Below are 461,373 nucleotides of genomic sequence, written 5' to 3'. Positions count from 1 at the left end.
GTTCCTGTCCGCGTTGGGCGAGGGGTGCCACGGTGTCGATGAACGACTGATGGCTTGAGGCGTCGACCTCATTGGCGTCGGCACGGGGGATGGTCAGCGGAACGCCGATGACCACAGCGGCCATGGCCGCAACAGCGATCAGGACCGAGGCCGGCGTGCGAGGCGTCGAGGAACGGCGAGTCGCCGAGCGGGTTCGGGGCATGGCTGCACTCCTTGGGGGAAGACGAGTGGTGTAACCGCGCTTCAAGCTAGGGCCCCGAGCGGCCGATGTGTGTGAACGAATCGCCGGGGAGGGCCGAATCGGACGATTTCTGGTCACCGCTTGCCATGGGGTTAGGGATGCCTAAGATGGCGGCATGGAGTCAGTGGACAAGAACAAGGCGGTTCCCAAGACCGTGACGGTGCACAGCATCGAACGCCTCGCGCCGGAGATGGTGCGCCTTGTGTTGACCGGTGACGATCTGGATCTCATGCCGGAACTGCCGTGGACCGACCACTACGTGAAGCTCTTCTTCCCGCCCGAGGGTGCTGACTACGGCCATCCGGTCGACCCCGAGCACATTCGCCAGACCCGGCCGCGTGAGCAGTGGCCGGTGTCCCGGACGTACACGATCCGGAAGTTCGATCCCGAGGAGCGTCTGCTCACACTCGACTGCGTCGTCCATGACAACGGTCTCGCCGGACGATGGATGACACAGGCCCAGCCGGGGGACCAGGTCTCCTTCCGTGGTCCCGGTGGTAAGTGGCGGCCGGACCCTTCGGCGTCGACGCTGCTGCTCGCCGGCGACGAGGCGGCCCTTCCCGCGATCGCCCGGGCCATGGAGGAGATGCCCGAATCGACGACCCCGATCGTGTTCTGCGAGGTGGAGGACGCCGAGGGGGAGATCGAGATGCCCGGGCCGGTCACGTGGGTGCATCGACGTGGAGCAGAGCCGGGGCAGGCTCTTGCGCATGCGGTCCGTTGCGCTGACCTGCCGGAGACGTTCGACGCCTTCGTGCACGGTGTGGCCGAGATGGTCCGGGATCTGCGTCGTTTCCTCTTCGTCGAGAGGGGTCTGCCCAAGGATCGGGTCTCGATCTCGGGTTACTGGCGCATCGGTATGACCGAGGACGTCTGGCAGTCCACCAAGAAGGACTTCGTGGCGGCGATGGAGGCCGAGGAACGGGTTCACCGAGCAGCCGACGCCTGAGCCGAGGTGGAGGGCAGCGGGTTCGAAACGGAGATTGACGCGCCGATCACTGAACTCCCGCCGGTGTTTCGGGCTAGGGTGGCGGCGTGAAGCTGCTGCAGTCCATGGGTCTTACGCATCCGGGGACCGTGAAGGACGTCAATGAGGATGCCATCCTGGCCGAGGAACCGGTGTTCGTGGTGGCCGATGGCATCGGTGGTTCGGAGCATGGTGAGTTCGCGAGCCAGACCGTCGTGGAACTGTTCGGGGAACTCGCCCGGCGCGGAGCCCCCAGCACCGATGACGTGGTTGAATGCCTGCAGCAGGCGCACGAAAGTGTCCGCCGGATGCAGCAGGAACGCAGCTGCAATGCCGCAACCACCGCCTGTGGGGCCGTCGCCGTGCGCATGGGTCAGGCGGCCTATTGGGTGATCTTCAACATCGGTGATTCACGGGTCTACCGCATGCAGGGACGCAGCGGGCGTCTGGAGCAGGTCAGCGTCGACCATTCGCATGTGCAGGAACTCGTGGAAGCCGGCCTTCTGGATGAGGCCGACGCCGAGACCCATCCCAACCGCAATGTGGTGACACGCGCGGTGGGGGCCGATGACCAATTCCTCCCCGACTACTGGCTCGCGCCGGTGGTGGCCGGGGACCGGCTGATGATCTGTTCGGACGGTCTCCTGCGCGATTCGGACGAGACGCAGGTGCATGACATCGTGTGTCGTCGGGGAGAAGGGCCGGATGTCATCGCGCATGAGTTGATGACCTTGGCTCTGGAATCGGGTGCCCGAGACAATGTCTCGGTCATCATCGTGGACGTGGCCGATGACGATGACGCCGAGGTGGGGAACACTGAGGCGAGCAATGACCTGACGACTATGCCGGGGAGTAGACGATGAGCGCGGAGATCAGCAAATGGCGAGCCACCTACACGCCTGGGAACTGGGTGGTTCTGGGCGGGCCATCATCACTGGTGGTGATGCAGCCGGCGCCGGCGCGGGCATCGCGCACCATCAACGGTTTCTGGGATGTGATCCGCACCGCCGATTCACTCGATGAGCTGATGCGGTTGTTTGCGCAGTCACGTCTGGATCAGATGCCGAGTTTCGCGACGTTCTTCTGGCACAAGGGCGAGATGCGGTCGATCGTCCGCGGCAAGGTGCAGGTCGTCGACGCCGAGACCGGTCGTGCGCTTGCCGACGGTGAGGGCGTCCAGACATGGTCCGAGACGGGGCTGAAGGACGTGAAGAAGGTCCGTGTGGACATGGAGCCGGTGGATCAGGACGCCGTCCTGCAGCTTCCTCTGGCCACGGGTGTGGTGCTTGCGTCGGCCATCTATCTCGACGGAACACAGCAGATCACGAGTCCGCAGGATCCGGGTGTCGCCGTGGCGTCGGACGCCCCGGCTGAAGAGCCGGCTGCCGCGTCCAAGGGCCAGGAGGCGCAGGAGCAGGAGGACCACCTGACCGACGCCGACCGGCACAAGCTGGATCAGCAGATGGCCGACCTGTTCGGTGGGGCCCCCAAGAAGGATGAGTCCGCTGCACCCACCGGTGCGGGAGCCGGTTCGCCCACGAAGTCGGAGGGCGCAGGTGCGGCAGGTGTCGCGGCGGCTGGAGCTGCTGGAGCTGCGGCTGGCGCCATGGGCGCCGGTGCCGCCGGAGAAGCCGGGTCGTCGGATCCGTTCGACTTCGCCGGACAGCAGTCGGCCCCTCAGCAGCCCGTTTCGCAGCCGTCGGCTCCTCAGCAGCCCGTTTCGCAGCCGTCGGCTCCTCAGCAACCCGCGCCCCAGCAGCAGGGTTTCGGCGGGTCGCCCTTCCAGCGTCCCAACGAACCCGGTGGATTCGGCCAGCAGCCCGGGGGCCCGGCGCAGCCCGGTCAGGGCATGGCGCAGCCCGCTCATCCGCAGAGCCAACCGAGTCCCTTCGCTCCACCACACAGTCAGGCTTCAGCCGGCGGTCAAGGATCGGCCAGCCCGGCCCCTGCCGGTCAGGGGCAGGGTTTTGGCGACCAGCAGACCGAACCGCATGTGGTTCAGGCGCCTTTTGGTCAGCATGGTGCTCCGCGTATCATCCTGCGCCCCACCACCGGTGATCCTGTCGAGGTCGACCGAACGGTTCTGATCGGTCGTTCACCGACCGCGAGCCGCGTCGCCGCCACCGACATCCCCAAGCTGCTCACGGTTCCCAGCCCGAGCCACGACATCAGCCGTACGCACCTCCAGGTGACCGTCGAAGGTGGGGTGGTGCGGGCCACCGACCTCAACTCGACCAACGGCACTGCACTCATCCGCCCCGAGACGAGCACGCAGGAACTCCTGCCGGCCGGTGAGCCGGTCGAGATCCGCCCCGGCTGCGTCCTGTCGCTGGGTGACGGCGTCGAGCTGCACGTCGAGCAGGCCTGACACCGGCAGTGACCCCCTCGTTCACTCCTGCGCCGCTGGGGCCTCGTGCCGTGGCATGGGTTCTTGACCATGCTCTGCCGATGACGCTCGCCCTCGTGGCGGGAATCACCCTCGGCGGCATGTCCGGTGGACTGTCCGCCGCGTCGTTCGTGGTGCTCGTCGTGTGTCTGGTGTTCACCGCCGGATGGGGCATCTACCTGTGGTGGAGCGGTGGGGAACGTGGCGCCACCCCGGGCTTGCGTCTGATGGGGCTGCAGGTCGTCTCGGTCAAGACGGGACGGCCCGTGGGATGGGGCCGGTATCTGGCTCGGATGGTGACGGTTTCGGCGCTCGCAGCGACCGGCGTCGGGTGGCCGCTGATGCTGATCTGGCTCACGGCACACCGGCAGCGTCGAGGCTGGCATGACCTCGTGGCCGAAGCGATCGTGGCACAGCGTCCGCGTATCCGTACGACCTTCGAAAGTCCACGAGCGCCCGGTGGGGGACGCCGCACCGTGCCGTTGCCCGCACATCTGCGGGCGTGGGCACCTCCGGAGGAACCGCGCGAGCAGACAACGGGTGCCCCGATCGAGAACATATCGGGGCCGACTGCGCCGGAATCGTCGATCCCCAGCGCCGCGGGTGGTTATGCCCCCGCCGAGGCGACCGGACCGGTGCCGCCCGATGCCGTCCCCGAACAGGCCTGGGCTCCGCCGACGGCTGATGCCACGGTCCCGCCGCCCTTTGAGGATCAGCAGTGGTCATCCATGTACGCGCAGTCGCCCACCGGCGATCACGGTGCGTCGACCCGGCCGCCCCGGCAACAGCCGGAGCAGCAGCGTTCCATTCCGCCGCAACCACCGGTGCAGCTCGGTCCTCCTGCGGAGGACCCGGACCGCACATCCCTGCGTCCGACACAGGATGATCCCGATGTGACGGCTCTGCGCCCCCAGGCCGGCGAGGATCTGGATCGGACCTCGCTGCGATCGGAGATGGGTGCTCCTGCCGTGCCCGCCCAGCCGCCCCCGCCGAAGTGGCAGATCGTTCTCGAGGACGGACGCATCATTCCGCTCGACAAGGCCGCGATCCTCGGGCGACGTCCGTCCCAGCCGCCGGGCAAGCTGGTGCATCTGGTGACGGTGGAGGACACCACCAAGACGCTGTCGAAGTCACACATCCGCGTCGATGCCGACGACGACTCCCCGTTCGTCACCGATCTTGGGTCCACGAACGGATCAGCTCTTGTCACCTCGACCGGGCAGGTGGACCTGCGTCCCCAGCAGCCGCGTCGCATTCCGGGGGGCCAGGTCGTGAAGTTCGGGGAACAGCGGTTCACCGTGGAGCGCACCCAGCGACGCTGACCGGTCTCGGCGGCGTCGATCCCGGCCGGGGTGCGGTAGCCTGCGCACATGCTTCTGTCGGATCGCGACATCAACGCCGGCCTTGATTCCGGCCGGATCGGCCTCGACCCCCTGGACCGCGAGATGGTCCAGCCCGCCAGCGTCGACGTACGTATCGACCGTTTCTTCCGGGTGTTCGAGAACCACCGGTACCCCAATATCGACCCCTCCGCCGAGCAGGCTGAGCTGACACGCATGATCGAGGTCCAGGCGGACGAGGCGTTCGTGCTGCATCCCGGCGAGTTCGTGCTCGCCTCCACCTTCGAGGTGGTGACGCTGGGGCAGGACGTCGCGGCGCGGCTGGAGGGCAAGTCCTCGCTGGGGCGTCTTGGCCTGTTGACGCATTCGACCGCCGGATTCATCGACCCCGGTTTCTCCGGTCACGTGACGCTCGAACTGTCGAACGTGGCGACGCTGCCCATCAAGCTCTGGCCGGGCATGAAGGTGGGGCAGTTGTGCTTCTTCCAGCTGAGTTCACCGGTCGAGAACGCCTATGGTTCGGCCAAGTACGGATCGCGCTACCAGAATCAGCGTGGGCCGACACCGAGCCGCTCGCACCTGAACTTCCACCGGACCGAGGTCTGAGTTCGCGGACGCTCGCCCGAACCCGCCGTCGAGACGCCCCGAACAGCGTTTAGGGTGGCGTGGCATCTGTGAGGAGGTTCGATGAGTCACCCGTATGGTTCGTGGCAGCAACCGCAACAGCCGCAGCAACCGCAACAGCCGCAGCAACCGCAACAGCCGCAGCAACCACAACAGCCACAGCAACCACAATGGGGCTCGGCGCAAGGTGCTCGTCCTCCTCAGCCCGGTGGGCCGTTCCCTCCACACGCCGGCTCGGCGCTGCCCCAGGGACTGCCGTCGGCCGCGTTGATGCAGCCCGGGGTGGTGCCTTTGCGTCCGTTGAACCTCGGGGACGTGCTCGGCGGAGCGATGCAGATGTACCGCTTCAATCCCCGCGCGATGTTGCTGGTCCCCATGCTGTTGATCGGGGGACTGGCCCTGGCGCTTGCTCCGGCGGTCTACTTCCTCGATCCTGAAGGCTTTGCCTTCGACTCCGGGGCCATCACCAACCGGGCCGAGATGGGGCAGGCTTTCGCGACGCTGGCGGGCGTCATGCTTCCGGGGCTGCTGACAGCATTCGTCTCACCGATGGTGAGCACGGCGACGCACGGTGGTGCGATCGGCCTGCGGACCGGCCCCTTCGCGTATCTGCGCACCATCATCGGCCGCGGTCTGGTGGGGATCGTGGTGGGTTTGCTGGTGTACGTGATCATGGTGGTCGTCCTCGGTATCGCTGTCGGTGTGGTTGTCCTGACTCACATCGCAGGGGACAGCACCGCACTGACCGTGGCGGTCGGAATCGTCATGGGGATCCTGGCGATGGCCGCGATCATCACGGTCTCCACGTGGATGTTGTTCGCGCCCTACGTGGTCTACCGCGAGGGCGTGGGGCCGATCACGGCGATGCGCCGGTCGTATCGACTCGTCCGGCACGCCTTCTGGAGGACGCTGGGGATCTACTTCCTGCTCAACATCATCGGGAACATCATCAGCTCGGTGTTGTCCTATGTCATCCACATCCCCGCCACGGTGGTGGCTGCGGTCGGTGAGATGGCAGGGCTCCAGGTGGCAAGCACCGTGTTGGTCACGGGCATCGGCTATGCATTGCTGACCCCGCTGCTCGCTGCAGGTGTGACGATGTTGTATCTCGATCGCCGTATCCGCACCGAGGGCTTTGACGTCGAGTTGGGGCGGCAGGCCCAGCAGGTGGCGGCCGATCCCGCGTCGGAGCAATGGCTCACCAGCCCAGCACCTTCAAGTCCAGCACCTCCAAATCCAGCGCCTCCAAGTCCAGCACCTCCAAATATGGGGCAGGCGCCTTGGGGGCAGGGACGATGACCGTGCCCGTTGAACCGGACGCCGACACCGCGCGGCGTTGGCTGGAGGACGAGCTTGCCAAAGCCGATTACTCCGATCTCACGTTGTTGCAGCGCCTGAACGAGTGGTTCCAGCGTCTGTGGAGTGGCGTCGATCCGGAGGCTGCGGCCCGGGGTCTGGGGAGTGTCATCGTCACCGTGTTGATCGCCGGCGCGTTGGCGCTGTTGTTGTGGATCCTGGTCCGGTGGCGACGCCGACACCGCCTCGAGCGCGGGATCACGGAGGCCGAAGCGCCCCAGGTTGCCACGGTGGGTGATCTGGTGGATCCCGCTGAGCACCGAAGGCGTGCGCAGGAGGCACTCGCGGACGGTCGTTTCGACGAAGCCGTCGTGGAGCGGTTTCGCGCCGTGGTGGCTGTTCTGGTCGAACGTGATTGGGTCATCGCCACTGCCGGACTGACTTCGCAGGAGGCGGCCGACGCCGCGTCGGTGACACTGCCCGAACTCGCCGCGGACCTGCGTCGGGCCGCGAACCTGTTCGATCATGCCCGTTACGGCCATGGGCTTGCCGGTGTGCGGGAGTTGGGGACCGAAGACGTCGATGTCATCGCCGCGCTCGATGAACGCGTGTCGGTCTCCCGTGAGCATGAGGCCGACTCGGTCTCCCGTGAGCATGGGGCTGAGCCCATGGGTGCGAGCCGGTGAGCGTCACCACCGAGGCGACCGATGGGCACCGCGAGGAGGCGTCCGCCGGGTCGAGGGGACGCCGCCGGTTTCCCAAGTGGCTTTGGTGGCTGCTCGGGATCATCGTGCTCACCGTCGGGCTGTCACTGCTGGCTGCGCAGGCAGGCCGGAACGCCTCGAGAGAACCCTGGCATCCGAACAACGCGATGCCGGAGGGAAGCCGGGCCGTCGACGAGGTGCTGACGGCACAGGGTGTGCGGAGCCGCACGGTCACCACTCGGGCCGAGATGCGTAGACTCGACCCCGGGCCGGATACGACCGTCGTGGTGGACGCCCGTGGTTTCGATGTGGATGCTTTGCAGGACATCAGCCCCGATCTCCAGCGGGCCGGCCGTGTGATCCTTGCAGAACCGGGGCATCCGCAGTTGATCGCATTGGACCTGCCGGTGCAGACCAACGGCAACACGTCCGGGGTGCCCCGGGCCGAATGTGTAACCGACCTGTTGCCGGATCCCGCACCGGTGTGGGCCGTGACCGGTGCCACGACGTACAGGCCCGAGGGGAACTGGGTGGGCTGCTACGGACCCACCGGTCAGGCCGGACTGGTCACCGGAACGTGGGGTGGAACAGAAATGGTGGTGCTCGGGGACTTCGATTTCGCCACCAACGGTGAAGTTCTGCATGGCGACAACGCGCAGATGGCGTTGCGGCTGCTGGGTGCCCACGAGAACCTCGTCTGGTATTTCCCCGACGCCACGGATGTCCCGGCGAGCGATGAGCCCGGCGACACCGATCAGCCCAGCGTGATGCCGCCTTGGTTCGGCCCGGTTCTGGGCCTGTCCTTCGGCGTCGTCGCGGTGTTCATGGTGGCCGGTGGACGCCGATTCGGGCCCCTGAGCCGAGAGCCCCTGCCGGTGGTGGTGTCGGCGGCGGAGAGCACGATCGCGCGAGCGCGGCTCCTGCGCAGGCATGGCACCATCGGGCATTCGGCCGAACGGTTGCGTCAGGCCACGTGCCGACGCCTGTGTCGACGCATCGGTCTGCCCTCGGGGGCCTCACCCGAGCGTCTCGCCGAGCGACTGCGCATCACCCATCCCCAGGCCGTCGACCTCCTGACCGGCCCCTTGCCCACGACCGAACGAACGGCCCTGGAATGGGTCGAACAACTCCAGCAGCTCGAACGAGAGGTGTCCCTGCGATGACTAAACCGACGAACTCCCCGGCGATGAATTCCCAGGCGATGAATCCCCCGTCGCGCGCGGCCCGGGGTGATGAGGGCCCCGGTGGCTCCGACACCACCCGCGATGCGTCCCGAGCCGCCGCGTGGGATGCGCTGCAGGCCGTTCGCGGTGAGGTCGCCAAGGCCGTGGTGGGTCAGGAGAGAGCCGTCGATGCCCTGCTCATCGGCCTGCTGGCCCGCGGTCACGTGCTGTTGGAAGGCGTTCCCGGAACGGCCAAGACGCTGCTGGTGCGGTCCTTGGCCAAGGCGTTGTCGGTGGAGACCCGACGCATCCAGTTCACCGCCGACATGATGCCCGGCGATGTCACCGGTTCGCTGGTCTATGACTCCCAGACCAGCGAGTTCGAGTTCCGCCCCGGCCCGGTGTTCTCCAATCTCGTGTTGGCCGACGAGATCAACCGGACGCCCCCCAAGACGCAGGCCGCCCTGTTGGAGGCCATGGAGGAGCGTCAGGTGACCACCGACGGCGTCACCCGAGCACTTCCCGATCCCTTCCTGGTGGCGGCCACGCAGAACCCCATCGAGTTCGAGGGCACCTATCCGCTGCCCGAGGCACAGTTGGACCGTTTCCTGCTCAAGGCGGATGTGGATCTGCCGCCGCGTGATGCCGAGATCGCCATCGTCGAGCGTCATGCGCACGGGTTCAACCCCCACGATCTCGATGCCGCCGGGCTGCAGGGTGTGGCGTCGGCGGAGGATCTGCGCGTCGCGGCGGATTCGGTGGCGCGGGTCCAACTCGGGCGCGAGGTCGCGGCCTACCTGGTGGATCTGGCGCGGGCGACGCGGCACGCCCCATCGGTGCTGGCCGGCGTCAGCCCCCGTGCGACCACGGCCCTGCTGCGCGCGGCCAAGGCCCGCGCGTGGCTCACCGGACGTGAATTCATCACCCCCGACGATGTGAAGGAACTCGCGCCGATGGCCTGGGCACACCGGATCGCTCTGCGTCCCGAGGCGGAGCTGGAAGGGGTCGGGGTCCAGCAGGTTCTGGGTGCGGCACTCGAATCCGTGCTCGTTCCGCGCTGAGTCGGCATGTTCTGGACGATGCGTGCCGTGGTTCTCACGGCGCTCGGCCTGCCCCTGGTGATGCTGTGGCCGAACGGCTGGGTGGTGGTGCTGTGGCTGCTGCTCGTGGTGCTGCTGGCGATGCTCGATGTGATGGTGGCTCCGAGCACGAAGGGTGTGGAGGCATCGCGGGGCCCGATCTCGCCGATCCGATTCGGTGAGACCGCCAAGAGTGTCGTCACGCTGACCAACACCGGGCGTCGCAGGCGTCTTCGGGTGCGTGACGTGTGGCAGCCTCTGGCCGGGGCCAACAGCTCACCGGTGAAGGTGCGCCTGGACGCCTTCGGGTCGGCGACGCTCACGACCACGCTGACGCCGCGCCGTCGGGGAACGGTCAGGACACATCGGCTGGTGATCCGGTCTGTCGGTCCTCTCGGGCTCGGTGGGCGCCAAGGCGCACGGGAGCTCCCCGGTGAGGTCACGGTGCTGCCGGCCTTTCCGTCGCGTCGGGTGCTGCCGAGCCGATTGACCAGACTGCGGGAACTCGATGGCCGCTCCGCGGTGCGGACGCGAGGGCAGGGCACCGAGTTCGATTCGCTGCGTGACTACGTGCGCGGTGACGATGTGCGCAGTATCGACTGGCGTGCGTCGGCGCGTCATCAGGATCTCGTGGTGCGCACCTGGCAGCCCGAGCGGGACAGGCACGTGGTCATTGCTCTTGATTCGGGCCGTCTGGCGGCCGGACGCGTCGGTGATCGTCCTCGTCTGGATTCCTCGATGGACGCGGCGCTCCTGCTCGCTGCGCTGGCTTCCCGTGCGGGGGACCGCATCACGTTCGTCTCACTCGATCGCAGCGTGCACACCACCGTTCGCCCCGAGGCGCGGCGCGTCGTGGCGGACCTCAGCAGCGCCATGGCGTCGATCCAACCCGGTCTGGAGGTGACCGACTGGTCCCTGCTGCTTCCCCACCTGCAGCGTGATGCGCTGGTGGTGCTGCTCACATCGTTGGAGGCTGATCCGACCATGGAGGATCTGGTGCCCTTCGTGGCGGTGGTCGGGCGTCGGCACCGGGTTGTGGTGGCGTCGGTGGCCGATCCGGCGGTGGAGGACATCGCACGGCGGGGACTGCTCGACGACGAACCCGATGACGGTATGGACATGGATCGTTTCCATGCGATGGCTGCGGCCGAGGGCGGCCGACTCCGCACCGAACTCGCTCGTGACGGTCTGGTCCGGGCAGGGGCGACGGTGCTGGATCAACCACCGGATCGGATTCCCACCGCGCTCGTCGATCACTACCTGTGGCTCAAGAGCGAAGGGCTTCTGTGACGGGGTCTGTTGGCGTGTTCAGGCCTTCGTGATCTCGAGGGATCCGCGGCGGACCGCGTCCTCCACATCGCCGACGTTGCCGGAGCCACGGGCTGCGCGTCCGAGCGTCCACACGTAGACGAAGAAGGCGATCTCGGCGGCGACGCCGATGCCGACGCGGACGGCGGTGGGCAGGGGAGACGGCGTCACGAACGCCTCGATGACGCCGGTGACCGCGAGGACGACTGCAATACCGAGGACGACCGAGATCGAGGCGCGCCCGGCCTTGGCGAAGGCGCTGGCGCGTGGCAGATCGCCGGGCTGCACCCACGACCAGAAGATACGCAGGCCGACCCCGGCCGCCACGAACACCGCCGTCAGTTCAAGCAGGCCGTGGGGCGTGATGAGGCCGAAGAACACGTCGGCGCGACCGTGATGGATCATGATCGACCCGGTCAGGGCGGTGTTGATCGCGTTGTTCAGAAGGATGTAGATCACCGGGAAGCCGAGGAAGCCCAGCGCTATGGCCTGGGCGGACAACCACGCATTGTTCGTCCAGACCCGGAGCGCGAAATCGGTGGCGGCGTACTCGGAGTAGTAGTTCTCGAAGTCGCTGTGCACCAGCGAATCGATCTCGGCCGGTGAGAGCAGCGAGCTTTCGATCTGTGGGTTCTGCAGGTAGTAGAACGTCATCACGGCCATGAGGGCGAAACTCGCGATCGTGGTCACCAGCCACCACCTGCGCATGTCGTACAGGGCGCCGGGGAAGTCGTGGGTGAAGAACCGGGCCAGGGCCACGAGGGTGGGGCGGCGAGGCGTCAACGCTCGGCGGCGGGCTTTCCCCAGCGTGCCGGAGAGCCATTCGACCATGGATGGCGACATCATCTGGCCGCGCAGGGCCGCCAGGTGCATGCCGGTGCGTTGGTAGAGGGTCATGAGCCGTTCGGCGTCCTCGGGCCCGAGATGACGCTCGGTGGCCAGCTGTTCGAGCTCGACCCACTCCTGATGGTGTTGCCGTGCGAATGCCTGCGTGTCCACGGGCGCCAGAGTAGCGGCCATGGGGCGGAACGGGAGCGGTTAGGGTGGCGTCCATGACGACCGCCTCTGCCCCGCGCATGTCGCCCCCCAGCATGATGGGCGCGTCCTGGGCCAAAGAGCGAGGGCCGGTCACCGGTGACGCCGTGGAGCTCGTCCTGCCTCCTGCACCGATCGGATCGAGAATCCTCTCCGGCCTCCTCGACGTGGTCTGCATCTACGTGTGGGTGGTCGCGTTGTTGGTGCTTCTTCTCCGTATCGGAGAGGGGTGGAGCTCGGCTCTCGCGGCTGCGGTCGGGGTGGGCCTTGTCGTCTTCGCCTTCGTGGTGTGGCCGACGGGCTTCGAGACGATCAGTGGCGGACGTTCACCCGGCAAGATCGCCCTGGGCCTGCGGTCGGTGCGTCTGGATGGTGGCCCCATCCAGTTCCAGCATGCTCTGGCCCGGGCCCTGTTCGCCTTCCCGGAGATCCACCTGTTCAGCGGTGTTCCGGCGCTGACATCGGCGGCGATGTCATCCAAGCATCAGCGGATGGGGGACCGATTGGCCGGCACCGTGGTGATCCAGGAGCGGATCAAGTGGGAGATCCCCCAGCCACCCGACATGCCGCCACATCTGGCGGATTGGGCCGCGGCTGCTGACCTGGGACGGATCCCGGAGATCTGGTTGCACTGGAGTTCGGAGATCCTCACGCGGCAGGACATGTATCCGGCTGCGCGCGAGTCGGCGCTGCACGACATGGTCGTCGGGATAGCGCCCTGGGTGATGCCACCCCCGCCGCCGGCGTCGGATGAGGAGATCATCTCCGCAGTGCTGGCCGAGCGGAATCGACGTGCGGTACGTATCGAGCAGAAGCGGGCCGATCTCCGGCGTCGACTCGTGGGAGAGGCCTGAGGCTCGTCAGCCCAGTTCGGCGTCGAGGAAGTCCAAGACCTTCGGCCAGGCATCGGTGCGCGCGGCGGCGATCCCCTGGGGTGTGCCGCCCATCTGGGTGAGTTTCCTGTCCTCGGCTTCCTGCGCGGTGATCGGTGGTCCGCTGATGAGGTGTCCGGCGTCCGGATAGGCGAGGACCTCGATGACCGGACCGTCGTGGGTCTCACTGCGTTCCTGTGCGGCCCGGGCCATCGGGCATCCGGGCCACAGGGTGTCGTCTTCACCGCAGACCAACAGCATGCCCGCCTCGGACTCCTCGACGGGGATCTCCGCCTCGGGGTGCTGGGGAAGGGTGTCGAGAGACATCTGGTAGAACTCGGCCGTGGTGCCGCCACGGAACTCGTCGGTGTACGGCAGGAAGGGAACCGGCTGGCCGCCTTCGCTCCAGGTGGAGCCCATGCCCATCATCTTCCAGGGGTGACGCATGTCGATTCCCGGCCACACGACATGGGAGGGGACGTAGCCGACTGCCGCCCTGATCCGTGGGTCCCGCGACGCCATCAGCAGCGTCGCTTCACCGCCCTTGGAGACGCCGAGCATGCCGATACGTTCAGGATCGACCTCGGGGTGGGCACTGAGCCAATCGAGGGCCGTGGTGAAGGACTCGAGGGGAAGTTCCTCCATCCGCTCGGGCTGATCCTCGGCGCCCCAGTAGGACAGGACCAGGGTGGTGTGGCCGGCATCGCGGATCTCGCGGGCCATCTCGTCCATGAACGGGTTCAGCCCGCCCTCCGATCCGCCGATCAGCAGAACCGCGGAATGGGGGCCTGCTCCTTCTGCGGGGTAGTGGTTGGCCAGCATGCCGTCGTCGGTGACGCGCTCGCCGCCCGGACCGGGCTCGACGACCTCGATCTTCGGCGCCCACGGCGTCGTCACGTAGAGCACTCCGCCGACCACCACGAGAGCCAGCATGATGGCGCCCAGAACCTTGAGGACGGTACGTACTCGACGACGAGGTCTGGAATCGCTGGTCACATGTTCACCATCTCATGTCGTGCTCGGAGACATGTCGAGCGTTCCGGAGAGACCGACGCGTGAACGGTGGACCTCGACGGCGACCGAACGCACAATGGAGACATGCTCGTAGCGTTCTCCGTGGCCCCCAGTGGCCCCGAATCCATGCATGAGGCCGTCGCGGCAGCGGTGAAGGTCGTCCGTGAATCCGGCCTGCCCAACCACACCGACGCGATGTTCACCACCATCGAAGGCGAGTGGGATGAAGTGATGGACGTCGTCAAACGCGCCACCGAAGCCGTCGGAGAGTACGGCAACCGCGTCTCGCTGGTCCTGAAGGCCGACATCCGCCCCGGACACACCGGGGAACTCACCGGCAAGGTGGAACGCGTGGAGGCCGTGCTCGACGGATCGTCCTGAGCCGGGGATGCCTGCTGCCTGACAGGTGCCCGCCTGACAGGTGCCCGGATGCAGGCATGGCCGATAGGCTCGGGCCCATGCGAGCGGTTGTGTACCACGACGCGGATGCCGTTGAAGAGCCCGGCGGCCTGATCGGACGCTACCTGCGAGCCACCGGATGGGATGTGGTTCCGGTGGTCCGTGCCGCTGAACTCCCCGAATCGGAACGCCCCATGGAGTTGTCGGTCCACATGGGCTCGGACGCCCTGCCCTGCGACCCGGCCTGCGCAGAACTCGTCGACCCCGAGCGACGTGCCATGCGTGCCGCCCTGGACGCCGGTGTGCCCGTGCTCGGCGTCTGCTTCGGTGCCCAACTCTTGGCTGAGGTGCTCGGTGGCGAGACGGGGGAGGCGCCGATCGCCGAATACGGCCTCCACACCCATGTTTCGGCCGACGACCTCTGCCCTCCGGGCCCCTGGGTGCAGTCGCATCGACACACCTTCACCGTGCCTGCGGGCGCACGCGAGTTGGGGCATTCGGCGGCAGGCCCTCAGGGGCTGGCGTGGGAGGGCACCGCGCGGGCCCTGGGCTGGCAGTTCCATCCCGAGGTGCTGCCGGAGACCATCCGACGCTGGGGGCGTGAGGGTGAGCAGTGGCGATCCCACGCGGACGATGTCGTCGCGGCGCTGCTGGACGAGAAGGCCGAGCTCGCCGAGCGCTCCGGGAGACTCATCGCCGACGCGGTCACCTGGCTCACCGGAGCCGACGCATGATCTGCCCGTGCGGTGAGGGGGACTACGCCACCTGCTGCCAGCCGTACCATCTCGGAACACGCTGGCCCGAGACGCCGGTGAAGCTCATGCGCGCCCGCTACTCGGCCTTCGCCAAGGACCAGAACGACTTCGTGTTCAAGACGTGGCATCCGCGCACACGCCCACAGGACCCCGGGGTGCTGGGCGTCGAATGGACCGGTCTGGAGATCCTCGCCACCCGAGGCGCTGCGCTCGATGGTGACGGGGACGAGGGTGGCGTCGAGTTCCGGGCGCATTTCCGGGTGAATGGGGAGAACCTCGTGCTCCATGAGCGTTCGCGGTTCACCAAACGGGCCCGACGCTGGTTCTACCTCGATGGGCAGGTCATCGGCGACTGAACGTCAGTCCCGGCGCACCCATCGGTGACCGATGTGTTGTGGCTCCACGTCATGCTGCAGGAGCTCAGAGACCATTGCCCCCAGATGATGCCCGTCATGGCTGAGCAGGTGCAGCGTCACCGCAGCGTCGTAGATGTGGTCGACGACCTCCACGCCGTCGGTTCGCAGGGCCGACTCGACCCGGCCCGCGTCGGCATGGGGCACGGTGATCGCCCACTCGTCGGTCAGCGTCATCGTCCTCGGCGTGGCGACGTCGATGGCGGCGCGCACCGCCTCCGAATAGGCCCGAACCAGACCACCGGCACCCAGCAGCGTCCCGCCGAACCAGCGGGTGACCACCGCGACCACGTCGGTCAGTCCTGATCCTCGGAGAACATCGAGCATGGGAGCGCCTGCGGTTCCGGAGGGCTCACCGTCATCGCTGGAACGCTCCACGCGGCCCTCGGGCCCGAGGATGAATGCGGAGCAGTGGTGGCGGGCGTCCCAGAACTCCTTGCGCGCCTGCTCCACCGCTCGACGGGCGTCATCCTCGGTCTCGACCGGCGTCAGGTCACACCTGAAGCGTGACCGCTTCTCCTCGATCTGCGCGGTCACCGCAGTGGTGATCGTTCGATACTCCATGGGCGCTCCTGAAGGTTCTCCACGCCGGACCGTGCGGGAGCACGGTCGGTTCCATGTGGGGTGAGCGTACGACGCTCGCCGAGTGCTGGTGAGTCCGACCGTCAGCGTCCGGCCGTCACTCGAATCAGCAATGCACTGCCTCCATCGATGACATCGGGCATCTCGGTGGCGGGGGAGAGTGGCGTCATATCCACCGATCGTGAGCCGAGGTCCTCGCCGGTCAGGAGTGACCCCTGGATGGTCCCGTCGCCGAGGCCGTTCAGATCGAGGGGCCGGGGGCGCCCGGGCTTGTCCATGTTCACCACGACGAGGTCGGTGCCGTCCTCGTGATCCACGGCGTAGGCGAAGACCTTGCTGCTGCCGGTGACCTTCACCTGCTTCATCGTGCCTTCCGGAACCTGCCCGGCGAACAGCAGCGCGAGGTAGTTGCTGCGGCCCTTGAGGTCTTCGCTGGGTTCCTTCCGCTCTCGATCGCAGACCACACTCATGGGAGGGCCGCCCTTGCACGGTTGCAGTGCTGAGTGCATGTTCATGCGCTGGACACCGTGACGGGCGCCGTTGAAGGTGTAATCCACGGCCCACAGGCCCTGGGCGAGGGTGCGCGAGGTCTCGTTCGTGCCGGGGCAGGAGGTGGGGCCGGTCTCGTCGACGAACAGCGGGAGGTCGTACGAACTCGCGACCTTCTTGGCCTTGGTGAAGGTCGCGGAGGCCTTCTGATGGACGGCCGTCGAGGTCATGTTCTCGACAGTCGGGGCGAACCGGCGGTCACCACCACTCTTCCGGTCCGGGCAGGACCACAGCGGATACCAGTGCTGCGTCATCGCCACGGTGCCCGGCAGGTCCGCGTCCCCGAATGCACGCCACCATTGCGCGTCGTATGCCCCGGGCCCCATCACCCCCAACCCGGGCGTCTCCTTCTCGACGGCCTTCTGGACGCGCCGTGCCTCACCGACCCAATCTGATGGGCCATAACCGGCATCGCGCAGTTGGAGTTCGGGCTGGTTCGGATGGTGGTAGCCGTTGGGCTCATTGCCGAAAGCCACTGCGATCAGCCGCTCGCCCCAGGCCTTGCGGGCGTGGGCGGCCATGTCGGCGGCACGATCGGGATCCACGTGGCCGAGCGGCAGCACGAGCGTCACCGTGGCATCGACCTCATCGAGGAACCGTCCGACGCGCTCCAGGTCTTTCGGTGTCACCGTGGCCTTCGCCCAACTCGGTGCCTTCTCGCCGCTGGAGGTCCACCAGACCCGGCGATCCACCGAGTTGCCGCCGAAGCGCAGCGAGGGTTCGTCCAGCGAGCCGATGAGCAGATCCAGACTCGACTCACCCGGCTCCCAACGGGGGTCTGCCAGGTCGGACGCCTCGAACGAGAGCCCGACGTTCGTGCTGCGCCACGTGGCCTTGGTGTTCTTCCCGACGCTCACCGTCACCGGTTTGCCCTTGCCGGTCGCGTCGACCTCGAAATCCTCGGCTTCGGGCCCCAAGCCGGGGGCATGATCCTCCAGCTCCGGTGGCTCCGGCGTCGGCGAAGGAGTGGGCGACGCCGACGTGGGTGTGGGAGAGGGGGTCGACGGTGGGTCGGGGGTGATGACACCGCAGGCGGTTGCGGTGCTGGTGACGACCAGAGCAGCGACCACCGTCAGGAACCGTCTGGCACGGGAGCATGCAGGGAAAGACACGCCCCCATTCCAGCAGGCTGGGTGAACCCGATCACAACCGAGCCGCACAGAAGGTTCCTGTGGGGATGTCGACGGCGGGTCAGCGATCAGTTCGGGCAGGCGACAGCTGTTCTTCAGCAGACAAGGCCTCGGAGACGAACGCGCGGTGGCGTTTGGGCCTCTATGAGGCCTCGCCGGAGTCGCTGGGTGAGCTGTGGCAGATTCCACCGTCTTCGGTGCGGATCGCCACACCGTGGAGCCTCGATGGGTGACGGCCGCTCGCTAACCGTGGAAACGCGCTGACCGACTATTTGAACAGGTCCCAGATACTGAAGGTCGTGCGCTTGTAGACGGCGTTCTTCACCGACTTCTTCGGACTCTTCACAAACCCCATACCCGGCTTGCCGTAGCCGGGGACCACCTTGCGCTTGATGGCCCGCTTTGCTCGACCGGTGGTTCGCACTTTGAGCGAGCGCTTGAGGCTTGGCTTCCGCATACCGAACTTCATCGTCACGTCCTCGCCTGGGGGTCCTCTCCTCCTGCGTCCGCAGGTCCGTCTTCGGAGGCCATGTCGGTTTCCTGATCCAACTCTGAGGTCTCGTCGTCGGAGGCCGTGTCGGCTTCCGGCCCCGGCTCGGGAGTCTCATCACTGGCCTCGGTGGTCTGCTCGTCCACCACGGCGTCCGCAGCATCGTCCTCGGCTTCGGTCTGCCCACGGCGCACGGCCTCAAGCAGGAGCTGAGCGACATCGAGGACCTCGACGTTCTCGGCCTGGCCATCCTGCTGCTTCGCGGTGACACCATCGGCCAGCATCACACGGCAGAACGGACAGCCCACGGCGATCGCCGAGTTCTCCTGGTTGTTCAGGACGGTGAGGGCCTCTTCGGTGCGGTTCATGTTGATCCGCGTGCCGATGGTCTCCTCCATCCACATGCGTGCGCCACCGGCGCCGCAGCAGAACGAGGTGGAGCGGTTGCGCGGCATCTCGGCCACCGTCGCGCCGGGGATCGACCCGAGCAGTTCACGCGGCGGCTCGTAGATGCGGTTGTGACGACCGATATAGCAGGGGTCGTGGTACGTGATCGTGCGATTCGCGCCGGCGGCGTCGGGTGCCGGCTTGAGTTTGCCCTCACGCACAAGACGATTGAGCAACTGCGTGTGGTGCACGACCTCCATCGTCAGACCAAGCTGCGGATATTCGTTCTTCAGGGTGTTGAGGCAGTGCGCGCAGGTGGTGACCACCTTTTTCGCCTCCGCCTCGGTCAGCGTCGCCACGTTCTCCCCGGCGAGCTGCTGGTAGATGAACTCGTTGCCCGAGCGGCGGGCCGAGTCGCCGGTGCAGGTCTCGTTCTTGCCGAGGATCGCGTAGGTGACACCGGCGGTGTGCAGGAGCTCCGCGACCGCCTGCGTCGTCTTCTTCGCACGATCCTCGAAGGCACCGGCACAACCGACCCAGAACAGGTACTCGACCTCGTTGAGATCATCGACATCCTTGCCCACCACGGGCACGTCGAAGTCGAGTCCCTTGGTCCAGTCCAAGCGACCCTTCTTGTTGAGGTTCCACGGGTTGCCCTTGGACTCGAGCCCCTTGTAGAGGCCATTGAGCTCCTCGGGGAACTCGTTCTCGATCATGACCTGGAAGCGGCGCATGTCCATGATGTGGTCGACATGCTCGATGTCGACCGGGCACTGCTCCACGCATGCGCCACATGAGGTGCACGACCACAGAACATCCGGGTCGACGACGGCCGCGATGCCGTCATCGCCGATCTGGATCGGGTTGTTGTGTGCAGCCTGGGCCAGCGCCTGCTGCCGCACGGCGGCCTCATCGGCACCCTCGGTGACCGTCGCGCCCACCAGCGGACGTTCGCCCTCCGCCTGCGCTTCCTTCGGCAGACCACCGCGAGCCTCCTCGGCGGCCTGCAGCCAGGGCGCCTTCGCGAAGGTGTGCTCGCGCAGGCCCATCATCAGGAGTTTCGGCGAGAGCGGCTTCTCGGTGTTCCATGCCGGGCACTGCGACTGGCAGCGTCCGCACTCGGTGCAGGAGGTGAAGTCGAGCAGGCCCTTCCAGGAGAAATCCTCGATCTTGCCGGCGCCCAGGGCGGCGTCCTCATCGAGATCCTCAAGTTCCTCGAAGTCCAAGGGCTTGCCGCCGACATTGACCGGATCGAGTTCACCGAGGGCCACGGTGCCGTCAGCGTGCCGCTTGAACCAGATGTTCGGCCACGCGGTGAAGCGGTGCCACGCCACACCCATTGTGAGGTTGAGGGAGATCACGCAGAACCAAGCCATCGAGACGAGGATCTTGATTGCCGCCACCCAGATGATCGCGGTCTCCAAGGCCTCGACCGAAGCGTTCGGCGCGAGGAAGGAGGTGAGCGGAAAGTGGAAGGGCGTGGCGCTCTCGGCACCCTGGGCCCGGAAGAGACCGAATTCAAGCCCTCGCAGTGCAAGCACACAGATGCCGATGGCGAGGATCGTGAACTCCACATACAGGGCCATCCAGGAACGTGAGCCTGTGAAGCGGCCCTTGCCATTGCCCACCAGGACGAGGCGGTTGAGGATCAGGAAGCAGATCGCCACCGTCATGATCCAGGCGATACCTTCCAGAACCCACTCGTAGAGGAAGAAATGCCCGATGAGAGGCAGTGCGAAGGAGGGGTTGAAGATCTGCCCGTACGCATTCACCAAGGTGGTGAACAGGTACATGAAGCCGATCAGCACGATCCAGTGCGCGGCACCGACACCGCTGAGCTTGAGCATGCGGGTGTGTCCCAGAGACTCGATGAGCAGGACCTTCCAACGGTTTCCTGCGGCATCAGTGCGGCCGAGAGTGGGCTGGCCCAGCTTCATCACGCCGACGATGCGCATGACTGCTCGTACGAACAGTGCGACACCGAGCACGGTGCTCGCGAGCGCCAGAACAAGGGGCACAACAGTCACGGTCAACTCCGTCCGTAGGGTCCGCACCAGATTACGGGTGACAGCAGGTTACGCGAAGGTAACTTATTCGGCCAGTAGTGTCCGGTGAATTGCTACATGGCCAGCGCGGCGTGAACTTCTGCGACCACCTGGGCGGGGCGGGAGGTCAGGTCATCCCAAGTGAAGCGCAGCACACGCCATCCTGCGAGGGTCAGCAGATTTTGCCGCCTGCGGTCTCGGACGAAGGTGGAGCGGTCGGAGTGGAAGGCGAAGCCGTCCGCCTCCACCACAAGGCGTTCCTTGTCGAATCGTGCGTCGGGGTGGATGGTCTGTGTTCCCACCTGGAGAGGCGCATTGGCCGTCCAGCCGGTGATGCCCGCGTGGTCGAAGAGATCGTGCAGGAGCCTTTCCATCTCCGACCAGGGCCACGTGGTGGTGCGCTGGACGAGGCGGCGACGGACCGGGTTGCCGATCCGGCCCGGCGTTGAGCGCAGGGCTGAGCTGATCTGGTCGAGGGTCTCCACGGGGTGGCGAGTCGCACGCATCAATGCGTCGATGAGCTCGGCCCCGCGTGTGGCCGCCACATCAACTGCAGCCATGGCTGCAGTGGTGCGGCGGATTCCGTGGACCTCCCTCCAATGATCGTCGGGGACCTGCCTGTGGATGAGCCGGAACCTTGTGAAGCGATGGGACCTGCCTCGATGCGCGGCGGTGATGCGCGTGGGGGGTGTCGTGATCTGACCATTGAGCCACGCAGCGGTTTCGCCCACGAAGATCGCATCGGGATAGGCGCGAGCCACGGCCCGAACGACCGTGGCCGTATCGGCTCGTGGAGTGATGTACAGGCCACGCATCAGACGTGTGAGATGGCCGAGCCCATGCCACCGCAGGACCCGGCGCTTGTCCGAAGTCGACAGTTCCGGAGCATGGATGACCCCACCACCGGCTTCGAGAAGCGCGGTGAGTCGTTCATCCGGCAGGCCGGTCGCTCTCTTGGAATGGGCTCTTCTCGGTTCATCACTGGACACCCGGTGATGTGGTGCTTGGCGGTGCGGTGCTGCCTCATGCGCTGGTGGATGGCTCATGCCCTGCACTGTGGAAGGGGCAGCAGCAGATCGAACCCCTTGAATCTGGTGCTCTGGATAATGCTCGGTGCGGTTTCCTACTTGTGGATAACTGTGCGGAGCGAAGGTATGGGCTCTGGTGCTCGCTGGCGGAATCCAGTGGGAGGAAACCGCATGGCGAAGATGGACACTGAGCGCCCCATGGGGTGAGCCTCAACGTGTGGGGCGTCTATTGCCGCGTGGGTTGTCCGTCACTGAGCGCCGGCGAGCACAGACCGGGTGCCCGACATGCCCAAGCGTGTGGCGCCGGCATCGAGCATCTCGTTGGCGGTCTTCCAGTCTCGGATTCCTCCGGAGGCCTTCACTCCCAGACGCCCGCCCACGGTGCGGTGCATGAGGTGCACGGCCTGCAGGCTGGCGCCGCCCGCAGGGTGGAAGCCCGTCGAGGTCTTGACGAAGTCGGCGCCCGCTTCCTCAGCAAGGCGACAGCCGGTGACGATTTCCTCGTCGGTGAGAGCCGCGGTTTCGAGGATCACCTTCAGCAGCGCTCCGTGAACGGCGTTGCGGACGCACGCGATGTCGGCGCCGGCGCGGTCGGGGTCAGAGCGCAGAAGCCCAAGGTCCACGACCATGTCGATCTCGTCAGCGCCATGGCCCACAGCCAGAGCGGCCTCGATCGCCTTCACCGAAGAGTGGTGATTTCCGGAGGGGAAACCGCACACGGCGGCGGTGCGCACCTCTCCGAGATCAGCGTTCAACGGCAATCGTGAAGGGGACACGCACACCGACCAGACTCCGAGCGCCGGTGCCTCCTGCACGAACGCGGTCACCTCTTCATCGGTGGCGTGCGGAGTCAGGATCGTGTGGTCGACGAGTTGCGCGACCTCTCGTGCGGTGCGGGTCATGGCCGCACCGTAAACCTCCCGCCGATCTTGCAGCAATGAACTCGACCTCAGGGTGAGGGTTTCCCGCGGGGTGAGCAGCCGTTTCGGGTGTGGTTCCGAAAGAGGTGCCCATCTCCAAGGGGGACGCAGGGACCTGTGCGCGAGTCTTCCCCGAGAGGACCCGTGGCGCACCGAGCGCGACTAGAGTGCCGCTTGTGAGCTTCAATTTCGGGAACCCTCAGCAACCGTCCGGCTCGGGGGGATCGCAGCCACCGCAGCCGGGTCGACCGACCCCGCCTCAACCGGGCGGTTGGGGAGCGTCGCCGGGTATGCCCCCGGCCCCTCACGGTGCTCCGCCCGCCCCGCAGGGGCCGGCCATGCCGCCGGCCCCACAGGGCCCGATGGGGCAGCCATCGGCGCCGATGAATCAGCCCTCGGCGCCCACGGGGCAGCCATCCGCTCCTCATGCGATGCAGCCGAACCAAGGGCGACCGGCTCCGGTTCGCGCCGGTGGCATCCATCTGGTCGGGATCCTCACGCTTGTGTTGATGGTGATCGTCGGTTCGTGGATCGGGTTCCGGGCCAACCGCGTGAGCCCGGCCTCGGCATCGGTGGATTCTGCGTGGCAGAAGTACGGCGGCGGGGACTCGGCGAGTTCCGAGCTCACCAGCAAGCTCCGTTCCGAGGGTTTCCGGTGCACCGACGATGCGCGTGAGGACGGCACCTTCCGACGGTTCTGCGGAGACTATTCCGCGGAGAATTCGCGGTCGGTCGAATGGGCCGGTGACTCGGAGTCGGGGGCGGTGTCGCGGGTCTACATCGACATGAGCCCCACTGGCGAGGGCAACCGTGCGGTGGCACAGGCGGCTATTTCGGCCGTGGTGCCCGACGGGCCCGAGCGTGAACCTGCGATCGCGCTGTTCCAGCAACCAGGGGCCTCGCAGACGGTTGAAGGCCCGTGGGGCGTCGCAGGGTACCTCCCCGATGGTTCCTTTGCGGCGACCTCGTCGGTTCCGCCCACACTCTCGGAGGCTCGTCTCCTCACCGGGCTGTCGGGTGTTCAGCCCAAAGCCGAGGCTGCGGGCTACACGTGCAAGACGAGTGAATCGACCAACGCTCTCACCTGTGACCGCCAGGCCCAGGACGGACAGTGGACGATCACCGTGACCGATGTGGACGGGCAGTACGTGGATGTCTCCGCTGAAGTGGCGGCGGCCGACGTCAACAGCGTGGACCCGGCAGAGGAATTGCTGAAGGTCATTCCCGACGATCCGGAGAACCGCGACGCTCGACGCTGGCTGGAGCAGGCTCCGCGCAAGCAGGGGTCGGCGGGTCTTTGGCGTGGGTTCGTCATGGAATACCGCGTGAACGAGGCCGGCGGCACGGTTCGCGCTTCGGCCGGCACGACCTGTCATCCGGTCGCCCCGGGCGAGACCGAATACGTCTGCTGATGCGTCCAGTGGTGGTCGACGATGGCCGGGACACCCGCGTGGCCCTGTCGGGCGGTTGGCTCTGGCGTGGTCCACGACATCGTCGTGCGGAGGAAAGGCTCCGTGCAGAAGCTGGGCTGCTGGCATGGGTGGCGCCACAGGTGCCGCTGGCGGTGCCCCTGCCGGAGCTGTTCTCCGCCGAGCCGTTGCGTTTCCGGCACCGTCCGATCATGGGTGGGCCCTGGACGCCGGGGGCCGATGACGCGGCCGAGGGCGAGTCGTTCGGGGCCTTCCTGAAGGCGCTGCACGCCTTGCCCGTCGACGAGGCGGTGGCCGCAGGTGCTCGGGACGCCGAGGAGATCAGCGGTGAGCAGCAACGATTGCGGGAGCGGTGTTCCACCGAGGTGGTGCCGCGTCTGCCGCGCTCGGCTCAGGCTCCGGCGTTGGCCGTGCTCATGCGGCAGATCGGAGTCGGCGATATCGATGCCACATTTGTGCACGCTGATGTACGCGCCGAGCACCTTTTGCGTGGTGAAGAGGGATTGACCGGAGTCATCGACTGGCTCGACGCCGGGATCGGCGACCCGGCTATGGACCTCGCCTGGCCGCTGTACGGTGCCACGCCGCAGTTCGCTGAAGGGTTCCGCGCGGCTTACGGGGTGCCGTCAGGCTTGGAGGCCAGAGCCAAGGACCATCACCTGTTGCGCGGGATGCTCGGTGTCTTGCGAGCGCTGGATCGTACAGATGTTGCGGCGGCGGAAGAGATGTCGGCGAGGCTGGAGCGCATTCTGTCTGATGTCGAATCGATTCATGGCGGTCGGCGTCTGTAGTGTTCGGCGCATGAAGACGCTGCGTCTGTTGCTCGGTGACGTTGTACTGCTCGTTGCGCGCTTGGCGCTGGGGGCTGTTCTGATCCTGCGGGGTTGGAGCCGTTTGATGGCTGAGGGCGGCATGGGCGCGCAAGTGCAGTATCTGACCGATCGGCAGGTTCCTGCGCCCGAGATCATGGCCTGGGGCGCGACGATCTTCGAGCTCGGGGGCGGGGCGTTCTTGGTCTTCGGGTTGTTGACGCCTCTGATCGGGGCAGTCCTTGCGGTCGAGCAGATTTTGGTGATCGTGTGGACCAACTGGTTCAACGGGCTTCAAGGCGGCCCTTCCGGCCCGGGGTTCGAAACCAATCTTGCTCAGGCCAGCATGGGCTTGGCGTTCCTTGCTTTCGGAGGGGGCCGGGCAGCGCTGGACAATCTCTTCAAGAGGCCCAAGGACGATGTGGGCGAGCAGCAGGTGATGAATGACGAGCTCGCTGATGAGCCTGGTCAGGACGGGCAGGAGAGTCTGTTGCCGATCAGCTGAGTCCGGATCTCTGGCCGCACATTGAGTTCCGCACAACGGAACGACTCCGGCGGGTCGGCGGGAGTGCAGACCTAGGATGACGCCATGACTGCTGCCAAGGATGAAGCAATCCGGGCCGCCGCCGATCGTCTCATCGAGGCCTTTGCGACGGGTGAGCCCACCGATCCGATTCGGGATTCCGTTCCGGACATGACTCTGGACGATGCCTATGAGGTCCAGGTGCTGGTCGAGCAGGCCCTCGTCAAGACCCGTGGCGCGGTCGTGGGGCGCAAGATCGGCCTGACGTCGAAGGCCATGCAGGAACAGCTCGGAGTCGATTCGCCCGATTTCGGCTTCCTGACCGAAGACATGATGCACTACGGCGACTCCACCGTTCTGGCCGAGAACTTCATCTCGCCGAAGGTCGAGCCGGAGTTCGCCTTCAAGCTCAACAAGCGTCTCGCCGGGCCAGGTGTCACGCGTGAGGATGCCGTCGCCGCCATCGAGAGTGTGCACCCGGCCATCGAGATCATCGATTCACGCGTGCGTGATTGGAACATCCGTCTGGTCGACACCGTTTCCGACAATGCGAGTTGCGGCGCCGTGGTGATCGGCAGCGAACCGCTCGACGTCGATCCGAACAATCTCATGCCGGTTGCCTGCTCGATCGTGATCGACGGCAAGCAGATCGCCAGCGGTACCGGCGCCGATGTGCTCGACGATCCGATCGCCCCCATGGTCTGGCTGGCCAACATCCTCGGTGAACGTGGCGTCGCCATGAACGCCGGCGACATCGTGATCCCCGGAAGTTTCACCGCTGCTCAGGTGGTCGAGTCCGGGTCCACCGCCACTGCCGACTTCGGCGAACTCGGCAGCATCTCGGTCACTTTCTGAGGCCGACGCCTCCCGGTGGCGCGCTTTGACGCGTCCTGAGACCTCACACGATCCCCAGCAAGGAGCTCCTCGACATGACGGAAATTCTCACCGACGAGTCCCGGCCGTTCACAGCGGCCATCGTGGGCTCGGGCAACATCGGCACCGACCTGATGTTCAAGCTCGCCCGCCGCAGCAAGGTCATCTCGCCGAAGTACATGATCGGCATCGACCCCAACTCCGACGGCCTCAAGCGTGCCGCTCAGCACGGCCTCACCGCCAGCCACGAGGGTGTCGACTGGTTGCTCGATCTCCCCAAGGACGAGCTGCCCGACTTCGTCTTCGAGTGCACCTCGGCCAAGGCCCACGCCGCCAACGCGCCGCGGTACAAGGAAGCCGGCATCCACGCCATCGACCTGACGCCCGCCGCCGTCGGCCCGTACCTCTGCCCGCCGGTGAACCTCGACAGCCTCGAGGAGGTCATGAACGTCAACATGATCACCTGCGGTGGCCAGGCGACCACTCCGATGGTGGCCGCGGTGTCGCGCATCGTGGATGTGGACTATGCCGAGATCGTCGCGTCGATCAGCTCCAAGTCAGCCGGCCCGGGAACTCGCGCCAATATCGACGAATTCACCGAGACCACCTCCGAGGCCCTCAAGGTCGTCGGTGGTGCGAAGGACTCCAAGGCGATCATCATCCTGAACCCGGCCGAGCCGCCGGTCATGATGCGCAACACCGTCTATTGTTCGCTGCCCGCCGAGGCGGCGGCTCCCGGCGAGTTGCGCGACAAGATCACCGAATCGGTCAACGAGATGGTCAAGATCGTGCAGGACTACGTGCCCGGCTACGAACTGACCGCCGAGCCCCAGTTCGACGAGGCGCAGGAGCGTTGGGGCGGCAAGGGTCGCGTCACGCTGCTGGTGCAGGTCCGTGGTGCTGCGGACTATCTGCCCGAGTACGCGGGCAACCTGGACATCATCACCTCGGCGGCGACGCGTACCGCCGACCTGCTCGCCGAGATGATCAGCAACGAGAAGGGACAGTGAGCATGTCGCAGACCAACAACGGGCCCTACGAGGTTCGCCTCACCGATACGACGCTGCGTGACGGCTCGCATGCCGTGCAGCACCAGTTCACCGAGAAGCAGGTCCGTGACGTCGTTCGCGCGCTGGACGATGCCCGCGTCGAGGTCATCGAGGTGACCCACGGTGATGGCCTGGCCGGTTCCTCGTTCAACTACGGCTTCTCGGGAACCCCCGAGATGGAGCTCATCTCCGCCGCCGTGGACGAGGCCAAGAACGCGCGCATCGCCTGCCTGATGTTGCCGGGTGTCGCCCGCATCCCCGACATGCAGGAGGCCCGTGACCGTGGCGCGGAGATCATCCGCATCGCCACGCACTGCACCGAGGCTGACATCTCGATTCAGCATTTCCAGGAAGCCCGCAACATGGGCTTCGAGACCGTCGGCTTCCTGATGCTGTCGCACATGACCACGCCGGACAACCTCGCCAAGCAGGCCCGGATCATGGTCGACGCAGGCTGCCAGTGCGTGTACGTCGTGGATTCGGCCGGGCACCTCATCCTCGAGGATGTCTCCGATCGCGTCGACGCCCTCATGCAGGAGATCGGTGGCGAGGCCCAGGTCGGCTACCACGGTCACCAGAACCTCTCGATGGGTGTCGCCAACTCCGTGCTCGCGATTCGCGCCGGCGCCAAGCAGATCGACGGCACCCTGTGCGCTCTCGGTGCCGGCGCCGGCAACTCGCCCACCGAGGTGCTCGCCGCGGTGTTCGAGCGTCTGGACATCAAGGCAGACATCGACCTCTCCGGGCTGCTCGACGCCGCCGAGGATGTCGTCAAGCCGATCATCACGCGCATGCCGCTGATGGATCGTTCCTCGATCGTCCAGGGCAAGGCGGGTGTCTACAACTCGTTCCTCATCCACGCGGAGCGGGCACAGGAGCGCTACGGCGTTCCGGCTCACAAGATTCTCGAGGAGGTCGGACGCCGTCAGCTCGTCGGTGGTCAGGAGGACATGATCATCGATGTGGCCGTCGCGCTGAAGAACGAGGGCGTCACGCTCTGACGGTCTTTCCACCGCATTGATTCACAGCGCATTGAACGCTGAGGTCTGAATGCCCCGTGCCGACAGGTGCGGGGCATTCGGCGTTCTTGGGTCGACGCGCGGGTCTGGAATTTTCAGTGGAGGCTCAGGCACCGATGTCGGTGCGTGGGCTTCCACTGAACCAAGCGGGGTGCTGAACCAGGCGAGGCGCAGAACGGTTTAGGACACCTGACGTCGCGGTACGTACTGCCGGGCGAACAACGCGAGCCCGGCGGCGATCACGATGAGGACGCCGACCAGCAGCACCACGCCGGGCCAGCGTCCGGCCTGCCATGCGGTGCCCGCGAGGGAACCGAAGCCGGCCGAACCGAGGTAGTAGACGCACAGGTACATGGATGCCGCCTGCCCGGCTCCGCCGCTGCGGGCCACCGCCCGTGCCGGGACCCAGGCACTCGTGACGCCATGTGCGGCGAAGAACCCGCCGGTGAGGATGGCGACGCCGAGCACCACCAGCCACAGGGGTTGGGCGAGGGTCAGTGCGGTCCCGGCGAGGGTGATGAGGATGCTGGCGAGTACGACGGTTCCGGCACCGTGTTTGTCGGCCAAGCGTCCGCCCAGTCCGCTGGTCCATGAGCCGATGGCGTAGCTGAGAAAGACGAAGGACACCGCGCCGACGCTGAGGTGGTACGGGTCGGTGACGAGCCGGAATGCCAGTCCGTTGTAGGCGGCGACGAAGGCGCCGAAGAGGGTTCCGCCGATGGCGTACATGGCCAGCAGGGCGGGGTCGGTGAGGACGCGTCCCATGCGGCGAAGGATCTCGCGGGGCTGGGCGGGCTGGGGCTGGAAGTTCTGGGAGCGGGGGAGGAGCCAGAACACGGCGACGGCACAGGCGAGCCCCACCAGCCCCAGTCCGCCGACGGCCGCGCGCCAGCCGAAGAAGTCGGTCAGTGTGCCGCTGATGAGTCGACCGCTCATGCCACCGATCGCGGTGCCGCCGATGTAACTGCCCGTCGCCCGCAGCCGTGCTTGAGGATGGACTTCCTCGCGCAGGTAGGCGGTCGCGGTGGAGGGGAGGCCGGCGAGTACCACGCCCTGGAAGGCGCGCAACAGCACGAGCAGGTGCCAGTTCGGGCTGAATGAGATGCCGACGCCCACCGCCGACGCCGCGAACAGCGAGCCGAAGATCAACGGGGTTCGGCCCACCGTGTCGGTCAGTGGCCCGGCAAGCACGAGTGCGATACCGATGCCGAGCGTCGCCGCTGACAGGCTCCACGTGCTCTGGGTCGCGGTGATGTCGAAGGCGTCGGCGAGTTCGGGCAGCAGGGGCTGCGTCGCGTGCAGCAGCGCGAATGTCGCCAGACCTGCGAGGAACAGGCTGCCTGTCAGGCGGCGGTAGCCGCCCGATCCCGGCGCATGTCCTTCGAAAGACGTCACCTTTGCATCTTAGGCACGTTGCACGGGGGCCTCGAGGATGCTGCTCCAACGCACTCTCATCTGGCGTGTGCCGTGTGAGGATGGGCCTGATGACCTCGCCTGACAACATCTTGTTACGCCTCGATCCCGCCGACGAGGGGCGGGTGCGTGCGGTGTTCGATGCTCTCGAAGCCCGTGGATTCCCGCGTCAGCAGCAGACGCCCCACATCACGATCACTTTCGCGCCGACGATGCCCGCCGACGTCGTCGATCTGGCGGGCGAACTTTTGCCCGCTGTGGTCCCCGCATCGTTTCGACGGGCTGGCGTTGTGGTGTTCGGGACCCGTCGCAGGCAGACCGTCGCATGGCTGTTGGAGACATCCGAGGAGCTGGAGCACATCGCCTGTGAGGTCAGCGCGGCGAACCCCGAAGGACGGGGCCGACGCTGGACCCCTCATCTGACCGTGGGGTTGCGGCTTCCGCGCCGGATGGTGGGTGAATACATCACCGCTCTCGATGCGCTGACGCCGCCGGATCTTGCAGAATTCACGGCCGTGCGAGCGGGGTTGTGGCGTCCGCGGGCCCAGGAGTTCACGTTGCTGGCTGGGGAGGCCCCGTGAGGAGGCCCGTGCTGTGATCCATTCAGGTCAGCGTCAGCTCTTGGGCATGGGGCGCACGGTGAGGATCTGCTCCAGCTTTCCGAGTGGTCCTTCGACGTCATGGAGGACGCTGGAGGTGAGCCCGGCACCGTCGTTGCTGAATGACTGTCGGATCTCCAACCCGAGCCATTCGGTGTCCACCGGCTGACGGAAGATGTGGGCGGTCCAGTCGACGTTCGGGAACATCCAGACCTTGGGGCTCGTGCGGGGAACCGAGCCGTTGGCGCAGTCGGCGAGGCGAAGGAATTCGGCGAGGGCCGGTGCCGAACCGTCGGTGAACAGTGGGTTGTCACTGCGTACCCAGACGATGCCGTGGCCGGGTTTGTTGTCCCGGTGCGCGCGCACATCGATCTGTTCGATGAATCCACCGGGCCAGGACTTCAGGAAAGGCTCCACTGTGGCGCATTCCTCGTGGCCGGGGATCGCGTCGTAGGGGTGGCCCGCCACTTCGCCGGTGTCGTTGTGGGCAAGACGCCATGAGCGTCCTCGGATCGCCACGCGGTCGCCGATGGTGGCCTCACCCTCGACGAGTTCGATGGTCCGGCCCGGGCGCAGGGTGCGTGTCTCCACGTGGGTGTCGGTCAGGTCGATGACGCCGCAGATCTCCAGGCTGATCCGTGCGGTCTGCATGTCTTCACGGTGGTCGTGCATCTGCAGGGCGGCGGTGAGCAGTCCGGCGACCGGTGCCATGTGTTGCTCGGTGTCGCGCCAGGCGCCTTGGACGTGTTTGGTCGGCCGGTACATGCCGTCGCCGAGGGGTTCGTAGAAGCCGCGGGGTTGTTCGCTCAACGTCGTCGTCATGCGTCCTCCTCAAAGTGTGACGCCAGAAGGTTAGCCGTCGTTCACTGAGGCTGGGAAGAGGGTCGCGATACCGTTTCACCCATGGAGGGCCTGGCGCGAGCTGCGATGCCCCGCCCGGGCGGTGGGCGGGCCCCGTCGGCTCTCTCGCCGGTGGTCCTTGGGCTCGTCGCCCTCGGCGGCGGAATCGGTGCGGTCCTGCGTCATGCCCTGACGCTCGCAGTCGCGGGTCACTCGGTGGCGGTGATCCTGGTGATCAACATCGTCGGCTCGGGTGTTCTCGGTGGGTTGAGTGCCCGTCTTGCCCGCCCCGACGCGCCGTTCTGGCTCAGGCCGGTGTTCGGTGTCGGGCTCCTGGGTGGGTTCACCACGTTCTCCTCGGTGATGGCCGACGCGGCGGCCGCTGGCCCCGCGGGTGGGGCTGTGCAGATTCTGGTGCAGGTCGTGACGTGTGTGCCGGCCGCTGCTCTGGGGCACGGTCTGGTGGCCCGGGGGAAGCCGGTCGGGGAGGGGCGATGACGATGCTCGGGGTCTTCCTCGGTGGAGCGCTCGGCGCGACCCTGCGGTACCTGCTGGAGACGCTCTTCTCGGCGGGCCGAACCTTTGCCTGGGGCATGTTGGCGGCCAATGCGCTCGGCTCCATGGCCCTTGGGCTGGTGCTGGCGAACGTTCCGCCGGGGCCTTTGCAGGTGTTCCTCGGTGCGGGTTTCTGCGGTGCGTTGACGACGTTCTCGTCGTATTCCGTCGCAACCGTCGAGTTCTGGCGAGAGGGCCGATGCGGCATGGCGGGCGTGCACATCGTGGTTCATCTGGCTCTCGGATTGGCTGCCTTCTCGCTTGGCGTCAGCGTCTGACGCGGCTGCCGGCCTCCATGGGCGGGCGTGTCCTCGGGCACTGAAACCCTGATTGGACCCGGAGTTGAGTCGGCTCGACTCAATGTGATTTGCGTGACGGGCAAAGCGGGTACATAGTTGAGTGCGTAAGGCTCAAGGTCAATATTGAGTGATATTGACTCAAGTCGCTCACCACGCAGGAAGTACTCAACCGCCCGCTCTGCGGGCGCATCCCAGGAGGAACACACATGGCTCGTGCAGTAGGTATCGACCTCGGCACCACCAACTCGGTCGTCGCGGTTCTCGAGGGCGGCGAACCCACCGTCATCCCCAACGCGGAGGGCGCGCGCACCACTCCATCGGTGGTCGCCTTCGCCAAGGGCGGCGAGGTTCTGGTCGGCGAGGTCGCCAAGCGTCAGGCCGTCACCAATGTCGACCGCACCATCCGTTCGGTCAAGCGCCACATGGGCACCGACTGGAACGTCGACATCGACGACAAGAAGTACACGGCGCAGGAGATCAGCGCTCGTACTTTGATGAAGCTCAAGCGTGACGCCGAGTCGTACCTCGGCGAGCCGGTCACCAACGCGGTCATCACCGTGCCGGCCTACTTCTCCGACGCCGAGCGGCAGGCGACGAAGGAGGCCGGCGAGATCGCCGGACTCACCGTGGACCGCATCGTCAATGAGCCCACCGCTGCCGCGCTCGCCTACGGTCTGGACAAGGACGAGGCCGATCAGACGGTCCTGGTCTTCGACCTCGGTGGCGGCACGTTTGACGTCTCGCTCCTGGACATCGGCCACGAGGGCGGCAAGTCGTTCTTCGAGGTCCGATCCACCAACGGCGACAACCGCCTGGGTGGCGACGACTGGGACAACCGCATCGTCGATTGGCTCGTCGAGCAGTTCAAGAACAAGAACGGTGTCGATCTCGGTGCCGACAAGATCGCCAAGCAGCGTCTGCTCGAGGCCGCCGAGAAGGCCAAGATCGAGCTGTCGAGCGCGAGCGAGACCTCGATCAACCTCCCGTACGTGACGCTGGGTGAATCCGGCCCGCTGCACCTCGAGGAGAAACTGACCCGCGCCGAGTTCCAGAAGATGACTTCGGATCTCATCGACCGCTGCCGCGCACCGTTCAACGCCGTGGTCAAGGACGCCGGCATTTCGCTGGGCGAGATCGACCATGTCGTTCTGGTCGGTGGTTCGACGCGTATGCCCGCCGTGGTCGATCTGGTCAAGGAGATGACCGGCGGCAAGGACCCGCACAAGGGCGTCAACCCCGATGAGGTCGTGGCTCTGGGCGCTTCGCTGCAGGCCGGTGTGCTCAAGGGTGAGGTCAAGGACGTGCTGCTGCTCGACGTCACCCCGCTGTCGCTGGGCATTGAGACCAAGGGTGGCGTCATGACCAAGATCATCGAGCGCAACACCACAATTCCGACCAAGTCCAGCGAGGTCTTCACCACCGCCGAGGACAACCAGTCGCAGGTGATGATTCAGGTCTACCAGGGTGAGCGCGAGTTCGCCCGCGACAACAAGTCGCTCGGCAACTTCGAGCTCACCGGTCTGATGCCGGCGCCGCGCGGTGTCCCGCAGATCGAGGTGACCTTCGACATCGACGCCAACGGCATCGTCCACGTCAACGCCAAGGACACCGCGACCGGCAAGGAACAGTCCATGACCGTCACCGGCGGTTCGGCCCTGTCGAAGGACGAGATCGACCGGATGGTCGCCGAGGCCGAGAAGCACGCTGACGAGGACAAGAAGCGTCGTGAGGATGTCGAGGCCCGCAATGAGGCCGAGCAGCTGGTGTTCCGCACCGAGAAGTTGCTCGACGAGAACGACGAAACCCTCGAGGACAGCGTCAAGGATCCGGTGAAGGACGCCGTGGCCGAGCTCAAGACCGCGCTGGAGGGCGAGGACATCGAGGAGATCAAGGCCAAGATGGAGAACCTCAACGGCAAGGCTGCTGAGATGGGCCAGGCCGTGTACGCCAAGGCCCAGGCCGATGCCGCCGCCCAGCCGGGCACCGAAGGTGAATCCACCTCCACCGGTGAGCAGGCCGACGACGATGTCGTCGATGCCGAGATCATCGATGAAGAGAACGGTGACGAGCAGAAGTGACGTCGTACCGTCATCCGGGCTCGGGGGCGCATGTTTCCGGGCCCGGATGGTCGGGCTTCGGGCCCGACCACGAGTCGGCCGAGCCGCGTGTGGTCATCCGTGACCGACGCCGCATCGACCCGAACACCTACACCGTTCGCGATCAGACCAACGTTGATGACCAGACAGGAGATGCCGTGGGCACCGATCCGACCGAACCCATGAACGAGGGCGAGGTCCTCGATCCCCAATCGAGCGACGCTGTCGGCAGCGTCGACGGATCCGAGGCCGCCGCAGCCGCGGATCAGGAAGACGCCGCCACCGAGGCGATCCCAGAGAATCACGAGGCCGACGCCGGAATCGACCCCGAGATCGCCGCTGCCAAGGCGGAGGCCGCTGAGCGGACCGAGGACCTCAAACGTCTGCAGGCGGAGTATGTCAATTACAAGCGGCGGGTGGACCGCGACCGCGAACTCCAGAAGCAGGCTGGCATCGAGAAGGTCCTCCACGACCTCATGGGAGTGCTCGATGATCTGCGTGCGGCCAAGCAGCACGAGGAACTCTCGGGCGGCTTCAAGCTCGTCGCCGAGGAGATCGAGAAGGTCGCGCACAAGCATGGTCTCGAGGCCTACGGAGAGAAGGACGACCCCTTCGACCCGCAGATCCACGAGGCGCTGATGCAGGTGCCGACGCCGGGCGTCACCGAGCCGACCTGCTTGGACGTCATGCAAGTGGGCTATCGCCGTGGCGAGCGTGTGCTGCGTGCGGCACGCGTGGCCGTGGCGATGCCTTCCGAGGAACAGGCCGAAGGCTGAGTGCTCCCGCGCGGGGGCGGAGAGAAGTGCACTGGTGAGTGGCAAGGACTGGGCGGAGAAGGACTACTACAAGATCCTCGGCGTCAACAAGAACGCCACCGACAAGGAGATTCGCGAGGCCTTCCGCAAGATCGCTCGGCAGAACCACCCGGATCAACATCCAGGTGATGCTGCTGCGGAGAAGCGTTTCAAAGAGGCTTCAGAGGCGAACTCGGTGCTCGGTGACGCCAAGAAGCGTAAGGAATACGACGACATGCGTCGCTTTGCGCACATGGGTGGAGGCGGGTTCCGCTTCCAGCGTGGTGGCGCGGAGGACATCTTCGCCGGTGCCCAGGGCCAGGATCTCGGTGACCTCTTCGGTGGACTGTTCAACCGTGGCGGTGCCACCCGTGCATCCGGTGGCGGGGCGCGGCCACGCCCCGCCCGCCGGGGTGCGGATGTGGAGTCCGAGATCACCTTGGACTTTGCCGACGCGGTGAACGGCACCACGGTGCCGATCAGATCGATCTCCAACAACGCCTGCTCCGTGTGCCACGGCACTGGCGCGAAATCCGGGACCATGCCGACGGTGTGCACGAGTTGCCAGGGCTCTGGCATGCGCGTGACCACTTCGGCGTCCGGATTCCCCGAGACCGCCACCTGCACCGACTGCCTCGGTCGTGGCCTCATCGTCAATGACCCCTGCGACGAGTGCAAGGGCTCGGGGCGTGCTCGCTCCAGCCGGACCATCCAGGTGCGCATTCCGGCGGGCGTCGATGATGGCCAGCGCATCCGGATCCGTGGCAAGGGCGGGCCGGGAGAGAACGGTGGCCCCAACGGTGACCTCTTCGTGGTGGCGCACGTCCGTCCCCACGAGATCTTCGGCCGTGACGGCGCCAACCTCACCATCACCGCTCCGATCACCTTCCCCGAAGCGGTCTTGGGGGCCGAGATCGAGGTTCCGACGCTCGACGGCACTGGCGTCCGGCTCCGGATCCCGGCGGGAACGCCCAGTGGTCGACGCTTCCGCGCCCGCGGCAAGGGGGCCACCCGTGCGGACGGGACCCGCGCCGATCTCATGGTGACGGTGGAGGTGACCGTGCCGCCGACGCTGAGTGCCGACGCCCGCGCCGCCCTCGAGCAGTACGCGGAACTGGCGAACGAGCCCGATCCTCGGGCTGACTTGAACCAGCACTGACGCGGGCGGCACGCTCCAGGGCACCGTGACCGGAGCGTTGCATGATTGATTGACAGCAAGTAGCGCCGCTTCGGCGGTTCAGGAGGAGAGATGGCCGGCCAGAAGCCCGGTGATGGGTTGCAACGCATCGACCGGGACGCGCCCATCTTCGTGATCTCGGTGGCTGCCCATCTGGCGGGCATGCACCCCCAGACCCTGCGCACCTACGACCGCATGGGGCTGGTCAGCCCTCGGCGCGCCCGTGGCCGGGGGCGTCGCTACTCGCCCCGGGACGTCGCCAAACTGCGTCTTGTGCAGCGCCTCAGCAAGGACGAGGGCGTCAATCTGGAAGGTATCCGGCGGATTCTCCAGATGCAGGAACAGATCGACGAACTGCGCGAAGAGGTCGAGACCCTGCAGGAGGAGCTCGACCACGCCCGGGACCAAGCAGTCCCGTCCGACCCGGGCGTCCGGTTCTTCACCGTCGGTGAAGACGGGGTGCGCATCGCCCGCTGGCGTCAGGAACGACGCCTCCGCAAGCGTCCGCCAGAACTTCCCGGCTGACCCGGTGTTTTCCGGCTGGCCCGGTGTTTCCTGACTACGAAGGAACCGGGCTGCGGGGATGCTCGTCAGTGCCCACATGATGAGTTTGCAGCGTGTGTGGTCCTTCCGTTCCGGCCGTGCTTTCTCACACGTTCTCGTGGGGGCTGGTCTTGTCGTGACGCTCGCCGCGACCTGCTGGGTTGCTCGTGCCGGCGTCGTTGCCGCAGTGGCCGTTCTCCTGACCGGTTTGATGATGCTTCCGTTCCTCGGTTACCAGCATCGGCTGCGTCACCTGATCGGTTCGGCTGGGCGTGGTGACGATCTGCTGCTCTGGCTCGAATCCCATGGCGGTGAGTACGACTTCACCAGGCGCTCGGTCGCCGAATCGGCTTTCGACATCGGGCGAGTGCTGTGGCGTGCGGGCGTCGATGCGGATGCCACCGTCACCGACGCGGTCCGACGCGGCCCCGACGGCTGCTTCGCCTTCGTCGCTCATCACGACGCCGTGGAACAGTTCGTCGTCGTCCCGACTGCTTACCTGCCGACCGTCACGATCGATGAGTCGCGTGATCCGGAACTGATCCGCACACGTATCGCCGGCCACATCATCCAGACCGACGATGCACAGTTCGCCAGCCTCTTCGCTGACGCCGCGGCCCTCGCCCACGTCGAGACCGCCGGGCTCGGTCGCGTCACCCTGGCCGATGGATTCCTCATCTCCCGCAGCCCACGATTCGTCGATGCCTCGGAGCTCGACCAGCGCATCCGCGATCTGCGTCAGCTGATGCGTGCTCTCCCCAAGGGCGCCGTGCGTCGCTTCAGCCGCGAACAGGATCTCGTGACGCGCCTGCGTGCTTCGGTCTGATGCCTCGGCCGTGCCCGCACGCTGGGGCCTGATTTCCCCGCGCCGCGTCAGTTCGCTCTGAGGCGTGCGATCTCGGAGATCGCCTCGCTGTATCCCGCTGTGCCGCGTCCCACGATGGACGCGGCACAGACAGCTTCCAGATAGGAATGGTGGCGGAACTCCTCGCGCGCGTGGATGTCGGAGATGTGCACCTCGATCACCGGGGCCTCCACGGTCTCCACGGCATCGCGCAGTGCGACCGAGGTGTGCGTCCAGCCCCCCGCGTTGATGACCATGCCCACCACGCTGGTGCGCAGTTCGTGGATCCAATCGATGCAGACGCCCTCGTGGTTGGTCTGACGGAAGTCGAGGTTCCAGCCGTGGGACCGAGCGGCGATTCGGCACTGTTCTTCCACGTCGGCGAGGGTTTCGCGGCCGTACACATCGGGGTTTCGGACGCCGAGCAGGTTGAGGTTCGGACCATTGATGACTGCGACTGGGTTCACCTTCGGCACCCTACGCGTAGGCTCGTGGCCGTGAGCTCGATGTTCCCCAAACCGCGTCCGCGCAAGCAGCGTCCCAAGGCCTTCGACGGTGATGGCCCCAATGGGAGCACTGCGTGGTTTCTTGGCCTCATCGCTGTGCTGCTTCCCGGGCTCGGCGCGATTCTGGCCGGCCCGGTGATGACGCTCTACGCTCGACGCGAGGCCCCCGCCAATGACTTTGCGCGTGAGAACTGTCGCCGCGCCGCCAACTGGGGGATCACCTACAGCGTCCTGACCGTGTTGTTCTTCATCGTCCACTTCGGTGCCTGGTGGGCGCTCGCCGCCCGCGGCGTCGAGTTGCGGGGCATGGGAGTGCTGGGGTTCGTGGCTCTGCTGTGGCTGCTGCTGTCGGCGGTCCACGTGGGAATCTGCATGGTGGGAGGGCTCCGCGCGAAACGGGGCGAGGACTTCGAATGGAAGGCATCGCTCAAGATCTTCGAGTGATGCGATGACACGCTCCACCTTGACGTTGTGCTGCTTTCGGGAGGCTGCGTCGCGTCCCACCGTGACGTTGTGTTGCCTTCGGGCGACCGCATCGCTTCCATCTCTACGTTGAGCCGTGTCTGCGTGGCCGCGTCGCTTCGATCTCTACGTTGAGCCGTGTCTGCGCGGCACAACGTCAAGGTGGAAGCGGGGGAAGGGTGGAGTGCGGCCTGAGGCAGCACGGCTTGCCCCGATCTCGGCACGCTTCACCCTGACTTGACCCGGAGTTGAGCGTGGTGCACTCAACTTTTCTTGCTTACGGCGATCGGGCGGAGCATAGTTGAGTGCGTAGGGCTCAACCCTGTTGGTGCAGTGGTGGCGTAGCCCAGAAAGCATCGAATCTCGGAGGATGGATGGACACCAACAAGCTGACTGCCAAGAGCCGGGACGCCGTCTCGGCAGCCGTGCGTACCGCTCTCACCGAGGGCAACCCCCAGGCCGAGCCGCAGCACCTGCTCGCGGCCCTGCTCATGACCCCGAACAACTCATGTGGCCCGCTGCTGGAAAGCGTCGGGGCGGATCCGCAGGTCGTGGAGGCCGCAGCCCAGGGCGCGATCAAGAAGCTGCCTTCGACGAGCGGGAACTCCGTGGCGAACCCGACGATGTCGGGGCCACTGGCGCGCGTCCATGCCGAGGCCGAGACGCTCGCCCAGAAGCAGGGGGACAAGTTCGTGGCCACCGAGCACCTGCTGATCGCGCTGGCCAAGGTCAAAAGTGACACCAGCCGTCTGTTGGGACAGCTCGGCGTCACCGCCGACAAGCTGCTCAAGGCCTTCAACGAGGCCCGCGGTGACCGACGCATCGTCAACGACACCGATGAGGCCACGTCGTCGTCCCTCGATCAGTACTCCACCGACCTCACCGAGATGGCACGTTCGGGCAAGCTGGACCCGGTCATCGGACGTGATTCGGAGATCCGCCGCGTTGTGCAGGTGCTGGCGCGTCGAACCAAGAACAATCCCGTTCTGATCGGTGAGCCCGGCGTCGGCAAGACCGCCGTCGTGGAGGGCTTGGCACAGCGCGTCGTCAGTGGTGACGTCCCCGAATCGCTCAAGGGCCGCAAGGTGTTGAGCCTCGACCTCGCCGCGATGATCGCCGGGGCCAAGTACCGCGGTGAGTTCGAGGAGCGTCTCAAGGCGGTCCTCACCGAGATCAAGGACGCCGAGGGCCAGGTCATCACCTTCATCGACGAGCTGCATACCGTCGTCGGTGCGGGCAAGGCCGATGGCGCCATGGACGCCGGCAACATGCTCAAGCCCATGCTCGCGCGTGGCGAACTGCGCATGATCGGGGCCACGACGCTCGACGAGTACCGGGAGAACATCGAGAAGGATCCGGCTCTGGAGCGTCGTTTCCAGCAGGTGCTCGTCGATGAGCCGTCGGTGGAGGACACCGTGGCGATTCTGCGTGGCCTGCGTGAGCGCTACGAGGCGCACCACAAGGTCGCCATCACTGACGGTGCCCTGGTGGCCGCAGCGTCACTCTCGCACCGTTACATCACCGCGCGTCAGCTTCCTGACAAGGCCATCGACCTCGTCGACGAGGCAGCATCGCGTCTGCGGATGGAGATCGATTCCTCGCCGGAGGAGATCGACCAGCTTCGTCGCGTCGTCGACCGCCTGACCATGGAGAAGATGGCTGTCGAAAAGGAGGACGACGACGCCTCGCGGGAGCGTCTGGCGCGCATCGAGGAGGAGATCGCCGACAAGACCGAACAGCTCCGCGGGCTGGAGGCACGGTGGGAGGCCGAGAAGAGCGACCTCAACCGTGTCGGTGAACTCAAGAAGGAGATCGACGCTCTCCGCGTGGAGGCCGAGAAGGCCCAGCGTGAGGGCGACCTGACGCGCGCCTCGGAGCTCTTGTACGGCGAGATCCCGGCGAAACAGAAGCAGCTCGAGAAGGCCGATCAGGAAGAGGCTGCGCGTAAGCCGATGGTCTCGGAGGAGGTTTCGACTGAGGACATCGCCGAGGTTGTTGCAGCATGGACGGGTGTGCCCGTGGGGCGGATGCTCGAGGGTGAATCGCAGAAGCTCCTGCACATGGAGGAGCGCGTCGCCGAGCGCCTCATCGGTCAGAGGAAAGCCGTCAAGGCGGTCTCCGACGCCGTGCGGCGCTCGCGTGCCGGCATCTCCGATCCCAACCGGCCCACCGGTTCGTTCCTGTTCCTCGGCCCCACGGGCGTCGGCAAGACCGAGCTGGCCAAGACCCTCGCGGAGTTCCTCTTCGACGACGAGCAGGCCATGGTGCGCATCGACATGTCCGAGTACGGCGAGAAGCACTCGGTGGCGCGACTCGTTGGTGCCCCTCCGGGCTATGTCGGATACGAGCAGGGCGGCCAGCTGACCGAATCGGTGCGGCGTCGCCCCTACTCGGTGGTGCTTCTCGATGAGGTGGAGAAAGCCCATCCGGACGTGTTCAACGTGCTGCTTCAGGTGCTCGACGATGGGCGACTCACCGATGGGCAGGGACGGACGGTCGACTTCCGCAATGTGCTGATCATCCTGACTTCGAACCTGGGTTCGCAGTTCCTGGCTGACCCGAAGTTGGATGACAAGACCAAGCACGATGCCGTGATGGAAGTGGTGCGCAAATCGTTCAAGCCCGAGTTCCTGAACCGGCTGGACGAGACGGTCATGTTCGACCCGCTGGGCTCGGAGGAGCTGGCGCGTATCGTCGACATCAACGTCGATCGTCTGAATGCCCGTCTCGCCGAGCGTCGCATCCGGATCGACGTCACCGATGCCGCCAAGGAATGGCTCGCGCTCACCGGCTTCGACCCGGTGTACGGCGCGCGTCCGCTGCGCAGGCTCGTGCAGTCCACGGTGGAGGACGCTCTCGCCCGGCGCGTTCTCGCCGGGGAGGTCCATGAGGGCGACACCGTCCGCTTCGACGTGGACGAGGCAGGTGACGGACTGCGGGTCGTGGAGTGACCATGCAAGTGGGGCATAGGTTGACAGCCCGTCCATGTGCCTGAGCGCTCACCGCCCATGCGCCGAGCATGGGGCCGCCCAGCGCTGAGTGGGAGACACACCAGCGTTGAGTGGGTACAACCCAGACGTCGAACGCGTGACAGATGGACCCGAGCCGCAGAGCTCGGGTCCATCTTCGTCTACTTGGACGCGTATGTCTGGCTGCCTTTGCCTAGCCCCCTCCAACTGAGTCATGACCCGAGGAGAGCCCACGAGGGAGAACCAAAGAGGAGGTCACCCATCAACACGCCCCCCAGTACTGCGGCAGTAATCCCCACCGCGCCCACACACAGGCGAACTCCAGTCGCAGACCCACGTGCCAACACAGCAGCGGCAAGGAAGGCCACACCGACGGCCCATAACCACTGCGGGACAAACAACGCAGTAATGACCGCGAGTGCGACAGACAGCACTAAGGCTGCTACTGCCGAGTGGCGCGGATTACAGAGCGCAATGAGTGAAGCCGGCATACCGATACCCGTCGTGGTTCAACCGCAGCTGATTGCACAGTTAGCCCAAACGTTGCTACCGCGGCGTTCCATCTGTTTCGGTTGAACATGATCATTCACTTTCACAGTAGCAGCAGTAGTACTGGTGGCCACCTGCCAGGGATGTTAACTGAGACGACTCACGCGCGCTGGACGTTAGGATAAATCGACGCATTTTCACTTGGTGTTCGCCGAAACGTTCCCTAGCTTTCACCGATGTCCAGTCGGCCCAACGGCAGCGGGCACCCCGCCCAAGACCGATACCACCAGGGAACTCGGGAATGGGTTCCTGTGGCGGGATGGGGCGGGGCATTTTAGAGGCGTCAACCACAGTGGGGGCGCCCCGCACCGTCGAAGAGACAAGGTGCCGCGCGTCATTGCAGGAGGCGTCGGCGCGTCAGGGCGTGGTCGAGTTCGCGGGGCGTGACGTGGGCGGTCGAGGTTGAACGTTGCGTGGCGGCGCGAGTGAGCATGGGGCGGAGGTCGAGTACCGAGAGGCGGTCGTCGGTAGCTGATTTCGATCTGGTGGGCATGGTTTGGGTCGCGGGGGGCACGGTGCGGAGCGGTTCAGGGGCCATGAGCCGATCCTGCAACCACCGGGCGTTGTGGGCGTCGGGACGCACCTGATGATCGGCGGCCACGGCCGTCCAGAAGGCGCAGCGTCGGATCCCGCTTCGATCGCCCGGGACCTTCCCCAGCGCCGCGTGAACCTGCGCATAGCGCCGTGGATCATCGAGTGCCTGCATGGCCCGGTAGAGGTCGAGAACGTCGTGGTCGGCCAACACCTTCACCCATCCCAGCGCGGTCGTGGCCTTCGTGGGTGCATCGCGTCGCGTCCATACGCGCTGGGCGTTGGCAATCTCGATCAGGGTGGCCTCGTCGGGGAAGAACTCGGTGAACATGGTGAGGTCGATGTCATCGACGGCCAGCAGTGTCGGTGATGCCGTCACCGGCTCGGTGACCATGCAGTGGTCGGCGACGCGTCTGGTCAGCCGCTCGGCCTGTTCGGCGCGCGTCCCCACGCTCCAGATGGCCCACACGACGCACCAGGGCAGGGAGGTCCATCGTTCGGGCAGGGGCGTCACCTCGATCGTGTGCAGGATCTCGGAGGAATCGGTGTGCGGCGTGCGGTGTGGATCGGGTGAATCCAACGGCAGGGGAGTGGTGGTCGACATGGGCTTCCTCTCGTGGGTCCTTCGCCCTGCACAGGTCGCAGCGGAGGCCCGGCTGTGACGCCGGCCCCGCAGGAAGGTTCCGGATCTCTCACCGCGGCCCTAGCATCGGGGCATGGCCCGCACCCCCGGCACCCGAGATCTGAGCGGCGACGCCCCGGCGTCCGACCCTCGCCTCGTCCCCGACCCCGACCATCCCGGGGCATGGTTCGTGCGCGTAGACGGCACAGACCAGTCGTGGGTGGACCCCGACGACCCCACGCGTCTGGAATTCGACTATCTCCAACGCATCGCCGATGTCATCGACGCCGTGGCGTTCCCGCAGGAACGTCTCCGTGTCATCCATCTCGGGGGTGCGGGAATGAGCCTGGCTCGATACGTGGCACACACGCGCCCCACGTCACCGCAGATCGTCTGTGAACCCGACGCCTCCCTCACCGAGGCGGTCCGGTCGGTGGTGCCGCTGCCGAAACGTTCGGGTATCAAGGTGCGTCCGGTCGACGCTCGATCCGGTGTCGCGGCCATGCCCGACGACTACGCCGATGTGGTGATCCTCGACGCCTTCGCCGGGGCACGCGTCCCTGCAGAGCTGACCACCATCGAGTTCTTCGACGACGTGGCGCGCATCCTGCGTCCGGCCGGAACCTTCGTTGTCAACATCACCGATCACACGCCCTTCGCATACTCCCGACGCGTCGCCGCCACCGCCGCCAGCCTCGGGGATGTGCTCGTCAGCGCCGAGCCCGCCACTCTTCGAGGGCGGCGTTTCGGCAACATCATCGTCACCGTGCGCCGGGGAGCGGCGCTTCCGGCCGTTGAGCTGGCCCGCGCCGCCGCGGGTTCGGTGTTTCCCTATCGCCTGCTGTACGGGGACCACGTGGAGCGGTGGATCGGTGGGGCCCGCCCGTTCACCGATCTCGACGCCGAGCCCTCACCCACACCGCCGGATGGGCCATTGACTTTTCGGTGAGGGATTTCACCGAGTCTGGTCTAATGGTGCTATGACACGCAGGCACAGGCGTCAAGAAGACAAGCGCGGGAACCCGGTGTTCACCGTCCTCGGGGTGATCTTTCTCGTGGTCGGTATCGGTGCGCTGGGTTACGTCGCCTGGGAGTATTTCGGCACCAACATCACTGCGAACCAGGCGATGGGCGACAAGTCGAAGAACCTGCGTGACGAGTGGGATTCCGCTCCGGAACCGGAAGGCCAGACCGAGGAGGCGGCCCCGGAAGGACAGACGACCACGGCTTCCTATGTGCCCGGTGACGCCGTCGCTCTGCTGCGTATCCCGCGTTTCGGCGATGACTACGAGGTTCCCATCGTCGCGGGAACCGACGTGGAGTCCCTCAAAGAGGGAGTCGGTTGGTACGACGCCTCAGTCGGGCCCGGTGAGATCGGAAACTTCGCACTCGCGGGGCACCGCATCACAAATGGCGAACCGTTCGCGAAGGCGTTGGAGCTCCAGCCCGGTGACGAGGTCATCGTCGAAACCCGTGACGCCATCTACACCTACACGATGGATACATCCCCGGCCGACCTGACGGTGGAGGACACCGAGACCTGGGTGCTCGACCCCGTTCCCGGAAAGCCGGATGAAACGCCCACGAAGGCGATCATCACGATCACCACGTGCCAGGACCTGTTCCACTCGGTGGACCGCTCGATCGGTTTCGGCACCCTCACCGAAACCGAGAAGAAGTGAGCAGGCAAGGCAGCGTCAGAACCACTCCTCAAGACGTTCCAAGGCCGTCCAGAAGCCTTCGCCATTGTTGACGTGCCCCATCCAGATCTCGGGAATGAAGGGCACACCCGGCGCGAGTTCATCGAGTTGCTTGGCAAGCATCGGCCAATCCACTTCGCCCTCACCGATCTGCGGGCCCTCACCGTCGACGCCCTCGGCGTCCACGATGTGCAGATGTTCGGTGTGTGGGGCCAGCCCGTCCACGTACTCGCTGAATGGACGTTTGTGGAAGTTGGCCGCCAGCTTCGAATGTGAGATGTCCAGCGTCAGACGCTGACCGTACTGCTCACAGAACTCGACGGTGTCCTCGAGCTGCATGAACAGGTTGTGGTGCTGCTGGCCGCCCATGAGCCACGGGAAGGGCGGCAGCGTCTGGCAGGTGAGGCGCACGTCGGTGGTGTCGACGCGTTCGATGCCCTGGGCGATCCGCGCATACATGGCCGGTCGTTCGCCGGGGTCGACGAAACGGTCGGCCGTGAACCCGCCCATGGTCGCGATGACGACCGGCGGTTCGTCACAGGTGAAGTACTGCGTCATGTCACGGGTGATGTCGATGACCCGCTGCAACTCGGCGATCGACCGTTCCCACACCGCGTCCTCGGGGGAGGCGAGGTTCACGATGAAATCACCGTCGTAGAGATCGGGCAGGTGGACGGTGAAGAACATGTCCAGACGCTTGTCGAACACGTCGTGGATGTCCATGTCCACGTCCTTGTAGGACATGTGGAACTCGAGGAAGTCCGGGGTGCAGTCCTCGATCAGCCTGGCGTGATCGTGGTACCGCACCGGCAGGCCCCAGGGGCGTCGGAACGTGTACTGACGGCCGCCGACGGGGGCGTCATGGAGGTCGCCGGGGTAGAAGAAGTCCCCGGCCTCGACCGTCCGTTTGGCCAGGCGTCCCACCAGCTCCTCGAGCCGGTTCGGCTGCAGGCCGCGTCCGGGGGACTTGATGTCCACGTCGGCGTGCCCGATCGTCTCGCCGACCTCGATGTGGCGTGCTGCCACGAGCGACTTCGCGAGGTTCACCCGGTTCATCGATTCGCCGGTGGAGACGACGCGGGCCTCCCCGTCGCCCAGGGCCTCCTCGAGTTCGCGGATGCGTTCCACCATCTGCCCGAACTCCTCGGGGAGGAGGGAGACCTTGTGGTCGTTGCCCTCGAGGGTGCGGTCGGTGGTGAAATGCTTCTCGATGATCCGCGCGCCCATGGCGACCGCGGCCACCGGAATATGGAAACCGCGTTCATGGCCGGAGTAACCCACCGGGCCACCGGTGATCTCGGCCAGACGCTTCAGGTAGCGCAGGTTGATGTCCTTGAACGGTGCCGGGTAGGTCGACTGGCAGTGCAGCATCGCCCACGGTGACCCCGAGGAGCGCAGTAGCTCGGCGGACTGGCGGATCTCGGCCTCGGTGGACATTCCCGTCGAGACGATCAAGGGAAGTCCGGTGGCGAACATCTCACGCAACAGCGCGTGGTTGGTCATATCGGCCGATGCGACCTTCAAAGCGGGGATCCCGTACTCCTGCAACGCCCTGACCGAGGGGGTGTCCCACGGGGTGCACAGCACGTCGACATCGCGTTTCCGGCAGTGATCGAAGACCTCGAACATCTGCTCGGCGTCGAGAGAGAACTTCGCCAAGAGGTTCAAGGTGTACTGCGCGCCGAGATCTTCCCCGGCCGATTCCCCGCCCGACTGGCGGTACAGGGCGTCCATGTCGCGAAGCTGGAACTTCACCACGTCGGCGCCGGCGTCCGCCGCGAGATCGACGAGCTCCTTGGCGAACGAGACGCTGCCCTGATGGTTGTTGCCGATCTCGGCGATGATCAGCGTCGGGTCCTCGGCCGAGACGCGGTGGCGTCCGATGTGCAGGGCGTCGGCGGTGGGGGTGGCCACCGCCACGACGCGGTTTTGTGCATCGAGCAGCGGCACGTGGGTGATCGGCCCGGCGAGCAGGGCATTGATCTGGTCGGGGGAGGCGTCGATGGGGGCCGAACGCACATTGCGGTTGGCGACGTGGTCGACGCTCGTGGCCAGATCGGCCTCCGGGTTCGCGATGAGCCACCGGCGCACGTCACCGTCGGACAGCGCACCGATGAGGTGGCCGTGCGAGTCGGCGACGAACAGGATCCGTGCCTTGTTGGCGGTGATCTTGGTCAGCGCCGCCACGAGCGACTCCTGACCCAGGATCACAAACGGGCCGATGGCGCGATCGATGATCATGACTCTCCCACTCCTCGCCGGATTCGCCCACTATAGGAGCGGGCTTCGGCTCTGCTGGTCCCGACCCGCGCGAAGTGGGCGAGACCGGGCCCATCGGGTGCAGTTCTGCCACGTGCCGGGTGCGGGCACGTGCTGGCTCGATGTGCGGTTTCCTACCACGCGATTCGGCCCGACGGCGTGGCCACGGCGTCTGCCGCCGATCCATGGAATCCGGTGGTAGGAAACCGCAACGTGGAGATGGTGATGCCTGAGCTCGGTGACCTGCCCGAGGCCCACCTCACTTGCGTCGTGCGAACCACCTGCGGCGACGACCGGTGCTCGTGGTCCCTTCCGGTTCGGCCTCATCGGCCAGACCGACATCGGCCAGGCTGCCGGGATCGTCGTCCTCGCGCAGTGCCTCGTCGCGTTTGGCCTGCTTGCGCTCGGCCCGCTTGAGGATGCGCGATTCGAGCAGGTGATACAGCACCGGCACGAGGATGAGCGTCAACAGGGTGGAGGAGATCAGCCCGCCGATCACCACGAGCGCCAGTGACTGCGAGATGAAGATGCTCTGCCCGGTCAATCCCGAGGCCATGGGCGCCAGACCCATGATGGTGGCCAGGGCGGTCATGATGATCGGACGCAGACGCAGGCGGGCGCCGTGGATCACCGCGTCATCGAGGCTGCTGCCTCGACTCCGGTAGGTGTTGATCAGGTCGATCAGCACGATGGCGTTGGTGACCACGATGCCGATCAACATGAGCAGGCCGATCATCGCCGGAAGGCCGAGAGCGGTGTCGGTCACCAGCAGGATGCCGATGACGCCCGTGCCCGCGAACGGCACCGAGATCAGCAGCAGCAGGGGCTGCAGCACCGAGCGGAACGTTGCGACCATGATGATGTAGACCATCGCGATCGCCACACCCATGGCGAGCCACAGTTCTTCGAACGCCTCGTCCTGTTCGGCGGTGACGCCGCCGGTTCCGGTCTTGACGCCGGGCGGCAGGTCGGTGCTGGCGAGCGCCTGCTGGACTTCGGCGTTGAGGGCGCCGAGGTCGTCGCCGGTCGGGGTGGCGGTGATGGTGATGGTGCGTGAACCGTTCATGCGGGTGATGGACGCGGGCGTCTTGGCTTCGACCACCTTGCCCACATCGGAGACCTTCGCCGGATCGCCCTTGACCTCCTCGGCCTGTTCGGAGAGCTCCTCGATCTCCTCGCTTCGCGCCCTCTGCTCGGCGGCCTCGGAACGTTGTTCGTCCAGGGCGGCCATCTGGTCGTCGAGCTCCTCAAGCTGTTCTTCGAGCTGGGTGACCGATTCCTCCATCTGCCCGACGGGGGAGCCGCCCATGCCCTCCATGCCGGGCCCCATGCCGCCGGCGGGGAGCTGGGGGCCCTGTTGTTCGGCCCGACGCGCCTCGGAGAGCTGGGAGCGGGCCTCGTTGAGTTGTTGCTGGAGTTCGGCGCGGGAGTCCTGCAGTTCCTGCTCCTGCTCGCGCATCTCCTCTTCGGCCTTGGCCTCCTCCTCGTTGGACATCTCGTCCTGACGCCGTTCCACCTCGTCGGTGATCTCCTGGCGTGCGTCGGCGGTCTGCTTCTCGGTCACGGGCAGCTCGAGGTTCTCGAGTTCCTCGGCCTTGGTGATCGGTTCGCGGGAACGCAGCAGCACCTCGGTGCTGCCGTGGTCGGTGGTGATGTCGCCCAAGGTGGTGCCCTGGATGGCTTCGTTGACGGCGGTGCCGATGCTGGCCTGGGACATGCCCCGTTTCGCGGCGGCGTCCTCATCGACCTCCACCTGCAGCAGGGTCTCGGCCTCGGAGAAGTCGGAACGGATGTCGTCGAGTCCCTCGATCTTCTCCAGTTTGGCGGTGATGCGGTTGGTGGCGGTCTCGAGGTCCTCGATCTCGGTGCCGTTGATCCCGACGCTGATGTCCTGCGAGCCGGTGGCGGAGCCGCCGGCGCTGATCATGAACTCGCCGGAATCGGGGGCATCCTCGAACTTCTGACGCAACCGTTGGCTGATTTCCTCGGCGTCGGCGTCGTCCTGCAGTGTCAGCGAGTAGGTGACGTTGTTCTCGCCGCCTCCGCCGTATTGGTCCATCTGGCCGCCGATGCTCGACTGGTAGGTCTTGATCTCCGGCTCCTCGGCGAGTATCGCCTCCATGTCGCGGGCGTGGGAGTCGGTCTCCTCCAGAGTGGTCCCCTCGGGGAGGGTCTGGTTGACCATGATGGTGTTCTCGCCGGTGTCGCCCATGAACTCGGTGCGCAGCAGTCCCGCGGACATCATGGTGCCGAGGAAGATGAACGTCGCCAGGGCGAGTGTGACCCAGCGGTGCCGCAGCGACCACTTCAGCGCGGGCAGGTAGGCACGCTGCATGCGGCTCGGCTTCTCGGCCTGCTGGCTGGCGAGGTCATCGGTGTCGGCGGAGCGTCGTGCCTCGGCCGCACGGGCGGTCTCGGCGGCGAGTTCCTTGTTGGTGGGGCGCAGGAACCAGTAGGAGAGCACCGGCACCACCACCAGAGCCACCAGGAGTGAGCCGAGCAGGGCCACCATGCTGGTCAGGGCGAAGGGGCGGAAGAGTTCTCCGGTTTCGCCGCCCACGAAGCCGATGGGAAGGAACACCGCGACGGTGATGAGGGTGGAAGACGCCACCGCGGTGCCGACCTCGCCGACGGCGCGGGTGATGACGTCGGGGCCGAAGTCCTTCAGCGGTGTGAGCCCACGGTGTCGGTTGATGTTCTCGATCACCACGATCGAGTCGTCGACGACGCGTCCCACCGAGATGGTCAGGGCGCTGAGCGTCAACAGGTTGAGGGTGTGGTCACCCACGAACAGCGCGACCACCGCGATGAGCAGCGACAGCGGGATGGAGACGCCGGTGATGATCGTCGAGCGTCCCGACCACAGGAACACCAGAATGATGGTGATGGCCATGATGAGGCCGAGGATGCCGTCGGTGGCGAGGTTGTCGATGGAGTCCTCGATGTAGGGGGCCTGGTTGAACACGTCGGTGAAGACGGTGTTTCCGCCGATGTCGTTGGCCAGGGCCGGGAGGGCGTCGGTGACGGAGTTGGCCACCTGCACGGTGTTGGCGTCGGGGGTCTTGATGACCATGAGCGAGAGGGCTTCACGGCCGTTGACGCGGGAGTAGGAGGTCGCGGGGGCGTCGACGAGTTCGACGTCGGCGATGTCGCCGAGCCGCACGGGGCCGTCGGGGGACTGGAGCTGGAGGGCAGCGATGTCCTCGGGGGTCTTGAGGGTGTCGCCGACCTGCACGTTGAGGCGTCCCTGCTTGGTGGAGAGGTTTCCTGCGGGGACGGGGTTGAGTTTGCCCTCGAACAGTTCTGGGACCTGCGCCAGATCCACCTCGTGTCGGTCGACGTCGTCGGGGCGGGCGGTGATCTCGATCTGTTTGGCGCGTTGCCCGCTGACCTGCACGGTGCGGACGCCGGGGAGGTCCTGCAGGTCGGGAACGACCTGTTCGTCGAGGCGTTGGGCCAGGACGCTGGGGTCGTGGTCGGAGGCGACGGACATGACGACGACGGGGAAGTCGTCCATGCCGCCCATGATGACGTCGCTCTCGGCGTTGTCGGGGAGTTGGGCTTCGGTGCGCGCGACGGCTTGGCGGATCTGGGATTCCATGTCGGTGGCGTTGCGGCCGTACTCCCATTCCACCTCGATCTGGGCGCTGTTGGTCTGGCTGGTGGAGCTGACATTGGTGACGCCGGGGATGCCGCGCAGGGCGGTCTCGATGGGTTCGGCGACCTCCCGTTCGACCGCTTCGCCCGTCGCGCCGGGGTAGCTGACGCTGATCGACCCGGCGGGCATCGTGAGGTCGGGGAACAGCTCCTGCTTGAGCTTGGAGGCGGCGAAGACACCCGCGCCCAGGACGACGATGCACAGCAGCGTGATGACGGCACGGTTGGCGATGCTCAGTTGAGCGAGTTTCTTCACCGGAGACCCTTCAATATTGCTCGTTGGATGCGACACGGGTGGCCGTGCCGCGGCCACTGTATGGGCGGGGACGGGGGCGATGCCATTGGGTAGGTCCCCCAGTCGACCCTCAGTGTGGGCTCGGGGCGCGCCGGTGCGTGGGGTGGTTCTCCGGCGCCGCCGTGGGCGCCTGTGAAAGGCCGGTTAGGATGCGGGTCATGGCCGATCGCGATGCCCTCATCGAACACATCAAGCAGTTGGCGGTGGTGCATGGACGCGTCACGCTGAGCTCTGGCCGTGAGGCCGATTACTACATCGACATGCGTCGGGTGACGCTCGATGGTGCCGCCTCGCCGTTGGTGGGCAGCGTCATGCGTGACCTCACCGCCGATCTGGACTTCGACGCCGTGGGGGGCCTGACGCTCGGGGCCGACCCGGTGGCCACGGCCATGTTGCACAGTGCTGCATCCGAGGGGAAGCGGTTGGACGCGTTCGTGGTGCGCAAGGTCGAGAAGGCGCACGGTATGCAGCGGCGGATCGAGGGCACTGACATCGCGGGGCGTCGGGTGCTGGTGGTGGAGGACACATCCACCACCGGTGGCTCGGCGTTGACCGCGGTGGAGGCGGTGCGTGCCGCTGGCGCTGTGGTGGTGGCGGTCGCCGTGGTGGTGGATCGCCGCACCGAAGCTGCTGCGGCCATCGAGGCGCAGGGGCTGGAATATCGTTATGCGGTCTCGGCCGATGAACTCGGGCTTGACGAGTACTGACCGCTAGGGTGAGCCGCGAGGCACCCTCGTCTGTCACAACCCCCTAATGTGAAGGAGCTCGCTCATGGTCTGGGCGATCATCATCGTTTTGCTGCTCGTGGTGCTCGGCGTGGTCGGGTACGGCTTGGCGACCTACAACGGATTCGTCAAGATGCGCAACAAGATCCAGGAGTCGTGGCGTCAGATAGACGTCGAATTGAACCGACGTTACGAGCTCATTCCCAACCTCGTGGAGACCGTGCGTGGTTTCGCTGCGCATGAGCGCAACACGTTGGAGGACGTGACGCGGTTGCGGAACCAGGCCGCGCAGGTGGCCCAGGGTGAGGGTGCGATGCCGTCGGCGGCCCGCGCCGAGACCGAGGAAGCGCTCTCGGGTGCTGTGCGGAACCTGCTGGTGACCGTGGAGGCCTACCCGGACCTGAAGTCGAACACCAATTTCCTGCATCTGCAGAAGGAGCTGTCCGAGACCGAGGACCGCATTGCTGCTGGACGCCGCTACTACAACGCCAATGTGCGTGAGTACAACACCAAGGTGGAGTCGCTGCCCAGCAATGTCATCGCCGGGATGGGCAAGTTCGAGAAGGCCACCTACTTCGAGATCCAGGATCCGGCAGCACGCCAGTCGCCGGATGTGAACTTCGGCTCCATCGCGTATCGCGGTGACGAGCGTCAGGCCCCTTCGCAGGCGCCCCAGCCGCAGCTCGACGCCCAACCGTCGCAGCCCCAGTATGGACAGCAGCAACCGCAGCAGTACGGACAGCCGACGCAGAACCAGCAGCCGCAGCAGCAGTATGCACAGCCCCAGCAGGCTCAGCAGCCGCAGCAGGGCCAGTACGGGGTTCCGCAGGGTCAGCCTTCCGCGTCCCAGCCTCCGGCTGCGCCGCAGCAGGCGCCTGAATCTCAGCAGTATGGGCAGCAGCCTTACGGTGATCAGGGTCAGTATGGCCAGCAGCCCTATGGTGATCAGGGTCAGTACGGCCAGCAGCCCTATGGTGATCAGGGTCAGTATGGCCAGCAGCCCTATGGTGATCAGGGTCAGTACGGCCAGAACTGATCCACGCACGGCCTCCTTCGCAGGGCGGCTCGTCCGGTCTTGATGATCGGCGAGTCGCCCTTTGCGTGTCTTGATTGTTTCCCTTTCCTTGGCCGCCCCACCCTTGAGCGCGCTCCACTCCTTGGCCATTCCGCTCCTTGGCCGCTCCACCTTGACGTTGTGCTGTGTCTGTGCGGCTGGGTGTAGAGGTGGGGCGTCCAGTCCGTGGGTGTGCCGCTCCATCTTGACGTTGTGCTGTGTCTGTGCGGCTGGGTGTAGAGGTGGGGCGTTTGACTTGTGGTGGGTGGTGCTTTCTCTTGTGCCCCTGCGCTCCTTGATGCTCCACCTTGACGTTGTGCTGTGTCTGTGCGGCTGGGCGTAGAGGTGGGGCGTTTGGTCTGTGGGTGTGCCGCTCTACCTTGACGTTGTGCTGTGTCTGTGCGGCTGGATGTAGAGGTGGGGCGTTCAACCTGTGGGTCGCGGAGCAGGGGAGCGGGGGTGCCGGGCTAATCTGCAGGGGTGTCTGAGACCTCAGTATCCGGAACCCCAGTGCCCGGAGCGCAAGAATCCGAAGCCCCAGAGTCCGAAGTCCCAGAGTCCGAAGTCCCAGAACCACAGGTCGGTGTTGGTCCGCATCCCGAGCCGTGGCCACAGGATCCGTGTCTGGACCCGGAGCTTTTGGCGCAGGGGGATCGGCGCAACGTGGTTGATGAGTTCCGCTACTGGAGTGTCGAGGCGATCGTCGCCGAGCTCGACACGCGGCGTCGGCCCCTCCGTATCGCGATCGAGAACTGGGAACACGATTTCAACATCGGGTCCATGGTGCGCACGGCTAATGCGTTCAACGTCTCCGGTGTCCACATCATCGGGCGGCGGCGTTGGAATCGGCGCGGCGCCATGGTCACCGACAGGTACCTCAGCGTCCATCACCATCCAGATGCCAGCGATTTTCTGGCCTTCCTCGCAGGGGTCGGGTCGACGCCGATCGCCGTGGACAACGTGCCCGGTTCGGTCCCCCTGGAATCGGCGACGCTGCCGCGTGCGTCCTGTCTTGTGTTCGGTTCGGAGGGGCCGGGGTTGAGCCCGGAGATCCTCGACGCCGCCGAGCGCATCGTGGCGATCACCCAGCATGGGTCGACGAGGTCGATCAACGCCGGTGCTGCGGCGGCGATCGCGATGTACCACTGGGGGCTGCAGCACCCGGCGTGATGCCCCTGCCGCCGGTGGGGGTCACCGGCCGTGCCGCCCGGCGGCGGCCCCTGATCAGCGCGAATGCCTCTGGTGGATACTGGTCCGGGGTCAATACCAGTCAGGAGTCGTCATGGAGACCTATCGCGGAAGGATCGCCGCCACGACCAAGCGCGCCCAGGTTCGCGAGTTGCTGGAACAGATGATCCACAGCCAACTGCACCCCGGTGATGCCATCCCTTCCGAGCGGCGTCTGGTGGAGCAGTTCGGGGTCTCCCGGGTGACAGTGCGGTTGGCGATCGCCGATCTGGTCGAGGCCGGACAGCTGGAGCGCGTGCACGGCAAGGGCACGTACGTGACCGGCCCCAAGATCAACACCCAGCTCCATCTCATGTCCTTCTCCCGTGAGATGCGTGCCCGTGGCCTCGAACCGCAGACGAAGGTCCTGGACGCCGAGGAGGTTCGCGTGGATGCCGAGACCGCCGCCAGGCTGCATCTGCGGACGGGCGCGCCGGTGGTCCGCGTCGAGCGACTGAGACTGGCCGATGGAGCCCCGATGGCCCTGGAGGTGGGGCACTACCCGTCGGAGATGTTCCCCGGGCTGCTCGAGCAGGACCTCAACTCCCTCTACGACGTGTTCGCGAATCGCTACAACGTGTGGGTCACCTCGGCCCAGCAGACCGTGCGGGCCGAATCGGCCGATGTGCGTCAGGCGAGTGTTCTGGGCGTCGCCCGTCGCGCACCGCTGCTGGTGCAGGAGCGCGTCACCTGGGCGGGGGAGCAGGTCATGGAGTTGGCCGCCTCCCACTACCGTGCTGATCGTTACCGGTTGAAGATGGATCTGACGCTTACCGGTGCCGGTTGATGATTGATCTGGTTCACGACCACCGGTGTTCTAGGGTGGGCGCGTGAATACCTACCCGGTCCATTTCGAGTACGAGAAGGCTCAGGCGCATGTGACCGATCGTCGCCGTGCGCTCGTGTTCGGTCCGGGGTACCCGTGGACGTTCGATCTGGTCTCAGTGGGCTTCACCGTGTTGCTGGCTGGGACGGCGCTGTTGTTGGGGCGCACGGTCTTTCGTGGCTGGGTGGGCGCGGCGGGTTACAGCGTCACGGTCATCCTGTGGGCGGTGGTGCTGCTGAACGTGGTCGTCGGCGCGGTGTGCGCAGTCGTGCGTGGGATCAGGTATCGGCGGGCCAAGGCGGAGGCCGGCATGGTCAAGCCGGGGTTGGCGATGATCTTCGGCCCCGACGGAATCCAGACCGAGCAGCAGTTCGTTGCCTGGGAGCAGGTCCGTGAGGTTCGCGTCGACAAGCGAGGTTTCGGTTGGGGGTGGCACCTGGTGGTCGACGCCGACGCCGGCGAGGTCATCCGTTTCCCGCTCGATGCACTCGACGCCAGCCCCGCCACATTGGATCTGGTGGTGCGCGCCGAGACGGTCAATCGGCTGGGCATCGACCTGCGGCCCATCGACCGTGACGTCACGAGGGGCTCTGGGGCGGTGGCCCCCTCACCGGACCCGCAGCAACCGGCGGGGCCCTCGTCGGCGTCGGCGCATGCAATGACAGACTGAGACCGACACACTCCACCAAGAGAGAGGTGCAGCAATGCCCATCGCCACTCCTGATGTCTATGCCGAGATGCTGGACCGGGCCAAGAACAAGTCCTTCGCCTACCCCGCGATCAACGTGAGCTCCTCGCAGACGCTTCACGCTGCGCTCCAGGGCTTCGCCGAAGCCGAGTCGGACGGCATCATCCAGGTGTCGACCGGTGGCTCGCAGTACCTTTCCGGGCCCACGGTCAAGGACATGGTCACCGGTGCCACGGCCTTCGCCGAGTATGCCCGGGTGGTCGCCGAGAAGTACCCGGTGAACATCGCCCTGCACACCGACCACTGCCCCAAGGACAAGCTGGACGGCTTTGTGCGTCCGCTGCTCGCGATCTCCGAGGAGCGCGTCAAGAACGGGCAGGATCCGCTGTTCCAGTCGCACATGTGGGACGGATCGGCCACCGAGCTGACCGAGAACCTGCAGATCGCCCAGGAGCTCCTCGAGCGCTGCGTGAAGGCCAAGATCGTCCTCGAGGTCGAGATCGGTGTCGTCGGTGGTGAGGAGGACGGCGTCGTCGGTGAGATGAACGAGAAGCTGTACTCCACCCCGGAGGACGCCATCGCCACCGCAAAGGCCCTCGGCACCGGTGAGAAGGGCTATTACATGACGGCTCTGACCTTCGGCAACGTGCACGGTGTCTACAAGCCCGGCCATGTGAAGCTGCGCCCCGAGGTGCTCAAGGAGGCCCAGGCCGCGGTGTCGAAGGAGCTCGGCACCAAGACCGACAAGCCGTTCCACCTCGTGTTCCACGGTGGCTCGGGCTCGTCGGCCCAGGAGATCTCCGACGCCGTTGATTACGGCGTGGTGAAGATGAACGTCGACACCGACACGCAGTACGCGTTCACCCGCCCGGTGGCGGAGCACATGCTCCGCAACTACGACGGTGTGCTGAAGATCGATGGTGAGGTCGGCAACAAGAAGATGTACGACCCGCGCGCGTGGGGCAAGGCCGCTGAGGCCGGCATGGCTGCCCGTGTCGTCCAGGCCTGCCAGGAGCTGCGTTCGGCCGGCACCAAGATGTGATCATCGGTTGATCTGATCGACTCGCACGAGCGGCGCATCCTTCGGGGTGCGCCGCTTTGTCGTGGGCTGCGACGAACGCCTTGGCTCTACTCTAAAAATTTTAGAGTAGAGCTGGAGTGGTGCGAAGAAGCCTGTGGTGGTGGGGTTTGCAGGCTTTCTACTCTCAAGTGAGGTGTTGAGAGTAGCTTTCGAGTACTCATCGCATTGGTGTGAACGCTTGCGTATCGGAGTGGAGGAGGCCGATGAGCCAGCATGAACCACGACCGGTCGGATCATTCCAAGGTGTCGACGCCACTTGGGCCTGGGCTTTCGTGCGCCGTCTGGAGGAACGTGGGGCATCCAGTTCGGAGGTGAACCGAGCCGTGGGCGACCTGCATGATGCCCATGCGAGGTCTGCCATGGCCCGCGAGCGGGGTTTGCATGCGGCCTTCGGGGATCCGGTCGTGCTCGCCGATCAGTGGACGCTCGGGCAGCGAGGTGACTCCGATGAGGAGTTCTTGAACATGTCCGGGTTCGCTCTGGGCAGGGAGATCGGCATGCCGGTCTATGTGGCGGCGATCGTGTGGATCGCCGTCATGGTGGTGGCCTGTTTTGCGTCGATCATGGCCGGGATCATGTACGCCGATGGTGGATCCGGTGTGCACATGACCTCGGGCTTCCTTCTGGGGGTGCTGGCCCCGCTCGCCGTGGTTCTGGGGTGCACGCTGCTTCCCATGAGGCTCCTGCTCAATCACCTGATTGCGCTCATGTTCGTCCTCACCGTGGTGCTGGTCGTTCTGATCGTGGTCGCAGTGATGTGGCAGGTGCCCTTGGTGTGGATTCCCCGCGTGTTCCTGGTAGGGGCAGCCGTGGTGTTGACGGTGGCGTCGGTCGTGGGGCTGCGGGTCGAAGCCGGGCGAGCCGAACGCAAGGGGGATGAGCCGATCGCGAAACATATGCGCGAGATCTCCTGGCTTGCTGTGCTCCTGGGCCCGGTGGCGGGGGCGTTGTCCTACTTCGGATGAGGCCGGTGTTCTGGGAGACTGTGGCATCAGTGGGCACTGAGCCCGGGAGACGGGAGGTTTCATCATGAAGGCATGGGCCGCATCGGGTTTCGATGCTGACGATCCGGTTTCACAGCTCGACCTCATCCACGTGGATGACCGCGCTCCTGTCGAGGGCTGGGTGCGGGTGAGGACGCGCATGGCGTCCCTGAATCATCATGACCTGTGGTCGCTGCGAGGCGTGGGTCTGCGTGAGGAGCAGCTCCCCATGGTGCTCGGCACGGACGTGGCGGGCGTCACCGATGATGGTGACGAGGTGATCGTGCACGCGGTGATCCCTTCCCCCGACTGGTCGGGTGAGGAGACGCTCGACCCGAAGCGGACGCTGTTGTCCGAGAAGTACCCCGGCACATTGGCCGAATACGTGTACGTTCCCAAGCGGAATCTGGTGCCCAAGCCGGAGGGCATGTCGTGGGCGACGGCGGCGAGCCTGCCGACCGCATGGTTGACGGCCTACAAGATGCTGTTCTCCAGCGCAGGCGTCCAGCCCGGTGACACGGTTCTGGTGCAGGGCGCGGGTGGCGGCGTCGCCACAGCAGCGGTGCAACTGGCTGCCGCGACGGGGATCCGGGCTTTCGTGACGAGTCGGTCGGAGGAACGAGGCCAACGTGCCGTCGATCTGGGCGCAGCCGATGCCTTCGAGACCGGTGAACGTCTGCCGGTGAAGGTCGACGCGGTGCTCGACACCGTGGGCGAGGCCACGTGGTCGCATTCGCTCAAGTCCCTGCGCCCCGGTGGCACGCTCGTGCTGACCGGGACCACCTCTGGAGCGAATCCGCCCAAGGGTGAGCTGCAGCGTCTCTTCTTCCAGCAGCTCCGTGTGATCGGTAGCACGATGGGGTCGGTCGCCCAGCTCCATCAAGTGACCGACCTCGTGATGCACCAACACATTGAACCGACGATCGACCAGACCTTCGCGTTCGCCGACGCCAAGGACGCCTTCGCACGACTTGAATCGGGACACGCCTTCGGCAAGGTGTTGGTGGAGGCAGAGGGGTAGGTCAGCGAACGGGCCTGTTCATCACGGTCGTTCGAACGTTGACGCGTGGTACGGCTGTAGCGGCACAGCTCCGTTGAGCGGTGCCCCTGTGAGGCTAAAGGCCCGTGTGTGAGGTTTGAAGGGGCGTTTCTTCCTCGAGGTGCCATAGCCTCGTTCTGGTTCGAGTCTTTCGTGCGGACACTAACGGTGAAGTTTTCGATATGCGGAGAACTCTTTGCCGGCCACAAGGTCGCGCTCTACACGCACTTGAGCATTGATGTAGTAACTACCCAACTTTTGGTCCCACCTCCGTGTAAACTCCCAGAGGCCTCCGGGGCGGGGCGTGAACTCGTTCAGGTATGGTTCGCTCCCGCGCAGGAAGTCGATTCGGATAAATGGGGCAGGAATCTCCCGGCTGATCCTTTGGGCTAAATCCATCATCCCGTCAGGGACCCCTGAGCCCTCGAAGAAACTGCTGTCGAAAACTCCAGTCGTGTGTTCGAGGTTTCCGTCGCCGTCATACCAGCATCGCCGTACTTCGGGCTCTCGGATCGTCTCCAAGACCAACGGAATGGCCCCATAGAATCCGTAGAACTTGAAGTCGTGCGGGATCCCGCCTGTTTCTGGGTCGGTCACCAACCCTTCGACTATCCAAGCGTCTTTGACTTTGTTGGACGTGATGCGTTCACGTAGTACTTGGAGCATCTCTTCGATGGGCATGGCGCGGTTCGTTGTGAGCTCGGTGGCCTCGTCATCGATGATCTTAAACACATTCTTGGACAAGACGCCGACCTTGGGCTTGAGGACACAGGCTGAATTGAGCGGAACTTGCTCAAGGGGAACATTTTCTGCCAAAACCTCGGGGCGCTTGACGCCGAGGGAGTCAGCGAAGCGATAAGTGGTAATCTTGTCGTCGAGCGTATAAACAACTGATGGTCCAACTGCATAAGAAGCTCTGGAATGCATGGCCAGAAGATGGTCGAATGACGGGACGTGTTTGGTGGCCACGGGAACTCGCTCTCTACGAGAAAATTAGATCCAGTCTTGTCCGGCGGGTGTTGCCAGAGCAGGGATATTGTGTGGCAGGCTGCAGATGTGCGGATTGGTGGAGTTTGGGGCCTCTTGTTTATGGGGCTGCATATTCAGAAATCTTTATCGGCGCAATCTTTCAGTTCTGATCTTGGGTTCCCTTCGCGGAGGCAGGCCCCAGCGGCTGTGGAGAGGTAACGTTTAGGCTTGGCTTTGGCGGTCAACAGGATGCCGCTTTTTCTCGGACCTGTTCACTTATCCAGTCATATGCGGGGGCCGTGTAGTGCCAAGGGGCGGCTCCCCACTGATGATCCTCGTCTGCCACAGCAAGCTCTGGCGGCATCCTCCGAACCTCGATCCCCAGTTCCTGGAGTGTATGCGCATATCCCGCAAGGAGGCTGCTTATGGCTTCAACATCGTAGCGTTGGAATTTATGCATCGGTCGCCCGGTCGATGTGACATTTGCCAATGGCGTGCTGATGACTATGGTTCGGGATAGTAGGTCGTGCCCGTTCAGGGAATCTGCAAGATGAAATGCGGCACGGTGGAACAAATTCTGATGCTGCGGTGTTCCTTCGCGGATGTGAGGTGGTGCAGGCTTGAGGGGAGAGAGGGCTGATGATTTGATCAACTCGTTGGAGCGGGTGATGTACGTCCTGTCGGGCATCTTCAGAACGCCGAGTCTCTCGACGAGAAGGTCCATGGCGAATACGTCCGCATCAGCGCTGAATCGACTGATCTTGGTATAAAGATCGCCCTTGATATCGCCGTCAACGCACCTTTTCTGAAAGGCTGATCCAAGCTTGGGATCCGGCAGTCCAGAAGTAGGGCCACTCATTGCGCTAATAAGTGACTGGCGAGCAACGTAGCACAGCAGTGAGAAATCGCCCTTCAGACGCTGGTGGTAGGTGTCGCCCATCAAGCATCCACCGAAGAGCATTAGGCCAGCCACGATATGTACCCCCATGTGCACCAAGAGCAGGATTGTGGCAGGTTAGCACTCGAAGGTGGCCATGGCGACTCGCCGGGAAGGGCCTGCGTGGCTTGGGTTAAGAAGCGCAGGCGTCGTCTGCCCCTGGCTGCTGTGATATTTTTGCCGATTCTAATTTTCGTGCGCTCATGCCTCTGATGCGGCCTGGGTGTGGCGACGGCTGTGTCGACCATCTTGTAGGTTCAGCCTCAAGCTGAGGTGGCTGTCATGACGGAGGTGTGTACGTGTCAGCTTCAAGGGAAGGCGGAGACGCGCCCGGTACTCGGCGTGTGTTTGTGTACGGCAGCGGCTTGGCGCGTCGCGTCGTCGATGGGCACATGGCAGGCAGGGCGGAGATGTTGGACTTCGTAGTCAGACAGTCGCTTATCAGTTCCTATGCTCCAGCCAACGGAATTTTGGAGAAGCTTCCTCGATTTCGGGTATCCGCAAGCGCGAGGAACGTGCGGGGGGCTTCATGGAATGGAACTCCACGGACAGGGTCGCGATGCTTTTGTCGGGCCATGCCCACAGGTGGAACCGTTCATCGATCGGGTCATAGATCAATGCATCGGGGTCGCTCTGGATCAGACGCGTCACGCCTTGCTTGGTGAGGTCGAACTCGACCATGCGCCGTTGGAACGATGAGGTGATCGTGTGGGTCGGAAAGATCTGTGGCGGTGCTGCAGAGCACAGGCTCGCCAGCGAGGAGCGCGCGATGTACTGGCCAAGTTCGAAGGTGGGGTCGCTCTTGCCGGGAAATGCATCTCGAGTGACGCAGCTGCCGAGGATGGATATTTTCACGATGATCCTTGCGATGCGGGGCTCTGTGCACGATCTGCGTCATTCTACTTGTGCAGCAGTCCCGGGAATATCAGGGTATGGGATGTCATGAGACGGCTTGGTGGTCAGACTGGTACGGCGCAGAGTCGCAGCCTGCCGCTACAGTTGTGGGCGTGAATCAGGAACCTCGCGAGAATCTGCTGTCGACACACGGTACGACGCCCGAAACGCTGCTGCCTCAAGATCCTGCCGCCCTTGACATTGCAGAGCATGGACGCGACCGGTTCGTCGCGATCGTGAAGGCGCACCCGTCGTCGAGTCTGTGTTGGGCGCTGCTGGCGGAGGGCGCTTTGACGATGAAGAAGGTGGACGCGGACCTCAATGCATATGCGTATGCCCGAACAGGCTACCACCGCGGGCTGGATTCTCTTCGACGAGCAGGTTGGAAGGGGGCGGGCCCGATCCCTTGGTCGCATGTTCCCAACCGTGGATTTCTACGGTGCGTGTGGGCACTGGCTGTTGCAGCCAATCGGATCGGAGAGGCTGCCGAGGCGCAGCGTTGCGCGCAACTGCTGCGGGACTCCTCGGAAGAAGCGTACGAGCGGTTGTCTGCGGATAACCCCTTGGGGGAGAGCAGCTGATGCATTAGGGCTGGGAAGCTTGACGGATGGGATGGACATACCGGTCGGTGACTTGTCCGATTGAGGCTATGAGCAGCTCTTTATCGGTGGCGTGGCCGGGCGTAGTCGCCTCAATGAGGAGCTCAGCCGTGCTGGCTGTCTCCCAAGACCGAGCCCTGAACGCATCATCAACCACACGGAGCCCGAACCTCAAGTCCGTGGATTCACCACGATGGAGGTACTTGAGCTCAATCTCTTCTGCAGTCTCGACGAGGTCGATGCGGTAGGCGAATGATCCGATTTCCAGTTCGAGGAAGATCTTTCCTCGTGCCATCTCGTTTGCGTAGGGGTTCTTGATCCGAAGCGCCAACTGGAGTGGTTTCGGGGTCTTGAAGCGCACCTTAGCGGTATGGCCGACATACATCCCGGCTTCCGGCTGGGTCACCCCAACCAACCCGACCGAGAGATGCTGGGTTCCGAAGCGGAATGGCCCCTTCGGCTTGGGCTTGACGCCCCCGAGCCCGACAGAGGAGGGCTGGACTTCAGTGAAGAAGGCTGAGGGGGCGACGGCAGGCTTGGCTGCGGTCTTGGCAGGGGTGGCATTGGCCACAGCTTCGTCGTCGGCTGGTACCTCATAGACCGCTTCGACCGGTTCCATGTCAGCGATCGCGCTGACAGCGATGTCCAGTGAGGCAAGCGCAGCGTTTTCCAAGTCGCGAACTGCCGCTGTGTTGGCTTCGGAGAGTCCGCTGTTCATGCTGGCAGTGAGTGCTCTTGCGATGTCTTCGGAGGAGGCGGTCAACGGGAGGCCAGCATCACTACGCCCGACCTCCGCAAAGTGTCGGGTCACTTTGGGGTCATAGCACAAGCCAACCGCGGGTCGGCCGGACCGGTGTGCCAAGAGCGCTGCGTGAAGTCGCATACACAGGATGGTCGAGCAGTGTTCGAGTGCCCCCAGGTAGTTCTCCAAGGACAAGTTGCCGCTGGGCGCAAAGTGCACGTGCTTGACTGAGAGGGGGAGGTGCTTGAACACGGACTGGATCGCTGCCTCATCCATACGCTTGCCACCCTGCATGGGCAGACCGATGACGGCAAGCTTCTGCCCTCGTTGTTCCAAGTCAGCTGCAACCTGGGAGAGAGCTGTGGCTGCCGCCTCGGCGACGTCGTCCATGTTGGCAGCTGCCCACGGGCGCAGGTTGAGGCCGATGATTGTGTAACCCTCATCCTTCAACTCTTCGACCTCGCGAGGAATCACGTGGGAAATCCTGTTCAGATCCACGGCGTACACAGTGTCCGGTCCGACGTGGATGTTGGCATCAGAGCCCAGGATCTCGGTGAGCATGTCCCCGGATTCGGGGTCTCGCACGAAGATTGAATCCGCTTGTGACGCGAGGTATCGAACCGCTTTGCGTGCGAGCGGGTCATCAAGGGGCCCCACTCCCATGCCCACCACGTGGAACGGAACATCGATGACACGGCCCATCAGGGGAAGAATGCCGAACCCGGCGATGGAGATCGTGCCTCCGTTGAACATCGCTGACAGGCCGCCGCCCCGTTCGAAGGTGTAGTCGTGCCAAAGACCGCCGCCTCCGAGAACCACGGCGGAGGCCTGCCGAACCTGGTATCCGGTGACCCTGTGGGCTTTACGTTCGAAAGCTTGGAGGCCATGTGTCGCTTCCACCAAAGTGGGATTCTCCGAGGCGACATGGACTTGGATGGCTTCGTCGGCACTCTGAAGTCGAGAGCTGATCGACCGAAGGATGGCTTCGTCCCCCAAGTTCCGTGCTCCGTAGAACCCGGAGACGATGACCTTCTTGGCTCGTGGGTAAGACTTGCCCAAGATCTCGCGTACGTCGGCGACTCGCTTTTGGTCGAGTTGGCTGGCATTGGGGATGTCCATCGTGCGGATCTGCCTGAAAAGATCCATCCAGCGGTGCTCATACAGGTGGTCATTGACTATCCGTTTGAACCCGTTGACGGAAATCCGTTCCAGCTCGTCGGGGTTTGCTAGGAGATGGGTAATCTGGTGAGCCAAATCTTCGGAGTCGTCGTACCCGATGATCTCCTCGCCGTACTCGAAGAACCGAGCCATCTCGTCAAACCGTCCAGTGGCCACCAGCCGACCTTGGCCAGCCGACTCGAATACGCCGCACTTGATGTTCACGAAACCAGCGCGAGTCAGCGGGAAGTTCACGTGGATACGTCCCCCGCGGAGCGCTTGGACCATCTCCGTTCCGGATACTGTCTCGGAGTTGGGGATCTCCCAGCCACGACCGTAGGTCTTGACGTCGAAGTCCTTCGCAAGAGCCGTCATCATCGAGTTCCGGTCGGGCCGGTTGGTGGCGTGGCCGAGGCAGATCACGTCCGCGTCGAATTTCCCGGTCTCTGGAACGCTTTGCGTGACGAAACCCCGGTCGATTCCGAACGGGAAATACACAGTGTTGTTCAGTCCGGCTTCCTGATACATGTCCAACGCAATCTCTGCATTGGTGGTGTGTATGTCGAAGACGTGCTGGTGCTCCTTGATTGACGGGAAGACATCAGGGTCGCTGAGGGTGATACCGACTAGCACGATGCCGCGTTCCTTGAGGCGCTGCGCGTCCTCTTCCGTGAAGGTCATGCCGCCGGCGCAGCACACGATCATCTGGGGCTCGAACCGGTCGAGCACCGGACGGAGGCTTTCGAACTGCACGTATACTGGGCCCATGCCGCCTTGCCGCTTGAGCGGATTGCTACGGTACTTGTGCTTTCGGGCGTCCAGTTCCAGTACGTGATGTCCTAGGTTCCGCAGCGATCGCGACAACGAAGCGACGATGTCCGTCGGGCCGTTGACAGAGGTGCCCAAGAAAAGAATGCGCCAATGAAAACCTTGGTCGAAGATCTTGCCCTCGAGATCGTGGCGAAGCTCGGCGATCTCCTCGTTCATGCTACTCCTCGTGCTGACGTCTGACGTGCGCCTGAATCCTATGGTTGAAGTGAGGCAAGCAGTTCGCCCATGTGTTTCTCTGCAGAGTATCGGTCCAGCGCTGCGGCGCGGGCGGCGTCGCGGAACGGCTCTAGGTCGGGATTGTCTCGTGCCAAACGACGGAGTTTCAACTGCGCCTCGCGGGGGTCATTGAACACGAGACAGTTTACCCCGGACTGGAGATCTGCCGGTATCACGCATGTGCGAGGGATCAGGACGATATTTCGGGCGGCAAGGCTGACCCCTAGCAGCCGGTGGGGCAAGTTTCCTGCTCGTGACGGATCCGGGAGCGTGCACGTAATCATGCCTCCCAGGGCTGCGGCAAGCCGTTCCATGGCGGCAGGAAATTCAGAGATGCGGTCAGTGGTGTAGTGAAGGATGTCGGTTTCGGGGGCCCAGTCCCACAGCTTCGGGAACGAACGCACGTGGCGCTCTGTTTCAGACAGGACGCAGATGGCGTGCTCGCCCTCAGCGCGGCCATCTGTTGCGGCAAGCATCTCGGCGTCGAACAGGTCAGGCAGATACGACAGGTTAGTGAATCCTCGTGTGATCCAGTGGGCGACCTGATCGAGCTGTGGGCTGGTGATGCGATGGCATCGGGCGGCGATCCGGGTGGCAGGGGTGACGACATTGTTGAGCATGGCGCCATGCCAGACGCACGGGCGCGCGCTTGGGGGCGGGGGCAGGTACTCGTTGGAACATAGGAACAACACGTCCGCGCGGTCTCCTGCCGCTTCATCCACGAGGCTCCACGTCAACTCGCCGCGTAGCTCCCCCAGGTGGTCGGTCTTCAGCCTGGTTTCATTCGAAGCCAGGTCGAGGCGCGTGACCGTATGGCCGAGCGCACGGAGGCTTCTCTCCGTGATCCTCGCCAAGGAAAAGGGTTCACGCCACCGTTCTCCCGCGATGACGATGCGAAGGCGGCGTTGCGTGTCCGGAGAGATTCGCATGGTGGAGCGATCAGCTGCCTTGACGGTTTCAGCGGAGGTGTTTATTGCGGAATCTCCGTCGAACTGTTCGTAGAACGTTGTTCGCTCTTCTGCGGAGAGTTGGCGCCATGTTTCGGGGTCTTGGGCCAGGTGCTCGAGCATCAGCGCACGCGCGGACGCAGAGAACGTTGAGCGAAAACGGCTGTGGACCGCTTCGGAGAGGGCACGTAGATCGGTGTCGTTTAGGATTGCTTTGATCGTGCGTTGCAGTGCGTCGGGATCAGGTACGCGGGTGACCTCCGGAAATGGATGCCGGTGGCTTGGTGGGATCGTCTCCAAGCTCACGACAGGAAGGCCCATCGCTGCGCACTGTATGACGCGGCTGGGCAGCTCGAATGTTCCGAGTGCGTCAAGTCCCTCGAACCATGTGGGGCGGTTGGCGTGGTCGGAGAATCGTTGGGGGATGTTGATGGCAATCCGTGAGGTTGCAGCCATCTCCTCCAGCTCGCGGTGCGAGTCGAGGAGGCCTCCCGAGAGATGGAAGTGGTCGTCGGGGACATCGCCGTGGACTCGGAGGTTCACTCCGAGGCTGCTCAAGAGGAAGTACCGCTCTCGACGAACGCTGTTCCCGACATTGCCCAAGAAGACCGCGTCCGTTTCGGGTTCTTTCGAGCCGTACACACGGGCGAACTGATCCTGCCCCGTCCAGAATGGAAAGTTCAGGCCCGTGGGGCGGCCGTGGTTGGATTCGTAGAATTTCAGGATCCGTTCAGAGCCACAGTGCAGAACGAAATCGTAGAAGTCCAGCGTGGGCGCATAGCTGAGCTTCCACAAGACTGGATCGTCGGAGAACCAAGCAAGGACAAGACAATCGTTGGGAATTCTCCCCCGTAGCAATTGAATGAGTTGGGGAGGGAGGGCGGCAGGGCGGAAAACCAAGATGAGGTCGGGCTCGAACTCGGCAACGGACGTGATGGCGAGACTGACTGTCAGCTGGTCTTCGGTGCTTTCGATGTAGGTAAAGCCCCCAGTCAGCTTGCCTGTCACTTGCACGTCATGGCCACGAGCACGCAACGCTGACGCCAGAGAGTGCACGACGTGCATCTCTTGAATTCCGTCAAATAATGTCACCTTCATGAGCAGTGCCGATCCCGTCCGAGCAGAACCTCTCCGAGGTGGTATGGCTCGCTTCCCACGTGGAAAACCTTGACTTCGGGAGGAAGCGTCTGGGGTGTGTCCAGCGGTTCCGGGATAACGACTTGGCCCAACGCGGCGATCAACGATTCGAAAGCCTTGGCATTGTTGTTAGGGTTCGTCCACAAGCCCATTGTTTCAACGTTGGAAGCCTGCAACGTGCCAATCAGCGAACTTAAATCCCTGTCGAGGGTCTTGCCGGTTGCCAAGCGTTTGAACCAGCTGGGCCGCGTGGGAAGCGTGATCAACTCGATGGCCAAGCACCTCGGGCGAAGAAACCTGGGCGCAATTTTGATGTCGCGAGGGGTTATGTGGATGAGGTGGGCGCGGTTCTGGATGGAGTCGGCGAGCCGCTGAGATCCGATGTAGAAGATGTCCCCGGGGAAGCCAGTGCCGTACGGAGTTACTGGCAAGGACGAGGCGAGAGCGGCAAGCTTGGTTGTGAAAGTGCCCACACCCAACCCCTTTCGTCGACATGGCCCCAACGGTGCCTGACCATATTCGCGCCGTGCCGATAGCGTCCCAAGTCTGAGCCAAGAGCAGCTGCGCGACCTATCACGAAGTACGGTATCGCAAGTTCTCCGAGGCTCGCCGTGTCGTTGTCGCTGTCGCGGGGTGGCCTCTCAATCGCTGAAGGCTGGGTCGAAGTCGTCCCGAGTGGGTATGCTCCTGCCGTTGCCGTTCGAAGGGGTAGTCGCCGTGGCGCAGGACAACCGGAACCAGCTGTCGACCTATCAGAGTGGTTGGCCGTGGGCACGTGAACGTTTCGGGCGGTTTGAGATCGGGCACGAAGCGGAGGGGGGCCCGATCACTGATGAGCTCCGGGCGATCTGGAACAAGATGCCCGATGAGGCCGAGCGTGCTGCAGACATTGTAGTGGTGGGAGGTGGCCTGTCTGGCGTCGCCGCCGCTGTTGCCTCTGCGCGTCGTGGTTTGCAGGTTGTTCTGGTTGAAGAAACCCACATGGTGGGAGGGCAGGCAACTGCTGCCGGGGTGTCGTCTTTTGATGTCACCACATTCTATGATCGCATGATCAACGATCATGGAATTTGGGGAGAGTACGTCAGCAGGTTGCTGGACCTGTATGAAGGGGAATTGTCACGTCCTCTCAATGTCACGCACTACCGGGATGATTCCATCGGCCCCAATGTTTCAGGAGCTGAGCGCGTGTTGACTGAGATGCTCAGGGAGTCCGGGGTCGTGACGCTGCGCAACACTCAGGTGACCGGTGTTATCAGGAACGGGGCAACAGTGGGCGGCGTCAAGACGCAAGCTGGCCCCATCACGGCGAAAGTTACGATCGATGCGACCGAGACAGGGGAACTGCTCTCTCTCGGGGGAGTTCCGCATCGAATCGGCCGGTTGGAGTCAGATGGTTTGATGACTTGGCCGCGAGCAGTAGCATTTGCGCCAATCCAGGACATCACGCGGACTTTGGTAGTGCGTGAGTATCCCGACGGTGTGCCGGATGAGCTGGTGCTGAAGGAGCCTCCGCGCGGCTACGGGCGAACGTCGTTGTCATTCGCGCGCGCAATGCCGAAGTTGGGTGTCCCGTTGGTCGATCCCATGCTGAGGCTGGGGCCATTGGGGTTTGCCGCCTATCGAGCGGCTCCGGACCTTAGTCGTCGTCAAGTGCACACTGGGGCCGAGTGGCAGCGCGTGACTCGCACGTGCCTCAACTACATGAACGACTTCCCCGTCACTACTGCGTACCTCACTAGCCCTGAAGAGCGCCAAGAGGCGGACGCGATGGCGTTCGAGAAAACCCTTTGTGTCCTCTTTTACATGCAGCAAGAGTTGGGCTTGAATTGGTCGGTTGCAACGGACGAGGGGTTTGCGGATGGTCCGCGGTCGTTCAATCCTCATATCGATGAGAAGTATCGTGAGTTTGAGCGGCACAGCCCGTTGATTCCGTATATTCGTGAGTCTAGGCGCGTTATAGGGGCCGGCACGTTGGTTGGGAAGGAAATCTGGCGCGACCGTAACCATGGAGAGGCGCCTTGGCACAAGGACACCATTGCGGTAGGGACCTATCCGCCGGACCTTCACGGGGGGAGGCAGGCCGGCGACTTGGAAAAAGAGACGCTTGGCGAGACGTTGGAGGATAAGCCGAAGTCGTGGAGAGAGGGGCCGTTCTCCATTCCGATGCATTCGCTCATACCGAAGTGGGTGGATGGTTTTCTTGTGGCAGAGAAAAACATCTCTGTGAGTCGCATTGCATCTGGGGCTATTCGCCTCCATCCCACAGTGACTGCGATTGGCGAAGCGGCAGGGGTTTTAGCGGCAATTGCTGTCAAGACCAACCGTAGCTCGCGCGAGGTGCTGCCAGTTGAAGTTCAGCTAGAATTGGCTAATGGTGGTGCATTGATTACGCAGCTCGCTGTTGCTTCAATTGGTCGTGACAGTGAGGACTTTGCTCCCGTTACGCTGGCACTGGCGCGAGAGCGAGTGGATTCGCAAATAAGGCGACCGGCGAATGCTGAGCCGGAAATCGAGGTGGACATTGAGTGTGCCCGTGATGTTGGGGGAAAGATGTCAGCGTATCTGCACTCACGCTGGGAGAATTTCGGGTGGAAGCGGAAAGGCTGAGTGGCGGTCACTCAAGCGGTTTGTGAAGGTTTCGGAAGGGGAGCAATGCCCAGCATCATCGTGATGGGAGCCCAGTGGGGCGACGAGGGAAAGGGCAAGGCGACCGACCAGCTCGGTGACCGCGTCGACTACGTCGTGCGGTACTCGGGCGGCAACAACGCCGGTCACACCCTTGTGGTCGGCGGCGAGAAGTACGCCATGCACCTGCTGCCCTCCGGCGTCCTCAACCCCGGCGCCACGCCAGTCATCGGCAACGGCGTCGTCGTCGACCCCGAGGTGCTGTTCGAGGAGATCGATACGCTCGCCAGCCGTGGCGTGCCCATCGAGAAACTCAAGATCTCGGCCAACGCCCACATCATCGCTCCGTACCACCGGACGATCGACAAGGTCACCGAGCGCTTCCTCGGCAAGCGCCGCATTGGAACCACCGGTCGCGGCGTCGGTCCTGCCTATGCCGACAAGGTGAACCGCATCGGTCTGCGGATGCAGGATCTGTTCGACGAATCGATCCTGCGCCAGAAGGTCGAGAGCGCGCTCGATCAGAAGAATCACCTGTTGGTGAAGGTCTACAACCGTCGCGCCATGGACATCGAGCGCACCGCCGATGAGCTTTTGGGCTACACCGAACGGTTGCGTCCCATGGTCACCGACACCACGCGTCTGCTCAACGACGCGCTCGACCGCGACGAGGTCGTGCTGTTCGAGGGTGCCCAGGCGCATCACCTCGATGTCGACCACGGCACCTACCCGTACGTGACGTCCTCCAACCCCACTGCCGGCGGAGCCTGCACCGGCACCGGGGTCGGACCCACGCGGATCGACCGCGTCGTCGGCATCGCCAAGGCCTACACCACGCGCGTGGGGGAGGGGCCCTTCCCCACCGAGCTCCACGATGAGGCCGGCGAGAAGCTGCGTTCTGACGGCGGCGAGTTCGGAGCCACGACCGGGCGTCCGCGTCGCTGTGGTTGGTTCGACGCCCCCCTCGTCGAGGCTGCTGCCACGGCCAACGGTTTCACCGACATCTTCTTGACCAAGCTCGACATCCTCTCGGGGTGGGAGACCATCCCGGTGTGCGTCGCCTACGACGTCCGCGGCAAACGCGTGGACGAGATGCCGGTCAACCAGTCCGATTTCCACGCCGCGACGCCGATCTACGAAGAGCTTCCCGGGTGGAAGGAAGACATCTCCGGCTGCCGCGAATTCGGTGACCTGCCACAGGCTGCGCAAGACTATGTGAAGCGTCTCGAGGAGCTCTGCGGCTCGCGTATCTCCGGCATCGGAGTCGGGCCGAGCCGCGAACAATCCATCATGATCCACGACCTGCTCTGAAGCTCGGAAAGGGAAGACCCAATGAAGGTACTCGTCATCGGCTCCGGAGGCCGCGAACACGCACTGACGCACTTCATCTCGCGTGACCCCGTCGTCACCGAGGTGCACGCGGCACCCGGCAACCCCGGGATGGAGCTGAATGCCGACATCCACCCGCTCGATGACATCACCGACGCCGACGCGATCATCGCGCTCGCCAAGGAATTCGCCATCGACCTGGTCGTGATCGGCCCCGAGGCCCCGCTCGTCGCCGGCGTCGCAGACCGCGTCCGTGAGGCCGGCTTCGCCTGCTTCGGCCCGTCGGAGGCGGCTTCCCAGCTCGAGGGTTCCAAGGCCTTCGCCAAGGACGTCATGGCTGCTGCCGGTGTCCCCACCGCCGAATCGCGTACCTGCCGCACCCTCGACGAGGTCGAGGCCGCCATGGAGGAGTTCGGCGCCCCCTACGTCATCAAGGAGGACGGGCTCGCCAACGGCAAGGGCGTCCTGGTCACCAAGGACAAGTCCGCCGCACTGGAGCACGCCAAGGGACGCGAGACGGTCGTGGTCGAGGAGTTCCTCGACGGCCCCGAGGTGTCGCTGTTCGTCGTCACCGACGGCACCCGCGCCGTGGCCTTCCCCCCGGCGCAGGACTACAAGCGTGTCGGCGACGGCGACACCGGCCCCAACACCGGCGGGATGGGCGCGTACACCCCGTTGCCGTGGGCTCCCGACGACCTCGTCGAGACCGTGACCGACACGATCGTGACGCCCACGCTCGAGGAGATGAAGAAGCGCGACGCCGAGTTCCAGGGCCTGCTCTACGTAGGCCTTGCGCTCACCGCCAAGGGGCCCAAGGTCATCGAGTTCAACGCACGCTTCGGCGACCCCGAGACGCAGGCCGTTTTGACGCTGAACGCCACTCCGTTGGCACAGTTGCTCCACGCCGCCGCGAACGGTGACCTCTCCGAGTACCGGGAACTCGAGCAGTACCCGGGAGCCGCCGTGGCAGTGGTCATGGCCGCCAACGGGTATCCCGAGGAGCCGACGACCGGTTCGCGGATCGCGGAGAACCAGTTCTCCTCCGGATCGGTGAAGATCTTCCACTGCGGCACCGCCCGTGATGAGGAAGAGCGCTTGATCTCCGCATCGGGTCGCGTCATGTGCGCCGTCGGGCGCGGTGGCAGCCTGAAGTTCTCGCGCAACATGGTCTACGCGACGCTGCGCTCGTTCTGGCTCACCGACCTGTTCTGGCGTCACGACATCGCCGAGAACGCCGTCCTCGGCCAGGTCGAGGTGCCGCGCTCGTGACCACCCCCGACGTTCTCGCCACCCGTTACGCCTCGGCCGAGATGGCCGAGATCTGGTCTCCCGAATACAAGATCATCGCCGAACGCCAGCTCTGGTTGGCCGTCCTGCGCGCCCAGCGTGACTTGGGCGTCGACTTCGCCGGTGCCGACGTGGACGCGATGCTCGCCGATTACGAGCGCGTGATCGACCAGGTGGATCTCGATTCGATCGCCGAACGTGAACGCATCACCAAGCACGACGTGAAGGCGCGTATCGAGGAGTTCAATGCCCTCGCGGGCCACGAACAGGTCCACAAGGGCATGACCAGTCGGGATCTGACCGAGAACGTCGAGCTGCTGCAGCAGCGTCGTGGCCTGGAACTCGTCCGGGACCGTGTGGTGGCCGCCCTGGCAGCGCTCACGCGGATCGCCGCCACCTATGCCGAGACTCCGATGGCGGGCCGTTCACACAACGTGGCGGCGCAGATCACGACGCTCGGCAAGCGCTTCGCCACCGCCACCGATGAACTGCTGGTCGCCTACGAGCGTGTCAACGAACTGCTCGAGCGTCTCCCGTTGCGGGGCATCAAGGGGCCGGTGGGAACCGGGCAGGACATGCTCGACCTTTTCGACGGCGACGCGGGCAAGCTCGCCGAGATGGAGCGCCGCGTCGCCGATCATCTCGGCTTCGAGCGGGTCCTGACCTCCACCGGACAGGTGTATCCACGGTCGGTCGATTTCGACGTCGTCACCGCCCTCGCGCAGGTGGCGGCGGCCCCCAGCAATGTCGCGACCTCGATCCGACTCATGGCCGGCCACGAACTCGTCACCGAAGGGTTCAAGCCCGGCCAGGTGGGGTCGAGTGCCATGCCGCACAAGATGAACACGCGCTCGTGTGAACGGGTCAACGGCATGTCGGTGATCCTGCGCGGCTTCGTGTCGATGGTCGGCGAACTGGCCGGAGACCAGTGGAATGAAGGTGACGTCTCGTGTTCGGTGGTGCGCCGCGTCGCCCTTCCGGGTGCGTTCCATGCCATCGATGGGCTGTTCGAGACGTTCCTCACGGTGCTCGCCGACTTCGGCGCGTTCGAGGCCGTCATCGACGCCGAACTCCAGCGCTATCTGCCGTTCCTCAGCACCACCAAGGTGTTGATGGCTGCGGTGCGCGCCGGAGTGGGGCGTGAGACCGCCCATGAGGCCATCAAGGAGCACGCGGTGGCCGTCGCCCTCGAGATGCGGGAGACCGGAAAGGCTGAGAATGACCTGTTCGATCGCCTCGGCCAGGACGAACGCCTGGGGCTTTCCCGGGACGCCCTGGCGGCCCTGGTGACCGAGCCGCTGGACATGGCCGGCGCGGCCCCGGCACAGATTTCGAGTGTTGCCCAGCGAGTCGAGGACATTGCGGCGCAGCATCCACGAGCCGCCGCGTACACACCCGGTTCGGTGCTCTGACCGACTCCCGGAAGCTGATTCAGCAGATACCCGGTGCGGAACGAATCCGGATGCGATAATCGCCCGGTGAGCAGTATCGAACCGGTCTACGCTGAAACCTTGGGTCTGCCATTGGTCCATGCAGGGAGGACCCACGAACTGTATGAGGCTCCCGGACGGGACGCCCATCTCATGGTGGCCATTGACCGGTTGCCCCTCGGCGGTCACATCCTGACCCCTGAGATTCCTGACAAAGGAATCATCCTGAGCCAGATGTCTCTGTGGTGGTTCGATCGGCTCGGCGTCGACAACCACGTGATCTCCACCGACGTTCCAGACGCCGTGGCGGGGCGAGCGGTGATTGTCGAGAAGCTCACGATGTTCCCAGTGGTGTGCGTGGCGTGCGGTTACCTGACCGGCCAGGGATGGATGGAGTATCAGCAGACCGGTCACGTCTGCGGTGTTCCACTTCCCGAAGGACTGCGTGAGGGCAGCCGTCTGGACACGCCCATCTTCACACCGGTCATCAAGGCCGGACGGGGCGAAGACGACGAGTACGTGGATTTTTCCGCGATATCCGAACTGGTGGGGCCCGACATCGCCCACCGGCTCCGCGACCTGACGTTGGACCTCTACCGTCGCGCTGAAGGGATCGCTCGGGAGCGTGGTGTCATCATCGCCGATGCCGAGTTCGAGTTCGGTCAGCGTTCAGATGGGACCATCGTTCTCGCAGGTGAGGCCCTGACCCCCGATTCTTCACGGTTCTGGGATGCCGAGACGTGGCCGCAGAACCTTGTGCCGTGGGGCGTGGAGTACGTGCGTGATTGGCTGGTCAATGATTCAGGATGGGACCAGGCTGGCGATATGGCGGTTCCCGAGTTGCCGGTCGAGGTCGTCACCGTGACTCGCCAGCGCTACTGCGCTGCTTACACCAGGCTGACCGGTCGGCTTTGCGATGGTGATCCCGCGCAGCCTGAGAAACCGAAGGATCCGGACATCGCCCAGGTCGAGGCCCCTCGGCCCGACGACCTCCGGGGAGGAATCGTCCGGGCTCTTCGGCAGCAGGCTGCGGTTGAGACCGAGCTGCGCGAGGCGTACGACCGGGAGGAACGACTCCTTCGGGAGATCGAGCAACACGACGACGAGCTTTCCCAGTACGTCTGGCAGCTCCAGACCTCGCTCGCCGAGCGGGACCGCCAGCTGACTGATCTGAGACGGCGCTACGACAATCTGGCCTCATCGAAGATGGGGCGGATCCAGCGTGCGTGGTGGAACCTGCGGTCGCGTACCCGTGGGGCGAAGCCAGGGAAGGAATGACAATGGGATTCCAACGCATGCCCCTTGCTGCGCGACGACAGCAGCTCGCGCAGGCACGAGCCCGAGCCGAGGAGCGTCGCCTTCTGCTTGCGGACACAGACTCCTACACGGACTCCGATCTGTTCGAACAACTGGTGAGGGAGGGCCGCAATCCCTTTCCTGCGGCCTCAGGCGCGGAATATGAGCAGATGCTGGCGACTGATGCCCTTCCCGATCAGGCCGACGCCATCGACGAACTCATCGCGGATCTTCCCGACCACCTGGGCAGCAGGCTGCTGCGTCCCCACCCGGTACGCATCGGCATCATCGCCGATCAGTTCCTCTACTCGTCGCTCGAAGGCCTCGCCGACCTCGTTCCGTTGACTCCCGGAAACTGGCGCGACCACGTGGATGACGTGGACCTGTTCATGATCACCTCGGCGTGGCGTGGCCTCAACCAGGAGTGGTTCGGGCTCTCGCGTGGATCATGGGTCCGGCGATTGGTGATGGATGAGATGGTGCCCGTGTTCCGTGACGCCGGGGTGCCGATCGTCTACTACTCCAAGGAGGACCCGCCGAACTTCGACGTGTTCCTGCCTCTGGCAACCGTGGCCGATCACGTCTACACAACGGCAGACACCAAACTCAAGGACTACCGCAGCAAGTGCGCGGGGGCCGAGTCGTTCGGCGTCATGAGTTTCGGCGTCAACCCTTTCCACCACAACCCCGTGGGCTCGCGGCGTCGTCGGCTCGACCGGATCATGTTCGCCGGCTCGTGGCACCGTCACAAGTACCAGCTGCGACGCAAGGCCGGTACCGCGATCTTCCAAGGGATCCTCGACGCCGACCGTGAGCTGATCATCTTCGATCGGAACTTCGATCTCGGCATGGCGAAATACGCATTCCCGCACATGCTGATGCCGCACATCGCACCCTCGATCAGCCATGAGCGGCTCCTGAAGCTGCAGCGGATCACCGACATCAGCGTGAACCTCAACTCGGTGGTCGGTTCGATGACCATGTACGCCAACCGTGTGGTGGAACTGCAGGCCATGGGGGCCTACGTCATCTCGAACTACAACGCTGGCGTCAACGATCGGTTCCCGACGGTGTTCATGGCCGAATCGGCCATCGACGTGGCCCACCAGTTGCAGACGCTCGACCCCGAACGCATGTATCGGGCGCAGATGGCGGGGCTCCGCACGGTGTTCTCGGCCCACACCGCACATCGACATCTGGGCGCGATGCTCGACGCGATCGGGTTGCCCACCGCTTCGTTGGCCCCACGCGTCGCCGTCACCGGTCCCGAGGCTGCTGCCCGAGAATTCTGTGAACGCCAGTCGCTGCCCGGACTGGAGGTGCTGGCGCAGGACCAGTTGAGTGCTGCGGCCGAGACCGCCGACGTGGTGATTCCGGTCTCCGAGGGCGTGGAGTACGGGCTTCACCACGCCGAGGACCTGCTCAACGGCTTCGTCTACACCGACAGTGATTTCATCACCAAGAGCACCTCGCTGATCGACGGCGAGATCGGCTCGGCCACCGAGCATGACCGGGTGAGTGAGGCTCGCCCCGAGCTGAGTGCGATCTGGGTAGACAGCCCCTCCTTCGGGGCGTACATCCGAGACGGGGTCGTGAACGGTCTCGGTTACGCCATCGACCCCTTCGAGTTCGCTCTCGCCGGTTCTGGGGATCTCACCCTCCCGAGCCGTGAACCGGATTTCGAGGACGCCGAGACCGCGCAGCCGCGTGCCACGGACGCTCGGCTTTCGGTGATCGTGCCGGTCTACAACAACGGGCGATACCTGAGGGACAAGTGCTTCAGCTCCCTGCGACGCAGCTCGATCTTCTCGGATATGGAGATCCTGCTCGTGGACGATGGCTCGACCGACCCGGAAACGGTGGATCTTCTCGCGCGGTTGAGCAGGGGAACCGACCGCGTCCGATGGCTGCGGAACGCACCGGGGGGATCCGGCAGTGCGTCGCGGCCGCGGAACCAGGGGCTGGCGGCGGCCAGCGCCGAATATGTCACGTACCTCGACCCCGACAACGAAGCCGTCAACGACGGGTTCGCGCGCCTGTTCGAGATGATCACCGAATCAGGCGTGGATTTCGCGATCGGTGACATGAGCAAGCGCAAGGGCATGCCCAAACACGTCGCCAATGCCAAGATGCTCAAGAAGTACCTCGTGGACAACGAGGACGGAACCCACTCGCCGACGCCCACGAGCCTGGCCGACATCCGGTTCACACCGATGAGCATCCAGGCCCTCGTCGCGAACACCGAGTGGCTGCGGAGCCTCGGCCTGACCCAACCCGTCGGCGCCGTGGGGCAGGACTCCTATTTCTTCCAGCAGATGCTCTATTACGCACGCCGTATCCAGATCCTCCCGATCGTGATCCATGTGTACTACGCGGCGGTCTCCACCTCGACGGTCAACACCATCAGCCCCAACTTCTTCCGCAAATACCTGCCGCTGGAGAAGAGCCGCTCGGCATGGTTGCGTGAGGTGGGCCTGATGGACGAATACGTGGAAACTCGTTACGAGGCGTTCCTGAAGGGGTGGCACCTGCCGAGACTCAAGCAGGTGCTGCCCGAGGACTATGACGAAGCGGTGTCGTTGTTGCAACAGATCAACGACATGTACGACTTCACGGAGTGGACCGATGAGGAGCTCAGAACGATCTTCGGAGGCAGGGAAGACGATGCCGTGACACCGGGAGAGACCGTTTCCGCAGGCTGACCCGGGCGCGGTGGAAACAGAACAGGCGTCGGGCTTGGGGCTAGAGTCAGCCGGACAGACCTTTCCGTGGTTCAGAGGACGCAGAGATGAAGATCAGCACGATCGGTTGTGGCTACTTGGGGGCCGTTCACGCGGCCTGTATGGCCGAGTTGGGGCATGAGGTCGTCGGCCTCGACGTGGACGAGCGAAAAGTCGAGCTGCTGGCGCGTGGTGAGGCCCCTTTCCACGAGGCCGGGCTTCCCGAGCTGCTGCGCCGTAACGTCGATGCGGGTCGACTCACCTTCACCACCGATCCCTCCGCCATCGCTGACTGTGACATCCACTTCATCGGTGTCGGAACCCCGCAGATGCAGGGCCGCTATGCCGCAGACATGTCCCAGGTCGATGCCGCCGTTCAGACGATCCTGGACAACACGGACCCGAACCGTGAAGAGCCGGCGCTGATCGCTGGTAAATCGACCGTCCCGGTCGGGACCGCCGAGGCCATCGCGGGGAAGGTCGCCGAATCCGGCAAGAACCTCCTTGTCCTGTGGAACCCGGAGTTTCTGCGCGAAGGGTTCGCGGTCAAGGACACTTTGGAACCCGACCGCATCGTCTACGGGCTCAGCGAAGACGTCGCTGAGGGCGAGAAGGCACGAGAGATGCTCGATGAGTGCTACCGCGAGATCCTCGATCGGGGAACGCCCCGCCTGCTGGCCAACTATCCGACGGCCGAACTGGTGAAGGTCGCCGCCAACTCGTTCCTCGCCACCAAGATCAGCTTCATCAATGCCATGGCTGAGCTCTGCGATGCCACCGGTGCTGACGTCACCAAACTGGCTGAGGCGATCGGCCACGATGACCGCATCGGCAAGAAGTTCCTGCGTGCCGGCATCGGCTTCGGCGGCGGCTGTCTGCCCAAGGACATCCGCGCCTTCATGGCCCGCGCCGGTGAGCTCGGCGTCGATCAGGCGCTGACCTTCCTTCGTGAAGTCGACGCCATCAACACGCGTCGTCGCGTGGGCGCTGTCGACCTGGTCACCGACCTTGTCGGCCCCCGTCTCGTCGGACATCGGGTGGCGGTGCTGGGTGCCGCCTTCAAACCGGACTCCGACGACCTGCGTGATTCGCCGGCGCTGGACATCGCCCTGACGCTGTGGTCACGCGGTGCCGATGTGGTGATCCACGATCCGCAGGCCGGTGGGAAACTCAAGGAACAGCGCCCCGACCTGGAAGTCGTCGACACCATCGAGGAAGCCCTCAGTGGGGCGGAGGTCACGATGCTGCTCACCGAATGGAAACAGTTCCGGGAGCTGGATCCGGCTGCGGTGAAGAGCATCGTCAAGACCCCCGTCATCGTTGACGGTCGCAATGTGCTCGACCCCAGAGCTTGGAGCGAGGCGGGATGGGACTATCACGGCATCGGTCGCGGGGTCTCGATCTGGTGACAGCGTCCGCCTCTGCGTATGTGGGCACCGGCAGGGAACAGCTCCGGCGCCGCAACACGCAGAAAGGCCCTTGGCGTCCGCTGCGCGGTGCAGCAGTTCGTGACATGATCGAGCGGTGAATACTGAGTCTGTCTACGGTGACGTTCTGGGCCTCCCGCTGGTGCATGCGGGAAAGGTGCGCGAACTCTACGCTCTACCCGACCGTGACGACGCGCTGTTGATGGTGGCGACCGATGCGATCTCGGCCTACGACCATGTGCTGTCCACACCCATCCCCGACAAGGGCGCCATTCTCAACCAGATGGCTCTGTGGTGGTTCGAGCAGCTCGTCGACGTGGTGCCCAACCACGTACTCAGTACCGATGTGCCCGACGCCGTGGCCGGCCGTGCCGTCATCGTGGAGAAGCTCGATATGTTTCCCGTCGAATGCGTGGCACGTGGCTACCTGACCGGATCGGGATGGGCCGAATACCAGGTGGATCGCAGCATCTGTGGGGTCCCGTTGCCCGCTGGGCTGCACGACGGGGCGCGTCTGGAAGATCCGATCTTCACCCCGGCCACCAAGGCGGCGATGGGCGATCACGACGAGAACGTCGACTTCGCGACCGTTGCAGCGACCGTCGGTGGACAAGCCGCCGACGAGCTCCGCGATCTCACTCTCTCGGTCTACACGCGCGCCGAGCGCATCGCCCGTGAGCGCGGAGTCCTCATCGCCGACACCAAGGTGGAGTTCGGGCGTCGTGCTGACGGGACGATCGTGCTCGCCGATGAAGTGCTCACCCCCGACTCCTCGCGTTTCTGGGATGCCCAGGCATGGCCGGAGAGCCTCGACTCGTTCGACAAACAGTTCGTGCGTGACTGGCTCGTGCACGAATCGGGATGGGATCGGTCTGGTGACCAAGCGCCACCCCCACTGCCGGACCACATCGTCGACGCCACGCGGCAGCGCTATCTCGATGCCTATGAACGGCTCACGGGCAACGCGTTCACGCGCTGAGGACAGGCAGGATCCTTGGGGAGGCCTGTCTCCTCGCGGCAGGTGAGATGATGGGGCTGAGCTGGCCGGGCCCGGCCACGCTGGAGATCCCCATGGAGGTACGGCGAGATGAGTTCCACCGCTTCTTTGACGAACAAGGAGCTGTTGCTCGCCGCGAGCGCTGCCCTGGCAGCGTGGTTCGTGGCGAGGATCGTGTCCCACACCACTGAAGGATGGATCGCTCCAGTTGCGGCCGACACTGCTTTCGTGGTGGCTGCGGGAGCCATCCTCGTGGTGCTGCAGCGGTTGGCCACCAGCCAGCAGGTCGAGGGTGTCGAGCGTCACCTGACCGAAGAACTGCAGGCCGCCGAAAGCCGACGGCCCGACACCGACGACGCCCCGACCAAGGAATGATCGGGGCGGCCGCGGGCCGGGCCGACGTGACGTTCGGTCAGTGATCGGAGGCTGCGCTCAGCGCCACACCCCTCGGGTGTCGATCAAGGCCTTCTCGGAGAGCTTCTCGCGGTCGAACTCCTTGAAATCGGTGTGGTCAACCAGGAGCAGCACGATGTCTGCTTCGGCGACGGCGGTGTCCAGCTCTGCGAGCTCGACATTGCCGAAATCCGCCAGTGACTTCGGCAGCTCATCGACATTGGGTTCGACGGCCAGAATCTTGCCGACGTCCAGCCGCTTCGCGAGGTCTTCGGTGATGTGCAGCGCAGGGGATTCACGCAGGTCGTCGATGTCGGGTTTGAAGGCCAAGCCCAGTGCCGCGATGACGGGACTCTCAAACTTGTCAGCCAACGGCAGCACCTTGTCGAGAACCCATTCGGGCTTTGCGTCATTGATCTCGCGGGCTGCTCGGATGATCCGTGCCTCCTCGGGGGCAGCCGCCACGATGAACCACGGGTCCACGGCGATGCAGTGTCCACCGACGCCGGGGCCGGGCTGGAGGATGTTCACGCGTGGGTGATGGTTGGCGAGTTCGATGAGCTCCCACACGTCGATGCCAAGCTTGTCGGAGAGAATCGACAGCTCGTTGGCGAAGGCGATGTTGACGTCGCGGAAAGAGTTCTCCACGAGCTTCGACATCTCGGCGGTCTTGGCGTCGGTGAGCAGGAAATCGCCGTCGCAGAACAGCTGATAGAGGTCGCGAGCACGCTCTGCGGCGTCGCCGTTGAGGCCACCACAGATGCGGTCATTGGTGCGCAGCTCCACCATGATGCGGCCGGGCAGTACACGCTCGGGGCAGTGGCAGACATAGATGGTGTTCGGCTGGTTGGGCTCCAGCGTCAGATCCGTGCGCGATTCCAAGAAGATCTGAGCCATGCGCTCGGTAGCCCCGGGAGGCGAGGTCGATTCGAGGATCACGAGCTCACCGCCGGTCAACTGTGGCGCGATGTTCTTGGCCGCGGTCTCGATGTAGGAGAGATCGGGCTCGTTGTCGCCCTTGAACGGGGTGGGCACTGCCACGATGTAGTTGTCGGCGTGCGGCACCTCGAACTGAGCACTCAGACGCCCCTGCTTGACCGCGCCGGCCAGGACGGTGCCCAGGTCGGGTTCGACGAACGGCACCTCGCCGCGGTTGACGGCATCGATCGTTGTCTCCTTGACGTCGATACCGGTCACCTGCGCACCTGCGCTGGCGAGAACCGCGGCCGTCGGCAGCCCGATGTAGCCGAGCCCGATCACCGCGACGGTGGGGGTCTGCTGGGTCATCCCGCACTCCTAGAATTCGTGTTCGTGAATCGATCATTCACAGTATGGACCCATCGGCTGGGCAATCGCACGTCGTCAGTGGTATCTCTGGTCGGCAGATGGCCGGGGGACGCCCCGATGTGAAGGCCATGTCCTAGTGTGGTGACACAACAAATAAGGCGTGTGGCGACACAGAAAATGAGGTCGCGCTCATTCACGCGGGTTGTATTCGTGGGGGATTTGGAGGAAGTCATGGCTGAACGCCCGGCAGTGATGGTGGTTTACGGCACACGTCCCGAGGCGATCAAGGTCGCACCGGTCATCAAGGCGCTCGAGGAGTCCGAGAAGCTCGATGTGATCTCGGTCATCACCGCGCAGCATCGTGAGATGTTGGATCAGGTGAACGAGGTCTTCGAGGTCACTCCCGATGTGGACCTCAATCTGATGAAGCCCGGGCAGACGCTCAACGAGATCGCGGCCCGCGTGCTCACCTCCATCGACGAGACCATCGCCGAGCACCAGCCCGCCGCCGTGCTCGTGCAGGGCGACACCACCACCGTGATGGCAGCCGGTATCGCTGCGTTCAACCGCTCGATCCCGGTGGTCCACCTCGAGGCCGGTCTCCGCAGCGGCGACCTGTTCTCCCCGTTCCCGGAGGAGGGCAACCGAAAGCTCGTCTCGCAGATCGCGTCACTGCACTTGGCTCCCACCGAGGTCTCCAAGGCCAACCTGCTGCACGACGGCGTCGATGAATCCGACATCGTCGTCACCGGCAACACCGTCATCGACGCCCTGCACTGGGCCGTCGAGCGTCCCCGTGAGTTCACCGATCCGGTGCTCAACGAAGTGGCCGACAGCGGCAGGCAGATCATCCTCGTCACCACACACCGTCGTGAGAACCTCGGCTCCAACATGGAGAACATCGGCCGCGCCATGCGCGTGCTCGCCGAGCGGTATCCCGATGCGGTGCTCGTGTGGCCTGCCCACAAGAACCCTAAGGTGCGCGAGACCATCAAGCCGCACATCGCAGATCTCGCCAACGTGATCAGCATCGAACCGGTCGCCTACGGCGAATTCGCCCACCTCATCGGCGCCTCCCACATCGTGCTCACCGATTCCGGCGGAATTCAGGAGGAGGCGCCAAGCCTCGGCAAGCCGGTCCTGGTGCTCCGCGAGAACACCGAGCGTCCCGAGGCCGTCGACGCCGGCACCGTCAAGCTCATCGGCGCACAGGAAGCCGACATCGTGCGCGAGGTCAGCGCATTGATGGACTCCGAGGATGCCTACCAAGCCATGGCCCAAGCGGTGAACCCGTACGGAGACGGGAAATCCGCACAGCGATGCCTGGACGCCATGGGCGCGTTGTTGGATCTCTGAACTGGCTTGGTGAAGTGAATCAGGGTCGGTGTTACCGTGCCCCTGCCCAGCTTGAGGATTGTTCGGAAGGTTGACCGTGCACGCTGACGAGAAACGTTCACCCGAGAGACTTCGCCGGCAGCGTGTTTCCCAACTTCTGGCGGATCCTGACGCTTTGGTTACGCGGTTCGAGGGTATGGCCGAGCGAAACCGTGCCGACCGAACGGTGATCAAGAAGCTGGAATCCGAGTTGGCAGAGGCGCGCAAGGAAGCCGAACGGGCGATGTCGACGGCGGAGAAGAGCGAGAAGGAACGCGACAAGATCTGGAGCGACCTTGGGACGGCGCGCTCTGCACTGGACGCGTATCGCCGGGAGACGAAGGATCTCAAGCGGCAACTGGCGAACCTGCGGAACTCCAAGGCGATTCGCCTGACCCGCATGGTTCGATCGACTCTGGGCCGTGGCGGGGCCAACGCAGACGGGCGAGGGCCTTCAGCGCCCGACGCAAAACCTGAAACAGTGCAGGACAGTACCGTGCCTGTCCCCGCCCCGACAGCCCTCGAGACACACGAGATTCACAAGGCCGCAGATTCGACGGGCTTCGTTCCGGCGACCGAGGAGCCTCCAGCGCCTACACTCGAGGACCTTCTGGAGGATCTGCAGGCCGATCCCACCCCCGCCAAGCTTGTCGCTGTGGTGACACGCCAGTGGTTCGGTGAGGGCATGATCGATGCACCCTGCGAGCTGCTCGATCGCTATTCGGCTCAGTCAGCCAAGATGACCAAGACGAAACGGACACTGGCGCAGGTCATCCGGGGGACTTGGAAGGTCACCCGCAATGGCGTCGCCATCCCGATGCGCGCCAAGGGCTCGGCCTTCGTCCCCGAGCCGGATCGCGTCATGTATTGCGTGCACTCCACACCGCACTACAACTCCAACGGGTACTCCACCCGCACCCGTGGCGTCGCTGCCGGGATGAAGGAGGTGGGTACCGATGTCGTCGTCGTGGCTCGCGAAGGATATCCGTGGGACAGCAACAAGACCGACATCCCGGCCCCCAAGGAGGCGAAGCGGACGGTGGTGCAGATCGACGAGGTCGACTATGTGCACCTCCCGGGCAGCAGATTGGCTGACGCCCCGCTCGACGAGTACTTCGCCACGGCCGCTGATGCATTCGTGCGGGAGGCGCGGCTGCAGCGTCCCAGCGTGATCCAATCCGCGTCCAATCATCTGACCGCGATCCCTGCGCTGATCGCTGCCCGTCGGCTTGGTGTGCCGTTCGTGTATGAGGTGCGGGGCTTCTGGGAACTCACCCAAGCGTCACGCGACCCCAGTTGGGCCGCGAGCGACCGTTTCAAGGCCGCCGTCCAGCTGGAGACCTTGGTTGCTCAGAACGCCGACCGTGTGCTGGCGATCACCCAGGAGGTTGCTGACGAGCTCGTCGAGCGTGGCGTCGAACGGTCCAAAATCGCGCTCGCGCCCAACTCGGTCGACCCCGAGACCTTCCTGCCGATACCGGCCGATGCCCAGTACGCCAAGAAACATGGCATCCGAACCGATGTCCCCGTGGTCGGTTTCGCAGGCAGCATGGTCGATTACGAGGGCCTCGACACTCTGATCGAGGCATCGGCACGCCTCGTCGAGCGTGGTGTGGAACACCAGGTGGTCATCGCAGGATCCGGTGGCGCTGAAGCCGACCTGAAGGCGCGAGTGGCCGAGCTGGAACTGGAACACGTGCGGTTCCTCGGGCGACTTCCCATGATCGAGATCCCGCAGCTGCTCAGCACCTTCTCGATCATGCCGTGCCCCCGGCACTCCAGCGTTGTGACCGAGATGGTGTCACCGCTGAAACCTCTCGAAGCCTTCAGCGCCGGTAAAGCCGTCCTCATGTCGGACGTCTCGCCCCACCGCACTCTGGCAGGGAAGAACCAGGAGAGGGCGCTGCTCTTCCCCGCCGGTGATGTGGAGGCGTGTGCCGAACAGCTTGGGAAGCTCGTCGGTGACGAGGACCTACGCGCGCGCCTCGGTCGCGTGGCACGCCACTGGACTTTCCACGAACGCAACTGGAGGACGCTCGGACGGGCCATGTCCAGCGCCCACCACAGTGCCCGGTGGCACCACGACGCCCACCTTCCTGCCGATTCTCGACATCTTGGTGATCTTCGTTTCGGGCTTGTGGCCGATGAGTTCACCACGAGCACGCTCAGCGGCAGCGTCACCGTCGTGCCCCTGTCCCGGAGCCGATGGCGGGAGCAACTGGACGCCGAACATCTCGACATCGTGTTCATCGAGTCGGCGTGGAACGGCAATGATGGTGACTGGTTCCGCGGGGTCGGGTACTACGGCGAGGAGGAGAACGCCGACCTGTACTCGCTACTGGCACAGTGCCGCACGCGGGGTATCCCGACGGTGTTCTGGAACAAGGAGGATCCGGTCCACTTCCAGCGGTTCCGGGAAACCGCAGCCCGCTGTGACCACGTCTTCACCACCGATGCCAACATGATTCCGCAGTATCTGCGGACCGAGGGGTCGGCGTCGCTGACCGCCTCCAGCCTCCCGTTCTACGCGCAGCCGAAGATCCACAACCCGCTACCGGGACACCGGCGCTACGAACAGTCGGCCGCCTATGCAGGCACGTACTACGGTGATCGATACAAAACCCGATCGCATCAACTTGCGCGTTTGCTGAAGACCAGCCAAGAGGTCGCCGGGTTGACCATCTACGACCGTCAGCTGGCCAACCCCGAATCGCCGTACCAGTTCCCCGAGGAGTTTGAACGGCACATCCGCGGCGTCCTGCCGTACGACGAGGTCATCGACTCCTACAAATCCCACATCGCCCAACTGAACGTGAATTCGGTGACATCGTCGCCGACGATGTTCTCCCGTCGCGTCGTGGAGGTCGCAGCCTGCGGCGGTCTTGTGCTCTCCGGGCCGGGGCGCGGTGTTGCCGAGACGTTCGGTGGCGTCATCCCCAGCTCCAACGACGCGGCGGTGTGGGCCGCGCTGTTGTGGGACTGGTCTTGCAATCCGGTTGAACGCGCCCGCGAAGCCTGGTTGCAGATGCGCGCGGTGTATCGCTCACACACCGTGGATGACGCGCTGGCGATCCTGGCGCGTACTGCCGGCATTCCTGTCGATGGCCCGTGCCGGGAGACCGCAGCTCTCGCGGTTGATTCGCAGAGTCATGATGTGTGGTCCTCGATCGTGGCGCAGTCGGTGCGTCCGGTCGCCGTCTACGCCGATGACGTGCCCGAGGCCGTCGCCGATGAACTCTCCGGTCTGGAGATTCCCCTCTGGCCGCGCGACGCGGTCACCGAAGCGACGTCCGATTGGGTCGGCATCGTGACCGGACCGCTGAGCCGGACCTGGTTGGAGGACCGGCTTCAAGCCACCCGCTTCGGCCAGTGGACGCGGATCGGGTCGCGTCCGGTCACGGGTGAGGACGTGGGTGCTCCGTTGGCCCGGCCGGTGGCGTCCACCTCGATGCAGGTCGACCTGATCCGGACCGATGAGGTGCGTACCGCCGGTGGTACTTCGCAGGCGCTCTTGGTGGATGCTGCCAGCGGCGTCGAGCTGCTGACGGTCGAGGACGCACATGCCGGTGATATGGGCGAGTCCCTGAGCCAGGCTGCGAGTTCACCCCTGCAGGTTCGAACCCCCGAACGTGTCGTCGTGGCCGGGCATGATCTGAAGTTCGCCACCGAGATCATGCAGTCTCTGCAGGATCGTGGCGTCGAGGTGATCGTGGACGAATGGCAGAGCCATGGGAGCCATGACGAGTTGGCGTCGAAGGACGCCCTCGCGCAGGCCGACGCGATCTTCTGTGAATGGGGTCTCGGGAACGCCGAGTGGTACTCCAAACATGTGCGTGCCGACCAGCGCCTCGTCGTGCGTAGCCACTCCCAGGAGCTGCGTTTGCCGTATCTGCGGCGGATCGCTCACCCGCATGTTGACCGGCACATCTTCGTCAGCGAACTGATCCGCCAGGCAGCGGTGCGGAGTCATGGTGTCCCTCTCGCCGACACGATGGTGATCCCCAATCCGGTCGCGGTCGACGACCTTCGCCGAGAGAAGGTCGCCGATGCTCGTTTCAATCTGGGATTCGTGGGGATGGTGCCCAGGACCAAGCGCATCGACCGTGCCATTGATCTGTTGGAACGCCTCCGTTCGGAGGATGACCGGTACCGCCTGTTCGTGAAGGGCAAGACGCCCGACGCTTACCCGTGGCTTGCGCGGCGCACCGATGAAATGGCGTACTACCAGCGCGTCTTCGACCGCATCGACGAGCTCAACGCTGGAGCGGCGGATGCCGTCGTGTTCGACGGATTCGGCCCCGATATGGCCGATTGGTACCGCAAGATCGGCGTCGCGATCTCTGTCAGTGAGTTCGAGTCGTTCCATCTCACCATCGCCGATGGCGCGGCGTCCGGCGCGCTTCCTGTGACGCTCAACTGGCCCGGGGCCGAGTTCATCTACCCGGATGCGTGGCTGTGCACGAACGTGGACGAGATGGTCGAGCGGGTGCTCACCCACGAGCCCTCTGCGGAATACAGTCAGGCCGCGCAGGAGCTGTTCGATGAGCAGCACGTGCTGCCCATGCTGACCGATGAGATCCTCGGGACGGCATGAGCATGCGAGATGCAATGCTGACCGGTGTGCCGCCCATGCCTGCTCCCGGTAGGGCGCGGCGGCTCCAGGAGACCATCATCGATGCGGCCGAGGACGATGTGAACCGTCTGGCCGATGCGGTGACCCGCATACTCGAAGGGGAGACCGGCGCGGGCACCGAGCAGATGATCGTGGTGATGATCCCGCTGGCTAAGCATGAGTTGCGGGATGCTGTGGGGGATGTGCTGGACGATGTGCGATGTATGGCAGGGCAGGCTGTGCGTCTGCATCAGTACGATCTGCATGAGGACGAGGATTTCGCCGCGTGGAACGCCCGCTGTGATGAAGCTCTCGCCGATGTAGACCGGACCAGATACGAGGAGTGTGTCCGCGAACATCTGTCTGTGGACTTGGAAGGCGCATTCGCATGAGGAGGATCTACGACCCCGGCGAACCCGAGCGACTCACACCGGATTATCGCGACGACGTCGTCTTCACATGGGACTCGATCACGAGCTTCCATGATGCCGAGCCCGCTGACGGGGTCCATGTCATCACCACGGAGCATGGACAATTGGAGATCCTCACCGGCGGATCTCCTTGGAACGTGGCGCAGGGCCCTGTGCTGATGATCTTCTCGGGCGCGGTCCAACGTGATGAGGGACGACCTCCGCCGTTCTTCTCTGGCCGTGGCATCGCGACGGCCACGGGGCTGCCATTCATTGCGATCACCGACCCGACTCTCGCTCTGCGTGATGACATCTCCCTCGGTTGGTACGCGGGGAATGCGTGGCAGGACGTGCAGCAGGATGTCTTCAACCTCGTGCTTCCCCTCGCCGAGACGCTTGGTCGGGATCTGTGGTTGGTGGGCGGCTCCGCAGGTGGCTTCGCGGCCTTGGATCTCGGGCACCAACTGGGCAAGCGGTGTTCGGTGCTGGTCTGGAACCCGCAGACCGACATCATGGAGTACTCCCGAAGTTATGTTGTTGCCTACCTGCAGGCGGCCTTCCGCGTCAGCAGCGTCAAGTTCGCTGCAGAAGGATGGAAACGTCGTGGACGACAGGTCATGCGACGCTTCGGCCGCCGACACTCGGTTGTGCAGGGAATCCTCCCGTCCCAGGCGCCCGCTCGTTTGTTGTACTTGCAGAACTCCGGAGACTGGCATGTGCAGAAACACTGCTCCCCTTATCTGGAAGCCCACGGATACACCCCCAATGGTGGGAACATATGGCGTCGCGATGCCGACCACGTCATCTGGATGACGCGCTTCGGGGAGGGACATGCACCTCCGCCACGTGAGTGCATCATCGATCTCATCAAGGCCTGTATCGATCCCGGCACCAGCATCCTTACGACCGTCCGGCGATTGAGTGCTTCTGAGTTCTTCGGGGAGCAGGACGAACGTATCCAACCGCGAGATCTGCGTCCGCACGCCGATGACGTGGACAAAGCCGTGCACGCCTACGTGAATGACCGGAACGTGACCGTGTGCATGGACGGCGTCGCCTCCGGAACGGCCGGCCTGCACTGGGTGGTCCAGGTGTGGAACCAGCAAGGGGTCCGGATCGCAACCAGCCCTCTGCAGCGTGGCTGGATGAGCTGGCCCGCCCCTCACTCATCAGAGCCGTTGTGGTGTGACATCGATGTGTTCGACGGACTCGGGCATGATCTAGCCACCCGGCGTCTAAAGATTCCTGCTGCGCGCTGACGCGGCCCCGCTGATTGGAGAACGCATGACAACCAGCTCGACGCCGAGCCGCCTCACCCCGACGATCGTGGCGACACCGGGGCAGCGCACGATGACGACAGTGATCAGTGGCGAAGCTCCCGTTCAGATCGGGCGACGTTATTTCTGGCTGGATGGAAGCGTCGTGCTTTATGGACGGGCCGTCCTGGACACGCAGGGGCTCGCCACGGTGCTGCCGTCGGGTGTCGGTTCTTGGGATATTGCCCGACTCGCCAAGTGGTGGGCCGACGGTGCCCGTGACGTCGGCGCTCTTTATGTCTGGGACGAGAGTCAGGATTGGGCAGCCTGCCTGCCCGATCCCTTGGGCGGGGCGCTGGCCTTTCATATGAATCATACGGGGCTCCAGGCCGTCTCCACTGATGTCCAGGGCTTGGTTGACTACGCGCGGGACGCGGGGGCTCCCCTGCAGAAGTCTCCGTTGTTCCAAGCCGAGCGGATTCTCTTTGGTAACGGCAGCCTCGTGCACAGCAGTTACGAAGACGTCGAAGTGGCCGATCCGTTCGAGTTCATTTACGTACGCCATGGTGCCGTTATGGTGCGTCCGTATGAGCATGCCTTCGACCTTGCTGATTGGCCTCTTACTGACCTGTTCGAGGCCACGCGTCAGGACCTGCTGACCAACGTGGCCGCCCTGCACCAGTCACCCAGCGACTTCCGGATCACTCACCTGACAGGTGGATTCGACTCGCGATTGGTGTTCGGGGCCATCCACGAACTTGGGCTCGATGACTCATTCCTCTACTTCTGTTCCGGACCTCCTGCCACGCGGGACCGCATCGTGTCCGACGGACTGTTCCGGCAGTTCGGTCTGCGGCGTGCGGAAAGTGCGGGCCTGTCGAGTGCTGGCTCTCGCAACATCGCTGAGATGCTTCTCGGCCCCATGTTCAACAGTGCCGGGATGATGGAGACCGGGCCGAACGGCCGGGAGGGCAGCGTCTCGGTGACGGCTCTGGGAGGCGGCTACGGCGAGGTTCTGCGGACGTTCTACGGTGACCGTCAATGGTCGAAGGATGGACGGACCATCGATGCGCAGCTCGTCGATGAGAACTTCATGCCCAAGGGCACCGGTGTCACCCGCGAATCGGCGCGGAAACATCTGCACGACAGGCTGGTGGCCCGGCTCACCGGGCTGCTGCCGAAGTTCGATGTCGACTTCCTCGGGGACGCCTATTACACGTACAGCCGCAACCGCTACCACATCGGTCAGGGATCGCTGATCTGGAGCAGGATCGGTGCTCGTTTCGATCCGCTCTACTCCGTGGCAGGCTTCTTCCTCGCGAGTCGGCTCACGCAGAAGGGCCGCCGTTCCAATGTCGTGGGCCATGACCTGATGGAATCCTTCGAGCCGCGGCTGTTGCAGTACCCGTTCGACAAAGAACGCTTCAACGACGACCTGCTCGCACTACGCAAGCGCCGTCCGGTCCGGGATCTGCCGACCGAGGGGGAGATAACCTCAGTGCCCACGGCGGTCCCCGGGATCGTCGCCGAAGGGCCCGCCGCCGAGCTCATGCAGGAGCTGGACATTCTTCCCACCGACAGTTCTCCGGAGGCACGCAAGGCAGCCACAGACAAGGCGAACGCCATGAGGATGAACTTCTGGCAGATCTACAACCTTGAGCCTGCTCGTGCGCTGCTGCGCGTCGCCATTGAACGGGTTCAGGACAACGCCGACGTGCAACAGGTCTTCGATCTCGATCAGTTGCGTCAGATCGCCAACACCAAGGAACCGCGCAAGCCGCAGATCCGGAACATCTACAGCGGTCTCTCCTCGATCCTGTGGCTGGCCGTCGACTGACGCTGGGCGGAAGCTGTGGGATCAGGGTCCACGCCGTCAGCAAATGGGCGAAGTCGATGAATGGACCGCTAGGATGCCGCCATGCCGCGGATTATTGTCGACGTGATGCCCAAGCCCGAGATCCTGGATCCGCAGGGCAAGGCGATCACCGGAGTCCTGGAAAAGCTCGGTCACACCGGCCTCTCGGTGCGTCAGGGCAAGCGATTCGAGATCGAGGTCGATCAAATCACCGACGCTCGCCTTGACGAGGTGCGCAAAGCCGCCTCCGAGGTGCTCGCCAACGAAGTCATCGAGAACTTCACCGTCCGCGTCGAGGAGGCGCAGTGAGCGGCCGCGTCGGCGTCGTCACGTTCCCCGGGTCGTTGGATGACCGGGATGCCCTGCGCGCCGTCGAACAATGTGGGTTCGCGCCCGTGCCGCTGTGGCACGGTTCGGACACGATCGACGATGTGGACGCGGTGATCCTGCCCGGCGGCTTCTCCTACGGCGACTACCTGCGCGCCGGAGCCCTGGCCCGCTTCTCACCGCTGATGGCCGACATCATCAAGCGCGCCGAGGCCGGCATGCCAGTGCTGGGCATCTGCAACGGTTTCCAGGTGCTCTGCGAATCCCACCTGCTCCCCGGGGCGCTCACCCGCAACGCACACCGACGCTTCCGCTGCCGCGACGAGCGTCTGCTGGTGGAATCGGTCGACACGGTGTGGTCCAACGCCTTCACCGATGGCCAGGAGATCAACATCGTCCTCAAGAACGGTGAGGGCAACTATGTGGCCGACGCCGAAACCCTCATGGTGCTCGAGGCCGAGCGTCGCGTCGTGTTCCGCTACCTCGAGAACCCGAACGGCTCGATGAACGATATCGCCGGCATCACCAACGAACGCGGAAACGTCGTGGGCCTCATGCCGCACCCCGAGCACAACGTCGACCCGCTGGTGGCCCCCTCCACCGACGGCCGGGGATTCTTCGCGAGCCTCACCAACTTCCTCAGCCGCGTCGCGGCCTGACGCCCGTCGGCGTCGAGTACCGAGAAAGGACGCAACATGGCCGACACCACCGCCAACGCCGCCAACACTCCCGATGTGGAACAGCCCTGGGCCGATCTCGGCCTCAAGGAGGACGAGTACCAGCGCATCCGCGAGATCCTCGGTCGACGCCCCACTGCGGCCGAACTGGCGATGTACTCGGTGATGTGGTCCGAGCATTGCTCCTACAAGTCCTCCAAAGTGCACCTGCGGAAGTTCGGGGACCTGCCCAAGACGACCCCCCGTGGCGAACTGCTCGCCGGTATCGGTGAGAACGCCGGCGTCCTCGACATCGGCAACGGCTGGGCGGTCACCTTCAAGATCGAATCGCACAACCACCCGAGCTACGTCGAGCCGCATCAGGGTGCTGCAACCGGCGTCGGTGGCATCGTCCGTGACATCCTCGCCATGGGTGCCCGTCCCGTGGGTGTCATGGACTCGCTTCGCTTCGGTCCCCTCGACCTGCCCGACACCCAGCGCGTGCTGCCCGGCGTCGTCGCCGGCGTCGGCACTTACGGCAACTGCCTGGGCCTGCCCAATATCGGCGGCGAAGCGTTCTTCGACCCCACCTACTCAGGCAACCCACTGGTCAACGCCTTGGGCGTCGGTGTCCTCAAGCATGAAGATCTCCACCTGGCCCACGCGTCGGGCACCGGCAACAAGGTGGTGCTCTACGGCGCGACCACCGGTGGCGACGGCATCGGCGGTGTTTCGGTGCTGGCGTCGGAGACCTTCGACGCCGACGGTCCCGCGAAGCGGCCTTCGGTGCAGGTCGGCGACCCGTTCATGGAGAAGCTCCTGATCGAATGCACCCTCGAGCTGTTCGCCGCAGGAGTCGTGACCGGCATTCAGGATCTCGGCGGTGCCGGGCTCTCCTGCGCCACCTCCGAGCTCGCCTCCGCCGGAGACGGCGGTATGCACATCGAACTCGACCGCACCCCGCTGCGTGATTCCTCCCTGAGCCCGGAGGAGATCCTCATGAGCGAATCACAGGAACGCATGATGGCTGTGGTCGAGCCCGGCCGCGTCGATGAATTCATGGAGATCTGCGCCAAGTGGGATGTGGAGGCCACCGTCATCGGTGAAGTCACCGACGGCGACCGACTCGTCATCGACTGGCACGGCGAAACCGTCGTCGATGTTCCCCCACGCACCGTCGCCCATGATGGGCCGGTGTACGAGCGGCCCTACGCGCGTCCCGAATGGATCGACAAGGTCAATGCCGACGCCGCCGAGGACCTCGCCCGGGACGCTCTGCCGTTGCGCGAGCAGGTGCTCCGGGTCATGGGGGCCCCGAATGTGGCCGATCGCACGTGGATCACCGAGCAGTACGACCGATACGTGCTCGGCGACACCGTGCTTGCACGCCCCGAATCAGCCGGGATGATCCGCGTTGACGAGGACGGTCTCGGCGTCGCGCTCTCGGTGGACTGCAATGGTCGTATCGCCTACCTCAACCCGTACCTCGGTGCCCAGCACGCCCTTGCGCAGGCTTACCGTTGTGTGGCCGCGACCGGCGCCGAGCCCGTCGCTGTCAGTGACTGCCTCAACTTCGGGTCTCCCGAGGACCCCTCGGCCATGTGGCAGTTCGTCGAGGCGATCCTCGGGTTGGTCGACGGCTGCCGCGAACTCGGCACTCCGGTGACCGGCGGCAACGTCAGCTTCTACAACCAGACCGGTGAGACCGCCATCGTGCCGACGCCCACCGTTGGCGTTCTTGGCGTCATCGACGATGTTGCGACGCGCGTGAGCTCGAAACTTCCCGACGTCGGACACGAGCTGTGGCTGCTGGGTGAATCCCGCGATGAGCTCTCCGGATCGGTCTGGGCCGATGTCGTCCACGATGGTCATCTGGGTGGCATGCCCCCGAAGGTGGATCTTGAGGCGGAGAAGCGTCTGGTGGCTCTGATGTCGGAGGCCCACGGGCTGGTCGCCAGCGCGCGACCGCTCGTCGAAGGTGGCCTGGTACGTGCCGCGGTCGAATCGGCGATCATCGCCGGACGTGGCGTCGAGATCGAACAGCAGGGTGAACCTGTGGCCTGGTGGTTCGGCGAGAGTTCGGCCCGTCTCCTCGTGGGGGTCGACCCTGCTGTGGCAGCCGAGTGGAACGCCGCGTGTGAGAAGCATGAGGTTCCGGCGGTGCGCGTCGGCACTGTGCTGGATGGGACGCAGGTACGGCTTGGGGACATGGAGTTCTCTCTGGAGGAGCTCAGTGGCACCTGGCGTGCTCCGATCCCCGCAGCCATGGAGTCCTGAGGCTTCGCCTCTGAACCGGGAGTTCTTCCCGAACTGACTGTCGCCCACGCTCCTGTCTGGGGCACGCCACCGCGCTTCACCTTGACGTAAAGCCGTGTCTGCGCGGCATAACGCGGAGGTGGAGGGAACGCATCTCCTCATGGCAGCGTCGGCCCCAGCCTTGGGCGCTCCACCTTGACGTAAAGCGGTGTCTGCGCGGCGCAACGCGGAGGTGGAGGGGACGCGTCTCCTCATGGCAGCGTCGGTCCCGGCCTTGGGCGCTTCACCTTGACGTTGGGCCGCGTCTGCGCGGCACAACGTAGAGGTGGGCTGGTGGCGGTAGCCGTCTGGGCCGACCACTGTGCTCTACCTTGACGTAAAGCGGTGTCTGCGCGGCACAACGCGGAGGTGGAGGGGACGCGTCTCCTCATGGCAGCGTCGGTCCCGGCCTTGGGCGCTTCACCTTGACGTTGGGCCGCGTCTGCGCGGCACAACGCGGAGGTGGAGTCGGGTGTGTCTCACGGGCAGGAAGAGCAGCGACGCAGGTGGCCGTCCCAGCCGTTGCGCTGCAGCACACTGGCGACCCGGTGTGCTGTCCTGCAGGGGTTGACCACGATGTCATCCCAGCCGAACCGGAGGGTCGTGATGCCCAGAGCTGCGCGATCAGCGTCGGCGCGCGCGTCTGACTGCACACGGTCTTTGTGGAAGCGCCAGCCGTCCATCTCGATGGCGCAGTTCCACTCGCGGTACCAGCCGTCCACGATGTTGGGGCCGACGCGGACCTGACGCGAGGCGCGGGGCAACCCATGAGGCCGTTCCACCCCGCGCACGTATCGATGTTCGAGAGGGGATTCCGCGCCTTCCTGTGCATCCTCCATCAACTCGCTGATCAGTGTTCGATGGCGATGCCGCAACCGTGCGTCGAGAAGGTCGTTGAGTCGTTGCGGGCTCGTCCACCGGTCCCGTATCGCATCCGTGCAGAGGCCGATCGTGTTGCTCACGTCGAGCTCACTGCAGAGATCCAACACGATGTCGCCCGGCTCCAGTGTGCGTTGGATCAGCATGCGCCGCAGGCGTCCGTACCCATCTTCCCGGAACCGCCACCCGGCCCTTGGACGCTTCTTCGTGCCGTTGGGAACCCACACGGTCACCGGCTGCTGCAGGTTCTGCTGGGGAACCTTCATGCCGAGCATGTGCAGCCCATGCCAACCTCCGACGGCTGCGCCGGCCCCAGCAACCCGGAGCCCGACGTGGGCCAGCGTCTTCGGTGTGGGAATGCCCAGGCTGTACTGGCCCGGCGTCAGCAGGTGCAGTCGGCTCTCCGCGACCAACCGGCGTCGCGCATGCCGTCCCACGCCTTCGGCCTCAAGGTCCTGGACACTCAACAGGCCGTACCGCGCCTGTTTCCTCAGTTTCTCGGACAGATGCTGTTTCGCTCGCATGCTGCTCACCATGGATGGGGCGCGTCGAAAACGAACCGTCTTCGATGATTCTGTGGACAACTCCCAGCAGCTCCGACGCCATCCACAACCACTCGCTGAGTACATCGCTCACTTCGTCGCCCACCTTGACGTTGTGCTGGGCAGACGCGGCTTCAGGTAGAGGTGGAGCGCGGGGTGGGGTGGGTGCGCCAAGAGGGAGAGCGGCAGAGAGGGGCGTCCTCTTCCACCTTGACGTTGTGCCGGGTAGACGCGGCACAACGTCAAGGTGGGGCGCGGTGGTTGGCCCGGGTGGCTGCCACAAACAGCCCACCTTGACCTATTGCCGGGTAGACGCGGCACAACGTAGAGGTGGGGCGTGGTGGCTGGTTCGGGCGGCTGCCACAAACAGCCCACCTTGACCTATTGCCGCGCAGACGCGGCACAGCGTCGAGGTGGGGCGTGGTGGCTGGTTCGGGTGGCTGCCACAAACAGCCCACCTTGACCTATTGCCGGGCAGACGCGGCACAACGTCGAGGTGGGGCGCGCCAGAGCAGGCAAGGGGAGCGGACGCTGCTCAACGTGTCGCAGCGCAGAAGAAGCGGGACGCTGCTCAGTCGACGTGCCGGAAACGTGGGGGAGGGTTGACCCCGAGGTCCTTCCAGACGAAGTCGGGGATGCGGCCGAAGAATCCGTGGGTCCAATCGAGGCGCCAGGCGAGGTTGGCGGTGTTGAGCGAATGGGTCTCCCAGCGCACGCGTCCATCCTCGATCGACAGATCGACGCGGCCGCGCTGTTCCATCCACTGCATCGTGCGGGGATGGACCACGTCATGGGCGAACTTCGGATGGGCGCTACGTACCGCGAACATCTTGTCGAACGTGATGCTCTCGAACTGACGCTTCTCCCCGCCCGAGAGCCACCCCGCATTGAACGAGATGGGGCTGAACGGGAAGGGGACGTTGACCTCCATGAGGTACTCGTCATGGTTCTTGATCCGCGTCTTGGTGCGTCCCTCGCTGTCGGTGTACTGCTCGCGGGTCTTCCACTTGTGATGCAGGGCGATGAAAGCGAGTCCGTCGTTGGGGCCGGAGATGACGTCCACCGCCTTGTGGTCGAAGCCTCCGCGGGTGTGCTGCACATAATCCAGAGCCGAGTCGTTCTGAACCTCGTACAGCCAGTCAGTGCCGTGGAATCCGAGCTGCTGTTTCGGCATCGGCCGCGCGTACTGCTCCAAGGACGGGGCGCTCAGCGCGCGGGCGAGGGCCACGGCTCGTCGGATGTGGGCCTCCATCTCGTCGGGCTTGGGCGGGGTGTTGAGAAGCACCACATGGTTGCCGTCGATGGCGAACTGCGTATCGCCCGAACCCGCCACCTGGGGAAGGACGGGGCCGATGACCGACTGGACGGTCTGCATCCACTCTTCGCTGGTCGCGTGGGCTTTGCCGGGCCCCATCTCGACCGGTCCGAAGCCGCGGACACCTTCGAGTTTGCCCTGCTCGCTGTACTGGAACTCATCCAGCGCCCACGGGATCTCCACGACCGTGACGCGGTTCTCCTTGAATCCCCGGTACTTGTACTCGAACACGGTGAAGTCGACGCCGTCGACCTGACCGCGCACCGCATCATCAACGGCCCGCCCCAAGCCGACGCCGAACGGTGGGCAGTTGAGCCCGTGGGCGATGGTGATCGACGGGCTGGTGATGAACTCCCAGCCCTTCTCCCGCAATGACTTCACGTAGCGCCACCGAAGGATTCCCCACACGATGAGAGCGATGGCCGCCACCACGGCCACGATGATGACGATGAGCACCACAGGGTTGTCGGTCATGCCCCGATCCTTCCATGCGGGGGTTCGGCATTGCCTGCGGTCACGCAAGTGCCGCCAGTGAAAGTCGAGGGCGGGCTCCGATGCCTCGACGGCGCTGGGTGGTGGCAGGTCTACGATGCCGATATGACCGACATCATTGCTGCCGTTGACCGTGTCCTCCCCGGAGTCCGGGAGGATCTTGCCGCACTGGTGAAGATCCCCTCGGTGAGTTCGCAGGCAGAACATGTCGATGATGTTCGACGCAGCGCACAGTTCGTCGCCGACAAGCTCGCCGAGATCGGTTGCCCCCAGGTGGAGGTCGTCTCCGAAGGTGGGCATCCGGCCGTCATCGGACGCTTCCCCGCGCCCGAAGGTGCGCCCACGGTGACGCTGTATGCACACCACGATGTGCAGCCCACCGGTGATCCCGACGCCTGGACCTCGGCGCCCTTCACCCCTACCGAGCGTGAGGGGCGCCTGTTCGCTCGCGGGTCGGCGGATGACAAGGGTGGCGTCGGTGTCCATCTCGCGGCGTTGCGCGCCTTCGATGGCAAGCCCCCGGTGGGGGTGAACCTGTTCATCGAGGGTGAGGAGGAGATCGGTTCCCCCTCGCTCCCGGCGCTTTTCGCGAAGCATGGTGACAAACTCGCGTGCGATGTGTTCCTCATCGCCGATTCGGGCAACTGGGCGGTGGGGGAGCCGGCCTTCACCACGGCGTTGCGCGGTATGGCCACCCTCGACGTGGAGGTGGCGACGCTCGACCACGGGTTGCATTCGGGGCAGTACGGCGGTGTGGTGCCCGACGCCCTGATGGCTCTGACGCGACTGCTCGCCACCCTGCACGATGACGCCGGGTCGGTGGCCGTGGCCGGTCTCAAACATGCCGGGCCGCAGGACCTCGACTACCCCGAGGAGCGGCTGCGCGCCGAAGCCGCACCGTTGGACGGCGTCGATCTCATCGGCACCGGTACGCTCACCCACCGCATGTGGCACCAGCCCGCGATCACGGTGATCGGGATCGACACCACGCCGGTGGGTCAGTCGTCCAACACCCTCATCCCCTCGGCCCGGGCCCGGATCTCGGTGCGATTGGCTCCCGGGGACGACCCCGAGAACGCCCACCGAGTCGTCGCCGAGCACCTCACCGGCCACGCCCCGTGGGGTGCGCACGTCACGGTCACTCCAATCGAGGGCGGACGCCCGGTCTCGCTGGAGCTCGAGGGTCCGGTGGCCGATGCCGCCGATGCCGCATGGACCGAGGGTTTCGGTGTCGCGCCGGTGCGCATGGGTATGGGCGGGTCCATCCCGTTGACCCAGGAGTTCCGCGATCTGCACCCGAACGCACAGGTGCTGATAACCGCTGTGGTCGACCCGGACTCGCGGATGCATGGTATCGACGAGTCGCTGGACCTCGGTGACTTCGCGAAGGCCTGCCGCTCCGAGGCGCTGTTCTTGGCGAGGCTTGCTGAGGTCTCCTTGCGCTGACGCCACCGCGCGTCAGCGCAAGGGCGCGACGTGGGCCAGAGAGCGACGTGGGTCAGGGGCCACCGCAGGGGCCGATCCGGCCCATGGGGTGGAACTCCTCGCTGATCTGTGTCGAGATCTGCCGCACCTGTTCCGCGTCGACCTCGAAGAACATGCTGTAGTACCCGTCGTTGAGTTCATACACCGTGGTGGACCCATGGACGTGGTGCTCGTAGGAGGTGCGTTTCTTCGCCTCGGGGTACAGCTCGTCGACCTTCGACGGAGGATCGCCGATGCGCAGCCCGGACTTCGTGGAGCTGGCCTCGGACCACAACGCGATCATCTCGATGCGGCCCGATCGTTCGGTGTTGGTGGTGAACACCATCACGATCTCCTCGCCGTCCTGCTCGAAGATCGGTCCCAGACACTCCCATTCGGGTGTGAAAGCTGTGCGCACCTTGCGGGGAATGGGCTCGTCCATGCGCACCGGACCCCATCCGGCGGTGGTCAGCGTCCATTCCTCCCACTGACCGGGGCCATCGGCGCCCATGGTCTGTTTCGGCGAGGTGGTCTGTTTCGGTGTGGCGTTGCCGGACGCCTCCGCCGTCGGTTCCTGTGACGGTGATGAGGCCTCCTCGGTCGGGGCGGAGGACTCTGTTTTCTCGGAGGGGCTCGGACGGGGAGTCTCATCGGGGCGTTGCTGCCAAGGGGCCTTCCACGGGGCTTCGGGGACCACCTCGATCACGGCGCAGCCGGTGGTGCTCAGCACACCGGTCAACATCAGGGCGGCGATGATTCGCCAGGTCGACTTCCGTCCGCTGCTGTCGTGCATGGTCCCCCCTGAGTCCCTTGTTCTCCCGAGCCCTTTGGGGGAGAACGCATCCCCGCGGGCAGATCGAATCGCTTCGGACCTCTTGGGCAGGAGCCTACTCACAAGACCGGGCGCGTGGGGGCCGGAATGACCGAATCGTGCGGCGGGACGATTCCGGTGCAGAACGGGTACCCTGTACCAGTGCGCCGTCCCGATGGAATGTTGACCCACGAGCTTGATCCACAGGACCACGGCCCTCAGGACGCCTGCGGTGTCTTCGGGGTCTGGGCTCCGGGAGAAGAGGTGGCCAAGCTCACCTATTTCGGCCTGTTCGCGTTGCAGCACCGGGGCCAGGAATCGGCCGGTATGGCGGTCTCGAACGGACGCCAGCTCATGGTCTTCAAAGACATGGGGTTGGTCTCGCAGGTCTTCGACGAGTCCACATTGGGGTCCCTCAAGGGGCATCTGGCAGTGGGGCACACGCGTTACTCGACGACCGGGGCGAGTGTCTGGTCCAATGCGCAGCCGACCTTCCGTTCCACCCGACGCGGATCGATGGCCCTGTGCCACAACGGCAACCTGACCAATTCCACCCGGTTGGAGCAGCTGCTCTCCGAGCGCACCGACGCTCCGGTGCCGCACAAGGAGAACATGGATTCGACGAACGACACCTCGCTCGTCACCGCACTGCTCGCCACGTACGACGAACCGCTCGAAGAGGCTGCGCTGGAGGTTCTTCCCAAGCTCGAGGGTGCGTTCAGTCTGACGTTCTGTGATGAGGAGACGCTCTACGCCGCACGGGACCCCCAGGGCATCCGTCCGTTGGTGTTGGGGCGTCTGTCTCACGGGTGGGTCGTCGCCTCCGAGACCTGTGCGCTCGACATCGTGGGCGCCTCGTTCGTGCGTGAGGTGGAGCCCGGAGAGCTCGTCATGATCGACGAGAATGGCCTGCGTTCACGCACTTTCGCCGAGCCCGAGCCCAAGGGCTGCATCTTCGAGTACGTCTATCTGGCCCGCCCCGACACCCAGATCTCGGGCCGCCGGGTCCATGAGGTCCGCGTCGAGATCGGGCGTCGCCTCGCGCGGGAACATCCGGCCGATGCCGACATGGTCATGCCCGTACCCGAGTCGGGAACGCCGGCCGCGCTCGGGTACGCCGAGGAATCGGGCATCCCCTTCGGGCAGGGCCTGGTCAAGAACGCCTATGTGGGTCGGACCTTCATCCAGCCCAGTCAGACGATCCGTCAGTTGGGCATCCGGCTCAAGCTCAATCCTCTGCGGCATGTGATCGAGGGACGCCGTCTGGTGGTGGTCGACGACTCGATCGTGCGAGGCAATACCCAGCGTCAGCTCATTCGGATGCTTCGGGAGGCGGGCGCGGCCGAGGTGCATGTGCGGATCTCGTCGCCGCCGGTGCAGTGGCCGTGCTTCTATGGCATCGACTTCGCCTCGCGCGCTGAATTGATCGCGCCGGGGCTGTCCGTCGACGAGATCCGACGCTCGATAGGTGCCGACACGCTCGGATACGTTGGCATCGACGGCCTCACCGAGGCCAGCGGCATCCCTGAAACCAACCTGTGCCGAGCCTGTTTCGACGGCAGGTATCCGGTTGCCACACCAGAGCACTTCGTCCAGGAGGAATCGTGACCGACGCCAACCATCCCACCTCCGCCTACGCTGCGGCGGGCGTCGACATCGAGGCGGGGGAGCGCGCTGTCGCGCTCATGAAGGAGTCGGTAGCCCGGACGCGCCGCCCCGAGGTGCTTGGTGGTCTTGGTGGGTTCGCCGGCTTCTTCGATGCGTCAGCCCTGGCGAAATACCGGCACCCGGTTTTGACGACCTCCACCGACGGTGTCGGGACGAAGGTCGCCATCGCCCAGGCCATGGACAAGCACGACACCATCGGTCGCGACCTCATCGGCATGCTTGTGGATGATCTGGTGGTCTGTGGGGCCGAGCCGCTCTTCGTCACCGATTACATCGCCTGCGGACGCCTCGTTCCCGAACGCATCGCCGACATCGTGCGGGGCATCGCCGAGGGCTGTGAACTCGCTGGCTGCTCGCTGCTCGGTGGGGAGACCGCCGAGCATCCCGGCCTGCTCGGCGCAGATGAATACGACGTCGCCGGAGCCACCACCGGTGTGGTCGAAAAGGACGCCATCATCGGATCGGAGCGGATCCGCCCCGGTGATGTGGTGTTGGGTATGGCCAGTTCGGGTCTGCATTCCAATGGGTACTCGTTGGTGCGCAAGGTGTTGTTGTCCGACGCGGGCTGGTCCCTCGACCGCGATGTTCCCGAACTGGGGCGGACGCTTGGTGAGGAACTCCTGGAGCCGACACGTATCTACGCCAAGGCCTGCCTGGACCTCATCGACGCGGTCGAGGTGCATGCCATGAGCCACATCACCGGCGGTGGGCTGGCGAACAATCTCGCTCGCGTGCTGCCCGAGAACGTGCATGTCACCATCGACCGCTCCACGTGGCGGCCGGCCCCGATCTTCTCGCTGGTGCAGCAGGTGGGCGGTATCAGCGTCCCCGATATCGAGGCCACGTTGAACATGGGCGTCGGCATGGTGGCACTCCTGCCCGCCGGTGACGCCGATGTGGCGCGAGCACGGCTGGCGGATGTGGGTATCGACGCGTGGATCATGGGGGAGGTCTCAAGCGGTCCGGCGGATAACGCTGGTGTCACATTGGTGGGCGAACACCGGGGATGAACGCTCCGTTCGCCTAGAGTTCGGGCCATGAACTCACCCATCCTGATTCCCGGGCAGAAACTGGAACTCGGACAGGCGATGATTGGCCCGTTCAAGGTCTACAAGCGTGGTTTCGGGACGTTCATCTCGGCCATGCTCCTTCCTCTCGGTGTGGCGGTGGCGCTGTTGCTCGCCGGCTCGCTGATCACGATGGCGGTGTTCGCTGCGAATCCCGGGAACTCTCCGGCTGCGGCGGCGTTCATCTTCATCGGGTTCTACGTGGCGACGGCGGTGGCTGCGGGATTGTTCTCCCTCAAGGCCTACGGGATGATCATCCAGGGGACCTTCGACATCGTTCAGGGGCACAAGCCCTCGTTCGGTGATCTGTGGCGTCGGACACGCGGCGTCGTGGGACGTATGGTCGTGATTTTTCTGCTGGGGCTTGTGCTGGTGCTGGCCCTCAGTGCGCTGGTGAGTGTTGTGATGATCGTGCCCGCGCTCGGTCTCGGGGTGGCCATGGACAGCGAATACGCCGGAGCAGGTTCGGCGGTGGGCATGCTCCTTGGGTACCTGCTGATGTTCGCGCTGGAGATCGGGATCTTCATCCTCTCGATCAAGCTCATGTTCCTCATGCCGGAGGTCACCGTCCAGGGCAATGGCGGGATCACGGCGGCCAAACGATCGTGGACGCTGACCCGAGGTCGTTTCTGGCGCCTGCTCGGTTACACGCTGTTGTTCAGCGTGATCTATTCGGTGATCTATTACGCGATCATGATGTTGGGTGCGTTCATCATGATGGCATCGGTCCTGACTTCGATCCCGGCGCTCGAGAACGGCCAGTTCCCGGTCGGCATGGCCATCGGGATGGCGTTGTTCTATCTGGTGGTCTTCGCCGGGATCTTCCTCACCCTGCCGCTGGTCATCATCTTCAACACTCTCATGTATGCCGAGCGCATCAATGAGACCGGAGACACCGGCAACGCGTGGACCTACCCCGGAAGCGGCCCTCGTGCGCCCGGCGGCATGGGTTCTGGGAACGACGGCAGTGGGTACTTCGGGGGTCAGGATCTCGGGGGTCAGGGCTTTGGGGGTCAGGGCTTTGGGGCTCAGGGCTTCACGCCGCCGGCCGGTGGGCAGCCGGGAGGTCCGTGGCAGCAGCCGAATGCGCAGTGGGGGCATGGCCCGGGTCACGCCGGTGGTGGGCCGTGGGAGGGGCCCCGTGGCTCCGGCGGCCAGAATGCCGGCGGGTTCTGACCTATGATGTGAGGCGTCCAGCGCGGAAATCGAACGAATCCGCGCGGGGTTTGTTCCCGCTTGATGGGCACTGTACCCTTTGGGACACGAGATGACACACATGCCCGGCAAGACCGGGATCGGACAATGCGAGGGGGTCGACCCAATGGGGCGCGGCCGTGCAAAGGCAAAGCAGACCAAGGTTGCTCGTGAGTTGAAGTACCGTTCGGTGAACACCGACTTCGCTTCTCTCGAGCGTGAGCTGCGTGGTGAGCAGTATTCTGATCGTCACGAGGCAGATGAGTCGATTGAGGCCATCCCGGATGCGTATGCCGACCTGGCAGCCAAGTACGCAGACGGCGATGATCACGGTGAAGGGCTCCGCAAGACCAGCTGAGCCCTCTTGACCGTCGCCTTGTGTGCATGTGTAACGCTGGAGATGTGAGCAAACCACATGTCGTCATCGTTGGCGGTGGGTTCGCTGGGCTGAATGCAGCCGACGAACTCGCTTCGATGGGGTGCCGAGTCACGATCGTCGATCGTCGCCCCTACACGACCTTCCAGCCGCTGCTGTATCAAGTGGCGACGGGCGGATTGAACCCAGGAGACGTCACCTATTCGTTGCGGTCCTACGCGGGGCGGCGACGGGCGAAGGTGCGTTTCCGGCGAGCCGGGGTCACAGGAATCGACAGCGAGGCACGAGTCGTCCACTGCGATCGTGGTGAACCGATCGAGTATGACTTCCTCGTCCTCGCTCAGGGCGCTGGTATCAGCCACTTCGGGATTCCGGGGGCCGAGGAGAACACCTACTCCATCTACACCCGCGGGCAGGCGCTCGAGGTGCGTGACGAGGTCATGACACTCCTCGATCGCCTCGCCGTCGACCCGTACCGCGAGGCGGTCATTGTTGTGGTCGGTGGCGGTGCCACTGGTGTGGAGATGGCTGGGACGCTGGCCGAGATGCGGATGCAGGGTATTCCGATCGCCTACCCCGACGTGCATCCGAGTCGGATCCGCGTCATGTTGGTGGAGATGGGCGACGCTGTGCTCGCGCCCTTCGAGCCGGATCTGCGTGACTACACCTTCGAGCAGCTCGTGCAGCGTGGGGTGGACGTGCGTCTGCAGACTGCGATCGCCGAAGTCGGGCCGGACACCGTGAGGTTCAAGGACGGCGAAACCATGCAGGCCGACCTCGTGGTGTGGGCCGCCGGAATCGGTGCCCACCCCATTGTCGAGGAGTGGGGGATGCCGCAGGGCAGGGGCGGCCGTATCGAGGTCAGCGAACACCTGTTGGTACATGGCCACGACCGCATCTTCGCCGTCGGCGATGGTGCAATCATCGATGACAATGCTCTGCCGCAGCAGGCCCAGCCGGCGATCCAGCAAGGACGCCATGTGGCTCAGCAGATCAAGGCTCTGTGCACCGGTGAACCGCTGCGGCCGTTCGCCTACGTCGACAAGGGCACCATGGCAACGATCGGGCGAAGCGCCGCGGTGGTGCAGCTCAAGAACGGGCCGAAATTCACCGGCTTTCCCGCGTGGAGCTTCTGGGTGGTGCTGCACCTGTCGTTCCTGCTGGGTGGGCGCAACCGCATCCAGGCGATGATCAACCTGGGATTCCGTTACCTGCTCTATCCACGCACGGCCAATTCGATCGTGGGTGACGTGCGCGAAGAGCCGACGAAGGCGGATGAGTGAGCAGGATTTGGCGGTTCGCTCAGGGTGCGATATGTTTCTCTGGTCGGTCTGACCGGCGGCTGTAGCGCACAAGCGCTCTGGCCCCGTAGCGCAGTTGGTTAGCGCGCCGCCCTGTCACGGCGGAGGTCGCGGGTTCGAGTCCCGTCGGGGTCGCTGAAGCGGTGATGGTGAACATCACCGCTTTTTGGCTCACCAGTGGGTGGGTCAGGCGGCCAGGTAGCTCAGTTGGTAGCAGCGTTCGCCTGAAAAGTGAAAGGTCGCCGGTTCGAACCCGGCCCTGGCCACAGCACGATGAAGAACCCCGAGCCGAGCGCTCGGGGTTCTCGCGTTTCCACGGCGGCCATCAGCGTCAGTGACGCTGCGGTGGCGTCCACCCGCACAGCTGCATGCGTGCCTCGGTGGGGTTCTCCGGATACTGCAGGAAAGTCAGCCGTCCGCTCTGCTCCACGTTCTGCCAGAACCGTTCCTGTGTCATGGGTTCGGTGATCGCCGCCTGCAGTGCCGCAAGGTCACCACATTGCAAGGCAGCGCGGGCGTCGGTGACCTCGAGGTCCTCCTCGGGATCAGGTGCGGCGTAGCGGGCGAGACGCCAGGCAGGGTTGCGGGGAGCGTGGCCGGTGCGTTGCGCCGAGTCGGTCACCTCGTCTGGTCGAGTGCGTGCGGTCACCGCGTCGGCCAGGGCCAGCTGGTCGAGCACCTTCACGCGGGGCCCTGCGAACATGCTGGTGATCCCCATGTTGTTGTGGCTGACGATGACGCCGACGCCGGTGGCCGTCTCGTAGCGTTCACCGGAATCATGCTCCTGGTAGTAGGTGCGGTGACGCTCGGCGTCCATTCGGGCGAGCAGCCCGGTCTGGGCGGGGTAGGAGCCACGCCAATCCTGCAGTGTGATGGCACGGTGGTGTCGCGTCGAGTTCACCCAGAATGTGCGTTCGTTGGCGATACCCTCCAAGGTGGGGCGGCCGGTGTTGCGGCCGACGAGGTCGATCGATGTGTCATAGCGGGTCGTCACGCCGGCGGCGACCATGGCCCAGCCCAGCAGTAGTGCGGTTGCTGCGGCCAGGACGCCACGGCGTTCGTTGCTCAGTCCGATGCAGGCCACCGGCAGCAGGACGGCGAAGGTCGCCGGCAGCAGGAAGCGTCCGTGCATGAAATCGCCGCCGACGCGGATGATGTAGGCACCATGCAGCAGCCCTGCCACGACGGGCGCCAGCAGCACGGCCATGCGACCCACATCGCGGAGGCGCGCGGTGTGACGCAGCCGGTCGATCACGACGAACAGCCCGATGGTGACGGGGAACCACACCGCGTACAGCCCGATGAAGTCCTGGAAGTAGTAGAGACCAGCATCGATGTTGGCCGCACCCGCAGATTTCGCCAGCGCCGTGTTGGGCACCAGTGCGGCGTAGTAACCCATGCGCCAGATCTGATAGCCCACCGGAATGGGTAACGCGAGACCGAGAGCTCCCAGCCACGAAAGGACCGACACCTTGCTCTGCAGCAGCAGTGCCAGCGCGAAGAAGGCCGAGAAAAGGGCGGAATCGGGGCGCACCAGCCAGCCGAGCCCGATGATCAGAGCCGGCCAGATGGGCCAGAAGGCGCCCTCCTGCCGGTGTCGGGGACGGTTCAGTCGTGCGACCAGCAGGTGGAAGCACAGGGCCATCCAGAACAGATTCAAGCTGGTCTCCAGGCCGCTGGTGGTGAAGTCCCACATGGGGGGAAGAGCCACCCAGACCACGGTCCCGAGAGGGAGGAGCGCCGTGATGCGGTACTCACCGGTGCGGGCCAGATGCGACGCGGCCACCGTCGCCAAGGTGAAGGCGCCGACCATGAACGCGATGCCCAGGATGATCGAGATCTGACTGTGGGTGGCGTCGGGAAAGATGAGGCCGACGCCACGCAGGGTCCAGAGCCACAGGGTGCTGGTGCCGACCTCGACGCGTTCGCCGGCGTTGAAGACCGGCCCGTTTCCGGCGTCCCACTGCTGGAGGACGCGCATGTTGATCCAGCCGTCGTCGCTGATCCAGCGTCGCCGCCACGCGAGGGCTGCGATCACGATGATTGGGAGTGACAGCAACAACAGTGAGCCGAAACGCCCGGGGTAGGCGCGGAGACGGCCGAGGGGCCCACGGGGGGGTTCCGGGGGCGGTTCTGGCTTGATGCGTCGAGGAGGCGCGTCGGGGGCCTCGCTCACCAGTCCAATCTCCACCCGCTCAGGCTACCGAGTCGGGCCGGATTCCTCTCATCTGTGGAATGTTCGGAGGCACGATCTGCCAAGGTCTGATCGGTGATGAGATCGATGGACACCGATGAGATCACCTGGTCCCGCAGCCCAGGGGCGGGAATATCTTTGGTGCATGGTCATACAGCAGGCCGGTGGCGAGGTCCCGGAGGCCGATCTCGCAGGTCACAGTGCGCCGCGGCATTGGTTCTGGGGGCCCGGGCTGCGTCCGGGCATAGGTCTGCCGATGGATGTTCCCGGCGTCAACCGACCCGGGCAGCGTCGCTCGTGGTGGCGTCAGCCGTGGTTTCGGCTCCTCGTCTACATGGTCGTGCTGGTGGTGCTGGTCGGGTCATCCGCCGTGGTGGCCTCCGTCGTGGGCGGCCCCGACCTGCTGGAACGATCCTCGGTGGCGGCGGCGATGACCGTGGGGCCGGCCATCGCCGTGCTGCTTCTCGGCTCGATGGTGCTCGAGCGGCGGCCCCGGCCCGTCGAGTTCGATCCTGCACGAATCGGAGGGCTCGGGGCCGGTTTGATGTTGGGAACGGCCATGATGCTCGTGATCTTCGGCATCATCATGGCGCTCGGCGGATACCGCGTGGAGGGCACCACCACGGGGTATGACTATGTGGGCGCGATCCTGCTGCTCGGTGTGCAGGCCGGCATCTTCGAGGAGATCGTGTTCCGCTGGATCCTGTTCCGGTTGTCGGAGGAGTACCTCGGCACCTGGCTGGCCATGCTGCTCTCTGCGGCGTTCTTCGGTTTCGTGCACATCGGAAACCCGGACGGGACGGTGCTCGGGGGTGTTGCGATCATGCTCGAGGCCGGGCTGTTGTTCGCGCTGCTGTATGCCCTGACGCGGTCGCTGTGGGTCGTCATCGGGGTGCACGCCGCATGGAACGTGGTCCAGGGACCGGTCCTTGGGGTCACGGTGAGTGGAGCGATGGAGGGAGGCTGGCTGGACACCTCGGTGCATGGGCCGGAGATCCTCTCCGGTGGCGCATTCGGGGCGGAGTCGACGCTCGTTGCGGTCATGGTCTGTCTGTTGTTGGCGCTGTGGGCGGCAAGACAGTTGGTGCGTCGGGGTTTGGTCGTCGCACCGGTGTGGGTGCGCCGGCGTCGGATCAGGGAGATGACAGCGGGGTGACCATGCAGGTTCTCCGATTGGTCGTGTGACCCACCTGCATTCGAGGAGCACATACACCTGAGCCGCATCACCGTGTGACGATGATGCGGCTCAGAACAGTGGCATCCCCAACGGGATTCGAACCCGCGCTGCCGCCTTGAAAGGGCGGTGTCCTAGGCCGCTAGACGATGGGGACCAGACCCAGCAACTATAGACGGACCAAGTGGCCTGCGGCCAAATCGCCCGTCGGCCCCGACTCCGTGGGCGCGGACGCCTTCCGAGGTCGGGGCCGAGTTGCCGGGCAGCGGTCAGTTGACCGAGATGTGGACGTGATCGAGGTGGTTGGCGGTGTGTGAGCCACGATCACCCATCTGACGCCAGCCTTCACCGTCGCGGGCGACCGACCAGATCTGCTGATCGAAGATGATGTACTTCACGTCGAACTGCGCCGCATTCGCGCGGTAGTAGTTCGCGATCTCCCAGCCCAGGGCGTTGTTGTTGCTCCAGTCGGGGATCATCAGGTCCAGAGCGCGGCCGCTCGGGTGATCGGGGATCGGGTCGGGGCGAACACCGTGGTACGTCTGGATCTGTGGGTAGCGCTGCTGAGCATCGGTGAGGATGCTCGCGGTCGTGGGCTGCAGACCCGGCAGGGTGACTCCACCTGACGAACCGGCGTTCGACGCCGGCACGGTCTCGGCCTCATCCGACGGTGCGGCATCGCTGAGGTACTGAGCGGTGACCCAGCGCACGGCGCCGTCATGGATCACCTGAGCGCGGCCGTTCTCCTCGACGCCGGTGACCTCGAGCTCGGTGCCCTTGGCGACTTCGGTGACAGTGGTCGAATCCGCGCCCGATGAGGTGCGGATGTCGAGGGCGGCGGTGGCGAACTTCGTCCCGCTGGCCTTCGGCAGCGCCTCGGCCTCCGGGCCCTGTGGCGATGCGGACTCAGGTGCCTCGGATGCCTGCTCCTCGGGGGCCTGTGGCGAGGGCTGTTCGGTCGGCTCGTCACCCAGGTAACGCGACGATACCCACGCCGATCCGCCTGCATGCTCGATCTCGGTGTAGCCATCCCGGACCTGCCCGGTGGTGGTCACCTGCGTACCCCGGGACAGCGTGGTGACCACGCCGCTCTGGAGACCGGGCCCGGACCGCACATTGAGCTCGGTGGTGGTGTACGCGGTGCCGGTGTTGCCGGACTGCTCGCCGGCGCCGGACTGCTCTTCGGCATCGGTTACTCCGCCCTGACCCGGACGGGGTGTGGTCTTCACGTAATCGGTGGAGATGTACGCGGTGTCGCCCATGAAACGGACCGGCAACCAGCCGTTCTGTTCTTCGCCCGCGGACTCGACGCGCTGGCCACCACCGAAGGTGCCGACCACCTCGCCCTCAAGCCCGGGTGCGCTACGCACGTTGACGCTGTCGGTGGCGGTGATCTGGTATGGATCGGCATGGGCGGAGCCACTGGCGGCGACGCCGGCGAGCGTGCTGCCCGCGACGAGCACGCCGATCCCAAGGCTCATCCGGCCGGTTGACTTCACGTGATGCGAAAAGCTCACGGAACCTCCTGCACGACCCCTGCTGGAGGGGTCGGTTGATCCTTCGGTGGCCTTCCCCTTGCCACCGACTGACATTCCGGGCCTCGTCATGTGCACGTAGACCCGGTCGAGCCCGAGGGCCCGTCATGGTGAGGTCTTCCCAAACCTCACCGGTGGGCCGAGCTTCCCGGCTACGACCCGCAAAGGACTGAACCAGAGCCCCGAAGCCGGGGGCAACCCTTCCTCGGGTCACCACATCGAGCACACGGCCCGAATCACATCGGTGTGCTTTTGGGCTCGGGGTAGGTTCACCACATGCCTGTGCAGATGAGCGAAGAGGACTTCGAGGAGGCGGTGAACGATGCCCTCGATGAGCTCCCTGAACGGCTCCTCGAGCACGTCGAGAACTGCCTGCTGTTCATCGAACCGGAAGCGCCCGAGGGGATGCCTCCACTGTTGGGTCTCTATGAGGGAATCCCCCTCACAGAGCGGGATACGCACTATGTGGGAGTGCTTCCCGACCGCATCTATATCTTTCGGAATCCGATCCTTCGGATGTGTTCGACGCGAGCCGAGGCCGTCGAGCAGATCCGCATCACCGTCATCCACGAGATCGCGCATCACTTCGGCATCGATGACGCCAGGCTGCACGAACTCGGATGGGGCTGACACACCTCTGCTCGGGTGGACGACACTGCTCATCCGAAGGTCACGAAACGGTCAAGGAAGACCTTGAGTCTCACGTGAGCCTTGAGGGTTTTCCGGGGGATATCTGGGTGGAGGGCTGCACGAGGAGTGCAGACAGGGCGTAACGTGAGTGCCCATGTTGGAGAAGCTGCATGACGCCTTCCGCCTACGCACCTCACCGACGGTCTTTTTCGGGTCCATCGGGCTCACCGTCCTGTTCGTCGCCGTGACGTTGATGTTCGGCGATGGAGTGGGGCTGGCCTTCGGCCACGCCTCCACCTGGATCAAGACGAACCTCGGATGGTTCTACATCCTCGGTGTATCGGTGTTCCTGATCTTTCTCATCTTCGTGGCGATGACGCGCTTCGGACGCGTCCGCCTCTCACCCAAGGACGAAGCCCCCGAGCATTCGTTCCTCGCCTGGTTCGCGATGCTCTTCGCAGCCGGCATCGGCACGATCCTGATGTTCTGGGGTGTGGCCGAACCGATCAGCCACATGGCCAACCCGCCCATGCAGGATGTGCAGCCCGGTTCACCCGAGGCCGCACGTGAAGCCATGGGCTTCACCCTGTACCACTTCGGCCTGCACACGTGGACGATCTTCGCGTTGCCGTCGCTGGCGTTCGCCTACTTCATCCACAAGCGAAACCTCCCGCCGCGCGTGAGCTCGCTGTTCTACCCACTGTTGAAGGACCGCATCCACGGCCCCATCGGCAAGGCCATCGACATCGGTTCCATCGTCGGCACCATCTTCGGTGTCGCGGTCTCCATCGGCCTCGGCACGCTGCAGATCAACTCGGGCATGAACCAGCTGTTCGGGATCAGCGAGAGCGCGCTGTCGCAGGTGTTGATCATCGCGGTGGTGACGCTCGTGGCGTTCATCTCGGTGTCGCGTGGCCTCGACAAGGGCGTGAAGTTGCTGTCCAACGCCAACATCGTCGCCGCGGTCTCACTGTTGGTGTTCGTGGTGGTGTTCGGCCCCACGCTGACCCTGCTCAAGGGCACCGTCGAGTCGGTCGGTATCTACATGGATACGTTGCCGGGGTTGATGTTCTGGAATGACACCTTCGGCAACACCGGGTGGCAGGACGGCTGGACCGTCTTCTACTGGGCTTGGACGATCACCTGGTCGCCCTTCGTCGGCATCTTCATCGCCAAGATCTCCCGTGGACGCAGCATCCGTGAGTTCGTGTTCGGCGTCCTCGCCGCACCGGTGACCTTCTCGGTCATCTGGTTCGGCATCTTCGGGATGGCGTCCTTCCAGATCGAATGGACCAACGGGGGCCTGGTGAAGGCCGTCGTGGAAGATGAAAACATCCCCGGTTCGCTGTTCGCGTTCCTGTCCCACTACCCGGCGGCGACGTTCATGTCGGGGTTCGCGATCCTGCTGGTGGCCACGTTCTTCGTCACCTCCATGGACTCGGCCGCGCTCGTGCTGGACGCCATGGGTCGCGGCTATGACGATGACGCCTATCTGACGCCCCTGCACCAGCGCGCCATCTGGGTGCTGTCGGTGGGTGCCATCGCGGCCGTCGTCCTCACTGCCACCGGTGAACAGGGACTGAGCGCGTTGCAGAACGTCATCACCGTGGTCGGTCTGCCGTTCTTCGTGCTCGGCTACGTGATGATCTGGGCGATCATGCGCGCCTTGCGTGAGGACGCCGGTGAGCTCCTGCCGCTGGAGACCAAGCGGTGGCGTCAGGTGCTGGCCCCCGAGGAGGCGTCCAGGCGACGCGAGGCCGGCGACGATGACGCCTACGACACCCCGGAGGTGGAGCACGACCCCACCTACACCACAGGGGAGGGCAGGATCGTCTCCGCCCCCGAGTTGCACAGCTATCACCGCACCGAGCTGGAGCGTGCCGAGAAGGTCGAGGATGAGGTGGGTGTCGACCTCACCGAGATGCCGGAGACCTCGGGCTCTGACAGCGACTCGGACGATGGCGTCGGAGCCGTCGGGAAAGGGAACTGACCCGGTCCGGTGACGGGTTCTGCGGCGTGCTCGGAACCCGTCACGGCTCGGGCATGGCACGATGCTAGGCATGCTCACGCCGCCCACCGCCCTGCGTCGTGCGGCCCGTTGGCTGCTCGACGTCGATCCCCGTACCAGGGGCTGGACCCCACCTTGGGTGCTGTGGGTGGCAGGTGTGGCTCTGGCGATGTTCGTCGCGGTCAGCCGCGCGAACCCGGTGGACACGTGGAACCCGCAGCCGTATGTGCTGGGCCATGTCCTGCACGCAGCACGACGCATGCTTGCAGGAGAGGCGTTCCCGCTGCCGGCCATCGACCTCTCGACACCGGTCATCGCAGCGAGCACACCGCTGACCCTCCTCGCCCCACAGGCCGCCGCGTTCGTGATACTCGCACTCAGCGGAGCCTGCGCGGTGCTTCTGGTGCGTCTGCTGGGCGTCCGCGGTTGGGCGATGGGTCTGGTTGCTGTGGCGTTCCTGGCCTCGGCCTCGGCACTGGAGGTCCTGGAACGCGGTGACTGGCTGCTGGTCCTCACGACCATGGCCGTGGCCGATGCGACCCTCGCGCGCCATGCCACCACCCGACGCTGGTCTGGCTTCCTCGGGGGCGCCGCAGTGGCGGCGTCACCCATCTTCGCGCTGTTCGCTCTTCCCGGGCTGATCCAGAACCGCTGGTCGACGCTGTGGCGCGCTGCCGCAGGATTCGGCGTCGCGAACCTGCCCGCAGTTCTGCTGTCCCCACGGGAGACCTGGGCGTTCTGGAGATACCACCAGCTCAACCGCCTCGCATTCGATGAGGAGATGGTTGATCACCAGCCGTTCGCATCGGTGCTCGTCCACAACCTCGGCATCGAGACGCGGTGGGCCACCGTGGCGCTGTTGGCGCTCGTGTGGGGACTCGCCGCCGCGCTCGTCGTTCTGGCGGTTCGCCGTGAACGCTTCGAGTCTGCGCTGGCCGCTGCGGGCGTCGCCGCTTTCTTCTGGGCCGCCTGGCCCGCCGGATCGCTGTTGTTGCTGCCGCTGGCAGCGCTGCTGTTCAGCCGGGAGCCCGGAAGGGGGAGCCGGGTGCCCGCGGCGGCACTGCTGCTCATCGGTGTGCTCGAGGTGTGGCGTCGGCTTCCCGAGGAGGTCTACGCGACCAGTCTGACCACCACGACCCCGTTGACGGTTCTGATCCTGTGGTGGCTCGTGCTGCACGTGATCGAGATGCTGGAGGTGCCGTCGCTCCGGCCGGTGGGACGGTTCTGCACTTGGCCGATCGTGCTGATGCCGTTCCTGGCCGCCTACTTCCTGGCCGGAACGTTCTTCTACCCGCGGTCCAACCCCTGGAATCCCTGGGTCGCCCTGATGCCGGACTTCAACGTCTACATCGTGGCTGCCAACAACGTCGCCGCCGGGCTGAGTCCGTACGCCCCCCAGGAGTGGCCGTACCTGTATCCGCCGATCGCGGCGTTCCTGGCCCTGCCGACCGTGCCGTGGCCCGTGGCGTCCCAGGTGGTGTGGATGGCCATCAAAGTGACGCTGTGGCTGTTGGTCATGTACCGCATCGGACTGCGCGGCTGGCGCGGGCCCTTCGTCCTCACCGCGCTGATGCTGCTCATGGGCTCGTTCAGCGCCGACTTCATGATGGGCAACATCCAGGGCCTCATGGTGGCGCTGGTCTTCCTCGACCTCGCTCCGGGCCGCACCGTCTTCCAAGACCTGGCCGAGAAACGCGGGTGGTCGTGGGCCGCTGGACGGACACACCTGCTGCCCCACGGCGTCCTCACCGGATTCGTGACCGCGATCAAGATCATCCCGGGGCTGTTCCTGGTTCTGCTCCTGCTGCAGCGGCAATGGCGTCCGGTACGCAACGCGGTGATCACAGGTGTGGCCATGACCCTGCTTGGTGCAGTCCTCGCGCCGAAGGCAACGCTCGAATATGCGGGGATGCTGCTGCACGGACAACTCAACCAGGACATCGAGGGTGTGGGTGTGCACTACGTGTCGCTGGTGATCGGGCTGCAGCGTTTCGTCGGGGAGGGTGCCGAGAGCGTCTTGACGCTCGTCTCCCTGGGCGTCGGCGCCATCGGGTTCTTCGCGGCGTGGCGTTGGTACCGGGCCGGGCGTCACTGGATCGGTCTCAGCCTGTGCGGTATCGCCACGGTGTTCTTCTCGCCGGTGGCATGGAACTACTACTACGTGTGGCTCATCCCGGCCTTGCTGATCGTGATGCGGCAGATCGCCTTGGACACACCGATGCCGCGCTGGGTGCAATTCATCCTCGTGGGCGCGGTGATCTGGGCCAGCTACGAATTCCACCTGAAGTTGCCCAACGGGGACAATCCCGAGGGCGGTGAGTTCGAGGACCTCTACACGCTGTCGAACAACGTCGTCGCCGGCATGTTGGCGTTCAGCAGTGCCGCAGTGCTTCTCGCTGCCGCCGTGCTCGGGCGACGCCGCCGAAACCCCGAATCGGTGCCCGAACCCGATGAGGAATCGGTGGAATCCGAAGAGCTGGACGCGAACAGGGCCTGACGCCTCGCGTCAGACCCTGTCCATCAGAGCTGTCCTGCTCGTTTGCTCAGGTCGTCAGATGCAGGTCACTGTTGCCCGAAACCCTCGCCACGTGGCCGTCCGAAACCCTCATCCGGGCGACGCCCGAAGCCCTGATCGGACGAACCGAACTGACCTGCGGATGAACCGCCGAAGCCACTTTGACGTTGACCGAAAGCGGGCTCCTTGCGTGGGCTCTCCTGCTGGGGCTGTTCGGGTTGGGGCTGTTCGGGTTGGGGCTGGGAGTGAGGTGCCGCCGGCGCGGCAGGGGCAGGCGGAGTCGCGGGCTCCGGGGGCGTTTCAGCCGCCGGGGTGGATTCGGCGGCACGAGCCGGGGCGGGATCGTCGTACGGATCATCGTCGTACGCATCACTGGCGTCGTGCGTCCCGAAATGCCCCATACTCCGTGTCGGTCCCTGCGTCGCTGCCGTCTCCGGTGCGGGGGCCTGAGGTGCGGGGGTCTGAGGTGCGGGGGTCTGGGGTGCGGGCTGCTGAGGTGCCTGTCGTTCAGGTGCGGCTTGTTCAGGTGCGGCCTGACGGGCGAAGGGGCTCGGCGCCGAATCGTTCACCTGCGTCGGGGCGTCGTCCTCGACCGGACCGTCCTCCGGCACGGGGCCTGCAGAGCGGGCAGCACGCGACGGCGCGGGGGCTTCCTCCGAGCCCTCGGCGGGCATCTCGCCGGCGGAGCGGCCGGGCGCAGGCATCGTGACGTCCTGGCCCTGCTGACCCGGTGCCTGCTGGTTCTGGCCCAGCTGATCGAAGCCCTGGTGTCCCGGTGTCTGGTGTCCCGGTGTCTGATGTTCGGTGCCCGGCCCGGTCTGGCCGTGGTTTCCATCGGAGCTCTGGTTGCCGTGCCCATGTGCTGCTGCGGCCGCGACACCGGCGGCACCCATACCCGCTGCACCGGCGGCACCGGCTCCTGCGGCATTTCCGAAGCCCGGTCCGTCATCGTGTCCCTGCTCGGGGGCGGGAGGACGCCCGAATCCGGGCCCCTGCTGATGCTGCAGGCCCTGGCCCTGTTGGCTCGGGGTCTGCTCATCGCTCGAGCGCGGTGCGTTCTGTGCGAACGGCTGCCCCTGCGGAGCCGCCGACCCGTCCATCGCCTGGTGTCCGGGCTGCTGCTGTCCCATCTGCTGGTCAGGGGACTGGGGCTGCCCGGCGCCCTGGGGCTGCCCGGTGTTCTGGGGCTGCCCGGTGTTCTGGGGGAGTTGGTAGTAGTCCTTGAGCTGGACCTCGTCCTCGGGATCGAGATGCTGATCCGGTCCGAGGGACGGGGCGTTCTTCACAAATGACTTTGTCCAGGGAACCTGGAGCTGATTGTTCTCGGCGTCGTGCTTCGCGCCGTCGAACGGGATGAAGGCCACGGCGGAGCCGAAGATGCCGACACGTGCTGTGACCCAGCTCGGCTGCTGCGTCTCGTCGTCGAGATAGAGCTGGTCGACCGGGCCGATCTTGCGCCCTTCGGAGTCCATCACGGTCGCCTTGCTCAACGCGTTGAAGAGCTCTTCGTCCTGCATCACTTCTCCCTGCTGTCGCAAGTGTCGATGCCATCACATTGGGCGTATGACATCGGCGTCGCTCGACGCTTTGAACAGCACGCTACCGCTGTTGGGAGCAAGGCGGTGTGAGGGTGGGGTATCGCAGGAGCCATCCCGGGCTTGGCCCCGCCTCCTATACTTCGGGCATGATCCGCGCACTTCCGGTCATCATCACCGTGATGCTGATGATCTATTGCATCGTCGAGGTGGCGCAGGCGGACGCGGACGAGGTGCGTCACGCCCCCAAATGGTTGTGGGCTGTTGCTGTGATCGCTCTGCCGCTCGTCGGCTCGTTGCTCTGGTTGTTCCTCGGCCGCCCGACCGACGATTCCCGCCGTGAAGCTCAAGACGTACGCTTCCCGGCTGCGCCCGATGATGATGAGGATTTTCTCCGGGGCCTGCGCTGATCGGGTTCAGCCGAGGATGAGGCCGACCGCGAGGCCCACCGCACAGGCGAGTTCGCCGATCCCGATGGCCTTCAGAACCCCGATCAGTCTGAGCCCTTGCACACCGCGCATCACCCGCACCATCGAGGGAGTGACGATCGGGAGGAACACCAGCCCCAGCAGCGCCCATATGGTCGAGGTCATCGCGACCCCCACCACGGTCAACGAGGCGACGAGCATAAGGAGCGTCAGGAACATGCGGGTGCCGTTGTCCCCGAGCCTGGTGGCAAGGGTGCGCTTGCCGACCAGAACATCACCGTCGATGTCACGAAGGTTGTTGGCCACCAGGATCGCGGCGGCGAGGAACCCGATCGCGCAGGCGGCCCACCATCCGGGCATGGGGACGGCATCGAGCTGGACATAGACCGTGCCGCCCACGGCGACGAGTCCGAAGAACACGAACACGAACACCTCACCCAGCCCGAGGTAGCCGTAGGGGTTCGTTCCACCGGTGTAGTACCAAGCCGCCACCACGGACAGCACACCGACCACGATCAGCCACCAGTGGCCACTGAGTGCGATCAACACAAGCCCGGCCACTGCGGCGAGGCCGAAACAACCGAATGCAGCCCGTTTGACCGTCGTGGGGGGTGCAGCGCCGGAACCGACCAGCCGCATCGGGCCGACGCGGCCGGCGTCATCGGTGCCCCGGATGCCGTCGGAATAGTCGTTGGCGAAGTTGACGCCGACCTGCAGCGCCAGCGAGACCACCAGGGCCAGCAGGGACATCACCAGCTGGAAGCCACCGAAGAAGGAAGCGATGCCTGCACCGGCGATCACGGGGGAGAAGGCGGCGGGGAGGGTGCGCAGACGTGCTCCCTCGACCCAATCGGCGGCGGTGGCCATCAGCGCTCCTCCCTCTCGATATGTGTGCGCCACAGCAGGGGCAGGGCGCGACGGTCGATCTTGCCGCGATCGGTGAGGGGAAGCGAATCGAGACGAACGAGCCCGCGGGGCAGCGCCGCCGGCGGGAGGTCGGCGGCCAGCTGTTTCCGGGCCTGCTCCAGGGTGATGGTGCCGGTGGTGGCGAGCACGACGCGTGTACCCCACTCGGGATCGTCGATGCCGAAGGCACTGTGATCGCCGGGCAGGGACGCCGCAGCGCGGGTGACGGCGGCCAGATCCACATTCACCCCGCCACTGATGACCACGTCGTCGATCCGGCCGAGCACGCGGAGGCGTCCGTCGGCCCAGATGCCACGGTCCTGCGTTCGCACCGTTCTGATTCCAGAGCCCGTCCCTGCCGATGTGGGTCTGTGCAGGACCTCGGAGGTGCGTCGGGGGTCACCCAGATAGCCGGAGAACATCATGGGGCCGGTGAGCTCGATGCGGTCATCGGTGTCGAGTGTCACGTCCACGCCGGGCAGGGGCACACCGTTGTAGACACATCCACCGCTGGTTTCGGACATCCCATAGGTGGTGACCACCTCGATGCCGGCGTCGTGGGCTCGGGCCAGCGTCTCGCGTGAGGCCGGTGCCCCACCCAGCAGCACGGTGGCGCATGCGGCGAGACGCCGAGTGGTCTCGGGAGATTCCAGGGCTCGGTTCAGTTGCGTGGGCACCAGGGACAGATGGGTGGGTTCCTCCGGATCCAGATCGGCCAGGTCGGAACCGACCCACGTCACCCGCGATTCGGTGACCACCGCGCGGGCCACCACCATGAGGCCAGCGACGAAATCGATGGGGAGTGCGAGCGCCCAGTCGCCGTCGCCGATGCGTTCACAGGTGGCGACCGCCCCGGCCCGGACGGCATCGGCGGTGAGCATGACCCCTTTGGGGCGGCCCGTGGACCCGGATGTGGCCACGACGAAAGCCGCATCGTCAGGGGCGGAGGCGAGGTCTTCGGGATGGAAGTCGCTGCCCGGGGACACCCATCGCGGCCCGCCGCCCAAAGCCTCGGACACCCGTGCACATTCGCGTTCCAGCCGCCTCCGATCCACTCGCCCACCTTAATGCGCGGCTAGTGTGGGCGCATGCAGCCCGTGGTCGTCGACATCCCCATGCGTGTTCGTTTCCGTGGCATCACCCGGCGCCAGGCCATGGTGTGGCAGGGGCCGGCGGGGTGGGCGGAGTGGTCGCCCTTCCTGGATTACTCGGGGGACGAGATCGTGCCCTGGCTCGCGGCGGCCCGCGAAGCGGCTCAGGACGGGTGGCCCGCACCGGTTCGGGACCGCGTTCCGGTCAACTGCACCATTCCGGTCATCGACCCGGAGGCCGCCGCCGAACGTGCAGCGACGTCGGGGTGTGGCACGGCGAAGATCAAGGTCGCCGACCATCGGGCGTCAAAGGCCGAGGACGAGGCCCGCATCGCCGCCGTCCGTGACGCTCTGGGGGCTCGCGGACGCATCCGCATCGACGCCAATGGCGCCTGGGATGTGGACACCGCGGTCGAGCGGCTCACTCGCCTGGCTCGGTTCGACCTCGAATACGCCGAGCAGCCGGTCGCGACCACCGAGGAGCTGGCTGAGCTACGACGTCGCCTGGCGCAGCAACACGTGGATGTCCCCATCGCCGCGGATGAATCGATCCGACGCTCCGGCGACCCGGAAAAGGTCAAGGCCTTGGAGGCCGCCGACGTGGCCGTGTTGAAGGTGCAGCCTCTGGGGGGTGTGCGACGCTGCCTCGACCTGGCTGAGCTGCTGGACATGCCGGTGGTGGTCTCGAGCGCCTTGGAGACCTCGATCGGGCTCGCCGCCGGCATCGCCCTGGCCGCCGCGCTGCCGGAGCTGCCCTTCGCCTGCGGCCTGAACACCATCGACCTGCTGGACGCCGACCTGGTGTCCTCATCGCTGCGAGCCGAGAACGGGGCGATCCCGGTGACGGCGCGACCGGTGCCCGAATCGGCTCTGCTCGAAGCCGCACGGGCGGACGACACCGTGATCAGGATGTGGCAGGCCCGCCTCGCCGAGACCGAACGCCGCTACGACGGGGGAATGGATACATGAACGCCAGTGCCGATGCGCCCTTCGCGTCCGGAGACACCGCCGAAGGCCCCAGCAGCCCCAGGCTGGGCCGGCAGCTCATCGACGCATTGGTCGATCATGGAGTGACACGGTTCGTGGCAGCCCCGGGGTCGCGCAACGCGCCGCTGCTGTTGGCTCTGGCCGATGCGGCTGCCGCGGGGCGTGTGCGATTGACGATGCGGATCGATGAACGGGGGGCAGGTTTCTGGGCGTTGGGGCAGGCGAAAGCGTCAGGAGAGCCGGTGGGGGTGGTGACCACCTCGGGAACAGCCGTCGGCAACCTCCTCCCGTCGATCATGGAAGCGCATCATGCGCAGGTTCCGATCATGGTGCTGTCGGCGGATCGGCCCGAGACCGATCTCGACACCGGCGCCAACCAGACCACTCGACAGCCCGGTATCTTCACCGGCTTCGTTCGGGCCGACGCCGGCCTCAGCGACCAGGTGGCCTCGTCGGCATCGGTGCGGCATCAGGCCGCGAGGCTGACCCTGGCGGCACGAGGAACGATGGGGCCTGCAGGGCCGGTTCATCTGAATGTGCGGTTCTCGGCCCCGTTGGTCACTGCTGACGGCGAAGGTGACGACGCCCCGGCCCGCACGAAGACCGATGCCGCTGCTCGATGCCGACCCTCTGGAAGCGACGAAAACGTTCCCGCGGGAACGCTCCACGACGCCCGGGACGTTCCCGCGGGAACGTCCCGGCGTCAATTCCAGCGTCAGGTGGTGGCGCCCCTGGCACGTCCTGTCGAACTGCCTGCCGGGCCGAGGACGGTCGTGATCGCCGGTGACGCGACGCCCACGGTGGGGGAGCGAGCGCGTCGTGCTGCGGAGGGATACCCGTTGCTGGCAGAACCCTCCAGCAATGCCCGCGCCGGTGATGCCCTGCGGTTCCCCCGGCTGCTACTGCGTACCGGGTTGGCCGAGGAGATCGAGAGGGTCGTGGTGTTCGGGCATCCGACGTTGTCGCGGCCGCAGCAGGCTCTGCTGGCCCGTGACGATGTGGAGGTCATCCAGGTCGGTGACAGTGACACCGTTCCGGCACGGGCGGCGTTGGTCTGTGGTGACATCGTGCTGCCCGCGCCCGCTCAGCTGTCTGCCGCCGAGCAGTCGTGGAACGCGCAGTGGAAGGCTGTGGACGCGGAGTTGGCGACGGGCGTCGACGCACTGCTGGCCGAACGCTGGGGTGGCCCGAAGCTTGCGGCGACGGTGGTGGAAGCGGTGGGACACGGCGATCTGATCATGGGCTCGTCGAGCCCGGCCCGTGACCTCGACATCGCGCCGGTCCCGGCTGTGTCGCCACGGATGTGGGCGAACCGCGGGCTCGCAGGGATCGACGGTCTGATCGCCACGGCCGGTGGTGTGGCGTCCGAGACCGGCTCGGCGACCCTGCTGATCGGTGACATCTCCTTCGCCCACGACCTCACGGGCCTGCTCACCGGCCCCTTGGAGGACCGCCCGGGCGTGCGCATCGTGGTGGCCAATGACAGTGGTGGTTCGATCTTCCACACTCTCGAACAGGGTTCAAATGCCCATGCGACCTATTTCGAGCGGGTCTTCGCCACCCCGTTGACGCTCGGTATCGAGTCCCTCGCCCGAGCAGTGGGCGCCACCTTCCACCGGGCCGAGGATCCGGCCTCCCTGCGGAGTGCGCTGGCCGCGCCGATCGAGGGAATGCAGATCGTCGAAGTCACCATTCCCCGACACGACCGACGTGAACTGGACGCCGAGATCAACGCTCTCGCCCAAGAGGTGGGCCGGGCAGGACTTCCGTGACAGATGTGAGCGATGGGCACCTGCCCCGGCCGATGAGACTCTGAGAAAAAAGCCGATGAGACCCTGAGAGAATGAGGGCCGACGCCACGACGACGTGAGGAGATCCGATGGAGAAGCACAACCACGGCCAGGACGTTCTCGACGACATCAAGCCCCACACGCGGTCCCTGCGCGAACGCATCCCCGATGTCTATGCGGGATTCGCGCAGATGTCGAAGGCCGCCGTCGCGCCAGGAGAGCTCGACACCAAGACCAAGGAGCTCATCGCCCTGGCCATCGGCGTCAGCAAGCAGTGTGACGGCTGCATCGCCTCGCACGCGCGTGGTGTCATCCGGGCGGGCGCCACGCCGCAGGAGGCTGCGGAGGCCATCGGTGTGGCGATCCTCATGAACGGTGGCCCGGCCACCGTCTACGGGCCGCGCGCGATGGCAGCGGTGGAGGAGTTCGCCGAGAAGGCCTGACCGGCCGATTCAGGCCGAAGCGTCCAGCCACGCACGCAGATGGTGGGTGGCGCGCACGTCGTCCTCGTTGTATTCGAGGAGGCGACGCTGTGCGGCTGCGCGCTCGGCTGCGGTCTCGGCGCCGACGGCCTCCTCGTACCACTGAAGAGACTTCAGCCCGTCGGGTTCGGCGTCACGCCAGTGGAAATCTGCGCCGAGCTGTGCCACGACCTTCAACCCGAGACCATGACAGCCGAAGAAGTTGTTCTTGACGCTCGTGTAGAGGTCCACGAAATGCTCATGCACCCACGGCAGAACCCAGTCCAGATGTGGTGTTCCCCCGGAGCCTACCAGTTGGCCCACATGGCGCGTCTCATAGGACGAGTAATGGTAGACGCGGGTGCGTGCTGTCGTGCTGATGTCGCGTAGCCACTCCAGCGCTTCGGACGCGAGTGCGAGCTCCGCCGCATCATCCATGGGCGTCCAAGAGGTGAACGCTTTGTAGTAGGGGCGTTCGCCGGAGCGTCGATCATGGACGAGGAAGCCCCACAGATAGGCGCGGTCGTCATAGGTTTCGAGATCGAAGTCGATCTCGAGGTCGGCGCGGTCGATGGGAATCGGGCCCTCGGTGGTCCGTTCCAGTTCGATGCCGTCGCGGAGCATGCGTGCACGTCTCGCCGCATTGCGCAGACGTGAATCGGCTTGGCTGCGGTGCGTGACCTCGGGAAGGTATTTGGGGAGCAGGGACTCCAGATCGGTCCCGGCGAGATCATCGATGGTGCGGATCCCCATCGCCCGCAGCGTTCGGATCTCGCGCACGTCCAAGGGGGCGGTGTCGATCCGGGCCGAAAGGTCGTTGGGGCCCAGGATCGGTTCGCACGTGCGCCACCACGGACACCAGTCACATTCGCGGATGCGCACCGGCTCGACCAGTGGCTCGCCGCCGCCCAGAGCATTCTTGGCAACCTGTACACGGAACGCGTGCTCATGGTCATGACGCTCCAGCGGGCTGCGGCTCTTGCGGCCGGTGGGTTCGCTGCGGGAGAAGGTCTTCAGGAACGGTTCGTCGAGATCCACCCACGTCACCACCGGGCCTTCGACGCCGGGCACCTCGTCGGTTCCGATGATCCCCGCCACGCGAGCGCCCGGCGCCACCCGACCATGGGTCTCGAGCAGTCGGTACAGGTGTGCGACCTGGATGAAGTCGTTCTCGTGTCGGCGCAGCGCTCGGTTCTCGGCGACGCGTCCGGGCTCGTGCGCCAGGTCATGCAGGGGGCTGTAGGGAACCTCCCACACGTTCTCCCGGCCCGAGACCCGACGCTCCATGATCCGCCGTGGCTTCACCAGAACCGGGCGATAGGCGGCCGGCCCCGAGGTGTTGGCGTTCTCGGCCCGAACCAGCACGTTCACGCGCCCGCGGCGATGCCCGGCCGGATCGGGCTGGAGCTCCCCGCCCATGATCACCGCGACACCCGCGTCCATCGCATCGGCGCATGCTGACTCCGCCTCGCCACGGGGCGTCTCACGCAGATCGACGATGTCGTGGTGGCCGGCCAGGAGAAGTTCGGCCACATGGGCCACATGATCGATACCGCCGTGGAAGGAGTCCTGCAGTGATTCGTCGACGGGCCCCGGCGTCAACCCCGGCGTGAACAGGTGCTGCGTCTTCACCGCACAGGTGCGCGCGGCGTAGGCGTCGAGTGTGAAATCCATCAACGCACGCCCCGGTGCAGGGCCACGATCCCGCTGGAGAGATTGCGCCACGCCACGTCACGCCACCCGGCTCCGCGCATCAGCTCTGCCAGTTCGGGCTGGGTCGGCCACGCGCGGATCGAATCGGCCAGATAGGTGTAGGCAGTGGCATTCGACGAGAAGACCTTGCCCAGGGTGGGCAGGGCAGTCAGCAGATAGCCCTTGTACACGGTGGCGAAGGGCGCCCAGGTGGGCGTGGAGAACTCACAGATGATCACACGTCCACCGGGCTTGGTGACGCGCCGGAGTTCCTCCAGGGCGGCCGCGGTGTGCTCGACGTTGCGCAGCCCGTAGGAGATGGTGGTGCAGTCGAAGGATGCGTCGGCGAATGGCAGTTGCAGGCCATCGGCGTTGACGAAGGAGAGATCGGGCTGACGGCTCTTGCCGACGCGCAACATGCCGAGGGAGAGGTCAGCCGGCACAACGGTGGCGCCGGCGTCGGCGAAGGGTCGTGAGGAGGTTCCGGTGCCGGCGGCCAGATCGAGGATGCGCTCGCCGGGCCGCGGGGCCACGGCGTCGACCACTTCCTGACGCCACTGCTGGTCCTGGCCCATCGTCATGAGGCTGTTCATGAGGTCGTAGCGCTGGGCCACTCCGTCGAACATCTGGGCCACATCGGCGCGGCGTTTGGCCAGCGTTGCGCGGAATTCTTCTCGATCAGTCACAGGACCATCCTGCCACCGAGCCCCGACAGCTTCCGAGCCGCGGCGGTTCAGCGCTCCGGCGATATGACGGCCATTGGTGCCGTGGGTGACAATCGACCCCATGGCGAAACGTGAAGTGGTGTTGAAGGTGTCGGGGCTGTCCCGCAGGTTCGGGGACAAGGCCATCATCGATGACTTCGACCTCACCGTTCGTTCCGGTGAAGCCGTGGCTCTGGTCGGTCGCAACGGCGCGGGAAAGTCCACGGTTCTGCGGTGTCTGGTGGGTGCGGACAAACCCACCGACGGAACCGTCGAGATCGGCGGTGAAAGGTACTCCGAATCCTCCATGGCCATCCGACGCGACCTCGCCACCGTCATCGACGACCTCGACTTCTTCCCAGATCTCAGTGTCGTCGAGCACCTCGACCTCCTGGCCCGCGCCCATGGCGTCGAGGAGCCGGACGAACTGGTCGACGAGGTGTTGGAGGAGGTCGGTCTGGTTCCGCAGTCGGGCCAGCTTCCCGGCACCCTTTCCTCCGGACAGCGGCGTCGCCTCGCCCTCGCGACCGCCTTCGTCCGCCCTCGCAAGCTTCTGGTGCTGGATGAGCCCGAGCAGCGTCTCGACGTCGACGGTGTCGCGTGGCTGGGAGAGCGACTGGCGCGTGAGGTCACCGAGGGCCTCGCCGTCGTGTTCGCCAGCCACGAACCCCGCCTCATCGAGGCCGTGGCCACCCGAACCGTGCGCATCGGCGACGAAGAGCCCGATCCCGGTGAGGCCGAGACCGACCCGCCGCCGGTCCTGCAGGCACATTCACGCCCGGATTCCTCGCCCAAGAAGCAAGCGCCCAAGAAGCAAGCGCCCAAGAAGAAGAGCGCAGGCAAGAAGCGTGGGGGGCGTCGTCGATGACGCTCGAGAGGGAACTGCGTCTTCTCATCTCCGACTGGCGTAAGGGCCGCGCCACGCGGACGCTGGGCGAGGTGCTGTCGGACGGCTATGTGGCGGTTCTGGCGGCACTGATGTTCGGCGCGATGCTCGTGACCGTCCTGGTCGATGCGCAGAGCCAGTCGGCCGCCTGCACCTCCGAATCCTGCACCACGGCCCGGCTCCTGCTGCCCTGGGCGATGCTCGCCACCGTCGGTGCCATGGCCGCATCGGTGAGCCGACTGTTCGGGCCCGTGGTGGCGTCGGCCGCCGAGGGGTTCTGGCTGTTCGAGGCGCCGTTGGATCGGCGACGCCTGCTGCTGCGACGCACCCTGATCGCGATCGGCGGAGCCGTCGTGGTGGGCGCGGTGCTGGGTGCTCTGGTGGCGACGCTCACCGGCACCGGGGCAGCGCAGATCGGTGGTTGGGCCGCTGCCTGTGGGCTGGCGTCGGGTGCCGTGGTGGCGGGATCGGCCATCGAGCAGGGGCTGCAGCGTGAATGGGTGACACGTCTGGCGGTGTGGCTGTTGGGGGCTCTGGCGCTCGCGGGTTTCCTCATGGTCGTGGCGGTGGCCTCCGGATGGGCCACGATGCCGCTCTCGTCGCAGGAAGAGCTGCAGTTGGCGTGGATCGTGGCGGCTGCCTCGGGTGCGGTGCTCGCGCTCAGCTCCCTGGTGGCTGTGGGGCGCCTCAACAACATTCGGCGGAGTCACCTGGTGGCCGGCGGTGAGCTCGTCAGCGGCATGGCCGGTGCAGCGTTCGCCATGGACTTCGGCCTGATTCGGGACATGATCATCGAGCGTCGTGAACTGGAGCGCGGCCAGGTGCGTCCCACGCGCGGTCAACGCACCGGACTCGACGCATTGGAGGGACGTGACTGGCAGCGTCTCCAGCGTCGCCCACAACTGCTGGTCGGCCCGATCGCGGTCCTCGTGGTGCCCTACGCGATGAATGCGCTCGGGTTCGGCGCCTTCGCGCCGACGGTCTCCGCGCTGGCACTCTTCGTCACCCTCGTGCCGCTGATGAACGGCATGCGGGTGCTCAGCCGCACCAAGGGTCTGGCCCGCTGCTTCCCGTTCGACACCCCGGCTCTGCGCAAGGCCTCCATGCGGGTACCGGCCGTCGTCGCTGGCATGTGGTCGGTGGCGGCCATCCCCGCGATGGTGGTGAATCGGCCGTTGTTCGAGGCGGTCGTGGTGGCCCTCCTGATCGGTGCGGCGGGCGTCATCGCGGCGACGCGCTGGGTCACCTGTCGTCCGGTCGACTACGGGACCCCGCAGATGTACACCCCCATGGGCGCGCTGCCGCCAGGACTCGCGATGAACCTCGTGGCCGGTATCGAGGTCGTCGTCCTCATCACCGCGCCGCTGGTGTTCAACCTGCCGTGGATGGTGTCGGCGGCGATCGCTGGCATCGCCTTCCTGCTGGTGCAGGGGCACATCACCATGGATCGTCTGCAGGAGCAGCAGGAGGAACAGCAGCGACTGTTGGCGGAGGCCAAACAGAAGCGCGGACGCTGATCGCGGCCCGCGTCGGCTGCCATTCCCGGCTCCTGCACTTACACTCGCAGCATGGACACCAAGCTTCTCGAGGTCTTCCTCACCGTGGTCAACGCTGGGAGCATCTCGGCAGCTGCGCGCCGACTCGAATTCAGCCAGCCGACCGTGAGCCAACAGATGAAGTCGTTGGAACGCATCATGGGAGTGGAGCTCTTCACCCGTGAGGGCGGTCGCGTCGAGCTCACCGCCGCCGGCAAGACACTTCAGGCCCACGCCGAATCGACGCTCTCCGCCTGGCACGACGTCCGCGACCGCGTCCGGGAGTCCGCGCGTCGTGATGAGGCGATCAGCCTGAGCCTGGGGGCCTTCCCCAGCGCCAACGCCGTCCTGCTGCCCACGGCCCTGGGGCGGATGGTCACCGCCGAGCCGCGCCTCGAGGTCCGCGTCCTGGACACCGAACCGCCTGCCGACTTCGGCCTGCTGCGCTCGGGTCAGTGCGATGCGCTCATCACTTTCGAGGAGCGCACCATCACGCGCAAGGGCGTGGAGGACCTGGCCATCCTGCGTGAGCAGAACGTCCTCCTCGTCGCGGAGGACCACCCCCTGGCCGGACGTGAATCGATCGCTCTGGAGGAAGCCGCGGAGTCTTCGTTCGTCGGCGGGTGTCCCCACTGCCGCCAAGAATTGGTGGAGAACTGTCTGCGACGCGGGTTCCATCCGCAGATCAGCGTCTCCTCCGACGACCCGGGATTGACGGTCGCCCTCGTGCGTCAGGGCATCGGGGTCGCCATGCGGCCCGCACTCACCGTGCTGGGGCAGGTCCATCCGGGGGTCGTCGCGCTGACGATCGAGGACGCCCCGAGCCGGGAGGTCTCGGTGCAGTACCTGGTGCAGGACGAGGGGCCTGCCGGATCAGTGAAGGAGACCATCGCCGACCTCCACCAGCACCTGCGCGCGGTGGCTGGGGAACTCGCCGACGAATGGGGCTGGCTCACGCCGCTGTGATGGCGGTGGGCCGGCGTGGGGGCCTCACCCCTCCAGGGCCTCACGCATCGGGATGAGCTTGGCGTTGGATTCGGCCAGCTCGTCTGCAGGTACCGAATCGGCCACGATGCCGCAGCCCGCGTAGAGGTGCGCCCGGTCACCGTCGATCCGGCCTCCACGCAGCGCAATGGCCCATTCGCCGTCGCCGCTGGAGTCGATCCATCCGATGGGGGCGGCATAACGCCCACGGTCGAGTCCCTCGACCTCCGCGATGAGGTCGCGTGCGAGACCGGTGGGGGTTCCGCACACCGCGGCCGAGGGGTGCAATGCCGCGGCAAGGCCCAGTGAGGTCGCGCCTTGCTTGGCGACGCCGGTGACGTCGGAGGCCAGGTGGAACACATTGGGCAGCTCGAGGACGTAGGGGGCATCGGGCACGTTCATGCCCGAGCACCATGGCTCGAGTGCTTCAGCCACCGACGCCACGGCGTACTCGTGTTCCCCGAGATCCTTTGACGAGCGCGCCAGGTGGGTGGCCAGCGCCCGGTCGGCGTCGGCCTCACTGGTGCGTTGGATGGTTCCGGCCAGGACCCGCGAGGTCACCAGGCCGTCGCGTCGACGCACCAGCATCTCCGGTGAGGCGCCGACCCATCGGTCGACCATCGCCGTCCAGCAACGGTGGTAGGACGTGGCGAGGTTCGCCGCGAGATGTCGTGCGTCGATGCCCTCCGAGCCGGTGGCGACCATCTCGCGGGCCAACACGGCCTTCTCCAGCTCTCCTGCCCGAATGCGCTCGATCGCCATGTGCACGCGACGCTCCCACTCGATGGCCGAAAGGGACCCATCGGCGTAGGTGACCGTGCCGGGGTGGCGGCGGACCGGCACGGGCGTCGGCGCCTTCGGAGGGGCGGTGATGGGCTCGGTGGAGATCTGCGTGACCCAGGTGACGCCGTCACGGCGTCCCACCACCCATTCGGGCACCTGGAGCACCGCGTCGCTGTGGCTTCGTTCGGGATCGAACACGAAATGTCCGAACGCCATGACGCCTGGGGGTGTGATGACCCTCGGGGAGCCTTCGGGGCCCAGTCGACCATCGAAGTCCTCGTCGATGGTGTGCTCGAAGGTCAGGCGGGACCACCAGGCGTCGGCCTCCTGCGGGGTTCGGCAGGCGAGGCCCGTCACGCGACCGCTGCCCACGAACCCATCGCCGAGCCGGAGGAAGGCGGTGTCGAACTGGTCTCCCGGAAGCAGATCGATCAGGGATCCGGGGTCGTCGATGCGCGCGGAACGGGCGTGGAGATGTACGGGTTGGTCGGTGAGCACCGATCGAGCGTACCCGGAAACGGCGATGCCGACGGGGGTTGCATCAGACCACGGTATGAACTTAGGTTTACCTAAGTGAACTCGTGTCCGATGTCGATTGGTCCGGAATAAGAGATGGGGCCTAGACTGTCGCTGTCCGTGTCCAGTTGCCGTCCTGAAAGGTGGAGCATGCCTGCAGTTCCATCCCGACGGCATTGGGGTCACGTCCCGGCAGCAGTCTGCGCGGAGTTCTGGAAGAGGTAGTTCGATGGATCTCGGTCTTTACTTCCCTCTGATCGTCATGCTCTTGATCGCGACGGCCTTCGCGGCCGCTGGTCTGGCTGTGACGATGCAGATGGGGCCGCGTCGCTTCAACCGAGTCAAGTACGACTCGTACGAATGCGGTATTCAGCCCACCCCTCAGCCGGTGGGTGGTGGCCGGTTCCAGGTGAAGTACTACATCACCGCGATGTTGTTCATCGTCTTCGACATCGAGATCGTCTTCCTCTATCCGTGGGCGGTCGCGTTCGATGAGCTGGGCCCATGGGCCCTCATCGCGATGGTGCTGTTCATCGACGCGGTGCTCGTCGCATACCTCTACGTGATCCAGCGCGGCGGTCTGCAGTGGGAGGAATGAACATGAACGGGCCCGTTCCGAGGAAGGCGAACTGACATGGCTGGTGGTATCGAGGACAACATCCCGGCCGGGATCGCGCTGACGACCGTCGAGGCCCTCGCCGGGTGGATGCGTCAGGCATCCTCGTGGCCGGTGACCTTCGGCTTGGCCTGCTGCGCCATCGAGATGATGACCTACGGCGCACCGCGCTACGACGCGTCACGCTGGGGCCAGGAGGTGTTCCGTGCATCACCGCGCCAGGCGGACATCATGATCGTGGCCGGGCGGGTGAGTCAGAAGATGGCGCCGGTGGTGCGTCAGGTCTACGACCAGATGCCCAACCCCAAGTGGGTCATCTCGATGGGTGTGTGCGCCAGCTCCGGCGGCATGTTCAACAACTATGCGATCGTGCAGGGCGTCGACCACGTCGTGCCCGTCGACATCTACGTGCCCGGCTGTCCGCCGCGCCCCGAGATGCTCATCGACGCGATGTTCAAGCTCAAGAAGGACATCATCGAGAAGACCCCCATGGGCGCGCACGAGATCGCCCGCAACGTCGAGGCCGAGCGTGACGCGCTCAACGCCCCGGCCACCAGTGAGATGAAGGGGCTGCTGCGATGAGCGAGAAGAATCCGAAGGACGTGGAGAAGAAGGCCGCCGAGGTCGAGCAGGATTCCGCCGACGTCAGCGACCCGGTGAACCCCTTCGTGCCTCAGCCGCCGAAGAGCACCGAGGCCGGGCGCGCGATGAGTACCCAGAAGATGGGCAATGTCCGGGCGCTGGCCGATGAGAACCCCAACGCCACGGTGCTCGAGCACGATGGCCCGACGCCCGAGCTCGTCGAGGTGCGCCGGGGCCAGTTCGGCACCGCCGACAACGACACCTCCGGCTTCGGGGGGCTCCGTCGCCCCATCACCCGTCCGGCCGGCTCGGTGCCGCCCTATGGTGAGTGGTACGACGAGGCCGTCGAGATCATCAACGAGACCGTTCCCGGTGCGATCGAACGCGTCGTCGTCGACCACGGCGGTCTGACGCTGTTGGTGCACGCCGAGAAGATGCTCGAACTGGCGTGGGTGCTCCGCGATGATGCCCGACTGCGCTTCGAGGTGCTCCCCAGCGTGTCCGGCGTGCACTTCCCGGCCGATGTCGATCACGAGCTGGTGGTGGTGTACCACTTCCTGTCGATGACGCACCGGCGTCGTGTCCGCGTCCAGACCGCGGTTCCCGAGACCAATCCCCACGTGCCCTCCATCGTCCGGGTCTACCCGGCCGCCGACTGGCACGAGCGCGAGACCTGGGACATGTTCGGCGTCATCTTCGATGGACATCCCGCGTTGACACGCATCCTCATGCCGGATGATTGGCCCGGCCATCCGCAGCGGAAGGACTACCCGCTCGGTGGCGTGCCGGTGGAATACAAGGGCGCCACGATCGCGCCGCCCGACGAGCGCAGGAGCTACTCGAAGTGACTGACGACTACTACGGCACCATGGCCAACGACGACGTCGAGGCCGATCAGGTCTACACCGCCACCGGTCAGGACTGGGACGAGATCGTCACCTCCCAGGCCGAACGCGGTGACGAACTGCTCGTGGTCAACATGGGCCCGCAGCACCCCTCGACGCACGGCGTGCTCCGCCTCATCCTCGAGATGGACGGTGAAACGGTGCAGAAGGCCCGGGCGGGCATCGGATACCTGCACACCGGTATCGAGAAGAACATGGAGTTTCGTACGTTCACGCAGGGCGCCACGTTCTGCACGCGTATGGACTATCTGACGCCGTTCTCCCAGGAGACGGCCTACGCGATGGCCGTCGAGGAGCTCCTCGGGATCACCGACGAGATCCCCGAGAAGGCCAACGTCATCCGCGTCATGCTGTTGGAGTTCAACCGCATCGCGTCGCACCTCATCGCGATCGGGACCGGTGCCAACGAGCTCGGCGCCACCACCGTGATGACCCAGGCATTCCGTAACCGCGAGATGATCCTCGATGTGTTCGAGGCCATCACCGGCCTGCGGATGAACCACGGCTTCATCCGTCCCGGCGGCGTCCCCAATGACGTCACCGACGAAGAACTCGACGTGGTCGACGAGACCATCCGTTTCCTGCACTGGCGTCTGCCCGAGATCGCGGAGCTCTGCAACGAGAACCCGATCTTCAAGGGGCGCCACGTCGGTGTCGGCTACCTCGATGAGGCGACGTGTCTGGCGCTCGGGATCACCGGTCCGATGCTGCGTTCAACGGGTAACACGTGGGACCTGCGCAAGGACATGCCCTACCTGGGCTACGAGACCTACGACTTCGACGTCATCACCCGCGATGAGGGCGATGCCTACGCGAAGTTCCGCGTGCGTCAGGACGAGCTGTACCAGTCACTGCGCATCGTCGAGCAGTGCCGGGACCGCCTGCGCAAGATGCAGGGCGCCCGTCACATCGTGGACGACCCGAAGATCGCCTGGCCGGCACAGATGGCCGTGGGTGGCGACGGCATCGGCAACTCCAACGAGCACATCAAGCACATCATGGGTGAATCCATGGAGGGGCTGATCCACCACTTCAAGATCGTCACCGAGGGCTTCCACGTGCCGGCCGGTCAGGCCTACGCGGCGGTGGAGTCCCCGAAGGGCGAGCTCGGCGCCCACGTGGTTTCCGACGGCGGCACGCGTCCGTGGCGTGCCCACTTCCGGGACCCGTCATTCAACAACCTGCAGGCGGTCTCGGCTCTCGCCGAGGGCGCCATGATGTCGGACGTGATCGTGGCCGTGGCCTCGGTCGACCCCGTGATGGGAGGCGTGGACCGGTGAGCGGTTTCAAGTCGTACTTCGAGAAATCCGGCGGAATCGATGTCGCCGACGACGCGACGAACCTGACCGACGAACACCGCGAGGAGATCCGCCAGATCGCCGCCCGGTACCCCCAGAAGCGTTCGGCCCTGCTGCCCGCGCTGCACCTGGTGCAGTCGGTCGACGGCCGCGTCAGCCCCAAGGGCTTGGAGATGTGCGCCGAGGAACTCGGCATCACCACCGCCGAGGCCAACGGCGTCGCCACGTTCTACACCATGTACAAGCGCAAGAAGGCCGGCAAGCACCACGTCGGCGTTTGCAGCACCGCGCTCTGCGCGATCATGGGCGGGGACCACATCTTCGAGACGCTCTCGGAGCACCTCGGCGTCGGCAACGACGAGACCACCGAGGACGGCTCGGTGACGCTCGAGCGCGTCGAATGCAATGCCGGCTGTGACTACGCCCCCGTGGTGATGGTCAACTGGGAGTTCTTCGACAACATGACGCCGGATTCGGCGATCAGGCTTGTCGACGACCTGGCCGCCGGCAACCCGGTCACCTCGACCCGTGGCGCCGAGATCACCTCATGGCGCGAGGCCGAGCGTGTCCTCGCCGGTTTCGACGACGGCCGCACCGACGAGGGACCGGCCGGTGGCCCCGCGAGCCTGCTCGGCGTCGAGATCGCAGCGGAGAAGGGCTGGAAGGCGCCGGATCCGGCCGCCCTGCCCGCCAACGACACGGAGGGGGAGTCGAAGTGACCGACCTGTTGACGCCCGTTCTCTCCGCCAACTGGGCCGACGATCGGCCGTGGCGGATCAACAACTACGAGCGGCGCGGCGGCTATGACGCGCTGCGCAAGGCGCTCGACATGCAGCCCGATGACGTCATCGCGCTGGTGAAGGACGCCAACCTCCGTGGGCGTGGTGGCGCGGGCTTCCCGACGGGCATGAAGTGGAGCTTCGTTCCCAAGGACAACCCGAACCCGAAGTACCTCGTGGTGAACGCCGACGAGTCCGAGCCGGGCACCTGCAAGGACATCCCGCTGATGATGGCCAGCCCCCACACCCTGGTGGAGGGCATCATCATCGCCTCGCACGCGATCGGCGTCTCGCACGCGTTCATCTACGTGCGCGGTGAGGTGCTCCACGTGGCACGACGTCTGCAGCAGGCGGTGCGTGAGGCCTACTCGGCCGGCTATCTGGGCAGGAACATCCTCGGCAAGGGCCTCGATTTGGAGCTGACCGTGCACAGCGGTGCCGGCGCCTACATCTGTGGCGAGGAGACCGCGCTGCTCGATTCGCTCGAGGGCCGCCGCGGCCAGCCCCGCCTGCGTCCGCCGTTCCCAGCCGTCGCCGGTCTGTACGCGAGCCCGACGGTGGTCAACAACGTCGAGTCGATCGCGTCGGTGCCGAGCATCGTCGCGAACGGCAAGGAATGGTTCCAGTCCATGGGCACCGAGAAGAGCAAGGGCTTCACGCTCTACTCGCTCTCGGGGCACGTCAAGAAGCCCGGCCAGTTCGAGGCCCCGATGGGGATCACTCTCCGTGAACTCATCGACCTCGGTGGGGGCATGCGTGACGGCCACAAGCTGAAGTTCTGGACGCCCGGCGGTTCATCGACGCCGCTGCTGACGGCCGAACACATGGACATGCCGCTCGACTACGAGGCCACTGCGGCCGCCGGGTCGATGCTGGGCACCAAGGCGCTGCAGTGTTTCGACGAGACCACCTCGGTGGTGCGATCGACGCTGCGGTTCGTCGAGTTCTACAAGCATGAATCGTGCGGCAAGTGCACGCCGTGCCGTGAGGGCACCTGGTGGTTGGTACAGATCCTCATGCGCATCGAGCGCGGTGAGGGCGTCGAGGGTGATATCGAGAAGCTCCTCGACCTCAGCGAGAACATCGGTGGACGCTCGTTCTGCGCTCTGGCCGATGGCGCCGTGGCGACGGTCACCTCGGCGATCAAGCATTTCCGCTCCGAGTTCGAGGCCGGCTACACGACGCCGGCGTGGGAACTCTTCCCGTACGAGAAGAGCGCCCTGTTCGAGGCCAAGCCGTTGGCCGCGGCGTCCGAGCACGCCGGTGCGCAGCAGAAGGTGGGGACCCACTGATGACGGTTGAGAAGGACGAGAAGAAGGGCCAGACCCAGCCGCCGGCGGATCAGGCCAGGCCGCCGGAGGAACTGGTCACCTTCAGCATCGACGACATCGAGACATCGGTGCCGAAGGGGACGCTGGTGATCCGCGCGGCCGAGGAACTGGGCATCGACATTCCCCGGTTCTGCGACCATCCGCTCCTCGACCCGGCCGGTGCCTGCCGCCAGTGCATGGTCGATGTGGTGGACGACGGACGTGGGCGTCAGATGCCCAAGCCGCAGACCTCGTGCACACTGACCGCGATGCCGGGTATGAAGGTGCGCACCCAGTACACCTCGCCGGTGGCTGAGAAGGCCCAGCGCGGCATGATCGAGTTCCTGCTCATCAACCATCCGCTGGACTGCCCGATCTGCGACAAGGGTGGCGAGTGCCCGCTGCAGAACCAGGCCATGTCCACCGGTGACGGGGAATCGCGCTACGAGGGTGAGAAGCGCACCTACCCCAAGCCGATCAACATCTCCAGCCAGGTTCTGCTCGACCGCGAGCGCTGCATCCTCTGTGCGCGCTGCACGCGGTTCTCCGAGCAGATCGCCGGTGACCCGTTCATCGCACTGGCCGAGCGTGGCGCCCTGCAGCAGGTCGCGATCTACGAGAAGGAACCCTTCGAGTCGTACTTCTCGGGCAACACGATCCAGATCTGCCCGGTGGGTGCGCTGACCTCGTCGGCCTACCGTTTCCGTTCGCGTCCGTTCGACTTGGTCTCGACGCACACCACGTGCGAGAACTGCGCGTCCGGTTGTGATCTGCGCGTCGACCACCGCCGTGGCACCGTCATGCGACGCATGGCCGGCAACGACCCGGAGGTCAACGAGGAGTGGAACTGCGACCGCGGCCGTTTCGGCTTCGTCTCCGGACGCGGCGATGACCGCATCACCACGCCGCTCGTGCGACGCGGTGACGAGCTGCTTCCCGCGTCCTGGCCCGAGGCGATCGACGCCGCCGTGGCTGGGCTGCAGAAGGCCGGCAAGGACGTCGGTGTGCTCACCGGCGGACGCCTGACGGTCGAGGACGCCTACGCCTACTCGCGTTTCGCGCGTGTGGGGCTCGGTACCAACAACATCGACTTCCGTGCCCGTGCCCACAGCGCCGAGGAGACCGACTTCCTCGCCAACGCCGTGGCCGGCACCGGGCTCGGCGTCACCTACGCCGAACTGGAACGCGCCAAGCACGTGGTGCTCGTGGGCTTCGAGCCCGAGGACGAGTCTCCGATCGTGTTCCTGCGGCTCCGCAAGGCCATGCGCAAGAAGGGGCTCAAGGTCACCACGATCGCGCCGTTCCTCTCGCGCGGTTCGCAGAAGCTCAACGCGACGCTGGTGTCCGCCGTCCCAGGCGGCGAACCACAGGCCCTGGCTTCGGTGGATCTCGACGGAGACACCGTCGTGCTCGTGGGTGAGCGTGCGGCCGAGATTCCCGGTCTGCTGACCATGGTGCTCGACACCACAGGACGTTCCGGAGCCCGCATGGCGTGGATCCCGCGTCGTGCCGGTGAACGTGGCGCGGTCGAGGCCGGCTGCCTGCCGCATCTCCTCCCGGGTGGACGCCCGCTGTCGGATCCGGCCGCTCGCGTCGATGCCCAAGCGGTGTGGGGTGCCGATGTTCCGGCTCGCGTCGGACTCGATGCCACCGGCATGTTCAACGCCGTCCTGGCCGGAGAGCTCGGGGCCCTCGTGGTCGCCGGCGTCGAACCCGAGGACTTCCCCAAGCCCCGGATCGCGCTCGAGGCGCTCGAGGAGGCCGGTTTCGTGCTCAGCCTCGAGGCCCGCGAGTCCTCGGTGACCGCCCGCGCCGACGTGGTGCTGCCCATCTCGCTCCTGGAGGAGCGGTCGGGCACGTTCATCGACTGGGAGGGGCGTGAACGCCCCGTGCACAACGTGATTCCGAAGAAGCACGTCATGACCGACGGTCGTGCTCTCGCCGCTCTCACCGACGCGCTCGGTGCGCCCGCCGCACCGCGGACCGTCTCCGCGGCCAAGGCCGAGTTCGACGAGTTCGGGCCGTGGTCGGGCAACCGGGCAGCAGAACCACGCGTCGCCGGCAGCACGGCCATCGAGGTCGGCCCCGGTGAAGCGGTGCTGAGCACTTGGCGTGACCTGCTCGACGACTCTCGCTGTCTGGATGGGGAGGACGCACTCCTTGGCACTGCGCAGCGCCCGGTCGTCGCGATGGGGCCGACCATGGCAGCAGACGCCCCCGAGGGCGCGCTCGTCGAGGTCTCGCGTGGGCAGCGTTCGGTGACGCTGCCGCTGAAGATCGTCGAGAACATGGCATCTGGCTGCGTGTGGCTCCCTGCCCACGCGCGGGGCCACAACCTGTCCACCGAACTCGAAGCCACCGCTGGCGACCTCGTGCGGTTGGACATGATCGAGCCGGAGGCATCCGAGGGTGACGGACCCGAGGGCGCCGCATCGGTGAGCACGGAAGGAACCAAGTGATGATCCCCTTCGCTACTGATGTCAGCGTCCTCGCGGACGACCCGTGGTGGATGGCGCCGCTCAAGGGCGTGTTCGTCCTGGTGTTCCTGCTGCTCATCACGATCTTCAACATCGTGTACGAGCGCAAGGCCCTGGCGAAGATGCAGAACCGCATCGGCCCGCGCATGAACGGTCCGCGCGGTTGGCTGCAGACGCTCGCCGATGGTCTGAAGCTGATGTTCAAGGAGGACTTCCGCCCGGCCCAGGCCGAGAAGTGGGTGTTCAACCTCGCCCCGTACCTGGTGGCGATCCCGGCATTCAGCATTCTGTCGATGATCCCGTTCGGCGGACAGGTCACCATCTTCGGTGAGGAGACCCTCCTGCAGATGACCGACCTGCCGGTCGCCATCCTGGCGATCCTCGGCTTGGCCTCGGTGGGCATCTACGGCATCGTGCTCGCGGGTTGGTCCTCCAACTCCACCTACTCGCTGCTCGGCGGCCTGCGGTCGAGCGCCCAGATGATCTCGTACGAGATCGCGATGGGTCTGTCGTTCGTGCCGGTGTTCATGTTCGCCGGTTCGATGTCGACCTCCGAGATCGTGGCCGCTCAGCAGGAGCCGATGAGCTTCTTCGGAGCGGGCACCGGCCTGCAGGTGCCGCAGTGGTACTGGCTGATCCTCATCCCGAGCTTCGTGGTCTACGTGATCGCGATGTTCGGTGAGACCAACCGTCTGCCCTTCGACCTCCCCGAGTCCGAGGGCGAGCTCGTGGCGGGCTTCCACACCGAGTACTCGGGCTTCCGCTTCGCGATGTTCTACCTCGGCGAGTACCTCAACATGGTCAACGTCTCGGCGATCGCCACCACGCTCTTCCTGGGCGGCTGGCATGCGCCGTGGCCGGTCAACCTCCTCGAGGGCAATGTGGTCGGCGATGTTCTACTCAACCCGTGGTTCGGCATCGTGTGGTTCACGATCAAGCTGCTGCTGCTGGTGTTCCTGTTCATCTGGGTCCGCGCATCGCTTCCGCGATTCCGCTACGACCAGTTCATGCGTCTGGGCTGGAAGTACCTGATCCCGATCTCACTGCTGTGGATCTCGCTGGTTGCGATCATGCGCTCGGTCTCCGCCAACAGCATGGGCATCTACGCGATCATCGCGATCGTGTTCACCGCACTGGCCGTCCTTCTCTTCGCCTTCTTCGGGTTCGAGGCGACCCCCGATGATGATGAAGAGGTCGAGTACGGCGACGGCGATGACTTCGATCCCTACGCCGGTGGATATCCGGTTCCGCCCAAGGAGGGCCAGACGCTTCCGGAGCTGGCCACGATCGTCAGCTCCGACGCGGAATCCGATGCCGAGTCGAACGACAAGGAGAAATGATGGGATTCCTTCAGAACTGGGCCGGCTTCGGCGTCACGTTCCGGACGATGTTCCAGAAGACGTTCACCGAGGACTACCCGCATGTGAAGGGCGCCCGCCCCGACTTCATGCCCCGATTCCACGGTCGGCACCAGCTGAACCGTTGGCCCGACGGGCTGGAGAAGTGTGTCGGCTGTGAGCTCTGCGCGTGGGCCTGTCCTGCAGACGCCATCTACGTGGAGGGTGCCTCCAACGTCGACGGTGAGAACATCTCTCCCGGTGAACGCTATGGCCGCGTCTACCAGATCAACTATCTGCGCTGCATTCTCTGCGGCATGTGCATCGAGGCCTGCCCGACGCGTGCCCTCACCATGACGCACGAGTTCGAGCTGGCCGACACCACGCGCGCCAAGATGATCTACGAGAAGCAGGACCTCCTGGCCCCGCTGCTGCCCGGTATGGAGCAGCCGCCGCATCCGCGTCGTCTGGGCGATGACGAGAAGGACTACTTCCTCGGTCTCCCGGCCACCGGAACGCCCGACACGCTCGAGAACCGCAAGAAATCCCAATCCGGAGATGTGCAGTCAGGAGCGCAGAAGTGATCGTTCCTCTTGTCACGGGTACCGCCGTCGCCTTCTGGCTGTTGGCGCCCATCATCGTCCTCGCGGCCATCGGCATGGTCATGGCCAGGAAGCCGGTCCATTCGGCGCTGGGCCTGGCCACGGTCATGGTCGGCCTCGCTGTGCAGTACGCGGCCCAGCAGGCGCCGTTCCTGTTCGCGGTGCAGATCATCGTCTACACCGGTGCTGCGCTCATGCTCTTCCTGTTCGTGCTGATGCTCGTCGGCGTCGACTCCACCGATTCGCTGGTGGAGACGCTCCGCGGCCAGCGCCTGGCCGCCGGCCTCGCCGCCTTCGGGCTGGGTGCGCTGCTGGTCGGCGTCATGGGCAATGCGATCGTCGAGGGCCAGGTCGTTGGCTACACCCCCGAGGTGGAGGGCAACAACGTCCAGCAGATCGCCTACGCGGTCTTCGGACGATGGATCTTCATCTTCGAGACCACCGCCGCCCTGCTCATCACCGCAGCCCTGGCCGCGATGGTCTTGGCACACCGTGAACGTATCGGTGGCCGACTGACGCAGCGTCGTCGCGCGCTGCTGCGGATGCGCAAGTATGCCGAGGACGGCACGCACCCGGGCTCGGGCGCGACGCCGGGCGTCTACGCGCGCCACAACGCCGTCGACACCCCCGCGCTGCTGCCCGATGGCAGTGCCGCCGAGTCCTCGGTCTCCACGAGCTTGGCCGCCCGCGGCGATGTGGTCGACGCCCATCGTCTGGCCGCAGCCACCAAGTGGGCCCTCGACGAGATCGACGGCGAGGAACCGGTCGGCGACGAGCGTCAGGTGCTTGGAACCGGCCCGACTGCACGAGGTGAGGTCGACACCGCGCCGCGCGCCGAGGTCGGTGCCGGAGATGAGCGGTCCGAGGCCACGGCAGAGGAGGACGCCAAGTGAATCCCGAGAACTACCTGGTGCTGGCGGCGATCCTGTTCGCCATCGGCACCGTGGGCTTCATGGTGCGCCGCAACGCACTCATCGCGTTCATGTCGGTGGAGCTCATGCTCAACGCCACGAACCTGGCCCTGGTCACGTTCAGCCGTATCAACGGCAACATCGATGGGCAGATCGCAAGCTTCTTCGTCATGATCGTCGCCGCGGCGGAGATCGTGGTGGGTCTGGCGATCATCGTCTCCATCTTCCGTACCCGCCGTTCGGCCTCGGTCGACGACGCCAACCTGCTGAAGTTCTGAGGTGTTCGTGGTGAATCCTTTGCAGACCGCAATCCTCGAGCCGGTGGCCGCGTCGGGACTGTTCCAGATGGCCTGGCTGATGATCGCCATCCCGCTGGTCTCGGCCGCGTTCCTGCTGCTGGTGGGCAAAGCCAGCAATGCGTGGGGCCATCTGCTCGCCACCTTGGCCCCGATCGCCTCGTTCGGCATCGGCCTGGCCCTGTTCTTCCAGCTCCTCGGCGCCTCGGTGGCCGAACGCACAGTGGAGGTGCCGGTCTACGAGTGGATCGGCGTCGGGCCGTGGGACGTGCAGATCGCGCTGCTGGTCGATCAACTCTCGATCCTGTTCGTGCTGCTGATCACCGGTGTGGGCTCGCTGATCCACATCTACTCGATCGGCTACATGGAGCACGATGAGCGTCGCCGACGCTTCTTCGCCTATCTGAACCTCTTCATCGCAGCCATGCTGGTGCTGGTGCTGGCCAACAGCTACCTGGTGTTGTTCATCGGCTGGGAGGGCGTCGGTCTGGCGTCGTACCTGCTGATCGGTTTCTGGCAGCACCGTCCGGCAGCGGCCGCGGCCGCCAAGAAGGCCTTCGTCATGAACCGTGTCGGCGACATCGGTATGGCGCTGGCCATGATCACGATGTTCGCCCACTTCGGCTCCGTCGAGTTCGCCGAGGTCGGCAAGAACGCTGCACAGTTCTCGCCGCTCACCGCGACGCTGGTCGGTTTGTTCCTGCTGCTCGCGGCCTGCGGCAAGTCCGCACAGGTGCCGCTGCAGGCCTGGCTGCTCGACGCCATGGAGGGCCCCACCCCGGTGTCGGCTCTCATCCACGCCGCGACGATGGTCACCGCGGGCGTCTACCTGATCGTCCGCTCCGGTCCGATCTTCGATCAGACGCCGGTGGCCTCCACCGCCGTGGTGGTCGTCGGTACCGTCACGCTGCTGGTGGGCGCCTGGATCGGCACGTCGAAGGACGACATCAAGAAGGTGCTCGCCGGTTCGACCATGTCGCAGATCGGCTACATGATCCTGGCCGCGGGCATCGGCCCGGCAGGCTACGTCTTTGCGATCTTCCACCTGCTGACGCACGGCTTCTTCAAGGCCAACATGTTCCTGGGCGCCGGCTCGATCATGCATGGCATGGACGATGACGTGAACATGCGCAACTTCGGCGCGCTCGGCCGGGCCATGCGCTGGACGTTCCTGACCTTCGCGATGGGCTACCTCGCGATCATCGGGTTCCCGTTCTTCGCGGGCTTCTACTCGAAGGACCACATCATCGTGGCGGCCTTCGAGCACAACATGATCGTCGGCATCTGCGCCCTCATCGGAGCCGGCATCACCGCGTACTACATGACGCGCCTGATGGTGATGACGTTCTTCGGACGCAAGCGCTGGGAACATGGAGTGCACCCGCACGAGTCGCCCGGAGTCATGGTGTTCCCGTTGGTGGTGCTCGCCATCTTGTCGGTCGTGGCCGGTGTGGCCATGAACAGCTGGATCAACGGTTGGCTCGTGCCGGCCGTTGGCGGTGAGGAGCACACCTACGGCCTGCTCGATGGGTTCACCGAACCCATCGGCTGGCTGACGATGGGTGTGGTGGCCATCGGAGTGGTCATCGCGGTGTCGGTGTTCAAGAGCGTGCCGAAGGAAGCCCCGCGCGGGAACTTCCTGGAGCGTGCTGCTCGACGTGACGTGTACGGCGATGACATCAACAATGCTGTCGTGGTGAACCCGCTCATGGCGTTCATCGGGCTCCTGACCGGCTTCGACCGCGGCAAGGTCGACGGTGCGGTCGAAGGCATCGGGGCTTCCACCTCGGGCCTCGGCCAGGTGCTGCGTCGACTGCAATCGGGTTACGTGCGTTCGTACGGCCTGACCATGGTGGCGGGAGCCGTCCTGGTCGGCGCCGTCCTGATCCTGGGCCAACTGGCCTGAGTGGAGGAGTCTTCATGAGTTTTCCCCTGTTGACCCTGCTCGGGGCCGTCCCCCTGGTCGGCGCACTCGTGGTGATGTTCACCCCGCGTGCCACCGGACGCGTCACCGGCCTGTTCATCTCCCTGCTGACCACGGCGCTCGCGCTCGTGGTGGTGGGCCTCGCTGCCGGAGGCCGCGACCTCTCGGAGCAGTTCACCTGGATCCCCGCCTTCGGCGCCCACTGGGCCATGAACGCCGACGGCATCTCGCTGACCATGGTGCTGCTCACGGTGTTGCTGACTCCGTTCGTGCTCATCGCCTCGTGGAACGTGGGGCATGCCGACGCCGAGGACGGCTGGGGCCCGCGGGCCTTCTCCGCCCTGGTGCTGGTGATGGAGAGCTTCGCGCTGTTCTGCTTCATGGCCACCGATGTGCTGGTGTTCTACATCTTCTTCGAGGCCACCCTGATCCCGATGTACTTCCTCATCGGTGGTTTCGGGGAAGCCGGACGCCGCCGCGCGGCCATCAAGTTCCTGCTGTTCGGCCTCGGTGGCGGTCTGATCCTGCTGGCCGGTGTGGTCGGCGTCTATGCGATCTCGGCTGGAAACGGCCAACCGACGATGCTGCTGGCCGACCTCGCCGGCATGCCGATGGGCACCGGGACCGAGCGGGTGCTGTTCGTGCTGTTCTTCATCGCCTTCGCGCTGAAGGCCCCGATGGTTCCGTTCCACACCTGGCTGCCCGACGCCGCCGAGTCCGGCACCCCCGGCACCTCGGCGCTGCTGGTCGGTGTGCTCGACAAGATCGGCACGTTCGGCATGATCCGGTTCTGCCTCGAGCTGTTCCCCGGCGCGAGCCAGTGGGCGGCCCCGGTGGTGCTGATCCTGGCATTGATCTCGATGATCTACGGTGCCCTGGCCGCGATCGGTGAGACCGACATCCTGCGTCTGATCGCGTTCACCTCGGTGAGCCACTTCGGCTTCATCGTGATCGGCATCTTCTCGTTCACCACCATCTCGATGACCGGTGCCACGTTCTACATGTTCAACCACGCGTTCTCGACCGGTGTGCTGTTCTTGGCCGCGCACTTCCTGATCCAGCGTCGTGGCTCGCAGAAGATCGCCGACTACGGCGGCGTGCAGAAGCTGGCGCCGGTCCTGGCCGGGGTCTTCCTGCTCGGCGGCCTCTCGTCGTTGGCGCTGCCCGGTATGTCGAGCTTCGTCTCGGAGTTCATGGTGATCGCCGGATCGTTCTCGCAGAACATCTGGATCGGCGGCATCTCGACGCTCGGCATGGTTCTGGCGGCCACCTACATCCTGCTGATGTATCAGCGCACGATGACCGGCCCGGTCACCGAGGATGTCGAGGAGGCCTTCGGCGAGGAACGCAGCAATGACCTCACCGGCCGCGAACGCTGGGCGGTCGCCCCGCTGCTGCTCATCATCTTCGTGTTCGGCTTCTTCCCGAAGCCGATGCTGGATCTGATCGAGCCAGCGGTGACCACCACGATGTCCCAGGTGGGCGTCTCCGACCCCAGCCTCACGATGGAGGGAAGCAACTGATGTCCGGGTTCACTGCTCCGGCGCTCGAATACGGGCACCTCGCTCCGCTGATCTTCGTCTTCCTCGCCGGCACGTTCGGTGTCGGTGTCGAGGCCACGGTCCCGCGTCGCTTCCGGCCGACGGCCCAGCTCGTGCTGGTCGCCATCGGTCTGATCGGTGCGCTCATCACCACCATCGGCAACTGGGTCGGCGCGCTGGCCCAGCCCGACACGGGCTTCTTCATCGGTGTCGAGGGCTCGCTCGCCTTCGACGGCCCGACGTACTTCATCTGGGCCACCCTCATCGTGCTGGGCGCCCTGAGCATCCTCATGTTCGGCGAGCGTCAGCTCGGTGGTGGCGCGACGCCGTTCACCCCGCAGGCCGCGTCGCTCCCGGGCACCCCCGCCGAGCGTGAGGCCACGGCGCTCAAGCTTGAGCACACCGAGGTCTACCCGCTGGCGATGTTCTCGCTCACCGGCATGATGATCTTCCCGGCTGCGGCCGACATGCTGACCTTGTTCGTCTCGCTCGAGATCATGTCGCTGCCGCTGTATCTGCTGGCCGGGCTTGCACGTCGCCGCCGTCTGCTCTCGCAGGAGGCCGCGCTGAAGTACTTCATGCTCGGCTCGTTCTCCTCGGCGTTCTTCGTGATGGGCATGGCCCTCATCTACGGTTACGCCGGATCGTTCGACCTCGGCATCGTTGCGGAGGCCATCACCCAGGGTGCTGGCTCGTACTCCCTCGTGGTGGGCGGTATCGGCCTGATGGCTGTCGGCACCCTGTTCAAGGTGGGTGCGGTTCCGTTCCACAACTGGACGCCTGACGTCTACCAGGGTTCACCCACGGTCGTCACAGGTTTCATGGCCTCGTGTGTCAAGATCGCCGCCTTCGGCGCTCTGCTGCGTCTGTTCTTCGTCGCCTTCGGCGGAGCCCGTTGGGACTGGCAGCCGTTCATGGCCGTCATCGCGGTCCTGACCATGTTCGTGGGGGCCATCATCGGCATCGTCCAGGACGATGTGAAGCGCATGCTGGCCTACTCGTCGATCGCCCACGCAGGCTTCATCCTCACCGCCCTGGTGGGCGCGGCCCAGGGCGAGGCCATCATGGGTATGACGTCGGTCTCCTCGGCGTTGTTCTACCTGGCGGTCTACGGACTCACCACGGTCGGTGCGTTCGCCATCATCACGATGGTGCGCAACGAGGGCGGCGAGGTGACGCGACTCTCGGCATGGGCTGGCATCGGCCGCCGGAATCCCGGCATTGCCGGAATCTTCGCCCTGTTCCTTCTGAGCTTCGCAGGCATCCCGCTGACCAGCGGTTTCATCGGCAAGCTTGCTGTGTTCGGTGCGGCCTGGCAGGGCGGATTCGGTTGGCTCGTTGTCGTCGCGGTTCTCGCGTCGCTGGTCGCTGCCTTCTTCTACCTGCGCGTCATCGTCGTCATGTTCTTCTCCGACGCCGGTGACGAGGAGGATGGCGTCGAGGTCGTGATGCCGAGCTGGCGCACCACGCTCACGATCGCCGTCGCCCTGGTCACGACCGTAGGGTTGGGCGTGCTGCCGAACCTGTTGCTGCCTGCAGCATCGATGGCGGCCGAGTTCCTGCGCTGACCGCGCCTCGACATCCCACTCTTCAAGGAGCCCACGTGAAGCCATCTGGACTCGGTTCGGTCGACCCCGGCTTCGCTGCCACGGTGGAGGGCCGACTGGACTCCATCGAACAGCGTCTGCTGACGGCGTCCGAAGCCGACACCCGGTTGGTCACAGAGGCCGCTCAGCACATCATCTCCGCCGGGGGCAAGCGCTTCCGGCCGATGCTGGTGGTGTTGTGCGCGCATCTCGCCGACGCCGAGGGCGCCGCTGTGGATGCCGATCGGTTGGAGAAGGCCGCCCTGGTGGTGGAGCTCACCCATGTGGCGAGCCTCTACCACGACGACGTGATGGATGACGCCGATCTGCGGCGTGGAGCGGTGGCGGCGAACCGCCGGTGGCAGAACTCGGTGGCCATTCTGGTGGGGGACTACCTGTTCGCGCGGGCATCGGACACCGTGGCCGAACTCGGCACCGACTACGTGCAGATCCAGGCGCGCACGTTCGCGCGTCTGGTGCAGGGGCAGATCGCCGAGACCGTCGGTCCGGTCCCCGACGCCGACCCGATCGCCCACCATCTCCAGGTGATTGCAGACAAGACCGGATCGCTCATCGCGACCTCGGCGGTGTTCGGCGGCATGGTCGCTGGTTTCGACGAGGAGACCCTCGAGGTCCTCAGGGACTTCGGTGAGGAGATCGGGCTGGTGTTCCAGCTCCACGACGACATCATCGACATCACCTCCGATGTCACCGGCAAGACACCCGGGACCGACCTGCGTGAGGGCATTCCGACGTTGCCGACGCTCCTGGCCCGCGCGATGGACCGGCCCGAGGATGAGCGTCTGTTCGCGCTGGTGGACTCGGACCTTGAATCCGAAGAGGATCTGGCCGAGGCCGTGCGTCTGTTGCGGGAACATCCCGCGATCGAGGAAGCCCGTACCGAGGTGCGACGCCGCGCCGACGCCGCACGTGCCCGTCTTCAGGTGTTGCCTGCAGGACCAGCGCGTGAAGCGCTCGAAGCGCTCTGCGACCACGTCATCAACCGGGACGACTGAGATACGGCGGGGAGTATCACGTGAAGCCTGACTTTCGCAGCGCGATCGATCTGGCCGGGAGCATCCTGGCGCAGGACATCAGCGTCACCAATGTGACGCGAGCCGCGCTGGAGCGGGCTCAGGCCGACCCGTATGGTGCGTTCGCCCATGTGGCCGCCGAATCGGCGCTGGAACGTGCGATGGTTCTCGACGAACGGCTGGAGGAGCCGGGATTCTCCGGCGGCCCGCTGTTCGGTGTTCCGGTGCCCATCAAGGACCTGACGCTCCTGTATGGGGAGCCGTGCTCGTTCGGGTCTCCGGTGATGAGCGACTTCCGTGCCCAAACCGATGACGGCGTGGTCACCAGGCTCAAGCAGGCCGGGACCGTGGCGATCGGGAAGACATCGACACCGGAGTTCGGACTCCCGTGTTACACCGAGCCCCAGGACGCCCCACCGGCGGTGACTCCGTGGGACACCACACGCATGGCCGGTGGCTCCAGCGGTGGCGCGGCGGCCGCAGTGGCGTCGGGCATCGTTCCGGTGGCCCATGGCAACGACGGGGGCGGCTCCATCCGTATCCCCGCTGCCTGCTGTGGTGTCGTGGGTATGAAGCCGAGCCGCGGCACCATCAGTTGGGGGCCGAACCAGGGCGCGGGGCCGGGTCTTGCCGCCCACGGCGTCCTCGCGCGGACGGTGAATGACATCGCGGCCGGACTGGAGGCGATGCGCGGCGGCTTCCCGGGGGACACCTTCCCCGACATCGGCGGGTCCTTCTCCGAGGCTCTGGTGGAGCGCACCCGCACCCTGCGGGTCGGTGTGGTGGTCGATCCGATCATCGCCGAGGACGCTGACGTGCATCCCGAGGCATTGGCCGCGGTGGAGCAGACCATGGAACGCCTCGCCCGATTGGGGCATCGCGTGGGCCCGGCGGCGGTTCCGTTCCCGGCCAAGGAATGGGCGGCGTTCCGGCCGATCTGGGCAGTGGGCGCTGCGCAGGTTCCCGTGCCGGAGGAGCAGGAAGGGTTGCTGCGTCCGCTGACTCGGTGGCTCCGTGAGATCGGGCGGGCCACCAGTGGCGTCGAATATGCCGATGCGGTGGCGGCCATCCAGCGGATCCGACGCCGCGTCGCAACGACCTGGGACGACTTCGACATCATCGTGACTCCGACCATCGCCCAGCCGCCACTGCCAGTGGGGGAGCTACGCCATGACGACGATCCGGCCGAGGATTTCGCTGCCCAGACGCGGTTCACACCGTGGACGAGCGTGCAGAACATCACCGGAACGCCAGCAATCTCCGTGCCGCTGCACCATGCGGATGTGGATGGGGTGCGTCTGCCGTTCGGCGTCCAGCTGATCGGATCATTCGGTCAGGACGCTTTGGTGTTGCAGGTGGCGCGTGACCTCATGGGTGGGGGAGCGGTCCAGGCGGTCCCGCCGCTGATGTGACGCGCGGTCAGCGCGCGGTGGTCATCAGGGGCCCTGGACGGGCTCGGAGGCCTCGGGCAGGCAGATCGATGGGGTGCTGACCTGGAGGGAACGGGGGGCATCGGCCACGAGACCGTCGTAGTCGGAGCCGACGATGATCTCGACCATGTGATCGGCGCGGTTGTTGCCGACGCGTTCAGCGCCCACCACGTGCTTGGCGACGAGGTTGACCTCCGGGGCATCGGGGGAGTGGCCAACCACCTGCGTCTTCTCTGCTGGCTCGGGAGTGTTGCCGGTGGACACCACACGGAATCCCTGGGCGCGCAACGCCTGCTGGACCTCGCCGGCCTTGCCGCGGAGATCACTGCCGTTCAGGACACGGATGCTGACTTGCTGGGCCTTGAGCTCGCCGTTCTCGATCGGGGTGTCGACACAGGGTGTGACCGACGGGCCGGGGAGAGGCTTCTTGAGCTGGTTCAGGCCCCACCAGGTTCCGACCAGCAACAGGGCCAGCATGGTCACAAGGATCAGTGGCGCCTTCACGGTTTGCCACACGCGGCTCGCGTCCATTTGTCCACCCTCCTCGATCACGGCTGTACGGCTGCGAACATTATCAGCGCAACTCGAGTACGCGGGCGTGCATGGTCTGACGCTGCTGCAGTGCGGCGCGGAGGGCACGATGCAGCCCGTCCTCGAGATAAAGCTCGCCACGCCACAACACCACGTGGGCGAAGAGGTCGCCGTAGAACGTCGAATCCTCTTCGAGGAGGGCCTCGAGATCGAGCGTCCGCTTGGTGGTCACGAGCTGATCGAGCCGCACCTGGTGCGGCGCGATTGCAGCCCACTGCTTCTGGACATACCCGTGGTCCGGATATGGCCGAGTGTCACCGACGCGCTTGAAGATCACCCCGCCACTGTAGACGAGGGCGCGCAAAGGTTGGTGGCGAACAGATCACGATTTGCTTCCCTTTGGGTTGCAGAAGGCTAACTCCCGGCGGGAAACTGCTGCCATGGGTGCGGATGAGGGCCAGGACGTCACGGCAACACAGGTCGACACGGTCAAGCAGGGATACACGTTCGATGAGGGTGCCATCGATCTTGGCGTGTTGATGGCCGCCGATGAGCCGGTTCCCGATGCCCGGGTCCGGGTGCCGTTGAGCATGCTGAACCGGCATGGGCTGATCGCCGGCGCCACGGGAACCGGTAAGACCAAGACACTGCAGGTGTTGGCCGAGCAGATCTCGGCTGCGGGCGTCCCGGTGTTCGCCGCCGATGTGAAGGGCGACCTCTCCGGCTTGGCGGCGCCCGGGGAGGCGAACGAGAAGCTCGACCGACGCACCGCCGGAATCGGCCAGAACTGGCAGCCCACCGCGTCGCCGGTGGAGTTCCACCGGTTGGGCTCCGAGGGCGTCGGGGTGCCGGTGCGGGCCACCATCTCGTCGTTCGGGCCGACGCTCCTGTCGAAGGTCCTGGGCCTCAATCAGACCCAGGAATCGACGCTCGGGCTGGTCTTCCACTACGCCGACACCGTCGGCCTTCCGCTGCTCGACGTCTCCGACCTCTCCGCGGTGCTGGCCCACCTGGTCAGCGATGAGGGCAAGGACGACCTCAAGGGCCTGGGTGGCGTCTCCAAGGCGACCGTCGGCGTCATCCAACGCAATCTGACGACGCTGGCGGCCCAGGGCGCTGATGAGTTCTTCGGCGAACCGGAGTTCGACACCGCCGACCTGCTGCGCACCACCCAGGACGGTCGGGGGCTGATCTCGCTGATGGAGCTGCCGTCGGTGCAGGACCGTCCGCAGGTGTTCTCGACCTTCCTGATGTGGCTTCTCGCCGATCTGTTCCAGGACCTCCCCGAAGTGGGGGATACCGACAAGCCGAAGCTCGTGTTCTTCTTCGACGAGGCACACCTGCTGTTCAAGGACGCGTCGAAGGCGTTCCTGGACGCCATCACCCAGACGGTGCGGTTGATCCGGTCCAAGGGTGTGGGTGTGTTCTTCGTGACGCAGACGCCGAAGGACGTGCCCGAGGACGTGCTGGCGCAACTCGGCTCGCGCGTGCAGCACCAGCTGCGCGCCCACACCCCCAATGATGCGAAGGCATTGAAGGCCACCGTCGCCACGTTCCCCACGTCCTCGTACGACCTCGGCGAGGTGCTGACGACACTCGGGATCGGTGAGGCGGTCGTCACCGTCATGGATCCCGACGGTGCCCCGACCCCCGTTGCCTGGACGCGGATCCTCGCCCCGCAGTCGTTGATGTCGCCGTGTCCCGCTGCACAGATGGAGTCAGCCGTGGCGGCGTCGCCGCTGATGGCGAAGTACGGGCAGGCCATCGACCGCGAATCGGCCCGCGAGATGCTTGCGGCTCGCCTTGAGGCCGGTGCCGAAGAGGCTGCCCGGGAACAAGTCGTCCAGGAACAAGCGGCCCGTGGGCCCGCAGCTTCCGGCGGCCAGGCCCGCATGCCCCGGGCTCCCCGGGAGCCCGCGCCGCGTCCGGTCAAGGATGAGCCGAGCATGTTCGAGAAGCTCAGCAAGAACACGCTGGTGCGGCAGATGGGCCGGACGGCTGTGCGTGAGGTCATGCGAGGGGTGTTCGGCACCGGGCGTCGTCGGCGTTGATGCGTTCGGCACCGCTGAGCGCCACGTAGCCGTGGTGCCACAGCCACTCGACGGGGCCGCGGGAGAAGCGTCGCAGCCACACATGGGCACCGGCGATGATGGCGCCGCTCACCACCACGAAGGCGATGGGGGTCGTGATCAGACGCCAGGTCGGGGGCGCGCCGCCGAGGTCGAGTCCCCAGCCGTAGAAGATTGCTGACGCCAGGATGTTCTGGAGCATGTAGGCGCTCAGGGCGACGCGGCCCAATTCGGCCATCCGGTCGCCGAACCAGCCCGTGGATGACGGGAGGTGGGCGATGAGGGCCAGAAGGCCCAGAGCCACCAGCGGCGCCGTGCCGTACCGGGTTGCCAGGAACCAGTTGGGATGCGCCATGCCGAGCCCGATGTCCAGCGGCAGCGCGATGGCACCGACGAGCATCAGGCGTCGACGCAGTGTGGCCCCGTGGGGCAGGAACAGCCCTGCGTGATGCAGGCGGTGGCCGATCAGGAACATGCAGATCGACATCGCCCCGATCAGCACCGGTTCGACGCGAAACATGGCCGCGTTGTCGAGGCGGAAGAGAACCAGATCCCACCACGAGCCGTCTCGGTAGGGATTGGGAGTGAGCGTCGTGGGGAGCTGATCGGCCGGGGTGGACCACAGGAGCGTGGTGAGTCCTCCGATCAGGGCCAGATGGAGGGCGCCGGTGGTGATGGCCCAGATGCGTTGGGTGCGTGGGCTCGTGCAGATGATGTGGGCGACGACCGCGCCGGTGACGGCGTACCCCATCAACACATCGAACTCGATCACCAGGAAGTAGTGGACGATGCCATCCAGGAGCAGGAGCCCCGCTCGCCACAGATAGGGGCCGGGCCATGGGCGACCTCGACGCCGGGCCGCATCGGCCTGGATCGCCAGGCCGATCCCGAACATGAGCGTGAGCAGCCCGAGGAATTTGCCGTTGGTGACCTGCTGGAGGAACGTCTCGATCTGCTGTTGCCAGGGCGGGGCGCCGGGGGAGGTTGGGGATGCGAGGTGGCCGACAAGGCCCTCTGGGTGGCTGAAGACCCAGATGTTGGTTCCGAGCGTTCCGAGGATTGCGATGCCTCGGGCGACATCGAGTTGCGTGATGCGTGTGGTCATGGGGCCTCGCTGGTCGTGCTTGTGTGTCACGGCTGTGATACGTGAGTTTTATATCACGGCTGTGACACATGGGGCGATACGATGTCCGCATGCCCAAACCTGTTGATGTCGAGGAGCGCCGCCGCGCGATCGCCGATGCGGTGTTCGAGCTCGTCGACGAGCGCGGGGTCGAGGGCGCATCGCTGCGCAATGTCGCCGAACGCTCCGGGCTCAACATCGGCTCGGTGCGTCATTACGTGGACGGGGCGTCCGGAATGCTGGCGTTGGCGGCCCGGGTGATGGCCGAACGCGTCGAGGCCCGGCTGCGCGCGATCGCGTCGCGCGCCTCGGAGCGGGGTATGGATGGGGAGCAGGTGGCGCTGGATCTCTTCGAGGAGTTCCTGCCCCTGGATGAGCGCCGTCGGCACGAGGTCACGGTGTGGTTGGCCTTCACCGAACTCGCTCGCGTCGAGCCCGACTTCGCTGCCGAGGCGAAGAACCTCCTCGAAGCGCCCCGTGAGGTGAGTGCCCTGGTGCTGCAACGTGCGGGCGTCGCCGATGTGCGGCTCGGGGCGGAGCTGATGGCGGCGTCGATCGACGGGTTGACGCTGGCGCTGCTCCACGATCCCGGCCGGATTTCGCAGGGTGAGGTCAGGGAGCTGCTGCGTGCCCAGCTCGGCCTCTGCATGGCGCTTCGATCTGAGGGTGGCGATGCGGAATGACAACGGCCCCGGATCCACAGGGGGTCCGGGGCCGGGTGGCGGAGCATAGGGGATTCGAACCCCTGAGGGCGTAAACCCAACCCGCTTTCCAAGCGAGCGCACTAGGCCACTATGCGAATGCTCCGTCGAAGATCGTACCGCGGAGCCCGAATGTGTGCGAATCGGCGTCGGAGTGGCCCGTGCGCTACACTGCAGGGCAGGTCCCCCGTGTGGCGTTACCTCACCCAACCCCCCCAGGGCCGGAAGGCAGCAAGGGTAAGTGGGCTCTGTCGGGTACGCGGGGGGCCCTCATCATTTCCGGGTCATTTCCGACGCGCACGGATCCGCTCGTACATGGACTCCACCTTGTCGCGGAACTTCTGCTCCACGGCCCGGCGGCGCACCTTCAGCGTCGGGGTGAGCATGCCGTTCTCCATGGTCATGCCGTCCTCGATCACCTCGAACTCACGGATCTTCTCGTGATTCGCCAGGCCCTCGGACACCTTCGCGATGCGGGCCCGGATCTCTTCGGTGATGCGTTCGTGGGAGAGCAGCTCGTGGGCGTCGTCGAAGGCGATGGCGGCCTGCTTGGCGAACCCCTCGAGGCCGGGGAGGTTCGGGCGGACGAGGACGGTGAGGCAGGGCCGGTTGTCGCCCAGCACCACGGCATATTCGATGAGGGGGTCACTGGCGAGCTCGCCCTCGATCGGTCCGGGGGCGACGTTCTTCCCGCCGGCGGTGACGATGATGTCCTTCATGCGGTCGGTGATCGTCAAGAACCCGTCGGCGTCGATCTCGCCGATGTCTCCGGTGCGCAGCCAGCCGTCCTCGGTCATCGACTCCGCAGTGGCGTCGGGAAGGTTGTGGTAGCCGAGCATCACGTTGGGGCCGCGATAGAGGATCTCCCCCTCGTCCCCGATGCGGAACTCACTGCCGGGCATCACCCGGCCCACGGTGCCGAAGCGGAAGGCGTCGGGGGAGTTGAACGAGATCAGGGGAGCGGCCTCGGTGAGCCCGTAACCCTGGCAGACGAGGATCCCTGCGGCGTGGAAGAACTCCTCCACCTCCTGGCGCAGCGGTGCGCCGCCGGAGGCGAGCACGGTCTTGGGGCCGCCGATCGCTTCGCGGATGTTGCGGAGCACCAGCCGGTCGGCGAGGCGCAACTGCGCATTCAGCCACGGGCCGCGGTGGCGTCCGGCTGCCTGGGCGCGACGCCCGGTGGCGACCGCCCAGGTGAAGATGCGGTTCTTCAGTGGCGATGCGGCGGCCTGTTCGTGGGCCACCGAATAGACCTTCTCGTACAGACGCGGCACCGACACCATCAACGTCGGCCTGGCCAGGGGCATCGCATCGGCGACGGTGCGCGCATCGGACCAATAGGTGTTCATGGCACCGACGGTGAGGACCACGAACGTCCATGCACGTTCAAGGGCGTGGGCCAGGGGCAGGAAACAGAGGCTGTGGTCGTGCTCGGTGATGTCGAAGAAGGAGAGGACCGCGGCGATCTCACTGGTGAAGGCACCGTGGCTCAGCACCACGCCCTTGGGATCGCCGGTGGTTCCGGAGGTGTAGATGATCGACGCCACGTCGTCACCGGAGACCTGGGCGCGACGGGTGGTGAGGGTGTCGGCGTCGGGGGTGGTGGCGGTGAGGTCGGTGTAGCCGGTGTATCCGTCCACGGGGTCGAAGGTGATGACATCCACCAGATCGGGCAGCTCGTGGCGGACCTGGGCGATCCGGTCGGCCTCGTCGGCACCCTCGGCGAAGACCACCGAGGTGGCGGAGTCAGCGAGGATGTGGCGGGCCTGCTTGGGCGTCGAGGTCTGGTAGATGGGGACCACGACCGCACCGATGCCGATCGCGGCGAGATCGACCACCGTCCAGGCCGGGCGGTTGCGGGAGAAGATGGCGACCCGGTCGCCGTGGCGGACGCCGCGCTCGATCAGCGCGGTCGCGACCGCGTCGACACGCTCCTGCAGCTCACGGTAGGTGATGACCTTCCACGCATCGTCGACCCGCTCGCGCAGTGCGGGGCGCGAGGGGTGTGCCGCGACCGTTTCGGTGATCATCTCGCCGAGGTGTGCGTGGGCGACGGGACGGGGCATGGGGCCTCCCTAGAAAGCTACGGTTCCGTAGGTAACGTTACGGCACCGGCGCCGGTGCGCGATAGGGGACCTGCGGCACTCCGCGCGTCCGGTTAGGGTTGCGATGTGCAGCACGATGAGCCCCGTGACGAACCGGGGAATGGAACCTGGGACGAAACCGCCGATGACGCGGTCGACCACGGCATCGAGCGCTTCGAGCAGGACGGCGCCTCGCTGCTGGGCGATGACGCGCCGGCGTCGGCGCCTGTGACATCGGCGGCCGAGATCGAGGCCGAAGCGCCTCTCGCGTTGTACCGGCGCTATCGGCCCGAGACGTTCGCCGACGTCATCGGACAGGAACATGTCACAGAGCCTCTGGGCCGTGCGCTGGCGAACAACCGCGTCAACCACGCATACCTGTTCTCGGGGCCGCGCGGCTGTGGCAAGACCACCTCGGCGCGCATCCTGGCCCGCTGCCTGAACTGTGAACAGGGGCCGACGCCGACGCCCTGCGGGGAATGCCAGTCGTGTCGTGACCTCGCCCGTGGTGGGGCGGGCAGCATCGATGTGATCGAGATCGACGCCGCATCGCACGGTGGTGTCGAAGATGCCCGTGACCTGCGGGAACGCGCGATCTTCGCGCCGGTGCACAGCCGCTACAAGGTGTACATCGTCGACGAGGCGCACATGGTGACGCCGGCCGGGTTCAACGCCCTGCTGAAGCTGGTGGAGGAACCGCCGCCGCATGTGAAATTCGTGTTCGCGACCACCGAACCCGACAAGGTGATCGGGACCATCCGCTCGCGCACACACCACTATCCGTTCCGCTTGGTTCCCCCGCGCACGTTGACGTCCTATCTCGCGCGGCTGTGTGAGGCCGAGGGTGTGACGGTGGACCCTGCGGTGCTGCCGTTGGTGGTGCGGGCCGGTGCCGGTTCGGTGCGGGACTCCCTCTCGGTGCTCGACCAGCTACTCGGTGGTGCTGAGGACACGGGCGTCTCCTACGACCATGCCGCGGCTCTGCTGGGATTCACGCCGGAGGCACTGCTCGATGAGATCGTCGACGCCTTCGCCGCAGGGGACGGGCAAGGCGTGTTCGCAGCGGTGGACCGTGTCATCGAGGTGGGGCAGGATCCCCGCCGGTTCGGTGAGGACCTGCTGCGGCGCTTCCGCGATCTGGTCGTGATCGATGCGGTGCCCGATGCCGTCGGCTCCGGGCTCGTGGACGTGCCCGAGGATCAGGCCGACCGGATGCGCAGTCAGGCGTCGACCATGGGGCTGGGGGAGCTGACGCGGGCCGCCGAGGTGATGTCGACCGGCCTGACCGCCATGCGCGGCACCACCGCGCCGCGTCTGCATCTGGAGCTGATGTGCGCACGAGTGCTGTTGCCCGGCTCGGACGTGGATGAACGCGGTGTGCATGCCCGGCTGGACCGCCTCGAACGACGCATGGGCATGATCGACGCCGGTGAGGGTCCGCAGACGGACACGGCCCCTCAACCGGAGAATGTGCCACAGTCGGGTGGTGCGCCGCAGACCGATCCACGACAGGTCGCGCGGGAACGGGCCGGCGGCCCACGGCAGCAACCTCCGCGGGAGCAGGAGTCGCCTCCGCCTGCCGAACCGCCGACCCGGCAGCAGCGTCCGTCCGGCGACGGCCCCGGGCTGGGGACCGCGGAGTTCCGGCAGGTGTGGCCGCAGGTGCTGGACCGGATCAAGTCGATGCGTCGACTCACCTGGATCCTGTTGAGCCAGAACGCCCATGTCGCCGAGGTGCATGACGGGGTCCTGACGCTGGCTCTCCACAACCAGGGCGTGCGCGACAGCTTCCTGCGGGGAGACAACGAGAACATCTTGCGTGAGGCGATCGCCGCGGTCGTCGGTGCTGATCTCCGTATCGACTACATCGTCGACGGTGGTCCTCCCGGTGGTGGTTCTTCCGGCGGTGGAGGTCCTTCCCGAGGTGGTCCTCCTGCGCGAGACGGTTCGGGTGGGCCGCCGCCCCCGCCCCCGCCCCCGCCGTCACGGGGAAAAGCACCGGAGCCTCAGGCGACGCGGCATCTGCACGCAGTCAGGGATACCCCCGCGGCGTCTGCAGAACCGGGCCAGCCAAGTCCCCGGGGCCACCGGGAGCCTCCGAGCCCTCAGGACCCTCCGGCCGCACCTGAGCCACCGGAGGATCCCTGGCCGCCAGAGCCTGCAGATCCACCGGAGCCCGCGGACCCGCCGCAGATCCGCGCCGTGGCACCGCCGCCCCCTCCGGTCGCGCGAGAGCAGGCGTCGGCCCCGGCGTCGGCGTCTGTGCCATCGCAGGCAGCGGCGCCGGCCATGTCGGAAGCCGATGCGGCGCGGTCGGTGGCGCGGGCCGGCGTGGTCTCGGCGGCGCAACGGGCCCGTGAACAGTTGGCGGCCAGCCATCACGCGCGGTCGGCGGCGTCCCCCAACCATGAACCGGCGCCCGAGGACGACTACGACGACTTCGATCCCGCTGAACTCCGCGGAGCGCAGGACGCCGGGGCCGACTATCGCGAGCTGCTCTCCAAACATCTTGGCGCGGAGCTGGTCGAAGAGATCAGCGACTAGGCTGTCGACCCGGACGATTACTCGACCGAGAATCCACCACGACCGACCGCAACCCGACGACCGACCGCAACCCGACGAAAGGCCACCATGCTTCCCGACGGTATGGACATGAACCAGCTGCTCGCCCAAGCGCAGCAGATGCAGGAACAGATGCAGCAGGCACAGGCCGAGCTGGCTGAGACCACCTTCGACGGCTCGGCCGGCGGCGGTCTGGTGACGGTGAAGATGAACGGCACCGGTGACCTCACCAGCGTCGACATCAAGCCCGAGGCCTGCGACCCCGAGGACACCGACTCGCTGGGCGACCTCGTCGTTGCCGCCGTGCGCGATGCCATGGGCAAGGTGCAGGCGATGACCGAGGCCAAGCTCGGCGGTTTCGCCGGGGGTGGTCCGTTCTCGCAGGGCATGTGAGAACGACTTGTACGAAGGACCGATCCAGGACCTCATCGACGAACTCGGGCAGCTTCCCGGGGTCGGGCCGAAGAGCGCTCAGCGCATCGCTTTCCACATCCTCGGTGCTGAGGCCGAGGATGTGGAACGTCTCGCCGACACCCTCAAGCTGGTCAAGGAGACGGTGAAGTTCTGCGAGATCTGCTTCAACGTCGCCGAGGAGGAGCGCTGCCGCATCTGTCGCGATCCTCGGCGCGACCAGACCTCGATCTGCGTGGTCGAGGAGGTCAAGGACGTCGTCGCGATCGAACGGACGCGGGAGTTCCGGGGCACCTATCACGTGCTCGGTGGGGCGATCAGCCCGATCGACGGGATCGGACCCGCTGACCTCAACATCCGCGAACTCGTCCAGCGATTGGGCGACGGGACGGTGACCGAGGTCATCCTCGCCACCGACCCCAACCTCGAGGGTGAGGCCACCGCCACCTATCTGAGTCGTCTGCTGGTGCCGATGGGAGTCCGTGTCGCGCGTCTCGCCAGCGGTCTGCCCGTGGGCGGGGACCTCGAATACGCCGATGAGGTGACGCTCGGGCGTGCCTTCGAAGGACGCCGCTACCTGGAGAGCTGACCGAGGCCCTTCCGACGCCGCATCATGACGCGAGCGACGGAGTTTCCGTCAGGGACCACAATGCGCCCACGCACTCGTGCAGCAGGAATCCTTCACCGCCTCGGGGTGGGAAGATCCTGCCACCATCGGGACGCGCGGCCTGCTCCGAGGCCCATTGGGCCAGTTCGTCGGCGAGTGCGGCATCGCTCAGTGGGTACTGGTCGGTGAGCCGGTTCCCGTTCGGCAGCGTGAAGGTGCGGTCGGTGTGGTCGCCGCTGATGTTGATCTGCCCTTCGTGCACGCACGTGTGGTGGAAGTTGCACAGGAGCATGAGGTTGTCGAGGTCGGTCGGGCCACCGTTCGCCCAATGTTGCACGTGGTGGGCGTGCAATCTGCGTCGCCGTACACAGCCAGGGAAACGGCAGGTGTGGTGGTCGCGGATTCCCAGAGCTCGGCGCTGCGTCCGCGTCACCAGACGTTGAGTGCGACCGAGGGCGAGCACATCGCCACTCGCGTCGATCAGGGCAGGCACCAGTGGGGCGTCGCAGGCGAGACGCCGAGCGGTCTCCGGATCGACCGCGCCGACCCCGGGAACATGCGCCGTACTGGTGGGAATATCGGTGTCGGACGTTCCCGCGGGAACGTCCGTGGCCGTTCCGGAGGGGGCGGTCGTGGCGATGAGATCGGTCGCTGAGACGTGCACCGTCACCAGATGATGGTCGTCGACCGGCGCTGAGGTGTCCTCATCGAGATGGGTGCGCGTGACCTCGAGCAGCGCGTCGACCATGTTCACCCGGGGTTTCTCGGCATCGGGGGACATCTCGGCAGCAGGTGTTTGTGCATCCCGGCGTAGACGCCCTTCTGCCACATCCAACGCCGCACGAACCTCCGCAGCCTGTTCCGGTGGAAGGATGACGCGCAGCTCCATCATCCCGTCGTCCCTGTTCCGCCATGCCAAGGTCCGTTGCACCTCCTGCTGGATCCGCAGCCCCGCATGGGTGCGATACGCCCGCACCGTCCGCGACAGTTGCGAAGCCGTCATCTCGGCAGCCAGATCACACAGTTCCTCTTCGTTCTCGAGGCGCGGTGGTTCGGGAGCCGCCTGATCAGGGGATGCATCGGAAGCGGGATCCTCGGGCTCGGGCGGGGCCAGCCGCGTCAGTTCCCGGACCTTGGAGTAGGAGAGTTCCCCGGCTGCCATGCGCGACGCGACCACGGGCATCCGGTGTAGGGCACGCGCGACCCGGACATGTTCACGGGCGGTGCCGTCAGCCATGGAGCAGGCCCACGCGAGCCAGTGGGCCGTGCTCACGATCCCATCGAAGAAACGGTGGTACTCGTTGCGATCGAACTCGTGGAGTTCACGTAGGAAATCGGCTTCGAGCTGTGCCCGGGCAGCTGCGATGCCCTGGAGCCTGACGCCGAGTGCGGTGGCGCGTTCACGCTCGGCTCGGCCCACCTCGATGGAGGTGACGGTTGCGGGGTGGGGTGAATCTGCTTGAGGGGACGAAGGGGACATCGGCGGGGTCATCGGAACTCCTCACGGTCATCTGGGTGAAGGAACGCGGGTGAAGGAATGCGGGGGAGGAATGCGGGGGAGGAATGCGGGAGTGGGTGCGATGTGGCCATCCGAGCAGAAGGGTCTGACATTTCCGTCGCCTCCGGCGTGTTCATCGGGCAGACGCCCTGACACACTGGGGCCCATGCAGTCCAACGACAGCAGCGCATCCCAGGCCACCGCCACGTCATCGAGTGAGACCGAGCACGAAACCACCACCCTGGTGATCCTCGGCGCTTCTGGTGACCTCACCAGTCGACTCCTGCTGCCGGGGCTGGGCACTCTGCTGAAGGCCGAGCCCGAGCGGCGGATCCGGTTGGTGGGTGCCGGACGCGAGGAGCTCAGCCATGACGATTGGCAGCAGCTCGTGCGGCGGACGCTGAGCGTCGGGGGGTGCACCGACGAGCGCATCGAGCAGATCGTCGAAGCGGCCCGCTACACGCAGGGCGACATCCTCGGGGAGGAGGGGTCGAGTTGGCTGCGCGATCAGATCGAGGGGCGCACCGTCATCTACTTCGCGCTTCCCCCGGCGATCACCCTGAAGGCCTGTGAAGCACTTGCGGATCGGCCGCTTCCCGCGAACGTCACTCTCGCCCTGGAGAAGCCCTTCGGCGCCGACCTCGAATCGGCGCGTCACCTCAACCGGGTCCTGGCCTCCATGGCGCGGGAGGAGCAGATCTTCCGCGTCGACCATTTCCTCGGACGCGGCACCGTGCTCAACCTGCTGGGCCTGCGCTTTGCCAACCGCATCTTCGAACCGGTGTGGAACACCGACAACATCGAATCCATCGAGGTCGTGTTCGACGAGGACCTCGCGCTGGAGGGGCGTGCCGCCTACTACGACAATGCCGGCGCGATGGTCGACATGCTGCAGAGCCACCTGCTGCTGGTGTTGGCGATGGTGGCGATGGAACAGCCCGCCAAACTCGATGCCGTCGACTTCCGTGACCTCCAGGCACACCTGCTGCGGTCGACACACCTGTGGAGCGCCGACGCCACGGAGTCCTCCCGCCGTGCTCGTTACACCGCCGGTGAGATCGACGGACGCGCCGTGCCGAGCTACGTGGACGAGGAGGGCGTCGATCCCGAACGCGGCACCGAGACGCTGGCTGAGGTGAAGGTCCGCATCGACAACTCCCGCTGGGCCAACGTTCCCATCACCCTGCGCAGCGGCAAGGCCATCGGTGAGCCGAAATATCGCGTGGTGGTTCACTTCAAGCGGGTCGCTCACCTTCCCGAGCTGTTCGGTGACGACGTCGTTCCCCACAATGCGTTGACGCTGGACATCAAGCCCGGACGCATCGAGATGCTCGTCACCACCAACGGTGCGGGGCACCGCTTCCAGCTCGAGCACACGGTGCTGGAGGCCGATCTCCCCGACAGCCCCGTGCGGCCCTACGGGGAGATCCTCGCGGGCATCCTGGATGAGAACCCGCTGTTGGGCGTCCGGTCGGATGTCGCCGAGGAGTGCTGGCGCATCGTGACGCCGGTGGTCGAGGCCTGGCGCGCCGGTGAGGTTCCCATGGATGAGTACCCGGCCGGTTCGACGGGGCCCGAGCACTGGGAACAGCTTCTCTGACCCCTCGGTGTGCGGTTAGACTGTCGGCGTCACACGGCGATGATGGGGCCATCACCCCGGAGCTGCCGGAAGAACGGCGTTTCGAGCTGCGAAGGCGGCTGATACAAACGCTCATTAGACCCGGCGGTGGCGCAACGAAGTGGATGTCTGGCACCGATGAGTGGGCCGGGCGTCAAGGAGGGTGGTACCGCGGGCAGGGCCCGTCCCTCGCAGCGACCACCCGACCGCGAGGACTTCGATGAGCCACGATGCGCCGATGAACACCGATGTGAATGACGCCCGCCGCTACGCCGCCGTGCCGGCCCAGATCGACCTTCCGGCGATGGAACGCGAGATTCTGGCGTACTGGGCGGAGAACCAGACCTTCGCCGCATCACTCGAGCAGACCGCCGACGGTGAACCGTGGACGTTCTACGAGGGGCCGCCGACCGCGAACGGCCGTCCCGGCACCCACCACATCGAGGCGCGCGTGTTCAAGGACGTGTTCCCGCGGTTCCGCACCATGCAGGGACGCCGCGTCGACCGCAAGGCCGGCTGGGACTGCCATGGTCTGCCGGTGGAGCTGGCTGTCGAGAAGGAACTCGGCATCAACGGCAAGCCACAGATCGAGGAGTACGGCGTCGAGGCGTTCAACGCGAAGTGTCGCGAATCGGTGCAGCGGCACGTGGACGCGTTCGCCGAGCTCACCGACCGCATGGGCTACTGGGTGAACCTCGATGAGGCGTACTGGACGATGCATCCGAGTTACGTCGAATCGGTGTGGTGGGCGCTCAAGCAGATCTTCGACAAGGGCATGCTCACCGAGGACCACCGCGTCGCGCCGTACTGCCCGCGCTGTGGCACGGGTCTGTCGGACCACGAGCTCGCGCAGGGTTACGAGGACATCGTCGACCCCTCCATCTACGTGCGGTTCAAACTCACTTCCGGGCCATGGGCCGGGCGTTCGATGCTGGTGTGGACCACGACGCCATGGACGGTCGTGTCCAACACGGCGGTGGCCGTGCATCCCGAGGTCACCTACGTGACCGCGCAGGGGCCCACCGCCGACGGCGGCACCGAGCAGCTCGTCGTCGCCGAGGATCTTGTGGAGAAAGCGCTCGGTGAGGGTTGGGAGGTCATCGACCGCATCCAGGGCTCCGAGATGGAGCGCTGGACTTATGAGCGTCCCCTCGATCTCGTCCCCTTCGACGAACCCGCGCACTACGTGGTGCTCGCTGATTACGTCACCATCACCGACGGCACCGGCCTGGTGCACCAGTCGCCGGCGTTCGGCGCCGACGACATGGTGGTGTGCCGTGGCTACGGGCTGCCCATGGTCAACCCCGTGCGCAGCGACGGCACGTTCGAGGAGAATGTGCCGTTGGTCGGTGGGGTGTTCTTCAAGGACGCCGACCCGAAGCTCATCGAGGAGATGGAACGCCGCGGCGTCCTGTTCCGCAGCCTCGACTACCCTCACGCCTACCCGCACTGCTGGCGGTGCCACACCGCGCTGCTCTACTACGCGCAGCCGTCCTGGTACGTGCGCACCACACAGGTGAAGGAGGCGTTGCTGCGTGAGAACGACGCCACCACGTGGCACCCGGAGAACGTGAAGTACGGACGCTTCGGTGACTGGCTCGACAACAACGTCGACTGGGCGCTCTCCCGCAAGCGCTACTGGGGCACCCCGCTGCCGGTGTGGCGCAATGACGAGGATCCCAGCGATGTCGTCTGCGTCGGCTCGCTGGCAGAACTCTCCGAGCTCACCGGACGCGACTTGGCCGACCTCGACCCGCATCGCCCGTTCATCGACGACATCACCTTCACCCGCGAAGGCGTCGCCGGTACCTACCGGCGTGTCCCCGAGGTGATCGACGCCTGGTTCGACTCCGGCTCGATGCCATTCGCGCAGTGGGGCTACCCGCACGCACCCGGTTCGGAGGAGAAACTCGCCGACGCCTACCCGGCCGACTTCATCTGCGAGGCCATCGACCAGACGCGTGGCTGGTTCTACTCGCTGATGGCGGTGGGCACCACGGTGTTCGACCAGTCCTCGTACAAGAACGTCGTGTGCCTGGGGCACATCCTCGCCGAGGACGGCCGCAAGATGTCCAAGCATCTGGGCAACATCCTTGAGCCCATCCCGTTGATGGACCGCCACGGCGCCGATGCTGTCCGTTGGTTCATGGCCTGCTCGGGTTCGCCGTGGTCGGCCCGACGCGTCGGCGATGGAACCCTCAACGAGACCGTCCGCAAGGTGCTGCTGACCTTCTGGAACACCGTCGCCTTCCATGCGCTCTACGCCAATGCCAACGACTGGTCGCCGGTGGGCGAGGCGCCTGCCGAGCGTCACGTGCTGGACCGTTGGTTGCGTTCGTGCACCCAGGGGCTGGTGGAGCAGGTGACCGATGCCCTCGAGAACTTCGAGACCCAGCGCGCCGGCCACGTCATCAGCGAGTTCATCGATGATCTTTCCAACTGGTACGTGCGCCGTTCGCGTCGCCGTTTCTGGGAGGGGGAGGCGTCGGCGCTGTGGACGTTGCACGAGACCTTGCACACGGTGGTCAGGCTGATGGCGCCACTGACGCCGTTCGTCACTGAGCGGGTGTGGCAGGACCTCTTCGCGTCCACCGACCCCGAGGGGCCCGCATCGGTGCACCTGGCGTCGTGGCCGAAGGCCGACACCTCCCTGCGAGATCTGGAGCTCGAACAGGCGATGACGCTCACCGAACGGCTGGTGCTGCTGGGGCGGGCCGCGCGTTCGGAAGCCAAGATGAAGGTGCGTCAGCCGCTGGCGCAGGCCCTGGTGCCCTCGGCGGCGTTCGATCAGCTGACCGATGAGTTGAAGGCCGAGATCTGTGCGGAACTGAACGTCGGTGAGGTCGGTTCGTTCGCCGGTGCCGGTGATCTGGTCGATTTCTCGGCCAAGGGCAATTTCCGCAACCTCGGTAAGCGGTTCGCCAAGCAGACGCCGATCGTGGCCAAGGCCATCGCGGCAGCCGACGCCGCGGCGCTCGCGGCCGCACTGGCCGAGTCCGGCACCGCGACGATCGACTGCCCCGAGGTGGATGCCAACGGGGTGGAGGTCACCGCCGATGATGTGATCATCTCCGAGCGCCCACGTGAAGGTTGGTCGGTGGTCAATGACCAGGGCGAGACCATTGCCCTCGACCTCGAACTGACCCCAGAGCTGGAGCGGGCGGGACTGGCCCGCGAGGTGATCCGCTTCGTGCAGGACAGCCGCAAGAACGCCGGCTTCGAGGTGTCGGACCGCATCGCCCTGCAATGGGCGGCGAGTGGTGCGGTGGCCGAGGCCGTTGTCGAGCACGCCGATCAGATTGCCGGCGAGGTGTTGGCCACGAGCATGGAGCGCGCCGATGCTGCCGGTGACGGGTGGGTGACCGAGGAGGATCTGGGGCTCGCGATCTCGATCGTCCGCGCCTGACGCCGTGTCGGCCGGGATCAGTCGTCTTCGGGATCGGGCCACCAGGCGGGCCCGATGGTCTCGAACTCGAACGACGGCTGCTCAGGCCGTGCGGTGGGGCGTCGGGAGTGACGCTCCAGAAGCGCGGTGGCGTCTGGGGTGATCTCGGTGGCGTCGGTGAGGATCGCGTGCAGGTCGGCTTCAACCGCTTCGGTGTCGATGCCCACGCCGATGGCCACCAGTCGGGTGGTGCGTGGGTCGGATGACGGCCAGCGGTCACGGGTGAATCGGAACCATCCCCCGACGCCCTGCACGACCCAGCGCGCTCGGGCATCGCCCACGCGCACGGCTCCCTTGAGTCGATAGACCCCAGACGGTGGTGCCTCGAGCAGGGAGATGAGGCGTTCGGGGTCGACGCCGCGCCCGGATTCGACCGTCACCTGCGACCATCGTTCGTGTTCGTGTTCGTGTTCGTGTTCGTGTTCGTGGTCATGCCCATGCCCGAGGGATTCGGCGTAGGCGGCGGCGAGCGTGGGCTGGGCGCGTTGGTCTGCGGCGGCGTCGAAGAGCAGTGAGGCATCGAGGCGGCCCTCGGTGATCTCGACGACCGGTGTGTTCGGGGCGGATGCGGTGATGAGCCCGCAGAGTTCGGCGGCGGACGCGGCATCGGGGAGCCGATCGGTCTTGGTGATGCCCAGCAGTGACGCGACGCGCAGGTTCTCGCGCCCGGGCAGGGTGCTGTCGGCATGCCAGGCGGCGGCGTCGATGAGTTGGACGATCCCGCCGAATGTCACGCCCCGCACCGGCGAGCCGGCGATGAGACCGGCGAGAGGCCCGGGCTCGGCGAGTCCGCTGGCCTCCACCACGATCGCGTCCAGGTCGGCGGCGGCGAGCATCGTCAAGGCGTCGTCGAGTTCGCTGGTGTCCTCGATGCAGCACAGGCAGCTGCCGGAGATCGCTGCGGTGGCGTCCACGTGGGAGTTGACCAGGAAGGCATCCACGTTGATGGCGCCGAAATCGTTGATGATGACGCCGAGCCGCTCGACGCGCTCCAGCAGCAGATGGTTCAACAACGTCGTCTTCCCACTGCCGAGGCCACCGGACAGGATCAGGACCGGGATGTCTGGCGCGTTGGTCATGCGCGACATTGTCCCTCACCGGCACAATGGGCGGGTGCTTCCCGACTGGTTCCGCTCCCTGTTCGTCAAAGGGCTCAAATTCACCGCCATCGGCATCTTTGGGGCCCTGATCGACTATGGGACGCGTCAGTTGATGCTGCACCTGGGCGTGTGGCCGTTCGCCGCCCGAGGGATCAGTTACATCGTGGGCAGTACGTTCGCCTATTACGCGAACAGCTTCCTCACCTTCAGCGGTGACCGTTCGGCAGCGGAGAAGATGCGGGCCACCGTCACCTACATCGTGTGTTTCTGCGCCGCGGTGCTGGTCGATTTCGGGTGGCGGCACACGTTCCCGGAGATGCAGAACACGCTGTTCTGGTCGTGGTTCGCGTCGCAGGCCACCGCCACGATCCTCAACTTCTCGATGCAGAATCTGTGGGTGTTCAAGGCTGCGAAACCCGTGTCGACGGGGGAATGAATCGGCGCCGCAGATGTCTCACACATGAACCCGTGGTGGCAGAGGGCGTGCCCGTCCCCTTAAACTTTCACACGACATTTCCGAATCTGAGGAGTAATCAGTGGCCCGAGTCGTGATGAAGTTCGGCGGTTCGTCAGTGGAGAACGCAGAATCGATCAAGCGGGTTGCCAAGCGGGTGCTCCAGTCGCAACAGTCCGGAAACGAGGTCGTCGTCGTGATCTCGGCGATGGGCGATACGACCGATGAACTCATGGACCTCGCCCTCCAGGTCTCGCCGATCCCGGCGCCACGTGAGCTCGACATGCTGCTCACCACCGGTGAGCGCCAGAGCGCGGCACTGTTGGCGATGGCGTTGAGCGATCTGGGCGGGACCGCGAAGTCCTACACCGGTTCGCAGGCCGGCGTCATCACCACCGGCAAACACGGAGATGCGCGCATCCTCGACATCACCCCCGGCCGCATCGAGGATGCCCTCGGAGACGGCGCCATCGTGATCGTCGCCGGGTTCCAGGGCGTTTCGCGGTCCACGAAGGACGTCACGACGCTGGGACGCGGCGCCTCCGACACCACGGCCGTCGCGCTCGCGGCATCCCTGAACGCCGACTACTGCGAGATCTACACCGATGTGGACGGCATCTTCACCGCCGACCCGCGGATCTGCTCCAGCGCCCGGCACGTCCCCGAGATCTCCTACGACGAGATGCTGGAGATGGCCGCCTGCGGCGCGAAGATCCTGCACCTGCGCTGCGTGGAGTATGCGCGGCGCGAGGGCGTGCCGGTGCACGTCCGCTCCTCGTTCACCGACCGTCCCGGCACATGGGTGCGGGACCCCGAGACCACCACGGAAGGAACCCCCATGGCTCTGGAACAGGCACTCATCTCCGGTGTTGCACACGACCGCGGCGAGGCCAAGATCACCATCGTCGGCGTTCCCGACAAGATCGGTGAGGCCGCCCGCGTGTTCGACGCCATCGCCGAGCGGGACATCAACATCGACATGATCGTGCAGAACGTGTCGCGCGTCTCCACCTCGCGTACCGACATCAGCTTCACACTGCCCAAGTCGGACAGCCGCCTGGCCATGGAAGTCCTCAACGGTCTCAAGGAGAGCGTCGGCTTCGAGGAGCTCCTCTACGACGACCAGATCGGCAAGGTCTCGGTGGTCGGTGTCGGGATGAAAACCCACCCCGGTGTGACCGCGCGCTTCTTCCGTGCCCTGGCCGAGGCCGATGTGAACCTCGGAATGATCTCCACCTCGGAGATTCGCATTTCGGTCGTCGTCGACGCCGATTCGGTCGACCGTGCGGTGCAGGCCGCACACGCCGAGTTCGGGCTGGACGGCGAAAGCGAGGCCACCGTCTACGCCGGTACCGGACGCTGACGCGCCGATGGCCCTGTACGGATTCGTCAGCGCGGCGATGTCGCTGATCTACATCGTCGGCATCCTGGCCATCTTCGGCTACGGGTTGGTCAAGGCGCAGGGCCATCAGCGGACAGCTCTTCTGCTGTCCGGCGGCCTGCTCGTCGGTTCGGTGTTGCTCGGCCTGGTCGCATCCTTCGTTGGCTCATTCATCGGCCTCGGTGGCATCCAGACATTCGGATTCGTCGGTCGCCTGGCGGAGCTTGTCGGCCTGGGCGTGCTCGTGTTCGCCTTCGTGAAGCAGCCCGCTGTGACCGAGGCCGGCGCCCTTCCGGCGGCCGGTTCGGGATATCTGACGCCTGGCCCATATGCCCCCAATCAGAATCAGCAGGGCCAGAATCAACAGGGGCAGAATCAGCAGGGCCCGTGGCAACAGGGGCAGGGTCCGCACCTGTACTGAGGTTCTGTTGTAATGCCACTGTGAGAATCAGTGGGGGAGCGGCGGGGGTCGAGAAGGTCGGTCGGAGCGTTCGACGACCGGTCGGGCCATGGACGCCGGCGGTGCATGCACTGTTGGAGTATGTGCAGGTACGCATCCCGGGTGTTCCACGGGTCTTGGGCGTGGATGAGGAGGCCGAGGAGCTCAGCTTCGTCCCCGGAGTCGTTCATGAGCAGCTCAATGACGCTCAGGTCGCGTCGGCGGCGTCATGGATCCGAATGTTCCATGACGCAGTGTTCGAGTTCGAGCATGAAGGGCCGTGGCGCTTCTTCGGCGTCGAGCGTCCCTCCATCATCGGACACAACGATCTTCGTCCGGCGAACATGTGCTTCGATGGCGACGCCGTGGCGGGGGTGTTCGACTGGGACCTGGCCGGCCCCTCGACGCCGGCGTTGGATCTGGCCTACTTCGCCTGGAGCACCGTGCTGACCGATCCTGACGTGGATGTGGCCGCGCTGCGTCTGGAGATCATCGCTGAAGCGTATGGATGTCTGCCCGAATGGATCTGCGAAGCCGTCGTACCTCGCCTGGACATCCTCATCGCCGGGATCCCCGAAGCCGTGCGTCGCGGGGACGTCAACATGCAGCGTCTGGTGGATGCCGGGGAACCTGAACGCGTGGCGGCGTTGCGTGATCGATTCGTGGAGGACTTTCTGAGTCGGGGTGACAGGATTTGAACCTGCGGCCTCGTCGTCCCGAACGACGCGCGCTACCAAGCTGCGCCACACCCCGTTGCTCTCACGTGTGAACGTGTTGAGCACCAGAGAACTCTATACCTCTCCGTGTGGTTCGGTCCAACCGACGCAGGCTCCAAATGCGGCAACTCTTGACGAGGTCGCGTACCCTGAACGCCATGTCCAAGTCTTCCCTGCAAGCTGGCAGCGTCGTTTATCGGATCGCGTCCTTCGGTCTGGTGAGTCTGTTCGCCGGCATCCTCGTGGCCGGGCTCTTCATCCCGGGCGCGCTGGCGGCCAGCGCTTTCTCGCGGAACGTGGCTGATGCGATGGAGACATTGCCGGCAGATCTGGAGATCAGCGCGCAGTCGGAACGCTCGCGCGTCATCATGGCGAACGGCGAGGAGCTCGCGAGCTTCTTCGAGGAGAACCGTGTCTACCGGCCATTGAGTGAGATCTCCCCGGTCATGCAGCAGGCGCAGGTGGCCATCGAGGACCACCGCTTCTTCGACCACGGAGCCATCGATGTCAAGGGCACGCTTCGAGCACTCGTGCGCAACAGCACCGGTGACGGCGGTACCCAGGGTGGTTCGTCGATCACCCAGCAGTTCGTGAAGATGGCGCAGGTCGAGGCGGCGAAACAGCGTGGTGACGAGGAGGCCATCCACGAGGCGCAGGAGAAGACCGTCGCCCGAAAGGTGCAGGAGCTCCGTTACGCGATCGCGCTGGAGAAGAAGTACGACAAGAAGTGGATCCTGGAGCAGTACCTGAACATCGCCTATTACGGTGATGGTGCTTATGGCGTGCAGCAGGCTGCATGGCACTACTTCGGAACACATGCCGACCAGCTCAATGTGGAGCAGTCGGCGATGCTGGCCGGGCTGGTGCAGAACCCGGCCGCCACAGACCCGGTGCACTATCCACTGATCGCCGTCGAGCGTCGCAACGTGGTGCTCGACCGCATGGCTTCGCCCGATGTGGGGGTCATCTCCCCAGCGGAGGCCGAGGAAGCTGCGAAGAAGCCCTTCGACCCAGCTCGTGTGCAGCCGATGCCCAATGGCTGTGTGGGTACGCGGTACCCGTTCCTGTGTGATTACGTCCGTCGTGAGCTGCTGACGATGCCGGAGCTCGGGCCCACCCCCGAAGACCGTATGAACACGGTGAATCGCGGTGGTCTGCGTATCGAGACCGAGATCGACCCGAAGACGCAGGATGCAGCGGAACGGGCGATCGCCGACCGGATCAGCCCTCGTGACCCGGTCATCGCCACCATGTCGATGATCCAGCCGGGAACCGGCCTGATCGTGGCTCTGGCGCAGAACCGTCCCGAGATGGGTGGAGATGTAGGGGCCGGCGAGACCTACTACAACTACAGCGTGGGTGGGCGCCTGTCCGGTGAGGACATGGGCGGCGCCGAGGGCTACCAGGCAGGTTCGACGTTCAAGACCTTCACCGTGGCCGCTGCTCTCGAACAGGGCATCTCGCCGAGCAAGTCCTACAACGCCGCCGATGACATGAACTTCGGTGGGCAGACCTTCGAGAACTGCGAAGGAGCCTTCACCGCGCCGGATTACAAGGTGAGCAACTCCACCGGACGCAACGGCAACATGAACATGAAGATGGCGCTCGCCTATTCGGTGAACACCTACTTCATCCATCTCGAACGCGACGCCGGTATCTGCAACACCGCGCAGATGACGCAGAAGCTCGGCGTCCGGCTGGCCAACGAACCGCAGGAGAATTTCACCAAGGTGCACGCCAACAACCCCTCGTTCACGCTGGGCACCCCGGAGGTCACGCCGCTGTCGATGGCCGAGGCCTATGCCACCTTCGCGGCCCGAGGCAAGCACTGCAACCCCGTCATCCTCAAGCGCGTCACGAACCGTGCCGGTGATGAGGTCAAGGTGCCCGGCGGTAAGTGCGAGCAGGTGATCTCCGAGGAGGTCGCCGACCAGACGAACCAGTTGCTGCAGGCGGTGATGAACGGTACGGGTTCGCGCGCCCGCATCCCCGGCGGTATGCCTCAGGGCGGCAAGACCGGAACGATCGATGACAACCAGGCCGTGTGGTTCACAGGAATCACGCCTGAGATGGCCGGGGTGTCGATGATCGCGATCGACAAGACGCATCCCTACTGGGGCAGCGAGAACTGGTACCGGGGCAAGCCCTCGCTCAAGGGCATCCAGCTTCCCGACTCGGGCACCTACCTCGAGGGCTCCGGTAGTGGTGACGCCGGTGCGTGGATCTACGCCCCTGCGATGGCTGCTGCACTCGAGGGCCGTCCGAGCACGCCGTTCGGCAAACCGGCCAGCATGCCGGGGGATGGCGCCATGAACAGCCTCGAGCCCCAGCCGACGCAGCGGAACGGCGGGTGACCCGGTTCTGGAAGGCCGCAGCATCCGGGGCCATTGCTGCGGGGGTGTCGGGAGCGGCGACGTTGGCGCTGGCGCACGCCGCACGGCATGACTATCAGCTGCGTGAGTACACCGTGCCGGTGCTGCCGCGTGGTGCGTTGCCGATCCGCGTCCTGCACATCTCCGACCTGCATCTGCTGCACGACGACCATGTTCGCCAGGCCTGGGTCCGCTCGCTGGCGGCACTCCAGCCGGATCTGGTGGTGAACACCGGAGACAACCACGCAGATGCGCAGGCTTGGCGGTCGGTCATCGACTGTCTCGGTGTGCTGCTGGAGCGTCCCGGCGCCTTCGTGTGGGGATCCAACGACTATTTCGCACCATCGTTCAAGAACCCTGCGCGGTACCTGTTGGGGCCGAGCAGCCGCACCGCCGATGCCGACCCCGAACCGGACCTTCCCTACGAGGAACTGGGCTCGGCCTTCGTCGAACGTGGCTGGCACGATCTCAACCATCATCGTGTACGGCTGCGCATCAACGGAACCGAGGTCGAGTTGCGTGGCACCGATGACGCCCACCACGCCCGCGACGATTACTCCCTCGTGGCGGGGCCGCCCGGCGATGATGTCGCCCTCGCGATCGGCGTCACCCATGCGCCCTACCGCCGCGTCCTCGATGGTTTCGCGCGCGATGGGATGGACCTGATCATGGCTGGGCACACCCACGGTGGACAGGTCTGCCTGCCGGGTGAACGCGCGGTCATCACCAACTGCGATATCGAGCGGCGTCGCGTCAAAGGGCTCAGTCGCCACACATGGACATCCACCGAGCAGCGTCGTTCGCGCACGTCGGCGCTGCACGTCTCGGGAGGACTGGGCACCTCGCCCTTCGCTCCTTACCGACTGTTCTGCCCGCCAGAGGCCTCCCTGCTGACGCTCGTGTCGCGCTGATCTGCGCTTGTTTTGCTGTTCTGCCCCTTCAGGCCGTACTGTGAGCGAGCAAGTGAACACCGATAACATCTTCTGGGGGGAGGCTGCAATCGTGTCGAGTCAGGTTGAGCCGAGCGATTGGGTTCTGCATGCACGGTGCCGTGATTCGGCGGACATCCTGTTCGCCGACAACGCGAAGCAGCGTGAAGCCCGTCAGGTGTGTCGGGAGTGCCCGGTGTGGGCGGAGTGCCTGGCCGAGGCTCTCGACAACCGCATCGAGTGGGGCGTCTGGGGTGGTATGACCGAGCGTGAGCGGCGGCGTCTGCTCCGCAAGCACAGCGATGTGCGGTCATGGCGTGAACTGATTCGCCGCCACCAGCAGGCAACGGCCGGAGCACACGCGACTTCTGGCTCAGGAGCCCGCTGAGAGAATCTCCCCGATACGGCGCAATGCCTCCAGGTCGTTGACATCCTGTGGTTGTGCAGCGGCGGTCACCAGCGGGACGCCCGGGTGGGTGATTCCGAAACGCTCGGTGGCGCGGGTCTCCACCTCGACGGTCTTCAAGCGGCGTAGCTGTTGCTCCAGCGCCAGTTCGGTCAGCCGGTCATCGGTTGCGGCGAGATGTGCGTGCACCTGGCTCTCACCGAGATCGGGGACGGCGGCATGCACTCGGTTCACGATCACCGCGGCCAGGGGCATCGCCTCCTCGTGCAGGCGTTCCACGAAATAGCCGGCCTCCCGCAACGTGTCACGTTCGGGCGTCGCGACCACCAGGAACCGGGTGTGTGGTGAGGCCAGGTTCGCGAGTGTCGCTTCGGCGCGCTGACGGAAACCTCCGAACAGGGTCTCGAAGGCGGCCACGAAGGTCTGCACGTCGGTGAGCACCTGGGCGCCGAGGACCTTCTGCATCGTCCTCATCACCAGCGTGATCCCGGCGCCCATCAGTTTCATGGGACCCTTGGCCGGGGCGAGCAGCATGCGCAGCATGCGCCCGTCCAACAGATTCGAGAGATGCTCGGGGGCATCCAAGAAGTCGAGCGCTGAACGGGATGGCGGTGTGTCCACCACGATGAGGTCCCAGCGTCCATCTTCGGAGGCCTCGGTGTGGAGTTGGCTGAGCTTCTCCATCGCCATGTATTCCTGCGTGCCGGCGAAGGACGTCGAGAGCGCTTGATAGAAGGGATTCTGGAGGATCTGCTCGGCCCGTTCCGGGGTGGAATGGGCGATCACGACCTCGTCGAAGGTCCGCTTCATGTCGAGCATCATCGCGTCGAGACTGCCATCGCCCGAGATGCCGGGGACGGCACGGGGCGTGTTGTCGAGGTGACCCACGCCCAAGGACTGGGCGAGTCGCTTGGCCGGGTCGATGGTCAACACCACGACGCGGCGACCGGCTTCGGCGGCGCGCAGGGCCACGGCGGCCGATGTGGTGGTCTTCCCGACGCCGCCGGCGCCGGTGCACAGCACGATGCGGACCGAGGCGTCATCAAGCATCTGATCGAGATCGAAACTCATCGTCCCTCCAGATCCAAGGCATCGGCGAGTCGAACGCCCTGGGCCAGGAGCAGCGCACGGTCGACGCCGCTGGGGTCGAGGGGGAGATCAACCATGGGCAGCCCGAGCTCCCTGAGACGTTCACGATGCCCGTCCTCCGCGGCCGCGCGGGCGGAGGCGGAGCGGAGTTGGCGTTGGAGCGCGGCGATCGTGGTCTCGTCCAGGCCGGGGCAGGTCAGTTCGGTGCTGTCGATGAGATCTCGCTCCTCGGCGGTGAAGTCATCGGAGACCTTGTTGCAGATCACCGAGATCGGGGCGATTCCGGTCGGTTCCAGATCCTGCACCGCTGTCAGGGTCTCGGTGACGGGCATGTCCTCGAGCAGCGTCACCAAGTGCAGCACCGTGGTGCTGGACCTGAACATCCGCATGATCGCGCCGGCCTGTTTGTGGATGGGGCCGACCTTCGCCAGCCCACTGACCGCTTCGTGCACGTTGAGGAAGTTCGCGATGCGTCCGGTGGGCGGGGCATCCAACACCACGGCGCTGTAGGCGTCGGAAGCGCCCCGCGCGCGGCGTCGTACCGCTTCGTAGACCTTGCCGGTGAGCAACACATCACCGAGCCCGGGGGCGATGGAGGTGGCGAAGTCGAAGACGCCGAACCTGTCGAGCATCCGGCCGGCCATGCCGAGGCGGTAGAACGTCGCCAGATACTCCCGGAGAGCCTCCTCCGCCGTCACCGACAGGCCGTACACCTCGCCCCCTTCGGGAGTTCGCGTCAGCCGGGTCTCGGTGGTGCAGGGGCCGGGGCGGTCGAAGAGCTCTCCGATGGCGGCGCGATCCTCGACCTCGCACAGCAGAACGCGGCGTCCCGAGGTGGCCAACGCGCAGGCCAGGGATGCGGCGACGGTGGTCTTGCCGACACCACCCTTGCCGGTCACGATATGGAGCTGACGGGCGGGCCCCTCGATTCGCGTCATGATGGGCCAGCCTACTGGCGTGCACATCTGTGAGTAAGCTCGCCGTATGCAGAAATGGGAATACGCGACCGCGCCGGTGCTGATCCATTCCACCAAACAGATCCTCGACAACTGGGGAGCTGATGGTTGGGAGCTCGTCCAGGTTGTTCCAGGGCCGAACCCGGAGAACCTGGTCGCCTACTTCAAGCGACCGCTGTCATGACGCTGCGCGAACGACTCGCTGACGCCGGGGTGACGCTTCCTCCGGTGGCCAAGCCGGTGGCGGCCTACACCCCTGCCCGTCTGGTGGGGCGTCAGGTGTGGACCTCCGGGCAGCTGCCGATGGTCGACGGCGCCCTCCCGCGCGTCGGCCACGTCGGCAGTGATGTGTCGACCGAGGACGCCCGCGCCGATGCGCGTCAGTGCACCCTCAACGCTCTGGCCGCAGTGGGGTCGGTGGTCGATCTCGACCAGGTTCTGCGCATCACCAAGGTGACGGTGTTCGTGAACTCCGCGCCCGACTTCACCGATCAGGCACTGGTGGCCAACGGTGCCAGTGAACTGCTCGGTGAGCTCTTCGACGAGGCGCACGTGCGCAGTGCGGTGGGCGTCGCCACCTTGCCGTTGGGCGCGCCGGTCGAGGTGGAGTTGATCGCCGAGGTCGGCTGATCCGCATGGTTCACCAGTGGGAGGTGCTCAAGCGGCTGCCTCGTCCTGAGTGCTCACCGGAACGGGCCAGGGCGGCCGCCGAGTGCGTCACGCCGATACAGTCGGCTGCGACGGTCGTACTGGTGGATGACACCGCTCGGGTGTGGATGATGCGTCGCGTCTCCAGCATGGTGTTCGCGGCCGGTGCATGGGTGTTCCCCGGTGGCCGCGTCGAGGACGATGACGTGGACCCCGACCCGATCCGTGCGGCCGCCGTGCGGGAATGCGCCGAGGAGACCGGCGTCGAACTCGACCCACACGAACTGCTGCCCTGGATGCGCTGGACCACACCGCCGGGGCACCCGCGTCGCTACGACACCCACTTCTTCGTGGCCTCCGGCATCGGCCGTGAGCCGCAGAACCCCAGCACCGAAGCCGATGCAGCCCGCTGGTGGCGTCCGTCCGAGATGCTCGCCTCCTCTGAGACCTTCCTGCCGCCGACGCGCGCGGTCCTGATCGAACTCACCGATCACGCGGACTGGGACTCGGTACGACGTGCCACCGAGGGCCGCATCGTCGAAGGATTCACCCCACGCATCATCGAACGCGATGGTCGTTTCCACTTCACCTACCCAGATGAGACGGGAGTGTGGACATGATCCGCAGCGTCCTCGCGCCGAATCCCGGCCCCATGACGCTCGAGGGGACCAACACCTGGATCGTCGACGCCCCGGGCGGTGCGCTCGTCATCGATCCCGGTCCCGACGCCGACTCCCACGTGGACGCCATCCTCGACGCCTGCCCCCGCGGGATCGCCGAGGTGTGGTTGACCCATCACCACCTCGACCATGTCGAGGTGGCGCCACGGCTCGCCGATCTGGTGGAAGCGCCGATCCGCGCCGCCGACCCCGATCTCTGCCGGGATGCTGCACCGTTGACCCCCGATGAGGACGCCACATTCGGTGGTCATGAGGTCCAGGTGGTGGCGCTGCCGGGACACACCCGCGATTCCCTGGGTTTTGTGGTGGATGACGCTCTCATCGCCGGAGACATGATCCTTGGTCGCGGAACGACCGTCATCATGCACCCCGACGGTGATCTCGCCGCCTACCTTGGATCCCTGGACCGGATCGACGCCCTCGCCGCTGAGGGGGTCAGCCGCATCCTGCCCGCCCATGGGCCCGACCTGGACGACGTTCCCGGCGTGGTCGGCCATTACCGGAAACACCGCCACGAGCGTCTTGCACAGGTACGGGCCGCGGTCGACGCAGGCGCCCGCACCGCCGAGGATGTGGTGGCGACGGTGTATCGCGATGTGCCCGCCGAGGTCCGCTTCGCCGCGCAGATGTCGGTGCAGTCCCAACTGGATTACCTGAACGGTGAGGAAGCACGGTGACGGTCCACAAGGTTCTGCTCTACTACCGCTTCACACCGATCCCGGACCCGGAGGCGATCCGGCTGTGGCAATGGGAGCTGTGTCAGCGCTTGGGCCTCACCGGACGGATTCTGATCTCCAAGCACGGGATCAACGGCACCGTCGGCGGTTCTGTCGAAGCCTGCAAGCAGTATGTGAAGACGACCCGGCAGTACGAGGCGTTCGCCGACATCGACTGGAAATGGTCCGAGGGCACCGGGAACGAGTTCCCCAAGCTCTCGGTGAAGGCACGGCCCGAGGTCGTCACCTTCGGCGTCCCCGACGAGATCGAGGTGGCCGATGACGGTGTCGTGGGTGGGGGAGCGCACCTCTCACCGGAGCAGGTCCATGAACTGGTGGAATCACGCGACGACGTGGTGTTCTTCGATGGACGCAACGCGTGGGAGGCCGAGATCGGCCGATTCCGCGGAGCAGTGGTGCCCAACACCGACACGACGGCGGACTTCATCGCCGAACTCGAGTCGGGCCGCTACGACGAGCTCAAGGACAAACCCGTCGTCACGTACTGCACCGGCGGCATCCGCTGCGAGGTGCTGTCGGCCCTCATGGTCAATCGTGGCTTCGAGCAGGTCTTCCAGATCGACGGCGGCATCGTCCGCTACGGCGAGGCCTATGGCGATGATGGCCTGTGGGAGGGGTCGTTGGCGGTGTTCGACGGCCGCGAACGCATCGAATTCTCCGACCACGCCGAGGTGATCGGCAGCTGTGAGCACTGCGGCGCGCCCACCAGTGATGTGCTCCGGTGCCAGGCTCCGCAGGATCAGCAGGCCCCGCAGGATCAGCAGGCCCCGCAACACCCGGGCATCTGCAATGCCCGGGTGTTGATCTGCGAGGCGTGTTCCGGGCCGCGCGCTGAAGGGCTCAGCGGGCCCGGCGTGCGATGCGTTCGGTGTCGATGAGCGTCACCGAACGGGGCTCGAGACGCAGCCAGCCACGCGTGGCGAAATCGGCGAGGGCCTTGTTCACGGTCTCGCGGGAAGCCCCGACGAGATGTGCAAGTTCCTCCTGCGTCAGTTCGTGACGCACCACCAGACCTTGGGGGGATTCCTCCCCGAAACGCTCGGCGAGATCGAGCAGCGCCTTGGCGACGCGGCCCGGGACGTCGGAGAACACCAGGTCGGAGACCACGTCATTGGCCCGACGCAGACGCTGAGCCAGCTGGGCGAGCAGACCACGCGCAGCTTCGGGGCGGCCGTCGAGCCACGCGATCAGGTTGTCGTGTTCGAGCACCCACAGTTCCGACGCCGACACCGCGGTGGCGGTGGTGGAACGAGGACCCGGGTCGAACACCGAGAGCTCGCCGAACATCTGACCGGGGCCGAGCACGGCGTGGAGGCTCTCGCGTCCGGAGGAGCCGTGGCGTCCGAGCTTGATCTTCCCGGAGGCCACGATGTACATCTCATCGCCCGAATCCCCTTCACGGAAGACCACTGCGCTGCGTCGCAACTGCACCGGTCGCATCGTGCTCGCCAGGGATTCCTGGGCCTCGGAATCAAGTCCGGTGAACAACGGTGCCCGGTACAACACGTCGGGCGTCACGGACTGCTCGTTCTGGGCTGACACTCGTGGGACCTTTCTCCGGCTCTGGGGTCGATCCCCCAGCGTACCGCCCCGTCCTTCGGCGTCGGTGCGGGTCTGGCGGCTCGTCGTATGGTGGCGTTCATGGAATCCCGCCTCGCCCTGGTGCGTCGTGCCCGCCGCATGAATCGGATGCTGCACGAGACGTATCCCGACGCCCACTGTGAGCTGGATTTCCGCACCCCGTTCGAACTGTTGGTGGCCACCGTGCTCTCGGCGCAGACCACCGATGTGCGCGTCAACCAGGTGACGCCAGCCCTGTTCGAGGAGTTCGGGGACGCCGCGGCCATGGCCGACGCCGATCGCGACCGGCTCGAGGAACTCATCCGGCCCACCGGCTTCTTCCGTGCCAAGGCCGAATCGCTGCAGAAACTCGCACGGGTGCTCGTCGACGACTTCGGCGGGGAGGTGCCGCGTCGGCTCGTGGACCTGGTGAAACTCCCGGGCGTCGGACGCAAGACCGCGAACGTGGTGCTCGCCGAGGCCCACGGCGTTCCCGGCATCACCGTCGACACCCACTTCGGCAGACTCGTGCGACGCTTCGGCTGGACGGCCGAAACCGATCCGGTGAAGGTCGAGCACGCCGTGGGCGACCTGTTCGAGAAGAAGGACTGGAACCAGCTCTGCCACACCCTCATCTGGCATGGACGCCGCCGTTGCCACAGCCGTCGACCCGCATGTGGCGCATGCCCCATCGCCGCGCAGTGCCCGGCCTTCGGCGAGGGGGAGACCGACCCGGTCAAGGCCGCGAAGCTCATCAGGGATCCACGCCGATGAGGGGGCTGAAACGTTCCCGCGGGAACGTCGTGCGGTGGTTCGCCGGCGTCGCCATGCTCGTGCTGGTGACCGGATGCGCCCCCGACACACCCGTGACGCCCACCGGTGAGGGGCCCGCTCCGACCTCCGGAGACGGACCGGTCACCCCCGACGTGCCGGATCAGGAAGTGCTCGACGCGCGTCGCGCCGCCGGGATCGAGGACTGCCCGACGCCAGAAGCGTCCGGCCCCGTCGTGGAGGAGGGTCCTGTGGTCGAGGGCGGGTTGCCGGACCTGACCCTGGACTGCCTGGGTGGGGACTCCACCGTGCGGTTGTCGTCGTTGCGCGGACCGTTGATCATCAACGTCTGGGCCCAGTGGTGCGGCCCGTGTCGCGCCGAGGCCCCCTACCTCGCGGAGTTCGCCGACGCCCACCCCGAGGTGCACATGCTCGGCATCGACTACGCGGACCCCCGCCCGGGTGCGGCGGTGGCCTTCGCCGACGAGGCCGGCTGGGATTGGCCGCAACTCTCGGACCCCGACCGCAGCATCGCCGGCCCCCTCAAGGTGGTGGGCCCACCACACACCGTGTTCGTGGACGCCGACGGGCGCATCACCCACATGCACGCAGGACCGTTCACCTCCACCGAACAACTCGAAGACCTGGCTGCCGAACACCTCTGAGGTGTCGGCCGACCTGTCGGCGACAATGACCCCATGGATGTCGACGACATGTTCGGCCGCCTTGCATCGGCCATCGGGCAGGGACACGCCGCGGCGCCACCGAGCCGGACCCCGCGGGGAGCCCGTGAGGCGGCGGTGCTCGTGTTGTTCGACTCCGGGCGCGGCCCGGCGGTGGGCGACCTGGCTCTGACCTTCGTGGAGAAGTCTGCTCTGCTGCGACGACATGCCGGACAGATCGCGTTCCCCGGGGGTCGCGTCGAACCCGAGGACGCCGACATGACCGCCACCGCGCTGCGTGAGGCCCACGAGGAGACCGGTCTGACGCCCGACGCGGTGTCGGTCCGCGCGATCATGCCGGAGGTCTCAGTGCCCAGTGGTTATGACGTGACCGCGGTGATCGCCCACAGCCCGAGGGCACCGGAGCTGTGCGTCAACGATCCGGGGGAGATCGCTGCGGTGCATCGCATCCCGGTCGCGACACTGGTGGACCCCGCCCACCGGTTGACCGCCACACTCGACGAACCCCGGCCCTACGCCGGGCCGGCGTTCGGGGTGCCCGCCGAGGGCGCGCGTCCCGGCGTGTTCATCTGGGGCATGACGGCCCATCTGCTCGACACGATCCTCACCCTCGCCGGGCTGGCGTCGGAATGGGACCGAGAACGCCGCGTACCGGTACCCAGGCAGTACCGCTGAACGCACTCGGGGATCATTCCGGGTAGGACCATGGTCCGATTTGGGGGCGTCTGGCTTGTGGAGCGGCCCCGTCGGGAGTGAGATGGAACCATGCAAGCCGTGATGGGCAGGCCGGACGAACCGGCACCGGTCTCAAAGGGTCCGAACGAGAAGTTGCGCATCCTGCTGTGCACCGATTGGTGGGACCAATCGGTCAACGGAGTGGTCGCCAGTGTCTGGACGCTCCGTAGGGAACTTGAGCGCCAGGGCCATGAGGTCCGCGTTCTCACGATCGCCAAGGGGCTGCGCTCGCGGCGGCACGGCGGCGTCTACCGATTGGGCTCGATCTCGGCGTCGATCTTCTACGAGAACGCCCGTATCTGCTATCCGGTGCAGGACACCATTCACCGGGACATCCTCGCGTGGTCGCCGGATGTGGTGCACGCGAACAGTGAGTTCTCGACCTTCACGTGGGCCAAGCGGATCTCCCGCGAACTGGGTGTGCCGCTCGTGCACACCTATCACACGATCTACGAGGACTACACGCATTACTACTCGCCCAGTCACACCATGGGACGCCATGTGGCTGCGACGTTCTCGCGTCATGTGTTGGGATCGACCGACCACGTGGTGGCGCCGACGCAGAAGGTCGCCACGCTCCTGCGGGGCTACGGTGTGACACGTCCCATCAGCGTGGTGCCGACCGGATTGCGTCTGGGACATTTCCGCCCGGCCCGCACCGAGGCCGAACACGTCGACTGCCAGCGACTCCGACGTCGTCTCGGCATCGACCCCGATCGTCGCGTCCTGGTGTCGGTGGGGCGACTCGCCAAGGAGAAGAACCTTGATGAGGTTCTCGACCACCTCGCGGCACTGCCGCGTCGGGACTGGACGCTGCTGCTCGTGGGGGAAGGCCCATACAGGGAGAATCTGGAGCGGCACGCGCATGCTCTCGGACTCGATGACCACGTGGTGTTCACCGGATGCGTCGACCCTCGTCAGGTGGCCCGTTACTACCGTGTGGGGGATGCGTTCGTCAGCGCCTCCACCAGCGAGACGCAGGGACTGACGTTCGCCGAGGCCCTTGCCTGCGGGCTGCCGCTGCTGTGTCGGCGCGATCCTGCGCTGTGCGGGATCCTCGTCGATGGTTCCAACGGGTACGGCTTCGACGATGGTGCCGAGTTCGCGGCACGACTCGATGACCTGTTCGACGATGCCGTCCTGCGGACCCGCCTCGCGCACAACGCGGCCCGCCACGCCCATCGCGTCTGCGGATCGGAGACGTTCGGCGCTGCCGTATGCGACGTCTACCGGGAGGCCATCGCCCGGCATCGTTCATATCTGCTCGTCGCGTGATCGCCGTGGCCGGCCACGACCCGCTGCGGATCGCAGCCCGAATCGCTCCCTTCGTCGGGCTTCTCGCCTGTGTGGCGGTGGTCGCCTGGGGGTTGCGCACCGGCGTTCTGCAATCCCAGGAGAACCTGCGCGCGTTCATCGAGTCCCTCGGCTGGCCCGGACCGATCGTCTACACGATCCTCAGTGCTGCGGTCGTGGTGTTCCCCATTGTTCCCGGCGGGCTGCTGGTGATCTCAGCGCCGGTCCTGTTCGGCGGACTCTGGGGGACGGTTCTCAACTACGTGGCGGTGTGCGCCGGGTCGTTCGTGAACTTCTGGATCGCTCGACGGTACGGCATGCCGCTCATACGCAGACTGTTTCCCGAGCACATCGTCGACAAATGGCTGAGCTGGACCGAGCACCGCAACTTCGCCCGAGGCTTCGCGCTCGCCATCGCCATGCCCATCGCCCCGGACGACCTGCTGTGCTACATCGCCGGCACCACGTCGATGACCTGGCGTCGGTATGCCCTCATCATCCTGACCTGCAAACCGTGGGCACTCATCGCCTACGGTCTCGGTGTCAGCGCACTTCTCGCGAAGGTTCTGCCATGGTGACTCCACTGCGTGTCCTCATCCCCCGGGGGCTCTCCCGTCTTGCCACGCAGTCCGGCATCGGGGAAGCGATCCGACACCAGGAGCACGCGGTGCGGGCCCTCGGCCATGAGGTGGTCACCGATCCGCGTCGATCCTTCGATGTCGTCCACCTCAACACACCGTTCCCGGACACGCCCCTGATGGGGCTGTGGGCCAAGATGCGACGCCGACCCGTGTTGGTGTGGGCGCATTCCACCGAGGAGGACTTTCGCGATTCGTTCACCGGCGCCAACCGCGTCGCTCCGTGGTTCCGGCGATGGATCGCATCGCTCTACCGCATGGGGGACGCGGTGGTGACGCCCACGCCCTACGCCAAGTCACTCATCGAGCAGTCGCAGTACGGCATCCGACGACCCATCCACGTGCTCTCCAACGGCGTCGACACCGACTTCTTCAGCGCCGAAGCAGCTGCCGAGGCGTTCCCGCGGGAACGCCTCCGCGAATGTCTGGGGCTCGATGCGGACGCCAGGGTGGTGGTCAGCGTCGGGATCCAGATGGTCCGCAAGGGCATCCTGGACTGGGTGGAGGTTGCGCGGGCCATGCCGGATGTGGAGTTCGTGTGGTTCGGCCACACCGACCCCCGCCTCATCACCGCCGATGTGTCTGCAGCCATCGCGTCGGCCCCCATCAACTGTCACTTCCCGGGCTATGTGAAGCAGCAGGTGCTGCGTGACGCCTACTGCGGCGCCGACGCTTTCTGCTTCCTGACCAAGGAGGAGACCGAGGGCATCGTGCTGCTGGAGGCGCTGGCGTGCCAGGTTCCGGTGGTGGTGCGAGACATCCCGATCTACCGCGAATGGCTTCCCGACGGCGAGGTGACGCACATGGTGCGCGGAACCGGGGCGGCGGTGGTGCCCGACACCGTGCAGCGCCTCACCGACCTGTTCGCCGGACGCCTCCCCGACCTCTCGGAAGCCAGTCGCGCCGCTGCGCTGGAGTGCGATCTGGGAGCGGTGGCGGATCGACTCCAGGAGATCTACCGGAGTCTGGGCCTGTTCGATCCGGAGTCTGGGCCTGTTCGATCCGGTTGTGGGATGCTGGGCGCATGGCACCACCGCGTTATCGCAGCGCCCGCAGGGATGAGTCGCTGCTCGTGGCTGCCCTGACCATGCAGGCCGCCAGGGCCGAGGGCCGGACGATCCCGGAGAAGTTCATGGACCGCTTCGCCGAGACCTGGCTCGCGCTCGATGGGCAGCACCCGGTGTGGATCTGTGAATTCGACGGCGAGCACGTCGGCTTCCTGCAGGCCGCACGGATTCGTCCGCTGCCGTGGCCGGGCGTCAGCGGTGGTGGGGAACTCCGTGAAGAACGCCTTTTCGTCCGCGCCGAACACGCCGCACAGGGATTCGACGTGGGTCTGCGCGCCGCAGCGGCGGCTTGGTCCGCCTCGCGTGGCGTCCGGTGGGTTCCTGCCGACGGCTGATGTCTCGATGCCGGACGCCGGCGTCTTCCAACAGTCTTCAGTACTTCTGCCCACGACGGGTCAGACAGCTGGCCCATCCGGGCCGATCAACGAAAGGAATACGCATGACACCTCGAGCCCTGACCATCGCCGGTTCCGATGTCTCCGGTGGTGCCGGCATCGAGGCCGACCTCAAGATGTTCCAGGAATCCGGTGTGTTCGGCACCGCCGTGCTCACCTGCATCGTGACGTTCGACCCCGAGAATGACTTCGGCCATGCCCTCGACTTCATGGAGCCCGACACGGTGCAACGTCAGCTCGATTCGACATTGGCGGTGCACCGTTTCGACGTGTTGAAGTCGGGCATGTTGGGCTCGGTGGAGTCAGCGTTGGTGCTGGCCGAACGTCTCCGCACCAATGAGTTGCCGTATGTGTTCGACCCGGTGCTGGTCTGCAAGGGGGCCGGCACGATGGTGGATCTCAAGGACCTTTTCGTGGAGAACCTCGTGCCGCTCGCCCACGTCATCACCCCGAACCTGGAGGAGGCCGCCACCCTCACCGGCGCCGATGCCCTCACCAGTGTTGACGAGATGGCTGAGGCCGCTCGGGCCATCCACGCCCAGGGTGCCACGAACGTGGTCATCAAGGGTGGGGCCCGTCTGGCGGGCGATGAAGCGATCGACGTGCTGTTCGATGGCGAGACCCTCACCACATTCAGCTCCCCGAAGATCGAGGAACACCTCGTCAACGGCGCGGGGTGTTCATTCGCCTCGACCGTCGCCGCCGAGATCGCGCACGGCCGCCCGGTGGCCGACGCCGTGGCCAACGCCAAGCAGCGCGTCACCCGTGGCATCGCCACCTCGCTGGACAACGCGATCGGCGTCGACTCGCTGTTCTTCGGCGGACCCCGCGACGGCGATGCCGGGCTGCCCGAGGTGACGCGCCAGACCCGCTGACCACGGGCCGAAACCTAATGCAGCGTTTCATCCATGATCGTTCACCTGGAGGTGTTGATCATGGATGAAACGCTGCATACGGCTTGGCCGCTCCAGATCAGATCGGCAACTTCTTGAAGATCGGGCGTGGGATGTGCTTCAGCACGAGCATCACGTACTGGAATGCAGCCGGCGCCCAGACCAGAGACTTCTTCTTCTGTACCGAACGGACGGCGATCTTCGCGACGTCCTCCTTGTCGACGGTCAGGGGGGCTTCGTCGACGTCGGCCGACATGCGGGTGCGCACCTGCCCGGGGCGGATCACCAGCACGCGCGGCCCGTACTCCTCCAGGGCCTCGCCGAGGTTCAGGTAGAACCCGTCGAGCCCGGCCTTGGTTGAGCCGTAGACGAAGTTGGAGCGGCGCACCCGCTCGCCGGCGGCCGAGCTCATCGCGATGATCTGCCCGTGCCCCTGATGCTTCATCTTCTGACCCATGAGCACGCCCACGCTGACTGCGCCGGTGTAGTTGAGCTCCGCAGCAAACACCGCCTTGGGCTGGTTCTGCCACAGTTCCTCGTTGTCGCCGAGCATGCCGAATGCGACGATCGCGAGATCGACATCCCCGCCCTGCCAGGCGGCGTCGATCACCGAGGGGTGGGAATCGAAGTCGACGGCGTCGAAATCGAGGACGGTCACCTCACGGGCGCCGGCGTCCTTCATCTGCTGCACCGAGGCCTCGGCGCGTTCGTCGCCGGGCTGCATCGCGAGCACGACATCGGCAGGCTGACCGGTGAGGAACTCGCTCACCATGGCGAGCCCGATCTCCGATGAACCGCCGAGCAGCAGGATTTTCTGGGGGGCTCCAACGGCATTGATCATGGTTTCTCCTTGAGTCGGGGTCACACGAGTTCGAGTCGGCGGGCCATGTCGGAGACGAAGACACCGGAGGGGTCGATGGCGCGGCGCGTCTTCAAAAAGCGCGGCACCTCCGGATACATCTGATGGAAGTGTTCGGCCGAGACTCGGGAATCCTTTGCGGTGTAGACGCGGCCACCGAACTCCATGATGCGCTGGTCCAGTTCATTGCAGAACTCGCCCAGACCGGGCTTGATGGGGAAATCGACGCATACGTTCCAGCCCTCCATGGGGAAGGACAGGGGAGCATTGTTGCCCTTGCCGAAGAGCTTGAACACGTTGAGGAACGAGTAGTGCCCCGACTTCTGGATGTCGGTGATGACCTGCTTGAACGGCTCCACGGCATCGCGCGGGACGAGTGTCTGGTACTGCAGGAAACCTGCCGGGCCCATGGCCCGGTTCCACTCACCGAACAGATCGAGCATGTGGTAGAACTGCGTCAGATTCTTGATCTGGTTCTGCCGGTTCCCGCCCAAGCGGTAGTAGGCCTCGCCCACGAGCTTGAAGCTCCATTTGTTGGCCAGGCCGTTGGGGAAGATGTCGGGGAACGTCATCAACGTGGGTGCGTTGAATGCCAGCGGATCCTTCGCCAACTTGGGAGCGTACTCCTGAAGCTGGTCGAGCGTTGCCAGGTTTCCGCGCGATATCGCGGCGCGGCCCAGTTTCGGCGGGGCCGAGATCGCATCGAACCAAGCCGAGGAGTACGTGTAGTTCTCCTCCGACCCGTCCGAGTGGATCGCGATGGTCTCATCCAGCGTCGAGGTCTGCGCGTCGTCAGCCAGGAAGTAAGCGGTCTCGGTGCGCGTCATCGCGATCTTCGCGGTGAGGATGATGCCGGTCAGGCCCATACCGCCGATCGTGCACCAGAAGATCTCCGCATCGGGGTCGTCGGGCGAACCCCCCGGGCGCAGCGTCAGGACCCGCCCGTCGGCCACGAGCAGTTCCATCTCGGTGATGTGGTCGCCGAACGACCCGGCCGAGTGGTGGTTCTTGCCATGGATGTCGTTGCCGATCGCACCTCCGACGGTGACCTGACGCGTGCCCGGGAGCACCGGGACCCACAGGCCGTGCGGGAGCGCGGCGCGCATCAGCGTCTCCAGATCGACGCCGGCGTCCACATGGACCTCGCCGGTGCTCTCGTCGATGTCGTGGATGCGGGACAGTGGTGTCATGTCCACCACGAGGCCACCGGCGTTCTGGGCGACATCCCCGTACGACCGTCCCAGACCGCGCGCGATGATGCCGCGACGCAGGTGCGGAGGTTTGGAATCGTTGTCCTCGGCGACGCGGGCCACCGCGTCACAGATCACTGAGACATCGGGGGTGGACAGCACGTGGGCTGTCGTGGCGGCGGTGCGACCCCAGCCACAGAGCTTCTGGGTCTGGGTCGGCAAGGCATTCGGCATGTTCTCAGGCATCCCCACGAGGGTACTCGTGTGCCAAATACGTCTAGCGCTCAGGCCCCCCGAACACCGCTCCGCCCACGAGGGCGACCGATTCGGTGTCGGCGACCGCGCGCACCGCCACACCGGGGCCGAGGTTCACCCTGACCCGCTCCAGGATGCTGGCGCCGAACACATCCCATGCGTGACACACCGACCCGCCGAGCACCATCATCTCGGGACGGAAATGTTCGAGCCAGGGGGTGATCACATCCACCAGGCCGACCATGTGGGAGACAACGAGTTCACGGGCGGCGGCGTCGTTCCGCGCGAGGGCCGCGAGCTCCTTGTAGGAACCGACCGACTGCTCCGGCCCGCCGAGATTGTGGCGATCCACCGCAGCCTGCGGCCCGTAGGCGCCCTCGAGTGATCGGCCATCACCGGTGGGTTCGCGATAGATCTCCGAGGGCAGACGCGGGTCGTCGCTGGGGACTCCGTCGGCGATGAACGCTGACCCGATGCCCGATCCCAGCGTCATGGCGAACAGACGCGCCGGACGCTCGTAGAGAGACCAAGCGCCAACCCCGAAGGCATGGGCGTCATTGCAGAATCGGATCGACGACGCCTTCCAGCGGTCGGTCAGGAGCCGGCGCAGGTCCACTCCGCCGAAGGCATTGAACTTGCCGTCGGTATGGCGCCCGCCTATGCCGTTGGCGTAGTCGAACGGACCGGGGACCGCGACCACCCAAGGCCGTCCAGGCACGATGAGCGCCTCACACGCCTGGTCGAGATCGGCGAGGAGTTCCGGGAGGGGCTGGCGCGTGTCAAGCATGGTGTGCCGATGATCATGCAATGCGGGTGTGGCACCCGAAAGCCCCACCAGACCGGCACTCGCGTGGCTGCCGCCGAGCTCCAGGACGGCGGTCAGCATCGCTTACCCGAGGTTGCCCGGATTGTGAAGGTCGGGGTGATCCATCGACTTCACCTCGAGGGCCATGGTCTGTTGCCGGGTGTTGGCCCGGGTGATGGCGAGCTTGGCCTCCTCGATCACGGCCTTACCGTTCGAGATGGCCTTCTCCGGTCCCTTGACCTTGTCCATCTGAGATTTGCCGATCAACGCCAACACACCCGCCACCAGCAGGACCAGCAGGCCCATCACCACGAAGCCGAGCGATGCCCAGCCGGTGGGAGCGCCGAAGAGGCGTCCGATACCGAGGGCGCCGGCGATGAACCACAGGGAGAGTCCGTTGAGTGCGAAGTATCCCGCACCCGCGAACATCCCTGATCCGATGCCGGCGTGTTTGCCCGAGGGGATGAGCTCCGCCTTGGCGAGGGCAACCTCGTCGGCGACGAGCTGCTTCACATCAGTTGTGATGAGCCCGATGAGCTCATTGACGCGGCTGACCTCGCCGGCCTGCTCGGCGTCCTTCGCTGCGTCTGATCGCTCGTATTCTGTCTGCGCCATGACTAAGACCCTAGTGCGTGCAGCGGCGGCGCGCCACGGTGCCCTTCGGGAGTGGACCGGCGAGATCAGCCACGTTTGAGCCCCTTTGCGATCTGATCCATGACCGTGGAGTCTGTCAACGTCGACACATCGCCCACCTCACGGTTCTCGGCGATATCACGCAACAGACGACGCATGATCTTGCCCGAACGGGTCTTGGGCAGTTCATCGACCACCATGATCTGACGCGGCTTGGCGATCGGACTGATCTCGGTGGCCACGTGCCTACGCAGTTCCTCGACCACATCCTCCTCGCGGCCGGTGGCGGATTCACGGAGGATGACGAACGCCACGATCGCCTGACCGGTGGTGGGGTCCGACGCCCCGACCACCGCGGCCTCGGCGACCGTGTCGTGCGAGACGAGCGCCGATTCGATCTCGGTGGTGGACATCCGGTGGCCCGAGACGTTCATGACATCGTCGACGCGACCCAGCAGCCAGATGTCGCCGTCCTCGTCGAGTTTGGCGCCGTCACCGGCGAAGTAGAGACCGTCGAAGCGCGACCAATAGGTGTCCACGTACCGCTGGTCGTCGCCCCACAGGGTGCGCAGCATCGCCGGCCACGGCTTCTTGACCACCAAGTAGCCGCCCTCACCGTTCGCGACCTCGCGGCCCTCCTCGTCGACGACGGCCACCGCGACACCGGGCACGGCGTGTTGGGCCGAACCGGGCTTGGCCTCGGCCACGCCCGGCATCGGGGCGATCAGATGCATGCCGGTCTCGGTCTGCCACCACGTGTCCACGATCGGGCAGTTCTCGCGCCCGATGTGCGTGCGGAACCAGATGTACGCCTCGGGGTTGATCGGTTCACCGACGCTGCCCAGCAGCCGCAGTGACGACAGGTCGTACTTCGCCGGGATCTCGTGCCCCCACTTCATGAAGGTGCGAATGGCCGTGGGTGCGCAGTACAGGATCGACACCTTGTACTTGTCGACGATCTCCCACCAACGGCCCTGATGGGGCGAGTTGGGGGTGCCCTCGTAGAGCACCGATGTGGCACCGTTCACCAGCGGCGCGTACACCAGATAGGAATGCCCGGTGACCCAGCCGACGTCGGCGGCGCACCAGAACACGTCGGTCTCGGGCTTGAGATCGAATGAGGCCCAGTGCGTGAAGGCCGTGCCGACCAGATAACCGCCGGTGGTGTGCAGGATGCCCTTGGGCTTACCCGTCGAACCGGAGGTGTACATGATGTACAGCGGGTGTTCGGCGTCGAACATCTCGGGGGTGTGTTCGCTGCTCTGGCGATCCACCACGTCGTGCCACCACACATCACGCCCTTCGACCATCTCTGTCTTCTCGCCGGTGCGCTGTACCACCAGGACCGAGCGGACGCCGGGGCACTGCTCGCACGCGGCGTCGACGGCGGGTTTGAGGGCGGTCGGCTCACCGCGTCGGAACTGGCCGTCGGCGGTGATGACGACCTCGACACCACAGTCGGTGATGCGGGAGGCCAGAGCGTCGGCCGAGAACCCGGCGAAGACCACCATGTGCGGTGCGCCGATGCGGGCGCATGCGAGCATCGCGATGATGGTCTCGGGGATCATGGGCATGTAGATGCCCACGCGGTCGCCGGCTTTGACGCCCAGCTCGGTCAGGGCGTTGGCGGCCTTGCAGACCTCGTCGGTCAGCTCGGCGTAGGTGATGTCGCGGGAATCACCGCGGTCGCCTTCGAAATGGAAGGCGATTCGGTCACCATGCCCGGCCTCCACATGGCGGTCCAGAGCGTTGTGGGCGGCGTTCAACCTGCCATCGGCGAACCACTTGGCGAAGGGTGGGTTCGACCAGTCAAGGATCTGGGTGGGCTCGGTGCCCCAGGTGAGGCGTTTGGCCTGCTCGGCCCAGAACGCCTCGGGGTCGGCGTCGGCCCGTGCGACCAGCTCAGGAGTGACGTTGGCGTTCGCAGCCATCTCCGCCGGTGGCGGGAAAGTGCGGTCCTCCTTCAGCAGATTGGACAGTGTTTCGGCCCCATCCTTGGCGGGCTCGGTCTTGCTCTGGTCGGCAGACATCGGCGCTCCTTCGCGTGGGTGTGCTCTGCGTCACAGCATCGGTCACATCGCCAGTAGATCAGAAATGGAGCCGGATGGACAGGGCGTCCGTTCTGGGAGCGGGTGCCTCCACGGTGGACGGGTCCACTTCGGCGCGGACGCACACGACCTCGAAGGGCAGCTGGAGCTTCTCTCCCGGACGTGCTGCACGATCGTGGATGGCCAACAGATCGGCGGTGAGGTCACTGCGCTGCTTCTCGTCGAGGGCGATCACCGCTGGACGGGTCAGCACCATGCCCAGGAGCCGGTCCCGGCTCAATGGGACCCAGCGGCGGAAGATGCGGTGCTGCGCGTCGACGAAGTGGTGGGATGCCTCGATGAACTCCAACAGCCGAGAACCATGGGACCGCATCGCGGTGGGGTCATCCGCCTGGAGCCGTTCGGCGAAGCGTCGAACCCACGGGATACTGTCATCGCGGGAGTATTCGATCGCGGCGAGCTGACCGCCGGGGGCCAGAACACGGGCTGCTTCGGAGAGCACCGGGCTCACGAGCAGTTCACCATCGGTGGCGGTCACCAGATCGAAGGATCCGGGCGCGAATGGCAACAACGAAGGTTTCGTCCGAACCACGGGTGAGGACTGCGGCACGTCATCGCCATGGCAGGCGGCCACCACGCGGTTGGTGGTCGCGATCTGATCGGTCAAACCGCCGCCCAGGTCCAGGACAGGTCGCCGACAGGTGGGCACGAGCCAAGCGAGGGAAGCGTCGGGGAAGCGCGGGCTGGCCATGGGGCGAGACTACCGACTCGCACGAGGCGCGGTTGCGTCTGTGAAACTTGGGGTCATGAGCACCACGCATGACCCTCTGGCTGATCTTGCTGCCATGGAGGGCGTTCCGTCAGCCGTCACCGCCGCCCGGGATGCCGCCGATGCCGTCCTGCGGGACCGCGGCATGCGTCAGGTGCCCGCCGAACAGTCGGCCAAGGCGCTGTTGGCCGGTGCGCGAGATTCGGCGACCTTGGCCCTGCAGGATCCCTCGACGGGCGAGACCATCCACGAATCGGACGATGTGCGGCGTGCGGTGGAAGCCGGTTCGGTCCGGATGTCGACACAGCTCATCGACCTCGCCGCCGATATCCGCAGCCAACCGTCCCGCGTGATCGCACGGGCACACACGATCGTAGCCAAAGGGCTCGTCGATGTCGGGCGCATCGACGCCGATGGCCTTGGTCAGGTGCGTCCGGACTGCCGCGAACGCGTGTCGGGGGTGTCGGAGCTGCTCAGCATGCCGACGACAGCTTCGCCGGTGGTGGTCGGCGCCATCGCCCATGCCGAGATCATGGCGACCCAGCCGTTCGAGCTCGTCAGCGGGATCGTGGCTCGGGCCGTGGACCACATGGTGCTCATCCAGGCCGGCATCGACCCACGCGCGGTACTTCTACCCGAGACCGCCCATCTGGTCGCGGGGCGCGCCTACCACCGTGCCTTGGCTGAATACTCCACCGGGACCGCAGATGGAGTTCGTGCGTGGATCATCCACTGTTGCGATGCCCTCACCCATGGGGCCGAGCAGTCACCGATGGGGGCGGCGCCGAGGTTCCGCGATGACAAGGTGTGAGGGCTCGCAAAAGGTGCCCCTCAGCGGCGCCTCGAGGGAGGATTTCCCTCCTGTGTCGTTGTAGACGGCGATAATGCACACCACCGTGTGAGAGCAGAGTTCTCCACAGGTCGGCGCGCGCGGATGTGGTTGTCCACAATCGTGCGCGAAGCGGTCCGATGGAGAGGTACCCCCTTCCATGGTGTGGAGCATGGAGATTCAACGTGCCCCGGTCCTGCTGACCTCTGATCCGCAGCTGCGTGACGCGGTATTGGCCGCGGCAGCAGCAGCGGGCACCACGGCGATGACCGTCAGCGACCCCGAACAGATCCCGCACCTGCAGACCCTCGACCAGCCGCTGGTCATCGGCATCGACCGTGTCCGTCACATCGCCCATCACACCCTTCCGCCGTCCTCACTGACATGCTTGGTGGGCACAGAGGCGGACCGTGATGATCTGTGCGCGTGGTCGGCACCGCTGGGCGCCAGCGTCGTGGTCCTGCCCGATGGCGTGCGTTGGCTGACGAGTCTGCTGGCCGGTGACCGTGCTGAAGGGGCGGGGCGCGTGATCGGTGTCATCGGCGGGCACGGCGGAGCCGGGGCTTCGACGCTGGCGGTGAGTCTGGCCCAATGCGCCGACGGGTCGGCGGCATTGGTGGATCTGGATGAGCGTGGGGGCGGCCTGGATCTCCTTCTCGGGGCCGAGCGTGAGCAGGGCTGGCGGTGGCCGGATCTGGCGTCCTCATCCGGGTACATCGACGACCTTGCGGAGTTCCTGCCGTCGGCGCGTGGTGTTCCGGTGCTGTCGATGGCCCGCGCCGAGGACGGCCCGGGGGACCCTTCTCCCGATGCTGTCGCGGCGGTCCTGCGATCCCTGGCTCGTGAGCACGCACTGGTCATCGTCGATCTGGGGCGTTCGCTCAGCGCTGGGGCGCGTCAGGGGCTGCGCCATTGTCATGCGCGGATCGTGGTGACCGGCGGGTGCGTGCGGCAGGTGGCGGCGACCGAGCGGCTCATCGCTGAGGTCTCCGATCGAGCCGGCGTCGTGGTGCGACGCGCAGCAGAAGGGGCAAGTGCGCAGGCGGTGGCGGACACGCTCGGGCTCCCGTTGTGGGGCGAGATTCCCGATGAGTCGCGGTTGGTCGCGGCTACCGAACGCGGCGAACCACTGGGGGACATCACTCGCCGGTGGCAGCAGTCGTGTGGTCGGGTTCTGGCGCAGGTGACGGCATGAGGAAAGACGATCTGGCCGGCATTCGACGCCGACTCGCCACCCTGGGCCGCAGCCCGATGCCTGAGGACGTGGCCGCAGCGATGCGTGCCGAAGGGCTCGTCGTCTCCGACGCCGCGCTCATGGACTGTGTGGAGACCCTGCGTCGTGACTCAGTGGGGGCCGGAGTGTTGGAGCCTCTGTTGCGGAGCGAAGGCGTCACCGATGTGCTGGTCAACGGGCCCTCGGAGGTGTTCATCGATCGCGGCGAGGGCCTTGAACGGACCGGGGTGACGTTCGCCGACGACGCCGAGGTCCGACGCCTGGCTGCGCGTATGGCTGCGAGCGCGGGTCGACGGTTCGATGAGGGCGCGCCGTTCGTGGATTCCCGATTGCCCGATGGCACACGTGTCCACGCGATCCTGGCATCGGTGGCGGATCCTGGGACATGCCTGTCGTTGCGGGTGCCGGCGCGTCGGCGGCTCAGCCTGGATGAATGGGTGGAGCGGGGTTCGGTCCCGGCGCAGGGCGCGGCGTTGTTGCGGGAGGTGGTGGCATCGAGGCTCGCGTTCCTCGTCTGCGGCGGAACAGGCACGGGGAAGACGACGCTGCTGGCGTCGATGTTGGCGGAGATGCCGTCGAATGAGCGGCTCGTGGTGGTGGAGGACTCCCGCGAGTTGAACCCCGAGCACCCGCATTGTGTGCGGCTGGAGGCGCGAGCGGCCAACGCTGAAGGAGCGGGGGCTGTGACGTTGACCGATCTGGTGCGTCAGGCGTTGCGTATGCGGCCTGATCGGCTCGCGGTGGGTGAGGTGCGCGGCGCGGAGCTGACCGATCTGCTCACCGCGCTCAACACCGGTCATGAGGGTGGCTGCGGCACCATTCACGCGAACTCGGCCGCCGATGTGCCCGCGCGGCTCACGGCCTTGGCCGCATTGGGTGGATTGAGTCCGCAGGCGCTGGTGGCGCAGGCGTCGGCGGCATTGGACGTGGTGGTGCCCCTGAGGCGACGTGATGGTCGACGCCAGGTCACAGGGATTCATGTGTTGAGACGTGCTGGGACGGTGCGTGCTGCAGGGGAGTGGTCCGAGCTGGAGGTCGTTCCCGCGGTGGAGTTCGAGGATGGCAGGTGTGTGCCCGGGCCGGCCATCGACGAACTGCGCAGGATGTGTGGGCGATGACCACCGCGGTGTTGTGGGCATTGGCGGTCTGGTGGTCGGTGCCGCCGTGTCATGATCGGCGATTGGCCCGGGTGGGGGCGGTTTCGCCGCGTCACCGGAGCGGTTGGCCGCTTCCGGCGGCGGTCGCGGCGGGCGTGGCGGTGCTGATGCTGATCGTGGGGGGAGTGCTGACGCTGCTGCTCGCACTGGCGTGTGCTGGACCGATCGCCACGGCCGGATGGGTGTTGCGTGCGCGGCTCGCGGCGCGGCGTGGGAACCGGGAACGGCAGGCGGTGGCGCGGGCCTGCGGCATCGTTGCCAGTCAGCTGCGGGCTGGGCGGATGCCGACGTCGGCGTTGGCCCTGGCCGCCGAGGAATGCTCGGTGTTGGCCGACGCGGCAGGACTCACCGCGGTGGGTGGTGACCCGGCGTCGCTCTGGCTGGATCAGGCCATGGAGCCGGGGCGGGAGGGGCTGGGGCAGGTGGCGCGGGCGTGGTCGTTGTCGCAGATGACAGGTGCGCCCATGGCCGAGGCGCTTGGTGCCGTGGCCGAGGCCCTGCAACAGGACGCTGAGGTGCGGCGGACGGTGGAATCGGAGTTGGCGGCGCCGTTGATGACGAGCCGGCTGTTGGCGGTCCTTCCGCTGGCGGGGATCGGTATCGGGTACGCGATCGGCGGTGACCCTGTGGCGTTCCTGACCGGTTCGGTGGCTGGTGGGGTCTGTCTGGCGTTGGGGTCGGCTCTGGCGTGTGCGGGAGTGGTGTGGACCGAGCGCATCACGGCGAGGGCCGCACGGTGATGTCGGGCGGGTGTGAGGAGGCGTGATGGCGTCGATGTTGGCTTTGGCGGCGGCATGTTCCTGGGCCGCTGCGGTGTGGTTGTTGGTGCCGGGGACGCGTGGTGCGCTCGGGCGTCTGGTGATGGAGCGCGAAGGTTCGGTGTGGTTCGAACCGCCGCCGGGGGCGTTGTCGCGTCGGGTTCGGGCGGTGATGTCGGTGGCAGTCGGTGTGATCGTCGTGGTGCTGGTGGGGGTGGGGCCTTTGGTCGGGGCTCTGTTGGGTTGTGGTGCGGGGCTGGCGGCGTTCGTGGGGTTGAGGTTCGTCTCCACCGAGGACCGGGCCGCCCACCGCGAGGAGTTGATGCTGGATCTGCCCGAGATACTGGACTTGTTGGCCTCGGCGTTGGCGTCCGGCGCGCCGTTGCGGCGTGCGGTGCGCATGGTGGCCGATCTGGCCGAGACGCCGGTCACCGAGGAATTGCGGCAGGTGGTGGCGCGTATCGATGTGGGGATGCCCGACGCCGACGCGTGGGCCGCGCTGGCCGATGATCCGGTGTTGGGGGAGACCGCACGGGATCTGGCGCGTCAGGTGGAGAGCGGGACCGGCGTCGAGGAACTGTTGCGGGTTCGTGCCGCGGACGCCCGCACCGAGGCCGTCGCCCTGCGGCAGCGGCGGGCACGGACCGCAGGTGTGCGCAGTGCCCTTCCCCTGGCGGCCTGTTTTCTGCCCGCGTTCGTGCTGGTGGGGATCGTGCCCGCGGTCGCCGGTGCGGTTGTGGCGTTGTGGCCGGGGCTGTGAGTGTTTCTCCACAGGGGCCGGTGGTCTCGAAGCTTCATCCACAGATTCGACGTCGGGCGGATCGGTTCGGGGTCGACCCGTCCATAACGATGGGTGCGGCATCCAAACGGTGCTGCAGGCCCTGCGAAGGAGATGACCATGTACCTCGACCAGACCTGCCTCAACCCCAACCCCGTCCTTGACACATGTGATCACGTCGGCGCTGAGACCGAGACATTCGATCAGCGTGGTATGACCACGGCCGAATACGCCGTCGGAACCGTTGCTGCTGCGAGCTTCGGCACGATCCTGATCAAGATCCTCACCGATGAGCAGGTGCGGCAGGCGCTGCTGCAGCTCATCCTGCGCATCCTCGAGATGATCATGACCGGAATGCCCACCCCGTTCTGAACCTCGATCTGCTGGTGGTCGCCCCGGGTGGATGTTCTGTCCGGGGCGACCCGCATCAAGGAGTCTGACCATGGATGGACGACGTGAACGCGGCATGGTGACCGTCGAACTCGCCGTGGGGCTGCTGGCTGCTGGACTCGCAGTGGCGGCGGTGTCCTGGCTCATGGCGGTGCTGGTGGCGCAGGCACAGATCTTCAACACCGCCACCGAGGTCGCCCGTCAGGTCGCGCGGGGTGATGAGGCGGCAGTGGAACGTGCCCGCGATGATGCGCTCGAAGGGGCGGTGGTGACCGACGAGGTGGTCGATGGCGCAGTGCGGGTGGAGGTGCGCTACGACGCCAATCCGCTGGGCCCGAGATTTCTGACCGTGCCGCTCGTGGCGACCGCAACGGTGGAGGCGGAACCATGATCGGGCAGGTGCGCGATGAGCGCGGTGGCGGCACGATGGTCTCCCTGTCGACGATCGCGGTGGTGACCCTGCTCGGAATCGTCGTGGTCGTGGGCGTGCTCTACGTGGCGGCGGTGCATCGTGCGCGTGGTGCTGCCGACCTGGCGGCTCTGTCGGCGGCGGCCCGGGTCCCCGACGGGGGTGACGTGTGCGGTGCCGCCGAGCGAGTGGCCGGACGCAACGGCGCAGAAGTGGTGGCCTGTGAGACCGCCGGAGACACGGTGGAGTGGGCTGTGCACGTCAAGGTGAAGCTCGGGGTCAAACCGCTGTTCCCCGGGTTGCCGGATCATGTACCCGCCGAAGCATGGGCAGGATCGCCGAGCCTGGGGTGATCCGGGCCTGGGGTGATCCGAGCCTGGGGTGATCCGGGTCTGGGGGTCATCCACCGCCAGCGACGTTCCCGCGGGAACGCCCACGAACGCTTCCATCGTGACGTTGTGCCGTGTCTGCGCGGCACAACGTCAAGGTGGGGCAGGGATCAGGGATGTCTGGGGCCGATGTGGATCCAGACGCGTTCTTCGGAGTCGACGACCTCTTTGCCGTAGTCGTCGGGGTCGCCCCACATGCGGATGGTGACCGGGTAGATGCCGTCTTCGATCGAGCCCAGCTCGGGGCGTGGGCTATTGGTCATGTCCATGCTGTCGAGGACCAGATCCCCGTGGAGGTGGAGGTCGAGGTCATAGGAGTACTCCCACTCCATGACCAGCCAGTCCACGGTCTCGACATCTTGGGAGATGTGGACGGTGATCCTGCCTGCCCTGACTTGTGTGAAGAACATGACAGCCCAGTCGGTGACGAGGATGACATCGCCACTTTGTCGCATGGCTTGACTTGGGCTGTCTTCGAGCGGGGCCTTGCCCCAGCCGAGCCAAGCCGTACGGCGGTCGATCATCAATGTGTGTGTCTGAGGCGCCTCCAAGGGAGGCAATGAAGGTTGTCCATCCGAATCCGTGTGGCATGGAGCTTCGCCCTTGGGGTATTTGGGGCCGATGTGGATCCAGACGCGTTCTTCGGAGTCGGGGACTGTTCCGTCGTAGTCGTCGGGGTTGCCCCACATGCGGATGGTAACCGGGTAGATGCCGTCTTCGATTGAGCCCAGCTCGGGGCGTGGGCTCATGCTCATGTCGAGGCTGTCGAGGACCAGATCCCCGTGGAGGTGGAGATCGAGGTCGAAAGAATGGGTCCATTCCATGGTGAGCCATTCGGGGAGCTCCACATCCTGGGAGATGTGAACGGTGATGTCGCCCAGCGTGACTTGGGTGAAGAACAGGACCGCCCGGTCGGTAACGAGGATGACGTCGTCAGGACTTCTGCTGTTTTGGCTTGGTGTCTGCTCGAGCGGATTGTCGCCCCATCCGAGCCATGAGGTGCCGTAGTCGATCGCCAATTTATGTGTCTGTGGAGTATCAAACGTAGACAACGAATTCATCCTTCTCGAGTACGCGTTGCTTGGAGTACATGCTTCTCAGCTCGTTCCCGCCATAATTATTCGAGTCTTGGGGTATGAAACACCGGCTGGTTCCTCGGCCGGTGGATTTCGGATCCTTCATCTGGCAACTGGGTATCGCTTGCGTCACCACAGGAAGGCGTCCTCCTTGGTAGGTGCTGGCGAATGGGTGCTCATCGCACTCGTAGCCCTTGGGTCGAGGTAGCGACCCGTCGGTCGGACATATGGCGTTGCGGTTCTTCCGGATGGCCTTCGGGTCTGTGAGTCGAGTCAATCGAGACGGGTGGCCTGCGGCGATGGCGGCACGGACATGCTCGTAGTACTCCTTGTTTTTAGTGCTGATATGTAGTTCGGCGTGCCCCATCGCAACGCACCCTTGGGCTTTGGGCTTTCCCATCTTGTTGTCGCATCGCGCGAAACGAGGTGAATCGAAAAAGACGGCGTTGGACATGAATGGGCCCATTTTGGCTCCAGCCATGTAGGTCCCTGAGACCATTCCTTGGGTGCCGGTCTCCAGCGCTGGCTTGTAGGTGTACCGGTGTGTGGATGCAGAGCCGTAGTCCTTGACAAGGATTGGTTTTCCCGTTGTAGGTCCATTGATGTTCATCGCCCATCCATACTGGGCAACCTTGGCGGCTCCCCATTCGTGTATGCGAGTAACCGTGTGCGAGATATCGATTGCTCGTGTGCCATCGGTGGAGACGTTGATCCGAACCACGTGAGTTGCGCCGCCCACGGCTATTTCGTCTGAGTCGAAAACTGCTGAATAAACATACATGAAGGCGCAAAGTTTGAAACGGTCGGTTAGTACTCGGTCAGGGGCGCCGCGCTTGTCGGAGCATTCCTTCGCGTTCCAGTTGTTCTCATTCGGCGTGGAAGAGGCGGAGCTGCGGCGGGTTTCCACTGCGGGGTCGGCGCCCTCGATGGGGCGTAATGAACTGCAGTAGTACCTGCCATCGTCGCGCTTGCTGCAGAGGTCGAGAAAATCGTTGGTTTCAGCCCTGGCTGGGATGGGCGTGATGGAGAAGAGGAGGAGTATGGATGCTGCTATTGACAGTAAGGGGGGCGCATGGCAGCAGCTCAGCATGCTGAGGAAGAAGGTGCTGCAAGTATTGAGAATTTTTGCCAGATGTTCATGTTGGCGTCACGTAAGGGGAAACATGGTCCACCGGTCTCCGCAGATCTCTCACCCGTCCGGGCACAACAACCCCGCGAGCCAAGCGGCTCCTGCTTTGTCGAGGGCGGCGTTGTGATCGGGACAGCGCACCGAGACGATGCACCGTGGGCAGCCGTCGGTGCACGGACAGGCCTCGAGGAGGTCACGTGCGGACTGCATCAGGTCCACCGCGCGCGGCGCGATCATGCGGATGAAACCACCGCCACCGGGAACGAGGTCGTGGATGACGAGCCGTGCCCCGCCCGGGTCGCTCACGGCCACCACTTCGGAGCGGTCGCAGGCGACGAACCCCGGCAGCAGCGCGGTCACCACGTGTTCCAGAGCATGCATGGCGGCGGCGAACCGACCCTTCGGGGTCATGTGCGCGGCCGTGGCCGACGGCAGCTCCCACCACAGCCCCTCGGTGTCGAGGGTGCGCATGGGCCGGTCGACGGCGAAGTTGTCGATCACATCACCGGAGTACTCGTCGAACACCAGGCACTGGTTCACCTGGCTCGTCACCCGCACTTCGCCGAGCCCGCTGGTCCCGACGCCCGCCTCGGCGGTCGATTCGGTGCCGATCACCTCGACCCCGCCCACCGACTGTGCCGCGGTGCGCACCCCCGGCTGCGCGGGTTCGACCCAGGCGATGGGGGAGTCGGCCACATGATCCACCACCTGCCAGGGGACACCCCGCACGACGTGGATGGCCCCCGGATGCACGGTGCGGTCGGCGGAACCGGCATCGACCGTGGCGAGGATCTGGCCGGTCTCGATATCGGTCACCTCCACGCCACCGGGGCCGATGGTGCGCAGGCTGATCGCATCCACGGCGCGGTCGGGCCGCGTCCAGTACCACCCGGTGGGACGCTTCCGCAGCACCTTGCCCGCCACCAGTTCATCCACCAGTTCGCGAGCCTTCGCCCCGAAGAGTGGCAGAGCGTCCTCGGTCAATGGCAGTTCCTGAGCTGACGCCGCCAGATGCGCCGCCACGATGTTGCGGTTGCCGACCCCGACCGGGATCGGCTCGAATGTGCGTGAGGCCAACACCTCGGGGTGATCCAGCAACCAGGCGTCGAGTGGATCATCGGCGGCCACCAGGACCGCCAGAGCGTCCGCGCCGCTGCGTCCGGCCCGGCCGAAACGCTGCCACAGCGACGACAACGAACCTGGATGCCCCGAACACACCACGGCATCCAACCCGGTGATGTCGACGCCCAGCTCCAGGGCACTCGTGGCGGCGACGCCCCGCACCGAACCGTCCCGCAGGCCCTGCTCGACCGCCCGCCGGTCCAGGTCCAGATGCCCACCGCGATAACTCTCGACGCGTTCGCCGGTGTGCTCGGCGGTGGTCGACGCCACCTTCTCGGCACCATTGCGTGATGAGGTGAACGCCAGCGTCTGCCGTCCACGGCCGATGAGTTGTGAGCACAGCACGGCGGTCTCGATGTCGTGATGGTCACGGGGCTGCCACAGCACGGTGTCCAGCGCGGCAGCCGGTGCGGTGGATTCGGAGACCACGGTCACCGCGTCTGGATCCAGGCCGGTCAACGCGGCCACATGCGCGGCGGCGTCGCCGATCGTCGCCGACGCCATCGCCACCACCGGATCGGCACCGTGATGGCGGGCCACCCGCAGCAGCCGACGCAGAACCATGGCCACGTGGGCGCCGAAACCACCGCGATAGTGGTGTGCCTCGTCCACGACGATGTACCGCAGGGACGACAGGAACCCCGACCATCGGCTGTGCGACGGCAGCAACGCCGCGTGCACCCAGTCCGGATTCGTCAACACGTAGGCCGCATGGTCCCGCGCCCACATCCGGTCATCGGTCGAGGAGTCCCCGTCCACCGCGATCGTGCGCCACGTCGGCAACCCGGCCTCGGTCAGGCGTCGGCACAGGGCCCATTGATCGTGGGCCAATGCCTTGGTCGGGGCCAGATACAACGCGGTGTGTGGACGCTTGGCCCACCGGAACCGTGCACGTCCGAGATCCACCTCCGGGGGAGAACACTCCGTGCCACCCCAGGTGGCGGCCAGCACCGGAGCCAGATATCCCAATGATTTCCCCGAGGCGGTGGGGGTGGTCAGGATCGTCGGATGCCCGCCGTGCAGTGACGCCGCAGCCTGCTGTTGGTGCAACCAGGGTCGTTCGACGCCCACCTCGGCGAATGCTGCGGCCACCTCGTCGGGGAGCCAACCCGGCCAAGCGCCGACGCGTCCGGGCCGGGACTCCCGATGCAGATGGGCTCGCGCCCGCACATCGCTGATCAGCCACTCCGGTACCGCCACGTCACCACCTTAGGGGCAGCCCTCAGAGATGCTCCCGACGTGGGAAGCCACAACAACGTCGAACATGAAGCATTCTTCATGCCGTGCTCATGGAGATTTCACGCATGTCCGGTGGACTTCCTGATGAACTCGCCCCGACTTCACGAAGGAACACGATGACCCTGCTCGAATTTCGCACCGCCCCCACCACGTTGACCGAGGAGTTGATGAACCCGGTGCAGGCCGCTTTGGCGCTTCGCCGAGCCAAGTACGCCTATTCCACGCGGTTCGTGTTCGAGCACGAGGATCGGGCTTCGTTCGGGGTCGACACCGACCGCACCGCAGCGCCCGAAACGGGCGACGTCGTGCTGGCACGCGTGGCTGAGGTCGGTCACCACAAGCGCCTCGAGGGTCCGGGTTCGCGTCGGCAGACGCTGTTCATCGGTGATGAGATCGTGGTCGCCTACGGCAGCCGCTATGCCGCCGACCAGTTCCTCGCGACCCTTCCCAAGGACCTCGGGCCCTGCAACCTCGCGGCGGCCGGTGGGCTGGCCTCCGAGGTCATCGAACAGCACGATCGCATCGATGAGGCCACGGTCATCGAGCCCATCGGGCGGGTGACCGATGCTCAGGGAAAGCCGCTCAACCTCCGGGACTGCGCACCTCTCCAGATCGCTGAGGCCACAGCCCCGACCCATCGTGTACCGGTGATCGCGGTCCTCGGCACGTCCATGAACTCGGGCAAGTCCACGACGCTGGCCTGTCTCGCTCACGGGTTGAGCCGCGCGGGTCTGCGCGTCCACACCGGCAAGGCCACCGGGACCGGCTCGGGGAACGACTCGCACCTGTTCACCGACGCCGGCGCGCACCGTGTGCTCGACTTCACCGACTTCGGTCTCTCCACCACCTTCGGGCTCGATTACGGCGAGGTTCGCAATGTGTTCGCCTCACTGGTCGATGAGCTCGCCGGCAACGTGGGCGAGGGCATTCCCGATGTGGTGCTGGTGGAGGTCGCCGACGGCATCTATCAGGGAGAGACGCGTCGCCTTCTGACCGATGAGGTCTTCACCCAGCGTGTGGATCAGGTGGTCTTCGCCGCCGGGGACGCCCTCGGGGCGGTCGGAGGCGTCGATGTCATGCGCTCCCTCGGGCACACCCCGACGCTGGTGTCCGGCGTCCTGACCGCATCTCCGCTGGCCACCCGTGAGGCCATGGCCGCCCTCGATGTCCCCGTGGTGGCGACATTCGATCTCTGTGAGCCGGGGATCGGTACGAGTTTTCTTGCCAACAACCGTGTCGGGGCCTGACGCCGGCGGTCTGCCGCCGCTGTTCACCGGGGTCCGACGGGCCTGGCTGGCCGTGCTCGTCGTGCTGGGGCTCGGACAGGCCGCCATCGGCATGGCCATGGCCTGGGCGATGATTCGGCTGCAGGAGAGCGTCGATCCGTCGACCAGCAGATGGGCGCTCCTCACCATGGTGCTCGCCGCGTTCGCTGTTGGAGCGCTGCGCGTGAACGAGCGTGTGGTCGCTGAACGACTCGGGCAGCACTATGTGCGTGAGGTGCGCCGTGAACTGCTGCGTTCGGTCCTGACGCCCGGAGACTCAAGTTCCTTGGGGATCACGGTGGCCCGCACGACGAACGACCTCACCTCGGTACGCAACTGGGTGGCCCAGGGGGTCGCGCCGATGGTGGTGGCGGTGCCACTCATCGCCGGAGTGCTCGTGGCGTTGACCCTGTTGGATTGGAGGCTCGCCGCCGTGGCTCTCGTGCCGCTGGCTCTGCTGGCGGCGGGGCTGATGTTCTGGGCGCGGGAGGCCTACGCGAAATCCCGGGCACTGCGCCGTACCCGTGGTGCCATGGCCTCCCGGATCGCCGAGACCGTCACCGCCTCCGACGCCATTCTCGCAGCCGGTGGCGGCCACCGGGAACTGCGGAATCTCGATGAGGTCTCTGCCCGTGTTGCCGACCGGGCCGTCGACCGTGCAGGCACCCTCGGGCTCATCAGGGCGACCGGCGTGGTGGCGTCGACGCTGGTGGGCATGCTCGTGGCCGCGGTCGGCACTCTCGGGCATGTGGATGCAGCGGTCATCGTCGCCGCCATGGCCATCGCTGCCATCGCGGCGCCACCGATCATGGATCTGGGCCGGGTCGTTGAGTTCCGTCAGAGTTTCCTGGCCGCCCGGGCCGTTTTGGCGCCGACGCTCCAGCACGCCGCCCTGCGTCGTGCCGCCCGCGTCGAACACCGTGATCGCTCGAGTGAACTGACGGTGCCCGACACCGACGCACTCGTGCACATCCAGCTGCCCGAGCTGCTCGAACGCGCCGTCATCGCTCGGGGCGGGAACCGGTACGTGCTCCAGGGTGATCCGGCGGCCACCGAGCTTGCGGTGAATCGGATCCTTGGGCTGGCGCTTCCCCCGGGCCATCTCACCGATCATGTTCGGATCGCGGGGCTCAACATCGCCGAGGCCGAGAGCCGGGAGACGCGGGAACTGGTGGGCGTCGCAAGGGCCGGAACGGCTTTCGAGCGTGGCCGGTTGTTGCGCGCGGCCCGTTATCGACGCCCCGATCTCGACGCCGATGCGGCTCGCGATCTGCTGTATCGGGTCGGTCTTCCCGACTCTTCGCTGCCGGAGGGCCATCGGACCCAGCTACGACGCGGTGGATCACCTCTCACCGTCGACCAGCGAGCACGGCTTTCGTTGGCGCGCGCCCTCTACGGTGAACCGGAATTGTTGATCCTTGACCGGATCGAAAATGATCTCTCCTCCTCGGGGAAGGACATGCTCGTGGACTTGGTCTGTGAGTATCCCGGTGTGGTGCTGCTGATCGGTTGTGAACACGTCTGTGCGGCGTTGGATCCCGAGCCGGTCTCGGTGATGCACGTCGATGGGGACGTCCGCACCGATCCCACCGATTGGGCTGAGGACGAGGATGCGTCCCGGCCAGCGGCGTCACCTCATCGAGCAGGGTGACTCAGGCGGGGCGGAAGGCCACCGTGTCGCCGGGGGCCAGCTGACCCATCAGGTGGAGATCTTCGGCTCGGACCAGCCCGATCACCGGATAGCCTCCGGTGGTGGGGTGGTCATGCATGAACACCACCGGACGGCCGTCACCGGGCACCTGGATGGCTCCGGTGATGAGCCCTTCACTGCGCAGTTCCTCATGACGCCGCCGTTCCAGCGTCGGACCTTCGAGCCGCACCCCGATCCGGTTCGAACGAGGGCTCACGCAGAACTCCTGCGACACCAATGTCTCCCAGGCCGATTGGGTCAGCCAATCGCGCCGTGGCCCGGGATGGACGAGGCAGATGACGTGACTGGTCGGCACCGAGACCGGGGCGAACGAGATCGCTGCGGGGTTCACGGCCCCCGGATCTGGTCGGCGCAGGTCGATACGGTCCCCGGCCTGCAATGGTTCGGGGCCGAGACCGGAGAGCAGGTCGGTGGATGATGAATCGAACAGTGTGGGCAGTGAGAAGAGCCCGGAGACCGCGACATAGGATCGCAGTCCACTCCGTGGCGCTCCCAGCCGCAGCGTGGTGCCCCGGGGTACTCGGAGCACGCAGTTGATGGCTTCTTGGCGGTCGCCGACGAACACGTCCACGTCCGCCCCGGTGACCGCGACCACCACCGGTCCGGAGAACCGGACGGCCAGACCGCCGAGTGTCGCCTCCACCGTCGGATGGGTCTCGGGGTTGCCGACGAGTCGGTTCGCCAGGCGGTGGGATCTCTCATCGAGAGCGCCCGAGACCGGGATCCCGAGCCCCATGACACCATGCCGACCCAGATCCTGGAAGGTGGCGATGGGGCCGGGGTGGACGACCTCCATCGTGGTGGGCATCGTGCTCACTGCGCATCCCTCCTGTCGGATGATTCCACTGGGAGGAACCGCACGAGGTCGCCGGGTGCCAGCACATTGGGCTGCTCGGAATCGTCCCGCCACATGGGCTGCAGTGATCTGCCGATCAGATTCCAACCACCGGGGGACACCCGTGGGTACACGGCGCTGTATTCTCCGGCGATCGCCACCGAGCGGGGTGGGACGCGGGTGCGTGGATCTTTTCGCCGGGGAAGGTGGAGGACTTCGGGAAGGCCGGTGAGATACCCGAACCCGGGAGCGAATCCCATGAAGGCGACACGGTATTCGGCGTCGGAGTGGATGGAGATGATCTCGTCGCGGTCCATCCCCGTCAGACGGCGGACCTCATCGATGTCGGGGCCGTCGTAGACGACTTCGATCCGGTGCTCGGCCCCGGTGGCCGCCACTTCGTCCGAGGGAGACCATGTCTCGGCGACGCCGACGACGGCCGTGCGGGTGGCGGGGGTGCGCGTCAGCACCATGAGGGTGCGGGCAGCGGGCACCATGTCCTCGACGTCGGTCAACGTTCCGGCATCGACGGCGGTCCGCAGATGTGCGGAGAGATCTTCCACATGTACCTGGGCGTCGAGCTCGAACATCGCGCACGTGGGCCCATATTCGAGCAGACGGAAGGGGCGCTCGGGGTCCATCAGCGCTCCTGCGGCTCGGTGGAGTGCTGCCCCGCGAATGCTCCGATCGTGATTCCGGCATCGCGCAGGGCGCTGTGTACCGCCTTGGCCATGGCCACGGCGCCGGGGGAATCCCCATGGGTGCAGATGGAATCGGCGTCGACCCGGACCAGTTCCCCGGTCACCGCCTCGATGTGGCCGTTGCGGACAAGGCCGATCATGCGCTCGGCAACGACCTGTGGATCATCGAGGACGGCTCCCGGTCGGCTGCGGGAGACCAGTGTGCCGTCGGCGTTGTAGGCCCTGTCGGCGAAGGCCTCGGTGACCGTCCGCAGCCCCGCAGCGTCGGCGCGGACAAGGAATCGGGAACCGGGCAGACCCAGAACGGCGAGTTCAGGGTTGAAAGCTCGGACTGCCCGCACCACCGCCTGCGCCTGCTCGTCATCGCGAACGATGCGGTTGTAGAGCGCACCATGGGGTTTGACGTAGGTGACCCGGGTGCCGTGGGCGCGGGCCACGCCGTCGAGGGCGGCGATCTGGTACAGCACATCGGCCTCGAGCTCACCGGGAGCGATGTCCATCGACCGGCGGCCGAAACCGGCCAGATCGTTGTAGCTCACGTGTGCTCCGATCGCGACGCCACGTTCGGCGGCTGCCGTCACGGTTCGGCGCATCACCATGGGGTCCCCGGCGTGGAAACCACACGCGATGTTGGCACTGGAGACGACATCGAGCATGGCGGCGTCATCACCCATCGACCACTGGCCGAAGCTTTCGCCCAGATCGGCGTTCAGATCGATCGAGGTGGGCATGTGGTCCATGGTGCCGTTCCTTTCACTGGATTCGAGTGGTGATCGTCGGCGGGGTCAGCTGTTCCACAGTTCGGCAAGACCCCCGAGGGACTGGTAGCCGAGCCACAGCGTCAGGATCCAGGCCAGCAACCCTGAGATGAGCAGCCACTTCGGGTAGACGTAACCCTTGAGAAGGTCACGACGCCGCCATGCGACCCACAGGATGATGGTGAAACCGAGCGGAAGGATGAGGCCGTTCAAAGCGCCGGCGAACACCAGCAATGTCGCCGGGGCCTTCCCGAGCACGAGGTACAGCAGCAGACAGAGGGCGGCGAAGCCGACGGTCATCAGATTTCGGGTGCGGTCCGGCGTCTCGGACGAGGTGATGAAACTGATGGAGGTGTAGGACGCTCCGATCACCGAGGTGATGGCGGCGGCCCAGAGGATGATCCCGAACACGGTGACGCCGAGGTCGCCCAGGGCGAAACCGAAGGCGTCGGCCGCGGCATTCTTCTCACTGAGTTCTGCTCCGGCCATGACGGTGCCCAAGATGGCGAGGAACAGCAGCACACGCATGACACCGGTGACGATGATGCCGGTCATCGAGCTGCGGGTGATGGTGCCAGCGTGCTCGGGGCCGGTCTGGCCGGCGTCGACGAGTCGGTGGGCACCGGCGTAGGTGATGTAACCGCCCACGGTGCCGCCGATGAGGGTGGTCACAACGACCCATTCCGTGGTCTCGGGGAAAACGGACTGGCGGAGGGCCTCGCCCACCGGTGGGCTCGTGGTGAAGGCCACCCAGAGCATGAGCAGGATCATCAGTGTGCCCAACACCACCACGAGGCGGTCGAGTGCGGCACCGGCTCGTTTGACGAGAAACACCACCATGGCCACGGCCACCGAGATGACCGCGCCGATGCGTGGATCAAGCCCGTAGGCGGTGCCTTCGGAGGGGATGAAATCGACCAGGGAGGTCATGTATTGCATGCCCATGCCGGTTCCAGCGATGTTGCCGATGTTGAACACCAGGCCGCCGAAGACGACGAGCGCGGCCAGCACCCAACCGAGGCCGGGGCGTACGTCATTGGCGAGGGCGTTGGCGCGGCGTCCGCTGACGCCAAGGACGCGCCAGACGTTCATCTGGACGGCGAAATCGACGATGAGCGACACCAGGATCGCGAACGCGAAGGCTGCGCCCAGCTGCATCGTGAACTGAGAGGTCTGGGTGATGAAACCGGGGCCGATGGCGGAGGTCGCCATCAGGAACATGGCACCCAGCAGAGCGGTCCTGGCTCCCTTCGGGCGCGCAGTGGTGGTCGTTGTGTTGTCCTTCTCGGCGGCCATGGGGCCTCCTCCGTGGTGGGGGGACGCGGCACGACGGGGCCTCCTTGCCGCGCTCACGAACGTTGTGAGTGAGGTCAACGTACAACAGATTGTTGAACAATCCTAGGGGTCAAGGTGTGGAACACTCGCGTGATCCAATGCTTACCGGACGTCCTCCTGTTCTGGGTGTCCTTGGGAACACTGCGGAGGAATGGTCATGAATCCACATCCTGAACCGGTCGAAACCCCGGGGCTCGAGGAGCGATTGCAGGTATCGGCGGTCGATGCGTCCACCGAGGCACTCCGAGTCGCCATCGTGGACGGAGAGTTCCCGGCGGGAAGCCGTCTTGTGGAGATGGAGATCACCGCGAGACTGGGTGTCTCACGCAACACGGTGCGTGAGGTGTTCCGGATCCTGCAGGCAGAACGCCTGGTCGAACGCGAGGCGCATCGTGGGGTGGTGGTGCGCACGTTGACCCCTGAGTCCATCAAGGATGTGTTCGTGGTGCGGCGTCTGGCCGAGACCGGCGCGATCCGGGAGGCCGCGTCGGCCCCGCTCGGCACCCGCGAAGAGTGTTGCCGACGCATGCGCGCTGCACTGGCCGATGCTGGGGCCGCATTGAAGGCCTCTGACGCGCATCGCCTTGCCGCTGCCGATCTGGCCTTCCATGGTGCCGTGGCTGCGCTGGCTGGAAGCGGGCGTCTGGTCGAGGTGATCTCCGCGATCAAGGAAGAGTTGCGTCTGGCCTTCGGCTCGGTGCCCGACCGAGTGGCCTTCCACGCGCCGTACGTGGCGCGTAATGCGGAGATCTGCGAGCTGGTGGAGAATGGGGAGGACGAGGCCGCCGCCAACGTCCTGCACCAGTATTTGATCGATTCCGAGGCGCAGATCATCGCCCTGCTCACGGAGTGATGCCGATACCGGCCGTGCCGGACGACTCATGTGGCGCGTCCTCCATGAAGGAGTCTTCATCTTCCCTTCAGTAGGTTTTCACCACGGGTGGGCAGGATGGACTCCATGAGGATGACGGTGACCGTGGCGATGCTGCTCGCCCTGGCCGGAAGCGGGCTCGCGCTCGCGATGGCGGGGCAGCCTGATCGCGACGACGGTCGCCACGACGGTGTGGTGGTGACCGGGCCGCAGACCCCTGACCCGGAGCAGGGGGAGCCCGCATCTCCATCCCCCACACCGAGCCCCACCCCGACGCGGACTCCGCCGCCCCCGAAGGTGCCCGACTTCAAACCCAACCCCGAGCCGACGGAACCCTCTGGCGGTCAGGGTTCGGGAACCAGCGGCGGTGAGACGGGATCATCGGACACCGGATCATCCGGCTCGGGCACATCGGGTGGCCAGGGCTCGGGGAAACGTGAATCCCGAACACAGGCACCAGCCCCGAGAACTCAGGCCCCGAGAACTCAGGCCCCGCCCCAGAACGTGTGTGAGTGGGATGACGACGGCTGGGAATGCGAGGGCGGGGACGATGATGACGATGACGATGATGGTGACGACGACTGACGCTGCAGGGCGGACCATCGCCACGGAGGCCATGGCGCGTTGGCGAGGCCGGGCTCAGGCCGGATCCACGATCTTGTAGCCGGCTCCACGCACGGTGACGAAGCGGGTGGCTCCGAGTTTGTTGCGCAGCGTCCGGATATAGACGTCGACGATGTTCGACGAACCATCGAAGTCGAACCCCCAGACGCGGGAGAGTAGTTGCTCACGGGTGAGTACCTGCTGAGGGTTGTCCAGGAACATGGAGGTCAGGGCGAACTCGCGGGATGAGAGTTCCACCTCACGTCGGCGGCCGTTCTCGGCGGTGAAAGTGGCCACGCGCGTCCGCCGGTCGAGCGAGAGATCACCGAGGGTGAGCACATCGGAGGTACTCGCCCCGGCGGCGGTGGGTTCCTTGATCCGGACTCGTACGCGCGCGAGCAGCTCCTCGAACCGAAAGGGTTTGCTGATGTAGTCGTTCGCTCCCGATTCGAACCCCTCGACGGTGTCCTCCACGGCCGTGCGGGCGGTGACCATGATGATCGGCAGGTCGGCGCCGAGATCTCGCAGGTTGCGGAGCACGGTGAAGCCATCCATGCGTGGCAGCCCGACATCGAGGATCAGGAGATCTGCCTCACCGGTTGATGCCAGATCCAGTGCCGCTATGCCGTCATGCACAACGGTGCAGGTGTACCCATTCGCGGTGAGGCCCTTCTCCATGAACCTCGCGATCCGCTGCTCGTCCTCGGCGATCAGGATGTGCATGTGCTCCTCACTCGTCGGTGTTCGTCGGTTTGTGCTTTTCGGTCCGTTGGGGGATGACCAGGGAGAAGCGCGATCCCTGTCCCGGGGACGATTCCACTTCTATCCGGCCCCCGTGGGCCTCGGCGATCGCCCGGACGATCGGCAGTCCCAGCCCCGATCCCGGACGCTCACCGGTCGCATCGAGTCGGGCGAACCGTTCGAAGATCCGGGCGTGGTCCTGGTGGGCTATCCCGATGCCGTGGTCGCGCATCGACACAACCACATCACTGCCGCCGGAGTGGCTGCGGTGGTCGACCGCGAGGTGCACCGAGGTGTCGGGCTCGCTGTAGCGCACTGCGTTCGCGGCCAATTGGACGACCGCCTGCATCAGACGCTGCTGATCGACCTGTGCGGTGACCGGAGCCGTGCGATCGAGGACCCACTCGCGGTCACCGACGCGACGGACGCGGGCCAGGGCGTCGTGGGCGAACTCGGTCATGTCGACCGGTGCGAGGCGCACGAAATCGGGTTGACGTGTCTGCGCCAGCACCGACAGGTCGCCGACGAGCCGACCCATGCGGTCGAGCTCGTCGAGCGCGATCGAACGGGATTCGTCGAAGTCCGCATCCTCGGTGGACATCATCTCCACGGTCCCCTGCACGATCGTGATGGGCGTCCGCAGCTCGTGTCCGGCGTCACGGAGGAACTGACGCTGGGCGTCGTAGCCGGATTGGAGTCTGTCGAGCATCAGATTGAACCGTCCGGCGAGGGCGGCGATCTCGTCGTCGGAGTCCGGGACGGGGACGCGGCGGTTGAAGTCGTCCACCGTGATCTCCTCGGTGGCCTGCTGCAATGTCTCCAGAGGGCGAAGGAGCCGTCCGACCGCGATCCAGGCCGTGGTGCCCACGAGGATGAGTGTCACGATCGACACTGCGATGTAGTTGAAGGCCGACTGCCAGATGAGATCGCGCTGGGTCTCTATTGCGCTGGCCACCACAAACGTGCCCTCGGTGGGGTCTCCCTCGACCTCCACTGACGCGATGAGGACGCGCAACTGCCCGTACTTGGGACTCTCCACGTCGATGTACACCGTTTCGCCCGGGCTTCGATGCCGTTTCAGGGCCTCTATGACCTCCGGCGTGGCGAGGTCGAAGTCCTGCGTCTTGGGGCGGAACCGAGGCTCGCCGTTGGTCAGCGCGAGCACCGACTCGTGCTGGCTGGGCACGGCGGCGTCGGTCGCGGCCCGCAGCAGCGAGGTGACATCGGTGAAGGGCTCTTCGTCCTCGCCGCGCTGATCGGCGAGGGCCTGCAACTCCGCAAGTTCCTGATAAAGCTCACGATCGACACGGTCCTCGAGGACGCCGAAGAGGATGGAGAAGGTCAGTGCACCGGCGAGTCCCAACCCGACGGCTGTGAACGTCAGGACCATCATCAGGACCCGTGAGCGCACACTGCGACCACGGCGCGAAGCGGAGGGGCTCGGCATACAGGGAGTCTAGAGTTCACGGCGTGGAAAGCATCATCAACGCCCTCACCGCTGCTGAGTACACCACCGATGCGGTCATGGAGCGCATCGGCGAAGCCGGGCAGCGGGCTCTCAACCGCAACAGCACCATCGCCTCGGACCGTGCCGTGGGGCAGACCGACGACCCGCTGGCGACGCTGATTCGGTTGTTCATCCTGCAGCAACCGCTCGACGTGGCCCGCGTCGCCGAAGCACTTCCGGTGGAGGACGCGGTCACTGCCGGTTTGGTCGCCCGCGATGGAGACCAGATCCGCGCGCTCATTGACGTGCGGCCCTACTCCAGTGATGACGGCACGCGCGCTTGGATCGTCTCCGATCTCACCTGTGGTCTCGACACGCCACCGCCCCCGATGACCGAGGATTACGTGCTGGGGCTCTCCCCGGCGTCCACACAGTTGACGCAGCTCATGGTGCCGGGGCGCTTCGACGCGGCCCTGGATCTTGGCTCGGGCTGTGGCATCCAGTCGGTGCATCTGGCCCAGCGCGCCGAGCGGGTGGTGGCCACCGATCTCAACCCGCGGGCCAATGCGCTGGCCGGATTGACGTTCGAACTCAACGGTCTGGAGGTGGAGCAGCGGTTGGGGTCGCTTTACGAACCTGTGGCGGGGGAGCGGTTCGATCTGATCGTCACCAATCCGCCGTACGTGATGTCACCGCCCTCGGAGTCGCGCCTCACCTACCGTGAGGGCGTCTTCACCGCCGACGGCCTCGTGCATCACATCGTCGCCAACTGCGCCGACCATCTGAACCCCGGCGGTGTACTGCAGGTTCTCGGCAACTGGGCGATTCTCGACCCTGACCGATGGGCCGAACGGCTTACCGAGTGGATCCCCGCCGGGTGCGACGCGCTGATCATCGAACGTGAACGTCTCGATCCCTACGAGTACATCGAGATCTGGCTGACCGATGCAGGATTGGCCGGCAGCGAGGATTTCGTGCCGCGTTACCGCCAATGGCTGGAGTATTTCGACCGACTCGGCATCACCGAGGTCGGTATGGGCTGGATCAATGTCCGCAACAGTGGCGCGGCGATCCCCGAGGTCCGCGTCGAGTCGTGGCCACACGCGGTGCAACAACCTGTTGGGCCCGCCATCGCCGAATGGTTCGATGCCGTCACGCTCCTGCGCGGACGTGGTGACGACGGTGTCCTCGATGCGCACTGGACCCTCGCCGAAGGCGTCCTCCAGGAGACCTTGGGCGAACCCGGAGCGGCGGACCCGAACCACATCGTGTTCCGGCAGTACCGGGGGCTTCGTCGCGCGATCGAGACCGACACCGCCCTGGCCGCCGTGCTGGGTGCTTGTGACGGAGAACTGACACCGCGTCAGATCATCGGCGCGGTCGCTGCCCTGCTTGATGCGGATGCTGACGCGCTCACAGAGGAGCTTGCGCCGAAGCTGCGGGAGGCCGTGATCGATGGGTTCCTCGCAAAACATGCCTCTGAATGAGACGTTGAGGGAATATTTCCCTTTGCGTGCGCTCAGAGCGCCTCGAATGCCGGCGGCCACCGTGCAGGTGAGAGAATGGGGGCATGGAGAGCGGGTTCCCGGTGTACGGCGATGAAGCAGAGCACGCTGACAAACGGGCGAGCGCCCACGCACGTGAGCGGGTGCGGCAACGGCTTGCGCAGGCACGCGACTGCGGCGAATTGACCGTAGCCGAGTACGAGCAGCGTGCGGCCGCGGTGGATGGGGCCTTGACCTACGGGTCGCTCGGTGAGTTGACCCACGATCTCGTCGATGGCAAAGAGCTGGCTGTTCCCACTCGGGAGGATCTGGTGTCGGTGGCCTCGCAGAACCAGACGCCGGGATGGTTGCAGAAAACGCCGCCGATCACCGTTCCCTGGATCACAACCTCGTTGATCCTCTCGACGATCTGGGGCATCTCCTGTGTGGCCTCCGGCGAGCTCATCTGGTTCTGGCCGATCTGGCCGCTCGGCATCATGGCGGCGATCTTCGTGGCTCAGATGGCCACCGGGCAGCGTGGTCCTTCGAAGAAGCACGATGAGGGGCCCGGCCGAGACGATTGATCGAGCGCCCTTGCGTGGGATGTAGGCTGCGCGATGAAATCGCACTCATGACCATTTGAAGGGACACCGTGGCCGACAGCATTACCCGCAGACTCGTGATCGTCGAGTCCCCCACCAAGGCGAGCAAGATCGCCGGCTATCTGGGGGCGGGCCATCGGGTGGAGTCCAGCCGCGGCCACATCCGCGACCTGCCCACACGGGCATCCGACATCCCCGCCAAGTACAAGGGTGAGAAATGGGCGCGCCTCGGTGTCGACGTCGACCACGATTTCCAGGCCATCTATGTGGTGCCCCAGGAGAAGAAGTCACAGATCCGCGAGTTGAAGGCCGCCCTCAAGGACGTCGACGAACTTTGGCTCGCCACGGACGGTGACCGTGAGGGCGAGGCCATCGCTTGGCATCTGCTCGATGAGTTGAAGCCCAAGGTTCCGGTGCACCGCATGGTGTTCCATGAGATCACCGAGCAGGCCATCCAGGAGGCCGCGCAGAATCTGCGTCCGCTCGACACCGATCTGGTCGACGCCCAGGAGACCCGACGCATTCTTGACCGCTTGTACGGCTACGAGGTGTCGCCGGTGTTGTGGCGCAAGGTCGCCCAGGGGCTGTCGGCGGGTCGGGTGCAGTCGGTGGCGACGCGACTGGTGGTGGAAAGGGAGAAGGAACGCATCGCGTTCACCACCGCGTCGTACTGGGATCTCGACGCGGTGCTCGACGCCGGTTCCGGCGCTGAACCGCCACTGTTCGACGCTCGACTGACCCATGTCGGTGAGGCGAAGATCGCGCAGGGGCGGGACTTCAACGCCGACGGTCAGCTGACCGACACCAAACTCGTCCATCTGGATGAGCAGCGGGCCACGGTGCTGGCGGAGTCGTTGAAGTCGGCGGCCTACACCGTGCAGTCGGTGGAGGCCAAGCCATACACACGTCGCCCCTATGCGCCGTTCCGCACCACGACGCTGCAGCAGGAGGCCGGACGCAAGCTCGGCTACGGGGCGCAGCGCACCATGTCGATCGCGCAGGATCTCTACGAGCAGGGTTTCATCACCTACATGCGTACCGATTCGGTGACGCTCTCGGGGTCGGCGATCTCCGCCGCGCGTGCTCAGGTGTCGCAGCTGTTCGGTTCGTCGTACCTGCCGGAGAAGCCGCGGATCTATGCCTCGAAGGTGAAGAATGCGCAGGAGGCCCACGAGGCGATCCGCCCCGCCGGTGATTCGTTCGCCACTCCCGCACAGACCGGCCTCAAGGGCGACCATTTCAAGCTCTACGAGCTCATCTGGATGCGCACGATCGCGTCGCAGATGGCCGATGCCCGTGGCGAGTCGATGTCGGTGAAGATCGCTGCCCGCCCCGCTTCGGGTGAGGAGTGCACATTCGTGGCCTCGGGCCGCACGATCACGTTCCACGGTTTTCTCAAGGCCTATGTCGAATCGGTCGATGAGACCAAGGGTGGCGCGAAGGACGATGCGCAGAAGCGTTTGCCGGACCTCTCGGAGGGGCAGACGCTCAGCGCCGAGGACGTCACGGCGTCCGGCCATGAGACCAAGCCGCCGGCCCGCTACACCGAGCCGTCGTTGGTCGCCAAGCTCGAGGAGCTCGAGATCGGGCGTCCCTCGACCTACGCGTCGATCATCCGCACCATCACGGCGCGTGACTACGTGTTCCGTAAGGGATCGGCGCTCGTTCCCACCTGGCTGGCCTTCGCCGTGACGCGGCTGCTCGAGGCGCACTTCAGTGAATTGGTCGATTATCGCTTCACCGCCGAGATGGAGGAGACGCTCGACCACATCGCCCGTGGCGACGCCGACCGCCCCGCCGTGCTGCGCGATTTCTACTTCGGTGGCGAGGACGCCGCGGAGGGCCTCAACAAGCTCGTCACCGAGTTGGGGGAGATCGACGCGCGGCGGCTGTGCACCTTCCCGTTGACCAGCGGGCTGGATGGCGAGGAACCGATCTCGGTGCGTGTCGGGCGCTACGGCACTTCGGTGGAACAGGGTGAGAAGCGCGCCGCCGTGGCCGACGACCTGCCGCCCGATGAGTTGACCGTCGAGCGGGCTCGTGAACTGTTGGCCAAGCCGATGGGGGAGCAGCGTGAGCTTGGCGTCGATCCTGAATCCGGCCTCACGATTGTCGCCAAGAACGGACGCTTCGGGCCGTATGTGACGCAGGTGCTTCCTGAGGACGCGCCCAAGTCGCAGAAGCCGAAGACCGGTTCGCTGTTCAAGTCCATGGACCTCGAGACCATCGATCTGGCGGATGCGCTGAAGCTGCTGTCGTTGCCTCGAGTGGTGGGGCAGGACGCCGAGGGCGTCGACATCACCGCACAGAACGGGCGCTACGGCCCGTATCTGAAGAAGGGCACCGATTCGCGTTCGTTGCAGACTGAGGACCAGATCTTCTCGATCACGGTCGAGGAGGCCCTGGCGCTCTATGCACAGCCCAAGCAACGTGGGCGGGCTGCAGCCAAGCCGCCGCTGAAGGAGCTCGGCAACGATCCGATCTCGGGTAAGCCGATGCTGGTCAAGGACGGCCGTTTTGGGCCCTATGTGACTGACGGCGAATACAACGCGACGCTGCGTCGGGGTGACAGCGTCGAGGAGATCACGCCTGAACGTGCCGCCGAGTTGCTGGCGGAGAAGCGCGCGAAGGGTCCGGCGAAGAAGACTGCCCGGAAGAAGTCGACCGCGAAGAAGTCGACGGCGAAGAAGTCGACGGCGAAGAAGTCGACGGCGAAGAAGTCGACCGCGAAGAAGTCGACCGCGAAGAAGACGACGGCCAAGAAGACGACCGCGAAGAAGACGACAGCCAAGAAGACCGCAGCGAAGAAGACGACCGCGAAGAAGTCCTGAGCGATGTTCGTCGTCTTCGAAGGTGGTGACGGGGCAGGCAAGACCACACAGTCGCGACTGCTGGCCGAGTGGCTCGAGGAGCAGGGACGCACCGTCGTGCGCACCCGTCAGCCGGGCGGCACCGCGTTGGGGACGAAGGTGCGGGAACTCGTGCTGGATCCTTCCACCGGAGACGTCGATCCACGTGCCGAGGCCCTGCTGTATTCGGCCGACAAGGCCCAGCATGTGGCCGAGGTCATCCGCCCGGCTCTGGCTGCGGGGGCCGATGTGGTCTGTGACCGGTACGTCGATTCGATGATCGCTTATCAGGGTGCAGGACGTGTGCTCGACCCTGCTGAGATCACGAAGCTGGCGCGCTGGGCCACCGGTGGGCTGTGTCCGGATCTGACCGTCCTGCTCGATGTGGACCCCGATGACGCTCTTGCTGCCAAGGACCTCGGTGACCGGCTGGAGTCGGCCGGCGAGTCCTTCCACCACCGTGTCCGGGAGGGGTTCCTGGCTCTGGCCGAGGAGGATCCGGGTCGCCATCTCGTGGTTCCGGCCCGTGGCGCCCGGGACGAGATCGCCGCACGTGTCCGGGACGCGGTGACACGGCTGCGGGAGAAGCCCGGGGGATGACGGTGACGGTTCGTGGGATGACGGGCGTCTGGGCCGATGTGGTCGGTCAGCAGAACGCGGTGACGACGTTGCAGCGCGCGGTCGCCGGAGACCGGCATGCGATGACGCACGCCTGGCTCGTCACCGGGCCGCCCGGCTCCGGTCGATCCAACGTGGCGCGTGCCTTTGCAGCCGCATTGCAGTGCGAACGTGGTGGATGCGGTGAATGTCAGGCCTGTCGGACCGCGCTCAGTGGCGCCCACCCCGATGTCACATTGGTGCGGACCGAGAAGCTCTCGATCGGTGTCGATGAGGTACGTGATCTGGTGCGGCGGGCGTCGATGAGCCCGACGCTGGGGCGTCACCAGGTGTTGGTTATGGAGGACGCCGACCGCGTCACCGATCGGGGTGCGGACGCATTGTTGAAGAGCATCGAGGAGCCCGCGCCGAAGACCGTCTGGCTGCTGTGCGCGCCCACTCCCGATGATGTGGTGACGACGATCCGGTCTCGATGCCGTGCGCTGGGTCTCTCCACCCCGCCGGTCGGTGCCGTCGCCGATCTGCTCACTCGTCGTGACGGGGTCGATCCGGCCATGGCCATGAATGCGGCCCGTGCTGCGCAGGGCCATATCGGACGTGCTCGGGTCCTCGCCCTTCATGAGGACGCCCGTGATCGTCGACGTGACGTGCTGCAGATCCCGCGTCGGCTCACCGGATCGGCGGCCTGCTTGACGGCGGCCCAGAAACTTGTGGACGCCTGTGCGGCCGAGGCGAAGGCAGCCACGGAAGCTCTCGACGCGGCCGAACGTGAGGAGCTGGGCGAAGCTCTGGGGTTCGGCACGAAGGGAGCCAAGCCCAAACAGGCGCGAGCTGCGATGAAGGAGCTCGAGGACGAGCAGAAGGTCCGGGCGAAGCGGATGCAGCGCGATGCGCTGGATCGCGCTCTCACCGAGCTCACCACCTACTACCGCGATGTGGTGACGCTGCAGCTCACCGGTGAGCAGGACCGACTCGTGAATCCCGAGATCGCTGGGGAGCTGTGGGAGCAGGCCAGGGGCACCACACCCGAGGCGAGCCTGCGTCGCATCGATGCGTTGTTGCAGTGTCGTGAGGAGCTGGAGGGCAATGTCGCTCCGCTCCTGGCGGTGGAGGCACTGTTGATCAGGCTGATGAAGGGCTGGTCCTACGGAGGCTGAGCCCTTCGTTTCACAGGTGGTGGGTGTCGCTGCGGCATGGTGGCGGGCCGCGCTGCAAGGATGTTGAAGAACTCTTGCGAGGATCTTCCCCCTCAGCCGTCGCACGAAAGGGACTTCCATGAGCCGTCAGGACAAGGACACCACCAAGGACGAGAAGTCCATCAAGAGCGGGTCCTTCTTCGATGACGCCGATCAGGGTGAGTCCACTCAGGCCATGGACGCGAAGGATGTCACGGCTGAGGAGCCCGGCACCGACAAGTCGGCGACCGATGATGCGACCCAGAAGATCAGCACCGATTCGGACACCGTCGGCAAGACCGATTCCGACAGGATCGCCGCCGGGAACGATGCGGCTGATGATGAGAAGACGCAGGTCGTCGCCGCCGGATCTGACGGGGATGACGAATCGGAGGCGACCAAGGTCCAGCCGGTGCCAGAGGATCCCGAAGCCGAGCGTCGCCGTGAGACCGAGCGACGCAGGGCCGAGCGTGAGGCTGCCCTGGGCAAGCGTCGCCGTCGTAACGACAAGGCCGACGCGCAGACGGCCCCGACCGCGCCGCCACGTCCCCCGCGGACGACGGACAAGGCATTCGGATCATTGGGGCTGTTCGTGCTTCGGCTCGTCATCGCCGGGGTCATGGCCCTGCACGGTGTGGCCAAGGTTCTGGACATCCAGGGCACCATCGGAATGGTCGAAGGAACGCTTCTTGGGCAGATGACCGGTCAGGGGGTGATCCTCGGTTACGCGCTCGCGATCGGTGAGCTGTTGATCGCGGTGGCCCTGCTGTTCGGTCTGGCCACGCGTTTCGCGGGGGTGGGCCTCATGGCCATCACCATCATGGCTCTGGTGTTCGTGCACTGGACGGGTAACCCGTTCAACGGCTACGAGCTCGACGGTGAGGTGCCGTTGATCCTGGCGGGGGTCGGTTTCCTCTTCCTGTGTGTCGGTGCCGGTGGTTGGTCGGCTGATCGTGCGCTGCGGCGCAATCGGGCGCAGCGCAAGGAAGACAAGGTGAACAAGGCCTCCTCGGTGGCATGACCGCACGGTGGGTGGCTGCGGCGGCTGCTTCAGCGTTGATGTTGGCAGGTTGTTCGCTGCTTCCTGGTACGACATCACCCGATCCGGAGACACCGGAGCCACCGGAAATGTCGAGCACCCCGGCACCGGACCGGCCCGAGGTGGATGTTCCCGATGTGGCGCCCCATGGGTTCCGGGATGCTCCGCCCGGCGCGGGCGTCGACCGTTATACCGATCAGGATCTGGCTTGGGAACCCTGCGGTGAGCATGAATGTGCTGACATCGCGGTGCCGCTCGACTGGGCCGACCCCGATGGGCAGGCCATCACGTTGTCGATGCGCAGGGTCGCAGCCACGCAGCAGCCCCGCCGTGGAACGATCTTCCTGAACCCCGGCGGTCCCGGTTCCTCGGGCAAGGAGATGGTCGAGTATTTCAGTCATGCCGGGCTCGAGCACTACGACCTCATCGGCTGGGATCCCCGCGGCGTCGGTGACTCGACGCCGGTTCGTTGCCTCGACGGTGCCGAGATGGACGAGTTCCTCACCGTCGACGCCAGCCCCGACGATGAAGCCGAGGATGCTGCATTGGAGGAGGCCGCCAGAGGTTTCGGGCAGAGATGTCTCGAGCGTTCGGGCCCGTTGCTGGCGCATGTGTCGACCACCGCGACCGTGCAGGACCTGGATCTGCTGCGTGGGCTCGTCGGCGACGAACGGCTCAACTACCTCGGTTATTCATACGGCACGGAGATCGGCGCGGTGTATGCGGCCACATTTCCGGACCGTGTGGGACGTCTGGTGTTGGACAGCGCGGTCTCCCTCGCCGACGACAGTGACGTGACGCAGGCCGAAGGCTTCGAACGGGCCCTCGAGTCCTTCGCCGAATGGTGCGCGGAGGGCGACTGTGATCTCGGGGATGACAGGGACGAGGTGATCCAGGCCGTGACGGGGTTGTTGCGGCATCTGGACCATCAGCCGCTGCAGGTGCATGACCGGGAGCTGACGCAGACGCTGGCCGTGTCCGGAATCCTCATGCCGCTGTATGGGACGAAGGACTGGTATCCGATATTGGCCGATGCGGTGTCGGCGGCGCGTTCAGGGCGGGGGCAGGCCCTGTTGGAGTTGGCGGACGCCTACAACGAACGCGATATCGACGGCAACTATGGGTCGCTCATGACGGCTTTCAACGCCATTCGGTGCAACAGTCACGTCGACCTCGGTCTTGCGGGGGAACGTGCCCGGGCAAAGAAGGAGGCCGAGGAGGCCGGGGCCCTGGGGCCGTTCATGGGGCCGGATCTCATCTGCCCGCTCTGGCCTGCTCCGGTGGTGCCGAACCCGGAGGATCAGACCGCGCCGGGGGCTGCGCCGATCATGGTGATCGGTGCACGGATGGACTCCGCGACGCCCTATGAGAATGCCGTTGATATGGCCGACACCTTCGAATCGGGCTTCCTGGTCACGTGGGAGGGAGACGGCCACGGAACCTACGGAGGCACGTCGACGTGCGTCGATGATGCGGTCCATCGGTTCTTCGCCGATGATCTGCCGGCCGAGGACATCATCTGCACCGAGTAGGGCGCGTCGCGGGACGCCTCCGCCTTCCTTCGCATGGGGTGCGTTCCCCGGCGCTGTGAGGTGCCCGTGAGCGTTCGACATCGCCGATCCGGCGAAGTATCCGTTCGACGTCGACCGCCGTTTCGGCCTCGGGGTGGCCGATCTATCCTGTTCCGGGGAAGGCGACTCGGGAAGCTTCACCAAGGGACATGGGGCCCGTCGTGAATGGCGGCGAGAGGGAGCTGGGAACAACGGTATGGCAGTGAAGCTGTTCCATTGGTTGCGCTGGCTGGTGGTCGTGGCGCTGGCGGCGGACCATGCCTCCTTCTTCCTCGCGCAGCATCTCGAGGTGGATCCGGAGCTGGGAACGACCACCGATGGTCATGTGTTCCTCCATCTGGCATCCTTCGCCGCCATCGTCGCCATATTGTGGGGCTGGCGAAACTTCGCTTTGATTCTCTGGGTCATCGTGATGTCAGGAAGTCTGATCCATCCTGATGGCTCTGGAAATGTCGTTGCATTTGCGATGGTGACATATTCAATACTCGCCGAATCCAGCCGTTCCCGCAGGTATTTGGTTCTCATGGCCCAGCTGGGATTCACGGCTGTTTTTGACAGCCTGTATGGGCCCGCGTGGCCGGTGGCGTCGACTGCGGTGATTCTGGTGGCTTTCCTGGCCATGGCCATCCGTATTGTCGTCAACAAGACGGAATCCCTGCGCGAGAAAGCTCTGAGGGAGCGTCGAAAGGCCCGCGAAATCAGGGAGTCCGAGCTCAATCAGCTGGCCCTCGAGCTTGAAAGCTTCGTGGTCAACCGTCTCGGTGAGATCAGAGACGAGGCGCTTCGTGGAATCGCCGAAGAAGATGTTTTCGGGGCGCGGCTGAGGATTCAGCGGTTGAACCAGCACCTGCGATCAGAACTGCGGGACCTGGTCTATTTCTTGCGCATGAGGGACCATGCGGCACGAAACGATCCGGAGTCATGCTTCGGACGTCTGGTGGGCTTCCGACTGCAGGGGCTGTGGCGCTGGGCAGCATTCGGCGCACTGGCGATCCCCGCGAGACTTCTCGGCGTCGCTGTCCTGTCTCGACGTGAGCCGCTGGCCTATCTGCTCTGTTTCGTGGTGGCAGTGTGCGCACTGGGCGTGGCGAAAGGGCTGGGCGGGATGCTTGCCGTCGGGGGCTTTTCCGCCCTTCTGGCCGTACTGGCGTGGAGCATCGTCCCTGACGGGGACCGGCTCACGTTCTGGGTGACGCTGAGCTACGCGACCGCGCTCAGTGCGATGGCGGCGATGGTGCTGCGTGCCCTGCGGCAGGATCGAAGCTCGGCGCGGACGGCCTTGCATGATGCACGACAGTTCGTGGGGACCGGAGCGCAAGGAGACAGGGCAGCGATCGCGCGGGAGCTCCATGACGTCGTCGGCCATCAGGTGTCCCTGATCGGGCTGCGGATGATGTCTGCGCACACTTCGGACGAGAAGGGGCAGCGGCTGCTGCTCGAAGAGATCTCCGTGTTGACCATGGCGGCTCAGGCAGAACTCGAAGCGTTGCTGACTGTGATGCGCTCCGGGGAGACGCTTCCGGCTGAGGTCGCTGGCCCGCTGGTGCGCCCACGTGCGGTGTTGCAGGCGATGTGCGATGAGTTGGCGGCTCGATCCGGCACGGTGACGGCGGATATCTCGGATTCCCTTGACTGTTTGTCGGTGTTGGCCCAGCGCACGGTGGTGCGGGTGGTCCAGGAGAGCGTGACGAACATTCTTCGACATGCACCAGAAGGGTGCTCATCCAGCGTCCGTGTGACGGTCGAGGAAGAATCCGTCACGGTTCATGTGGCGAACACACTGGCGGGCTCGCCGAGTGCCCCTCCGGGCGGTGCCATCGACCGATCCACCGTGTGTGGGGTGGGTCTTCGTGGCCTTCACGAAAGGGTCGGTGCTCTGGGCGGGACGTTCTCGGCAGGGGCCCAGGAAGGGCGGTGGGTCGTCCACGCCGACATCCCGGCGAAGGCCTGCCCTGCCGAAAATCGATCTTCAGGCGAGGCTTCTCGTTGCTCCGATTCACATCGCGGCGAAGCGGCTTCAGCCGATGGGCGAGTATGAGTCGCCCTGGCTGAAGCCGCGGCCGTGGACCACTGGTCGTTCCGGCGTCGGGGTCAGACGTGGCAGGCCCAATCGACCAAGTAGCACAGCCATGTCGCGCGGACCGGTTCGTCGTGTCCGGCCGCCTCACTGGCTGCGGCCGTGGGGCGGCTCCCAAAGTCAATACCGCCATCAGGGAAAGTGCTGCGATCTTTTTCATGGAGGCCTCCTGGATTTCTTCTTCGTCGCGTTGAATTCCGCGACTTCTAGGGTGCCCCAAAGAATTCTGTGGCTCTACTAACGAAAGGTATCTTTTGTGCGCGAGGTGGAGGCCCTTGGCTGTGCTCGTGGCCGAACCGCTAACCTCTGGGCGCATGGTGGATGCACATCGGGTGTTGCTCGTCGACGATGACGTTGTCGTACGAGCGTTCTTCGAGAACTTCTTCGCTGGCCAGCCCGAGTGGGAGATCGTGGCCTCGGCCTGCAATGGTGAGGAAGGGGTGGCGGCCTATGCCGCCCATGAGCCCGACCTGGTGCTGATGGATCTTCAGATGCCCGGCATCAGCGGCGTCGAGGCGACACGGCGGATCAAGGATGATCATCCGGAAGCGTGTGTGATCGTGATGACGTCCTTCGTCAGTGATGACCTGATCGTTGCCGCCCTTCGCGTCGGTGCAGCGGGGTACTTGGAGAAGGGGGCGGATGGGGAAGCGGTCCTGCAGGGCCTTCGGCAGGCACTGCGGGGTGAGATGCCCCTTTCGGCGAGTGTGCGTCAGTGCCTGGTCACACGTTTGCTCGAAGACGAACCACCGGATGTCGAGGACGGGAGGAGCCTCGGGGTGACCTGTCGTGAGCGAGAACTCCTGGGGTGGCTGGCCCACGGCATGACGAATCAGGAGATCGCCCGCCAGATGTATCTGGCGGAAGGTTCGGTCAAGCAGTACCTGCACGCGTTGGGGGCAAAGCTGGGAGAGGGGTCTCGTACCGGAATCCTGATGCGCGCGATCCGGCTGAGGCTCGTGGACCCCTATCGCCTTCCCCGGCCACGGTGATGCCGCTCTCGATGCATGGCGCAGGCAGGGGCACAGGGGGCGATGGTGGCCGGCGGCTGGCCCGGCAGACGGGGCCGCCAGGAGGTTTTCACGTACAGGCAGCCGGGGCAAGTGGACGTTCGTTCAGACTCTTTCTGCCTCGCGCTCACCTTCGTTAACGCTTTTCCGTCGAGCATTGACGGGGTGTTCCCGTGATGTTCTGATCAATGCGGAAGGTGCGCCTTCTGGATAACACCCTCAGAAATAGAACTTAGGAGTCCCTGTGGAAAGAAAGCTGTTCGGGCTGTCGGCTATTGCCTTGGCCGTGTGCGGATTTGGGGCGTTCGGTGCTCCTGCTGCATTTGCGGAAGAGCCCAATGTTGTTTCTGCTGAAGCCGTTGAAACTGTTGATGTCGAAGAGTACTGGACGGCTGAGCGCATGGAGAATGCCAAGTCGCCCCTGGAATTGGTCGAAGGAAAGACCGGCAGCTCGGGCGTGGAGATCGGTGAGCCCACCAGCGGCCCCGCGCAGACCCCGAAGGTGGGGCCGCGTGCCACGCCCGAGACACCGCAGCCCACGATCGGGAAGGTGTTCTTCACCATCGGCGGAAGCGACTTCGTCTGCTCCGGTAACTCGATCTCTTCCGAGAACCATTCGGTGGTCTCCACCGCGGGGCACTGCTTGAACGAGGGCCCCGGCGAATTCGCCGAGAACTGGATCTTCGTCCCGGCGTACGACAACGGCGATGCGCCGATGGGCAAGTGGTCCGCGGAGAAGCTGTTCACCAGCGCGGACTGGGCCGATGAGGGCGACATCACGTACGACGTGGGCTTCGCCGTCATGGCCACCAATGACGAGGGCCAGACCTTGGCCGATGTGGCCGGCGCGACCGGCTGGGAGTTCAACGCTCCTCGTGGACACTCCTACAAGTCCTACGGGTACCCTGCAGCTGCGCCCTTCGACGGACAGACCCTGCAGTCCTGCGAGGGCACGGCGTCCGATGACCCGGTGCGTCCGGGCACCACACAGGGGATTCCCTGTGACATGACCGGTGGATCGTCGGGTGGTCCGTGGTTCATCGATGGCGGAGATGTGCAGAACTCGGTGAACAGCTACGGCTACACCGGCAAGGAGATCATGTACGGCCCTTACTGGGGTGAGGTCGCCCATGATGTGTACAACGAAGCGAGCACCTACGGGGTTGAATGAGCCAGCACGATGGTGAGCGGCCGGGTCGTCCTCAGCGGGCGGCCCGGTCGGCTTCGGTTGACGCGGGGCGGTCCCTGGAGCACTTCACGGAACAGCGTCAGGAGCAGGCCGCACCGGCGCCGATGCCTGACCCGTGGAAAACACCGGGAGGACAGGGCCGACCAAACGTGAGTGGTGAAGACCTCAGCAAGGACGAGGCCCTTGAATTCATCGAACGGTTGTTGGGGGTTCCCTCGGTGAAAGCGGAGGAGGTCCTTGCGACATTGGATGTTTCTTTTCCCATTCGGGAGGACGCGCTTCGCGACAGGCTCGGGCAGCGGCCTCGAAGTGGGGAATGAAATCGCAGAGGCCCACATGAAGGGCGCACGCCCCGTGGCTGAGGGCTGAAACGTGGAGCCACCCACGGGACTCGAACCCGTGACCTACGCTTTACGAGAGCGTTGCTCTACCAACTGAGCTAGGGTGGCCTGCGCGCCGCGAGACGTTCGAGAATCACGCCAAGCGCACCGGTCGAGTATAGCCACGCACCGTGTGGAAGGGCCAAATCCGGCCGAAGCCGCCTCACGCAGACCCTGGCAGCCGCAGGTGGCTGCCCGAGTCGGCGCGGGACGTCACTCGCTCCAGCGGAAATGCACCTGACGCCCGAGAGTGCCGTTCAGGGCCTTGAGATAGGCGGGCGACTGCACGTCGGCGAGTGCAGACTGAAGGGCGTCGAGACGCTCTGCCAGGCCCAACCGCTCCACCGGGTTGACGTTGGCCTCGCTTCGCACGAACGGTTCCAGATCGTCGATTCCTCGGCGCAGATGCTGCACATCGGCGGTCTGGCGGGAGGTCAGCCGCTGCGCGTACCAGTCGGACCCCAGGATCGCCCGACGCTCGAATGATGCCCGGAACTCCGGTGAGTGCAGCGTCCACCCTTCCTGGGATGTGCCACGGGCCATGATCTCCAACAGGGCCCGCAGCGGCGGCGCGGCCAGCGCGATCGTGCCGTCGGTGAAGTACGACTCCGCGACATGCTGATGTGTGGCGACGATGACGTCCACACTCTCGGCGAACACATCTGGATCCTGCAGCTCAGGCTTGAGCATCTCGCTGGTGAACACCTTGTCGGGACGCAGGAAGATACGTCCGAAGAATGTGGACGCGAACCGTTCGTTCATGCGGTAGCCGAGACGGCTGGCCTCGATCGTGCGGCCGTCGTGCTCGAAGTCCTCGAGCTTGTCGAGGAAACCGTGTTCGATCAACGCCTGCGCGTCCCGCTCGGTCGGCTTCATGCGACTGAACAGTTCGGGCACCAACAGCGAGATGTCATGGTCGACGCGTACGTGCGGGCCGATCACGCCGGCGGAGGAGAGCCACCCGTCGGTGTCGGTGAGGGCGTAGCTGAGCAATGCCGCGTTGAGGTCGATGACCGTCGGCAGGGCGTTGAACGGCTTCTTGGTGAGAGCCCCTTCGCTGCCCGCGCCGGTGGTGGACGGTGACTTGCCGGTCATGGAACTGATGTACTCCATGAACAACTCCGGCAGCTCCATGTAATGCAGCGGGTTGTACGCGCACAGCGGCGGCACCCCTTCTTCCGCGGGGTTGTTGCGACGGCCGGCCGCCACCACATCCACCTGCTGACGCAGTGGTTCACCCACCGGCAGCTCACGCTGCAGATGCATCGCCAGATATGCCAGATCGGTGCCCTGCGGATCGGTCAGATCGGGGCGAGGCTGTAGGTAGCGCGGGTTACGGGTGCGCTTGCCGTCGATGATCCGAGGCTCGGACGAGACCGCGAGGTACGTCGGCTGGTCATGGTCGCTGCCGTTGGCGAACTCCACGATCCGGTCCCGCATGGGCGGGGTGAACTGGCTGAGCCCCGGGGCGTCGGCGACGATCTCGCGGGCCTCGGCGCGCGTCAACGGTTGGAAGTTCGAGATGAACGTGCCGTCCTGCGCCATGTCGTGTTCGGTCTGGCGGTCATAGCCGCGGTGGATCGCGTCGTCGGGACGCTGGAACAACAGTTGCTCGCAGTTCTCGACGTACTTGTCCGAGACCGGGTCGTCCACCTCGCCGAGTGGTGGCGCAACGACCGAAGCGGTGATGTCGTCCTCGGTCTGCACCTTCGCGGCGGGGGAGAAGTCCGGACGCAGGCTGAACAGACGCCAGCCGCCGTCGGCGTCGAAACCGACGCGCAGCATGTTCACCATGATCTTGTCGCCGTCGAGACGCAGCGAATTGCCCTGACGCCCGTTGATGACGCCCACGGTGAAGTGGCTCTGCCAGTCATCGCCCCATTCGGGCTGGTAGTAGCGCTTGACGGTGAACACCAGCTCGCTGATGTGGGGAGGGATGGTGGCCAGCCACTCGTTGTATTCCGCGGAGTACTCCTCCCGCGGGGTGAGCAGCTTGATCACCGAACCGAGCGAACGGTCCGGTGAGAGCAGCGTCCGGTCATCGGTGTGCGAAGGGTCGGCGAACCGTGTCGAGAAGTCGTGCTCGAGGATCTGCGCAACCTGCGCCATGTCCTTCTCGAAGTCCGGTGTGTAGGCGTTGCCGAACACGAAGGCATCCAGCAGACGCTTGCTGATCTCGCTCTTGCCGCCGCCGGAGACCGTCGCCGGTTTGTGCGCCTGCGTCGAGATGGGTGATATGCCCACCAGGTGCCACTGTGTGGGGTCGGCGTCGCGGGGTTTGGCATGGATCCGATAACCGTCGGGGGTCATGTGCGTGACGCCCGTACGCAGCGGGATCGTCTGCTCCTGGCCGTGGGCGTCGGTCCATCGCACGGTCTGGGTACGCATGGAGTAGGTGGCCTGGCCGGGGACGATCACCAGATCGTCACGTCCGACATGTTTTGCGTGCCCCTCGGGCTCCATCGCGAACAGCTCGGGATTGCGCGCCACGATCTGCTCGACGCTGCGGTCCTGTGGCGTGTATTTGTCGAACCAGTCCTGGCCGAGGTTGTAGGCGGGGAAGGACAAAGCACCACCGGCGTGCTCCTCCTCGGCGAGCCCGAAGAGGTTGGCCGAGTAGGAGATCTGCGTCTTGACCTCCTTCTTGCAGTACCCGAAGTAGTTGTCGGCGATCACCGTGACGATGACGCCGTTCTCGTCCCGGGCACAGATCTTGAAGGCCTTGCCGTCGTTGTAGAGGTCGTCCTCGTGTTCCCAGCACATGCCATCGCGACGCTGGCGTTCGGTGGCGTCGTTCACGTGGGGCAGGCCCAGTGACTTCTTGGTGACCGTCGTCAGATGCGGGGCGAGAATCACTGCGCCGGTGGTTCCGGTCCAGCCCTCCGGGTCGAGGGAGGCGTCATTCTCCGGCAGGTGGGGGTCGCCGCCGTTGCCGAAGATCCCTTCGACGAAGTCGAGGTTCGCCACCAGGGCGCCGGGGGCGAAGAACCGAACTTCCATCGTGCGTTCGCGGGTGAATCCCGGCACGGCGGGAACCACCAACGGGCGCAGCAGCAATGAGGTGAAGCACTGCGTCGGCTCGGCCTGATTGGCCGTCCATGGCAGCACCAGGTCGTCCTCGGGTGGCTGGAACGCGAGCTCCAGGAGTCGCGCGAACGCCGAACGGGGGATCGCGATCTTGTCGTCCTGGATCGGCAGTCCACCTTCGGCGATGTGGAACACACCTGCGGTGGTGCGTCGGTCGTTGACCGGGTTGTGCAGCACGCCGTTCGCCAGACGGTAGGAGGCGATACGGGCCGAGTGGAACTCGTCGCCGTCGCACGGGAGACTCAGTGCACGGGCCAGCCCCGGCATGTCGAGGATGAATGTCTTGCGGGGCAGCGACGGGGATGCCTCCTCGTCACGGAGGTAGGAGTCCAGGAAGGTCTGGATTCGCGTATCGGTGGCGCAGTGCCGGTCCTTGAGCCTCCGGGAGAGTTCCCGTTGGCGTGCAAGCAGGGGTCGGATGAGCTCGGAATCCTCGGAGGAGGCCTTGGCTTGAACGCCGGGCAGGCCCAGTAGACCGAGGCGGAGATCGATGGCGTCGGAGAGGTTCATGTTCATGTCAACCTGCCAGATGTACGTGGGTGACGCGGGTGTCCTGGAGTCGATCCCAGGAATCCACATCGACGCGGGTGAGGGTTGCGGTGGGGTAGCCGGCCTCGAGTCGGGCCATGGCGTCGGGGTCGGATCCTTCGCGTGCCAGGTCTTGGGCGAGGGCGGGAACACCGGGAGCGTGCCCCACCACGAGAAGCGTCTGCACCGCGGGGTCGACCTCGCCGATCAGATGGACGATGGCGTCCGAACCGGCCTGGTAGATGTTCTCACAGAACTCCACCGGAGCATCCAGGCCCAACCCTTCGAGGGTCTCACGGGTGCGGGTGGCGGTGGAACACAGGACGTGTTCGATGGGTTCCTGCCGGGCCAGAAGGCGGCCGATGGTGTCGGCCTGGGTGCGGCCGCGTTCGGTCAGGGGACGTTCGGCATCCCCACGGCCGGGGGTGAAATTCGCGGCTTTGGCATGTCGGAGCAACCAGAGGGTCGGCATGGATCGTTCTCCTCTCGCGACGCCCCGGACGGGCGGCTCGATTCAGGCGAAGGTCGCCAGGGACACGGACGCCCGCAGCAGTTCGCGCTCTCCGGCGCTGCCGAACCACCACGAGGCGGTGTATTTCTCGGGGATCAGGATGCCGTTCCAACGACTCCATGATTCGGCCCGGACGCCGAACGGCGCCTCGACGCCGGGGCCCTTCTCCTCGGGCCATCCGAATCGGAGCATGGATGCGGTCAGCAGGTGGCCGTCTTCATCGGTGGTCACGGTGATGTCGAAACTCCGGTCACCGACGGGGATCGTCACGGTGAATTCGTTCTCGGTGGAGCCCTCGGTGAAGGTCCATCGGTCCCATCCGGTGGGCAGGAGCAGGGACTCCAGGGCGAAACGGCCCGCAGCGCTCTCGGAGAGCTGATCGGGGTCCTGCCAACGGATGGGTACCACGCCGGCGAGGCGCAGTCGCAGGTTGCCGACACCTTCGGTGTATTGGTCGACGATCCGCAGGGGGACGCCCTTGGTGCTCAGGCCGGCCCAGATGAAGCCCTTGTCGACGTTGACGATCTCGCGGGCGAGGAACTCGTGCCAGTCGCCGTAGCGCAGTTCACCGCGGGTGACCATCTGCACCGACTGCCAGTGTGGGGTGTTGGGATCGACCGATGCGCTGATCCATCGGCGTGCGGCCTTCGGGAGCCCATCGGGGGTGGGCATGACCTGCTCCGGGTCGTCGGAGGGGACGAGTTTCTCCCAATCCGGACGCAACAGCACGGGCACGCCAGCGATCATGCGGACACCCTATCGGCGTACATCAAGGCGATGGTCAGGGGGCGTACACGGGGGTCGGGCCGGGGATCTGGCCCTGTCGGAGTGCCTGCGAGGTGACGGGCGTTTCTGTGGATCAGTCGGCCGGACGGGTGCCCACCACCACGTCGCGGTGGATGGAGGAGTCGACGCGGTGGGCCAGGCGACGCCAGGGGCCGTCGTCGTGCACGTGGAGTCCGGCGTCGGTGAGCGCGGCGACGAGATCTTCGCGGGGCATGCCGAGCGTGTTCCAGGAGATGCCCAGCGAGCCACCGGGGGCGAGTTGGGAGCCCCACACCGGCACGGACTCGGTGAGCAGGTCGGCAGCGGTGCGTTGTTTGCGGCCGCGGCCCTGTGAACCATGGATCACGCCGTAGGGGGCGTCGGTCACGATCGCCTCGAAGCGGCGCTTTCCGTAGAGTTTCGCCGACTGGCGGGTGTCACCGGTGAACACGGTCAGGTGTGACGCGGCGGCGTCCTTCGAGGGGCGGACCTCCACGTCGAAGCGTTTCCCGATCGACTTGCCCTCCCGGCGAACGGGGGAGACATCGGCGGTGTGCTTGAGCCGTTTGCGGCGAAGCCAGGTGCGCCAGAACGCGGCCATGGCCTCCACCGATTTGGTGTCGATCTCGACGCCCGCCGCATCGTGTCCACCGATCAGCGCATGGGCGAGTGTCGTGCCGCGTCCGCACATCGGATCCAGCACGGTCCAGCGTCGCCCAGTGGGGCTTTCCACCGCGGCGAGGGTGACGTTCAGCAGCAGGCGTGTGAACTGTTCGTTGGTCTTGCCCGAGTACTTGGGGATCGTCACCAGGTCGTCGTCGAACAACCCGTGCGCCGGCACCTCGAGGGGGTCGAGCAGACCGTCGTGGCGGGCGAACAGCGCCAGAAACGCCGAATGGCGCGCCAGTGCGGCGCGGAGTTCGGGCGTGGAGTCGGCGTCGAAGGCGAGATATTCGACGCCGGCGATGTGCACCGGCTCCACCGGGACGCCACTGAGGATCTCCAGTTCGGCGGAGGTGAGGACGCCAGCGCCGGCCGCGTACACACGGTTCGCGGCCGGCGCTGTGAGAGCAAGGAGTTCCACCTCAGTAGAGGTTGACGTGCTTGTGCTCGAAGGGCGTGCCCTTGGCGCGCTCGAAGGACTCCTTGATCTCCTTCTCGGACTCCTCCAGACCCACCCAGATGGCGCCTTCGACCGACTTGCCGGGCTCGAGGTCCTTGTAGACGGTGAAGAAGTGCTCGATCTCGAGGATCGAGTGCGTCGGGATGTCCTCGATGTCCTGAAGATGATCGCGGCGGTGATCATCGGTCGGGACGCAGACGACCTTGTCGTCGCCGCCGGCCTCGTCGGTCATGCGGAACATGCCGATCGCGCGGCACTCGATGAGGCAGCCGGGGAAGGTGGGATCGGGGATGAGCACCAAGGCGTCCAGCGGGTCGCCGTCCTGGCCGAGCGTGCCCTCGATGAACCCGTAGTCGTACGGGTACTGGGTCGAGGTGAACAGCGTGCGGTCCAGCCGGATGCGGCCGGTCGCATGATCGAGCTCGTACTTGTTTCTGGTGCCCTTGGGGATCTCAACCGTCACGTCGAACCGCAGGCTCTTCGCGGCGTCAGCAGCATCCTTGCCGGTGGGGGGCACGTATTCGTCAGTCACCCGGGGTCTCCCTGTAGTTTGGTGTGCGGCGATTGTTTGTGCCCGCGATGGTACCGCTTCGCCCACTGGTCTGGTGTCCCGAGGCGCCGTCAGTCGGAACGATCAGGAGTGAAATGAAGCACATTCGCGGCCGGTTCGGCGTGGCCTGCGCGACCATGGCGGTCATCGCGGTCGTGATCTTCGCTGTCACAGGGGTGATCGGGTCGGCCGCCAGTGCGGTGATGGAGAAGGTGGGAGCGCGCCCGTCGGCCCCTGACACGGTGGATCCGCGGATCTTCGATGCCCCTCCGCCCGCGATGGATGTCGCCCCTGCGCCGGCCCATGTGGTCGGGCCCGCCACCGCCGAGCCCGGCACCGACGCCGACACGGTCACCAGACGTATCGAAGGCGTCGGCCCCGCCCCGGGCCGTGTGTTCGGTCAGGTGATCGACGCCGAGTCCGGCAAGGTGCTCCATGAATCCGAGCCCACGAGCGGCGGCATCCCGGCGTCGACGATGAAGGTGCTCACCTCCCTGGCCGTTCTGGACTCCTATGGCCCGCAGCATCAGTTCACCACCGAGGTGCGTGGCGATGCGGCCGATTCGGGTGTGCTGTGGCTCGTCGGTGGTGGGGATCCGACGCTCTCGCGTGCCGATCTCGACGCCCTGGCAGACCAGACGGCCGAATCCCTCAGGGCCGAAGGTGCTCCGCGCGTCTCCCTCGGCGTCGACGCCACGATCTTCGCCGGCGACCCGTGGAACCCGGCCTGGCCCGACGTCTACCGCGACTACGTGACCCCCAGCGAGGGCCTGTGGGTCGATCGCGGTCGGCTCTCGCCCAACCCGGTGGGGCCGCGTGAGGCACAGCCCGCCGATGCCGCGGGTCGTGTCTTCGCCGATGCGCTCAAGGCCCGTGGCATCGAGGTGACGGGGATCAGCCGGGGTGATGCTCCCGAGGGGGATGCCGCCGTCGACCGCGCGCGTGTGGAATCGCCGCCGCTGTCCACGATCGTCGAGAGTGCTCTGGCCTTCTCCGACAACGACACCACCGAGATCCTGTTCCGGCACGTGGGCCGTGTCGACGGTGGCGACGGCTCCCTCGATTCGGCTCGACAGAAGCAGCGCAAGGTTTTGGAGGACCGGGGTCTGTGGGTCGATGGCATGGTCGTCGACGACGGCTCCGGGCTGTCACGGGAGAACCGCGTGGCCGCATCGACGCTGGCTGGTGCGATCGGGCTGGCGTCGGCCGAGGAGGAGCCCGATCTGCGAGCGGTGCTGACCGGACTGCCGGTGGCCGGGGCCGAGGGCACCCTCCTCGACCGGTATGTGGAGGACGGCACTGCGCCCGGCCGTGGTGTGGTGCGCGGCAAGACCGGAACGCTCACAGGGGTGTCATCCCTCGCCGGATACATGCGTGACAAGGACGGCGCGATCCTGGTGTTCGCCTTCATCGTCAACGGCGCGCCCGAGGCGGACTACGGCGCTCGCGTCTATCTCGACCGGGTCACGTCCGCACTCGCCGACTGTGGGTGCTCCTGATGGTTGGACCCCGCTACGGTTCTGTCGACGCTTTCGTCCGGGAATTCGTGTGCGCCACGTTCACCCGGCCGATCGGTTCGGAGCACGGACGGTTCTGGGACGCCGAATGGTGGCGTCATCCCGAGGCCGTGCTGCGCCTCGAGGCCCTGTGGCATTCGTGGGAGGCCGCCCAGGACGATCCCGGCGGGATGTCGGTATGGCTCCGCGACCACGCGGACTACCACCTGGGGATGCTCATGGCCGCGGATGGGCCGTTCGCCGGGAGCGTCCACCGTTCGGCGGCCGGTGAACCCCTGCCGTACACAGCACCGCCGCCGGGGATGTTCCCCGACGGTGGTTCGGCATCTCCGAAGCGGGCCATCGGGGGCTGAGCCCGAGCGTCTGGCATTGCGGCGGACTGGTGGGCCTGTATCGGGTCATGGACGTTAGGTTGTGGCCATGAGTGGAGTGGGTCGTGCCAAGCCGGCCGAGAGGGGTCTTCGGGGGCCGATCGACTGGGACGTGGCCGCTCGCGTCGGGGCGCGGACGGCCCCGCGTCCACCGAAGGCCACGCGTGCCGAGGTGAGCGCGCTCGAGGCCGGTCTGGCCGACGCCGCCGAACGTGCGCGGTCCATCGCCGCCGAGACCGCGCAACTGCCCCTGGCACCAGATTCCACGACGATCGTCCTCGACCGCCCGGGCTGGGTCCGCGCTTCCTGTGAGTCCTTCGGCGGTCTGTTCGGTCAGCCCGGAGGAGGGCGTGGTCGGGCGGTGGCGGCCGGTGCCGAGACCGGGGCACTGCTGGGTCTGCTCGCCGGACGCGTGCTGGGTCAGTTCGATCCGTGGGCCCAGCGGCTGGTGTTGGTGGCGCCCAACGTGCTCATGGCGCAGCGCAAGATGGAGGTGCCGGCCGACCCGTTCCATCTGTGGGTGTGTCTGCACGAGGAGACCCACCGGCTGCAGTTCAACGCCGCGCCGTGGCTCACCGAGCACATCACGGTGGCCGCCCGGGAGTTGCTGGAGCACGTGGAGCCGGACTGGGCGGTCATGATGCGCACCATCGGCTCGATGATCCGGGGTGAGAAGGCGTCGACCGCCGATGTGATCGGCTCCAACCCCCGGGCCGCTGCGAGCATGGATCGGGTCACGGCGGTGATGTCGCTCCTCGAAGGGCACGCCGATGTCATGATGGACCGCGTCGGTCCCGGAGTGGTGCCCGGGCTCGGCCGTATCCGGCGACGTTTCGAGGCCCGACGCCGTGGCACCCTGCGCGACCGAGTGATCGGGCGACTGCTGGGGCTGGACGTCAAACTCGCACAGTATCGAGACGGTGCGAGATTCTGTCGTGACGTGATCGCCGAGGTCGGCGTCGAGGGGCTCAACCGTGTGTGGGCAGGGCCCGACGCCCTCCCGACACGCACCGAGATCGCCGCCCCCGACCAATGGATCGAGAGGAACACATGAGCCTGCTGGAGGTCATCGCCCTGGGCTCCGACGACGCCGTGCGCGCCGAAGCCGGTGGCGCCGACCGCATCGAACTCGTCGGCACCATGGACCACGGTGGTCTGGCACCCGACCCGCGCCTCGTCGAAGAGACCTGCGCCGCCACCGACCTTCCCGTGCGGCCCATGCTGCGTCTGCGTCCGGGATTCGGCGTCGCCGAGGACATCGACGCGCTGGCCGTGCTGGCGCGGCAGTTCCGCGACGCGGGCGCGGCAGGCGTCGTGCTCGGATTCCTGACTGGTCAGATGGTGGACACCGCCACCGTCGAGACGCTCGTGGAGGCCGCCGAACTGCCGGTCACCTTCCACCGGGCCATCGACGAGGTCGCCGACCGGGACGCCGCATGGCGCGCCATCGCCGGGTTCGCCGCCATCGACCAGGTGCTCACCGCAGGCTGCCGCACCGGAGTGGGGGACGGGCTCGATGCGTTGCTGCAGGCCGCCCGCGCCGACGAGACCATCGCCGTACGCACCATGGCCGGCGGTGGCCTACGCGCTGATCACGTCCCGGCGCTGCTCGCCGCTGGCGTCACTGCGTTCCACATCGGCTCACCGGCACGCCGCGACGCATCCTTCGATCAACCCGTCGACGACGCGAACGTCACCGCCTGGCGCGAACTCATCGCTGGCTGAGGCGGTGTTCCAACAACGCGTGGACCGTCGGCCATTCGTGACGCAGGATCGAGTACATCACCGTGTCCCGCAACACGCCGTTGCGATGACGCTGATGGGAGCGCAGCACACCGTCACACTTGGCCCCGAGCCGGTCGAGGGCCTGCCGAGAGCGATGGTTCACCCACTGGGTGCGGAAACCAACACATTCACAGCCCGCTTCGTCGAAGGCGTGGCTCAGCAGAAGTTTCTTCGCTTCCACGTTCACCCCTGTGCCATGCGTTCCGGCGCGCAACCACGTGTATCCGATCTCCCGACGCGGTACCGCGTCGTCGAAGTCGTAGAACGCCGTCATGCCCAACACCTCACCGGTCGGTGACATCTGCGTGAACGGCATCATCGCGTTCTCGTCGGCCAGGGCAAGACGACGCTCGATCTCGGCACGCATGCCACCGGGCTCGGGGACCGATGTCCACCAGTGCTCCCACAGTTCACCATCACCGGCCGCGTCGACCAAACCGTCGTGGTGATCGAGAGCCAGCGGCACGAGGTGCACGAACTCGCCGACCAACGTTGGAATCTCCATGCGCGAAATCTACTCGTGCATCCGTGACATGCTGCTGGTGATTCGGTGTGTGGCGGAATGCCGGAAGATGCCAAGAGGAGGGGCGATGGCGAAACGAGCGCTCGGCGAGCATGCGTTGGCCGTGGTGCAGGCCGTGCGTGCCGTGCCGGATGCTCCGGTCGTGGTCGGCTGTTCGGGTGGTCCCGATTCGTTGGCGCTGGCCGCAGCGGTGGCGCACCTGGGCCTCGAGGCACGCGCTCTGGTGATCGACCACGGTCTGCAGCCCGAGACCGCCGACGTCGCCGTTCGCGTCCGGGAACAGATGCAACCCCGGGGCCTGCCGGTAGAGATCCGCAGCGTCCATGTCGACCCGACAACCGACTCGGGCCCCGAGGCATCGGCACGGGAAGCCCGCTACCGAGCCTTCGACGATGCGACCGCCGCCTCCGGGGACGTTCCCGCGGGAACGCTTTTGCTCGGCCACACCTTGGACGATCAGGCCGAACAGGTGCTGCTGGGGCTGGCCCGCGGATCGGGAACACGGTCCCTGGCGGGCATCCCACCGGAGCGTTCCCTGCCCGGCGGCGGACGCCTCCTCCGACCACTGCTGGGCCTGCGACGCACCGACACCGAGCGGGCCTGCACCGAATGGGGCCTCACCCCATGGCACGACCCCCACAACGACGACCCGGCCTACACGCGCGTCCGCGTCCGCCACGACGTGCTGCCGGTGCTCGAGGACCACCTCGGCCCCGGCGTCGCCGAAGCCCTGGCCCGTACCGCACGACAGGCACGCGATGACGCGGACCTTCTCGACGAACTGGCCGAGCGGCACCTCGGCGACATTCCCGATGAACTGCCCGTCACCGTCCTCGACGCCCCGACGCCGATCGCCACCCGCGTCCTGCGTCGCTGGCTCATCGTCCACGGAGCCGCCGAGCCCGGGCATGACCACGTCCATGCGGTCATGCGGCTGGTCACGCACTGGCGTGGTCAACATTCGGTCGAGGTTCCGGGGCTGCGGGTGGGGAGACGTGGCGGGCGATTGGTCGTCATGCGAGACTGAGTTGCGTGGATGCTTCACACATCGCAGATGACCTGACGCACGTTCTCTACACCGACGCCCAGATCCAAGCCCGCCTCGCCGAGATGGCCGTAGAGCTGGACGAGGTCTACAAGGACAAGAACGTTCTGATGATCGGCGTCCTCAACGGCGCGGTGATGGTGATGGCCGATCTTTCCCGTCACATGACGTCTCACGTGGAGAATGACTGGATGGCGATCTCCTCCTACGGATCGGGGACGCAGTCCTCGGGTGTGGTGCGCATCCTGAAGGACCTCAACACCGATATCCACGATCGTCACGTGCTCGTGGTCGAGGACATCATCGACACCGGTCTGACGCTGAGCTACCTCATCTCCAACCTGCTCTCGCGTGAGCCGGCGAGCCTCGAGGTGATGACGATGTTCCGCAAGCCCGACGCTGCGAACAACGACGTCGAGGTCAAGTACGTGGGGTTCGACATCCCCAACGAGTTCGTCGTCGGCTACGGCCTGGATTTCGCCGGGAAGTACCGGAATCTGCGTGATGTGGGGACGCTCGCCCCGCACGTGTACTCCTGAAGCCGCGTGCATTCTCGGGATCACAGGGATTTCTGAGGCCTCGGGGTCGTCTGCGACACGGTCCCTGACATGGCTTGGCCCCTCGGGTAGCATCGGGGCGCTAACCCGCGTCGCTTCCTAGGCAGGACATGAAACTCTCCAAGATCTTTCGAAGCCCGTTCTTCTGGATCATCCTCGGTCTGCTGGGCCTCATCATCGTCATGGACTTCGCCCGCGGCGCCGACGGGTACGAGGAGATCCCGACCTCCGAAGCGGTCTCCCGGCTCGAGAGCAAAGAGCCCATCAAGAGCGTGACGCTCGTCGACAACGAGCAGCTCATCCGCATCGAGATGCCCGATGAGACCAAGTACAAGGCCTACTGGGTCGGTGCGCAGGGCCAGGAACTCACCTCGGCGTTGCAGACACGCGTCACCGAGAACACGCTCGAGGAATGGAGCGTCGAGGTTCCGCAGCCGTCGTTCTGGAGCTTCATCCTGCCGACGCTGATCCCGTTCCTGCTGATCGGCCTGCTGTTCTTCTGGCTCATCTCGTCGGTGCAGGGTGGCGGTTCACGCGTCATGCAGTTCGGCAAGTCCAAAGCCAAGGCCATGAGCAAGGATTCGCCCAAGACCACCTTCGGTGACGTCGCCGGCTGCGAGGAAGCGCTCGAGGAACTCGAGGAGATCAAGGAGTTCCTCTCCGAACCGGCCAAGTTCCAGGCCGTGGGCGCCAAGATCCCCAAGGGCGTTCTGCTGTACGGGCCGCCCGGAACCGGTAAGACGCTGCTCGCCCGCGCCGTCGCGGGGGAGGCCGGCGTCCCGTTCTACTCGATCTCCGGCTCGGACTTCGTCGAGATGTTCGTCGGCGTCGGCGCCTCGCGCGTCCGGGACCTGTTCGAGCAGGCCAAGGAGAACGCCCCTGCGATCGTGTTCATCGACGAGATCGATGCCGTCGGACGCCACCGCGGAGCCGGCATGGGCGGTGGTCATGATGAACGTGAACAGACGCTCAACCAGCTCCTTGTCGAGATGGATGGCTTCGACGTCCGTGGTGGCGTCATCCTCATCGCGGCCACCAACCGCCCCGACGTGCTCGACCCGGCGCTGTTGCGTCCGGGCCGGTTCGACCGACAGATCGGCGTTGAGGCACCCGATGTCAAGGGCCGCCTGCAGATCCTCAAAGTGCACGCGCAAGGCAAGCCGATGGGTGGTGACGTCGACCTGGCGTCGATCGCCCGCCGTACTCCGGGCTTCACCGGCGCCGACCTGGCCAACGTGCTCAACGAGGCCGCACTGCTCACGGCCCGTGCGAACCAGAACCTGATCACCGCGGCCTTTCTCGACGAGGCCGTCGATCGTGTCATCGCAGGTCCGCAGAAGAGCTCGCGTCTGATGAACCATCACGAGCTCCTGACCACCGCGTACCACGAGGGTGGGCACGCACTTGTGGCGGCGGCCATGCCGAAGACCGATCCAGTGCAGAAGATCACGATCCTGCCGCGTGGGCGTGCTCTTGGCTACACGATGGTGATGCCGGATGACGACAAGTACTCGCACTCGCGGGGTGAACTGCTCGATCAGCTCGCCTACATGCTTGGTGGCCGCGCCGCCGAGGAGATGGTCTTCCACGACCCGACCACCGGGGCGTCGAACGATATCGAGAAGGCCACCGGCGTCGCCCGGGCGATGGTGACGCAGTACGGCATGAGCGACCGCGTGGGTGCCATCCGGCTGGGCAAGGGTGACTCCGAGCCCTTCCTCGGCATGGAGATGGGCGGCGGGCACACCCGCGACTACTCCGAATCGGTCGCTGCGGTGGTGGACGAGGAGGTCAAGTACCTCATCGCCAACGCCCACCAGGAGGCCTACGAGGTCCTTGAGGCCAACCGCGACATCCTCGACGAACTCGTGCGGCAGCTCTTCGAGAAGGAAACCCTCAATCGCGACGAGGTGGACCATATCTTCGCCGGCCTGCGCCGCTTCCCTGACCGCGGTGCTTGGACCGGGTCGGACCGACGTGTGCCTTCGCAGATCCCTCCTGTGGACGTCCCCGAACGCCCTGCGCAGGATCCCGATGCGCCCCGAGCCACGCCTGCGGATCCGACGACACCGGTCCTGCCCGGGCCGACGCCCGATGGCTCGCATCCACCGTATCCCGGTGGTTCACGGTGATGTGCGACTGAAGCCGTCCCATTGATCCACGCGTGGGTGAATGGGACGGAGCTTCGTTGTGGGTGAGAGGGCCTTCATCGGCGGGTTCTGCTGCTCCCGGTCTTGAGGCGTTAGATGTGGGCCGGTCTGTTTTTACTAATATTGCCGCTTGAGCATATGGTTGTGGGTGGCTTCGTATTGGAGCTTTCTCAGCCGTCCAGATGCTGGGGCCCGGCTCATTGCCGTGCGCCCTGCTCATCATGCCGCCGCTCAACGCGAGTGGAGGTGAGGGAGGGTACGAGAAGTAATGCCTGACGGGAAGGACCGTTCGTGAATTTAAGAACGACCGCGGGAAGGGGCCTTCGCATACTGTCGGCCGCTGCCCTGATATGTGCAGGCGGGGTGATGACGACCGTGTCGTCCCCGCTGGAAGCGGAAGCTGCTCCGCAGACTGTGCAGATGGGCGACGTCACAGCGTCGATGACCCACAGTCGCAATCCGGGGCAGCTCGCCTCCGACACCTGTTTGACGACTGCATCCGAAAACACTGAAACGGGGGCGGTCACCGCAGGTGACCAAATGGTCGGCAAGGGTAACGTGAGCTATGTGAGCCATGGCAGCCAGCAGGGGCGTTGCCCTGAGACGTCCACTTCGGAGCTGAACGTCCAGAGCTCGATCGGTTTCGAGCCGATGGCGCCGGACAATGCTGTGGCTGGTGAGACCTTTCTGCTGGGGCAGATGTCCCACCAGAACTGGGTGATCCAGCTGAAGGATCCGGGTAACAAGTACCTCTACGGCGATCTGAACCTCAACATTGAAAAGGCCACTGGTGGGGACACCTCCGACTCGTTCGCGTGGAACCTCGAGGAGACCCTCAACGCGAGGGAGCCGAAGGATGAGGATCTGTATGAACTGGACGAGGACGGCAACCGGCAGTACTGGAACCGTGTGGATGGTGAGCTGATCCTCAGCGACACGCAGGCGTGGCAGGGGCAGGCTCCGGCAACGCGTGTGGCCCGGGATAAGGAGGGCAACATGCTCTTCTATCACTACTACCAAGCCACGGACGGCTACATGTACCCCAACACGCGTCGGACGTACACAACGCCCGACCCTTTGACGCGCACTCAGACCAACTGGTGGGACTGGCTTTACGTCGTACCTGATCAGAGCACTGCGGTCGATGACATCACTCAGTTCGAGAATGTTCGTTCGACGAAGATCGTGACGAATGAGGGCGGTATGCCCTACCGCCTCGTGATCCGAGGCTTCACCGAACCGGCTGAGGGTGAGACCTGCTCCACCACGCCCGAGGGAAAAAGCGTCACCCAGACGTTTGAGACCGAGGAGGACAAGGTCAGCTACGGCTGCCTCTATGCGTCGTGGGAGCAGGAGCGTCCCGTGAGCATCGAGAAGGAGGCGCAGAAGGCTGCTGCCACGGAGGCCCCCGCGGAGATCCCCAGCTTCACCTATACGCAGGATCCCGCTGGAATGCCCGGATGGGAGAACTTCACCGGGCTGACCCCGACGGCGTTCCAGCCTGCCACCGGTGCTCCGACCAACACTCAGGACGGAGTTGACCGCTCACCGCAGACATTGCTGGTGCCCCATGACGGACTCACCGTGACCGAGGACCAGCGCCTCCCAGAGGGATGGGAACTCACCGATGTGCAGTGCGTGCAGGCACCAGGAACGCAGTTGGCCGACGGAACCTATGAGGTTGAACCGGTGGAGGATTGGGCCGACCGGACCCGGTATCCGCTGGTGCTCAATGGAGACGGATCCGAGGTCTCGGTCGATCCCGCGACAGGGACGGTCAACCTTTCCAATATTGATATGGCGGACTCTCTCGACACGCTCGGCATCACCTGTCGTTACGTCAACCGGTTCGGCCCTGCGCCCGAACCCGGCTTCGCGGTGTCGAAGACCGTGAGCGAGGGTCAGGCCGATCCGGTTGTGGTCGGCGCTGATGGTGCATTCACGGTCTCGTACGAGGTGACGGTGTCGAACACCGGTGAAACCTCTGGTACGAGTGCTGCGGTGACCGATGAGCCGATCGTGCCGGAGGGCATGACCGTGGATGAAGTCACTGTCGACGGCAATGTGGTCACCGCTGGCGCTGATGGCCTGTACCCGGTGTCGCCGGGTGTGGAGTTGGCGCCGGGTGAGACCAAATCTTTCACCGTGGTGGTGTCAGGCACTGCTGATGTGGAGGGTGTCGACTGGACTACCGTGGGTGAATGTGACACCGCAGGTGCTGGGACCCCTGGCGCTGGCTTGTTCAACCGCGTCGCCATGGAGGGTGACTCCGATGGCCCTGACAACAACGATGCGTGCGTGCCGCCTTCGTACACGCCTCCGGGTGAGCCTGGTTTGTCGTTGGTGAAGATGATCAATGGTGCGGATGCTGAGGCTGATGCGCCGGTGGTTGTTGAGCCTGGTTCGGATATGGATGTGTCGTTTGAGGTCACCAATACTGGTGAGACTTCGTTGAGTGATGTGTCTGTGTCTGATGATGTGGTGGCTGCTGATCAGATTCAGGTTCCGGAGCAGAAGCGGACTGTTGATGGTGAGATGGTGCCGTTTGATGGTTCGTTGGAGCCGGGTGAGGTTGTGGTGTTTACTGCGACTGTTCCGGCGCCGGCTGCTGGTGAGCATCATGTGAATGTGGCTACTGCTGAGGGGACTCCTCCGCCTGGTGATGGTGGGGATGTTCCTCCGTCGGTGACGACTCCTCCGGATGAGGGGCATGCTGATGTTCCTGCGTTGGAGATCACTAAGTTCATCAATGGTGAGGATGCCAATGAGGCTCCTGGTGTTGCTGTTGAGCCGGGTTCGGATATGGAGATCACCTATGAGGTGGTGAACTCTGGTTTGGTTGATCTGACTGATGTTCGGGTTGATGACCGGATTACCACTGAGGGCGACAAGGTTGTTGAGGGTATTGAGTGCCCGGCGACTGAGTTGGCTGCTGGTGAGTCGATGACGTGTTCGGTGACGATTCCTGCGCCTGTTGGTGTTGGGGAGCAGCACACGAATGTGGCTAAGGCTGTGGGTGATGTTCCGCCTGGTGATGGTGGGGATGTTCCGCCGGTTGAGTCGCCTGAGGATCCGGGTAATGCTCACACGCCTCCGGGTGAGCCTGGTTTGTCGTTGGTGAAGATGATCAATGGTGCGGATGCTGAGGCTGATGCGCCGGTGGTTGTTGAGCCTGGTTCGGATATGGATGTGTCGTTTGAGGTCACCAATACTGGTGAGACTTCGTTGAGTGATGTGTCTGTGTCTGATGATGTGGTGGCTGCTGATCAGATTCAGGTTCCGGAGCAGAAGCGGACTGTTGATGGTGAGATGGTGCCGTTTGATGGTTCGTTGGAGCCGGGTGAGGTTGTGGTGTTTACTGCGACTGTTCCGGCGCCGGCTGCTGGTGAGCATCATGTGAATGTGGCTACTGCTGAGGGGACTCCTCCGCCTGGTGATGGTGGGGATGTTCCTCCGTCGGTGACGACTCCTCCGGATGAGGGGCATGCTGATGTTCCTGGGTTGGAGATCACTAAGTTCATCAATGGTGAGGATGCCAATGAGGCTCCTGGTGTTGCTGTTGAGCCGGGTTCGGATATGGAGATCACCTATGAGGTGGTGAACTCTGGTTTGGTTGATCTGACTGATGTTCGGGTTGATGACCGGATTACCACTGAGGGCGACAAGGTTGTTGAGGGTATTGAGTGCCCGGCGACTGAGTTGGCTGCTGGTGAGTCGATGACGTGTTCGGTGACGATTCCTGCGCCTGTTGGTGTTGGGGAGCAGCACACGAATGTGGCTAAGGCTGTGGGTGATGTTCCGCCTGGTGATGGTGGGGATGTTCCGCCGGTTGAGTCGCCTGAGGATCCGGGTAATGCTCACACGCCTCCGGGTGAGCCTGGTTTGTCGTTGGTGAAGATGATCAATGGTGCGGATGCTGAGGCTGATGCGCCGGTGGTTGTTGAGCCTGGTTCGGATATGGATGTGTCGTTTGAGGTCACCAATACTGGTGAGACTTCGTTGAGTGATGTGTCTGTGTCTGATGATGTGGTGGCTGCTGATCAGATTCAGGTTCCGGAGCAGAAGCGGACTGTTGATGGTGAGATGGTGCCGTTTGATGGTTCGTTGGAGCCGGGTGAGGTTGTGGTGTTTACTGCGACTGTTCCGGCGCCGGCTGCTGGTGAGCATCATGTGAATGTGGCTACTGCTGAGGGGACTCCTCCGCCTGGTGATGGTGGGGATGTTCCTCCGTCGGTGACGACTCCTCCGGATGAGGGGCATGCTGATGTTCCTGCGTTGGAGATCACTAAGTTCATCAATGGTGAGGATGCCAATGAGGCTCCTGGTGTTGCTGTTGAGCCGGGTTCGGATATGGAGATCACCTATGAGGTGGTGAACTCTGGTTTGGTTGATCTGACTGATGTTCGGGTTGATGACCGGATTACCACTGAGGGCGACAAGGTTGTTGAGGGTATTGAGTGCCCGGCGACTGAGTTGGCTGCTGGTGAGTCGATGACGTGTTCGGTGACGATTCCTGCGCCTGTTGGTGTTGGGGAGCAGCACACGAATGTGGCTAAGGCTGTGGGTGATGTTCCGCCTGGTGATGGTGGGGATGTTCCGCCGGTTGAGTCGCCTGAGGATCCGGGTAATGCTCACACGCCTCCGGGTGAGCCTGGTTTGTCGTTGGTGAAGATGATCAATGGTGCGGATGCTGAGGCTGATGCGCCGGTGGTTGTTGAGCCTGGTTCGGATATGGATGTGTCGTTTGAGGTCACCAATACTGGTGAGACTTCGTTGAGTGATGTGTCTGTGTCTGATGATGTGGTGGCTGCTGATCAGATTCAGGTTCCGGAGCAGAAGCGGACTGTTGATGGTGAGATGGTGCCGTTTGATGGTTCGTTGGAGCCGGGTGAGGTTGTGGTGTTTACTGCGACTGTTCCGGCGCCGGCTGCTGGTGAGCATCATGTGAATGTGGCTACTGCTGAGGGGACTCCTCCGCCTGGTGATGGTGGGGATGTTCCTCCGTCGGTGACGACTCCTCCGGATGAGGGGCATGCTGATGTTCCTGGGTTGGAGATCACTAAGTTCATCAATGGTGAGGATGCCAATGAGGCTCCTGGTGTTGCTGTTGAGCCGGGTTCGGATATGGAGATCACCTATGAGGTGGTGAACTCTGGTTTGGTTGATCTGACTGATGTTCGGGTTGATGACCGGATTACCACTGAGGGCGACAAGGTTGTTGAGGGTATTGAGTGCCCGGCGACTGAGTTGGCTGCTGGTGAGTCGATGACGTGTTCGGTGACGATTCCTGCGCCTGTTGGTGTTGGGGAGCAGCACACGAATGTGGCTAAGGCTGTGGGTGATGTTCCGCCTGGTGATGGTGGGGATGTTCCGCCGGTTGAGTCGCCTGAGGATCCGGGTAATGCTCACACGCCTCCGGAGGGTCCGGCCCCGGAGCCGACTCCGGAACCGACTCAGCCTCCGGCTGAGCCCGGGCAGCCGAAGCCGGGCGGTCCGCTGCCCAACACCGGTGGTCCTGCTCTGGCCATCCTCCTTGGAGGGTTGGCGCTGACAGGTGCCGGAATGGCGGTGATCCGCCGTCGTCGGTGAATAACTGAAACTGTCACGGGCCGGTGAACACCACCGGGCCATGACAGTCACGCGAGGGGGCTCGACGCACAGCGTCGGGCCCCCTCGCAGCTTCACATCAGATCTTTTACGGATGTGAAGTAGCAGGCCCGATCGGCTCGGCTTTGTCCTGCAACGCCGAGCCTCTGATGACTTGTCAACGCCCAGCGTCGATGCGTGGACCCTTGCTCATGGCGATGTCATCGACAAAATCTCCAGAGAGACCCAACCCACAGCCCTGACGTTGTGCGATGTGAATACATCGCCGAGCCCGTCGTCCCACCTGGATGGGACGACTGTTCTGCATGGAAGAGAATGGACCGATGACCTCATCGATCCTCATCCTCGGCGGTACCGCAGAGGCCCGCAGTCTTGCCGACGCGCTGACCGACTGCGGAACACGGGTTCTATCCTCACTCGCCGGCCGGGTGCAGAATCCCGTGCTCCCGGCGGGGGAGGTGCGTGTTGGTGGTTTTGGCGGCGTGGATGGCCTGGCTCGCTGGCTGGTGAAGAATCGCCCTGCTGCCGTTGTGGATGCCACCCATCCGTTCGCCGCGAACATCTCGGCCAATGCCGTCGCCGCTTGCGCCCGGACACGGGTGCCGCTGCTGCGACTGGAACGGCCCGGCTGGTCGGAGCACACCCTCGCCGACACGTGGCGTTGGGTCGACGACATGGAGCAGGTGTGTCAGGCCATGGAGTCGCTGGGCACGCGGCCGTTGATCACGACCGGCCGCCAAGGTCTGGATCACTATGGGCACTGGCGGGAGCGTTGGGCACTCGTGCGGGTCGTGGATCCGCCGGAGAACCCACCCGCAGCGTGGGAGATCCTGTGCCGCCGCGGCCCCTTCGATCTCGACACCGAACGTCGACTGATGCGTGAACATGACATCGACGTCCTGACCACCAAGGACTCCGGGGGCTCGCTCACCGAACCGAAGCTGCGGGCTGCCCATGACCTCGGGGTGCCGGTCATCATCGTGCGTCGGCCCACTCCACCGGAGGTGGACGTGGTCAACACCGTCGATGCGGCCACCCGATGGGTCCTCGAGCGCGCGTAACCGGGACCGGGTGCTGGTCGAGGAATGAAACGGTCAACACAATGCAGCGTTTCACAGGGGGCCGAGCCTGTAGCAGAAATGATCATGGATCAAACGCTGCATTCGGGCGAGCATGTCACCTTGAGCGAGTGGTTCCCCTCTCAGCTCTGTCCACTGAGATCGAGTTCACCCACGCGTCCGATCACGGTTGTGGCCGGTGGCTGAACGTTGGCGTCGGCGCACGCCTCAGCGATGGTGGAGACCGTGCCCCGGAGCACGCGCTGATCGGGATGAGAGGCGCGCTCCACGGTCAGCGCCGGAGTGTCCGCATCCATGCCAGCTTCGAGCAAGGCGTGACATATGTGCGGCAGATTCAGTACACCCATGAGAATCACCAAGGTTGTTCCAGTACGTGCCAGAGCCGCCCAGTCGAGATCTGAACGTGGATCTCCCGGCGGAACATGCCCGGACACCACGGTGAAACCCTGTGTCAGGCCCCGGTGAGTGACAGGAACCCCGCCGGTTGCAGCCGACGCGAGCGCTGACGTGATGCCCGGGACCACATCGAAAGGAATGCCAGCTTCCATGCAGGCGAGAGCCTCTTCACCACCGCGACCGAACACGTAGGGGTCGCCACCCTTCAGCCGCACAACGTGCTTGCCGGTGAGTGCACGTTGGATGAGCAGGGCATTTATCTGCTCCTGGGGCGTGAACTCGCCACGCGGGATCTTGCCCACATCGATCAACTCACAGTCCGGGCGGGCCAACTCGATCGGATTGGGAGCCAACCGGTCATACAGCACCACATCGGCCTTCGCCACTTCAGCAGCTCCCCGAACCGTGATCAGATCCTGATCTCCTGGGCCGCCACCCACCAACACCACGCGTCCAGCCATCACATCCCACCTTCCTCGAGCCACCGTGCACAGGCGGCAGCGAAATTCTGTGCCATCATCGGGTGCCCCGCCCAATGCGTGTGCATGTAGGACGCGTGGACGCTCGGTGGTCCCGTCGGAGCAAGAGAGAACCCATGCCCGGCCCCGCCGTGCCGCCAAGCGCCGGTGCCGGCGTACCCGGGCGTCATGACCGTGCGATGGAACTCGTGCCCGGTCACATGATCTCCAGCGCTGGTCAACAGTGTGTCGACCGGGCTCACCACATCTCGATACCCCAGCGTCAGATGTGGCCCCATCTGCGCGGAGGCGGGGACAGCGCCAACCATGGCGTGACCATCGAGCGACTCGGCCAGATACAGCATGCCCGCGCACTCGGCGACCGTGGGAAGCCCCTCGCCGATTCGACGACTCAGGTCATCGACCATCGTCGTATTCGCGGCGAGGTCGATGGCGTGGACCTCGGGAAAACCTCCACCCATATACAGCCCGGCGATGTCATCGGGAAGCGCCGGGTCGGTCAGCGGGTCGAATTCCACGACTTGGCAGCCTGCTGCCTCCAGCAACTCTGAGAGCTCGGCATAGCGGAACGTGAAGGCACGCCCACCGGCGACTGCCACACGTGGCCGCCCGCGCACCGGAACCATCTCGGCATGGGGATCCCACGGTGTCGTATCCAGCGGTTCGGCCGCAGCGGCAACCGCGGCGATGGCGGCGACATCGACCTCGGCACGAATCTGCTCCGCCAATCGAGACATTGCGACATCGGCCTCAGCACGTTCGCCCACCGGGACCAGACCCAAGTGGCGGGAGGGGACATGGATCGCTTCATCCCGAGGAAGAACACCGAACACCGGTATGCCGGTGGACTCCACCGCTCGGACCGCCTCGTCGGCATGACGGACCGTCGCGGCCTTGTTGAGGACCACACCTGCCACGTGGAGATCCGGATCGAAGGTTGCGAGTCCGTGGACCCAAGCCGCCACCGTGCGTGACGTGTGCGAGACATCGACGGTCAACACGATGGGGGAGCGGGTCAAATGTGCCACGTGCGCGGACGAACCGAATCCCTCGGTGTTGAGACGACCGTCGAACAAGCCCATGACGCCCTCAATCACACTCACCCTGGTGCCCTCCGCACCGTGAGCGAGCAACGGGGCGATGCGGTCTTCACCACACATCACCGGATCGAGGTTACGCCCGGGACGCCCGGTGGCGAGCCGATGGTAGCCGGGGTCGATGTAGTCCGGCCCGACTTTGAACGGGGCCACATCATGGCCCGACGCATGCATCGCCGCCATGAGGCCCGACGCGATGGTGGTCTTGCCGTGCCCCGACGCCGGAGCGGCGATGAGGACCCGAGGCAGGTCCAGTGGGCCGGTCATGCGGCCCGATGAGCGCGCACGGTGTCGGCCAGACGCGTCGGATCGATCGTGGAGCCGCCGTCCGCCAGATCATCGAGCGGACAGAGCCTGGCGCCGAGCGCGGTGGCGAGGCGTCGGGCCAAGCCCATGCGGAAACGGCCCGTCTCGCAGTCGACCATGATCGAATCGATTCCCTCGGACCGCAGGTGGGCCGCGGCCATCTCGGCGCGACCGACGGCATCGGTCCCGTGGGTGGCGCGGCCATCACTGATGATGACCAGCAGAGCACGCCGGTCGGGGTCTCGAAGCTTCTCGAGCCGGAGAACCTCGCCTGCCTGCAGGAGCCCCTCGGCCAAGGGGGTTCGCCCGCCGTGGGCCAGATCGGTGAGACGTCGGGCGGCGGCGTCCACTGAGGAGGTGGGCGGCAGGAGCAGTTCCGAATCTGCACCACGGAACGAGATGAGCCCCACCTTGTCGCGGCGCTGATAGGCGTCCAGGAGAAGCGATAGCACCGCGGTCTTGACCGAGGCCATCCGGCGGCGAGCAGCCATGGAACCGGAGGCATCGACGCAGAACAGCACGAGATTGGACTCGCGTCCCTCGGTGACGGCACGACGCAGATCGTGGCGACGGAGCAGGAGACGCCCTTCACGGCCACGGGCGGCCTGGTGTGGTGCTGCAGCCCGCACCGTGGCAGGGACATGCACCGGGCCTGCGTTGGATGTGGTGACACCGACCCGACGTCCGCGGCTTGTTATGGCGCGGCTGCGTCGTCCGGCAGCGCCCCGGCCAACGCCCTCGGCGGTGAATGTCCGGGTGCGGTATGCCTCACCGACTTCGGCGACCCCGACGGGGAGGGGCGTGACGTCCGAGTCGGGGCCATCATCCGCCGTGTTGGTCGGTTCGTTGGTCTGGGGCTGCTCAGGGGCCGGCCCGGAATCCGGCTCCGAGGATTCATGCTCCGAGCCGGGCGAAGACTGGTCCTCTGCGGGCTCCCCCTCCGGTGTGTTCGGGGCAGGGTCGTCCGGACCGTCGGGCTGGTCGGGGTCCGGCGGCTCCGGATCGTCGTCCAGGAGACGATCGAGGAGTTCCTCGTCGAGCCCCGGAGCATCGAACGGATTCCGGCGTCGGCGGTGGGGCAGTGTCAGTCGGGCGGCGGCGCGCACATCGGCGCGCACCACGTGGTCACGACCCTGCCAAGCGGCGTGGGCCATGGCGGTACGGGCGGTGACGATATCGGCACGCATGCCGTCCACATCGAAACCAGCACACACACGGGCGATCGCAGCGAGGGACCAATCGGTGAGCACGACTTCGGCCAGACGCGTGCGAGCCTCGGCGATACGGCGCGCCAAGTTCTCTTGGGTCGAACCGTAGCGAGAAGCGAATGCGTCCGGATCGGCTTCATAGGCCAACCGTCGGCGCACGACCTCGGTGCGCATGCCTGGCTCGCGAGGAGCGGCAACCTCGACCGTCAACCCGAACCGGTCCAGAAGCTGGGGCCGGAGCTCACCCTCCTCGGGATTCATGGTGCCGACCAGCACGATCCGAGCGGCGTGGCTGACCGACACCCCGTCGCGCTCGACGGTGTTGCGGCCCATCGCGGCGGCATCCAGCAGCAGGTCGACCAGATGGTCGTGGAGGAGGTTCACCTCATCGACGTACAGGATGCCGCGATTCGCCTCGGCCAGCAGGCCGGGCTCGAATGCTGCCTCGCCGGCACCGAGAGCCTTCTCGAGGTCGAGCGAACCGATCACCCGATCCTCAGTTGCACCGACGGGCAGCTCCACGAGCCTGGAGGGGCGGTGCAGGATGTTCTCGGTGTGCTGGTCGGTGTCGGGGCACGTGGGGTCAGGCTGTGCTGGCTCACAACCGAATCGACAGCCGGCCATGACCTGCTGCGTCGGCAGAACATCGGCCAGGGCTCGCACCATCGTGGATTTCGCGGTGCCCTTCTCGCCACGGACGAGAACTCCGCCGATGGCCGGGGAGACGGCGGTCAAGGTGAGGGCCAGCCCCATGTCGTCCGAGCCCACGATGGCGGTGAACGGGAAAGGTTTCATGTGGTGTACCTCCTCACGGGTCCTCGCCCGTGGTCGTGACCGGAAGGAGTGAACTCGACCTGGCTCGCGACGTGTCGCTCACAGTGGCGGGACCGCTCCGGGTTTGCACCGGATTCCGTTCGACTCCACCGAGCATCCTTCCACATCTGCTGCGGCCCCGGTGCGCACCACCGCATGGATGATCTGCGATCGAGCGAACGGGCCTCGCCGAGGAGTGGCTGCTCTGCTGTCACAGTGACGGTGCGCGTGATACGAGGGCTCGGCGGATCAGAGCGATGACCCCATCGGGGTCCTCGGTGAGCATTCGCCAGGTGAGGCGGAGCACCTGCCATCCGTTGATGACCAAGGTGTTCTGCCGTCGGCGATCGCGTTCGAAGACTTCCCGGCCACTGTGGAACGCGAATCCATCGACTTCCAGGATGAGCCGAGCAGCGCGGAAGACCACGTCGGGGTGGAAGCGTTGCCCGTCCTCGACGACGGGATCGTTGGCTGACCAGCCGGTGATCCCGGCGGCATCGAGGAGGTCGTGCAGATGACGCTCGGCTTCGGACCACGGATTGCTTCGGCTGCGTTCGAGCAGGATGCGCCGAACCACGTTGCCGGCTCGCCCTGGGGAGCTGGCCAGCGCTCGGTGGAGCTGTGTCAGGACTCCGCCGGTGCGGTCGGTGCGCAACAGGTCATCCACCAATTTGCCGCCCAACTCCGGTACAAGATCGAGTGCGGCCATGGCCGGGGTGAGGAAACGAAGCCCATGCCGTTCATGCCACACCTCGTCGGAGAGCGTTCCGTGGCTGAGGCGGATGCGTCCGCTGCGGATGCTGCGACCACGGTGCATGGCGGTGATCTTTCGAGGGACCACATCCGACCAGCCGTTGAGCCATGCCGCGGTTCGACCGGTGAAGATCGCATCCGGATAAGCGCGAGCCACCACCCGAACGAGCGTGCGGTGATCGTGCTGGGTTCCGGCGGCCACATAGATGCCCCGTAGCACCCGCACCAGCAGGCCGCGATCGGCCCATCGGGACAGCCGGCGGCGCAGGGGCCGATGGTCACGGGCCAAGATCACACCGTCGTTCAGTAGCAGAAGAGCTTCGAGATCCATGCTCTTCGTTATGGAAGGGGAAGAGCCGTCGCCGAACCGCCGGTGCTGCAGCTGTGGATGGGCGCACAGACTGTCCACAACCCTCCAGGGGATGAGGCAGGCAGATGGGGAAGCCCGCTGTTGTGGGGTTGGCGCGGCTCGGCAGGAATCTGCTGGGAGGTTGTGGTCATGCCCGGTCGAGCGTGATTGCCCGGTCGAGCGTGATTGCCCGGGGCGATGGGCGAAGCCATGCACGGCTCATTAGGCTGTGCGCGTGATCGACGTGGTGGGAATCGGAGCTGCAGGGCCCGACGCAGCGGCCAGGGCTCTGATCGAGCAGGCGGATGTGGTCATCGGGGCGCCGCGGCACCTCGATCTGGTCGGCCCTCTGCGCGGTGAGACCCACGAGCTTCCATCGCCTCTGCGCGCCGGGCTCTGCGAACTCATCGGGCAAGACCCGGAGACGGAACGGCGAGTGGCGGTGCTGGCCTCGGGCGACCCCCTCGTAGCAGGAGTCGGGACGACGCTCATCGACCTCTTCGGCTCGGACAGAGTACGAATCCACCCTGCGGTTTCATCGGTGGCATTGGCGAGGGCTCGCATGGGGTGGGCCGCCGAGTCGGTGGAGATCGTCCGGCTCGGTACGCCCGATCAGATCCGCCGATTCGTTGCCCCGAATGCCCGCATCATCGTTCTGTCTGTTGATGAGACCTCACCGGTGGCCATCGCCATGACCCTCATCGCGGCCGGTGCTGGCGATACGACCCTGACCGTTCTCGGAGATCTCGGCACCGAGCACGAGTCTCGCGCCACGGCAACGGCTCGAGAACTTCTCGAATCCACCATGGAATGTCCGCGCCTCAACGTGGTGTGCGTGCAGGTCTCCGGTGCCGATGCCGCAGGGGTTCTTGCGCCCGGGCTCGATGATGACGCTTTTCACCATGACGGGCAGATCACCAAACGGCACATCCGCGCCAGTGCGCTGGCAGCCCTTGCGCCGAAACCCGGAGAACTTCTGTGGGATCTCGGGGCTGGCTCGGGTTCGATCGGAATCGAGTGGGCGCGATGCCACCGGTCCCTGCGCACCATCGCGGTGGAGCAGAATCCCGAACGCGCCGAACGCATCGCCTTGAATGCGGCAGCTTTGGGGGTCCCCGGCCAAGTCGAGGTTCACATCGGCTCTTCCAGGGAAGCCCTCGCCCCGCTGTCGGAACCTGATGCGATCTTCATCGGCGGCGGTCTCGACGCCGACCTCGTGGAGGCCTGCTGGCAGCGGCTCACCATCGGTGGACGCCTCGTGGTGCACGCCGTGACACTCGAGACCGAATCACTGCTCATCGACCTCCAAGACCGTCGGGGCGGTGACCTTGCACAGCTTCACGCCCAGACCCTTGAGCGCCTTGGACGTTTTCGGGCCTGGCAGCCCAGCCGCCCGGTTGTGCAGTGGTGTGTGACGAAGACATCCCAGGAGGACCAGTGACCATTCATTTCATCGGGGCAGGGCCCGGCGCGGCAGATCTGCTCACCGTGCGTGCCACCCGGCTCATCGCCGCCAGCGGTGTGGTCATCTACGCAGGGACCTATCTCGACGCCGAGGTCCTCTCCCACGCCTCACCAGGCGCTGATCTGGTTGATTCCCAGCGCCTCAATCTGGACGACATCATCGAGGTCTGCCAACGCGCCCACGCCGATGGTAAGGATGTTGCTCGACTGTGCTCGGGGGATCCGTCGGTCTACTCAGCCCTGGCCGAGCAGACCCGCCGTCTCGACCGCGCCGGGGTGCCGTGGGATGTGTGCCCGGGGGTTCCCGCCTACGCCGCCGCGGCCGCGCTGCTGGGCCGTGAGCTCACCGTTCCCGAGGTGGCGCAGACGGTCACGCTCACCCGGGCTCAAGCCCGCTCCACCCGCATGCCCGAGACCGAGACCATCGAGAACGTCGCCCAGGTCGGCGGCACGGTGGTGCTCCATCTGGCGATCCGGCATGTCCGACGCCTCGCCGAGGCCCTCGCCGCCGCCCACGGGGCGGAGACGCCCGCCGTCGTCGTGGCCCGCGCGTCACAACCCGAGCAGCAGATCCTGCGTGGCACCCTCGCCGACATCGCCGATCAGGTGGATGAATCCGGTCTGACGCAGGCCGCGGTCGTCCTTGTCGGCACGGCGCTGGGGTCCGACGACTTCATCGAGTCGCACCTGTACCGGTCCCGACGCGACTGAAGCACCCTGACGCGATGTCACCGGTCGTCGAGGAGGGCGACCACATCGGCCATGGTGCGTGGTGCCTGCCCGTCGGCAGGCAGGAGACCGGCATCGATCAGCCGAGCGGTGAGTTCCAGCGGCCACGGGCGACGCAACCGTGCTGCGGAGATCACCGAGGTGTCGGAGAGGATCTCGGTGGTGTCGCCGACGCGGGCCGTCCCGCCGCCCACCACCAACGCACGGGTGGACCAGGCCAGGGCGAGATCGACGTCATGGGTGGCCATGACCACGGTGGTGCCCTGCTCCTCGAGTCGGTCCAGGACACCCAGCATGTCGTCGATGCCCTCCGGATCCAGACCCGCGGTCGGTTCGTCGAGCAGCAGCACCTGGGGGCGCATGGCCACCGCGCCGGCGATCGCGACCCGTTTGCGTTCTCCACCGGAGAGCTGGTGCACCGGCCTGTCACGCAGGTGATCCAGCGTCAGCAGGGCGCAGGCCTCGTCGACGCGGGCGAGGGCGTCGTCGGGGGAGAGCCCGAGGTTCAGGGGGCCGAAGGAGATGTCGGCTGCGACGTCGGCGCTGAACAGTTGGTCGTCGGGGTCCTGCAGCACCATCTGCACCACACGCCGATGCTCGGCCAGAGCCCGTGGCCGGTACGACAGCGGTTGACCGTTCCGTAGCACCTGCCCGGCCGTCGGTCGCAGAGCACCGCTGAGCACTGAGAGCAGCGTCGTCTTGCCCGAGCCGTTCGCTCCGAGTACGACCCAGCGTGTTCCCCCGGTCAGGTCCACGGTCAGGTCGTCCAACACGGTGCCCCGGTCATAGCCGACGCGGAGCCCGCGGGCCCCCAGCGTCACCACGGGAACCACCCGAGCACGGCCGTGGCGGTCACCAGCAACGTCGCCGCGATGAGGAACGGCATCGAGTGGGGGCGGGGTGGGGTCACGGTGCGCAACGCCCCGGTGTAGCCGCGCCCGGCCAGTCCGGCCTCGAGGCGACGAGCCCGATCCCAGGCGAGCACGAACACGCGGCTCGCGACCCGTCCTGCGGTCTGGAACCGGCCCGACAGGGTCGTCGTGCCCAGCCGGGCGGCCTGCGCCCGATGCAGGCTACCGGCGGTCGCGGCGAACAGGAACAGCATGCGATAGGTCAACGCGGCGACCTCGATGAGTTCGTCAGGGATCCGCAGCCGACGCAGCCCGGTGAGGAGATCGACCATGGGTGTGGTCGCGGCCAGCAGCACCACTGCGGTCATCCCGGCGAAACCTCGCCCGACCAGTTCGGCGGCCCGCACCAGACCCGGCGTGGTGATCGCGATCGGCCCGGTCCGCCACACGGCGTCCACACTCCGGGACGTGTCGAGGCTGATGGCGACAGCCAGTACCCCCACGGCGATGAAGACCGTGGGTGCAGCCACAGCGCGGGCCCAGATACCGACCGGTACCCGGGCCCACACGAGGGCACACGCCACGGCCATCGCGCCGGCGGCCACGCCACCCGGCCACACCGGCGCGGACACCGCGACGATCAACAGGCCCAACGACAGCAGGGCCTTGTCGCCGACATTGCGGGTCCGCCACCGGCTGGCCCACGCGGCACGGTCGAGGGCGGGTTGGTGCATCAGCCGTCCGCGCGGGGCTCCGCCGGATCGGGGGCTGGTTCGGTGACATTACGACGACGCGCGCTGTAATGACCGATGGCGTAGCCGAGGACGCCGGCGCCCAACGCCGCCTGCAGCGCGAACAGACCCGATTCGATCTCTCCGCTGCCGGGTTCGAAGACCGGCGAGAACCACGGCTCGTAGCCGTCCTCCTCCAACTGCTCGGTGGCGGCGGCGTCGGTTCCGCCGAACGCCTCCTCGCCCTCGGGGGCTTCGGGCGCGATGAGCATCGGGATCGCGAACAACAGCACCAGGGCCGCCAACAGGGCGAGGGTCACACCCAGGGAGTTCTTCTTCTGCACGGTGGATTCAGACATTGGCCGGCTCCTGGGAGACGGGAGCGCGCAGGAAACCCAACAGACGCAGCTCCGGATCGGCGATGGCCACCAGGCCACGGAACAGCAGCACCCCGAGGACACCCTCGGCGAGTGCCAGCGGGATCTGGGTCAGTGCGAAGATGCCCAGGAACTTCGCCGCGGCCGCGCCGAAACCGCCGACCGGGTCGGGGTGGGCGATCGCGAGTTGCAGCGAGGTCACCACATAGGTGGTGAGGTTCGCCACCGCCATGGCGAAGAACACTCCGACCATCTGCGGAAGCCGCACGCTCTGACACAGCCGGTACACCGCGTACCCGGCCCACGGACCGACGATGGCCATCGAGAAGACATTGGCCCCCAGCGTCGTCAACCCACCGTGGGCCAGCAGCAATGACTGGAACAACAGCACCACCAGCCCCAGGAAGGCCATGACCGGTGGTTTGAACAACACCGCGCCGGCACCGGTTCCGGTGGGATGAGATGAGGATCCGGTCACGGACGGGAGTTTGATGGCCGACAGGACGAACGTGAAGGCTCCGACAGCGCCCAACAGCAGGCGAGCCTCGGGTTTTTCACGGGAGATGCGGACCACTTCGCGGGCGCCGTGCACGACGAAGGGGGCTGACACGGCGAACCACAGGCCGGCTTGAACAGGAGGGAGGAATCCCTCGGCGATATGCATGTTGTCGACTCCTCACCCGGGATTGCGCGTCCCGGATCGTAGGGCTGCCCCGACGCGCAGTTCCTGACTCCCGGGGCTGAGCCCGGTGCACAGTGGCGCGACCGTGCCGGATTTGCACCGGCTTCCTCCGCAACGGGGCGATCTTGCCTCGAGTATCGCACAGCGCTCGGAGGTGCGGTCGGGGTCTGCGATATCCGGTTTCGCCGCAGTGACGCCGCAGCGGCCAGGCTCGATGTGACGTCCAGGCCACGTGCCGATCAGGGACGTACGAACCTGGGCGTCCACACCCCATGCGGCCCGATCCGTGTCGAAGATGCTCCGATGATGAGGCAACAGCCCATGTCGATGCTCTCGGGGTCCAGTTCGCCGAGCGTGGTCACCTCCAAAGATTCCTCCGCCCGGCCGATGTGTCGGCCAACCACGACGACCGTCTCCGGTGAACGCTCGGTGCGCAGTACCTCCAGCGCTTCACCGAGTTGGTGTGGCCGGCTCCGCGAGCGCGGGTTGTAGATCGCGAGCACCAGATCGGCCCGGGAGATGTGCACGAGACGGTTGACGATCACGTCCCACGGCTTGAGTCGGTCCGACAAGGACATGACCGCGAAGTCGGCGCCGAGCGGGGCCCCGGCGCGAGCCGCCACGGCCTGTGCCGCAGTGACGCCGGGATGCACCTGTACCTCCACGTCGACGAAACGTTCGTCCTCAGCGGCCTCGAACACCGCCGCCGCCATGCCGAACACACCGGCATCACCGCCGGAGACCACCGCGACATCAACGCCACCCAGAGCCGCCTCGAGGGCGTCTCGGGCGCGATCGACCTCCACGGTGTTGCCTGACGGGTTGAGCGCCAATCCCGGACGCGGAGGTACCTTCGCCACGTACGGCGCATACCCATAGACCGCGCTCACCGACGCCAACACCGAAGCGGCATCGGGGGTCAGCCAGGTGTCACCGGCCGGGCCGAGCCCCACCACATGCACCGTTCCGATGGCCGAATCAGTCCTCGAGGGTGCAACGCTGCCAGCAGCAGCGGCTCGTCCGGCATCATCGGCGCGTCGATCCCGCCCGGTCACGATCGCGATGGAGAAGTAGGGCACTTCGTCCACCTCGGCCGCACGGTGCACCGATTGCTCATTCCAGGTGGCCCGCTCGATGACGTGTGTGCGATCCAACAACCCTGCCTGCCGCAGGGCCTCCTTCACCGATGGCCATGTGCGGCCGAGTTTCATGATCGCTGCGGCGTCGGTGTGGGCCAGACGCCATGCCAGTTCCGGCACGGGGAGTGTGCCGGGCAGGACTGTCAGCACGTCTTCGTGGAAGGTCAGGCCGTGGAAACCCGGCATGTCGGCCAGTGCTGCGGTGGATCCGCTGATCGACGTGACTCCGGGCACGACCTCGATGGGGAAGCGACCCTCGAGACGTTCATGGAGATACATCCAAGAACCGAAGAACAGTGGGTCCCCGGCGGCCAGCACTACGACGCTGCGGCCGGCCTCCAGATGTCTGAGTATCCGCTCGGCAGCATCATCGTAGAAATTCTCGATCACGCTGTAGTAATCCGTGACCGCGCCGGTCGTCACGGGGTAGGGAAGGAGCTCCTCGATGACATCGTCGCCGAAGAGTGGGGCGGCGATCCGCCGAGCGATGGAGGTGCCGTGGGTGCCGGAGAAGTAAGCGATGACGTCGGCATCCTCGATGCGCCGTGCGGCTTTCAGCGTGATCAGATCAGGGTCGCCGGGGCCCACTCCGACGGCTGTAAGAACCGCGGTCATGGCAGCTCGCGTTTCTGGGCCAGAGCGTTGATCGCGGCGACGGCCATGGCAGATCCACCGCGCCGTCCGCGCACGGTCAACCAGGGAATGTCGGACTCTTCCAGGGCCGCCTTCGACTCGGCCGAGCCCACGAAACCGACCGGTACGCCCACGACCGCCGCTGGACGTGGCCCCCCGTCGGCCACCAGGTCCAAGAGATGGAACAGGGCGGTGGGAGCGTTTCCGATTGCCACGACGGCACCCTCGAGAAGTTCGTCCCACAGCGATACGGCAGCCGCTGAACGTGTCGTTCCCCACTGCATGGCGAGATCGGCTACGCGTTCATCGTGCAGCAAACAATGGATCTCGTTGGCGGCAGGAAGGCGTCGGCGCGTGATGCCGGTGCTGATCATCGTGGCATCGGTGAGGATCGGAGCCCCGGCCTCAAGTGCTTCGCGGGCTGCTGGCACGAGGTCTGGGTGGAATGCGATATCCGAAGCCACGCTGGTGTCTCCGGCAGCGTGGATGATCCGTACGGCAACGATCTCCTGCTCGGTGTCGAAGCCGGTCAGGTCGGATTCCTCACGGATCATCGCGAACGACCGGCGGTAGATCTCAGTGCCATCGGTCTCGTAGTCATACAGGCGGGGCGGTGGTTGCATCACCAGACAACTTTCCCATGCCCCTGTGCCTGAGGATGCGCCGGTGCTCGTGTCGGGGCACGGGGGCTGCCGAGCATGGGGTGTCCACAACCGACCAGTCGTTGTCCGGCATTCGTCGCTGGAGCCCTCACTCCGTGGGTGACGAGAATCGAGTGGTCGGTTGTGGACACCTCGTGCGGATGGATGAAGCCGATTCAGGCGAGCACCTCGACGCGGGCATCGCGCGGAGCTCCGCAGCGGCGGTCGCATCCGGCCACATGAACCGGTTCATCGACTCCTGTCTCAGCCAGCCGCTGTGCGTGGCCGATGGTGTCGGCATCGGTGCGACGGCATGACGGGGCGCCGACGCAGGCGCTGATCGAAGCCCATGGATCAGCCGCATCGATGATGAATCCCGCTTCGCCGAGTCCAGGATGCTCGGGCATGACGAGTTGTCGCCACGGTGTGACTGTCACCTCGGTGTTCCCGCCGAGGCCGTGTAGGACCTGGATCAGGCTCGCGGTCAGGAACCCGAGGGGTACCCCGGCCACGACCTGCCCACCATCGAGGGGGCCACATGGCAGCGGGGTTCCCGAAGGAGTCGGGCGTGCCTCCCAGTCCACGCCGAAGACCGCAGGATCCACCTCGCGCACATGCCACGGTGCAGCATGGCCTCGCTCGGCCGCCTGTGTGCGGAAGCCCTGGAAGACGCGAGCCACGTGGACGAGAGTTTCTGCGGCGTCCTCGGCCCGGACCCGGCGTGCCAGGCCGTGGCCACCCAGATGGAGCCATCCGACCGTCGGGTCGGTGCGATCTGCGGCCCAGGCCAGATCGAAGGGTTCGCCGATCACATCACCACAGGTGTCGATGACGGCGAGGAAACGTCCGGGGAGTCCCGCCAGGTCGGGATCAGCACACAGACGGGTGTCGACATCGGCGATCATCGTCTGGGCGGCATCGTCGAGGGGGCTGGCGAGGAGATTGCGCACGAGCTCGTGGTCGGGAAAGGGAAGCCAATCGTGCAGGTCATTGACGAGGTCTTCCGGGAGTGGATCGGGAAGCGCCCGCAGCTGCAGATTGCCGCGAGAGGTGAGCTGGATCAGTTCCGCGCCGGAGTGGCGGCGAGTCACCTCCAGCAGCTCAACGAGCTCGTGCACCCGCACCCGGCCTCCGGGGCGGCGGACACGAACCATCGAGCCGTCACCGGAGACGAAAGGGCGAAGGGCGCCGGGGCAACGATCGGGGACCTGGTGATTCACCGGAAGCGACATGCGCGAAACGGTAGTCCTGTGGCATCGGCCACAGGGCGGGGCCCCGGGGCGGTGCTCGTGTTCCACGGGTGAGGTATCGCATGGGTGTGATCCTGATGTCGCCGGTTTCACCGGGTGTGTGTTGCGAGGGACGTGAGCGTGGTTACGATTCCGGCATGCGTATCGCCCTGCTTTCGACCTCCGACACCGACCTTCTCGCTGCTCGCGCCAGTGGCGCAGATTGGACTTGGGAGAACCCCTTCCGCACCCCCGAGATCGATTGGGCGGCGGTCTGTGCCAAAGCCGACCTGGTGGTGTTCCGCTGGCTCGGTTCGGCGGCGAACCTGCCCGAGATGTGGCCCACGATCCGCGACTGCGGCAAACCCCTTGTGGTGCTCGGCGGCGAGCAGGTTCCCGAGGCATCGTTGATGGAGCTGTCATCGGTTCCGGTGAACGTGGCGGCGCAGGCGCATCTCTACCTGGCTCAGGGCGGAGCGGAGAATCTGCGGCAGGTGCATGCCTTTCTCGCTTCGACGGTGCTCATGGATGGTGTCGAGTTCGAGCCGGTGACCGAGCAGCCCGAGTGGGGGACGCTGGAGCGCCCCGAGCAGCCCGCCGATCCGTCGGACGGGGCCCGCCCTCGTGTCGGAATCCTGTTCTACCGTGCGCAGTGGGCGGCAGGGAACACCGATTATGTGCATGCCCTGGCGGATGCCGTTGACGACGCTGGGGGTGTCGGCGTCCCGGTGTTCGTCACGTCTTTGCGTACACCGTCCGATGAGCTCCTCGAGCATCTCAAGGACTATGACGCCCTGGTCACGACGGTGTTGGCGGCCGGTGGCACGAACCCGGCGCAGGCCTCGGCCGGCGGCGATGACGAAGCATGGGATGTGGCGGCGCTCGCTGCCCTCGATGTTCCGATCCTGCAGGCCCTGTGTCTCACCTGGAGTCGTGCTGAATGGGCGGCCAGTGATGATGGGGCACGTCCGCTCGATGTGGCCACCCAGGTGGCGGTGCCCGAATTCGACGGGCGCATCATCGGCGTTCCGATCTCGTTCAAGGAGGTCGACGATGACGGCCTCCCCGCCTACGTGCCCGACCATGAGCGATGCCGACGCATGGGGCGTATGGCCGTCAAGCACGCCCGGCTGCGGTCGATTCCACCCCGGGAGCGCCGTATCGCGGTGGTCTTGGGTGCTTATCCGACCAAGCACGCCCGCATCGGTAACGCCGTGGGGCTCGACACACCGGTCTCCACGATCCGTCTGCTGCGTGCCATGCGTGTGGCCGGTTACGACATCGGTGAGCCCGGTGAGATCCCGGGGACCGGTCCGATCGAGCCGGTCGAGGGGGAGGCCGAGGACACCACACGCGGCAATGCCCTCATGCATGGCCTCATCGCAGCGGGCGGCCAGGATCCCGAGTGGCTCACCGAGGAACAGCTCACCGGCCAGCCGGTCCGGATCCCCGCATCACGCTATGCAGAGTGGTTCGCCGATCTTCCCGAGGAACTCCGAGAGGCCATGTCCGAGGCCTGGGGCGAAGCACCCGGGGAGGTCTTCGTCACTGCGGAGGGCCAGTCGGAGAGCGGTGAACGCGAGATCGTCGCGGCCACCCTGCAAGCCGGCAATGTGGTGATCCTCATCCAGCCGCCGCGTGGTTTCGGCGAGAATCCGATCGCGATCTACCATGATCCCGATATTCCGCCCACGCATCACTATGTGGCGACCTATCGCTGGATCGAGGAGGAGTTCGGCGCCGATGCCGTGGTGCATGTCGGCAAGCATGGCAACCTCGAGTGGCTACCCGGCAAGAGCCTTGCGCTGTCTCCTGGCTGCGGGCCTGACGCGACTCTCGGTTCCATGCCGTTCATCTACCCGTTCCTCGTCAACGATCCCGGCGAGGGTTCGGAGGCCAAACGTCGTGCGCATGCCACGATCGTCGATCACCTCGTGCCACCGATGGCCCGGGCTGAGACCTATGGCGATGTCGCCCGCCTCGAGCAGCTCCTCGATGAATACGGCAATGTCTCGGTGATGGACCCGGCCAAGGCTCCGGCCCTGCGTGGTGAGATCTGGACGCTCATCAAGGCTGCAGAGATGCACCGTGATCTCGGCCTTGACGAGGCTCCCGAAGAGGATGAGTTCGACGACTTCGTCATGCACGTCGATGGCTGGCTCTGCGAGATCAAGGATGTGCTGATCCGCGATGGTCTGCATGTGTTGGGGCAGGCTCCGACCGGCGAGGAGCTGGTCAGCATGGTGCTGGCGATCCTGCGGGCCCGCCAGATGTTCGGCGGTGGCGACGCTCTCCCGGGTCTGCGTACGGCGCTGGGCCTTGAGGATCAGGCTTCGACAGCCGAGGTGGATCGTGTCGAGGAGATCGCCCACGATCTTGTGCGACGCCTTGCCGATGTCGGCTGGGACGCCGCCGGTGTCGATCTCACCGACCTTCCCGAAGGGGCGGACGCCGAGGCGGTGCGCGACTCTCTCGAGTTCGGCGCGACGGAGGTGCGTCCGCGGCTGGCTGAGACCGAGCGCGAGATCGACATGGTGCTCCACGCGCTCGATGGCGGATACATTCCGGCCGGTCCGTCGGGCTCGCCGCTGCGTGGGCTGATCAATGTGTTGCCCACGGGACGGAACTTCTATTCGGTCGATCCGAAGGCGATCCCGTCTCGGTTGGCGTGGGGGACTGGCCAGGGTTTGGCTGATTCGCTCATCCAGCGGCACCTCGATGAGACCGGTGAATATCCGCGGTCGGTGGGCCTGTCGGTGTGGGGTACTTCGGCCATGCGGAACTCCGGTGATGACATCGCCGAGGTCCTCGCCCTCATGGGCGTCGTGCCGCAGTGGGATGATGCGTCGCGTCGCGTGGTCGGCCTGGAGCCGATCCCCTTGGAGGAGTTGGGGCGTCCACGCATTGATGTGACGGTGCGTATCTCGGGGTTCTTCCGCGATGCCTTTCCCCATGTGCTGACGCTTCTGGATGACGCCGTGCGCATGGTCGCTGAGCTCGATGAGCCGGATGACCAGAATTATGTGCGGGCACACACCCGGGCCGACGTGGCTGAGCATGGTGATGAACGCCGGGCGACCACACGTATCTTCGGATCGAAACCGGGATCGTATGGGGCGGGAATCCTGCCGCTGATGGAGGCGGGCAACTGGCGTTCCGACGCCGATCTGGCCGAGGTCTACGCCACATGGGGCGGTTTTGCCTATGGGCGTGGGCTGGACGGTGTGCCGGCACGGGAGACCATGGAGGCCAATTACAGGCGTATCCAGGTGGCGGCGAAGAACATCGACACCCGTGAGCACGACATCGCCGATTCCGATGACTACTTCCAGTACCACGGCGGCATGGTCGCCACGGTTCGGCATCTCTCGGGGGCCGAGCCGAAGGCCTTCGTCGGTGATTCGACAGTTCCCGAGTCGGTCCGCACCCGCACCCTCAGCGAGGAGACCGCCCGCGTCTTCCGCGCCCGCGTGGTGAATCCCCGCTGGATCGCGGCGATGAAGCGTCACGGTTACAAGGGCGCTTTCGAGCTCGCGGCCACCGTGGACTACCTGTTCGGCTTCGACGCCACCGCGCATGTGGTGCCCGACTGGATGTACGCCAAACTGGCCGAAAGCTACGTGCTCGACGCTGATACCCAGCAGTTCTTGAAGGACGCCAACCCGTGGGCGTTGCGCGGCATGATCGAGAAGCTTCACGAGGCCGTGGATCGTGAGATGTGGGCCGAGCCCGACGCCGAGGTGTTGCAGCAGATGCAGCAGGTGTATCTCGACGTCGAAGGCGACCTCGAGGAGTGACTGGCCAGGGTCAGGATCTCGGGGGCTCGCCCGGTTGGGGCTCGCCCGGTTGGGTCTCGCCCGCTGGGGTCTCGGGGGCCCGCAGGAGGTAGATGTCCATCATCCAGCCGTGTTCGGCGCGGCCACGTTCCCGGAGGTCGATGATCTCGTCGGCCACATCGTCGACGAGGCCGTGCACGAGCATTTCGTGGGGTGAGCCGAGGTAGGCGCCCCAGTGGATCTCGATGCCGTGTCCCTTGAGTTCCTCGGCGGGGAATCTGCCGTTGAGCATCACCACGGCGTCGGCTTCGGGGTTCCTGGTGCCGATCGGCCAGTCCTGGAGGAGTCGTCTCCCGGTGGTGATGACGACGGGTTTTCCGATGCGGTTCAGCACGATGCCGTGTGACGCGGCCAGTTGCTGGACCGCAGAGATCCCCGGTTCCACGTGTACAGGTGCGGGGTGCACCTGCTGCAGGTGTGTCACGAGGCGCAGGGTGGAGTCGTAGAACGCCGGGTCCCCCCATACGAGGAACCCGATGTGCAGGTCCGAAGCTCCGGCGCGCAGGAGGTCGTCGATGGCCACCAGGTGGGCCGCGACCCGGCGGTCGTGCCATGCCTCGACTCCTGCCCGATACTCCTGCGCGGTGCGTTGGGCGTCCGGGCCGCGGTCGGCATCGGGGATCTCGATCATCCGGTGCGGATGACGCATGTGCCGCTCGCACAGGCGTCGACGCAGCAGGCGGAGGTCGCTGGTGGCATCACCCTTGTCGGGGACGAGGAACACGTCGACGCGGTTCATGGCTTCGATGGCGGCCAGCGTCAGCTGGTCCTCGCCGCCACAGCCGATGCCGATCACTTCGTAGGAGGCCACCATGGGGTCAAGCCTACGGCGCGGTCGCTGCGGGCGTGGGCGTCGGTACTACCATCTGGCGCATGACTGACGCACGACGCGACTACGACCATGATCGGGTGGCCGCCGCGGTGCGGGAGATCCTCATCGGCATCGGCGAGGACCCCGACCGGGAGGGACTCATCGAGACCCCTGATCGGGTCGCACGCGCCTATGCCGAACTGTTCGCCGGGTTGCGGCAGGATGCGGCTGAGCCTCTGGCCACCACCTTCGCGGTGGATCACGACGAGATGGTGCTCGTCAAGGACATCGAGATGGTGAGCTGTTGTGAGCATCATCTCCTGCCGTTCACCGGCGTTGCGCATGTGGGCTACATCCCGGCGTTGAATGGGCGCGTCACGGGCCTGTCCAAACTGGGGCGGCTCGTAGACGTGTACGCCCGGCGCCCGCAGGTCCAGGAACGTCTGACCGGGCAGGTCGCCGATGCTCTCGTCGACCACTTGGAGGCACGCGGCGTCATCGTGGTCATCGAGGCCGAGCACCAATGCATGACGATGCGCGGGGTGCACAAGCCCGGGTCGCGCACCATCACCAGCGCAGTCCGTGGGCAGCTGCTCAATGCGGCGACGCGCGCCGAGGCGATGTCGCTGATCGTGGGGCGCTGATCGTGGGGAGGAGGACGCGCATGTGCGAACGCCTTGACCTGCACGGACCCACCCGTGTGATGGGCGTGGTGAACGTGACCCCTGACTCGTTCTCCGATGGGGGTGATTGGTTCCAGCATCAGCGCGCGATCGAGCATGCGTTGGAGCTGACGCGTTTGGGCGCCCACATCATCGATGTCGGCGGGGAATCGACCCGTCCCGGGATCGAGCGGACCTCTGTGGAGGAGGAGGCGCGACGCGTGCTGCCGGTGGTGGAGGCTCTCAGCGAGGCCGGAGTCCTGATCTCAGTGGACACCATGCGGGCTGAGATCGCCGAGGCCTGTCTGGAGCGGGGTGCCCACGTGATAAACGACGTCTCCGGTGGCATGGCCGACCCTGACATGTTGGGGGTGGTCGCGGCCTCGGGTGCAGCGTTCATTGCGCAGCACTGGCGCGCTCACTCCCATGAGATGGATGCGGCCGCGTCCTACGGCGATGTGGTCTCGGAGGTGCGCGGTGAGCTTGCCGTTCGGCGGGACGCGGCGTTGGCGGCGGGGATCGAGGCCGATCGCCTCATCCTCGACCCCGGTTTCGGCTTCGCCAAACGCACCGAACACAACTGGGAGATCCTGCGGAGTCTCGAAGAATTCGTGGGGCTGGGGCATCCCCTGCTGTTGGGGGTGTCGCGCAAACGCTTTCTCGGTGAGCTGTTGGCCGATGATGACGGGCCGCGACCGGCCAAGGAACGTGACGCCGCCACCGCTGCGGTGACGGCCTTGGTGGCTGGCCGTGGCGTCTGGGCGGTGCGGACGCATGACGTCACGCTGAATGCCGATGCGATCAGGGTCGCCGAGCAGATGCGGCGTCCACGAAACGATGAGGGGCGATGACCATGAGCCATGACCGCATCACCCTCCGGGGGATTCGGGCGCGGGGACGTCACGGAGTGTTGAGGGATGAACGCGAGAACGGGCAGGAGTTCGTTGTCGACGTGGATCTGCATATGAACCACGAGGAGGCGGCGCGGAGTGATTCGATCACCGACACCGTCGACTACGACGAGTTGGCGAAGGTGATCGTGGCCGATATTGCCGCAGAGCCGTTGAATCTCATCGAATCCTTGGCCGAACGTATTGCGCAGACGGTGTTGCGGGAGCCTGCTGTGGCAGCGGTTGAGGTCGTGGTGCACAAACCCGAGGCGCCCGTTTCGGTCCCGGTGGCAGATGTATCGGCCACCGTGTTTCGTTCCCGGTCCTCCGGTGGCCTAGGGTCAGCGGTGTCCAGCCAGTTCGTTCGGTGATCCAGGCCGTTCGGTGATCCAGGAGTTCCGAGTCATGACGCATCCTTATGCCATCGACGCCGACACCTTGAGCGGCATGAAGCCGCTGCGCAAGGTCGTGTTCGCTCTTGGTGCGAACCTGGGGGATCGGCTCGACAATCTCCAAAGTGCCCTCGACGAGTTGTCCAACACCCCCGATGTGATCGTCGTCGATGTCTCTCCGGTGTACGAGACCGAAGCCATCGGTGGTCCGGAAGACAATCCGGACTTCCTCAATGCCGTCGTGGTGGCCGAGACCACCCAGCCACCGCGGACCCTGATCGAACGCGCTCATGCGATCGAATCAGCGTACGGGCGCAATCGTGAGGAGCCCAACGGCCCGCGGACCTTGGATGTCGACGTCATCGTCGTTGGCAACGTACGCCAGGAGACTGACCCGACGCTGCCGCACCCGCGTGCACATCAGCGTGCCTTCGTGCTCGTCCCTTGGGCCGCCGTCGACCCGTTGGGGGAGATCCCGGGGCACGGCAGGATCGTCGAGCTCTTGGAGGACATGGATGCCAGTGGCGTCCGCAAGACCGATCTCACGCTCGAGGTCGAGTGAGGTGGAGGGATCGGAGGATCCCGGTTCTCGGCAGGCGACGCCGCTGCAGTTGACCTCTCGTCGGGATCTTGCCGTTGCCGGGCTCGCCGGTGGGCTGCTGGGGTGGCTGATCGTGGCCACGGTCCGTCTGATCACCAAGGCCGATCCGTTGTTGCCGTGGGTCGGTCCGGGAGTTCTGTGGTTCATCGCGTTGGTGTTGCTGGTGACCGCGATCGTGGCTCGTCGACGCTTCCGCACCGCCCGCACTGAGGTGGAGCCCGAACAGGCCGTGACGTTCCTGGTGCTCGGCAAGACCGGGGCTTTGGCCGGGGCGATCGTCGGCGCTGGGTATGCGGTGTTCGCGTTGATGTTCGTGGAGCATCTCCATGCGGCCGGGCCCCGTGACCGGGTGATCCGTGGTGCTGTCGCGGCTGTTGCCGGGTTGGTGACGATGCTCTCCGGGCTGTGGCTCGAGCGGCAGTGTCGGGTACCCGACGGGTCCGGCACCGATGATGATTCGGGTTTCTCCGATGAGGCGTCCGGTTTCTCCGATGAGGCGTCTGGGACCTGAGCGCCCGCCCATGTCGCACGGGCCGTCCCGGACTTGGGTGGGATGGCCTTCCGTGACGAAGGTACCTATGATTGATTCGTGGGAAACGAGACTGCTGATACCAATACCTTCCGTCGTTCTGAAGCCCGAGTGACTCCACTGCAGCGCCGTGCGCTGATCGTGTTGGGCGTCGGGGCGCTCATCGCGCTGGGGCTCGCATTCGGCCCGGCATGGTTCGTGCGTGCCGGCGTGGGGGTCGCCATCCTTGCCGGTCTGTGGGCGCTGGTGACTTCGTTCCGCGAGCTTCACTTCGAGAAGCTCGAGTCCGAGCGTCGCCTCATCCGTCAGACCCGTGACCACGGCCGTGCTCTCAGCGAGGAACGCATCCGCAATGGTGAGGTCGTGGAGGCCCTGCGTCGCTCCAACGTGGACGCCAGCCAGCGTCTGCGCGCCGCGAAGGCTGAGGCCCATGAGGGGCAGGTTCGGATCGTCGAGTTGACCGGCACCGTCGGGCGGCTCAATGCCGAGCTGTCGTCGCTGCGTGGCAACAACCTTGCTCTTCGGCAGGAGATCGAGGAGGTCAAGGCCCGTCTCGAGGAGGCTCAGGCCGAGCTGGCCGAGCTCCGTGCTGAACTCGATGACGACGAGGTCGTGGCCCTGCCGCGGCGTGCTGCGCGACTGTGGGAGCAGCTCCCCAGCGCCGAGGAACTCTGGGTCGAGGGCAATCACCCCACCGTCGTCGATCTTCAGCGTCTCGCCTTCCCCACCGAAGAGTTCCTCGAGGAGCGCAAGCAGGCCTGAGCGTTCTGGCCGTCACGTCTGCCAGAGGGGACGTGATCGGCGCACCTCTTTCAGCAGCTCACGTTGTGCATCAGCCCGGACGGTGACCGTCCGGGTTGATCGCTTTTGTCAGGTCGTTGTCGGTGAAGGTCGTTTGCTGGGACGCGGGCTGGTGCTCATCTGGCACGGACGCTCATCTGTCCCGGTGCGCTCATTTATCCAAGTCGCCGACGACCCAGCCCACCGAGGCCAGTGCTGTCTCGACATCCTCGGCTCGGGTCCCAGGCAATAGCACTTCCAGTGCGGCGACGTGCTGGAACGATGGTGTGCGCAGCTTCATCCGCCATGGCGTCTTCTGGCCACGTGAGACGACACGGAACCCCATCCGCCCCAACGCACCCTCGAGCATGAGGTGTCCACTGCCTTCGGGAAGCTTCACGATTTTTGGAAGCTTCGAATTGACCGGGCCGTCGGGGAGGCGAGGAGCCAGTCGCGCCACGATCCGGGCACTGTCGGACACCTCGCCGATCATCTGCGCGAAGCGGGCTGCGGCGTCCCCGGTGCTGGCGTGGATTTCGAGGAGGTCCAGCACGTCGGCGTAGTCGGGGTCGTCACGTCGGAGATCGCTCGCCACACCTGCGGAACGAGCCAGCGGGCCGGACAGGCCCCACGCGTCGACCGCGCCCTCGGGCACGGGCGCCACCCCTTCGCATTCAGCACCGATGGCGAGCCGGGACGTGGCCTCTGCGGCTGCTTCCAGCGCCTCGACCAGAGCCGGGATCGCCCGAGCGTCCGGTTCTGCTGCCAGACCACCCAGCCGTGTCACCATCGGGTGGATGCGATTTCCGGTCCACATCACAAGCACCTCGCGCAACTGCTCGCGGTGCTCGTGCAGTGAGTGGCCACAGCGATGGGCCAGCCACGAGAGCTGCCCCAGGTGGCTGGTGACGCGCGCATGTTCGGCCAGGAGCACACGCAGAGCGGCGGCTCGCGGAGGGACGGGAAGCCCCATCATCTCTTCGAACAATCGAGCGGCGGCGAGTTCGCCGAAGAAGGGGGCCTGCCAGTCGTGTCGGTTGGCGAGCATGAGGATTTGTCGGTAGTCGCGCACCTCGAAGAGTTTTTCGACCCCACGGTGCATGGCGCCGATCCGTGGCTCCGCAGTGCGTACGACGCCGTCCTCGGTTGTCAGGTGCAGTTCCAGCAGCCCGGCGTGTGACGGATGGTCGAGACCCAGGTCCAGGCGTTGCGCGCCGGGAACGGCGGCGCCCAGGGAGCCGATCAGGAGGTGGTGCGTCTTGCGCATGGACCCATTGTGTGGCACAGCCACCAGAAGTCGCCCGCGGGTCCGTTGTAGAAGTGGCGCTCACCGCGACGAGCCAAGTCTGTCAGCGCATCAGGAGCAGATGGAGCGTGCGGTGCGAGTGAGTCCACCTGTGCGATCACATTGCGGACGCGGTCCATGGCGTGAAGCTCGGCTCCCGCGTTGCGCATCGCGGCGTCGACGGCGTCGACCGCCACATGGGCGGTGAGGTTCACCGATCCCACGTCGGAGGGCTCGAGCCTTGCGGGGTCGATCATGTGACCGGCGCGATGTGCTGTGAATGTCGGACGCCGTTCTCCTTGGATGTGTCCGTAGTCGACCATGAGCAGGGTGCTCCCCGGAGACGCGGCTCGGGCGATGGCGGTCCAGGCCGAGTCCCTGCCGTGCCCGACCTCGGCATGTGGGACGCCCTCGTCCCACCAGTGTTCGAGCCAGGACACCTCCGCATCATGGATGGCCGGGCCGAGCGAGCCGTCTGGGCACTGGTGTCGCCACACGCCGTCCACGCGTTGCACCACCGGTGCCGGAATGTCGTCCAGCAGTTCCAGCGCCACGATCAGGGCGGGCTCGGTGGCGAGGGGCTCCAACCCCGGGGACCACGAATCGGTGGACCACTGGCTCATCCACCATGTGCCCGGACATCCGGGGGGCTGAGGGCGTTGATCGATGCCGACCAGATCCAGTGTGGGATCGAGCGTGTGCAGTCGGTTCAGCAGGGCGCCGTGGCCTGCGCCGATGTCGATGATCCGGCGCAGTCCTCGTTCTCGGGCCAGTTGCAGGACTGCGGTGGCGAACAGTGTGCCGACCGTGGCCAATCCGTGAAAATGTGATTCTGGCTGGTTCCGCTTCCAGAAGTCGCTCGACCTCCACGCGTCCAGCCACGTTTCGGACGACTTCCTCCTGTGCCACTGATTTTCCGACAATGCGGGGCCTCTCTGAAATTTGCTTATTTCTTTGCCGGATCTCTGCTTTCGCCATAAGATGCAGCACGACCACAAGAAAGGAGCTCGCAATGGTTCAGCGAGTCCATGTTGTTCTGGAAGATGACATCGACGGTTCCTCCGCAGACCAGACAGTACATTTCGGCTGGAAGGGCGTCGAGTACGAGATTGACCTTTCTGCTGCCCATGTCGAGGAATTCACCGAGGCGATGGAGCCCTGGCTGAAGAATGCCCGTCGTTCCTCGGCCTCCGGAACGCGAGGAAAGCGCCGCGCTGCGAAGTCTTCCTCCGCCTCCGGTCTCAATCCGGCCGAGGTGCGTGCTTGGGCGCGTGCTCAGGGTATGCAGGTCAACGATCGCGGACGTGTCCCGGCGAGCGTGTTGGAGGCCTACCGCGAGGCGCACTGACCCTGCCGCGAGGCGCACTGGCCCTGCCGCGAGGCGCACTGGCAACATCTGTTCGTGAGACATGCGGTGGTTCTGCCTGTGAGAAGTGAAGTCTGTGCGGGGTGGGTTGGTGTTCTGCATTAGCATGCAGGGCGACCGACCATCGAGGGAGCGACACCATGGACCACGATTCTGACCGAGGTTCATGGGGACGTGCCCTCTGGCTGCGCGTGCGGGAGCTGCTCATCATCGTCGTTGGCGCGGTGATCGTCTCGGCCGGGCTTCGCGCGTTCGTGTTCGAACCGTTCACGATCCCATCCGGGTCGATGGAGCAGACCTTTCAGATAGACGACAAGGTCATGGCGCAGAAGGTCACTGACTTTCAGCGCGGCGACATCATCGTCTTCGCAGATCCGGGAAGCTGGCTCGATCAGCCGGTCCAGAAGAGCACCGGGCCCAAGCGTGTGCTGGAACTCATGGGTGTTCTTCCCGACACCAGCCGCAACTACCTCACCAAGCGTGTCATCGGAATGCCCGGGGACACGGTGAGTTGTTGTGACGCTCAGGGGCGTGTGTCGATCAATGGGGCCGCTCTGGACGAATCGGAATACCTCTATGCCGAAGGGGGCCAGACCGTCGATCCCTCGGAGATCGAGTTCGATGTCACCGTGCCCCGGGGGCGGGTTTTCGTCATGGGTGACCATCGCAACGCATCAGCCGATTCACGATGTCACCTCAATGATCTGGTGCCAGGAAAACCTCGCGGCATCACCGGTTTCGTTCCCATCGAGAATGTCACTGGTTCGGTGGTGATGGTGATTGCGCCCTTCGAGCGGTTCCGGACGTTTTCCACGCCGGAGGCCTTCGCGGGGGTCCCGCCCCCGAGGGGCGAAGCCCCAAAGGCCCCTGAAGTTCTTGTTCAGGGAACCTGCTGACGCATCGGTCAGGAGGCTGGGTTCGACCCCAGCGGCTTGCGGATCGAGAGCGTCGCGAGGGCGACGGCGGCGACGAGGTAGAGCACTCCGAGGGAGGCGTGCACGGTCTGCAGGCCACCGGCGGCCAGACCGGCCTCTCCGATACCGACCTGCGCGACGGCAAGGATCATGACGCCGATCGCGTGGAACATGAGTCCCTTGTTTCCGCTCGGCCGCGCCCAGAGCACGGCAGCGATCGAGGCGATGACGCTGATCGCGAAGCTGGCCATGCCGATGATCTTGTGCAGCTGGGGGGCGCCGCCACCGAGCAGTACGAAGCCGAGGACCGCTTGAACGATCGAGAGCGCTGCGAGGAGGCAGGCGGTGATACGCAGGATGAGCAGGGATGAGGAATTGGTTGAAGTGGTCACGTTCCCAGCCTAGGCGAATGGCATAGGTTGGCAGGCATGATCGAGAGCAGGAACGACATCATCCGGCTTCTCGCGGCGGTGGGGGCGACTGCGGTCGGTACCGCGTTCGCGGCAGTGGGATTCGCCACGGAGTCGACGCTGGCCCTCACCTGGTTCGGTGCCGCGGTGCTCGTCTGGGTGGGTGCAGCAGCGACTGCGGGGCCGCTGCCGTGGCGTCCGCGCCGTGGGTGGTCGGCCCAGGCTGTCACGGCACCGTTGGTTCTGGGTGTTCTTCTCGGCCTTCTGCTGGCGGTCGGTCTGTGGATCCTCTCGTCGGTGGGTATGGCTGAGTCCGTTGCGGCGATCATGGCGCCGTGGGGTCGGCTGGACATCGTCTGGTCCTGCGCGGCGGTGATCGCACTGGCCACCGGTGAGGAGCTCGCGTTGCGTCATGGGCTGTTCACATTGCTGCCCAAACCAGCACGGATTCTGGGGACCATGGCGCTCTCGGCGATCATGTGGGTGGTCATCGGCAATGAGGTGATGGCGCTTGGGGCAGTCGTCCTGGGGTTGGCCTGCGCGCGTCAGCGGTGGGTGACCGGGAGCATCCTGCCGCCGCTGCTGACCCATGGGACGGCAGTGGCCATGCTCTGCGTTCTTGCGCCGATGTTGGTCGGCTGACAGCACCCGGCGTGGGTCGGCCGGGTTCGCCCACGGTGAATTCTTACGCTCACGGTGAACATGCGGGAATGAAAGTGCCGGCCGACGCATTGTTGAGTGCATGACGCTCAACCGAAGCATGACTAGAGTTGGGCGAACCGAGGCAAAGAATCCGGCACAACGCCGGTAGGGGAGTGTGAAACATGTTCGAACGGTTCACCGATCGAGCGCGACGCGTGGTCGTGCTCGCCCAAGACGAGGCGCGTAATCTCAACCACAATTACATCGGCACCGAGCACATCCTGCTCGGCCTCATCGCCGAGGGTGAGGGCGTGGCAGCCAGAGCCTTGGAATCCATGGACATTTCGCTCGACGCCGTACGTGAGCAGGTGGAGGAGATCATCGGTCACGGGCAGCAGTCGCCCACCGGCCACATTCCCTTCACCCCGCGCGCCAAGAAGGTGCTCGAGCTCTCGCTGCGTGAAGCCCTGCAGCTCAACCACCAGTACATCGGTACCGAGCACATCCTGCTCGGGCTGATCCGCGAGGGTGAGGGTGTCGCCGCACAGGTGCTGGTCAAGCTCGGTGCCGACCTCGGCCGCGTCCGCAACACAGTGCTCCAGTTGCTCTCCGGATTCCAGGGGGGCAAGGGTGAGGGCGCCGCCGTCGGTGGCGGCCCCTCCGATCAGGGTCAGGGGCCGGGGTCATCGACGGTGCTGGACCAGTTCGGTCGCAACCTCACCCAGGCGGCACGTGAGAACAACCTCGATCCCGTGATCGGGCGTGAACGCGAGATCGAGCGGGTCATGACGGTGCTGAGCCGCCGGACCAAGAACAACCCGGTGCTGATCGGCGAACCCGGCGTCGGCAAGACCGCCGTCGTGGAGGGCCTCTCGCAGGCCATCGTGCGCGGCGACGTGCCCGAGACACTGCGTGACAAGCAGATCTACACACTCGACCTCGGTGCCCTCGTCGCCGGTTCTCGCTACCGCGGTGACTTCGAGGAGCGTCTGAAGAAGGTTCTCAAGGAGATCCGCACCCGTGGCGACGTGGTGCTGTTCATCGATGAGATCCATACGCTCGTGGGTGCTGGCGCGGCCGAGGGGGCGATCGACGCCGCGAGCATCCTCAAGCCGATGCTCGCTCGTGGTGAGCTGCAGACCATCGGCGCCACCACGCTCGATGAGTATCGCAAGCACATCGAGAAGGACGCTGCTCTTGAGCGAAGGTTCCAGCCCATTCAGGTGGACGAGCCGACGATCCCGCAGACCGTTGACATCCTGAAGGGTCTGCGTGACCGTTACGAGGCGCACCACCGCATCACCATCACCGACGCGGCCCTCAGCGCGGCCGCTCAGATGGCTGACCGGTACATCCAGGACCGCTTCCTGCCCGACAAGGCGATCGACCTGATCGACGAGGCCGGCGCTCGGCTCCGCATCAAGCGCATGACCGCGCCGCCGGACCTGCGGGAGTTCGACGAGAAGATCGCCACCGTGCGTCTGGAGAAGGAAGCCGCGATCGACGCGCAGGACTTCGAGAAGGCCGCAGGCCTGCGTGATGATGAGAAGAAGCTGCTCGCGGAGCGTGCGGAGAAGGAGCAGGCGTGGAAGGCCGGTGACTCCGACACCGCCGCCGAGGTGGATGAGGAGACCATTGCCGAGGTGTTGAGCTCGGCCACCGGTATCCCGGTGTTCAAGCTCACCGAGGAGGAGTCCCAGCGGCTGCTTCACATGGAGGATGAGCTGCACAAGCGTTATGTCGGTCAGGTGGACGCGGTCGCCGCGCTCTCACGTTCGATCCGACGCACTCGTGCTGGTCTGAAGGATCCGAAGCGTCCTTCGGGGTCGTTCATCTTCGCCGGCCCCTCCGGCGTCGGCAAGACCGAGCTCACCAAGGCCCTCACCGAGTTCCTGTTCGGTGACGAGGAAGCGCTCATCACGCTCGACATGTCGGAGTATTCCGAGAAGCACACCGCATCGCGGATGTTCGGCTCGCCCCCCGGGTACGTCGGCTACGAGGAGGGCGGTCAGCTCACCGAGAAGGTGCGCCGCAAGCCATTCTCCGTGGTGCTGTTCGATGAGATCGAGAAGGCCCATCCCGATATCTTCAACTCGTTGTTGCAGATCCTCGACGAGGGTCGCCTCAGTGATGCACAGGGTCGCGTGGTGGACTTCAAGAACACCGTCATCGTGATGACCACGAACCTCGGTACACGTGACATCAGCAAGTCGGTCAACCTCGGGTTCTCCCAGAGCACCGATACCGAGTCGACCTATGAGCGGATGAAGTCGAAGGTCTCCGAGGAGCTCAAGGGCCATTTCCGTCCCGAGTTCTTGAACCGTGTCGACGAGATCGTGGTCTTCCGTCAGCTGACGCAGGAGAACATCGAGAACATCGTCGATCTCATGGTCGCGCAGGTCGAGGAGCGGCTCCGGGACAAGGACATGGGCATCGAGCTCACCCAGGAGGCGCGCAAGCTCATCGCGAAGCGTGGCTTCGATCCGGTGCTGGGAGCGCGGCCGCTGCGTCGTGCATTGCAGCGTGATGTCGAAGATGTCTTGGCGGAGAAGATCCTGTTCGGTGAATTCGGTGCCGGCGAGATCATCCTGGTCGATGTGAACGAGGGTGAGAACGCCACCGAGGAGCCGTTCACCTTCACCAGTACACGACCGGCCGCAGCGCCCGATGAGATCCCGGCCGAGCTGACCGGCGGGGACGATGCCTGACCCGATCCGAGCGTCGGATCTGTGAGTACTGCCCTGGCAACCGCACTCCGCCACCGCCGCACCGTCGGCAAGGTGGTGGGTGCGGTTGCCGTGCTTCTGACGCTCGCCGCAGCGTTCTTCGGCGCCGGTAATCTCCTGTTCCAGTTACGCGCCGAAGCAGCAACCGGTTCGGTGGTCGAGCTGGAAACGCTGAAAGACGAGGCGGGGCAGGTTCGGGTCCCGGTGCAGTACACCGTTCTGGTCCGCTTCACCGATGGTGCTGGGAACACCCATGAATTCACCGATCCGCGACCGCTGAGCGACCCGCCGGCTGTTGGTGAGGATGTTCCGGTCCTCTACGCGGTGGCCGATCCGGGGCAGGCACGGATCCGTGAATATCTCGTCATGTACCGCGAGGCGATCTTCTGTGGCGCGTGGGCGCTCGTGCTGGGGATTGCGGCCGAGGAACTCATCCGACGCCGACAGGAACTTTCCGGTCCTCCGCACTCGGGTTAACATGACCCGAGCCCGCGTGTGTGCGGGCTGACGGTGCCGCGATCTGTTGTGCTCGGACAGATCGAGCGGGGCACCAAGGACCAACGTGGGGAGATGTGTGGAGGACACCGCGGACATGGGCGGGCCGGACCGAACGGAGTCTCTCGAAGACACCGATGAGTTCCTCGACCTTCTGGGCGAGCATGCCCGCGCCGAGGAGCGCGAACGGCGCAACAAGATGTGGGTCGGCGGCGCGGTTGCACTGCTCTACACATTGCTGTGCGGGTGGCTGGCGGGCTTGTGGCTGACGCTGATCCTCGTCGGTCTCCCGGTGTTCCTCATCGGAACGATTCTGTGGTTCCGCCGTTCCTCGTACCTGTCGGAAGTGCCACGACGCTTCACTGCGCCGATGGCCATCATCGGTGCCATCCTCGTCGTGGTCGGAGTGGTTCTGGCGCTCCGTCCCGGGACCCTGCCGACCTACGCGACGCCCGAGCCCGACCCGCCACCGCTCGTTCCCGGCGCGACGTCGGAGGCCCCGGCGCCGGTGACACCCGCGAGCCCGCCTCCCTCCGAAGAGCCACCGATGGGGGAGCCCCCCGCCGATGCCCCGCAGCCGGAGGCCCCGCAGGACCCGGGCGAAGGAGAACCGGACCCCGAGCAGCCTGCGCCCGGGCAGCCACAGCCGGAACAGCCTGCGCCCGAGCAGCCGCAGCCGGAACAGCCTGCGCCCGAGCAGCCGCAGCCGGAACAGCCGCAGCCCGAGCAGCCGCAGCCTGAGCAGCCACAGCCGGAGCAGCCACAGCCTGAGCAGCCGCAGCCTGAGCAGCCGCAGCCCGGGCAGCCACAGCCGGAACAGCCGCAGCCTGAGCGGTCGGGCCCTGTGGTGAGCCAGCCGGCGCAGCCGATCCCCGGCGAGAGCGCTTCCGGGAACCCCGCCCCCGAACAGTCTGTGGCTGATGGACACCGGTACCTGGAAGGTTCGGAGACCGGACCGCCAGATCACGCTTCGTCGCGGGGAGACAGCCCCCGGTATCGGGTTCAGGCGCCCCTGTACATGGCCTGACAGGCCCGGTGGCCTGAGTACGAGCGCAGACGACCGCGCTCAGTCGCGTGGACCGATCCGGCGTCCGAGTTCGACGATCTGGTCGGCGAGATCTCGCTGAACCTCCGGTACGTAGTGAAACGGGGCCGGTCCCCACTGGTGATCGCCCTGCGCGGCGACGCGAACCCGGGGGCGGATGACCCAAGGATCCACACGGTCGAACATCGCATACAGGTAGCGCGAGTACACCACGTTCGCCAGGTCTGCCGATAGCTTGAAACTCGCGGGGGTCGCCTCGCCATCGACCGTCTGTGAGGCCCAGGGCACGTGCAGCACGACCACGCGGTCGAGCAACCCGGCGTCGGCAACGGTGGTGGCCCAGCGGTCGAGGGCATGCTCGAAGAGCCGGAAATGCTCGTCGTCGCCCAGCTCGATCAATCGCAGCCCAGCGGGGTATACGTGCTGGGCCAGTCCTTCGACGGTGCGCGTCAGGTAGGAACCATCGGGGAGGGCGAACACGCCGAGCCGTTCATCGGTGAGATCACACACCAACAGGTCTGTCTCAGCGGCCACCCCTGTGATGTGTTCGAGCGCGTCACCGCGCAGGTCACCGGAGAGCATGCGGATCTGGAACGGGCTGTCCAGCAGGTCAGCGGGGTCGAACAGTGGCGGGCATGCGGTACCGGCGCTGATCAGCGACTGACGGGCTATATACCGGGTCAGGGTGGCCTGGGCTGGATCGATGAGCTCGAAGGCATCGCGGGAGACGCAACTGCCGTGGATCGTGACACGCATCAGACTGCCCGGCATGCTTCCACTTCGGCGAGGTTCGCGGCACGTTTCTCCGTGAACTCCTCGCGGGCCTGGTGCAGGAGTTTCTCGGCCACGTGGGGCTCGTCCTGGGCCACGTTCCAGGCCCACCAGCGGTACTTGCGGGCGGTTTCCTCCGCAGGTCCGTCGGCGAGCAACTCGCCGTTGTGGAGCCAGATGGCCCGCGAGCAGGTCTCCTCGACGGTCTGTGCGGCGTGCGAGACCAGGAAGATCGTGCCGGCATTGGCCCGCAATCGTTTGACGACCTTCTCGCTGCGGCTGGAGAACGCGGCGTCACCGGCCCCCAGCGCCTCATCGATCAGCATGATGTGTGGTTGGTAGGCGGCGGCGATGGCGAACCGCAGACGGGCGCCCATTCCGGAGGAGTAAGTACTCATCGGACGCTTGATCGCGGCCCCGATACCCGCCAGCTTCGCGACCTGCGGGATCATCCTGTGCACCTTGTCGGGGTGGAGCCCCATGGCGAGCAGGCCGAGCTCGATATTGCGTTCCCCGCTCAGCGTCGGAATGAGTGCAGCGTTGATGCCGAGCAGGATCGGGGTCGACGTCGAGCGGACGGTGCCGCGTGTAGGTGGTTCGACACCCGCGATGATGCGCAGCAGGGTGGATTTGCCCGAACCGTTCTGGCCCACGAGGCCGATCTGCTCGCCCTCGTGTGCGACGAACGAGACGTCCTTCAGCGCGTGGACGTAGGTGTGGTTGCTCATACCCACCATGCGGCGAAGATTGTGCGTGAAGCGGCGACGTCGGCCCGAGGGCGGGGCGGTGGTGGGGGTGCGGTAATCCATCCCGACGTGATCCACGACCACGGTTGCCGGGCCGGGGCGGTCATTCGCGTCCATAGTTCACCTCTCCCCGCCAGAAATAGATGAAACCGAACAGGAGCATGCCCACCGACCACGCGGTCAGGATCAGCCACGGTTCGGCCGGGGGGACCGTTTCGTCGATGACGATGCTGCGGGCGATCGCCAGGATGTGGAACAACGGGTTGATCTTCATGAACGTCATGAAGCCCGGACTGTCCACGAACCGTTCGACGGAGAACAGCACGCCCGAGCCGTACATCCAGAACCGGCTGAGGACGCTGATCAGGCTCGAGAGGTCGGGGAGATGGTAGGTCAACCGTGCCGTGGTGAGGATCAGCCCGAAGTTGAACACCGTCTGCAGTGCCAGCAGCGCTGGAAGAAGTATCCACAGCCTGTTCGGTGGCTCGTGCGGAGGCACCGCAACCACGAGCACGAGCGCAGTGATGATCACCGGGACCATCGAGATGGCCTCACGGATCAGCGCCGCCAGGGGAAGGGCTGCACGTGGGAACGCGAACCCCCGGATGAGGCCCTTGCTGCTGCGGATCAACCCGCTTCCGGCGTTGAGGGACTTCATCGAGTAACGGAACAGGAAGACACCCAGAACGATGAAGGCGAAGAAGTTCGGCATCCCGCGGTCGGTCTTGAGGATCAGCGCGAAGATCACGTAGTACGCGAATGCATCGAGCATCGGCCCGAGCACCAGCCAGATGTTGCCCAAGACGTTGCTTGAGTTCTTCGACAGAGCCTGTGCCGACGCGTGCGTCCACGCGAAATGGCGTCGGGCCAGCAACCGGGTGATGTAGACGCCGAGCGGGGGGCGTCCACCGACTTCGTGGAGCATGGGACCGGCCGGCTCTCGGCGTGCTTCGCCGCCCCTGCGCGAGCCGTTGCCCCGTCGCCCCTGGGCCGGATCCCCCTCGGCCGGGCCGCGGTCAGCGGATTCATCGGCGGCGGGGACGCTGCCCGCGTCGGCGACATCGACCGCACGACGTGGATGCAGCTCATCGGCAGGGGTCATGGCTCCTCACTCAATCTTCGGTAGAGGTCACAGTAGTCCGCAGCAACATGGGCCCAAGTGTGACGCGCGGCGTGGGCCCGCCCTCGTTCTGCGGCGGTTCTGCGCCATTGCCGGTCTGATTGCGCCGCGATCAGGGCGCTCGCCCAGGCCTGAGGGTCGTCCGGCGGCGCCAGTGCGCCGACCGCGCCGTCGGCTGTCACCTCTGCCAGCGCGGGCAGGTCGCTGGCCAGCACGGGGCGCCCCAGGGCCATGGCCTCCAGAGGTTTCAGAGGGGTGACGTAACGGCATACGGGGGTGTCGCGCCGGGGAACGGTGAATACGTCGAGGGCCTCATGCCAGTGCAGGGCTTCGTCTGCTGGCACGCGGCCGGGGAACACGATCGCGTCATTCAGCCCGAGTTCGTGAACCCTGTGGATGAGCCCGGGCCGTGCGACCCCGTCACCCACGAGGGCAGCCCGCAGATCGTGGCCGGCCTCTCGGGCCAGAGCCACGGCCTCCACGAGGGTGTCGAGCCCTTCATAGTCGACCATCGAGGTGACCGTGCCGACCCAGAACCCATCCCGGGGCAACCCGAGCCGTTCACGAGCCGTCAGTGGATCGGTGCGGGGACGCTCCAGGACCTTGTCGGCAACGGCGTTGGGGGCCACCACGATCTTGTCGGCCTCGACGCCCCGCCCGACCAGATCGTCCTTCTGCACCCGGGAGAGGCAGATGACGGCGTCGGCGTCGCCGGCCAGTTCGGCCTCGCGGGCACGCAGCAGCCGCACCCGTTCGGATGCTGCCGCCGTGGGTTGATGACGCAGCGGGCGTGAAGCGATCCAGGTCAGCTCGAGCATGCCGCGCATCTCGTACACCCACGGCAGGCCGGTGGCCTCGGCGACTGCTCGCGTCGCCACGGCGTTGGTGTAGTCGGTGGTGGTGTGCAGCACGCTTGGACGCAGTTTCTCGGCGAGCTCGCGCACGAGTGCCGCCTGTTGCCCCGCCCTGCCATCAAGGGTGGGCTCCAGCGCGGCCACCGGCAGCCGATGGTGGGGAACACCGTCCACGTGGTGGAGCACAGGACGGGCGGGGAGCCCCACGGTGACGGGGTAACCGATCCGTGTCACCACCGAAACATCGACGCCAGCCTGTTTCAACGCCGAACAGATCGCCCGGGAACGTGCGGTGTAACCACTCCGCGTCCACGGCAGGCAGTTGGTCAGCGGCATCAGGACGCCAGTGCCATCCCGGAGGGGAGTGCGGCGGGTGAGCCGAACCTCCATGCCGGGTGTCAGCATGCGGCGTTCGGATTCGATGCGTTGTGCGAGCACCGAGTCGCTGTCGGCGAGCTCTTCGATGGCTTCGGTGAGAGCGCCGAGCTGCCACAGCGCCCGAGCCCGCCCCGCAGGGCTGGACGCCTCGGCGTCCAGCTCTCCCAGAGCCACCGCCAACAATTCCCGTAGGCGTCCGGCCGGGCTCGAATCCGAGAGCGGTGAGTGAGGTCGCTGTGGGCCGGTGGAGAGCGCGGCGAGCATGCGGGCAGCATCAGCCGGGTGATCCGACAACCAGGCGCGGAACGCTCGGGTCAGCGATGCGGGGCCGGGTTTGGGCTCCAGATGCCTGCGAAGGCCCGCGGGGAGGCGTCTGCTCACCTGAACGAGAGCGTGCATGGGGTCCTCGGCCAGCAGCCGCGCTCCGGTGTGGGTGATCAGTGATGCGTCCTTGAACCAGGATCGATCAGTCACGGGACTCCCGACGGCGCTGCACGACGCGAGTCAGCAGGCTCAGGTAGTTCTCGGCGAGTTCGTGGGGGGAGGCATGTTCGGCAACCCATTCGGGGCCCCGGCCACGTTTCTGGAGCCGACGGCGGTCGGCGTGGAGTTCGGCCCACAGTTCCGCGAGTGCTTCTGGATCTTCGGGCGGCACCACGTCACCGGCACGGGCCTCGGCAACGATGGCTGCGGCCTCTCCGCGCAGGCTCGCGCTGACGTGGCGTCCGCATTGCAGGATCTCATAGAGCTTGGAAGGCACGGTCCACTGCATCCCCGGCCACCGGCGCAGACACACGAGCACGGTGTCGGCCCATTCGTAGCTTGCGGCCACCTCAGCAGCCTCGACGCGGGAGATCACCTCAGCCGGATGGCCGAGACGTTCGTTGAACTGACGCATGGCGGTGGACTCGGCGCCATCGCCCACGAGACGAAGCCGTACCGGAACCCCGCGCTGCTGCGCGATGGCTGCGGCACGGATCGCTGTGGCGAGATGTTGGGCTCGGCCGATGTTGCCCAGGTAGAGCACGCGAAGGGTGCCGTCGCGGCGTTCGGCGGGTGGATCCAAGGGAGCTGGTACCAGACCGAAGGAGGTGTTGCGGATCGCATCGACCTTGATGCCACGGTTCTGAAACACGTGCGCAAGACTCTCGGTGGTGGTGACGACGTGATCGGCGGAGCGCTCCATCGAGGTGTAGACACGATCGATGATCGGTACCAGCGTCGACATGATGATGCCGACCGACAGGCTCTTCTGCCCGCCCTCATCGGAGGTTCCGGTGTCTCCCCATTCACGCCAGTGACGGATGATGTCGGGCCAGGCGTCGCGGATGTCGGCGACCACGGGGATGTTGTGCCCCCTGCCGATCGCAAGGGCGATCGGGAGTGCACCCAGCGCCGGAACGGTACCGATGACGACATCGGTGCGGGGGCCCTCGTGGGCGATGCGCCATCCCGTGGCCAGGGAGCCGAGGGTGGTGAGAGCCTCGTTCATGATCCTGCGTTGCAGCCGGATACCTCTCACAAAGCTCCGGACGGTGTGCACGGTGACCCCTTCGGGGGGAACCCATTCCGTCGTTTCCTGCCACCGGGGGACGACGACATCGATCCGGTGGCCCCGCTTTGCGAAGTGGGCCACGAGCATGCCCCAACGCCGCGACTGTGGCCCCGGTTCCGGTGGGAAGTGCTGCGTCAGCAGCATGATCCGCATCGGTACCCCCTGTCGCACTCGACGGGAGACTAACAGAGGAGGCTGTTACTCTGCTGCGCGACGAGCTGTGAAGGACGGAACAGGGTGGATACTCGAACGCTTCGCCGCATGCTGTGGCACCTGCGGACCGGTGGAATCGGGCAGGCGAGAACATTCCTGGCCCGGCAACGGACCGACATCCCGGAGACCGCACGTATCGACAGCGGTGGCCGTCCCGTCTACGAACCGTGGCCTTACCCCGAACGTGAACCGCGGCGCGGCCTCCGCGTCGGCGTCATCATGGATGACTTCTCGAAGGACGCTTTCGCCTACGAATGGGATCAGGTGGAGCTGTCCCCCAAATCCTGGCCGACGCAGGTGGCTGACGCAGAGGGCCGACAGCTGATCGACCTGCTGTTCGTCGAATCGGCGTGGCACGGCAACGGCGATCTGTGGCAATACCACCTCACCGGTGCCTCGGCGCCTGCCGCCGCCCTCGTGGAGCTTGTGGAACGCTGCCGGGAACTCGGGGTCCCGACGGTGTTCTGGAACAAGGAGGATCCGGTGCACTACGAGGATTTCCTCGACACCGCGAAACTCTTCGACCACGTGTGGACCACTGATGCGGAATGCCTGCCCCGCTACGAACGTGACCTCGGGCGCACCGCGGGCCTGCTGCCGTTCGCAGCGCAACCGGCCATCCACAACCCGATCCGTCCCCGTACCGGGCATGCGTCCCGGGACATCGGCTTCGGGGGTATGTATTTCGTGCACAAATATCCCGAGCGCCGGGAGCAGATGGATCTGCTGCTGGGGGCGGCGTCGGAGGTCTCCGCCAAGATGGAACACGGGCTGGAGATCTATTCGCGGTACCTGGGGCAGGACGAGCGCTACCAGTTTCCCGAACCGCTGGACGCGCATGTGGTCGGATCGCTCGAGTACCGGCAGATGCTCAGTGCTTACCGGGCCCACAAGGTCTTCTGCAATGTGAACTCGGTGGTCAGCTCGAGCACCATGTGTGCGCGTCGTGTGTTCGAGATCACCGCCTGCGGCACACCTGTGGTCTCGACACCCTCGCCGGCCATCGAATCGTTCTTCCCCGAAAGTGAGGTGGCACGCGTCTCAACGCCCGAGGAGGCCAGTCACACCTTTCGTGCTCTGGTCCGCAGCCCCGAGCTTCGGGACCGGATGGTGCATCTGGGGCAGCGTCGCATCTGGCGCGAGCACACCTACGGTCAGCGTGTCGATCAGGTCCTCGATCAGGTGGGGCTCGACGCGCATCGGGCGAAGCGTCCCACGGTCTCGTTGCTGGTCTCCACCAACCGCCCCCACCAGGTGGACCATGTGCTCGACACCGCGGTGGCCTTCGCTGATGTCGAGGTGGAGCTGTGTCTGCTGACGCACGGCTTCGAGCTCTCCGATGCGGCCCGTGAACGAGCCCGACATCTCGGCCTGGAGATGCAGCACACGATGGCCGACTCGACGGTGCTGCTGGGGAGTTGCCTCAACAGGCTGGTCGAGATGGCCTCCGGCGACGTCTACACCAAGATGGACGATGACGATGAGTATGGAAGCAACTATTTGAGTGACCAGCTCCATGCACTCGACTACTCGGGAGCCGACATCGTCGGTAAACAGGCGCATTTCGTTCGCCTGGTGGACCGCAACATCACCGCCCTGCGTTTCGTTGAGCGTGAGCATCGCTTCACCGATCTGGTGATGGGCCCCACGATCATGGGGTCGGCCGAGGTGTTCAGGGAGATCCCATTCGCCGATCGTCAACGTGGTGAGGACACCAGGTTCCTCGGTGATGTGGTTCGAGCCGGGGGGCACATATACAGCTCGGATCGTTTCAACTTCACCCTCACCAGACGGGGACGCGAGGGCGGCCACACCTGGAACGCCGACGACAGCGAGATCCTCGCCAACTCCAATGTCGTCGGCTTCGGTCAGATGGACGACCACATCTTCATCTGACCCCCTTTTCATCGGGCACCTGTCCCCGGGCACCTGTCCTCGGGCACCTCGGTGTGCGTGCACTAGTCTGCGCGCGTGCGAGGTTCGGGTGTCTGGCTGGTGCCGTGCAGCGTCGCATCGATCCAGATCGGTGCGGCCATCGCCAAACTGCTGTTCGGACGCGTCGAGCCCTCCACTCTCGTGTGGCTGCGTCTTGCTCTGGCGGCCTGCGTGCTGCTGGTGGTCGCGATGCCACGGTTGCGGGGCCGCTCACCTCGTGACTGGGCGGCCGTGACCGCTTACGGGGCAGCTCTGGCGGTGATGAACATATCGCTGTACCAGGCGATCGCCCGCATCCCCCTTGGAACCGCGGTGACCATCGAATTCCTCGGGCCGCTCACGGTGGCGACGCTTGGCTCCCGCCGTCTGCGCGACTGGTGCTGGATCCTGCTCGCCGGGGCGGGCGTGGCCCTGCTCGGTGCGGCGCCGAGCGACCTCGATCCTGTCGGGGTCGGTTTCGCGTTCCTGGCGGCGACGGCGTGGGGCGCCTACATCGTGCTCAGTACCCACACCGGGCGTCGGTGGACAGGGATCAGCGGACTCGCGGTCGGGTCGACGATCGGGACGCTCATCGCGACGCCCGTCATGCTTGGTGCCGCGGGATGGGTGGCTCCCACCGATGTGCGGGGGCTCGACGACCCGTGGGTGTGGCTCATCGGGTTGTTCGTCGCACTGCTCTCGACCGTTGTCCCCTACAGCCTGGAGATGATCGCCCTGCGTCGCATCCCTCCGGCGGTTTTCGGGATCCTCATGTCGCTGGAGCCCGCGGCGGCCGCGATCGCCGGCATGCTCGTGGTGGGAGAGTTCATCGGTCCTGTCGAATGGGCCGCGGTGGTCTGCGTCATGGTTGCGAGCATCGGCAGCGTGCGTACCTCTCACAGGTCCTGAACTCACAGGTCCTGAACTCACAGGTCCTGAACTCACAGGTCCTGAACTCAGGGGGCCTGAACCGATCAGGTCGGCAGTGTCAGACCCGCATCGGTTTCCACTGCCAAGCCGTCCTTCAACAGGCTCGTGAGCGCGCGGTCGAGCTGGGTGGCGTCGTGCCAGACGGTCGCGATGCGGTGGCGGGGAACAGCGATATCGCTCTCGCGGAGCAGGGCCATGATGCGTCCGCGGACCTGACGGTCGGTGCCTGCGAAGGCTTGGCCACGACGTGGGGGTCCGGTGTGTGCAGGGCGTCCGGCGGCGACCCAGGCGCAGGAGTCGGCGATGGGGCACCGGTCACAGGCGGGGCTGCGGGCCGTGCAGATCAGAGCACCGAGTTCCATGGACGCCGCTGCCCACATCGCTGCGGGGAAGGGCCCATCGACGGGCATGACCGTGGCGCCCAGGCGCTTCTCGGCCGCGGTGACGGCGTTGGGTGGGAACTCGTCGCCGTTGATCGCGCGGGCCAGGACGCGTCGCACATTGGTGTCGAGCACCACTTCGGCACGGCCGAATGCGAAGCTTGCGATGGCTGCCGCCGTGTAGTCCCCGACGCCGGGGAGCGCGCGCAGTGCGTCACGGGTCTCCGGGACTCGGCCTCCATGATCAGTGGTGATCGAGACGGCGGCGTTGTGCAGACGCTGAGCGCGTCGGGGATATCCGAGCCTGCCCCACTGGCGGATGGCCTCACCCACCGGTTCGGCGGCGAGATCGGCCGGAGTAGGCCATCGTTCCAGCCAGGCCCGCCACGGTTCGAGGACGCGTGCGACCGGCGTCTGCTGAAGCATGAACTCGCTCACCATGACGCCCCAGGGTGTGCATGATTCACGTCGCCATGGCAGATCACGTGCCGCCCCCACGTACCACTCGCAGACTGGCGCGATCAGGGGGTGCATGGGGCTCCTCGAGAACTGGTCTGATGCGGCGTGGCAACCGAGGATAACGGTTCGGTCTCCATAAGCTTGGGCATATGTTTGGACTGCTGCACCCCGTGGGTCCTGAAGGCGAGCGTACTTACTGGGTACGTCGCGCCGTCGTGATCGGCGCGGCCATCGTCATCATCGCCGCCGTCGTGGCCGCGACGCTGCGTCTGAGCGCTGGCGCGACCGATGGTGACCCGAAGGCTGCAGAGACGTCGGCTCCTGCCGTCGACGAGTCCGCGCCTCCGGAGGAGAACGCGGCTGATCCTGAGCCGGGCGGGCCGGACGAACAGGGCGGTCAGGGAGACAACGGCGGTGAAGGAGGCCAGGAACCTGCCCCTGCGCCCTCGCCCGAGGCCGATGGAACCGAGACGCCCGCCGGCGATGGGACGCTGCTCGAGGACGAACAGCAGCAGGCCGAGGAACAGGCTGACGAGGCCCCCGCGCCCGTGCCCGAGGAACAGCCCGCACCCGAGGCTCCGGCCCGTGCCCAGGCACCCGAATGCACTCCTGAACAGCTCGAGGTGGCAGTCGACGGGGCCGATGAGGTCTCCAAGGCCGCTGGTGCACAGCCGTTCGGTGTTGTGGTGACCAACACCGGAACCGCGAACTGCACCCTTCCGGTATCGGCTGACAACCTCAAGGTCACGATCTTCACCGGAACCGAACGGATCTGGTCCACCGAGGACTGCGCCGCTGTGATTCCCGCCCGGTCTGCCCTGCTGGCTCCCGGCGCATGGATCAGCTCCGATGTGACGTGGGGAATCGGCCGCAGCGCGGCCGGATGTGCCACCGCGTCCGGTGAGATCCCGACAGGTGACTACCGCGTCGTGGCCGAGCTTGCCGAGGTGGTACCGGCCCAGCGGGAGTTCTCGCTCGTCTGATCGGACCGCGATCGGGAATCCGACGCGATGGCCTGTGGGTGAATCCCAGAAACTGTCGGACCACCCGCTTAGAGTGCTGCCATGGCCAAGAATTCGAAGCGTTCCAGCGATGGTTACCGCTGCACCGAGTGTGGGTGGACCACGGTTCGGTGGGTCGGCCGGTGCGGGGAATGCCAGACGTGGGGAAGCGTCGAGGAGATCGGTGCGCCCAAGGTCGCGGAGGTTCGTGCCAGTGCGCCGACCACGCGGGCGGTTCCCATCGGATCGGTCGACGCTCAGGCCGCTGATCGTCATCTGACCGGTGTCGAGGAGCTGGATCGGGTGCTCGGCGGTGGGCTCGTGCCCGGGGCCGCGGTCTTGCTGGCGGGCGAACCGGGCGTCGGAAAATCGACGCTTCTGCTCGATGTCGCGGCCAGATGGGCGGCCGCCGGGCGGCGTACGTTGTACGTCACCGGTGAGGAGTCCGCAGCTCAGGTGCGGTTGCGTGCCACCCGGACCGATGCCGTGGAGGATGAGCTCTATCTCGCCGCCGAGAATGATCTGGGCGCCATCCTCGGGCAGGTCGAGGCGGTGGAACCATCTCTCCTCGTGGTCGATTCGGCGCAGACCATCGTCACCGCCGAAGCCGATGGTTCCGCCGGGGGAGTGAGCCAGGTCCGCGAGACCACGGGAGCGCTTGTTCGAGTGGCGAAGCGGCGTGGCATGGCGGTCATCATCGTCGGCCATGTCACCAAGGAGGGCACGATCGCAGGCCCGCGCACCATGGAGCATCTCGTCGACGTCGTGCTCACCTTCGAAGGTGAACGCCACTCCGGGTTCCGCATGGTGCGTGCGACCAAGAATCGGTTCGGTCCGGCGGACGAGGTTGGCTGTTTCGAAATGGTGGAGCACGGCATCGTCGAGGTCCCCGATCCCTCGGGTCTGTTCACATCCCGACATGATGAACCGGTGCCCGGCACGGCGGTGACGGTCACGATGGAAGGGCGCCGTCCCCTGCTTGCGGAGATGCAGGCGCTCGTGGTTCCCGCGGGGCAGCAGAGCCCGCGTCGCACCACCCACGGGATCGAGGGCAGCCGAGTCGCGATGATCGCCGCCGTCGTGTATCGCAGGGCCGGGATCGCGGTGCACAACCACGATCTCTACGTCTCCACGGTCGGGGGTGCGCGCGTGAATGATCCGAGCGCCGATCTCGCCATCGCGATCTCGTTGGCGTCCGCGGCCCGCAACCGCATCGCTCGATCACAGCAGCGGTTCGTGGCGATGGGGGAGGTCGGTCTGGCCGGTGAGCTTCGTCGAGTCCCCGGGATCGGTCGACGCCTGTTGGAAGCTCACCGGCTCGGTTTCGGTGCGGCGATCGTGCCCTCGGGCAGTGACGGTGTTCGGGAGGCTCGGTTGCAGGGGATGAAGGTCTTCGAGGCGAACACCCTCGTCGACGCCCTTCGGGCGGTGAAACTCGATCGTTCGTCTCAACGAGATGAAGGCCGAGGCGTTTCCGATGGCGTGGATACTGTGGTGGCATTGCACAAGGAGCAGTGAGGACCATGACCGATCGATCGAACGACGAGGCACGGTTGCGTCGTTACCGTGCGCAACTCGCCACGGGAACACGGCTGCGCGAAGGGCTGGATCGAATCGTCAGCGGTGGCACCGGCGCATTGGTCGTTCTGGGTGGCAATCGCGTCCTCGACTCCATCTGCACCGGTGGTTTTGCACTGGATGCGCCGTTCACCGCCACGAACCTCCGTGAGCTCGCGAAGATGGACGGTGCGATTCTGTGCAGCGCCGACGTCGAACGCATCCACAGTGCGGGGATTCACCTGATGCCCGATCCGACGCTGCCCGCGGTCGAGACCGGCACCCGGCATCGCACGGCCGAGCGAGTGGCGCGGCAGACACATCTGCCGGTGGTGGCGGTGTCAGCGTCGATGGGCAGCATTTCGCTCTATGTGGAGGGCCGGCGTTACCCGGTCGACCCGCCGGCAGCGATTCTCGTCCGTGCGAATCAGGCGATGCAGACACTGCAGCGATACCAGGAGCGGTTGCAGCAGGTTCTGGACCGCCTCTCGATGTTGGAGATCCAGGACCAGGTGACGGTCCGTGACCTCGTGGTCGTCGCGCAGCGTTGGGAACGTGTGCGTCGGCTCGAGGAGGAGACCGCCGGATACGTCGCTGAACTGGGCTCCGACGGTCGGCTGCTGGAACTCCAACTCCTGGAGATCATCGTGGATACCGAGCGGCTGCCCGAGCTACTGAACTGTGACTACGGAGATGACGAATCCGACGGGGCGAAGGCGTTGGAGGAACTGCTCGATGAGGAATTGGTCGACCCGGTGACCGTGGCACGGACCCTCGGCTTTCCTGAGGTACTCGAGACGCGGCTACGGCCGTTGGGATACCGGCAGCTCGCCCAGGTGCCGCGCCTTCCGGTGACGATCGCGGCACGACTGGTGGAAGCCTTCGGCGACCTCCAAGGGCTCATGGGTGCGACGCATGCCGAGTTGCTGGCCGTCGAGGGCGTTGGTTCGGGGCGGGCGCGGACGATCCGCGACGCTCTGACGCGCGCTGCGGAGGCCTCCCTCAATGAATGACGGTGAGGCCCGCCTCGATGAATGACGGTGAGGCCCGCCTCAACGAATGGTGGTGAGGCCCGCCTCAACGAAGACCGGCGGCGGCGTCGAGGACGCGGTCGTTGATCTCCGGGGTGCTGACGGTGATACGGATGCCATCGGGGGCGTAGGCGCGCACGATGAGGCCGTGATCGGCGAAATGGGCGGCCCAGCGATCGGTCTGATCGGCGGCCGGGAGCCACACGAAGTTCCCCTGGGAGTCCGGGACGTCGAAGCCGAGTCCACGCATGCGACCCACCATGCGGTCGCGTTCGGCAATGGTCTTCTCGACTTGGGCGAGTAGCTTCTCCCTCGCGGCCAGAGTTGCCAACGCTGCGGCCTGTGCAGGGACCGATACCGAGAACGGTGGCGTCACGGTGCGGATCGCGGCGGCCAGCGTCGGGTGGGTGATTCCGTAGCCGATGCGGAACCCTGCCAGCCCCCAAGCCTTGGAGAAAGTGCGGAGCACCGCGATGCGGGGGTCGTCCAGCAGCTCCAGGGGACGGGCGGCCTCGGGGTCGGTGGCGAACTCGATGTAGGCCTCGTCCACCACGAGCATGGTGCGTTCCGGAAGCTGCGCAAGCAGATCGGTCAGCTCTTCATGGGTGACGCAGGGGCCTGTCGGGTTGTTCGGCGTGCACACCAGTACGGCGCGGGTACGTTCGGTGACGGCCGCGCACATCGCCTCCAGATCGTGGCGGCCGTCGGTGAGCAGCGGTATCTGGACAGGAGTGGCACCCGGAACGTTCACCGCGAGGGGATAGGCCTCGAAGCTACGCCACGGGAACACGATCTCGTCCCCCGGGCCGCTGATCGCATTCAGCAGATGCATCAGGACGCTGACCGAGCCGGCACCGAACGAGAGATGCTCGGCGGACACATCGAGCCAGTTCGCGACCTCGGTGGTGAGCTGGGCGGCGGCGTTGTCCGGGTACAGCGGCAGGTGCGCGGCAGATTCGGCGATGGCCTCCGCCACAGAGGGCAATGGAGGGAAAGGGTTCTCGTTGCTGGAGAGCTTGACCGCGTCCGGGCCCGGAGCCGCGCCACCGGGGCGATAGGCGGCGAGGGCTGCGATTTCCGGACGGATGGGGACCGGGCCAGCGGCCGCTTCAAAAGACATGCCCTGGTCGGTTCCCGTCAGATCCGGATCTTGCCGAGCGGGGTATCGAAGTGCGCGGCGATGAGACCGGGTTGGCCGTGGGGGGCGACCCATTCGATGTCGATGTCGAGGAGCTCGGCGGAGTCGCCGTTGATCCAGTCATCGAGCCGGCTCTTGTCGCCGGCGATCTCGATACGGATCATCTCCAACTCACTCGTCAGTGCGCTGGGACGCACGATGTCATCGCTGACCCATTTCAGGAAGAACGGGAGCTGCGGATCGGCCTGGAGCCCCTTGATGCCGATCTGGCGCCATTCCAGCTGCCGACCGTCGGGGAAGGTGCGGTTACCGGGGACGCTCTCACGGTCAAGCCGTGCCTCGATCGGAGCCATATCGTCCACCGAGAGTGCCCAGCCGAGCCAGCCACCGCCCGCCTCGGAACGAGCCCGCACCACCTGACCGAAGGGGGCCTTCTCGGCGGCAGGGTGATCGAGCACCTCGACGATCTCGACGTAGCGACCGTGAGCGACGGGGATCAGGCGGTTGCGAGTGCCGAAGCGCGGGTGGAAGCCACCATCGCGGGATGGCGCACCGAGCAACTTGCTCAGGCGATCAGCCGATGCCTGCAGTCCGTCGGGGTTCGCTGCATAGATGATGTGGTCGACGTGCATGTGCTTATTCTGGACTCAACCTTCCTCCAGGGGAAAATCCGGTGCCTCCTTCGGGGAAGGAATCGATCTGCTATGAGGCTTGCCGGTCATCGGGATCGGCGGGGTGCATCGGGCCGAGGTGACGCTCTTCATGGGCTGCGCAGTGACGGGCCAGCTCTTCGTAGGCGGGTGCGCCGAGCAGCTCCACGAGCTCATCTCGGCTGCTGCGCCACACCGGTTCGTCGGCGGTGTGGGCCTCGGTGTTGGAGGTGCAGAACCAATCGAGATCGTGCCCGCCGGGACCCCAGTGGGCGCGGGTGTACTCGCTGATGGAGATCTCCAGATACTCGGTGCCGTCACCGCGCTCCACATCGCGATAGCTGCGTTTGATGGGCAGCTGCCAGCACACGTCGGGCTTGGTCTCCACGAAACTGCGTCCCTCGCGGAGCGCCAAGGCATGCAGCGCGCAGCCGTGCCCGGCTTCGAAGCCGGGACGATTGAGGAAGACGCATGCCCCCTCGTGAAGGGTGGTGCACAGTTCGGGTCCCTCATCCGGATCGGAATCCTCGTCGGGTTCGGCCTCGGTCAGCCATTCGACGCCGTGGTTCTGCCATGTCTGCGGGGTCAGCCGTTCCACGGCTGTTCGGACGCGTGCGACGTCATCGTCATCGGTGAAATGCGCACCGAAGGAGCAGCATCCATGGTCCGGGTCGCCGGTGATCCCGGGGCATCCGTTACCGAACGTGCAGTGCCAGCGGGACGTCAGCCAGGTCAGATCGGCCCGGATCACCTGATCGGTATCGGCGGGGTCGGTGAACTCCACCCACGTGCGAGGAAAACCCAGTTCGATCTCCATGCTGCTCCGTTCCGCGTTCGCTTTGCCGTAGCACTCGACGGTACGCTGTCATGTTGTGCGACTGGGAGTGCTGGACATCGGATCCAATACCGTCCATCTGCTGGTGATGGACGCTCGTGTGGGTGGCCCGCCGATCCCGGCGGCCAGCCACAAGTCGCAGCTGCGTCTGGCCGAACACATCGAGGATGACGGCTCCATGAGCAAGAAGGGCGCGGATGCCCTGATCGAGATGGTCGCCAGCTCTCGAGAGTTCGCCGAGGACACCGGCTGCTCGTCCCTGCTGCCGTTCGTCACCTCCGCGCTGCGTGAGGCCACGAACTGTGATGATGTCATCTTGCGGTGCAAGAAGGAGACCGGCGTCGAACTCCGCGTTCTCTCCGGGACCGATGAGTCTCGACTCACCTTCCTCTCGGCCCGTCGTTGGTACGGCTGGTCGGCTGGGACCCTGGGCGTGTTCGACATCGGCGGTGGCTCGCTGGAGATCGCGGCAGGCAGTGACGAGGAGCCCCACGTCGCGCTGTCGGTGCCGCTCGGCGCCGGACGCCTGACACGTGATTTCGGGAGCTCTGGGAACACCAAGGCCATGCGTCGGCACGCCCGCACCACGATCGGCTCGGTGATCGGTGACGTCCTCCGTGTCGCACCGTTCGACAGGACCGTTGGGACGTCGAAGACCTTCCGGACGCTCGGCCGTATCGCCGGGGCCGCGCCGGCCTCGGAGGGGCCGTATGTGCCTCGCGTCCTGCACCGTGAGGCCCTGCGAGACATGGTCGATCGCCTCGACCGCACACCGGTGGAGCAGCGTGCCGCGCTCCCTGGTGTCTCCGAGGGGCGGGCCCCGCAGGTGCTCGCCGGTGCCGTCGTGGCCGAGGCCGTCATGGAGCTGGCCGGCATCGACCACCTCGATCTGTGCCCCTGGGCCGTGCGTGAGGGCGTCATCGTGACGTACCTCGACCACCTCGACTTCTACACCAATGGATCGCCGAGCGCGCGGGCGCTGAAGCCGACGCCCTCACCCGGGCTCGTGCTCGCCGAGACACCGGTCTGATTCCATGACCTCAGCCCCGGGAACGTCGATGAACGTCACCACGCCGGTGGACGTCGCGCTCAGCACCAGCTGCGCCTACCCCGACGGGACGACCGCGGGGTTCGAACTGGCCCGTGACTGTGGCTTCGACGGCGTGGAGGTGATGGTCGGGCTCGATCCACTGGCCGAGGACGTCGACGCCGTGGAGCGACTGCGTGACCATTTCGGGGTTCCGGTGGTCTCGGTACACGCACCCTGCCTGCTCGTGACGCAGGATGTCTGGGGCAAGGACCCCTGGGGCAAACTGCAGCGCTCGGCCGAGGCGGCTCGTCAGTTGGGTGCCGAGATCGTCGTGGTCCATCCACCCTTCCGTTGGCAGGGCCGTTACGGAACCTCGTTCGTGGAGGGCATCGATCGGCTCAACGCCGAGACCGGCATCACGTTCTGCGTCGAGAACATGTATCCATGGCGGTTGCCGAAGACCCGACGCGAATTCAAGGCCTACCTGCCCACCTGGGACCCCACCGACCAGCCCTATGAAAACCTGACGCTCGACCTCTCGCACGCCTCCACCGCGGGGCAGCGGTCCCGTGAACTCGTGGCCGCGTGGGGTGACCGGCTGCGTCACCTGCACCTGACCGACGGGAAGGGGTCGTTTGCCGATGAACACCTCATGCCCGGTGAGGGTGACCAGGACGCGGCGGGCGTCCTCGCCGATCTTGCGGCGGCCGGCTTCGCCGGACACATCGTGCTCGAGGCCAGCACCCGTGGTCTGGATCGGGACGCGCGGGTGGAGACGCTCGTCGCCGCCCGCGATTTCGCCCGGCGCCACTTCACCGTCTGAGACCCATGCCGGATAGGGCCATGGTGGGAGGCGACGGCGACCGGCCGGTTGCTCCGGGGTCGACGCGGGGTCTCGGCCTCGAGGTTCTCCTGGTCCTGGGCGTCTCCCTGGGTGCTGATGCGCTGCGTTCCATCCTGCGCATCATCGATCGCATGACGCGTGCTGAGCCCTTGGCTTCGCAGTCGACGCAGATGAACTCATCGGTGGCTGCCGACCGACCCTGGCTGGATCTGGCCTTCCAACTCACCTGGATCGTGACGAGTCTTGTGCCCGTGGCGTTGGTGATGTACCTGCTGTGGGTTCGGCCGGCGCTCCCGGAGACCGTGGGGAACGCCGGAGATGGTCCGGTCTCTGCGAACAGTCGAGGCCTCGGGAATGGCTTGGGGTTCGACCTGGCGCGACCGGCCTCGGACCTGCTGCGTGGTTTCCTGCTGGCCTTCGCCATCGGAGTTCCTGGGCTCGGCTTCTATCTGATGGCCCGTGAGCTGGGCGTCAACACCACCGTGGAGCCGGGCAATCTCGCCGAGAACTGGTGGACGATCCCGGTGTACATGCTGGCGGCGGCGATGAACGGGATCGTCGAGGAGGTCATCATGCTCGGCTACCTGTTCCTCCGGTTGCGTCAGATCGGCTGGACATGGTGGGCCATCGTGGTGGCAAGCGCGTTGATTCGCGGTTCGTATCACCTGTATCAGGGGTTCGGCGGGTTCGCCGGGAACGTGGTCATGGGCATCGTGTTCGGGCTGCTGTTCCTGCGGTGGCGACGCAGCGGGCCGTTCGTCGCCGCGCACACCTTCATCGACATCGCCGCGTTCATCGGTTACGCGATGCTGGCGGGGCGCGTCGACTGGTTGTGACGCCCGGCCTCTCCCAATGTGACGTTGTGCCGGTCAGACGCGGCTCTGCGTCGAGGTGGCGTCCTCAGTTGGTGTCCGCGCCCGGTGGAAGATCCAATCCGTCATCGATCGGCAACTGACCCTCGGGCATGTCGCTGTAGGACTCGGGGTCCTCGACCGGCTCCAGATGCGTCACGACCTCGATGCCGGGAAGGGCGTGCTGGAGCTGCGTCTCGATGTCGTGGGTGAACGCATGCCCGCGCTGGACCGTCCAGTCGCCCGGTACCAGGACATGTACCGACGCGTGCCGCAGATGGCCGGCGGCCCGGGTGCGCAGGCCGTGGAAGCGTGTCTCCCCGGTGGTGTTCCGGCGCAGGATCTCGATGATCCTTTCGTTCTCCTCGTCCGGCAGGGTGCGATCGAGGAGGCCCTGCGCGGCTTCGCTGACCAGCCCGATGCCCACATAGATGATGTTGAGTCCCACGGCGAAACCGAGGATCGGGTCGAGCCGTTCCCAGCCGGTGAGCATGACCAGCCCCACGCCCACGAGAACACCCACCGAGGTGACCACATCGGTCATGAGGTGCTTGCCGTCGGCCACGAGGGTGGCCGACCGGTGCTGTTTTCCGGTGCGGATCAGCACGAGCCCGATGACGCCGTTGAGCACCGCCGCAACCATCGAGATGACCAGTCCCAACCCGAGATTGTCGAGGGGCTGCGGTTTGAGGAAGCGCTCCACCGAGGTGATGAGGATCCAGCCGGCAGCGGCGAAGATCATCAGCCCCTCCACTGCGGCGGAGAAGTACTCGGCCTTGGCCCGTCCGAAGCTGAACGTCTGATCGGCTGGCTTCGCCGCGACCTTCAATGCGATCAGGGCCACCACCGCGGCCACGAGGTTGACCAGTGATTCGGCGGCGTCGGCGAGAAGACCGACCGATCCGGTGTAGACCCATGCTGCTGCCTTGAGGGTGATCGTCGCGACGGCGGCTGCGATCGAGAGCCATGCATAGCGCAGTAGCTGGGTGCGGTTGGTGTTCACCGAGAGGATTTTACTGGTTGTCCACACCGTATGCAGCGTGTCGGCGGGGGAGGGCTGTGGGATACCGTGGATCACCACGTGGAGGCGGAACGAGCCCCAGAACCGGAGATCCGGCTTCTGCCGGAGGAGGAGTGCACATGCAGGTTGGCGTTTTCGGAGCGACCGGACAGGTCGGCGAAGTCATCCGAACTTTGTTGGTGGAGCGGGATTTCCCGGTCACCGGCATCCGGTTCTTCGCCTCGGCCCGGAGCGCCGGCAAGACGATCGAATTCGCCGGAACCAAGGTCGAGGTTGAAGACACCGCGACCGCCGACTTCAGCGGACTCGACGTCGCCCTCTTCTCCGCAGGCAAGGGAACCTCCAAGGAGTTCGCCCCGAAGGTCGCCGAAGCCGGTGCCATCGTCGTCGACAACTCGAGTGCTTGGCGTCTGGATCCGCAGGTCCCGCTGGTGGTCAGCGAGGTGAACCCGTTGGACGCCGTGAACCCGCCCAAGGGCATCATCGCCAACCCCAACTGCACCACGATGGCCGCCATGCCGGTGCTCAAGCCGCTGCACGAGGCAGCGGGATTGAAGCGTCTGATCGTCTCCACCTACCAGGCGGTCTCGGGCTCGGGCGGTGCCGCGGTGCAGGCCTTCGCCGATCAGGTGAAGAGCACCGAGGATCCCACGCGCCTCACCCACGACGGACAGTACGCGATGCCGTCCGACACCGGTCCCTACCCGAAGGCCATCGCCTTCAACGCGCTCCCACTCGCCGGTTCGATCGTCGACGATGGCTCGCTGGAGACCGATGAGGAGCAGAAGCTCCGCAATGAATCGCGCAAGATCCTGCACATCCCCGACCTGTTGGTCTCGGGGACCTGCGTGCGTGTCCCGGTGTTCACCGGCCACTCGCTGTCGATCAACGCCGAGTTCTCCGGCGACATGACACCGGAGAAGGCCATCGAACTGCTCAAGGAAGCCCCCGGCGTCGAGCTCGCCGATGTGCCCACCCCTCGGGACGCCGCCGGTGTCGATCCGTCCCTGGTGGGCCGCATCCGCGCCGACCACTCCGCCCCGGAGGGCAAGGGGCTTGCGCTGTTCGTGTCCAACGACAATCTGCGCAAGGGAGCCGCCCTCAACACGGTTCAGGTGGCCGAACTGGTGGCTGCGGGCCGAGGCGTCAGCAACTGAGGACGAACCGAAGGAAGCGAGAGAGCATGTCGCGTGTGACCGTCATCGGCGTCGGGAACATGGGAGGAGCCATTCTCGACGGCCTCGTGGCCAAGGGATGGCCGACCTCCGACCTCGCCACCGTCGACCCGGCCGTGGATTCCGCACGTTCGGGTGTCCGCCACGGCACGATCGAGGAAATGGTGCCGGGGGCCGACGCGGTCCTCGTTGCGGTCAAGCCCGACGCCATCGCTGGGCTTCTCGGGCAGGTCGCCGATCACCTCGATCCGGATGCGGTCGTCATCTCGGTCGCGGCGGGCGTTTCGGTGGCGACGCTCGAATCCGCTCTGGGAACGGCCAACCCGGTGGCACGGGTCATGCCCAACACCCCGGCACGGGTTGGGCGGGGCGTCTCGATCGTCTCGCCGGGAACGCATACCGGGGACGACCACCTCGCGCTGGTGCGGTCATTGCTCGAAGCCGTCGGCATCGTGGAGGTCCTTCCCGAACGGCTGCAGGACGCGGCCACCGGAGTCTCCGGCTCGGGGCCGGCGTATGTCTTCGCGATGGTTGACGCGATGATCGAAGCAGGCGTCCAACAGGGGCTGCCTCGTCCGGTCGCGACGCGGTTGACGGTGCAGACCTTCCTGGGCGCTTCGACCATGCTCGACGCCGGCACCCATCCGGTGGAGCTGAGAGAGCAGGTCAGCTCTCCGGGCGGCACCACGGTGCAGGGACTGCGGGCATTGGATCGGCATGGGCTGCGTCCGGCGATCGCCGATGCCGTCGAGGCCGCGCGTCAACGAAGTGAAGAACTGGGACGATCCTGATGAAGCCCCACCTGGTGCATGGCGAAGGGCTGGCCGAATACAGTTTCGGGGCCGAACACCCCATGGGCCCGCACCGGGTGCGTGCCGCGGTCGAACTGGCTCGTTGTCTGGGCGTGCTGGATGCCTTCGAGATCGTCCCTCCCGGTGAGGCCGACGACGCACTGTTGGAACTCGTTCACGAGCCTGAATACATCGACGCGGTCAAACGTGAACGGCTGAGCGTCCAGCACGGCATCGGGACCGAGGACAACCCGATCTTCGAGGGAATGCATCAGGTGTCATCGCGGATCTGCGCAGCCACGGTGACTGCCGCCGAACTGGTGTGGTCCGGGCGCACCGACCGGGCGGTCAACATCGCCGGCGGCCTGCATCATGCGATGCCGGGTGCGGCGAGCGGCTTCTGCGTCTACAACGATGCCGCGGTCGCCATCGCCTGGCTCAAGGAGCGCGGTGCCGAGCGCATCGCCTATCTCGACATCGACGCCCACCACGGCGACGGCGTCCAGCAGATGTTCTATGACGACCCTTCGGTGATGACGGTCAGCATCCACGAATCACCCATCCATCTCTTCCCCGGTACCGGGTTCGCCACCGAAACCGGAGGTTCTGGAGCCCGTGGCAGTGCGGTGAACATCGCGCTCCCGGCGATCACCGAGGACGCAGACTGGCTGCGAGCCTTCGGCGCGGTCGTTCCCGATGTGCTGGAGGCATTCGCCCCGGAGATCATCATCACTCAGCACGGCTGTGATGCCCACCGGCTCGACCCTCTCACCGATCTGCGGCTCAGCCTGGACGGTCTGGCCGAGAGCTATCGCCTGGTCGCCGATCTCGCTGACGCCCACGCGTGCGGACGCTGGGTGGCGATCGGCGGCGGCGGGTATTCCCGCGAGGTGGTCGGGCGCGCCTGGGCGCACCTGCTCGGTGTCGTGGCTGGCCAGCCGATCGACCCGGCGACGCCGACGCCGCAGGAGTGGCGCGAGATGTACGTCGCGAAGTTCGGTGGAACGGCGCCCACCGGCATGGGCGACGGCTGCAGTACCGAACACGACACGATCGACTTCGGTTTCAACCCCGCCTCCCGGCTCGATCAGGCGATCATCGCCACGCGCCGGGCCGTGTATCCCGAGCTCGGCATGGACCCGGGTTTCTGAGGTGCGGCCCCTGTGATGGAGCGGTGCTGTTGTCGGTGCGACAGCACCGGGCCGAAGCGCGGGTTTGTGGCGGTGGGGATCGTCCCGGTAAAGTGATGGTCTTGGTCGGCAGTCGGCCACATTCACTCGCGAAAGGCACGATCTGTGGGTTCGGTCATCAAGAAGCGCCGCAAGCGCATGGCTAAGAAGAAGCACCGCAAGCTGCTGAAGCGTACGCGCATCCAGCGCCGCAAGGCTGGCAAGTAAGCCATAGTCAGGGCAGCTGTCGTGTCCCGCGTCGTCCTGGTCACCGGGGTGTCGCGGGATATCGCTGCCCGGATGGCTCGGTCCCTGGCCGGTATCGAGGGGTTCGAGGTCGTCGGGATCGATCTGGTGCCCCCGACGCATGATCTTGGGCGTGCGCGGTTCGTGCGCGCTGATCTGCGTAGCCCTCTGCTCGGAAGAACACTGGCGGAGCTGGAGCCGGACACTGTCGTCCACGCGGCCCTCAGCGATGATCTGAGTGGAGCGCATGGGAAGGAACTCAACGTTCTGGGTTCCATGCGGTTGTTCGCGGTCTGCCAGCCCCTTCCCACAGTGCGTCATGTCGTGGCGATCAGCTCCGGTGAGGTCTACGGAGCCTCGGCCTCCGGGCCGACGCGCGTGAGTGAGGTATCCGATCTTCCTCGGTCCGGCAGGTCTCCTTTTGGCCGTGATGCCGCTGAGATGGAGGCCTATCTGAAAGGGCTCTCCGAGCATCGGCCCGATATCTGCACTACCACGCTGCGGTTCGCCGCAGTCCTCGGGGCTGAGATCGACAGCCGTCTTGGCCGCTTCCTCTCCCTGCCCGTGGTGCCCAAACCCATGGGTTTCGATGCGCGGATGCAGTTCCTCCACCCGTTCGACGCCGTTGACGCGTGTCGGCACGTCGTGACGGGATCGGTCGCCGGGGTCTTCAACGTGGCCGCCGCCGATGCACTCCCACTCACCAGGGTGCTTCGCATCATGGGGCGGCCGAATATCGACGTCGCACGATCGTGGGCTCCTGCGTTGATCGAGGCCGGCGGTGTGCGCCGTGCGGGGGCGCGTATCGGTACCGGTGAGCTTCGTGAGGTCACCTATGGTCGAGTCATGGACGTGACCCGGCTCGAGGCCGCGGGATTCACCGCGCACTACTCATCGGCCCGCACTGTGGAGGAGTTCGCGGCCTTCGGCACGCCCGGTCTGTTCTCGGCGGCGAATGTCGATCGCGCCACACGTGCCATCGATGGTCTCGGGGCGGCCGTCAGTACTTTTCTGCGGAGGCGAGATGGCTGATGAGAACATGACCGGTGGTGAGGGGGCCGAGCACCAGGGCTGGGCGGCCGTCGTCGGTGAGTTTCTTGGGGCGGCTCGCGGGGCCGGGCGTCAGCTCGCCTCTTGGGCACGTTCCTCAGGAGCGGCGGACCTGCCGTTCATGGAAGATCTCATCCGCGTCGCCGAGGGAGTCGATCCCGAAGAGGAGTTCTTCCGGCTGACTCGCCGGTTGGGGGTCGACTGGGATGGGTCCTGTGACGAACTCCGTGACTTCGCCCGCTCGCGCTTGACCGGCGAATACGCGGTGGATGAATTCGGTTTCGATCCCGAGTTCACCGAGCGCATCGTGATGCCGCTGCTTCGAGTCGTGGCTGAGAAATGGTTCCGCATCGAAGTGCGTGGGGCCGAGAATCTCCCTGCAGAAGGAGCGGCGCTGCTGGTCAGCAATCACGCCGGAGCGCTCCCGTGGGACGCTCTGATCCTGCATGCGATGGTGCATCGCGACACCGGTCGCCACATACGGCTCCTGGGGGCCGGGCTCGTGTTCGAGACTCCTTACGTGCACGACTTCTCCCGCCGGATCGGTGCCACGGTCGCCCGCCGGGAGGACGCCGACGCCCTCCTCGAGGCGGGGGAACTGGTGTCGGTGTTCCCCGAAGGCTTCAAAGGCCTGGGCAAGCCCTATGGCGAGCGTTATCGGCTGCAGCGGTTCGGCCGAGGAGGATTCGTCTCCACCGCGGTCCGTGCCGGCGCGCCCATCATCCCTGTTGCGATCGTGGGGTCGGAGGAGATCTACCCCCTGATCTCGGGGGCGCCGACGCTGGCCCGCATGCTGGGGCTCCCGTACTTCCCGGTCACGCCGTTCTTCCCGTGGTTCGGGATGCTCGGGGCGATCCCGCTGCCGGTCAAGTGGATCATCGAGATCGGTGAGCCGATCGTCACAGCCGACCTTCCCGAGGGGACGGCGGACGACCCCATGGCGGTCTTCCGGACCACCGACCGCGTGCGTCTGGGGATTCAGAACCGGCTGTATGCGCTGCTGGAGGAGCGCCGACACCCCTTCTGGGGGTGAGCGGAACATGGGTGAGATCCGCTGGCCATGGCGTCGACGCCGCACCGAGCCTGTTCCGTCCCCGGTGGATGCCGCGTCCCGCGTGGTCATCCTCGTGCGGGAGCGCTGTGGTCTGTGCGTGGAAGCGGCTGCGACAGCCGAGGAGGTCTGCGGGGCGAAGGGCGTCCGGTGGGAGACGCAGGATGTCGACGCCGACGAGACCCTGCGGTCCGCCTACACCGACCACGTCCCGGTGACATTCGTGGACGGGAAGCGCTTGGGTTACTGGGGCCTGGATCCGCAAGATCTGAAGGCCGCGCTCGACCGGACACCCTGACTGACCTCGGGGTGGCGGGTCAGTGGCGCGCCTGCTCGTCCCTTCCCGCCGGCTGGGGGCTTCAGGAATGGACCCGATGGTGGATCTGGCTAGAATCCGTGTGCGAAGGCTGCGGTGCGAGGAGGGGTGCGTGAAGGACGAGGGTGAGACGCTCGATCTCCCCGAAGCCGTCGTCGGCCGGGTCGCGGGTTACCGCTCCGCGCTGGATCGTCTTCACCGTGACGGGGTCGCCACGATCAGCTCGAGTGCCTTGGCCGAGATCTCCGGCGTCAACTCCGCCCAGCTTCGCAAGGACCTCTCCCACTTCGGTTCCTACGGCGTGCGTGGCGTCGGTTATGACGTGCCCTATCTCCGTGAACAGCTGCGCCACCACATGGGGGATACCACGCATGTCCCCGTCGTCATCGTCGGAGCGGGGAACCTGGGGCGGGCGCTCGCCAATCACGCCGGCTTCGGTGGGCGTGGCTTCCGCGTCCAAGGACTCTTCGACATCCTTCCCGCCGAGCCGGGGGTGCGCTCCATGGTCGAACTGCCAGGTGTGGTCACCTCTCCGGCTGAGACGATCGGCATCATCGCCACGCCGGCGAGGGCCGCGCAGGAGGTGGCCGATCTGCTCGTCGATCTGGGGATCCGCAGCCTCCTCAACTTCGCTCCGACGCGACTGGTGGTCGGGCCCGATGTGGCGGTTCGCAAGGTCGACCTCGGTTCAGAATTGGAGATTTTGGCGTATCATCGGCCCACAGCACAGGCTCCGGTTTCTGGGGCGCCCCGAGTTGCGGAGGAGCTGCGCGTCGGCGCGGGTCCCATGGAAGGCGGTTGACGCCCGGTGAATGTCCTTGTGGTGAGCGTTTCGCACCGCACGGCACCGATGCACATCCTGTCGGCACTTGCCATGGATGCGGCTGAGTCGGCCAAGCTGTTGGATGCTGTGACACAGTCGGAGTTCATCGCCGAGGCTCTGGTCCTCTCCACCTGCAACCGCACCGAGGTCTATGTGGCCTCGACGCGGTTCCATGGCGGACTCGAAGTCATCGTCACCGAGCTCGCCGCCATGGCCGGCCTTGCCGAGAGCGACCTCTCCGATCACTGCTCGGTGTTCTATGAGGAGGCTGCCGTCCAGCACGGATTCATGGTGGCCGGTGGCCTCGATTCGGCTGTCGCCGGTGAGCACCAGATCCTTGGGCAGGTGCGCAAGGCCCTGACCGTCGCGCAGGGGGAGGGGACGATCGGCACGACCCTCAATGCGTTGTTCCAGCAGGCTCTCCGCGTCGGCAAGCGTGTGCAGACCGAGACCTCGATCGGCAGTGCCGGCCGTTCGCTCGTGAGTGCTGCGGCCGATGTGCTCGGTCTCGACGATCTGACCGGCCGTTCGGTCACCGTCGTCGGGGCGGGGTCGATGGCCGCCGTCGCCGCGCACACCGCGGCTGATCGCGGGGCAGATGTCACCGTGGTGAACCGTACCTTCGCCAAGGCCGAGCGTCTGGCGGAGATCGTCGGCGGTTCGGCCCGGCCGATGGATGTGCTGCCCAGCGTGCTGGCCAGCACCGACGTGCTCATGTCCTGCACCGGTGCGTTGGGTGTTCACCTGATGCCTGAAGACATCGCGGCCACGCCTGTTCGCGAGATCATCGACCTCGGGCTCCCCCCGGATGTCTCCGTCGACGTGGAACAGCTCCCGGGCGTCCGGCTCATGAATCTCGATCGCCTCGTCAGCGAGCATGCCGACCCGGCCACCGAGGCCCAGGTGGAGTCGGCCAACCAGTTGGTCCGCCAGGAGGTCTCCGACTTCGTTGCGTTGCGTCGTGCCGCTGCGGTGACCCCGACCGTCGTGGCACTCCGCTCCTTGGGCAACAACGTGCTCGAGCTCGAGCACCAGCGGCTGCGGCAGCGTCTGCCCGGGCTCGAGGACGCCCAGTACGAGGAGATCCGTCAGTCCATGCGTCGGGTGATCGAGAAGCTCCTGCACCAGCCGACGGTCAACGTGAAGAAGGCCGCCGCGTCCTCGACTGATTACGATTACGCGCGCGCTCTGCGTGACCTGTTCGCCCTCGATCAGGCGCTCGTGGACGCCGTCCGGGAGCCATGATGAGAACTCTGCGTATCGGTGCCCGTACCTCGCCGCTGGCCACGGCCCAGGCCATGTCGGTGGCCAGGCAGCTCGAGGCAGCAGGCTTCACCTGTGAATTCGTGGGCGTCACGACCACCGGTGATGTGGACCGACGACATCTGACGCAGATCGGTGGCACCGGCGTCTTTGCGCAGGCGGTGCGTCATTCGTTGATAACCGGAGGCATCGATCTCGCGGTCCACTCACTGAAGGACCTCCCCACGGCCCCTGCGGAAGGTCTGGAGATCACCGCGGTGCCCGAGAGGGAGGATCCCGCCGATGTGTTGATCGGTGTGCACCCGGACGAAGTGCGCGATGGCATGCGTATCGGAACCGGCTCGCCACGCCGCGCGACGCAGCTCAGCGCCCACTTCGCCTCCCGAGGGATCGACGTGGAGTTCGTGCCCATCCGCGGCAATGTCGATCGTCGCATCGGTCTGGTCCGTGAAGGGCAGGTGGACGCCACGTTGTTGGCTGCGGCCGGCCTGCGTCGCCTCGGGCGATGGTCCGGTGAGCCGGAGGTTTCGGGGCTCCCGGCCACCGCGCTGGGATTCGACGCCGTCGTCCCCGCCGCCGGGCAGGGCGCGTTGGCCCTGGAGATGGCCGCGGACGCCGACGAGGACCTGCGCGCCGCCGTGGCGTCGCTGGACCATCGGGTCACGCGCGCTGCGGTTGAGGCTGAACGAGAGTTCCTGCGCGTGCTGGAGGCCGGGTGTCTGGCGCCGGTCGGGGTGCACGCGCGGCCTATAGCACACCCGGATTCCGATGATGACTTGACTCTCGTCGCTGTTGCTGGGAGAACGTATCTAGAGAACTCGACGAGCAATGATTCGGACGCTTTGGTGAAGACGGAGGGGCGCTGCACCCTCGCCGACGCCGTGGCGTCCGGAGCGAGTCTCGCGCACACGACCCTGGGTCTGTTGGGTGGACCACCCGCCGACCCGGAGCACCGATAAGCCCCACAGCAGAACGCGAGTGAACCAGTGAGCACCAACTCCGCCCCGACCGAATCGGCCTTCCCGCTGTCGACGCCCGCGGCTCGTGGTCGCGTGATCTTCGTGGGGGCGGGCCCCGGCGATCCCGACCTGCTCACCCTGGGGGCGGTCTCGGCCATCGCAGAGGCTTCTGCGGTCGTGCTCGACAATGACAACCTGCGGGCGATCTTCGATCATCCGGCCGTGACGGTGGGCGACACGGTTCCGGTGCGGGTCGTGGAGGCACAGGCGAGTGGAAAGCCGCTGCCGCCCAGCGGGCGGGCACGTTCGGTGCTCAAGCTCGCTGCCGACGGTGGCCGCGTGGTGCGTCTGGTCGCGGGTGACCCCTTCCTCGACGCGGGTGTCGCCGATGAGGCAGCGGCCTGCGCCCGGGGCGGTATCGACTTCGAGATCGTCCCCGGCGTCTCGAGCCTCACCGCGATGCCGGAGTACGCGGGCATCGATCTCACCGAGGCCGGTGCCCACTTCGTTCGGACCGGCGACAACATCACCAAGACCCGGGCCGCGCAGTGGGCCAGCACCGGTACCCTCGTGATCGCCTCCACTGCGCGCCTGATTCCCGAGATCGCCGCGGGTGCTCTCAGCACGGGGCGACCTGCCGAGGATTCGACACTGGTGACGATCCACGGTGGTTCCACCGACCAGTCCACGTTCGAGACGACGTTGGGCGAGTTGGCCGATCTCCTGACGGACAAGGACATTCCCGACGAGGAGCCGGTCCACGTGATCATCGGCCCTGCTGTTTCGCAGCGTGAGGATCTTGTCTGGTACGAGTCCAAGCCGTTGTTCGGGTGGCGCGTCCTGGTTCCGCGGACCAAGGACCAGGCTGGGCCCATGACGAACCGGTTGCGCACCTATGGGGCCCATTCCGAGGAGGTCCCGACCATTTCGGTCGAGCCGCCGCGCAGCCCCCAGCAGATGGAGCGCGCCGTCCGTGGCCTGGTGGAGGGCCGCTACGAATGGGTGGCGTTCACCTCGGTCAACGCCGTCAAGGCCGTGCGTGAGAAGTTCGAAGCCTACGGTCTCGACGCCCGCGCGTTCTCCGGTCTGAAGGTGGCCGCCGTGGGCAAGGTCACCGCGCGGGCGCTGCGTGACTGGGGCATCGACCCGGATCTGGTGCCGACCGGCGAGCAGTCCGCCGCCGGCCTGGCCGCGGAGTGGCCGCCCTATGACGATGTGTTGGATCCGATCAACCGGGTGCTCCTGCCGCGGGCGGACATCGCCACCGAGACCCTGTCGACCGGTCTGTCGGATCTTGGCTGGGAGGTCGAGGACGTCACCGCTTACCGGACGGTTCGTGCCGCCCCGCCGCCGGCGCCGACGCGCAGCGCCATCAAGACCGGCAAGTTCGACGCGGTGGTGTTCACCTCGTCCTCGACGGTCCGCAACCTCGTGGGTATCGCCGGCAAGCCCCACCCGCAGACGGTCATCGCAGCCATCGGCCCGCAGACCGCTCGCACGTGTGAAGAGCACGGTCTGCAGGTGGACGTGATGGCGGGCCAACCCGGTGCGGTCGAGCTGGCCGACGCCCTCGCCAACTTCGCGGCCGAGCGTCGTGATCAGCTCATGGAGGCCGGTGAGAAGGTCACCAAGCCGTCGGATCGCAAGCCGAGGTCGCGTCGATGAGTTCGATCCCACGCCCTCGTCGACTCCGCGCCAACCCGACGATGCGGGCGATGGTCGCCGAGACCTCATGGCGTCCCGAGCAGTTGGTGTTGCCGGCCTTCGTCGGTGAAGGCTTCACCGAGCCGCGTCCAATCTCGTCGATGCCCGGCGTGGTGCAGCACACCCTGGACACGCTCGCGCAGACCGCTGCTGAGGCGGCCGCAGCAGGGCTCGGCGGCATCATGTTGTTCGGTCTGCCGGAGGAGAAGGACGCCGAGGGATCTGGTGCCACCGATCCCGAGGGCATCCTCAACGTGGCGATCGCCCGCGTGCGGCAGGAGGTGGGCGATGACTGCCTGGTCATGACGGATGTCTGTCTCGACGAGTTCACCGATCACGGCCACTGCGGGGTTCTGACCGAATCCGGGGTCGTCGACAACGACGCGACCGTCGAGCGCTACCAGGAGATGGCGGTTCAGCACGCCGAAGCGGGAGCCCATGTGGTGGCGCCCAGCGGCATGATGGACGGGCAGGTGCGCGCCATCCGCGCGGCCCTGGATACGGCCGGGCACGACTCGGTGACGCTCATGGCCTACGCCGCCAAGTACGCATCGGCCTTCTACGGACCCTTCCGTGAGGCTGTCGCGTCGTCGCTGCAGGGGGACCGCCGCACGTATCAGCAGGATCCGGCCAACCTGCGTGAGGCCGCCCGGGAGATCGAGTTGGATCTCGCCGAGGGGGCGGACGTCATCATGGTCAAGCCCGCGCTCGGTTACCTCGACGTGGTGCGGATGGCGCGCGAGATGTGTGACGTGCCGATCGCCGCGTACAACGTGTCGGGGGAGTACGCGATGGTCGAGGCCGCGGCCGCGCAGGGCTGGATCGACCGCGACCGCGCGATGGCCGAGACCGTCACCTCGATCCGCCGGGCCGGTGCCGACATCATCCTGACGTACTGGGCTCTGGAGTTGGCTCAACAACGTATGAACTGAGCCACCGCTACCGGCGGCGCGCCGCAGCCGGGTGCACATTGTTGCTTCCGTCTACACTGCGGGGCATGGATATCAGCCGCTCGGAAGAGATCTTCGCGCATGCCCGGCAACTGGTTCCCGGTGGTGTGAACTCCCCGGTGCGTGCCTTCAGCTCCGTGGGTGGTACCCCGCGCTTCATCGAGCGTGCCTCGGGGCCGTTCCTCTACGACGTCGATGGCAACGAGTACGTCGACCTCATCTGCTCGTGGGGCCCCATGTTGTTGGGTCACGCGCACAGCGAGGTGATCCATGCCGTCGGTGCCGCCGTGGCACACGGCACGTCCTTCGGAGCCCCCACCGAGGTGGAGGCGAAGCTCGCCGAGGCGATCATCGAGCGGACGCCGGTGGATCAGGTGCGGATGGTCAACTCCGGTACCGAGGCCACAATGACGGTCATCCGTCTGGCCCGTGGCATCACCGGGCGCGACCTCATCGTCAAGTTCGCCGGCTGCTACCACGGGCACGTCGATTCCCTGCTGGTCGCGGCGGGTTCCGGGGTGGCGACGCTGCACGGTGGAGAACCGTCCTCGCCCGGGGTGACGGCCGGAACCACCGCCGACACCCTCGTGGTGGACTACAACGATCGCGCCGGGCTCGAGGCCGTCTTCGCCGAGCACGGTGACCGCATCGCGGCGGTCATGGCCGAGGCCTCACCGGGCAACATGGGCGTCGTGCCCCCGTCGGTGGTCGACGGGGAGAACTTCAACGCGTTCTGCAAGCGCGTCTGTCACGCGCACGGTGCGCTGTTCATCAGCGACGAGGTGATGACGGGCTTCCGTGTGACCCGCTCGGGCCAGTTCGGCCTCGACGGCGTCGAGCCCGATCTCATGACCTTCGGCAAGGTCATGGGTGGTGGTTTCCCCGCCGCCGCGTTCGGTGGTCGGGCCGAGTACATGGCGCACCTCTCGCCGGTGGGCGGCGTCTATCAGGCGGGGACGCTCGCCGGGAACCCGGTGGCCACCACCGCCGGTCTCAAGACCCTGCAACTCGCCGATGACGCCGTCTACGAGCGTGTCGACCGAGCCGCCGAGATCGTCCGTGGTGAGACCGGCCGGGCTCTGGAGGAGGCCGGCGTCCCGCACGTCATCAACTCCAACGGTTCGATGTTCAGCGTCTTCTTCACCGACCAGCCGGTGACCGACTTCGCATCGGCCCAGACCACCGACACCAAGCGCTACGCAGCGTTCTTCCATGCGATGCTCGACGCCGGTGTCCACCTGCCCCCGAGCGCGTTCGAGACGTGGTTCTGTTCGAGCACGCACCACGATTCGGTGCTGGATCGCATCACCTCCGCACTCCCCGCAGCCGCACGCGCCGCTGCCGCAGTCAACTGACCCGAGGAGTTCCCCATGGCCCGAGCAACCGTCCACCTGCTTCGACACGGGTTGGTGCACAACCCCGACGGCATCCTCTACGGACGCCTGCCCGACTTCCACCTCTCCGAGGTGGGCCAGAAGATGGCCGAGCGCATGGCCGAGTACACGGCGGACTTCGACATCGTCCACCTCCGCTGCTCCCCGCTGGAGCGGGCCCGCGAGACCATGGAACCGGTGAGCCGCAACCACGAGGGAGTCGAGGTCGTCATCGACGACCGCGTGATCGAGGCCTCCAACAAGCTTCAGGGACGCGTGTTCTCGGCCTCGGCGAGTTCGTTCGCCGACCCCCGCGTCTGGTGGCACCTGCGCAACCCGCTGCGCCCCTCGTGGGGTGAGCCCTACCAGGAGATCGTGGCACGCATGCATGAGGCGATCCTCGATGCGGCGGCGCAGGCCGAGGGCCACGAGGCGTTGATCGTCTCGCACCAGCTGCCGATCTGGATGGCCCGTCTCGCGGCGGAGGGACGCGCGCTCGTCCACGATCCCCGCAAGCGCGAGTGCTCCTTGGCGAGCCTGACGAGTTTCGCCGTGGAGGACGGGCGGATCACCCAGGTCTCATACGCCGACCCCTGCGCGGATCTGGTGCCGGCCAAGAAGGGCAAGAAGTTCGTGGCAGGGGCCTGATGGTCCGCCTGGCCCGACTCCTGACACTTCTGTCGGCTCTGCCCATTCTGCTGGCGCTCGGGGCCTGCAGCTCCGGAGGTGACGGTGGTACCGGGTTCGTGGAGGGCGACACCGGCCTGACGGTGGTGCCGGTGGCCGAACGTGAGCAGGCCCCCGTGGTGACCGGTGACGGACTCGATGGGGAGCCGCTGACCACCGATCACCCCGGCAAGGTGGTCGTGATCAACGTGTGGGGCTCGTGGTGTGCGCCCTGCCGCAAGGAGGCCCCCGACCTGGAAGCCGCGCATCAGGCGACGAAGGATGTGGCGGTGTTCGTCGGGATCGACACCCGTGACCCCGACCCGGCGCCGGCTCAGGCCTTCGTCCGGAACTTCGAGATCACCTATCCCTCGATCTTCGATCCGCAGGGCCAGACACTCCTCGAGTTCGCCGGGCAACTGCCACCCTCGGGTATCCCGTCGTCCCTCGTGATCGACCCCGAGGGACGCGTGGCGGCCCGCATCATCGGTGTGGTCGATGAGGGGACGCTGACCGAGCTCGTCCGAGACACGGCGGAGGGACGGTGACCCCGATCCAGGCCCCGCCGCTGAGCCCGGTGCCCATGGTGCTCCCGCCCCTCGACATGGGGACGTGGGCGGCCGATGCCGTGGGCGGAAGCATGTTGTTGGCCATCCCGGTGGCGATGCTTGCCGGCCTGGTCTCGTTCCTTTCCCCATGCGTGGTTCCGTTGCTGCCGGGCTATGTCTCCTACATGACGGGGATGAGTGCGGCCGATGTGGTGGCCGGGCGCGGTGCCCGTGGCCGCATGCTTCTCGGGTCCTTGGGATTCGTGCTCGGATTCGCGGTCTTCTTCGTGGCCTCCGGTGTGCTCGCCGGCACGGTGGGGGCAGCGCTCCATGCCCATGCGCGGTTGCTGGCCGTGGTGTTGGGGGTGCTGACCATCGTGCTCGGTCTCATGTTCGCCGGCGTCCTGAAGTTCGGGCAGGTCGATCTGCGGTTGCAGACCAGGCCCATCGTCGGCGTGGCGGCCTCGCCACTGCTGGGCCTGTTGTTCGGTATCGGCTGGACCCCCTGCATCGGGCCGACCCTCGCGGTGGTGTTGGGGCTCTCCCTCAATGAGGGATCGGCCATGCGGGGTGGCATCCTCATGGCTGCTTACGCCTTGGGGCTGGGGATCCCCTTCATCGTTGCGGCACTGGCCTTCACCCGGGTCCGCCCACTCGTCGGGTTCGTGCAGCGTCACCAGCAGGTATTGCTACGCCTTGGCGGGGGCATGCTCATCGTGGTGGGCGTGCTGTTGGTGACCGGATGGTGGGCCTACCTGATGGGCTTCGTGCAGCAATGGGCCGCCGAATTCGGAGTGATCCTGTGACCGGTGACAAGACGCGGGCGAGTGCCCTGACCCCCCTCGAGTTCGCGCGTTTCCTGTGGACGCAGCTCACCTCGATGCGCACGGCCCTGAGCCTGTTGTTCCTCGGTGCCCTGGCGGCGATCCCTGGGTCGTTGATCCCGCAGCGTCCGGTCTCGCCGGCGCAGGTGGATAAGTTCCTCACCGACAACCCCCGGCTCGGCGGTGTCTACGAAGCCCTGGGGCTGTTCAACGTCTACACGAGCCCGTGGTTCTCAGCGATCTACCTGTTGCTGCTCATCTCCCTGGTGGGCTGCATCATTCCCCGGTGCTTCGTCTATGCCCGGGCTCTCCGCGCCGAACCGGTCGCCGTTCCCTCCCGGCTCGATCGGATGCCGGTGTCGGCGTCCGCGCCCAGAAGCGGATCGGCGGCGTCGGCTCTCGACAGGGGAGAGGCCTGGCTGAAGCAGCATCGCTACCGTGTGCGTCGTGAACGGGGGGCGCTGTCGGCTGAACGGGGGTACCTGCGTGAGTTCGGCAACCTGGTCTTCCACATCTCACTGGTCTTCCTGCTGATCGGTATCACCTGGACGGTGACGTTCGGTTATCGAGGCACCTCCAATGTGTTGGTCGGGCAGGGCTTCTCCAACACCCTGACCCAGTACGACGAGATCAGTTCCGGCCCCGCCTTCACCGACGCCGACCTCGCGCCGTTTTCGGTGGTCGTGGAGGACTTCGAGGCACAGTTCGAGCAGGGCGAGGTCAACACCGGACAACCGCGTGAGTTCGCGCTGTTGACCAGGGTCGTCGACGAACCCGGCGCACAGCCGCGTGAATACGTGATCCGCCTCAACGAGCCGCTCGAGGTCCGCAACACCCAGATCCACCTGCTCGGGCATGGATATGCGCCGCAGATGACGGTGCGCGACGGGGACGGGAACATCGCCTGGCAGGGGCCGTCGATGTTCATGCCCCAGGACGGAAACCTGACATCGACCGGCGTGATCAACGCCGTGGATGCGCGTCCCGAACGACTCGGATTCGAGGGGTTCTTCCTCCCCACCGGAACCGTCGATGAGATGGGCCCACGGTCGTTGTTCCCCGACGCGCTGAAGCCACAGGTGTTCCTGACCGCCTACCACGGTCCGCCCAAGCACGAGACGGGCGTTCCCACGAATGTGCACACCCTCGACAAGAACGGGCTCGAGCAGTTCAGCCGCCCCGACGGATCGCCCCTGGCGTTCAAGATGGACGTGGGGGAGACCGTCGAACTCCCCGATGGCCGGGGGACGATCACCTTCGACGGATATCAACGATGGGTGCGCCTGCAGGTCTCGCACCAGCCCGGCATGGGCTTCACGCTGGCGTCGGTCATCGTCGCCGTCCTCGGCCTGTGCCTGTCCCTGTTCGTGCGGCCCCGACGCCTGTGGGTGCGCGTCGACGATGACCGCCTCGACGTGGCCGGGCTCGACCGCGCCGACGCCCGCACCGGCCTTGCCGATGAGGTGGAACAGCTCGCCGAAAGCGTTCTGGGAGAGGAGACCCGGCACGATTAGTTCAACGTGAACCTGTGGCTGGGCTGTCGAAACGGCCGATCCGGTTCGGCTGGGACGCGTATGCTCGGCTCGACCACCTCGAACGGAGCATGATGGATTACGCGGAGTTCTCATTCCAAGCCATGGTCGTGGCAGCCGTCGTGTACCTCTTCGCCGGAGCGGCGCACACCGTGGAGTGGGCGGCGGCGAAGAACGCGACGGCCGAGCCGCCCAAGAAACGTCGCCGAGTGAAGGTACTTGTCGGGGCGGCCGGTGGCCGCGATGAGATGGGCGATGAAGCCGGGCTGGAGGCCCGGGCCGGGGATGGGGGAGCCCGTCGTGAGACCGAGAACGACCGGTTGCGCGTCGATCAGTTCGGACGCGTCGGGTTGGCTTTCACCACGGTGGCGTTCTTCGTGCATCTCGCCGCGGTCGTCACCCGTGGGCTCGCCGCAGATCGGGCCCCTTGGGCCAATATGCACGAGTTCACCGCAACCTCCCTGGCGCTCCTGGTCGGGGCCTATCTCGTCATGAACCTCAAATGGTCCATGCGTTGGCTGGGTCTCTTCGTGGCCCTGTTCTCCTCCATCGGGTTGGGGCTGGCCGTCACCGTGTTCTATGTGGACGTCTCCCCGCTGGTGCCGTCGCTGCATTCCACGTGGTTCATGTTCCACATCAGCGCCGCGATGGCGTCGGGCTCGGCCTTCACCGTCGGGGCCATCGCGTCGGTGCTCTACATCGTCCGTGAACGGGCCGAGCGGCGCGGGGAGGTCCGGGGCTATCTGGCCAAGCTGCCCGATTCCCGGGCCATCGACACCTTCGCCTACCGGTGTGCGGCATTCGCCTTCCCGATGTTCACCTTCGTCATCGCCGCCGGGGCCATCTGGGCGCAGTACGCCTGGGGGCGCTACTGGGGCTGGGACCCCAAGGAGACATGGTCGCTCATCACGTGGGCGGTCTACGCCGCGTACCTCCACGCCCGCTCGACCGCCGGATGGCGTGGGACGCCTGCGGCGATCATCTCGATCATCGGCGGCCTGCTGTTCTGGTGGAACTACGTGGGTATCAACCTGTTCGTCCAAGGACTGCACAGCTACGCCAAGTGACCCTCGGGCACCTTGAAGGGGGCGCGATTCCCTCCAGGGATGGTGGTGCTCCCGTGGCAGACGCGGTGATGTGTGGACCGCACTGGTTAGAGTGGCTCGCATGGTTGTCGAGACCCCGCAAGCGACCCACCACGACCTGTGCATCATCGGCTCGGGATCGGCCAATTCCCTCATCGATGAGAGCCTGGAGCATCTGAGCATCGCCCAGGTGGAGCGTGGTGTCGGTAGCACGGGGGCCTTCGGCGGCACCTGTCTGAACGTCGGGTGCATCCCCACCAAGATGTATGCCCATCCCGCGACGCTGGCGGCCTCGGCGCCGGACGCGTCGCGGCTCGGCGTCGACCTGGAGTTCCACCGGGCTCACTGGGGGCAGATCCGAGACCGCATCTTCGGGCGGATCGACCAGATCAGCTCCGGGGGCCGGGACTGGCGGCACCAGAACGAGAACGTCACCCTCCTGGAGGGGGAGGGGCGCTTCGTGGACGCCCACACCCTCGACGTGACAAGCGCCAACGGGTCCACCCGTCGTATCACCGCGGACCGCTTCGTCATCGCGACCGGATCGAGGCCCCGCCGTCTCGAAGTGCCCGGGGCGGATGAGATCACCGTGCACACCTCCGACGACATCATGCGTCGTGAAACATTGCCCGCATCCTTGATCATCCTCGGTGGAGGCTTCATCTCGGCCGAGTTCGCGCACATCTTCGCGTCCTTCGGCACGCGTGTGCAGATCATCAATCGATCCGGCGCACTGCTGCGTCAGCATGACGCCGAGATCTCACAGAGATTCACCGAGATCATGGGCCGACGCCTTCCGGTGCACCTGGACGAGCCGGTGGTGTCGGTGGCCCGCGGTGGGGAAGGCGTCATCGTCCGCACCAAGGACGCCGAGGGCGTCGAACGGGAACACACTGCCGAGGCTCTGCTCAACGCGACCGGTCGGATCCCCAATTCAGACGGTCTGGGGCTCGATGCCGCCGGGGTGACCGTCGAAAACGGGCGGGTTGTCGTCGATGAACATCAGCGCACGAGCCAGCCGCACATCTTCGCCCTCGGCGATGTCAGCTCGCCGTTCCAGCTCAAGCACGTCGCAAACCATGAGGCGAAGGTGGTGCAGCACAATCTGCTGCATTCCGAGGAGCCGATCGCCGTCAATCATGAGGCCGTCCCCGCAGCGGTGTTCGGCCACCCACAGGTCGCCGCCGTCGGGCTCACCGAATCTGCAGCGCGCGAAGAGTTCGATGACGTCGTGACGGTCACCCAGCCCTACGGGAGCGTCGCCTACGGGTGGGCGATGGAGGACGAGGATCACTTCTGCAAACTTGTCGCCCGTTGTGACGGGGCGCTGTTGGGAGCCCACATCATCGGGCCAGAGGCGTCGATCCTCATCCAGCCCCTGGTGCAGGCCATGGCCACCGGGCTCGATGTGCGCACCATGGCCACGGGGCAGTACTGGATCCACCCCGCGCTCACCGAACTCGTCGAGAACGCATTGCTGGCGCTGCCTGTCGATCGGAAGGAACCATGAAACGTCTCATCGCTCCCCTTGCGACGGTCTCGATCCTGACGCTGCTCGCCGCCTGCGGGCAGGCACCCGAAGATGCCGCACCGAGCCCGGAGGAGTCTTCGTCACCGGTCGCTTCCGAATCGCCGAGCGCGGCGCCGACATCGACACCGACGCCCACCAACGCCTGCGCGATCGATCCGGCACGGATCTCGCTCGAGGAGAAGGTCGGGTACCTGTTCATGATGGGGCGCGACACCACCGCGGGGCCCGTCGACGAGACCTATCGGCTGACGATGGAGGAGAACCGCATCAAGGCCGTGGTGCTGCTGGGGGACACCACGGCGGGCGTCGACGGTGTGCGTGGGATCGTGCAGGGGCTCGATCCCAACGGTGACGTTCTCATCGCAGCCGACCAGGAGGGTGGACAGATCCAGCGTCTGCAGGGGCCGGGCTTCGACACGATGCCGTCGGCGGCCGAGCAGGCCGAGATGTCGGCACAGGAGCTCACCGGTGGCGCTGCCACGTGGGGCGAACAGCTGACCGCTGCCGGGGTCGACATGAACCTCGCACCGGTGGCAGATGTCGTGCCCGAGGAGGTGGGGACCGACAATGAACCGGTGGCGGCGCTTGAGCGCGGCTATGGGTCGGATCCTGGAGCGGTGGGGCGGCATGCCGCTGCTTATGTGAAGGGAATGCAGCAGGGCGGGCAGCTGACCTCGGTCAAGCACTTCCCGGGCCTGGGGGCGGTGCAGGGGAACACTGACTTCTCCGCCGACGTGGTGGACGACCGTACCGCGCAGGACGACCCTGGTCTGGAATCATTCCGGGCCGTGAAGGACGCGGGTGTCGATTCGGTGATGGTGGCGACGGCCAAGTACGAACGCATCGACCCCGAGAACCTTGCGGCGTTCTCGCCGGTCGTCATCGAGGAGATGATTCGAGGTGACCTCGGCTTCGACAAGGTCGTGATCTCCGATGACATGGGTGCTGCGGCTCAGGTGGCCGATGTGACGCCGGGAGAGCGTGCTGTGCGGTTCCTGGCGGCCGGTGGTGACATCGTCATCAACGGAGATCCCTCGATCCAGTCCGAGATGACAGAGGGGGTGCTCGCTCGGGCGAAGGATGATCCGGAGTTCGAGAAGTCGTTGGACGAGAAGGTCGCCCGGATCTCCGCTCTTCACGAAGGCTCCTGTGGCATTTCCTGAACCTCGTGTGCATGCCTTCGTGGGGTGTCCCGAAGCCACCTGAGAAGGGTGCTGAGGATCATTGCCAGTATGAGTGGCGTCTCAGAATGTAACGATTTGCACATCGACGCCTCAGTTAACCCATTGTTAACCCGGAGGTGCTGAACAGGACACTCTGCACTCTTACTTTCGACGGTGGCACGGGTCAGATGCCCGGGAGTCGCGGAAGCGCGGCCTCTCCTCCAGTTCGCTGGAGCCATACTCGACACGAAGGAAAGAAACATCGTGAAGATGCACAAGTTCGCCAAGCTGGCTGCCGTTGCGGCTGCTGGTGCCCTCGTCCTCTCCGGCTGCGCCAACAACGAACAGCCCACCGGCGGCGAAGGTGGCGAGGGCGGCTCGGAGCTGTCCGGCACCTTGACCGGCATCGGCGCCTCGTCGATGCAGGCCGCCCAGGAGAAGTGGGTCGCCGAATTCATGACCCAGAACCCCGGCGTTCAGGTCTCCTACGCGCCCGAGGGCTCCGGCGCGGGCCGTGAGGCCTTCATGGGAGGCGGCGCCGACTTCGCCGGTTCCGACCGTGCGCTCAAGGAAGATGAGAACAAGGCCGGTGAGTTCGGTCGCTGCGCCGAGGGCTCCATCGCCTACGACATGCCGATGTACATCTCGCCGATCGCCATCATCTTCAACGTTGAGGGCGTCGACGATCTCAACCTGAACGCCGAAGTCACCGCCAAGATCTTCGACGGCAAGATCAAGAAGTGGAACGACCCGGCCATCGCCGAGCTGAACCCTGACGCGGAGCTCCCCGATGCCGATATCCACCCGGTCCACCGTTCGGACGACTCGGGCACCACCGAGAACTTCACCTCCTACCTCAGCGAGGTCGCTCCCGACGCCTGGCCGCACGAGCCGGACGGTGAGTGGGCCGCCGAGGGTGGCGAAGGCGCCAAGGGCACCTCCGGTGTCGTGGCCGCCGTCACCAACGGCACCGGCACCATCGGCTACGCCGATGCTTCGCAGGCCGGCGACCTGGCCCAGGCCAAGGTCGGCGAGGAGGGTAACTTCTCCGAGCTCACGCCTGAGTCCGCCGCCCAGATCGTCGAGAACTCGCCGGTCGAGGAAGGCCGTGAAGAGCACGACCTCGCCATGGAGCTCAACCGCAAGGGTGAGGGCTACCCGATCGTCCTGGTCTCCTACGCCATCGCGTGCGCCGAGTACCAGGATCCCGCACAGGCCGAGCTCGTGAAGGCCTACCTCTCCTACATGGCTTCGGAGGAAGGCCAGAAGGCTGCCGAAGAGGCTGCCGGTTCGGCCCCGCTGTCGCCCAAGCTCGCTGAGCAGGTCAACGCCTCGATCGAGGCCATCAAGTGACCTGGTCCCTGTGACCAGATGTGACGCCCAGTCCGACGTGCGTCGTCGGGCTGGGCGTCACGCCCTTGCCGACACTTTGTCGGCCATGCCCATGGGTCGGCGTCCACTCGCTGATGAAGGCCCACATGTGATCGAGGCCTCGTACCTGCGAATACGCCTCCTTCCCAGCGTTGTCAGCGAGTTCAGACAGGTCCATCCAGCTACTCGGAGAGGCGGCACACATGAGTACGTCCGTTGAGCCTCGAGACCCACAGGCCACGCCGGAGGGCGAGGCATCCCAGCCGACCAGCGTCGGCCGTGGGGGCGAGCTCGTCTTCAGCACCATCTCCACGGTTTCCGGCTTGAGCATCCTCGCGATCCTCGCCGCCGTGGCCTTCTTCCTCGTACTTCTCGCGGCCCCCGCGTTGACCAGCGATCCGGCAGACCTCCCCTACGGTGAGTTCTGGCAGTGGGTTGCCCCGTTCGCGTTCGGTACGGTCTGGGCCGCTGTCCTCGCGTTGCTCATGGCGGTCCCCGTCGCGATCGGCATCGCGTTGTTCATCTCCCACTACGCCCCACGCAAGCTCGCCAATGGGCTCGGTTACATCGTCGACCTGCTGGCGGCGGTACCTTCGGTGGTCTTCGGCCTCTGGGGTATCAATGCTCTGGCGCCGGCCGTCATGCCGGTCTACGGCTGGCTGAACAAGGCGTTCGGGTGGTTCCCGCCGTTCGCCGGCGGTGTGTCCGGTACGGGTCGCACGATGCTGACCGCCGCGATCGTGCTGGCGGTCATGGTGCTGCCCATCATCACCGCGCTCTGCCGTGAGGTATTCCTGCAGACACCGAAGCTCCATGAGGAGGCATCGCTCGCGTTGGGTGCCACCCGTTGGGAGATGATCAAGCAGGCGGTGTTCCCCTTCGGGATGCCCGGCATCATCTCGGCCGCCATGCTGGGGCTCGGCCGTGCCCTGGGTGAGACGATGGCCGTGGCCATGGTGCTCTCCCCGTCCGATCAGATCAGCTTCGAGCTGCTCACGCCCAATGGCCCCAACACCATCGCAGCCAATATCGCCCTCAACTTCCCCGAGGCATTCGGGCTCGGCATCAACCAGCTCATCGCGTCGGGTCTGGTGCTGTTCGTCATCACACTGGCCGTCAACATGGCCGCTCGTGCCATCATCGCAAGCCGCGCAGAATTCTCAGGAGCCAACTGATGACCACTCGTTATTCGGAGAAATCGCCCGAGACCGGTGCGGAATCGCGTCAGAGCGGCGACGAAGCGACACGCAAGGCGCTGGTTTCCGGTCAGCTGCCATCTTTCACGCCCATCGCCACATTGGTGGTCTCGATCGTCGTGGTGGCCGGCGTCCTCGCGCTGTTCGGCTCATTCGGCATCGCGATGACCCTCGTGCTGGGCTTTGTCACGTTCCTCGTGGTGATGCGGGTGCTCTCCCACGTGGTGGAGGGATCCCGTCGCGCTGCGGACCGCACGGCCCGTTATGTGGTGACCGGAGCATTCGTCCTCGCGCTGCTCCCGTTGCTCTCGCTGCTGTGGACCGTCACCAGCAAGGGCGTCCAGCGCTTCGACGGTGAGTTCTTCAGCTCATCGATGTTCGCGATCGTCGGCGAAGGTGGTGGTGCGGTCCACGCCATCTGGGGCACATTGATCATCACCGGGATCACGACGCTGATCGCCGTCCCGATCGGTATCTTCAGCTCGATCTTCCTCGTCGAGTACTCCAATGAGACTCCGCTGCTGCGCAAGACGGCCAGCGTCCTGCGTTTCTTCGTGGACGTCATGACAGGTATTCCATCGATTGTGGCGGGTCTGTTCGCCTACACGCTGTTCTCCTTCATCTTCGGGGCCGGTTACAAGTCCGGCCTCGCCGGAGCGGTCGCGCTCGCCGTGCTCATGATTCCCGTCGTGGTGCGCTCGACCGAGGAGATGCTTCGGCTGGTGCCGAACGAGCTGCGCGAGGCCTCCTACGCTCTCGGTGTACCGAAGTGGAAGACGATCGTCAAAGTTGTACTTCCCACCTCCGTGGCAGGTATTGTCACCGGCGTGATCCTTGCAATCGCCCGAGTGATCGGCGAGACGGCCCCGTTACTCATGACCGCTGGTCTCTACACCGGCATGAACACCAATGCCTTGCAGGGGCAGATGACCACGCTGCCGGTGTTCGCCTACTACCAGTACGTGACTCCGGGTATTCCCCAGGAGCCGTACTATGCGCGGGCGTTCGCCTCAGCGCTGACGCTCATCATCATCGTCATGGCCCTGAACGCCATCGGTCGGTACGTGGCATACAAGTTCGCACCCAAGACCGGTCGCTGACCAGCAGGAGTAAGAAACACATGTCCAAGCGCATCGATATCAAGAATCTGGATATCTACTACGGCAAGTTCCATGCTGTGAAGAACGTCAGCATGGCAATTCCTGCGCGGGCGGTGACGGCCTTCATCGGTTCCTCCGGCTGCGGCAAGTCGACCGTGCTCCGTACGCTCAACCGCATGCACGAGGTCATCCCCGGTGCCTACTGCACCGGTGAGGTGAATCTCGACGGCACCAACCTGTACGGCAAGGGCGTTGACGCGGTGGCCGTGCGCCGCATGGTGGGCATGGTGTTCCAGCGGCCCAACCCGTTCCCGACGATGAGCATCAAGGAGAATGTGCTTGCGGGCATGAAGCTCAACAGCAAGCGCATCTCTGCGAGCCGTCAGGATGAGATCGTCGAGAAGGCACTCAGCGGAGCGAACCTGTGGAACGAGGTCAAGGACCGTCTGGACAAGCCCGGCTCGGGTCTGTCCGGTGGTCAGCAGCAGCGTCTGTGCATCGCCCGTGCGATCGCGGTGGAGCCTGATGTTCTGCTGATGGATGAGCCCTGTTCGGCGCTGGACCCGATCTCGACCCTCGCGATCGAGGATCTGATCCACGAGCTGAAGGAGAAGTTCACCGTCGTCATCGTGACGCACAACATGCAGCAGGCGCAGCGTGTGTCCGACCAGACGGCCTTCTTCAACCTGAAGGCGGTGGGGGAGCCCGGTGAGCTGATCGAGGTCGGTGAGACCGAGCAGATCTTCACCAGCCCGGAACATGAGGACACCGAGCGTTACATCACGGGTCAGTTCGGCTGATCCTGCGCCACGGCAGCAACGTGCCGGCACACCTTGGGGTGCCACCATGGCATTGACGATCCGGTCACGACGCATGGTCTCGTGTGTGGTGACCGGATTCGTCGGCGTCATGCTGGCCGGGTGCGCCGGCCCGTCGCTTCCCTCTCCTGTCGAGCAGACACCTCCGCGGGAGTGCCCGCCCGGTTATCTGATGGGGGCCGGATCGACGGCCCAGCAGGGCGTCATCGACAGTTCGATCGCCACCTATGGTGCGGCCTGCCGGGGCTCCAACACCGTTGAATACGACGGCAAGGGGTCCGGGGACGGCGTCACGGACTTCGTGAACGGCCTGACACACTTCGCCGGTACCGACACTGTGATGGATGCCGAGGCCATCGAGCGGGCCAGATGCCGGTGCAACGGAAACGAGGCGTGGCACCTGCCGATGGTGGTGGGGCCCATCGCATTGGCGCACAATGTCGAAGGTGTCGAAGATCTGGTGCTGACCCCGGAGGTCGTGGCCGAGATCTTCACCGGCGAGATCTCTCGTTGGGACGATGCACAGATCATTGCGCTGAACCCCGGCGTGAACCTGCCGTCGCAGCCGATCACCGTCATCCATCGCTCTGACGCCTCGGGAACCACGGAGAACTTCACCACCTGGCTGAATGCTGCGGCCAGCGATCAATGGGCGTCCGACAAGGTCTCGAAGAACTGGAAGGGTTCGGGAGAGGGCGCTGCGAAGAGCGACGGCGTGGCCACCCGGGTCCAGGAGACGCCCGGGGCGATCACCTACGTGGAATCGTCATACGCCGATGACCACAAGCTTCCGACCGCCGGTATTGAGACCGGTCGTGGGGTTGTTCGGCTTGATGACGCTTCGGTCGCCAAGACTCTGGCTGGGGCTCGTCGCACGGGCCAGGGCCCCGACATGCGTCTGGAGATCGATGCGGTTCCCGACGACCCGGAGGCCTACCCGCTGGTCCAGGTCACCTACGAGGTGGTCTGTTCAGCCGGGCTCGGGCCAGAGCAGACCGAGATCCTCAAGGACTTCCTCGGATTCATGGCTGAGCAGCAGACGCGGGATGAGCTTGCGGCGCGCGGATACGTCCCTCTGCCGGAGGAGCTCAACTCCGAGGTGCGCGAGTCCATCGGCCAGATCCGTCCCTGAGTCATGATCGACCAGAACGGCTGGAACGTCCGGGACGCATGGCCTGATCGAAGCACCTAAAGTGGACGTGTGACGAGCAATCCTCCTCCCGGCTGGTACCCGGACCCCAGTGGCGCCCCGAACATGTTCCGCTACTGGGACGGAAAGGCTTGGTCGGCGTCAGTGTCGCCGACTCCGGAAGCTCCCCCTCCACCGGGAGCTCCGGCACCCACGCCAAACGCTGGTCCACAGGCCGCATTCGGAGACGGATCCTCCACCGGCGGGGGCGGGGGCACATCTTGGCCCCTGTGGATCGGTGCCGGGGCGGCGGTGCTGATCCTGGTACTCGTGGTCTCGTTCGCCTTCCGCACCATCGGCGGTGAAGGTCCCCGGAACCGACCGGGCGCGGCACCGTCGGAATCGATCTGCCCCACAGGTAACACGACTCCCGAGTCCCCGCGGGCTCATCCTCGCGATGGACGGGTGCACGGTGGAGCGTTGTCCTATCCGCGGCTCGATGCACCATGGGGCCCCGTCCGATCTGACAATCGTGTTCCGTTCGGCAAGGACGCCTATGTGCAGTCGGTCACCACGCAGGAGACGTATGCGCCGGGGCAGTCCTGGCAGGCGTCGATCATGGTGGCCGAGCTCAGCGCCGGTGACGGGTTCATGATTCCTGAGGAGGCCTCCGAGGTCGTGGTGACCTGCATCGTCGGGGCCTTCTATGGTGAGAACCGGGTCGAACGCAATGACATCGTCTCCGAAGCCAAGAGCCTCGACGGCCATGATGGGTGGTATGTGGAATCGGAACTGTCGTTCGACATCAAGAACCTCAACACTGATGGGGAGTTGTTGATGGTCTGGATCGTGCGCACCTCCGAGCTCACCTCGAGCCTGTACTACGCGTCCATCCCGAACGATGTTCGTGCTGAACGTGAACCGGATGCGCGTCGTGTGATGGAGCAACTGCGTGTCGAAAACTGATCGCGCGAAGCGCTGACAGCCCCATGGGATCAAGGGCGTAGGGCTTCAACCACGATGTCAGGGCGCTTCGATGCGCTCGATGTCCAAGACCTCCCCATTCTCGTCCACGTGAGCGATGGCCATCTCGGCGGGCTCGAAGAAGTGGTCCTCCATGCCGAAACCGGCGAGCATGTCAGGCAGCACAGGGCGGTGACCGCAGAAGACGGTGGGCGTGCCGGACTGGCTGACCTGACGTCGCCATTCACCGCAGGTGGTACGGACGCTCTGCGGGTTCGCTTCTCCGTATGGTTCGGACAGGACGCTCTGACGTTCGATGGTGAGCCCGAGTGATGACGCGAGCTCGAGGACAGTGGCCACACAGCGCCATGCCGGGGAACTCACCACGCGGCCGACCCCCCGCGCCACCAGCCGTGGGGTGAGTTTCTCGGTCTGGTCGAGGCCATGGCCATCCAGGGGGCGGGCCTCGTCATCCCCTTCCCATTCTTTGCGAGGGAGCGCCTTGGCGTGACGCGCCACGATGAGTGGGGTGGTGGGCGTCAGGGACACCGCATGGTCCAGGAGTTCCCGCTCGTCGTCGTAGGTGAGCAGCTCCCGGGCCTTCTCCAGCCGCACCCAGCGGACCTCGTCCACCTCGCCGTCGGCTGCCCGTTTCTCGGTGCCGTCCTCGAGGGAGACACCGAGCCACCAGTGCACCACCTTGGGGCGGTCCTCGACCTGGTAGCGGATGTCCGGGAGGGGGCGGGAGAGGCGGATGGTCACCCCGGTCTCCTCGGCGACCTCCCGGACCGCGGTGAGGTCGGGTGTTTCATCCTTGTCGAGCTTGCCCTTGGGCAAACTCCAATCGTCGTGGTGAGGACGGTGCACGATCAGCACCTCGGGCCCTCGGTCGGTGGGTCGGAGCACAACGGCTCCCGCTGCGGTTATCAAACGGTCAGAGGAAGGAACCGATCCCATGATCATCAGGGTAGAGCCATCACTTCGGCGCCGCTCTTCGGGGTGTGGTCAGGTCCGGTTGGTCGTGCGGTAGAGGACATCGGTGTTGATGATCTCGAAGCCGCTGGTGCGGTAGAGGCGGACGACATGTTCCAGATCGCCCTCCACGTAGAGGATGATCTCGTCGACACCCCGCTGCGCGAGATGCTGCATGCCGGCATTGAGCAGGTGGCGCCCGAGCCCGCGGCCGCTCCACTCGGGGTGGATGCCGATGACGTACACCTCACCGCGCTGGGCCGAGTGCTGCTTGGTCCAGTGGAAACCGATCACCCGTTCCTGGTGTTCGAGCACCAGGAATCCTTCGGGGTCGAACCAGTCCTCCGACATCCGTGCCCGGACGTCATCGGCGCTCATCTGCCCCTGCTCGGGGTGGTGTGCGAAGGCGAGCGCGTTCACCTCCAACATCTGTGCCATATCGGCCTCGACGAATGGACGCACCGTGAACCCGGCGTCGAACCGTGGCGCGGGCACCTCCGCTGCCGGGCGTCGCATGATCAGGAGCTGGCGCACGGGGGCGGCCCCGTATTTCTCGGCCCAGGTACGCGCGGAGGGGAGGTTGCCGAAGGACCACGCCGAGATGAGCAGCCCGGCACGGTGACGTTCGGCCTGATCGGCGTCGGCCTCCGGACGCACGTCGAACCCGAGGGATCCGGCCATCTGCCAAGCGATCCCGCGTCGACGGTGCTGTGGATGCACCATGAACTGGGCCACCGACAAGGCACCCAACTGGGGGTCGGGGATGGCGGAATCGAGCAGCGCGTAGGCCACGATCTGACCATCGATCTCGGCGACCACATGAGCGATGCCGTCGTGGATCTTCCCGTCGTTCAATGTGAGGAGGGCCTGCTCGTTGAGGGGGGCGACGCCATCGTGGTTCTCGCAGAGCTCGCACAGAGCCACGACCTGATCGGCCTTGGCCCGGTCGAGCACGGAGAGCGAGCTGAGCGTGGGGTGGGAGGAATCAATCGATCCGCTGGGCATGCCGAACACGCTAGTAGGCTGGAAGGCGCGCTGCCACCCCGGTGGCGGCGAGTGATCCGTTCCCCGTCGCATAGGAATCGTCATGGCCGTGCCGCCCACGAGCATCGTGCCCGAGGCCGATCTCGCGGCCCGGGTCGGCCCACAGCTTCGCCGCATCCGTGTTGGTTTGGCGGCATCCCTGATCGCGCTCGCGGCAGCGGTGGTGACCTCGTGGACATTCGTGGCCTGGACCTCGCAGGCACAGACCTGGCCGCTGATCCTGCTGGTGGGGCAGATCCTGCTTGCCGGGGTCTGCGGCCTGCAGTGGTGGGTGTGGCTCCTCGCGCGTGCTCGGTGGAGCGGTGAGTGGGCCGGCCAGCTCGGAGGTCTTGTGGGAACCTCGGTCAGTGCGCACGCGCTCTCGTGGCCGGTGGTGGTGGGGACGGCGCTCGCCGCGATCGCCATCGCCGCGGACGCCGGGTGGTCTGTGACGGCCGTCTCTGCGGGATTGTCGATCGCTTCCTCGGTGGTTGCCCAGCTTTTCGGAAGTTCCCAGCACCTGCGGCTCGACGGCCCCGCCGACACCGTGGCTCCCGACTTCGCCGGGCGTCTCTGACCTGATTGAGGCAACGCCGAACCGCTTGTCACGTGAAGGTAGCCTGTGCGCCATGTCTGTGGAAGTCACGTTGCGTTACTGGGCCGGTGCACGGGCCGCTGCCGGCGTCGAATCCGAATCGGTCTCCGCTGAGACCGTTGCTTCCGCTCTCGACCTCGCCAGCACCAACCGTCCCGGGCTGGGCCCGGTCATCGACCGCAGCAGCATCCTGATGAACGGACGCAATGTCTCCGTCGAGCAGCGTGCTGAACCGCTTCAGGAAGCAGCATTCGTCGAGGTCCTGCCGCCCTTCGCCGGCGGGTGACTCATCAGCGGCGAGGCATGCGTCATTCGTCGGTGTCGAGCAGGATCGTCACTGGGCCGTCGTTGACCAGATGCACCTGCATGTGTGCGCCGAATCGTCCCGTCTCCACGGTGGCCCCCAATTCCCTCAACGTGGAGACGTAGGCATCCACCAGAGGTTCGCTGACCGCTCCCGGAGCAGCACGGTTCCATGAGGGTCGGCGCCCCTTGCGGGTGTCTGCATACAGGGTGAACTGTGAGACGGCGAGGATCGGTGCATCGAGATCGGACGCGGACTTCTCGCCGGGCAGGATCCGTAGCTTCCACGTCTTCTCGGCCAGCCTGCGGGCCTCTTCAACGGTGTCATCGTGGGTGACTCCGACCAGGGCGAGCAGTCCGGGGCCCTCGATCGACCCCACCGTGGAACCGTCCACCTCGACCCGGGCATGACCCACCCGCTGCAGCACAGTACGCATGCCGACACTTTAAATGAGTTCTCGTCGCCCTGGACGGTCCAGCGTCCCGACCGCCGGGGTGCTGCGTATGGGGACTCGTTGCCGGGATCGTGTGGGCGGCGCCGAGTAGGGTGGACGCCGCAACTTCACCGTCGACCTGTGAGGACCAACATGACCGACCAGACATCCGAGCCGAGTTCGCTGGATTACTCCTTCCCCGAGGGGATGCACCCCAAGCTCAAGGGGCTCGCATGGATGATCGGTCACTGGGAGGGGCATGGGCAGACGCAGTGGCCGGGCCAGGACGATGTGCAGTTGGTGGAGCAGCTCGATATGAGCCATAACGGTGAGCCCTACCTGCACTACCTGCTGCAGACCTTCCGGATGAAGGACGACGGCACGGCCGGTGAGCCCGTTTCGATGGAGACCGGTTTCTGGATCCCCGGTGAGGGCAATGACGTGATGATGGTCGTCACCAATCCCGAAGGCGTGGCGCAGACCTGGCACGGCACGATCACAGGCCTCCAGTCGCCGGCCGGTGGTGAACTCGCCACCAAGATCGAGCTCACCACCGATGCGGTGCTGAGCCGTGGCACCCACACCGCCGGACAGCGTCTGTATGGCTACATCAAGGGCAAGATGATGTTCGCCTACGACCGTGCCGACACCGAGATCGAGTTGCAGCCCCACCTGACGGGCGAACTGGAGCGCCGATGACCGCGGTACGGCTGACCGAGGGGCCGGACGCCGGGGCCATCGCGCATCTTGGCGCCCCGTCGCAGGAGGGGCGGACGCTCGAGCGTGGCGAGGGCATCGTCGATCTCTCCCATCGTGATGTGCTCACCATCAGCGGGCCCGACCGGCTCGATTGGTTGCATTCGCTCACGACGCAGTACTTCACCGGGTTGCAGCCCGGCGTCGGCACCTCGGCGCTCGTGCTCAGCCCGAAGGGGCACATCGAGCACGCGTTCAGTGGCGTCGATGACGGGGAGACCTTCTTCGCGCACACCGAACCCGGCATGGGCCAGGCACTCGTGGACTTCCTCGACAGCATGCGTTTCATGCGCCGCGTGGAGGTGGCGCTACGCACCGCCGAATACGCCTTGGTGTGGCAGCCCGGCGAGCCGTCGGAGGAGGTCACGGCGAGTGGGTTCGTGACGCGACGCGCTGCCGACAGCCTGGATGGTTTCGAGACCTTCGTCCCGCGTGAACGGTTGGACGAGTACCTGTCTGCTGCACCGGCGGTGGGCCTGTGGGCGTACGAGGCCCGACGCATCGCAGCGGGGGTGCCGAGGTTCGGCGTCGACACCGATCACCGCACGATCCCCAACGAGATCGGGGTCCTCGAGACAGCCGTGCACCTCGACAAGGGCTGTTACCGGGGGCAGGAGACTGTTGCGCGCGTCCACACCCTCGGCAAGCCGCCGCGTCGACTCGTGCTGCTGCATCTCGACGGTTCGGTGGACGCTCTGCCTGAAACCGGGTCCGAGGTGCGGCTCGGTGAGCGTGTCGTGGGCCGCGTCGGCTCCAACGCGCGCCATCACGAGCTCGGCCCGATCGCTTTGGCTCTGGTCAAGCGGAACACCGCGGTCGACGCCACCCTCGATGTTGGGGAGTTCGACGCCGAGACCGGGCGGGCGCAGATCGCTGCGTCGCAGGAGGTTCTCGTCGATCCCGAGGTCGGCCTGCACGTGCGCCCCCTGCGCTGACCCCGAGGGGGAACACGTCACCTGAGGTGATGGGCGGAGAGCGCATCACCTGCGGTGGTAGAAGTGGAATCGTGACTCGAGACTTCGCACCTGCATCGGAACTGGCCAATGATCCCGCGCTCGTCGCGGTGGAGCGCTGCGGCATGGTGGAGGGCGTCCACCACGGGCGCGTCGCCGTCACCGCCGCCGATGGTTCGCTGCTGACCGAGCTCGGAGCGGTTGAAGCGCCGATGTATCCACGGTCGGCGGTCAAGCCCCTCCAAGCGATCGCGATGCTCCGCAATGGACTCGACCTCGACGGGGAGCTGCTGGCTCTCGCCGCGGCATCTCACGATGGTGAGCCGTTCCATGTGGACGGCGTGCGCCAGATCTTGGAGGGCTGCGGTCTCACCGAGGAGGACCTCCAGAACCCCGCGGAGTTCCCGCTGTCGGACAGGGCGCGGGTCGATTGGATCCGAGAGCATGGCGATCCGGCGCCGGTCGCCATGAACTGTTCGGGCAAACATGCGGCGATGTTGCGGACCTGCGTGCGCAGCAAGTGGGACAGGGCCTCGTACCTCGCTCCGGAACACCCGCTGCAGACCGCGGTGTTCGACGCCATCGCGGAGTTCGCCGGTGAGGACATCACGCATGTCGCGGTGGACGGCTGCGGAGCGCCGTTGGTCGCGATCAGCCTGGCCGGTCTTGCCCGGGCGTTCGGTCGCATCGCTGCCGCCGAGGACGGACCGGCGCGGCAGATCGCCGACGCCTATCGTGCGCATCCCACCTGGGCGTCGGGCACCAGGCGCGGCGAAGCCAAGCTGCATGCTGCCGTGCCCGGTCTCGTCTGCAAGGGCGGGGCCGAAGCGGTGTACGCCGCCGGTCTTCCCGATGGGCGGGGCATCGCGGTCAAGATCGACGACGGCGCCTCGCGGGCGCACCAGTTGATCGTCGCCCAGATCCTCGTGGAGATGGGCTACGAACATCCGAACGTGACCGGACGGACCACCAAGAACGTGCTCGGACACGGCAAACCCGTGGGGACGATCTCCTCGCTGGTCGATTCGTTCCTCTGAACCGTTCCACCTCTGCACAAAGCCGCGTCTGCCCGGCACAACGTAGAGGTGGGGCGGGGTGAGGGCGCGGAGCATGCATCGACGCATGGGGCAGACCCCGCTAGGCTCGCGGGCGTGACTTGGCTCGATGACTTGGACCCAGCCGCCATCCTCTTCGACCTTGACGGGGTGCTGACTCCCACTGCGGAGGTGCACCGTCGGGCCTGGTCGGAGTTGTTCACCGATTATCTGGATCGCCGTGGTGTCGCGCCCTACACCGAGGCCGACTACTACGACCACATCGACGGCAAACCCCGCTACGACGGGGTGCGGCACATGCTCGACGCCCGCGGCATCGAACTCCCCGAGGGGGACCCCTCCGACGCCCCCGACGCCGAGACAGTGTGTGGACTCGGCAACCGCAAGGACGCCACGTTCAACACGATTCTCGAGACCGAGGGCATCGAGCCCTACCCGGCGTCGGTGCGTTTTCTGGATCACGTGATGGGGCGGGGGATGGCCGTCGCGGTCGTCTCGTCCTCCAAGAACGCCACGAAGGTCTTGGCAGCGGCAGGTCTGAGCGACCGGTTCGAGGTCGTGGTGGATGGGCTCGTGGCGGTGTCCGCCGAGCTTCCGGGCAAGCCCGCTCCCGACATGTTCCTGCACGGAGCACGTCTCCTCGGTGTTCCCGCCGAAAAGTGCATCGTGGTGGAGGACGCTCTCTCCGGTGTCCGGGCTGGAGCGGCTGGAGGCTTCGCGGGGGTGGTCGGCGTCGACCGTGGCACCGGTGAGGAACGGCTGCGGGACGCCGGCGCCGACGTCGTGGTGGCCGAACTCGATGAGATCGGAGGCGCATGATGACCGAACTCGACGCCACGGAACAGGCTCTGGGCGAGACGTTTGCCGAAACCATGGTCGGCCCCGATGACGTACCGCCCGATCCGACCGATCCGCTGGACCGTACTCGGTTCCCCATCGATGAGTGGCGGTTGGTCGAGAAGCATCCCGATGTCTCCGATCTCGGGACCACCGAGACTCTGTTCGCCGTCGGGAATGGTTATCTCGGGATGCGGGGCAACCCTGAGGAGGGGCGGCCGTCAGAGGAGTCGGGAACTTACGTCAACGGGTTCCATGAGACGTGGCAGATTCAGCACGCCGAAGGTGCCTACGGTTTCGCACGCGTCGGGCAGACCATCGTCAACGCCCCGGATGCGAAGGTCCTCAAGGTCTACGTCGATGACGAACCGCTCAACCTTGCCCACGCGGACCTGGTGGATTACGAGCGCAGCCTCGACTTCCGCTCCGGTCTGCTGCGGCGGCGTCTGGTCTGGCGCACGCCGGCGGGCAAGAAGGTGCAGGTTCACACGACGCGACTGGTGTCGTTCGCGCAGCGTCATCTCTCGGTGATGACGCTGGATGTCACGATGCTCGAGGGTGATGCCCCCATCGTGATCAGCTCCCAGGTGATCAACCGTCAGGACGGGGGTGATGAGTACACCGCCGATGAGGAGTTCGATCCGCGCAAGGCCGAGAGTCTGGCACACCGGGTACTCGAGCCACAGACGCAGTGGTGTGCCGACGGACGGATCCTGCTGGGGTACCGGACCGCGCAGTCCAAGCTGGGGATCGCCGTGGGCGTCGACCACGAGATGGTGACCGACAACGAGTGGTCGGCGGCCACCTCCACCGAGGCCGACCAGGGCAAGCAGGTCTACCGGATCTCCGCACGTGAGGGGCAGACGATCCATCTGGAGAAGCTTGCCGCCTATCACAACGGCCCGTCGGGTGTTCCGGTGCGAGAACTCTTTGATCGTTGCCGCCGGACGCTTGATCGTGCACGTATTGAGGGCGTCGAAGCGGTGTTGGACGCCCAGCGGGAATGGCTGGAGAAGTACTGGGCGAACGCCGATGTCGAGGTTGGTTCTCATCCGGCCGAGCAGCAGGCCATCCGATGGAACCTGTTCCAGCTCGCCCAGGCGTCCGCGCGTGCCGAGGTGGAGGGGGTCCCCGCCAAGGGCGTGACCGGCTCGGGGTATTCGGGGCATTACTTCTGGGACACCGAGGTGTATGTCCTGCCGTTCCTGACGTACACATTGCCCCAGGCCGCACGCAGTGCGTTGCGGTTCCGGTATCTCATGCTCGACGCGGCACGGCGCCGTGCGCGGGAGATGGCGCAGGACGGGGCTCTCTTCCCCTGGCGGACGATCAGCGGTGAGGAGGCGTCGGCCTATTACGCGGCCGGTACCGCGCAGTACCACATCGACGCCGACATCTCCTTCGCGCTGAGCAAATACGTCGACGCCACCGGTGACACCGACTTCCTTCTCGAGGAGGGGGTCGACATGTTGGTGGAGACCGCGCGCATGTGGGCCGATCTCGGTTTCTTCGATGAGAAGGGCGATGGACTTTTCCATATCCATTCGGTGACTGGCCCCGATGAATACACCACGGTCGTCAATGACAACCTGTTCACCAACACCATGGCCAGGTTCAACCTGCGGCGGGCCGCTGAGGTGGTGCAGGAACTCAAGGATCGTGACGGGGCCGACTATGACCGCATGGTGAAGCGGTTGGAGTTGGGGCCTGCCGAAACCGATTTCTGGCTCCGGTGCGCCGAGCAGATGGCCATTCCCTACGACGACCGGTTCGGAGTCCATCCGCAGGATCTCCACTTCCTGGAGCGTGAGGTGTGGGATCTGGCCGCGACACCGTTGGAGAAGCGCCCACTGCTGCTGCACTTCCACCCGCTGGTGTTGTATCGCTTCCAGGTGCTGAAGCAGGCCGACGTGGTGCTCGCGATGTTCCTGCAGGGGGACCAGTTCACGCTGGCGGAGAAGCGCGCCAACTTCGAGTACTACGACCCGATCACCACAGGGGACTCCTCGCTGTCGGCGGTGGTGCAGTCGATCATCGCTGCTGAGGTCGGTTATTCGGAACTGGCTCTGCGTTACTTTCATGCGGGTCTGTTCGTCGATCTCGACGACCGCCATGGGAACACCTCCGACGGTGTGCATGTCGCCTCCACAGGTGGTCTGTGGTCGGCGCTGGTCAACGGCTTCGGTGGCCTCCGCGATCACGGTGGGGTCATCTCGTTCGATCCGCGCCTGCCGGAACCGTGGCCCTCGTTGCGTTGGCGCATGCGGTTGCGGCAGACGCGACTCACCGTCACCGTCACCCAGGACGCCATCGAGCTCGCGGCAGAGGGCCCCAGGGTCGAGGTGTGGGTGCGCGGGGAGCAGGTGGCGGTGCCCGCCGACGACAGCGTCCGGGTCGAACTCACCGGACACGGGCCGCGGATCCCCGGTGAGGTCGGTGACGTGCCGTTGATCTGGGGGAAACCCCGGGATGAGGACTGACTGGTCGTGCTGACCACGCCACCGACAGGGGATATCCCCGAAGGGCCGCTGCGTATCGGGGATGTTGCCGAGTTGACAGGGCTGAGCCTGCGTTCAATCCGGCATTACGAGGAACTGGGCATCGTGATGCCTGCCCGCCGAACCAGTGGCGGATTTCGTGAATACGACTCCGAGGCCGTCGAACGGCTGCGTCTCATCATGCAGTTGCGGGTGGCTGGGATCGGACTCGATCAGGTGGGGACCATCGTGGACGCGTGCCGCGCGATGGAGACCGGTGGGAAGGCCGAGGGGTTGGCCGAAGCGATCGTGGAACTGGATTCCGCGGTGGCCGAACTCGAACGGCGTCTCGAAGTGGCGCGGAGCGTTCGTGCTCGTCTGGGAGGCTCCCCCCGGGGCTGACGCCCATCGATTTCAAGTCTCACATCGTGTCAGGTTAGAGTGTCGCGTCTTTTCCGCTCATCTTTGATGCCTGCCCGAACGGAGCCCCATGTCACGACCTTCTCGAAATGAGCGAACCCCACTCGAATTGAAGGACCCTGCCACGGACGACGGACTCGGGGCGTCCGAGGAACGTTCGCTCGATGTCGAGGGCTTCCCGCTGGTGCCCCCGGCCGATGAGGGAAGGTCGTCGGTTCTGGCAGCGTTGCGCAGCCCGCGTCGTCTCAAGACCGAGGTGTTGGCGGGCCTGGTGGTGGCGCTGGCATTGATTCCCGAGGCCATCAGCTTCTCGCTGATCGCAGGCGTTGACCCTCGTGTGGGGCTGTTCGCCTCTTTCACCATGGCCTGCACCATTGCGATCGTCGGTGGTCGCCCGGCGATGATCTCCGCTGCCACTGGGGCCATCGCCCTGGTGATCGCCCCGATCTCCCGCGAGCACGGTATGGATCATTTCATCGCGACGGTGCTGCTGGCTGGAGTGCTCCAGATCATCCTGAGCCTTCTGGGCGTGGCCCGTCTGATGCGGTTCATCCCGCGGATGGTGATGGTGGGCTTCGTCAACGCCTTGGCGATCCTCATCTTCATGGCACAGCTTCCGCAGTTGATCGGTCCCTCGATCCCGTGGATCGTGTATCCGTTGGTGGCGCTCGGCATCGTCATCATGGTCGGGTTGCCGCGATTGACGACGGTGGTGCCCGCTCCTTTGGTGGCGATCGCCATCGTGACCGCATTGGTGCAGCTGGCGGGGTGGAAGATGCCCACCGTGGGAGACCAGGGTGAGCTCCCATCCTCGCTGCCCACCCTGTTCATCCCCGATGTCCCGTGGACACTGGAGACGCTGAGGATCATCGGGCCAGTGGCGCTCGCCATGGCGCTCGTGGGCCTGCTGGAGTCGTTGATGACTGCCAAACTCGTGGACGACATCACCGACACGCACTCCAACAAGACCCGCGAGGGCTGGGGGCAGGGCGTTGCGAACATCGTGACCGGTTTCTTCGGCGGCATGGGTGGCTGCGCGATGATCGGGCAGACCATGATCAACGTGAAGGTTTCCGGTGCGCGGACGCGCATCTCCACCTTCCTCGCGGGTCTCTTCCTGCTGGGGTTGGTGATGCTCGCCGGGCCGGCAGTGGCGCGGATCCCCATGGCGGCGCTTGTGGCAGTGATGATCATGGTTTCGGTGGGGACGATGGACTGGCACAGCGTGGATCCCCGGACGCTGCGTCGCATGCCGCTGAGCGAGACCATCGTCATGCTCGTGACGGTCGTGGTGACGGTGACCACGCACAATCTCGCCTACGGCGTCATCATGGGCGTCAACGTCGCTTTCGTCGTCTTCGCACGTCGCGTGGCGCACTTTTCGACGGTGGAGAAGATCTCGGAGGTCGATGTCGACGGGGACGGTACGGTCGACCGGCGCGTCTACCGAGTGCATGGCGAGTTGTTCTTCGCCTCGAGCAATGATCTTGTCTACCAGTTCGACTACGCGGGTGATCCGGAGGAGGTCGTCATCGACATGTCCGGATCGCACATCTGGGACGCCTCCACCGTGGCCGCACTCGATGCGGTCGAGGCGAAATACGCCGCGAAGGGCAAGGACGTGAAGATCCTCGGTCTCAACCAGGCGTCCGCAGAGCGTCACGCAAAACTCAGCGGGTACCTCGGCGACGGGCACTGACCTTTCGAGAGGGGATTCGAGGGGGGGAGGGAATCCCGGCCACCCCATCGGCCGCTCACCCCATCGGCCGCTCACCACATCGGCCGCTCACCACATGGGCTGGCCACTCACGCAGGGATATCGCCGAACACGACGGCGCCCCGGTCACATGACCGGGGCGCCGTCTGCGTTGTGTTGTTCGGGGCCTGTGCGTCAGTAGACGACGACCTTGTCCCCAACCTTCACCTGTGTGTCATACAGCCACTGGAGACCTTCGTAGTCACGGATGTTCACACAACCGTGCGACGCGCCGGCATAACCGCGGGCGGCGAAGTCGTAGCTGTAGTGGACGGCCTGACCCCCGTCGAAGTACATCGCGAACGGCATCGGGGTGTTGCCGTACATCCACGAGACCTCGTCACGCACCTTGCGGAACACCTGGTGGGTGCCGTTGCGCGTCGGGGTGGAGGCCTTGCCGAAGCGTGCGTCGAAGGTCTTGATGACGCGGCCGTCGATCATCCAACGCATCTTGCGGTCGCCCTTGCTGATGCACAGCACGCGGCCGGTCTGGCAGCGCGGATCCACGTTCACATTGCCCTCGACACGGAACTTGCCGCCCTCGTAGTAGAGGCGTCCACCTTCGAAGTCCTGGGCCCAGCCCTTGCCGGTGCCGAACTCGTTGCCCTTGGGTGCGCCGAGGGAGCCGCGCTCGTAGCCTCGCTGGGCGTAACCCTCGAGGAGCTTGCCGCGGACGGTCCATGAACCGGTGCGGGCTGTCCAGATGATGATGCCGTTCTGGAAGCGGTTGACGCGGGATCCCTTGCCGCCGGAGAACTCCGAGGAGGTCGGCATGCCCAGCACGCCGTTCTCGCGGCCACGGTCGTGGTATTCGGAGAAGATCTTGCCGTAGACGGCATTGGCGTCGGCGCCGGTGGTCGGATGCCAGTAGATGGCGCCGCGATCGAAGGTGTTGACACGGACGCCGTGGCCGCCGGTGAACTCATTGCTGAGAGGGGCGCCGAGCGGGCCGCGTTCCCAATCGAGCTCGCCGTACTTCTTGACGATCTTGCCGTAGATGGCCTTCGCTCCGCGGTCGGCCTTCCAGATGATGAGGCCGCCGTGCTGGAAGCGTGTGACGCGGGTGCCGTGGCCGCCGGAGAATTCACTCGACATCGGGACGCCGAGAGCCGACGTGTGACGGCCCATCTGCATGTAGCGCTTGTAGATGTCGCCTCGGATGGTGCGGGTGCCGTTGCCGCGGCTCCAGTAGATGGCTCCATGCTCGAAGTAGGACACGCGGGCACCCTTGGCCTGACCTTCATTGCTGACCGGCAGGCCAAGCGGGCCGCGCTCCCAGTTGTACTTGGCGTACTCGTTGAGGATCATGCCGCGCACCATGTGGGCGCCGCCCTGTGGGGTCCACAGGGCCAGGCCGTGCTGGAAACGTTGGGCGACTGCTCCGCGTCCGACCGCGAACTCACCGCTGGTGGGCAGCCCGACCGGTCCGGAGGCGGAACCCTCGTTGGTGAAGACCTTGTAGATGTCGCCCAGGACTGCGTGTGCGCCGGTGCTCGGGCTCCAGTAGATCCGACCGCCGGTGAACTCGCTCTGCCGCGACCCCCGGGGTCCCTCGTACTCATTGGTGCGGGGGAAGCCGATCCGGTCCGTTCCGCCGATGGCATCCAGCTCCTGCAGGATCAGGCCACGGACGTACTTGGCGCCGGTCGACCTGCTCCAGTAGATCCGGCCGTTCTCGTAGTTCTGGTAGCGGCCGCCGTTGATGGCCTTCTCCGAGCCGGCCGACTTGCCGAGCCACGAGTTCTTCTTGCGGAGAGCCCGGATCGCCTCGGTGGCCTCCGAGGTCGCCTGTGCCTTCGGCGTCACCGTCGGGGTGGCCTGCGGGGTCGGCGACGGAGTCGGGGAAGCCGTCGGGGTGGGCGATGCCGTGGGCGTCGGAGTGGCCGTCGGCGTGGGCGTTGGAGTGGGTGTGGGCGTCGGAGTCGCGGTGGGGCTCGACGTCGCATCACCGGGGGCCGCCATGGCGAGGCCCGGGGTGGTGAACATCAGCGCTGCCGTGAGCACTCCGATCGCTGCTGTCTTCAACGACTTCATACAGCTTCCTTACTTCGTCAGCCGACCCATCGGGGCCGGTTCCCCCTGATGAAGCCCTGATCCGACCATGGGATTACAGGACACTTGCCACGGTACGGCCAAGGGCCGATTCTCGCTGAATCAGAAGGTCACGAACCGGCAACGATCACCTGACAGTTTGCTCACCCGGTGCTGGTGGGTCAGCCCTTCTTCGCGCGGTTGCGGGTCTTGGTCCGGTCGTGCGCGGAGAGCTCCACCTTGCGGATCCGCACGGCGTCAGGTGTCACCTCGAGGCACTCGTCCTCACGGCAGAACTCCAGGGCCTGTTCCATGTTGAGGAGCTTCGCCGGGATGAGTCGTTCGAGCTCATCACCGGTGGCTGAGCGCACATTGGTGAGCTTCTTCTCCTTGGTGGGATTGACGTCCATGTCGTCGGCACGCGAGTTCTCGCCCACGATCATGCCCTCGTACACCGGGTCGCCGGGGGAGACGAACATCGTGCCGCGCTCCTGCAGGTTGAACAGCGAGTAAGCGGTGACGACGCCGGCGCGGTCGGCCACCAGTGAACCGGTGGGGCGCGTCCGCAACTCACCCACCCACGGCTGGTACCCCTCGAAGACGTGGTGCATCATGCCGGTACCGCGGGTCTCGGTGAGGAACTCGGTGCGGAAACCGATGAGACCTCGCGCCGGGATGATGAACTCCATCCGGACCCATCCGGTGCCGTGGTTCACCATCTGCTCCAAGCGGCTTCGGCGGGTGCCCATCAATTCGGTGATGGTGCCCACGAACTCATCGGGGACATCGATGGTCAGACGCTCGAACGGCTCATGCAGCTTTCCGTCGATCTCGCGCGTCACCACCTGAGGCTTGCCGACGGTCAGCTCGAACGACTCGCGTCGCATCATCTCCACCAGAACCGCCAGCTGCAGCTCACCGCGGCCCTGCACCTCCCAGGTGTCGGGGCGTTCGGTGGTGCTGACGCGGACCGAGACATTGCCGATCAGTTCCTGATCCAATCGTGCCTTCACCAGCCGCGCGGTGAGGTTCTTGCCGGACTTGCCGGAGAGCGGAGAGGTGTTGATGCCGATCGTCATCGAGATCGACGGCTCGTCCACCTTGATGAGGGGCAGTGGCCGGGGATCGTTGGGGTCGGCGAGGGTCTCACCGATGGTGATGTCGTCGATGCCTGCGATGGCGGCGATGTCACCGGGACGGGCCACGTCGGCGGGTTTGCGCTCCAGGGCGTCGGTCATGAGGAGCTCCGAGAGCTTCACATGCTTGACCGAGCCGTCCCGGCGGCACCAGGCCACCGTCTGGCCGCGGCGGAGCTCACCTTCGGCGACGCGGAGCAGCGCAAGACGACCCAGATAGGGGGAGGCGTCGAGGTTGGTGACGAGGGCCTGCAGTGGGGCGCCCTCGGTGTACTCGGGGGCGGGGACGTGCTCCATGATCGTCTCGAAGAGGGGCTCGAGGTTCTCCGAGTCGGGCATCTCGCCGTTCTCGGGACGGTTCTGGGAGGCCCGTCCCGCCTTGGCCGAGGCATAGACGACCGGGAAGTCGAGGATGTCGGTGTCGTCGTCCTCGATCAGGTCCATGAACAGGTCGTAGACCTCTTCGACGACTTCGGGGATCCGTGAATCGGGGCGGTCCACCTTGTTGACCACCACGATGATCGGAAGTTTCTTGGCCAGGGCCTTGCGCAGCACGAAGCGGGTCTGGGGCAGCGGCCCTTCGGAGGCGTCGACCAACAGGATGACGCCGTCGACCATTTCCAGGCCACGTTCGACCTCGCCACCGAAATCGGCGTGGCCCGGGGTGTCGATGATGTTGATGGTGACCTCGTCACCGTTGATCACGTGCTTGACGGCGGTGTTCTTCGCCAGGATCGTGATGCCCTTCTCACGTTCGAGGTCCATCGAGTCCATGACGCGGTTGTCGACGTCGGATCCTTCACGGAATGCACCGGACTGCCAGAGCATGGCGTCCACCATCGTGGTCTTTCCGTGGTCGACGTGGGCGATGATGGCGATATTGCGCAGATCGGCGCGTGTGGGCATGAACGTTCTTCCTGGTCGGGAGCGGCCGTGCGTGGCCGATGGTGATCCTCTCACACCTCTTGTCGTGAACCTTCGTCCTTTCGACCCTCCTCGTCGTCGTCAGCCCATGTCGTCGTCAATCCATGTCGTCGTCAATCCATGGGGGGCCTGTCGGTCCGGCGGCAGGTCACTTCGTCGGGAACAACGGGTCGGGGATTTCCCTGACGCGACGCTTGTGCACGACGATCATGATCGTGCCGATGAGCCAGCCGGCAGCGCCGACCGTGAGCCACGTCATCGGTCCGTCGCCCAGGCCCAGCCACCGCATCAGGTCCGTGGCCACGTAGGTGCCGAAGTGGATCCCCACCGCGGGCCAGATGCTGCGCGTCACCACCACGGCCGCCGCTGCGAACATGGCGAAGCCGCTCGCGTGGAGTGCGTACAGCCAAGGACTGGCGTCGTTCCCCTGGGAGAGCAGGTGCAGGGAACCGAATGAAAGGGCGCTGATCGCGGCCACCACCCACGGGCGGCGACGCATCTCCAGGGTCTGCATCAGATAGCCGCGGTAGATGAGCTCCTCGCAGAACGATGCGTGGATCAGGGCTCGGAAGATGAGGTCCATCACCGTCATCCATGCGGCCGGATAGGCGCTGGGTTCGGGCTCATAGGACACACCGGCCGTGCGGGCGATGAAGCCGACGGTCATCGTCAGCGCGGTCATGGCCAGCAGCGCCCCCACGAACCAGACGATGTCGACGGAGCGCCACGTGAGGCCGGCCTGACGCCACGGGCGGCGGTCGACGAACCGCATGAGGACCCACACGATCACCAAGGTGGCGGCGACCATGCCGAGCGAGGGCAGCTCCAGGAGCAGCAGATCGAGGAACGAATCCGGCTCCGGATCGATGAATTCGTGCAGGGGCCAGGCGATCAACCCGGCGAGCGCCCCACCGACAAAGGTCAGGAACATGGCCGCGACGGTGAATGCCAGTCGGGCGACCCAGTGGAACCGGCGCGTCGGAGGGCCGGATGCGGTGTCCGGTGACGTCGTCGCGGATGTGCCCACGTTCATTGTTCTCCTTGGTGCTCAGGTGACCCATGATGAACCGGTCATGTCGGCGCCATTGAAGCCATGTTGAGATGTGGGTGTCATGAACCAAAGATGAACGGCGGGTGTCGTCCCCCCTTGGCCCGGGCCGTTGGTCAGGTGAAGGGGGCCGGAGCGTCGGCTTCGGTCACGGTGTGGGCGCCCCTACGCTGGGGTCATGGCACCGCGCACTTCCCCGCGCCCCGCACCCAAGCGGGCTGCGTCCCGTCTTCCGATCTCTTCCCGGCGAGCGGCCGTGGGCATCGGTGCGCTGGTGCTGGTGGTCTTCGGGGGCAGCGCGGTGGTCCTCGGCTCCTACGAGGAGCGCGTGGGGAATGCCGTGGCCGGGCCGGAGGATCCCGAGATCGAGGTCGTGCCCACACCGACTCCCACGCCGACGCCGACCCCCACTCCCGAGCCCCCAGAAACGCCCCAGCCCCCGCCGGCGGACATCGATCACCCCAACAGCGTCGACGTGGTGGTGAACAAACAGCGCCCACTGCCGGCGGACTACGGCCCCACCGACCTGACCAATCCGGCCCACGTTCCCAACCCCAGCGGTGAGCTCCTGCGCCCCGAGGCGGCCCGTGCCCTGGACGAGATGCACGGAGCCGCACGGGCCGCCGGTGTGGAGTTCTCGATCACCAGCGGATACCGCTCCTTCCAGGAGCAGGAGGCCATCTATACGCAGAAGCGTGCCGAGCGTGGCGACGAGGCCGACCTCGTGAGTGCCCGCCCCGGTCACAGCGAGCATCAGACCGGGCTGGCCGCCGACGTGGGACGTCCCGATGGGCAATGCACGCTTCAGCCCTGCTTCGGTGAGACCGCTGAAGGAAAGTGGCTCGCCGAGAACGCTTGGCGATACGGCTTCCTGCTCCGATACCCACAGGATCTGACGCCGGTGATCGGCTACGCCTACGAGCCATGGCATTTCCGCTTCGTCGGTATCGAGACCGCGACGCGGATGCATCACGAAGGGGTGCGGACCCTCGAGGAATATCGTGGTCTTCCCGCAGCGCCCGATTACCCCTGAGCCCGTTTCATCCCTGAGCCCGTTCAGCCGTCGGGTGGTCATTCACGGCGAATCTGTGGCGCCCGCCGGGCGAACTCATCGGTGAAGGCTTTGCGCACCGCAGCATTGTCGAGGACGCCACTCGCTGTGCGGAAGCGTCCTTGGGCGACGCGTTCACAGACCGAAATCCAGGCCTGACCCATCGCGAACGTGAAGGCGGAGGCGACGCCGGCCCCGATGACCCCGCCGGTGATGCTGCCGGCTCCCGGGAGGAGCTTGATGAGGTTCGTGACGGCGGTGCGTCCGCCCACCGTGGCCGCCGAGGTGGAGGCCACTGCAAGCATTGCCGCGCGGTCGAATGGAATGTTGAACACGTGGGAGATGCGGGCCATCATGCCGAGCTGGATGGGTACGAGCGCGGCGGCATCTGCGAACGGGATCGGTGTTGCGGCCACGCCTGCGGCGGTGGCTGCTGCTGCGGTCACCGCTCTCTGCGCGACGCTCTTCTTCGCTTGGGGATCAATCGTCTGCGCGCTCGCGAGCGCCTCGTGGACAGCCTCGGGTGTTGTGCGAAAGGTCTCGCGCAACAGCTCCATCAAGCCGTGTGCTGGCTGACCGGTGAACCGGTCCCTCGCTGCGTTGGTCATGTGGGGGTGCCCCACGATGGGCAGCCCCATGTCTGCGATGTGGTGTGCCATGGCTATGGCGTCGGGATGGAAACGACCCTGGTCGTCCCGGGGCACCTGCGTCAGCACCACGAGGGTGGGGACGCCGAGCCTGTCGAGCTCGCGGATGAAATCGGCCTCGGAATCTTCGAAACGGCGGTCCATGGGGCGTACGCAGTACCAGGCGACGTGCATCTGTTCGGCCAGCGGTAGCCGGCGCGTGGTGCGGATCAGCTTGCGCAGGTCGCCGATGAGTTGCTTGTCGTCGCGTCCGACTTCCAATCCTTCGGTGTCGATGAGGCCGAGGCGTCCGCGTTTGTCGAGATAGAGATGGCTGCCGCGGGTGACCGGTTCGCCGATTCCGGTCCGTGCCACCTCTTCGCCGAAGATCGCGTTGATGAGTGTGGACTTGCCGACACCGGTCTTGCCGAAGACTGCGAGATTGAAGCGCCCAAGCTGTTCGCTGGTGCGCTCGAACTCCGATTTGAAGGAGTCGGTGAACCACTGAGACATGCGAGCCTCCTGTCTGGTGGGGTCGTGGGGACCACTGACTCATCGTTGCACAGCGGGATGAGGCGGCTGGTTGAGAGCCGGAAGGTCTGTTCAGGTTCTCGGCCGCGTTGGACGGCAAGGCGGAACTGCGCGTCGAGATTTCACTTGGCCTGGAGTCGTTCTGCGCAGATGACCCGGAGGTCGCACGGCTCCGTGAGGAAGCAGCGAACCGTCCGGCCGGGGTGCGCAGACTCCTTGAGAAGCGCGTGGAGAAAGCCAAGAAGGGCATCGTCGACCGAGCCGCTGATGACTATTACCCCGACTGGCGCGCCCGGCTGGCCCGACACTGTGCTCAGATCGAGGAGTACCGGCGCCCCCTGACCGATCCGGGCCTGGTGCCCGTCCTGACGATGGCCTGCCTCACCGACCGCGTCGACATCCCCACGGTGGGGGCCGTGCTGACCTCTATCCGAGAAGCCGAGCCTGCGGTCACGATTCGCTTTCTCGGGCCTTGGCCGGCCTACTCCTTCACGGATATGGAGATCGGTGCCAGCAGACCTTCGGGAACATGATCACACTTCGGGCTGACTGAGATCTTTCCTCATGATGCCCGGCTGAGCCGGCATGGTCGGCTCTCGAACCGAGGCCGCATATCCCAGCGGCATACTCACCAAAGGATATGCGATCCCCGTGGACGGCAAGACAGGGGGAGGGTGCTGGGCGGCACGACCGGAGTTGACAGAATAGGTTCCGTGCCTGATACGAAGCAGATGGAAACGAAACAGATCGGGGTCACCGAGCTTGCCTTGCGCGACGCCCACCAGAGCCTCATGGCCACGCGCATGGCCATGGAGGACATGGTTGACGTCTGTGAGGATATCGACCGAGCCGGCTATTGGAGCGTCGAGTGCTGGGGTGGCGCGACCTTCGACGCATGTATCCGCTTCCTCAATGAAGATCCGTGGGAACGACTGCGGACTTTCCGTGAGTTGATGCCGAACTCACGTCTGCAGATGCTCCTGCGCGGCCAGAACCTGTTGGGTTACCGCCACTACGGCGATGGGGTGGTCGACAAGTTCGTGGAGAAGTCTGCGGAGAACGGTATGGACGTCTTCCGCGTGTTCGATGCGCTGAACGATCCGCGCAACCTCGAGCGCGCGATGGCGGCGGTGCGCAAGACGGGCAAGCATGCGCAGGGCACGATCTGCTACACGGTCTCGCCCCTGCATGACACCGAGAAGTACGTGCAACTTGCGGGACGTCTGCTCGACATGGGAGCCGAGTCGATCGCGCTGAAGGACATGGCTGCACTGCTCAAGCCACAGCCGGCCTACGACATCGTCAAGGGCATCAAGGACACCTACGGTGATGTGCAGATCAACGTGCACTGTCACTCGACGACCGGCGTCACCTTGGTGTCGCTGATGAAGGCCATCGAGGCCGGTGCCGATGTGGTCGACACCGCGATCTCGTCGATGTCGCTTGGGCCGGGGCACAACCCGACCGAGTCCCTCATCGAGATGCTGGAGGGCACCGGTTACTCAACCGGTGTCGACATGGAGCGTCTGGAGCGCGTGCGGGACCATTTCGCTGAGGTGCGCCCGCGTTACGCCGAGTTCATGTCGGCCATCACCGGCGTCGACACCGACATCTTCAAGTCGCAGATCCCCGGCGGCATGATCTCGAACATGGAGTCGCAGTTGAAGGCGCAGGGCGCCGGTGACCGCGTCAAGGAGGTCATGGAGGAGGTGCCGCGGGTCCGTGAGGACGCGGGATTCCCTCCGCTGGTCACACCGTCGAGCCAGATCGTGGGCACACAGGCGGTGTTCAACGTCCTGATGGGTCGCTACAAGGTGCTGACCGGCGAGTTCGCCGATCTCATGCTCGGCTACTACGGCGAATGCCCGGGCGAACGTTCTGCTGAGGTGACCGCCCTGGCCGAGGAGCAGACCGGGAAGTCCCCGATCACGCAGCGACCGGCTGACCTGATCGAGCCCGAGTGGGAGAACCTCCGTGTGGAGGCTGCTGAACTGCCGGGGGCTGACGGAACCGACGAGGACGTGCTGACGTACGCGATGTTCCCGGGAGTGGCGCCCAAGTTCTTCACCACGCGTCATGAGGGGCCGAAGAACGTCGGCAAGACCGCCGAACAGGTCAAGAAGGAGGCCGACGCCGCCAGTGGTGCGAGCAAGGCCATCCGTGAACCGATCAAGTACAACGTCACGGTCGGCGATCACTCGCACACCGTCAGCGTCGAACCTGCCTGAGGACATCAAGTATGAGCACAGAAACCAACATCCCTTCGATGGCGGACCGCCTCGAGCAGCTGGCCGAGGCCAAGGCCAAGGTGTCGGTCGGTGGCGGTGAGGAACGTATCGCGAAGCAGCACGAGCGCGGCAAACTCAGCGCTCGGGAGCGTATCGACGCTTTCGCCGACCCCGGAACGTTCACCGAGAGCGGCATGTTCGCCAAGCATCGCACCGTCTATTTCGGCATGGACAAGGCCGAGGCCCCTGCAGATGGCGTCGTGACCGGTTCTGCCGCAGTACTCGGGCGGCCGGTGCACATCGCCTCGCAGGACTTCACCGTGATGGGTGGCTCGGCCGGCGAGACGCAGTCGAACAAGGTCGTGGACATGATGAAGGCTGCCCACACCACGGGCACTCCCTTCGTGTTCATCAACGATTCCGGTGGCGCGCGTGTCCAGGAGGGCATCGATTCGCTCTCCGGCTACGGCCGCGTGTTCTTCAACAACGTGCTGCTTTCCGGTGTCGTACCGCAGATCTCCATCATTGCCGGGCCCTGCGCCGGTGGTGCGGCCTACTCGCCCGCGTTGACCGACTTCATCATCCAGACGCGCAAGTCGCACATGTTCATCACCGGTCCCAACGTGATCAAGGCCGTCACCGGCGAACAGGTGACTGCGGACGATCTGGGTGGCGCGGACTCGCACATGGCTCGGTCGGGTGTCGCTCACTTCGTGGCCGATGACGATGAGCAGGCACTGCTCATCGCCAAGAAGCTGCTGAGCTTCCTGCCGCAGAACAACACCGAGGACCCGCCGGTGCTCGACGGGTTCGAGGAGGTCGAGGCGAACCCCGAGCTGCGCGATGTGGTCCCCGTCGACGGCAGCAAGGGCTACGACGTGCGCGACGTGATCGGGAATATCGTGGACGGCGCTGACTTCCTCGAGGTGCAGGCCGGTTACGCACAGAACCTCGTGGTGGGCTTCGCCCGCATCACCGGACGCACCGTCGGCGTCATCGCCAACCAGCCCAGCGTGATGTCGGGTGTGCTCGACATCAATTCCTCCGACAAGGGCTCGCAGTTCATCCGGTTCTGCAACGCGTTCAACATTCCGCTGCTGACGCTGGTGGATGTGCCCGGTTTCCTCCCGGGCGTCGCCCAGGAGCATGGCGGCATCATCCGCCATGGCGCCAAGATGCTGTACGCGTACTCGGCGGCCACGGTGCCGAAGATCACCGTGGTGCTCCGCAAGTCCTACGGCGGCGCCTACCTGGCCATGTGCGGCAAGGATCTTGGTGCAGACCGCGTCTTTGCGTGGCCGACGGCCGAGATCGCGGTGATGGGTGCCGATGGCGCGGCGAACATCGTGTTCAAGCGCGAGATCGCCGAGGCCGAGGATCCGGAGGCCAAGCGCGCCGAACTTGTGGAGTTGTACCGGGAAACCTTCTCGACCCCCTACATGGCTGCATCGCGCCGCCTCGTCGATGACATCATCGATCCGGCAGACACGCGCCGTGAGGTCTCCATGGCGCTCGAGGTGCTGGTCAACAAGCGCGAGCTCCGCCCGAACAAGAAGCACGGCCTCGGGCCGACGTGAGGTGGGAACCATGGCAGAAGACACAGCAGAGCTACTCGCGCTCGTACGCGGGATCTCCGAACGGTTGGAGAAGGTCGAGGGCGAACTGGCAGAGCTCAAGGCCGCTCGCAGCAAGGAGATTCCCGAAGAAGTGGTGATGGCGATCTCCGCGGCCGTTGCTGCCTATATGGGGCACCGCGCCAAGGTGAAGGCCGTGCGGTTCCACCGTCAGGGCGCGTGGACTGCACAGGGCCGTTCGTACGTCCAGAGTCGTTCCGTCCCCCACGTCCGCTGATACGCGTAAGGAAGTCACATGAAACTGAAGGTAACGGTCAACGGGACTGCCTACGAGGTCGACGTGGAGGTGGCCGAGGAAGAGCGTCCGGCCCTGGGGTCGATCGTTGTCGGCGGCACTGGCCCGACGCCGGCAGCTCCGACCAGCGCGTCGGTGCAGGCCGCCACCGCGAATGCAGTGGTCGCTCCACTGGCCGGCTCGGTCGCCAAGATCCTCGTGAACGAAGGCGATGAGATCGAGGCCGGGCACGTTCTCATGACGCTCGAGGCCATGAAGATGGAGACCGAGATCACTGCGCCCAAGGAGGGCAAGGTCACCGCCATCCATGTCGATTCCGGGGAGGCGGTGCAGGGCGGGCAGCCCCTGCTCGACCTGGAATGAGGTTCAGCCCAGTGCCATGACGCCGCGCGCGATGGTGCTGATCGCTCCGATGCCGGCCAGGGTGAGCGCGATTCCGCGTGCTCTCCCGGCCGGCATCCTGCGTGTTGCGAGCTTCCCCAGCCAACCACCGATCAAGACGGCCGTGATCACACCCGGGATGAGCCAGAACGACGCGTCCAGAGCGGTGATCGACCCGGTCGCCGCCTTGGCGATGAGGGACATGGCGCCGAGCGTCATGAAGGTGGGTTGCATCGTGGCCGCATAGCGACGGTGTTCCCACCGCGTCATCAAGGCGTAGATGATCATGGCCGCTGCTGCGACGCCGGCGGTGACATTGAAGAACCCGCCCAGGGCACCTGCGATGACGCCACCGAGGACGACCGGCACGAACGGGGGATTGCGGACGCTCACGGTCAGGCCGAGGGAAAGCAGGACGACACCGCCGACCAGGATCTGAAGCCACGCGTGGGGGAGCGAGCCCACCAGCAGCGCTCCTGCGAGCACCCCGGCGGATGCGGAGGCGCACAGCACGCCCCAACGACGCCACTCGACATCACGCCGGACGGACAGCGTGAGCATGAACCCCGACGCCGTGGTGATCACATTCGTGAGGACGATGCCCTCGACAGGGCCCATGAGCAGAGCGGCCACCGGCGCGACCACGAGCCCCACACCGGTCCCCGAGAGCCGCTGCAGTGCTGCGCCGGTCACGACGAACAAGCACAGCACTGCAGCACTCATCATGGCGACATGATGTCAGAGGATGATGACGCCGAGTGGCGTGACCTCCGCGAAGGTCAGCGAGCAGCCTTGGGGTCGGGCTGTTGTGTGCTGGCCGTGACTCCGTGGGGGTTCATGAAGTGTTCCATCGAGAGGATCTCGTCGAGCCGCTCCTCTGACATGACCCCCATCTCCAGGGCGACCTCGCGGACCGACTTGCCGGTGCGCGCGCACTCCTTGCCGATCAGGTCGCCGTTGTGGTGTCCGATGAAATCATTGAGGTAGGTGACGATACCGATGGACGTCATCACGTAATCGTGGCACCGCTCGACGTTCGCGGTGATCCCTTCGACGCAGCGTTCACGCAGGTTGTCGCAGGCGTTGGTGAGCAGGGACACCGATTCGAACATCGACGAGGCGATCACCGGCTCCATGACGTTGAGCTGCAGCTGCCCTGCCTCGGCAGCCCATGTGACGGTGACATCGTTGCCGAACACCTTGAAGCAGGCCTGGTTGACCACCTCGGGGATGACCGGATTCACCTTGGCCGGCATGATCGAGCTACCAGCCTGGAGTTCGGGCAGGTTGATCTCCTTGAGGCCGGCGCGTGGACCCGATGAGAGCAGTCGCAGGTCGTTGCAGATCTTCGAGAGCTTCATCCCGAAGCGCTTGAGCGCGGCATGCACAAGAACGTAGGCACCGCAGTCGTTGGTCGCTTCGATCAGGTTCGGTGCAGGGCTGCAGTCATAGCCGGTGACCTCGCTCAACTTCTTCACCGCCAGTTCCGAGTAGCCCGGAGGAGTGTTGATGCCGGTGCCGATCGCGGTTGCTCCGAGGTTCACCATCAGCAACAACTTGCTGAAATTCTGGACGTGGCCCAGATCCTCCTTGATGGTCGCGGCCCAGGCGCCGAACTCCTGCCCCAATGTCATGGGAACCGCGTCCTGCAACTGGGTGCGGCCCATCTTGAGGACGTCGGCGAACTCGGTCTCCTTCTTCTCGAACGCGGCGATCAGATTCTCCATCGCTGTGATGAGCGTCTGCAGTTCGGTGTGAAGACCGATCCGGAAGCCCGTGGGGTAGGCATCGTTCGTCGACTGGCTGCGGTTCACGTGGTCGTTGGGGTTGATCTTGTCGTAGGCGCCGTGCGGTTCGCCGATGTGCTCCAGCGCGAGGTTCGCGATGACCTCATTGGTGTTCATGTTCACCGACGTGCCGGCTCCTCCTTGGAACACGTCGATGGGGAACTGGTCCATGCAGCGACCGTTCTCCAGGATCTCGTCGCAGGCCCACACGATCGCGTCTTTGATGTCTTCGGGGAGAGCTCCCAGCTCGGCGTTCGCCAGGGCGGTGGCCTTCTTGACCTGCACCATGCCTCGGATGAAGGAGGGGACCTCGTTGATGGTGCGATCCGAGATCGTGAAGTTCTCCATCGCTCGAAGCGTGTGGATGCCGTAGTAGGCGTCTGTAGGCACTTGCTTCTCGCCGAGCAGATCCACTTCATTCCGCCACGTGGTCACGTTTCCTCCGAGGGTAGTCATCTGATATGGCAGCACCAATGCTACGCGGCGTAGTATTTCTTGTGTCGTTGGGTGCATGGCCCCGTCGTGTCGCGCAAGCGGCGTCCTCTCGTGCCGAGCCACACCTCCGTGTAGGGCGGCGTAGTGTGGCGGCCCGGGAACATTTGATGGGCCGATGAGCCCGGATGGATCGACAGAACCGGACGGATCGACAGACAGGGAGATGCCATGGATGCCAGTGGTGCCATTCGTGAAGCGTTGGAGGACCTGGGCCTGCCATGGCAGGAGAAGACCGACGTCTTCACCGTGACTCTTCCCGGCGAGCACAAGCTGCAGACCGAGTGTGCGTTGGTGCTGGATGCGCACTCGTTGCAGATCCGCGCCTTCGTCGCCAGGCACCCCGATGAGAACCATCTGGAGGTCTACCGATGGTTGCTGGAACGCAATCTGAAGACCTATGTGGTGGCTTTCAGCGTCGACCATCAAGGCGATATCCACCTGACCGGACGGATCAGCCGGGAAGCGGTCACCCCGGCCGAAGTGGATCGGTTGCTGGGGGCCGTCGCCGAAGCCGCAGATTCCTCGTTCAACTCGATCCTCGAACTCGGTTTCGCCAGCGCCATCCGGAAGGAGTGGCAGTGGCGTCTGGACCGGGGGGAGTCCACGCACAACCTCGCGGCGTTCGAACACCTGCGTCCCGACGCCACCTGACCCTGAACTGATCGATGCAGCCCGGCCGGTGCGGTCTCATCCAGCCGTGCACCTCCGGTGGGTCGGGGCCTCCTTGGGTATGGTGCGAGGATGCCCCTGTCAGACGCCGCTGACGCCGGACGGTACCGCTCCGAACCAGAAGCGGTCCGGGTACATCCCGACGTCCTCATCCCCCTCTCCGATGGAACTGAACTCGCAGCGCGCATCTGGCGTCCGGTGAGCGCCGACCACGCCCCGGCCCCCGCGGTGTTGGAGTACATCCCCTATCGACGCGGGGACGTGACCGCGCACCGCGATCACACCATCCATGCAGAGTTCGCGAGAGCGGGCTACGTGAGTGTGCGGGTCGACCTCCGCGGCGCCGGTGATTCGACCGGGATCATGACCGACGAGTACTCCGAGACCGAGCTGGCCGACGGGCTGGAGGTGTTGAGCTGGATCGCCGCACAGCACTGGTGTGACGGTCAGGTCGGCATCATCGGCAAGTCCTGGGGCGGATTCAACGGCCTCCAGATCGCAGCGTTGCAGCCACCGGAGCTCGCAGCTGTCATCAGTATCTGTTCCACCGACGACCGGTACGGCGGGGATGTGCACTACCACGGGGGAGCGATCGTCGCCGATCAGATGCTCCCGTGGGCAGCCACCATGTGGGCCTACAACGCGCGTCCATCCGATCCTTCGATGGCCGGTGAGCAATGGCGTGAGGACTGGATCCGGCGTATCGACAGTGCGCCGGTGAACATCGAGACGTGGCTCGGCCATCAGCGTCGTGACGACTATTGGAAGCATGGGTCGGTGGGGGAGGACCTCTCTGCGATCAAGGTGCCGGTACTGGCGGTGGGTGGACTCCTCGATCAGTACCGTTCGACGCCTTTCCGGTTGCTCGCACACGCCGACACCGTGGTGCACGCCCTCGTGGGGCCATGGACACATCACTATCCGCATCAGGGGGTGCCGGGCCCGTCGACGGATTTCATCGCCGAATCGATCCGCTGGTGGGATCACTGGATGGCCGGTGTCGACAATGGTGTGGATGTCGAGCCGCGGCTGAGGGTCTGGATGCCTGATGCTGCCCCGGTCGGAACCGACCACGAATACCGACCGGGACGATGGGTGGCGGAGCAGGAATGGCCCTCGCCGCGCGTGAAGGAGGTCACGCTCGACGGCACCGAGGCCGTTCGGGCCGGACCCCGTGGAATGCGCAGCACCGAGCAGATCGGCTACGCGGCCGGACGTTGGCTGCAGTTCGGCGACCCCGCGGGACATGCCTTGGACCAGCGTGCTGATGATGCGCGCTCCAGAACGTTCGACTGGCGGGTGAACGATCCGGTGGAGGTGCTTGGGATACCGCGTGTCCGGCTGCGGGCGAAGAGTGATCAGGACACCGGGGTGCTGGCGATCCGGCTGTGCGATGTGGCGCCGGATGGCACATCGCGTCTGGTCACGATGACGCTGTGCAACCTGACCCATCACTCGTCCCACGAGCACCCCGAGCCTCTCGTCCCCGGGGAGCCGGTGGATATCGATGTGCCGCTGTTGGCCATCGCACATCGGTTCGAGCCCGGGCACTGGATCCGACTCAGCGTCTCATCGAGTCTCTGGCCCCTCATGTGGCCGACGAAGGAACACGCGACGATCCGTCTCGATGGGCACCCGGAGCTGACGCTCCCCACGCGAGACCTTGGGCCCGGTTCGCCGCGGGATGTGTGGGAACAACCGGAACTGGAGTTGCCACCCGAGCCACCGGGCACTCCCATCGACGCCGGGGCGGCCCCGATGGAACGCATCCTCACCCATGATCTGGTACGTGGCACCGTGGAGCTGCGCAGCAAGAGGGAGATCTGGCAGACCGATCTCTCCGATGGCCTCTATTACCAGGCCGTCGAGGAGGATGTGTATGAGCGTGACATCAACGACACATCCAGCCCACGTGTCGAGTGTCTGCGTCTGATCCGGTACCGACGCCCCGCGCCGCCGGGTGCCGCGGTGCGGGAAGCGGCGGATTGGGACATCGAGTTGCAGACGCGCAGCACGATGTTCGGTGATTCATTCAAATTCACCGTCACCAACGAACTGGCCGCCTACGAGAACGGCCGACGCATCCACACGCGTCGCACCAGTGCGGACATCCCGCGGGACCTGGTCTGACGCCTGCGGCCGCGTCGGCCGTCCGGTCACGTGGTGGAGATCAGCTCTGCTCGGGGGCCGATCGGATCAGTTTGTGCATCGCAGCTTGGGCGCGCGGACGCACGACCATGCGGTCGATGTTGACATGCCACGGGCGCGATGCGACCCAGCGGATGCACTCGGCGATGTCCTCGGCCACCAGCGGACCCTCGACACCCTCGTACTCCTTGTCGGCTCGTTCCTGGTCGCCGTCGAAACGTGTCAGGGAGAATTCGTCGGTCTTGACCAGGCCGGGCACGATCTCGCAGATGCGGATCGGCTCACCGGCGAGCTCCAGACGCAGCGAGCCGGCGAGCATCCGTTCGGCGGCCTTGACGCCGCAGTAGCCGCCGCCGCCTTCGTAGGCGGTCTCTGCGGCCACGGAGGTGACGAAGGCGATCTGCCCCTCAGCCGTGCGAAGCGCCGGCAACAGGGCTTGGGTCACGCGTGCGGCTCCCATGACATTGGAGTTGTACATGCGTTGCCAGAGTTCCAGATCTGTTTCGGTGAGAGGGTCCTTGCCGAGGGCGCCGCCGGCGTTGTTCACCAAGAGGTCGACGCGGTCGCCGACGGCCTTGGTGAGGGAGGCCACGGCGCTGGGGTTCGAGACATCGCACGTGACGGCGGTACCCCCGATCTCGGCGGCGAGGCTTTCGATGCGTTCGGTGCGGCGGGCCACGCAGAACACGTGGAAACCGTCCTTGGTGAGGGCTCGTGCGGTGGCGGCTCCGATGCCGCTGCTGGCTCCGGTCACTACTGCGATGGGTTTTGACATGGGCACAGTCTGGCAAACATGGGCGAGCCGTAGGCTTGGGGTATGACCGCACGATTGATCCTGCTCCGCCACGGCGAGAGCGAATGGAACGCCAAGAACCTGTTCACCGGCTGGGTGGACGTCGATATCAACGAGAAGGGCGTCGGAGAGGCGCAGAAGGCCGCTGAGCTTCTGAAGGGCGAGGGGCTGTTGCCCGACGTTCTGCACACGTCGCTGTTGCGTCGCGCGATCCACACCGCGAACATCGCACTCGATGGTTGCGACCGGCATTGGATCCCGGTGCGACGCTCATGGCGGCTCAACGAGCGGCACTACGGTGCGCTCCAAGGCCTGGACAAGGCCGAGACCCGCGAGAAGTATGGCGAGGAGCAGTTCATGACGTGGCGTCGTTCGTACGACACCCCGCCCCCGGTTCTCGACGCCGACGCCGAGTACTCGCAGTTCCATGATCCCCGTTACGCGGACATCCCCGAGGAAGAGCGTCCCCGCACCGAGTGTCTGGCCGATGTCGTGGCACGCATGCTCCCGTACTGGGAAGCATCGATCGTGCCCGACCTGAAGGGCGGCAAGATCGTGATGATCGCGGCGCACGGAAACTCGCTGCGCGCTCTTGTCAAACACCTTGACGGCATCTCCGACGCCGACATCGCGGGCCTCAACATCCCCACCGGTGTTCCACTGCTGTACGAGCTCGATGACGATATGAAGCCCACCACGCCGGGCGGACGCTACCTCGACCCCGATGCCGCCGCAGCATCGATCGAAGCGGTCAAGAACCAGGGCAAGAAGTAAGTCAGCTGCTCGACCAGGTCGCTCGGTCGTCCTTTTCGCCGGTCACCACGAAGGCGACGCGACGGCCGAGCGACACGGCATGGTCGGCGATGCGCTCGTAGTAGCGCCCCAGCAGTGCCACGTCGACGGCAGCCTCGACGCCGTGTGCCCAATCGTCATTCAAAAGGGTGCGGAACTGGTCGCGGCGCAGCTCGTCCATCTCCTCATCGATGGTGGCGAGTTCGGCGGCGACAGCAACATCGCGGGTACGCAATGTGTCCCCGGCCTTGGCGATCATCTGGTCGGCCAGCTTGGCCATGCGCTCGAAGTTCGGCTGCAGGTCATCGGGTACGGCCCGCTCGGGGAAGCGCATCCGAGCGATCTTGGCCACATGCGCAGCCAAGTCGCCCATGCGTTCCATCGCGGTGACCATGCGCAGCGCCGAGACAACGGTGCGCAGATCACTGGCGATCGGAGCCTGCCGGGCCAGGAGGGAGAAGCACCGCGACTCGATGTCGTTGTGGGCTTCGTCGATGCTCTCGTCCTCGCTGATGACCTGTTCCGCCGAGCGGATGTCCGCTTCGAGAAGGGCTCGCGTACCCGTGGAGACGCTGGTGCGCACGAGGCCTGCCATCCGTACGAGGTCGTCGACCACGTCGTTCAGATCATCGTGATAGGAGTTGCGCATCATCATCCTTCATCGTCGAGGTCCGGCCCTGCCACACGCGCCACGGATCGAAAGGGCGACCAAGGTCGAACGGGCAGTGTGTCACACCGTATGCGCGCTGTTTGGAGCATGCCCCACCGAGACGTGAACGTGACGTGAACAGTATCTGAACGTCGCGCGTGCCCGGGGCCATGGATCGCAGGCCGTGTGAGGCGGAACTAGGGTGAGTCGAATGGCGTGGATTCTCGGTGTGCTGATCGGGCTGGTGCTGGGAGCAGCGTGCGCCGTCATCGTCATGAAACGGCGTCGGGCTCTGGAGCCGCCGCCCACGGAGAACGAGCCTGTGGACGTGCTTCCGGAAGGGCTGGCCGAAGTCGTCTCGGTGCTGCGTTCGGCAGTGATCGTCGTCGATGCACATGATGCCGTCCGGCTTTCGACGGTGCCGGCCCGCAATCTGGGGTTGGTGCGTGACAACCACGTCGCCGTGGATGTGTTGCTGGAGTTGGCCCGTGAAGTACGCCAGGCCGGGGAGATCCGGACCACCGAGCTGGAGCTGCGTCGTCCTCAACGAGCCCCGTCCACTGTGCTGTCGGTGCGCGTTGCGCCCGTGGCCGATCTGGTGCTGATCCTCGCCGATGACCGGACCCAGGCCCGACGCGTCGAGGAGACTCGCCGTGACTTCGTCGCCAACGTCAGCCATGAACTCAAGACGCCGATCGGGGCGATCTCTCTGCTCGCCGAGGCCGTGGAGGGCGCTGCCGACGACCCGGAGGCCGTGCAGCGATTCGCCTCGCGGATGCAGGTCGAGTCGGCCCGGTTGTCGGAGCTGGTGGCCAACATCATCCAGCTCTCTCGACTTCAGGCGCACGAGCCGATGACCGAGGCGTCGACTGTGGACGTGGATCAGGTGCTGGCGGTGGCCTCGGATCGGCGACGTGTCGACGCCGACCAGCGGGGGATCGCGTTGGTCATCGCGGGGGAGCGGGGGTTGCAGGTCACAGGTGATGCCGAGCAGCTGACTGTCGCTGTGGCCAATCTGGTGGAGAATGCGGTGATCTACTCCGACTCCGACGGGCGAGTGGTGCTCTCGGCGCGACGCGTGGACGACTTCGATGAGCAGGGAATCGAGATCAGCGTCTCCGACTCCGGCGTCGGCATCGATCAGTCCGAGGTGCAACGGATCTTCGAGCGCTTCTACCGGGTGGACTATGCACGCAGCCGTGACACCGGGGGTACGGGCCTTGGGCTGGCCATCGTCAAGCACATCGTGGGTACCCATGGTGGCGAGGTGACGGTGTGGTCCAAGCCGGGGCAGGGATCGACGTTCACTCTGCGGCTGCCCGAAGCAGCCGAGGATCTGGTTGAATCGGACGATGAGAGCGGTTCCGAGCCCGCCCGGGATCGGACGGCACAGGAGTGGGAATGACGCGTGTTCTGGTGGTGGAGGACGAGGAGTCCTACCGCGAGGCTTTGAGCTACATGCTCCGCAAGGAGGGCTTCGATGTCATCGAGGCCGCTGACGGAGATCAGGGCCTGAGTGAGTATGACCGCAATGGCGCAGACATCGTGTTGCTCGACCTGATGATGCCCGGCCTGCCCGGTACCGAGGTCTGTCGACAGCTGCGTCTGCGGGGCACCGTGCCGGTGATCATGGTCACCGCGCGCGACTCGGAGGTCGACAAGGTGGTGGGCCTCGAGATCGGTGCTGATGATTACGTCACCAAACCGTTCTCACACCGCGAGTTGCTGGCCCGGGTGCGGGCGGTGCTGCGTCGTGGACAGGATGTCGAACTGGTTCCTGACGTGGTGGAGAGTGGCGGTGTCCGCATGGATGTGGAGCGGCACACCGTTGCGGTCGACGGCAAGGACGTCCGACTCGCGCTCAAGGAATTCGAGCTGCTGGAGATGCTCCTGCGCAATGCCGGGCGCGTGATGACGCGAGGCCAGCTCATCGACCGCATCTGGGGAGCCGACTATGTGGGGGACACCAAAACCCTTGATGTCCACGTCAAGCGGCTCCGCTCCAAGATCGAGCCGGATCCGAGTAAACCGCGTTATCTGATCACCGTGCGCGGGTTGGGCTACAAGTTCGAGGGCTGATCGTTACGCTGGGCCCAGATCGATCAGGAGGCCCTATATGTCCGACGACATCACGATCTTCAGCGGAAGCGCCCACACCGAATTCGCGCAGGAGATGTGTGACATCCTGGGCGTTGAGCTGAATCCGGTGAACATCACACGTTTCAGCAATGACTGCCTGCAGGTCCAGCTGCGCGCCAATTGTCGGCAGCGTGATGTCTACATCGTTCAGCCCCTCGTGCCGCCGGTGCAGGAGAACCTCGTCGAACTTCTGTTCATGCTCGACGCCGCCCGTGGTGCGTCCGCGAGCCACATCACCGCGGTCATCCCGCACTTCTCCTACGCGCGTTCGGACAAGAAGGACGCGCCCCGCATCTCCATCGGTGGACGCCTGGTTGCCGACCTGCTCCAGACGGCGGGTGCGACGCGCGTCATCACCATGACGCTGCATTCGGAGCAGGTGCACGGGTTCTTCTCGATGCCGGTGGATCATCTGACGGCGGTGCGTGAACTGGCCGACCATTTCAAAGGTCGTGACCTGTCGAACACCGTGGTCGTCTCGCCCGACTTCGGTTACGCGAAGGTCGCCTCGCAGTTCGCACGACTCTTGGGTGTGGAGGTGGCTGCCGGGTCCAAGCGGCGTCTCGCCGACGACAAGGTCGTCATCGACCGGATCGTCGGTGACGTCGAGGGCCGCGATGTGATCGTCATCGATGACGAGATCGCGACAGGTGGTTCCATGATCGAGCTGCTGGAGCGGCTCCGGGAGTACAAGGTTCGGTCCATCGCGATCGCGACGACTCACGGGTTGTTCACCGGCAAGGCGGTCGAGCGTCTCAACGCTCAGCCCGATGTGACCGAGGTCGTCTCCACCAGCACGGTCCCCTTGACCCCCGAGCGGCGCCCGGATCGGCTCTCGGTGCGTTCGGTTGCACCCCTGTTCGCCGAGGCCGTCAAGCGCCATCACCTCGGTTCGTCGATCAGTTCACTCTTCTCCGACGAGGTCACGCACGGCTGAGCCCGACGCCTTGCTCCACCTTGACGTTGCGCCGGTCAGACGCGGCGTCACGTCAAGGTGGGGTGCGTGCTGGCGTGGGTCAGGGGTTTTCGACCTCGACCGGAGCGCTCGGCGTGTTCTCGGGGAAGTTGTCGTAGTTGGACTTGCTGCCGTCCACCACGGGAACCTGCACTGTTGCGGGCTCGCCAGTGGCGAAGGTGATGGTGAGTTCGGTGAGGAGGCCGGGCTCCATGTCGCTCGAGGTCACCTTGACGTCCTGGCCCTCGAAGTTCATCGGCTCATCGGCCTTGAGCGTGAAATCTGCACCGCTGACCTTGAGCTCGCCGAGGGGCTTCCCCTCGACGTCCAGGGCCGTGCCCTCGATGGATTCCAGCTTCGTGTCGATGGGGGAGATGACCGCGCCGGCGAGCACGGCGTCGCCGCCTTCGTCCTGCACGATCATGAGGTTGCGGATCTTGATGGGGACCTGCGTCGTGTCTGCGGGTGAGTCGGCCTCGGAGGGGAGGATCTCCACCGGGACACCTTCCGACGGGGTGTACTGCTCCAAGGACTGGAAGTCATTGACGCGCATGCACGCGGTGCCACCCAGCAGGACGCCTGCTGCAACGGTGCCGATCAGGATCGGACGCAGACGCTTCAACACATCCATCGGAGACTCTCCTTGTTCGCTCACTGCGAGATGACTCACTGCGCGGTTCGGGACATTCGGGCCCGGGCCACGTGGATCCGGACTGTGGAACACGATGCTCGCACAGGGTGGACCCGCCCGCACACTACCTGTTTCGTCTGGCCTTTGCTGCATTCGGCCGAGGGTAAGACGGAATCGTGATAAACTGGGCAGCCGGGAAAGGGGATCAAAAGAATATGACCTTTACTGTTGGCGAGACCGTTGTGTATCCCAATCATGGGGCTGCTGTCATCGAAGAGATCGAAACCCGGACCATCAAGGGCGAGGACAAGCTCTACCTCGTTCTTCGGATCGTCGGCCAGAATGATCTGGTCGTCCGCGTCCCGGCCTGCAACCTCGATCTCGTGGGCGTTCGTGATGTCGTGGATGCCGAGGGGCTCAAGGAAGTCCTCGAAGTGCTGCGCAAGCCCAAGGTGGAGGAACCCACGAACTGGTCGCGTCGTTACAAGGCGAACGTCGAGAAGCTGCATTCGGGTAACGTGCTGAAGGTTGCCGAGGTCGTCCGTGACCTCTGGCGTCGGGAACGTGACCGTGGTCTCTCGGCAGGGGAGAAGCGCATGCTCGCCAAGGCCCGTCAGATCCTGACCTCCGAACTCGCTCTTGCGAAGAAGGTCGATGAGGAGAAGGCCGAGGAAATGCTTGACGAGGTTCTCGCGTCCTGAATGATGTGCATGTGAGCACACAACAGGAGAAGTACTCAGTGAAACCGGCCGTCGCCCTTGTGGCGGCGGCCGGTTCTGGTACCCGCTTGGGGGCGCCAGTGGTGAAGGCCCTCGTGGAGGTCGCCGGACGCACACTCGTCGCCCGATCGGTCGATGCGCTGGCTCGTGGAGGTGTTGACGAGGCGGTTGTGGTGGTCCCGGCGGGACTGGAGAGGGCCTTCGCCGACGCACTTGCCGACGCGCCGGTCTCGGTGAGACTGGTGACCGGTGGCGCCGAGCGTCAGGAGTCAGTGGAGCGTGGCCTTGCCGCGGTTCCTGCCGATGCGATCGTTCTCGTGCATGACGCCGCTCGCCCGTTCGTGCCGGTCGATGTCGTGGCGTCGGTCATCGACGCGGTGCGTGGTGGGGCCGTGGCCGTGACGCCGGTGATCGCCTTGGCTGACAGCGTCCGCATGATGCAGGACGGGGCGTCAACCGTGGTGGATCGGTCCGCGTTGCGTGCGGTGCAGACCCCGCAGGGTTTCGACGCCGGCGTCCTGCGGGCCAGCCACCGAGCAGCAGTACAAGCCCGACGCGTCGTGACCGATGATGTCAGCGTCTGTGAAGCGGCTGGCCATCCGGTGACGCTCGTGGCCGGATCGCGTCGGTCGTTCAAGATCACCGACCCGTTCGATCTGGAGATCGCCGAGGCCATCGCCGGGGGCTGAACGCCAGCCCGGGCGTCTTCGTCTGTGGCCTGAATCGGATCGTGCGTCCGGCCAAGGAGGCTTCAGCGCACGTGTGCTTCGGGGGCGACCCAGCTGTTGCAGGTGCCCACGCCGGTGGAGTTGAGGCCCTGGCGCATCCAGTAGTCGCGGGTGTCGGAGTGCGGGTGTGTCGACTCGATCGTCGGGTCACCGCTGCCGACATCGGCGCCGCCGGCCTTGGTTGCGGCGATGATGTTGTCGAACTCATCGTTGGTGATGTTGCGGGAGAGGGCCATCGCCGAGAGTGCCATGCCGGCCATGCAGTCTGCCTGGGTCTCGGAGCGTCGACTCATGGTGAGAGCCTCACGTTCTGTGACCTGGCCGGCCTCGTACTGCCACGCCAAGCCGATGTTGACGCGGGCCTGCACCCCATGCGCGAACTCGTGCGCCATCACCATGTCGAGCACCATGGGCTGCCCGTACTCGGGAACCTCCTTGGACAGCTCGGTGGACCAGTACACCTCTTGGTTCGCAGGGCAGTACAGAGCATTCGGCCCCATGGTTTCACCGCTGTTGCAGGGGGTCACCACCGACTCACCGTAGACGTTGGCGCGGGGGCGGACGAGTTCGTACTCGGTGCCGGCGAACGCCGGGTCCCAGATGGCCATGAGACACCCATTGAGCTGGTCGATGTGTGCCTCCAGCTCGTGGTCTTCGGCTGCATGGGCGTCGATGGGTTCCATCTCACAACGCACCGGGGAGGCGATCTGCTGTGCGTAGAGACTGTTGTTCTCCAGCAGTTCGTCCACAGTGTCATCGAGCTCGGGCTCGGGGAGGGGAGCCGGGTTGTTGGTGGCCGGTGCGGGAACGTAGCCCTCGTTGGCGTATTCGGGGCCGCTCAGCGCGTTCAACGTCGCGACGATCGCGATGATGGCGACCACCGCGAGAGCGCACAGCCCGAACAGCGGCGCCATCTTGCCGCGCCTGCGGGGCGGCGGAGCGCCGCCGGGAGGCTGGTGCTGGCCGAACTGGCTCTGGCCGAAATGACCTTGACCGAATTGGCCTTGGCCTCCGGAGTTGAACCCTCCCGGCGTCTGATGTCCGTAAGGGCCTGCACCGGCGGGGTGGCCCGCGCCCTGGGGGAATCCTCCCTGCCATGGCGCATTCCCGGGGGCGGTTTGGCCGTGGTGGGGCTGCTGGAAGCCCCCTCCATGCCCGGGGTTACCGAAGCCGGCATTCCCGAAACCGGGGTTGCCGAAGTTGCCGTTGTTGAATCCGTTGCCGTTCCCCCATGCGCTCACGCGGGAGATGGTAGCCCTTCACAGGGGCTGGTGCGGATCTTGGCCGCCGGCATCGGCGGAGCCGCTGAGGTGGAAGTCGCCGTGCCGCGAGAACGTTCCGAACGGCGCCCAGCATGTGTTCGGTGGTTCAGTCGGCGATGGCGTCTGCTGCCTGACGCAGGACCAGAGCAGTGGCCATGGCCGCGATTCCCTCACCGCGCCCGGTGAGGCCAAGCCCGTCGGTGGTGGTGGCCGAGAGACTGACCGGGGCGTTGATGGCGTCCTGCATGGCCTGCTGGCACTCTTCGCGGACCGGGCCGATACGAGGACGGTTGCCGATCACCTGCACCGCCACATTGCCGATCCGCCAACCGGCCTCGCGAACCATGCGAGCGGTCTCGGCCAACAGCGCGGCCCCACTCGCGCCGGACCACTCGGGACGACCGGTGCCGAAATTCTGGCCGAGATCGCCCAGCCCAGCGGCAGAGAGCAGGGCATCACAGGCCGCATGTGCGGCCACGTCGCCGTCGGAATGGCCAACCGGTCCCACATCGTCGGGATGCCGGACGCAGGCGACCATCATGGGGCGACCGGTTTCGAGGGCATGGACGTCGACGCCGATGCCGGTACGGAATTCGGGCACGTTCGCGCTCATGCAGGTGATCCTACGAGGTGGAGAACTCCTACCAGGTCGCGCGCTGTTCCGACGGGTTCGGTGTTCCTTCGTAGCTTCTACGAAGGTGTTCCCAAGACCGGGGACGTCGTGGCCGCCTACTGAGTGCACCGCGAGTCCACTCGATCACCCCGCCACCTCGTGCTGGACTTCTCCGGCCGGGGTGGCGTTCGTGTGTGCGAAGATGCCTGATGTGATGACGCGAATGACCCACGTGGGCCGACTCCTGACTGTGTTGCTCCTGGGCTTGGGGGCCGCCTTCACCGTTCAGCCCGCCCATGCCGCCGAAGCCATCGAGGCGTACGAGGCGAAGACCATCGTGGAACCCGACGGTGCGTTGCGTGTGACCGCCACGGTCACACCCGGTGAGGCCGGGCCCGAGCAGTTCGAACAGACCTTCACCCTGCATGAGGAGATCGCCGACCTGCGCGAGTACCGCTACATGGTCGAGAACGTGGAGATCACCTCCGATGGTCGGCCCTCGGGCGAGGTGACGAAACAGGATTCCGACGTGCTGACCGCCACCATGCGCTCACGTGATGGCAAGCCGATCCAGCTGAGCTACGTGGTGCGTGGCGCAGCAACCAGGGACGAGGGCGGGGCGACGCTCGTCCATTGGAACGTGCTGCAGGGACTCGACGTCGGCGTCACCGACTTCCGCGGGCAGCTGGTGATCCCCGCCATGTTCCAGGACTTCAAGTGCAATGCCGGAGCCCCCGGCGGGCAGGCGAGTTGCCGTGCCGCGCAGGGATTCCCGCAGATGGGTGGGAGCCCTGAGTTCCTCGACGGTCCGCGGGCCGCCGGGGAGGTCGTGGGCTTCCGGATGCTCTTCGATCCTGCGGCCGTGGCGCCCAACGAGATGATCGTCGAGCAGTGGTCGGTGGGGCGGGCCTTCCGCGCCAGCGGGTGGCCGCTGGTGGTGGCACTGTCGACGCTCCTCGTCGGCGTCCTCGTGCTGTACCTGTTGCATCGTCGCGCCGGTGCCGATGAGGATTCTCGGGGAGAGGTCGAGCGGATCGCCGAGTTCAAGCCCACCGGTGAGGGCGAGAGCATGTTCGTGCTGCGTCAGGAGATCCGCCCCGGTCAGGTGGGGACGCTGGCTGATGAACGCGTCGACCCGGTGGACGTCACCGCGTCGGTCATCGACCTTGCGGTACGTGGACACCTGCGGATCCGTGAACTCCCGCGGGAGGGGCGCTTCAGCGGTGGTGACTGGGAGATCGAGCGTCGCGATGACGCCGATGACGCAGAGCTCCTGCCCTACGAGAAGGCCTTGCTCGATGGCCTGACGCGTGAGGACGGTGCGCCACTGCGGGTGTCGCAGATCAGCGAGGTCTCCGGGGTGATCCCGCAGGTGCAGTCTTTGCTCTATGACGAAATGGTGCGACAGGGCTGGTACGAGTATCGCCCCGATGCCACCCGAAATCGTTGGTCGGTGGTGGCTGTGGTCGGCGCCGTGGTCGGCATCGTGGGAACCGCCGTGTTGGCCGCGTTCACATCGTTCGGTCTCACGGGCCTTGCAGCTCTGGTGGTGGCTCTGGGGCTGGCCTATGTGGCCACCGAGATGCCGGCGCGCACGGCCAAGGGCTCGCGGGCCCTGCAGGGGCTCGCGATGCTCGGCAGCGAGCTTCGTGCCCATGACACCGACGAGATGCCCAAGGGACGCGAGTATGCCGAGCTGTCGAAGGTGCTGCCCTATGCGATCGTGTTGGGCGGCCGTGAGCGGTGGCTGAAGGCGATCGTGACCGCCGATGACGATGACGATGCCGACCCGGTAGATCTCGACTGGTTCCACGCTCCAGACGACTGGCACCTCAGAGATCTGCCCGACTCACTGCACAACCTCGTGGTGCATCTGGAGGGTGAACTCTTCTCGCGGTGATCGGAGCCTGCGGCGATTCAGCCGGGTGCCATCTGCGGGCACCGGCCTCGAAGCCTGACCAGGAGGGAACGGCCCGGCACCGCTCCACTTGATGGCCAGGGCGCAGAAGCAATGATCAGGGCGCAGTAGCAATGGTCAGGGCCGCACCCCGTTCGGGATGCGGCCCTGACCATGTTGGGTTCTGTTGTGAATCAGTTGTTGTGCGTCATGTCCATGGGAACGACCCACTTGTCGAAGTCGGCTTCGGAGACCTCACCGGAGGCCAGTGCCGCTTCGCGCAGCGTCGTTCCTTCGGCGTGGGCCTTCTTCGCGATGGTGGCGGCCTTGTCATAGCCGATGTGGCGGTTCAGGGCCGTCACGACCATCAGGTTGCGGTCCAGGTTGTGCGCGATGACCTCATGGTCCGGTTCGATTCCCTGGGCACAGTGTTCATCGAAGCTGACGCAGGCGTCGGCGATCAGTCGGATCGACTCGAGCACGGCGTGGGCCATGACCGGCTTGTAGACGTTGAGCTGGAAATTGCCCTGCGTCCCGGCGAAACCGACGGTGGCGTCGTTGCCGAAGACGCGGGTGGCGACCATCGTCATGGCCTCACACTGGGTGGGGTTCACCTTGCCCGGCATGATCGAGCTGCCCGGCTCATTGGCGGGGATGAGGAGTTCGCCGATGCCGTTGCGTGGGCCGGACGCGAGCCAGCGCACGTCGTTCGCCATCTTCATGAGCGCGCCGGCGAGCGTGCGCAGGGCAGCGCTGACGGTGACCAGGGCGTCGTGGGCGCTGAGGGAGGCGAACAGGTTCTCGGCCTGACGGAACTCCAGCCCGGTCTCCTTGGAGATCTCCGCCGCGCAGGTCTTGCCGAACTCGGGATGTGCGTTGAGACCCGTGCCCACTGCCGTGCCGCCGATGGCGAGATCACGGGTGGCGGTATCGGCCTCACGGACCCGCTCGAGGGCGAAGTCGATCTGCGCGACCCATTCACCGATCTCCTGGCCAAGGGTGATGGGGGTGGCGTCCTGCAGATGTGTGCGACCGACCTTGACGACGTCGGCGTATTCCTCGGACTTCTTCGCAAGGGTGTCGCGCAGCTGCTTGACCGAGCCATACAGACGCTCGTTCAGCTCACACACCACAGCGATGTGCATGGCGGTGGGGAAGGTGTCATTGGAGGACTGGCCGCGGTTCACATGGTCGTTGGGGTGAACCGGGTCCTTCGAACCCTTCTCGCCCCCAGCGAGTTCGATGGCGCGGTTGGAGATGACCTCGTTGGAGTTCATGTTCGACTGCGTTCCCGAGCCGGTCTGGAACACCACCAGCGGGAAGTGATCGTCGAGTTTGCCTGCGATGACCTCATCGGCGGCCTGCACCACGAGGTTCCCGACTTCGCTCGGGAGCTCGCCCAGCGCGGTGTTCGCGGCGGCGGCCGACTTCTTCAGGACGCCCAACGCGTGGACCATGGCGCGGCCCCACACGAAGGTGTCACGGCCGATATCGAAGTTTCCGAGCGAGCGCTGCGTCTGTGCGCCCCAGTAGCGGTCGGCGGGCACGTCAATCGTGCCCATGCTGTCGCGTTCAATGCGGGTTTCCATAGCCAAGTTCTAGCACGCGACGCTTCGCCGGGGTGCTCTGGGTGGTGCCCGGAGGGCGGCGTCAACAGGGATCGATGGATGAGGCCCTCGGGCAGGGGCTGCTCGGCTCAGTGGCCGGATGGCGGCGGAGCCCCTGCCGGTGTGCCTTGTGGGTTGGACTTCGTTGACTCGCGGGCGGTGAACCACCACACGATGGCACCACTGAACAGTGCGATCCCGCCGATGATGAACAGGATCGGGGTCAGGATGCGTGGTGGCATGACGCTGGTGGCGCTGATGGTTCCCTTGAACTCCTCAGGGTCGGTCCACGTGACGGTACGGCCCTCCACCGTGGATGAACCGCTGTTCTCAAGCACCTCGCCGGGGAACGTGACGCTGAACCGGACCGATGTTTCGGAGAATTCTGGAGGCAGCTCCACGTCTTCGGGAATGCCCAGGGCCTGCCAGTCGAGCTCCTCGGGCAGGCCGAGAGACTTGATGGGTTCCTTGAGGGTCAGGATCAGCTTGCCGTCGGCGCGTTCGAGCCCGCTGCCGTCGGAGATCTTGAAGGCCTCCGCCGGGATGGGCCCGGATGCACGGCAACCGGCGCGACCGTTCTCGACGTAGGGGTGGAGCTTCTGGCCGAGCACCATGATCGGTTCACAGACCGTCAGGGGCTCGAGCTCGAAGCTCTCCACCTTCGCCGGGAGCGACACATCCACATCGACAGATGCGGTGTGCTCATCCCACAGCCACACACCCAGATTGGTGTTGATGCCGCAGCTGGTGAGCAGCAGCGTCAGCGTGGTGACGAGCAGGGCCGCGATGGAGCGCCGAAGGCGCATCGCTCAGAGCTCCAGGCCGGGGTACAGCGGGTGGGCGTCGAGAAGTTCGTCGGTGGCGGACTGCACGCGATCGGCCACACCATCGGCGATCGTGTACTTGGCCTTGCCCGGTTTGCCGGTGGATGCGGTGACCGGCTCGGTGTTCTGCAACACCTCCACCATGAGTTCGGCGATGCGGTCGAAGTCATCGGCACCGAAGCCACGGCTGGTCAGGGCCGGGGTGCCCAGACGGATGCCGGAGGTGTACCAGGCACCGTTCGGGTCGTTGGGAATCGAGTTGCGGTTGGTCACCACGCCCGAATCCAGCAGGGCCGACTCCGCCTGACGCCCCGTGAGACCGAATCCGGAGACGTCGAGCAGAACGATGTGGTTGTCGGTGCCACCGGTGACCAGGCGTGCACCACGCTTGAGGAAGCCTTCGGCGAGTGCTTTGGCGTTGTCGGCGACGTTCTGTGCGTAGGTGCGGAATGTCTCGGTGCGGGCCTCGGCCAAAGCGACGGCCTTGGCCGCCATCATGTGCGAGAGCGGGCCGCCGAGCACCAGCGGGCAACCGCGATCCACCGACGGGGCGTACTCCTCGGTGGCCATGACCAGACCGCCACGCGGGCCGCGAAGTGACTTGTGGGTCGTGGTGGTCACGACATCGGCGTGGGGGACGGGGTCTTCGTCACCGGTGAACACCTTGCCGGCCACGAGACCGGCGAAGTGAGCCATGTCGACCATCAGCGTCGCGCCGACCTCGTCGGCGATCTCACGCATCTTGGCGAAGTTGATCCGACGCGGGTAGGCCGAGTAGCCGGCCACGAGAACCAGCGGCTTGAACTCGCGGGCGAGGGCGGCAACGGCGTCGTAGTCGAGCAGGCCCGTTTCGGGATCGGTGCCGTAGGAGCGCTGGTGGAACATCTTGCCCGAGATGTTGGGCCGGAAACCGTGGGTGAGGTGACCGCCGGCATCGAGGCTCATGCCGATGAGGCGCTGTTCGCCGAACTTGCGGCGCAGCGTCTCCCACTGTTCCTCGGTCATCTGATTGACGTTCTTCAAACCCAGATCGGCGAGTTCGGGCTGCTCGATGCGGTGGGCGAGGATCGCCCAGAAAGCGGTGAGGTTGGCGTCGATACCCGAGTGCGGCTGCGCGTAGGCGTATTCGGAGCCGAAGAGCTCGCGGGCGTGTTCGGCGGCGACGTCCTCGACGGTGTCGACGTTCTGGCACCCGGCGTAGAAGCGGTGGCCGACGGTGCCCTCGGCGTACTTGTCGGAGAGCCAGGTGCCCATGGTGGCGAGCACCGGGAGCGACGCGTAGTTCTCAGAGGCGATGAGTTTCAGGGAACCTCGCTGGTCGGTCAGCTCAGCCCGCGTCGCATCGGCGATACGCGGCTCGACCTTCGCGACCTCATCGAGGATCGTCTTGTATGCACTGCTGAGGTTCTGGTTCGTCTCGGACACGCCACACACTCCTTCTGGTCTGCGTCGGTGAGTCTAGTCGACCGGTACCCACAGGCGTCAGACCGCAGCCGATCATCGATGGTGGCCCAGATCGTGCCACCGGGGGCATTGAGGCTCGGCCATCCAACTGGGCGGGCCATGTTTATCTTCAGCGCCTTGAGCTTCGGGAGACCAAGGTTCTGGGAAGGGTTAAGACGGATGGGTGCCTGGCACGTGCCGAGCTCGACGCGGACTTCGTGCCCTCACCCACACCGTGTTGACTCGACGTGGGCTGACCCCTGCGGCCGGTTCCGGTGCGTTTGAACAGCCTGTGAGCGGGGATGAGACCGCACCTTCGATTCGGTCGCGTTCACTGTGTGGAGTCATTCCGCCAGCGTCTGGGCCAGCTCCTGCACCACCGGACGCAGATGCGAGATCCATTCCTTGACGCGCGTCCCGGGTACTTCGTGAGGAAGTTGGCTGACCCGGATGGTGAAGATCGGGCGCTGGTGCTCGTCGGGAACGGGCATGACGATCGAGCCGATGGAGTAGGTCGCGTCATCGTCGATCTCCTGGGCCTCATAACCCACAGCGCCCCGTGCGATGGCCTCGCTCAGTTCCCGCTCTTCGGCCGGAGTGAGGTTTCCTTGGGCGAAGCGTTGTGCCGCAGCCGCCATGGCTTCGTACGAGGAACGTCCTCCTTGGGGCAGGAACGACGCCAGGTAGCCATGCTTCCGACAGAACTCGATGCGGCCCCAGAAGAGATCTCGCTCGTGATCCTCGAGGCGGGGGCCTCGGCTGAGCCATTCCTCCACGTCCTCGTCGGAACCCCCGGCCACGTAGGTGTCACCGATCGGGGGAATCATCGGCACGCGCTCGCCGAGGTCATCAGTCGCGTTGACGCACGCGCCCTGCGCTGTCGCCACGGCCACGAGTTCATGGGGGCTCAGTGCTGCCATGAGCTGCACCTGCCCGCCGAGTTCGGTGGCGACGCGTTCGAGGATGCGTCGTGCACGCGCGCCGCGTCGCACCGGGCCCACATTGTCGCCATCGACTCGGGCCACGAGCGATTTGACCATGAAGCGCCCGTAGCCTCCCTGGAAGAAGATCAGGGGAGGGGAGGCGTCGCCCACCCCGAGATCGAGCACCTGGCACATGGCGATCCAGTGATCGCCGGCTTCGATGGTGTCGCTGATTCGTACATCGAGCCAGGCCAACGATCCGGTGAGGATGGGGGCCCCGTTGGGGGAGTACTCCCATTCGACGCCGTCGAGCTTGTTCTCCCGGCGGCTGGCGATGAGACGCCCGAGCTTCTCCTGATCGCCGGTGAGGACGTTGACGCACACCGAAGCACACCTGCTGAGTTCCTGGAACGTGCGGGAGCTCTTCATCGGCAGGAACGCCACCAGCGGTGGCTCGATCGACACCGATGTGAAGGTTCCCACGACCATGGCGAGAACCTCGTCGGATTCGGAGATCCCGGTGACGATCGTGACGCCCGTCGGGTAATGACCCAGGACATTTCGGAACTTCGCGGGATCGATCTGGGGGACGCTCTGCTGCACTGCAATGCTCCTTGAACTCGACATGTGTCGGTCACGCTAAGCGTGCTCGAGCCCGGCGCACAGCCCCAGAAACCTTTAGCCCGACCGTTCTTGGGGTAAAGGAATCACCGATTCCGCAGCGCGTTCGGGCTCTCTAGCTTGTGTGGCACGGACTCGGCAGTGCCGCCCTCCGCACTTGGAGTGGCCGTGCTCATCGGGGTCTGGAACCACAAAGGAGTGCGCTATGAACAAGACTTTGCTGGCCCTCGCGTCAGCCCTGGTCGCCGCAGTCCTGGTCCTCAGCGGGTGCGGTGCTGGGGGAGGCGATGGCAAGGACGTTCGCCTGACCTTCCTCACCGCCTTCCCCGAGAAGGGCCAGAACAACGACGGCTTCTGGATTTTCGTCGAGGTGCTGAAGGAGAAGGCGCCATGGATCGAGGTCGATTACCGGGGCGGGCCGGAGGTGGTCTCGCCGACCGACCTGATCGAAGGCGTTTCAACCGGAGCCTATGACGGTGGGCATCTGCCGGGTGACTATTACGCCGGACAGATGCCGTTGATGGATCTGCAGCGGTTCACGCCCTATTCGCCCATGGAAGAGCGCGAGAACGGCGTGTATGACCTTTTGGCCACCGCGCATGAAGAGATCGGCGTCCACTATCTGGGGCATACGCATGCAGGTGTTCCGCAGGCGCTCCTGCTCAAGGACAGGATCGAGTCACCGGACCTGACCGGGCGTTCGATCCGCGGCTCATCGGCAGCCACCAGCATGATCACCTCGCTGGGCGGCACGCCTGTCGACATGCCTGGTGACGAAGTCTTCACCGCACTCGAACGTGGGGTCATCGATGGAACGGTCTGGGCCTCGGTGGGTCCGTCGACGTTCGGTTTCCACACCGAGGTCGGGTACTACGTGGAACCGCGCTGGTACGAGTCCTTGGCGAACACCGTCATCAGCCTCGACACCTGGGAGGCCTTGGATGACCGTTCACGACAGGCATTGACCGAAGCCATGATCGAAGCCGAGCCGAAGATCTTCGAGCATTACCAGAAGCTCTCGGAGCAGGAGACCGCTGCCTGGGAGGAAGCCGGCATGGAGCGGATCGAGTTCACCGACGCCGACGCCGAGAAGATGATGCAGATCGCCTATCGCGACTCCTGGGATCAACTGGACTGGAAGCGCATCGCCAGCAAGTCCCCCGAAGCCGCTGAGTTGCGACGCAAGTACGAGGAAGGCTACGGCGAGGATCTGTCCGAAGCCGTCCCCGGTCGAGCACGGATCGAGGCCGCGTCATGAACATGAGAGATGAACGGCATGAGGCGGAGAACCCGAACGTCGCGGAGGAGCTGGGCACGCTCGAGGTCGAAGAGGCCGATGACTCCCGCGTGTGGACGCTCGCGCTGGTGCCGGAGTGGCTCGGCGCTGTCGTCCTCATGGTGCTGACCATGGCGATCACCGTGGGTGTGATCGCGCGTCTGACCGGTCACGCGATCACCGGCATCGTGGAGCTGGCCGGGGCCTCGATGGTGGTGATGGTGATCCTCGGCACCGCTGCTGTGGCGATGCGTGACGGTCACGTACGTCTTGAGGTCATCGATCCACTGCTCACCGAGAAGTCGCTGAAGGTGGTCAACCTCTTCAGCCTCGGCGTGCAGATCGTTGTCAGTGCCGCCCTCTCCTGGGCCTGTTGGTTGACCTTCCTCAAGGACGTCGACCGTGGCACCACACTTCCCGGTGAGCTGGCCTTCCCCCGGATGTACGTCTCAGGCGTGGTCGCGGTGTGTTGCATCGTCCTGCTGCTTTCACTCATCCGCCGCCTGATGACCGATGTGCGTCGTCGGCACACTTCCGTACTCGCGAAGGACGCGAGTGCCACCACTGACGTCAAGGGAGACGCGTGATGGATTGGCCCCTGTTCTTGGCTGCCTTCATGGGCGCCCTCATTGTGCTGCTTCTGCTGAGAGTTCCTGTCGCCTTCGCCATGATCGGCGTCGGGATCCTCGGAGCCCTCGTCTCCTTCCCGCGTGTTTCGGCTGCCATGAACCAGGTCGGCCTCAGCGTCATGGGAAGCGTCGACAGTTTCGTGTTCACCGCGATCCCGCTGTTCGTGTTCATGGGTGAACTGTTGTTCCGCGGACGTGTCGCTCAAGATGCGCTGGCCGAGATCGCTCGCGTCCTTGGGCGTCTCCCCGGCCAGTTGGCGATGGTCTCGGTCGGCGGAGGTGCGCTGTTCGGCCTGCTCTCGGGATCGACGCTCGCCAACACAGCGCTGTTCGGCAAGACGCTGCTGCCTCAGATGCAGGAGCGTGGATATGACGATCGTCTGGCCATGGGGTCGATCCTGGCCTCGGGTGGGTTGGCCATGGTCCTGCCCCCGAGTGCTTTCGCCATCCTGTGGGGCGGTATCGCCGAAGTCCCGATCGGGCCGCTGCTGGTGGCCGGCATCATCCCCGGAATCCTCATGGCCACCGGCTACGCGGTCATCGTCGTGGCCTGGGCCAAGCGGGGAGGAGCGGGGGATCGCGACCTGCCGCCCCGACGTTCCTTCGGCCAGGTGATGAGCGACGGGGTGCGCTACGCGCTGCCTCCCGGTCTGCTGGTGGGCCTGGTTCTGGGCATCATCTTCTTCGGTTTCGCCACGCCCACCGAGGCTGCGGCCATCGGCGCGGTCGGCACCGTGGTGCTCAGCGTCATCCTGCGTCGCATCTCGGCCAAGGAGATCTTCCGTGCCGCCGTGGCCACGATCCAGACGACCGTCATGATCTTCATGATCGTCCTCGGTTCCAACCTGTACAGCCAGCTCATGAGCTTCAACGGTGCGACCCGTGGCGTGGTGGAGGCCGTGACCGGATCCATCACCAATGGTGCGGTGATGCTTCTGGTCATCATGCTGATCGTGCTGGTCCTGGGCGCCTTCATCGACCAGGTCTCGATCATGCTCGTCTCGGCGCCGCTGTTCATGCCGTTGGTGGAGCACTTCGGCTGGGATCCGGTCTGGTTCTCGATCCTGCTCATGATCAATCTGCAGATCGCGAACACCACACCGCCGTTCGGCATGAGCCTGTTCGTCATGAAGGGAGTCGCGCCCAAGACCGCCATGTCGACGCTCTACCGAGCCGCACTCCCATGGATCGGCTCGGACCTCGTGGTGATGCTCCTGATCGCAGCGGTGCCGTCGATCGCCCTCGTACTGCCCAACCTCATGGCTGGCACCTGATGCCAGCACACCTCATGGGTCAGGGCGGCAGCCCTGATCCGAAAGCGAGCTCCTTCAGCATGCGGACGCGCAGATGCCACCCGATGTGGATCGGGAAGGATGTGAGGCCCCGGAGGTCTTCGGCGAAGAGATCATCGACGAATTGGTCGCCGCACAGGAGCGGGGATTGCGCGATGGTCCGGGCTTCTTCGATCACCGGGCGGCTGACGCCTCGGCCTGTCGCCGTGGCGTGCTGGCCCGCATGGCTGAATCGGCTCGCCATGTGCAGGGCATGGAGGTGCCGCCCATGACGACGGAATGGCGCTTGGTTGGCAACGACGAGTCAGGTGCACCAGCGAACAGGTGGTGAAGGAGGCACGATGCAGGGTTATCCGTGGAATGGCAGTCCAACGCTTCGGGAAACGCTCACGAAGGTGGCAGGAGGGACGCCCGCGGCGTCGGTGTATGCCGACGCGCGGGCACGCATCGAGGAGTGCGAACCGCAACTCTCTGCGTGGGCCGCTCTGGATTCTCGTGCGACCTCACGCGCGGAGGAGCTCGATGCTCGACCCGTCTCGAACGTGCTGCCGCTTCGTGGCGTGCCGGTCGGGGTGAAGGACATCATCGACGTCGCCGGGTTGCCGACACGTTGTGGCTCATCGGTCACGTCCCCCGACCCGGCCGAGCTTTCGGCCGCCTGCGTCGAACGGTTGGAGCAGTGCGGCGCGGTGGTGGTCGGCAAGACCGTCACGACCGAATTCGCCTACTTCAAACCCGGCCCGACGAAGAACCCCTGGAACACCGGCCACACCCCGGGCGGTTCCTCCAGTGGTTCGGCGGCTGCGGTCGCGTCGGGAATGGTGGCTTTGGCGCTGGGGACGCAGACCGCAGCATCGCTCATCCGTCCCGCCGCCTACTGCGGGATCGCCGGCCTTGTCATGGGTCGGGGAACCGCGGATCTCACCGGAATCACCGGGCTGAGCCCCAGCCTGGATTCGCTGGGTTTCATGGCGCGCACCGTGGAGGACCTCCGCATCGCTCACGCTGCCTTCACCGGAACCGCCCCCGTCGACGCGGGCACGGCACCACTGCTTGTGTGGAACGGCAGCGATCTCGCCGACCTCGACCCGGCGATGCGGGCGGCCCTTCGGCGTCTGCCCGAGTGGCTCGATGGTTGGGACGTGACCGATTTCGCCCACGACGACCACATCACGACGCTGGCCGCCGACCATGCGGTGATCATGGCGTACGAGGCGGCACGGGAGCGTCGGAGGGAACGGGAGAATCACCTCGCAGATCTCAGTGTGCCACTGGCCGAACTCCTCACCGGAGGAACGCAGATCAACGAGGACGACTACTGGGGAGCCGACTATCGTTGTGGACGCTCCCGTGGGGACCTCGCCGAGGTGCTGCAGGGGAAATTCATCATCGGCCCCGCCGCTCAGGGGCCCGCACCTGCGGGACTGGAGGCCACCGGGTCACCCATCATGAGCAGGCCGTGGCAGGCGCTGGGCTTTCCGACGGTGGCCGTGCCCGGTCTCGTCACCGATTCCGGGCTGCCCCTGGGGCTGCAGATGATCGGCGCACCGGGCACGGAGGATGCCCTGCTCGCGGCGGCCATGCGCGTCGAGGAACGGCTCCGTGGGCAGCCACCGGTGGCGTCGGCCATGCCATGACGCCGGGAAAGGACGCGAGAACCATGCAGACGATCGACAGCACCGAGAACACCACGAGGGAGCGAACCATGTCCGAGCAGCCGTTGAATCCACGCCCGACCAATCACCACCGGATGTTCCTCACCTGCTACGAGGACACCTTCGGCTACGGCTGGCACCACGTGGACCTGTTCGTTCACGATGAGTTCGGCCGCGAGGTGAACTGGGTGCATTGGGGAGTGGCCGAGGACGGGCCGGACGCCGCAGACCGATCCATCGACAAATATGAGCCCGAGCTCGAGCGCACCACCGAGTGGGAAGCGGCCACGAGCCCTGCGGGGATGCGGTATTGGACGGCCGAGGCCCGATGGCGAGACGCAGCCTGAGATGTCCGGTGTCAATGTGGTGTCGGGCGTCAGTGGGATGTCGGGCGTCAGTGGGATTTCTGGGGTGAACGGCGCAGAGCAGGTTCCGGCCGCGCGCCTGTACGTGGTCGATGACGACGCCGCGGTCTGTGAGTCGGTCTCGTGGCTGCTCGCGAGCGTCGGGGTGGAGACCACGATCTTCCACAGCGGCGGTGAGTTCCTGGAGCACTACCAAGGGGACCACCCCGCGTGCGTCATCCTCGATGTGCGCATGCCGCAGATGAGCGGAACCAGGCTCCAGCAGGAGCTGGCGGCCTTCGCGCCGCACGTGGCGATCATCTTCGTCTCGGCGCATGGGGACATCAAGATGTCGGTGCGTTCCATGCAGCGCGGCGCCATCGACTTTCTGGAGAAACCGTACGAACCGCAGTACTTGCTCGACGTGGCGCAGGTGGGTCTCGACAAGGCCCGCACCATGTACATCGAACATGTGCAGCGTGAGGAGCTGCAGCGACGCCTCGACACCCTCACACCTCGGGAACGCGAGATCCTGACGCTCGTGGTCCAAGGGCTTCCGAGCCAGAATGTGGCGCGCCGGTTGGGGATGAGCGTCAAGACCGTGGACGTCCATCGCACACGCATCAAGAGCAAGACCGATGCGGACTCGATCAACACCCTGGTCCGCGACATCCTGCTCTACCGCCCTAAAGGATTCTTCAGCTGAGGGTGGAGAAGTTCCAATACCGAGGGGCGGGGGAGCGCGCCTAGATTTTTCGGCATCACCCATCAAAGCCGATGGCCTTCTGGAGGGATGCCGATGACCATGCAGAACACCGCTCGTGTGAGCGCCGAGCCGGCCGGCCCGGCCCGCGAACAGGCTTTCCAGCACGCCTTGGACGTGTTGGTCGAGCGTCGTGACGAGTTCGCCGAACAGGGATATGTGCCGCGGGACTTCATCGACCTGCTCAAGAAGGCCGGGATCTACCGGGCATCGACGCCGGAACGCTTCGGCGGTGAACCGATGCCCCCGGCCGAGTTCCTGCGTCTGATCGAACGGATCTCCGAAGTGGATCCGGCCACCGGATGGGTGGCCAGCTTCGGTTCGGCCCTGACCTACTTCGCCGCACTTCCGGAGGAGACCCAGGCCGAGATCTACGCCGATGGCCCCGACATCTGTTTCGCCGGTGGACTGTTCCCCATGCACGAGCCCGAAGTGGTGGAGGGAGGCTACCGCTGTACCGGTGTCTGGCAGTTCGCCAGCGGTTGCGCCGGCGCCGACATCCTCGGCGTCGGGCTCGCCGGTGGTGAGGAGACCAATGGACGCCCCATCACGGCTCTGGTCGACCCCTCGCAGGCCGAGATCCGCGTCAACTGGGATGTGTCGGGGATGAAGGCGACCGGATCGAACCAGGTGGTCCTCGACGATGTGTTCATCCCGGCCTCGCGCACCTTCATCCGCGGGTCCGAGCCCAGGATCGATGAGCCGTTCACCCGGTACCCGGCATTGGCGTACGCCGCGCAGGTGTTGGCGGTCACCGGGCTCGGCGCCGCCCGGGCGGCACTGGACTACTGCACCGAGGTGGCATCGGCCCGCACCAGCATCACCGGTGGGTCGAAGCGCTCGGCACGGCCCAGCTACCAAGATGGTCTTGCTCGTGGGGAGGCGCGTCTGCGCTCGGCACGGTCCTTCTTCTACGAGACCACCGATCAGGTCTGGCAGAAGGCTCTGGCCGACGAACCGATCGATGATGACCTGCGCGCGCTGCTGCGTCTGGCCACCACACATGTGGCGCACGAGTGCCGCAGCGTCGTGCTCGATGCGTTCGACCTCGCCGGAACCGGCGCCATCTACCGGACCCACCCGCTGCAGCGGTATCTCCAGGACGGCCTCGTCCCGGCTCAGCACGCCATGCTGAACAGCGCCACCTATGAAGCGGTCGGCGCGATCCTGCTGGGAATGAAGCCCTCGGTCCCCAGCTTCCCCTGACCCGAACCTCACGAACTGTCCGCACACATCACGCTGTCGTGAAAGGAAAAGACATGTCCGAGACACCTCTCCGAGTGCTGTTCTGCATCGGAATCAACCAGAACTTCTTCGATCTGCCCACCGGAGGCGGCGGCATGGTCTGGAAGGCCTTCGCCGGCATGCTTGCCGAGATGGAGGACATGGAGGGCGTCGACGTCCTCGGCAACATGGACGACGACTCCCACATGGTCGGCCCCTCGCAGGGATGGCCGTGGACCTGTTACGTGCTCGCCGACGTGAAGGACCAGGAGACGGTCAAGGCCGTGTGCAACCTGTTCCGCACCACGCCGGTGGGTGAGCACAGCCTGTGGCGTTACGCCCACATCGAGGCGCGGATGGGACGCGCGCTCACCGTGCGGCCCGATGTGACGCTGCCCGAGGACTGAGGCTGATGGAGAATCCGTCGATCGGCGTCCTGCAGCGCAGGCTCGATGTACTGGAGGCGAAGGACGCGATGCGTGCGACGCTCATGCGGTACATGGACCTGTGCGATGTGCCCGGCCCGCTGCGCAGCACCGACCAACTGGCGGAGCTGTTCACACCCCAGGCGGTGTGGGAAGGCATCGGGCCCGAGTACGAGGGCAAGTTCGGCCGGGTCACCGGTCGGCACCAGATCGCCGAGATGGTCGCCGGATATCTCCCACCGGCCGTGCACTTCGAACGCAATGCGCATCTGGTGGGCAGTGAACAGCTCGAAGCCAGCGGCGTGTCCGGACGCGGCCAATGGATCATGCAGCAGCTCTCGCACTACGACGCGTCGCTCGGCAAACCACCGGATCTGCTGTGTGCGCGTCTGACGATCGACTTCGCGATCACCCGCGACGCCGAATCCTGCACCGCACTGATCCGACACTTCCGAACCCGACGCATGTTCGCCGCACCTCTGGCAGCGACTCCCGGTCCCTGAACCGGCCCCCGGCGCCTGATCCAACGGCGTCCCAGTCCAACGAAACGACCCTCATCGATCCGTGGTCGGCCCGATCCCGGGCCGACATGGACCCACCAAGCAAGGAGCACCATGGAAACCGCAGACGCCGCACGCCACGCGGATCTGGCCGGGACCGACCGCGTGGCCGGTCGGCTCTACACAGACCCGGAACTGTTCGATCTGGAGATGGAGAAGATCTTCTACAAGTCGTGGGTCTGGGTGGCTCACGAGAGCGAGATCCCCGAGGCCGGGTCGTTCAAGACCATGCAGATCGGCAAGCAGCCGGTCATCGTGGTCCGCGACCGCAAGGGCAACTTCAACACCCTGCTCAACCGTTGCCGCCATCGTGGCGCCACCGTGTGCGATGTGTCGAAGGGTAAGGCCAACGGCTTCACCTGCCCCTACCACAACTGGTCGTATGCGCTCGACGGGCGTCTGCGCGGCATCCCGTACCCCGAGGGCTACGAGGACGTGGTGGAGAAGGCCGACTTCCCGCTGCGCAAGCTACGTACCGAGAGCCACCTGGGCATGATCTTCGCGACCTTCAACGAGGACGCCGAGCCGCTCGAGGATTTCCTCGGTGACGCCAAGATCTGGATGGAGCGCTTCTTCAAACAGACCAACGGCTATGCGCCCAAGGTGATCGGCGTTCACAAGTTCCGTTTCCGCGGCAACTGGAAGATCCAGCTGGAGAACACCACCGACGGCTACCACTTCCCGATGGTGCACAAGTCGTGGATGGCCTCGGTCGACGCCGAGACCGCCGACATGATGTCGTTCATGAACGACCCCGAGGCCGTGACGCACGCGCTGGGCAACGGCCACAGCGTCGCGATCATGGCCAAGGCACACATGGACCTCGACGAGGACGACGGCACCGAGGAGATCCAGCCGCGTTTCCAGCACCTTGTGGATGCGATGCAGGGCGAGTACTCCGACGCCGAGATCCGTCGCATCATGCGGTCGATGCACGGCTGTGGGTTCAATCTGAATCTGTTCCCGAACATCGGCATGTCCTCGGCGTTCTTCCGGGTGCTGATCCCGATCTCGGTCGACGAGACCGAGATCTGGCACATGGCCATCGGCATGGATGGCGGCCCGGAGATCGTCAACCAGGAGCGCCTGCGCATCCACGAGCACTTCCAGGGGCCCTTCGGGTTCGGCTCGCCCGATGATGCCGAGGGCTGGGACCGCGTCCAGCAGGGCGCGCACGCAGATCCGGAGATGCCGATTCTGGTGAACCGTGGGCTCAACCGTGAGGTCACCAGCCCCGAGGGCTGGCCCACCTCCCACGTGACCGATGAGACCGGCATGCGTGAGGCGTATGCGCAGTGGAAGAAGATGATGGCAGCCGACGAGAAGGGCGATGCGTGATGTCGGAAATTCTGTTCACCGATGAGCGGGTGGTGCGGGCGATCTCCTTGATCTGGTCCGAGGCCAAGCTGCTCGACGACAAGAACTACCCCGAGTGGCAGGAGCTCTTCACCGACGACGGCATCTACGTGGTGCCGATCGATCCGGAGACCGAGGACTTCGCCAGCTCGCTCAACATGGTCTACGACGACAAGCGGATGCGTGAGATGCGCGTCGAACGCATGATGCAGGGCTTCTCTCCCTCCGCTGTGGCTGCAGCGCGCACGGTGCGCACCGTTTCGCGGTTCACCGTGGAATCGGTCAGTGACAGTGAGGTGACGCTGAAGTCGGCGCAGATCCTTTCGGCCTACAAGCGCAACCACTTCGACACCCTCGGGGCGGAGCTGACGCACACCATCGTGCTCGATGAGGGTGGTGACCGCATCAAGCTGAAGGTTGTGCGTCTGATCAACAGTGAAGAGGCCGTGACCGCGTCGGGATACCTGCTGTGAGCGGGATCGCGGTCGTCACAGGTGCAGCCGGCGGCATGGGTGAGGCCATCTGCCGCCGGCTGGCCGCCGATGGGCGGCACGTGCTGGTCACCGACATCGACGCCGACGCCGCCACCGACCTGGCGGGACGGCTCGAGGGCGAGGGTGAAGCAGCCGGTGCACGTCTGGATGTCAGCAGCAGGGACGACTTCGAGGCCGCGCTCGCCATGGTGCGCGAGCGGTGGGGCGAGCCGACCATCCTGGTCAACAACGCCGCCATCACGCAGGCCGCCGACCTGATGACGCTGCCTGCGCAGGAGTTCACCTCGGTGTTGGGGATCAACACCTCCAGTGCCTTCCTCGGCTGCCAGGTGTTCGGACAGGCCATGGCCGACGCCGGTTTCGGACGCATCGTCAACATGGCGTCACTGGCCGGCCAGAACGGGGGAACCGCCACCGGCGGGCATTACGCGGCGTCGAAGGGCGCGATCCTGACGGTGACGAAGATCTTCGCGCGTGAACTGGCGTCGAAGGGTGTCACGGTGAACTCGATCTCGCCGGGGCCGCACGACCTGCCGATCGTCCACCGCACCGTGCCGCCGGAGAAGTTGGAGGCTGTGATGGCCGGGATCCCCGTGGGGCATCTCGGTGATCCGGAGTTCATCGCCGACACCGTCGCGCTTCTGGCGAGTGACCGGGCGTCGTTCGTGACCGGTGCGTGCTGGGACATCAACGGGGGCCTGTACCTGCGGTGACGCAGATGTGGTCCCGTGATCGACCACGGGGCCGGGAACAACGAAGACACCGCAGTGGAGCGGTGGAAGGGGAACTGCCATGTCCATGATCGATGTTCGCGTGGTCGAGATCGTCGACGAGACCCCCACGGTCAAGTCGATCCGGCTGCAACGCGTCGACGGCAAGCCCTTGGGCGTGTACCAGGCCGGGGCCCACGTCGACGTGGTGGGGCCCACCGCGATCACGCGTCAGTACTCGCTGTGCAGCACACCCGATGATGCGGAGTCGTACACCGTCGCGGTCAAGCGGGAGGAAGCCGGCCGCGGCGGTTCGGCCGCCATGCATGAACTGAAGGTGGGGGACACCCTCCAGATCAGTGCACCCCGCAACCTGATGGGGATGGATGAGCGGGCCAAGCACCATGTGCTGATCGGCGCGGGCATCGGCATCACGCCGATGCTGAGTCTGGCGCGGTGGATGCACGTGCACGGACATTCGTTCGAGCTGCACTACTTCGCGCGCAGCACCGAGGATGCGGCATTCCTGCCGTTGTTGCAGGAACGGTGCCCCGAACATCTGCACACCCATCTGGGGGTGGGCGTGGGTGAACATGCCGGTCTGCTGCGTCGGTATTTCGCCGAGATGCCGGAGGGTTCGCACATCTACATGTGTGGCCCGGGGCCGTTCATGGATGTGGTGCGTGAGGTCGGCAGGGAGTTCGTGGCCGAGGACGAGATCCATGAGGAGAACTTCCACGCCGCGGAGCAGCCCGATGCGTCGGAGAACAGTGCCTTCGAGGTGGAGTTCGAGGACGAGACCTATCAGATCCCCGCCGACCGCTCGATCGTGGAGGTGCTGCAGGAGAACGGCGTCGAGGTGGACACCTCCTGCGAGGAAGGGATCTGCGGCACCTGCATCATGACGGTGCTGGAGGGTGAACCGGAGCATCGTGACAATGTGCTGACCAAGGCCGAACGCGCCGCGGGTGACCAGATGGCGGTGTGCGTCTCGCGGTGCAAGGGCGAGCGTCTGGTGCTCGACTACTTCTGATGGTGAAGTGTCCCGGGTGATGAACGGAGAGATCTTCCCGTCCGGCCCCGACTTCAGGGCCATGGTGCAGGGGCTCGATTCGGGCATCCTGATCCACGAGGCCGCGTCGAAGAACATCCTGTGGGCGAACGAGGCCGCCTGCCGGATGTTCGGGTTTCGTCTCGAGGAGCTGCGTCCGCTGAAGGCGCACCACATGAGCAGCCCCGATCAGCGGTATCGGCGCGATGTCGGCGTCGCATGGCTGCAGGAAGCCGTGGTGCGCGGTGAGAGCCGGCGTCGGTGGAAGTATCGCGCCAAGAACGGAGAGGTGTTCTTGACCGATGCGGTGGCCAAGCGGCTCGACTTCCGCGATGGGCCGGTGGTCATGGTGGTCTTCCGAGGTGTGACGCCCGAGGACGATCTGCGCGCGGAGCTGGATCGGGCCGAGGGGTATCTGCAGAGGTTGATGGTGTCGGCGTCGGCGGGGATCGCGTTGCTGGACGAGGAGAATCGCGTCCAGGACATCTCGGATTTCGCGGCGCGGTTGCTGGGCACGACGGCCGAGGAGGCGGCCGGGCAGCGGCTGGATGCGCTGGCCACGCCCTCATTGCCGCTGGATGGAGAGGTCGTCTCCGGGCACCTGTCACATCCGGGTGATCCGGTGGAGATCACGTTCGAGGTCGACGCCGAGGACGGGACGCGGTGGTTGTCGGTGGACATCGAGGTGGTGCGCCACGACGGCATCCAGTCGCGCCTGGCGGCTTTCCGTGATGTGACTGAACGCGAGGAGCTCGCGCGGCACAACGAGTACCAGCAGGCGCGGCTGCAGTACATGAGCAGGTACAACGCCATGGGAGACATGGCGATGACGATCGCGCACGAACTCGGGCAGCCTCTGGCTGCGGCCCGCAACTCGTTGATGGGTCTGCAGGCGCGGCATGCGTCGGGGAATCTCAGTACCGAGGATTTCGAGTACGGGCTGGATCTCGCCGCACGGCAGTTGACGCGGTCGGCGCAGATCGTGAGCAGCGTCAAGCGTTACGTGCAACGCATCGAGACCTCGATGGCGGTGGAGGACCTCGACGACGTCGTGGCCGATGCCCTGTACTTCGCACAGTTGCGAGCCAGGGAGAAGGGCATCGAGCTGCAGGCGGACCTCAGCGAGGAACCGTTACCGGTGAAGGTGGATCAGATCCTGATCGGGCAGGTGGTCATCAACCTGTGCTTCAACGCCGTGGACGAGGTGTCCGAGGCGATCGCAGAAGGACTGACGCCACCGCCGGTGGTGGAGCTGACCTGCTTCCGTGAAGGCGACTGGGCCTGTTTCTCGGTGGCCGACCGGGGACGCGGCCTGGCCGAACCCACCGATCAGGCCTTCAGCACCAAACAGGATGGCGCCGGGATCGGACTGATCATCTGCGAACGGATCATCGAACGCCACGGCGGAGAACTCGTCTTCACCTCCGGCGAGCCCGGGACCATCGCCACCGGGCGACTGCCGCTGGTGGAAAGCGTCGGATCGTCGGAAGAATGACCCTGAGGTGTGTTGTTGGGCGATGAGGTCGGGGAATGCATGCCACACCGGGGCTTCGATGTCGTTTCTCTGCCGTCGGGTTCGCTTCGCTTGAGCGCCCCTTGTGGACCGTTGAGTCAGAGCTGCTGAGGGTGCACGTTCCGCTCTAGCCAGTCGCGGAGGGGCTGCGTGGTCTCCCAGACCGTTGCTATCTCGTCGGCGAGTTGATGGGTGTGTATCCAGTCTGCGCGAGGCCAGTGCTGGATGACGGCGGCGCCTTTCCAACGGAGGTGGTGGATGCGCGGGTGTTCAGCGGGGTAGCCGCGTGGGGCTGTCTTCAGTGGGGTATCAGCGCCGGGGGTGAGTTCCAGTGAGTGGCTATGGAGGTCGTCGACGATCTGTTGGAACTGTGTTCCGGTGGGGTGGTCGTCGATGGCGGATCGGAATCGCCTGAGCTGCTCGGGCGTCATGCGCATGGCCCCATAGCCAGTGACCACGCCGGTGGGTGAGGCTTCGAGGTAGTAGCCGATGCCGCCGGTGGAATCGCGGGTGCTGGTCGCTCCGGTCCACGTCTTGTAGGGGGCGGCATCCTTGGTGAATCGCAGATCCCGGTGAGGACGGAAAATGCGCAGGGGCTCGAAGCGTTCACTGAGTTCTGCGACCAGAACTTGCACCGGTTGGCGAACATCGCGTTCCCAGCGCTGTCTGTTCGCTGCCCAGAATTCTTTCGTGTTGTTCCGCTCGAGGTCCTCGAAGAACTCGAAGAATCCAGCGGGGAGTCCGTCGCACTGGGTCATGGCCGGGCTGTGGTGGTGCGGTTGTAGATCATTGCTTCCTCTATCCATGCGTCAAGGGCTTGGTCTGTGGTGAGGTGATCTGGGGCGATGGTGATCCACCCGGGGCCCATGGAGCGTCCGGTGCCCATCTCAGCCTGGGATGCTCCAGGTTGTTGGAGGAGTCTGTCGTGGTCGTTGGTGTCGACGCGGACGAGCAGGCTGCCGTCCTTGCCGACGCTGACGATCATCTTGTCGTTGGCCATGATGGCGCGGCCACCGAACATCGAGACCTCCCGCACCGGAACATCTGGGTCCAGAAGGCCACGAACACGTTCGACCAAGGACTGCTGAGTATCGGTCATGGCAGCCATGGGTCAGCCTTCCGAGGGCGGGCCGTAGGACAGTCGGTCGAAGATCAGGACGCTGTCGACGATCAGGTCATCGCGCACTGTGAACAGTTCGGCGGCCGGTGCGGTGCTGGTCGCTGCGGTCTGGGGGTAGTAGAACAGGGCGACCCGGTCGCCATCGGTGAACTCGGCGATGTCGCCGATGCCGGTGAGTATGGGCGCGAACCCGGCGATGAAGCCTTCGTATTCCTGCTTGCCGGTCAGGTCGATGCCGGGGGCGCGGCAGGTGATGTCGTCGGCTACCAGGCTCATGGCGGTCTCGATGTCACCGGTGGTCCATGCGTGGTGGTACTTCTTGACGATGTCGTAGGCGGTCATGATCGGAGTCCTTTCACAGGTCATGACGGGATCGGGTGGTGATCGGTCAGTCGGAAAGTGGGGTCCATGTGTCGTGTCCGGGATCTCGACCGGACGCTGCCAGCGTGAGGCGTGGCAGGAAGTTCGCCCAGCCGTCGGCGTGACCGGCGACAGCACTCTCGGGCAGGTCGCTGTGCCGCAGATCAACCCGCGTGCCAGCCGGTACTGCGGTGAGGCGAAACTCCACCGTGGACGCCCCTGCCGGTAGCTCATCGCTGCCGGGAAAGCCCCAGGACACGACCACTCGGTGTGGCGGTTCGACGGCCAGGAATTTCCCGCGGACCGGGTGTCCGGCGATGTCCACGGAGAAGCGGCCGCCCTCGGTTGGGTCGAGGTCGGCGAATTGACCCATCCACGCGGTCATGCCTTCGTTCGTGGTGAGGTAGGTGAAGACCGTCTCGGGAGGCGCGGCGATCTCGATGGAATCGGTGAACTCAGCCATCCTGCTTCTCCTCGTGTGCTTCCACGGCAGCCTTCAAGGCGGCGAGCTTGGTGGGCCAGAAGCCATCCAGATACGACCGCACTGCAGCCAGGCCGTCGGTGTTGACCATGTAGAGGTGTCGGGTCTGCTCGCGGGTGCTTGTCGCCAGTCCCGCACGCGATAGAGCGCGCAGATGATGCGACGCTGCTTGCTGGGACAGACCGACCTCATCGGCCACCTCGCCCACCGGGCGAGGCGTGGAACGGATGACTCTCAAGATCGCGCGCCGGTTTCCATCGGCCAGCGCGCGCAACGCAAGATCCAGATCGGCAGCTTCGGCACTCATCCAGCACTCCTCTCGGTGTCTGACCCACGCTAACACAAGCAGTCACTTGTGCAAGCGTTTGCTTGTGGACCACCGGGGTCCTGGGAGGTGTCTGCCGAGTTCCGGAAAGTCGATCTAGGGTCAATTCAACCGCTGAGGTGTGCTCTCCATCTGGCGATGAGGGTCGCGAGGGCTTGCAAAGTAGACCATGTAGATGCCTGGCTAGGTTCACGGTTGCTCTCGACGCGGGCAACGTCGGCTCAGAACTCTTGGGATGCCGGCGACCATGGGGTGGGTGCACTGGTGGAACAAGAACCGTTTGCATGAGTCCCCGGATTACCGCGCGCCTGCGGAGGTCGAAGCTGCATACAGTCGCAACCACGACGTAGCGCCCGCTGCGTCGTGTCCGAGGAACGAGTCTCCAAGGCGCGTCAGGTGTCAATGGCAATCTTAGTTCGTCCGGTCAGAGCTGGGAGTGTCGGTGGTGTGCCATACGCTGAACCCAACCAGCACCAGTGACCAAGGAGTACCCCGTGGTTAACGCCCAACGCATCGGCGATAGCAGTAACGGAAACCAGCAGATCCAGACGGGCGGCGACGTCAAAGCTCCGTTCGCAAGGGGTGGAGGCGTTGCCTTCGGTGGCGACAACCACGGCATTGTGGTCACCTCGGTGCCGACCTCTGATGAGCCGCGGCACACTTTCGATATCGTTAAGAAGACCCGAATCCCCACCCCGGCGGCACTCATCGGTGTCGTCTCTGGCTTGATAACCATTGCCGGGTTCGTCACGGGGGCCTTCTCGGTGAAGCAGCTCGTGGATATCTTCGCGTCGGGCAGCGGCTTCGACATTTCGGCCGGGGTGCCGACGGCATACTGGTGGCTCATCGTTTCTGTCTTCGTCATCGCCATCAGTTTCATTGGCTGGTCGTTCTTCCGGTTCCTTCGCCGAAATGTGCTTCGCCTGCCGAAGCATCCCTTCTTCCGTGCCTGGGCGGGCATCAAGGAGGAGGACGGTGTGACCTACCCGTACTCGCTTCGTCTAGCGATGCGGTGCCCGAAGTGCAAGAACCAGAAGCTTCGTTTCCAGCAGGTCCCCGAGACCTGGGTTGACTTCTACGACAACAATGGCAAGCGCACCAAGCGCGACGTGACGAAGTGGATGCCGATGGCTGTCTGCCCACGCAATGAGGAGCACTCGATCCGGGTCGATATCTCAGGCAATGATTTTGACGAGGCGCTGCCTCGATAAGTCCTGCTCGGGGTGCTAGTGCAGTGACGGGTGCGATCGTTGGGCCGCCCGTACCGTCTAGCTGCGTCGAATAGTTCGAAGTCCCTCTATGATGGCCCCATCCGTAGGGGTGTGCTTTCTATCCGGCGACGAGGGTCGCGAGATGACAGGCACACCCCTGTTGTTTCTCTCCAGGGTGGGTGTGCGGGCGAGAACCCGGGTGTCATAGCCCTGCTTTGTGCCAGTGCACGGCGATCTGGACGCGGTCGCGGAGGTTGAGCTTGGTGAGGAGGCGGCTGACGTTGCGGCGTACGGATCCTGGTTCGATGGCGAGTCGTTCGGCGATTTCGGCGTTGGAGTCGCCGTCGGCGATGAGGCGGGCGATGTCGCGTTCGCGGGGTGTGAGCAGGTCGAGCAGTGCTCGCATCTCGGTCTGCTGGTGGTGGGGGAGGGCGCGGGGGATGCCGCGTTCGATGACTTGACGGGTGATGCGTGGGGTGAGGATGGCGTCGCCGCGGGCAACGGCTTGGACCGCGGTGATGAGGTCGGGAGTGCGGACGTCTTTGAGGAGGTACCCGGACGCGCCCGCGGTGAGAGCTCCGAAAGCGTAGTCATCTTCGTCGTAGGTGGTCAGCACCAGGACCTTCACCGACGGGAATGCGCGGGTGATCCGACGAGTGGTTTCGATGCCGTCGAGCACCGGCATGCGAACATCCATCAGGATCACGTGGGGAAGGGGAGCTGCTTCCTCTCGCGCGGCGGTGAGCAGGTCCAGGGCTTCTTGGCCGTTGCTGGCTTCGGCGACGACGGTGAGGTTCGGGCTTCGTCGGAGCATGAGGGCGAATCCTCGACGTGCCATGGGCTGGTCGTCGACCAGCATGATGCGCAGCCGGTCAGGCATGGTGGTTCTCTTCGTTCGGTGCGGGTGGCAGTTTGGCATCGACGATCCACTCGTCGGGCTCGCCGGGGCCAGCGTTGAATGTGCCACCCTGGCTGGTGACTCGATGGGAGAGGCGTTGCAGCCCGCTGCCCGGCTCGTACTCGTCGGCTTTGCGCGGGTGCCCGTGGCTGCGGATGGTGATCCGCGTGCCTTTGGTCGTGTGGTGGTCGATGGCGATGGATGCTCGTTCGAGGGGCTCAGTGTGGCGCACGGCGTTGGTGAGGGCTTCGCGGACGATGCTGAAACCGAGATCGGCGACGGGCGTTCCGTTGGGGCGTCGTCCGGTCTCGGTCACCACCACCGGGACGTCGAGGGCACGGACGCGGTCGGCCAGATCATGGACGTCGTCCCAGCTATGGGGGTGATGGTGGTCTGGAGCGGGCGCGGCCGGGTCCTCAAGGCGTCCGAGCAGGGAGACGGCGCGCCTGGTCTCGTCGAGCCCTTCTCGTGCCAGGGTCTCGATGTCTTCCAATGATTCGTCGAGTTCTGGATTCTCTGTGGCCCCGGCGAGGCCTTGGGAGAGGGCGATGATGGCGGTCAGGTTGTGCCCGACGCTGTCGTGAAGCTCGGCGGCGATGAGCGTGCGCGCTATGGCCTGATCCCGTTCGGCGGCGATGGCACGCGCGCGCTCGGCATCATGGTGGGATTGCTGGGTGGCTGTTCTCCAGCCGCGTACGCTGCGGACCCCGACCGCGGCCAGGATGCTGAGCGCTGCCACGCTGAGCTGACCGGTGAACTCGTCAACGACCGTCGTCGAGGTCGCCAGCCATGAACTGGCCAGCATGCCGGCGCCCGTCGATGTGACCGAGCCGACCACGGATGCTAGCCCGGTGTCGGCGACGACGCGGAACAGCGCGAACAGCAGCGGGAAGGCGACGTAGTCGTGCATGCCGATCGCGGACGCCGCCAGGTACGCGGCCCCGATGACCGCGAGCGCCAGCACCGGCCGTCGGGGGCTCCACAGCAAGATCATCCCTGTGAGGACCACAGCGATCGTGATGCCCACGGCTCCCGGCGTCGACTGGACGAGCTCGAAGGCGATTCCGTCACGCGCGCTCCCGGCGAACAGGAGGCGCGCGACCATCAGTGCCTGGAACGCGACGCAGGCGAGCACGATCACCAGCCACGCCGTACCGGCTTCCCGACGCTCGCCGCAGGTCTGATCGAACCAGTCCCGAACAGCCTGCACCGCCGCTCCTCCCAGACCTCGACTGCTGATGATCGCTCTTGCCAGTGTTTCAGGCGTGGCGCAGCCCCGCCGCTGCTTCCCGGCGCAGCCACGGCATCGCCTGGCTGAACTGGACGGCCCACAGCACGAACCAGCACACCAGGAAGCCCGCGGCCAACCCCAGCCATGGCACGCTCAGCGCCACGGAGCCCACCAGCGCCAGTGAGCAGCTGACCACCAGCCACGCGACCAGAGCCACCGGAAGCAGCCCCATCCCGGCTGCGCACAGAGCCAGACAGAACGACTGCCACGCGACCAAGCGTGAGACCTGCACGGGGCTCATCCCCGACGCGCGCAGCGTCGTGTGCTCGCGCACCTGGTCGCGGCCGCTGAGCGCGATGACCGCCATGCTCGTCGCGATCGCCATCAAGCAGAACAGCCCCGAGAGAAGAGCGACGTCGGTCAGGTTCGGATCCTCCAGCGGGAAACCCGCCCGCGTCATCACGGCTAGGTAGGAGCCGGTTGCGGTGAAGATGACGCCGCCCAGTCCGATCGCTGCCGCCAACGGTGCGATCGTGTTCGCGTTCATCGCCGCTTGCGCCCGGGCCGAGCGCGCTGCCACCTGTCCCACGGGGACACGGAGGAGACGCAGGACCTGGTGCGCGAGGCTCAGGGCGACATGCACCAGAGCGGGTCCGGCCACGTAGACCGCTCCGGCGCTCAATCCGCCGACCCATGTCGCCGCATTCACCGTCGCCGTGGTCGACCGCCCGACCTGCGCAGGATCCAGCGTTCGGGGCGTGGCGACCGCCATCGCCACAGCACAGGCCAGCAGCAGGCCTCCAACGAGCCATCGCCCCCACGCACGCCGGCTCTGCACAGCCGCGGGCCCACGCATCGCTTCAACGGGCTCCACCAGAGCCGCACGATGCGCAGGCCAGGCAGCTCCCAGCAGACAGGTCACCACCGAGAGCACAAGCGCCGCGCTACCCGCGACAGCGCTTGGCGTGAAGGGTGGTGGAGCGAAGTCACCGGTGCCGCCCGGAAAGCTCGCACCGGCCATCGCGTTGAACCACGGCACCACGAGCGAACTCAGGACCGAGCCGAGCACCACCCCCGGAACGGCCCCGACGAAGCTGGCCAGCCCGACCAGCGCCCACAGGCAGGCGCGGACCTGCCGGGGCGAGGCTCCCATCAGCTGCCACTGGGCGAACGTGCTGCGGGTGCGTTCCACCGTCGCGGAGCCCACTACGGTCAGCGAGCACACCGCGAGCAGCGCGATCACCGTGTAGATCGTCATCGAAACCATCGCGAACTCGCCGCCGTCGAGACCTGATCGCCGGGCCGCGTCCAAGAACTCGGTGGAACTGGTCCAGAGGAACTGGTTCGTGCACGCCGTGACCAGGATCGTCACCGCGGCGACCACGCCCATACTTGGCGCCCACCCAGCCCAGTCGCTGCGAAGGATCCGCACCACATGACGCAGCATCACCGCACCTCCCGCCCACGCACCCGTTGACGCATTCCGGCCAGCACCTGACCGGCGTCCAGCCCGGAGCCAACCCCGGTGATCGACCCGTCGCGCATGAACACCACACGATCAGCACGGACAGCGGCATCCACGTCATGCGTCACCATCACCACCGTGATCCCTGCATCCGCGAGCTCCCGCAGAACCTCCAGAACCAGGCGTGAATTGGCGCTGTCCAACGCGCCCGTTGGCTCGTCGGCGAATACGACAGCGGGTCGGAGCAGCAGCACACGGCACAGCGCCACCCGTTGTTGCTCGCCGCCCGACAGCGCCCCCGCGGCCGTCCCTGCCTTCGCCGCCAAGCCGAAGCGTTCCAGCAGCCGAGTGAGGACCTGACGGTCAACCTGCCGGCCGGCCAGAGACAGCGGTAGGGCCACGTTCTCCTCGACGCTGAGATAGCTCACCAGGTTGTACTGCTGGAACACGAACCCGACCCGCGACCGCAGGAACGTCGCCCGCGCCTGCCGAGACATCGCATAGACGTCATGACCCTCAACCAGCACCTGACCCGCGGTAGGAGCATCCAACCCGCTCAAGCAATACATCAGTGACGTCTTGCCTGCGCCGCTGGCACCCACGATCGCCGTCAACGACCCTGGAGAGAACGTCACCGAACACTCCCGCAAAACCCAGTCGCCGCTCGCGATCTGCCGCCCCACAGCAACGGCACTCACCGCGCTAACGTTGTTCGCCTGCACTATCTATTCCTTCCAGTACCGGCCCTCCATTCGAAGGCTTACGACGAGCAAAGCCCAGCGCTGGCGTTCGCGTCACGGCGATGGCAAGAACTGTCATCACCAGTGGACAAGGCCAAGTCGGTGCCGGTCCAACAAGGTAGGATGTGGGTATCCACCGGGGTGTGCTTTCTATCTGGCGACGAGGGCAGGGAATAGCAACCACGCCTTGGGGCTTCTCAAGCCGAGAAGCTCTGAGTGCAGTACGTCTCAAGATGGCGGCGCTGCAGCAGAGGTGGGTCGCTACCGCGCTGACACATCGCATTGATGGTGTTCGTTGCTTCCGGTGGAGAGGATCGTTCCGTCGGAGCGGAGCGCGAGGGAGTGGCGAGAGCCAGCAGCGATGGCCACGACATCGTCCCAATCACTCGTGTTGCACTGGCCCTCAACATTGCGGCCGGTGGCGATGACAGTGCCGTCCTCGCGGACGCCGAGGGTGAAGCGCCAGCCTGCGGCGAGTGAGCGGATACTGTGCCAGCCGTTGACCTCGCATTGACCGTGTGCGTTCCACCCTGTGGCCACGACCGTTCCGTCATTCCGAAGACCGAGCGTGTGTGACTTGCCGGTGTTGCTGAAGGTGTGGACGTTGCCGGCAGCGACTGCGACCACGTTCTCCCACGTCGAAACCTGGCATTCGCCAGCACGATCGTGTTCGACCGCGACGACGGTGCCATCGTCGCGACACCACACGGAGTGACGCCGCCCCGCGGCGATTGCTCCGGAACGCTGATGGCGGGGGAGAGACATGCTCTTGATCGTAGTTGTCGGGAGGCTTGCGGGGCGTGAGCATGGCGTCGGGGTTCGACTTGCAGCCAACGCAGACCATCGCGCACCACAGCCTGGTAACCGGGACCCTGCTCATCCCGCTCGCAGCCGAACTGTCTCTGCGCGTCGCACCATGAACAGCAGCCCGGTGAACAGCACCAGGCATGTGGGAACGGCGAGCATGAGGCGTGCCGGTGTGTCCGCGCATTCGGCCCACAGCGGCAGTGAAACGGCCCATAGGGGAGTGGATGCAAGAACATCGCCGGCGAAGGTGACCGAGAAGATCCACCACAGCAGTCCTCCGGCGATGGCCATTCCCGGTCCGAAACGAATCGTGGTCGTCAGAGACGCCAGTACCACCACAGCGCCGGTCAATACCCACAGCAATGTGCGACGCGGAAGGTCCTCGGGGGAGCCCTCGAGCAGGACCGCCATGACCGCGGCCGCGGTCATGGCCGCCACGTGAATGACGATGCGGGCAACGAGCGCGTGACGCGTTCGTGGGCCCTTCAGCGCAGTGATCCGCCACGCATCGCGCACCCCGGACCAGGCCACGACCGGCAGGATGATCGCTCCGACCGGCAACACCAGATAGGAGAAAGTCCCGGCTGCGGCACCGGGCCGATCCACGAGCGCGACGACCACCATCAACGCGAGTGCCCCGGCAGTGAGCCAGCCGATGGCGGTCCCGCGCAGAGCCAGGTGCGCGGCTCCGAGGGCTCCGCCACGCGTCGAACGACGTGGCGCTGGGGCGACAACAGCGCGGCGTCCCACCCAAGGGAGATGCCTGGTGTTTCTGTCGAGAAGCAGCAGAACTGCAAGTGAGGCTGCGGCAGTGATGATGCAGCCGGCCAAAGCCGTCCACGGCTCGGTGATGATCGGTGTTTCACCGGGCGCGAGTGGCACCGCGTTCTGATGCACGCCCAGCGCCCACAACGAGGGTCGCACCGGCCACGTCATCGGGACGGCCCACCACCACGACTTCTCCGCGGAAAGCGTGCCGATGATCTGCAACCCAAGGGCTATGAGTATGGCCGGGATCGTTCCGGAGAGGTCGGCCAGCACCAGACCCGGCAGGCACAGCGCCCACGATGACACCCAGCTCACCAGAGCGGCGATCACGATGCTTCCCATTGCATCCGTGAACCCCGTCAGCATGGCCACCACGGCGATACCGCCGTATGAGAGCAGATGGAACACACCAGACAGGGCGATGAGTACGAGCGCGCGAGCGATGAGGATCAGGTGACGGGGTGTGCTGCGCCATCTGGTCCCACCTTCACGGGCGCCGCGTTCGCGGTCGGCGACAGCGCCAGCCAGGAGCGTCATGATCGGTGCGGCGAGCCCTGTTGCGTACAAGCCCTGCCAGTTCAACAGATCATGCACGCTGCCGTTCATGCCGGCAGAGACGGCGAACCGGCTGGAGAGCAGGGCGAAGATCAGTCCACTGAGTGTCAGCAGCAAGGCCGCAGACCCACGGGTGCGCGTCACCTCGGCGCGAAGAGCTCTGATCATCGGGACGCCTCCGCGGTCATCGTGAGCTCGAGGAAACGTTCCTCCAACATGCCCACGGGGGCGAAGTCCTCCAATGGCCCACTCCACTGGCACCGTCCCGCGGCGAGCACGGTGATGTCGTCAACGAGACGAGACACCTCGCCCAACTGGTGAGAACTGACCAACACCGTGCCGCCGGCGGCCGCATGATCCCGCAACAGCATGCGCAGCTCGACGATGCCCTGGGGATCCAACCCGTTCTGCGGTTCGTCCAGGATCAGGACCTCGGGCTCCCCGAGCAGGGCGACCGCAAGGGTGAGACGCATCTTCATGCCGGTGGAGAACGACCTGGCTCGCTTGCGGCCGGTGCCTTCCAGGCCGACGAGCCCCAGCACTTCATCGATCCGTGAACGGGAGCAGCCCAGAAGCCGGGCATGGACGGTCAGGTTGTCCCGCGCAGACAGGTGCCCATACAACGCGGGTCCGTCGACGCTCGCACCGATCCGGTCGAGTGCGCCCCGCTCCCACGGCCGGCCGAACAGCGAGATATGCCCGGCGTCGGGCTGTTCGAGACCGAGGACCATGCGGATGGTGGTGGACTTGCCCGCGCCGTTGCGGCCCAGGAATCCGTGGACCCGCCCGGGAAGGATGTCCATGTCGAGTCCGTCGAGGACAGGACGACCTGTGTAGGACTTGGTGAGCCCGCGACACGAGACCACAGGAGTGGTTCCGGGTGGAGGAGAGTGCGGTTCCGGTGCAGCAGGAGTCGTCATGGGTCAAGTCAAAGCCCGGGACCGGTGATGACGGATCGGGCGCATGACGGAAATTCAGCCGTTCTGCCTCCGCCGCGTGGGGGAGGGGTCAGGCCAAGCCCGCCCGATGGGCCAGCACCACCAGTGCCACACGGTCTCGGCAGTCGAGCTTGATGAGCAGGTTGGACATGTGCGTCTTGACCGTCGCCTCGCCCACGCCGAGGACAGTGGCGATCTCGCCGTTGCTGGCGCCGTCGCTGAGCGCCAGCAGTACATCGAGTTCGCGGGGCGTGAGCATCGCCAGCCCTTGGCGGGCGCGTGATGAGATGCGTCCGGCAGAGTGCGCCACCGCTTCCCGGTAGGCGCGGATGACGTGACCGGTGACCCCCGACGCCAGGACGCTCCGCCCCTCATGGACCAGTCGGATTGCCGTGGCCAGTTCCGCGGGGTCGGCGTCCTTGAGTAGAAACCCTTGGGCCCCCGCATCGAGGGCGGCCCGCACGAGATCTTCCGAGTCGAAGGTCGTGAGCATGACGACCTTCGGCGGTGAGGCACGGTCGGCGATGCGGCGAGCAGCGGTGATTCCATCGGTGCCGGGCATACGGATGTCCAGGACGGCCACGTCCACCAGACGCCGGTCGAGCGCGGCCAGTGCGGCGTCACCGTCCTCGACAGCCTCGACTACGTCGATCTCGGCTTGGGCATCGAGGATCGTGCGCAGAGACGCCAGTAACAGTGGTTGGTCGTCGGCCAGAAGGACGCGGATCGGGCGATCGCAAGCAGCGGTCATCAAAGTTCCCTGAGAAGAGAGTTGTGCAGGGGAATCGTGGCGGTCAGCTCGAAGTGGCCGCCAGAGATGGCGGTCTGCAGCGCGCCACCGAGGTCGGAGAGACGGGCGGTGAGACTGGTGAGGCCTGTTCCAGTGCCGACGACTGCAGGGGCATCGGTGGGGGAGTCGAGGTCGTCGCGGAGACGGTTGCGCACCTCGAGGCGCACCGGGTCATCCAGTGCGAGTACGAGGTCTGCGCCAGCGGCGGGGTCACCATGGCGTAGAGCGTTGGTCAGTGCTTCCTCGAGCACACGCAGCACTGCCAGACGCACGAGAACCGGCAGATGCTCCTGGGCGGTCGTGAGTTCGGGCAGCGCGGGGATGCGCCCACGGACGGGGAGCCCGCTGGCGCGGAACCGATCCAGCAGAGTCGGTATGTCCCGCAGGTCGCCTGCCGGAGCTGGCGCCTCCTCGGCAGCGATTGGGCTTGTGGAAGTGCCTGCCCCCGCAAGAGTTCCCACGAGGGATCGCACTCCGCTCAGGGCCTCCGACGCTGTGGCGCGCACATCGTTCAAAGCATCTCGGGCCGAGGATGGGTCGGCGTCCAACGTGATGAGGCCTGCGGTCGAGCGCGCGTGGATCAGCGTCAGGCTGTGGGCCAGGACATCGTGGATCTCTGTGGCGATTCGCTGACGCTCCGCCTGGGCCGCTGCCTTGACCCGATGCTCCCTTTCTCGCTCGGCGGCCTCTCGGCGCTCCTCACCTTCCTTCCTTGCCCGTGCCGTTGCCGCATCCCGCGCTCGGTGATGACGCGCCAGCAACCACACGAAGGCAAGGATGAGGCACTGCAGGGCGACAGCCACCAGGTCATACCGAAACCCGGCGGTCGTTGGGAGCGCATTGCCGGGGGAGACGACCGCGCCGAGCAGACCGAGCACACCAGCCACTGCCTCCCAGCGTCGTCCCGGGACCCACCGCGTCCATGCGTACACCACGAACCCGGCCAGCAGCAGATACGGCGTGAGACCGGTGTTGAGGGGCATGGCTGCCCAGAACACTGCGGCCCAACCAGCCAGGAGCGCGGCGATCACGCACCCGGCTGCCCGTGGCCGCACTCGCCAGAACAACGCTGCACCGGTCAATCCGAAAGAGAGAAGCATCTGCGTGAGGGCGATCGTGCGGGGGGTGCCGTCGGGGCGCAGTGCGATCCCGACGTAGGCCAGAGAGACCAGACCGCAGGACGCGGCGAGCAAGGCATCGCCGAGCCCCGGACGCTGGGCCGGAGAGTCGGCGACGCTGTGGCGGTGCATGGGCCGACGATATCGACGTGTGAGGTGGCATGACCTCCCCCGCGTGGGGGATGCGCGCCGTGCGACCGGTGGGCCTCGTACGCGGGCAGGTTACGGTGAGGGGCGGCGCATCAAGCCGTCATCCTTGACCCGACGAGGTGTCTTCGATGGATTGCTGAGTGCCGTCCCAAGCACTCAGATGGTTCTCGAGTCTGCTCATGGCCGTGACGATGCGGCGAGTGCGTTGGGAAAGTTGCTGGTGGCGTTCGCGCAGTGCCTCCAAGAGTCGGGTGGCGTCCTGGTCGGTGTCGAGCGTGGACAGCAGGTCGCGGATGTGGGGGATGCCGAGTCCGGCGCGACGCAGGGTGAGAATGAGGCTGGCACGCCGCACGAGGCTGGGAGAGTAGTGCCGGTATCCCGTGGTGGGTGAGCGTCCGGGCTCGAGTAGCCCTTCACCTTCCCACACGCGCAGAGTGCTGGCCTTGATGTGGAGGGCTCGGGCAGTCTCGGTGATGGTGCGCAGGCCGTGATGGGCAGATTGTTGCTTTGGTGGGTCATACTGCAGAGCTGCGATGGTGTCGTCCAGATGATGCCGCTCAGCGTCGTGTCGGCAGATTCGTGCCGTGATGGTCCGCAGCGCGCTGTCCACCTCTCCTGCTTGGATGAGGATAAGGATGTGGCCGGCGGTTGCGATGTCGAAGGCATCGGTGAGAGCGCGATAGGCGTGGAGAGCCGCAAGATGACATTCGCCGTAGCTTCGGTACCCATTGGCGAGTCGAGGGGCCGGGGGCAGGATCCCGCGTGTCTCCAGATTGCGGATGGTCTGCGTGCTCACTCCCACAGCCCGCGCCAATGCGGCGGTTCGCACGACCGAAACCTCCTGATTGATGGATGTTTTCCTAGTCATCGAGGATTTCTGCACAAAGTCCCCAACAGCAGAAGCATCCCGAATCCTGCGCTATTGGGCAGGCGCTGTGGCGCAGATGGACTTGACCAGCGAAACGGGCCACCCGCTCATGAACGCGGCCTACGACACCCAGGTGGGACGCCTGCGACTCGTGCACACTGGCAACGCCGAGGAGTGAGACCCGGCAGGGTCGTGTTCGCATTCGCATGGCCGTAGTGGAGCGGTTACTTGATGTGTCGTTCGTTGAACTGCAGGTCGTGTCCGTCGGGTGCTGCGACCGTCGCATAGGTGCCCCACGGAGCGACTGTCACCTCGGAGACCTCTGCGCCTCGAACTTTGATGGCCTCGGCGGTTGCGGCAACGTCATCTGTTGCGAAAGTCAGATGTGCCCCTTCACCCGGCTGTTTGCCGAAGGCGGATGCTGAGGCCAGCATGAGGGAGGTCGTGCCGTGCGCCGGAGCGACTTCCAACCAGCGGCCTTCGTGCTCCATCTCGACGTCTTGGACGATGTCGAAGCCCAGTATGTCCCGGTAGAACGTCAAGGCTTGGTCCTGATCGCTGACGTAGATGATGGCGGTCGCTATGTGCGTGATCATGTGGGCACGTTAGATCGGGGGGAGCGTGCAAGGTTTGTCCGAACCTGCTGGGCTTCATCAGCGGTGTCGGTGCGTGGGCGACCGTGCGTCGGTCATGCCGGAGTCGAGGATGTCCTGGATGATCGCGCCGTAGGTCCGTGCCAGTTCTTTGTGGGACGCGGTGGCGATGGCGTCGAGTTTCACCAGATGTCGGGTGACCATCAGCCCCACCATCGTCACCTGGATCCGTGCGATGAACTGATCACGGGCGTGCTGGGGGAGTTCGGGGAACCGGATGGCGGCGAGTTCCTGAACGATCTTGGTCATCATGGCCCCGAACGCGGAGGCGAGACGGGCGTTGGAGGTGAGCGTCTGGATCGTGACCTGCCCCATGGGGCTGTCCCACAGCATCAGCAGTCGTCGTACGAGCGTGACGCCGATCGCGTCGGTGGGGACTGCGAGGATCGCTTCGAGGTTCTTCCGGGGATCGACGGCGAGGTGCGCGGTATGGACGAACAGGTCCTCCTTGCCGTCGAAGTAGTGGTGCAACAGTGCCGGATCGACGCCGGCCCGCCGCGCGACCCCACGCAGGGAGCGCGCATCGCTGTTGCACTGTTCCTGTCCGGTCAGACTCTCTGGCGCCAGTACCAGCATGCTTTCGTCGACGCTGCAGGAGAATGCCTATAGTAGGTAAAACGTGGTCGTTGGATTTTCGAGGGGAGTGCGCATGAGCATCTCGATTTCGAGCGCGGAGTTCAACAGGGACGTTTCTGCGGCGAAGCGCGCTGCAGCCGATGGCCCGGTGACCATCACCGACCATGGCAGACGTGCACATGTGCTGATGACCGTTGAGGACTACGACCATCTGGCGGGTGAACGCGAACGAGTCGGGAATCGTCTGTGGGCACGGCAGACCGCTGATGTCGAGCTCGAGCTCGAACCTCGGCAGGTGGAGGAGCCTCGCGAGGCAGAGCTGTGAAGTACCTGCTCGACACGAACGTCCTGAGCGACGCGCGGCGTCGGCGGTCGGAGCAGCTCGAGCGGTGGTTGAGCGAGCAGGAAGTGGGAGATCTGGCGATCAGCGTCATCACGCTGTTGGAGATCGAGCGAGGGATCCGCCGGAAGCAGAGGGCTGATCCTGCTGGCGCGGCGCCGCTGTGGCTCTGGCTGAATGAGGACGTACGGCCTCTGTTTGCGGGCCGTGTGCTGGCGGTCGATGAGTCCGTGGCGAGCGTCGCGTCGGGACTGCATGTGCCCGACCCCATGCCCGAGATGGATGCCTTGATCGCAGCGACCGCGCAGGTCCACGGTCTGGTGCTGGTGACCCGGAACACGAAGGATTTCATGCGAGCCGCCGTGCCGCTGATCGATCCAAGCGCGATGCACTGACTGTCGGCCTCGAAGCGCTGGCCACGGTCCTCATCGGTCTACTGGCGGAGAAGACGACCGACCGGGGACTCTTCTGGCCCATTGTGATGACTCTCTGTTGGACGATGGGTCTGCAGAATGCGCTCATCACCAAAGTCACCGACGCCCAGATCCGTACCACGCATGTGACCGGAATGGTGACCGACATCGGCATCGACTCGGCAAGATGCTCTATCGGAATCGCCCGAACGGCCCCGATCCGGTGCGCGCCAGCAAGAACCGACTGCAGCTTCACACCATGATCGTCTTCCTGTTCTTACTCGGGGGCGTGTTCGGGGCCTTGCTGGGAAGTGCGATCGGCTTCCTGACGGTCCTGCCCGCAGCGGCGATCCTGTTCTTGCTGTCGAGCTTCCCGACCTGTGCCGATCTGCGCAGCGGCGCTTTCGCTCGCGCTCCGTCGTGAGGATCCTCCGCGCCGAGGGTGGGGCGCAGAGGACGCTCGATCGCACGGCTACAGTGTCGAATCGACAAGGAGGTCGCCATGAAGATCGTGCTCGCCCCTGATTCGTTCAAGGAATCCGCCACGGCGTTGCAGGCCGCCGAGGCATTGGCGCGGGGTGTGCGTGCCGCCGATCCGGGTGCCGAGGTGGTTCCGGTGCCCCTGGCAGATGGTGGGGAGGGGTTCACCGACGCGATGGCTGCTGCGTTGGATGCGGGTATGCGTCAGGTGGAGATCGTCGACGCTCTGGGGTGCCCGACTCACGCACACTTCGCATTGGCCGGCGACGTGGCGGTCGTCGAGGCGGCGCAGGCCGTGGGACTGGGGCGTATCGCGCCGGAGGATCGGTCGATCTTCGACTCCGACACACGAGGACTCGGGCAGCTGATGCGCGCCGCCCTCGATGCGGGAGCACGCGAGATCATCGTGGGGATCGGTGGCACGGCCACCAACGACGCCGGTGCCGGGATGCTCGCCGAACTCGGCGTCCGTTTCTTGGATGGTGGCGGGGCAGAGCTGGGCACCACGCCGCGGGAATTGGCGCAGGTCGTCAGTGTGGACGCCTCGGGAGTCGATCCGCGTCTGGCGCGCACTCGCGTCCGGGCAGCCTGTGACGTCAACAATCCGCTCGTGGGTGACAACGGGGCGTCTGCCGTCTATGGCCCCCAGAAGGGTGCTGCGCCGGATGATGTCCCGGTGCTGGATGAGATCCTGCGCCGGGTTGCGGAGGCGGCCGGGCATCTGGAAGGGCCGGCGCAGACGCCGGGGGCCGGTGCGGCCGGCGGCCTGGGCTACGCGCTGGGGGCTTTCTGCGGGGCCGATCTGGTTCCCGGCATCGACGTGGTCCTCGAGGCGGTTGACTTCCGCTCGGTGATCGCCGACGCCGACGCTGTCTTCACCGGGGAAGGGGCCATCGACGCCCAGACCCTGATGGGCAAGACTCTCAGTGGGGTGGCATGTGAGGCACGGGCCGCTGGGGTGCCCCTCGTGGCTTTCGCCGGGCGGGTCGCGGCAGACGCCGCCGTGCTGCACGACCACGGATTCACCGCACTCGTGCCCATCGGCTCCGGGCCTGAGCCCTTGTCCGAAGCGCTTGCGAACGCGGAGGTTCATCTTGCACGAGCAGCAGAGATGGTCATCCGGTTGATGGGGTCTCACCGCGCACGATCGTGATGAGCGTTCGGGCCATGCTCAAAGGCCACTGAAGTCAGGAGCGTGGTGTGCTGCGTGCTTGGTTCACGGCGTCGATGATCGCCTGACGTTTCCAACTCACGAGGTTGAACTCATGACCGGTTTGAGTGGTGACGGTCAGAAGTGCCGCAGCGAGTCTGCGGTGGGGACGCAAGCCGGTGATGTGGTCGAGCGGAATGTGGAGCTCGGTGTGCGTCGCATTGAGGCTGTGTGGGATGAAGGCGAGCTCGTTCGGCGTGACGTGGATGTGGCCACCGAGGGAGATCTTTCCGTACAGCCCGGTCAGTGCCTGCAAGGGTTGATAGGCCAGTAGTTTCTCGAGTCCGCTGGCGGGGTCTGTCACCAGGTTACCGGCGGATGTGTGGGTGGCACCGTGGGGATGGGGCATGGGCGTTCCTTGATGCTCAGGCGGTTAATGGGCCGCACAGCGTAGCTGAACCCGAGATCGGCGGCAGCTCCGGCGTGATGGGTGTGAGGTTTTCCCCTGCGATCGACGGAGGTTGGCTCACGCGTCCGAGCGTCGCGACAACAGTCCATGGGACGCCGCCACAGCCAGGACGACCAGACCGGCCCCGAGCAGCTGGATCGCTGTGGGACGTTCGGCGAGAACGATCGCTGCGATGATCAGAGCGAAGACTGGTTGGGCCAGCAGCAGACTCGCCGTTGTGGAGGGGCTGAGGTTCGCGCTGCCGTGATGGACGAGTAGCCACGCGATAACCTGCCCGACCACGGCGAGTGCGATCAGCAGCGCCCATGCTTGGGGCGTGATCTCCGCAAACTGGAGGCCCCCGAAGAACAGACCGACGACCGCGGTGGTCGCTCCCGCCGACGCGGTGGCCCACGCCAACTGTTGGATGATGTTGCTGCTCCCGCTACGGGTGGTACGTCGGGTGATGAACATGTAAATGCCGTAGCCGACGCCTGCCAGCAGCGCCAGAGCAGTACCGGTCAACACCTCCGGCCCGAGCTCGCTTGATCCCCACAGACCCCCCAACATGCCGATGCCCAACAGCATCACTGGGGCCGCCAGCTTGAAGCGTCGTGAGACAGGCTCCTTGTCGAACATCCACGCCAGCAGCGGCAGGACGATCACTTGGAAGTTCAGCAGCACCGTGCTGACACCGGCGCCGACCTTGAAAATGGATGCGGTCCATGCCGCGTAGTCGATTCCCAAGGCTATCCCCGCGGCGATCGACCACCAGATGTTGCGACCTGAGAGTGCACCGTGTGAGGACTTTTCCCGGAGGGCCAGGAGGGCCAAGAGGGGAACCGCGATCGCACAACGCAGCGTCGCGGTGGTGATGGGCTCGACAGCGGCGAGCTTGATGACGATTGCCGATACCGAGAAAAACAACGCACCCAACAACACGGTGAGGATTCCGCGACGCGAATGGGTGATGGCTGTGCTCGGCGTGGACATGCCCCCCACGGTAGGCAATGGACGCACTGCACACGAGTGTGAACAACACGGTTTGGGTCAGCGATAGGGCCGCCCCGTGTTTCAGGGGAGTGCAGCAATGATCGCGGCGTGGGGTCGTGAGCCCTCGTCGTGACGCTGCACCGTTTCGAGGATCGAGAAGCCGACCGTTTCGAGTAGGGCCGAGAGTTCGTGCACGGGCCAGAAGTGGGCGGTCGTGACCGCGTGATCGAATGCTTCCACCGCGGGACCGTCGAAGAATCCGATCAGCAGTGACCCACCCGGAACGAGGGCGGACCGGCATCGCCTCAGAGCCGGCTCCATCTCCGTGGGCTCGAGGTGGATCAGGGAATACCACGCCATGATGCCGTTGGCCGCCCCATCGGCCAGCTCCATCACGGACCCGACGTCGTACTCGACCTCCGGATGCGCGCGCTGAGCGATGTCGATGAATCGTTCCACCGGGTCGATGCCACGCACCGACGCGCCCTGCTGATGCAGGAAAGCCGCCCAATGTCCGGGGCCACAGCCGAGGTCGATGATGCGACCTCCCACGCCGCTCGCCCATCGCCCGATGAGCTCTCGATCCGCCGGATGGGTGGCCTCCAGCGACCCCAGGTGATGGGCGTACTCATCGGCGCGGGCCGTGTAGTGCTGGACCGTCTGCGGTGTGGACACGATTTCCTTTCGAGGACGAAGCGGCATGAGGTGAGAAGAAGGGGCAGGTCGTCAGACGAGTACGGTGGTTTTGGGGTCCTCTCCGAGGAATGGCACGTGATGTCCGTGATGCATCAACCATGCGAGCACGCGGTTCGCACGATCGGGCATGACGCGGCGACGCTGCCGTACAACGCGCAACGCGCTGCCGCCGGAGGAGTCGATACGGGTCAGTTCGAGGTCGTCTCGGGAGAACACCACATCGAGCACCGGCTTTAGGTCGTGCCTGGTCATGCGGGGCGTTCCAAGTCGCGTAAGTAAGCGTTGGCCGAAACGATCCATCAAACTGGGGTGACAGCCTGCACGGAGCAGCAGCATGATCAGCTCCACGTAGTCTTCCACGTCATCGGGCACAGCGGAGTCGAGGAAGATCAGCAATTCGTTGTAGCTCCCTGCCCGGCACGTGCTCACCGGCCAGCCGGCTGCGAGCAACGCGCGGACCAGCTGCTGGCGTCCCTCGTCGTCGTTGCGTATCCGCAACGCGATGTGCAGTAGATTTCCCAACCCACTGATCGGTTCTTCATCCGGGGGCGCGGCGATGCGCCGGAACTCCGCAGCCAACCACGGCAGCTCCGACTCATGGTTCGCCAAGAACCCCCGCGCACCCAGCTTCTGGATCTGATCTTTCAGGTCCAGGAAATCCCCCAACCGCAACGGATCTCGGGGCGAGGCCGGTTGTGCCGGTGCACGGTCGAGCTGCTTCAAGTACCGCTCGGCGTCCACCCCCGATGGCGGGGCGGGGATCTCGGCCTCGGGAAGCGCGGCCTCCTCCGTGTCCGGGCGGAGGGAAACCAAGAACCAATCGGGCATCCACCACGCGGTGCGCGGATTGCGTCGTTGCTCACACTGTAGGTCGGCAGCCGTCAGCGGCGGATCGAACGCAGGCAAGTGATCGCTGTTGATGTGCTGGCGCATCATGGTCAGCGTCGGGGCCGCATCACTCACATCGATGGTGAACACCGCCGAGAGCCAGGTGCCAAACCCCGGCCAAGCGTCGTCGGCGCGCCACTGCTGGAGCGCCTCGATCATCGCCGGTGGGGGCGCGGCAAATTCTACCAGATCGGAAGCGTCGGCATCCTTGCAGGTGGCAGGAAGGCCGTGATCGAGGAAGGACACGAGGCGCGTCTCGGGAATGGGGTCCGGCCCTAGCTCGGCCCACCCGCGGGCCTCCCAGCGCTCGCCCATCTGCCGGAACAGAAGCCGGATCTTGGCGTCGCCGAGATCTCCCAGGCCGGCTAGCCATGTCTCCAAGCCGTCGACGCTCCGGGTTCGGGTGAATCCGCCGCCAGCATCGGGATCCACCGACAGACCCCAATGATGCGCCGCAGCGCGCTGATCGCGTTCGATCTCCTCGGAGGCACGACGGGCCTCGTGCGCGACGACCTCCGGCAAGATCCAATGCTTGACGCCCCCAGCGACGATCTGCAGACCCCAGCCTTCGGGTATCGCTGTGAGCACCTGACGTCCGGTGAGCCGCACCCGGTCCTTGCCCGTCCGAGGCGTCTCCAATTGTTCCGGTAACGATACGAACACCCGTAGGAACGACGTGGGGTGTCCGTGCACCTTCTTGCTCGCGGTCAGGAAGGCCGGGCCACATCCATAGCCTGCGGGCGGGGTTCCGGTGAGGCCCTGCCCGAAGGGCACAGGAGTGCGGGCGCGTTTGGGGGCTTGGTCCTGCAGTGGTGCGACGACCGAAGCGGCCCGAAAGGCACTCCACAAGTCCGGAACCTCCGGCAGCGGGATTCTCGGAGGGTGTTTGGCCAGCGCCCGCGTCAGTTGCGGAATGTCAAGGTGCAGGTCATTGCTCACGGCAGCTCCTGATCGTGGAGGTCTGTGCGTCAGGGTGTCATATGAGCAGTCCGGTGTAACACAGCCAGCGCGATGTTCATCGAGCGTTGACCCCAGAAGCATGATTCTGACGCATTGCTGCCCTAGGGTCTGTGCGAGCCAATGTGCGAGGAGTGGAGTTGAAGGACACCGGTGTGGCCCCATTCGACGTGGCGGTGTTCGCCGCCGAAATGGCGGTCTATGCAACCATCGCCGCGGCCGGATGGCGGCTGATCCATCCCCTGGCCGGGGTCCTGGGCGTGGCGGTGATGGCCGCGTGGTGGGGCACACTCCACGCGCCGAAGGCGCCGATCGCCCTCCCGGACCCGGTGGACATCACGTTGCGGATCATCTGGTTCATCATCGGAGCCGTCGTGTTGGCCGTGCTGGTCCACCGCCGCCTGTCCACGTGACGCGACTGCAGCCCGAATCGGGACGGCCGGCCTACTCGTCCACGTCCAGATACTGCGCGTACTTGTGAGGCTTCTCCACGCGGAAACGCTCTGCCTCGGTGCTCTCGACCGAGAGATGACGGAGGTGCGATTCCTCCACCAGCACCGACGTCCCGGGTGGCAGGAGCCAGCGGGCCGCGAATTTCCCCGTGTCGAGTTTGATGGGCTCTGGCTCGGCTCCCAACGTCTCACGCACGAGACCGATGACGTGACGGATACGTGCGGCCCCGGGGCCACGATGCTTGTCGGCGTCGAGAGCCCAACGGGTGTGCATCACGTTGATCGTCAACGTCCATGCCTCACCGCCCACGACGGAGGCGGACATGTCTCCGTACTTCATCGACAGGTCGTCGATGATGGCCCAACCGCGGGACTCCAGGTGGCGTTGGGTGGCGTCGGAGCCCAGCGTCCAATCCAGTTCGGATCCGATGGTGCAGAACTCTCGTATCAGCTTGTCGGACAGTGTCTTGCGCGTGACCTCTGGCGTCATGCTCCTGATCGTCTCACCCGTCCTGAGGTGGGAACGGCCCGCGGTTTCCTTCAGAAGCGAACTCCGAAATCGAGCAGGTTGAACTGCACGCATTGGATGGCGAACACCAGCAACGCCAGCGTCAGGACGCCGTTGCCGACGATCGGACGCCACCCGTCGTATCCTCGGAACGCCCTGACCGCCCGTACGGCTGCGGCCACCCCGGCGATCAGCGCGATCACGATGAACACGTGCGCAATGTGCACCAGAACGGGAGCGGGCGTCATGTTCGTCATGCTCTGCACGAACATCATGGCCATCAGCACGGCGAGCGGCGCGAAGGCCGCGAATGGGGTCAGACGCCGAGCCCACAGCGTCAGCCGCGACACCTGTTCCGCCTCTCAAGCCCGGGACGCCCTTCTGCGACGCAGTGCCACGGCCGCAGCCACGGTGACGATGACCCAGAACAGCGCCAGCCCGAACACCAGATGCTTGTGCTCATACCACGGGACCTTCAGCAGCGAATGCGCCGAGAAGAGAACGAGCGTGCCGTGACCCGATGGATGGCTCCACCCATCGGGTCACGGCCTTCGAACTGCTGCCAGACGCTCGGGCTCGCCTCCCGGAGCTTCATGCCGGCGAGAGTGAGGGTGCCGTCGGCATCGGCCGAGGCGTGCATCTGCGAGATCGGGCTCACGAGCTTGAGCACGCCGGACCTCTGTTGACGCGAAAGGGCGTAGCTGCCGGCGAGTTCGCGGCGTCCTCCGGTGCGCTGTCGATGGCCGGGCCCACAGGAGCAGCAGCACCCAGATAGCGGTCGTCGAATGACGCGATGAGGGCGCGCATGTTGATGTCACCGTTGCCGTTGCCATTGCTGGAGATGAAGACCGCCAGATCCTTGTCGGGGACGGCCATCAACATGCTGTGGAACACGCCGGTGTCTCCGCTGTGATAGACGATGTCGTGGCCGTTGCGTTGACCCAGCCAGAACTGCAACCCCATGGTCTCGGTGGACGTGGTGGCCACGCCAGCCTTGCTTGGGTCGAGGGCGGGCGTCTGCATCACTTGCAGGGTTTCTCGCTTCAGGATCCGCGGCTCATGCCCGAGCGCGAAGTTCATGAACCTGGCCATGTCGACGCTCGTTGCAGAAATCGACCTCACCGGGGCGCCGGAGATGTGCTCGAACGGCGCAGGCTCGGTGCCCGCGAACGTGGTGAAGCCTGAGACCATGTCGGGCTGCAGGTCGGCGGGCAGCGGTTGAGCAGCACTTGAGTGCGTCATATCGAGGGGCTGGAGGATGTGCTGGTCGACGTAATCGGCGTAGCTCTGGCCACTAATGATCTCGACGAGCCGACCCAGCAGAGCTGTGCCGAAGTTGGAGTACGCCGTCACGGTGTCGGGTTCGTAGATCTGGTCAGGCTGATCCTGCACGGCTTCTCCCAGTGGCTTCATCTGTTCAGGTGTGGGCACTATGAAGCCTTCGCCCATGTACTCCTCGAAGCCACCTGTGTGTGAGGAGGTGGCGGGCGGTCACCGTGCCCCTGGGTGTGTTGAGTCGAAATCCAAGTATTTCTGCACATCGGCGTCGAGGCCCAATTGCCCCTCTCCGACGAGCGGCATCGCCGAAACCGCAGTGAACAGTTTCGAGACCGAACCGATGCGGAACAGATGGCGTTCGGGATCGACGGGAGTGGCGCAGTCATGGAGCCGTGTGGCCCGGTCGGAGCTGCCGTAGCCGCGGGCAGTGAGCAGCTCGCCGTCGTGAACGACCGAAACGGTGACACCGGGGGCTTCGGCCTGATCCAGCATGGGAAACACAGCGCTATCGAGCCAGGCACCGACGTCAGCCTTGGTGATTTCGGCGGGGTGGTGGACGGAGCAGCGGGGCCGGTTGTGCGGCCCGATCGGTGCCGGAGGTGAGGAGGAGAAAACTCGCCATGAGGGCGAGCAGCGCGGTGAGAAAGCGCAGCGGGGTACGCATCGTTACCCTTCTGAGCAGCGGCACCGCTTGCTCAACTACAAGCGTAGGACAGTGTGCGGCGTGTGCCTCCTGGGTCACCCTGATCGAAGCCGACCCGTTGCTGAGATACCCCTGAAGGGAATTCGTAGGTGAGGATTGGATCGCTGGTCTCTGAGGATGCTGATCAGAGACAGGCGCATATCGAACGGTCAATGGGTGGGTGGCTCCTCAGGCTCGGTGGCCGGGGTGCTTCCATCGCCATAGCGCCGACGCAGCGCTTCACGCGCAGTGTCGATGAACCATGCCTGCTCGGGGGAACGTGAGTGGGGATGGCGTGCGTGGAGGCAGACCTTGATGGGTGCGACGGGCCACGGCAGATCGACCCAGCGCAGACTTCCGCCATCGGTGAAGCCCTCTGCGATGTAGTGGGGGAGGATCGCCACCGCGTCACTCTGGGCCACCAGGTGAGGGACAGCGGTGAACCGCGGAACCTGAACGCGAATGTGTACGTCGCGTTCACGTTGGAGGCGAGCCGGCTCTTGGTGACCGGTCACTCCGACGACGGCGATGTGCGGTTCGGCGTCCAGGGCATGCGCGGTGACTGACGTGCCGATGCGGGGGTGCTCATCAGCCACGAGCGCCACGTATCGCTCCTGAAACAGCTCGTCGCGGTTGATCAAGGGTGAGTGGAATTGTGCGCTCGAGACGAAACAGTCCAGTTCGCCGTGCGTGAGTTGACGTTCGACCAGGTCGATGTCCAGCGGAGCCACCTCGATACTCGCGTGGGGTGCTGACTCGGTAATGGCCGCTGCCAGTGGTGGTAGCACCGAAACCTCGCCGGCGTCGGACATCCCGACGCGGAACGTCGATGTCGACGTGGCCGGTTGGAATGGAGCCGACTGCAGGAACACGCTATCGATCGCGTTGAGAGCTTCGATGAACCGTGGATATGCGCGCACCGCTACTGCAGTCGGCGTTACGCCCTGCGGGCTGCGCACGAACAGGTCGTCCTCGAGCTGGCGTCGGAGCCGGTTTAGGCTGTGCGTCACTGTGGGCTGGGTCAAATGGAGACTGCGTGCCGCTGCCGTTACCGAGCGGGTCTCGAAGACCGTGACGAACGTCCGTACCAAATTCAGATCAACCTTCGGCATGCCCCAACTATAGATGCAGTCTATGTGAGTCGCGCCACAAGATCTATTGGATAGTTGGTGCCGCTCGCTTTAGGTTTCTCGTACCCGTCAATGAGGAGGGAGTGAACCCATGACTGATGTGCGCACCACTGCGCATCAAGTTCTCGTCGAGAACGGCATCACCCGGATCTTCGGGAATCCCGGATCCAATGAGCTTCCCTTCCTCGTTGACCTCCCCGGGAGCATTGAATACGTGCTCGGCCTCCACGAAGGCGTTGTTGTGGGCATGGCTGATGCATGGGCGCAGGTCACCGGTCGACCTGCCTTCTGCAACCTGCACGCTGGTTCAGGTACAGGAAATGCCATGGGGGCATTGCTCAATGCGCGCTATTCCCGGACACCGTTGGTGATCTCGGCCGGCCAGCAGGTCCGTGGAGTCATCGGCATGGAGGGAATGCTGGCAAACGTCGACGCCACGATGCTGGCCAAGCCGCTGGTGGACTGGGCCGCCGAGCCGGCCGATGCGCAGGACGTTCCGCGTGCCTTGGCCGAAGCCATCCACACCGCGGTGGGCCGACGCATGCCCACCTACCTCTCGGTCCCCTACGACGACTGGGACGTGGAATGCAACGACAACGCTCGTCTGGCGTCCCGGCGAAGCGTGACTGTGGGGCGGGAACCCACCGCTGGGCAGATACGTCGCGTGGTGGACCTGGTGCAGGCGGCCAAGCGTCCAGTCCTTGTGTTGGGTGGAGACATCGACACCGATGGACTCAATGATCGGGCTGTCCAACTCGCCGAGCGTCTTGGCTCTCCTGTGTGGGCCGCGCCTTCGCTGTTCCGGCTTCCGTTTCCGAACCGCCACGAACTGTTTCGTGGTGTGCTGCCCGCAGGTATCGCTCCCATCTCCCAGGCCTTGGCACCGTACGATCTCGTCGTGGTTCTCGGGGCTCCGGTGTTCCGCTACCACCAGAACGTCCCCGGTGACCTTCTTGCCGAGGGAACCCGTCTGCTGCAGGTCACCGACGACCTTGCCGCCGCAGCCCGGGCACCCATGGGCGAAGCCTTCGTCGCTGAACCCCGCGCGGTCATCGAGGCACTGCTCGGCGCCCTGCCCTCCACGCACACGAGCCACAACCATTCGATCCCCGATGAGCCTTCCTGTGCCGAGGGTGGAACCCACCCCGAGGAAGTCTTCGCGGCACTGCGCAAGCGCATGCCCACTGATACTGCTTATATCGTGGAATCCACCTCCACGAACAGCTCCTTCTGGAAGCAGATGGATCTGCGTCACCAAGGCTCGTACTTCTTCCCGGCCTCAGGCGCGTTGGGATTCGGGCTTCCTGCGGCGGTCGGCGCAGCACTGGCTCACCGTGACCTTGGCACCGGCCGCCACGTCGTCGGTGTCATCGGTGATGGGTCGGCGAATTACGCCCTGCCAGCTCTGTGGTCTGCGGTGAACCTGGGCGTCGATGTGGACATCGTGATCCTCCGCAATGGCACCTACGGGGCCCTTCGATGGTTCGCTGACCTGCTCGATGTGGGTGAGGTTCCCGGACTCGATGTTCCGGGCATGGATCTCACCAGGATCGCCGCCGGTTACGACCTGCCTGCCCTCCATCTCCCCGACGCCGAAGCCCTTGACGAACTGCTTGCTGTGCCTCGCCCCGAGGGGCCCCGCCTCCTGCAGATCGACACTGCGCTCACTCAACCCTGATCCCTCTGATTTCTGACCTGACCGGCACGACTGCTGCCCGCGCAACGATTCGGGCCATAGACGAAGGAGTACTCATGAGCCTGCTGACACAGAACATCTGGAACGAGAAGATCTTCAACGGTGACTGGTGTGTCGGTGCGGCTTCTCCGCACACCGTGGTCGAGGCAGCGACTGGTGAGACTCTGGGTGCAGTCGGAATGGCAGATGCGAACCAGGCCCTTGCTTCCTCGACGGCAGCAGCCGCCGCCCAGCGTGATTGGGGTAAAGCCGCTCCCTCTGTGCGGGCGCAAGTGCTGCGCCGGGCTGCCCAGCTGTGGCAGGAGCGCGCCGGTGAGGTGCAGGAGTGGCTCATCCGGGAAGCGGGCTCAGTGCGCGCGAAGGCGGAACTCGAGGTGGCCCAGACGGCTGATGCATGCTGGGAGGCTGCGGCGTTGCCGACGCATCCGACCGGTGAGATGCTCGCCTCCAACGAGGATCGCTGGTCGATGTCCCGCAGACGTCCGGCAGGTGTGGTGACGGTCATCGCCCCGTTCAACTTCCCGCTGTTGCTCGCCATCCGCTCGGTGGCACCGGCCCTCGCGCTCGGCAATGCCGTGGTGCTCAAGCCTGATCCGCGCACGGCTGTCTCTGGTGGGGTCACCATCGCGCGGATCTTCGAGGAAGCCGGCCTGCCCGAAGGGCTCCTGCATGTGCTCCCGGGGGATGCCGAGGTTGGCAAGGCCGTGGTGACCGCCCCGGAGGTGGCAGTGGTCTCGTTCACCGGTTCAACCGGTGCTGGACGCCATGTCGGCGCTGCTGCGTCGGGTGCCTTGAAGCGTGTTCATCTTGAGCTGGGTGGCAACAATGCCCTCGTCGTCCTGCCGGGAGCGGATGTTGCCAAAGCCGCCTCGGCCGGCGCCTTCGGATCGTGGCTCCACCAGGGCCAGATCTGTATGACCACCGGACGCCACCTTGTGCACGAGTCGATTGCGGAAGAATACATCGCTGCGTTGACCGAGAAGGCCCGCCACTTGCCGGTCGGAAACCCCTACACCGACGAGGTGGCTCTCGGCCCGATCATCGACGACAAACAACGTGAGCACGTGCATCGCATCGTCACCGCAGCCAGGGACGCCGGGGACACCGTCCACGGCGGTGGCGAACCCGCTGGACGCTTCTATCCGCCCACGGTCATCTCCTGTGACAAGGATTCCCCGGCATGGCGCGAGGAGATCTTCGGCCCGGTCGCCCCGGTGGTGACCTTCGCATCCATCGAGGAAGCCGCGGAACTGGTGAACGACTCCGAGTACGGACTCTCGGTCGGCATTCTCGGTGAGGTTGGCATGGCGATGGAGCTCGCCGACCTGGTGGATTCGGGGAAGATCCACATCAATGAGCAGACCGTCTCCGACGAACCCAACGTCCCCTTCGGCGGTGTCAAGGACTCAGGCAATGGCAGCCGATTCGGTGGCGCTGCGGCCGATATCGAAGCGTTCACCGAGGTGCAGTGGCTGACCATGCGTCCGCAGATTGCCGATTATCCCTTCTGACCTGCCCAAGCACGAGCTGGAAAGGACGATGATGTCTTCATTCACCTCCCGAGCTACGGGCTCGGAAAACACACAACAACGAGCAGGCGCGTCCGCGTGGCCGAGTGTCCTGTGCTGGGTCACCGTGATGCTCGAAGGTTTCGATCTGGTCGCCTTGGGAGCGATCATTCCCACCCTCATCAAGGACGGGCACATGGGGTTCGACAAGGGTGGCGCGACACTGGTGGCCACGGTGTCGTTGATCGGCGTCGCCATTGGTGCGGCGGCTGTGGGGCCCATCGCCGACCGGATCGGACGACGCCTCGTGCTGATCGGCTCGATCTTCCTGTTCTCGGTGTTCACGTTGGTGATTCCGCTGGCTGGTTCGGTCGAGATCTTCGCGGTCTTCCGGCTCATCGCAGGCCTTGGACTCGGCGCATGTATGCCCACCGCGTTGACGCTGATGGCGGAGCATCTGCCCGAATCCAAACGGTCGCACTCCAGCACCTTGACCATGACCGGATACCACGCCGGTGCGGTCGTTGCCTCGCTCGTGGCGCTGGCCGTGGTTCCCGACTGGCAGCTGCTTTTCTACCTCGGCGGCGTCATTGGTTTGCTCGTCGTCCCGGTGATGTGGTTCAAGCTTCCTGAATCCGAAGCCTTCCTGGCGAGCCGCGAGAAGGAGGACGCTGCCCGGGCGAGTCTCTTCCAGCCCGGCCACCGGAAGGCGATCGTCGGTGTCTGGATCGGGTCCTTCATGGGGCTGCTGCTGGTCTACGGCCTCAACACATGGCTGCCGCAGCTGATGCGTGAAGCCGGATACGGCGTCGCCAGCTCCATCACCATGCTGTTTGTGCTCAATGCCGGCGCGGTCGCTGGGCTCCTGCTCGCCGGAAGCATCGCAGACCGACGCGGCGTCAAGCCCACGATCCTGCTGTGGTTCGGCGTCTCCGCAGCATTGCTCGCGCTGCTGTCGGTGCAGATGAAGAGCCCGTGGTTGGTGAATCTCGTCATTTTCATCACCGGCATCTTCGTGTTCAGCGCGATGGTGTTGATCTACGCCTACATCGCCCACACCTTCGCCCCCGAGGTGCGCAACACTGCGATCGGGCTGGCGTCGGCAGTGGGACGTCTGGGCGCCATCGTGGGACCGCTGGTCACCGGTGCTCTTGTGACTGCGGGGATCGCCTACCCGTGGGGCTTCTACTTCTTCGCCGCTGTGGCGGTGCTGGGGCTTCTGGCCATTGTGATGGTGCCCCACGAACAGGTTCTCAAGAACACCGAATCGCAACAGGAGGCTGCCCGTGCCCAAGCGTGAACGAACTCGTATCGGAATTGTCGGAGGAGGCCCGGCAGGCTTGATGCTCTCGCATCTTCTGGCACAGCAGGGCATCGACCACATCGTCGTCGAGGCGCGAACGCGCCACGAGATCGAGAACACCCATCGGGCCGGGATCCTGGAGCAGGGGTCGGCCGACCTGCTGCTCGACGGGGTCAGCGACCGCATCCTCACCGATGGTGACCGTCATGACGGCATCGACATCAGGATCGAGGGGGAGCGGCATCCCATCGACTTCCAGGAGCTGGTCGGCGCGTCGACCTACCTGTACCCCCAGACCGACGTGTTCATCGACCTCGCTGACCGTCGTGAGGCGGACGGGGGCGATATTCGGTACGGCGTCGGACCGGCACAGGTCTCCGACGTGGAATCCCGACCTCTCATCACCTACTCCGACCCGGACAGCGGTGGCACGGTGGAGATCGAGTGCGACCTGCTGGTTGGTGCCGATGGCTCACGTAGCGTCTGTCGCGGCGCGATTCCCGAGCAGCACCGCACCGCACACTTTCGCGAATACCCCTTTGCCTGGTTCGGCGTCCTGGTGGAGACCCCACCCAGCCATGAGGAACTCATCTACTCCCGTTCCGAGGCTGGATTCGCGCTCGTCAGTCAACGCACCGAGACCCTCCAGCGGCTCTACTTCCAATGCGATCCGCGCGAGCGCGCCGAGGACTGGAGCGACGAGCAGATCTGGGAGACCTTCCGTTCTCGATTGAATTTCAACGGGTTCGAGATCAACGAGGGGCCTGTCACCGAGAAGGTCGTGCTGCCGTTTCGCAGCTTCGTCTCCGAACCGATGCGTTGGGGCAAGCTCTTCCTCGCCGGAGATGCTGCCCACACTGTGCCGCCCACGGGGGCCAAGGGACTGAACCTTGCGCTACAGGATGTTCGCATCTTGGGGGATGTGCTGGGGCGCTGGGCTGAAACAGGTGATGACGCCATGCTTGACGAGTACAGCGGACGTTGCCTCGACCGCGTGTGGAAGGCACAGCACTTCTCCTACTGGATGACCTCCATGCTGCACACCACTGCTGATGACAGTGGCTTCGACCGCAAGCGCTCGCTCGGAGAGCTGCGGATGCTGCTGGAATCCGACCACGGAAGGGCTTGGCTCGCTGACGCCTACACCGGCTGGGCCGGAAAGGCCTTGGCATGAGTCGTTACTGGATGCAGCGATGCCTGTTCGACCACCTCCGTGAACTGGAGAAGATCGACAACGATCGGCCCGCCGACAAGGTGGAGACCGACGGCTACGAATTGACCGACGCCGAACGCACCGCACTCGATCGCGCCGATGTAGGAGCCCTGTACGAATTGGGCGTCCACCCGGTGCTCATCAACGCGTTCTGCCGCCAGATGGGGTGGAAACGAGCTGATTACGCTGTGCTCTTCCCCGAAGGTGAAGCCGAACGCATGCGTCACAACCAGGAGGTCCGATGGCTGACATCGTGATGGCCTACAGCAGCGCCCATGCGCCGATGATGTCGGCGAATCCCGAATCGGCGCAGCCCGAGATGGCTGAACGGTTCTTCGCCGGCCTGCACGAGGCCGAGAGCCGGGCCCTCGCACTGGAGCCTCAAGCGGTGGTGATGGTCTCTGGAGAGCACTTCACCAATTTCTTCCTCGACAATCTGCCGCAGGTGAGCGTCGGTTTGGGAGAGACTCACCTCGGGCCGGTGGAGAAGTGGCTCGGTATTGATCGTGTGCAGGTTCCCGGGGCGCCCGAACTCGCCGAACACATCCTCGCAGGGACCATCGCTCGTGGGCATATGCCCGGACTCTCACATGATCTGACCGTGGATCACGGCTTCATGACCGTCTATCACTCGCTCAGCCCCGACGCGTCATTGCCGCTGGTTCCGATGATCATGAACTGTACTTACGAACCGTTGATGACATTGCGTCACTGCTGGAACTTCGGAATCGCGTTGGGGCAGGCCATCCGAGCTCACGATGGCCTAGAACGTGTTTTGCTGGTGGGAGCCGGCGGTCCGTCCCATTTCGTGGGTGAGCCACGTGTCGGTGATATCGATATCGACTTCGACCTGTGGTTCCTGCGCCGACTGGAGCAAGGCTGCCCACCCGACCTTCTCGACATCGGCAATGAGGAACTCATGCTGGCCGGTAACGGCACCGGGGAGATCCGCGCATGGGTCACTGTCGCTGGTGCCATGTCGCCGGAGGCCGGCGCGCCACCCATCACCACGACTGCCGTGGCCTATGAGCCGATTCATGAGTGGATCAACGGCATGGGCGTCGCTGTACACGAGGTGGACGGGACCATCGGGGATGGTCCCGCGACATCGATCTTCTCCGCCGACGGGAGACAGGGAGGCACACGATGAACCCCGGACCGATCATCGACGTGCACGCGCACGCCATGCCGATGCCAGTGCTCGAGTGGTTGCAGGACGAGGGGTTGTGCGATCTCGGCGAGCTGAGTGATGCGAAAGTGTGGCTCGACCCGCGCGTGAGCGGCGTCGGACCGGCAGCCAAGCTTCCGCTGCCTCGCATGATGTACGACGTGCGGAGCCGACTCAAGGCGATGGACGCAGCGGGTGTGGATATCCACGCGGTGTCGCTGCCGCCGTTCCTCATGGCCTCGTCCTGCCCGGATCCGGATCTGGCCCTCGAGATCGTGCGTCGCGGGAATGACGCGTTGGCCGAACTCGTCGGCATCGCCCCGGACAGGCTCGTCGCCTTGGGGACCGCGCCGGTCGGTCTGGATGTGGCCGCCGATGAGGCGCGTCGGTGTCTGGACGACCTCGGCATGGCCGGTATCGCTATCGGATCTCAAGGCGCGGGCAAAGACTTAGATGCCGAGGTGAACGAGCCACTGTGGGCGCTTCTCGCTGAGCGTCGGGTCTTCACGTTCCTGCACCCGAGCGGTTCGCCGAATCCTGAACGCACCGGAGACTTTTGGTTCCCACAACTCGTCGGCTACCCCATGGAGACCGCGTTGGCGGCGTCCCGCTTGATCTTCGGTGGTGTGACCTCGCGGCATCGCTTTCCGCTCTGTCTGGCGCATGGAGGTGGTTGTCTTCCCTCCCTGCGTGGGCGTCTCTCCATGGGGTGGGACCGTAAACCGCAAGCACACACGATCGATGATGACCCACGGAACCACATCGACGAGTTGTACTACGACACCGCCGTCTTCGACGCCGACCTGCTGCGTTCACTCGTGGCGCAGGTGGGGCCCGAACATGTGCTCATGGGCACCGACTTCCCGTTCGATCTCGCCGAGCGCGCACCTGTGCAGTTCGTCGAGGCGTCGGTGGAGCCACAGCAGGCTGCCATCGTTCTCAGCTCGGCTGCAAAGCTTCTCGGGATAGAGATCGCTTCCGGGCCCAGGTGAGGCATGACCGCTCAAAGACGAGTCACCATCACACAGTCAAGGGCGGCGAACAGCCCGCAGAAGACAGGAAGAAGGCAACAGGAGGGAACATGCCCGAAGAAGCAACAACGGAGTTCTGGCGGGGCATCAAGCCGATCGAGAACTACTCCAAGCCTGGGTCACTGCCCGAGGTGCATATTCCAAATGCTGCCGATCTCAGTGATGAGCGCTATTTCGCGCCCTTGAGCGACACGGCGTTCTCTCGACCCTTGTGGATCAACGTCCAGCAAAATATGTGGGCCGATGTGCTCATGGCCAAGGAAGCCGGACTCGTCAATCGGCACTACCACCCTCAGGAGGTGTTCGCGTGGACGATCAGCGGCAAATGGGCATACCTGGAGTACGACTGGACCGCTACAGCCGGGTCTTTCGTGTATGAGACGCCGGGTGGTTCACACACACTGGTGGCGTATGAGTCTGATGAGCCCATGCGAGTGCACTTCGTGGTCAAAGGCCCGCTGATCTGGCTCGACGAGAACGGTGAGAGCATCGGACATTTCGACGTGTTCGACTACATCCAGGTGTGCAAGGAGCACTATGAGAAGGTTGGTTTGGGCGCGCATTTGATCGACGAGTTGACCCGCTGACAGCGGACTCCGTATTCACTTAGCGCTCCACTCCGGCGTTGTGCCGTGTCTATGCGGCGCAACGCCGGAGTGGAGCGTGGTGCGGTTGGGTCACCCCAAGAGCCGTGCGATTCGCGTGAGAGTGATCGGCATGTCTTTACGGGCAGCCTGTTCGCGTTTGGCCATGCCCACCAAGGGCTTGGGGAACTTCTCCATGAAGAAGGCGTGCCCACGCTCGGTGAAGTGCCAGGTATGGGTGACCAGCGTCCCGCCTTCGTGCGGCGCGAGGACGTAGCCCCAGCGCGTGGCGCCGTCGTTGACCTCCCATTCGAACCGCTCGCCAGGTTCAGCGGCGGTCACCTTCGAGGTAGAGGTCCACTGGCGTTTTCCGTCGTCGTTGTGACCGGTGAACAATGCGCCGACGCCGGTCTGCGCTGGATCGTGCCATTCGGCACTCCGGCAGGTGGGGCTCCACTCGCCGGTGCGGGGCACATTCGAGACCAATGCGTAGACGTCTTCGGGCGATGCCGGAACCCACGCCGACACCTCGTGGGTGCGTTCGAGATCGGGCTCGAGACCGCGTTCGGTCGCGAGCTGGGTGATCCGGCCTGCGAGCGCGAGATCGCGGTCGGTGACCTCGCCGACGTCATGGCTGATCAGCAGCACCTCCACGGTGGGGAACGTCAACGTCACATCGGGGTGATGATCTGCTTCCTCGGCCAGCTCGCCGACCTGTTGGACGAAACTGAGTCCGGTCGCGAAGTTGCCGGTTCGATAACGGGCGCAGATGGTTGCGTCGAGAGGACGCCAGCCCTCGGGCAACGTGGTGATGTCGAGCTTCATCGCGTCCTCCTTCGAGCGCCGGATGGTGATGCGAGTCACGCTACCGGTAACGCCTGAGACCCGAGGCCCCACCTTGACGTTGGGCCGCGTCTGCCCGGCGCAACGTAGAGGTGGGTGGCGTTTGGCTTGGTGTAGTGGCTTGTGGTGCTTGAGCGGGGGTTCCATCTTGACGCTGGGCCGCGTCTGCCCGGCGCAACGTAGAGGTGGCGGCAGGGTTCGATGCGGTAGGTGGGGCGGGTCCGCTGCGGCAGATGGAAACACCGATGCGGCAGGGTTCGACGCCGCAGACTCAGCGGAGTTGACGCTTGGACCGTCGACGCACCCTGTCCGCCGAACCATTGGCCACCTGAGTCCCGCGTACGAGAGCGGCGACGGTGGCCAGACCGCCGAGCACGACAGCCACGGCCGGAAGCGCCGAGTTCGCCTCCACCGCGATCATCGCCGCGATCATCACCACGAACATGGCACCGTCGGCGACGATGAGCCAGGGGAGTGCGGCACGGTGGCCGTCATTCCACGCCTTGTTCGAAGTGAGCAGGGCCTTTCCAGGTAGCCCGATCCGGGTGTCTCGACGCAACTGATGGGTGGCGGCACCGTAGGAGAGCGTCGTCAGAATCACCACGCCGAGCAGCGCGATGAGCCCGAGCACCTGCCATGCGGTCACCGGGTCACTCCTTCGGCCGGCGGCGGCTCACCTCATACAGGGCGATGGCCGCCGCAACGCTGGCGTTCAACGATTCGATCGAGCTGGTGATGGGGATCGACGCCACCTGATCGCAGTTCTCGCGCACCAATCGGGCCATCCCCTCGCCCTCGGAGCCGACCACGATCACCAAGGGCCCATCGAGCCCGGGCAGTTCCTCGATCGTCGCGTCCCCATCGCCTGCCAGCCCCACGATCTGGAAGCCGGCCTTCGCGAAGCTGCGCAGAGCCTGATTCAGGTTCGTGGCCTGAGCCACTGGAACCCGCGCCGCCGCACCGGCCGACGTCTTCCACGTCACCGCGGTCATCGACGCCGATCGCCTGGTCGGAATCAGCACACCGACCGATCCGAAAGCCGCTGCCGAACGGATGATGGCGCCCAGATTGCGGGGGTCGGTGATGTGGTCGCACACCACGACCGGACCGGCGCCGGGCTCACGTCCGGCCTCGATGAGGTCGGCGGTTTCCTTGTACTCGTAGGTCGGCAGTTTCACCGCGACGCCCTGGTGGACGCCACCGCCGGTCAGACGGTCGAGTTCACCGCGGGTCACTTGGAGCAACGCGATCGAATGGTCGGCGCAGTGCTTGAGGATGTCCCGCATGCGGTCATCGCGTTCGGCACCCTCGGCCACATAGGCGCCCTGCACCGGGACGCCCTCGGTCAGGGCCTCGAACACCGGGTTGCGTCCGAACACCCACTCGGCACCGGCCTTCGGCTTGGCCGACTGCTTCGCCTTCGCCTGGCCCTGCGCCTGTTTGGCGCGGTAGGCCTTGTGGGCGGGGCGGTCCTCGGCCTTCGGGGTCGGTCCCCGCCCCTTGAGGCCGCGACGGATCCGACCACCGGATCCTGCGGTGCGTCTGCTCTTGGCCATCAGCCGTCCTTCCGCGTCAGGGTCCACTCCGGTCCCTGCGGTGTGTCGGTCACGGTCAGCCCGAGCTCGGCGAGCTGGTCGCGGATCGCGTCGGCCGCCGCGTAGTCCTTGCGGGAACGGGCATCTGCGCGCTGCTGGAGGAGCGCGCCGACCAAACCATCGACCACTGGTTCCAGCGCAGCGTCACCGCTGCCCCCGAGATGCGCCCACGCCTCGTCGTCCCGGTCGAGCCCCAGCACCTGCAACATGCCTCGCACCGCCCCGTAGTGGGACGCCACGGCGTCCAGATCGTCGGCGGACAGTGCCTGGTTGCCGGCTCCGACGTGGCGATGCACCTCCGCGACGGCCTGCGGCGTTCCTAGATCGTTGTCCATGGCCTCGGCGAACGTGTCGGGGATGGTGAACTCGACTTCTCGCTCACCCAGGACTGGCGCGGCGCGATCGACGAAGTTGTCGATACGTTCCAGCTGGGCGGTGGCCTCCTGCAGCGTCTCGGGCGCGAACTCGATGATCGACCGGTAGTGCGGCGCCACCAGATACAGGCGCACCGCACGAGCCGGGTAGTCCTTGGTCACCTGCGAGACCAGCGCCGAGTTGCCCATGGACTTCGACATCTTCTCGCCGCGGGTGGTCACCAGACCGTTGTGCATCCAGTACTTCGCGAACGGACGCCCGGCTGCGCTCGATTGCGCCAACTCGTTCTCGTGGTGAGGGAAGCGAAGATCCAGGCCGCCGCCGTGGATGTCGAACTGGTCCCCGAGATACTTCCCGGCCATCGCCGAGCATTCGATGTGCCAGCCCGGACGCCCACGCCCCCACGGGGAGGGCCACGCCGCGGTCTCGGGCTCGCCGTCCTTGTGACCCTTCCACAGCGCGAAGTCCCGCGGGTCCCGCTTGCCGCGGGCGTCGGCGTCTTCGGCGTCCTGCATGTCGTCGACGCGCTGGTTGGACAGGCAGCCGTACTCCGGCCAGGACCGCACGTCGAAGTAGACGTCACCCGAGCCGTCGGGGGCGGGGTAGGCGTGTCCGCGTTCGATGAGTGACTCGATCAGTTCGATCATCTCGGGGATGTGCCCCGTGGCCCGCGGCTCGTAGGTGGGCGGGATGCAGCCCAGCGCGGCGTAGGCGTTGTGGAGTTCCCGCTCGAACCGGTAGGCGTGCGCCCACCATTCGACGCCGGCGTCAGCGGACTTGGTGAGGATCTTGTCGTCGATGTCGGTCACGTTCGCCACCACACGCACATCCCAGCCGGTGTGCGTCAGCCAGCGGCGCAGGACGTCGAACACGACCTCCTTGCGGATGTGCCCCACATGGGGAGCCGACTGCACGGTCAGCCCACAGTGGTAGATCGAGACCTTTCCCGGCTCGACGGGTTCGAACTCGTGCACGGTGCGGGTCGCGCTGTCATACAGGTGGAACGTCACCCGTTCAGCCTACCGGCCCGCGCCACGGTGATCGAGAATGCGCTTACCGACACTGCGGGATCGCTCAACCGGGAGCAGCCATGTCCTCGGTCTCCTGCAGCTCACGGGCCAACGCGGCGAGGGTGGCGTCGTCGGCAGCGCAGTCGGGGATGGGCGTCCCGAACAACACCCCCTTGGGTAGGGGGACCCCGCCATCCAATGCACGCCACCAGATGTACGGGATGGAGGAGTTCAACACGAGGGCCGCGCGGTCGCGGTCTTCGTCGTTCGCCTCATCCAGAACGTCTCGGAGGATCTGGAACTTGGGCGCCGCCAGATACGACGCCGGCGTCACGGCGATGAAGCCCCGGGCGGAGGTCGCGACCCGCTCGATGAAGAACGCGAAGAACTCGCGGGTGGCCCGGGTCCGCAGACCCGGCTGCATGGGGGCGCGAGCGTACGGAGGGTTGACGATCACGTGATCGTGCTGGGGCAGGGGAGCCGGGGAGAGGAAGTCCCGCTGCACCGCGCGCGAGTGGAGCGCGCGCAGGCCTTCCCTGTCGCCCTGGGCGAGGAAATCGGCCCCGATCAGTGCGACCGCCGACAGCAGCGCGGCCCGGTCGGAGTCCACCAGGATGAGCCGGCCCTGGACGAACTCAGCGGGATCGTTCTGAACCGACGCCAGATGCCACGCGAGATTCCCGACGCCGCAGCACGGATCCATCCAGCCCCCGTCGGGGAACGTCCTGGACTGCCCGGCCATGAAATGTGCCGCATCGTCAGGGGTGAAGTACTGGCCCGATGATTTGCGGGCGGTACTGTCGGTCAGCGCGATCAACGCTTCGTAACACACGCCCACTTCACCGATGGTCAGCGCCGCGAGCGGGCTGTGCCCGTCCTCGAATGGCTCGGCCTCGAGGATGTCGACGAGATCTTCCGCCAGACCCGGCCGCTGTGCCGTGGTGACACTGGCGACTGCGCGCAACCAGTTCTTCTGCGCCTCGGACTGCCGGGGGCCAGAAGATCACGGAGTACGCGCGTCACCGCGGAGACGGAGAACGCGGCCCGTGGTGCGGACAGATCGTAGGGGGTGGCCAAGCGATTCACCTGAGGGCGAGATTTTAGCTGTGAGCTCTTTTGGGTGAGGGTACATGCGCGACGACGTCAGCGCTCTTGGACTTTCCGGGAACGGCCGACTTCACGGAGCACTTTGGCAGAGCCGTCCGACACGATCTCGGTGAAGGTGGCGCGCGCGTCCTGACACGGAGACGTCGGCACCCGTGGCGGACTCGAGGGTGGGGCTCAGCCGCCGAGGTACTGGGCGTACTTGTGGGGCTGCTCGACGCGGAAGGACTCAGCCGTCTTGCAAGGGGCGTCCCTATATTCCGAGTCAATCCGCGAGACCGGTTGGCTCGGGGCGATGTATTGCAGGGATCGAGCGCACCCCCCTATATGGATGGAAAAACATTGAGGACAGATCTTGACCTCGGCGGCCCCGGATCTGTCGCTGAGGAGCGGAGTTGAGGACATGAGGTGTCCTCAATGAAAAACGAAGTGTGGGGCCCCTATCGGTGGGAGGCCAAGCGCAGTGTGGGACTGTTCGCGTCACCGTGTTGTGGAGCTACTGCTGTTGTGGAACATGGGGAGTGTCGATTTCCGTGCCAGACGCTGGCCATGGAGCCGTGCCAGACGCTGGCCATGGATCCGCGCCAGACGCGATCGCAGGGACCCGCGCCAAGCGCTGGGTATGGCGAGACATCCATGTCGATCATCTGTGGCGACCACATGGCTCCGCGCCAAGCGCTGGGCATGGAGGTGCAGGCTTGGACCGCCGGGCCACCTTCAGTTAATCTTCACTCACCCGATCGGGGACTCAAGGGAGAGACGATGGAACGCCTGTTGCCGAATGATGACGCCACAGATCTGCTCGAGGTCGTCCGAGATTTCGCTCAGTCCGAACTGGCGCCGCGGGCTGCCGATGCGGAGGAGAACGAGGAATTCCCTCGGGAGACCTTCCGCCAGATGGGCGAGATGGGGTTGCTGTCACTGGCTTATCCGGAGGAGTACGGCGGTTCCGGTCAGCCATATGAGACCTACCTGCAGGCGTTGGAGGAGATCGCTGCTGCGTGGATGAGCGTCGGCGTCGGGACCTCGGTGCACACCATGACCTGCTACCCGGTCGCCACCTTCGGCACCGATGAGCAGAAGCAGCGTTTCCTCCCCGAGATGCTCGGCGGCTCGCTGCTCGGCGCCTATGCACTCTCCGAGGCCGGCGCGGGTTCGGATGTCGCGGCGATGACTACCCGGGCCACCCGCGATGGAGACGACTACGTCCTCCGCGGCACCAAATCCTGGATCAGCCACGGAGGACACGCAGACTTCTACATCACCTTCGCCCGCACGGGAGAGGGCAAGAGCGGTATCAGCTGCTTCCACGTGCCCGCCGACGCGGACGGACTCGAGTTCGGGGTTCCCGAGAAGAAGATGGGCCTCACCGGTTCGAGCACCACCACCGTCACCTATGACGATGTCCGCGTCCCGGTCGACAACCTCATCGGTGGTGAGGGCAAGGGCATGTCCATCGCGCTCAGCGCGCTCACCTCAGGGCGCCTCGGCATCGCCGCCAGCGCCACCGGTCTGGCACAGGCTGCTCTCGACGCCGCCAGCGCCTACGCCAAGGAACGTCACCAGTTCGGTCAGGCCATCGCGGGCTTTCAGGGCATGCAGTTCATGCTCGCCGACATGGCCGCGAAGGTGGCGTCGGCCCGGGCCCTGTATCTGGACGCGGCCCGTCGCCGTGACCGGGGCATGAAATTCGTCCGTGAGGCCGCCATCGCCAAGATGGTTGCCACCGATGCCGCCATGTCGGTCACCACGGACGCCGTCCAGGTGCTCGGCGGATACGGGTACACCCGCGACTTCCCCGTCGAGCGCTACATGCGCGAGGCGAAGGTGACCCAGATCTTCGAAGGCACCAACCAGATCCAGCGGCTCGTGATCGCCCGCGATCTCTGACGACGCCGACGGCTCGCTCGCCGAGGTGCCTACGGCTCATTCGCCGAGGTACTCATTCGTCGAGGTACTCATTCGCCGAGGTACTGGGCGTACTTGTGGGGCTGTTCGATTCGAAAGGTTTCTGCCTCGGTCAGATCCGGTGAACAGTAACGAATGTCCTCGGCCGTCACGAGAACCGATGTGCCTGCGGGCAGGAGCCAGCGCGCCGCGAAGGCGCCGGTGTCGAGCCGGACCGCTTGGGGTTTGGCGCCGAGATCGTCCCTGACGACGGTGATGACGTGGGAGATGCGGCGAACCGGTTCATCCGCCGTGGTATCGGTTCCCGGGGCCCAGGTCGTGTGCTCGAGTGTGACCGCAGCGGTGTCGGAGATCCCGCTCACCGAACCGAACATCTCCTCGAAGCACAACAGCTCGTCGCCCTCGTCGGTCCAGCCGAACTCGAGCGCTTGTTGGGTCGTCGCTTCGGGGGAGCGTTCCAATCGATCACCGGTCCGAGGGCGAGCAACGCTCGAATCCCTGCATCAGACAGGGCCTCCTCGATCACTTCGCTCATTCGGGCTCCTCATCGTTGGCGGTGGTGAGGATGGGCATGTGGGTGAACCGGCGTGACTGGTTCAGGAGAGAAATGGCGCAGCCCGCGATCTCTCACGCCTACTCGTCGTCCTTGCCGCGGCGGTGCTTGGCGCGCAGCGCATCGATGTCGAGGTGGCCGATGGGGGCAGGCTCCTCCGATGCTGCGGCCTCCTCCCACGGATCGAGCGGCATCTCTTCGACGTCCTCGGCGAAACCCTGGCTCGGGTCATAGGGGTTGGCCAGTTCACGCCCGCCCGGGAGAACGGGGTCGGCGTTCAGCTCCTCATCGGGCAGGGAGCTCAGCACCTCGTTCACATAGCCCTGTGCGGCCTCGGCCAACGGAATCTCGTGGCCGGCCTCCTCCGACCGATACCAGCGGTACTCCAACACCTCGTGAAAGATCTGAGCGGCCTCACGTTTTCCACGCAGGTCCTCGGGAACGGCGGTGACGACCGGTTCGAAATGCTGCGTCAACCACTCGTGGGCGACGATCGCCTCGTCGAGCCCCTGCTGCCCGGTCCGTGCCCGGAAGGTGTCGAGGTCGTTGAGCAGGCGTCGCGCCTGGTTCTCCTCGGTGTCCAGTCCAGTCAACTTCAACAGTCGACGCGAGTGGTGCCCCGGATCGACCACCTTCGGCTGGATCCGTACCGAGGACCCCTCCATGTCGGTGGTGATGTCCAGCTCGGCCACATCGAACCCCAGGGCGTTCAACCGACGCACTCGGCGCTCGATCCGGTGCATCTCCGAATCGTCGAACCATTCGGCACCGGTGAGCTCCTGCCACAGCTCGCGGTAGCGGTTCTCGATGGCCTCCACCAGCGTCGTGGGGTCCAGAGCCGCATCCAGCAGACCACCGGCCTCGAGATCGCAGAACTCCCCGAACAGGTTCACGCGCGCGATCTGCAGATCGTGTTCACGCTGCCCCTCGGTCAATTTCTCATGGAACTCGCCGGTCTCGGCATCCACCAGGTGCGCGGCGAATTCGCTGGCGTCACGCCGGAACAGGGTGTTCGACAACGACACGTCACCCCACAGGAAACCCACCAGATGAAGGCGGACCAGCAGCACCACCATGGCGTCCACCAGCCGGTTGACCGTGTTCTGACGCACACCTTGGGTGAACAGCGAACGATAAGGGAGGGCGAACTGCAGGTGGCGTGTGACCAACACCGGGTCGAGTGGGTTTCCGTCACGGTCGACGCGGCTGCGGATCACCGCAGCCGGCTCCACCGAGGGCGTTCCCAAGCGGTTGAGGTCGTGCAGCAGGCGATATTCGCGAATCGCCAGATGCTCGATGACCTCCTTGGCCGCATACACCTCATCGCCCACGCGGATGAACCGCACCACGTGACGGGAGATGCCGCGTGGGAGCGCGACGAGATGTTCCGGTGGCCATTCCTCGAGTGGGAGGTTCCACGGAAGGGGAATCAAGCCGGCATCCGGCTTCGCTGACAGAAATCTCGGCACGCCCTCAGTGTGGCATGCCGATGAAATCTGCTCGGGGAGGCGTCAGGAGATGCGTTCGCCGGTGGCGTCGGAGAACACGTGGATATCTGCTGGATCCACCTGGAGATGGACCTTCTCCCCGATGCGGGGAGGACGCCGCGTCGTCACGCGGGCCACCACGATGTCGTCACCGGTCACCCCGGCGGGGCGCCCGTGCAGGTAGGCGTCGGAACCGAGCTCCTCCACCAAGGCGATCTCCATGTTCATGCCCTCGTCACCGGAGGCGATCCCGAACGCCTCGGGGCGGATGCCGATGGTGAGAGTGGACTCGTTGGGTGCGCGGTCCAGAACGGTGCGGGCGACCGGAACGGTCCAGCGTCCGATGTGGACGCCGTCCTCGGCCACGGTTCCGCGCAGCAGATTCATCGACGGAGAGCCGAAGAAGCCGGCGACGAAGATGTTGCGGGGCGTGTCATACAACGCGAGGGGGGAGTCGACCTGCTGCAGGACGCCCTCTCGGAGCACGGCGACTCGGTCGCCCATCGTCATGGCCTCCACCTGATCGTGCGTCACGTACACGGTGGTGACGCCCAGACGGGTCTGCAGGGCGGCGATCTGGGTGCGGGTGGCGACGCGAAGCTTGGCGTCGAGGTTCGACAGTGGCTCATCCATGAGGAAGACCTCGGGCTGACGCACGATCGCCCGCCCCATCGCGACACGCTGACGCTGCCCACCGGAGAGCTGTTTGGGTTTGCGGTCGATGAAGTCCTCCAGACCGAGGAGCTCGGCGGCCTCACGGACGCGGGCCTCACGCTCGGCCTTGGGAACGTTCTGCATCTTGAGAGCGAACCCCATGTTCTCCCCGACGCTCATGTGCGGGTACAGCGCGTAGTTCTGGAACACCATGGCGACATCGCGTTCCTTCGGCGGCATCTCGGTGACGTCCTCATCGCCGATGAGGATCGAACCGCTCGTGACCTCTTCCAAACCCGCCAGCATGCGCAGAGAGGTGGACTTTCCACACCCCGACGGGCCCACGAGAACCATGAACTCGCCGTCCTCGATCTCGAGGTTGAGCGCATCCACGGCAGGATGATCCGCGCCCGGGTAGACGCGTGTGGCGTCCCGGAATGTCACTGTGGCCATCAGGCCGTCTCCTTCCACGGGCAGGTACGTGCCCGACGATCCGTTGTGGAAGCCATGTTCTGTTGAGGGGAATCTCCCCCGGCTGTCACACAGTCTTGCATGTTCGCCGGGTGCCCGCAGGTCATTTCGGGGCAGTGGACCTGCGGGCGTGCTCATGCGCGCAGTGAGTCGGCGGGTTGCTCAGCACTCGACGATGTTGACCGCGAGCCCGCCGCGGGCGGTCTCCTTGTACTTCACCTTCATGTCGGCGCCGGTCTCCATCATGGTCTTGATGACCTGATCCAACGAGACCTTCTGATTGCCATCACCGTGAAGGGCAAGTCGCGCCGCAGCGATCGCCTTGCCCGAACCGATCGCATTGCGCTCGATGCATGGGATCTGCACCAACCCGCCCACCGGATCGCAGGTGAGGCCCAGGTGGTGCTCCATGCCGATCTCTGCCGCACACATGACCTGCTGCGGGGAACCGCCCATCACCTCGGTGAGCGCGCCGGCGGCCATGGAGCTCGCCGTTCCCACCTCGCCCTGGCAACCGACCTCGGCCCCGGAGATCGATGCGGTCTGTTGGTAGACCGCAGCCAGGGCCCCCGCGGTCAGCAGGAAGCTGCACACCGCTTCATCGGTGTCGGAACCCGGCACGAAGTGGTAGGCGTAGTGCAGGACCGCGGGGATGATGCCGGCCGCCCCATTTGTGGGGGCGGTCACGACGCGACCACCGGCAGCGTTCTCCTCGTTGACGGCCAACGCCCACAACTGCACCCAATCCATGGCGATCAATGGATCCACCACAGGGCGTTCCCCATCGGTCATCAACCGTTGGTACAAGGTGGCGGCGCGGCGGCGCACCTTCAATCCGCCGGGAAGAGTGCCGCTGGTGGTCGATCCGTTCGTCACGCAGTCCTGCATCACCTGCCAGATCTCGAGCAGACGCTCACGCACCTCTGCTTCGGGGCGGCGTGCGCACTCGTTGGCCCACATCACCTGGCTCACGCGCAGGTCGTTGGCCTCACAGTGCGCCAACAACTCGGCTCCGCTGCGGAACGGGTACGGCACGGGCGTCTCGTCAGGTTGGATCTGCGGGTTTCCCGAACCGTCATCGGCCAGGACGAATCCGCCACCGATGGAGTAGAAGGTCCGTTCGGTCACCTGTTCGTCCCCAGCCCAGGCGGTGAAGGTCATCGCGTTGGAGTGGAACGGCAGACGCTTGGTGCGGTGCAGCACCAGATCGGCGTCGGCGTCGAAGGTGATCGCGTGTTCGTCCGAGCCTCCCAGACGGAGGGTACGGGTCCGGATGATCTCATCGGCCCTCGGGCGCATGGTCTCTGTCGCCACGGTCTTGGGGTCCTCACCCTCGAGGCCCAGCAGCACGGCGGGCTCTGAACCGTGCCCATGGCCGGTCGCTCCGAGCGATCCGAACAACTCGCTGCGGACTCGCGTCACCTTCGATGCAGCAGGATCCGATACGAGATCGTGGGCGAAGGTCGCGGCGGCCCGCATCGGCCCGACTGTATGGGAACTTGAGGGCCCTATGCCGATCTTGAACAGGTCGAAGACACTCGTCGTCATGTCTGCATTGTGACGCATGTCCCCGTGACTTCGGTAACCCGGTCCGGTCTCGTGGCGAACACGTCCGAGCGTCGGTGGCTCGGTGCCGCGCGGCTGGCGGCTTAGGATGCAACGGTGACCGAGCCGTCTGAGAACACCACCGCCTCCGCTGGCGAGCCCTTCGCGCCGCAGCGGGGTGGCCGGGGCGCGAGTGTGTGGAACCACAAGCAGTGGTGGGAGCAACCCGGAATGCCTTTCCAGGAGGAGCCCGGACGCAAGGACAACGTGTGCCTGTGGCTCATCATCCTGCTCGGTGTCTACTCGATGGCTCTGCTTCCGTTCCGCGCGGTGCTCATCACCATGCCCTATGTCTATGCGACGCTCGCGGGATCGCGCACCGCCGTGGTGATGATCGGTGCGCTGGCTGCGCCCCCCACAGAGAATCCGTGGTGGCCGCTTGGTCTCATCCTCGCCACCGTGAGCATCTGCAAGTTCGACTGGGTCTACTTCTGGGCCGGAAAACTGTGGGGACGCGGGCTGATCGAGATGGTCGCCGGCAGGTCGCCGCGCTCACGTCGCAATGCCGAACGGGCCGAGGAGATCGCTCGACGCCACGGCACCCTCGCCATGGCGATCACTTTCCTGCCGGTGCCGTTGCCGGCGTCGGTGATCTACGCCGCTCTTGCGGCAGCCGGTATGTCATGGAGAAGGTTCCTGATCTTGGATGTGCTGTTCGGATTCGTCCTGCAGTCCATCTACATGTATCTGGGGTATCGGATCGGGGAACCGGCTGTGAAAGTCGTGAAGGTCTACGCCGATTACGCGTGGTACGTGGTCATCGCCATCATCGTGTTCATGGTCGTCTCGGCGATGTGGCGGAACCGACGTCAGCCGCGCAACACCTGACGAGCCGAAGCACTGCGCAGGAGCTTGGGGCCGTTGTGAGCCACCCCCGGCACGATGCGCATCTCATGCCGCTCGTGGATGTCCGGGCCGAAGAAACGCTCCAGGGCCTGGTGGTAGTTCTCCATGCGCTCCAGTCGGTTGCTTCCCTGTGCCTCGGCGCCGCACGAGTGGTCGAGACCCCGCGAGGTGGGGCTGTCATCCTCGCCCCCAACCACGTACAGCACATTGCGTGCCGAATACCGTTTGCGCATCTCGGTCTTGGTGCTGGCGGCGGCGTACTGGTTGCGGTTCTCCAAGCCGAACTTCCACTGGTTGACCGCCGAGCAGGCGCTGGCCTGTTCGCCTGAAGTTTTGGGTTCGGGGCGCTGTTCGTCGAACCACAGATAGGACGAGGGAGCCATGACGATGTACTCATCGGCGGTGATGCTGCTCGCGGCCGCGTAGCGATTCACGAACTGCCCGCCGGCGGAGAATCCGGCGATCACCAGATCAGGCCCCTCACCGTCGCCGGCACCCATCGCGCCGATCAGCCGGTCCACCACGGTGAATGATGAAGGGCCGGGGTCGCGGTCACTTCCCAGCGGTCGGGTCACATCGCCGTGGATCCAGCTCTGATGGATCCACGAGAGATGGTGCAGGTCTGACGAGGTGAACAGGGGCGCCACCACCACTGTGTCGGGGTCGGTCACGTCGAGGGCCGCCTGAGCCAGGTTGCAGGCGTCACCGCTGAGGCCGTGGATGACGATGACGATGCGTCGCGTCGATTCGGGGATATCGGTGACTTCGGCGTTCCCGCAGTAGTCGAGTGCATAACCGTCCACATCGGCGCTGCGCTGGGCAGCAGAACGTGTGACGGAGGACGCTTCGGGACGTCCTGGCTCGAGTGAATCGCCCGGCTTCTCGGGGGGCCCGGCAGTCAGCGTCAGGCCAGCGATGAGGACGAGCCCCACGAGGGAGATGAGGACGCTGAGTGTCACCGGGCCAGCGCGGCGTTCCATCGCTCTTCGAAGAAGGGGCGCAGGCTCGTGGCGTAGGTGCGCGAGAGGTGGTTGTCGTCGTGGTACACGTACACGTTGCCGATGGCTCCAGAGCACACACCGCCGGGGCAGAGGTAATCGGTCATGTCGATGGTGGCCTCGAAACCGGGCGTCGACCCGATCTGCTCCATGAACGGCTCGGAGGAAAGCTTCTGATCGATCGGCGGGTTGCACCGTTCACCGCTGGGACCCTCGGTCTGGATGCATTCGGCCACGCTGAACGGGAAGCGGGGGTTGTCACGGATCGTGACCACCTGAATGCCCGCGTCAACGAAGGGCTGCATGCCCGGTATGTAGGTGGGGTCCAGGACTTCTGGGCCGACCGCCGAAGTATGGGTTCCGACGCTCACCACCACATCGGGCTGGTTGCGCAGGACCCAGTCGGTGGCGCCCGCAGAATACTGTTCGCATTCCTCGCTGGCGGCCTCACCGGGAGGCGTCAGGCGGCATGCGGGCCAGGTCACCGAGACCAGACGCCAGTTGTGGTCCTTCGCCATCGCGAGCAGCGGCGTCTGCCACTGGTAGGAGTGCGAGTCACCGACGATGGCCACGGTCTTGGTGGGCTCGACATCGGGCATGTACTCGGCGCACAACTGCGTCACCCATGGCTTGGGGTTCATATCGGCGGGGCAGGGCAGAGGTGTGGCCTCGATGTCCTCGGAGATGCGTGTGGCCGGCGGATAGATGTCGTCGGCACTTTCGGGCTGGATGGCCACCTGGCCGGGCTCGACCGCAGCGGCGCCGAGGGGATCGGCTGTCGCTGCCTTCTGATCCATGCGCTGCACGAGGAGATGACCGCCCTGCACCGTGGCGAGCCCCAGAATGATGAAGATCGCCATCATCGGCACGGCGAAGCGCTTCAGTGAGATGGGCTTCCAACGAAGCAGGCCGCGGTCGATGAGCCGGGTGGAGAGGTCGGCGAGAACGCCGGAGATGGCCATGACCAACAGGCCACCGAGGAGACCGACACTCTCCTCACCGATGGCGGTGAGGTAGTAGACCATCACTGGCCAATGCCACAGATAGATCGCGTAGGCGCGGTCGGCGATGGCCGACATGATCGAGCGGGACAACCACCAATCGGCGGAGAGTCTGCCGCCGGGGGAGCCGGCCAGGACGACGATGCTCGCGGCCAGCAGAGGCAGCAATGCCGCCCAGCTCGGGAAGGGGAACCCTCCGACGATCAAGCCCGCGAAACAGACCGAGAGGACACCGAGCCAGCCCATGGCGATCGCCAGGGGCCGGGGAAACCTGAATGCGGGCAGGACCGCCAGCAGGGAGGGCAGCGCGAACTCCCAGGCGCGAGCCAGGGTGTGGAAGTACGCTGCGACGGGCTCGTTGTTGACCTGCACCACCGCGTAGGTGAAGGAGCCCGCAGTGATCAGGGCGAAGATCGTTCCCAGGACGACACGGATGTTCGCCCTGGTGAGTTTGTGGATCCCGATCGCGAGCACCATCAGCAGGGGCCACACGACGAAGATCTGCCCCTGAACCGACATCGACCAGTAATGCTGCAGAGGACTTGCCGCGCCATGGTTCTGGTCGTAGTAATTGGCGGCGAGGCTGATCAGATGCCAGTTCTCGTAATACAGCACCGATGCCTGCGCCTCTTCGAGGACCGCCTGCCAGCGTGCCGGGGGCACGAAGTAATAACCGGCGGCCACGACTGCGATGATCACCAGGATCGCCTGCGGCACCAGACGCCGGAATCGGTTGACCAGGAAGCCCCAGAGTTTGAACGAGGTGCCGCGTCGGGCGAAGCTGCCCACCATCAGGTAGGCCGAGATCATCAGGAAGACATCGACGCCGCCGGAGACACGACCGCTGCCCCACAGGTGATAGACGACCACCAACACGATTGCAAGGCCACGCAGACCGTGGATCTCGGGGCGGAAGTTCTTGGGGCGTCCCGCTGCTGCTGGCGGTTTCGGGCCGTTTGAGGAGGGCGGCTCTGTGGACGCGGACGTCTTGGACTCGGGCGAAGGTGTTTTGGAGGCCGCTGCCGCCGTGGATGGCGTCGAGGTGTCCTCCGGCGGAACCTCGGTCATGCGCATTCCTTCCTCACACTCGCCTGTAACAGCCGTCCACCGTACCGGGCGGGTGAGGAATCAGCCGAATGTGATGGTCCCGTGTCGAACATCGAGGCTCGGCGCGACGGAGCTGTGGAAAGCCCCCGTGAGGTGTCATCGCACACCGCTCCAACGGATCATCGTGTTGCCGCCGCGGAAGTGGGTGGGTTTGCGGTGCGCGAACGGCACCACATGGCCGGTGCGCACCGACCGGTCGTCCGGGTCGACACTGTGGCACTGCACGCGGATACGTTCCATCTCGATCAGGTCGGCGATGCAGTGCCATGCGTGGTGAGACAGTGCTTGTTGGGCGGCATCGGCCTCACAGTGGTGTTCGTGCGCTGTTCGATACACCGGTTGGGCCTTCGGTTCGGCATATGTCGGGAGGTAGGCGTCGATGGCGGCGTCGCACCCTCCCTCGATGGCGATCTCCAACAAGGAGGCCGCCTGCGTCTGGGCGGCTCTGGCCTCCGGATCGTCGGTCGGCTCGGTGGTGATCTGTGCCGAGGGCGTGCAGGCGGTGACCACCACGAGTGCGAGAACGCCGAACATGAGGAGACTGGTTCTGGTGTGATGCATGTTCTTCGCCCTGATCCGCTGCGTGGTCTGGCTCCATCATCGTCGGTGGCCGATCAGATGCGGACGCCGGCCCGGTGGGTCCGGTGAGCGTCGTCCCCGCCGGAGCGAAAACCACGCCATGGGGATGTGCCGGAGGTGCTCGACGGATACATCCGGGGTGCGGATACATCAACACGAAACGTTGATGTACCGGGCCAAATCGAGCCCCCGACAGGATTCGAACCCGCGACCTACTGATTACAAATCAGTTGCTCTACCAGCTGAGCTACAAGGGCAATGCATGCCATTGTGGCATGGACGAACAAGAATCGCACGGTCACACATGCGTGCTGGTGGCGGCGTGGAACCTCACAGGCCGTGCGAGGCGACGATCACCTCACCGCGCACGGTCACCGGCTCGCCGGCAGAGAGGAAGGCTGCCTGACCAGGGCCCAGGGTGAGCGGTCCATCGGGGGAGACCAGCGCGGCCTCTCCCAGACTGACGGCGATGCGTGGGCTCGGCTCGGCGGGCAGTGCGGTTTCGGAGACGCGCCACAGGGCGAACTCGCCGAATGGTGCCGGGAAGCGCCAGACGCCCGCCCCGGCGGGTTGCCAGGTGACCACATCGACGTCCTGGTGGCGGAAGTCGACCACGCGGGCCAACTCGTCGATGTCGATGTGCTTGGTGGTGAGGCCGCCACGCAGCACGTTGTCGGAATTCGACATGATTTCGATGGCCGTGCCGCGCAGGTAGGCGTGGACGTTCCCGGCCTCCAAGGCGAGCCCCTCACCTGGGTTCAGACGAACCCGGTTGAGGAGCAGCGCGGCGAGGACGCCCGGGTCGCCGGGAAAATCATCGGCCGTGGTGATGGCGGTGTCGCAGAAGTTGGCGAACTCTCCGGGTTCGATCCCGGCATCGAGGCGGTCCTTGGCAGCTGCGACGACGTGGTCGATGAGGTCGGCTGCTTCGGCGCCGAGATCGAGGATGCCCAGAAACACGCGGGCGATGCCGTCCCCATCGGTGAGCGGTTGGACGATCAGCTCGGTGGCATCCACGCCGAGTTCGGCAAAGAGGTGCTGGGTGCGTGTCGGGTCGCGAAAACCGCACAGGGCGTCGAACTCGGTGAGTGCCACCACGGCCTCGGGTTTGGGCCAGTCGTCGCGATAGTTACGGTTCGGGGCGTCGGTGGCAAGACCGGCGGCATTCTCGCGCGCGAAACCTGCTTCGGCCTGTTGGCGTGACGGATGGGCTTGGATCGACAGGGCCGTGCGCGCTGACAGCAGCTTGAGGAGGAAGGGGAGCACGTCGCCGTATTCGGCTCGTCCGCTGTCGCCGAGTTGGTCAGGGTTCTGCGACAGGTGGGCGTCGAGCGTCATTCCTCCGGTGAGGGTGGCCGGTGCCTTGGGGTGGGCACCGAACCAGTACTCCGCGAGAGGGGTTCTGGTGGGTTCTTCACCCAGCACGCGGGGGATACCGTCAGTGGAGCCCCATGGGTAGTGCTGGCGAGTTCCCGTGATGCGCTGCATGGCTGGATGCTAACTCAGCCGTCGGCTCCCAGACGTCGCGCCGAGCGCGCCCGCTGGCGCGTCTCGCGCATGCGGCGCAGACGCTTGATGAGGAGGGGGTCGTGCGCAAGGGCCTCGGGCGAATCGAGCAGGCCGTTGAGGATCTGGTAGTACCGGGTCGCGGACATGTCGAACTGTTCGCGGATGCCCTGTTCCTTGGCCCCGGAGAACTTCCACCACTGACGCTCGAAGTCGAGGATCTCGGCCTCCCGAGCGCTGAGGGCGGTGTGCTCGGAGTTGTGGTCCCGGTACGACTCGGCTGCTGACATGCGGTCCATGTTAGCCCGCGAATCACACTGATGTCATTACTGGGAATCGTCCGGGCGCTCACTGTCGCCGATGTGTCGACTGCTCCTCCGGTGCGGCTTCGACCTTCACCTTGACGCCGGCGGATGTCCCCTGGTTCTGGCCACCCCCACCGGCTGCACCCATGGGCGCCATCGCCGGGCGATCGGAGGAGTCCTGTTCCGATCCGGTGGGAGCCGAAATCGTCGGCTCCGGATCGGCCCCTGTCGCGCTGCTGTTCCCCGAGGGGAGAGGGCTGTCGAGAGGCTGTTCCGACGTGCCAGGTGCTGGCGAGGTGTCGATGGTTTGGCCGTGGGCCGGTTGACCGCTCGGGACGGATGAAGCCTCGTTCGATGGCGGCGTGTTCGGGGAGGCACCGGTGGGCGACTCGTCTGATGCAGGTGCTTCGACACTGCCGCCCAGAGACCCTGGCGAGTCCGGCGCCACGCTCGAACCGCCCCGCACCCCTGACTCTGTCGTTGCGACGTCTGGTTGTGAGGTGCCTGGTGCTGCGGTTTCTGGGCCTGGGGTTTCTGGGCCTGGGGTTTCTGGCGCTGGGGTTTCTGGCGCTGGGGGATTCGAAGGAGTGGGGCCCATGAGATTTCCGGTGGCATCGTCAGGCGATTCGGCGGTGATGTCCTCCCACGGGTCACCTCCCGAGGTGATGTTTCCGTGGGAATCGAGGGCGACGATGTGAACGGTTTCGCTGACGCCGGACTCGCCTTCGGGGCCACGGATCGTGGTGACCGGCTGCTCCTCGTCGTCATCGGAAGGGTCGTCGCCATCGGAGCCGGAGAAGTCGGCCGTTTCTCCGTCAGGCCCGATGATGTCGAGGTCCAGATCGACAGGCCCATCGGACTCGACGTTGATCCCGACGATGCGCCCGTCCTCGTCGACCTCCAGATCGATGTCCACATCCGGATAGTCGTACTCGTCCGGATGTGGCTGCTCGTTCTCCGGCGGTTCTGGCGTGGGCGCGGGCTCCGGCTCCGGCTCCGGTGCGGGTGCCGGTTCTGGGGCAGGAGCGGGCGCGGGCTCTGGCGTCGGTGCGGGTGCCGGTTCTGGGGCAGGAGCGGGCGCGGGCTCTGGCGTCGGTGCGGGTGCCGGTTCTGGGGCAGGCTCCGGTTCCGGTGTGGGTGCTGGTTCTGGGGCAGGGGTCGGTGCCGGTGTGGGCTCCGGGGTAGGAGCGGGAGTCGGTTCTGGGGCAGGCTCCGGTTCCGGTGTGGGTGCCGGTTCTGGGGCAGGGGCCGGTTCCGGTGTGGGTGCCGGTTCTGGTTCTGGTGTGGGTGCCGGTTCTGGTTCTGGTGTGGGTGCCGGTTCTGGTTCTGGTGTGGGTGCCGGTTCTGGTTCGGGAGCCGGTGCCGGTGTGGGGGTTGGCTCTGGTGCCGGTTCTGGCGTGGGGCAGGGTTCCGGCTTCGGTTCCGGTGCTGGTGTCGGTGTGGGCGCCGGTGTCGGTTCCGGTGTGGGTGCCGGTGTCGGTGTGGGGGTCGGTGCCGGCGTAGGTGTGGGGGTTTGTTCCGGCGACGGTGTCGGTTCCGGTGTGGGCGTGGGCGCCGGTGTCGGCGTGGGTGTCGGTTCCGGTGTCGGCGTGGGCGTGGGGGTTGGTTCCGGCGACGGTGTCGGTTCCGGCGACGGTGTCGGTTCCGGTGTGGGCGTCGGATCCTGGGGATCGGCGGGGGCTGTGTTGTCGACGTTCAGTTCGTCCAGCGTCCCCTGGGCATTGTTGATGTTCTCCTGGTTCGCAGCGTTGGTGTCGAGTCCCTTGTCGGCGGGGTTGATGCGTTTGCCGAATTCATTGGTGGCTCGGATGGGGGCACGGACCTTCTCCACGATGGGGCGACTGGTGCGGGTGAAGTCGCTGTTCTTGAAGAAGTCGGCGCCGGGTCGGCCGTTCGTCGAGAACTTCTTGAGCCGCGATGCCGCACGGATGAGATGTTTGGCCGCAGCATCGAAACCTTTGCCGGAGAACCCGAGCTTGCGTGAGATGGCGCCGCACTTGCGCATCAACTTTGCCAGGGTGGCTGCGAATTTCGAGCCGATCATGGCGAAACGCGCGCTCGCCCACGAAGTGAACACGCCAAGGGAGCCGCCCATGGTGGGGACAGCGGTCGCGAGAGCCAGAAGTGCGCCGCGGATCAACTCGATCAAGAATGCGCGGAGCATCTGCCACAGACACTCTCGGAACATCCCGACGACCGCTCCGGTCGCGCTGATGATCTTCGACAGGTTGTTGGCCGCGTTCTCCGCGCTCTGAAAGGCCCCGTCAGTGGCGGCTGCAGCCTCGCCGTAACGCAGAGCAGCGTCACCGCTCCATGACTTCAGGTCTCGCGACGTGGTCTGGTGGTCGATGCGTTGCCCGGCATAGTCGGCAGCGAGGTCTCCCCATTGCGTGGAGCGTTCGTAGATCTTGTCAGGGGCACCCAGCAGTGCATCGAGCACATCGGAGAGCGGCTTCACATTGGCGACGAGCCAGTCCTTGAGGGTGTCGAGGGCATAACCCAAGAGGGTTCCCATGGGATCCACCATCAGGCCGAGCCCGTTGGACAACAGATCGATCGGGGCGCGGAAATCGCTGATCCGTAGCGCCCCATCGGACCAGTTCGACGTCGATTCCAGGATCTCCCAGGCGACCGGGACCTTGACGCGGACCTGTCCGTCTCCGCTGTCGACGCGCAGGGGGTTCTCGAAAGCCATCAGCTCTCCACTCCTCGAACCGCATCCTCCGCCAGTTGTTTGGCATATTCCTCGGTGCCCTCGTAGGCCGTGGCCGTGCTGTCGAAAGTGTCTCGACGTCCGGACATCACATCGGTCAGTGCTTGGAGAGCCCCGACGTTGGCGGCCTCGGCGATCTGCAGGATCGGTACCAGGATGGGGCTGCACATGAGGCCGTACAGATCGAAACCTGCGCCTTGGGCGAGGCCCTGGGCATTGGTGTTGGCGTCCTCGGCACGGGTGGCCAAACCGTCGAGGCGCTGGGCGTGGGCCCGCATCTCCTCGATGTTGAACTCGATCTGATCTGCCATGGGGGCAAGTCAATGCGATGAAGGGGGTTGCCGGCCATCGCGTGGCCCCGGATTCTTACGGATGGACGCTTCTGGCAGGTCGAAGCCCGCTCACATGTCGAAGCGTGAGACGCCGGGGATGTCGGGCCAGTCCGAGTCGGGCATGGCCTCACTCAGCTGTTCGGATGCCGCTGTGCATGCCTCGCCGTAGAGTTTCAGGAAATCGGCGGAGAGCTCCTGCGCTGATCGTTGGGCGGAGGGCTTGCGCAGGACGACATCGGTCAGGCTTCCGGCTCCATTCACCGTGACGGTCATGGTCTTGCCCTCGGCACTGCCGGTGATCTCTGCGATGCGATGTCTCAGATCATCACTGTGCTGTTCAACCTGGGCCAGGGCCTGCTCCAGATCGGTCTGCCAGTCTCCCGTTGCGCTGCGTCGGGAATCGTCGTACCCCAGTTCGCGCAGCTCGGCGGCGATGTCGGTGAGATCCTCGTCGTCGAGCCCGGCGTCGGCCCACAGCTCTTCGACCGACGCCCATGGGAGTTTCTCGGGCTCGGTGTGCCCTGTGGGCCGCTGGTGGGGCTCTTCGGGATCGAGGCCCTGACCCGCCTCGCGGACATCGGGCGAGGCGCTCTCGCGCACGCCCGAAGCGACCCCGTCGAGCCCGATCGTGCTCAACGAATTCGCCAACTGGTCGTTGGAGCGGGCAGCGGCCCGGTGGTATGCGTCCATGAGGGAGGTGCGGACCTGGACAGGTGAGGCGCCTGCTGCCGCATCGGTGAACTCCAGCCCCAACACGCGACCGGCCTGGACACGGATCTTCACGTGCTTGTTGGAGACCTCCTTGGCCGTGGCCTGTTGAATCTCGGCGAGTTCGCGCGCCTGATCCTCCATCTGGGCCACGTACACGTTGAAGTCGTTGAGGAACTTGATCGGGTCGAGTCCGAATTGGGACATGCGCCCAATGTAGACGTTTCCGTCCGGGGCTCGCTCCTTCTGGCTGGAGCCTTCCGCATTGTCGGTAACGGTATCAGTTCCCTCTTTGGTCCATTGGTGTTCACCCGATCGTGGTGCAGGGGACTCCTGCCCGTAGGCGGTGAAGCCATCCTTGCTCCACGGGTGCCGCAAGGGTCGGCGTCCGTGGACCCAGCAGAGAGGTAGCCATGACATCCATTCGACGCCTGTTCCTGACGCTGCTCGCCGGACTGATCGTCCTCGGCGCAGGAATCATGCCGACGCATGCAGACGGTCCCGGGGCCGCGGACGACGGTGTCCTGTCGGTGCTGGTGGCCACCAACGAGCCCTACGGCACCTACCACGTGAAATCGATGGTGGACGAGGTGGAGGAGCAGGGTGGCCGAATGGCTCTCGTCGCCCCCGATCTTGACCACGTCGGTGACGATTCGGCCGTCGACGTCGTGACGTTGGACGAGGCCGCTGACTGGGGAGCTGATCTTCTGGTGGTCAACGGGGCCACCGAATGGCCGGCGGCCGTCGTCAACGAACTCGACACGCTTCCCGTGGTCGCCTCATCGTTGGCGTACCTCCAGCCAGAGGAGGCCGAGTTCGCTGCAGACATCCGGGAGCGCCTGGTGGGGGCCACTGCGCAATCCGCAGACGAGGCCGATGTCTTCGGGGCACACCTCGGGGTCGACCCGTCACAGATCGAGATCGTGGGCAATCCCTCCCTCGACGGGCTCGCGCCGCGGGACCCCCGACCGGGGACGGTTCTGATCGCCACCTCGGTGACGTATCCGGATGAGACCGGCGGGGCCGCGCCGGGCACCGAACTTCTGCTGGAGACCGCGAAGGAGCTGCAGGCGCAGGGCCGCCACGTGCGCGTCGGGCTCCACCCCCGTGAAGATCCTGCCCTGTGGGAGGGGTTCGAGATCGCCGAGGAGGGCACTTTGGCCGCTTCGGCCACGGCCGAGGTCGTGGTGGGCATCCCCGGGTCGATCTTTCCCCAGATCGCGGCGGTGGGGACGCCGCTGGTTGCCGTGATGGATCCAACCATGGAGGTCCCCGACTATCTGGTGGCGCTCTCGGCCGAGGCCTCCACGGTGGATGAGGCCGTCGCCGCAGTGGGTGATGCCTGGCGGCCCCGGCATGCCGAACTCGAGTCGATCGTGGGTCCTGTCGGTGGATCGGCCGAACGGCTCTGGGAGGCATGGGGCGAGGCTGCGGAAAGCGCACCGGGCGTTCCCGGTGCCGGTGAAGGGGGTCCGACCCCGGTGTCCGGCGACACCGATCCGAGTCACGACACGCCATCGCCGACCTCCGGGTCGACGAGCGTGGGGGAATCGGAGCCGACCGGTCAGCGTGGTCTGCCGAACACCGGGATCTGAGCCGTTGCTCAAGTGCGTGCCCCTTTGCGGATGAGGCGGATTCCTCCCGGGCCTTTGCACTCGTTTGGGTCGAGTGCTAAACATGGGTTAGCACTCACGCAGGGTGAGTGCCACCGTCAAGCAGGTGAGGCCGGGGGTGACCTCGGCCGTCCGTCGCGGGCATCGTCTTGGCGTTCCGCCCGGCACGCCCGGGCACCACTGATTTGACCAACCAATGGGGCCATGTGCCCCCGACGCGGGAGGTTTCCCGGAACCAATGTCCAAGCTTATTGAGTTCAACATCGAGGCCCGACGCGGCCTGGAGCGGGGCATGAACACCCTCGCCGACGCCGTCAAGGTCACGCTCGGCCCCAAGGGCCGCAACGTCGTGCTGGAGAAGAAGTGGGGCGCCCCGACCATCACCAATGATGGCGTTTCGATCGCCAAGGAGATCGAGCTCGAGGAGTCCTTCGAGAAGATCGGCGCCGAGCTCGTCAAGGAGGTCGCCAAGAAGACCGACGACGTCGCCGGCGACGGCACCACCACCGCCACCGTGCTGGCCCAGGCCATGGTCCGCGAGGGCCTGCGCAACGTGACCGCCGGCGCCAACCCGATGGGCCTGAAGAAGGGCATCGAGAAGGCCACCAAGGCGATCAGCGATGAGCTCGCCGCCATGTCCACCGAGATCGAGACCAAGGAGCAGATCGCTGCCACCGCGTCCATCTCGGCCGGTGACCCCACCGTCGGCGAGATCATCGCCGAGTCGATGGAGAAGGTCGGCAAGGAAGGCGTCATCACCGTCGAGGAGTCCAACACCTTCGGTCTGGAGCTCGAGCTCACCGAGGGCATGCGCTTCGACAAGGGCTACATCTCGCCCTACTTCGTCACCGATACCGAGCGCATGGAGACGGTCCTCGACGATCCGTACATCCTCATCGCCAACTCCAAGATCGGTAACCTGAAGGATCTCCTCCCGCTGCTGGAGAAGGTCATGCAGTCGGGCAAGCCGCTCGTCGTGATCGCCGAGGATGTCGAGGGTGAGGCCCTCGCCGGCCTGATCGTCAACAAGATCCGTGGCACCTTCAAGTCCGTTGCCGTCAAGGCCCCGGGCTTCGGCGACCGTCGCAAGGCCATGCTCGGCGACATCGCGATCCTCACCGGTGGGCAGGTCATCTCCGAGGAGGTCGGCCTCAAGCTCGACGCCGTCACTCCCGAGCTGCTCGGCCGCGCTCGTTCGGTGCGCGTCACCAAGGACGAGACCACCATCGTCGAGGGTGCCGGCGACGCCGACCAGATCGCTGGTCGCGTGGCCCAGATCCGCAACGAGATCGAGAACTCCGACTCGGACTACGACCGCGAGAAGCTCCAGGAGCGCCTCGCCAAGCTCGCCGGCGGCGTGGCCGTCATCAAGGTGGGCGCCGCCACCGAGGTGGAGCTCAAGGAGCGCAAGCACCGCATCGAGGACGCCGTGCGCAACGCCAAGGCGGCCGTCGAGGAGGGCATCGTCCCCGGCGGCGGTGTCGCCCTGCTGCAGGCCGCCAAGAAGGCCGGTGAGCTCGGCCTCGACAGTGACGAGGCCACCGGTGCGCGCATCGTCATCGATGCTGCTCAGGCCCCGCTCAAGCAGATCGCGATCAACGCCGGTCTCGAGGGCGGTGTCATCGCGGAGAAGGTCGGCTCGCTGCCGGCCGGCCAGGGGCTCAACGCGGCCACCGGCGAGTACGTCGGAATGCTGGATGCCGGCATCATCGACCCCGCCAAGGTGACCCGTTCGGCTCTGCAGAACGCCGCGTCGATCGCTGCGCTCTTCCTCACCACCGAGGCCGTCATCGCCGACAAGCCGGAACCGCTCCCCGCCGGGGGTGGCCACGCCGGCGACGAGATGGGCGGCATGGGCGGCATGGGAATGATGTGATCGGACGCTGACCCGCTTCAGCGCTGATTCGGCCCCGCCGAGTCGGTTCGGCCCGCTCCCTGTGAAGGGGAGCGGGCCGAACTGCGTCCTGGGCCGATGTGCTGTGATGGATCCGTGCGTATCGGCATCATCGGAACGAACTTCATCAGCGATTGGCTCGTGGCCGCCTCGGCGAAGGTGTCGCAGGTCGAGATCACGGCGGTCCAATCCCGCACTCGGGAGCGTGGTGAGGAGTTCGCAGCGCGCCATGGCATCGGCGTCGTCCACACCGATCTCGATACGATGCTCGCCGATTCCGGTCTGGATGCGGTCTATGTGGCGAGCCCCAATGCGGTCCACGCCGAGCAGTGCCTCGCAGCCCTGAGTGCGGGCAAGGACGTGCTGTGTGAGAAGACCCTCGGCGTCGACGCCGCTGAATGCGCCACGATCCTCGACGCCGCGGTCCAGCACGGCCGTGTGGTCCTGGAGGAGGTGCGGCCGCTGTTCGACCCGGCCTGGCAGGTGATCTCCGAGAACCTTTCGCTGGTGGGAGAGGTGCGTCGGGTCTCCTTCGAGAAGGGCCAGTATTCATCGCGTTACGACAAGTTCCGGGCCGGAACCATCGAGAACGCCTTCCGCCCCGAGCTGGGCAATTCGGCACTCGCCGACATCGGCGTCTACTCGCTGCAGCCTGCAATCGACCTGTTCGGTGCACCGAAGAGCGCCACCGCGACGTCGATACGGCTGCACAACGGTTTCGACGCAGCCGGAACGCTCCTGCTCTCCTACGACGACTTCCTCGTCGAGTGTGGCTATTCGAAGATCAGCACGTCGGCGCGGCCGAGCGTCATCGAGGGGGAACGGGGATCGATCCTGATCGATTCGGTGGCCGAGCCGGCCCGTGTGGAGTTCCTCGGGCGCGATGGGGAGCATCGGCTTCTGCTGGACGGGCCCCCTCGGAAGGCGCAGGACAACCTCCATCACGCCCTGGAGGTCTTCGCCGAGCTCTGTGCCGAGCGACGCGTCGAACACCGTTGGCGTGAGGTCACGATACGGTCACGGGAGCTGATGGATCTCACCCCACTTCTGCCTTCGACCTGACAGGTGGGCCGTGTGTGCCCCAAGATGAGCCCATGAGCTATGACTCCTTCCAGCCCCAGCAGCCTCAGCAACCCCAGCACCAGCCCAGCGCCAGTGGATGGGCTCCTGAGGGTCAGCAGCCCGGATCGATGCCCTCTGCCTCGATGCCGTCGGCCACCGAGCCGCCCGCCCAGTCGTATGACCAGCCCACGCAGGCCCAGCCTGCCTACGGCCAGGGTGGTTACGGCCAAGGTGGTCACGGTCAGGGCGGTTACGGCCAGAGTGGTTACGGGCAGCAGGCCCAGACGCAGGCGCAGCCCGCGCAGGGTGCCCAGCCGGGAGCCGGTGTCAACGCCGCCGGGAGTGCGCGTGGGGCGAAGGACGGGATCAAGGCCCTCTTCGACTTCTCGTTCGAGGCCTACGTGACGCCCAGCGTCGCGAAGATCTTCTACATCCTCGGCATCATTCTGGGCGTGTTCGGTTACCTCGGCAGCGTTATCGGCGGCTTCATGACTGTCGGCTCGATGGTCGACAGTCTCTCGTACATCATGGGCGGGGCCGGATTCCTGTACATCTTCCCCGTGCTGGGCGTCATCGCCAACCTGATCGGCCTGGCTGTCTATGTGATCGTGCTGCGCATGATCATCGAGACCGTCCTCGCGCAGATCCGCACCGCGCAGTACACCCGTGATCTGCTGGAGCGTGCTCGAGGAAACTGACCGACCCGACCGAGGGCGGGCCGATCACAGCCATGCGCCCGTCACCACGTGGCCGCCGGATATCCGATAGCCGATGTCGATGACCGGCGGCACGCCACACGGCCGCGTGTTCGAGGTCACTTCGACCTTGAGCGCGCGGCCGTCGACATTCGCGATACGGGCCTCGAAGAACCCGAGCCAGCCCCCGCCCATGCCGGTCCACAGCTTGTAGAGACTCTCCTTGGCCGAGAAGCCGAGCACATCGGGGACGCCTCTCTCGGCCAGTAGACGGCACTCCTCGGTGGTGAGCAGTTCCGGGACGGCCTCGGGGGGAAGTTCGACGGCTGGTTCGGCGTCGACGCCGAGGGCGCTCACATCGCCGCGTCGTGCCACCACGGCGATGCGCAGTCCGGTGCAGTGCGTGATGCTCCCGCAGTAACCCTTGGGCCATGCGGGGGAGCGATCCGGATGACGCTCGATGACCGCGTCGGCGGCCGCCGGACCCATGAACTCGGCCAGACACTCGCGTGCCAGCGTCCGGCCGGTGCGGAACTCGGCGACGCGCGACGGCACCGCCGAGCGGATCAGTTCCTGCTCCCGGGGGTGCAGTTTGCCCGGCACGTCTCCGGTGGACCATCGCACGGCCACGGCGTCGGGGAACAGGGTTCTCGGCACGCGACGATGATACGGCCAGGAGATCGGTGCCGGGACCGGTGCCACGACCGGGCCGGTGCTCGACGCCCTGACCCACGTGCCGCTCGACTACTGTTCGCCGATGTCAGCACCTGGTTCCTCGATCGGGCGCGGCAAACGTAGCCGCGCAATGGCGGTGAGGGCATGGGCGTCGATGACATCGATGACGTCGGCCTCGGGTGGGGGCGATGGATCACTGGGGCGTTCGCCGTGCATGACGTGCCGGCGCATCACTATTCGATCCTGCGTGAACCGGCCCTGGATCACGTCGTGCCCATGATCGACGAGGCCCTTCGTGTCCATGGAGGGGAGTCACGAGCGCAATATTAAGAGAATGGTTATCATCTGCTATTGCGCTTGAGATCCGCACCGTCATCCGTCCAGGAGGAACCATGATCACGACCCGACGCCGCTTCATCGCACTCGGTGGAGCCTCGATGGCCGCCGCGCTGCTGACCGCCTGTGGGGGTGGAACCTCGACCGGCGACGGCAAGGGTGAGGGGTCCGCCGGAGGGGCCTCCGGCGGAACACTGGCCTTCGGCGCGGTGAGCGCCGGGGCCGCGATGGCGACCGACCCGCACGGCAGTCTGTTCAGTGAATCGGACTGGTTCGCCATGAGCTGCCTGTATGACCAGTTGTTGCTGGAGGAGAAGGGTGAGTTGATCCCGAGGCTCGCCACCGAGTGGACCGCCAACGACGACGCGACGGTCTGGACGTTCAAGCTCCGTGACGACGCGGTGTTCGCCGATGGTGAGCCGGTCCGGGCGGCCGATGTGCTGCACTCGATGAAACGCATGAACGACCTCGCGGCCGAGAACGGGATGCGTCTGGGGACGGTCGACGTCGAGAAGTCCAAGGCGATCAGCGACACCGAACTCGAGATCGCCACCATGTCTCCCGACGCCGAGCTTCCCTCCGCGCTGGCGGGCAACGTGTTCGTGGTCCCCGAGGGCGTCGAGAAGTTCGATGAGCCCGCAGGGGGAGGCGCATTCCTGCTCGAATCCAGTGACGGAACCACGGTGGTGCTCAAGCGCAACCCCGAGTGGTGGGGCGGCCAGGAGGGCGCCGAGACCGTTGAGATCCGTGGCTTCAGCGATCCGCAGGCCATGTCCCAGGCCATCACCACCGGTGCGCTGCAGGCGGCTTCGTCGCTGGCGCCGGCGGCGGCCGCGTCGGTCGAGAAGGCGGGGGACCGTTTCACGGTGCGCCGCCGTGAGGGGGCCGAGTGCTACCCCCTCCTGCTGCGCATCGACGCCAAGCCCTTCGACAAGCCGGAGGTCCGCAGGGCGATCAAGATGGGGCTGGACCGGCAGGCTCTCGTGGACACCGTCTTCCTCGGCTACGGCGTGGTGGGCAAGGACATGATCAAGCACAATCAACCCGGCGTCCCCGATGCACCCGAGATCGAACGTGATGTCGAAGGGGCCAAGAAGCTGATCGCCGACGCCGACCTCGGTGACGACGCCAAGCTCGTGCTTCACACCACGCAGGCCTACCCGGGCATGGTGCCCACCGCGACGCTCGCGGCCGAGCAGCTGGCCGAGATCGGGCTGGAGGTGGAGGTGACCGAACACGCTCCCGATGAGTACTGGAGCGGCGTCTACATGGTGGAACCGTTCTGCGTCGGGTACTGGACCGACACCTCCTTCGCCACGACGGTGCGGCAGACGGTGCTCAGCACCTCGGCGTTCTCCGAGACCGGATGGTCGGACAAGGAGTTCGACGCCGACTTCGCCGACGCGATGTCGACCACCGACGAGGCCGAGCGCAACGAGAAGATCGGCAAACTCCACACACGCATGGCCGCCGAGGGCGGTTGGGTCGTGTGGGGCTTCGGTGACGGTGTCGACGTGACCGCCGCGGGGGTCGAGGGATGGGCCGATGGTCGTGCCCGTTACTGCCTGGACAAAGTCACCGCCGGGTGATGCGCGCGGCGTGGCATCTGCTGCGTTCGGTCGGGACCATCGTGGTGGTGGTCTCGACCGTCTTCGTGCTGACCTCCCTGCTTCCCGGTGATGCCGCGTCGGTGCAGGCCGGCCCCGACGAGGAGGCAGCCGCCGACATCCGTAGGGGGCTCGGTCTGGAGCGCCCCTTGGTGATCCGGTTGGTGCTCTGGTGGGGGCACACCCTGCGCGGTGACCTCGGGCAGTCGTGGTTGGATCGGGCCGATGTCGCCGACAGGCTCGCGCCCCGGCTGCTGACCTCGGCGGCCGTGGCGGCCCCGGCCTGGTTGTTCGCCATGGCTGGTGCCGTGGTCCTGGCCCTGATCCTGGGAGGCCTGCGCGGACGCGTCGTGCAGCGCATTGGAACTGGTGTCGTGGCGGCGATCGCCGGGGTTCCCGAGGCGGTCCTGGTGGTGGCATTGGTGCTGTGGCTCGCGGTGTCGTGGCAGATGGTGCCCGCGGTCTCGTTGATGACGCCAGGGGTTCCTCCCTGGGAACAGCCCGAACTGCTGGTGCTGCCGACGCTTGCTCTGGCGATCCCGGCGATGATGTTCGCCACCCGTGTGCTGACCGGCGTCGCCGAGGAGGTGTGGCAGCGACGTGTCCCCACCTCGGCGCTCCGGCGAGGTGTGTCGCCGACGCGGGTGGCCTGTGTGCACGTGTTGCCGGCCATGACACCCGCGCTGGCCCAGGCCGCGGCGATCTCGGCCGCCGGCATCCTCGGTGCCGGGACGGTGGCCGAATCCCTTCTCACTTACCCGGGCATCGGACAACTGCTGGCCTCGTCGTTGGCCGCCCGCGACCTGCCCGTGGTGCAGGGCGTCGCCCTGGTGTTGGCCACACTCGCGGTTGGCGTGTTCTGGGTGGCGGATCAGGCCGCGATGATCGCGAGCCGGAGGGTGCGTCGATGAAGATCCGCGTCTTGACCACTCTCGCCGTCTCACTCACCCTCATCGGCGTCGTCGCGTTCGGGCCGATACTGGCCCCCGCGTCGGTCACCGAGACCGGGTCGGTGCCCTGGGACCCGTTCACCGGCCTGCTGGGGACGGACAATCTGGGGCGTGACGTGTGGTCCCGGCTGCTGGCCGGTGGCGTCGGGTTCCTCCCCGCGCTTCCCCTGGGAATCGCCACGACGCTGGTAGCGGCGGTGGTGGCACTGATCGCGTGTCAGAGCCCACGTCTGGGTGCTGTGCTGGCGCAGGCGTCGGCCTCCCTGCTCGCGGTCCCCAGCGCGGTGGTGGTGCTGTCGGCGGCGGTGTTGTTGCCCAGTTGGGCTGCGGTGGGACTGGTCATGACCGTGTTGGGGATTCCGCTGTCTGCACGTCAGCTGCATGCCGCCGCCGGGCCCCTCGCGTCGTCCGGTTTCGTCGAGGCAGCACGTCTGCGTGGGGAGTCTCGTCTGCTCGTGGCGGTACGTGAACTGGCTCCAGCGCTCTCTCCGGTGGTCGTGGCCGACATGGGCATCCGGTGCGTCGCGGCGATGCATCTGTTGGTGGGGGTGCACGTCCTCGGGCTGGGGCCACAGGCACCCTCGCCGGACTGGGCCCTGATGATCCGTGACAACATCTCCGGTGTCCTGCTCTCACCGGTGGCGACGCTCGCCCCTGCGATCGCGCTCTCGTTCCTTTCATTGGCCCTCCTCGCCGGTCTGGATGCGGCGGCCGAACTCCTTCGCCCGCCCGAACCCCACGCTCAACGTGGATGGAGCGATGCGACCACGACCGGGACCGACACCGAGGCATCGGTGCACCTGTGTGATGTCGAGGTGCGACGCGCGGGCCGCATCGTCATTCGGGTGCCCCGTTTCGTTGTGCGCCCCGGTGAGGTCGTGGGCATCCAGGGACCTTCGGGCGTCGGCAAGTCGACGCTGCTCGGTGTGTTGGCCGGTGATCCCGCGCCGGGGCTGCACGTGAGCGGAGAGATCTCCTTGGGTGGCCGTGGCCTCGCGGAGGCTGGCCGACGCTGCTGGCGTCGTACCAGCATCGGTCTGGCCGAGCAGGACCCCGGCGACACCATCGACGCGCGACTCACCGTGCGTCAGGTGATCGCCGATGGGCGACCCGAGTCGGCGACCGGGCCGATCGACGCCACCCTCTTGGACCGGGCGGGGCTGCCGGCCAACCTGCTGGACCGACCGGCGAGGCTCTCCGGTGGTCAGGCGGCGCGCGTCTCGATGTTGCGCGCCCTGTGCTCCGACCCCGAGGTGCTGCTTCTCGACGAACCCACGGCGGGCCTCGAGAGTGGATCGATCGCAGCGGTCACCCGGCTGGTTCGTGAACGGGCCGAGACATTGTCCGGCGCGACGGTCGTCGTCAGCCACGACGAAGCCTTCCTCGCGGCCGTCTGTGATCGGGTGGAACACGTGGTGCCCGGCGCGGAGGGCGGAACGGTCACCGACGACCCCGCGGAGGGGGAGGACATCACCGATCTGAGCCTGGCGACACCCACCGAATCCGGTCTGCTGCGTGTGGACGGCCTCGATGTGGCCACCCCCGATGGTCGGCTGCTGCTGGAGGACGTCACCTTCGAGGTCGCAGCCGGGGAGATGCTCGCGGTGCAGGGACCCTCGGGGCTCGGCAAGAGCACACTGCTGCGCACGATCTGTGGGCTGCACCCCATGCGGGCCGGGACGCCCACGCCGCCTTCGGAGGTCATCGCACCGGAGGAGATCGGTCTCGTCGCCCAGGATGCGGGGCTCGCGCTCAACCCGTTCTGGTCCATCGGACGTCAGGTCGCCCGAGCGGGCGCGGGCTCATCATCACGAACAGGCGCAGGATCGACACAGCCCCTGGCCGACCTCAACGTCGCAGAACTGGCCGGGCGCCGACCGGGGGAGTGCTCCGGCGGACAGCGTCAGCGGGCGAACCTTGCTCGTTCACTGGCGGGGGAACCCGAACTGCTGCTTGTGGATGAACCCACTGCTGGGCTGGACGCCCGTGCGGCGCGCACGGTGTTGGAGATCCTGGCCGAGCAGGCGCGCCGTGGCCGTGCCGTTGTCATCGTCACGCATGACCCCGACGTGGCCTCGGCGTGCCACCGTGTGCTGCACGTCGAGCGGTTCAGCCCAAGTTCTGGGTGAACAGTTCGGTCTCGATCCAGATGGCTGCGGTCTGGCCCTGACCCGCGCTCGTCGCGACGAAACCGACAGGATTGGGCAGGTCACGGAGCTGCGTGGCATCCCCTGCGGCGTACACCCCGTCGACGCCGGTGCGGTGCTGGGCGTCCACCAGGATGCTGTCCCAATCGGGGTCGATGTCGCACCCGAGATCAGCCCCCAGCGGGGAGGACTGACGCGCGTCGGGACGATGGAAGATCACCTCGCGCTCGTGCGTCGTCCCATCGGCCATCAGCAGTCGCAGGGTGGGCTCCTCACCCTCGATTCCCGTCACATGTCCATCGACGATACGGACGTCACCGGCCTGGGCCAGCGCGAGCATCTTCGCGTCGATCTCCACCCCGTCGAGGCGATAGAGGGCCACGTCGTCGCTGAAGCGGTCGGCGAGGTAACGGGCGAACACGGCATCGGCGGCCCGCAGCGCCACCACACCGATCGTGCGGCCGCGTGACTCGAAACCATGACAGTACGCGCAGTGGTAGACGCCGCGCCCCCACCGTTCAGCGAGCCCGGGAAGGTCGATGAGGTGGTCGGTCATACCGGTGGCCAGCAGGATGCGGGAAGCCTGGATCTCACGATCATCGTCGAGGCGGAGGACGAATTCGCCGACCGAGCCGGTGATCGTGGTGACGGTTCCGGAGATCTTGTCGATGTGGTCGTAGGCGTCCAGTTCGGCGGTGGCCAGAGCGCGATACTCCGATGGAGGGAAGCCATCGCGCGAAAGCACCATGTGCATCTCCCGCGCCGGGGCATTGCGTGCCCGGCCCGAGTCGACCAGTGCGACGCGGCGCTGCTGCCGACCGAGCACCATCGCGGCACTGAGACCGGCCGGGCCGGCCCCGATGACCGCGACATCGTGACGATCGGCTTCGGGACGATCGGCTTTGGGGCGGTCGCCGGCGGTGTCCTGCTCGTCGGCGGTGGAGAACGGTGTGGTCATGATCGGGTCCTTCCGGTCGAATGTCTGTTCTGCAGGGGGCGAAGTCGTGGCGGATGAAGGTGGGGTCAGACGAAGTCGTGGCTCCAAAGACGTCGGTAGTGGCCGTCGTGGGCGAGCAGCTCCTGATGAGTGCCCCGTTCGAGGATCCGGCCCTCACCGAGCACGAGGATCTGGTCGGCGTGCTGCACGGTGCTGAGACGATGGGCGACCATCACCACGGTCGCCTGTTCGGTCAGAGCGTTGATGCCGTCGATGACGGCGGCCTGCTGTTCGGTGTCGAGCGCGGCCGTCACCTCATCGAGAAGCACCAGAGGTGCCTGCTTCACCAACGCGCGGGCGATCGCGACGCGTTGACGCTCACCGCCCGAGAGCGTGCCTCCTACATCGCCCAGGGGAGTGTCGAGCCCCTGCGGCAGACGTTCGACGAGTGGCGTCACCCGGGCCAGATCGAGCACTCGGGCAAGTTCGGCACCGGTGGCCTCGGGCCGGGCCAGCAGGATGTTCTCACGCAGGGTGCCGGCGAGCAGAGGTGTGTCCTGGAAGACGAAGGACACCTGTGCCGCGATCTGCTCGGCGGTCAGGTTCCGTATGTTGGTGCCGCCGAGACGAACCTCCCCGGCGTCGGCGTCCATGAACCGTGCGGCGAGACGCAGGATCGTGCTCTTGCCCGAACCGGAAGCCCCCACGATGGCGACATTCTGTCCCGGTCGCACGTCGATATCGATCCCGTCGAGCACCACGGCGGTGTCAGCTGTTGGATCGCCGTAGCCGTAACGGACGCCGGAGAGCTCGAGTGCGCCGGGATCGGTGATCGTTCCGGGAGTCGCGGGTTCGGTGAGGGGCTCGGTGGCGAGCAACGCATCGAGGCGGTCCATCGCGCCACCGGCCATGCGCAGGGCGGCCGACAGCTCGGCCACCGACCGGAGAGGCTCGGCCAACCGCACCGCGAGCAGGAACAGGATCACCGCATCGACGGGGTCGGCCACCCACCAGACCGTGAGCGCCAACAATGCGGTGAGCATCACCTGCACCATGAGGGTGAACAGCGTGACGCCGGGCAGCACGAGCCGGATCATCGCTCCGGAGCGCTTCGCGATGTCGGCCAGGGCAGCGTCCACACGTTCACGGCCCACGCTGTTGCGTCCGGCCAGACGCAGCGTCGGTTGAAGTCGGGAGAACTCGATGACGCGGCTGGCCGCCTCGGATTGGGCCTCGGCGAGTGCGGCGTCACTGCGGGCCACCATGCGGCGCCCCCACTCGGCGCAGGCCAGCAGCAGGGGGAGGAATCCCAACGCGACGAGGGTGATGCGCAGGTCGACGACCGCGATCACGACCAACAGGGTCAGCGGCATCACCGAGCTCGCCATGAGGCGGGGGAGCAGATGGGCCGGGAGCCCCATGATCTGCATGGCATCGGCGGTGACCAATCGGGCGACATCCCCGCGCCGGTCACGGGTGAACCACCCCAGGGGCAGGGCGGCGATGTGATCACCGATGCGGGAATTGATGCCCACGGCCAGGCCGTAACCACAGGCACGACTCATCCGAACCGCCATCCCCTGGAGGACCGTCCAGGCGACGGCGGCGACGGCAAGGATGATGGCGAGGGTGTGCGCGTCACCGGTGGACAACCCACGCACCACCGGGATCGTGAGCCCCAGCGTCAGACCCTCGGCGACGGCGGCGAGGGTGAGCATCGCCAGCGACAGGCGGTATCGGCGGGCGTCCGAACCGGTCAGGAGGCGGGCTGTGCGGCGGATCATGCGGTGACCTCTCGGGCTTGGCGCAGGGCGGCGAAACGTCCGGTGGGATCGGACGCCAGATCACCGGGAGCTCCTGCCTGCACCAGATGGCCGTCCTCCAGGACCCACACCACATCGGCGTCGTGGGCGAACCCGAGACGGTGGTCGATCCTCACCACGGTCGGCCGTTCCCCCATGGTGTTGACGGCGTTGCGGGGGGCGTCGGCCAGAGCGGCGTCGATGAGGGCCTCGGATTCGAGGTCGGCGAATGCGGTCGGCTCATCCAGCAGCAGGGTGCCGGGTGTGGAGAAGAAGGCACGGGCGAGCGCGAGACGCTGCCGTTCCCCGCCGGAGAACGTGGCGTCCTCACCGATGACGGTGTCGAGCCCGTCGGGGAGTTCCTCGACGCGATCCCAGAGCTGTGCTTTGCGCAGGGCATCTGCGATGGTGTCGGGGTCGGCGTCCTCATGACCGAGCATGACGTTCTCGGCGACCGAGCCGCGGATGATCCCGACATCCTGGGAGACATGACCGATGTGTGCTCCGACCTGTTCCAGCGGAATGTCGGCGAGGTCCACATCGTCGATCAGGATGCGGCCCGAATCGGGGGCGCGGAGACCGCAGAGGGTCTTGAGCAGCGTGGTCTTCCCTGCTCCGGAGGGGCCGACGATGGCGAGCTGCGTGCCAGGCTCGATCGTGGCGGAGACCCCCGCCAACAACACGCGGTCATCACTGACCACGGTGACGTCCTCCAAACGGATCCGTGGCCGCCTGCGGGGCCAGTTCCCGTCCTGTGGTCGTTCGTCTGTGCGGGTTCCGAGCACTTCCATCAGTCGTTCGGCCGCCCGACGCCCCGCGCTGATGTCCTGCATCGCGAACGCGAGGGCCAGAGCCGGTGCCGAGAGGCCCGGGGCCACGAGTGCCACGGCGATCACGGCGGCGACGGGCAGCCCCAGCAGTGCCCCTGCCACGACGGCCACGGCCGCGGCCAGGAGCGGTGAGAGGAGGATCTCCACCGCGGTCATGGCGCCCCCCACCTCCTTGGCCCAGCGCTGCACGAACGCGCCGTGGTCACCGACGGCGGCGTCGAACCGTGAATGCGCCGAACCACTGCGCCCGAAGACCTTGACCACCTGGACGTTCTCCACGTACTCGGTCGCGGCCCGGTCCAGTTCGGTCGTCGCTCGCTGATAGTGCGCCATCTTCGGGCCGAGGGTGCGGTTGTGATGGATCTGGATGGCGAGGCCGATGGCCGCCGGGACCAAAGCGATCATTCCGAGCAGGGGAGCGCGCCACAGCAGGTAGGCGATGCCGGCCACGGGGACCGAGAGGGCACCGACCACGTCGAGCCAGGCATGGGCGACGAGATGATGCAGGGCGCCCACGTCGTCGGTCGCGGCCCGTTTGACGGTGCTCGCAGGGGTGCGGGTGAACCAGTCGAGGCGGACGCGACCGAGATGATCGGTGAGGCGTCGGTGCAGGACGAGCTGGAGATCGTTGTCGGCGAGGTGCGCCACGGTCGTGGCCCCGGCCAGTGCCACGGCGCGGATGAACAGAGTGATCGCCATGGTGGCCACGAGATCCCAGCGGGGACCGTCTCCGGCGAGCAGACCTTCAGCGATGGCCGCAGTCAACATCATCGGCGCCACCGAACAGACTCCGGCAAGAGCCTGGAGCGTTCCGGCTGCGATGAGGCGGCCGTGTACGGGGCGGGTCAGAGAGGGGAGAGCGGACATGGGCATTGATGATAATGGGCGTCGCTTGATATTCCGCATTGAGGTGCTATCAATAACCGTTACTATTTATGGTCATCGATCCGATGAGGCTCCATGTCACAGTTCTCCCCGTCCGAGGTTCCTGACACCGTCAGTGCCGCCGATTCCTCCGTTCTCCGCCTGATCGTGGAGGAAGTGACCGGAACGCCACTGGGCGCCGGTGACGCCTCGCGGACACTCGCCGATCTCGGCGTCGACTCCTTCGGCGCACTCGCGGTGCGACGCGGGATCGCAGAACGTTTGGGCGTTCGGCTCGAGCTGGTGCACCTTCTGGGGTCGGTGACGCTGGGCGAACTGGAGGCCGAGGTGGCCCGTTCTGAAGAGACCCGCTCTGAAGAGGCACGTTCCGACGGGGGAGGCGTGGACGGCGAATCGATGCGCGTGGACGAGTCCGACACCACCGGTGCCGATCTGCGGGACGGGGCGCTCACTGCGGTGCAGGCCGCCTACTGGACCGGTCGTGGCGACGATTTCGAGCTCGGCGGGGTGGCGTCGTGGTGGTACCACGAGTACGAGTGTGAACCGACCGGTGATGTGGACACCTGGCTTGACGGGATCGAACGTGCGTGGCGTCGGGTGGTGGCCCACCATCCGATGTTGCGGACCGTCATCGGCCGCGATGGCCGACAGCACGTGGCCGTCCATGACGTCCGCTCGTGGCAGATGCCGCGCATGGACTGGCGCAACCGTCAGAGCGACGAGGCCCGGGAGGCCTTGGTCGCGCTCGGTGCCGAACGTTCACATCAGCGACGCCCCAGTGATGTGTGGCCGTTGTTCGACATCACCGCGGTGATCCTGCCCGCCGACGCCGAGGGGACCGCCCGTGTACGGCTCCTGGTTGGTTTCGACGTGTTGGTGATCGACTTCGCCTCGTGGTGTCTTGTCATGCGTCAGTGGGGTGAGATGGTCGATCATCCTGAACGAGATCTTCCTCGCGCTCCGGGTTTCGCCGAGGTTCTGGCCGACCGGGCCGAGAGCGAGGAGCACCGAGCCATCGTGGTGCGTGATGCCCAGTGGTGGGCGCAGCGGGACCTGCCCCACGGGCCCACGCTTCCGGTGGATCGGATCGGGGACCGGTTCACCCGTGAGCAGCGACGCCTGCCCGCCGGGGTGTGGGCGGCCCTGCAGGAACGCGCAGCCGAACACGGCGTCAGCCCCACGGCGGTGGTGTTGGCCACGTTCGCCCTCATGCTGGATCGCGTGCGTCGCGGTGAAGGCGGCTTCTCGGTGAACCTGACGCTCTATGACCGCCCGGAGGGCGTCGAGGCGATCGAGTCGGTGGTGGGCGACTTCACCACCACGGGCATCCTCAGCGTCCCGACCGAACCCACCAGGCGCGATTTCGCTGTCCTGGCGAGGGAGGTGAACGCCCGGCTGTGGGAGAGCGTGGAACACCGCGCACATGCCGGGATGCTCGAGCGTCGGCGTCGGGCTTCTGGGGCGGATCCGGATGTGGCGACTGATCCGGTGGTCTTCACCTCCGGCATCGGCGGCCCGGATCCGAGTGTGGACCAGTGGCTCGGGGAGCGGGCGTTCGGTGTCTCGCAGACCCCGCAGGTGATTCTGGACCACCTCGTGTGGGTCGAGGAGGGGGAACTCGTGCTCACCTGGGACCACCGCACCGGTTCCTGGCCCACGGGTTTCTGGGATCTGTTCACCCAAGGCGAGCTCAACGCCCTGACCCGTCTTTCGGGCGCTGAGGACTGGGGGCGACCCGGCCTGCTGTGGGATCCGCTGGCCGCCGACCACGGCGTCGTCCCCCGTGGGGAGGGAGGCCCGCTGTTGGTGGATCCCTGGCGGGAGACCTGTGCCGACGGGCGCGGTGCCGTTGCTCTGTGGTCGGGTGGGCAGAGCCTCGGCCATGACGACCTGATGGCCAGGGCCTGTGATGTGGCGTCGATGCTCGTCGAGCGCGGAATCGGCCCCGGTGATCTGGTGATGGTGGCCTGCCCGCGTGGCGTCGCACAGATCGTCGCAGTGCTCGGTATCGAACTGGCGGGGGCGGGTTATGTGCCGGTCGACACGCAGTGGCCTGCGGTTCGGCTGGCCAGTGTGCAGCGACGCTCCGGGCTGGGGTGGGCCATCTGCTGCGAGACCGATGATGTGGAACTTCCAGAATCGGTGGGGCGCATCGACCTCGACTCTGATGGGCGACCGGTGGCCCCTGCTTCCGATCCGCGGGTTTTCGACCAGGCGTCCACACCTCGGGCCGATGAGCTCGCCTACGCCATCTTCACCTCCGGCTCGACGGGGGAACCGAAGGGCGTGGCCATCGAGCACCAGCAGGCCCGCACCACCATCGACGATGTCAATGAACGGTTCGCCATCGGTGCCGACGATGTGGTGCTGGGGGTATCGGCGCTGAGTTTCGACCTGTCGGTGCACGACATCTTCGGGACGCTGGGGTCCGGTGGCACCCTCGTGCTTCCCGACGTCGACCGAGCCAGGGATCCTGAGCACTGGCTGGAGCTGATGGGGCGTCACGGCGTCACGGTGTGGAATTCCGCGCCACCGCTGCTGGAGATGCTTGTCGAATACGCCGAATTCGCTCCCGGCGCCGCCGAGGCGCTGGCGTCGTTGCGTGTCGTCATGCTCTCGGGCGATTGGATCCCGGTGTCACTACCGGATCGCCTGCGTGCGCTGGCGCCGCAGGTGAGCGTCAACAGTCTGGGCGGTGCGACGGAAGGATCGATCTGGTCGATCACCTACCCGATCGGTGAAGTGGACCCGGCGTGGCCGTCGATCCCGTACGGCCGTGGGCTGCGTGAACAGTGGTTCCACATCCTCGATTCCGAGGGATGGCCGGTGCGTGTCGGTGAGGTGGGGGAGCTGTGGATCGGTGGCAACGGCGTCGCCCAGGGGTATGTGGGTGATCCGGAGAAGACCGCCGAACGCTTCGTCGTCCATCCGGTGTTGCAGGAACGTCTGTATCGCACCGGTGATGTCGGACGCTGGCGCCCGGACGGGAACATCGAGTTCCTCGGGCGCACCGACCGGCAGGTCAAGGTGCGCGGGCATCGGATCGAGCTCGGTGAGGTCGAGGCAGGGTTGCTGCGCACGCCCGGAGTGCGTAGCGCGGTGGCGCTGGCCATGCCCGGCCCCGATGAGCGTCCACGGCTCGTGGCCCACGTGGTGCCCGCGCCCGGGGCGGAGGTGGATGAACGTGAACTCGCGCGTCGACTCTCAGCCGAACTGCCGGAGTACATGGTGCCGACGCGAATCCTGCTGCACAACGGACTGCCGACCACTGAGAACGGCAAGATCGATGTGAAGGCCCTGCCTAACCCGTACCGCGGTGCGCGTGGAGCCCGGCCGAAGGAGAAGGCGTCCGTGAGCACCGAACCTGTGGGCGCCGGGTCCGAAGGGGATGGCGTGCGGACCGCCGTGGCCCCCGAGCGTCCCGAGGCCGACAGCGCCCCGGGCCTGCCGGAGGTCATGGCGACGGAGACGCGCGCGTGGCAGAAGGTGCTGGCTGAGCTCATCGGCGTCGAATCGGAGGAGCGAATCGAACCGGGAGGGTGGCCGGAGCGAACCCTGGTGGACTGTGGCGTCACGAGTCTCGGGCTCGTCCGTCTGGCCAACGCCATGGAGGACGCCGGCTTCCCGCGCCCGCGCTTCGCCGAGCTCATGGGCGGTGCGACGGTGGCGCAGCTCGTCGCCCGGCATGCGCCGTCTTCACGTCCTGCCGCTCAGGATCGGCCCTCCTCCTCCTCGCGGTCCATGGCCGAACCGAGCTCGCGAGAGCGGCGGTCATCTGTGGGGGAGACCTCGCCGGGGCGAACGGTGACCGCAGAACCGGCGGTGGAGGTACGCGGTGGTGGCGATTCCCTGGCCGATCGACTGCGGCTTCTGGCTGATCGGCTCGAGCGTCTGGACGCCGAACTCGCCGCGACCCGGGCCGCGCTCTCCGGTGTGACGGCCCACGGCGCTCCAGCGGGCTCTGAGCCAGCCGCCATCTCCGATGCGGCCCCGACCCCGGGTGGTGTCGCCGAATCGGTGTCGGCCGTGCCGCAGGAGGCCATGTCCGATGCAGACGAGTGGCCTCTCACCGAGATGCAGCTCGCCTATCTGGTGGGTCGGGCACCGGATGCCTCGGGTGTTGCGGTGGCTCCGCACTACTACACCGAGGCGCTGGTTTCCGACCTCGACGCCGAGCGGTTGCAGCGGGCGCTGGACACCCTCGTGGAGCGGCATCCGATGCTTCGGACGGTCGTCACCGAGACCTCCACCCATCGTCTCGATCCCGATGCTGGATGGACGCTGGAGACCGCCGATCACCGGCATCTGGACCGTGAGGCCCAGCTGGGCGAACGTGACCGCATCCGTGCCGAACGGGACCATCGCCTCCTGCCCGTCGACCGGGCACCGATGATGCGTCTTCTGGCGGTCCGTCTGGATGAGCGCTTCTGGCGTCTGCACCTGGATCTGGACCTGTTGTTCTGCGATGCCAGCAGCGCCCATCTTGTGATCAGCGAGCTCGCGACACTGATGCGCGGGGGTCGGCTCGATGTTCGGCGACCGGGTAATCCGTTCGCGCAGTGGTGTCGTGAACGCGAGGGGGCGGACCGCACTGCTGCCCGCGAACACTGGCGCGCGCGGGCGGCGTCGATGCCGCTGGATCCGCCGGTGTCGCTCGGCCCCGGTGATGGACGGTTCCGGCGCCGCCGGTTGGAGTTGACGCCCCGACGCTGGGCCGAGGTGCGTGCCGAGGCGCGGACTGCCGGACTGACACCGACCGCATGGATCGCCGATGCATTGGGTCAGGCCGTGGATGCATCGGCGGGGTTCCCCGTGGTGCTGACCACCACCGAACGCCCCGAGGGCTGGACCGATGTGGTGGGGGACTTCTCCGGCACGATGCTGCTGGCCATCGATCCGACCGCGCCGGAGACCGAGCGTCGAGCCGCTCTGCGGGAGCAGTACTGGTCGGGTCTGGAACATGCCTCCGGGGCGTCGGGTGTGCATGGCAACGAGGTGCTGCGGATGTTGCGCGACCGCGATGCCGACGTGCGTCTGCCGATCGCCATCTCCAGCGCCCTGGGCGGGGTGCGGGGTGATGCCTCCCAGCTTCTGGACGCGCTCGGCACCACCGAGTACGCGATCTCCCAGACGCCGGGGGTGTTGCTCGATGTGCAGTTGTTCGAGTCCGACGGATCGTTGGTGGTGGTGTGGGACGCGGTGTCGTCGGCGTTCCCGACGGGCTGGCTGGAATCCCGGTTCGCCCGGTTCACCGAGTTGCTGCACGGTCGCTCGACGGCCGTCGGCATCGGTGATGCGATGGAACAGATCCTTGGCGAGCTGCTCGGTGCACCGATCGACCGGGCCGCGAGCTTCTTCGAACTGGGAGCGACCTCACTGCAGCTGGTCACGGCTCACCGGCGGCTCCGGGAAGCGGGTTTCGATATCGGTGTGGTCGACGTGTTCGCCCATCCCAGCGTCGCGGCGCTCGAAGCTCAGCATGGAGGAACACATCCGAAGCGGGAGCATGCGGGAACCCTCCGCGCGGGGGAGGGCGGTTCGGCTCCCGAACCCCGTGCCGACCGGGTGCACGACCCGCTGGAACGCGCACGCCGTCGCGGACGCCGCAGGGCTCAAGTGGTGCGGGAACGGGGGTGATGAGCAGCAGGCCCTGCCATTAACATCGGCGCATGATCGAAGACTCCGAGGCAGCAGCTCTGGCTTCCGTCGCGGTGGAGTCGGTTCTCAAAACAGCCAATGACGGACTGGTCCTCCGGTACGGCAGGCTGGAGTCGGTCGATGTCCAGCCCGACGGCACCACCTGCGTGGTGTTCTGCCTGCAGGACGGACACGATGCATGGCCTGCGCGCGTCGGTATCTGCTTTCGCGTCACTGGCGAGAACGACATTCGCGAAGCAGGCAGCTTGGCTTTCCATCTTGAAGAGGCTGCGGATTCGATGCCGGAATCCCGACGCAGAATCCTCACGGAGAGCGACGGTGATGGGATCGCATGGCTGCGTGGCAGCGAGCCCGACCGCCCGGCCATCCTGTGACAGACTCTCTCGGCAGAGGGTATTTGCAGGACAACGGCAGACTCATCCACCGCTACGCGGCCAACGACTTCGTGGACGCCGTTCGTGAATTCGCTGAATCCGTCTTCCGAGTGTGACCGGTGCCTCAGACGTACGCCCATCGGCGCAGACGGACTGCTGTGCAGTATTGGCCTGGGCACCGATTGGTTTCATCGCTGCGTGAGGCCTCGGGCAAGACGTGTGTCCTCGTCAGGGGGGCGCTTCCGGCTCGTTGTCAATTCTGCTGTACGGGGCGCCGAGGCCCTACGGGTGCCCCGTATCGTCACCGATTCAGTGTGCGAAGCCGACCAGGGAGTGCTCCAATGCATAGCTCATGCGCTGGTGCATCTCTTCGCTGGATGCACCTTCCTCTGCCGCTATGAGCCCTGCGGCCTGCACAGCCCCGAGCGCCCCTCCGACCATGGGTGCGACCTTGCTCGGAGGCGCATCCGTTGCGTCGGCGACACTCTCGGTGAGGGCGATGGCCAAGGCGGAGAGCTGAGCCACAAGC

Annotated in this window: 415 protein-coding genes, 7 tRNA genes, 1 other RNA gene, 5 pseudogenes and 2 riboswitches (2 of these 430 cut by a window edge); of the genes and pseudogenes, 266 read left to right on the top strand and 162 right to left on the bottom strand. The window is 65.7% G+C overall.

All coding sequences use genetic code 11. From position 1 onward, the window contains the following. On the bottom strand, positions 1 to 202 hold the beginning of the coding sequence (locus FB460_RS10985; protein ID WP_142094157.1) for a glucosaminidase domain-containing protein. 494 nt of this gene lie to the left of the window's left edge; only the first 202 of its 696 coding nucleotides appear in the window; the start codon lies at positions 200 to 202; its stop codon lies beyond the left edge, outside the window. 154 nt (positions 203 to 356) lie between these two features. Between FB460_RS10985 and FB460_RS10980 the strand changes: the two genes are divergently transcribed. The 10 genes from FB460_RS10980 to FB460_RS10935 all read left to right on the top strand — a co-directional run bounded on the left by FB460_RS10980 (position 357) and on the right by FB460_RS10935 (position 11,090). Beyond that, positions 357 to 1,190 (top strand): siderophore-interacting protein, encoded by an 834-nt coding sequence (locus FB460_RS10980; RefSeq protein WP_142094156.1) that lies wholly within the window; start codon positions 357 to 359, stop codon positions 1,188 to 1,190. A gap of 86 nt (positions 1,191 to 1,276) precedes the next feature. Then, the gene (locus FB460_RS10975; RefSeq protein ID WP_142094155.1) at positions 1,277 to 2,071 is read left to right on the top strand and encodes a PP2C family protein-serine/threonine phosphatase; all 795 of its coding nucleotides are present in this window, start codon (positions 1,277 to 1,279) and stop codon (positions 2,069 to 2,071) included. After that, positions 2,068 to 3,576, top strand: a complete 1,509-nt coding sequence (locus tag FB460_RS10970; protein WP_142094154.1) for an FHA domain-containing protein — start codon at positions 2,068 to 2,070, stop codon at positions 3,574 to 3,576. Before FB460_RS10975 ends, FB460_RS10970 begins: the two co-directional genes overlap by 4 nt. Before the next feature lie 8 nt (positions 3,577 to 3,584). Then, positions 3,585 to 4,916 (top strand): RDD family protein, encoded by a 1,332-nt coding sequence (locus FB460_RS10965; RefSeq protein ID WP_170210063.1) that lies wholly within the window; start codon positions 3,585 to 3,587, stop codon positions 4,914 to 4,916. Between the two features lie 48 nt (positions 4,917 to 4,964). Further along, positions 4,965 to 5,540, top strand: a complete 576-nt coding sequence (dcd, locus tag FB460_RS10960) for a dCTP deaminase (protein WP_142094152.1) — start codon at positions 4,965 to 4,967, stop codon at positions 5,538 to 5,540. Positions 5,541 to 5,621: 81 nt separating this feature from the next. Next, a complete protein-coding gene (locus FB460_RS10955; protein ID WP_142094151.1) occupies positions 5,622 to 6,857 on the top strand; it encodes a DUF7847 domain-containing protein in 1,236 nt (411 codons plus the stop codon). Beyond that, a complete protein-coding gene (locus FB460_RS10950) occupies positions 6,854 to 7,540 on the top strand; it encodes a DUF4129 domain-containing protein (protein ID WP_170210062.1) in 687 nt (228 codons plus the stop codon). The genes FB460_RS10955 and FB460_RS10950 overlap by 4 nt, the downstream gene beginning before the upstream one ends. Beyond that, positions 7,537 to 8,721 carry a DUF4350 domain-containing protein gene (locus tag FB460_RS10945; RefSeq protein ID WP_142094149.1) on the top strand — a complete coding sequence of 395 codons (1,185 nt, stop codon included), beginning with the start codon at positions 7,537 to 7,539 and terminating at the stop codon, positions 8,719 to 8,721. Before FB460_RS10950 ends, FB460_RS10945 begins: the two co-directional genes overlap by 4 nt. After that, positions 8,718 to 9,782 (top strand): AAA family ATPase, encoded by a 1,065-nt coding sequence (locus FB460_RS10940; protein ID WP_170210061.1) that lies wholly within the window; start codon positions 8,718 to 8,720, stop codon positions 9,780 to 9,782. Before FB460_RS10945 ends, FB460_RS10940 begins: the two co-directional genes overlap by 4 nt. Positions 9,783 to 9,800: 18 nt before the next feature. Next, positions 9,801 to 11,090: a DUF58 domain-containing protein gene (locus tag FB460_RS10935; protein ID WP_246044371.1), complete on the top strand. Its 1,290-nt coding sequence runs from the start codon at positions 9,801 to 9,803 to the stop codon at positions 11,088 to 11,090. Positions 11,091 to 11,108: 18 nt separating this feature from the next. Here the strand turns inward: FB460_RS10935 and FB460_RS10930 are convergent, their stop codons facing one another. Then, positions 11,109 to 12,107 (bottom strand): stage II sporulation protein M, encoded by a 999-nt coding sequence (locus FB460_RS10930; protein WP_246044370.1) that lies wholly within the window; start codon positions 12,105 to 12,107, stop codon positions 11,109 to 11,111. 53 nt (positions 12,108 to 12,160) lie between these two features. On the opposite strand from FB460_RS10930, the gene FB460_RS10925 reads away from it, so the two are divergent. Further along, positions 12,161 to 12,997: an RDD family protein gene (locus FB460_RS10925; RefSeq protein WP_142094146.1), complete on the top strand. Its 837-nt coding sequence runs from the start codon at positions 12,161 to 12,163 to the stop codon at positions 12,995 to 12,997. A 6-nt stretch (positions 12,998 to 13,003) separates the two neighbouring features. On the opposite strand, the gene FB460_RS10920 is transcribed toward FB460_RS10925, so the two are convergent. Next, a complete protein-coding gene (locus FB460_RS10920; RefSeq protein ID WP_142094145.1) occupies positions 13,004 to 14,011 on the bottom strand; it encodes an acyl-CoA thioester hydrolase/BAAT C-terminal domain-containing protein in 1,008 nt (335 codons plus the stop codon). Between the two features lie 102 nt (positions 14,012 to 14,113). On the opposite strand from FB460_RS10920, the gene FB460_RS10915 reads away from it, so the two are divergent. The 3 genes from FB460_RS10915 (at position 14,114) to FB460_RS10905 (ending at position 15,539) form a co-directional block, all read left to right on the top strand. Then, positions 14,114 to 14,410, top strand: a complete 297-nt coding sequence (locus tag FB460_RS10915; protein WP_142094144.1) for a thiamine-binding protein — start codon at positions 14,114 to 14,116, stop codon at positions 14,408 to 14,410. A 77-nt stretch (positions 14,411 to 14,487) separates the two neighbouring features. After that, complete coding sequence (locus FB460_RS10910) at positions 14,488 to 15,162, top strand: type 1 glutamine amidotransferase (RefSeq protein WP_170210060.1); 675 nt, start codon at positions 14,488 to 14,490, stop codon at positions 15,160 to 15,162. Beyond that, positions 15,159 to 15,539 carry a YchJ family protein gene (locus tag FB460_RS10905; RefSeq protein WP_142094142.1) on the top strand — a complete coding sequence of 127 codons (381 nt, stop codon included), beginning with the start codon at positions 15,159 to 15,161 and terminating at the stop codon, positions 15,537 to 15,539. Before FB460_RS10910 ends, FB460_RS10905 begins: the two co-directional genes overlap by 4 nt. 3 nt (positions 15,540 to 15,542) lie before the next feature. On the opposite strand, the gene FB460_RS10900 is transcribed toward FB460_RS10905, so the two are convergent. The 6 genes from FB460_RS10900 to deoC all read right to left on the bottom strand — a co-directional run bounded on the left by FB460_RS10900 (position 15,543) and on the right by deoC (position 22,709). Then, the gene (locus tag FB460_RS10900; RefSeq protein ID WP_142094141.1) at positions 15,543 to 16,160 is read right to left on the bottom strand and encodes an IMPACT family protein; all 618 of its coding nucleotides are present in this window, start codon (positions 16,158 to 16,160) and stop codon (positions 15,543 to 15,545) included. 101 nt (positions 16,161 to 16,261) lie between these two features. Further along, a complete protein-coding gene (locus tag FB460_RS10895; protein WP_142094140.1) occupies positions 16,262 to 17,839 on the bottom strand; it encodes a hypothetical protein in 1,578 nt (525 codons plus the stop codon). Positions 17,840 to 18,125: 286 nt separating this feature from the next. Beyond that, complete coding sequence (locus FB460_RS10890; RefSeq protein ID WP_170210059.1) at positions 18,126 to 18,326, bottom strand: hypothetical protein; 201 nt, start codon at positions 18,324 to 18,326, stop codon at positions 18,126 to 18,128. A gap of 2 nt (positions 18,327 to 18,328) precedes the next feature. Further along, a complete protein-coding gene (locus FB460_RS10885; RefSeq protein WP_246044369.1) occupies positions 18,329 to 20,761 on the bottom strand; it encodes a heterodisulfide reductase-related iron-sulfur binding cluster in 2,433 nt (810 codons plus the stop codon). Between the two features lie 92 nt (positions 20,762 to 20,853). Next, positions 20,854 to 21,825 carry an endonuclease domain-containing protein gene (locus tag FB460_RS10880; RefSeq protein WP_142094139.1) on the bottom strand — a complete coding sequence of 324 codons (972 nt, stop codon included), beginning with the start codon at positions 21,823 to 21,825 and terminating at the stop codon, positions 20,854 to 20,856. A 230-nt stretch (positions 21,826 to 22,055) separates the two neighbouring features. Next, positions 22,056 to 22,709: a deoxyribose-phosphate aldolase gene (gene deoC / locus FB460_RS10875; protein WP_142094138.1), complete on the bottom strand. Its 654-nt coding sequence runs from the start codon at positions 22,707 to 22,709 to the stop codon at positions 22,056 to 22,058. 449 nt (positions 22,710 to 23,158) lie between these two features. Here deoC and FB460_RS10870 point away from each other — a divergent pair, with 449 nt between their 5' ends. The 6 genes from FB460_RS10870 to dmpG all read left to right on the top strand — a co-directional run bounded on the left by FB460_RS10870 (position 23,159) and on the right by dmpG (position 28,412). Next, positions 23,159 to 24,139, top strand: coding sequence for a hypothetical protein (locus FB460_RS10870; protein ID WP_142094137.1), 981 nt, complete (start codon positions 23,159 to 23,161; stop codon positions 24,137 to 24,139). Further along, a complete protein-coding gene (locus tag FB460_RS10865; protein WP_142094136.1) occupies positions 24,139 to 24,948 on the top strand; it encodes a phosphotransferase in 810 nt (269 codons plus the stop codon). The genes FB460_RS10870 and FB460_RS10865 overlap by 1 nt, the downstream gene beginning before the upstream one ends. A 10-nt stretch (positions 24,949 to 24,958) precedes the next feature. After that, the gene (locus FB460_RS10860) at positions 24,959 to 25,471 is read left to right on the top strand and encodes a DoxX family protein (protein ID WP_170210058.1); all 513 of its coding nucleotides are present in this window, start codon (positions 24,959 to 24,961) and stop codon (positions 25,469 to 25,471) included. 84 nt (positions 25,472 to 25,555) lie between these two features. Beyond that, positions 25,556 to 26,344: a 2-keto-4-pentenoate hydratase gene (locus tag FB460_RS10855; RefSeq protein ID WP_142094134.1), complete on the top strand. Its 789-nt coding sequence runs from the start codon at positions 25,556 to 25,558 to the stop codon at positions 26,342 to 26,344. Positions 26,345 to 26,418: 74 nt separating this feature from the next. Continuing rightward, the gene (locus FB460_RS10850) at positions 26,419 to 27,372 is read left to right on the top strand and encodes an acetaldehyde dehydrogenase (acetylating) (RefSeq protein WP_142094133.1); all 954 of its coding nucleotides are present in this window, start codon (positions 26,419 to 26,421) and stop codon (positions 27,370 to 27,372) included. Between the two features lie 2 nt (positions 27,373 to 27,374). Beyond that, the gene (gene dmpG, locus FB460_RS10845) at positions 27,375 to 28,412 is read left to right on the top strand and encodes a 4-hydroxy-2-oxovalerate aldolase (protein ID WP_142094132.1); all 1,038 of its coding nucleotides are present in this window, start codon (positions 27,375 to 27,377) and stop codon (positions 28,410 to 28,412) included. A gap of 198 nt (positions 28,413 to 28,610) precedes the next feature. Here the strand turns inward: dmpG and FB460_RS10840 are convergent, their stop codons facing one another. Further along, positions 28,611 to 29,825, bottom strand: a complete 1,215-nt coding sequence (locus FB460_RS10840) for an MFS transporter (protein ID WP_142094131.1) — start codon at positions 29,823 to 29,825, stop codon at positions 28,611 to 28,613. 89 nt (positions 29,826 to 29,914) lie between these two features. On the opposite strand from FB460_RS10840, the gene FB460_RS10835 reads away from it, so the two are divergent. Continuing rightward, positions 29,915 to 30,424 (top strand): 2'-5' RNA ligase family protein, encoded by a 510-nt coding sequence (locus FB460_RS10835; RefSeq protein WP_142094130.1) that lies wholly within the window; start codon positions 29,915 to 29,917, stop codon positions 30,422 to 30,424. A 33-nt stretch (positions 30,425 to 30,457) separates the two neighbouring features. Here the strand turns inward: FB460_RS10835 and FB460_RS10830 are convergent, their stop codons facing one another. Then, the gene (locus tag FB460_RS10830; RefSeq protein ID WP_142094129.1) at positions 30,458 to 31,264 is read right to left on the bottom strand and encodes a thioesterase family protein; all 807 of its coding nucleotides are present in this window, start codon (positions 31,262 to 31,264) and stop codon (positions 30,458 to 30,460) included. A gap of 81 nt (positions 31,265 to 31,345) precedes the next feature. On the opposite strand from FB460_RS10830, the gene FB460_RS10825 reads away from it, so the two are divergent. From FB460_RS10825 to FB460_RS10795, 7 genes are all read left to right on the top strand, one after another. Next, entirely contained in the window at positions 31,346 to 31,780 is a 435-nt protein-coding gene (locus FB460_RS10825) for a fluoride efflux transporter FluC (RefSeq protein WP_142094128.1), read from the top strand. Beyond that, positions 31,777 to 32,115: a fluoride efflux transporter FluC gene (locus FB460_RS10820; protein ID WP_142094127.1), complete on the top strand. Its 339-nt coding sequence runs from the start codon at positions 31,777 to 31,779 to the stop codon at positions 32,113 to 32,115. Before FB460_RS10825 ends, FB460_RS10820 begins: the two co-directional genes overlap by 4 nt. A gap of 227 nt (positions 32,116 to 32,342) precedes the next feature. Then, positions 32,343 to 34,214: a molecular chaperone DnaK gene (dnaK, locus tag FB460_RS10815; RefSeq protein WP_142094126.1), complete on the top strand. Its 1,872-nt coding sequence runs from the start codon at positions 32,343 to 32,345 to the stop codon at positions 34,212 to 34,214. Then, complete coding sequence (locus FB460_RS10810) at positions 34,211 to 35,008, top strand: nucleotide exchange factor GrpE (RefSeq protein ID WP_246044368.1); 798 nt, start codon at positions 34,211 to 34,213, stop codon at positions 35,006 to 35,008. Before dnaK ends, FB460_RS10810 begins: the two co-directional genes overlap by 4 nt. 34 nt (positions 35,009 to 35,042) lie before the next feature. Then, positions 35,043 to 36,185, top strand: a complete 1,143-nt coding sequence (gene dnaJ / locus FB460_RS10805; protein WP_142094125.1) for a molecular chaperone DnaJ — start codon at positions 35,043 to 35,045, stop codon at positions 36,183 to 36,185. 90 nt (positions 36,186 to 36,275) lie between these two features. Then, positions 36,276 to 36,728, top strand: a complete 453-nt coding sequence (locus FB460_RS10800) for a heat shock protein transcriptional repressor HspR (protein ID WP_142094124.1) — start codon at positions 36,276 to 36,278, stop codon at positions 36,726 to 36,728. Positions 36,729 to 36,804: 76 nt separating this feature from the next. After that, on the top strand, positions 36,805 to 37,572 hold the full coding sequence (locus FB460_RS10795) for a hypothetical protein (RefSeq protein ID WP_142094123.1): 768 nt from the start codon (positions 36,805 to 36,807) through the stop codon (positions 37,570 to 37,572). Positions 37,573 to 37,619: 47 nt separating this feature from the next. Here FB460_RS10795 and aroQ read toward each other — a convergent pair whose 3' ends face one another. Beyond that, positions 37,620 to 38,057, bottom strand: coding sequence for a type II 3-dehydroquinate dehydratase (gene aroQ, locus FB460_RS10790; RefSeq protein WP_142094122.1), 438 nt, complete (start codon positions 38,055 to 38,057; stop codon positions 37,620 to 37,622). Positions 38,058 to 38,096: 39 nt separating this feature from the next. Here aroQ and FB460_RS10785 point away from each other — a divergent pair, with 39 nt between their 5' ends. Then, the gene (locus tag FB460_RS10785; protein ID WP_246044396.1) at positions 38,097 to 38,540 is read left to right on the top strand and encodes a magnetosome magnetite crystal formation protein family; all 444 of its coding nucleotides are present in this window, start codon (positions 38,097 to 38,099) and stop codon (positions 38,538 to 38,540) included. Positions 38,541 to 38,932: 392 nt separating this feature from the next. Then, positions 38,933 to 41,509: an ATP-dependent chaperone ClpB gene (gene clpB, locus FB460_RS10780; RefSeq protein ID WP_142094120.1), complete on the top strand. Its 2,577-nt coding sequence runs from the start codon at positions 38,933 to 38,935 to the stop codon at positions 41,507 to 41,509. A gap of 901 nt (positions 41,510 to 42,410) precedes the next feature. Here the strand turns inward: clpB and FB460_RS10775 are convergent. Continuing rightward, positions 42,411 to 43,211 carry a hypothetical protein gene (locus FB460_RS10775; RefSeq protein ID WP_142094119.1) on the bottom strand — a complete coding sequence of 267 codons (801 nt, stop codon included), beginning with the start codon at positions 43,209 to 43,211 and terminating at the stop codon, positions 42,411 to 42,413. A gap of 112 nt (positions 43,212 to 43,323) precedes the next feature. Here FB460_RS10775 and FB460_RS10770 point away from each other — a divergent pair, with 112 nt between their 5' ends. Together FB460_RS10770 and FB460_RS10765 are read left to right on the top strand one after the other, a co-directional pair. Then, entirely contained in the window at positions 43,324 to 44,178 is an 855-nt protein-coding gene (locus FB460_RS10770; RefSeq protein ID WP_142094118.1) for a spermidine synthase, read from the top strand. 31 nt (positions 44,179 to 44,209) lie between these two features. Beyond that, positions 44,210 to 44,911, top strand: coding sequence for a class E sortase (locus FB460_RS10765; protein WP_142094117.1), 702 nt, complete (start codon positions 44,210 to 44,212; stop codon positions 44,909 to 44,911). Between the two features lie 15 nt (positions 44,912 to 44,926). On the opposite strand, the gene FB460_RS10760 is transcribed toward FB460_RS10765, so the two are convergent. Together FB460_RS10760 and FB460_RS10755 are read right to left on the bottom strand one after the other, a co-directional pair. Next, entirely contained in the window at positions 44,927 to 47,170 is a 2,244-nt protein-coding gene (locus FB460_RS10760) for an N-acetylneuraminate synthase family protein (protein ID WP_142094116.1), read from the bottom strand. A 277-nt stretch (positions 47,171 to 47,447) separates the two neighbouring features. Continuing rightward, positions 47,448 to 51,101 (bottom strand): efflux RND transporter permease subunit, encoded by a 3,654-nt coding sequence (locus FB460_RS10755; protein ID WP_142094115.1) that lies wholly within the window; start codon positions 51,099 to 51,101, stop codon positions 47,448 to 47,450. Positions 51,102 to 51,298: 197 nt separating this feature from the next. On the opposite strand from FB460_RS10755, the gene pyrE reads away from it, so the two are divergent. From pyrE to FB460_RS10715, 8 genes are all read left to right on the top strand, one after another. Then, entirely contained in the window at positions 51,299 to 51,847 is a 549-nt protein-coding gene (pyrE, locus tag FB460_RS10750; protein ID WP_142094114.1) for an orotate phosphoribosyltransferase, read from the top strand. 64 nt (positions 51,848 to 51,911) lie between these two features. Next, positions 51,912 to 52,901: a LemA family protein gene (locus FB460_RS10745; protein WP_142094113.1), complete on the top strand. Its 990-nt coding sequence runs from the start codon at positions 51,912 to 51,914 to the stop codon at positions 52,899 to 52,901. Positions 52,902 to 53,543: 642 nt separating this feature from the next. Then, a complete protein-coding gene (locus FB460_RS10740; RefSeq protein WP_246044395.1) occupies positions 53,544 to 54,089 on the top strand; it encodes a TrmH family RNA methyltransferase in 546 nt (181 codons plus the stop codon). A gap of 112 nt (positions 54,090 to 54,201) precedes the next feature. Next, positions 54,202 to 54,933 carry a GntR family transcriptional regulator gene (locus FB460_RS10735; RefSeq protein ID WP_142094111.1) on the top strand — a complete coding sequence of 244 codons (732 nt, stop codon included), beginning with the start codon at positions 54,202 to 54,204 and terminating at the stop codon, positions 54,931 to 54,933. Positions 54,934 to 54,976: 43 nt separating this feature from the next. Then, positions 54,977 to 55,642, top strand: coding sequence for a hypothetical protein (locus FB460_RS10730; protein WP_142094110.1), 666 nt, complete (start codon positions 54,977 to 54,979; stop codon positions 55,640 to 55,642). Positions 55,643 to 55,676: 34 nt separating this feature from the next. After that, a complete protein-coding gene (gene fbaA / locus FB460_RS10725; RefSeq protein ID WP_142094109.1) occupies positions 55,677 to 56,702 on the top strand; it encodes a class II fructose-bisphosphate aldolase in 1,026 nt (341 codons plus the stop codon). Positions 56,703 to 56,944: 242 nt separating this feature from the next. Then, a complete protein-coding gene (locus FB460_RS10720; RefSeq protein WP_142094108.1) occupies positions 56,945 to 57,706 on the top strand; it encodes a hypothetical protein in 762 nt (253 codons plus the stop codon). 64 nt (positions 57,707 to 57,770) lie between these two features. After that, complete coding sequence (locus tag FB460_RS10715; protein WP_142094107.1) at positions 57,771 to 58,745, top strand: zinc-binding dehydrogenase; 975 nt, start codon at positions 57,771 to 57,773, stop codon at positions 58,743 to 58,745. Between the two features lie 180 nt (positions 58,746 to 58,925). On the opposite strand, the gene FB460_RS10710 is transcribed toward FB460_RS10715, so the two are convergent. From FB460_RS10710 to FB460_RS10700, 3 genes are all read right to left on the bottom strand, one after another. Further along, on the bottom strand, positions 58,926 to 59,732 hold the full coding sequence (locus tag FB460_RS10710) for an ATP-grasp fold amidoligase family protein (RefSeq protein ID WP_142094106.1): 807 nt from the start codon (positions 59,730 to 59,732) through the stop codon (positions 58,926 to 58,928). 241 nt (positions 59,733 to 59,973) lie between these two features. Beyond that, the gene (locus FB460_RS10705) at positions 59,974 to 60,693 is read right to left on the bottom strand and encodes a DUF6270 domain-containing protein (RefSeq protein WP_281281847.1); all 720 of its coding nucleotides are present in this window, start codon (positions 60,691 to 60,693) and stop codon (positions 59,974 to 59,976) included. 417 nt (positions 60,694 to 61,110) lie between these two features. Continuing rightward, on the bottom strand, positions 61,111 to 61,524 hold the full coding sequence (locus tag FB460_RS10700) for a DUF6270 domain-containing protein (RefSeq protein WP_142094104.1): 414 nt from the start codon (positions 61,522 to 61,524) through the stop codon (positions 61,111 to 61,113). Between the two features lie 152 nt (positions 61,525 to 61,676). Between FB460_RS10700 and FB460_RS10695 the strand changes: the two genes are divergently transcribed. After that, positions 61,677 to 62,144 (top strand): DUF3151 domain-containing protein, encoded by a 468-nt coding sequence (locus FB460_RS10695; RefSeq protein WP_246044367.1) that lies wholly within the window; start codon positions 61,677 to 61,679, stop codon positions 62,142 to 62,144. Between the two features lie 4 nt (positions 62,145 to 62,148). On the opposite strand, the gene FB460_RS10690 is transcribed toward FB460_RS10695, so the two are convergent. From FB460_RS10690 to FB460_RS10680, 3 genes are read right to left on the bottom strand one after another with little or no spacing between them, the layout of a single operon-like run. Further along, positions 62,149 to 65,049, bottom strand: coding sequence for a polysaccharide pyruvyl transferase family protein (locus tag FB460_RS10690; protein ID WP_142094103.1), 2,901 nt, complete (start codon positions 65,047 to 65,049; stop codon positions 62,149 to 62,151). A gap of 38 nt (positions 65,050 to 65,087) precedes the next feature. After that, positions 65,088 to 67,154, bottom strand: a complete 2,067-nt coding sequence (locus FB460_RS10685) for a CgeB family protein (RefSeq protein WP_142094102.1) — start codon at positions 67,152 to 67,154, stop codon at positions 65,088 to 65,090. Continuing rightward, positions 67,151 to 67,666 carry a hypothetical protein gene (locus tag FB460_RS10680; RefSeq protein ID WP_142094101.1) on the bottom strand — a complete coding sequence of 172 codons (516 nt, stop codon included), beginning with the start codon at positions 67,664 to 67,666 and terminating at the stop codon, positions 67,151 to 67,153. Before FB460_RS10680 ends, FB460_RS10685 begins: the two co-directional genes overlap by 4 nt. Before the next feature lie 244 nt (positions 67,667 to 67,910). On the opposite strand from FB460_RS10680, the gene FB460_RS10675 reads away from it, so the two are divergent. The 9 genes and pseudogenes from FB460_RS10675 to FB460_RS10635 all read left to right on the top strand — a co-directional run bounded on the left by FB460_RS10675 (position 67,911) and on the right by FB460_RS10635 (position 80,679). Then, positions 67,911 to 69,800: an FAD-dependent oxidoreductase gene (locus tag FB460_RS10675; RefSeq protein ID WP_211345947.1), complete on the top strand. Its 1,890-nt coding sequence runs from the start codon at positions 67,911 to 67,913 to the stop codon at positions 69,798 to 69,800. A gap of 45 nt (positions 69,801 to 69,845) precedes the next feature. Continuing rightward, positions 69,846 to 71,129: an adenylosuccinate synthase gene (locus tag FB460_RS10670; RefSeq protein ID WP_142094099.1), complete on the top strand. Its 1,284-nt coding sequence runs from the start codon at positions 69,846 to 69,848 to the stop codon at positions 71,127 to 71,129. A 21-nt stretch (positions 71,130 to 71,150) separates the two neighbouring features. Further along, entirely contained in the window at positions 71,151 to 72,416 is a 1,266-nt protein-coding gene (gene purD / locus FB460_RS10665) for a phosphoribosylamine--glycine ligase (protein ID WP_142094098.1), read from the top strand. Further along, a complete protein-coding gene (gene purB / locus FB460_RS10660) occupies positions 72,413 to 73,846 on the top strand; it encodes an adenylosuccinate lyase (protein ID WP_142094097.1) in 1,434 nt (477 codons plus the stop codon). Before purD ends, purB begins: the two co-directional genes overlap by 4 nt. A 66-nt stretch (positions 73,847 to 73,912) precedes the next feature. Beyond that, the gene (locus tag FB460_RS10655; protein ID WP_246044366.1) at positions 73,913 to 75,142 is read left to right on the top strand and encodes a phosphoribosylaminoimidazolesuccinocarboxamide synthase; all 1,230 of its coding nucleotides are present in this window, start codon (positions 73,913 to 73,915) and stop codon (positions 75,140 to 75,142) included. Positions 75,143 to 75,144: 2 nt separating this feature from the next. Then, positions 75,145 to 77,862, top strand: a complete 2,718-nt coding sequence (locus tag FB460_RS10650; protein ID WP_170210056.1) for a glycosyltransferase — start codon at positions 75,145 to 75,147, stop codon at positions 77,860 to 77,862. A gap of 86 nt (positions 77,863 to 77,948) precedes the next feature. Next, positions 77,949 to 79,289, top strand: a complete 1,341-nt coding sequence (locus FB460_RS10645; RefSeq protein WP_142094095.1) for a UDP-glucose dehydrogenase family protein — start codon at positions 77,949 to 77,951, stop codon at positions 79,287 to 79,289. A gap of 145 nt (positions 79,290 to 79,434) precedes the next feature. Then, positions 79,435 to 80,268: pseudogene (locus tag FB460_RS10640) on the top strand (phosphoribosylaminoimidazolesuccinocarboxamide synthase); the annotation flags it as partial. A gap of 126 nt (positions 80,269 to 80,394) precedes the next feature. Next, entirely contained in the window at positions 80,395 to 80,679 is a 285-nt protein-coding gene (locus tag FB460_RS10635; protein WP_142094094.1) for a hypothetical protein, read from the top strand. Positions 80,680 to 80,736: 57 nt separating this feature from the next. On the opposite strand, the gene wecC is transcribed toward FB460_RS10635, so the two are convergent. Further along, positions 80,737 to 81,984 (bottom strand): UDP-N-acetyl-D-mannosamine dehydrogenase, encoded by a 1,248-nt coding sequence (gene wecC, locus FB460_RS10630; protein WP_142094093.1) that lies wholly within the window; start codon positions 81,982 to 81,984, stop codon positions 80,737 to 80,739. Between the two features lie 231 nt (positions 81,985 to 82,215). On the opposite strand from wecC, the gene wecB reads away from it, so the two are divergent. The 8 genes and pseudogenes from wecB (at position 82,216) to purL (ending at position 94,751) form a co-directional block, all read left to right on the top strand. Next, complete coding sequence (gene wecB, locus FB460_RS10625) at positions 82,216 to 83,340, top strand: non-hydrolyzing UDP-N-acetylglucosamine 2-epimerase (protein WP_211345946.1); 1,125 nt, start codon at positions 82,216 to 82,218, stop codon at positions 83,338 to 83,340. A 175-nt stretch (positions 83,341 to 83,515) separates the two neighbouring features. Next, a complete protein-coding gene (locus FB460_RS10620; RefSeq protein WP_142094092.1) occupies positions 83,516 to 87,952 on the top strand; it encodes a glycosyltransferase in 4,437 nt (1,478 codons plus the stop codon). Beyond that, on the top strand, positions 87,949 to 88,362 hold the full coding sequence (locus tag FB460_RS10615; protein ID WP_142094091.1) for a hypothetical protein: 414 nt from the start codon (positions 87,949 to 87,951) through the stop codon (positions 88,360 to 88,362). The genes FB460_RS10620 and FB460_RS10615 overlap by 4 nt, the downstream gene beginning before the upstream one ends. Then, entirely contained in the window at positions 88,359 to 89,639 is a 1,281-nt protein-coding gene (locus tag FB460_RS10610; protein ID WP_142094090.1) for a hypothetical protein, read from the top strand. The genes FB460_RS10615 and FB460_RS10610 overlap by 4 nt, the downstream gene beginning before the upstream one ends. A 25-nt stretch (positions 89,640 to 89,664) precedes the next feature. Then, positions 89,665 to 91,473 carry a hypothetical protein gene (locus FB460_RS10605; RefSeq protein ID WP_142094089.1) on the top strand — a complete coding sequence of 603 codons (1,809 nt, stop codon included), beginning with the start codon at positions 89,665 to 89,667 and terminating at the stop codon, positions 91,471 to 91,473. A 78-nt stretch (positions 91,474 to 91,551) separates the two neighbouring features. After that, positions 91,552 to 91,800, top strand: a pseudogene (gene purS / locus FB460_RS10600) (phosphoribosylformylglycinamidine synthase subunit PurS); the annotation flags it as partial. After that, complete coding sequence (purQ, locus tag FB460_RS10595; protein WP_142094087.1) at positions 91,797 to 92,477, top strand: phosphoribosylformylglycinamidine synthase subunit PurQ; 681 nt, start codon at positions 91,797 to 91,799, stop codon at positions 92,475 to 92,477. The pseudogene purS and the gene purQ, both read left to right, overlap by 4 nt. A gap of 36 nt (positions 92,478 to 92,513) precedes the next feature. After that, positions 92,514 to 94,751, top strand: a complete 2,238-nt coding sequence (gene purL / locus FB460_RS10590) for a phosphoribosylformylglycinamidine synthase subunit PurL (protein ID WP_142094086.1) — start codon at positions 92,514 to 92,516, stop codon at positions 94,749 to 94,751. Positions 94,752 to 95,248: 497 nt separating this feature from the next. Here purL and FB460_RS10585 read toward each other — a convergent pair whose 3' ends face one another. Both FB460_RS10585 and FB460_RS10580 read right to left on the bottom strand, forming a co-directional pair. Then, positions 95,249 to 96,172 carry a DUF559 domain-containing protein gene (locus tag FB460_RS10585; RefSeq protein ID WP_170210055.1) on the bottom strand — a complete coding sequence of 308 codons (924 nt, stop codon included), beginning with the start codon at positions 96,170 to 96,172 and terminating at the stop codon, positions 95,249 to 95,251. Between the two features lie 589 nt (positions 96,173 to 96,761). After that, positions 96,762 to 97,979: a hypothetical protein gene (locus FB460_RS10580; protein ID WP_142094084.1), complete on the bottom strand. Its 1,218-nt coding sequence runs from the start codon at positions 97,977 to 97,979 to the stop codon at positions 96,762 to 96,764. Positions 97,980 to 98,102: 123 nt separating this feature from the next. Here FB460_RS10580 and FB460_RS10575 point away from each other — a divergent pair, with 123 nt between their 5' ends. Next, positions 98,103 to 99,443, top strand: coding sequence for a dipeptidase (locus FB460_RS10575; RefSeq protein ID WP_142094083.1), 1,341 nt, complete (start codon positions 98,103 to 98,105; stop codon positions 99,441 to 99,443). Positions 99,444 to 99,495: 52 nt separating this feature from the next. Here FB460_RS10575 and FB460_RS10570 read toward each other — a convergent pair whose 3' ends face one another. Then, the gene (locus FB460_RS10570; protein ID WP_142094082.1) at positions 99,496 to 100,254 is read right to left on the bottom strand and encodes a hypothetical protein; all 759 of its coding nucleotides are present in this window, start codon (positions 100,252 to 100,254) and stop codon (positions 99,496 to 99,498) included. Between the two features lie 180 nt (positions 100,255 to 100,434). On the opposite strand from FB460_RS10570, the gene purF reads away from it, so the two are divergent. The 7 genes from purF to FB460_RS10535 all read left to right on the top strand — a co-directional run bounded on the left by purF (position 100,435) and on the right by FB460_RS10535 (position 106,144). Further along, positions 100,435 to 101,880, top strand: a complete 1,446-nt coding sequence (gene purF / locus FB460_RS10565) for an amidophosphoribosyltransferase (RefSeq protein ID WP_142094081.1) — start codon at positions 100,435 to 100,437, stop codon at positions 101,878 to 101,880. Further along, entirely contained in the window at positions 101,877 to 102,950 is a 1,074-nt protein-coding gene (purM, locus tag FB460_RS10560) for a phosphoribosylformylglycinamidine cyclo-ligase (RefSeq protein ID WP_142094080.1), read from the top strand. Before purF ends, purM begins: the two co-directional genes overlap by 4 nt. A 27-nt stretch (positions 102,951 to 102,977) precedes the next feature. Next, positions 102,978 to 104,183 (top strand): glycerophosphoryl diester phosphodiesterase membrane domain-containing protein, encoded by a 1,206-nt coding sequence (locus FB460_RS10555; protein WP_142094079.1) that lies wholly within the window; start codon positions 102,978 to 102,980, stop codon positions 104,181 to 104,183. A gap of 145 nt (positions 104,184 to 104,328) precedes the next feature. Continuing rightward, positions 104,329 to 104,559 (top strand): DUF3073 domain-containing protein, encoded by a 231-nt coding sequence (locus FB460_RS10550; protein WP_142094325.1) that lies wholly within the window; start codon positions 104,329 to 104,331, stop codon positions 104,557 to 104,559. Between the two features lie 26 nt (positions 104,560 to 104,585). After that, positions 104,586 to 105,860, top strand: coding sequence for an NAD(P)/FAD-dependent oxidoreductase (locus tag FB460_RS10545; RefSeq protein ID WP_142094078.1), 1,275 nt, complete (start codon positions 104,586 to 104,588; stop codon positions 105,858 to 105,860). A gap of 79 nt (positions 105,861 to 105,939) precedes the next feature. Continuing rightward, positions 105,940 to 106,013 (top strand) — tRNA-Asp (locus tag FB460_RS10540). A 57-nt stretch (positions 106,014 to 106,070) separates the two neighbouring features. Continuing rightward, positions 106,071 to 106,144: transfer RNA gene (locus FB460_RS10535), tRNA-Phe, on the top strand. Between the two features lie 65 nt (positions 106,145 to 106,209). Here FB460_RS10535 and FB460_RS10530 read toward each other — a convergent pair. After that, positions 106,210 to 108,069: an arabinofuranosyltransferase AftB family protein gene (locus FB460_RS10530; RefSeq protein ID WP_142094077.1), complete on the bottom strand. Its 1,860-nt coding sequence runs from the start codon at positions 108,067 to 108,069 to the stop codon at positions 106,210 to 106,212. A gap of 148 nt (positions 108,070 to 108,217) precedes the next feature. Between FB460_RS10530 and FB460_RS10525 the strand changes: the two genes are divergently transcribed. After that, on the top strand, positions 108,218 to 109,228 hold the full coding sequence (locus FB460_RS10525; protein WP_170210054.1) for a CPBP family intramembrane glutamic endopeptidase: 1,011 nt from the start codon (positions 108,218 to 108,220) through the stop codon (positions 109,226 to 109,228). A gap of 99 nt (positions 109,229 to 109,327) precedes the next feature. On the opposite strand, the gene FB460_RS10520 is transcribed toward FB460_RS10525, so the two are convergent. Both FB460_RS10520 and FB460_RS10515 read right to left on the bottom strand, forming a co-directional pair. Further along, positions 109,328 to 109,403: transfer RNA gene (locus FB460_RS10520), tRNA-Glu, on the bottom strand. A gap of 112 nt (positions 109,404 to 109,515) precedes the next feature. Then, positions 109,516 to 110,763: an SH3 domain-containing protein gene (locus tag FB460_RS10515; protein WP_170210053.1), complete on the bottom strand. Its 1,248-nt coding sequence runs from the start codon at positions 110,761 to 110,763 to the stop codon at positions 109,516 to 109,518. Between the two features lie 294 nt (positions 110,764 to 111,057). Here FB460_RS10515 and FB460_RS10510 point away from each other — a divergent pair, with 294 nt between their 5' ends. The 3 genes from FB460_RS10510 to FB460_RS10500 all read left to right on the top strand — a co-directional run bounded on the left by FB460_RS10510 (position 111,058) and on the right by FB460_RS10500 (position 115,916). Beyond that, positions 111,058 to 111,411 (top strand): metallopeptidase family protein, encoded by a 354-nt coding sequence (locus tag FB460_RS10510; protein ID WP_142094074.1) that lies wholly within the window; start codon positions 111,058 to 111,060, stop codon positions 111,409 to 111,411. A gap of 154 nt (positions 111,412 to 111,565) precedes the next feature. After that, on the top strand, positions 111,566 to 113,401 hold the full coding sequence (locus FB460_RS10505) for a BCCT family transporter (RefSeq protein WP_142094073.1): 1,836 nt from the start codon (positions 111,566 to 111,568) through the stop codon (positions 113,399 to 113,401). A 70-nt stretch (positions 113,402 to 113,471) separates the two neighbouring features. Further along, entirely contained in the window at positions 113,472 to 115,916 is a 2,445-nt protein-coding gene (locus FB460_RS10500; protein ID WP_170210052.1) for a glycosyltransferase family 87 protein, read from the top strand. 65 nt (positions 115,917 to 115,981) lie between these two features. Here the strand turns inward: FB460_RS10500 and FB460_RS10495 are convergent, their stop codons facing one another. After that, positions 115,982 to 117,451: a PRC-barrel domain-containing protein gene (locus tag FB460_RS10495; protein WP_142094071.1), complete on the bottom strand. Its 1,470-nt coding sequence runs from the start codon at positions 117,449 to 117,451 to the stop codon at positions 115,982 to 115,984. Positions 117,452 to 117,618: 167 nt separating this feature from the next. Here FB460_RS10495 and FB460_RS10490 point away from each other — a divergent pair, with 167 nt between their 5' ends. After that, positions 117,619 to 117,879 carry a PLD nuclease N-terminal domain-containing protein gene (locus FB460_RS10490; RefSeq protein ID WP_142094070.1) on the top strand — a complete coding sequence of 87 codons (261 nt, stop codon included), beginning with the start codon at positions 117,619 to 117,621 and terminating at the stop codon, positions 117,877 to 117,879. 6 nt (positions 117,880 to 117,885) lie between these two features. Here the strand turns inward: FB460_RS10490 and FB460_RS10485 are convergent, their stop codons facing one another. Next, positions 117,886 to 118,764: a 1,4-dihydroxy-2-naphthoate polyprenyltransferase gene (locus FB460_RS10485; RefSeq protein ID WP_142094069.1), complete on the bottom strand. Its 879-nt coding sequence runs from the start codon at positions 118,762 to 118,764 to the stop codon at positions 117,886 to 117,888. Continuing rightward, positions 118,764 to 119,822 (bottom strand): AMP-binding protein, encoded by a 1,059-nt coding sequence (locus FB460_RS10480; RefSeq protein WP_170210051.1) that lies wholly within the window; start codon positions 119,820 to 119,822, stop codon positions 118,764 to 118,766. The genes FB460_RS10485 and FB460_RS10480 overlap by 1 nt, the downstream gene beginning before the upstream one ends. A gap of 69 nt (positions 119,823 to 119,891) precedes the next feature. On the opposite strand from FB460_RS10480, the gene FB460_RS10475 reads away from it, so the two are divergent. The 3 genes from FB460_RS10475 to FB460_RS10465 all read left to right on the top strand — a co-directional run bounded on the left by FB460_RS10475 (position 119,892) and on the right by FB460_RS10465 (position 123,114). After that, positions 119,892 to 120,863 (top strand): o-succinylbenzoate synthase, encoded by a 972-nt coding sequence (locus FB460_RS10475; protein ID WP_142094067.1) that lies wholly within the window; start codon positions 119,892 to 119,894, stop codon positions 120,861 to 120,863. Beyond that, positions 120,860 to 122,653, top strand: coding sequence for a 2-succinyl-5-enolpyruvyl-6-hydroxy-3-cyclohexene-1-carboxylic-acid synthase (gene menD, locus FB460_RS10470; protein WP_142094066.1), 1,794 nt, complete (start codon positions 120,860 to 120,862; stop codon positions 122,651 to 122,653). The genes FB460_RS10475 and menD overlap by 4 nt, the downstream gene beginning before the upstream one ends. A 107-nt stretch (positions 122,654 to 122,760) precedes the next feature. Beyond that, positions 122,761 to 123,114, top strand: coding sequence for a carboxymuconolactone decarboxylase family protein (locus FB460_RS10465; protein ID WP_142094065.1), 354 nt, complete (start codon positions 122,761 to 122,763; stop codon positions 123,112 to 123,114). Between the two features lie 9 nt (positions 123,115 to 123,123). Here FB460_RS10465 and FB460_RS10460 read toward each other — a convergent pair whose 3' ends face one another. Then, a complete protein-coding gene (locus tag FB460_RS10460; RefSeq protein ID WP_142094064.1) occupies positions 123,124 to 124,806 on the bottom strand; it encodes a TM0106 family RecB-like putative nuclease in 1,683 nt (560 codons plus the stop codon). After that, positions 124,806 to 125,510 (bottom strand): demethylmenaquinone methyltransferase, encoded by a 705-nt coding sequence (locus FB460_RS10455; RefSeq protein WP_281281838.1) that lies wholly within the window; start codon positions 125,508 to 125,510, stop codon positions 124,806 to 124,808. Before FB460_RS10455 ends, FB460_RS10460 begins: the two co-directional genes overlap by 1 nt. A 100-nt stretch (positions 125,511 to 125,610) precedes the next feature. Between FB460_RS10455 and FB460_RS10450 the strand changes: the two are divergent. The 3 genes and pseudogenes from FB460_RS10450 to FB460_RS10440 form a co-directional block, all read left to right on the top strand. Beyond that, positions 125,611 to 126,240, top strand: a pseudogene (locus tag FB460_RS10450) (ABC transporter ATP-binding protein); the annotation flags it as partial. Between the two features lie 152 nt (positions 126,241 to 126,392). Further along, positions 126,393 to 127,931 carry a DUF6297 family protein gene (locus tag FB460_RS10445; RefSeq protein WP_142094061.1) on the top strand — a complete coding sequence of 513 codons (1,539 nt, stop codon included), beginning with the start codon at positions 126,393 to 126,395 and terminating at the stop codon, positions 127,929 to 127,931. A gap of 51 nt (positions 127,932 to 127,982) precedes the next feature. Beyond that, positions 127,983 to 128,915 (top strand): LysR family transcriptional regulator, encoded by a 933-nt coding sequence (locus FB460_RS10440; protein WP_142094060.1) that lies wholly within the window; start codon positions 127,983 to 127,985, stop codon positions 128,913 to 128,915. 24 nt (positions 128,916 to 128,939) lie between these two features. On the opposite strand, the gene FB460_RS10435 is transcribed toward FB460_RS10440, so the two are convergent. After that, entirely contained in the window at positions 128,940 to 130,214 is a 1,275-nt protein-coding gene (locus FB460_RS10435) for an isochorismate synthase (RefSeq protein ID WP_246044364.1), read from the bottom strand. A 247-nt stretch (positions 130,215 to 130,461) separates the two neighbouring features. On the opposite strand from FB460_RS10435, the gene FB460_RS10430 reads away from it, so the two are divergent. The 16 genes from FB460_RS10430 (at position 130,462) to FB460_RS10355 (ending at position 148,842) form a co-directional block, all read left to right on the top strand. Further along, on the top strand, positions 130,462 to 130,830 hold the full coding sequence (locus FB460_RS10430; protein WP_142094059.1) for an NADH-quinone oxidoreductase subunit A: 369 nt from the start codon (positions 130,462 to 130,464) through the stop codon (positions 130,828 to 130,830). A 36-nt stretch (positions 130,831 to 130,866) separates the two neighbouring features. Continuing rightward, positions 130,867 to 131,430, top strand: coding sequence for an NADH-quinone oxidoreductase subunit B (locus FB460_RS10425; protein WP_142094058.1), 564 nt, complete (start codon positions 130,867 to 130,869; stop codon positions 131,428 to 131,430). Next, positions 131,427 to 132,278: an NADH-quinone oxidoreductase subunit C gene (locus FB460_RS10420; protein WP_246044363.1), complete on the top strand. Its 852-nt coding sequence runs from the start codon at positions 131,427 to 131,429 to the stop codon at positions 132,276 to 132,278. Before FB460_RS10425 ends, FB460_RS10420 begins: the two co-directional genes overlap by 4 nt. Positions 132,279 to 132,298: 20 nt before the next feature. Further along, a complete protein-coding gene (locus FB460_RS10415; RefSeq protein ID WP_142094322.1) occupies positions 132,299 to 133,615 on the top strand; it encodes an NADH-quinone oxidoreductase subunit D in 1,317 nt (438 codons plus the stop codon). After that, the gene (gene nuoE, locus FB460_RS10410) at positions 133,612 to 134,352 is read left to right on the top strand and encodes an NADH-quinone oxidoreductase subunit NuoE (protein ID WP_142094057.1); all 741 of its coding nucleotides are present in this window, start codon (positions 133,612 to 133,614) and stop codon (positions 134,350 to 134,352) included. Before FB460_RS10415 ends, nuoE begins: the two co-directional genes overlap by 4 nt. Continuing rightward, a complete protein-coding gene (nuoF, locus tag FB460_RS10405; RefSeq protein WP_142094056.1) occupies positions 134,349 to 135,704 on the top strand; it encodes an NADH-quinone oxidoreductase subunit NuoF in 1,356 nt (451 codons plus the stop codon). The genes nuoE and nuoF overlap by 4 nt, the downstream gene beginning before the upstream one ends. Continuing rightward, entirely contained in the window at positions 135,704 to 138,181 is a 2,478-nt protein-coding gene (locus FB460_RS10400) for an NADH-quinone oxidoreductase subunit G (RefSeq protein ID WP_142094055.1), read from the top strand. The genes nuoF and FB460_RS10400 overlap by 1 nt, the downstream gene beginning before the upstream one ends. After that, positions 138,181 to 139,539, top strand: coding sequence for an NADH-quinone oxidoreductase subunit NuoH (gene nuoH / locus FB460_RS10395; protein ID WP_142094054.1), 1,359 nt, complete (start codon positions 138,181 to 138,183; stop codon positions 139,537 to 139,539). The genes FB460_RS10400 and nuoH overlap by 1 nt, the downstream gene beginning before the upstream one ends. After that, positions 139,539 to 140,120: an NADH-quinone oxidoreductase subunit NuoI gene (nuoI, locus tag FB460_RS10390; RefSeq protein WP_425466989.1), complete on the top strand. Its 582-nt coding sequence runs from the start codon at positions 139,539 to 139,541 to the stop codon at positions 140,118 to 140,120. The genes nuoH and nuoI overlap by 1 nt, the downstream gene beginning before the upstream one ends. Further along, a complete protein-coding gene (locus FB460_RS10385) occupies positions 140,120 to 141,031 on the top strand; it encodes an NADH-quinone oxidoreductase subunit J (protein ID WP_142094321.1) in 912 nt (303 codons plus the stop codon). Before nuoI ends, FB460_RS10385 begins: the two co-directional genes overlap by 1 nt. Next, positions 141,028 to 141,327 carry an NADH-quinone oxidoreductase subunit NuoK gene (gene nuoK / locus FB460_RS10380; protein ID WP_142094052.1) on the top strand — a complete coding sequence of 100 codons (300 nt, stop codon included), beginning with the start codon at positions 141,028 to 141,030 and terminating at the stop codon, positions 141,325 to 141,327. Before FB460_RS10385 ends, nuoK begins: the two co-directional genes overlap by 4 nt. Before the next feature lie 67 nt (positions 141,328 to 141,394). Further along, the gene (gene nuoL, locus FB460_RS10375) at positions 141,395 to 143,251 is read left to right on the top strand and encodes an NADH-quinone oxidoreductase subunit L (RefSeq protein ID WP_142094320.1); all 1,857 of its coding nucleotides are present in this window, start codon (positions 141,395 to 141,397) and stop codon (positions 143,249 to 143,251) included. A 14-nt stretch (positions 143,252 to 143,265) separates the two neighbouring features. Then, positions 143,266 to 144,792, top strand: a complete 1,527-nt coding sequence (locus FB460_RS10370) for an NADH-quinone oxidoreductase subunit M (protein ID WP_142094051.1) — start codon at positions 143,266 to 143,268, stop codon at positions 144,790 to 144,792. Further along, positions 144,792 to 146,378 carry an NADH-quinone oxidoreductase subunit NuoN gene (gene nuoN / locus FB460_RS10365; protein WP_142094050.1) on the top strand — a complete coding sequence of 529 codons (1,587 nt, stop codon included), beginning with the start codon at positions 144,792 to 144,794 and terminating at the stop codon, positions 146,376 to 146,378. The genes FB460_RS10370 and nuoN overlap by 1 nt, the downstream gene beginning before the upstream one ends. Positions 146,379 to 146,413: 35 nt before the next feature. Beyond that, complete coding sequence (locus FB460_RS10360; protein ID WP_425466988.1) at positions 146,414 to 147,412, top strand: polyprenyl synthetase family protein; 999 nt, start codon at positions 146,414 to 146,416, stop codon at positions 147,410 to 147,412. 20 nt (positions 147,413 to 147,432) lie between these two features. Further along, positions 147,433 to 148,842 carry an amidase gene (locus FB460_RS10355; protein ID WP_142094049.1) on the top strand — a complete coding sequence of 470 codons (1,410 nt, stop codon included), beginning with the start codon at positions 147,433 to 147,435 and terminating at the stop codon, positions 148,840 to 148,842. Positions 148,843 to 148,866: 24 nt separating this feature from the next. Here FB460_RS10355 and FB460_RS10350 read toward each other — a convergent pair whose 3' ends face one another. Further along, positions 148,867 to 149,391 carry a LytR C-terminal domain-containing protein gene (locus FB460_RS10350; RefSeq protein WP_142094048.1) on the bottom strand — a complete coding sequence of 175 codons (525 nt, stop codon included), beginning with the start codon at positions 149,389 to 149,391 and terminating at the stop codon, positions 148,867 to 148,869. A 43-nt stretch (positions 149,392 to 149,434) separates the two neighbouring features. Then, positions 149,435 to 149,728 (bottom strand): type II toxin-antitoxin system VapB family antitoxin, encoded by a 294-nt coding sequence (locus tag FB460_RS10345; protein ID WP_142094047.1) that lies wholly within the window; start codon positions 149,726 to 149,728, stop codon positions 149,435 to 149,437. Between the two features lie 103 nt (positions 149,729 to 149,831). On the opposite strand from FB460_RS10345, the gene FB460_RS10340 reads away from it, so the two are divergent. Further along, positions 149,832 to 151,442 carry a helicase HerA-like domain-containing protein gene (locus FB460_RS10340; protein ID WP_142094046.1) on the top strand — a complete coding sequence of 537 codons (1,611 nt, stop codon included), beginning with the start codon at positions 149,832 to 149,834 and terminating at the stop codon, positions 151,440 to 151,442. Here the strand turns inward: FB460_RS10340 and FB460_RS10335 are convergent. Further along, entirely contained in the window at positions 151,402 to 152,565 is a 1,164-nt protein-coding gene (locus FB460_RS10335) for a DUF418 domain-containing protein (RefSeq protein WP_142094045.1), read from the bottom strand. The two genes, FB460_RS10340 and FB460_RS10335, sit on opposite strands and share 41 nt — an antisense overlap. Positions 152,566 to 152,654: 89 nt before the next feature. On the opposite strand from FB460_RS10335, the gene FB460_RS10330 reads away from it, so the two are divergent. After that, positions 152,655 to 153,266 (top strand): TetR/AcrR family transcriptional regulator, encoded by a 612-nt coding sequence (locus FB460_RS10330; RefSeq protein ID WP_170210050.1) that lies wholly within the window; start codon positions 152,655 to 152,657, stop codon positions 153,264 to 153,266. A gap of 36 nt (positions 153,267 to 153,302) precedes the next feature. On the opposite strand, the gene FB460_RS10325 is transcribed toward FB460_RS10330, so the two are convergent. Continuing rightward, a tRNA-Ser gene (locus FB460_RS10325) sits at positions 153,303 to 153,390 on the bottom strand. Positions 153,391 to 153,462: 72 nt separating this feature from the next. Between FB460_RS10325 and ffs the strand changes: the two genes are divergently transcribed. After that, an RNA gene (gene ffs / locus FB460_RS10320) (signal recognition particle sRNA small type) lies at positions 153,463 to 153,559 on the top strand. Positions 153,560 to 153,568: 9 nt separating this feature from the next. Here ffs and FB460_RS10315 read toward each other — a convergent pair. Continuing rightward, positions 153,569 to 155,350, bottom strand: coding sequence for an AMP-dependent synthetase/ligase (locus FB460_RS10315; RefSeq protein ID WP_246044362.1), 1,782 nt, complete (start codon positions 155,348 to 155,350; stop codon positions 153,569 to 153,571). Positions 155,351 to 155,455: 105 nt separating this feature from the next. On the opposite strand from FB460_RS10315, the gene FB460_RS13345 reads away from it, so the two are divergent. From FB460_RS13345 to recR, 3 genes are all read left to right on the top strand, one after another. Further along, positions 155,456 to 157,912 (top strand): DNA polymerase III subunit gamma and tau, encoded by a 2,457-nt coding sequence (locus tag FB460_RS13345; RefSeq protein WP_142094043.1) that lies wholly within the window; start codon positions 155,456 to 155,458, stop codon positions 157,910 to 157,912. A 108-nt stretch (positions 157,913 to 158,020) separates the two neighbouring features. After that, the gene (locus FB460_RS10305) at positions 158,021 to 158,323 is read left to right on the top strand and encodes a YbaB/EbfC family nucleoid-associated protein (protein WP_246044361.1); all 303 of its coding nucleotides are present in this window, start codon (positions 158,021 to 158,023) and stop codon (positions 158,321 to 158,323) included. Between the two features lie 7 nt (positions 158,324 to 158,330). Then, positions 158,331 to 158,930: a recombination mediator RecR gene (gene recR / locus FB460_RS10300; RefSeq protein ID WP_142094041.1), complete on the top strand. Its 600-nt coding sequence runs from the start codon at positions 158,331 to 158,333 to the stop codon at positions 158,928 to 158,930. A gap of 22 nt (positions 158,931 to 158,952) precedes the next feature. Here recR and FB460_RS10295 read toward each other — a convergent pair whose 3' ends face one another. After that, positions 158,953 to 160,440, bottom strand: a complete 1,488-nt coding sequence (locus FB460_RS10295; protein WP_142094040.1) for an HNH endonuclease — start codon at positions 160,438 to 160,440, stop codon at positions 158,953 to 158,955. 172 nt (positions 160,441 to 160,612) lie between these two features. On the opposite strand from FB460_RS10295, the gene FB460_RS10290 reads away from it, so the two are divergent. Continuing rightward, complete coding sequence (locus FB460_RS10290; RefSeq protein ID WP_142094039.1) at positions 160,613 to 162,046, top strand: glucose-6-phosphate dehydrogenase; 1,434 nt, start codon at positions 160,613 to 160,615, stop codon at positions 162,044 to 162,046. Between the two features lie 256 nt (positions 162,047 to 162,302). After that, entirely contained in the window at positions 162,303 to 165,470 is a 3,168-nt protein-coding gene (gene ileS / locus FB460_RS10285) for an isoleucine--tRNA ligase (protein WP_142094038.1), read from the top strand. Between the two features lie 17 nt (positions 165,471 to 165,487). On the opposite strand, the gene FB460_RS10280 is transcribed toward ileS, so the two are convergent. Next, a complete protein-coding gene (locus FB460_RS10280; protein WP_170210049.1) occupies positions 165,488 to 166,588 on the bottom strand; it encodes a CobW family GTP-binding protein in 1,101 nt (366 codons plus the stop codon). A gap of 34 nt (positions 166,589 to 166,622) precedes the next feature. Between FB460_RS10280 and FB460_RS10275 the strand changes: the two genes are divergently transcribed. The 4 genes from FB460_RS10275 to FB460_RS13090 all read left to right on the top strand — a co-directional run bounded on the left by FB460_RS10275 (position 166,623) and on the right by FB460_RS13090 (position 169,581). Then, positions 166,623 to 167,045 carry a GtrA family protein gene (locus tag FB460_RS10275; protein ID WP_211345945.1) on the top strand — a complete coding sequence of 141 codons (423 nt, stop codon included), beginning with the start codon at positions 166,623 to 166,625 and terminating at the stop codon, positions 167,043 to 167,045. A 100-nt stretch (positions 167,046 to 167,145) separates the two neighbouring features. Further along, on the top strand, positions 167,146 to 168,426 hold the full coding sequence (locus FB460_RS10270; RefSeq protein ID WP_142094035.1) for an aspartate kinase: 1,281 nt from the start codon (positions 167,146 to 167,148) through the stop codon (positions 168,424 to 168,426). A 7-nt stretch (positions 168,427 to 168,433) separates the two neighbouring features. Beyond that, positions 168,434 to 168,865, top strand: a complete 432-nt coding sequence (locus FB460_RS13095) for a hypothetical protein (protein WP_170210048.1) — start codon at positions 168,434 to 168,436, stop codon at positions 168,863 to 168,865. A gap of 101 nt (positions 168,866 to 168,966) precedes the next feature. Beyond that, complete coding sequence (locus FB460_RS13090) at positions 168,967 to 169,581, top strand: phosphotransferase (RefSeq protein WP_170210047.1); 615 nt, start codon at positions 168,967 to 168,969, stop codon at positions 169,579 to 169,581. Here FB460_RS13090 and FB460_RS10260 read toward each other — a convergent pair. Continuing rightward, positions 169,563 to 169,636 (bottom strand) — tRNA-Pro (locus FB460_RS10260). The two genes, FB460_RS13090 and FB460_RS10260, sit on opposite strands and share 19 nt — an antisense overlap. Positions 169,637 to 169,757: 121 nt before the next feature. Here FB460_RS10260 and FB460_RS10255 point away from each other — a divergent pair. The 3 genes from FB460_RS10255 (at position 169,758) to FB460_RS10245 (ending at position 173,288) form a co-directional block, all read left to right on the top strand. After that, a complete protein-coding gene (locus FB460_RS10255; RefSeq protein WP_170210046.1) occupies positions 169,758 to 171,953 on the top strand; it encodes a transglycosylase domain-containing protein in 2,196 nt (731 codons plus the stop codon). Then, positions 171,950 to 172,882, top strand: a complete 933-nt coding sequence (locus tag FB460_RS10250; protein WP_142094032.1) for a metallophosphoesterase — start codon at positions 171,950 to 171,952, stop codon at positions 172,880 to 172,882. The genes FB460_RS10255 and FB460_RS10250 overlap by 4 nt, the downstream gene beginning before the upstream one ends. A gap of 91 nt (positions 172,883 to 172,973) precedes the next feature. After that, positions 172,974 to 173,288: a WhiB family transcriptional regulator gene (locus FB460_RS10245; RefSeq protein WP_142094031.1), complete on the top strand. Its 315-nt coding sequence runs from the start codon at positions 172,974 to 172,976 to the stop codon at positions 173,286 to 173,288. On the opposite strand, the gene FB460_RS10240 is transcribed toward FB460_RS10245, so the two are convergent. Together FB460_RS10240 and FB460_RS10235 are read right to left on the bottom strand one after the other, a co-directional pair. Continuing rightward, complete coding sequence (locus FB460_RS10240) at positions 173,274 to 174,377, bottom strand: ArsA family ATPase (protein WP_142094030.1); 1,104 nt, start codon at positions 174,375 to 174,377, stop codon at positions 173,274 to 173,276. The two genes, FB460_RS10245 and FB460_RS10240, sit on opposite strands and share 15 nt — an antisense overlap. Beyond that, the gene (locus tag FB460_RS10235) at positions 174,374 to 175,333 is read right to left on the bottom strand and encodes an ArsA-related P-loop ATPase (RefSeq protein ID WP_142094028.1); all 960 of its coding nucleotides are present in this window, start codon (positions 175,331 to 175,333) and stop codon (positions 174,374 to 174,376) included. Before FB460_RS10235 ends, FB460_RS10240 begins: the two co-directional genes overlap by 4 nt. Before the next feature lie 46 nt (positions 175,334 to 175,379). On the opposite strand from FB460_RS10235, the gene sp36 reads away from it, so the two are divergent. Genes sp36 through trhO form a run of 5 tightly spaced genes read left to right on the top strand, consistent with a single transcriptional unit; the run spans position 175,380 to position 178,294 of the window. Next, entirely contained in the window at positions 175,380 to 175,535 is a 156-nt protein-coding gene (gene sp36, locus FB460_RS10230) for a Sp36 family protein (RefSeq protein ID WP_142094027.1), read from the top strand. Further along, positions 175,532 to 175,981 carry a RidA family protein gene (locus FB460_RS10225; RefSeq protein ID WP_142094026.1) on the top strand — a complete coding sequence of 150 codons (450 nt, stop codon included), beginning with the start codon at positions 175,532 to 175,534 and terminating at the stop codon, positions 175,979 to 175,981. The genes sp36 and FB460_RS10225 overlap by 4 nt, the downstream gene beginning before the upstream one ends. A gap of 5 nt (positions 175,982 to 175,986) precedes the next feature. Next, positions 175,987 to 176,619, top strand: a complete 633-nt coding sequence (locus FB460_RS10220) for an NUDIX hydrolase (RefSeq protein ID WP_142094025.1) — start codon at positions 175,987 to 175,989, stop codon at positions 176,617 to 176,619. Continuing rightward, on the top strand, positions 176,616 to 177,356 hold the full coding sequence (locus FB460_RS10215; RefSeq protein ID WP_142094024.1) for an MBL fold metallo-hydrolase: 741 nt from the start codon (positions 176,616 to 176,618) through the stop codon (positions 177,354 to 177,356). Before FB460_RS10220 ends, FB460_RS10215 begins: the two co-directional genes overlap by 4 nt. Then, positions 177,353 to 178,294: an oxygen-dependent tRNA uridine(34) hydroxylase TrhO gene (gene trhO, locus FB460_RS10210; protein ID WP_142094023.1), complete on the top strand. Its 942-nt coding sequence runs from the start codon at positions 177,353 to 177,355 to the stop codon at positions 178,292 to 178,294. The genes FB460_RS10215 and trhO overlap by 4 nt, the downstream gene beginning before the upstream one ends. On the opposite strand, the gene FB460_RS10205 is transcribed toward trhO, so the two are convergent. After that, positions 178,257 to 178,934 (bottom strand): Crp/Fnr family transcriptional regulator, encoded by a 678-nt coding sequence (locus FB460_RS10205; protein WP_142094317.1) that lies wholly within the window; start codon positions 178,932 to 178,934, stop codon positions 178,257 to 178,259. The two genes, trhO and FB460_RS10205, sit on opposite strands and share 38 nt — an antisense overlap. A gap of 123 nt (positions 178,935 to 179,057) precedes the next feature. Here FB460_RS10205 and nth point away from each other — a divergent pair, with 123 nt between their 5' ends. The 8 genes from nth (at position 179,058) to FB460_RS10165 (ending at position 185,433) form a co-directional block, all read left to right on the top strand. Further along, positions 179,058 to 179,750 carry an endonuclease III gene (gene nth / locus FB460_RS10200; protein WP_246044360.1) on the top strand — a complete coding sequence of 231 codons (693 nt, stop codon included), beginning with the start codon at positions 179,058 to 179,060 and terminating at the stop codon, positions 179,748 to 179,750. After that, complete coding sequence (locus FB460_RS10195; protein ID WP_170210045.1) at positions 179,747 to 180,412, top strand: TlpA family protein disulfide reductase; 666 nt, start codon at positions 179,747 to 179,749, stop codon at positions 180,410 to 180,412. Before nth ends, FB460_RS10195 begins: the two co-directional genes overlap by 4 nt. A gap of 33 nt (positions 180,413 to 180,445) precedes the next feature. Continuing rightward, positions 180,446 to 181,105, top strand: coding sequence for an NUDIX hydrolase (locus FB460_RS10190; RefSeq protein WP_142094020.1), 660 nt, complete (start codon positions 180,446 to 180,448; stop codon positions 181,103 to 181,105). Between the two features lie 102 nt (positions 181,106 to 181,207). Continuing rightward, positions 181,208 to 182,440 (top strand): glycosyltransferase, encoded by a 1,233-nt coding sequence (locus FB460_RS10185; RefSeq protein WP_246044391.1) that lies wholly within the window; start codon positions 181,208 to 181,210, stop codon positions 182,438 to 182,440. Next, the gene (locus FB460_RS10180; RefSeq protein WP_211345943.1) at positions 182,437 to 183,036 is read left to right on the top strand and encodes a TVP38/TMEM64 family protein; all 600 of its coding nucleotides are present in this window, start codon (positions 182,437 to 182,439) and stop codon (positions 183,034 to 183,036) included. Before FB460_RS10185 ends, FB460_RS10180 begins: the two co-directional genes overlap by 4 nt. Then, complete coding sequence (locus tag FB460_RS10175) at positions 183,030 to 184,181, top strand: glycosyltransferase family 4 protein (protein WP_142094018.1); 1,152 nt, start codon at positions 183,030 to 183,032, stop codon at positions 184,179 to 184,181. Before FB460_RS10180 ends, FB460_RS10175 begins: the two co-directional genes overlap by 7 nt. After that, positions 184,121 to 184,498, top strand: coding sequence for a hypothetical protein (locus tag FB460_RS10170; protein ID WP_142094017.1), 378 nt, complete (start codon positions 184,121 to 184,123; stop codon positions 184,496 to 184,498). Before FB460_RS10175 ends, FB460_RS10170 begins: the two co-directional genes overlap by 61 nt. Positions 184,499 to 184,602: 104 nt before the next feature. Next, positions 184,603 to 185,433, top strand: a complete 831-nt coding sequence (locus FB460_RS10165; RefSeq protein ID WP_142094016.1) for a PfkB family carbohydrate kinase — start codon at positions 184,603 to 184,605, stop codon at positions 185,431 to 185,433. Positions 185,434 to 185,530: 97 nt separating this feature from the next. Here the strand turns inward: FB460_RS10165 and dprE2 are convergent, their stop codons facing one another. The 6 genes from dprE2 to FB460_RS10135 all read right to left on the bottom strand — a co-directional run bounded on the left by dprE2 (position 185,531) and on the right by FB460_RS10135 (position 191,992). Next, positions 185,531 to 186,292, bottom strand: a complete 762-nt coding sequence (dprE2, locus tag FB460_RS10160) for a decaprenylphospho-beta-D-erythro-pentofuranosid-2-ulose 2-reductase (RefSeq protein ID WP_142094015.1) — start codon at positions 186,290 to 186,292, stop codon at positions 185,531 to 185,533. A gap of 20 nt (positions 186,293 to 186,312) precedes the next feature. Then, on the bottom strand, positions 186,313 to 187,746 hold the full coding sequence (gene dprE1 / locus FB460_RS10155; protein ID WP_281281837.1) for a decaprenylphosphoryl-beta-D-ribose oxidase: 1,434 nt from the start codon (positions 187,744 to 187,746) through the stop codon (positions 186,313 to 186,315). 31 nt (positions 187,747 to 187,777) lie between these two features. Further along, positions 187,778 to 188,641 (bottom strand): ROK family protein, encoded by an 864-nt coding sequence (locus FB460_RS10150; RefSeq protein WP_142094014.1) that lies wholly within the window; start codon positions 188,639 to 188,641, stop codon positions 187,778 to 187,780. A gap of 3 nt (positions 188,642 to 188,644) precedes the next feature. After that, a complete protein-coding gene (locus FB460_RS10145; protein ID WP_142094013.1) occupies positions 188,645 to 189,175 on the bottom strand; it encodes a phage holin family protein in 531 nt (176 codons plus the stop codon). Between the two features lie 65 nt (positions 189,176 to 189,240). Then, positions 189,241 to 191,223: an acetate--CoA ligase gene (acs, locus tag FB460_RS10140; protein ID WP_142094012.1), complete on the bottom strand. Its 1,983-nt coding sequence runs from the start codon at positions 191,221 to 191,223 to the stop codon at positions 189,241 to 189,243. A gap of 58 nt (positions 191,224 to 191,281) precedes the next feature. Then, positions 191,282 to 191,992 (bottom strand): class I SAM-dependent methyltransferase, encoded by a 711-nt coding sequence (locus tag FB460_RS10135; RefSeq protein WP_142094011.1) that lies wholly within the window; start codon positions 191,990 to 191,992, stop codon positions 191,282 to 191,284. Between the two features lie 55 nt (positions 191,993 to 192,047). Between FB460_RS10135 and FB460_RS10130 the strand changes: the two genes are divergently transcribed. The 8 genes from FB460_RS10130 (at position 192,048) to FB460_RS10095 (ending at position 197,918) form a co-directional block, all read left to right on the top strand. Beyond that, on the top strand, positions 192,048 to 192,821 hold the full coding sequence (locus FB460_RS10130) for a Fic family protein (protein ID WP_142094010.1): 774 nt from the start codon (positions 192,048 to 192,050) through the stop codon (positions 192,819 to 192,821). Between the two features lie 190 nt (positions 192,822 to 193,011). After that, the gene (gene ssd, locus FB460_RS10125; RefSeq protein ID WP_170210044.1) at positions 193,012 to 194,034 is read left to right on the top strand and encodes a septum site-determining protein Ssd; all 1,023 of its coding nucleotides are present in this window, start codon (positions 193,012 to 193,014) and stop codon (positions 194,032 to 194,034) included. Further along, positions 194,031 to 195,191, top strand: coding sequence for a TadA family conjugal transfer-associated ATPase (locus tag FB460_RS10120; RefSeq protein WP_142094008.1), 1,161 nt, complete (start codon positions 194,031 to 194,033; stop codon positions 195,189 to 195,191). The genes ssd and FB460_RS10120 overlap by 4 nt, the downstream gene beginning before the upstream one ends. Next, the gene (locus FB460_RS10115; RefSeq protein WP_142094007.1) at positions 195,188 to 195,970 is read left to right on the top strand and encodes a type II secretion system F family protein; all 783 of its coding nucleotides are present in this window, start codon (positions 195,188 to 195,190) and stop codon (positions 195,968 to 195,970) included. The genes FB460_RS10120 and FB460_RS10115 overlap by 4 nt, the downstream gene beginning before the upstream one ends. A 25-nt stretch (positions 195,971 to 195,995) precedes the next feature. Next, a complete protein-coding gene (locus FB460_RS10110; protein ID WP_142094006.1) occupies positions 195,996 to 196,748 on the top strand; it encodes a type II secretion system F family protein in 753 nt (250 codons plus the stop codon). 138 nt (positions 196,749 to 196,886) lie between these two features. Beyond that, positions 196,887 to 197,138 carry a DUF4244 domain-containing protein gene (locus FB460_RS10105; RefSeq protein WP_142094005.1) on the top strand — a complete coding sequence of 84 codons (252 nt, stop codon included), beginning with the start codon at positions 196,887 to 196,889 and terminating at the stop codon, positions 197,136 to 197,138. A gap of 70 nt (positions 197,139 to 197,208) precedes the next feature. Next, entirely contained in the window at positions 197,209 to 197,547 is a 339-nt protein-coding gene (locus FB460_RS10100) for a hypothetical protein (protein ID WP_142094004.1), read from the top strand. Then, positions 197,544 to 197,918 (top strand): Rv3654c family TadE-like protein, encoded by a 375-nt coding sequence (locus FB460_RS10095; RefSeq protein ID WP_142094003.1) that lies wholly within the window; start codon positions 197,544 to 197,546, stop codon positions 197,916 to 197,918. The genes FB460_RS10100 and FB460_RS10095 overlap by 4 nt, the downstream gene beginning before the upstream one ends. A gap of 146 nt (positions 197,919 to 198,064) precedes the next feature. On the opposite strand, the gene FB460_RS10090 is transcribed toward FB460_RS10095, so the two are convergent. The 3 genes from FB460_RS10090 to FB460_RS10080 form a co-directional block, all read right to left on the bottom strand. After that, entirely contained in the window at positions 198,065 to 199,006 is a 942-nt protein-coding gene (locus FB460_RS10090; RefSeq protein WP_142094002.1) for a hypothetical protein, read from the bottom strand. Further along, positions 198,993 to 200,120 carry a NucA/NucB deoxyribonuclease domain-containing protein gene (locus FB460_RS10085; RefSeq protein ID WP_142094001.1) on the bottom strand — a complete coding sequence of 376 codons (1,128 nt, stop codon included), beginning with the start codon at positions 200,118 to 200,120 and terminating at the stop codon, positions 198,993 to 198,995. The genes FB460_RS10090 and FB460_RS10085 overlap by 14 nt, the downstream gene beginning before the upstream one ends. 99 nt (positions 200,121 to 200,219) lie before the next feature. Further along, a complete protein-coding gene (locus FB460_RS10080) occupies positions 200,220 to 202,481 on the bottom strand; it encodes a DEAD/DEAH box helicase (RefSeq protein ID WP_142094000.1) in 2,262 nt (753 codons plus the stop codon). A gap of 155 nt (positions 202,482 to 202,636) precedes the next feature. On the opposite strand from FB460_RS10080, the gene FB460_RS10075 reads away from it, so the two are divergent. Together FB460_RS10075 and FB460_RS10070 are read left to right on the top strand one after the other, a co-directional pair. After that, positions 202,637 to 203,767 carry a DUF1611 domain-containing protein gene (locus FB460_RS10075; RefSeq protein ID WP_142093999.1) on the top strand — a complete coding sequence of 377 codons (1,131 nt, stop codon included), beginning with the start codon at positions 202,637 to 202,639 and terminating at the stop codon, positions 203,765 to 203,767. Next, positions 203,742 to 205,436, top strand: coding sequence for an ABC transporter ATP-binding protein/permease (locus tag FB460_RS10070; protein ID WP_211345942.1), 1,695 nt, complete (start codon positions 203,742 to 203,744; stop codon positions 205,434 to 205,436). The genes FB460_RS10075 and FB460_RS10070 overlap by 26 nt, the downstream gene beginning before the upstream one ends. Before the next feature lies 1 nt (position 205,437). Here FB460_RS10070 and FB460_RS10065 read toward each other — a convergent pair whose 3' ends face one another. Genes FB460_RS10065 through FB460_RS10050 form a run of 4 tightly spaced genes read right to left on the bottom strand, consistent with a single transcriptional unit; the run spans position 205,438 to position 209,086 of the window. Next, on the bottom strand, positions 205,438 to 206,304 hold the full coding sequence (locus FB460_RS10065) for a 5-oxoprolinase subunit C family protein (protein ID WP_142094314.1): 867 nt from the start codon (positions 206,302 to 206,304) through the stop codon (positions 205,438 to 205,440). A 5-nt stretch (positions 206,305 to 206,309) separates the two neighbouring features. Then, positions 206,310 to 206,972 (bottom strand): 5-oxoprolinase subunit B family protein, encoded by a 663-nt coding sequence (locus FB460_RS10060; RefSeq protein ID WP_142093997.1) that lies wholly within the window; start codon positions 206,970 to 206,972, stop codon positions 206,310 to 206,312. Beyond that, a complete protein-coding gene (locus FB460_RS10055; protein ID WP_142093996.1) occupies positions 206,972 to 207,763 on the bottom strand; it encodes a LamB/YcsF family protein in 792 nt (263 codons plus the stop codon). Before FB460_RS10055 ends, FB460_RS10060 begins: the two co-directional genes overlap by 1 nt. 54 nt (positions 207,764 to 207,817) lie before the next feature. Beyond that, a complete protein-coding gene (locus FB460_RS10050) occupies positions 207,818 to 209,086 on the bottom strand; it encodes an NRAMP family divalent metal transporter (protein ID WP_142093995.1) in 1,269 nt (422 codons plus the stop codon). 196 nt (positions 209,087 to 209,282) lie between these two features. On the opposite strand from FB460_RS10050, the gene FB460_RS10045 reads away from it, so the two are divergent. Both FB460_RS10045 and FB460_RS10040 read left to right on the top strand, forming a co-directional pair. Beyond that, positions 209,283 to 209,978: a GntR family transcriptional regulator gene (locus FB460_RS10045; protein WP_170210042.1), complete on the top strand. Its 696-nt coding sequence runs from the start codon at positions 209,283 to 209,285 to the stop codon at positions 209,976 to 209,978. A 105-nt stretch (positions 209,979 to 210,083) separates the two neighbouring features. Next, entirely contained in the window at positions 210,084 to 210,581 is a 498-nt protein-coding gene (locus tag FB460_RS10040; RefSeq protein WP_142093993.1) for a hypothetical protein, read from the top strand. Positions 210,582 to 210,635: 54 nt separating this feature from the next. Here the strand turns inward: FB460_RS10040 and FB460_RS10035 are convergent, their stop codons facing one another. Both FB460_RS10035 and FB460_RS10030 read right to left on the bottom strand, forming a co-directional pair. Then, complete coding sequence (locus tag FB460_RS10035) at positions 210,636 to 211,322, bottom strand: response regulator transcription factor (RefSeq protein WP_142093992.1); 687 nt, start codon at positions 211,320 to 211,322, stop codon at positions 210,636 to 210,638. Between the two features lie 7 nt (positions 211,323 to 211,329). Continuing rightward, positions 211,330 to 212,787, bottom strand: coding sequence for a sensor histidine kinase (locus tag FB460_RS10030; RefSeq protein WP_142093991.1), 1,458 nt, complete (start codon positions 212,785 to 212,787; stop codon positions 211,330 to 211,332). A gap of 23 nt (positions 212,788 to 212,810) precedes the next feature. On the opposite strand from FB460_RS10030, the gene FB460_RS10025 reads away from it, so the two are divergent. From FB460_RS10025 to FB460_RS09980, 10 genes are all read left to right on the top strand, one after another. Then, positions 212,811 to 214,274 (top strand): DUF7059 domain-containing protein, encoded by a 1,464-nt coding sequence (locus FB460_RS10025; RefSeq protein ID WP_246044359.1) that lies wholly within the window; start codon positions 212,811 to 212,813, stop codon positions 214,272 to 214,274. A gap of 83 nt (positions 214,275 to 214,357) precedes the next feature. Then, a complete protein-coding gene (locus FB460_RS10020) occupies positions 214,358 to 214,855 on the top strand; it encodes a DUF1707 SHOCT-like domain-containing protein (RefSeq protein WP_142093990.1) in 498 nt (165 codons plus the stop codon). Between the two features lie 68 nt (positions 214,856 to 214,923). Then, positions 214,924 to 217,704, top strand: a complete 2,781-nt coding sequence (gene topA / locus FB460_RS10015) for a type I DNA topoisomerase (RefSeq protein WP_142093989.1) — start codon at positions 214,924 to 214,926, stop codon at positions 217,702 to 217,704. Between the two features lie 3 nt (positions 217,705 to 217,707). Further along, the gene (tmk, locus tag FB460_RS10010) at positions 217,708 to 218,322 is read left to right on the top strand and encodes a dTMP kinase (protein WP_142093988.1); all 615 of its coding nucleotides are present in this window, start codon (positions 217,708 to 217,710) and stop codon (positions 218,320 to 218,322) included. After that, complete coding sequence (locus FB460_RS10005) at positions 218,319 to 219,497, top strand: DNA polymerase III subunit delta' (RefSeq protein ID WP_246044358.1); 1,179 nt, start codon at positions 218,319 to 218,321, stop codon at positions 219,495 to 219,497. Before tmk ends, FB460_RS10005 begins: the two co-directional genes overlap by 4 nt. A 118-nt stretch (positions 219,498 to 219,615) precedes the next feature. After that, positions 219,616 to 220,536: a DoxX family protein gene (locus tag FB460_RS10000; protein WP_142093987.1), complete on the top strand. Its 921-nt coding sequence runs from the start codon at positions 219,616 to 219,618 to the stop codon at positions 220,534 to 220,536. Further along, on the top strand, positions 220,533 to 222,086 hold the full coding sequence (locus FB460_RS09995) for an alpha/beta hydrolase (protein WP_142093986.1): 1,554 nt from the start codon (positions 220,533 to 220,535) through the stop codon (positions 222,084 to 222,086). The genes FB460_RS10000 and FB460_RS09995 overlap by 4 nt, the downstream gene beginning before the upstream one ends. A gap of 235 nt (positions 222,087 to 222,321) precedes the next feature. Then, positions 222,322 to 224,163 carry a sensor histidine kinase gene (locus FB460_RS09990; protein WP_142093985.1) on the top strand — a complete coding sequence of 614 codons (1,842 nt, stop codon included), beginning with the start codon at positions 222,322 to 222,324 and terminating at the stop codon, positions 224,161 to 224,163. Positions 224,164 to 224,516: 353 nt separating this feature from the next. Next, entirely contained in the window at positions 224,517 to 225,194 is a 678-nt protein-coding gene (locus FB460_RS09985) for a response regulator (RefSeq protein WP_211345940.1), read from the top strand. A gap of 418 nt (positions 225,195 to 225,612) precedes the next feature. Continuing rightward, a complete protein-coding gene (locus FB460_RS09980) occupies positions 225,613 to 226,383 on the top strand; it encodes a trypsin-like serine peptidase (RefSeq protein WP_211345939.1) in 771 nt (256 codons plus the stop codon). Between the two features lie 391 nt (positions 226,384 to 226,774). On the opposite strand, the gene FB460_RS09975 is transcribed toward FB460_RS09980, so the two are convergent. The 6 genes from FB460_RS09975 to FB460_RS09950 all read right to left on the bottom strand — a co-directional run bounded on the left by FB460_RS09975 (position 226,775) and on the right by FB460_RS09950 (position 233,327). Beyond that, positions 226,775 to 226,850: transfer RNA gene (locus FB460_RS09975), tRNA-Thr, on the bottom strand. A 144-nt stretch (positions 226,851 to 226,994) separates the two neighbouring features. Next, the gene (locus FB460_RS09970) at positions 226,995 to 230,384 is read right to left on the bottom strand and encodes a PPi-type phosphoenolpyruvate carboxykinase family protein (RefSeq protein WP_142093983.1); all 3,390 of its coding nucleotides are present in this window, start codon (positions 230,382 to 230,384) and stop codon (positions 226,995 to 226,997) included. A gap of 1 nt (position 230,385) precedes the next feature. After that, entirely contained in the window at positions 230,386 to 230,868 is a 483-nt protein-coding gene (locus FB460_RS09965; RefSeq protein WP_142093982.1) for a SixA phosphatase family protein, read from the bottom strand. Between the two features lie 42 nt (positions 230,869 to 230,910). Beyond that, a complete protein-coding gene (locus tag FB460_RS09960) occupies positions 230,911 to 231,654 on the bottom strand; it encodes a DUF6920 family protein (RefSeq protein ID WP_142093981.1) in 744 nt (247 codons plus the stop codon). A 112-nt stretch (positions 231,655 to 231,766) separates the two neighbouring features. Then, entirely contained in the window at positions 231,767 to 232,756 is a 990-nt protein-coding gene (locus tag FB460_RS09955; RefSeq protein ID WP_142093980.1) for a TRM11 family SAM-dependent methyltransferase, read from the bottom strand. Between the two features lies 1 nt (position 232,757). Continuing rightward, positions 232,758 to 233,327 (bottom strand): inorganic diphosphatase, encoded by a 570-nt coding sequence (locus tag FB460_RS09950; RefSeq protein WP_425466986.1) that lies wholly within the window; start codon positions 233,325 to 233,327, stop codon positions 232,758 to 232,760. 113 nt (positions 233,328 to 233,440) lie between these two features. Between FB460_RS09950 and dacB the strand changes: the two genes are divergently transcribed. The 4 genes from dacB (at position 233,441) to FB460_RS09930 (ending at position 236,958) form a co-directional block, all read left to right on the top strand. Next, positions 233,441 to 234,844, top strand: a complete 1,404-nt coding sequence (dacB, locus tag FB460_RS09945; protein WP_170210041.1) for a D-alanyl-D-alanine carboxypeptidase/D-alanyl-D-alanine endopeptidase — start codon at positions 233,441 to 233,443, stop codon at positions 234,842 to 234,844. After that, positions 234,844 to 235,215: a DUF4913 domain-containing protein gene (locus FB460_RS09940; protein ID WP_142093978.1), complete on the top strand. Its 372-nt coding sequence runs from the start codon at positions 234,844 to 234,846 to the stop codon at positions 235,213 to 235,215. The genes dacB and FB460_RS09940 overlap by 1 nt, the downstream gene beginning before the upstream one ends. Before the next feature lie 67 nt (positions 235,216 to 235,282). Continuing rightward, positions 235,283 to 236,287, top strand: coding sequence for a zinc-dependent metalloprotease (locus FB460_RS09935; protein ID WP_142093977.1), 1,005 nt, complete (start codon positions 235,283 to 235,285; stop codon positions 236,285 to 236,287). Further along, a complete protein-coding gene (locus FB460_RS09930) occupies positions 236,284 to 236,958 on the top strand; it encodes a copper homeostasis protein CutC (protein ID WP_142093976.1) in 675 nt (224 codons plus the stop codon). The genes FB460_RS09935 and FB460_RS09930 overlap by 4 nt, the downstream gene beginning before the upstream one ends. On the opposite strand, the gene FB460_RS09925 is transcribed toward FB460_RS09930, so the two are convergent. Next, entirely contained in the window at positions 236,945 to 237,523 is a 579-nt protein-coding gene (locus FB460_RS09925) for a GNAT family N-acetyltransferase (protein WP_211345938.1), read from the bottom strand. The two genes, FB460_RS09930 and FB460_RS09925, sit on opposite strands and share 14 nt — an antisense overlap. Positions 237,524 to 237,608: 85 nt before the next feature. Here FB460_RS09925 and tilS point away from each other — a divergent pair, with 85 nt between their 5' ends. The 5 genes from tilS (at position 237,609) to FB460_RS09900 (ending at position 247,961) form a co-directional block, all read left to right on the top strand. Further along, positions 237,609 to 238,568: a tRNA lysidine(34) synthetase TilS gene (gene tilS, locus FB460_RS09920; RefSeq protein ID WP_142093974.1), complete on the top strand. Its 960-nt coding sequence runs from the start codon at positions 237,609 to 237,611 to the stop codon at positions 238,566 to 238,568. 5 nt (positions 238,569 to 238,573) lie between these two features. Next, the gene (hpt, locus tag FB460_RS09915) at positions 238,574 to 239,125 is read left to right on the top strand and encodes a hypoxanthine phosphoribosyltransferase (RefSeq protein WP_142093973.1); all 552 of its coding nucleotides are present in this window, start codon (positions 238,574 to 238,576) and stop codon (positions 239,123 to 239,125) included. 128 nt (positions 239,126 to 239,253) lie between these two features. Then, positions 239,254 to 241,275, top strand: coding sequence for an ATP-dependent zinc metalloprotease FtsH (gene ftsH / locus FB460_RS09910; protein WP_142093972.1), 2,022 nt, complete (start codon positions 239,254 to 239,256; stop codon positions 241,273 to 241,275). 438 nt (positions 241,276 to 241,713) lie between these two features. After that, on the top strand, positions 241,714 to 246,882 hold the full coding sequence (locus FB460_RS09905; protein ID WP_142093971.1) for a DUF7507 domain-containing protein: 5,169 nt from the start codon (positions 241,714 to 241,716) through the stop codon (positions 246,880 to 246,882). A 341-nt stretch (positions 246,883 to 247,223) separates the two neighbouring features. Then, complete coding sequence (locus tag FB460_RS09900) at positions 247,224 to 247,961, top strand: cobalt-precorrin-6A reductase (protein ID WP_142093970.1); 738 nt, start codon at positions 247,224 to 247,226, stop codon at positions 247,959 to 247,961. 140 nt (positions 247,962 to 248,101) lie between these two features. Here FB460_RS09900 and cobA read toward each other — a convergent pair whose 3' ends face one another. The 4 genes from cobA to FB460_RS09880 form a co-directional block, all read right to left on the bottom strand. Continuing rightward, positions 248,102 to 248,836: a uroporphyrinogen-III C-methyltransferase gene (gene cobA, locus FB460_RS09895; protein ID WP_142093969.1), complete on the bottom strand. Its 735-nt coding sequence runs from the start codon at positions 248,834 to 248,836 to the stop codon at positions 248,102 to 248,104. Continuing rightward, positions 248,836 to 250,218: a cobyrinic acid a,c-diamide synthase CobB gene (locus FB460_RS09890; protein WP_211345937.1), complete on the bottom strand. Its 1,383-nt coding sequence runs from the start codon at positions 250,216 to 250,218 to the stop codon at positions 248,836 to 248,838. The genes cobA and FB460_RS09890 overlap by 1 nt, the downstream gene beginning before the upstream one ends. Beyond that, positions 250,215 to 252,260 (bottom strand): putative cobaltochelatase, encoded by a 2,046-nt coding sequence (locus FB460_RS09885; RefSeq protein WP_142093968.1) that lies wholly within the window; start codon positions 252,258 to 252,260, stop codon positions 250,215 to 250,217. Before FB460_RS09885 ends, FB460_RS09890 begins: the two co-directional genes overlap by 4 nt. A gap of 58 nt (positions 252,261 to 252,318) precedes the next feature. Beyond that, a riboswitch (cobalamin riboswitch) is annotated at positions 252,319 to 252,373 on the bottom strand. Between the two features lie 116 nt (positions 252,374 to 252,489). Then, on the bottom strand, positions 252,490 to 253,362 hold the full coding sequence (locus FB460_RS09880) for a DUF559 domain-containing protein (RefSeq protein WP_142093967.1): 873 nt from the start codon (positions 253,360 to 253,362) through the stop codon (positions 252,490 to 252,492). A 253-nt stretch (positions 253,363 to 253,615) separates the two neighbouring features. On the opposite strand from FB460_RS09880, the gene cbiE reads away from it, so the two are divergent. Both cbiE and FB460_RS09870 read left to right on the top strand, forming a co-directional pair. Beyond that, the gene (gene cbiE, locus FB460_RS09875; RefSeq protein WP_211345936.1) at positions 253,616 to 254,821 is read left to right on the top strand and encodes a precorrin-6y C5,15-methyltransferase (decarboxylating) subunit CbiE; all 1,206 of its coding nucleotides are present in this window, start codon (positions 253,616 to 253,618) and stop codon (positions 254,819 to 254,821) included. Then, a complete protein-coding gene (locus FB460_RS09870) occupies positions 254,818 to 255,555 on the top strand; it encodes a cobalt-precorrin-4/precorrin-4 C(11)-methyltransferase (protein ID WP_142093965.1) in 738 nt (245 codons plus the stop codon). The genes cbiE and FB460_RS09870 overlap by 4 nt, the downstream gene beginning before the upstream one ends. A 17-nt stretch (positions 255,556 to 255,572) precedes the next feature. Here FB460_RS09870 and FB460_RS09865 read toward each other — a convergent pair whose 3' ends face one another. From FB460_RS09865 to FB460_RS09835, 7 genes are all read right to left on the bottom strand, one after another. Then, entirely contained in the window at positions 255,573 to 256,406 is an 834-nt protein-coding gene (locus FB460_RS09865) for an energy-coupling factor ABC transporter ATP-binding protein (protein WP_142093964.1), read from the bottom strand. Then, positions 256,391 to 257,158: a cobalt ECF transporter T component CbiQ gene (gene cbiQ / locus FB460_RS09860; protein WP_142093963.1), complete on the bottom strand. Its 768-nt coding sequence runs from the start codon at positions 257,156 to 257,158 to the stop codon at positions 256,391 to 256,393. The genes FB460_RS09865 and cbiQ overlap by 16 nt, the downstream gene beginning before the upstream one ends. Then, positions 257,158 to 257,514, bottom strand: a complete 357-nt coding sequence (locus FB460_RS09855; protein WP_142093962.1) for an energy-coupling factor ABC transporter substrate-binding protein — start codon at positions 257,512 to 257,514, stop codon at positions 257,158 to 257,160. Before FB460_RS09855 ends, cbiQ begins: the two co-directional genes overlap by 1 nt. Next, a complete protein-coding gene (locus tag FB460_RS09850; protein ID WP_142093961.1) occupies positions 257,507 to 258,196 on the bottom strand; it encodes an energy-coupling factor ABC transporter permease in 690 nt (229 codons plus the stop codon). Before FB460_RS09850 ends, FB460_RS09855 begins: the two co-directional genes overlap by 8 nt. 46 nt (positions 258,197 to 258,242) lie before the next feature. Next, a riboswitch (adenosylcobalamin (AdoCbl) riboswitch) is annotated at positions 258,243 to 258,335 on the bottom strand. Positions 258,336 to 258,453: 118 nt separating this feature from the next. Next, positions 258,454 to 259,968, bottom strand: a complete 1,515-nt coding sequence (cobJ, locus tag FB460_RS09845) for a precorrin-3B C(17)-methyltransferase (protein WP_142093960.1) — start codon at positions 259,966 to 259,968, stop codon at positions 258,454 to 258,456. Next, the gene (locus FB460_RS09840; RefSeq protein ID WP_246044390.1) at positions 259,965 to 260,609 is read right to left on the bottom strand and encodes a precorrin-8X methylmutase; all 645 of its coding nucleotides are present in this window, start codon (positions 260,607 to 260,609) and stop codon (positions 259,965 to 259,967) included. Before FB460_RS09840 ends, cobJ begins: the two co-directional genes overlap by 4 nt. A 194-nt stretch (positions 260,610 to 260,803) precedes the next feature. Continuing rightward, positions 260,804 to 261,859, bottom strand: coding sequence for a cobalamin biosynthesis protein CobG (locus FB460_RS09835; protein ID WP_142093959.1), 1,056 nt, complete (start codon positions 261,857 to 261,859; stop codon positions 260,804 to 260,806). 155 nt (positions 261,860 to 262,014) lie between these two features. Here FB460_RS09835 and cobN point away from each other — a divergent pair, with 155 nt between their 5' ends. Continuing rightward, entirely contained in the window at positions 262,015 to 265,653 is a 3,639-nt protein-coding gene (gene cobN, locus FB460_RS09830) for a cobaltochelatase subunit CobN (RefSeq protein WP_142093958.1), read from the top strand. Between the two features lie 10 nt (positions 265,654 to 265,663). Here cobN and cobF read toward each other — a convergent pair whose 3' ends face one another. Then, entirely contained in the window at positions 265,664 to 266,506 is an 843-nt protein-coding gene (gene cobF / locus FB460_RS09825) for a precorrin-6A synthase (deacetylating) (protein ID WP_142093957.1), read from the bottom strand. Between the two features lie 59 nt (positions 266,507 to 266,565). On the opposite strand from cobF, the gene folE reads away from it, so the two are divergent. From folE to FB460_RS09795, 6 genes are all read left to right on the top strand, one after another. Then, positions 266,566 to 267,147, top strand: coding sequence for a GTP cyclohydrolase I FolE (gene folE / locus FB460_RS09820; protein WP_142093956.1), 582 nt, complete (start codon positions 266,566 to 266,568; stop codon positions 267,145 to 267,147). A gap of 20 nt (positions 267,148 to 267,167) precedes the next feature. Next, entirely contained in the window at positions 267,168 to 268,016 is an 849-nt protein-coding gene (gene folP, locus FB460_RS09815; RefSeq protein ID WP_246044357.1) for a dihydropteroate synthase, read from the top strand. Then, positions 268,013 to 268,426 (top strand): dihydroneopterin aldolase, encoded by a 414-nt coding sequence (folB, locus tag FB460_RS09810; RefSeq protein WP_142093955.1) that lies wholly within the window; start codon positions 268,013 to 268,015, stop codon positions 268,424 to 268,426. Before folP ends, folB begins: the two co-directional genes overlap by 4 nt. Before the next feature lie 34 nt (positions 268,427 to 268,460). Further along, positions 268,461 to 269,009: a 2-amino-4-hydroxy-6-hydroxymethyldihydropteridine diphosphokinase gene (gene folK, locus FB460_RS09805; RefSeq protein ID WP_142093954.1), complete on the top strand. Its 549-nt coding sequence runs from the start codon at positions 268,461 to 268,463 to the stop codon at positions 269,007 to 269,009. Between the two features lies 1 nt (position 269,010). Further along, entirely contained in the window at positions 269,011 to 269,559 is a 549-nt protein-coding gene (locus FB460_RS09800; protein WP_170210040.1) for a DUF3180 domain-containing protein, read from the top strand. Positions 269,560 to 269,637: 78 nt separating this feature from the next. Then, a complete protein-coding gene (locus FB460_RS09795; RefSeq protein ID WP_142093952.1) occupies positions 269,638 to 270,339 on the top strand; it encodes a hypothetical protein in 702 nt (233 codons plus the stop codon). Between the two features lie 190 nt (positions 270,340 to 270,529). Here FB460_RS09795 and FB460_RS09790 read toward each other — a convergent pair whose 3' ends face one another. Then, positions 270,530 to 271,624 (bottom strand): NADH-quinone oxidoreductase subunit D-related protein, encoded by a 1,095-nt coding sequence (locus FB460_RS09790; protein ID WP_142093951.1) that lies wholly within the window; start codon positions 271,622 to 271,624, stop codon positions 270,530 to 270,532. Next, positions 271,600 to 272,457 (bottom strand): SAM-dependent methyltransferase, encoded by an 858-nt coding sequence (locus tag FB460_RS09785; protein ID WP_142093950.1) that lies wholly within the window; start codon positions 272,455 to 272,457, stop codon positions 271,600 to 271,602. Before FB460_RS09785 ends, FB460_RS09790 begins: the two co-directional genes overlap by 25 nt. A gap of 197 nt (positions 272,458 to 272,654) precedes the next feature. Between FB460_RS09785 and FB460_RS09780 the strand changes: the two genes are divergently transcribed. Further along, the gene (locus FB460_RS09780) at positions 272,655 to 272,990 is read left to right on the top strand and encodes a histone-like nucleoid-structuring protein Lsr2 (protein ID WP_142093949.1); all 336 of its coding nucleotides are present in this window, start codon (positions 272,655 to 272,657) and stop codon (positions 272,988 to 272,990) included. Positions 272,991 to 273,148: 158 nt separating this feature from the next. Further along, on the top strand, positions 273,149 to 273,904 hold the full coding sequence (gene lepB / locus FB460_RS09775; protein WP_142093948.1) for a signal peptidase I: 756 nt from the start codon (positions 273,149 to 273,151) through the stop codon (positions 273,902 to 273,904). 8 nt (positions 273,905 to 273,912) lie between these two features. Here lepB and FB460_RS09770 read toward each other — a convergent pair whose 3' ends face one another. Continuing rightward, the gene (locus FB460_RS09770) at positions 273,913 to 274,314 is read right to left on the bottom strand and encodes a hypothetical protein (RefSeq protein WP_142093947.1); all 402 of its coding nucleotides are present in this window, start codon (positions 274,312 to 274,314) and stop codon (positions 273,913 to 273,915) included. Between the two features lie 36 nt (positions 274,315 to 274,350). Here FB460_RS09770 and FB460_RS09765 point away from each other — a divergent pair, with 36 nt between their 5' ends. The 4 genes from FB460_RS09765 (at position 274,351) to FB460_RS09750 (ending at position 279,222) form a co-directional block, all read left to right on the top strand. After that, entirely contained in the window at positions 274,351 to 274,974 is a 624-nt protein-coding gene (locus tag FB460_RS09765) for a CPBP family glutamic-type intramembrane protease (RefSeq protein WP_142093946.1), read from the top strand. Between the two features lie 182 nt (positions 274,975 to 275,156). Continuing rightward, positions 275,157 to 277,682: an ATP-dependent Clp protease ATP-binding subunit gene (locus tag FB460_RS09760; protein ID WP_142093945.1), complete on the top strand. Its 2,526-nt coding sequence runs from the start codon at positions 275,157 to 275,159 to the stop codon at positions 277,680 to 277,682. A 21-nt stretch (positions 277,683 to 277,703) separates the two neighbouring features. Then, positions 277,704 to 278,177 (top strand): DUF3592 domain-containing protein, encoded by a 474-nt coding sequence (locus tag FB460_RS09755; protein ID WP_142093944.1) that lies wholly within the window; start codon positions 277,704 to 277,706, stop codon positions 278,175 to 278,177. A gap of 97 nt (positions 278,178 to 278,274) precedes the next feature. Continuing rightward, positions 278,275 to 279,222, top strand: a complete 948-nt coding sequence (locus FB460_RS09750) for a hypothetical protein (RefSeq protein ID WP_170209987.1) — start codon at positions 278,275 to 278,277, stop codon at positions 279,220 to 279,222. A 39-nt stretch (positions 279,223 to 279,261) separates the two neighbouring features. Here FB460_RS09750 and FB460_RS09745 read toward each other — a convergent pair whose 3' ends face one another. From FB460_RS09745 to FB460_RS09725, 5 genes are read right to left on the bottom strand one after another with little or no spacing between them, the layout of a single operon-like run. Next, positions 279,262 to 280,011, bottom strand: coding sequence for a DUF6270 domain-containing protein (locus FB460_RS09745; RefSeq protein WP_142093942.1), 750 nt, complete (start codon positions 280,009 to 280,011; stop codon positions 279,262 to 279,264). Continuing rightward, complete coding sequence (locus FB460_RS09740) at positions 279,996 to 280,874, bottom strand: ABC transporter ATP-binding protein (RefSeq protein WP_142093941.1); 879 nt, start codon at positions 280,872 to 280,874, stop codon at positions 279,996 to 279,998. The genes FB460_RS09745 and FB460_RS09740 overlap by 16 nt, the downstream gene beginning before the upstream one ends. Continuing rightward, on the bottom strand, positions 280,861 to 281,859 hold the full coding sequence (locus FB460_RS09735) for an ABC transporter permease (protein WP_142093940.1): 999 nt from the start codon (positions 281,857 to 281,859) through the stop codon (positions 280,861 to 280,863). The genes FB460_RS09740 and FB460_RS09735 overlap by 14 nt, the downstream gene beginning before the upstream one ends. Further along, positions 281,856 to 283,583, bottom strand: a complete 1,728-nt coding sequence (locus FB460_RS09730; protein ID WP_142093939.1) for a glycosyltransferase family 4 protein — start codon at positions 283,581 to 283,583, stop codon at positions 281,856 to 281,858. Before FB460_RS09730 ends, FB460_RS09735 begins: the two co-directional genes overlap by 4 nt. Next, the gene (locus tag FB460_RS09725) at positions 283,576 to 284,817 is read right to left on the bottom strand and encodes a glycosyltransferase family 4 protein (protein WP_142093938.1); all 1,242 of its coding nucleotides are present in this window, start codon (positions 284,815 to 284,817) and stop codon (positions 283,576 to 283,578) included. The genes FB460_RS09730 and FB460_RS09725 overlap by 8 nt, the downstream gene beginning before the upstream one ends. Positions 284,818 to 284,901: 84 nt before the next feature. Here FB460_RS09725 and FB460_RS09720 point away from each other — a divergent pair, with 84 nt between their 5' ends. Together FB460_RS09720 and FB460_RS09715 are read left to right on the top strand one after the other, a co-directional pair. Further along, positions 284,902 to 286,773, top strand: a complete 1,872-nt coding sequence (locus FB460_RS09720) for a glycosyltransferase (protein WP_211345935.1) — start codon at positions 284,902 to 284,904, stop codon at positions 286,771 to 286,773. A 75-nt stretch (positions 286,774 to 286,848) separates the two neighbouring features. Beyond that, complete coding sequence (locus tag FB460_RS09715; RefSeq protein WP_142093937.1) at positions 286,849 to 287,700, top strand: EamA family transporter; 852 nt, start codon at positions 286,849 to 286,851, stop codon at positions 287,698 to 287,700. A gap of 65 nt (positions 287,701 to 287,765) precedes the next feature. On the opposite strand, the gene FB460_RS09710 is transcribed toward FB460_RS09715, so the two are convergent. Beyond that, on the bottom strand, positions 287,766 to 288,635 hold the full coding sequence (locus FB460_RS09710; protein WP_142093936.1) for an HhH-GPD family protein: 870 nt from the start codon (positions 288,633 to 288,635) through the stop codon (positions 287,766 to 287,768). A 74-nt stretch (positions 288,636 to 288,709) separates the two neighbouring features. Here FB460_RS09710 and FB460_RS09705 point away from each other — a divergent pair, with 74 nt between their 5' ends. From FB460_RS09705 to disA, 3 genes are all read left to right on the top strand, one after another. Then, positions 288,710 to 289,543, top strand: a complete 834-nt coding sequence (locus FB460_RS09705; protein WP_142093935.1) for a hypothetical protein — start codon at positions 288,710 to 288,712, stop codon at positions 289,541 to 289,543. 81 nt (positions 289,544 to 289,624) lie between these two features. Then, positions 289,625 to 291,079 (top strand): DNA repair protein RadA, encoded by a 1,455-nt coding sequence (radA, locus tag FB460_RS09700; protein WP_142093934.1) that lies wholly within the window; start codon positions 289,625 to 289,627, stop codon positions 291,077 to 291,079. A gap of 5 nt (positions 291,080 to 291,084) precedes the next feature. Then, the gene (disA, locus tag FB460_RS09695) at positions 291,085 to 292,131 is read left to right on the top strand and encodes a DNA integrity scanning diadenylate cyclase DisA (RefSeq protein WP_142093933.1); all 1,047 of its coding nucleotides are present in this window, start codon (positions 291,085 to 291,087) and stop codon (positions 292,129 to 292,131) included. Positions 292,132 to 292,195: 64 nt separating this feature from the next. Here disA and hisC read toward each other — a convergent pair whose 3' ends face one another. The 3 genes from hisC to FB460_RS09680 form a co-directional block, all read right to left on the bottom strand. Further along, positions 292,196 to 293,269 (bottom strand): histidinol-phosphate transaminase, encoded by a 1,074-nt coding sequence (hisC, locus tag FB460_RS09690; RefSeq protein ID WP_142093932.1) that lies wholly within the window; start codon positions 293,267 to 293,269, stop codon positions 292,196 to 292,198. A gap of 17 nt (positions 293,270 to 293,286) precedes the next feature. Continuing rightward, the gene (locus FB460_RS09685) at positions 293,287 to 293,919 is read right to left on the bottom strand and encodes a VOC family protein (protein ID WP_142093931.1); all 633 of its coding nucleotides are present in this window, start codon (positions 293,917 to 293,919) and stop codon (positions 293,287 to 293,289) included. A 70-nt stretch (positions 293,920 to 293,989) separates the two neighbouring features. Further along, the gene (locus FB460_RS09680; protein ID WP_142093930.1) at positions 293,990 to 294,754 is read right to left on the bottom strand and encodes a DUF3109 family protein; all 765 of its coding nucleotides are present in this window, start codon (positions 294,752 to 294,754) and stop codon (positions 293,990 to 293,992) included. A gap of 55 nt (positions 294,755 to 294,809) precedes the next feature. Here FB460_RS09680 and FB460_RS09675 point away from each other — a divergent pair, with 55 nt between their 5' ends. The 3 genes from FB460_RS09675 to FB460_RS09665 are packed head-to-tail and all read left to right on the top strand — an operon-like array spanning position 294,810 to position 297,482. Beyond that, entirely contained in the window at positions 294,810 to 295,802 is a 993-nt protein-coding gene (locus FB460_RS09675) for a Ppx/GppA family phosphatase (RefSeq protein ID WP_142093929.1), read from the top strand. A gap of 28 nt (positions 295,803 to 295,830) precedes the next feature. After that, positions 295,831 to 296,625, top strand: coding sequence for a sugar phosphate isomerase/epimerase family protein (locus FB460_RS09670; RefSeq protein WP_142093928.1), 795 nt, complete (start codon positions 295,831 to 295,833; stop codon positions 296,623 to 296,625). Between the two features lie 20 nt (positions 296,626 to 296,645). Further along, positions 296,646 to 297,482, top strand: coding sequence for a CPBP family intramembrane glutamic endopeptidase (locus tag FB460_RS09665; RefSeq protein WP_142093927.1), 837 nt, complete (start codon positions 296,646 to 296,648; stop codon positions 297,480 to 297,482). Positions 297,483 to 297,546: 64 nt separating this feature from the next. Here FB460_RS09665 and FB460_RS09660 read toward each other — a convergent pair whose 3' ends face one another. Next, a complete protein-coding gene (locus FB460_RS09660) occupies positions 297,547 to 298,500 on the bottom strand; it encodes a cation diffusion facilitator family transporter (RefSeq protein ID WP_246044356.1) in 954 nt (317 codons plus the stop codon). A 137-nt stretch (positions 298,501 to 298,637) separates the two neighbouring features. Here FB460_RS09660 and FB460_RS09655 point away from each other — a divergent pair, with 137 nt between their 5' ends. From FB460_RS09655 to pstS (FB460_RS09555), 21 genes are all read left to right on the top strand, one after another. Further along, the gene (locus FB460_RS09655) at positions 298,638 to 299,675 is read left to right on the top strand and encodes an aspartate-semialdehyde dehydrogenase (protein WP_142093925.1); all 1,038 of its coding nucleotides are present in this window, start codon (positions 298,638 to 298,640) and stop codon (positions 299,673 to 299,675) included. Between the two features lie 26 nt (positions 299,676 to 299,701). Then, positions 299,702 to 300,484, top strand: coding sequence for a pyrroline-5-carboxylate reductase (proC, locus tag FB460_RS09650; RefSeq protein WP_142093924.1), 783 nt, complete (start codon positions 299,702 to 299,704; stop codon positions 300,482 to 300,484). Further along, positions 300,484 to 301,635, top strand: coding sequence for an acetoin utilization protein AcuC (locus tag FB460_RS09645; RefSeq protein WP_142093923.1), 1,152 nt, complete (start codon positions 300,484 to 300,486; stop codon positions 301,633 to 301,635). Before proC ends, FB460_RS09645 begins: the two co-directional genes overlap by 1 nt. A 144-nt stretch (positions 301,636 to 301,779) precedes the next feature. Continuing rightward, positions 301,780 to 301,881 carry a 30S ribosomal protein bS22 gene (locus FB460_RS09640; protein WP_142093922.1) on the top strand — a complete coding sequence of 34 codons (102 nt, stop codon included), beginning with the start codon at positions 301,780 to 301,782 and terminating at the stop codon, positions 301,879 to 301,881. A gap of 21 nt (positions 301,882 to 301,902) precedes the next feature. Further along, complete coding sequence (locus FB460_RS09635) at positions 301,903 to 302,931, top strand: NAD-dependent epimerase/dehydratase family protein (protein ID WP_142093921.1); 1,029 nt, start codon at positions 301,903 to 301,905, stop codon at positions 302,929 to 302,931. Continuing rightward, positions 302,924 to 303,982: a lysophospholipid acyltransferase family protein gene (locus FB460_RS09630; RefSeq protein ID WP_142093920.1), complete on the top strand. Its 1,059-nt coding sequence runs from the start codon at positions 302,924 to 302,926 to the stop codon at positions 303,980 to 303,982. Before FB460_RS09635 ends, FB460_RS09630 begins: the two co-directional genes overlap by 8 nt. Before the next feature lie 7 nt (positions 303,983 to 303,989). Beyond that, positions 303,990 to 304,298 carry a glutaredoxin family protein gene (locus FB460_RS09625; RefSeq protein WP_142093919.1) on the top strand — a complete coding sequence of 103 codons (309 nt, stop codon included), beginning with the start codon at positions 303,990 to 303,992 and terminating at the stop codon, positions 304,296 to 304,298. 130 nt (positions 304,299 to 304,428) lie between these two features. Beyond that, entirely contained in the window at positions 304,429 to 305,118 is a 690-nt protein-coding gene (locus FB460_RS09620; RefSeq protein ID WP_246044355.1) for a redox-sensing transcriptional repressor Rex, read from the top strand. Between the two features lie 21 nt (positions 305,119 to 305,139). Further along, a complete protein-coding gene (locus tag FB460_RS09615) occupies positions 305,140 to 306,384 on the top strand; it encodes a glutamyl-tRNA reductase (RefSeq protein WP_142093917.1) in 1,245 nt (414 codons plus the stop codon). After that, entirely contained in the window at positions 306,381 to 307,361 is a 981-nt protein-coding gene (gene hemC / locus FB460_RS09610) for a hydroxymethylbilane synthase (protein ID WP_142093916.1), read from the top strand. The genes FB460_RS09615 and hemC overlap by 4 nt, the downstream gene beginning before the upstream one ends. Before the next feature lie 27 nt (positions 307,362 to 307,388). Next, the gene (locus FB460_RS09605; RefSeq protein WP_246044354.1) at positions 307,389 to 309,026 is read left to right on the top strand and encodes a bifunctional uroporphyrinogen-III C-methyltransferase/uroporphyrinogen-III synthase; all 1,638 of its coding nucleotides are present in this window, start codon (positions 307,389 to 307,391) and stop codon (positions 309,024 to 309,026) included. Further along, a complete protein-coding gene (hemB, locus tag FB460_RS09600) occupies positions 309,023 to 309,997 on the top strand; it encodes a porphobilinogen synthase (RefSeq protein ID WP_142093915.1) in 975 nt (324 codons plus the stop codon). The genes FB460_RS09605 and hemB overlap by 4 nt, the downstream gene beginning before the upstream one ends. A gap of 65 nt (positions 309,998 to 310,062) precedes the next feature. After that, positions 310,063 to 311,370, top strand: a complete 1,308-nt coding sequence (gene hemL / locus FB460_RS09595; protein WP_142093914.1) for a glutamate-1-semialdehyde 2,1-aminomutase — start codon at positions 310,063 to 310,065, stop codon at positions 311,368 to 311,370. Between the two features lie 15 nt (positions 311,371 to 311,385). Further along, complete coding sequence (locus FB460_RS09590; RefSeq protein WP_142093913.1) at positions 311,386 to 312,036, top strand: histidine phosphatase family protein; 651 nt, start codon at positions 311,386 to 311,388, stop codon at positions 312,034 to 312,036. Next, complete coding sequence (locus FB460_RS09585; protein ID WP_142093912.1) at positions 312,036 to 312,602, top strand: TlpA family protein disulfide reductase; 567 nt, start codon at positions 312,036 to 312,038, stop codon at positions 312,600 to 312,602. Before FB460_RS09590 ends, FB460_RS09585 begins: the two co-directional genes overlap by 1 nt. Positions 312,603 to 312,658: 56 nt before the next feature. Then, on the top strand, positions 312,659 to 313,408 hold the full coding sequence (locus FB460_RS09580) for a cytochrome c biogenesis CcdA family protein (protein WP_142094304.1): 750 nt from the start codon (positions 312,659 to 312,661) through the stop codon (positions 313,406 to 313,408). Beyond that, positions 313,378 to 314,940: a cytochrome c biogenesis protein ResB gene (gene resB / locus FB460_RS09575; RefSeq protein ID WP_142093911.1), complete on the top strand. Its 1,563-nt coding sequence runs from the start codon at positions 313,378 to 313,380 to the stop codon at positions 314,938 to 314,940. The genes FB460_RS09580 and resB overlap by 31 nt, the downstream gene beginning before the upstream one ends. A 14-nt stretch (positions 314,941 to 314,954) precedes the next feature. Then, positions 314,955 to 316,025 carry a c-type cytochrome biogenesis protein CcsB gene (gene ccsB / locus FB460_RS09570; RefSeq protein ID WP_342775217.1) on the top strand — a complete coding sequence of 357 codons (1,071 nt, stop codon included), beginning with the start codon at positions 314,955 to 314,957 and terminating at the stop codon, positions 316,023 to 316,025. A 100-nt stretch (positions 316,026 to 316,125) separates the two neighbouring features. After that, positions 316,126 to 317,553: a mycothione reductase gene (locus FB460_RS09565; RefSeq protein WP_142093910.1), complete on the top strand. Its 1,428-nt coding sequence runs from the start codon at positions 316,126 to 316,128 to the stop codon at positions 317,551 to 317,553. Continuing rightward, positions 317,550 to 318,737 (top strand): glycoside hydrolase family 3 N-terminal domain-containing protein, encoded by a 1,188-nt coding sequence (locus FB460_RS09560; protein ID WP_142093909.1) that lies wholly within the window; start codon positions 317,550 to 317,552, stop codon positions 318,735 to 318,737. Before FB460_RS09565 ends, FB460_RS09560 begins: the two co-directional genes overlap by 4 nt. Positions 318,738 to 319,007: 270 nt before the next feature. Then, positions 319,008 to 320,090 carry a phosphate ABC transporter substrate-binding protein PstS gene (gene pstS / locus FB460_RS09555; RefSeq protein ID WP_211345968.1) on the top strand — a complete coding sequence of 361 codons (1,083 nt, stop codon included), beginning with the start codon at positions 319,008 to 319,010 and terminating at the stop codon, positions 320,088 to 320,090. Here pstS (FB460_RS09555) and FB460_RS09550 read toward each other — a convergent pair. Continuing rightward, positions 320,083 to 320,286 (bottom strand): hypothetical protein, encoded by a 204-nt coding sequence (locus tag FB460_RS09550; RefSeq protein ID WP_142093907.1) that lies wholly within the window; start codon positions 320,284 to 320,286, stop codon positions 320,083 to 320,085. The genes pstS (FB460_RS09555) and FB460_RS09550 overlap by 8 nt on opposite strands. A 25-nt stretch (positions 320,287 to 320,311) precedes the next feature. Here FB460_RS09550 and pstC point away from each other — a divergent pair, with 25 nt between their 5' ends. From pstC to FB460_RS09525, 6 genes and pseudogenes are all read left to right on the top strand, one after another. Next, complete coding sequence (pstC, locus tag FB460_RS09545; protein ID WP_142093906.1) at positions 320,312 to 321,283, top strand: phosphate ABC transporter permease subunit PstC; 972 nt, start codon at positions 320,312 to 320,314, stop codon at positions 321,281 to 321,283. Then, the gene (gene pstA / locus FB460_RS09540) at positions 321,283 to 322,404 is read left to right on the top strand and encodes a phosphate ABC transporter permease PstA (RefSeq protein WP_142093905.1); all 1,122 of its coding nucleotides are present in this window, start codon (positions 321,283 to 321,285) and stop codon (positions 322,402 to 322,404) included. The genes pstC and pstA overlap by 1 nt, the downstream gene beginning before the upstream one ends. Before the next feature lie 20 nt (positions 322,405 to 322,424). Then, positions 322,425 to 323,204, top strand: coding sequence for a phosphate ABC transporter ATP-binding protein PstB (gene pstB, locus FB460_RS09535; RefSeq protein WP_142093904.1), 780 nt, complete (start codon positions 322,425 to 322,427; stop codon positions 323,202 to 323,204). Between the two features lie 46 nt (positions 323,205 to 323,250). Continuing rightward, the gene (gene pstS / locus FB460_RS09530) at positions 323,251 to 324,354 is read left to right on the top strand and encodes a phosphate ABC transporter substrate-binding protein PstS (RefSeq protein WP_170210038.1); all 1,104 of its coding nucleotides are present in this window, start codon (positions 323,251 to 323,253) and stop codon (positions 324,352 to 324,354) included. A 69-nt stretch (positions 324,355 to 324,423) separates the two neighbouring features. After that, a pseudogene (locus FB460_RS13515) lies at positions 324,424 to 324,531 on the top strand (DUF2510 domain-containing protein); the annotation flags it as partial. A gap of 132 nt (positions 324,532 to 324,663) precedes the next feature. Then, positions 324,664 to 325,317, top strand: a complete 654-nt coding sequence (locus FB460_RS09525) for a hypothetical protein (protein WP_246044352.1) — start codon at positions 324,664 to 324,666, stop codon at positions 325,315 to 325,317. A 57-nt stretch (positions 325,318 to 325,374) separates the two neighbouring features. Here the strand turns inward: FB460_RS09525 and FB460_RS09520 are convergent, their stop codons facing one another. Then, a complete protein-coding gene (locus tag FB460_RS09520) occupies positions 325,375 to 326,271 on the bottom strand; it encodes an NUDIX hydrolase (protein WP_170210037.1) in 897 nt (298 codons plus the stop codon). A gap of 48 nt (positions 326,272 to 326,319) precedes the next feature. Further along, the gene (gene mshD, locus FB460_RS13085; RefSeq protein ID WP_170210036.1) at positions 326,320 to 327,291 is read right to left on the bottom strand and encodes a mycothiol synthase; all 972 of its coding nucleotides are present in this window, start codon (positions 327,289 to 327,291) and stop codon (positions 326,320 to 326,322) included. Positions 327,292 to 327,373: 82 nt separating this feature from the next. On the opposite strand from mshD, the gene FB460_RS13080 reads away from it, so the two are divergent. Continuing rightward, on the top strand, positions 327,374 to 327,886 hold the full coding sequence (locus FB460_RS13080) for a hypothetical protein (RefSeq protein WP_170210035.1): 513 nt from the start codon (positions 327,374 to 327,376) through the stop codon (positions 327,884 to 327,886). A 52-nt stretch (positions 327,887 to 327,938) separates the two neighbouring features. After that, positions 327,939 to 328,190 carry a MoaD/ThiS family protein gene (locus FB460_RS09510; RefSeq protein WP_142093899.1) on the top strand — a complete coding sequence of 84 codons (252 nt, stop codon included), beginning with the start codon at positions 327,939 to 327,941 and terminating at the stop codon, positions 328,188 to 328,190. Between the two features lie 22 nt (positions 328,191 to 328,212). On the opposite strand, the gene dtd is transcribed toward FB460_RS09510, so the two are convergent. Next, complete coding sequence (gene dtd / locus FB460_RS09505; RefSeq protein ID WP_142093898.1) at positions 328,213 to 328,644, bottom strand: D-aminoacyl-tRNA deacylase; 432 nt, start codon at positions 328,642 to 328,644, stop codon at positions 328,213 to 328,215. A gap of 150 nt (positions 328,645 to 328,794) precedes the next feature. Here dtd and FB460_RS09500 point away from each other — a divergent pair, with 150 nt between their 5' ends. The 7 genes from FB460_RS09500 (at position 328,795) to FB460_RS09470 (ending at position 336,838) form a co-directional block, all read left to right on the top strand. Beyond that, positions 328,795 to 329,340, top strand: coding sequence for a heme-binding beta-barrel domain-containing protein (locus FB460_RS09500; RefSeq protein ID WP_246044351.1), 546 nt, complete (start codon positions 328,795 to 328,797; stop codon positions 329,338 to 329,340). Beyond that, positions 329,337 to 330,332 (top strand): CAF17-like 4Fe-4S cluster assembly/insertion protein YgfZ, encoded by a 996-nt coding sequence (gene ygfZ, locus FB460_RS09495; protein WP_142093897.1) that lies wholly within the window; start codon positions 329,337 to 329,339, stop codon positions 330,330 to 330,332. The genes FB460_RS09500 and ygfZ overlap by 4 nt, the downstream gene beginning before the upstream one ends. Before the next feature lie 71 nt (positions 330,333 to 330,403). Then, positions 330,404 to 331,387, top strand: coding sequence for an asparaginase (locus FB460_RS09490; protein ID WP_246044350.1), 984 nt, complete (start codon positions 330,404 to 330,406; stop codon positions 331,385 to 331,387). 114 nt (positions 331,388 to 331,501) lie between these two features. Further along, positions 331,502 to 332,224, top strand: a complete 723-nt coding sequence (locus FB460_RS09485) for an HAD family hydrolase (RefSeq protein ID WP_142093895.1) — start codon at positions 331,502 to 331,504, stop codon at positions 332,222 to 332,224. 53 nt (positions 332,225 to 332,277) lie between these two features. After that, positions 332,278 to 334,722 (top strand): glycoside hydrolase family 65 protein, encoded by a 2,445-nt coding sequence (locus FB460_RS09480; protein ID WP_142094301.1) that lies wholly within the window; start codon positions 332,278 to 332,280, stop codon positions 334,720 to 334,722. 6 nt (positions 334,723 to 334,728) lie between these two features. Beyond that, entirely contained in the window at positions 334,729 to 335,121 is a 393-nt protein-coding gene (locus tag FB460_RS09475; RefSeq protein ID WP_170210034.1) for a helix-turn-helix domain-containing protein, read from the top strand. 88 nt (positions 335,122 to 335,209) lie between these two features. Next, the gene (locus FB460_RS09470) at positions 335,210 to 336,838 is read left to right on the top strand and encodes a SulP family inorganic anion transporter (protein ID WP_142093893.1); all 1,629 of its coding nucleotides are present in this window, start codon (positions 335,210 to 335,212) and stop codon (positions 336,836 to 336,838) included. Positions 336,839 to 337,030: 192 nt separating this feature from the next. Here FB460_RS09470 and FB460_RS09465 read toward each other — a convergent pair whose 3' ends face one another. From FB460_RS09465 to FB460_RS09450, 3 genes are all read right to left on the bottom strand, one after another. After that, positions 337,031 to 338,929 (bottom strand): L,D-transpeptidase family protein, encoded by a 1,899-nt coding sequence (locus FB460_RS09465; RefSeq protein ID WP_170210033.1) that lies wholly within the window; start codon positions 338,927 to 338,929, stop codon positions 337,031 to 337,033. A gap of 179 nt (positions 338,930 to 339,108) precedes the next feature. Continuing rightward, complete coding sequence (gene typA, locus FB460_RS09455; RefSeq protein WP_142093891.1) at positions 339,109 to 340,968, bottom strand: translational GTPase TypA; 1,860 nt, start codon at positions 340,966 to 340,968, stop codon at positions 339,109 to 339,111. Between the two features lie 166 nt (positions 340,969 to 341,134). After that, positions 341,135 to 342,019, bottom strand: coding sequence for a CPBP family intramembrane glutamic endopeptidase (locus FB460_RS09450; RefSeq protein WP_142093890.1), 885 nt, complete (start codon positions 342,017 to 342,019; stop codon positions 341,135 to 341,137). A 193-nt stretch (positions 342,020 to 342,212) separates the two neighbouring features. Here FB460_RS09450 and FB460_RS09445 point away from each other — a divergent pair, with 193 nt between their 5' ends. Further along, positions 342,213 to 343,067: a M15 family metallopeptidase gene (locus tag FB460_RS09445; protein WP_142093889.1), complete on the top strand. Its 855-nt coding sequence runs from the start codon at positions 342,213 to 342,215 to the stop codon at positions 343,065 to 343,067. Between the two features lie 38 nt (positions 343,068 to 343,105). Here FB460_RS09445 and FB460_RS09440 read toward each other — a convergent pair whose 3' ends face one another. Then, the gene (locus FB460_RS09440) at positions 343,106 to 344,224 is read right to left on the bottom strand and encodes a GTPase family protein (RefSeq protein WP_142093888.1); all 1,119 of its coding nucleotides are present in this window, start codon (positions 344,222 to 344,224) and stop codon (positions 343,106 to 343,108) included. Between the two features lie 107 nt (positions 344,225 to 344,331). On the opposite strand from FB460_RS09440, the gene FB460_RS09435 reads away from it, so the two are divergent. From FB460_RS09435 to FB460_RS09415, 5 genes are all read left to right on the top strand, one after another. Beyond that, positions 344,332 to 344,775 (top strand): GvpL/GvpF family gas vesicle protein, encoded by a 444-nt coding sequence (locus FB460_RS09435; RefSeq protein WP_170210032.1) that lies wholly within the window; start codon positions 344,332 to 344,334, stop codon positions 344,773 to 344,775. A 198-nt stretch (positions 344,776 to 344,973) separates the two neighbouring features. Then, positions 344,974 to 346,470: a methylmalonyl-CoA carboxytransferase subunit 5S gene (locus FB460_RS09430; protein ID WP_142094300.1), complete on the top strand. Its 1,497-nt coding sequence runs from the start codon at positions 344,974 to 344,976 to the stop codon at positions 346,468 to 346,470. An 11-nt stretch (positions 346,471 to 346,481) separates the two neighbouring features. Next, positions 346,482 to 348,047 carry an acyl-CoA carboxylase subunit beta gene (locus FB460_RS09425; RefSeq protein WP_142093886.1) on the top strand — a complete coding sequence of 522 codons (1,566 nt, stop codon included), beginning with the start codon at positions 346,482 to 346,484 and terminating at the stop codon, positions 348,045 to 348,047. Between the two features lie 10 nt (positions 348,048 to 348,057). Continuing rightward, on the top strand, positions 348,058 to 348,321 hold the full coding sequence (locus FB460_RS09420) for a hypothetical protein (protein WP_142093885.1): 264 nt from the start codon (positions 348,058 to 348,060) through the stop codon (positions 348,319 to 348,321). An 18-nt stretch (positions 348,322 to 348,339) separates the two neighbouring features. Further along, the gene (locus tag FB460_RS09415; protein ID WP_142093884.1) at positions 348,340 to 348,702 is read left to right on the top strand and encodes a biotin/lipoyl-containing protein; all 363 of its coding nucleotides are present in this window, start codon (positions 348,340 to 348,342) and stop codon (positions 348,700 to 348,702) included. A 3-nt stretch (positions 348,703 to 348,705) separates the two neighbouring features. On the opposite strand, the gene FB460_RS09410 is transcribed toward FB460_RS09415, so the two are convergent. Both FB460_RS09410 and aspA read right to left on the bottom strand, forming a co-directional pair. Next, positions 348,706 to 349,446 carry a sulfite exporter TauE/SafE family protein gene (locus FB460_RS09410; RefSeq protein WP_142093883.1) on the bottom strand — a complete coding sequence of 247 codons (741 nt, stop codon included), beginning with the start codon at positions 349,444 to 349,446 and terminating at the stop codon, positions 348,706 to 348,708. Between the two features lie 53 nt (positions 349,447 to 349,499). Beyond that, positions 349,500 to 350,942 carry an aspartate ammonia-lyase gene (gene aspA, locus FB460_RS09405; RefSeq protein ID WP_170210031.1) on the bottom strand — a complete coding sequence of 481 codons (1,443 nt, stop codon included), beginning with the start codon at positions 350,940 to 350,942 and terminating at the stop codon, positions 349,500 to 349,502. 228 nt (positions 350,943 to 351,170) lie between these two features. On the opposite strand from aspA, the gene FB460_RS09400 reads away from it, so the two are divergent. Together FB460_RS09400 and FB460_RS09395 are read left to right on the top strand one after the other, a co-directional pair. Next, positions 351,171 to 351,653: a type III secretion system chaperone family protein gene (locus FB460_RS09400; protein WP_142093881.1), complete on the top strand. Its 483-nt coding sequence runs from the start codon at positions 351,171 to 351,173 to the stop codon at positions 351,651 to 351,653. A 90-nt stretch (positions 351,654 to 351,743) separates the two neighbouring features. Continuing rightward, positions 351,744 to 353,801 (top strand): CocE/NonD family hydrolase, encoded by a 2,058-nt coding sequence (locus FB460_RS09395; protein ID WP_142093880.1) that lies wholly within the window; start codon positions 351,744 to 351,746, stop codon positions 353,799 to 353,801. Positions 353,802 to 353,841: 40 nt separating this feature from the next. On the opposite strand, the gene FB460_RS09390 is transcribed toward FB460_RS09395, so the two are convergent. Then, positions 353,842 to 354,594 (bottom strand): SDR family oxidoreductase, encoded by a 753-nt coding sequence (locus FB460_RS09390; RefSeq protein WP_142093879.1) that lies wholly within the window; start codon positions 354,592 to 354,594, stop codon positions 353,842 to 353,844. 42 nt (positions 354,595 to 354,636) lie between these two features. On the opposite strand from FB460_RS09390, the gene FB460_RS09385 reads away from it, so the two are divergent. Further along, complete coding sequence (locus tag FB460_RS09385; protein ID WP_142093878.1) at positions 354,637 to 355,386, top strand: phosphoglyceromutase; 750 nt, start codon at positions 354,637 to 354,639, stop codon at positions 355,384 to 355,386. A 1-nt stretch (position 355,387) separates the two neighbouring features. Here FB460_RS09385 and phoU read toward each other — a convergent pair whose 3' ends face one another. Beyond that, positions 355,388 to 356,053 carry a phosphate signaling complex protein PhoU gene (gene phoU / locus FB460_RS09380; protein WP_142093877.1) on the bottom strand — a complete coding sequence of 222 codons (666 nt, stop codon included), beginning with the start codon at positions 356,051 to 356,053 and terminating at the stop codon, positions 355,388 to 355,390. 211 nt (positions 356,054 to 356,264) lie between these two features. Between phoU and FB460_RS09375 the strand changes: the two genes are divergently transcribed. From FB460_RS09375 to FB460_RS09365, 3 genes are read left to right on the top strand one after another with little or no spacing between them, the layout of a single operon-like run. Beyond that, positions 356,265 to 357,458 (top strand): sensor histidine kinase, encoded by a 1,194-nt coding sequence (locus FB460_RS09375; RefSeq protein WP_142093876.1) that lies wholly within the window; start codon positions 356,265 to 356,267, stop codon positions 357,456 to 357,458. Continuing rightward, positions 357,455 to 358,132 carry a response regulator transcription factor gene (locus tag FB460_RS09370; protein WP_142093875.1) on the top strand — a complete coding sequence of 226 codons (678 nt, stop codon included), beginning with the start codon at positions 357,455 to 357,457 and terminating at the stop codon, positions 358,130 to 358,132. Before FB460_RS09375 ends, FB460_RS09370 begins: the two co-directional genes overlap by 4 nt. Positions 358,133 to 358,169: 37 nt before the next feature. Next, positions 358,170 to 359,129: a ribose-phosphate diphosphokinase gene (locus FB460_RS09365; RefSeq protein WP_142093874.1), complete on the top strand. Its 960-nt coding sequence runs from the start codon at positions 358,170 to 358,172 to the stop codon at positions 359,127 to 359,129. 79 nt (positions 359,130 to 359,208) lie between these two features. Here FB460_RS09365 and FB460_RS09360 read toward each other — a convergent pair whose 3' ends face one another. Beyond that, positions 359,209 to 359,778 (bottom strand): hypothetical protein, encoded by a 570-nt coding sequence (locus FB460_RS09360; protein ID WP_142093873.1) that lies wholly within the window; start codon positions 359,776 to 359,778, stop codon positions 359,209 to 359,211. Between the two features lie 215 nt (positions 359,779 to 359,993). On the opposite strand from FB460_RS09360, the gene FB460_RS09355 reads away from it, so the two are divergent. Both FB460_RS09355 and ispD read left to right on the top strand, forming a co-directional pair. Beyond that, the gene (locus tag FB460_RS09355; RefSeq protein ID WP_142093872.1) at positions 359,994 to 360,479 is read left to right on the top strand and encodes a CarD family transcriptional regulator; all 486 of its coding nucleotides are present in this window, start codon (positions 359,994 to 359,996) and stop codon (positions 360,477 to 360,479) included. 11 nt (positions 360,480 to 360,490) lie between these two features. Then, complete coding sequence (gene ispD, locus FB460_RS09350) at positions 360,491 to 361,186, top strand: 2-C-methyl-D-erythritol 4-phosphate cytidylyltransferase (protein ID WP_211345933.1); 696 nt, start codon at positions 360,491 to 360,493, stop codon at positions 361,184 to 361,186. 62 nt (positions 361,187 to 361,248) lie between these two features. Here the strand turns inward: ispD and FB460_RS09345 are convergent, their stop codons facing one another. Then, positions 361,249 to 362,466 (bottom strand): neutral zinc metallopeptidase, encoded by a 1,218-nt coding sequence (locus FB460_RS09345; RefSeq protein WP_142093871.1) that lies wholly within the window; start codon positions 362,464 to 362,466, stop codon positions 361,249 to 361,251. A gap of 127 nt (positions 362,467 to 362,593) precedes the next feature. Next, complete coding sequence (ispF, locus tag FB460_RS09340) at positions 362,594 to 363,100, bottom strand: 2-C-methyl-D-erythritol 2,4-cyclodiphosphate synthase (RefSeq protein ID WP_142093870.1); 507 nt, start codon at positions 363,098 to 363,100, stop codon at positions 362,594 to 362,596. 214 nt (positions 363,101 to 363,314) lie between these two features. On the opposite strand from ispF, the gene FB460_RS09335 reads away from it, so the two are divergent. Next, complete coding sequence (locus tag FB460_RS09335; protein WP_170210030.1) at positions 363,315 to 365,000, top strand: DUF2207 family protein; 1,686 nt, start codon at positions 363,315 to 363,317, stop codon at positions 364,998 to 365,000. Positions 365,001 to 365,191: 191 nt separating this feature from the next. Here the strand turns inward: FB460_RS09335 and fumC are convergent, their stop codons facing one another. The 4 genes from fumC to FB460_RS09315 form a co-directional block, all read right to left on the bottom strand. Then, positions 365,192 to 366,586, bottom strand: coding sequence for a class II fumarate hydratase (gene fumC, locus FB460_RS09330; protein ID WP_142093868.1), 1,395 nt, complete (start codon positions 366,584 to 366,586; stop codon positions 365,192 to 365,194). A gap of 107 nt (positions 366,587 to 366,693) precedes the next feature. Next, entirely contained in the window at positions 366,694 to 367,410 is a 717-nt protein-coding gene (locus FB460_RS09325) for an LppM family (lipo)protein (protein ID WP_142093867.1), read from the bottom strand. Positions 367,411 to 367,413: 3 nt separating this feature from the next. Next, a complete protein-coding gene (locus tag FB460_RS09320) occupies positions 367,414 to 368,853 on the bottom strand; it encodes a glycine hydroxymethyltransferase (protein ID WP_211345932.1) in 1,440 nt (479 codons plus the stop codon). Positions 368,854 to 369,215: 362 nt separating this feature from the next. Then, the gene (locus tag FB460_RS09315) at positions 369,216 to 370,397 is read right to left on the bottom strand and encodes a flavin reductase family protein (RefSeq protein ID WP_170210029.1); all 1,182 of its coding nucleotides are present in this window, start codon (positions 370,395 to 370,397) and stop codon (positions 369,216 to 369,218) included. Between the two features lie 223 nt (positions 370,398 to 370,620). Here FB460_RS09315 and dctP point away from each other — a divergent pair, with 223 nt between their 5' ends. From dctP to FB460_RS09300, 3 genes are read left to right on the top strand one after another with little or no spacing between them, the layout of a single operon-like run. After that, positions 370,621 to 371,673, top strand: coding sequence for a TRAP transporter substrate-binding protein DctP (gene dctP, locus FB460_RS09310; protein ID WP_211345931.1), 1,053 nt, complete (start codon positions 370,621 to 370,623; stop codon positions 371,671 to 371,673). After that, complete coding sequence (locus FB460_RS09305; RefSeq protein ID WP_142093864.1) at positions 371,670 to 372,278, top strand: TRAP transporter small permease; 609 nt, start codon at positions 371,670 to 371,672, stop codon at positions 372,276 to 372,278. The genes dctP and FB460_RS09305 overlap by 4 nt, the downstream gene beginning before the upstream one ends. Beyond that, entirely contained in the window at positions 372,278 to 373,594 is a 1,317-nt protein-coding gene (locus FB460_RS09300; RefSeq protein ID WP_142093863.1) for a TRAP transporter large permease, read from the top strand. The genes FB460_RS09305 and FB460_RS09300 overlap by 1 nt, the downstream gene beginning before the upstream one ends. 19 nt (positions 373,595 to 373,613) lie before the next feature. Here FB460_RS09300 and FB460_RS09295 read toward each other — a convergent pair whose 3' ends face one another. Beyond that, positions 373,614 to 373,856, bottom strand: a complete 243-nt coding sequence (locus tag FB460_RS09295) for a hypothetical protein (protein WP_142093862.1) — start codon at positions 373,854 to 373,856, stop codon at positions 373,614 to 373,616. 97 nt (positions 373,857 to 373,953) lie between these two features. On the opposite strand from FB460_RS09295, the gene FB460_RS09290 reads away from it, so the two are divergent. From FB460_RS09290 to FB460_RS09240, 11 genes are all read left to right on the top strand, one after another. Further along, positions 373,954 to 375,249, top strand: a complete 1,296-nt coding sequence (locus tag FB460_RS09290) for an amidase (RefSeq protein WP_142093861.1) — start codon at positions 373,954 to 373,956, stop codon at positions 375,247 to 375,249. Positions 375,250 to 375,272: 23 nt separating this feature from the next. After that, positions 375,273 to 375,614: a hypothetical protein gene (locus FB460_RS09285; protein ID WP_211345930.1), complete on the top strand. Its 342-nt coding sequence runs from the start codon at positions 375,273 to 375,275 to the stop codon at positions 375,612 to 375,614. 1 nt (position 375,615) lies between these two features. Beyond that, positions 375,616 to 376,317 carry a response regulator transcription factor gene (locus tag FB460_RS09280; RefSeq protein ID WP_246044349.1) on the top strand — a complete coding sequence of 234 codons (702 nt, stop codon included), beginning with the start codon at positions 375,616 to 375,618 and terminating at the stop codon, positions 376,315 to 376,317. 93 nt (positions 376,318 to 376,410) lie between these two features. After that, positions 376,411 to 377,580 (top strand): acyl-CoA dehydrogenase family protein, encoded by a 1,170-nt coding sequence (locus FB460_RS09275; RefSeq protein ID WP_246044348.1) that lies wholly within the window; start codon positions 376,411 to 376,413, stop codon positions 377,578 to 377,580. Positions 377,581 to 377,633: 53 nt separating this feature from the next. Then, entirely contained in the window at positions 377,634 to 378,005 is a 372-nt protein-coding gene (locus FB460_RS09270) for a hypothetical protein (protein ID WP_142093859.1), read from the top strand. 5 nt (positions 378,006 to 378,010) lie between these two features. Next, positions 378,011 to 378,526, top strand: a complete 516-nt coding sequence (locus FB460_RS09265; RefSeq protein ID WP_142093858.1) for a nuclear transport factor 2 family protein — start codon at positions 378,011 to 378,013, stop codon at positions 378,524 to 378,526. 111 nt (positions 378,527 to 378,637) lie between these two features. Then, positions 378,638 to 379,921, top strand: a complete 1,284-nt coding sequence (locus FB460_RS09260; RefSeq protein ID WP_142093857.1) for an aromatic ring-hydroxylating oxygenase subunit alpha — start codon at positions 378,638 to 378,640, stop codon at positions 379,919 to 379,921. Next, positions 379,921 to 380,412: an aromatic-ring-hydroxylating dioxygenase subunit beta gene (locus FB460_RS09255; protein WP_142093856.1), complete on the top strand. Its 492-nt coding sequence runs from the start codon at positions 379,921 to 379,923 to the stop codon at positions 380,410 to 380,412. The genes FB460_RS09260 and FB460_RS09255 overlap by 1 nt, the downstream gene beginning before the upstream one ends. Next, complete coding sequence (locus tag FB460_RS09250; RefSeq protein WP_246044347.1) at positions 380,409 to 381,146, top strand: SDR family NAD(P)-dependent oxidoreductase; 738 nt, start codon at positions 380,409 to 380,411, stop codon at positions 381,144 to 381,146. The genes FB460_RS09255 and FB460_RS09250 overlap by 4 nt, the downstream gene beginning before the upstream one ends. 79 nt (positions 381,147 to 381,225) lie before the next feature. Continuing rightward, positions 381,226 to 382,176 carry a PDR/VanB family oxidoreductase gene (locus FB460_RS09245; protein WP_142093855.1) on the top strand — a complete coding sequence of 317 codons (951 nt, stop codon included), beginning with the start codon at positions 381,226 to 381,228 and terminating at the stop codon, positions 382,174 to 382,176. Between the two features lie 19 nt (positions 382,177 to 382,195). Then, complete coding sequence (locus tag FB460_RS09240; RefSeq protein ID WP_142093854.1) at positions 382,196 to 383,689, top strand: PAS domain S-box protein; 1,494 nt, start codon at positions 382,196 to 382,198, stop codon at positions 383,687 to 383,689. A 116-nt stretch (positions 383,690 to 383,805) separates the two neighbouring features. Here the strand turns inward: FB460_RS09240 and FB460_RS09235 are convergent, their stop codons facing one another. From FB460_RS09235 to FB460_RS09215, 5 genes are read right to left on the bottom strand one after another with little or no spacing between them, the layout of a single operon-like run. Continuing rightward, positions 383,806 to 384,465, bottom strand: coding sequence for a DUF2461 domain-containing protein (locus tag FB460_RS09235; RefSeq protein WP_142093853.1), 660 nt, complete (start codon positions 384,463 to 384,465; stop codon positions 383,806 to 383,808). Then, positions 384,462 to 384,815 (bottom strand): TfoX/Sxy family protein, encoded by a 354-nt coding sequence (locus FB460_RS09230; RefSeq protein WP_142093852.1) that lies wholly within the window; start codon positions 384,813 to 384,815, stop codon positions 384,462 to 384,464. The genes FB460_RS09235 and FB460_RS09230 overlap by 4 nt, the downstream gene beginning before the upstream one ends. Positions 384,816 to 384,818: 3 nt before the next feature. Next, positions 384,819 to 385,169: a nuclear transport factor 2 family protein gene (locus FB460_RS09225; RefSeq protein ID WP_142093851.1), complete on the bottom strand. Its 351-nt coding sequence runs from the start codon at positions 385,167 to 385,169 to the stop codon at positions 384,819 to 384,821. A 46-nt stretch (positions 385,170 to 385,215) separates the two neighbouring features. Beyond that, on the bottom strand, positions 385,216 to 385,650 hold the full coding sequence (locus FB460_RS09220; RefSeq protein ID WP_142093849.1) for an SRPBCC family protein: 435 nt from the start codon (positions 385,648 to 385,650) through the stop codon (positions 385,216 to 385,218). Next, positions 385,643 to 385,975: an ArsR/SmtB family transcription factor gene (locus tag FB460_RS09215; protein ID WP_142093848.1), complete on the bottom strand. Its 333-nt coding sequence runs from the start codon at positions 385,973 to 385,975 to the stop codon at positions 385,643 to 385,645. Before FB460_RS09215 ends, FB460_RS09220 begins: the two co-directional genes overlap by 8 nt. Before the next feature lie 512 nt (positions 385,976 to 386,487). Here FB460_RS09215 and FB460_RS09210 point away from each other — a divergent pair. Beyond that, a complete protein-coding gene (locus FB460_RS09210; protein ID WP_142093846.1) occupies positions 386,488 to 387,204 on the top strand; it encodes an ABC transporter permease in 717 nt (238 codons plus the stop codon). Positions 387,205 to 387,406: 202 nt separating this feature from the next. Here FB460_RS09210 and FB460_RS09205 read toward each other — a convergent pair whose 3' ends face one another. From FB460_RS09205 to FB460_RS09145, 12 genes are all read right to left on the bottom strand, one after another. Next, a complete protein-coding gene (locus FB460_RS09205) occupies positions 387,407 to 388,084 on the bottom strand; it encodes a response regulator (protein ID WP_142093845.1) in 678 nt (225 codons plus the stop codon). Further along, complete coding sequence (locus tag FB460_RS09200; RefSeq protein ID WP_142093843.1) at positions 388,077 to 389,312, bottom strand: sensor histidine kinase; 1,236 nt, start codon at positions 389,310 to 389,312, stop codon at positions 388,077 to 388,079. The genes FB460_RS09205 and FB460_RS09200 overlap by 8 nt, the downstream gene beginning before the upstream one ends. Before the next feature lie 49 nt (positions 389,313 to 389,361). Beyond that, positions 389,362 to 390,780, bottom strand: coding sequence for an FtsX-like permease family protein (locus FB460_RS09195; protein WP_142093841.1), 1,419 nt, complete (start codon positions 390,778 to 390,780; stop codon positions 389,362 to 389,364). Further along, complete coding sequence (locus FB460_RS09190) at positions 390,780 to 391,496, bottom strand: ABC transporter ATP-binding protein (protein ID WP_246044346.1); 717 nt, start codon at positions 391,494 to 391,496, stop codon at positions 390,780 to 390,782. Before FB460_RS09190 ends, FB460_RS09195 begins: the two co-directional genes overlap by 1 nt. 303 nt (positions 391,497 to 391,799) lie before the next feature. After that, the gene (locus tag FB460_RS09185) at positions 391,800 to 392,303 is read right to left on the bottom strand and encodes an RCC1 domain-containing protein (RefSeq protein WP_142093837.1); all 504 of its coding nucleotides are present in this window, start codon (positions 392,301 to 392,303) and stop codon (positions 391,800 to 391,802) included. A gap of 111 nt (positions 392,304 to 392,414) precedes the next feature. Beyond that, a complete protein-coding gene (locus FB460_RS09180) occupies positions 392,415 to 393,836 on the bottom strand; it encodes an ABC-2 family transporter permease (protein WP_142093835.1) in 1,422 nt (473 codons plus the stop codon). Further along, positions 393,833 to 394,588 (bottom strand): ATP-binding cassette domain-containing protein, encoded by a 756-nt coding sequence (locus FB460_RS09175; RefSeq protein ID WP_142093833.1) that lies wholly within the window; start codon positions 394,586 to 394,588, stop codon positions 393,833 to 393,835. Before FB460_RS09175 ends, FB460_RS09180 begins: the two co-directional genes overlap by 4 nt. An 88-nt stretch (positions 394,589 to 394,676) precedes the next feature. Then, positions 394,677 to 395,357 carry a response regulator transcription factor gene (locus FB460_RS09170; RefSeq protein WP_142093831.1) on the bottom strand — a complete coding sequence of 227 codons (681 nt, stop codon included), beginning with the start codon at positions 395,355 to 395,357 and terminating at the stop codon, positions 394,677 to 394,679. Then, the gene (locus tag FB460_RS09165; protein ID WP_142093829.1) at positions 395,357 to 396,646 is read right to left on the bottom strand and encodes a sensor histidine kinase; all 1,290 of its coding nucleotides are present in this window, start codon (positions 396,644 to 396,646) and stop codon (positions 395,357 to 395,359) included. Before FB460_RS09165 ends, FB460_RS09170 begins: the two co-directional genes overlap by 1 nt. Positions 396,647 to 396,764: 118 nt before the next feature. After that, entirely contained in the window at positions 396,765 to 397,493 is a 729-nt protein-coding gene (locus FB460_RS09160; protein ID WP_170210028.1) for a MerR family transcriptional regulator, read from the bottom strand. Positions 397,494 to 397,756: 263 nt separating this feature from the next. Beyond that, a complete protein-coding gene (locus tag FB460_RS09150; protein WP_142093824.1) occupies positions 397,757 to 398,128 on the bottom strand; it encodes a VOC family protein in 372 nt (123 codons plus the stop codon). 57 nt (positions 398,129 to 398,185) lie between these two features. After that, positions 398,186 to 398,761 carry a TetR/AcrR family transcriptional regulator gene (locus FB460_RS09145; protein WP_142093822.1) on the bottom strand — a complete coding sequence of 192 codons (576 nt, stop codon included), beginning with the start codon at positions 398,759 to 398,761 and terminating at the stop codon, positions 398,186 to 398,188. Positions 398,762 to 398,834: 73 nt separating this feature from the next. Between FB460_RS09145 and FB460_RS09140 the strand changes: the two genes are divergently transcribed. From FB460_RS09140 to FB460_RS09120, 5 genes are all read left to right on the top strand, one after another. Further along, on the top strand, positions 398,835 to 399,086 hold the full coding sequence (locus FB460_RS09140) for a type II toxin-antitoxin system prevent-host-death family antitoxin (protein ID WP_142093820.1): 252 nt from the start codon (positions 398,835 to 398,837) through the stop codon (positions 399,084 to 399,086). Beyond that, a complete protein-coding gene (locus FB460_RS09135; RefSeq protein WP_142093819.1) occupies positions 399,083 to 399,496 on the top strand; it encodes a type II toxin-antitoxin system VapC family toxin in 414 nt (137 codons plus the stop codon). Before FB460_RS09140 ends, FB460_RS09135 begins: the two co-directional genes overlap by 4 nt. Continuing rightward, complete coding sequence (locus tag FB460_RS13510) at positions 399,493 to 399,777, top strand: DUF1275 family protein (protein ID WP_142094294.1); 285 nt, start codon at positions 399,493 to 399,495, stop codon at positions 399,775 to 399,777. Before FB460_RS09135 ends, FB460_RS13510 begins: the two co-directional genes overlap by 4 nt. After that, positions 399,702 to 399,938, top strand: a complete 237-nt coding sequence (locus FB460_RS09125; RefSeq protein WP_142093817.1) for a YoaK family protein — start codon at positions 399,702 to 399,704, stop codon at positions 399,936 to 399,938. Before FB460_RS13510 ends, FB460_RS09125 begins: the two co-directional genes overlap by 76 nt. A gap of 78 nt (positions 399,939 to 400,016) precedes the next feature. Then, complete coding sequence (locus tag FB460_RS09120; RefSeq protein WP_142093815.1) at positions 400,017 to 401,147, top strand: glycerate kinase; 1,131 nt, start codon at positions 400,017 to 400,019, stop codon at positions 401,145 to 401,147. Positions 401,148 to 401,181: 34 nt separating this feature from the next. Here the strand turns inward: FB460_RS09120 and FB460_RS09115 are convergent, their stop codons facing one another. The 4 genes from FB460_RS09115 to FB460_RS09100 all read right to left on the bottom strand — a co-directional run bounded on the left by FB460_RS09115 (position 401,182) and on the right by FB460_RS09100 (position 405,108). After that, a complete protein-coding gene (locus FB460_RS09115) occupies positions 401,182 to 401,553 on the bottom strand; it encodes a hypothetical protein (protein WP_142093813.1) in 372 nt (123 codons plus the stop codon). A gap of 117 nt (positions 401,554 to 401,670) precedes the next feature. Beyond that, positions 401,671 to 402,585 carry a DMT family transporter gene (locus tag FB460_RS09110; RefSeq protein WP_142093812.1) on the bottom strand — a complete coding sequence of 305 codons (915 nt, stop codon included), beginning with the start codon at positions 402,583 to 402,585 and terminating at the stop codon, positions 401,671 to 401,673. 81 nt (positions 402,586 to 402,666) lie between these two features. Beyond that, positions 402,667 to 403,260 carry a class I SAM-dependent methyltransferase gene (locus FB460_RS09105; RefSeq protein ID WP_211345929.1) on the bottom strand — a complete coding sequence of 198 codons (594 nt, stop codon included), beginning with the start codon at positions 403,258 to 403,260 and terminating at the stop codon, positions 402,667 to 402,669. 51 nt (positions 403,261 to 403,311) lie between these two features. Continuing rightward, a complete protein-coding gene (locus FB460_RS09100; RefSeq protein WP_142093810.1) occupies positions 403,312 to 405,108 on the bottom strand; it encodes a hypothetical protein in 1,797 nt (598 codons plus the stop codon). Between the two features lie 152 nt (positions 405,109 to 405,260). Here FB460_RS09100 and FB460_RS09095 point away from each other — a divergent pair, with 152 nt between their 5' ends. Further along, complete coding sequence (locus tag FB460_RS09095) at positions 405,261 to 405,539, top strand: DUF2568 domain-containing protein (protein ID WP_142093809.1); 279 nt, start codon at positions 405,261 to 405,263, stop codon at positions 405,537 to 405,539. A gap of 31 nt (positions 405,540 to 405,570) precedes the next feature. On the opposite strand, the gene FB460_RS09090 is transcribed toward FB460_RS09095, so the two are convergent. The 5 genes and pseudogenes from FB460_RS09090 to FB460_RS09065 form a co-directional block, all read right to left on the bottom strand. Then, positions 405,571 to 406,068: a hypothetical protein gene (locus FB460_RS09090; RefSeq protein ID WP_142093808.1), complete on the bottom strand. Its 498-nt coding sequence runs from the start codon at positions 406,066 to 406,068 to the stop codon at positions 405,571 to 405,573. A 50-nt stretch (positions 406,069 to 406,118) separates the two neighbouring features. Then, positions 406,119 to 406,436 carry a hypothetical protein gene (locus FB460_RS09085; protein WP_142093807.1) on the bottom strand — a complete coding sequence of 106 codons (318 nt, stop codon included), beginning with the start codon at positions 406,434 to 406,436 and terminating at the stop codon, positions 406,119 to 406,121. A 125-nt stretch (positions 406,437 to 406,561) separates the two neighbouring features. Then, complete coding sequence (locus tag FB460_RS09080; protein ID WP_142093806.1) at positions 406,562 to 406,756, bottom strand: hypothetical protein; 195 nt, start codon at positions 406,754 to 406,756, stop codon at positions 406,562 to 406,564. Beyond that, positions 406,741 to 407,865, bottom strand: a pseudogene (locus FB460_RS09075) (serine hydrolase domain-containing protein). Before FB460_RS09075 ends, FB460_RS09080 begins: the two are co-directional and overlap by 16 nt. Before the next feature lie 351 nt (positions 407,866 to 408,216). Continuing rightward, positions 408,217 to 409,158, bottom strand: a complete 942-nt coding sequence (locus FB460_RS09065) for a LysR family transcriptional regulator (protein WP_142093803.1) — start codon at positions 409,156 to 409,158, stop codon at positions 408,217 to 408,219. Positions 409,159 to 409,267: 109 nt separating this feature from the next. Between FB460_RS09065 and mdlC the strand changes: the two genes are divergently transcribed. From mdlC to FB460_RS09025, 8 genes are all read left to right on the top strand, one after another. Then, a complete protein-coding gene (mdlC, locus tag FB460_RS09060; protein WP_142093801.1) occupies positions 409,268 to 410,854 on the top strand; it encodes a benzoylformate decarboxylase in 1,587 nt (528 codons plus the stop codon). Between the two features lie 74 nt (positions 410,855 to 410,928). Next, the gene (locus FB460_RS09055) at positions 410,929 to 412,383 is read left to right on the top strand and encodes a benzaldehyde dehydrogenase (RefSeq protein WP_142093800.1); all 1,455 of its coding nucleotides are present in this window, start codon (positions 410,929 to 410,931) and stop codon (positions 412,381 to 412,383) included. A gap of 127 nt (positions 412,384 to 412,510) precedes the next feature. After that, a complete protein-coding gene (locus FB460_RS09050; protein WP_246044345.1) occupies positions 412,511 to 413,680 on the top strand; it encodes an MFS transporter in 1,170 nt (389 codons plus the stop codon). Continuing rightward, positions 413,667 to 414,857, top strand: a complete 1,191-nt coding sequence (locus FB460_RS09045) for a 4-hydroxybenzoate 3-monooxygenase (RefSeq protein WP_281281836.1) — start codon at positions 413,667 to 413,669, stop codon at positions 414,855 to 414,857. The genes FB460_RS09050 and FB460_RS09045 overlap by 14 nt, the downstream gene beginning before the upstream one ends. Then, positions 414,854 to 415,153, top strand: coding sequence for a hypothetical protein (locus tag FB460_RS09040; protein WP_142093796.1), 300 nt, complete (start codon positions 414,854 to 414,856; stop codon positions 415,151 to 415,153). The genes FB460_RS09045 and FB460_RS09040 overlap by 4 nt, the downstream gene beginning before the upstream one ends. Next, positions 415,138 to 416,046 (top strand): DODA-type extradiol aromatic ring-opening family dioxygenase, encoded by a 909-nt coding sequence (locus FB460_RS09035; RefSeq protein WP_142093795.1) that lies wholly within the window; start codon positions 415,138 to 415,140, stop codon positions 416,044 to 416,046. The genes FB460_RS09040 and FB460_RS09035 overlap by 16 nt, the downstream gene beginning before the upstream one ends. Further along, a complete protein-coding gene (locus FB460_RS09030; RefSeq protein ID WP_142093794.1) occupies positions 416,043 to 417,056 on the top strand; it encodes an amidohydrolase family protein in 1,014 nt (337 codons plus the stop codon). The genes FB460_RS09035 and FB460_RS09030 overlap by 4 nt, the downstream gene beginning before the upstream one ends. Before the next feature lie 89 nt (positions 417,057 to 417,145). Beyond that, the gene (locus FB460_RS09025) at positions 417,146 to 417,682 is read left to right on the top strand and encodes a 2,4'-dihydroxyacetophenone dioxygenase family protein (RefSeq protein ID WP_142093793.1); all 537 of its coding nucleotides are present in this window, start codon (positions 417,146 to 417,148) and stop codon (positions 417,680 to 417,682) included. A 90-nt stretch (positions 417,683 to 417,772) separates the two neighbouring features. On the opposite strand, the gene FB460_RS09020 is transcribed toward FB460_RS09025, so the two are convergent. The 5 genes from FB460_RS09020 to FB460_RS09000 form a co-directional block, all read right to left on the bottom strand. Further along, positions 417,773 to 418,504 (bottom strand): 4a-hydroxytetrahydrobiopterin dehydratase, encoded by a 732-nt coding sequence (locus FB460_RS09020; protein WP_211345928.1) that lies wholly within the window; start codon positions 418,502 to 418,504, stop codon positions 417,773 to 417,775. 289 nt (positions 418,505 to 418,793) lie between these two features. After that, entirely contained in the window at positions 418,794 to 419,168 is a 375-nt protein-coding gene (locus FB460_RS09015; protein WP_142093791.1) for a hypothetical protein, read from the bottom strand. Positions 419,169 to 419,172: 4 nt separating this feature from the next. Beyond that, positions 419,173 to 420,078, bottom strand: coding sequence for a 23S rRNA (guanosine(2251)-2'-O)-methyltransferase RlmB (rlmB, locus tag FB460_RS09010; protein WP_142093789.1), 906 nt, complete (start codon positions 420,076 to 420,078; stop codon positions 419,173 to 419,175). After that, entirely contained in the window at positions 420,078 to 421,502 is a 1,425-nt protein-coding gene (gene cysS, locus FB460_RS09005) for a cysteine--tRNA ligase (RefSeq protein ID WP_142093788.1), read from the bottom strand. The genes rlmB and cysS overlap by 1 nt, the downstream gene beginning before the upstream one ends. Before the next feature lie 64 nt (positions 421,503 to 421,566). Next, complete coding sequence (locus FB460_RS09000; protein ID WP_211345927.1) at positions 421,567 to 422,466, bottom strand: N-6 DNA methylase; 900 nt, start codon at positions 422,464 to 422,466, stop codon at positions 421,567 to 421,569. A 902-nt stretch (positions 422,467 to 423,368) separates the two neighbouring features. On the opposite strand from FB460_RS09000, the gene FB460_RS08995 reads away from it, so the two are divergent. Beyond that, on the top strand, positions 423,369 to 424,496 hold the full coding sequence (locus FB460_RS08995; protein WP_142093786.1) for an acyl-CoA dehydrogenase family protein: 1,128 nt from the start codon (positions 423,369 to 423,371) through the stop codon (positions 424,494 to 424,496). Between the two features lie 68 nt (positions 424,497 to 424,564). Here FB460_RS08995 and FB460_RS08990 read toward each other — a convergent pair whose 3' ends face one another. The 4 genes from FB460_RS08990 to FB460_RS08975 all read right to left on the bottom strand — a co-directional run bounded on the left by FB460_RS08990 (position 424,565) and on the right by FB460_RS08975 (position 429,227). Beyond that, entirely contained in the window at positions 424,565 to 424,975 is a 411-nt protein-coding gene (locus tag FB460_RS08990) for a hypothetical protein (RefSeq protein WP_142093785.1), read from the bottom strand. A gap of 172 nt (positions 424,976 to 425,147) precedes the next feature. Further along, positions 425,148 to 426,536 (bottom strand): DUF4032 domain-containing protein, encoded by a 1,389-nt coding sequence (locus FB460_RS08985; protein WP_142093783.1) that lies wholly within the window; start codon positions 426,534 to 426,536, stop codon positions 425,148 to 425,150. 42 nt (positions 426,537 to 426,578) lie between these two features. Next, positions 426,579 to 427,661, bottom strand: a complete 1,083-nt coding sequence (locus FB460_RS08980) for an ABC transporter ATP-binding protein (RefSeq protein ID WP_142093782.1) — start codon at positions 427,659 to 427,661, stop codon at positions 426,579 to 426,581. 180 nt (positions 427,662 to 427,841) lie between these two features. Continuing rightward, positions 427,842 to 429,227 (bottom strand): L-serine ammonia-lyase, encoded by a 1,386-nt coding sequence (locus FB460_RS08975; protein ID WP_142093781.1) that lies wholly within the window; start codon positions 429,225 to 429,227, stop codon positions 427,842 to 427,844. A 114-nt stretch (positions 429,228 to 429,341) separates the two neighbouring features. On the opposite strand from FB460_RS08975, the gene FB460_RS08970 reads away from it, so the two are divergent. Next, positions 429,342 to 430,112 carry a DedA family protein gene (locus FB460_RS08970; RefSeq protein WP_142093780.1) on the top strand — a complete coding sequence of 257 codons (771 nt, stop codon included), beginning with the start codon at positions 429,342 to 429,344 and terminating at the stop codon, positions 430,110 to 430,112. Here the strand turns inward: FB460_RS08970 and FB460_RS08965 are convergent. The 9 genes from FB460_RS08965 to FB460_RS08920 all read right to left on the bottom strand — a co-directional run bounded on the left by FB460_RS08965 (position 430,094) and on the right by FB460_RS08920 (position 439,586). Further along, a complete protein-coding gene (locus tag FB460_RS08965; RefSeq protein WP_142093779.1) occupies positions 430,094 to 431,110 on the bottom strand; it encodes a hypothetical protein in 1,017 nt (338 codons plus the stop codon). The genes FB460_RS08970 and FB460_RS08965 overlap by 19 nt on opposite strands. After that, a complete protein-coding gene (locus tag FB460_RS08960) occupies positions 431,086 to 433,197 on the bottom strand; it encodes an acyltransferase family protein (RefSeq protein ID WP_170210026.1) in 2,112 nt (703 codons plus the stop codon). Before FB460_RS08960 ends, FB460_RS08965 begins: the two co-directional genes overlap by 25 nt. Before the next feature lie 135 nt (positions 433,198 to 433,332). After that, positions 433,333 to 433,797: a hypothetical protein gene (locus FB460_RS08955; RefSeq protein WP_142093777.1), complete on the bottom strand. Its 465-nt coding sequence runs from the start codon at positions 433,795 to 433,797 to the stop codon at positions 433,333 to 433,335. A 202-nt stretch (positions 433,798 to 433,999) separates the two neighbouring features. Beyond that, positions 434,000 to 434,072: transfer RNA gene (locus tag FB460_RS08950), tRNA-Thr, on the bottom strand. Between the two features lie 73 nt (positions 434,073 to 434,145). Then, entirely contained in the window at positions 434,146 to 435,303 is a 1,158-nt protein-coding gene (manA, locus tag FB460_RS08945) for a mannose-6-phosphate isomerase, class I (RefSeq protein WP_142093776.1), read from the bottom strand. Positions 435,304 to 435,317: 14 nt separating this feature from the next. Then, on the bottom strand, positions 435,318 to 435,611 hold the full coding sequence (locus FB460_RS08940) for a DUF3263 domain-containing protein (RefSeq protein ID WP_211345926.1): 294 nt from the start codon (positions 435,609 to 435,611) through the stop codon (positions 435,318 to 435,320). Between the two features lie 58 nt (positions 435,612 to 435,669). Then, entirely contained in the window at positions 435,670 to 438,321 is a 2,652-nt protein-coding gene (locus tag FB460_RS13205) for a hypothetical protein (protein WP_211345925.1), read from the bottom strand. Next, entirely contained in the window at positions 438,321 to 438,650 is a 330-nt protein-coding gene (locus tag FB460_RS08925) for a type VII secretion target (protein WP_142093774.1), read from the bottom strand. The genes FB460_RS13205 and FB460_RS08925 overlap by 1 nt, the downstream gene beginning before the upstream one ends. Positions 438,651 to 438,740: 90 nt before the next feature. Further along, the gene (locus tag FB460_RS08920; RefSeq protein WP_142093773.1) at positions 438,741 to 439,586 is read right to left on the bottom strand and encodes a YbaB/EbfC family nucleoid-associated protein; all 846 of its coding nucleotides are present in this window, start codon (positions 439,584 to 439,586) and stop codon (positions 438,741 to 438,743) included. Between the two features lie 206 nt (positions 439,587 to 439,792). Here FB460_RS08920 and FB460_RS13200 point away from each other — a divergent pair, with 206 nt between their 5' ends. The 4 genes from FB460_RS13200 to FB460_RS08900 all read left to right on the top strand — a co-directional run bounded on the left by FB460_RS13200 (position 439,793) and on the right by FB460_RS08900 (position 444,646). Beyond that, positions 439,793 to 440,974 carry a hypothetical protein gene (locus FB460_RS13200; protein WP_211345924.1) on the top strand — a complete coding sequence of 394 codons (1,182 nt, stop codon included), beginning with the start codon at positions 439,793 to 439,795 and terminating at the stop codon, positions 440,972 to 440,974. A 256-nt stretch (positions 440,975 to 441,230) separates the two neighbouring features. Next, entirely contained in the window at positions 441,231 to 442,868 is a 1,638-nt protein-coding gene (groL, locus tag FB460_RS08910) for a chaperonin GroEL (protein ID WP_142093772.1), read from the top strand. Between the two features lie 114 nt (positions 442,869 to 442,982). Continuing rightward, positions 442,983 to 443,948: a Gfo/Idh/MocA family protein gene (locus FB460_RS08905; RefSeq protein ID WP_170210025.1), complete on the top strand. Its 966-nt coding sequence runs from the start codon at positions 442,983 to 442,985 to the stop codon at positions 443,946 to 443,948. 32 nt (positions 443,949 to 443,980) lie between these two features. Further along, on the top strand, positions 443,981 to 444,646 hold the full coding sequence (locus tag FB460_RS08900; RefSeq protein ID WP_142093770.1) for a DUF4282 domain-containing protein: 666 nt from the start codon (positions 443,981 to 443,983) through the stop codon (positions 444,644 to 444,646). A gap of 24 nt (positions 444,647 to 444,670) precedes the next feature. On the opposite strand, the gene FB460_RS08895 is transcribed toward FB460_RS08900, so the two are convergent. Together FB460_RS08895 and FB460_RS08890 are read right to left on the bottom strand one after the other, a co-directional pair. Continuing rightward, a complete protein-coding gene (locus FB460_RS08895) occupies positions 444,671 to 445,300 on the bottom strand; it encodes a 4'-phosphopantetheinyl transferase family protein (RefSeq protein WP_142093769.1) in 630 nt (209 codons plus the stop codon). A gap of 87 nt (positions 445,301 to 445,387) precedes the next feature. Further along, the gene (locus FB460_RS08890; protein ID WP_142093768.1) at positions 445,388 to 445,621 is read right to left on the bottom strand and encodes a hypothetical protein; all 234 of its coding nucleotides are present in this window, start codon (positions 445,619 to 445,621) and stop codon (positions 445,388 to 445,390) included. Between the two features lie 89 nt (positions 445,622 to 445,710). On the opposite strand from FB460_RS08890, the gene FB460_RS08885 reads away from it, so the two are divergent. Genes FB460_RS08885 through FB460_RS08875 form a run of 3 tightly spaced genes read left to right on the top strand, consistent with a single transcriptional unit; the run spans position 445,711 to position 450,340 of the window. Next, the gene (locus tag FB460_RS08885; RefSeq protein WP_142093767.1) at positions 445,711 to 447,243 is read left to right on the top strand and encodes an ABC transporter substrate-binding protein; all 1,533 of its coding nucleotides are present in this window, start codon (positions 445,711 to 445,713) and stop codon (positions 447,241 to 447,243) included. Then, positions 447,243 to 448,172 carry an ABC transporter permease gene (locus FB460_RS08880; protein WP_170210024.1) on the top strand — a complete coding sequence of 310 codons (930 nt, stop codon included), beginning with the start codon at positions 447,243 to 447,245 and terminating at the stop codon, positions 448,170 to 448,172. Before FB460_RS08885 ends, FB460_RS08880 begins: the two co-directional genes overlap by 1 nt. After that, positions 448,169 to 450,340: an ABC transporter ATP-binding protein/permease gene (locus FB460_RS08875; RefSeq protein WP_142093765.1), complete on the top strand. Its 2,172-nt coding sequence runs from the start codon at positions 448,169 to 448,171 to the stop codon at positions 450,338 to 450,340. The genes FB460_RS08880 and FB460_RS08875 overlap by 4 nt, the downstream gene beginning before the upstream one ends. On the opposite strand, the gene FB460_RS08870 is transcribed toward FB460_RS08875, so the two are convergent. The 3 genes from FB460_RS08870 to FB460_RS08860 form a co-directional block, all read right to left on the bottom strand. Further along, complete coding sequence (locus tag FB460_RS08870) at positions 450,321 to 451,316, bottom strand: NAD(P)/FAD-dependent oxidoreductase (protein WP_142093764.1); 996 nt, start codon at positions 451,314 to 451,316, stop codon at positions 450,321 to 450,323. The genes FB460_RS08875 and FB460_RS08870 overlap by 20 nt on opposite strands. 65 nt (positions 451,317 to 451,381) lie before the next feature. Continuing rightward, positions 451,382 to 453,079 (bottom strand): ABC transporter ATP-binding protein, encoded by a 1,698-nt coding sequence (locus tag FB460_RS08865; RefSeq protein WP_142093763.1) that lies wholly within the window; start codon positions 453,077 to 453,079, stop codon positions 451,382 to 451,384. Beyond that, positions 453,076 to 454,794, bottom strand: a complete 1,719-nt coding sequence (locus FB460_RS08860; protein ID WP_170210023.1) for an ABC transporter ATP-binding protein — start codon at positions 454,792 to 454,794, stop codon at positions 453,076 to 453,078. The genes FB460_RS08865 and FB460_RS08860 overlap by 4 nt, the downstream gene beginning before the upstream one ends. Positions 454,795 to 454,887: 93 nt before the next feature. Between FB460_RS08860 and FB460_RS08855 the strand changes: the two genes are divergently transcribed. Both FB460_RS08855 and FB460_RS08850 read left to right on the top strand, forming a co-directional pair. Beyond that, entirely contained in the window at positions 454,888 to 460,449 is a 5,562-nt protein-coding gene (locus tag FB460_RS08855) for a non-ribosomal peptide synthetase (protein WP_142093761.1), read from the top strand. Between the two features lie 32 nt (positions 460,450 to 460,481). Then, positions 460,482 to 460,844 carry a hypothetical protein gene (locus FB460_RS08850; RefSeq protein ID WP_142093760.1) on the top strand — a complete coding sequence of 121 codons (363 nt, stop codon included), beginning with the start codon at positions 460,482 to 460,484 and terminating at the stop codon, positions 460,842 to 460,844. A 309-nt stretch (positions 460,845 to 461,153) separates the two neighbouring features. Here the strand turns inward: FB460_RS08850 and FB460_RS08845 are convergent, their stop codons facing one another. Beyond that, positions 461,154 to 461,373, bottom strand: the 3' end of a protein-coding gene (locus FB460_RS08845; protein WP_170210022.1) for a TetR/AcrR family transcriptional regulator. 365 nt of this gene lie beyond the right edge of the window; 220 of the gene's 585 nt are visible here — the last part of the coding sequence; its start codon lies off the right edge, out of view; it ends in the stop codon at positions 461,154 to 461,156.

The sequence above is a fragment of the Propioniferax innocua genome (genome assembly GCF_006716235.1).
Lineage (GTDB): Bacteria > Actinomycetota > Actinomycetes > Propionibacteriales > Propionibacteriaceae > Propioniferax > Propioniferax innocua.
This window is presented reverse-complemented; position numbering and strand designations above follow the sequence as displayed.

Bases quoted from the DNA above. Each gene is read 5' to 3' on its own strand.
- FB460_RS10980 (WP_142094156.1), top strand. From the start codon at position 357: ATGGAGTCAGTGGACAAGAACAAGGCGGTTCCCAAGACCGTGACGGTG.
- FB460_RS10970 (WP_142094154.1), top strand. From the start codon at position 2,068: ATGAGCGCGGAGATCAGCAAATGGCGAGCCACCTACACGCCTGGGAAC.
- dcd (WP_142094152.1), top strand. From the start codon at position 4,965: ATGCTTCTGTCGGATCGCGACATCAACGCCGGCCTTGATTCCGGCCGG.
- FB460_RS10955 (WP_142094151.1), top strand. From the start codon at position 5,622: ATGAGTCACCCGTATGGTTCGTGGCAGCAACCGCAACAGCCGCAGCAA.
- FB460_RS10950 (WP_170210062.1), top strand. From the start codon at position 6,854: ATGACCGTGCCCGTTGAACCGGACGCCGACACCGCGCGGCGTTGGCTG.
- FB460_RS10940 (WP_170210061.1), top strand. From the start codon at position 8,718: ATGACTAAACCGACGAACTCCCCGGCGATGAATTCCCAGGCGATGAAT.
- FB460_RS10935 (WP_246044371.1), top strand. From the start codon at position 9,801: ATGCGTGCCGTGGTTCTCACGGCGCTCGGCCTGCCCCTGGTGATGCTG.
- FB460_RS10925 (WP_142094146.1), top strand. From the start codon at position 12,161: ATGACGACCGCCTCTGCCCCGCGCATGTCGCCCCCCAGCATGATGGGC.
- FB460_RS10915 (WP_142094144.1), top strand. From the start codon at position 14,114: ATGCTCGTAGCGTTCTCCGTGGCCCCCAGTGGCCCCGAATCCATGCAT.
- FB460_RS10910 (WP_170210060.1), top strand. From the start codon at position 14,488: ATGCGAGCGGTTGTGTACCACGACGCGGATGCCGTTGAAGAGCCCGGC.
- FB460_RS10905 (WP_142094142.1), top strand. From the start codon at position 15,159: ATGATCTGCCCGTGCGGTGAGGGGGACTACGCCACCTGCTGCCAGCCG.
- FB460_RS10900 (WP_142094141.1), bottom strand. From the start codon at position 16,160: ATGGAGTATCGAACGATCACCACTGCGGTGACCGCGCAGATCGAGGAG.
- FB460_RS10890 (WP_170210059.1), bottom strand. From the start codon at position 18,326: ATGAAGTTCGGTATGCGGAAGCCAAGCCTCAAGCGCTCGCTCAAAGTG.
- FB460_RS10880 (WP_142094139.1), bottom strand. From the start codon at position 21,825: ATGAGCCATCCACCAGCGCATGAGGCAGCACCGCACCGCCAAGCACCA.
- deoC (WP_142094138.1), bottom strand. From the start codon at position 22,709: ATGACCCGCACCGCACGAGAGGTCGCGCAACTCGTCGACCACACGATC.
- FB460_RS10870 (WP_142094137.1), top strand. From the start codon at position 23,159: ATGCAGCCGAACCAAGGGCGACCGGCTCCGGTTCGCGCCGGTGGCATC.
- FB460_RS10865 (WP_142094136.1), top strand. From the start codon at position 24,139: ATGCGTCCAGTGGTGGTCGACGATGGCCGGGACACCCGCGTGGCCCTG.
- FB460_RS10860 (WP_170210058.1), top strand. From the start codon at position 24,959: ATGAAGACGCTGCGTCTGTTGCTCGGTGACGTTGTACTGCTCGTTGCG.
- FB460_RS10855 (WP_142094134.1), top strand. From the start codon at position 25,556: ATGACTGCTGCCAAGGATGAAGCAATCCGGGCCGCCGCCGATCGTCTC.
- FB460_RS10850 (WP_142094133.1), top strand. From the start codon at position 26,419: ATGACGGAAATTCTCACCGACGAGTCCCGGCCGTTCACAGCGGCCATC.
- dmpG (WP_142094132.1), top strand. From the start codon at position 27,375: ATGTCGCAGACCAACAACGGGCCCTACGAGGTTCGCCTCACCGATACG.
- FB460_RS10835 (WP_142094130.1), top strand. From the start codon at position 29,915: ATGACCTCGCCTGACAACATCTTGTTACGCCTCGATCCCGCCGACGAG.
- FB460_RS10830 (WP_142094129.1), bottom strand. From the start codon at position 31,264: ATGACGACGACGTTGAGCGAACAACCCCGCGGCTTCTACGAACCCCTC.
- FB460_RS10825 (WP_142094128.1), top strand. From the start codon at position 31,346: ATGGAGGGCCTGGCGCGAGCTGCGATGCCCCGCCCGGGCGGTGGGCGG.
- FB460_RS10820 (WP_142094127.1), top strand. From the start codon at position 31,777: ATGACGATGCTCGGGGTCTTCCTCGGTGGAGCGCTCGGCGCGACCCTG.
- dnaK (WP_142094126.1), top strand. From the start codon at position 32,343: ATGGCTCGTGCAGTAGGTATCGACCTCGGCACCACCAACTCGGTCGTC.
- FB460_RS10800 (WP_142094124.1), top strand. From the start codon at position 36,276: ATGGCCGGCCAGAAGCCCGGTGATGGGTTGCAACGCATCGACCGGGAC.
- FB460_RS10795 (WP_142094123.1), top strand. From the start codon at position 36,805: ATGATGAGTTTGCAGCGTGTGTGGTCCTTCCGTTCCGGCCGTGCTTTC.
- FB460_RS10785 (WP_246044396.1), top strand. From the start codon at position 38,097: ATGTTCCCCAAACCGCGTCCGCGCAAGCAGCGTCCCAAGGCCTTCGAC.
- clpB (WP_142094120.1), top strand. From the start codon at position 38,933: ATGGACACCAACAAGCTGACTGCCAAGAGCCGGGACGCCGTCTCGGCA.
- FB460_RS10775 (WP_142094119.1), bottom strand. From the start codon at position 43,211: ATGTCGACCACCACTCCCCTGCCGTTGGATTCACCCGATCCACACCGC.
- FB460_RS10770 (WP_142094118.1), top strand. From the start codon at position 43,324: ATGGCCCGCACCCCCGGCACCCGAGATCTGAGCGGCGACGCCCCGGCG.
- FB460_RS10765 (WP_142094117.1), top strand. From the start codon at position 44,210: ATGACACGCAGGCACAGGCGTCAAGAAGACAAGCGCGGGAACCCGGTG.
- FB460_RS10760 (WP_142094116.1), bottom strand. From the start codon at position 47,170: ATGATCATCGATCGCGCCATCGGCCCGTTTGTGATCCTGGGTCAGGAG.
- pyrE (WP_142094114.1), top strand. From the start codon at position 51,299: ATGGCCGATCGCGATGCCCTCATCGAACACATCAAGCAGTTGGCGGTG.
- FB460_RS10745 (WP_142094113.1), top strand. From the start codon at position 51,912: ATGGTCTGGGCGATCATCATCGTTTTGCTGCTCGTGGTGCTCGGCGTG.
- FB460_RS10735 (WP_142094111.1), top strand. From the start codon at position 54,202: ATGGAGACCTATCGCGGAAGGATCGCCGCCACGACCAAGCGCGCCCAG.
- fbaA (WP_142094109.1), top strand. From the start codon at position 55,677: ATGCCCATCGCCACTCCTGATGTCTATGCCGAGATGCTGGACCGGGCC.
- FB460_RS10720 (WP_142094108.1), top strand. From the start codon at position 56,945: ATGAGCCAGCATGAACCACGACCGGTCGGATCATTCCAAGGTGTCGAC.
- FB460_RS10715 (WP_142094107.1), top strand. From the start codon at position 57,771: ATGAAGGCATGGGCCGCATCGGGTTTCGATGCTGACGATCCGGTTTCA.
- FB460_RS10705 (WP_281281847.1), bottom strand. From the start codon at position 60,693: ATGCTCTTCGGTGGATGCTTGATGGGCGACACCTACCACCAGCGTCTG.
- FB460_RS10690 (WP_142094103.1), bottom strand. From the start codon at position 65,049: ATGAACGAGGAGATCGCCGAGCTTCGCCACGATCTCGAGGGCAAGATC.
- FB460_RS10685 (WP_142094102.1), bottom strand. From the start codon at position 67,154: ATGAAGGTGACATTATTTGACGGAATTCAAGAGATGCACGTCGTGCAC.
- FB460_RS10670 (WP_142094099.1), top strand. From the start codon at position 69,846: ATGCCCAGCATCATCGTGATGGGAGCCCAGTGGGGCGACGAGGGAAAG.
- purD (WP_142094098.1), top strand. From the start codon at position 71,151: ATGAAGGTACTCGTCATCGGCTCCGGAGGCCGCGAACACGCACTGACG.
- FB460_RS10650 (WP_170210056.1), top strand. From the start codon at position 75,145: ATGGGATTCCAACGCATGCCCCTTGCTGCGCGACGACAGCAGCTCGCG.
- FB460_RS10645 (WP_142094095.1), top strand. From the start codon at position 77,949: ATGAAGATCAGCACGATCGGTTGTGGCTACTTGGGGGCCGTTCACGCG.
- FB460_RS10635 (WP_142094094.1), top strand. From the start codon at position 80,395: ATGAGTTCCACCGCTTCTTTGACGAACAAGGAGCTGTTGCTCGCCGCG.
- wecC (WP_142094093.1), bottom strand. From the start codon at position 81,984: ATGACCCAGCAGACCCCCACCGTCGCGGTGATCGGGCTCGGCTACATC.
- wecB (WP_211345946.1), top strand. From the start codon at position 82,216: ATGGCTGAACGCCCGGCAGTGATGGTGGTTTACGGCACACGTCCCGAG.
- FB460_RS10620 (WP_142094092.1), top strand. From the start codon at position 83,516: ATGGCCGAGCGAAACCGTGCCGACCGAACGGTGATCAAGAAGCTGGAA.
- FB460_RS10615 (WP_142094091.1), top strand. From the start codon at position 87,949: ATGAGCATGCGAGATGCAATGCTGACCGGTGTGCCGCCCATGCCTGCT.
- FB460_RS10610 (WP_142094090.1), top strand. From the start codon at position 88,359: ATGAGGAGGATCTACGACCCCGGCGAACCCGAGCGACTCACACCGGAT.
- FB460_RS10605 (WP_142094089.1), top strand. From the start codon at position 89,665: ATGACAACCAGCTCGACGCCGAGCCGCCTCACCCCGACGATCGTGGCG.
- purL (WP_142094086.1), top strand. From the start codon at position 92,514: ATGGCCGACACCACCGCCAACGCCGCCAACACTCCCGATGTGGAACAG.
- FB460_RS10585 (WP_170210055.1), bottom strand. From the start codon at position 96,172: ATGCGAGCGAAACAGCATCTGTCCGAGAAACTGAGGAAACAGGCGCGG.
- FB460_RS10580 (WP_142094084.1), bottom strand. From the start codon at position 97,979: ATGACCGACAACCCTGTGGTGCTCATCGTCATCATCGTGGCCGTGGTG.
- FB460_RS10575 (WP_142094083.1), top strand. From the start codon at position 98,103: ATGACCGACATCATTGCTGCCGTTGACCGTGTCCTCCCCGGAGTCCGG.
- FB460_RS10570 (WP_142094082.1), bottom strand. From the start codon at position 100,254: ATGCACGACAGCAGCGGACGGAAGTCGACCTGGCGAATCATCGCCGCC.
- FB460_RS10555 (WP_142094079.1), top strand. From the start codon at position 102,978: ATGAACTCACCCATCCTGATTCCCGGGCAGAAACTGGAACTCGGACAG.
- FB460_RS10550 (WP_142094325.1), top strand. From the start codon at position 104,329: ATGGGGCGCGGCCGTGCAAAGGCAAAGCAGACCAAGGTTGCTCGTGAG.
- FB460_RS10545 (WP_142094078.1), top strand. From the start codon at position 104,586: ATGTGTAACGCTGGAGATGTGAGCAAACCACATGTCGTCATCGTTGGC.
- FB460_RS10525 (WP_170210054.1), top strand. From the start codon at position 108,218: ATGGTCATACAGCAGGCCGGTGGCGAGGTCCCGGAGGCCGATCTCGCA.
- FB460_RS10510 (WP_142094074.1), top strand. From the start codon at position 111,058: ATGCCTGTGCAGATGAGCGAAGAGGACTTCGAGGAGGCGGTGAACGAT.
- FB460_RS10505 (WP_142094073.1), top strand. From the start codon at position 111,566: ATGTTGGAGAAGCTGCATGACGCCTTCCGCCTACGCACCTCACCGACG.
- FB460_RS10500 (WP_170210052.1), top strand. From the start codon at position 113,472: ATGCTCACGCCGCCCACCGCCCTGCGTCGTGCGGCCCGTTGGCTGCTC.
- FB460_RS10495 (WP_142094071.1), bottom strand. From the start codon at position 117,451: ATGCAGGACGAAGAGCTCTTCAACGCGTTGAGCAAGGCGACCGTGATG.
- FB460_RS10490 (WP_142094070.1), top strand. From the start codon at position 117,619: ATGATCCGCGCACTTCCGGTCATCATCACCGTGATGCTGATGATCTAT.
- FB460_RS10485 (WP_142094069.1), bottom strand. From the start codon at position 118,764: ATGGCCACCGCCGCCGATTGGGTCGAGGGAGCACGTCTGCGCACCCTC.
- FB460_RS10475 (WP_142094067.1), top strand. From the start codon at position 119,892: ATGCAGCCCGTGGTCGTCGACATCCCCATGCGTGTTCGTTTCCGTGGC.
- menD (WP_142094066.1), top strand. From the start codon at position 120,860: ATGAACGCCAGTGCCGATGCGCCCTTCGCGTCCGGAGACACCGCCGAA.
- FB460_RS10465 (WP_142094065.1), top strand. From the start codon at position 122,761: ATGGAGAAGCACAACCACGGCCAGGACGTTCTCGACGACATCAAGCCC.
- FB460_RS10460 (WP_142094064.1), bottom strand. From the start codon at position 124,806: ATGGATTTCACACTCGACGCCTACGCCGCGCGCACCTGTGCGGTGAAG.
- FB460_RS10445 (WP_142094061.1), top strand. From the start codon at position 126,393: ATGACGCTCGAGAGGGAACTGCGTCTTCTCATCTCCGACTGGCGTAAG.
- FB460_RS10440 (WP_142094060.1), top strand. From the start codon at position 127,983: ATGGACACCAAGCTTCTCGAGGTCTTCCTCACCGTGGTCAACGCTGGG.
- FB460_RS10430 (WP_142094059.1), top strand. From the start codon at position 130,462: ATGGATCTCGGTCTTTACTTCCCTCTGATCGTCATGCTCTTGATCGCG.
- FB460_RS10425 (WP_142094058.1), top strand. From the start codon at position 130,867: ATGGCTGGTGGTATCGAGGACAACATCCCGGCCGGGATCGCGCTGACG.
- FB460_RS10420 (WP_246044363.1), top strand. From the start codon at position 131,427: ATGAGCGAGAAGAATCCGAAGGACGTGGAGAAGAAGGCCGCCGAGGTC.
- FB460_RS10415 (WP_142094322.1), top strand. From the start codon at position 132,299: ATGGCCAACGACGACGTCGAGGCCGATCAGGTCTACACCGCCACCGGT.
- FB460_RS10400 (WP_142094055.1), top strand. From the start codon at position 135,704: ATGACGGTTGAGAAGGACGAGAAGAAGGGCCAGACCCAGCCGCCGGCG.
- nuoH (WP_142094054.1), top strand. From the start codon at position 138,181: ATGATCCCCTTCGCTACTGATGTCAGCGTCCTCGCGGACGACCCGTGG.
- nuoI (WP_425466989.1), top strand. From the start codon at position 139,539: ATGGGATTCCTTCAGAACTGGGCCGGCTTCGGCGTCACGTTCCGGACG.
- nuoL (WP_142094320.1), top strand. From the start codon at position 141,395: ATGGCCTGGCTGATGATCGCCATCCCGCTGGTCTCGGCCGCGTTCCTG.
- FB460_RS10370 (WP_142094051.1), top strand. From the start codon at position 143,266: ATGAGTTTTCCCCTGTTGACCCTGCTCGGGGCCGTCCCCCTGGTCGGC.
- nuoN (WP_142094050.1), top strand. From the start codon at position 144,792: ATGTCCGGGTTCACTGCTCCGGCGCTCGAATACGGGCACCTCGCTCCG.
- FB460_RS10350 (WP_142094048.1), bottom strand. From the start codon at position 149,391: ATGGACGCGAGCCGCGTGTGGCAAACCGTGAAGGCGCCACTGATCCTT.
- FB460_RS10340 (WP_142094046.1), top strand. From the start codon at position 149,832: ATGGGTGCGGATGAGGGCCAGGACGTCACGGCAACACAGGTCGACACG.
- FB460_RS10335 (WP_142094045.1), bottom strand. From the start codon at position 152,565: ATGACCACACGCATCACGCAACTCGATGTCGCCCGAGGCATCGCAATC.
- FB460_RS10330 (WP_170210050.1), top strand. From the start codon at position 152,655: ATGCCCAAACCTGTTGATGTCGAGGAGCGCCGCCGCGCGATCGCCGAT.
- FB460_RS10315 (WP_246044362.1), bottom strand. From the start codon at position 155,350: ATGCCCCGTCCCGTCGCCCACGCACACCTCGGCGAGATGATCACCGAA.
- FB460_RS10305 (WP_246044361.1), top strand. From the start codon at position 158,021: ATGAACCAGCTGCTCGCCCAAGCGCAGCAGATGCAGGAACAGATGCAG.
- FB460_RS10295 (WP_142094040.1), bottom strand. From the start codon at position 160,440: ATGACCCCGCCGATGTCCCCTTCGTCCCCTCAAGCAGATTCACCCCAC.
- FB460_RS10290 (WP_142094039.1), top strand. From the start codon at position 160,613: ATGCAGTCCAACGACAGCAGCGCATCCCAGGCCACCGCCACGTCATCG.
- ileS (WP_142094038.1), top strand. From the start codon at position 162,303: ATGAACACCGATGTGAATGACGCCCGCCGCTACGCCGCCGTGCCGGCC.
- FB460_RS10280 (WP_170210049.1), bottom strand. From the start codon at position 166,588: ATGACCAACGCGCCAGACATCCCGGTCCTGATCCTGTCCGGTGGCCTC.
- FB460_RS13095 (WP_170210048.1), top strand. From the start codon at position 168,434: ATGGCCCTGTACGGATTCGTCAGCGCGGCGATGTCGCTGATCTACATC.
- FB460_RS10255 (WP_170210046.1), top strand. From the start codon at position 169,758: ATGTCCAAGTCTTCCCTGCAAGCTGGCAGCGTCGTTTATCGGATCGCG.
- FB460_RS10240 (WP_142094030.1), bottom strand. From the start codon at position 174,377: ATGAGTTTCGATCTCGATCAGATGCTTGATGACGCCTCGGTCCGCATC.
- FB460_RS10235 (WP_142094028.1), bottom strand. From the start codon at position 175,333: ATGACGCGAATCGAGGGGCCCGCCCGTCAGCTCCATATCGTGACCGGC.
- sp36 (WP_142094027.1), top strand. From the start codon at position 175,380: ATGCAGAAATGGGAATACGCGACCGCGCCGGTGCTGATCCATTCCACC.
- FB460_RS10225 (WP_142094026.1), top strand. From the start codon at position 175,532: ATGACGCTGCGCGAACGACTCGCTGACGCCGGGGTGACGCTTCCTCCG.
- FB460_RS10220 (WP_142094025.1), top strand. From the start codon at position 175,987: ATGGTTCACCAGTGGGAGGTGCTCAAGCGGCTGCCTCGTCCTGAGTGC.
- FB460_RS10215 (WP_142094024.1), top strand. From the start codon at position 176,616: ATGATCCGCAGCGTCCTCGCGCCGAATCCCGGCCCCATGACGCTCGAG.
- nth (WP_246044360.1), top strand. From the start codon at position 179,058: ATGGAATCCCGCCTCGCCCTGGTGCGTCGTGCCCGCCGCATGAATCGG.
- FB460_RS10195 (WP_170210045.1), top strand. From the start codon at position 179,747: ATGAGGGGGCTGAAACGTTCCCGCGGGAACGTCGTGCGGTGGTTCGCC.
- FB460_RS10190 (WP_142094020.1), top strand. From the start codon at position 180,446: ATGGATGTCGACGACATGTTCGGCCGCCTTGCATCGGCCATCGGGCAG.
- FB460_RS10185 (WP_246044391.1), top strand. From the start codon at position 181,208: ATGGGCAGGCCGGACGAACCGGCACCGGTCTCAAAGGGTCCGAACGAG.
- FB460_RS10175 (WP_142094018.1), top strand. From the start codon at position 183,030: ATGGTGACTCCACTGCGTGTCCTCATCCCCCGGGGGCTCTCCCGTCTT.
- FB460_RS10170 (WP_142094017.1), top strand. From the start codon at position 184,121: ATGGCACCACCGCGTTATCGCAGCGCCCGCAGGGATGAGTCGCTGCTC.
- FB460_RS10165 (WP_142094016.1), top strand. From the start codon at position 184,603: ATGACACCTCGAGCCCTGACCATCGCCGGTTCCGATGTCTCCGGTGGT.
- dprE2 (WP_142094015.1), bottom strand. From the start codon at position 186,292: ATGATCAATGCCGTTGGAGCCCCCCAGAAAATCCTGCTGCTCGGCGGT.
- dprE1 (WP_281281837.1), bottom strand. From the start codon at position 187,746: ATGCCTGAGAACATGCCGAATGCCTTGCCGACCCAGACCCAGAAGCTC.
- FB460_RS10150 (WP_142094014.1), bottom strand. From the start codon at position 188,641: ATGCTGACCGCCGTCCTGGAGCTCGGCGGCAGCCACGCGAGTGCCGGT.
- FB460_RS10145 (WP_142094013.1), bottom strand. From the start codon at position 189,175: ATGGCGCAGACAGAATACGAGCGATCAGACGCAGCGAAGGACGCCGAG.
- acs (WP_142094012.1), bottom strand. From the start codon at position 191,223: ATGTCTGCCGACCAGAGCAAGACCGAGCCCGCCAAGGATGGGGCCGAA.
- FB460_RS10135 (WP_142094011.1), bottom strand. From the start codon at position 191,992: ATGGCCAGCCCGCGCTTCCCCGACGCTTCCCTCGCTTGGCTCGTGCCC.
- FB460_RS10130 (WP_142094010.1), top strand. From the start codon at position 192,048: ATGAGCACCACGCATGACCCTCTGGCTGATCTTGCTGCCATGGAGGGC.
- ssd (WP_170210044.1), top strand. From the start codon at position 193,012: ATGGAGATTCAACGTGCCCCGGTCCTGCTGACCTCTGATCCGCAGCTG.
- FB460_RS10120 (WP_142094008.1), top strand. From the start codon at position 194,031: ATGAGGAAAGACGATCTGGCCGGCATTCGACGCCGACTCGCCACCCTG.
- FB460_RS10115 (WP_142094007.1), top strand. From the start codon at position 195,188: ATGACCACCGCGGTGTTGTGGGCATTGGCGGTCTGGTGGTCGGTGCCG.
- FB460_RS10110 (WP_142094006.1), top strand. From the start codon at position 195,996: ATGGCGTCGATGTTGGCTTTGGCGGCGGCATGTTCCTGGGCCGCTGCG.
- FB460_RS10105 (WP_142094005.1), top strand. From the start codon at position 196,887: ATGTACCTCGACCAGACCTGCCTCAACCCCAACCCCGTCCTTGACACA.
- FB460_RS10100 (WP_142094004.1), top strand. From the start codon at position 197,209: ATGGATGGACGACGTGAACGCGGCATGGTGACCGTCGAACTCGCCGTG.
- FB460_RS10095 (WP_142094003.1), top strand. From the start codon at position 197,544: ATGATCGGGCAGGTGCGCGATGAGCGCGGTGGCGGCACGATGGTCTCC.
- FB460_RS10085 (WP_142094001.1), bottom strand. From the start codon at position 200,120: ATGCTGAGCTGCTGCCATGCGCCCCCCTTACTGTCAATAGCAGCATCC.
- FB460_RS10075 (WP_142093999.1), top strand. From the start codon at position 202,637: ATGACCCTGCTCGAATTTCGCACCGCCCCCACCACGTTGACCGAGGAG.
- FB460_RS10065 (WP_142094314.1), bottom strand. From the start codon at position 206,304: ATGCCCACCACGATGGAGGTCGTCCACCCCGGCCCCATCGCCACCTTC.
- FB460_RS10060 (WP_142093997.1), bottom strand. From the start codon at position 206,972: ATGGACCCCGAGCGCCCCTTCCGTCTGCTCGAATATGGGCCCACGTGC.
- FB460_RS10055 (WP_142093996.1), bottom strand. From the start codon at position 207,763: ATGCCCACCTCGATCGATCTGAACGCCGATCTGGGCGAAAGCTTCGGC.
- FB460_RS10050 (WP_142093995.1), bottom strand. From the start codon at position 209,086: ATGGCCGCCGAGAAGGACAACACAACGACCACCACTGCGCGCCCGAAG.
- FB460_RS10045 (WP_170210042.1), top strand. From the start codon at position 209,283: ATGAATCCACATCCTGAACCGGTCGAAACCCCGGGGCTCGAGGAGCGA.
- FB460_RS10040 (WP_142093993.1), top strand. From the start codon at position 210,084: ATGAGGATGACGGTGACCGTGGCGATGCTGCTCGCCCTGGCCGGAAGC.
- FB460_RS10035 (WP_142093992.1), bottom strand. From the start codon at position 211,322: ATGCACATCCTGATCGCCGAGGACGAGCAGCGGATCGCGAGGTTCATG.
- FB460_RS10030 (WP_142093991.1), bottom strand. From the start codon at position 212,787: ATGCCGAGCCCCTCCGCTTCGCGCCGTGGTCGCAGTGTGCGCTCACGG.
- FB460_RS10020 (WP_142093990.1), top strand. From the start codon at position 214,358: ATGGAGAGCGGGTTCCCGGTGTACGGCGATGAAGCAGAGCACGCTGAC.
- tmk (WP_142093988.1), top strand. From the start codon at position 217,708: ATGTTCGTCGTCTTCGAAGGTGGTGACGGGGCAGGCAAGACCACACAG.
- FB460_RS10005 (WP_246044358.1), top strand. From the start codon at position 218,319: ATGACGGTGACGGTTCGTGGGATGACGGGCGTCTGGGCCGATGTGGTC.
- FB460_RS10000 (WP_142093987.1), top strand. From the start codon at position 219,616: ATGAGCCGTCAGGACAAGGACACCACCAAGGACGAGAAGTCCATCAAG.
- FB460_RS09995 (WP_142093986.1), top strand. From the start codon at position 220,533: ATGACCGCACGGTGGGTGGCTGCGGCGGCTGCTTCAGCGTTGATGTTG.
- FB460_RS09990 (WP_142093985.1), top strand. From the start codon at position 222,322: ATGGCAGTGAAGCTGTTCCATTGGTTGCGCTGGCTGGTGGTCGTGGCG.
- FB460_RS09985 (WP_211345940.1), top strand. From the start codon at position 224,517: ATGGTGGATGCACATCGGGTGTTGCTCGTCGACGATGACGTTGTCGTA.
- FB460_RS09980 (WP_211345939.1), top strand. From the start codon at position 225,613: ATGGAGAATGCCAAGTCGCCCCTGGAATTGGTCGAAGGAAAGACCGGC.
- FB460_RS09970 (WP_142093983.1), bottom strand. From the start codon at position 230,384: ATGAACATGAACCTCTCCGACGCCATCGATCTCCGCCTCGGTCTACTG.
- FB460_RS09965 (WP_142093982.1), bottom strand. From the start codon at position 230,868: ATGCCGACCCTCTGGTTGCTCCGACATGCCAAAGCCGCGAATTTCACC.
- FB460_RS09960 (WP_142093981.1), bottom strand. From the start codon at position 231,654: ATGATCGCTGGCGTGCCCGTGCTGTTGCGTCCGGATTGGGAGAAACTC.
- dacB (WP_170210041.1), top strand. From the start codon at position 233,441: ATGAAGCACATTCGCGGCCGGTTCGGCGTGGCCTGCGCGACCATGGCG.
- FB460_RS09940 (WP_142093978.1), top strand. From the start codon at position 234,844: ATGGTTGGACCCCGCTACGGTTCTGTCGACGCTTTCGTCCGGGAATTC.
- FB460_RS09935 (WP_142093977.1), top strand. From the start codon at position 235,283: ATGAGTGGAGTGGGTCGTGCCAAGCCGGCCGAGAGGGGTCTTCGGGGG.
- FB460_RS09930 (WP_142093976.1), top strand. From the start codon at position 236,284: ATGAGCCTGCTGGAGGTCATCGCCCTGGGCTCCGACGACGCCGTGCGC.
- FB460_RS09925 (WP_211345938.1), bottom strand. From the start codon at position 237,523: ATGGAGATTCCAACGTTGGTCGGCGAGTTCGTGCACCTCGTGCCGCTG.
- tilS (WP_142093974.1), top strand. From the start codon at position 237,609: ATGGCGAAACGAGCGCTCGGCGAGCATGCGTTGGCCGTGGTGCAGGCC.
- ftsH (WP_142093972.1), top strand. From the start codon at position 239,254: ATGAAACTCTCCAAGATCTTTCGAAGCCCGTTCTTCTGGATCATCCTC.
- FB460_RS09905 (WP_142093971.1), top strand. From the start codon at position 241,714: ATGGGCGACGTCACAGCGTCGATGACCCACAGTCGCAATCCGGGGCAG.
- FB460_RS09900 (WP_142093970.1), top strand. From the start codon at position 247,224: ATGACCTCATCGATCCTCATCCTCGGCGGTACCGCAGAGGCCCGCAGT.
- cobA (WP_142093969.1), bottom strand. From the start codon at position 248,836: ATGGCTGGACGCGTGGTGTTGGTGGGTGGCGGCCCAGGAGATCAGGAT.
- FB460_RS09890 (WP_211345937.1), bottom strand. From the start codon at position 250,218: ATGACCGGCCCACTGGACCTGCCTCGGGTCCTCATCGCCGCTCCGGCG.
- FB460_RS09885 (WP_142093968.1), bottom strand. From the start codon at position 252,260: ATGAAACCTTTCCCGTTCACCGCCATCGTGGGCTCGGACGACATGGGG.
- FB460_RS09880 (WP_142093967.1), bottom strand. From the start codon at position 253,362: ATGGATCTCGAAGCTCTTCTGCTACTGAACGACGGTGTGATCTTGGCC.
- cbiQ (WP_142093963.1), bottom strand. From the start codon at position 257,158: ATGCACCAACCCGCCCTCGACCGTGCCGCGTGGGCCAGCCGGTGGCGG.
- FB460_RS09855 (WP_142093962.1), bottom strand. From the start codon at position 257,514: ATGTCTGAATCCACCGTGCAGAAGAAGAACTCCCTGGGTGTGACCCTC.
- FB460_RS09850 (WP_142093961.1), bottom strand. From the start codon at position 258,196: ATGCATATCGCCGAGGGATTCCTCCCTCCTGTTCAAGCCGGCCTGTGG.
- cobJ (WP_142093960.1), bottom strand. From the start codon at position 259,968: ATGACCGCGGTTCTTACAGCCGTCGGAGTGGGCCCCGGCGACCCTGAT.
- FB460_RS09840 (WP_246044390.1), bottom strand. From the start codon at position 260,609: ATGCAACCACCGCCCCGCCTGTATGACTACGAGACCGATGGCACTGAG.
- FB460_RS09835 (WP_142093959.1), bottom strand. From the start codon at position 261,859: ATGTCGCTTCCGGTGAATCACCAGGTCCCCGATCGTTGCCCCGGCGCC.
- cobN (WP_142093958.1), top strand. From the start codon at position 262,015: ATGCGTATCGCCCTGCTTTCGACCTCCGACACCGACCTTCTCGCTGCT.
- cobF (WP_142093957.1), bottom strand. From the start codon at position 266,506: ATGGTGGCCTCCTACGAAGTGATCGGCATCGGCTGTGGCGGCGAGGAC.
- folE (WP_142093956.1), top strand. From the start codon at position 266,566: ATGACTGACGCACGACGCGACTACGACCATGATCGGGTGGCCGCCGCG.
- folP (WP_246044357.1), top strand. From the start codon at position 267,168: ATGTGCGAACGCCTTGACCTGCACGGACCCACCCGTGTGATGGGCGTG.
- folB (WP_142093955.1), top strand. From the start codon at position 268,013: ATGACCATGAGCCATGACCGCATCACCCTCCGGGGGATTCGGGCGCGG.
- folK (WP_142093954.1), top strand. From the start codon at position 268,461: ATGACGCATCCTTATGCCATCGACGCCGACACCTTGAGCGGCATGAAG.
- FB460_RS09790 (WP_142093951.1), bottom strand. From the start codon at position 271,624: ATGCGCAAGACGCACCACCTCCTGATCGGCTCCCTGGGCGCCGCCGTT.
- FB460_RS09780 (WP_142093949.1), top strand. From the start codon at position 272,655: ATGGTTCAGCGAGTCCATGTTGTTCTGGAAGATGACATCGACGGTTCC.
- lepB (WP_142093948.1), top strand. From the start codon at position 273,149: ATGGACCACGATTCTGACCGAGGTTCATGGGGACGTGCCCTCTGGCTG.
- FB460_RS09765 (WP_142093946.1), top strand. From the start codon at position 274,351: ATGATCGAGAGCAGGAACGACATCATCCGGCTTCTCGCGGCGGTGGGG.
- FB460_RS09760 (WP_142093945.1), top strand. From the start codon at position 275,157: ATGTTCGAACGGTTCACCGATCGAGCGCGACGCGTGGTCGTGCTCGCC.
- FB460_RS09745 (WP_142093942.1), bottom strand. From the start codon at position 280,011: ATGCCGGGCAGTCTGATGCGTGTCACGATCCACGGCAGTTGCGTCTCC.
- FB460_RS09740 (WP_142093941.1), bottom strand. From the start codon at position 280,874: ATGGACGCGAATGACCGCCCCGGCCCGGCAACCGTGGTCGTGGATCAC.
- FB460_RS09735 (WP_142093940.1), bottom strand. From the start codon at position 281,859: ATGACCCCTGCCGATGAGCTGCATCCACGTCGTGCGGTCGATGTCGCC.
- FB460_RS09725 (WP_142093938.1), bottom strand. From the start codon at position 284,817: ATGCGGATCATGCTGCTGACGCAGCACTTCCCACCGGAACCGGGGCCA.
- FB460_RS09710 (WP_142093936.1), bottom strand. From the start codon at position 288,635: ATGCACCCCCTGATCGCGCCAGTCTGCGAGTGGTACGTGGGGGCGGCA.
- FB460_RS09705 (WP_142093935.1), top strand. From the start codon at position 288,710: ATGTTTGGACTGCTGCACCCCGTGGGTCCTGAAGGCGAGCGTACTTAC.
- radA (WP_142093934.1), top strand. From the start codon at position 289,625: ATGGCCAAGAATTCGAAGCGTTCCAGCGATGGTTACCGCTGCACCGAG.
- disA (WP_142093933.1), top strand. From the start codon at position 291,085: ATGACCGATCGATCGAACGACGAGGCACGGTTGCGTCGTTACCGTGCG.
- hisC (WP_142093932.1), bottom strand. From the start codon at position 293,269: ATGTCTTTTGAAGCGGCCGCTGGCCCGGTCCCCATCCGTCCGGAAATC.
- FB460_RS09685 (WP_142093931.1), bottom strand. From the start codon at position 293,919: ATGCACGTCGACCACATCATCTATGCAGCGAACCCCGACGGACTGCAG.
- FB460_RS09680 (WP_142093930.1), bottom strand. From the start codon at position 294,754: ATGGAGATCGAACTGGGTTTTCCTCGCACGTGGGTGGAGTTCACCGAC.
- FB460_RS09670 (WP_142093928.1), top strand. From the start codon at position 295,831: ATGAACGTCACCACGCCGGTGGACGTCGCGCTCAGCACCAGCTGCGCC.
- FB460_RS09665 (WP_142093927.1), top strand. From the start codon at position 296,646: ATGGTGGGAGGCGACGGCGACCGGCCGGTTGCTCCGGGGTCGACGCGG.
- FB460_RS09655 (WP_142093925.1), top strand. From the start codon at position 298,638: ATGCAGGTTGGCGTTTTCGGAGCGACCGGACAGGTCGGCGAAGTCATC.
- proC (WP_142093924.1), top strand. From the start codon at position 299,702: ATGTCGCGTGTGACCGTCATCGGCGTCGGGAACATGGGAGGAGCCATT.
- FB460_RS09645 (WP_142093923.1), top strand. From the start codon at position 300,484: ATGAAGCCCCACCTGGTGCATGGCGAAGGGCTGGCCGAATACAGTTTC.
- FB460_RS09630 (WP_142093920.1), top strand. From the start codon at position 302,924: ATGGCTGATGAGAACATGACCGGTGGTGAGGGGGCCGAGCACCAGGGC.
- FB460_RS09625 (WP_142093919.1), top strand. From the start codon at position 303,990: ATGGGTGAGATCCGCTGGCCATGGCGTCGACGCCGCACCGAGCCTGTT.
- hemC (WP_142093916.1), top strand. From the start codon at position 306,381: ATGATGAGAACTCTGCGTATCGGTGCCCGTACCTCGCCGCTGGCCACG.
- hemB (WP_142093915.1), top strand. From the start codon at position 309,023: ATGAGTTCGATCCCACGCCCTCGTCGACTCCGCGCCAACCCGACGATG.
- hemL (WP_142093914.1), top strand. From the start codon at position 310,063: ATGGATATCAGCCGCTCGGAAGAGATCTTCGCGCATGCCCGGCAACTG.
- FB460_RS09590 (WP_142093913.1), top strand. From the start codon at position 311,386: ATGGCCCGAGCAACCGTCCACCTGCTTCGACACGGGTTGGTGCACAAC.
- FB460_RS09585 (WP_142093912.1), top strand. From the start codon at position 312,036: ATGGTCCGCCTGGCCCGACTCCTGACACTTCTGTCGGCTCTGCCCATT.
- FB460_RS09580 (WP_142094304.1), top strand. From the start codon at position 312,659: ATGGGGACGTGGGCGGCCGATGCCGTGGGCGGAAGCATGTTGTTGGCC.
- resB (WP_142093911.1), top strand. From the start codon at position 313,378: ATGGGCCGCCGAATTCGGAGTGATCCTGTGACCGGTGACAAGACGCGG.
- FB460_RS09565 (WP_142093910.1), top strand. From the start codon at position 316,126: ATGGTTGTCGAGACCCCGCAAGCGACCCACCACGACCTGTGCATCATC.
- FB460_RS09560 (WP_142093909.1), top strand. From the start codon at position 317,550: ATGAAACGTCTCATCGCTCCCCTTGCGACGGTCTCGATCCTGACGCTG.
- pstS (WP_211345968.1), top strand. From the start codon at position 319,008: ATGCACAAGTTCGCCAAGCTGGCTGCCGTTGCGGCTGCTGGTGCCCTC.
- FB460_RS09550 (WP_142093907.1), bottom strand. From the start codon at position 320,286: ATGGACCTGTCTGAACTCGCTGACAACGCTGGGAAGGAGGCGTATTCG.
- pstC (WP_142093906.1), top strand. From the start codon at position 320,312: ATGAGTACGTCCGTTGAGCCTCGAGACCCACAGGCCACGCCGGAGGGC.
- pstA (WP_142093905.1), top strand. From the start codon at position 321,283: ATGACCACTCGTTATTCGGAGAAATCGCCCGAGACCGGTGCGGAATCG.
- pstB (WP_142093904.1), top strand. From the start codon at position 322,425: ATGTCCAAGCGCATCGATATCAAGAATCTGGATATCTACTACGGCAAG.
- pstS (WP_170210038.1), top strand. From the start codon at position 323,251: ATGGCATTGACGATCCGGTCACGACGCATGGTCTCGTGTGTGGTGACC.
- FB460_RS09520 (WP_170210037.1), bottom strand. From the start codon at position 326,271: ATGGGATCGGTTCCTTCCTCTGACCGTTTGATAACCGCAGCGGGAGCC.
- mshD (WP_170210036.1), bottom strand. From the start codon at position 327,291: ATGCCCAGCGGATCGATTGATTCCTCCCACCCCACGCTCAGCTCGCTC.
- FB460_RS13080 (WP_170210035.1), top strand. From the start codon at position 327,374: ATGGCCGTGCCGCCCACGAGCATCGTGCCCGAGGCCGATCTCGCGGCC.
- FB460_RS09510 (WP_142093899.1), top strand. From the start codon at position 327,939: ATGTCTGTGGAAGTCACGTTGCGTTACTGGGCCGGTGCACGGGCCGCT.
- dtd (WP_142093898.1), bottom strand. From the start codon at position 328,644: ATGCGTACTGTGCTGCAGCGGGTGGGTCATGCCCGGGTCGAGGTGGAC.
- FB460_RS09500 (WP_246044351.1), top strand. From the start codon at position 328,795: ATGACCGACCAGACATCCGAGCCGAGTTCGCTGGATTACTCCTTCCCC.
- ygfZ (WP_142093897.1), top strand. From the start codon at position 329,337: ATGACCGCGGTACGGCTGACCGAGGGGCCGGACGCCGGGGCCATCGCG.
- FB460_RS09480 (WP_142094301.1), top strand. From the start codon at position 332,278: ATGGTCGGCCCCGATGACGTACCGCCCGATCCGACCGATCCGCTGGAC.
- FB460_RS09470 (WP_142093893.1), top strand. From the start codon at position 335,210: ATGTCACGACCTTCTCGAAATGAGCGAACCCCACTCGAATTGAAGGAC.
- FB460_RS09465 (WP_170210033.1), bottom strand. From the start codon at position 338,929: ATGAAGTCGTTGAAGACAGCAGCGATCGGAGTGCTCACGGCAGCGCTG.
- typA (WP_142093891.1), bottom strand. From the start codon at position 340,968: ATGCCCACACGCGCCGATCTGCGCAATATCGCCATCATCGCCCACGTC.
- FB460_RS09450 (WP_142093890.1), bottom strand. From the start codon at position 342,019: ATGAACGTGGGCACATCCGCGACGACGTCACCGGACACCGCATCCGGC.
- FB460_RS09445 (WP_142093889.1), top strand. From the start codon at position 342,213: ATGGCACCGCGCACTTCCCCGCGCCCCGCACCCAAGCGGGCTGCGTCC.
- FB460_RS09440 (WP_142093888.1), bottom strand. From the start codon at position 344,224: ATGTCTCAGTGGTTCACCGACTCCTTCAAATCGGAGTTCGAGCGCACC.
- FB460_RS09430 (WP_142094300.1), top strand. From the start codon at position 344,974: ATGGAAACGAAACAGATCGGGGTCACCGAGCTTGCCTTGCGCGACGCC.
- FB460_RS09425 (WP_142093886.1), top strand. From the start codon at position 346,482: ATGAGCACAGAAACCAACATCCCTTCGATGGCGGACCGCCTCGAGCAG.
- FB460_RS09420 (WP_142093885.1), top strand. From the start codon at position 348,058: ATGGCAGAAGACACAGCAGAGCTACTCGCGCTCGTACGCGGGATCTCC.
- FB460_RS09415 (WP_142093884.1), top strand. From the start codon at position 348,340: ATGAAACTGAAGGTAACGGTCAACGGGACTGCCTACGAGGTCGACGTG.
- FB460_RS09410 (WP_142093883.1), bottom strand. From the start codon at position 349,446: ATGATGAGTGCTGCAGTGCTGTGCTTGTTCGTCGTGACCGGCGCAGCA.
- FB460_RS09400 (WP_142093881.1), top strand. From the start codon at position 351,171: ATGGATGCCAGTGGTGCCATTCGTGAAGCGTTGGAGGACCTGGGCCTG.
- FB460_RS09395 (WP_142093880.1), top strand. From the start codon at position 351,744: ATGCCCCTGTCAGACGCCGCTGACGCCGGACGGTACCGCTCCGAACCA.
- FB460_RS09390 (WP_142093879.1), bottom strand. From the start codon at position 354,594: ATGTCAAAACCCATCGCAGTAGTGACCGGAGCCAGCAGCGGCATCGGA.
- FB460_RS09385 (WP_142093878.1), top strand. From the start codon at position 354,637: ATGACCGCACGATTGATCCTGCTCCGCCACGGCGAGAGCGAATGGAAC.
- phoU (WP_142093877.1), bottom strand. From the start codon at position 356,053: ATGCGCAACTCCTATCACGATGATCTGAACGACGTGGTCGACGACCTC.
- FB460_RS09375 (WP_142093876.1), top strand. From the start codon at position 356,265: ATGGCGTGGATTCTCGGTGTGCTGATCGGGCTGGTGCTGGGAGCAGCG.
- FB460_RS09370 (WP_142093875.1), top strand. From the start codon at position 357,455: ATGACGCGTGTTCTGGTGGTGGAGGACGAGGAGTCCTACCGCGAGGCT.
- FB460_RS09365 (WP_142093874.1), top strand. From the start codon at position 358,170: ATGTCCGACGACATCACGATCTTCAGCGGAAGCGCCCACACCGAATTC.
- FB460_RS09360 (WP_142093873.1), bottom strand. From the start codon at position 359,778: ATGGATGTGTTGAAGCGTCTGCGTCCGATCCTGATCGGCACCGTTGCA.
- FB460_RS09355 (WP_142093872.1), top strand. From the start codon at position 359,994: ATGACCTTTACTGTTGGCGAGACCGTTGTGTATCCCAATCATGGGGCT.
- ispF (WP_142093870.1), bottom strand. From the start codon at position 363,100: ATGAGCGCGAACGTGCCCGAATTCCGTACCGGCATCGGCGTCGACGTC.
- FB460_RS09335 (WP_170210030.1), top strand. From the start codon at position 363,315: ATGACGCGAATGACCCACGTGGGCCGACTCCTGACTGTGTTGCTCCTG.
- fumC (WP_142093868.1), bottom strand. From the start codon at position 366,586: ATGGAAACCCGCATTGAACGCGACAGCATGGGCACGATTGACGTGCCC.
- FB460_RS09325 (WP_142093867.1), bottom strand. From the start codon at position 367,410: ATGCGCCTTCGGCGCTCCATCGCGGCCCTGCTCGTCACCACGCTGACG.
- dctP (WP_211345931.1), top strand. From the start codon at position 370,621: ATGAACAAGACTTTGCTGGCCCTCGCGTCAGCCCTGGTCGCCGCAGTC.
- FB460_RS09305 (WP_142093864.1), top strand. From the start codon at position 371,670: ATGAACATGAGAGATGAACGGCATGAGGCGGAGAACCCGAACGTCGCG.
- FB460_RS09300 (WP_142093863.1), top strand. From the start codon at position 372,278: ATGGATTGGCCCCTGTTCTTGGCTGCCTTCATGGGCGCCCTCATTGTG.
- FB460_RS09295 (WP_142093862.1), bottom strand. From the start codon at position 373,856: ATGGCGAGCCGATTCAGCCATGCGGGCCAGCACGCCACGGCGACAGGC.
- FB460_RS09290 (WP_142093861.1), top strand. From the start codon at position 373,954: ATGCAGGGTTATCCGTGGAATGGCAGTCCAACGCTTCGGGAAACGCTC.
- FB460_RS09285 (WP_211345930.1), top strand. From the start codon at position 375,273: ATGCAGACGATCGACAGCACCGAGAACACCACGAGGGAGCGAACCATG.
- FB460_RS09280 (WP_246044349.1), top strand. From the start codon at position 375,616: ATGTCCGGTGTCAATGTGGTGTCGGGCGTCAGTGGGATGTCGGGCGTC.
- FB460_RS09275 (WP_246044348.1), top strand. From the start codon at position 376,411: ATGACCATGCAGAACACCGCTCGTGTGAGCGCCGAGCCGGCCGGCCCG.
- FB460_RS09270 (WP_142093859.1), top strand. From the start codon at position 377,634: ATGTCCGAGACACCTCTCCGAGTGCTGTTCTGCATCGGAATCAACCAG.
- FB460_RS09265 (WP_142093858.1), top strand. From the start codon at position 378,011: ATGGAGAATCCGTCGATCGGCGTCCTGCAGCGCAGGCTCGATGTACTG.
- FB460_RS09260 (WP_142093857.1), top strand. From the start codon at position 378,638: ATGGAAACCGCAGACGCCGCACGCCACGCGGATCTGGCCGGGACCGAC.
- FB460_RS09255 (WP_142093856.1), top strand. From the start codon at position 379,921: ATGTCGGAAATTCTGTTCACCGATGAGCGGGTGGTGCGGGCGATCTCC.
- FB460_RS09245 (WP_142093855.1), top strand. From the start codon at position 381,226: ATGTCCATGATCGATGTTCGCGTGGTCGAGATCGTCGACGAGACCCCC.
- FB460_RS09240 (WP_142093854.1), top strand. From the start codon at position 382,196: ATGAACGGAGAGATCTTCCCGTCCGGCCCCGACTTCAGGGCCATGGTG.
- FB460_RS09235 (WP_142093853.1), bottom strand. From the start codon at position 384,465: ATGACCCAGTGCGACGGACTCCCCGCTGGATTCTTCGAGTTCTTCGAG.
- FB460_RS09230 (WP_142093852.1), bottom strand. From the start codon at position 384,815: ATGGCTGCCATGACCGATACTCAGCAGTCCTTGGTCGAACGTGTTCGT.
- FB460_RS09225 (WP_142093851.1), bottom strand. From the start codon at position 385,169: ATGACCGCCTACGACATCGTCAAGAAGTACCACCACGCATGGACCACC.
- FB460_RS09220 (WP_142093849.1), bottom strand. From the start codon at position 385,650: ATGGCTGAGTTCACCGATTCCATCGAGATCGCCGCGCCTCCCGAGACG.
- FB460_RS09215 (WP_142093848.1), bottom strand. From the start codon at position 385,975: ATGAGTGCCGAAGCTGCCGATCTGGATCTTGCGTTGCGCGCGCTGGCC.
- FB460_RS09205 (WP_142093845.1), bottom strand. From the start codon at position 388,084: ATGCCTGACCGGCTGCGCATCATGCTGGTCGACGACCAGCCCATGGCA.
- FB460_RS09195 (WP_142093841.1), bottom strand. From the start codon at position 390,780: ATGCTGCGTCATGTGGTGCGGATCCTTCGCAGCGACTGGGCTGGGTGG.
- FB460_RS09185 (WP_142093837.1), bottom strand. From the start codon at position 392,303: ATGTCTCTCCCCCGCCATCAGCGTTCCGGAGCAATCGCCGCGGGGCGG.
- FB460_RS09180 (WP_142093835.1), bottom strand. From the start codon at position 393,836: ATGATCAGAGCTCTTCGCGCCGAGGTGACGCGCACCCGTGGGTCTGCG.
- FB460_RS09175 (WP_142093833.1), bottom strand. From the start codon at position 394,588: ATGACGACTCCTGCTGCACCGGAACCGCACTCTCCTCCACCCGGAACC.
- FB460_RS09170 (WP_142093831.1), bottom strand. From the start codon at position 395,357: ATGACCGCTGCTTGCGATCGCCCGATCCGCGTCCTTCTGGCCGACGAC.
- FB460_RS09165 (WP_142093829.1), bottom strand. From the start codon at position 396,646: ATGCACCGCCACAGCGTCGCCGACTCTCCGGCCCAGCGTCCGGGGCTC.
- FB460_RS09150 (WP_142093824.1), bottom strand. From the start codon at position 398,128: ATGATCACGCACATAGCGACCGCCATCATCTACGTCAGCGATCAGGAC.
- FB460_RS09145 (WP_142093822.1), bottom strand. From the start codon at position 398,761: ATGCTGGTACTGGCGCCAGAGAGTCTGACCGGACAGGAACAGTGCAAC.
- FB460_RS09140 (WP_142093820.1), top strand. From the start codon at position 398,835: ATGAGCATCTCGATTTCGAGCGCGGAGTTCAACAGGGACGTTTCTGCG.
- FB460_RS09125 (WP_142093817.1), top strand. From the start codon at position 399,702: ATGCTCTATCGGAATCGCCCGAACGGCCCCGATCCGGTGCGCGCCAGC.
- FB460_RS09120 (WP_142093815.1), top strand. From the start codon at position 400,017: ATGAAGATCGTGCTCGCCCCTGATTCGTTCAAGGAATCCGCCACGGCG.
- FB460_RS09115 (WP_142093813.1), bottom strand. From the start codon at position 401,553: ATGCCCCATCCCCACGGTGCCACCCACACATCCGCCGGTAACCTGGTG.
- FB460_RS09110 (WP_142093812.1), bottom strand. From the start codon at position 402,585: ATGTCCACGCCGAGCACAGCCATCACCCATTCGCGTCGCGGAATCCTC.
- FB460_RS09090 (WP_142093808.1), bottom strand. From the start codon at position 406,068: ATGACGCCAGAGGTCACGCGCAAGACACTGTCCGACAAGCTGATACGA.
- FB460_RS09065 (WP_142093803.1), bottom strand. From the start codon at position 409,158: ATGCCGAAGGTTGATCTGAATTTGGTACGGACGTTCGTCACGGTCTTC.
- mdlC (WP_142093801.1), top strand. From the start codon at position 409,268: ATGACTGATGTGCGCACCACTGCGCATCAAGTTCTCGTCGAGAACGGC.
- FB460_RS09055 (WP_142093800.1), top strand. From the start codon at position 410,929: ATGAGCCTGCTGACACAGAACATCTGGAACGAGAAGATCTTCAACGGT.
- FB460_RS09050 (WP_246044345.1), top strand. From the start codon at position 412,511: ATGCTCGAAGGTTTCGATCTGGTCGCCTTGGGAGCGATCATTCCCACC.
- FB460_RS09040 (WP_142093796.1), top strand. From the start codon at position 414,854: ATGAGTCGTTACTGGATGCAGCGATGCCTGTTCGACCACCTCCGTGAA.
- FB460_RS09035 (WP_142093795.1), top strand. From the start codon at position 415,138: ATGGCTGACATCGTGATGGCCTACAGCAGCGCCCATGCGCCGATGATG.
- FB460_RS09030 (WP_142093794.1), top strand. From the start codon at position 416,043: ATGAACCCCGGACCGATCATCGACGTGCACGCGCACGCCATGCCGATG.
- FB460_RS09025 (WP_142093793.1), top strand. From the start codon at position 417,146: ATGCCCGAAGAAGCAACAACGGAGTTCTGGCGGGGCATCAAGCCGATC.
- FB460_RS09020 (WP_211345928.1), bottom strand. From the start codon at position 418,504: ATGAAGCTCGACATCACCACGTTGCCCGAGGGCTGGCGTCCTCTCGAC.
- rlmB (WP_142093789.1), bottom strand. From the start codon at position 420,078: ATGGCCAAGAGCAGACGCACCGCAGGATCCGGTGGTCGGATCCGTCGC.
- FB460_RS08995 (WP_142093786.1), top strand. From the start codon at position 423,369: ATGGAACGCCTGTTGCCGAATGATGACGCCACAGATCTGCTCGAGGTC.
- FB460_RS08980 (WP_142093782.1), bottom strand. From the start codon at position 427,661: ATGGCCACAGTGACATTCCGGGACGCCACACGCGTCTACCCGGGCGCG.
- FB460_RS08975 (WP_142093781.1), bottom strand. From the start codon at position 429,227: ATGACGACGAGTGTCTTCGACCTGTTCAAGATCGGCATAGGGCCCTCA.
- FB460_RS08965 (WP_142093779.1), bottom strand. From the start codon at position 431,110: ATGGAACGCCGCGCTGGCCCGGTGACACTCAGCGTCCTCATCTCCCTC.
- FB460_RS08960 (WP_170210026.1), bottom strand. From the start codon at position 433,197: ATGACCGAGGTTCCGCCGGAGGACACCTCGACGCCATCCACGGCGGCA.
- FB460_RS08955 (WP_142093777.1), bottom strand. From the start codon at position 433,797: ATGCATCACACCAGAACCAGTCTCCTCATGTTCGGCGTTCTCGCACTC.
- manA (WP_142093776.1), bottom strand. From the start codon at position 435,303: ATGCAGCGCATCACGGGAACTCGCCAGCACTACCCATGGGGCTCCACT.
- FB460_RS08940 (WP_211345926.1), bottom strand. From the start codon at position 435,611: ATGTCAGCAGCCGAGTCGTACCGGGACCACAACTCCGAGCACACCGCC.
- FB460_RS13205 (WP_211345925.1), bottom strand. From the start codon at position 438,321: ATGGCTTTCGAGAACCCCCTGCGCGTCGACAGCGGAGACGGACAGGTC.
- FB460_RS08925 (WP_142093774.1), bottom strand. From the start codon at position 438,650: ATGGCAGATCAGATCGAGTTCAACATCGAGGAGATGCGGGCCCACGCC.
- FB460_RS08920 (WP_142093773.1), bottom strand. From the start codon at position 439,586: ATGTCCCAATTCGGACTCGACCCGATCAAGTTCCTCAACGACTTCAAC.
- FB460_RS13200 (WP_211345924.1), top strand. From the start codon at position 439,793: ATGACATCCATTCGACGCCTGTTCCTGACGCTGCTCGCCGGACTGATC.
- groL (WP_142093772.1), top strand. From the start codon at position 441,231: ATGTCCAAGCTTATTGAGTTCAACATCGAGGCCCGACGCGGCCTGGAG.
- FB460_RS08900 (WP_142093770.1), top strand. From the start codon at position 443,981: ATGAGCTATGACTCCTTCCAGCCCCAGCAGCCTCAGCAACCCCAGCAC.
- FB460_RS08890 (WP_142093768.1), bottom strand. From the start codon at position 445,621: ATGGACACGAAGGGCCTCGTCGATCATGGGCACGACGTGATCCAGGGC.
- FB460_RS08885 (WP_142093767.1), top strand. From the start codon at position 445,711: ATGATCACGACCCGACGCCGCTTCATCGCACTCGGTGGAGCCTCGATG.
- FB460_RS08880 (WP_170210024.1), top strand. From the start codon at position 447,243: ATGCGCGCGGCGTGGCATCTGCTGCGTTCGGTCGGGACCATCGTGGTG.
- FB460_RS08875 (WP_142093765.1), top strand. From the start codon at position 448,169: ATGAAGATCCGCGTCTTGACCACTCTCGCCGTCTCACTCACCCTCATC.
- FB460_RS08870 (WP_142093764.1), bottom strand. From the start codon at position 451,316: ATGACCACACCGTTCTCCACCGCCGACGAGCAGGACACCGCCGGCGAC.
- FB460_RS08865 (WP_142093763.1), bottom strand. From the start codon at position 453,079: ATGATCCGCCGCACAGCCCGCCTCCTGACCGGTTCGGACGCCCGCCGA.
- FB460_RS08860 (WP_170210023.1), bottom strand. From the start codon at position 454,794: ATGTCCGCTCTCCCCTCTCTGACCCGCCCCGTACACGGCCGCCTCATC.
- FB460_RS08855 (WP_142093761.1), top strand. From the start codon at position 454,888: ATGTCACAGTTCTCCCCGTCCGAGGTTCCTGACACCGTCAGTGCCGCC.
- FB460_RS08850 (WP_142093760.1), top strand. From the start codon at position 460,482: ATGATCGAAGACTCCGAGGCAGCAGCTCTGGCTTCCGTCGCGGTGGAG.